Annotated in this window: 406 protein-coding genes, 2 tRNA genes, 1 pseudogene and 3 riboswitches (2 of these 412 only partly in view); of the genes and pseudogenes, 170 read left to right on the top strand and 239 right to left on the bottom strand. The window is 69.0% G+C overall.

From position 1 onward, the window contains the following. Window positions 1-131, bottom strand: the 5' portion of a protein-coding gene (locus tag AC3WQM_RS11025; protein WP_489056989.1) for a sigma-54 interaction domain-containing protein. 1,411 nt of this gene lie to the left of the window's left edge; 131 of the gene's 1,542 nt are visible here — the first part of the coding sequence; its start codon is at window positions 129-131; its stop codon lies off the left edge, out of view. Window positions 132-259: 128 nt separating this feature from the next. Here AC3WQM_RS11025 and AC3WQM_RS11020 point away from each other — a divergent pair, with 128 nt between their 5' ends. From AC3WQM_RS11020 to AC3WQM_RS11005, 4 genes are read left to right on the top strand one after another with little or no spacing between them, the layout of a single operon-like run. Continuing rightward, complete coding sequence (locus tag AC3WQM_RS11020) at window positions 260-976, top strand: TetR/AcrR family transcriptional regulator (RefSeq protein ID WP_489056990.1); 717 nt, start codon at window positions 260-262, stop codon at window positions 974-976. Further along, a complete protein-coding gene (locus tag AC3WQM_RS11015) occupies window positions 973-2,460 on the top strand; it encodes an efflux transporter outer membrane subunit (protein ID WP_492678671.1) in 1,488 nt (495 codons plus the stop codon). Before AC3WQM_RS11020 ends, AC3WQM_RS11015 begins: the two co-directional genes overlap by 4 nt. After that, a complete protein-coding gene (locus tag AC3WQM_RS11010; RefSeq protein ID WP_492678669.1) occupies window positions 2,457-3,644 on the top strand; it encodes an efflux RND transporter periplasmic adaptor subunit in 1,188 nt (395 codons plus the stop codon). Before AC3WQM_RS11015 ends, AC3WQM_RS11010 begins: the two co-directional genes overlap by 4 nt. 20 nt (window positions 3,645-3,664) lie before the next feature. Beyond that, complete coding sequence (locus tag AC3WQM_RS11005) at window positions 3,665-6,775, top strand: efflux RND transporter permease subunit (RefSeq protein ID WP_492678667.1); 3,111 nt, start codon at window positions 3,665-3,667, stop codon at window positions 6,773-6,775. 30 nt (window positions 6,776-6,805) lie between these two features. Here AC3WQM_RS11005 and AC3WQM_RS11000 read toward each other — a convergent pair whose 3' ends face one another. From AC3WQM_RS11000 to AC3WQM_RS10985, 4 genes are all read right to left on the bottom strand, one after another. After that, the gene (locus AC3WQM_RS11000) at window positions 6,806-7,141 is read right to left on the bottom strand and encodes a DMT family transporter (protein ID WP_369632617.1); all 336 of its coding nucleotides are present in this window, start codon (window positions 7,139-7,141) and stop codon (window positions 6,806-6,808) included. A gap of 208 nt (window positions 7,142-7,349) precedes the next feature. Then, complete coding sequence (locus tag AC3WQM_RS10995; protein WP_489056995.1) at window positions 7,350-8,873, bottom strand: tripartite tricarboxylate transporter permease; 1,524 nt, start codon at window positions 8,871-8,873, stop codon at window positions 7,350-7,352. Between the two features lies 1 nt (window position 8,874). Next, on the bottom strand, window positions 8,875-9,426 hold the full coding sequence (locus tag AC3WQM_RS10990; protein ID WP_489056996.1) for a tripartite tricarboxylate transporter TctB family protein: 552 nt from the start codon (window positions 9,424-9,426) through the stop codon (window positions 8,875-8,877). A 101-nt stretch (window positions 9,427-9,527) separates the two neighbouring features. Next, the gene (locus AC3WQM_RS10985; RefSeq protein ID WP_489056997.1) at window positions 9,528-10,487 is read right to left on the bottom strand and encodes a tripartite tricarboxylate transporter substrate binding protein; all 960 of its coding nucleotides are present in this window, start codon (window positions 10,485-10,487) and stop codon (window positions 9,528-9,530) included. A gap of 153 nt (window positions 10,488-10,640) precedes the next feature. Between AC3WQM_RS10985 and AC3WQM_RS10980 the strand changes: the two genes are divergently transcribed. The 4 genes from AC3WQM_RS10980 to AC3WQM_RS10965 are packed head-to-tail and all read left to right on the top strand — an operon-like array spanning window position 10,641 to window position 14,105. After that, entirely contained in the window at window positions 10,641-11,324 is a 684-nt protein-coding gene (locus AC3WQM_RS10980) for a response regulator (protein WP_492678665.1), read from the top strand. A 17-nt stretch (window positions 11,325-11,341) separates the two neighbouring features. Next, window positions 11,342-12,763: a sensor histidine kinase gene (locus AC3WQM_RS10975; protein ID WP_492678875.1), complete on the top strand. Its 1,422-nt coding sequence runs from the start codon at window positions 11,342-11,344 to the stop codon at window positions 12,761-12,763. A 19-nt stretch (window positions 12,764-12,782) separates the two neighbouring features. Next, window positions 12,783-13,250 carry an RNA-binding S4 domain-containing protein gene (locus AC3WQM_RS10970; RefSeq protein WP_447748714.1) on the top strand — a complete coding sequence of 156 codons (468 nt, stop codon included), beginning with the start codon at window positions 12,783-12,785 and terminating at the stop codon, window positions 13,248-13,250. Window positions 13,251-13,298: 48 nt separating this feature from the next. Beyond that, entirely contained in the window at window positions 13,299-14,105 is an 807-nt protein-coding gene (locus tag AC3WQM_RS10965) for a PPK2 family polyphosphate kinase (protein ID WP_492678663.1), read from the top strand. A 28-nt stretch (window positions 14,106-14,133) separates the two neighbouring features. On the opposite strand, the gene AC3WQM_RS10960 is transcribed toward AC3WQM_RS10965, so the two are convergent. After that, window positions 14,134-14,814: a hypothetical protein gene (locus AC3WQM_RS10960; RefSeq protein WP_489057000.1), complete on the bottom strand. Its 681-nt coding sequence runs from the start codon at window positions 14,812-14,814 to the stop codon at window positions 14,134-14,136. 173 nt (window positions 14,815-14,987) lie between these two features. Here AC3WQM_RS10960 and AC3WQM_RS10955 point away from each other — a divergent pair, with 173 nt between their 5' ends. After that, on the top strand, window positions 14,988-15,338 hold the full coding sequence (locus AC3WQM_RS10955; RefSeq protein WP_492678661.1) for a c-type cytochrome: 351 nt from the start codon (window positions 14,988-14,990) through the stop codon (window positions 15,336-15,338). Between the two features lie 13 nt (window positions 15,339-15,351). Here AC3WQM_RS10955 and AC3WQM_RS10950 read toward each other — a convergent pair whose 3' ends face one another. Together AC3WQM_RS10950 and AC3WQM_RS10945 are read right to left on the bottom strand one after the other, a co-directional pair. Beyond that, complete coding sequence (locus tag AC3WQM_RS10950; protein ID WP_492678659.1) at window positions 15,352-15,945, bottom strand: winged helix-turn-helix transcriptional regulator; 594 nt, start codon at window positions 15,943-15,945, stop codon at window positions 15,352-15,354. Between the two features lie 494 nt (window positions 15,946-16,439). Beyond that, the gene (locus AC3WQM_RS10945; protein ID WP_492678657.1) at window positions 16,440-17,468 is read right to left on the bottom strand and encodes an AraC family transcriptional regulator; all 1,029 of its coding nucleotides are present in this window, start codon (window positions 17,466-17,468) and stop codon (window positions 16,440-16,442) included. Between the two features lie 399 nt (window positions 17,469-17,867). Between AC3WQM_RS10945 and AC3WQM_RS10940 the strand changes: the two genes are divergently transcribed. From AC3WQM_RS10940 to AC3WQM_RS10930, 3 genes are all read left to right on the top strand, one after another. Next, complete coding sequence (locus AC3WQM_RS10940; RefSeq protein WP_492678655.1) at window positions 17,868-18,527, top strand: hypothetical protein; 660 nt, start codon at window positions 17,868-17,870, stop codon at window positions 18,525-18,527. A gap of 161 nt (window positions 18,528-18,688) precedes the next feature. Then, on the top strand, window positions 18,689-19,399 hold the full coding sequence (locus AC3WQM_RS10935; RefSeq protein WP_492678653.1) for a Crp/Fnr family transcriptional regulator: 711 nt from the start codon (window positions 18,689-18,691) through the stop codon (window positions 19,397-19,399). 13 nt (window positions 19,400-19,412) lie between these two features. After that, window positions 19,413-20,147: an AP2 domain-containing protein gene (locus tag AC3WQM_RS10930; protein WP_492678651.1), complete on the top strand. Its 735-nt coding sequence runs from the start codon at window positions 19,413-19,415 to the stop codon at window positions 20,145-20,147. A 13-nt stretch (window positions 20,148-20,160) separates the two neighbouring features. Here AC3WQM_RS10930 and AC3WQM_RS10925 read toward each other — a convergent pair whose 3' ends face one another. Genes AC3WQM_RS10925 through AC3WQM_RS10915 form a run of 3 tightly spaced genes read right to left on the bottom strand, consistent with a single transcriptional unit; the run spans window position 20,161 to window position 24,858 of the window. Beyond that, window positions 20,161-21,474 (bottom strand): OmpP1/FadL family transporter, encoded by a 1,314-nt coding sequence (locus tag AC3WQM_RS10925; protein WP_492678649.1) that lies wholly within the window; start codon window positions 21,472-21,474, stop codon window positions 20,161-20,163. 39 nt (window positions 21,475-21,513) lie between these two features. Beyond that, on the bottom strand, window positions 21,514-22,464 hold the full coding sequence (locus AC3WQM_RS10920; protein ID WP_492678647.1) for a fumarylacetoacetate hydrolase family protein: 951 nt from the start codon (window positions 22,462-22,464) through the stop codon (window positions 21,514-21,516). Between the two features lie 24 nt (window positions 22,465-22,488). Next, a complete protein-coding gene (locus AC3WQM_RS10915; RefSeq protein WP_492678645.1) occupies window positions 22,489-24,858 on the bottom strand; it encodes an FAD-dependent monooxygenase in 2,370 nt (789 codons plus the stop codon). 198 nt (window positions 24,859-25,056) lie between these two features. Here AC3WQM_RS10915 and AC3WQM_RS10910 point away from each other — a divergent pair, with 198 nt between their 5' ends. Beyond that, window positions 25,057-25,758 carry a TetR/AcrR family transcriptional regulator gene (locus AC3WQM_RS10910; protein ID WP_492678643.1) on the top strand — a complete coding sequence of 234 codons (702 nt, stop codon included), beginning with the start codon at window positions 25,057-25,059 and terminating at the stop codon, window positions 25,756-25,758. Here AC3WQM_RS10910 and AC3WQM_RS10905 read toward each other — a convergent pair whose 3' ends face one another. From AC3WQM_RS10905 to AC3WQM_RS10865, 9 genes are all read right to left on the bottom strand, one after another. Then, on the bottom strand, window positions 25,759-26,019 hold the full coding sequence (locus AC3WQM_RS10905; RefSeq protein WP_492678641.1) for a hypothetical protein: 261 nt from the start codon (window positions 26,017-26,019) through the stop codon (window positions 25,759-25,761). It lies immediately after the preceding gene. 94 nt (window positions 26,020-26,113) lie between these two features. Next, the gene (locus tag AC3WQM_RS10900) at window positions 26,114-26,725 is read right to left on the bottom strand and encodes an alkylhydroperoxidase domain protein (protein WP_492678639.1); all 612 of its coding nucleotides are present in this window, start codon (window positions 26,723-26,725) and stop codon (window positions 26,114-26,116) included. Window positions 26,726-26,732: 7 nt separating this feature from the next. Beyond that, window positions 26,733-27,356, bottom strand: a complete 624-nt coding sequence (locus AC3WQM_RS10895) for a CMD domain protein (protein ID WP_492678637.1) — start codon at window positions 27,354-27,356, stop codon at window positions 26,733-26,735. 14 nt (window positions 27,357-27,370) lie between these two features. Further along, window positions 27,371-28,441, bottom strand: a complete 1,071-nt coding sequence (locus tag AC3WQM_RS10890) for a putative FMN-dependent luciferase-like monooxygenase (protein ID WP_492678635.1) — start codon at window positions 28,439-28,441, stop codon at window positions 27,371-27,373. 104 nt (window positions 28,442-28,545) lie between these two features. Continuing rightward, window positions 28,546-29,112, bottom strand: coding sequence for a hypothetical protein (locus AC3WQM_RS10885; RefSeq protein WP_492678633.1), 567 nt, complete (start codon window positions 29,110-29,112; stop codon window positions 28,546-28,548). A gap of 36 nt (window positions 29,113-29,148) precedes the next feature. Beyond that, a complete protein-coding gene (locus tag AC3WQM_RS10880) occupies window positions 29,149-29,907 on the bottom strand; it encodes a DUF899 domain-containing protein (protein WP_492678631.1) in 759 nt (252 codons plus the stop codon). Window positions 29,908-29,935: 28 nt separating this feature from the next. Then, window positions 29,936-30,631 (bottom strand): Vgb family protein, encoded by a 696-nt coding sequence (locus tag AC3WQM_RS10875; protein ID WP_492678629.1) that lies wholly within the window; start codon window positions 30,629-30,631, stop codon window positions 29,936-29,938. A gap of 48 nt (window positions 30,632-30,679) precedes the next feature. Beyond that, complete coding sequence (locus tag AC3WQM_RS10870; RefSeq protein WP_492678627.1) at window positions 30,680-31,900, bottom strand: helix-turn-helix domain-containing protein; 1,221 nt, start codon at window positions 31,898-31,900, stop codon at window positions 30,680-30,682. A gap of 61 nt (window positions 31,901-31,961) precedes the next feature. Next, a complete protein-coding gene (locus AC3WQM_RS10865; protein WP_492678625.1) occupies window positions 31,962-32,903 on the bottom strand; it encodes a Bug family tripartite tricarboxylate transporter substrate binding protein in 942 nt (313 codons plus the stop codon). Window positions 32,904-33,062: 159 nt separating this feature from the next. Here AC3WQM_RS10865 and AC3WQM_RS10860 point away from each other — a divergent pair, with 159 nt between their 5' ends. After that, complete coding sequence (locus tag AC3WQM_RS10860) at window positions 33,063-33,992, top strand: LysR family transcriptional regulator (RefSeq protein ID WP_159272076.1); 930 nt, start codon at window positions 33,063-33,065, stop codon at window positions 33,990-33,992. A gap of 18 nt (window positions 33,993-34,010) precedes the next feature. Here the strand turns inward: AC3WQM_RS10860 and AC3WQM_RS10855 are convergent, their stop codons facing one another. Both AC3WQM_RS10855 and AC3WQM_RS10850 read right to left on the bottom strand, forming a co-directional pair. Continuing rightward, window positions 34,011-35,858 (bottom strand): sensor histidine kinase, encoded by a 1,848-nt coding sequence (locus tag AC3WQM_RS10855; protein WP_492678623.1) that lies wholly within the window; start codon window positions 35,856-35,858, stop codon window positions 34,011-34,013. An 11-nt stretch (window positions 35,859-35,869) separates the two neighbouring features. After that, the gene (locus tag AC3WQM_RS10850) at window positions 35,870-36,550 is read right to left on the bottom strand and encodes a LuxR C-terminal-related transcriptional regulator (protein ID WP_492678621.1); all 681 of its coding nucleotides are present in this window, start codon (window positions 36,548-36,550) and stop codon (window positions 35,870-35,872) included. A 221-nt stretch (window positions 36,551-36,771) separates the two neighbouring features. On the opposite strand from AC3WQM_RS10850, the gene AC3WQM_RS10845 reads away from it, so the two are divergent. The 4 genes from AC3WQM_RS10845 to AC3WQM_RS10830 all read left to right on the top strand — a co-directional run bounded on the left by AC3WQM_RS10845 (window position 36,772) and on the right by AC3WQM_RS10830 (window position 38,312). Further along, window positions 36,772-36,981, top strand: a complete 210-nt coding sequence (locus tag AC3WQM_RS10845) for a hypothetical protein (RefSeq protein WP_139705507.1) — start codon at window positions 36,772-36,774, stop codon at window positions 36,979-36,981. 139 nt (window positions 36,982-37,120) lie between these two features. Then, window positions 37,121-37,654: a nucleoside 2-deoxyribosyltransferase gene (locus AC3WQM_RS10840; RefSeq protein WP_492678619.1), complete on the top strand. Its 534-nt coding sequence runs from the start codon at window positions 37,121-37,123 to the stop codon at window positions 37,652-37,654. Window positions 37,655-37,784: 130 nt separating this feature from the next. Then, the gene (locus tag AC3WQM_RS10835; protein ID WP_492678617.1) at window positions 37,785-38,060 is read left to right on the top strand and encodes a hypothetical protein; all 276 of its coding nucleotides are present in this window, start codon (window positions 37,785-37,787) and stop codon (window positions 38,058-38,060) included. Between the two features lie 30 nt (window positions 38,061-38,090). Beyond that, window positions 38,091-38,312, top strand: a complete 222-nt coding sequence (locus AC3WQM_RS10830; protein WP_489057025.1) for a hypothetical protein — start codon at window positions 38,091-38,093, stop codon at window positions 38,310-38,312. Between the two features lie 120 nt (window positions 38,313-38,432). On the opposite strand, the gene AC3WQM_RS10825 is transcribed toward AC3WQM_RS10830, so the two are convergent. The 6 genes from AC3WQM_RS10825 to cysS form a co-directional block, all read right to left on the bottom strand. Continuing rightward, window positions 38,433-38,525: transfer RNA gene (locus tag AC3WQM_RS10825), tRNA-Ser, on the bottom strand. 27 nt (window positions 38,526-38,552) lie between these two features. After that, window positions 38,553-39,821: an aspartate kinase gene (locus AC3WQM_RS10820; protein ID WP_099796662.1), complete on the bottom strand. Its 1,269-nt coding sequence runs from the start codon at window positions 39,819-39,821 to the stop codon at window positions 38,553-38,555. A 55-nt stretch (window positions 39,822-39,876) separates the two neighbouring features. Further along, complete coding sequence (tilS, locus tag AC3WQM_RS10815) at window positions 39,877-40,854, bottom strand: tRNA lysidine(34) synthetase TilS (protein WP_492678615.1); 978 nt, start codon at window positions 40,852-40,854, stop codon at window positions 39,877-39,879. A 20-nt stretch (window positions 40,855-40,874) separates the two neighbouring features. Further along, window positions 40,875-41,855, bottom strand: a complete 981-nt coding sequence (locus AC3WQM_RS10810; RefSeq protein WP_056582036.1) for an acetyl-CoA carboxylase carboxyltransferase subunit alpha — start codon at window positions 41,853-41,855, stop codon at window positions 40,875-40,877. A gap of 157 nt (window positions 41,856-42,012) precedes the next feature. Beyond that, on the bottom strand, window positions 42,013-42,684 hold the full coding sequence (locus tag AC3WQM_RS10805; protein WP_492678613.1) for a DNA-3-methyladenine glycosylase family protein: 672 nt from the start codon (window positions 42,682-42,684) through the stop codon (window positions 42,013-42,015). Next, window positions 42,681-44,057: a cysteine--tRNA ligase gene (cysS, locus tag AC3WQM_RS10800; RefSeq protein ID WP_492678611.1), complete on the bottom strand. Its 1,377-nt coding sequence runs from the start codon at window positions 44,055-44,057 to the stop codon at window positions 42,681-42,683. The genes AC3WQM_RS10805 and cysS overlap by 4 nt, the downstream gene beginning before the upstream one ends. Before the next feature lie 192 nt (window positions 44,058-44,249). Between cysS and AC3WQM_RS10795 the strand changes: the two genes are divergently transcribed. The 5 genes from AC3WQM_RS10795 (at window position 44,250) to AC3WQM_RS10775 (ending at window position 47,683) form a co-directional block, all read left to right on the top strand. Then, window positions 44,250-44,840, top strand: coding sequence for a tetratricopeptide repeat protein (locus AC3WQM_RS10795; RefSeq protein WP_492678609.1), 591 nt, complete (start codon window positions 44,250-44,252; stop codon window positions 44,838-44,840). Between the two features lie 97 nt (window positions 44,841-44,937). Continuing rightward, window positions 44,938-45,534 carry a peptidylprolyl isomerase gene (locus tag AC3WQM_RS10790; RefSeq protein ID WP_492678607.1) on the top strand — a complete coding sequence of 199 codons (597 nt, stop codon included), beginning with the start codon at window positions 44,938-44,940 and terminating at the stop codon, window positions 45,532-45,534. A gap of 27 nt (window positions 45,535-45,561) precedes the next feature. Further along, complete coding sequence (locus AC3WQM_RS10785; protein WP_492678605.1) at window positions 45,562-46,074, top strand: peptidylprolyl isomerase; 513 nt, start codon at window positions 45,562-45,564, stop codon at window positions 46,072-46,074. Window positions 46,075-46,099: 25 nt separating this feature from the next. After that, window positions 46,100-46,876: a UDP-2,3-diacylglucosamine diphosphatase gene (locus AC3WQM_RS10780; protein ID WP_489057031.1), complete on the top strand. Its 777-nt coding sequence runs from the start codon at window positions 46,100-46,102 to the stop codon at window positions 46,874-46,876. Window positions 46,877-46,891: 15 nt separating this feature from the next. After that, window positions 46,892-47,683, top strand: coding sequence for a M90 family metallopeptidase (locus AC3WQM_RS10775; RefSeq protein ID WP_492678603.1), 792 nt, complete (start codon window positions 46,892-46,894; stop codon window positions 47,681-47,683). 83 nt (window positions 47,684-47,766) lie between these two features. Here the strand turns inward: AC3WQM_RS10775 and AC3WQM_RS10770 are convergent, their stop codons facing one another. Together AC3WQM_RS10770 and AC3WQM_RS10765 are read right to left on the bottom strand one after the other, a co-directional pair. Then, a complete protein-coding gene (locus tag AC3WQM_RS10770; RefSeq protein WP_492678600.1) occupies window positions 47,767-50,616 on the bottom strand; it encodes a DUF349 domain-containing protein in 2,850 nt (949 codons plus the stop codon). A 189-nt stretch (window positions 50,617-50,805) separates the two neighbouring features. Further along, window positions 50,806-54,624, bottom strand: coding sequence for a DUF748 domain-containing protein (locus AC3WQM_RS10765; protein WP_492678598.1), 3,819 nt, complete (start codon window positions 54,622-54,624; stop codon window positions 50,806-50,808). 710 nt (window positions 54,625-55,334) lie between these two features. Here AC3WQM_RS10765 and AC3WQM_RS10760 point away from each other — a divergent pair. From AC3WQM_RS10760 to AC3WQM_RS10690, 15 genes are all read left to right on the top strand, one after another. Continuing rightward, complete coding sequence (locus AC3WQM_RS10760; RefSeq protein ID WP_492678596.1) at window positions 55,335-56,195, top strand: lytic transglycosylase domain-containing protein; 861 nt, start codon at window positions 55,335-55,337, stop codon at window positions 56,193-56,195. Between the two features lie 49 nt (window positions 56,196-56,244). Beyond that, window positions 56,245-56,371, top strand: a riboswitch (ZMP/ZTP riboswitch). A gap of 38 nt (window positions 56,372-56,409) precedes the next feature. Then, entirely contained in the window at window positions 56,410-57,654 is a 1,245-nt protein-coding gene (gene glyA, locus AC3WQM_RS10755; RefSeq protein ID WP_139705484.1) for a serine hydroxymethyltransferase, read from the top strand. A 33-nt stretch (window positions 57,655-57,687) separates the two neighbouring features. After that, entirely contained in the window at window positions 57,688-58,131 is a 444-nt protein-coding gene (gene nrdR / locus AC3WQM_RS10750; RefSeq protein ID WP_007836918.1) for a transcriptional regulator NrdR, read from the top strand. Window positions 58,132-58,159: 28 nt separating this feature from the next. After that, window positions 58,160-59,290, top strand: coding sequence for a bifunctional diaminohydroxyphosphoribosylaminopyrimidine deaminase/5-amino-6-(5-phosphoribosylamino)uracil reductase RibD (gene ribD / locus AC3WQM_RS10745; RefSeq protein WP_492678594.1), 1,131 nt, complete (start codon window positions 58,160-58,162; stop codon window positions 59,288-59,290). An 86-nt stretch (window positions 59,291-59,376) separates the two neighbouring features. After that, window positions 59,377-60,048 carry a riboflavin synthase gene (locus tag AC3WQM_RS10740; RefSeq protein ID WP_492678592.1) on the top strand — a complete coding sequence of 224 codons (672 nt, stop codon included), beginning with the start codon at window positions 59,377-59,379 and terminating at the stop codon, window positions 60,046-60,048. Further along, the gene (gene ribBA / locus AC3WQM_RS10735; protein ID WP_489057039.1) at window positions 60,045-61,199 is read left to right on the top strand and encodes a bifunctional 3,4-dihydroxy-2-butanone-4-phosphate synthase/GTP cyclohydrolase II; all 1,155 of its coding nucleotides are present in this window, start codon (window positions 60,045-60,047) and stop codon (window positions 61,197-61,199) included. The genes AC3WQM_RS10740 and ribBA overlap by 4 nt, the downstream gene beginning before the upstream one ends. A 6-nt stretch (window positions 61,200-61,205) precedes the next feature. Next, on the top strand, window positions 61,206-61,667 hold the full coding sequence (gene ribH / locus AC3WQM_RS10730; RefSeq protein ID WP_056582067.1) for a 6,7-dimethyl-8-ribityllumazine synthase: 462 nt from the start codon (window positions 61,206-61,208) through the stop codon (window positions 61,665-61,667). Continuing rightward, window positions 61,664-62,194, top strand: a complete 531-nt coding sequence (nusB, locus tag AC3WQM_RS10725; protein WP_070060390.1) for a transcription antitermination factor NusB — start codon at window positions 61,664-61,666, stop codon at window positions 62,192-62,194. Before ribH ends, nusB begins: the two co-directional genes overlap by 4 nt. Continuing rightward, on the top strand, window positions 62,191-63,378 hold the full coding sequence (locus AC3WQM_RS10720) for a pyridoxal phosphate-dependent aminotransferase (protein WP_062481568.1): 1,188 nt from the start codon (window positions 62,191-62,193) through the stop codon (window positions 63,376-63,378). Before nusB ends, AC3WQM_RS10720 begins: the two co-directional genes overlap by 4 nt. Further along, the gene (gene ybgC, locus AC3WQM_RS10715) at window positions 63,375-63,833 is read left to right on the top strand and encodes a tol-pal system-associated acyl-CoA thioesterase (protein ID WP_139705473.1); all 459 of its coding nucleotides are present in this window, start codon (window positions 63,375-63,377) and stop codon (window positions 63,831-63,833) included. Before AC3WQM_RS10720 ends, ybgC begins: the two co-directional genes overlap by 4 nt. Next, window positions 63,830-64,552 (top strand): protein TolQ, encoded by a 723-nt coding sequence (tolQ, locus tag AC3WQM_RS10710; protein WP_489057040.1) that lies wholly within the window; start codon window positions 63,830-63,832, stop codon window positions 64,550-64,552. Before ybgC ends, tolQ begins: the two co-directional genes overlap by 4 nt. A gap of 34 nt (window positions 64,553-64,586) precedes the next feature. Next, a complete protein-coding gene (locus AC3WQM_RS10705; protein ID WP_492678590.1) occupies window positions 64,587-65,024 on the top strand; it encodes an ExbD/TolR family protein in 438 nt (145 codons plus the stop codon). A gap of 3 nt (window positions 65,025-65,027) precedes the next feature. Further along, on the top strand, window positions 65,028-65,954 hold the full coding sequence (gene tolA, locus AC3WQM_RS10700; RefSeq protein WP_492678588.1) for a cell envelope integrity protein TolA: 927 nt from the start codon (window positions 65,028-65,030) through the stop codon (window positions 65,952-65,954). Between the two features lie 92 nt (window positions 65,955-66,046). Continuing rightward, a complete protein-coding gene (locus AC3WQM_RS10695) occupies window positions 66,047-67,285 on the top strand; it encodes a M48 family metalloprotease (protein WP_492678586.1) in 1,239 nt (412 codons plus the stop codon). After that, a complete protein-coding gene (locus AC3WQM_RS10690; RefSeq protein ID WP_492678584.1) occupies window positions 67,282-72,501 on the top strand; it encodes an AAA domain-containing protein in 5,220 nt (1,739 codons plus the stop codon). Before AC3WQM_RS10695 ends, AC3WQM_RS10690 begins: the two co-directional genes overlap by 4 nt. Here AC3WQM_RS10690 and AC3WQM_RS10685 read toward each other — a convergent pair. Continuing rightward, window positions 72,485-72,856 (bottom strand): YgiW/YdeI family stress tolerance OB fold protein, encoded by a 372-nt coding sequence (locus AC3WQM_RS10685; protein WP_492678582.1) that lies wholly within the window; start codon window positions 72,854-72,856, stop codon window positions 72,485-72,487. The two genes, AC3WQM_RS10690 and AC3WQM_RS10685, sit on opposite strands and share 17 nt — an antisense overlap. 103 nt (window positions 72,857-72,959) lie before the next feature. Beyond that, the gene (dnaE, locus tag AC3WQM_RS10680) at window positions 72,960-76,478 is read right to left on the bottom strand and encodes a DNA polymerase III subunit alpha (RefSeq protein WP_492678580.1); all 3,519 of its coding nucleotides are present in this window, start codon (window positions 76,476-76,478) and stop codon (window positions 72,960-72,962) included. 61 nt (window positions 76,479-76,539) lie between these two features. Here dnaE and AC3WQM_RS10675 point away from each other — a divergent pair, with 61 nt between their 5' ends. Then, the gene (locus AC3WQM_RS10675; protein WP_492678578.1) at window positions 76,540-77,325 is read left to right on the top strand and encodes a sulfurtransferase; all 786 of its coding nucleotides are present in this window, start codon (window positions 76,540-76,542) and stop codon (window positions 77,323-77,325) included. Window positions 77,326-77,334: 9 nt separating this feature from the next. Here AC3WQM_RS10675 and AC3WQM_RS10670 read toward each other — a convergent pair whose 3' ends face one another. From AC3WQM_RS10670 to AC3WQM_RS10655, 4 genes are all read right to left on the bottom strand, one after another. Further along, on the bottom strand, window positions 77,335-78,258 hold the full coding sequence (locus AC3WQM_RS10670) for a pirin family protein (RefSeq protein WP_062481625.1): 924 nt from the start codon (window positions 78,256-78,258) through the stop codon (window positions 77,335-77,337). Window positions 78,259-78,293: 35 nt separating this feature from the next. Further along, window positions 78,294-78,845 (bottom strand): flavodoxin family protein, encoded by a 552-nt coding sequence (locus AC3WQM_RS10665; RefSeq protein ID WP_070060379.1) that lies wholly within the window; start codon window positions 78,843-78,845, stop codon window positions 78,294-78,296. A 78-nt stretch (window positions 78,846-78,923) separates the two neighbouring features. Further along, the gene (locus AC3WQM_RS10660) at window positions 78,924-79,349 is read right to left on the bottom strand and encodes a DoxX family protein (RefSeq protein ID WP_492678575.1); all 426 of its coding nucleotides are present in this window, start codon (window positions 79,347-79,349) and stop codon (window positions 78,924-78,926) included. A 55-nt stretch (window positions 79,350-79,404) separates the two neighbouring features. Next, the gene (locus AC3WQM_RS10655) at window positions 79,405-80,106 is read right to left on the bottom strand and encodes a pirin family protein (protein WP_492678573.1); all 702 of its coding nucleotides are present in this window, start codon (window positions 80,104-80,106) and stop codon (window positions 79,405-79,407) included. A 163-nt stretch (window positions 80,107-80,269) separates the two neighbouring features. Between AC3WQM_RS10655 and AC3WQM_RS10650 the strand changes: the two genes are divergently transcribed. The 4 genes from AC3WQM_RS10650 (at window position 80,270) to trmB (ending at window position 84,103) form a co-directional block, all read left to right on the top strand. Next, window positions 80,270-81,223 (top strand): LysR family transcriptional regulator, encoded by a 954-nt coding sequence (locus AC3WQM_RS10650; RefSeq protein WP_492678571.1) that lies wholly within the window; start codon window positions 80,270-80,272, stop codon window positions 81,221-81,223. 115 nt (window positions 81,224-81,338) lie between these two features. After that, window positions 81,339-82,421: an NAD(P)/FAD-dependent oxidoreductase gene (locus AC3WQM_RS10645; protein WP_492678569.1), complete on the top strand. Its 1,083-nt coding sequence runs from the start codon at window positions 81,339-81,341 to the stop codon at window positions 82,419-82,421. Window positions 82,422-82,427: 6 nt separating this feature from the next. Continuing rightward, window positions 82,428-83,333 carry a tRNA glutamyl-Q(34) synthetase GluQRS gene (gene gluQRS, locus AC3WQM_RS10640; RefSeq protein WP_492678567.1) on the top strand — a complete coding sequence of 302 codons (906 nt, stop codon included), beginning with the start codon at window positions 82,428-82,430 and terminating at the stop codon, window positions 83,331-83,333. Continuing rightward, window positions 83,330-84,103 carry a tRNA (guanosine(46)-N7)-methyltransferase TrmB gene (gene trmB, locus AC3WQM_RS10635; RefSeq protein WP_492678565.1) on the top strand — a complete coding sequence of 258 codons (774 nt, stop codon included), beginning with the start codon at window positions 83,330-83,332 and terminating at the stop codon, window positions 84,101-84,103. The genes gluQRS and trmB overlap by 4 nt, the downstream gene beginning before the upstream one ends. 21 nt (window positions 84,104-84,124) lie before the next feature. Here trmB and AC3WQM_RS10630 read toward each other — a convergent pair whose 3' ends face one another. Beyond that, window positions 84,125-84,508: an energy transducer TonB gene (locus AC3WQM_RS10630; protein ID WP_492678563.1), complete on the bottom strand. Its 384-nt coding sequence runs from the start codon at window positions 84,506-84,508 to the stop codon at window positions 84,125-84,127. Between the two features lie 351 nt (window positions 84,509-84,859). Here AC3WQM_RS10630 and AC3WQM_RS10625 point away from each other — a divergent pair, with 351 nt between their 5' ends. After that, window positions 84,860-86,029, top strand: coding sequence for an ABC transporter substrate-binding protein (locus AC3WQM_RS10625; protein WP_492678561.1), 1,170 nt, complete (start codon window positions 84,860-84,862; stop codon window positions 86,027-86,029). Window positions 86,030-86,035: 6 nt separating this feature from the next. On the opposite strand, the gene AC3WQM_RS10620 is transcribed toward AC3WQM_RS10625, so the two are convergent. Beyond that, entirely contained in the window at window positions 86,036-86,914 is an 879-nt protein-coding gene (locus AC3WQM_RS10620; protein ID WP_492678559.1) for a LysR family transcriptional regulator, read from the bottom strand. Between the two features lie 71 nt (window positions 86,915-86,985). On the opposite strand from AC3WQM_RS10620, the gene AC3WQM_RS10615 reads away from it, so the two are divergent. Beyond that, window positions 86,986-87,561, top strand: coding sequence for a GNAT family N-acetyltransferase (locus AC3WQM_RS10615; protein ID WP_492678557.1), 576 nt, complete (start codon window positions 86,986-86,988; stop codon window positions 87,559-87,561). Beyond that, window positions 87,558-89,081 carry an MFS transporter gene (locus tag AC3WQM_RS10610; RefSeq protein WP_492678555.1) on the top strand — a complete coding sequence of 508 codons (1,524 nt, stop codon included), beginning with the start codon at window positions 87,558-87,560 and terminating at the stop codon, window positions 89,079-89,081. The genes AC3WQM_RS10615 and AC3WQM_RS10610 overlap by 4 nt, the downstream gene beginning before the upstream one ends. A 6-nt stretch (window positions 89,082-89,087) precedes the next feature. Here the strand turns inward: AC3WQM_RS10610 and AC3WQM_RS10605 are convergent, their stop codons facing one another. Together AC3WQM_RS10605 and AC3WQM_RS10600 are read right to left on the bottom strand one after the other, a co-directional pair. After that, entirely contained in the window at window positions 89,088-89,777 is a 690-nt protein-coding gene (locus AC3WQM_RS10605) for an alpha/beta hydrolase (RefSeq protein ID WP_095745013.1), read from the bottom strand. A 102-nt stretch (window positions 89,778-89,879) separates the two neighbouring features. Further along, complete coding sequence (locus AC3WQM_RS10600) at window positions 89,880-90,602, bottom strand: Crp/Fnr family transcriptional regulator (protein WP_070060370.1); 723 nt, start codon at window positions 90,600-90,602, stop codon at window positions 89,880-89,882. Between the two features lie 123 nt (window positions 90,603-90,725). Between AC3WQM_RS10600 and AC3WQM_RS10595 the strand changes: the two genes are divergently transcribed. The 7 genes from AC3WQM_RS10595 (at window position 90,726) to AC3WQM_RS10565 (ending at window position 99,121) form a co-directional block, all read left to right on the top strand. Beyond that, on the top strand, window positions 90,726-91,316 hold the full coding sequence (locus AC3WQM_RS10595) for an HD domain-containing protein (protein ID WP_354343406.1): 591 nt from the start codon (window positions 90,726-90,728) through the stop codon (window positions 91,314-91,316). A gap of 20 nt (window positions 91,317-91,336) precedes the next feature. Continuing rightward, window positions 91,337-92,104 carry a class II aldolase/adducin family protein gene (locus AC3WQM_RS10590; protein WP_070060369.1) on the top strand — a complete coding sequence of 256 codons (768 nt, stop codon included), beginning with the start codon at window positions 91,337-91,339 and terminating at the stop codon, window positions 92,102-92,104. A 100-nt stretch (window positions 92,105-92,204) separates the two neighbouring features. Continuing rightward, the gene (locus AC3WQM_RS10585; protein WP_492678553.1) at window positions 92,205-93,083 is read left to right on the top strand and encodes a bile acid:sodium symporter family protein; all 879 of its coding nucleotides are present in this window, start codon (window positions 92,205-92,207) and stop codon (window positions 93,081-93,083) included. A 7-nt stretch (window positions 93,084-93,090) separates the two neighbouring features. Then, a complete protein-coding gene (locus tag AC3WQM_RS10580) occupies window positions 93,091-94,017 on the top strand; it encodes a LysR family transcriptional regulator (RefSeq protein ID WP_492678551.1) in 927 nt (308 codons plus the stop codon). Window positions 94,018-94,094: 77 nt separating this feature from the next. Beyond that, window positions 94,095-95,522 (top strand): FAD-dependent tricarballylate dehydrogenase TcuA, encoded by a 1,428-nt coding sequence (tcuA, locus tag AC3WQM_RS10575; protein ID WP_492678549.1) that lies wholly within the window; start codon window positions 94,095-94,097, stop codon window positions 95,520-95,522. Further along, on the top strand, window positions 95,506-96,735 hold the full coding sequence (gene tcuB / locus AC3WQM_RS10570) for a tricarballylate utilization 4Fe-4S protein TcuB (RefSeq protein ID WP_492678547.1): 1,230 nt from the start codon (window positions 95,506-95,508) through the stop codon (window positions 96,733-96,735). Before tcuA ends, tcuB begins: the two co-directional genes overlap by 17 nt. 100 nt (window positions 96,736-96,835) lie before the next feature. Beyond that, complete coding sequence (locus AC3WQM_RS10565; protein WP_492678545.1) at window positions 96,836-99,121, top strand: glycoside hydrolase family 3 N-terminal domain-containing protein; 2,286 nt, start codon at window positions 96,836-96,838, stop codon at window positions 99,119-99,121. Window positions 99,122-99,387: 266 nt separating this feature from the next. On the opposite strand, the gene AC3WQM_RS10560 is transcribed toward AC3WQM_RS10565, so the two are convergent. The 6 genes from AC3WQM_RS10560 to AC3WQM_RS10535 all read right to left on the bottom strand — a co-directional run bounded on the left by AC3WQM_RS10560 (window position 99,388) and on the right by AC3WQM_RS10535 (window position 106,206). Next, the gene (locus tag AC3WQM_RS10560; protein ID WP_492678543.1) at window positions 99,388-100,803 is read right to left on the bottom strand and encodes a YadA family autotransporter adhesin; all 1,416 of its coding nucleotides are present in this window, start codon (window positions 100,801-100,803) and stop codon (window positions 99,388-99,390) included. 5 nt (window positions 100,804-100,808) lie between these two features. Beyond that, a complete protein-coding gene (locus AC3WQM_RS10555) occupies window positions 100,809-103,061 on the bottom strand; it encodes a phosphocholine-specific phospholipase C (RefSeq protein ID WP_492678541.1) in 2,253 nt (750 codons plus the stop codon). A gap of 69 nt (window positions 103,062-103,130) precedes the next feature. Next, window positions 103,131-103,319 (bottom strand): hypothetical protein, encoded by a 189-nt coding sequence (locus tag AC3WQM_RS10550; RefSeq protein ID WP_095745005.1) that lies wholly within the window; start codon window positions 103,317-103,319, stop codon window positions 103,131-103,133. Window positions 103,320-103,466: 147 nt separating this feature from the next. Continuing rightward, on the bottom strand, window positions 103,467-104,465 hold the full coding sequence (phnE, locus tag AC3WQM_RS10545; RefSeq protein WP_139706725.1) for a phosphonate ABC transporter, permease protein PhnE: 999 nt from the start codon (window positions 104,463-104,465) through the stop codon (window positions 103,467-103,469). After that, entirely contained in the window at window positions 104,462-105,262 is an 801-nt protein-coding gene (gene phnC, locus AC3WQM_RS10540; protein ID WP_492678539.1) for a phosphonate ABC transporter ATP-binding protein, read from the bottom strand. The genes phnE and phnC overlap by 4 nt, the downstream gene beginning before the upstream one ends. 8 nt (window positions 105,263-105,270) lie before the next feature. After that, window positions 105,271-106,206: a phosphate/phosphite/phosphonate ABC transporter substrate-binding protein gene (locus tag AC3WQM_RS10535; RefSeq protein ID WP_492678537.1), complete on the bottom strand. Its 936-nt coding sequence runs from the start codon at window positions 106,204-106,206 to the stop codon at window positions 105,271-105,273. A 188-nt stretch (window positions 106,207-106,394) separates the two neighbouring features. Between AC3WQM_RS10535 and AC3WQM_RS10530 the strand changes: the two genes are divergently transcribed. Then, the gene (locus tag AC3WQM_RS10530; RefSeq protein ID WP_492678535.1) at window positions 106,395-107,270 is read left to right on the top strand and encodes an HAD-IIA family hydrolase; all 876 of its coding nucleotides are present in this window, start codon (window positions 106,395-106,397) and stop codon (window positions 107,268-107,270) included. Here the strand turns inward: AC3WQM_RS10530 and AC3WQM_RS10525 are convergent. Continuing rightward, window positions 107,207-108,136 carry a MurR/RpiR family transcriptional regulator gene (locus tag AC3WQM_RS10525; protein WP_492678533.1) on the bottom strand — a complete coding sequence of 310 codons (930 nt, stop codon included), beginning with the start codon at window positions 108,134-108,136 and terminating at the stop codon, window positions 107,207-107,209. The two genes, AC3WQM_RS10530 and AC3WQM_RS10525, sit on opposite strands and share 64 nt — an antisense overlap. A 135-nt stretch (window positions 108,137-108,271) precedes the next feature. Between AC3WQM_RS10525 and AC3WQM_RS10520 the strand changes: the two genes are divergently transcribed. Together AC3WQM_RS10520 and AC3WQM_RS10515 are read left to right on the top strand one after the other, a co-directional pair. Next, window positions 108,272-108,580, top strand: coding sequence for a hypothetical protein (locus AC3WQM_RS10520; RefSeq protein WP_489057066.1), 309 nt, complete (start codon window positions 108,272-108,274; stop codon window positions 108,578-108,580). Next, the gene (locus AC3WQM_RS10515) at window positions 108,577-108,930 is read left to right on the top strand and encodes a VOC family protein (protein ID WP_070060357.1); all 354 of its coding nucleotides are present in this window, start codon (window positions 108,577-108,579) and stop codon (window positions 108,928-108,930) included. Before AC3WQM_RS10520 ends, AC3WQM_RS10515 begins: the two co-directional genes overlap by 4 nt. Before the next feature lie 89 nt (window positions 108,931-109,019). Here AC3WQM_RS10515 and AC3WQM_RS10510 read toward each other — a convergent pair whose 3' ends face one another. The 8 genes from AC3WQM_RS10510 to urtA form a co-directional block, all read right to left on the bottom strand. After that, window positions 109,020-109,370, bottom strand: coding sequence for an alpha/beta hydrolase (locus tag AC3WQM_RS10510; RefSeq protein WP_492678531.1), 351 nt, complete (start codon window positions 109,368-109,370; stop codon window positions 109,020-109,022). 231 nt (window positions 109,371-109,601) lie between these two features. Beyond that, a complete protein-coding gene (locus tag AC3WQM_RS10505; RefSeq protein WP_492678529.1) occupies window positions 109,602-109,946 on the bottom strand; it encodes a zinc ribbon domain-containing protein in 345 nt (114 codons plus the stop codon). 4 nt (window positions 109,947-109,950) lie between these two features. Further along, window positions 109,951-111,183, bottom strand: a complete 1,233-nt coding sequence (gene fmdA, locus AC3WQM_RS10500) for a formamidase (RefSeq protein WP_369632566.1) — start codon at window positions 111,181-111,183, stop codon at window positions 109,951-109,953. Window positions 111,184-111,210: 27 nt separating this feature from the next. Next, window positions 111,211-111,900, bottom strand: coding sequence for an urea ABC transporter ATP-binding subunit UrtE (gene urtE, locus AC3WQM_RS10495; protein WP_070060401.1), 690 nt, complete (start codon window positions 111,898-111,900; stop codon window positions 111,211-111,213). 15 nt (window positions 111,901-111,915) lie between these two features. After that, the gene (urtD, locus tag AC3WQM_RS10490) at window positions 111,916-112,659 is read right to left on the bottom strand and encodes an urea ABC transporter ATP-binding protein UrtD (RefSeq protein ID WP_095744996.1); all 744 of its coding nucleotides are present in this window, start codon (window positions 112,657-112,659) and stop codon (window positions 111,916-111,918) included. 22 nt (window positions 112,660-112,681) lie between these two features. Continuing rightward, entirely contained in the window at window positions 112,682-113,878 is a 1,197-nt protein-coding gene (gene urtC, locus AC3WQM_RS10485) for an urea ABC transporter permease subunit UrtC (protein WP_492678527.1), read from the bottom strand. Window positions 113,879-113,906: 28 nt separating this feature from the next. Next, window positions 113,907-114,821: an urea ABC transporter permease subunit UrtB gene (gene urtB / locus AC3WQM_RS10480; RefSeq protein ID WP_354343384.1), complete on the bottom strand. Its 915-nt coding sequence runs from the start codon at window positions 114,819-114,821 to the stop codon at window positions 113,907-113,909. 153 nt (window positions 114,822-114,974) lie between these two features. Beyond that, window positions 114,975-116,243 carry an urea ABC transporter substrate-binding protein gene (urtA, locus tag AC3WQM_RS10475; protein ID WP_062478305.1) on the bottom strand — a complete coding sequence of 423 codons (1,269 nt, stop codon included), beginning with the start codon at window positions 116,241-116,243 and terminating at the stop codon, window positions 114,975-114,977. 244 nt (window positions 116,244-116,487) lie between these two features. On the opposite strand from urtA, the gene AC3WQM_RS10470 reads away from it, so the two are divergent. The 3 genes from AC3WQM_RS10470 (at window position 116,488) to AC3WQM_RS10460 (ending at window position 121,611) form a co-directional block, all read left to right on the top strand. Further along, window positions 116,488-119,883 (top strand): hybrid sensor histidine kinase/response regulator, encoded by a 3,396-nt coding sequence (locus AC3WQM_RS10470; RefSeq protein ID WP_492678525.1) that lies wholly within the window; start codon window positions 116,488-116,490, stop codon window positions 119,881-119,883. Then, entirely contained in the window at window positions 119,855-120,748 is an 894-nt protein-coding gene (locus AC3WQM_RS10465; protein ID WP_307693863.1) for a response regulator transcription factor, read from the top strand. The genes AC3WQM_RS10470 and AC3WQM_RS10465 overlap by 29 nt, the downstream gene beginning before the upstream one ends. A gap of 92 nt (window positions 120,749-120,840) precedes the next feature. Then, the gene (locus AC3WQM_RS10460) at window positions 120,841-121,611 is read left to right on the top strand and encodes a TIGR04325 family methyltransferase (RefSeq protein ID WP_492678523.1); all 771 of its coding nucleotides are present in this window, start codon (window positions 120,841-120,843) and stop codon (window positions 121,609-121,611) included. Window positions 121,612-121,640: 29 nt separating this feature from the next. On the opposite strand, the gene AC3WQM_RS10455 is transcribed toward AC3WQM_RS10460, so the two are convergent. Then, entirely contained in the window at window positions 121,641-122,555 is a 915-nt protein-coding gene (locus AC3WQM_RS10455; protein WP_492678521.1) for an amino acid ABC transporter substrate-binding protein, read from the bottom strand. Window positions 122,556-122,565: 10 nt separating this feature from the next. After that, complete coding sequence (locus AC3WQM_RS10450) at window positions 122,566-122,997, bottom strand: VOC family protein (RefSeq protein WP_062474623.1); 432 nt, start codon at window positions 122,995-122,997, stop codon at window positions 122,566-122,568. Between the two features lie 109 nt (window positions 122,998-123,106). On the opposite strand from AC3WQM_RS10450, the gene AC3WQM_RS10445 reads away from it, so the two are divergent. The 3 genes from AC3WQM_RS10445 to AC3WQM_RS10435 are packed head-to-tail and all read left to right on the top strand — an operon-like array spanning window position 123,107 to window position 125,194. After that, window positions 123,107-124,027, top strand: a complete 921-nt coding sequence (locus AC3WQM_RS10445) for a LysR family transcriptional regulator (protein WP_492678873.1) — start codon at window positions 123,107-123,109, stop codon at window positions 124,025-124,027. A gap of 24 nt (window positions 124,028-124,051) precedes the next feature. Next, window positions 124,052-124,948 carry an SPFH domain-containing protein gene (locus AC3WQM_RS10440; RefSeq protein WP_492678519.1) on the top strand — a complete coding sequence of 299 codons (897 nt, stop codon included), beginning with the start codon at window positions 124,052-124,054 and terminating at the stop codon, window positions 124,946-124,948. 45 nt (window positions 124,949-124,993) lie between these two features. Continuing rightward, window positions 124,994-125,194: a type II toxin-antitoxin system antitoxin gene (locus AC3WQM_RS10435; RefSeq protein WP_492678517.1), complete on the top strand. Its 201-nt coding sequence runs from the start codon at window positions 124,994-124,996 to the stop codon at window positions 125,192-125,194. Window positions 125,195-125,234: 40 nt separating this feature from the next. On the opposite strand, the gene AC3WQM_RS10430 is transcribed toward AC3WQM_RS10435, so the two are convergent. Genes AC3WQM_RS10430 through AC3WQM_RS10410 form a run of 5 tightly spaced genes read right to left on the bottom strand, consistent with a single transcriptional unit; the run spans window position 125,235 to window position 129,903 of the window. After that, window positions 125,235-126,428 (bottom strand): TonB C-terminal domain-containing protein, encoded by a 1,194-nt coding sequence (locus AC3WQM_RS10430; RefSeq protein ID WP_492678515.1) that lies wholly within the window; start codon window positions 126,426-126,428, stop codon window positions 125,235-125,237. Beyond that, on the bottom strand, window positions 126,425-126,751 hold the full coding sequence (locus AC3WQM_RS10425) for a hypothetical protein (RefSeq protein ID WP_492678513.1): 327 nt from the start codon (window positions 126,749-126,751) through the stop codon (window positions 126,425-126,427). The genes AC3WQM_RS10430 and AC3WQM_RS10425 overlap by 4 nt, the downstream gene beginning before the upstream one ends. 4 nt (window positions 126,752-126,755) lie before the next feature. Beyond that, entirely contained in the window at window positions 126,756-128,219 is a 1,464-nt protein-coding gene (locus AC3WQM_RS10420) for a TonB family protein (protein WP_492678511.1), read from the bottom strand. Further along, the gene (locus AC3WQM_RS10415) at window positions 128,216-129,190 is read right to left on the bottom strand and encodes a S1C family serine protease (RefSeq protein WP_492678509.1); all 975 of its coding nucleotides are present in this window, start codon (window positions 129,188-129,190) and stop codon (window positions 128,216-128,218) included. The genes AC3WQM_RS10420 and AC3WQM_RS10415 overlap by 4 nt, the downstream gene beginning before the upstream one ends. Before the next feature lie 26 nt (window positions 129,191-129,216). After that, on the bottom strand, window positions 129,217-129,903 hold the full coding sequence (locus AC3WQM_RS10410) for a CC0125/CC1285 family lipoprotein (protein WP_492678507.1): 687 nt from the start codon (window positions 129,901-129,903) through the stop codon (window positions 129,217-129,219). Window positions 129,904-130,167: 264 nt separating this feature from the next. Between AC3WQM_RS10410 and AC3WQM_RS10405 the strand changes: the two genes are divergently transcribed. After that, entirely contained in the window at window positions 130,168-130,977 is an 810-nt protein-coding gene (locus tag AC3WQM_RS10405) for a substrate-binding domain-containing protein (RefSeq protein WP_492678505.1), read from the top strand. A 71-nt stretch (window positions 130,978-131,048) separates the two neighbouring features. Further along, complete coding sequence (locus tag AC3WQM_RS10400; RefSeq protein ID WP_492678503.1) at window positions 131,049-131,783, top strand: transporter substrate-binding domain-containing protein; 735 nt, start codon at window positions 131,049-131,051, stop codon at window positions 131,781-131,783. 43 nt (window positions 131,784-131,826) lie between these two features. On the opposite strand, the gene AC3WQM_RS10395 is transcribed toward AC3WQM_RS10400, so the two are convergent. The 24 genes from AC3WQM_RS10395 to alaS form a co-directional block, all read right to left on the bottom strand. Then, window positions 131,827-132,234, bottom strand: coding sequence for a hypothetical protein (locus AC3WQM_RS10395; protein ID WP_492678501.1), 408 nt, complete (start codon window positions 132,232-132,234; stop codon window positions 131,827-131,829). Window positions 132,235-132,315: 81 nt separating this feature from the next. Next, window positions 132,316-134,550, bottom strand: a complete 2,235-nt coding sequence (locus AC3WQM_RS10390) for a M1 family metallopeptidase (RefSeq protein WP_492678499.1) — start codon at window positions 134,548-134,550, stop codon at window positions 132,316-132,318. Between the two features lie 656 nt (window positions 134,551-135,206). Further along, window positions 135,207-136,523 (bottom strand): MFS transporter, encoded by a 1,317-nt coding sequence (locus AC3WQM_RS10385; RefSeq protein ID WP_492678497.1) that lies wholly within the window; start codon window positions 136,521-136,523, stop codon window positions 135,207-135,209. A gap of 41 nt (window positions 136,524-136,564) precedes the next feature. After that, the gene (locus AC3WQM_RS10380; protein ID WP_492678495.1) at window positions 136,565-137,722 is read right to left on the bottom strand and encodes an alpha/beta hydrolase family protein; all 1,158 of its coding nucleotides are present in this window, start codon (window positions 137,720-137,722) and stop codon (window positions 136,565-136,567) included. Between the two features lie 15 nt (window positions 137,723-137,737). Further along, entirely contained in the window at window positions 137,738-138,844 is a 1,107-nt protein-coding gene (locus AC3WQM_RS10375) for a porin (RefSeq protein WP_492678493.1), read from the bottom strand. 58 nt (window positions 138,845-138,902) lie between these two features. Then, on the bottom strand, window positions 138,903-139,871 hold the full coding sequence (locus tag AC3WQM_RS10370; protein WP_492678491.1) for a PDR/VanB family oxidoreductase: 969 nt from the start codon (window positions 139,869-139,871) through the stop codon (window positions 138,903-138,905). A 31-nt stretch (window positions 139,872-139,902) separates the two neighbouring features. Then, the gene (locus AC3WQM_RS10365) at window positions 139,903-140,946 is read right to left on the bottom strand and encodes a Rieske 2Fe-2S domain-containing protein (protein WP_492678489.1); all 1,044 of its coding nucleotides are present in this window, start codon (window positions 140,944-140,946) and stop codon (window positions 139,903-139,905) included. An 11-nt stretch (window positions 140,947-140,957) separates the two neighbouring features. Further along, on the bottom strand, window positions 140,958-141,179 hold the full coding sequence (locus AC3WQM_RS10360) for a recombinase-like helix-turn-helix domain-containing protein (protein WP_062474598.1): 222 nt from the start codon (window positions 141,177-141,179) through the stop codon (window positions 140,958-140,960). Between the two features lie 30 nt (window positions 141,180-141,209). Then, window positions 141,210-142,379 carry an FAD-dependent monooxygenase gene (locus tag AC3WQM_RS10355; RefSeq protein ID WP_492678487.1) on the bottom strand — a complete coding sequence of 390 codons (1,170 nt, stop codon included), beginning with the start codon at window positions 142,377-142,379 and terminating at the stop codon, window positions 141,210-141,212. 32 nt (window positions 142,380-142,411) lie between these two features. After that, window positions 142,412-143,398: a Bug family tripartite tricarboxylate transporter substrate binding protein gene (locus tag AC3WQM_RS10350; RefSeq protein ID WP_139701714.1), complete on the bottom strand. Its 987-nt coding sequence runs from the start codon at window positions 143,396-143,398 to the stop codon at window positions 142,412-142,414. Between the two features lie 14 nt (window positions 143,399-143,412). After that, window positions 143,413-144,384 (bottom strand): VOC family protein, encoded by a 972-nt coding sequence (locus tag AC3WQM_RS10345; protein WP_492678485.1) that lies wholly within the window; start codon window positions 144,382-144,384, stop codon window positions 143,413-143,415. A gap of 13 nt (window positions 144,385-144,397) precedes the next feature. Further along, on the bottom strand, window positions 144,398-145,873 hold the full coding sequence (locus AC3WQM_RS10340) for an aldehyde dehydrogenase (protein WP_492678483.1): 1,476 nt from the start codon (window positions 145,871-145,873) through the stop codon (window positions 144,398-144,400). Between the two features lie 8 nt (window positions 145,874-145,881). Continuing rightward, the gene (locus AC3WQM_RS10335; RefSeq protein WP_492678481.1) at window positions 145,882-146,682 is read right to left on the bottom strand and encodes an aspartate dehydrogenase; all 801 of its coding nucleotides are present in this window, start codon (window positions 146,680-146,682) and stop codon (window positions 145,882-145,884) included. Window positions 146,683-146,702: 20 nt separating this feature from the next. Next, entirely contained in the window at window positions 146,703-148,400 is a 1,698-nt protein-coding gene (locus AC3WQM_RS10330; protein WP_492678479.1) for a thiamine pyrophosphate-binding protein, read from the bottom strand. Continuing rightward, window positions 148,393-149,235 (bottom strand): SDR family oxidoreductase, encoded by an 843-nt coding sequence (locus AC3WQM_RS10325; protein ID WP_492678477.1) that lies wholly within the window; start codon window positions 149,233-149,235, stop codon window positions 148,393-148,395. Before AC3WQM_RS10325 ends, AC3WQM_RS10330 begins: the two co-directional genes overlap by 8 nt. A gap of 20 nt (window positions 149,236-149,255) precedes the next feature. After that, a complete protein-coding gene (locus AC3WQM_RS10320) occupies window positions 149,256-150,089 on the bottom strand; it encodes an IclR family transcriptional regulator (protein ID WP_070060330.1) in 834 nt (277 codons plus the stop codon). Window positions 150,090-150,125: 36 nt separating this feature from the next. Then, window positions 150,126-150,995: an alpha/beta fold hydrolase gene (locus tag AC3WQM_RS10315; protein WP_492678475.1), complete on the bottom strand. Its 870-nt coding sequence runs from the start codon at window positions 150,993-150,995 to the stop codon at window positions 150,126-150,128. 35 nt (window positions 150,996-151,030) lie between these two features. Then, on the bottom strand, window positions 151,031-151,579 hold the full coding sequence (locus AC3WQM_RS10310; RefSeq protein ID WP_492678473.1) for a cupin domain-containing protein: 549 nt from the start codon (window positions 151,577-151,579) through the stop codon (window positions 151,031-151,033). Window positions 151,580-151,622: 43 nt separating this feature from the next. After that, a complete protein-coding gene (locus tag AC3WQM_RS10305; RefSeq protein ID WP_487847343.1) occupies window positions 151,623-152,381 on the bottom strand; it encodes an SDR family oxidoreductase in 759 nt (252 codons plus the stop codon). A gap of 86 nt (window positions 152,382-152,467) precedes the next feature. Beyond that, complete coding sequence (locus AC3WQM_RS10300) at window positions 152,468-153,451, bottom strand: Bug family tripartite tricarboxylate transporter substrate binding protein (RefSeq protein ID WP_062474573.1); 984 nt, start codon at window positions 153,449-153,451, stop codon at window positions 152,468-152,470. 191 nt (window positions 153,452-153,642) lie between these two features. Continuing rightward, window positions 153,643-154,902, bottom strand: coding sequence for a D-amino acid dehydrogenase (locus AC3WQM_RS10295; RefSeq protein ID WP_492678471.1), 1,260 nt, complete (start codon window positions 154,900-154,902; stop codon window positions 153,643-153,645). Between the two features lie 144 nt (window positions 154,903-155,046). Further along, window positions 155,047-155,577 carry a MolR family transcriptional regulator gene (locus AC3WQM_RS10290; RefSeq protein ID WP_492678469.1) on the bottom strand — a complete coding sequence of 177 codons (531 nt, stop codon included), beginning with the start codon at window positions 155,575-155,577 and terminating at the stop codon, window positions 155,047-155,049. Window positions 155,578-155,617: 40 nt separating this feature from the next. Then, window positions 155,618-156,634, bottom strand: coding sequence for a 2-dehydropantoate 2-reductase (locus AC3WQM_RS10285; protein WP_070060324.1), 1,017 nt, complete (start codon window positions 156,632-156,634; stop codon window positions 155,618-155,620). Between the two features lie 33 nt (window positions 156,635-156,667). Beyond that, window positions 156,668-159,292 carry an alanine--tRNA ligase gene (gene alaS, locus AC3WQM_RS10280; protein ID WP_354343347.1) on the bottom strand — a complete coding sequence of 875 codons (2,625 nt, stop codon included), beginning with the start codon at window positions 159,290-159,292 and terminating at the stop codon, window positions 156,668-156,670. Between the two features lie 261 nt (window positions 159,293-159,553). Here alaS and AC3WQM_RS10275 point away from each other — a divergent pair, with 261 nt between their 5' ends. From AC3WQM_RS10275 to AC3WQM_RS10265, 3 genes are all read left to right on the top strand, one after another. Then, a complete protein-coding gene (locus tag AC3WQM_RS10275) occupies window positions 159,554-160,375 on the top strand; it encodes a ferritin-like domain-containing protein (RefSeq protein WP_492678467.1) in 822 nt (273 codons plus the stop codon). Window positions 160,376-161,105: 730 nt separating this feature from the next. After that, the gene (locus tag AC3WQM_RS10270) at window positions 161,106-161,342 is read left to right on the top strand and encodes a hypothetical protein (protein WP_492678465.1); all 237 of its coding nucleotides are present in this window, start codon (window positions 161,106-161,108) and stop codon (window positions 161,340-161,342) included. A 3-nt stretch (window positions 161,343-161,345) separates the two neighbouring features. Continuing rightward, on the top strand, window positions 161,346-162,140 hold the full coding sequence (locus tag AC3WQM_RS10265) for a winged helix-turn-helix domain-containing protein (protein WP_492678463.1): 795 nt from the start codon (window positions 161,346-161,348) through the stop codon (window positions 162,138-162,140). 39 nt (window positions 162,141-162,179) lie between these two features. Here AC3WQM_RS10265 and AC3WQM_RS10260 read toward each other — a convergent pair whose 3' ends face one another. Genes AC3WQM_RS10260 through AC3WQM_RS10250 form a run of 3 tightly spaced genes read right to left on the bottom strand, consistent with a single transcriptional unit; the run spans window position 162,180 to window position 176,373 of the window. Further along, the gene (locus AC3WQM_RS10260; protein WP_492678461.1) at window positions 162,180-162,617 is read right to left on the bottom strand and encodes a hypothetical protein; all 438 of its coding nucleotides are present in this window, start codon (window positions 162,615-162,617) and stop codon (window positions 162,180-162,182) included. Window positions 162,618-162,619: 2 nt separating this feature from the next. Next, on the bottom strand, window positions 162,620-163,480 hold the full coding sequence (locus AC3WQM_RS10255; protein WP_492678459.1) for an OmpA family protein: 861 nt from the start codon (window positions 163,478-163,480) through the stop codon (window positions 162,620-162,622). Window positions 163,481-163,506: 26 nt separating this feature from the next. Continuing rightward, window positions 163,507-176,373: an ESPR-type extended signal peptide-containing protein gene (locus AC3WQM_RS10250; protein WP_492678457.1), complete on the bottom strand. Its 12,867-nt coding sequence runs from the start codon at window positions 176,371-176,373 to the stop codon at window positions 163,507-163,509. A gap of 313 nt (window positions 176,374-176,686) precedes the next feature. Here AC3WQM_RS10250 and AC3WQM_RS10245 point away from each other — a divergent pair, with 313 nt between their 5' ends. Genes AC3WQM_RS10245 through AC3WQM_RS10235 form a run of 3 tightly spaced genes read left to right on the top strand, consistent with a single transcriptional unit; the run spans window position 176,687 to window position 181,088 of the window. After that, on the top strand, window positions 176,687-177,430 hold the full coding sequence (locus tag AC3WQM_RS10245; RefSeq protein ID WP_489057108.1) for a response regulator transcription factor: 744 nt from the start codon (window positions 176,687-176,689) through the stop codon (window positions 177,428-177,430). Next, a complete protein-coding gene (locus AC3WQM_RS10240) occupies window positions 177,430-178,722 on the top strand; it encodes a FecR family protein (RefSeq protein WP_492678455.1) in 1,293 nt (430 codons plus the stop codon). The genes AC3WQM_RS10245 and AC3WQM_RS10240 overlap by 1 nt, the downstream gene beginning before the upstream one ends. A 14-nt stretch (window positions 178,723-178,736) precedes the next feature. After that, window positions 178,737-181,088: a CHASE2 domain-containing protein gene (locus AC3WQM_RS10235; protein WP_492678453.1), complete on the top strand. Its 2,352-nt coding sequence runs from the start codon at window positions 178,737-178,739 to the stop codon at window positions 181,086-181,088. A gap of 178 nt (window positions 181,089-181,266) precedes the next feature. Here AC3WQM_RS10235 and AC3WQM_RS10230 read toward each other — a convergent pair whose 3' ends face one another. Continuing rightward, entirely contained in the window at window positions 181,267-182,724 is a 1,458-nt protein-coding gene (locus tag AC3WQM_RS10230) for a GntP family permease (RefSeq protein WP_492678871.1), read from the bottom strand. A 188-nt stretch (window positions 182,725-182,912) separates the two neighbouring features. On the opposite strand from AC3WQM_RS10230, the gene AC3WQM_RS10225 reads away from it, so the two are divergent. Next, on the top strand, window positions 182,913-183,719 hold the full coding sequence (locus AC3WQM_RS10225) for a transglutaminase-like domain-containing protein (RefSeq protein WP_492678451.1): 807 nt from the start codon (window positions 182,913-182,915) through the stop codon (window positions 183,717-183,719). Between the two features lie 318 nt (window positions 183,720-184,037). Here the strand turns inward: AC3WQM_RS10225 and AC3WQM_RS10220 are convergent. The 3 genes from AC3WQM_RS10220 to AC3WQM_RS10210 form a co-directional block, all read right to left on the bottom strand. Then, window positions 184,038-184,111, bottom strand: a tRNA-Gly gene (locus AC3WQM_RS10220). Window positions 184,112-184,157: 46 nt separating this feature from the next. Then, entirely contained in the window at window positions 184,158-184,382 is a 225-nt protein-coding gene (locus tag AC3WQM_RS10215; RefSeq protein WP_489057113.1) for a hypothetical protein, read from the bottom strand. 160 nt (window positions 184,383-184,542) lie between these two features. Further along, the gene (locus AC3WQM_RS10210) at window positions 184,543-185,460 is read right to left on the bottom strand and encodes a LysR family transcriptional regulator (protein WP_492678449.1); all 918 of its coding nucleotides are present in this window, start codon (window positions 185,458-185,460) and stop codon (window positions 184,543-184,545) included. A gap of 110 nt (window positions 185,461-185,570) precedes the next feature. Here AC3WQM_RS10210 and AC3WQM_RS10205 point away from each other — a divergent pair, with 110 nt between their 5' ends. The 4 genes from AC3WQM_RS10205 (at window position 185,571) to AC3WQM_RS10190 (ending at window position 188,681) form a co-directional block, all read left to right on the top strand. Beyond that, window positions 185,571-186,839: an SGNH/GDSL hydrolase family protein gene (locus AC3WQM_RS10205; RefSeq protein WP_492678447.1), complete on the top strand. Its 1,269-nt coding sequence runs from the start codon at window positions 185,571-185,573 to the stop codon at window positions 186,837-186,839. Between the two features lie 78 nt (window positions 186,840-186,917). Then, entirely contained in the window at window positions 186,918-187,145 is a 228-nt protein-coding gene (locus tag AC3WQM_RS10200; RefSeq protein ID WP_489057116.1) for a hypothetical protein, read from the top strand. Between the two features lie 10 nt (window positions 187,146-187,155). Continuing rightward, entirely contained in the window at window positions 187,156-187,671 is a 516-nt protein-coding gene (locus AC3WQM_RS10195) for a 2'-5' RNA ligase family protein (protein ID WP_492678445.1), read from the top strand. Then, window positions 187,665-188,681: a phosphotransferase enzyme family protein gene (locus AC3WQM_RS10190; protein ID WP_492678444.1), complete on the top strand. Its 1,017-nt coding sequence runs from the start codon at window positions 187,665-187,667 to the stop codon at window positions 188,679-188,681. The genes AC3WQM_RS10195 and AC3WQM_RS10190 overlap by 7 nt, the downstream gene beginning before the upstream one ends. A gap of 19 nt (window positions 188,682-188,700) precedes the next feature. On the opposite strand, the gene AC3WQM_RS10185 is transcribed toward AC3WQM_RS10190, so the two are convergent. The 4 genes from AC3WQM_RS10185 to imuA form a co-directional block, all read right to left on the bottom strand. Next, window positions 188,701-189,627, bottom strand: a complete 927-nt coding sequence (locus AC3WQM_RS10185) for a hypothetical protein (protein WP_492678442.1) — start codon at window positions 189,625-189,627, stop codon at window positions 188,701-188,703. A 70-nt stretch (window positions 189,628-189,697) separates the two neighbouring features. Then, entirely contained in the window at window positions 189,698-193,048 is a 3,351-nt protein-coding gene (locus AC3WQM_RS10180; RefSeq protein WP_492678440.1) for an error-prone DNA polymerase, read from the bottom strand. Then, window positions 193,041-194,384 (bottom strand): Y-family DNA polymerase, encoded by a 1,344-nt coding sequence (locus tag AC3WQM_RS10175; RefSeq protein WP_492678438.1) that lies wholly within the window; start codon window positions 194,382-194,384, stop codon window positions 193,041-193,043. The genes AC3WQM_RS10180 and AC3WQM_RS10175 overlap by 8 nt, the downstream gene beginning before the upstream one ends. Continuing rightward, window positions 194,353-195,150 carry a translesion DNA synthesis-associated protein ImuA gene (imuA, locus tag AC3WQM_RS10170; protein ID WP_492678436.1) on the bottom strand — a complete coding sequence of 266 codons (798 nt, stop codon included), beginning with the start codon at window positions 195,148-195,150 and terminating at the stop codon, window positions 194,353-194,355. Before imuA ends, AC3WQM_RS10175 begins: the two co-directional genes overlap by 32 nt. A 111-nt stretch (window positions 195,151-195,261) precedes the next feature. Between imuA and AC3WQM_RS10165 the strand changes: the two genes are divergently transcribed. Together AC3WQM_RS10165 and AC3WQM_RS10160 are read left to right on the top strand one after the other, a co-directional pair. Then, entirely contained in the window at window positions 195,262-196,398 is a 1,137-nt protein-coding gene (locus AC3WQM_RS10165) for an ABC transporter substrate-binding protein (protein WP_492678434.1), read from the top strand. A gap of 170 nt (window positions 196,399-196,568) precedes the next feature. Continuing rightward, window positions 196,569-197,402 carry an aldo/keto reductase gene (locus AC3WQM_RS10160; RefSeq protein ID WP_492678432.1) on the top strand — a complete coding sequence of 278 codons (834 nt, stop codon included), beginning with the start codon at window positions 196,569-196,571 and terminating at the stop codon, window positions 197,400-197,402. Here AC3WQM_RS10160 and AC3WQM_RS10155 read toward each other — a convergent pair. From AC3WQM_RS10155 to AC3WQM_RS10125, 7 genes are all read right to left on the bottom strand, one after another. Continuing rightward, entirely contained in the window at window positions 197,389-198,351 is a 963-nt protein-coding gene (locus AC3WQM_RS10155) for a Bug family tripartite tricarboxylate transporter substrate binding protein (RefSeq protein WP_492678430.1), read from the bottom strand. The two genes, AC3WQM_RS10160 and AC3WQM_RS10155, sit on opposite strands and share 14 nt — an antisense overlap. 14 nt (window positions 198,352-198,365) lie before the next feature. Then, a complete protein-coding gene (locus tag AC3WQM_RS10150) occupies window positions 198,366-199,493 on the bottom strand; it encodes a porin (RefSeq protein WP_492678428.1) in 1,128 nt (375 codons plus the stop codon). Between the two features lie 119 nt (window positions 199,494-199,612). Next, window positions 199,613-201,313, bottom strand: coding sequence for a dihydroxy-acid dehydratase (gene ilvD, locus AC3WQM_RS10145; protein WP_492678426.1), 1,701 nt, complete (start codon window positions 201,311-201,313; stop codon window positions 199,613-199,615). After that, window positions 201,310-201,768, bottom strand: a complete 459-nt coding sequence (locus AC3WQM_RS10140; RefSeq protein ID WP_492678424.1) for an aconitase X swivel domain-containing protein — start codon at window positions 201,766-201,768, stop codon at window positions 201,310-201,312. Before AC3WQM_RS10140 ends, ilvD begins: the two co-directional genes overlap by 4 nt. Further along, entirely contained in the window at window positions 201,765-203,060 is a 1,296-nt protein-coding gene (locus tag AC3WQM_RS10135) for an aconitase X (protein WP_492678422.1), read from the bottom strand. The genes AC3WQM_RS10140 and AC3WQM_RS10135 overlap by 4 nt, the downstream gene beginning before the upstream one ends. Before the next feature lie 53 nt (window positions 203,061-203,113). Continuing rightward, the gene (locus tag AC3WQM_RS10130) at window positions 203,114-203,956 is read right to left on the bottom strand and encodes an IclR family transcriptional regulator (RefSeq protein WP_062475657.1); all 843 of its coding nucleotides are present in this window, start codon (window positions 203,954-203,956) and stop codon (window positions 203,114-203,116) included. 89 nt (window positions 203,957-204,045) lie between these two features. Then, window positions 204,046-205,500 carry an FAD-dependent oxidoreductase gene (locus AC3WQM_RS10125; protein ID WP_139706163.1) on the bottom strand — a complete coding sequence of 485 codons (1,455 nt, stop codon included), beginning with the start codon at window positions 205,498-205,500 and terminating at the stop codon, window positions 204,046-204,048. 166 nt (window positions 205,501-205,666) lie between these two features. Between AC3WQM_RS10125 and AC3WQM_RS10120 the strand changes: the two genes are divergently transcribed. Beyond that, window positions 205,667-206,662: a Bug family tripartite tricarboxylate transporter substrate binding protein gene (locus tag AC3WQM_RS10120; RefSeq protein ID WP_492678420.1), complete on the top strand. Its 996-nt coding sequence runs from the start codon at window positions 205,667-205,669 to the stop codon at window positions 206,660-206,662. Next, window positions 206,659-207,663 (top strand): Bug family tripartite tricarboxylate transporter substrate binding protein, encoded by a 1,005-nt coding sequence (locus tag AC3WQM_RS10115; protein ID WP_492678418.1) that lies wholly within the window; start codon window positions 206,659-206,661, stop codon window positions 207,661-207,663. Before AC3WQM_RS10120 ends, AC3WQM_RS10115 begins: the two co-directional genes overlap by 4 nt. Before the next feature lie 19 nt (window positions 207,664-207,682). Here AC3WQM_RS10115 and AC3WQM_RS10110 read toward each other — a convergent pair whose 3' ends face one another. Continuing rightward, window positions 207,683-208,561, bottom strand: coding sequence for an alpha/beta fold hydrolase (locus tag AC3WQM_RS10110; protein ID WP_492678416.1), 879 nt, complete (start codon window positions 208,559-208,561; stop codon window positions 207,683-207,685). Between the two features lie 29 nt (window positions 208,562-208,590). After that, a complete protein-coding gene (locus AC3WQM_RS10105) occupies window positions 208,591-209,418 on the bottom strand; it encodes a DODA-type extradiol aromatic ring-opening family dioxygenase (protein WP_492678414.1) in 828 nt (275 codons plus the stop codon). 100 nt (window positions 209,419-209,518) lie between these two features. On the opposite strand from AC3WQM_RS10105, the gene AC3WQM_RS10100 reads away from it, so the two are divergent. Continuing rightward, complete coding sequence (locus AC3WQM_RS10100; protein WP_095947509.1) at window positions 209,519-210,454, top strand: LysR family transcriptional regulator; 936 nt, start codon at window positions 209,519-209,521, stop codon at window positions 210,452-210,454. A 94-nt stretch (window positions 210,455-210,548) separates the two neighbouring features. Continuing rightward, complete coding sequence (locus AC3WQM_RS10095; RefSeq protein ID WP_492678412.1) at window positions 210,549-212,405, top strand: ABC transporter ATP-binding protein; 1,857 nt, start codon at window positions 210,549-210,551, stop codon at window positions 212,403-212,405. 7 nt (window positions 212,406-212,412) lie between these two features. Here the strand turns inward: AC3WQM_RS10095 and AC3WQM_RS10090 are convergent, their stop codons facing one another. After that, window positions 212,413-212,841 (bottom strand): VOC family protein, encoded by a 429-nt coding sequence (locus AC3WQM_RS10090; protein ID WP_492678410.1) that lies wholly within the window; start codon window positions 212,839-212,841, stop codon window positions 212,413-212,415. 85 nt (window positions 212,842-212,926) lie between these two features. On the opposite strand from AC3WQM_RS10090, the gene AC3WQM_RS10085 reads away from it, so the two are divergent. Further along, window positions 212,927-213,520, top strand: coding sequence for a TetR/AcrR family transcriptional regulator (locus AC3WQM_RS10085; protein WP_492678408.1), 594 nt, complete (start codon window positions 212,927-212,929; stop codon window positions 213,518-213,520). Here the strand turns inward: AC3WQM_RS10085 and tssF are convergent. Continuing rightward, the gene (gene tssF / locus AC3WQM_RS10080) at window positions 213,517-215,397 is read right to left on the bottom strand and encodes a type VI secretion system baseplate subunit TssF (protein ID WP_095744941.1); all 1,881 of its coding nucleotides are present in this window, start codon (window positions 215,395-215,397) and stop codon (window positions 213,517-213,519) included. The two genes, AC3WQM_RS10085 and tssF, sit on opposite strands and share 4 nt — an antisense overlap. Before the next feature lie 63 nt (window positions 215,398-215,460). After that, window positions 215,461-216,051, bottom strand: coding sequence for a type VI secretion system baseplate subunit TssE (tssE, locus tag AC3WQM_RS10075; protein ID WP_492678406.1), 591 nt, complete (start codon window positions 216,049-216,051; stop codon window positions 215,461-215,463). Window positions 216,052-216,516: 465 nt separating this feature from the next. Between tssE and AC3WQM_RS10070 the strand changes: the two genes are divergently transcribed. Next, window positions 216,517-217,902: a DUF2868 domain-containing protein gene (locus AC3WQM_RS10070; protein ID WP_492678404.1), complete on the top strand. Its 1,386-nt coding sequence runs from the start codon at window positions 216,517-216,519 to the stop codon at window positions 217,900-217,902. Beyond that, window positions 217,899-219,323 carry a GTPase/DUF3482 domain-containing protein gene (locus AC3WQM_RS10065; protein ID WP_492678402.1) on the top strand — a complete coding sequence of 475 codons (1,425 nt, stop codon included), beginning with the start codon at window positions 217,899-217,901 and terminating at the stop codon, window positions 219,321-219,323. The genes AC3WQM_RS10070 and AC3WQM_RS10065 overlap by 4 nt, the downstream gene beginning before the upstream one ends. 9 nt (window positions 219,324-219,332) lie before the next feature. On the opposite strand, the gene AC3WQM_RS10060 is transcribed toward AC3WQM_RS10065, so the two are convergent. Then, the gene (locus tag AC3WQM_RS10060; RefSeq protein WP_255221122.1) at window positions 219,333-220,124 is read right to left on the bottom strand and encodes a crotonase/enoyl-CoA hydratase family protein; all 792 of its coding nucleotides are present in this window, start codon (window positions 220,122-220,124) and stop codon (window positions 219,333-219,335) included. Window positions 220,125-220,269: 145 nt separating this feature from the next. Here AC3WQM_RS10060 and AC3WQM_RS10055 point away from each other — a divergent pair, with 145 nt between their 5' ends. After that, a complete protein-coding gene (locus AC3WQM_RS10055; RefSeq protein WP_492678400.1) occupies window positions 220,270-221,289 on the top strand; it encodes an AraC family transcriptional regulator in 1,020 nt (339 codons plus the stop codon). On the opposite strand, the gene AC3WQM_RS10050 is transcribed toward AC3WQM_RS10055, so the two are convergent. Next, window positions 221,286-222,281, bottom strand: a complete 996-nt coding sequence (locus tag AC3WQM_RS10050) for a sialic acid TRAP transporter substrate-binding protein SiaP (RefSeq protein ID WP_492678398.1) — start codon at window positions 222,279-222,281, stop codon at window positions 221,286-221,288. The genes AC3WQM_RS10055 and AC3WQM_RS10050 overlap by 4 nt on opposite strands. Window positions 222,282-222,486: 205 nt before the next feature. Here AC3WQM_RS10050 and trhA point away from each other — a divergent pair, with 205 nt between their 5' ends. Beyond that, a complete protein-coding gene (trhA, locus tag AC3WQM_RS10045; RefSeq protein WP_492678396.1) occupies window positions 222,487-223,110 on the top strand; it encodes a PAQR family membrane homeostasis protein TrhA in 624 nt (207 codons plus the stop codon). A gap of 10 nt (window positions 223,111-223,120) precedes the next feature. Here the strand turns inward: trhA and AC3WQM_RS10040 are convergent, their stop codons facing one another. The 5 genes from AC3WQM_RS10040 to bla all read right to left on the bottom strand — a co-directional run bounded on the left by AC3WQM_RS10040 (window position 223,121) and on the right by bla (window position 229,044). Further along, complete coding sequence (locus AC3WQM_RS10040) at window positions 223,121-224,116, bottom strand: tripartite tricarboxylate transporter substrate binding protein (RefSeq protein ID WP_492678394.1); 996 nt, start codon at window positions 224,114-224,116, stop codon at window positions 223,121-223,123. 34 nt (window positions 224,117-224,150) lie between these two features. After that, on the bottom strand, window positions 224,151-225,389 hold the full coding sequence (locus tag AC3WQM_RS10035; RefSeq protein WP_492678392.1) for an acyl-CoA dehydrogenase family protein: 1,239 nt from the start codon (window positions 225,387-225,389) through the stop codon (window positions 224,151-224,153). An 11-nt stretch (window positions 225,390-225,400) separates the two neighbouring features. Beyond that, on the bottom strand, window positions 225,401-226,972 hold the full coding sequence (locus AC3WQM_RS10030; RefSeq protein WP_492678390.1) for an AMP-binding protein: 1,572 nt from the start codon (window positions 226,970-226,972) through the stop codon (window positions 225,401-225,403). A gap of 141 nt (window positions 226,973-227,113) precedes the next feature. Next, window positions 227,114-228,109: a LysR family transcriptional regulator gene (locus AC3WQM_RS10025; RefSeq protein WP_492678388.1), complete on the bottom strand. Its 996-nt coding sequence runs from the start codon at window positions 228,107-228,109 to the stop codon at window positions 227,114-227,116. A 47-nt stretch (window positions 228,110-228,156) separates the two neighbouring features. After that, window positions 228,157-229,044, bottom strand: coding sequence for a class A beta-lactamase (gene bla / locus AC3WQM_RS10020; protein ID WP_492678386.1), 888 nt, complete (start codon window positions 229,042-229,044; stop codon window positions 228,157-228,159). Window positions 229,045-229,219: 175 nt separating this feature from the next. Between bla and AC3WQM_RS10015 the strand changes: the two genes are divergently transcribed. Further along, a complete protein-coding gene (locus tag AC3WQM_RS10015) occupies window positions 229,220-229,579 on the top strand; it encodes an ArsR/SmtB family transcription factor (RefSeq protein WP_492678384.1) in 360 nt (119 codons plus the stop codon). A 40-nt stretch (window positions 229,580-229,619) separates the two neighbouring features. Continuing rightward, window positions 229,620-230,165 (top strand): SRPBCC family protein, encoded by a 546-nt coding sequence (locus tag AC3WQM_RS10010; protein ID WP_492678382.1) that lies wholly within the window; start codon window positions 229,620-229,622, stop codon window positions 230,163-230,165. Between the two features lie 19 nt (window positions 230,166-230,184). Here the strand turns inward: AC3WQM_RS10010 and AC3WQM_RS10005 are convergent, their stop codons facing one another. From AC3WQM_RS10005 to AC3WQM_RS09995, 3 genes are all read right to left on the bottom strand, one after another. Further along, window positions 230,185-230,811, bottom strand: a complete 627-nt coding sequence (locus tag AC3WQM_RS10005) for a hypothetical protein (RefSeq protein WP_492678381.1) — start codon at window positions 230,809-230,811, stop codon at window positions 230,185-230,187. A 244-nt stretch (window positions 230,812-231,055) separates the two neighbouring features. Next, a complete protein-coding gene (locus AC3WQM_RS10000) occupies window positions 231,056-232,024 on the bottom strand; it encodes a Bug family tripartite tricarboxylate transporter substrate binding protein (RefSeq protein WP_492678379.1) in 969 nt (322 codons plus the stop codon). Between the two features lie 52 nt (window positions 232,025-232,076). Next, window positions 232,077-233,231 (bottom strand): CaiB/BaiF CoA transferase family protein, encoded by a 1,155-nt coding sequence (locus AC3WQM_RS09995; RefSeq protein ID WP_492678377.1) that lies wholly within the window; start codon window positions 233,229-233,231, stop codon window positions 232,077-232,079. A gap of 144 nt (window positions 233,232-233,375) precedes the next feature. Between AC3WQM_RS09995 and AC3WQM_RS09990 the strand changes: the two genes are divergently transcribed. The 12 genes from AC3WQM_RS09990 to AC3WQM_RS09935 all read left to right on the top strand — a co-directional run bounded on the left by AC3WQM_RS09990 (window position 233,376) and on the right by AC3WQM_RS09935 (window position 245,828). Further along, window positions 233,376-234,278: a LysR family transcriptional regulator gene (locus tag AC3WQM_RS09990; protein ID WP_492678375.1), complete on the top strand. Its 903-nt coding sequence runs from the start codon at window positions 233,376-233,378 to the stop codon at window positions 234,276-234,278. Between the two features lie 34 nt (window positions 234,279-234,312). After that, window positions 234,313-235,059 (top strand): glutamine amidotransferase, encoded by a 747-nt coding sequence (locus tag AC3WQM_RS09985; RefSeq protein ID WP_492678373.1) that lies wholly within the window; start codon window positions 234,313-234,315, stop codon window positions 235,057-235,059. Window positions 235,060-235,159: 100 nt separating this feature from the next. Further along, window positions 235,160-235,798, top strand: a complete 639-nt coding sequence (locus AC3WQM_RS09980; RefSeq protein ID WP_062475593.1) for a CDP-alcohol phosphatidyltransferase family protein — start codon at window positions 235,160-235,162, stop codon at window positions 235,796-235,798. Between the two features lie 34 nt (window positions 235,799-235,832). Continuing rightward, complete coding sequence (locus AC3WQM_RS09975; RefSeq protein ID WP_492678371.1) at window positions 235,833-236,414, top strand: glutathione S-transferase family protein; 582 nt, start codon at window positions 235,833-235,835, stop codon at window positions 236,412-236,414. 103 nt (window positions 236,415-236,517) lie between these two features. Continuing rightward, window positions 236,518-238,914 (top strand): penicillin acylase family protein, encoded by a 2,397-nt coding sequence (locus tag AC3WQM_RS09970; protein ID WP_492678369.1) that lies wholly within the window; start codon window positions 236,518-236,520, stop codon window positions 238,912-238,914. A 3-nt stretch (window positions 238,915-238,917) separates the two neighbouring features. Further along, entirely contained in the window at window positions 238,918-239,571 is a 654-nt protein-coding gene (locus AC3WQM_RS09965; protein WP_095947490.1) for a histidine phosphatase family protein, read from the top strand. A 52-nt stretch (window positions 239,572-239,623) separates the two neighbouring features. Continuing rightward, the gene (locus tag AC3WQM_RS09960; RefSeq protein ID WP_492678367.1) at window positions 239,624-240,586 is read left to right on the top strand and encodes a DnaJ C-terminal domain-containing protein; all 963 of its coding nucleotides are present in this window, start codon (window positions 239,624-239,626) and stop codon (window positions 240,584-240,586) included. A 2-nt stretch (window positions 240,587-240,588) separates the two neighbouring features. Then, complete coding sequence (locus tag AC3WQM_RS09955) at window positions 240,589-240,906, top strand: chaperone modulator CbpM (protein ID WP_492678365.1); 318 nt, start codon at window positions 240,589-240,591, stop codon at window positions 240,904-240,906. Between the two features lie 223 nt (window positions 240,907-241,129). Beyond that, window positions 241,130-242,122, top strand: coding sequence for a fimbrial protein (locus AC3WQM_RS09950; protein WP_492678363.1), 993 nt, complete (start codon window positions 241,130-241,132; stop codon window positions 242,120-242,122). A 184-nt stretch (window positions 242,123-242,306) separates the two neighbouring features. Then, entirely contained in the window at window positions 242,307-243,494 is a 1,188-nt protein-coding gene (locus AC3WQM_RS09945) for a serine hydrolase domain-containing protein (protein ID WP_492678361.1), read from the top strand. Between the two features lie 60 nt (window positions 243,495-243,554). Next, a complete protein-coding gene (locus AC3WQM_RS09940; protein WP_390344708.1) occupies window positions 243,555-244,574 on the top strand; it encodes an AraC family transcriptional regulator in 1,020 nt (339 codons plus the stop codon). 177 nt (window positions 244,575-244,751) lie between these two features. After that, window positions 244,752-245,828, top strand: a complete 1,077-nt coding sequence (locus tag AC3WQM_RS09935) for a M48 family metalloprotease (RefSeq protein ID WP_492678359.1) — start codon at window positions 244,752-244,754, stop codon at window positions 245,826-245,828. Between the two features lie 27 nt (window positions 245,829-245,855). Here AC3WQM_RS09935 and AC3WQM_RS09930 read toward each other — a convergent pair whose 3' ends face one another. Continuing rightward, window positions 245,856-247,595 carry a dipeptidase gene (locus AC3WQM_RS09930; protein WP_492678357.1) on the bottom strand — a complete coding sequence of 580 codons (1,740 nt, stop codon included), beginning with the start codon at window positions 247,593-247,595 and terminating at the stop codon, window positions 245,856-245,858. A 48-nt stretch (window positions 247,596-247,643) separates the two neighbouring features. Here AC3WQM_RS09930 and AC3WQM_RS09925 point away from each other — a divergent pair, with 48 nt between their 5' ends. Then, window positions 247,644-248,228 carry a DNA-3-methyladenine glycosylase I gene (locus AC3WQM_RS09925; RefSeq protein WP_489057161.1) on the top strand — a complete coding sequence of 195 codons (585 nt, stop codon included), beginning with the start codon at window positions 247,644-247,646 and terminating at the stop codon, window positions 248,226-248,228. A 91-nt stretch (window positions 248,229-248,319) separates the two neighbouring features. On the opposite strand, the gene AC3WQM_RS09920 is transcribed toward AC3WQM_RS09925, so the two are convergent. From AC3WQM_RS09920 to metE, 3 genes are all read right to left on the bottom strand, one after another. Beyond that, window positions 248,320-248,664, bottom strand: a complete 345-nt coding sequence (locus tag AC3WQM_RS09920; RefSeq protein ID WP_062481853.1) for a hypothetical protein — start codon at window positions 248,662-248,664, stop codon at window positions 248,320-248,322. A 197-nt stretch (window positions 248,665-248,861) separates the two neighbouring features. Further along, window positions 248,862-249,716 (bottom strand): hypothetical protein, encoded by an 855-nt coding sequence (locus tag AC3WQM_RS09915; RefSeq protein WP_492678355.1) that lies wholly within the window; start codon window positions 249,714-249,716, stop codon window positions 248,862-248,864. Between the two features lie 37 nt (window positions 249,717-249,753). Continuing rightward, on the bottom strand, window positions 249,754-252,090 hold the full coding sequence (metE, locus tag AC3WQM_RS09910) for a 5-methyltetrahydropteroyltriglutamate--homocysteine S-methyltransferase (protein ID WP_492678353.1): 2,337 nt from the start codon (window positions 252,088-252,090) through the stop codon (window positions 249,754-249,756). A gap of 100 nt (window positions 252,091-252,190) precedes the next feature. Between metE and AC3WQM_RS09905 the strand changes: the two genes are divergently transcribed. Together AC3WQM_RS09905 and AC3WQM_RS09900 are read left to right on the top strand one after the other, a co-directional pair. Beyond that, window positions 252,191-253,117 (top strand): LysR family transcriptional regulator, encoded by a 927-nt coding sequence (locus tag AC3WQM_RS09905; RefSeq protein ID WP_369632389.1) that lies wholly within the window; start codon window positions 252,191-252,193, stop codon window positions 253,115-253,117. 95 nt (window positions 253,118-253,212) lie between these two features. Beyond that, entirely contained in the window at window positions 253,213-254,478 is a 1,266-nt protein-coding gene (locus AC3WQM_RS09900; RefSeq protein WP_492678351.1) for an MFS transporter, read from the top strand. Here AC3WQM_RS09900 and mmsB read toward each other — a convergent pair. From mmsB to AC3WQM_RS09875, 5 genes are read right to left on the bottom strand one after another with little or no spacing between them, the layout of a single operon-like run. Continuing rightward, entirely contained in the window at window positions 254,463-255,359 is an 897-nt protein-coding gene (gene mmsB / locus AC3WQM_RS09895) for a 3-hydroxyisobutyrate dehydrogenase (protein WP_492678349.1), read from the bottom strand. The two genes, AC3WQM_RS09900 and mmsB, sit on opposite strands and share 16 nt — an antisense overlap. Before the next feature lie 40 nt (window positions 255,360-255,399). Continuing rightward, entirely contained in the window at window positions 255,400-256,518 is a 1,119-nt protein-coding gene (locus AC3WQM_RS09890) for an enoyl-CoA hydratase/isomerase family protein (RefSeq protein WP_492678347.1), read from the bottom strand. 27 nt (window positions 256,519-256,545) lie between these two features. After that, complete coding sequence (locus tag AC3WQM_RS09885) at window positions 256,546-257,700, bottom strand: acyl-CoA dehydrogenase family protein (protein ID WP_095744914.1); 1,155 nt, start codon at window positions 257,698-257,700, stop codon at window positions 256,546-256,548. Further along, window positions 257,697-258,095, bottom strand: coding sequence for a lysozyme inhibitor LprI family protein (locus AC3WQM_RS09880; protein ID WP_492678345.1), 399 nt, complete (start codon window positions 258,093-258,095; stop codon window positions 257,697-257,699). Before AC3WQM_RS09880 ends, AC3WQM_RS09885 begins: the two co-directional genes overlap by 4 nt. Next, entirely contained in the window at window positions 258,092-259,615 is a 1,524-nt protein-coding gene (locus AC3WQM_RS09875) for a CoA-acylating methylmalonate-semialdehyde dehydrogenase (protein WP_492678343.1), read from the bottom strand. Before AC3WQM_RS09875 ends, AC3WQM_RS09880 begins: the two co-directional genes overlap by 4 nt. Before the next feature lie 152 nt (window positions 259,616-259,767). Here AC3WQM_RS09875 and AC3WQM_RS09870 point away from each other — a divergent pair, with 152 nt between their 5' ends. From AC3WQM_RS09870 to AC3WQM_RS09855, 4 genes are all read left to right on the top strand, one after another. Beyond that, window positions 259,768-260,676, top strand: a complete 909-nt coding sequence (locus AC3WQM_RS09870; protein WP_492678341.1) for a LysR family transcriptional regulator — start codon at window positions 259,768-259,770, stop codon at window positions 260,674-260,676. A 75-nt stretch (window positions 260,677-260,751) separates the two neighbouring features. Beyond that, entirely contained in the window at window positions 260,752-261,054 is a 303-nt protein-coding gene (locus AC3WQM_RS09865) for a virulence RhuM family protein (RefSeq protein WP_492678339.1), read from the top strand. A 33-nt stretch (window positions 261,055-261,087) separates the two neighbouring features. Further along, window positions 261,088-261,933, top strand: a complete 846-nt coding sequence (locus AC3WQM_RS09860) for a hypothetical protein (protein WP_492678337.1) — start codon at window positions 261,088-261,090, stop codon at window positions 261,931-261,933. 19 nt (window positions 261,934-261,952) lie between these two features. Beyond that, a complete protein-coding gene (locus tag AC3WQM_RS09855; protein ID WP_492678335.1) occupies window positions 261,953-262,768 on the top strand; it encodes a hypothetical protein in 816 nt (271 codons plus the stop codon). 204 nt (window positions 262,769-262,972) lie between these two features. Here the strand turns inward: AC3WQM_RS09855 and AC3WQM_RS09850 are convergent, their stop codons facing one another. From AC3WQM_RS09850 to AC3WQM_RS09835, 4 genes are all read right to left on the bottom strand, one after another. After that, window positions 262,973-264,040 (bottom strand): DUF4241 domain-containing protein, encoded by a 1,068-nt coding sequence (locus AC3WQM_RS09850; protein WP_492678333.1) that lies wholly within the window; start codon window positions 264,038-264,040, stop codon window positions 262,973-262,975. A gap of 12 nt (window positions 264,041-264,052) precedes the next feature. Then, window positions 264,053-265,450, bottom strand: coding sequence for a CoA transferase (locus AC3WQM_RS09845; RefSeq protein WP_492678331.1), 1,398 nt, complete (start codon window positions 265,448-265,450; stop codon window positions 264,053-264,055). A gap of 102 nt (window positions 265,451-265,552) precedes the next feature. Further along, the gene (locus AC3WQM_RS09840) at window positions 265,553-266,191 is read right to left on the bottom strand and encodes a 3-oxoacid CoA-transferase subunit B (protein ID WP_056573812.1); all 639 of its coding nucleotides are present in this window, start codon (window positions 266,189-266,191) and stop codon (window positions 265,553-265,555) included. 1 nt (window position 266,192) lies between these two features. Further along, entirely contained in the window at window positions 266,193-266,996 is an 804-nt protein-coding gene (locus AC3WQM_RS09835; RefSeq protein ID WP_062476435.1) for a CoA transferase subunit A, read from the bottom strand. Between the two features lie 93 nt (window positions 266,997-267,089). On the opposite strand from AC3WQM_RS09835, the gene AC3WQM_RS09830 reads away from it, so the two are divergent. Further along, window positions 267,090-267,656 (top strand): LuxR C-terminal-related transcriptional regulator, encoded by a 567-nt coding sequence (locus AC3WQM_RS09830; protein ID WP_062476432.1) that lies wholly within the window; start codon window positions 267,090-267,092, stop codon window positions 267,654-267,656. A gap of 139 nt (window positions 267,657-267,795) precedes the next feature. On the opposite strand, the gene AC3WQM_RS09825 is transcribed toward AC3WQM_RS09830, so the two are convergent. Beyond that, window positions 267,796-268,242 (bottom strand): GNAT family N-acetyltransferase, encoded by a 447-nt coding sequence (locus AC3WQM_RS09825; RefSeq protein WP_492678329.1) that lies wholly within the window; start codon window positions 268,240-268,242, stop codon window positions 267,796-267,798. Between the two features lie 203 nt (window positions 268,243-268,445). On the opposite strand from AC3WQM_RS09825, the gene AC3WQM_RS09820 reads away from it, so the two are divergent. After that, complete coding sequence (locus AC3WQM_RS09820) at window positions 268,446-268,592, top strand: hypothetical protein (RefSeq protein ID WP_492678327.1); 147 nt, start codon at window positions 268,446-268,448, stop codon at window positions 268,590-268,592. A 16-nt stretch (window positions 268,593-268,608) separates the two neighbouring features. Here AC3WQM_RS09820 and AC3WQM_RS09815 read toward each other — a convergent pair whose 3' ends face one another. From AC3WQM_RS09815 to AC3WQM_RS09755, 13 genes are all read right to left on the bottom strand, one after another. After that, on the bottom strand, window positions 268,609-269,574 hold the full coding sequence (locus AC3WQM_RS09815) for a Bug family tripartite tricarboxylate transporter substrate binding protein (protein WP_492678325.1): 966 nt from the start codon (window positions 269,572-269,574) through the stop codon (window positions 268,609-268,611). A 49-nt stretch (window positions 269,575-269,623) separates the two neighbouring features. Further along, complete coding sequence (locus tag AC3WQM_RS09810; protein WP_492678323.1) at window positions 269,624-270,004, bottom strand: VOC family protein; 381 nt, start codon at window positions 270,002-270,004, stop codon at window positions 269,624-269,626. Then, window positions 270,001-270,984, bottom strand: coding sequence for a hydroxymethylglutaryl-CoA lyase (locus AC3WQM_RS09805; RefSeq protein WP_492678321.1), 984 nt, complete (start codon window positions 270,982-270,984; stop codon window positions 270,001-270,003). Before AC3WQM_RS09805 ends, AC3WQM_RS09810 begins: the two co-directional genes overlap by 4 nt. Next, window positions 270,981-272,153 (bottom strand): CaiB/BaiF CoA transferase family protein, encoded by a 1,173-nt coding sequence (locus AC3WQM_RS09800; protein ID WP_492678319.1) that lies wholly within the window; start codon window positions 272,151-272,153, stop codon window positions 270,981-270,983. Before AC3WQM_RS09800 ends, AC3WQM_RS09805 begins: the two co-directional genes overlap by 4 nt. Window positions 272,154-272,264: 111 nt before the next feature. Next, window positions 272,265-273,038, bottom strand: coding sequence for a magnesium transporter CorA family protein (locus AC3WQM_RS09795; RefSeq protein ID WP_492678317.1), 774 nt, complete (start codon window positions 273,036-273,038; stop codon window positions 272,265-272,267). Then, window positions 273,038-273,736 (bottom strand): phospholipase D-like domain-containing protein, encoded by a 699-nt coding sequence (locus AC3WQM_RS09790; protein WP_492678315.1) that lies wholly within the window; start codon window positions 273,734-273,736, stop codon window positions 273,038-273,040. The genes AC3WQM_RS09795 and AC3WQM_RS09790 overlap by 1 nt, the downstream gene beginning before the upstream one ends. Next, entirely contained in the window at window positions 273,736-279,003 is a 5,268-nt protein-coding gene (locus tag AC3WQM_RS09785) for a DNA repair ATPase (protein ID WP_492678313.1), read from the bottom strand. Before AC3WQM_RS09785 ends, AC3WQM_RS09790 begins: the two co-directional genes overlap by 1 nt. 12 nt (window positions 279,004-279,015) lie before the next feature. Then, on the bottom strand, window positions 279,016-279,561 hold the full coding sequence (locus AC3WQM_RS09780; RefSeq protein ID WP_095947463.1) for a TFIIB-type zinc ribbon-containing protein: 546 nt from the start codon (window positions 279,559-279,561) through the stop codon (window positions 279,016-279,018). 14 nt (window positions 279,562-279,575) lie between these two features. After that, window positions 279,576-281,744 carry a flotillin family protein gene (locus AC3WQM_RS09775; RefSeq protein WP_062476401.1) on the bottom strand — a complete coding sequence of 723 codons (2,169 nt, stop codon included), beginning with the start codon at window positions 281,742-281,744 and terminating at the stop codon, window positions 279,576-279,578. A gap of 121 nt (window positions 281,745-281,865) precedes the next feature. Continuing rightward, a complete protein-coding gene (locus AC3WQM_RS09770) occupies window positions 281,866-282,510 on the bottom strand; it encodes an OB-fold-containig protein (protein WP_095744901.1) in 645 nt (214 codons plus the stop codon). 42 nt (window positions 282,511-282,552) lie between these two features. Then, window positions 282,553-282,912 (bottom strand): hypothetical protein, encoded by a 360-nt coding sequence (locus AC3WQM_RS09765; RefSeq protein WP_369632375.1) that lies wholly within the window; start codon window positions 282,910-282,912, stop codon window positions 282,553-282,555. 2 nt (window positions 282,913-282,914) lie between these two features. Next, window positions 282,915-283,637: a PspA/IM30 family protein gene (locus AC3WQM_RS09760; RefSeq protein ID WP_492678311.1), complete on the bottom strand. Its 723-nt coding sequence runs from the start codon at window positions 283,635-283,637 to the stop codon at window positions 282,915-282,917. A 12-nt stretch (window positions 283,638-283,649) separates the two neighbouring features. Beyond that, a complete protein-coding gene (locus tag AC3WQM_RS09755; RefSeq protein ID WP_489057180.1) occupies window positions 283,650-284,066 on the bottom strand; it encodes a YjfI family protein in 417 nt (138 codons plus the stop codon). A 141-nt stretch (window positions 284,067-284,207) separates the two neighbouring features. On the opposite strand from AC3WQM_RS09755, the gene AC3WQM_RS09750 reads away from it, so the two are divergent. Further along, on the top strand, window positions 284,208-285,128 hold the full coding sequence (locus tag AC3WQM_RS09750) for a LysR family transcriptional regulator (protein WP_492678309.1): 921 nt from the start codon (window positions 284,208-284,210) through the stop codon (window positions 285,126-285,128). Window positions 285,129-285,171: 43 nt separating this feature from the next. After that, window positions 285,172-285,507 carry a hypothetical protein gene (locus AC3WQM_RS09745; RefSeq protein ID WP_489057182.1) on the top strand — a complete coding sequence of 112 codons (336 nt, stop codon included), beginning with the start codon at window positions 285,172-285,174 and terminating at the stop codon, window positions 285,505-285,507. A gap of 16 nt (window positions 285,508-285,523) precedes the next feature. On the opposite strand, the gene AC3WQM_RS09740 is transcribed toward AC3WQM_RS09745, so the two are convergent. Genes AC3WQM_RS09740 through adh form a run of 3 tightly spaced genes read right to left on the bottom strand, consistent with a single transcriptional unit; the run spans window position 285,524 to window position 287,690 of the window. After that, window positions 285,524-285,733 carry a TOBE domain-containing protein gene (locus tag AC3WQM_RS09740; protein ID WP_489057183.1) on the bottom strand — a complete coding sequence of 70 codons (210 nt, stop codon included), beginning with the start codon at window positions 285,731-285,733 and terminating at the stop codon, window positions 285,524-285,526. Between the two features lie 59 nt (window positions 285,734-285,792). Next, complete coding sequence (locus AC3WQM_RS09735) at window positions 285,793-286,170, bottom strand: DUF779 domain-containing protein (RefSeq protein WP_492678307.1); 378 nt, start codon at window positions 286,168-286,170, stop codon at window positions 285,793-285,795. Further along, window positions 286,170-287,690 (bottom strand): aldehyde dehydrogenase, encoded by a 1,521-nt coding sequence (gene adh / locus AC3WQM_RS09730; RefSeq protein WP_492678305.1) that lies wholly within the window; start codon window positions 287,688-287,690, stop codon window positions 286,170-286,172. The genes AC3WQM_RS09735 and adh overlap by 1 nt, the downstream gene beginning before the upstream one ends. A gap of 234 nt (window positions 287,691-287,924) precedes the next feature. Between adh and AC3WQM_RS09725 the strand changes: the two genes are divergently transcribed. Both AC3WQM_RS09725 and AC3WQM_RS09720 read left to right on the top strand, forming a co-directional pair. Further along, entirely contained in the window at window positions 287,925-289,820 is a 1,896-nt protein-coding gene (locus tag AC3WQM_RS09725) for a sigma-54-dependent Fis family transcriptional regulator (protein WP_492678303.1), read from the top strand. A 56-nt stretch (window positions 289,821-289,876) separates the two neighbouring features. Next, the gene (locus tag AC3WQM_RS09720; RefSeq protein ID WP_492678301.1) at window positions 289,877-290,707 is read left to right on the top strand and encodes a class I SAM-dependent methyltransferase; all 831 of its coding nucleotides are present in this window, start codon (window positions 289,877-289,879) and stop codon (window positions 290,705-290,707) included. A 7-nt stretch (window positions 290,708-290,714) separates the two neighbouring features. Here AC3WQM_RS09720 and AC3WQM_RS09715 read toward each other — a convergent pair whose 3' ends face one another. Both AC3WQM_RS09715 and AC3WQM_RS09710 read right to left on the bottom strand, forming a co-directional pair. Then, window positions 290,715-291,515 carry a DUF1266 domain-containing protein gene (locus tag AC3WQM_RS09715; protein ID WP_492678299.1) on the bottom strand — a complete coding sequence of 267 codons (801 nt, stop codon included), beginning with the start codon at window positions 291,513-291,515 and terminating at the stop codon, window positions 290,715-290,717. A 44-nt stretch (window positions 291,516-291,559) separates the two neighbouring features. Further along, on the bottom strand, window positions 291,560-292,561 hold the full coding sequence (locus AC3WQM_RS09710) for a hypothetical protein (RefSeq protein WP_492678297.1): 1,002 nt from the start codon (window positions 292,559-292,561) through the stop codon (window positions 291,560-291,562). A 318-nt stretch (window positions 292,562-292,879) separates the two neighbouring features. Here AC3WQM_RS09710 and AC3WQM_RS09705 point away from each other — a divergent pair, with 318 nt between their 5' ends. The 3 genes from AC3WQM_RS09705 (at window position 292,880) to AC3WQM_RS09695 (ending at window position 297,934) form a co-directional block, all read left to right on the top strand. After that, entirely contained in the window at window positions 292,880-293,266 is a 387-nt protein-coding gene (locus AC3WQM_RS09705) for a DUF4259 domain-containing protein (RefSeq protein ID WP_492678295.1), read from the top strand. A 218-nt stretch (window positions 293,267-293,484) separates the two neighbouring features. Further along, complete coding sequence (locus tag AC3WQM_RS09700; RefSeq protein ID WP_492678293.1) at window positions 293,485-296,742, top strand: hypothetical protein; 3,258 nt, start codon at window positions 293,485-293,487, stop codon at window positions 296,740-296,742. Between the two features lie 148 nt (window positions 296,743-296,890). Continuing rightward, window positions 296,891-297,934: an RNA methyltransferase gene (locus tag AC3WQM_RS09695; protein ID WP_492678291.1), complete on the top strand. Its 1,044-nt coding sequence runs from the start codon at window positions 296,891-296,893 to the stop codon at window positions 297,932-297,934. On the opposite strand, the gene AC3WQM_RS09690 is transcribed toward AC3WQM_RS09695, so the two are convergent. Next, window positions 297,927-298,679, bottom strand: coding sequence for an alpha/beta fold hydrolase (locus AC3WQM_RS09690; protein WP_492678289.1), 753 nt, complete (start codon window positions 298,677-298,679; stop codon window positions 297,927-297,929). The two genes, AC3WQM_RS09695 and AC3WQM_RS09690, sit on opposite strands and share 8 nt — an antisense overlap. Before the next feature lie 237 nt (window positions 298,680-298,916). Here AC3WQM_RS09690 and AC3WQM_RS09685 point away from each other — a divergent pair, with 237 nt between their 5' ends. Then, window positions 298,917-300,515: an OpgD/OpgG family glucan biosynthesis protein gene (locus AC3WQM_RS09685; protein WP_492678287.1), complete on the top strand. Its 1,599-nt coding sequence runs from the start codon at window positions 298,917-298,919 to the stop codon at window positions 300,513-300,515. Window positions 300,516-300,540: 25 nt separating this feature from the next. On the opposite strand, the gene AC3WQM_RS09680 is transcribed toward AC3WQM_RS09685, so the two are convergent. The 3 genes from AC3WQM_RS09680 to AC3WQM_RS09670 form a co-directional block, all read right to left on the bottom strand. Further along, window positions 300,541-301,035 carry a pentapeptide repeat-containing protein gene (locus tag AC3WQM_RS09680; RefSeq protein WP_492678285.1) on the bottom strand — a complete coding sequence of 165 codons (495 nt, stop codon included), beginning with the start codon at window positions 301,033-301,035 and terminating at the stop codon, window positions 300,541-300,543. A 134-nt stretch (window positions 301,036-301,169) separates the two neighbouring features. After that, a complete protein-coding gene (locus tag AC3WQM_RS09675; RefSeq protein ID WP_492678283.1) occupies window positions 301,170-301,400 on the bottom strand; it encodes a hypothetical protein in 231 nt (76 codons plus the stop codon). Between the two features lie 170 nt (window positions 301,401-301,570). Continuing rightward, window positions 301,571-301,981 carry an FKBP-type peptidyl-prolyl cis-trans isomerase gene (locus tag AC3WQM_RS09670; RefSeq protein WP_492678281.1) on the bottom strand — a complete coding sequence of 137 codons (411 nt, stop codon included), beginning with the start codon at window positions 301,979-301,981 and terminating at the stop codon, window positions 301,571-301,573. Window positions 301,982-302,117: 136 nt separating this feature from the next. Between AC3WQM_RS09670 and eat the strand changes: the two genes are divergently transcribed. Genes eat through AC3WQM_RS09650 form a run of 4 tightly spaced genes read left to right on the top strand, consistent with a single transcriptional unit; the run spans window position 302,118 to window position 306,327 of the window. Next, window positions 302,118-303,524 carry an ethanolamine permease gene (eat, locus tag AC3WQM_RS09665; RefSeq protein ID WP_492678279.1) on the top strand — a complete coding sequence of 469 codons (1,407 nt, stop codon included), beginning with the start codon at window positions 302,118-302,120 and terminating at the stop codon, window positions 303,522-303,524. Between the two features lie 18 nt (window positions 303,525-303,542). Next, entirely contained in the window at window positions 303,543-304,937 is a 1,395-nt protein-coding gene (locus AC3WQM_RS09660) for an ethanolamine ammonia-lyase subunit EutB (protein ID WP_492678277.1), read from the top strand. After that, window positions 304,934-305,749, top strand: coding sequence for an ethanolamine ammonia-lyase subunit EutC (eutC, locus tag AC3WQM_RS09655; RefSeq protein ID WP_492678275.1), 816 nt, complete (start codon window positions 304,934-304,936; stop codon window positions 305,747-305,749). Before AC3WQM_RS09660 ends, eutC begins: the two co-directional genes overlap by 4 nt. Further along, entirely contained in the window at window positions 305,746-306,327 is a 582-nt protein-coding gene (locus AC3WQM_RS09650) for a peroxidase-related enzyme (protein WP_099796473.1), read from the top strand. The genes eutC and AC3WQM_RS09650 overlap by 4 nt, the downstream gene beginning before the upstream one ends. A gap of 18 nt (window positions 306,328-306,345) precedes the next feature. On the opposite strand, the gene AC3WQM_RS09645 is transcribed toward AC3WQM_RS09650, so the two are convergent. From AC3WQM_RS09645 to AC3WQM_RS09635, 3 genes are all read right to left on the bottom strand, one after another. Beyond that, on the bottom strand, window positions 306,346-308,109 hold the full coding sequence (locus AC3WQM_RS09645; RefSeq protein WP_492678273.1) for a phosphoethanolamine transferase: 1,764 nt from the start codon (window positions 308,107-308,109) through the stop codon (window positions 306,346-306,348). A gap of 68 nt (window positions 308,110-308,177) precedes the next feature. Continuing rightward, entirely contained in the window at window positions 308,178-308,756 is a 579-nt protein-coding gene (locus AC3WQM_RS09640; protein ID WP_492678271.1) for a phosphatase PAP2 family protein, read from the bottom strand. Continuing rightward, window positions 308,743-309,450, bottom strand: a complete 708-nt coding sequence (locus AC3WQM_RS09635) for a phosphatase PAP2 family protein (RefSeq protein ID WP_492678269.1) — start codon at window positions 309,448-309,450, stop codon at window positions 308,743-308,745. Before AC3WQM_RS09635 ends, AC3WQM_RS09640 begins: the two co-directional genes overlap by 14 nt. 147 nt (window positions 309,451-309,597) lie before the next feature. Here AC3WQM_RS09635 and AC3WQM_RS09630 point away from each other — a divergent pair, with 147 nt between their 5' ends. Both AC3WQM_RS09630 and AC3WQM_RS09625 read left to right on the top strand, forming a co-directional pair. Next, a complete protein-coding gene (locus AC3WQM_RS09630; protein WP_062474437.1) occupies window positions 309,598-310,272 on the top strand; it encodes a response regulator in 675 nt (224 codons plus the stop codon). After that, complete coding sequence (locus tag AC3WQM_RS09625; protein ID WP_492678267.1) at window positions 310,269-311,627, top strand: sensor histidine kinase; 1,359 nt, start codon at window positions 310,269-310,271, stop codon at window positions 311,625-311,627. Before AC3WQM_RS09630 ends, AC3WQM_RS09625 begins: the two co-directional genes overlap by 4 nt. A gap of 22 nt (window positions 311,628-311,649) precedes the next feature. On the opposite strand, the gene AC3WQM_RS09620 is transcribed toward AC3WQM_RS09625, so the two are convergent. The 3 genes from AC3WQM_RS09620 to AC3WQM_RS09610 form a co-directional block, all read right to left on the bottom strand. Continuing rightward, a complete protein-coding gene (locus AC3WQM_RS09620) occupies window positions 311,650-312,072 on the bottom strand; it encodes an acyl-CoA thioesterase (RefSeq protein ID WP_492678265.1) in 423 nt (140 codons plus the stop codon). Then, window positions 312,069-312,905, bottom strand: coding sequence for a DMT family transporter (locus AC3WQM_RS09615; RefSeq protein WP_492678263.1), 837 nt, complete (start codon window positions 312,903-312,905; stop codon window positions 312,069-312,071). The genes AC3WQM_RS09620 and AC3WQM_RS09615 overlap by 4 nt, the downstream gene beginning before the upstream one ends. 77 nt (window positions 312,906-312,982) lie before the next feature. Beyond that, window positions 312,983-313,765: an SDR family oxidoreductase gene (locus AC3WQM_RS09610; RefSeq protein WP_492678261.1), complete on the bottom strand. Its 783-nt coding sequence runs from the start codon at window positions 313,763-313,765 to the stop codon at window positions 312,983-312,985. Between the two features lie 151 nt (window positions 313,766-313,916). Here AC3WQM_RS09610 and AC3WQM_RS09605 point away from each other — a divergent pair, with 151 nt between their 5' ends. Then, complete coding sequence (locus AC3WQM_RS09605; RefSeq protein ID WP_492678259.1) at window positions 313,917-315,620, top strand: electron transfer flavoprotein-ubiquinone oxidoreductase; 1,704 nt, start codon at window positions 313,917-313,919, stop codon at window positions 315,618-315,620. A 59-nt stretch (window positions 315,621-315,679) separates the two neighbouring features. On the opposite strand, the gene AC3WQM_RS09600 is transcribed toward AC3WQM_RS09605, so the two are convergent. Further along, window positions 315,680-316,741 (bottom strand): hypothetical protein, encoded by a 1,062-nt coding sequence (locus AC3WQM_RS09600; RefSeq protein ID WP_492678257.1) that lies wholly within the window; start codon window positions 316,739-316,741, stop codon window positions 315,680-315,682. Between the two features lie 65 nt (window positions 316,742-316,806). On the opposite strand from AC3WQM_RS09600, the gene denD reads away from it, so the two are divergent. The 4 genes from denD (at window position 316,807) to AC3WQM_RS09580 (ending at window position 320,750) form a co-directional block, all read left to right on the top strand. Next, entirely contained in the window at window positions 316,807-317,823 is a 1,017-nt protein-coding gene (denD, locus tag AC3WQM_RS09595; RefSeq protein ID WP_492678255.1) for a D-erythronate dehydrogenase, read from the top strand. A gap of 56 nt (window positions 317,824-317,879) precedes the next feature. Beyond that, on the top strand, window positions 317,880-318,854 hold the full coding sequence (locus tag AC3WQM_RS09590; protein ID WP_492678253.1) for a TRAP transporter substrate-binding protein: 975 nt from the start codon (window positions 317,880-317,882) through the stop codon (window positions 318,852-318,854). Between the two features lie 80 nt (window positions 318,855-318,934). Beyond that, window positions 318,935-319,447, top strand: coding sequence for a TRAP transporter small permease (locus AC3WQM_RS09585; protein ID WP_095947438.1), 513 nt, complete (start codon window positions 318,935-318,937; stop codon window positions 319,445-319,447). A gap of 10 nt (window positions 319,448-319,457) precedes the next feature. Beyond that, window positions 319,458-320,750 (top strand): TRAP transporter large permease, encoded by a 1,293-nt coding sequence (locus tag AC3WQM_RS09580; protein WP_354346482.1) that lies wholly within the window; start codon window positions 319,458-319,460, stop codon window positions 320,748-320,750. Between the two features lie 33 nt (window positions 320,751-320,783). Here the strand turns inward: AC3WQM_RS09580 and AC3WQM_RS09575 are convergent, their stop codons facing one another. Further along, the gene (locus AC3WQM_RS09575; RefSeq protein WP_062474418.1) at window positions 320,784-321,563 is read right to left on the bottom strand and encodes an AraC family transcriptional regulator; all 780 of its coding nucleotides are present in this window, start codon (window positions 321,561-321,563) and stop codon (window positions 320,784-320,786) included. A 109-nt stretch (window positions 321,564-321,672) separates the two neighbouring features. Between AC3WQM_RS09575 and AC3WQM_RS09570 the strand changes: the two genes are divergently transcribed. The 6 genes from AC3WQM_RS09570 to gcvP all read left to right on the top strand — a co-directional run bounded on the left by AC3WQM_RS09570 (window position 321,673) and on the right by gcvP (window position 329,111). Further along, window positions 321,673-322,863: an MFS transporter gene (locus tag AC3WQM_RS09570; protein ID WP_492678251.1), complete on the top strand. Its 1,191-nt coding sequence runs from the start codon at window positions 321,673-321,675 to the stop codon at window positions 322,861-322,863. Between the two features lie 260 nt (window positions 322,864-323,123). After that, window positions 323,124-323,606 carry a L,D-transpeptidase Cds6 family protein gene (locus AC3WQM_RS09565; RefSeq protein WP_492678249.1) on the top strand — a complete coding sequence of 161 codons (483 nt, stop codon included), beginning with the start codon at window positions 323,124-323,126 and terminating at the stop codon, window positions 323,604-323,606. Between the two features lie 95 nt (window positions 323,607-323,701). Continuing rightward, a complete protein-coding gene (locus tag AC3WQM_RS09560) occupies window positions 323,702-324,238 on the top strand; it encodes a hypothetical protein (protein ID WP_492678247.1) in 537 nt (178 codons plus the stop codon). Window positions 324,239-324,269: 31 nt separating this feature from the next. Beyond that, window positions 324,270-324,360, top strand: a riboswitch (glycine riboswitch). Between the two features lie 12 nt (window positions 324,361-324,372). After that, window positions 324,373-324,477: riboswitch (glycine riboswitch) on the top strand. A 47-nt stretch (window positions 324,478-324,524) separates the two neighbouring features. After that, the gene (gene gcvT, locus AC3WQM_RS09555) at window positions 324,525-325,697 is read left to right on the top strand and encodes a glycine cleavage system aminomethyltransferase GcvT (protein WP_492678245.1); all 1,173 of its coding nucleotides are present in this window, start codon (window positions 324,525-324,527) and stop codon (window positions 325,695-325,697) included. Between the two features lie 71 nt (window positions 325,698-325,768). Then, window positions 325,769-326,140 carry a glycine cleavage system protein GcvH gene (gene gcvH / locus AC3WQM_RS09550; protein WP_062474411.1) on the top strand — a complete coding sequence of 124 codons (372 nt, stop codon included), beginning with the start codon at window positions 325,769-325,771 and terminating at the stop codon, window positions 326,138-326,140. A 61-nt stretch (window positions 326,141-326,201) separates the two neighbouring features. Then, on the top strand, window positions 326,202-329,111 hold the full coding sequence (gene gcvP, locus AC3WQM_RS09545; RefSeq protein WP_492678243.1) for an aminomethyl-transferring glycine dehydrogenase: 2,910 nt from the start codon (window positions 326,202-326,204) through the stop codon (window positions 329,109-329,111). A 74-nt stretch (window positions 329,112-329,185) separates the two neighbouring features. Here the strand turns inward: gcvP and AC3WQM_RS09540 are convergent, their stop codons facing one another. Continuing rightward, entirely contained in the window at window positions 329,186-330,106 is a 921-nt protein-coding gene (locus AC3WQM_RS09540; protein WP_492678241.1) for a DUF3014 domain-containing protein, read from the bottom strand. Window positions 330,107-330,248: 142 nt separating this feature from the next. Next, the gene (locus AC3WQM_RS09535; protein WP_492678239.1) at window positions 330,249-331,367 is read right to left on the bottom strand and encodes a DUF2855 family protein; all 1,119 of its coding nucleotides are present in this window, start codon (window positions 331,365-331,367) and stop codon (window positions 330,249-330,251) included. Between the two features lie 50 nt (window positions 331,368-331,417). Here AC3WQM_RS09535 and AC3WQM_RS09530 point away from each other — a divergent pair, with 50 nt between their 5' ends. Then, window positions 331,418-332,038 carry a TetR/AcrR family transcriptional regulator gene (locus tag AC3WQM_RS09530; protein ID WP_492678237.1) on the top strand — a complete coding sequence of 207 codons (621 nt, stop codon included), beginning with the start codon at window positions 331,418-331,420 and terminating at the stop codon, window positions 332,036-332,038. On the opposite strand, the gene AC3WQM_RS09525 is transcribed toward AC3WQM_RS09530, so the two are convergent. The 5 genes from AC3WQM_RS09525 to AC3WQM_RS09505 all read right to left on the bottom strand — a co-directional run bounded on the left by AC3WQM_RS09525 (window position 332,013) and on the right by AC3WQM_RS09505 (window position 336,757). Next, a complete protein-coding gene (locus AC3WQM_RS09525) occupies window positions 332,013-332,690 on the bottom strand; it encodes an alpha/beta hydrolase (RefSeq protein ID WP_492678235.1) in 678 nt (225 codons plus the stop codon). The genes AC3WQM_RS09530 and AC3WQM_RS09525 overlap by 26 nt on opposite strands. Window positions 332,691-332,732: 42 nt before the next feature. Continuing rightward, entirely contained in the window at window positions 332,733-333,773 is a 1,041-nt protein-coding gene (locus AC3WQM_RS09520; protein ID WP_492678233.1) for an NAD(P)H-dependent flavin oxidoreductase, read from the bottom strand. A gap of 103 nt (window positions 333,774-333,876) precedes the next feature. After that, window positions 333,877-334,374 carry a hypothetical protein gene (locus AC3WQM_RS09515; protein WP_492678231.1) on the bottom strand — a complete coding sequence of 166 codons (498 nt, stop codon included), beginning with the start codon at window positions 334,372-334,374 and terminating at the stop codon, window positions 333,877-333,879. Between the two features lie 7 nt (window positions 334,375-334,381). Next, window positions 334,382-335,683, bottom strand: a complete 1,302-nt coding sequence (locus tag AC3WQM_RS09510) for a UDP-N-acetylglucosamine 1-carboxyvinyltransferase (protein WP_492678229.1) — start codon at window positions 335,681-335,683, stop codon at window positions 334,382-334,384. 156 nt (window positions 335,684-335,839) lie between these two features. Beyond that, window positions 335,840-336,757 (bottom strand): protein NO VEIN domain-containing protein, encoded by a 918-nt coding sequence (locus AC3WQM_RS09505; protein ID WP_492678227.1) that lies wholly within the window; start codon window positions 336,755-336,757, stop codon window positions 335,840-335,842. A 111-nt stretch (window positions 336,758-336,868) separates the two neighbouring features. On the opposite strand from AC3WQM_RS09505, the gene AC3WQM_RS09500 reads away from it, so the two are divergent. Then, the gene (locus AC3WQM_RS09500; RefSeq protein WP_492678225.1) at window positions 336,869-337,588 is read left to right on the top strand and encodes a hypothetical protein; all 720 of its coding nucleotides are present in this window, start codon (window positions 336,869-336,871) and stop codon (window positions 337,586-337,588) included. A gap of 3 nt (window positions 337,589-337,591) precedes the next feature. Here the strand turns inward: AC3WQM_RS09500 and AC3WQM_RS09495 are convergent, their stop codons facing one another. Next, entirely contained in the window at window positions 337,592-337,909 is a 318-nt protein-coding gene (locus AC3WQM_RS09495) for a hemagglutinin (RefSeq protein WP_492678223.1), read from the bottom strand. Between the two features lie 109 nt (window positions 337,910-338,018). Between AC3WQM_RS09495 and AC3WQM_RS09490 the strand changes: the two genes are divergently transcribed. After that, window positions 338,019-338,240: a DUF7661 family protein gene (locus AC3WQM_RS09490; RefSeq protein WP_143599026.1), complete on the top strand. Its 222-nt coding sequence runs from the start codon at window positions 338,019-338,021 to the stop codon at window positions 338,238-338,240. Between the two features lie 11 nt (window positions 338,241-338,251). Here the strand turns inward: AC3WQM_RS09490 and AC3WQM_RS09485 are convergent, their stop codons facing one another. Then, window positions 338,252-338,521, bottom strand: coding sequence for a hypothetical protein (locus tag AC3WQM_RS09485; protein WP_492678221.1), 270 nt, complete (start codon window positions 338,519-338,521; stop codon window positions 338,252-338,254). 172 nt (window positions 338,522-338,693) lie between these two features. Here AC3WQM_RS09485 and AC3WQM_RS09480 point away from each other — a divergent pair, with 172 nt between their 5' ends. From AC3WQM_RS09480 to AC3WQM_RS09470, 3 genes are all read left to right on the top strand, one after another. Beyond that, window positions 338,694-340,727: a S8 family serine peptidase gene (locus AC3WQM_RS09480; RefSeq protein WP_492678219.1), complete on the top strand. Its 2,034-nt coding sequence runs from the start codon at window positions 338,694-338,696 to the stop codon at window positions 340,725-340,727. 89 nt (window positions 340,728-340,816) lie between these two features. After that, window positions 340,817-341,068: a hypothetical protein gene (locus tag AC3WQM_RS09475; protein WP_492678217.1), complete on the top strand. Its 252-nt coding sequence runs from the start codon at window positions 340,817-340,819 to the stop codon at window positions 341,066-341,068. A gap of 100 nt (window positions 341,069-341,168) precedes the next feature. Continuing rightward, complete coding sequence (locus AC3WQM_RS09470) at window positions 341,169-342,773, top strand: phospholipase D-like domain-containing protein (RefSeq protein WP_492678215.1); 1,605 nt, start codon at window positions 341,169-341,171, stop codon at window positions 342,771-342,773. Here AC3WQM_RS09470 and AC3WQM_RS09465 read toward each other — a convergent pair. After that, entirely contained in the window at window positions 342,764-343,750 is a 987-nt protein-coding gene (locus AC3WQM_RS09465; RefSeq protein ID WP_492678213.1) for a LysR family transcriptional regulator, read from the bottom strand. The two genes, AC3WQM_RS09470 and AC3WQM_RS09465, sit on opposite strands and share 10 nt — an antisense overlap. A gap of 128 nt (window positions 343,751-343,878) precedes the next feature. On the opposite strand from AC3WQM_RS09465, the gene AC3WQM_RS09460 reads away from it, so the two are divergent. After that, a complete protein-coding gene (locus tag AC3WQM_RS09460) occupies window positions 343,879-345,099 on the top strand; it encodes a M20 aminoacylase family protein (protein ID WP_492678211.1) in 1,221 nt (406 codons plus the stop codon). A gap of 47 nt (window positions 345,100-345,146) precedes the next feature. Further along, window positions 345,147-346,142, top strand: coding sequence for a Bug family tripartite tricarboxylate transporter substrate binding protein (locus tag AC3WQM_RS09455; RefSeq protein ID WP_492678210.1), 996 nt, complete (start codon window positions 345,147-345,149; stop codon window positions 346,140-346,142). Between the two features lie 16 nt (window positions 346,143-346,158). On the opposite strand, the gene AC3WQM_RS09450 is transcribed toward AC3WQM_RS09455, so the two are convergent. After that, window positions 346,159-346,359, bottom strand: a complete 201-nt coding sequence (locus tag AC3WQM_RS09450; RefSeq protein ID WP_489057232.1) for a hypothetical protein — start codon at window positions 346,357-346,359, stop codon at window positions 346,159-346,161. A 157-nt stretch (window positions 346,360-346,516) separates the two neighbouring features. On the opposite strand from AC3WQM_RS09450, the gene AC3WQM_RS09445 reads away from it, so the two are divergent. Both AC3WQM_RS09445 and AC3WQM_RS09440 read left to right on the top strand, forming a co-directional pair. After that, window positions 346,517-346,807 (top strand): hypothetical protein, encoded by a 291-nt coding sequence (locus tag AC3WQM_RS09445; RefSeq protein WP_307636935.1) that lies wholly within the window; start codon window positions 346,517-346,519, stop codon window positions 346,805-346,807. A 114-nt stretch (window positions 346,808-346,921) separates the two neighbouring features. Next, window positions 346,922-347,809: an amidohydrolase family protein gene (locus AC3WQM_RS09440; RefSeq protein WP_492678208.1), complete on the top strand. Its 888-nt coding sequence runs from the start codon at window positions 346,922-346,924 to the stop codon at window positions 347,807-347,809. Window positions 347,810-347,830: 21 nt separating this feature from the next. On the opposite strand, the gene AC3WQM_RS09435 is transcribed toward AC3WQM_RS09440, so the two are convergent. From AC3WQM_RS09435 to AC3WQM_RS09380, 12 genes are all read right to left on the bottom strand, one after another. Further along, complete coding sequence (locus tag AC3WQM_RS09435) at window positions 347,831-348,589, bottom strand: tRNA-uridine aminocarboxypropyltransferase (protein ID WP_492678206.1); 759 nt, start codon at window positions 348,587-348,589, stop codon at window positions 347,831-347,833. A 31-nt stretch (window positions 348,590-348,620) separates the two neighbouring features. Next, window positions 348,621-349,844: a DUF1501 domain-containing protein gene (locus AC3WQM_RS09430; RefSeq protein WP_492678204.1), complete on the bottom strand. Its 1,224-nt coding sequence runs from the start codon at window positions 349,842-349,844 to the stop codon at window positions 348,621-348,623. Window positions 349,845-349,857: 13 nt separating this feature from the next. Continuing rightward, a complete protein-coding gene (locus AC3WQM_RS09425; protein ID WP_492678202.1) occupies window positions 349,858-351,441 on the bottom strand; it encodes a DUF1800 domain-containing protein in 1,584 nt (527 codons plus the stop codon). A 128-nt stretch (window positions 351,442-351,569) separates the two neighbouring features. Continuing rightward, a complete protein-coding gene (locus tag AC3WQM_RS09420; protein WP_492678200.1) occupies window positions 351,570-352,244 on the bottom strand; it encodes a DsbA family oxidoreductase in 675 nt (224 codons plus the stop codon). 47 nt (window positions 352,245-352,291) lie between these two features. Beyond that, window positions 352,292-353,713 carry an MFS transporter gene (locus tag AC3WQM_RS09415; protein WP_489057239.1) on the bottom strand — a complete coding sequence of 474 codons (1,422 nt, stop codon included), beginning with the start codon at window positions 353,711-353,713 and terminating at the stop codon, window positions 352,292-352,294. A 49-nt stretch (window positions 353,714-353,762) separates the two neighbouring features. Further along, window positions 353,763-355,664 carry a bifunctional sugar phosphate isomerase/epimerase/4-hydroxyphenylpyruvate dioxygenase family protein gene (locus AC3WQM_RS09410; protein ID WP_492678198.1) on the bottom strand — a complete coding sequence of 634 codons (1,902 nt, stop codon included), beginning with the start codon at window positions 355,662-355,664 and terminating at the stop codon, window positions 353,763-353,765. 141 nt (window positions 355,665-355,805) lie between these two features. Further along, the gene (locus AC3WQM_RS09405; protein WP_492678196.1) at window positions 355,806-356,582 is read right to left on the bottom strand and encodes an alpha/beta fold hydrolase; all 777 of its coding nucleotides are present in this window, start codon (window positions 356,580-356,582) and stop codon (window positions 355,806-355,808) included. Further along, window positions 356,579-357,820, bottom strand: a complete 1,242-nt coding sequence (locus AC3WQM_RS09400; protein WP_492678194.1) for a multidrug effflux MFS transporter — start codon at window positions 357,818-357,820, stop codon at window positions 356,579-356,581. Before AC3WQM_RS09400 ends, AC3WQM_RS09405 begins: the two co-directional genes overlap by 4 nt. Next, window positions 357,817-358,257, bottom strand: coding sequence for a carboxymuconolactone decarboxylase family protein (locus AC3WQM_RS09395; RefSeq protein ID WP_159272283.1), 441 nt, complete (start codon window positions 358,255-358,257; stop codon window positions 357,817-357,819). The genes AC3WQM_RS09400 and AC3WQM_RS09395 overlap by 4 nt, the downstream gene beginning before the upstream one ends. Next, window positions 358,254-359,468 (bottom strand): 3-carboxy-cis,cis-muconate cycloisomerase, encoded by a 1,215-nt coding sequence (gene pcaB / locus AC3WQM_RS09390; RefSeq protein ID WP_095947411.1) that lies wholly within the window; start codon window positions 359,466-359,468, stop codon window positions 358,254-358,256. Before pcaB ends, AC3WQM_RS09395 begins: the two co-directional genes overlap by 4 nt. A 16-nt stretch (window positions 359,469-359,484) precedes the next feature. Beyond that, on the bottom strand, window positions 359,485-360,318 hold the full coding sequence (locus AC3WQM_RS09385) for a shikimate dehydrogenase family protein (RefSeq protein ID WP_307636927.1): 834 nt from the start codon (window positions 360,316-360,318) through the stop codon (window positions 359,485-359,487). Between the two features lie 30 nt (window positions 360,319-360,348). Next, window positions 360,349-361,272 (bottom strand): shikimate dehydrogenase family protein, encoded by a 924-nt coding sequence (locus AC3WQM_RS09380; protein WP_095947409.1) that lies wholly within the window; start codon window positions 361,270-361,272, stop codon window positions 360,349-360,351. 199 nt (window positions 361,273-361,471) lie between these two features. Between AC3WQM_RS09380 and AC3WQM_RS09375 the strand changes: the two genes are divergently transcribed. Further along, the gene (locus AC3WQM_RS09375; RefSeq protein WP_056573982.1) at window positions 361,472-362,266 is read left to right on the top strand and encodes an IclR family transcriptional regulator domain-containing protein; all 795 of its coding nucleotides are present in this window, start codon (window positions 361,472-361,474) and stop codon (window positions 362,264-362,266) included. 9 nt (window positions 362,267-362,275) lie between these two features. Here AC3WQM_RS09375 and AC3WQM_RS09370 read toward each other — a convergent pair whose 3' ends face one another. After that, window positions 362,276-363,280, bottom strand: a complete 1,005-nt coding sequence (locus AC3WQM_RS09370) for an alpha/beta hydrolase family protein (RefSeq protein ID WP_492678192.1) — start codon at window positions 363,278-363,280, stop codon at window positions 362,276-362,278. Between the two features lie 213 nt (window positions 363,281-363,493). Between AC3WQM_RS09370 and AC3WQM_RS09365 the strand changes: the two genes are divergently transcribed. The 8 genes from AC3WQM_RS09365 (at window position 363,494) to AC3WQM_RS09330 (ending at window position 369,725) form a co-directional block, all read left to right on the top strand. After that, the gene (locus tag AC3WQM_RS09365; protein WP_492678190.1) at window positions 363,494-364,504 is read left to right on the top strand and encodes a Bug family tripartite tricarboxylate transporter substrate binding protein; all 1,011 of its coding nucleotides are present in this window, start codon (window positions 363,494-363,496) and stop codon (window positions 364,502-364,504) included. Window positions 364,505-364,530: 26 nt separating this feature from the next. Then, window positions 364,531-365,196: a response regulator gene (locus AC3WQM_RS09360; RefSeq protein WP_062482520.1), complete on the top strand. Its 666-nt coding sequence runs from the start codon at window positions 364,531-364,533 to the stop codon at window positions 365,194-365,196. After that, complete coding sequence (locus AC3WQM_RS09355) at window positions 365,197-366,612, top strand: sensor histidine kinase (protein ID WP_492678188.1); 1,416 nt, start codon at window positions 365,197-365,199, stop codon at window positions 366,610-366,612. Between the two features lie 22 nt (window positions 366,613-366,634). After that, window positions 366,635-367,654 (top strand): Bug family tripartite tricarboxylate transporter substrate binding protein, encoded by a 1,020-nt coding sequence (locus AC3WQM_RS09350; RefSeq protein WP_492678186.1) that lies wholly within the window; start codon window positions 366,635-366,637, stop codon window positions 367,652-367,654. A 16-nt stretch (window positions 367,655-367,670) separates the two neighbouring features. Continuing rightward, a complete protein-coding gene (locus AC3WQM_RS09345; RefSeq protein WP_492678184.1) occupies window positions 367,671-368,075 on the top strand; it encodes a DUF6194 family protein in 405 nt (134 codons plus the stop codon). A 66-nt stretch (window positions 368,076-368,141) separates the two neighbouring features. Then, window positions 368,142-368,387, top strand: a complete 246-nt coding sequence (locus tag AC3WQM_RS09340; protein ID WP_099796415.1) for a ParD-like family protein — start codon at window positions 368,142-368,144, stop codon at window positions 368,385-368,387. Next, window positions 368,387-369,178 (top strand): type I methionyl aminopeptidase, encoded by a 792-nt coding sequence (gene map, locus AC3WQM_RS09335; RefSeq protein ID WP_492678182.1) that lies wholly within the window; start codon window positions 368,387-368,389, stop codon window positions 369,176-369,178. Before AC3WQM_RS09340 ends, map begins: the two co-directional genes overlap by 1 nt. 109 nt (window positions 369,179-369,287) lie before the next feature. After that, window positions 369,288-369,725: an SRPBCC family protein gene (locus AC3WQM_RS09330; protein WP_492678180.1), complete on the top strand. Its 438-nt coding sequence runs from the start codon at window positions 369,288-369,290 to the stop codon at window positions 369,723-369,725. Between the two features lie 6 nt (window positions 369,726-369,731). Here AC3WQM_RS09330 and AC3WQM_RS09325 read toward each other — a convergent pair whose 3' ends face one another. From AC3WQM_RS09325 to AC3WQM_RS09300, 6 genes are all read right to left on the bottom strand, one after another. Then, on the bottom strand, window positions 369,732-370,706 hold the full coding sequence (locus tag AC3WQM_RS09325; protein ID WP_492678178.1) for a Csu type fimbrial protein: 975 nt from the start codon (window positions 370,704-370,706) through the stop codon (window positions 369,732-369,734). Next, on the bottom strand, window positions 370,694-373,033 hold the full coding sequence (locus AC3WQM_RS09320; RefSeq protein WP_492678176.1) for a fimbria/pilus outer membrane usher protein: 2,340 nt from the start codon (window positions 373,031-373,033) through the stop codon (window positions 370,694-370,696). The genes AC3WQM_RS09325 and AC3WQM_RS09320 overlap by 13 nt, the downstream gene beginning before the upstream one ends. 25 nt (window positions 373,034-373,058) lie before the next feature. Then, entirely contained in the window at window positions 373,059-373,808 is a 750-nt protein-coding gene (locus AC3WQM_RS09315; RefSeq protein WP_492678174.1) for a fimbrial biogenesis chaperone, read from the bottom strand. A 14-nt stretch (window positions 373,809-373,822) separates the two neighbouring features. Continuing rightward, window positions 373,823-374,329: a Csu type fimbrial protein gene (locus AC3WQM_RS09310; RefSeq protein ID WP_489057256.1), complete on the bottom strand. Its 507-nt coding sequence runs from the start codon at window positions 374,327-374,329 to the stop codon at window positions 373,823-373,825. 393 nt (window positions 374,330-374,722) lie between these two features. Further along, a complete protein-coding gene (locus tag AC3WQM_RS09305) occupies window positions 374,723-375,847 on the bottom strand; it encodes a 3-deoxy-7-phosphoheptulonate synthase (protein ID WP_139703841.1) in 1,125 nt (374 codons plus the stop codon). Window positions 375,848-376,059: 212 nt separating this feature from the next. Further along, window positions 376,060-377,058: a LysR family transcriptional regulator gene (locus AC3WQM_RS09300; RefSeq protein WP_492678172.1), complete on the bottom strand. Its 999-nt coding sequence runs from the start codon at window positions 377,056-377,058 to the stop codon at window positions 376,060-376,062. 78 nt (window positions 377,059-377,136) lie between these two features. On the opposite strand from AC3WQM_RS09300, the gene AC3WQM_RS09295 reads away from it, so the two are divergent. From AC3WQM_RS09295 to AC3WQM_RS09285, 3 genes are read left to right on the top strand one after another with little or no spacing between them, the layout of a single operon-like run. Beyond that, a complete protein-coding gene (locus tag AC3WQM_RS09295; RefSeq protein ID WP_095747553.1) occupies window positions 377,137-377,688 on the top strand; it encodes a cupin domain-containing protein in 552 nt (183 codons plus the stop codon). Then, window positions 377,685-378,491, top strand: a complete 807-nt coding sequence (locus tag AC3WQM_RS09290) for an alpha/beta fold hydrolase (protein WP_492678170.1) — start codon at window positions 377,685-377,687, stop codon at window positions 378,489-378,491. Before AC3WQM_RS09295 ends, AC3WQM_RS09290 begins: the two co-directional genes overlap by 4 nt. Before the next feature lie 30 nt (window positions 378,492-378,521). Then, window positions 378,522-379,508 (top strand): tripartite tricarboxylate transporter substrate binding protein, encoded by a 987-nt coding sequence (locus tag AC3WQM_RS09285; RefSeq protein ID WP_492678168.1) that lies wholly within the window; start codon window positions 378,522-378,524, stop codon window positions 379,506-379,508. Window positions 379,509-379,549: 41 nt separating this feature from the next. Here AC3WQM_RS09285 and AC3WQM_RS09280 read toward each other — a convergent pair whose 3' ends face one another. After that, the gene (locus AC3WQM_RS09280) at window positions 379,550-380,191 is read right to left on the bottom strand and encodes a hypothetical protein (protein WP_492678166.1); all 642 of its coding nucleotides are present in this window, start codon (window positions 380,189-380,191) and stop codon (window positions 379,550-379,552) included. 199 nt (window positions 380,192-380,390) lie between these two features. On the opposite strand from AC3WQM_RS09280, the gene AC3WQM_RS09275 reads away from it, so the two are divergent. Next, window positions 380,391-380,648 carry a hypothetical protein gene (locus AC3WQM_RS09275; protein ID WP_099796404.1) on the top strand — a complete coding sequence of 86 codons (258 nt, stop codon included), beginning with the start codon at window positions 380,391-380,393 and terminating at the stop codon, window positions 380,646-380,648. Further along, window positions 380,645-381,058, top strand: a complete 414-nt coding sequence (locus AC3WQM_RS09270) for a hypothetical protein (RefSeq protein WP_492678164.1) — start codon at window positions 380,645-380,647, stop codon at window positions 381,056-381,058. Before AC3WQM_RS09275 ends, AC3WQM_RS09270 begins: the two co-directional genes overlap by 4 nt. A gap of 13 nt (window positions 381,059-381,071) precedes the next feature. Here the strand turns inward: AC3WQM_RS09270 and AC3WQM_RS09265 are convergent, their stop codons facing one another. Genes AC3WQM_RS09265 through AC3WQM_RS09250 form a run of 4 tightly spaced genes read right to left on the bottom strand, consistent with a single transcriptional unit; the run spans window position 381,072 to window position 385,100 of the window. After that, entirely contained in the window at window positions 381,072-382,307 is a 1,236-nt protein-coding gene (locus AC3WQM_RS09265) for an ROK family transcriptional regulator (protein WP_492678162.1), read from the bottom strand. Then, the gene (locus AC3WQM_RS09260) at window positions 382,300-383,097 is read right to left on the bottom strand and encodes an ATP-binding cassette domain-containing protein (RefSeq protein ID WP_492678160.1); all 798 of its coding nucleotides are present in this window, start codon (window positions 383,095-383,097) and stop codon (window positions 382,300-382,302) included. Before AC3WQM_RS09260 ends, AC3WQM_RS09265 begins: the two co-directional genes overlap by 8 nt. Continuing rightward, window positions 383,097-384,056, bottom strand: a complete 960-nt coding sequence (locus AC3WQM_RS09255) for an ABC transporter permease (RefSeq protein WP_492678158.1) — start codon at window positions 384,054-384,056, stop codon at window positions 383,097-383,099. The genes AC3WQM_RS09260 and AC3WQM_RS09255 overlap by 1 nt, the downstream gene beginning before the upstream one ends. 30 nt (window positions 384,057-384,086) lie before the next feature. Further along, complete coding sequence (locus AC3WQM_RS09250) at window positions 384,087-385,100, bottom strand: sugar ABC transporter substrate-binding protein (RefSeq protein WP_492678156.1); 1,014 nt, start codon at window positions 385,098-385,100, stop codon at window positions 384,087-384,089. A 462-nt stretch (window positions 385,101-385,562) separates the two neighbouring features. Here AC3WQM_RS09250 and aspT (AC3WQM_RS09245) point away from each other — a divergent pair, with 462 nt between their 5' ends. The 3 genes from aspT (AC3WQM_RS09245) (at window position 385,563) to AC3WQM_RS09235 (ending at window position 390,705) form a co-directional block, all read left to right on the top strand. Next, complete coding sequence (gene aspT / locus AC3WQM_RS09245) at window positions 385,563-387,251, top strand: aspartate-alanine antiporter (protein WP_492678154.1); 1,689 nt, start codon at window positions 385,563-385,565, stop codon at window positions 387,249-387,251. Between the two features lie 66 nt (window positions 387,252-387,317). Next, the gene (gene aspT, locus AC3WQM_RS09240; RefSeq protein WP_062475727.1) at window positions 387,318-389,006 is read left to right on the top strand and encodes an aspartate-alanine antiporter; all 1,689 of its coding nucleotides are present in this window, start codon (window positions 387,318-387,320) and stop codon (window positions 389,004-389,006) included. A gap of 52 nt (window positions 389,007-389,058) precedes the next feature. Next, complete coding sequence (locus AC3WQM_RS09235; protein ID WP_492678152.1) at window positions 389,059-390,705, top strand: bifunctional aspartate transaminase/aspartate 4-decarboxylase; 1,647 nt, start codon at window positions 389,059-389,061, stop codon at window positions 390,703-390,705. Between the two features lie 37 nt (window positions 390,706-390,742). Here the strand turns inward: AC3WQM_RS09235 and AC3WQM_RS09230 are convergent, their stop codons facing one another. From AC3WQM_RS09230 to AC3WQM_RS09185, 10 genes and pseudogenes are all read right to left on the bottom strand, one after another. Next, window positions 390,743-392,908: a LamG-like jellyroll fold domain-containing protein gene (locus AC3WQM_RS09230; protein WP_492678150.1), complete on the bottom strand. Its 2,166-nt coding sequence runs from the start codon at window positions 392,906-392,908 to the stop codon at window positions 390,743-390,745. A gap of 105 nt (window positions 392,909-393,013) precedes the next feature. Then, a complete protein-coding gene (locus tag AC3WQM_RS09225) occupies window positions 393,014-394,207 on the bottom strand; it encodes an MFS transporter (protein WP_492678148.1) in 1,194 nt (397 codons plus the stop codon). Beyond that, complete coding sequence (gene aroC / locus AC3WQM_RS09220; protein WP_095947386.1) at window positions 394,207-395,319, bottom strand: chorismate synthase; 1,113 nt, start codon at window positions 395,317-395,319, stop codon at window positions 394,207-394,209. The genes AC3WQM_RS09225 and aroC overlap by 1 nt, the downstream gene beginning before the upstream one ends. 33 nt (window positions 395,320-395,352) lie before the next feature. Beyond that, window positions 395,353-395,538 carry a hypothetical protein gene (locus AC3WQM_RS09215; RefSeq protein ID WP_062475744.1) on the bottom strand — a complete coding sequence of 62 codons (186 nt, stop codon included), beginning with the start codon at window positions 395,536-395,538 and terminating at the stop codon, window positions 395,353-395,355. A gap of 54 nt (window positions 395,539-395,592) precedes the next feature. Next, on the bottom strand, window positions 395,593-397,176 hold the full coding sequence (locus AC3WQM_RS09210) for an MFS transporter (protein WP_492678146.1): 1,584 nt from the start codon (window positions 397,174-397,176) through the stop codon (window positions 395,593-395,595). After that, window positions 397,173-397,523, bottom strand: coding sequence for a YciI family protein (locus AC3WQM_RS09205; RefSeq protein WP_492678869.1), 351 nt, complete (start codon window positions 397,521-397,523; stop codon window positions 397,173-397,175). The genes AC3WQM_RS09210 and AC3WQM_RS09205 overlap by 4 nt, the downstream gene beginning before the upstream one ends. 14 nt (window positions 397,524-397,537) lie before the next feature. Next, window positions 397,538-397,918 carry a YciI family protein gene (locus AC3WQM_RS09200; RefSeq protein ID WP_492678144.1) on the bottom strand — a complete coding sequence of 127 codons (381 nt, stop codon included), beginning with the start codon at window positions 397,916-397,918 and terminating at the stop codon, window positions 397,538-397,540. A gap of 72 nt (window positions 397,919-397,990) precedes the next feature. Further along, the gene (locus AC3WQM_RS09195) at window positions 397,991-399,274 is read right to left on the bottom strand and encodes an RNA polymerase sigma factor (protein ID WP_492678142.1); all 1,284 of its coding nucleotides are present in this window, start codon (window positions 399,272-399,274) and stop codon (window positions 397,991-397,993) included. Next, entirely contained in the window at window positions 399,271-399,753 is a 483-nt protein-coding gene (locus AC3WQM_RS09190) for an SRPBCC family protein (RefSeq protein ID WP_492678140.1), read from the bottom strand. Before AC3WQM_RS09190 ends, AC3WQM_RS09195 begins: the two co-directional genes overlap by 4 nt. A gap of 149 nt (window positions 399,754-399,902) precedes the next feature. Continuing rightward, window positions 399,903-400,082, bottom strand: a pseudogene (locus tag AC3WQM_RS09185) (ArsR/SmtB family transcription factor); the annotation flags it as partial. Between the two features lie 106 nt (window positions 400,083-400,188). Between AC3WQM_RS09185 and AC3WQM_RS09180 the strand changes: the two are divergent. Both AC3WQM_RS09180 and AC3WQM_RS09175 read left to right on the top strand, forming a co-directional pair. Next, window positions 400,189-400,611, top strand: coding sequence for a cupin domain-containing protein (locus AC3WQM_RS09180; RefSeq protein ID WP_159277439.1), 423 nt, complete (start codon window positions 400,189-400,191; stop codon window positions 400,609-400,611). A gap of 80 nt (window positions 400,612-400,691) precedes the next feature. Beyond that, window positions 400,692-401,609 (top strand): DUF2167 domain-containing protein, encoded by a 918-nt coding sequence (locus AC3WQM_RS09175; protein ID WP_492678138.1) that lies wholly within the window; start codon window positions 400,692-400,694, stop codon window positions 401,607-401,609. Between the two features lie 21 nt (window positions 401,610-401,630). Here the strand turns inward: AC3WQM_RS09175 and AC3WQM_RS09170 are convergent, their stop codons facing one another. From AC3WQM_RS09170 to AC3WQM_RS09145, 6 genes are read right to left on the bottom strand one after another with little or no spacing between them, the layout of a single operon-like run. Then, window positions 401,631-402,419: an enoyl-CoA hydratase/isomerase family protein gene (locus tag AC3WQM_RS09170; RefSeq protein ID WP_492678136.1), complete on the bottom strand. Its 789-nt coding sequence runs from the start codon at window positions 402,417-402,419 to the stop codon at window positions 401,631-401,633. 1 nt (window position 402,420) lies between these two features. Then, window positions 402,421-403,251, bottom strand: a complete 831-nt coding sequence (locus tag AC3WQM_RS09165) for an SDR family NAD(P)-dependent oxidoreductase (RefSeq protein WP_492678134.1) — start codon at window positions 403,249-403,251, stop codon at window positions 402,421-402,423. Window positions 403,252-403,288: 37 nt separating this feature from the next. Beyond that, the gene (locus tag AC3WQM_RS09160; RefSeq protein WP_492678132.1) at window positions 403,289-403,705 is read right to left on the bottom strand and encodes a MaoC family dehydratase; all 417 of its coding nucleotides are present in this window, start codon (window positions 403,703-403,705) and stop codon (window positions 403,289-403,291) included. A 14-nt stretch (window positions 403,706-403,719) separates the two neighbouring features. Next, the gene (locus AC3WQM_RS09155; protein ID WP_492678130.1) at window positions 403,720-404,160 is read right to left on the bottom strand and encodes a MaoC family dehydratase N-terminal domain-containing protein; all 441 of its coding nucleotides are present in this window, start codon (window positions 404,158-404,160) and stop codon (window positions 403,720-403,722) included. 14 nt (window positions 404,161-404,174) lie between these two features. Further along, window positions 404,175-405,359 carry a lipid-transfer protein gene (locus AC3WQM_RS09150; RefSeq protein ID WP_095744816.1) on the bottom strand — a complete coding sequence of 395 codons (1,185 nt, stop codon included), beginning with the start codon at window positions 405,357-405,359 and terminating at the stop codon, window positions 404,175-404,177. A 46-nt stretch (window positions 405,360-405,405) separates the two neighbouring features. Further along, window positions 405,406-406,965 carry a long-chain-fatty-acid--CoA ligase gene (locus AC3WQM_RS09145; protein ID WP_492678128.1) on the bottom strand — a complete coding sequence of 520 codons (1,560 nt, stop codon included), beginning with the start codon at window positions 406,963-406,965 and terminating at the stop codon, window positions 405,406-405,408. Between the two features lie 139 nt (window positions 406,966-407,104). Here AC3WQM_RS09145 and AC3WQM_RS09140 point away from each other — a divergent pair, with 139 nt between their 5' ends. Then, window positions 407,105-408,139, top strand: coding sequence for an AraC family transcriptional regulator (locus AC3WQM_RS09140; protein ID WP_492678126.1), 1,035 nt, complete (start codon window positions 407,105-407,107; stop codon window positions 408,137-408,139). A gap of 10 nt (window positions 408,140-408,149) precedes the next feature. Here AC3WQM_RS09140 and AC3WQM_RS09135 read toward each other — a convergent pair whose 3' ends face one another. After that, a complete protein-coding gene (locus tag AC3WQM_RS09135; RefSeq protein ID WP_492678124.1) occupies window positions 408,150-414,881 on the bottom strand; it encodes an autotransporter-associated beta strand repeat-containing protein in 6,732 nt (2,243 codons plus the stop codon). Between the two features lie 186 nt (window positions 414,882-415,067). Between AC3WQM_RS09135 and AC3WQM_RS09130 the strand changes: the two genes are divergently transcribed. Beyond that, window positions 415,068-415,658 (top strand): GbsR/MarR family transcriptional regulator, encoded by a 591-nt coding sequence (locus AC3WQM_RS09130; RefSeq protein ID WP_139703802.1) that lies wholly within the window; start codon window positions 415,068-415,070, stop codon window positions 415,656-415,658. Window positions 415,659-415,700: 42 nt separating this feature from the next. On the opposite strand, the gene cydX is transcribed toward AC3WQM_RS09130, so the two are convergent. From cydX to AC3WQM_RS09070, 12 genes are all read right to left on the bottom strand, one after another. Beyond that, window positions 415,701-415,850 carry a cytochrome bd-I oxidase subunit CydX gene (cydX, locus tag AC3WQM_RS09125; RefSeq protein WP_062475789.1) on the bottom strand — a complete coding sequence of 50 codons (150 nt, stop codon included), beginning with the start codon at window positions 415,848-415,850 and terminating at the stop codon, window positions 415,701-415,703. An 18-nt stretch (window positions 415,851-415,868) separates the two neighbouring features. Continuing rightward, entirely contained in the window at window positions 415,869-417,023 is a 1,155-nt protein-coding gene (gene cydB / locus AC3WQM_RS09120) for a cytochrome d ubiquinol oxidase subunit II (protein ID WP_062475791.1), read from the bottom strand. Further along, window positions 417,020-418,639, bottom strand: a complete 1,620-nt coding sequence (locus tag AC3WQM_RS09115) for a cytochrome ubiquinol oxidase subunit I (protein ID WP_095744809.1) — start codon at window positions 418,637-418,639, stop codon at window positions 417,020-417,022. The genes cydB and AC3WQM_RS09115 overlap by 4 nt, the downstream gene beginning before the upstream one ends. A 48-nt stretch (window positions 418,640-418,687) precedes the next feature. Then, window positions 418,688-420,400: a thiol reductant ABC exporter subunit CydC gene (cydC, locus tag AC3WQM_RS09110; protein WP_492678122.1), complete on the bottom strand. Its 1,713-nt coding sequence runs from the start codon at window positions 420,398-420,400 to the stop codon at window positions 418,688-418,690. Beyond that, a complete protein-coding gene (gene cydD, locus AC3WQM_RS09105) occupies window positions 420,397-422,094 on the bottom strand; it encodes a thiol reductant ABC exporter subunit CydD (protein ID WP_492678120.1) in 1,698 nt (565 codons plus the stop codon). Before cydD ends, cydC begins: the two co-directional genes overlap by 4 nt. Before the next feature lie 156 nt (window positions 422,095-422,250). Beyond that, complete coding sequence (locus tag AC3WQM_RS09100) at window positions 422,251-423,345, bottom strand: acyltransferase family protein (RefSeq protein ID WP_492678118.1); 1,095 nt, start codon at window positions 423,343-423,345, stop codon at window positions 422,251-422,253. Between the two features lie 74 nt (window positions 423,346-423,419). Continuing rightward, entirely contained in the window at window positions 423,420-424,382 is a 963-nt protein-coding gene (locus AC3WQM_RS09095) for an NAD(P)H-dependent flavin oxidoreductase (RefSeq protein WP_062482679.1), read from the bottom strand. A gap of 80 nt (window positions 424,383-424,462) precedes the next feature. Next, window positions 424,463-426,253 (bottom strand): acyl-CoA dehydrogenase, encoded by a 1,791-nt coding sequence (locus tag AC3WQM_RS09090; protein WP_492678116.1) that lies wholly within the window; start codon window positions 426,251-426,253, stop codon window positions 424,463-424,465. An 86-nt stretch (window positions 426,254-426,339) separates the two neighbouring features. Further along, on the bottom strand, window positions 426,340-427,272 hold the full coding sequence (locus AC3WQM_RS09085; RefSeq protein WP_492678114.1) for an electron transfer flavoprotein subunit alpha/FixB family protein: 933 nt from the start codon (window positions 427,270-427,272) through the stop codon (window positions 426,340-426,342). Between the two features lie 2 nt (window positions 427,273-427,274). Then, window positions 427,275-428,024 carry an electron transfer flavoprotein subunit beta/FixA family protein gene (locus tag AC3WQM_RS09080; protein WP_492678112.1) on the bottom strand — a complete coding sequence of 250 codons (750 nt, stop codon included), beginning with the start codon at window positions 428,022-428,024 and terminating at the stop codon, window positions 427,275-427,277. Window positions 428,025-428,161: 137 nt separating this feature from the next. Next, a complete protein-coding gene (locus AC3WQM_RS09075; RefSeq protein WP_492678110.1) occupies window positions 428,162-429,451 on the bottom strand; it encodes a mechanosensitive ion channel family protein in 1,290 nt (429 codons plus the stop codon). A gap of 39 nt (window positions 429,452-429,490) precedes the next feature. Then, window positions 429,491-430,444: a histone deacetylase family protein gene (locus AC3WQM_RS09070; RefSeq protein WP_153284937.1), complete on the bottom strand. Its 954-nt coding sequence runs from the start codon at window positions 430,442-430,444 to the stop codon at window positions 429,491-429,493. 89 nt (window positions 430,445-430,533) lie between these two features. Here AC3WQM_RS09070 and AC3WQM_RS09065 point away from each other — a divergent pair, with 89 nt between their 5' ends. From AC3WQM_RS09065 to AC3WQM_RS09045, 5 genes are all read left to right on the top strand, one after another. Then, on the top strand, window positions 430,534-431,454 hold the full coding sequence (locus tag AC3WQM_RS09065; RefSeq protein ID WP_489057290.1) for an AAA family ATPase: 921 nt from the start codon (window positions 430,534-430,536) through the stop codon (window positions 431,452-431,454). Beyond that, window positions 431,451-432,431, top strand: a complete 981-nt coding sequence (locus AC3WQM_RS09060) for a DUF58 domain-containing protein (protein WP_492678108.1) — start codon at window positions 431,451-431,453, stop codon at window positions 432,429-432,431. The genes AC3WQM_RS09065 and AC3WQM_RS09060 overlap by 4 nt, the downstream gene beginning before the upstream one ends. Before the next feature lie 13 nt (window positions 432,432-432,444). Further along, window positions 432,445-434,475 (top strand): transglutaminase TgpA family protein, encoded by a 2,031-nt coding sequence (locus AC3WQM_RS09055; RefSeq protein WP_492678106.1) that lies wholly within the window; start codon window positions 432,445-432,447, stop codon window positions 434,473-434,475. 65 nt (window positions 434,476-434,540) lie between these two features. Next, on the top strand, window positions 434,541-435,644 hold the full coding sequence (gene mltB / locus AC3WQM_RS09050; protein WP_492678104.1) for a lytic murein transglycosylase B: 1,104 nt from the start codon (window positions 434,541-434,543) through the stop codon (window positions 435,642-435,644). Window positions 435,645-435,649: 5 nt separating this feature from the next. Next, window positions 435,650-436,270, top strand: a complete 621-nt coding sequence (locus tag AC3WQM_RS09045) for an HD domain-containing protein (RefSeq protein ID WP_492678102.1) — start codon at window positions 435,650-435,652, stop codon at window positions 436,268-436,270. On the opposite strand, the gene AC3WQM_RS09040 is transcribed toward AC3WQM_RS09045, so the two are convergent. The 12 genes from AC3WQM_RS09040 to AC3WQM_RS08985 all read right to left on the bottom strand — a co-directional run. Continuing rightward, window positions 436,249-436,773, bottom strand: a complete 525-nt coding sequence (locus tag AC3WQM_RS09040; protein ID WP_492678100.1) for a hypothetical protein — start codon at window positions 436,771-436,773, stop codon at window positions 436,249-436,251. The two genes, AC3WQM_RS09045 and AC3WQM_RS09040, sit on opposite strands and share 22 nt — an antisense overlap. Beyond that, window positions 436,770-437,852 (bottom strand): beta-ketoacyl synthase N-terminal-like domain-containing protein, encoded by a 1,083-nt coding sequence (locus AC3WQM_RS09035; protein ID WP_492678098.1) that lies wholly within the window; start codon window positions 437,850-437,852, stop codon window positions 436,770-436,772. The genes AC3WQM_RS09040 and AC3WQM_RS09035 overlap by 4 nt, the downstream gene beginning before the upstream one ends. Continuing rightward, the gene (locus AC3WQM_RS09030) at window positions 437,849-438,127 is read right to left on the bottom strand and encodes an acyl carrier protein (protein WP_095947360.1); all 279 of its coding nucleotides are present in this window, start codon (window positions 438,125-438,127) and stop codon (window positions 437,849-437,851) included. Before AC3WQM_RS09030 ends, AC3WQM_RS09035 begins: the two co-directional genes overlap by 4 nt. Further along, a complete protein-coding gene (locus AC3WQM_RS09025) occupies window positions 438,124-439,281 on the bottom strand; it encodes an ABC transporter permease (protein WP_492678096.1) in 1,158 nt (385 codons plus the stop codon). Before AC3WQM_RS09025 ends, AC3WQM_RS09030 begins: the two co-directional genes overlap by 4 nt. A gap of 9 nt (window positions 439,282-439,290) precedes the next feature. Then, entirely contained in the window at window positions 439,291-440,199 is a 909-nt protein-coding gene (locus AC3WQM_RS09020) for an ABC transporter ATP-binding protein (protein ID WP_159277463.1), read from the bottom strand. Continuing rightward, window positions 440,199-441,179 carry a BtrH-related acyltransferase DarH gene (gene darH / locus AC3WQM_RS09015; RefSeq protein WP_319360503.1) on the bottom strand — a complete coding sequence of 327 codons (981 nt, stop codon included), beginning with the start codon at window positions 441,177-441,179 and terminating at the stop codon, window positions 440,199-440,201. The genes AC3WQM_RS09020 and darH overlap by 1 nt, the downstream gene beginning before the upstream one ends. After that, window positions 441,176-441,571, bottom strand: a complete 396-nt coding sequence (locus tag AC3WQM_RS09010) for a DarG family dialkylresorcinol biosynthesis protein (protein ID WP_062476723.1) — start codon at window positions 441,569-441,571, stop codon at window positions 441,176-441,178. The genes darH and AC3WQM_RS09010 overlap by 4 nt, the downstream gene beginning before the upstream one ends. Before the next feature lie 2 nt (window positions 441,572-441,573). Continuing rightward, the gene (locus AC3WQM_RS09005; protein WP_492678094.1) at window positions 441,574-442,710 is read right to left on the bottom strand and encodes a beta-ketoacyl-ACP synthase III; all 1,137 of its coding nucleotides are present in this window, start codon (window positions 442,708-442,710) and stop codon (window positions 441,574-441,576) included. Further along, on the bottom strand, window positions 442,700-443,704 hold the full coding sequence (locus AC3WQM_RS09000) for a dialkylresorcinol condensing enzyme (RefSeq protein WP_492678092.1): 1,005 nt from the start codon (window positions 443,702-443,704) through the stop codon (window positions 442,700-442,702). Before AC3WQM_RS09000 ends, AC3WQM_RS09005 begins: the two co-directional genes overlap by 11 nt. Before the next feature lie 170 nt (window positions 443,705-443,874). Next, entirely contained in the window at window positions 443,875-445,608 is a 1,734-nt protein-coding gene (locus AC3WQM_RS08995; RefSeq protein ID WP_492678090.1) for an ABC transporter substrate-binding protein, read from the bottom strand. A gap of 89 nt (window positions 445,609-445,697) precedes the next feature. Beyond that, window positions 445,698-446,006 carry a DUF2160 domain-containing protein gene (locus AC3WQM_RS08990; protein WP_492678088.1) on the bottom strand — a complete coding sequence of 103 codons (309 nt, stop codon included), beginning with the start codon at window positions 446,004-446,006 and terminating at the stop codon, window positions 445,698-445,700. A gap of 12 nt (window positions 446,007-446,018) precedes the next feature. Then, window positions 446,019-446,298, bottom strand: partial view of a carbohydrate ABC transporter permease gene (locus AC3WQM_RS08985; RefSeq protein ID WP_139706315.1) — the 3' portion only. It continues 533 nt past the right edge of the window; only the last 280 of its 813 coding nucleotides appear in the window; the start codon falls outside the window, past its right edge; it ends in the stop codon at window positions 446,019-446,021.

Here is a 446,298-nt window from a genome sequence, read left to right as displayed (position 1 = left end):
TCGACCAGGAACATGCCCTGGCTGATGCTCGAAAACAGATGAAACATCGAGCGCGCGGCCAGCGCGAGGATGCCTTCGGCGTCCAGGGGCAAGGCGGGCGGCGGTGCGGCGGCAAAGGGAGCGACGGACATGCGCGGATCGTACTGTGTGCGGCGCCCGCCCCTGCCGCGCGCAGGCCCAGATGCAACCAAAAACAAAAGCCTTCAGCAAGCCTTAAGTAAATCAATCGTTTGATTTCAATCATGCTTTAATCGCGCCGATGAACGCCAGGGACCCCCTCACGCCAACGCCCGTGCCCTCGCCGCGCCGCGCCCCCCGCAGCGACGGCGCCGAGGCGCGCCACCGCCTGCTGCACACCGCGCTGCGGCTGTTCGCCCAGAACGGTTTCGCCAAGACCTCGATCCGCGAGATCGCGCGCGAGGCCGGCGTGAACGTGTCGGCCATCAGCTACTACTTCGGCGACAAGGAGGGGCTGTACGGCGCCACCTTCAACGAGCCGATGGGCAGCGATTCGAACGACCTCGTGGCCGCCTGCAACGTGCCCGGCCAGTCGCTCGAGGACACGCTGCGCATCTGCATGGCGACCATGATCGATCCGCTCAAGCAGGGCGAGATCGTGCGCCAGTGCATCCAGCTGCACATGCGCGAGATGCTGGAGCCCACCAGCCAGTGGGCCAAGGAACTGGAGCGCGACATCAAGGGCCCGCACCGTGCCATCGTCGAGCTGCTGTGCCGCCACCTGCAGGTGGAGCGCGCCGACGACGACATCCACCGCCTGACCTTCGCGATCACGGGGCTGTCGATGCAGCTGTACGTGAGCCAGGATTTCATCGAGGCCCTGCGCCCGTCGCTGCTGCGCACGCCGCGCGCCATCGACACCTGGGCCGACCGGCTCACGGGCTACGCGATGGCGCTGGTCCAGGCCGAAACCGCACGCCGCCGCCAGGTGGCCGCCGAGCAGAGAAAGAAGCCATGAGACGACTCCGACGGATTGCCCTTGTTCTGAGCCTGCCGCTCGGCCTTGCCGGCTGCGGCCTGACGCGCCCGCCCGCCTCGGTGCAGGCGCCCTTCCCCGCGCAGTGGCACGCGCCCCTGCCCCACGGCGGCTCGCTCGCCGCGCTGGCCGAGTGGTGGCGCCAGCTCGACGACCCGCTGCTGGTCGAGCTGATCGCCGCCGCCGAAACCGCCAGCCCCAACCTTGCCAGCGCCGCGGCGCGCGTGGCCGAGGCGCGCTCCACGCGCGTGCAGGCCGGCGCGGCGCTGCTGCCCAGCCTGGACGGCACGGCGTCGGCCAGCCGCGGCGTCTCGGGCTCGTCGTTCGGCGCGGGCAGCTCTTCGAGCAGCAGCGGCAGCGCCTCCACCGCACCGGTCACCACGCTGCAGGCCGGCCTGCAGTCGAAGTGGGAGATCGACCTGTTCGGCCGCCTGCGCGCCGACCGCGACGCGGCCCAGCAGAAGCTGGACAGCGCCACCGCCAAGTGGCACGACGCCCGCGTCGCCGTGGCGGCCGAGACGGCCAACGCCTATTTCGCCGAGCGCGCCTGCCAGCAGCAGCTGAACGTGTCCGAATCGGATGCCAAGTCGCGCGGCGAAACGGCGCGGCTCACCGACCTGTCGGCGCGTGCCGGCTTCACCGCGCCGGCCGATGCTGCACTCGCGCGTGCCAGCGCCTCCGACGCCTCGGGCCGCCTCACGCAGCAACGCGCCCTGTGCGCGGTGCAGCGCAAGGCGCTGGTGGCGCTCAGCGGGCTCGACGAGCCCACGCTGGCGCAGAAGCTCGCGGCCTCGCCCACGCAGCGCGCGCTGCCGGTGGTCGGCGCCATCGCCAGCGTGCCGGCGCAGGCGCTCTCGCAGCGGCCCGACGTGTACGCGGCCGAGCTCGGCGTGGCCGCGGCCAGCGCCGAGGTGGGCTCGGCCGAGGCCGAGCGCTACCCGAAGCTCACGCTCTCGGGCTCGATCGGCCGCATGCAGATCCGCACCAGCGGCTTTCGCGAATCGCTCGACACCTGGACGGTCGGGCCGCTGTCGCTCACCGTGCCGCTGCTCGACGGCGGCGCCCGCGCGGCCAACACCGAGGCCGCCAAGGCGCGCTACGCCGAGGCCGTGTCGCTCTACCGCGCCAACGTGCGCCAGGCGGTGCGCGAGGTCGAGGAAGCGCTCGTGAACCTCGACGCCACCACCGCGCGCAGCACCGACGCCGACAGCGCGGTGAAGAACTACCAGGCCTCGTTCGACGCCACCCAGGCCCGCTACAGCAGCGGCCTGGCCAGCCTGTTCGAGCTCGAGGATTCGCGGCGCACGCTGTTCGCCGCGCAGACCGCGCGCGTCTCGCTGCAGCGCGAGAGCACCGAAGCCTGGGTCTCGCTGTACCGCTCGATGGGCGGCGGCTGGAGCCGCCCCGCCGAAGCATCGTCCCCAATGACCACCACCCCGGCCGCCAAGGTCGCGACGTCGCCATGAAAACAATGAAGCGTTCCACCCTTGTCCTCGCGCTGCTGGCGCTCGTCGTCGTTGTCGCCGCAGGCCTGTGGCTCACCCGCAAGCCGGACGGCGACCACAAGGCCGCGCCCGCCGCCAAGGGCCCGGCGCAGCGCCCGGCGCTGACCGTCTCGGTCGCCAAGCCCGAGGCCACCGAGCTGACCGTCACGCTGGCCGCCAACGGCAACGTGGCGGCCTGGCAGGAGGCCGTGGTCGGCTCCGAATCGAACGGCCTGAAGCTGGCCGAGGTGCGCGTCAACGTCGGCGACACCGTGAAGAAGGGCCAGGTGCTCGCGGTGTTCTCGCCCGAGACGGTGCAGGCCGACATCGCGCAGGCGCGCGCCTCGCTGGCCGAGGCCCGCGCCTCGGCCGCCGACGCCGCCGGCAACGCCGCGCGCGCCCGCACGCTGCAGGCCACGGGCGCGCTGAGCCAGCAGCAGATCAACCAGTACCAGACCACCGAGCAGACCGCCAAGGCGCGCGCCGAAGCGGCCGAGGCCGTGCTGGCCGCGCAGCAGGTGCGCGGTCGCAACACGCAGGTGCTGGCACCCGACGACGGCGTGATCTCCGCGCGCACCGCCACGGTCGGCAGCGTGGTCAGCGCCGGCACCGAGCTGTTCCGCCTGATCCGCCAGGGCCGTCTCGAATGGCGCGCCGAAGTCACCTCGGCCGAGCTGGGCCGCATCGCCGTGGGCACGCCGGCCTTCGTGGTCAGCGCCAGCGGCGCGCAGGTGAAGGGCATGGTGCGCAGCATCGCGCCCACGGTCGATCCGCAGACGCGCGCCGCGCTGGTCTACGTCGACCTGCCCAACGTGCAGCAGAACACCGGCGTGAAGGCCGGCATGTTCGCGCGCGGCGACTTCGAACTGGGCCGCAGCTCCGCGCCGACCGTGCCGCAAAGCGCGATCGTGCCGCGCGACGGCTTCAACAACGTCTTCACGCTGCTGCCCGACGGCCGCGTGGCGCAGCTCAAGGTGCAGACCGGCCGCCGCCTGAAGGACCGCGTGGAAATCACCAGCGCCCTGCCCGAGGGCGTGCAGATCGTGGTGCAGGGCGCGGGCTTCCTCAACGACGGCGACCTGGTGCGCGTGGTGGACGCCACGCCCGCGGCAGCCTCGCCCGCCACCCCGGCGAAGGCAGCGGCATCCGCGCCTTCGCCTAAATAAGCCAACACAAGGAACACGCCATGAACGTTTCCGCCTGGTCCATACGCAACCCCATTCCGGCGGTGATGCTGTTCGTGCTGCTCACCTTCGGGGGGCTGCTGTCGTTCAACGCCATGAAGGTGCAGAACTTCCCGGACATCGACCTGCCGACCGTCACCGTCTCGGTCTCGCTGCCTGGCGCCGCGCCGTCGCAGCTCGAAACCGACGTCGCACGCAAGCTCGAGAACTCCATCGCCACCATCCAGGGCCTGAAGCACATCACGACCAAGGTGCAGGACGGTGCCGCCACGCTGATCGTCGAGTTCCGCCTCGAGAAGCCCGTGCAGGAAGCCGTGGACGACGTGCGCTCGGCCGTGCAGAAGGTGCGCGCCGACCTGCCCGCCGACGTGCGCGACCCGGTTGTCACCAAGCTCGACTTCGCGGCCCAGCCGGTGCTGGCCTTCACCATCGCGTCCTCGCGCATGGACGGCGAGGCGCTGAGCTGGTTCGTCGACAACGACGTCACGAAGAAGCTGCTCGCGCTGCCCGGCGTGGGCGCGGTGAGCCGCGTGGGCGGCGTCACGCGCCAGGTGCACATCGACCTCGACCCGAGCAAGCTGCAGGCGCTGGGCGCCTCGGCGGCCGACATCTCGCGGCAGCTGCGCCAGGTGCAGACCGAAAGCGCCGGCGGGCGCATCGACCTGGGCGGCAGCGAACAGCCGGTGCGCACCATGGCCACCGTGCAGTCGGCCGACCAGCTCGCCGACATGCAGATCGCGCTGAGCGACGGCCGCCGCATCCGCCTGGACCAGGTGGCGCGCATCAGCGACACCATCGCCGAGCCGCGCGCCGCCGCGCTGCTCAACGGCAAGCCCGTGGTGGGCTTCGAGGTGGCCCGCAGCCGCGGCGCCAGCGAGGTCGAAGTGGGCCACGCCATCCAGAAAGCGCTGGCCGACATGCGCGCGCAGCGCCCCGACCTGGAGTTGACCGAGGCCTTCAATTTCGTCGACCCGGTGGAAGAGGAATACAACGGTTCGCTGCACCTGCTGTACGAGGGCGCCATCCTCGCGGTGATCGTGGTGTGGCTGTTCCTGCGCGACTGGCGCGCCACCTTCGTCTCGGCGGTGGCACTGCCGATGTCGGTGATTCCGGCCTTCGTCGGCATGTACCTGCTGGGCTTCTCGGTCAACGTGATCTCGCTGCTCGCGCTCTCGCTGGTGGTCGGCATATTGGTGGACGACGCCATCGTGGAGGTCGAGAACATCGTTCGCCACCTGCGCATGGGCAAGTCGCCCTACCAGGCGGCCATGGAGGCGGCGGACGAAATCGGCCTGGCGGTGATCGCGACCACCTTCACGCTGATCGCGGTGTTCCTGCCCACGGCCTTCATGAGCGGCGTAGCCGGCAAGTTCTTCAAGCAGTTCGGCTGGACCGCGTCGCTCGCGGTGTTCGCCTCGCTGGTGGTGGCGCGGGTGCTCACGCCGATGATGGCGGCCTACATCCTCAAGCCCATCGTCGGCGCCGAGAAGGAGCCGGGCTGGCTGCGCTGGTACATGCGCGCCGTGACGTGGAGCACGCACAACCGTTTCAAGACGATGGTGATGGCCACCCTCTTCTTCTTCGGCTCGCTGGCGATGATCCCGCTGCTCAAGACCGGCTTCATTCCGGCCGACGACAACTCGCAGACGCAGGTCTACCTGTCGCTGCCGCCGGGCTCCACGCTGGCGCAGACCACGGCCGCGGCCGAGGAAACGCGCCGCCGCGTGATGAAGATCAACCACGTGAAGAGCGTCTACACCACGGTGGCGGGCGGCAGCGCCGGCGGCGACCCGTTCGCGAACTTCGGCACGCCCGAGACGCGCAAGGCCACGCTGACGATCCAGCTCGACCCGCGCGGCGACCGGCCACGCAAGCAGGTGATTGAGAAAGAGATCCGCACCGCGCTCGAAACCCTGCCCGGCGTGCGCAGCACCGTGGGCCTGGGCGGCTCGGGCGAGAAGTACATCCTGGTGCTCACGGGCGAAGACCCGGTGGCGCTGTCGGCCGCCGCGAGCGCGGTCGAGAAAGACCTGCGCACCATTCCCGGCCTGGGCAACATCACCTCGACCGCGAGCCTGATCCGTCCCGAGATCGCCGTGCGCCCCGACTTCGCGCGCGCCGCCGACCTGGGCGTGACCAGCTCGGCCATCGCCGAGACGCTGCGCGTGGCCACGCTGGGCGACTACGACCAGGCGCTGGCCAAGCTCAACCTCGCGCAGCGGCAGGTGCCGATCGTGGTGAAGCTCGAAGACTCGGCGCGGCAGGACCTCGACCTCATCGGTCGCCTGTCGGTGCCGGGCGCGCGCGGCCCCGTCATGCTGAGCCAGGTGGCCTCGCTCACGATGGAAGGCGGCCCGGCCGTCATCGACCGCTACGACCGTTCGCGCAACGTCAACTTCGAGATCGAGCTGTCGGGCGTGGGCCTGGGCGACGCCAAGACGGCCGTCGAGGCCCTGCCCTCGATCCAGAAGCTGCCACCCGGCGTGCGCATCGCCGAGGTGGGCGACGCCGAAGTGATGACCGAGCTGTTCGCCAGCTTCGGCCTGGCGATGCTCACGGGCGTGCTGTGCATCTACATCGTGCTGGTGCTGCTGTTCAAGGACTTCCTGCACCCAGTGACCATCCTGTGTGCGCTGCCGCTCGCGCTGGGCGGCGCCTTCGTGGGCCTCTTGATCGGGCAGAAGGCGCTGTCGATGCCCTCGCTGATCGGCCTGATCATGCTGATGGGCATCGCCACGAAGAACTCGATTCTTCTGGTGGAGTACGCCATCGTGGCGCGCCGCGACCACGGCATGAGCCGCTGGGACGCGCTGCGCGACGCCTGCCACAAGCGCGCTCGGCCCATCATCATGACCACGCTCGCCATGGGCGCCGGCATGCTGCCGATTGCCGTCGGCTTCGGCGCCGCCGACTCGAGCTTCCGCTCGCCGATGGCGATGGCGGTGATCGGCGGGCTGATCACCTCCACGGTGCTGAGCCTGCTGGTGGTGCCGGCGGTGTTCACCTACGTGGACGACATCGAGCACTGGATACGGCGCACCGTGCGCAAGCTGCGCGGGCAGCCGGCCGATCCGCACATCGACGACGATTTGGTCGAGGCGCCGCAGCGCTGAGACCTCCGAGCGCGCGCAGCGGTGGACCCGCTACCGCGCCTCGATGTTCAGCACCACCACGCCTGCCACGATGGCCAGCAGGCCGACCACGCGCGTCAGCGTGACCGCTTCACCGAACCAGACCATGCCGGCGACCGCGATCAGCGCCGTGCCGGCACCGGCCCAGACCGCGTAGCCCAGCCCCACATCCAGTACGCGCACCGCGAGCGACATGAGCCAGATCGCGCCGGCATAGCAGGCAGCGGTGAGCAGCGAGGGCAACAGGCGGGTGAAACCTTCGGCATGGCGAAGGGCGATGGTGCCGGCGACTTCCGCCGCCACGCTGGCCGCAAGCAGCAGCCAGGCCAGAGTCTGCGGACTCTTCATGGGAATACCTCGTCACACCCCTGCCGTACCGGGCATGGAATGCGGGCGATGCAAGCGGTACCCCGAACGAAGCCGCCATTCTGGGGACATGCGGCGACGCGGTGATGACTGCCCGGTCAAGCCCCTTGGCGCTGCAGGCGCATTCAAAAAAAATGCCGCGGGCGCCAATCGCCCGCGGCATGTGAACCGACAAAGAGGGTCGGTCGCGTCAGGCGTCCAGTTGCGCCAACCGCTTCAGCTTGCGTTCGCTCATGCGCTTGGCCAGGCGCGGCAGCACCAGCACGGCGACCACGATGACCACCAGGGTGATCGACATCGGACGCTGGAAGAACACGGCCGCACTGCCCTCGCCGATCGACATGGCGTTGCGCAGTTGCGCTTCGGCCAGCGGGCCGAGGATCATGCCGACCACCACGGGAGCGGTCGGGAAGTCGTAGCGCCGCATCACCACGCCCAGCAGGCCGATGCCGTAGAGCAGGAACAGGTCGAACGCGCTCTGGCGCATGCCGTAGGCACCCACCGTCGCGAAGATCAGGATGCCGGCGTACAGCTGCGGCTTCGGAATCTTCAGCAGCTTGACCCACAGGCCGACCATCGGCAGGTTCAGCACCAGCAGCATGACGTTGCCGATGTAGAGCGAGGCGATCAGCGCCCACACCAGCGCGGCCGAGGTGGTGAACAGCTGCGGGCCCGGCTGGATGCCGTAGTTCTGGAACGCGCCCAGCAGGATGGCCGTGGTGTTCGACGTGGGAATGCCCAGCGTGAGCAGCGGAATCAGCGCGGCCGTCACCGTGGCGTTGTTGGCGGCCTCGGGGCCGGCCACGCCTTCGATGGCGCCCTTGGTGCCGAACTCGGCCTTGGCGTCCTTGTCCTTGGCGAGCTTCTTTTCCATCGCATAGCTCAGGAAGGTCGGAATCTCGGTGCCGCCGGCCGGAATGCAGCCGAAAGGCGTGCCGATGGCGGTGCCACGCAGCCAGGCCGGAATGGAGCGCTTCCAGTCGCGCTTGGTCATGTGCACGCGGCTGAGCTTGTTCTGGCCTTCGACGACCTTGCCTTCATACAGCACGGCGTAGAGCACTTCGGCCACGGCGAACAGGCCCACCGCGACCAGCACGATCTCGATGCCGTCGAGCAGCTCGGGCACGCCGCCCGTGTAGCGGCCCTGGCCCGAGATCTGGTCCAGGCCCACGCAGCCGGCGGCCAGGCCGACGAACAGCGCTGTCATGCCACGCAGCGTGCTCTTGCCGAGCACCGCGCTCACCGTGGTGAAGGCCAGCAGCATCAACAGGAAGTACTCCGGCGGGCCGAGCTTGACCGCGAACTCGGCCACGAAGGGCGCGAACAGCGTGACGATGACGGTGGCGATGGTGCCGGCCACGAAGGAGCCGATGGCGGCCGTGGCAAGCGCTGCGCCCGCCCTTCCGCTCTTGGCCATCTTGTTGCCCTCCATCGCCGTCACCATGCTGGCGGTTTCGCCGGGCGTGTTCAGCAGGATGGACGTGGTCGAGCCGCCGTACATGGCGCCGTAGTAGATGCCCGAGAAGAAGATCATCGAGGCCGTGATGTCGACCTTGCCGGTGATGGGCAGCAGCATCGCCACCGCGACGGCCGGGCCGATGCCGGGCAGCACGCCCACGGCCGTGCCCAGGGCACAGCCGACCAGGCACCAGAGCAGATTGATCGGGGTGATCGCCGTGGCGAAACCCGCCATGAGTGCGTTGAAGATTTCCATGTCAGAACCACCCGGAAGAAGTCAGGCCCGGCAGGTTGATCGCCAGGAATTGGGTGAACATCCAGAACACCGGCGCGGAGATGAGTGCGCCCGCAATGAAGTCGGTGAGCCAGGTGCGCGGCGCATTCACGCCGGCCTGCCCGCTCGCGCGGCGCAAGCCCTGCACGGCCAGCACGTAGCACAGCGTGCAGCTGAGGATGAAGCCGAGCGTGGTGATGAGCGCGGCATTGAGCAGCAGGCCCGCCGAGACCCAGATGAAGCCGGGCCAGTAGGCGCGGTCGGCACCGGTGGGCGCATCGAGCTCGCGAAAGCCGCCGGTGCGCGCTTCCCACAGGATCCACGCGCCGCACAGCACGAGCACGACCGACACCAGCCAGGGCAGGAAGTTGGGGCCGACGCCGCCGTAGCCGGCCTCGGAAGAAATGCCGATGGCGCCGAAGGCCAGCGCCAGGCCGGTCAGCAGCACGCCGGCGCCGACCAGGGTTTGAGGCCATACGGCCGCGGCTTGCGCGGCCCCGTCAGACGACGAGACCGAGGGATCTGGAGTTGTCATTTTTTGCTCCCGGAATGTGGTGCTGGATTTGAAAACGGCACGCTGTCGTCTCTTGCGAGGACAGCGCGCCGTTGAAGCGGGCAGGCAGGCGCCGGGGGCGCTCAGACCATGCCGGATTTCGTCATGATGGCGCGCAGGCTGGCGAAGTCGTCGTCCACGAACTTGGCGAAGGCTTCGCCCGACAGCACGGCCGAGGTCCAGTCGTTCTTCTTGAGCGACTCGGCCCACGACGGGCTCTTCATGGCGGCCAGCACCATGTCGGTCAGTGCCTTGCGCTGTTCGGCCGAGATGCCGGGGGCACCGTACACGCCGCGCCAGTTGCCGATCTCGACATCGATGCCCTGTTCCTTCAGGGTCGGCACGTTGATGCCCGGCAGGCGCTGGGCGGAGGTGACAGCAATGGGTTTCATCTTGCCGGCGGCGATGTACTCGGCGAATTCGCTGTAGCCGCTGCCGCCGATGGTGACGTTGCCGCCCAGGATGGCGGCGGTGGCTTCACCGCCTCCGCGGAAGGCCACGTAGTTGATCTTGGACGGGTCGGCACCGACCTTCTGCGCGATCATGGCCGCGGCGATGTGCTCGGTGGAGCCGCGCGAACCGCCGCCCCACTTGACGCTGCCCGGGTCCTTCTTGAGCTGGTCGACCACGTCCTTCATGGTCTTGAAGGGCGAGTTGGCGGGCAGCACGAACACGTTGTATTCGGTGGTCAGGCGCGCGATGGGCGTGGCCTGTTCGAGCTTCACGGGCGGCTTGCCGGTGATGATGCCGCCCAGCATGACCGAGCCCATCACCATGAGTGCGTTGGCGTCGCCCTTGGAGCCGTTCACGAACTGGGCCAGGCCCAATGCGCCGGCGGCACCGCCCTTGTTGTCGTAGGTGACGGTGTCGGCCACCTTGGCGTCGGTCAGGGCCTTGCCCAGTGCACGGCCCGTGGTGTCCCAGCCGCCGCCCGGGTTGGCGGGGATCATCATCTTGACGTTGGCGGCAGCGCGCGCCGACAGCGGCAAGGCACCGGCAGCGGCCAGTGCGGCCAGGGACTTCAAAAAGGTATCGCGACGCATTGTTGGTGTCTCCTCAGAACTTGGGAACGGATGGAACCTGACTTGGACCTGAGCCGCTATCATGCGCCGCCCCGCTGTCAGTTGGCTGTCCACCAGACTGGGGAAAACACCGAAGAAGCTCCCCCTCCGATCCCTCCCGATCCCGCGCCCCGTATGAAGCTGCTGCTCGTCGAAGACGACCCCTCGATGCAACTCACCCTGCAGCGCACGCTCGGGCGCCGGCACATCGACGTGCGCATCTGCGGCGACGGCGCACAGGCGCTGGCGCAATGGCGCGCCATCGAGCCCGACGTGGTCGCGCTCGACCTGAGCCTGCCCAACGTCGACGGCCTGCAGGTGCTGGCCCAGGCGCGCGCCGAAGGCCTGCGCACGCCGGTGCTGCTGCTCACCGCGCGCGGCACGGTGGGCGACCGCATCATGGGCCTGAACGCCGGCGCGGACGACTACCTGCCCAAACCCTTCGACCTGGACGAACTCGAGGCCCGCATCCGCGCACTGCGCCGGCGCAGCCAGAGCGCGGGGCCCGAGGCGGCTGCGATGAATCCGATGGAGGTCGGCAGCCTGCGCTTCGAGCCCGACAACGGCGCCATCTACCACCGCGCCGAACTGCTCGAGGTCACACCGCGCGAACTCGCGCTGCTCAAGGCGCTGATGATGAAACCCGGCCACGCCGTCACCAAGGAGCGCCTGTTCGAACTGGTGTTCCCGGGCGAGGCCGACGTGCAGTACGAAGCCATCGAGGTGGTCGTGTACCGCCTGCGCAAGAAGCTGGTGGGCACGGGCACGGTGCTGATGACGATGCGCGGCCTGGGCTACCTGCTGCGGGCCGAGAGTTGACCGCAGGCATGCGGCAGATGATGTCGTCCCTGCGCGCACGGCTGCTGCTCGGCATCCTGGTGCCGGTGGCGGTGTTCGTGGTGATCAACAGCGTGAGCCTGTACCGCCAGAGCCTGGCAGCCGCCACCACCGCCTACGACCGCACGCTGCTGGCCTCGGCCAAGACCATCGGCGAACAGCTCGACGTGGAAGGCTATGACGACATGGCGCGGCTGCGCGCGATCGTGCCCTACTCTGCGCTCGAGGCCTTCGAGGCCGACAACCGCAGCCGCCTGTTCTATCGTGTCTCGGCGCTCGACGGCGAGATGGTCTCGGGCTTTGCCGAGCTGCCGTTCTGGCGCGGGCGCATTCCCGATCGCGGGGCGTATGCGGCGCTGGTCGACTTCTACGACGCCGAGTTTCGCGGCCAGCCGGTGCGCGTCGCCGTGCTGCTGCAGCCCGTGGCCAGCGCGCGCGGTCGCGGCATGGCCGTGGTGCAAGTCGCCGAAACATTGGAGCTGCGCGAGACGCTGGTGCGCAAGCTGCTGCTCGACATGCTTTGGCGCCAGTTGCTGCTGATGGGCGTGATCGCGCTCGTCACCGTGGTCGTGGTGCAGCGCGCCACGCGGCCGGTGCGCGAGCTCGGCGAAGCCATCGAGCGGCGCCCGGAAGACGACCTGTCGCCCATCGACGCACCCGGCGCGCCCGCCGAGCTGCGCCCGCTGATCGACGCCACCACCGAGGTCATGGGGCGGCTGCAGCGCCTGCTCGATCACCAGAAGCGCTTCGTGCGCGACAGCGCCCACCAGTTGCGCACGCCGCTGGCGGTGCTCAAGGCGCAGGTGCAGTCGGCGCGCCGCGGCGACGTCGCACCCGAGCAGGCGCTGGTCGAGATCAGCCAGACCGTCGAGCGCGCCACCACGCTGGCCAACCAGATGCTGTCGCTGGCGAAGGTGGAGCAGCTGCGCCAGCAGCCCGAGTCGGCGCTGCTCGACCTGGGCGACGTGGTGCGCCACATCGCGCTCGACCTCTCGCCGCTGGTGGCCGACAAGGCGCTCGACTTCGAGCTGGCCGCCGACGACGCGGTGACGGTGCGCGCGCACCAGTGGATGCTGCAGGAGCTCACGCGCAACCTGCTGCACAACGCCATCAAGCACAGCCCCACCGGCGCCCCGCTCTCGGTGCGCGTGCACGCCGAGGGCGACGAGGCCGTGCTCACCGTGCGCGACGACGGCCCGGGCATTTCGACCGAGCTGCGCCAGCGCCTGTTCGCGCCGTTCTCGGCAGGCAACACCTCCAGCGGCTCGGGCCTGGGCCTGGCGATCTGCCGCGAGATCGTTCTGGCGCTGGGCGGGCGCATCAGCCTGGACAACCGCACCGTGCTCGGCGCCGGCGGCAGCGCCTACGTGACCGGGCTCGACGCCGTGGTGCGGCTGCCGCTGTCGCGCCACAATGGCTGACCTTTCATTTCCGACCTTCATGGACCGTCTGCGCATCGACAAGTGGCTCTGGGCCGCCCGCTTCTTCAAGACCCGTTCGCTGGCCGCGGACGAAATCGGCAAGAACCGCATCCAGGTGAACGGCGACGTGGCCAAGGCCTCGCGCGAGGTCAAGGCCGGCGACACGGTCGCGATGCGCCTGGGCCCGCTCACGCGGACCGTGACCGTGCGCGGCCTCAGCGGCCAGCGCGGTCCGGCGCCCGTGGCCCAGCAGCTGTACGAGGAAACGCCCGAGAGCCTGGCCGCGCAGGCCGCCTTCCGAGAGCAACGCCGCATGGGCAGCGAGCCGGCGCTGGCCATCGAACAGGGCCGGCCCACCAAGCGCGACCGGCGCGAGATCGACGGCGTGCGCCACCAGGCCGAGTGGGACAACCGCTGGAGCGCATCGATCGACGAAAGCAACGGCGACGACGACCACCCGCCGCCGCGCGGCCGCCCGCAGCGCTGATTCGCGTACCCTGCGGGCTTCGTTTCTTTTTTGACGGAGCGCCCGCAGATGTCCAAATTCAAGAAGTACCGCGTCGGCAGCAAATTCAAGCTCTCGCGCATCGACCCGGACGACACGCCCTTCCTCACGGGCGACGAGTCAGGCCAGCGCGCCGAGGTCGACACCCTGGCCGTCGAGCTCGACGAGCTGCAGGACGTGCTGCACGCCGAAGGCCGACGCAAGGTGCTGCTGGTGCTGCAGGGCATGGACACCAGCGGCAAGGACGGCACGGTGCGCTGGGTGTTCTCGCGCACCTCGCCGCTGGGCGTGCGCGTGACGGCCTTCAAGGCGCCGAGCGAGGACGAACGCGCGCACGACTACCTCTGGCGCTGCCACGCGGCCGTGCCGCGCACCGGCGAGATCATGGTGTGGAACCGCAGCCACTACGAGGACGTGCTGGTGCCCGTGGTCGAAGGCTGGATCGACGGCGACGAAGCCCGCCGCCGCTACGCGCAGATCAACGATTTCGAGCGGCTGCTCACCGAGACCGGCACGGTCGTCGTCAAGTGCATGCTGCACATCGACAAGGACGAGCAACGCGAGCGCCTGCAGGCCCGCATCGACACGCCCGGCAAGCAGTGGAAGTTCAGCATGGGCGACCTCGAGGTGCGCACCAAGTGGGCCGACTACCAGAAGGCGTATCAGAACGCGCTGGTCGCCACCTCGAGCGACCACGCGCCGTGGCACGTGATTCCCGCCAACAGCAAGCGGCACCGCAACATGATGATTGCGCAGCTGCTCGTGAAGACGCTGCGCGAGATGAAGCTCAAGCCCCCGCCGCCCGACCCGGCGCTCAAGGGCATGGTCGTGAAGTGAGCCGATCCGCCCGGTGGGCGGTACGGGCTCAGGAGCGGCGCACGGGCGCCGTCGGGCGAACCGGCGTCTGCGCCAGCACGCGGCAGTTGCCGAATTCGCAGCGCACGGCCCAGGCCATGCCGCTCGCGCACGGCACGCTGTAGGTCTCGTAGCCCGGCCCCTTGGCCGTCATCTCGGCGCGTGGCTGCACGTTGCAGCGACCGGCCTTGGCCAGGCGCTCGACGTTGTAGGTGTCGACACCGGTGCGGCGCGGCTTGAGCGCGAGCACGGGGTTGTAGGTGTTGCCGTAGAACGTGTCCTGCACGTTCGGGTCGAGGTTGCGGTAGCCGCGCTTGGCCATGCAATGGACGATGGCGATCTGCTGGTGCTCGGCGATCAGCGCGCCGCTGGGGCGGGTGTTCCAGTCGATGACGGCGGCGGTGATGCCGGTGTACGAGGCCGCGGCGACGATGCCCTGGCCGTGCACCGTGATCAGGCCCAGGCCCAGCGCGGCCCACATGGCGTCGTCCGATTCGCTGCGCGCGGTGATGCGGGTGGCGGCCGTGCGGCAGTCGGCCACGTCGCTGTCGTAGCGCGCCTTGTCCACGCCTTCCATGGCGACCATCGGCATGTACGACATGCCGGTGCCCTGGCCGGGACCGGTCGGCGGTGCGCTGGCGCATCCGGCCAGGACCACGGTGGCCAATGCAATGCAGAGCGGCAGCTTCATGGGAATCCCTCGTCCTCTTCGCGGTAGTTGCGAGGGATTTAACCATACAACTAGTTACTCTTGAATCGACTTGTCGCGAATGAGCGACGAGCGCCGGCAAGGGCATTCGGGCTGTAAACGCAGGTGTGCGAAGGGGCGCGGTACAGTTTTCGCCCCTCCCCGGTTTCCCCTCCATGCCCTGCATTCCCCGGCTTCCCGCTCCCCACTTTCTCGCGATCGCACTCGCCGCCGCATCCGTCGGTGCCGCAGCCCAGCAGCCGCAGCTCTCTGCCGTCGACCTGGCCCGCAAGAACGCCTGCATGGCCTGCCATGGGCTGGTGCACAAACAGGTGGGGCCGGGTTTCGCGCAGATTGCCGATCGCTACCGGAACGACGCCACCGCACCCGCGCGCCTGGCCGACAAGATCCGCAACGGCAGCGTGGGCACCTGGGGCCGCGTGATCATGCCGCGCCAGTCGCTGGTCTCGGAGGCCGACGCGCAGGTGCTCGCGCGCTGGGTGCTGGCGCAACCGTCGGGCCGCTGAATCGCAGCGTCGTTCAGGACGCCAGCCGCGGTTGTGACGCCGCCTCCACCCGGAAGTCCGTCGGGAAGGTCCAGGTGCCGGGCGCGTCGCGCTTGCCCATCTGGCTGAGCTGGTAGCCCATGCCCCACACCGCGTGCAGCGACAGGCCGTGCGGCTGGTCGACATACAGGCCGAGCTTTCGGCGCAGCTTCGACACGTTGGCGTCCAGCGTGCGGGAGCCGGCGGCGACACCGCTTTGCCAGCCGATCATTTCCAGGTGCTCGCGGCCCAGCGGCCGGTTCATGTGGCGGAAGAATTCAGCCGCCAGGTCGAATTCGATGGGCGTCAGGCGAATTTCCGTGCCCGCCACGTCCACCATGTCGAACGGCGACAACAGGCTGAATTCCTGCCAATCGAGGCTGCGCGGCACCACCGGCCGGTTGCGCTGGCGCAGGAAGAATTCGAGCATGAAGTACATCTCTTCGAAGGTCGACGGCTCGGGCAGCACGGCGTCGTCAGGACCGGCGTGCAGCAGCGACAGCCCGCGGATCTGGCGCTTGCGCGCGCTCATGACCAGCGGCGTGTTGTAGCGCAGCGTTTCACGCACCTGGCCGATCAGCTTGTGCACATCGTCGGGGGCCGATGGAATTGCGACCAGCAATGCCTCGAATTTGCCGTCAGGCTCGACCTGCGCGATCAATTCATCGATATTCGAAAATGCAATGGGCGTATAGCCCAGCATCTTCACGGCGCGACTGGCGTGCCATCGCGTTCGGGGGGAAGAATCCAACACTGCAATGTGCGGAGATTTTTGATCAAACATTGAAAATTACCTTGCACACCGTGGCGTTACAAACTTCTATTTTTGCCTCATTCACCGGGAAATTGGCCCTCATCATTCACACCTCTGACAATAAATTCCTCTAAATTGTTGAAGGCAGATGCATTTTTTTACGAATGCATTTTTATTCAACCAGAATTGCCGAATAGAGAATTTATTCCCAAAGAAAATTCACAGGTATCAATGAAGGGAACAGAAGTATGAAAATCGGGCACGGTCGCGCGGCCATGCCCGAAAACACTGGCCGGCCGTGAACTGCGGCACGGCGCAAGGTGGACGAATCAGGAAAGAAGGAGTGCGCCGTCCGTCTCGGCGTGTCCCGGCTGTTGCAGCGCGAAGGAGCGCGGCGTGCAGCCGTATTTCTTGCGAAAGACGAGGCCGAAGTAGGCCGGGTCGGCAAATCCGCACTCGTAGGCGACCTGGGCGACGAACTTGCGCGCGCCCTCGGGGCTGCGCAGCATCCGGGCCGCGGCCTCCAGCCGGTCGCCCTGAAGGGTTTCCAGGAAGGTCATGCCGCGGCCGGCCTTGGCGAACACCTTGTGCACGTAGCGCACCGACACATTGAAGCTGGCGGCCAGCTTCTGCGCATCGATCTCGGTGTCGGCGTGATGCTCGCGAATCCAGGCCCGCATGCGAGCGTGCAGTTCGCCGTCGCGCGGCGACACCCGCTCGCCCAGCGCGCCCGGCTGCGCCGACAGCCCGTTCTGCTCCAGCGTGAACGACAGCATCGACATCAGGTGCTCGCCCAGCAGCTGGCGCTGCGCGGGGCTGTGGATGGCGCACAGGTGCCCGATGTCCAGCGCGCGCAGGTAGCCCGACAGCAACGCGGCCCAGCCCTTGTCGCCGGCCAGCCGCAGGTCGATGGACTGGCCGGCATGGGGCAGCCAGCGGTTCACCACGGCCTCCGACAGACCCAGCGTCCATGAATTGGTGACTTCGGTCGAACGCAGGCGCAGCGGGTGCCAGGAGTCGATCAGCACCATGTCGCCGGCGCCGAGCTCGACACGCCCGCGCTGCTCGCTGATGGCCAGGCCGCCGTCGAGCTTGATCAGCAGGTGATAGGGGTAGACATCGGCCCCCATCAGTTGGCTCGGGCCCTTGCGTTCGATGCTCGCGCCGCTGCCGTGCACGCGCATGAACGCCAGCCCGGCCGTGTCGACGATGGTGAGTTCCTGCTGGAAGTGCGAGCGCTCAGGGCTGTCCAGCCGCCCCACATGAGGACCGATCTCGTCGGCCCAGAAGGCGAACCCATCCTTGCGCGCCACCATGCCGGTGTGAAAGCGCTGAACGCGACTGTCGGACTCGGCCATGCGGCACGCCCTTCCTCCATGCAGCCGGCGCCACGCCAGAAGCCGCGGGTCACAAACGGGAACTCCCCTTTTTTTCCTGACAGGTCCGCGCGGACCTCGGATAATTTTTACAAACAATAACAGAGATAACGGAAATGGAAGACCGGGAGTTCGAGGGGATGGAACGGCACCCGAGCCGGCACACACCGCACGTCGGCCCCTGATTCCGGCCCGCCCTCCGCCGCGCAAGACATCGATCCGGCGACGCGTCGCCCCCCAGCCAGGTGCCCCGGCGGGCAATTGCATCTGAATGTGACTCGCGACACATCCGCGCCGCGAAAGCGAATGCCAAAGAAGGGCGCGATTCGTAGCATCCCTTCGGACCGAACGTCAACCGGAACTCTCTCTACTGGGGATGAAATGGCTGCTCTGTATTTCACGGAACTCGAACCTTTCGGCGCACGATGGCGCGCGGCGCTGGCGTCCTGCCTGCCGGGCCCGCGCCGCGATGCCGAAACGGTGCGGCCTTCGCCTCCCCTGCTGCCGCCGGACCGGGTGTGTGCGCTGGTCTTCATTGCCAACCTTTCGCAGCTCGCCGAGACCGACGGCCCCGAGGTGGCGGCGGGCGTGAGCCGCGAGGTCCGGCGCCGGCTCTTCGCGGCCTTTCCGCCGTCGCCGGTGGCCGACACCGACCTCACCTGCCTGCGCGACGACTGCTTTCTGCTGCGAACCCGCCACGCGCGGCTCGACGACCTGCTCGCGGCGCTCGGGCGCGAGCCGATCCTCGTGAAGGGCATCGCCGCCCAGCCGCAACTGCATGCCGACTGGATCGCGCTGCGCGACAGCGGGCCGATGAGTCCCGCCGAGATCGAGCTGGCGCTGTGGGCCGCACAACCGCATCCCGCGCCCACGGCCAAGGCGCGGCCTGCGGGCGACGTCGTGGTCGACGACATCGAACACGTCTACGACCTGCGCATCGCGCGGCAGGGAGATGCCCTGTGGCTGCGCGAGCGCTGTCTGCGAGGGGCCGAGGAACGGGCCCGGATCGACACGCTGTTCGCGCAGCTCCAGCCCGGCTGAGATGGCTTCGTCGCCTTCATCAGCCCGTCGCAGCCCGGTCCGGCGAAGGGGCGCTCGATGGCGAGCCGCCCCGGGGGCGCCGCACCGTCCTGTTCCTTGACCGCCGCCCGTGGATTCGCGCATGCGCATGAACCGCCGCTGGTCTCGCAACCGCCATGGCCATGTATCTCCATCCCCTGATCGCCAGCGTGCCGCCCGACGAGCGCGCCGCCTTGATTCGCAGCAGCGCGCTTCATTCCTACCGGCGCAACGAGATCGTGCTGCAGGCCGACACGCACACCGACCGCATCTACTGCGTGGCCACGGGCCTGCTGCGCGCGGTCGACCGGGACGTGACGACCGACTTCATCCGCCGGGGCGATTTCTTCCTCGGCCCCTCGCTGGGCGAGAACAGCTACCAGGCCACCTCGACGCTGGTGGCCGCCCTGCCCTCGTCGGTCTACCACCTGCCGGTGGCCGCGGTGCGCCGGCTGTGCGCGCTGTACCCCGAGGTGACCATGGGCCTGCTGGAGATCGCGATGAAGCGCGTCGCCATGGTGCGCGGGCAGCTGCGCCGCATCTCGTCGCTGTCGTCCGAAAGCCTCGTGAGCCGCGTGCTGCACGAGCTGACGCAGCTGGCGCCCGCGGCCACCGGCGGCTACGACAAGCGCATCACGCAGGCGGTGATCGCGTCGTACTCGGGGCTCTCGCGCGAGGTCGTCAACAAGACCATGCGCGACATGGAAAGCCGCGGGCTGGTGCGCCGCGACGACCAGGGCGTGCACGTGCCGCCGACCTTCGCCTCGACCGATTTCGGCAGCCTGCTGCCGGAAGCCCACGAGCTGTCCGACGAGCTCTGCACCTGGGACGGCGACAGCCCCGAAACGCCATGACCACGCACTGACGATGCCCAAAGGTATTCCGAACCCCACCGACATGTACGGCATTTCTCCACGTCCCTGGGGCTTCGAGGTGTCGCTCGTGCGAGACGGCGTGCGCTACGCGCGCCTCTTCGGCCACGCCAGCTACGGCGGCATCCAGCAGGCGCTGCGGCGGGCGCAGGCCTGGCGCGACACCATCGTGAAGGAGCACCCGCCGGTCGCGCGCAAGGAACGCGCGCAGGCCCTGCGCAGCAACAACAGGACGGGCGAGCCCGGCGTCTTCCCCCGGCTTTCCGCGCAGGGCAAACCCGTGGCCTGGCTGGCCAAGACCTACCTCGGCCACGAGGAAATCCTTCGCACCGAGTTCGACCTGGCCGACTGGGGCCCCGCGGCCCGCGCGCACGCCATCGGCGAGCGGCAACGCCAGCTCGGCCGCATGGTCGGCCTTGCCCGAATCCATCCCGCCGAGGAAGCCATCCGCAAACGCCCGCCGCCCGACGACGAAGCCGAGCTGCCGCCCAAGCGCTCGAAGTCGGAGATCGTGCGACGCAACAACACGAGCGGCGTCAGCGGCGTGCAGTTCAAGACGCCGCGCGCGGGCCATCCCGGGTACTGGGTGGCGATCACCTACACGGCGGGCAAGGGCAGCGTGAGCCGGTCATTCTCGGTGCGCACGCTCGGCCACGACGTGGCCCGCGACATGGCCATCGCCGAACGCCAGCAGCAGTTGCAGGCGAAGACAGCGGCCGACGACGCCTGAGCGGCACAGCGCCCTAGAAGCGCACCGCGTACTGCACGCCGAGGCTCTGCTGGCGCGTGGCCAGGCTCTCCCGGCCCCAGGGGTTCGACACGCCGTTCAGTTGTGCGCCCACGGCAGCGGCAAGCGCCGAAGGTCCGCTCGTGCGGTGCGCCGGCGCCAGCGAATAGAAGACCGACCACTCGGTGCGCGCCGACGTCGCATAGCCCAGCCCCAGCGTGAAGTGCCGGCGGAACGTGGACGGCGAATTGAGGTTGTCGCTGGTGGCCGCGTCCGCATAGGCGGCGCTGTTCGCCGACACGCCCGCGGACAGACGCAGGGCCGGCGTGGCCTGGTAGCGCACGCCGAGCTTGACGACGTTCATGTCCTTCCAGCCATTGCCCGGGCCACCCGCCGCACCGCGCAGCACCGAGCCGTCGAAAGGCCGGTTGCCCAGCCCGGCCACGCCCGCATAGCCGATGCGCTGGTAGTCCAGCAGCACCGACAGCGCCTCGGTCGGCGACCACTGCAGACCGACGAGCAGGTTCATCGGCACATCGAGCCGGCCATGGTCGGCCAGCAGGCCCTCGTAGGCCTTGATGCGGCCCATGCGCGTGCGCGGCGACCATGCAGCGCCCAGGCTCAGCGTGTCGCTCGCGCGCCAGTACGCCCCGACGCGAAAGCCCACGCCGAACGACGAGGCCACGCCCTGGTTGCTCAGGTGCTGCGGCGCGGCCGACTGCGGCGCCAGCGGCTGCACGCCCTCGGCCTTGAACTGCTGCGCCGTGAGCAGCAGCGAGGCGCCGACCGACCAGCGCTCGCCCAGCTGCTTCGACACCGTGGGCGCCACCGTCAGCTGCTTGATCGTCGTGATGCTGCGCCCCGTGCCGCAGGCCGCGTTCGCCCGCTGCACCGCGCCGCCGGGCGACGGACACGGCGTGCTGTCGGCGGGAAAGTAGGTGCCGGCGCCGTTGCTGTAAGCAACGAGGCCGGCCGACAGCCCCGGCGCGATCGCGCGGCTGATCGCCAGTTCGGCCAGCGGCTCCCAGCGGCCGAGGCTGTCGGTGCGCGTGTCGAGCAGGCCCGTGGTGGGCGGTGGCATGTTCGCCGTGCGCACCATCTGCGTGTCGCCGCGGGTGGCGATGAAATTGCCCTCCATCCGGTCGCCGACCCACACCGTGGTGGCGGGGTTGCTCGCGCCGCCGAAGGCATCGCGGGTCGATGCGGCCGCGGCGCCGGCAAGGCCACGCGCCTCCGCGCCGTAGCCGATCTGGAAATAGCCGTTGTCGGCCGCGGCAAGCGCCGGGCACAGCGCAGCTGCAGACACCAGGGTCCGCCATGTCGTTGTCATCGTTGTTTCCGTTGTTGTTTTCTTTGAGCGTGCAGGCGATCAGGCTGCGATGACGGTGTTCTCCAGCACCCCGAGCCCCGCGATCTCGACTTCCACGCGGTCGCCGTCGTCCAGGAAGCGCCAGTGCTCGACGCCCGCGCACTCGGGCACGCAGCCCGTGGCCAGCAGCTCGCCCGCATGCAGCGTCTCGTTCTGCGACGCGAAGCTCAGGATGCGATCGATGCGGTGCGTCATGCCCGAGGTGCTGCCCTGCCCGCGCAGCTGACCGTTCACGCGCACCGCCACGTCGAGCGCATGCGGATCGGCGATCTCGTCGGCGGTGACGATCCACGGCCCCAGGCTGTTGCTGCCGTCGAAGTCCTTGCCTTTCGCCGGCCCGGTGCCCACGCCGCTGCGCAGCTCCTTCATGAGCTGCGCGCGCTCGGAGAAATCGTTGAAAACGACGTAGCCGAAGACATGCGCCATGGCCGCGGACGCCGCGATGTTCTTGCCGCCGCGCCCCACCACCACGGCCAGCTCGGCCTCGTAGTCGAGCATGGTGCCCGGCGCGGGCCGCCGCACCGAGGCGCCCGGGCCGGACAGGTTGAGCCGCACACCCTTGTAGTAGACGGGTGTCTCGTAGAAGGCCGCCGGAATCTGCATCGCCCACGCCGGTGCACCGGCCGCCGGCGAGACGTTCGCGGCGACCTGCCGGAAGGCATTCTTCAGGTGCTGCTCGTAGACGCTGAAGCAGCGGATCTGCGGCGGCTGGTAGGGCAGCTCGAACCGCACGTCCTTCAGTTCATGCAGACAGCCTTGCGGCATCTGCGTCGACGCGAGCAATGCGCGCAGCATCGGCAGCGTGTCGTCTTCATGCTGGATCACGTCCAGCAACGTGGCAAAGCGCGGATCGCCGGGCAACGCGGCGCTGACATCGAGCAGCCGCTGGTCCGGCAAGGCGAGGCCGACGTGCCGCGAGAACGCATCGGTCGAGAAAGTGCACAGGCGCATGGGGTGGTTCTCCTTGCGTGCGCGTCAGGCCGCGCGATGCTGGGCGAGCAACACCTCGGGATCGAACTCCACGCCGATCGGGTTCGTCGCGAAATCGCCGGCGCGGAACCACGCGTCCAGCTCGGCCGCGCTCTCGAAGTTGTCGACCTGCAGCTCGACCTTCACGCCCTCGGGGTCGAGGTAGTACAGCGAGGTGGTCGGCCCGTGGTTGATGCTCCACACCGGCTGCATGCCGTGGCCCTTGAGCCGCGCGTAGGTGTGCAGCAGGTCGTCGAGCGTACCGTAGGTGAAGGCGACGTGGTCCACGCCCGCGGTCTGGGCCTGTCCGGCGCTGTGCGTGGGCGCGTTGATCAGCGCCACGCGGTGGTGTTCGTCGTCGTAGCTCAGGAAGCACAGCATCTCGTTGCGGAACATCGTGCGCGCGCCGAGCACCACGCTCCACCAGCGGATCGATTCGTCGAAGCGGCGTGTCGCCAGCACGACGTGCGCGAGCTTGCGCGGCGACCTCGCCTGCGGATCGGGCGAAGGGAGGGGAAAACGGTCCATGGGGTTCGTCATTGCATGTCCTTGGGGTCGAGGGGTGGGTGGGGAAAGGTTGATCTGCAGGATGGCGCGCAGCACCGCCGCCACGTCGCTCGGGCTCGGCGGTTGCGGCGCGGTGCTGCGCCAGGCGATGTGGCCGTCGGGACGCACCAGGAGGGTGGCGTCGGCCTGGCCGTCGTTCCAGCCGATCAGTTGCGCGAGCGCCTTGTGCGAGGCGGCGAGGTCCAGGTTCACGCCCACGACGGCCACGCCCAACGACGCCGCCAGCCGTTCGCACGCTGCGCCGTGGCGGCCCATGCCGGCCAGGAGAAAGTGCCCGGGCCTCAGAAGCTCGTGCGAGCTGGTGCGGTACGCAACGCCGGCGTCGGGCGCGAGGTGGAAGTGCGGCCAGCGCGCGCCGGGCGTGAGCGACTGGCACACGTCGCGCACGGGGTCTGGCGCGACCGGTGCGGTCGTGCCGTCGCCGCACACGGCCGCGCCCCGGTAGGCATGGCCCAGGTCCAGGCCCACCGTGCTGAAGTGCGCCATCTGGTTCTCGGCGGCGCGCTGCACGCGCTGGCGGATGGCCGCGCAGCGCACGGACGCGGCCTTCGCGATGCGGCGCGTGCGCCACTCGACCGGCGCCACGAACAGCCCGCCGATCGCCGAGCGCACCGCGCCCGGCAACGCACGCGCCGGCGCACTCGAACGCACGCGGCCCAGCAGCGGCAGGCGGCGGTCGTCGATGCCCATGGCCGCGGTGACCTCGCGCATCTTGTGAAAGTTCTTCACGCTGGCCTCGCAGTTCGCCACGGCCACCGGGCGGCGCTCCGCACCGTAGGTGTCGATCAGGCCCTCGCCCGCGCGGCCTTGCATGACCAGCGCCAGCTTCCACGCCAGGTTGTGCGCGTCCGCGATGCCCGTGTTGAGCCCCAGCCCACCCGTGGGCGGAAAGCGGTGCGCCGCATCGCCGACCAGCAGCGTGCGTCCCTGCCGATAGCGATCGGCCACGTGCGCCTGCATCGTCCAGTGCGACAGCGAGGTGATGCGAAACGGCACCTCGGCCGTTCCCAGCGCCGCGCGCAGCATGCGTTCGCAGCGAGCGACCGGAAAGTCCGCGGGCTGCTCGTGCGGCGGGAAGTACGGCGTCATGAACACCGCGTAGCGCGCGGCGTCGTGGACGATGAAGGTGCCGGGCGCCTTCGCAGACAGGGTCCAGAACAGGATCGACGGGCTGTTCTTCACGAGCGGACGCAGGTCGGCCTCGAAGTTGACCGTGACCATGTGGGCCAGGTTCGTGTCGCCGGCCATCGCGATGCCCGCGCCGCGCCGCACGGAACTGCTGGCACCGTCGGCCGCCAGCAGCCACTGGCTGCGTACGGCATAGACCTCGCCGCTCGCCGCGTCCTCGATGTGCGAGACGATGCAGTCGCCCTCTTCTTCCGCCCCGCGCCAGGTCTGGCCGAAGCGCGTCTCGCAGTGGGTGCGGCCGGCGAGTGCATCGAACAGCACGCGCTCGAGATGATGCTGCGGCACGTTCGCGCTGCGCTTGCCGCTGACCGCGTCCAGCTGCACGAAGCGCGCCTCGCCACCGATCTCGATGCGTGCGATGTCTCCCTCGGCGAGGTTGCGCCGCCAGGTCACGTAGCGCGCATCGGCCGGCGGCGTGGTCACGCGCGCCAGCGCCTCGTCGGCGATTCCCAGGCTGGCCAGGATTTCGCGCGTCCTCGCGCTGATGACATGCGCCTGCGGCGCCTGGTGCAGACCGTCGCGCTGCTCGACGAGCAGCGACGCAATGCCCTGGTCAGCCAGCAGGGCCGCCATGGTGAGCCCGACGGGCCCGGCACCGACGATCAAAACGGGAACTTCCAACACGTGCATCTGTGGCTCTCTCGACCTTCGACAGCACCAACGGCTGCCATGCACGTGAATTTATACAAATATAAGTCAATGCAAGATGCGTGTTTATACTTATATAAGTCACACACGTCGACCGGCCTACCGGTGCGCGCGACTGTTGGACAATGCGGCCATCGTCAACCAGCCACGGCCCGCCGGCGCACGCCATCCATGAAGACTCCCACGGGCAAGACAGCCCCGAAGCGCACCCCCGTCCCTGCCCGCACCGAGCCCGCGGAACCAGCGGCCGACACCTCAGGCCGGCAGCGCCTCATGGACGCGGCCATCGTCGAGTTCTCCGAGAAGGGCTTCGAGGGCACGTCGGTGCTGGCCATCGCGCGCCGCGCGGACGTGAAGCAGCCGCTGCTCAACTACCACTTCGGCGGCAAGGAAGGCCTGTGGCGCGCCGTGGTCGAGAGCACGTACACCGAGGCGATGGCGTCCATCGATGCGATGCAGGTCGACGAGGACACGGCCGATGCGCTCACCAAGCTGCGCAGCGCGCTGCGGGTGTTCGCCATCATCAACGTGCTGCACCCCGCGGCGCATTCGCTGGTGCTGCGCGAGGTGGCGCAGGCCGGGCCGCGGCTGGACTGGATCATCGAGCACTACATGCGGCCGTTCCATGAGCTGCTCGACGCGCTGCTCTCCGAATGCCAGGCGGAAGGCCTGATCAAGCCCTATCCGCGCGCCTATGCGAGCGTCATGATGACGAGCCTGCTGACCTCGGTGCAGTCGTCCATGCACCTCATCAAGCGGCTCTACGACGTCGACCCGATGAGCCCCGAGCAAGCCGAGCAGCACACCGAGCAGACCATCGACCTGCTGCTGAATGGGATGCTGACGGACGCGCCCCGAAAGAAGAACCGCTAGCTAGCGCTGGTTCTGCTGCGCGCTCCTGTGCGCAATGACCGCGTCGCGCACCGCACGCTTCGGCGCCAGCTGCGGCTTGCCGCAACCGCTGCAGCGATAGAAGCGCAGGCCGGGCAGGAACTTCATCCACGACCGTCGGTGGATGCGCTCCAGGCCGGCCAGTCCGCATCGGCAGCGGACAAAAGGATTGCCGAAAGCAAGGCCCGGCGCCGGAGCGCGGCCTTGGCGTGTCGTTGCGTACACAGGGGCGTCGGTGTCCATGCGGGCCATCGTGCCGACCCGAAGGCGTACCGCGCGCCCGACTGTGATCCCCCTCACTTGCCACCGCAACAAAGCTGCGTGCGGTGATCCGCGCCTAGGCGGCAGCAGGCTCCTGCGGCTCGCCCAGCGACAGCATCAACCGGTTGGCCCAGTTGAAGAACGCCGCGCCATGCACGACGTCGGCAATCGCCAGGTCGTCCAGCCCCTGTGCGCGCAAGGCGTCGACGTGCGCAGGCCCGAAGGTCGACGGCGTGGCCGACAGCGCGACCGACGCCTGCACGATCGCATTCCAGCGCGCGCCCAGATCGGCCTGCACGCCCTCGTCGAGCAGCCGCTGCACGTCGTCAGTGCGCTGCGAGAAATGCGAGGCGAAGCGCGCGTGCACCGAGGCGCAGTAGATGCAGCCGTTGAAGCGCGAGGCGGCGGCGGCCGACAGCTCGCGCTCGGCGCGCGGCAGGCCAGCGTCAGGGTTGTAGAAGATGTCCTTGTCGGTGCGCGTGCGCGCGCCGAGGATGTCCGGGTCGCGCGCCAGCAGACGGAAGTACGGCGACTTGGCGCGCGACGCGTCGACGAGGCCGGCGTAGTGGCGCTCGGTCAGTTCGTCTTCCGGCAGCGGTTCGAGCCAGGGCAGCCATTCGAGCTGCGCCTGCGTGAAGCTGCGCGGATGCGTGTTGTGGGGATGGGTCAGGGTCGATTCTTTGCTCATGGGGCGCTCATGCAGAAGGGATGGCCAGCGCGCGCAGGCCGACGACGATGCGGATCTGGAACGCAAGGAACGCCACCAGCTGCGACAAGGTGACGATCTCCGTGGTGCGCCATCCCGCATCGAGCAGCGCTTGCAGTGCGGCCGGGCTGGCATCGCGCGGGTGGAAGACGAGCAGGTGCGCATGCGCGAGGCCGGCCGACAGCCGTTCGCCCAGCACCGCGCGCTGCGCCGCATCGACGGCGTAGACCGGGCCGGCTTCGTCTTCGACGCCGAGCGGACCTTCCGGATAACGGCCATACGGCCCTTGGGCGGCACCGCGTGCGACCTCCGCCTCGATGGCCCTCGCCACGCCCTGCCCCGCCAGGGCCTCGGCATAGAAGCGCGCCACGTCGGGTTGCCCATGCAATTCGGCGACGAAGGTCGCGACGGCGAAACGATCCGCGATCTCGAAGTGCCCGGCCACGGGTTCGTTCGGCGCGAACAGCGCCAGGTAGCTCTGCTGCGCCTGCGTGCGCGCCTGCTCGCGCTGCGCGCGCAGGCGGTCGAGCGCACTGCCGGGCGCGATGCCCACCAGCTGATCGATCACGTCGACAGCCTCGGGAACGGGAGAAGAAGAAACAACGGCATTCATAGAAGAAAAACAGCCTAGAGAAGCGCAAGCGATTGAAGGTCCGGCACGCCCGTGTCGCGCGCCCAGCCCAGGGCCGGTGCGACGACCGTGGCGGTCAGTTCGATGGAACGCAGGATGGCCGCGTGCGGCGGGTCGACCGAATGCACCTGGCACACGAGGTCGGTCACGCGCGCGAGCGTGCGGTCGGCGCGCAGCGAGGCGATCACGTCGTCGGGCGAACCGACATGCACGTCGTACGCGGCGATCAGCTGCTCGAGCGGCGCATCGGCGCGGACGCGGTCGGCCAGGCCGATCTGCCCCGTGGCGGCGGCCTGCACCACCGCGCGGCGCAGCCCGGTCTCGGCCAGGCGCAGCGCCTCCTGGCGGGTGTCCGCCACGAACACGCTGCGCGAACCCACGATGCGCGGCGTGCGCCCCGGCGGCAGCGCGGCCAGGTAGGCGTCGATGATCGGGTCCTGCAGGTCGGCCAGTGGCGCATCGGGCGCCTGCGCAGTGCGCGGCTGCGTGCGCGAGAGCATCAGCCCATCGCCGGCCGTGCCCGCGCGCGCGCCGCCGCTCACCGAGAACGTGGCCTGCCAGAGCCGGCCGAGCAGCTGCGCGCCCGCCGGATACAGCGTGTCGCCGCCGGGCAGCGGCCGGCCGGCCCAGGCGTCGCGCACCGTGGCGAGCTGCCGTTCGAACAGCGCCGCGCGGTCGTCGCTGTCCAGCCCGAAGGCCGCGAAGGACGCGGGCGTGCCGCCCGTGCCGACGCCCACTTCGAGTCGGCCGCCCGAGAGCAGGTCCAGCACGATCGCGTCTTCGGCCGTGCGCACCGCGTTCTCCAGCGGCAGCGTGACGATGCCCGTGCCCAGGCGGATGCGCCGCGTGCGCGAGGCCATGTGCGCGAGGAAGACGAAGGGCGACGGCAGGCCGCCCTCGTGCTCATGGAAATGGTGCTGCGCCACCCAGGCGCAGTCGAAGCCGAAGGCCTCGGCATGGGCGATCTGCGCGGTGACGAGGCGGTAGCGCTCGGCGGCGGGGGCATCGTCGAGCAGCCGGCTGAAGAAGCCGAGCCGCTTGCGCGGGGAAGTGAAGGTACCGGGCATCCGAAGGCCTGTGGGGTCGAGAGCCTTCGAGTGTTGCGCCGCAGGCCGCTCGAATGGAACGCCGGTTTTCGCGTTTGCTTATGCGCTTTGCGCGCATCGCGCGTTCAGCGCAAGGCGGCAGGCCGGCGCGCCAGGCGCCGCAGCCAGCCCACGCCCGCCCCGACGCCGACGGCCATCAGCCCGGTGGTGGCCAGCATCGCCGCCGTGTGGAGCGCGACGGCCGCGAGCGCCGGCGCGAGCGAGCCACTCATCGCGCCCTTCGCCGCATCACCCATGCACAGCGGGATCAGCGCCGGCACCAGCATCAGGCCGGCACCGTGCGCGGTGGACATCATGAAGGACCACAGCGCCAGCCCCGCGTGCCCCGCCGGCGCACGCGCCATGATGGGAAGACGGCCCGACAGGTGAACGAGCGCGACCACCGCGATCAGCCCACCAGCCAGCCACTGCAACAAGCCCCGGTCCATCGACAGGCCGAAGGCCACCGCAACGACCACGAGCGCCACCGAGGCCACATGCCCGACGCCGATCGGCCACAGCGCCCGCAGCGCCTGCGCCCGGTCGTGCGAGCGCAGGCCCCATGCGGCGGCGAACATCCAGCCGGTGGTGGGGTTCAGGCCGTGCAGGACGCCCATTCCCGCCACCGCCAGCCAGGGCCAGAGGCTTGCCATGGTGCAGACCGATCAGCACGCAGGTCGTGCGCTTCTTTACGACTGCGCATGGCAGCAACCACCCGCCGCCGCGACAGGCGCGGGCTCGTAGCGGTCGTGGTGACGGATCCAGTCCATCGTGTAGGACGGGTTGTGCTCGTCGCGGCCCTTGGGCACGAGGTCGAGCATGTTGTAGGTGCCCATCATGACTTCCACGCCGCGACCGTAGGTCGAGTAGGTGTGGAACACGTCGCCGGCGTCGTCCTTGAAGAACACGCTGACGCCGGGTGCCTCTTCGCTCGGGAACGGCTGCTTCACGTAGTTGTAGGCAACGGCGCCGCTGGCCATCTCGTCGGGCGTGAAGCTCACGCCGAAGTCGTGGTTGAAGTCGTTGTCGTGCGACGAGACCCAGGCGAACTGCCAGCCCATGCGCCGGCGGAAAGCCTCGATGCGGGCCAGCGGCGCGCGCGACACTGCCACCAGCGTGACGTCGCGGTGTTCGAGGTGCACGCGCATGCCGTCGGAGTGGTCGGCCATGAACGAGCAGCTCTGGCAGCCCTGCTCCCAGTCGGGGCCGAACATGAAGTGCTGCACGAGCAGCTGGCGACGGCCTTCGAACAGGTCGGCCAGCGGGCGGCGGCCCTGAGGGGTGTCGAAGACGTAGGCTTTTTCGACGCGCGTCCACGGCAACGCGCGGCGCTCCTGCGCGATCCGATCACGCAACTGGGTCAACTCCTTCTCGCGCGCCAGCAACGACTTGCGCGCGTTGATCCAGCGCTCGGGGGTCACGACGGGGTGATTCATTGTGGTGTTCATGGTGTGTGCTCCTTGGCGTATGTGTCGTTCAGGCCGTGGCCGTCTTCGGGCGGCGCACCGCGCGGACCTTGCTGGCCCGGCCGTCGCCGGCATAGAAGAGCCCCGCACCGTCGGACTCCAGGCCGCTCACGCCGACGCCGCTGGGCATTTCCAGCCGCGCGATCACGTCGCCGCTGGTGGGGTCGATGCGGCGGATGTCGCTCTGGTCGCCTTCCCAGGTGCCGTGCCAGAGTTCGCCGTCGACCCAGGTCACGCCGGTGACGAAGCGGTTCGATTCGATGGTGCGGCGGATCGCGCCGGTCGCCGGGTCGATCTGGTGGATCTTGCGGTCGCGGTACTCGCCCACCCAGAGGCTGCCTTCGGCCCAGGTGAGGCCCGAGTCGGAACCGTTGCCGGGTGCGGGAATCGAGGCCAGCACCTTGCCCGTGGCGGCATCGATCTTGTCGATGCGCGCCTCGACGATCTGATAGAAGCAGGTGCCGTCGAAGGCAGTGCCGGCGTCGCAGGCGACGTCGATGCGGCGCGTGGCTTCGCCGCTCGCGGGGTCGAAGGCGACCAGTTGCCCGCCGGTGGCGGCCCACACCTGGTGGCCGTCGTGCGTCACGCCGTGGATGCGCTCCACGCCTTCGAACGGGCCGTATTCGCGCACGATCTGCGCGGCCTGCACCGCGCCTTCGAACCGGTCCTTGCCTGCCTTCTTGCTCTGACTGTTGCTGCTGCTCATGGTGGGCTCCTGTAGGTGCGCCACAGGGGGTAGCGCATGAGCCCGACTCTATTCAATCGGCAGCGCGGCGGGGAGTAACAAGATCGTCGTGAATCCCGCCAGCGGCGGGGCCAGCCAGCGGCGCGCCCTGGCCTGTCCGATGGCACGCACGCGCCGTTCGGCCTCGAGTTCGGCCAGCGCGCGCTGCACGGTGCGCTGGCTCGCGCCCAGCGCCAATGCGAGCGCCGAGGTCGACCAGGCCGCGCCGTCGGACAGCAGCGCCACCAGCGAGGCCTGCTCGCCATCGATGGGCGGTGCCAGCACCACGACCGGACGCGCATCCAGAGGTTGGAGGATGAAACCCTGCGGCGTGGCCTCGATGCGCGCCATCGGCTTGACCAGCGCGCGCAGCCGGCCGATCTCGACGCGCAGCCGCGCGCGGTGCGTCTCGTCGGGGTCGCGGGTGCGGAAGGCGTCGGCGATCAGCGCGTCGCGGTCGACATCACCGGGCCAGGCTGCGGCCAGCGCACGCGCCAAAGAGAACAGCACGGGCCGGCGTGCGAGCGAACGCCAGGTGTCGCCGCCCCCGACGCCGCGGCGGCAGGCATCGACGACGAGCGCGTCGGACGCGAGCAGCGCCTCGACCTCATCGAGGCGCAGGGCCTGTTCACCACCGGCCGCAATGCGCCGGGCGGCGGGACGGTCGAGCGCGGCGCGCGCTTCCGCCACCTCGGCCAGCAACGCCGGCACGCGCGCACGCAGGGCCGCGTCATGCGCGCGGGTGAGCGCTGCCCGTGCCGTGCCGGTGCGCAGCGAACGCAAGGCGAGTTCCGCCGACGCCAGCTCGGCCACCGCCGCCAGCGACGGCGGCAGGCTGTGTCCGTCGAGCAGCGACAGCGCGGCGGCAGCCTCGTCGAGCCGGCCGAGCAGCAGCAGCCGGCGCGCCGCGATGAGCCGCGCCTGCAGTGCATTGACCAGGTCGTCGCGCGCCTCGAGCGTGACGGCCGCCGCGGTCAGCGCGCGCGGCGAGCCTCCCAGGTCGCGCATCGCGAGCGCCACCTCGGCCTCGGCGACGACGCAACGTGCGCGCGCCAGTTCTTCGTGTGATCCGAAGCCGCTCGCGGCACGCCGCAGCAGCTCGCGCGCACGCGGGTGCTCGCCGAGCTGGGCCATGGCGATGCCGCGCAGCGCGAGCGCCGGCGGGTCGTCGCGCAGGGCCACGCGCTTGAGGGCACCCAGCGCGTCGCCGGCAGCGAGCGCGCGCGCGGAGGCGGCGATGAGGGAATCCATGGGGCGACAGGCTACAACACCGCCGGTGCGCCCCGGCCCGCCCCCTCACGAGGCGGCGTCTTCAGTCCAGCGAGATGCCGCGTTCACGGATCAGCGCGTGCCACTTCTTGGTCTCGGCGAAGGCGTAGGTCTTCATCAGCACGCTGTCGCTCGGCACCGGCTCCCAGCCGCCTTCCTGCAGCCGCTTGCGCACGCCTTCGTTGGCCAGCGCAGCCTGCATCTCCTTCGAAAGGCGCTCCTGGATCGCGGCGGGCGTGCTGGCCGGCACGACCAGCCCCTGCCACGCGTAGGCCTCCGAATCCTTGAAGCCCTGCTCGCCCACCGTGGGCACGGCGGGCAGGATCGGCAGGCGCTTGGCGCTGAACGCCATCAGCGGAATGACCTTCCCCGACTGGATGGCGCTGAGCCCCGACGAGGTGTCCACCACCATCAGCGGCACCTGTCCGCCCATCACGTCCTGCAGCGCGGGCGCGGCGCCGCGGTACGGCACATGCATGGTCGACAGGCCGCTGCGGCTCAGGAACAGCTCCATCGCCAGATGGTGCGGGCTGCCGTTGCCCGGCGAGGCGTACGACAGCGTGCCCGGCTTGCTTTTCAGCTGCTCCATCAGGGCGCCGATGGTCTTGAGGTTCGTCGAGGGCGCCGCCACCAGGACCAGCGGCGTGCGCGCCATCAGGCCGAGCATCGCGAAGTCGCGGTCGACGGCATAGGGCAGCTTCTTGTAGAGCGCAGGGTTGTACACGAGCACGCCGTTGTCGGCCGTGAACACGGTGTAGCCGTCGCCCGGCGACCGGGCCGTGACCTCGGCGCCGATGATGGCGCCGGCACCCGCCCGGTTGTCGACGATCACCGGCTGGCCGGCCTGGACCGACATCTGCGCGCCGATGGTGCGGGCCAGGAAGTCGCTGCCACCGCCAGCGGGGTAGCCGACGATCCACTTGATCGGTTTGGACGGAAAGGCCTGCGCCTGCGCTTGCGCGTGGCCCCCGCCGGAAGCAAGCATGGCAGCCGCAAGTGAAAGGAAGGCGCGGCGCGCAAGGCGATGAGAAACGGGCATGAACGATGTCTCCTGGGCAGTGGTTGTTGTGACAGCGCTGCGATTGGATGCGAGCTTCATTCATGGTTCAATCAGATATTTCTTTGCTACTTATCGGATAAACCGATGAATGTCACGTTGCGCCAATTGCGCGCCTTCATCGCGGTCGCCCGCGCCGGCAGCGTGACCGAGGCCGCCCTTCGACTGCACATCACGCAGTCGGCACTGAGCGGCCTCATCAAGGACCTGGAGTCGAACCTGGGCGTGCAGATGCTTCACCGCACGACGCGCAAGCTGCAGCTGTCCAGCGCGGGCGAGGTGTTCCTGCCGATGGCCGAGCGCATCCTGCAAGACCTGGGCATGGCGCTCGATGCGGTGTCCGACCTGCGCGAGTTGCGCACCGGCACCGTGCGCATCGCGGTGCCGCAGGTGATGGCGTGCACGGTCATGCCGGAAATCATGGCCGCCTTCGCCCGGAAGTACCCCGGCATCCGCGTGCGCCTGCAGGACTCGATGGTCGAAAGCGTGCTGGGCCGCCTCATCAACGGCGACGTGGACCTGGCCATCGGCCCCGAGCGCGATGCACCGGCCAACGTGGTGGCGCGCACGCTCTTCACCCTGCCCTTCCTCGCGGTGCTGCCGCCGGGGCATCCGCTGACCAAAAAGCAGCGGGTCGCCTGGAGCGACCTGGTCCGCTACCCCGTGATCTCGCTGCAAGGCGAATACACACAGCTGCTCAGCGCCGAGCTGTATGCATCGCCGGGCCGGCTGGAGTTCAGCCCGACGCATGAAGTCGCCTTCCTGACCACGGCACTGAGCATGGTCGAGCACGGCCTGGGCGTGACCACCTGCCTGCCGTATGCCGGCGAGTTGCTCCAGCGTCAGAAGCTCGAGTTCCGCCCGCTCGTCACGCCCGTGCTCAGCCGCAAGTTCCAGGTGTGGCTCAACAAGGATCGGGGGCTCTCGCCGTCGGCGCAGGAGTTTCTCGACTTCCTGCTGCAGCACATCGAAGACCATCCGGCGCCCGAGGTGCGCGCGTTCCGCAAGGCACGCTGATCACGCGCGCAGCGGGACTCAGCTGCTGCCAGCGCCCATCGCGGGCGCCTGCACCCTCGCCTCCAGCCGCGTGCCCCCATCGCCCGCATCGATCTGCAGCGTGCCGCCGATGCGTGTCATGCGCGCCTGCATGCTGCGCAGGCCCAGTCCGCCGATCGATGAGGCGACCGTCACCGCATCGAAGCCCACGCCGTCGTCCTCGACGCTCAGGAGCACGCCGGCCTCGCCGTCGGCCAGCAGCTGCACGCGCAGGGTGCGCGCACGGCTGTGCTTCACCACGTTGGCCAGCGCCTCCTCGAGCAGGCGCGTGAGGCCCAGCACCTGGCGCGCGGACAGCGCGCAGGGCCACGCCGCGGGCGTCTGCCAGTGGCTGCGCACGCCCATTTCTTCGAACAGGCGGCCGAAGCGGTGGCGCATCGGCGCCAGCCATTGCGTGGGCGTGGCGGCCACCGGGGCCGCGCCGCCGCTGTGGGTGTCGATGATCTGGCGCAGGTCGTCGCGCAGCGACTTGAACATCGACAGGTACTGCGGTCGCTGCAGCGCCTCGCCCGACTGTTCCACCAGCGCGATCGAGCGCACCAGCGAACTGCCCAGGCCGTCGTGCAGGTCGTGCGCCACACTCAGGCGCTCGTGCAGCCGCACGTTGTCGAGTTCCAGGCGGTGTTCGCGGCTGAGCGTGTCGGCCAGCTCGGTGCGCGCCCCGCGCACTTCGCGTGCGAGGTCGTCGTTGAAGCTCTCGACCCGGCGCAGGCTGCGCGTGAAGCCACCGGCCAAGATGAGCGACATGCCGATCATGATCAACGGCGCCGTGACCACGGTGTAGCCGAAGCGGTCGTCGATGACGCGCAGGATCATCAGCGCGTCGTGCACCGCGGCCACCAGGAAGCCGAAGGCGCACAGGGCCAGCAGCAGGTGCTCGGTTTTCTTCGTGTCGAGCGCGCGCAGGATGAACTGCACGCACACGGCCATGAAGAGCAGCGAGTAGACGATGAACACCGCCAGCGTCGCGACCGACAGCGCAGGCTGCGGCAGCAGCGCAATCGCCGCCACGGCCAGCGCGGCCACCGCCCACAGCGCGCGGCTCAGGCGCGGAAAGCGCTGGCCGCCGAAGTGCCACATGAACATGCAGAAGCAGCTCACGTACAGGACCATCCAGGCCGTGATCCAGCGCGACCAGGCGTCGGTGGAGGCGAACGGCCACGGCAAGGTGCTGACCACGGTGTTGCTCGCGAACACCAGCCAGGCGATGGCGCTGAGCGCGTACCAGCCGTAGGCAACCTCTTGCCGGCGCATGAGCCACAGCACGAGGAAGAAGCAGCCCAGCGTGATCGAGATGACGAGGTTGACCGCGGGCAGCACGCGCGCGAACAGGCGGCGCTCGTCGTGGTATGCCACCGCCGCGTCCGCCGGGCCGAGCACCACGCGACCCAGCCCCGAGCCGTACATGCTGCCGCCCACCACCTGCACCCACAGCGTGTTGGTGCCGGGGTTCAACGCGGCGGCCGGCAGGAAGAAGACGCGCGGCGTGTTCCAGCTGCGGCTCAGTGGCTCGACCAGGCTGGCGTCGCGCCAGAGCAGGTTGTCGTTCAGCGAGATCGCGCCGGCCATGCTCAGGTAGTCGAAGGCCACGCCCAGCTGCGGCGCGTCGTCGCGGCCCGCGCAGGGGCGCTGCCAGTCGATGCGGTACCACACGATGCCTTCGAAGCCGGGCCAGCGCGTGGCCCAGTGATCAGGCAGCGTCACCGGCTGCCAGCCGTCGATGGGCGGCGGTGCTTCAGGCCCCGCGCCGGCGGTGGCGCGCACGGCCCGCACGCTGTCGATGTGCGGCGTGCACCCTTCGGCCGCCCATGCCGTGTGCGCGAACAACCACCACAGGCTCAGGCCAGCAAGCCACGCGAACGCGCTGCGAAGACGGCGCGCGTGCGCGAGGAAACGGTGAGCTTGCGGTAGATGTTCTTGATGTGGCATTCGACGGTGTGCCGCGACAGGAAGATCTGCTCGGCTATCTCGCGGTTGGTCAGGCCTTCGGCAACAAGCTGGAGGATCTGCAGTTCGCGCGAGGTCAGCACATCTTCGCCGACGCGCCCCGGCGTGGCCGGCGGTGCCTGCGTCAGATCGAGGATGCGCCGCGCAATGAACGGATCGATCGGCGCCCCGCCGCGCAGCACGCTGCGGATCGACAGCAGCAGCTCCAGGTCGTCGCGCTCCTTGAGCACGTAGCCGGTGGCGCCGGCGCGCAGCGCGTTGAGGATCAGGTCGTCGGTGCTCCAGGCGGAGATCACGAGGATGCCGGGGCCGTCGTCCGCATTCATCGATGCACTCATCTGCGTGATCAGCTCCACGCCGTTGCCGTCGGGCAGGCCCAGGTCGACGAGCACCAGTGCGAACGGCTGCCGCGCGAGTTCGACGCGGGCATCGGCCAGCGTGCCCGCCAGCACCAGCACCTCGCGGGCATAGCCCAGCTGCGCCAGGATGTCGACGATGCGCCGCTGCATCAGCGCGTCGTCCTCGACGATCAGCACGGGCGCCGGCAAGTCGGGACTGGGCGGCGGCGTCATCGCCGGACCTTCGGGCGGGGGAGAGAAAGCGGACATCAGGACGGTTCGGACAAGGTGGGAAGCATGCCCGAATCATCACCCAGGCTTCGCGCGCGAAGCTGCAGTGTCTCCTCGCGGCTGCGCGCCTGCCATCACCAGATCTGGGGGTTCTGGGGGCAAGGCGCGGCATCGGTCGGTCTTCGCCTACAGACACGCGCCATGCGAGCGACCATCGTGAGGCCATGACACATCCGATCGAACTCATCATCGACGAGCCGGCTCCCGGATCCTTTGTCTGGCGGCTGCTCGAAACCGACACCGACGGTGCGCATCCCACCGTCCTTCGCTGCGCCTTCGACCCGGTCGAGAGCTACGAGCTCGCACTGGCGTCGGGACAGCGCGCCCTGCGCAGCGAGATGCGCGCGCACGGCACTACAACAGAAGGCCACTGAGCTGATGGCGGCTTCGCGAGGCGTCCTACCGCTGTCGCGCCGTCGGTTCCCAGGCTAGTGGACTCGCCGCCCGCGGCCACGGTCGATCCGGCGGTCGCCGAATGTTGGCGCTTCGCGGGGGCAGTCGCATACTCGACAGATGCCCTCTTCCCCCACGCGTGCGCGGGTCTACCTCGCTGGCCCCGACGTCTTCCGGCCCGACGCCGCGCAGTACTTTGCCGCGCTGGCGCTGGCCTGCGACGCGCTCGGCATGACGGCGGTGCCGCCGTTCGACGGCACGCACGCCGGCCCCGACCCCGCGCGCCGGATCTACGAGGAGAACATGAAGCTGCTGCGGTCAGCGGACGGCGTCATTGCCAACCTCGCGCCGTTTCGCGGGCTGGAGCCGGATTCGGGCACGGTGTTCGAGGTCGGCGTGGCCATCGCCCTGGGCCTTCCGGTGGCCGCCTACGGCGTTCCGCCAGGCACCTATGCGCAGCGCGCCGCCACGGCAGGCGTCGTCGGCCGCGACCCGGACGGCAGCTTGCGCGACCCCGAGGGCACGCTGATCGAAGATTTCGGGCTGCCGCTGAACCTCATGCTGGCCTGCTCGGTGCGCTTTTCGGACCTGGCGACCGACGCCTTGCGGGTGCTGGCCGAGGTGTTGGGGTCTGCGCCTGCCCAGCGGCAGTGAGTCGAAATTAGTGAAATAAGTCACAAATCAAAGGTGGGGCATCACCAATTTTGGGGAGACAGCCCCTCGAAGTAAGCCTTTCATCCTCTTTTTGCGTTGGACATGCCAACGCCCCAAAAAGGAGGCCAGCATGCCCCCCTCAGATCAACAAGCAGTTTTCGAAGCGGCGGGCCGCCTGGGTTCCATGGAGGTCCTTGCCACGCAGATCAGCGCCATCGTCTCGATGCTGCGCGCCCTGTACGCCGCACACCCCGAGCCGGCGAAGGTCCGATTCCATTTCGACCGGCTGATCGGCCAGCTGCTGAGCAGCCCCTACCTCAGCCACGACCCGGATCACGCGCTGATCCTTCAAGACACGGCCGCGACGCTGGTGCGGCCATCGATCGAATCCGATCCGGTGCGTTAAGCATCAGGTGCCCACCAAGGAGAGACTGAAATGAGCTTCGAAAAAATCAAGCTGCGGTTCGGCCGGTCGTTCCGTCGCGGCGACCGCGTCGTCAGCGAAGGCCGGCCCGGCACCATCACCGGAGCGACCTATCCGCACGTGCGGGTGCGCTTCGACGGGCGGCAGATTTCGGTGCCTTGCGATCCATGCGAACTGCATGTGGGCGCAGCGCCGATCGCGACGCTATCCGCACTCGTACCGCAGCCGTCCTGAAGACATCGCTTCGCCATTTCGGCGGAGCGGTCGCGCGTTGCGCGCAGACGCAAAAAAGCCCCGACTGGCGGGGCTCTTTTGGGCTGTTTGATCACTGCAAAGTGATCAGGAAGCCAATCCTGGCGGAACCGGAGGGATTCGAACCCTCGATGAGGCTCTACACCCCATACTCCCTTAGCAGGGGAGCACCTTCGGCCACTCGGTCACAGTTCCTGAAAGCAACCGCGATTATGCCATTACTTAAGCGGTCGGTTGGTCGAGATCGAACGCTTTATGCAGTGCGCGCACGGCCAATTCCATATATTTTTCGTCGATCACGACCGAGGTCTTGATTTCGCTGGTCGAGATCATCTGGATGTTGATGCCCTCTTCGCTCAACACACGGAACATCTTGCTCGCCACACCCACGTGGCTGCGCATGCCGATGCCCACGATGCTGACCTTGCAGATCTTGGTGTCGCCCACGATTTCGGTGGCACCCAGCGAAGGCATCACCTTCGACTCGAGCAGTTCGACCGTGCGCGCGAACTCGTTGCGATGCACGGTGAAGCTGAAGTCGGTCTTGCCGTCCTTGCTGAGGTTCTGGATGATCACGTCGACTTCGATGTTGGCGTCTGCCACGGCACCGAGGATGTGATACGCGATGCCCGGCTTGTCGGGCACGCCGAGCACCGAGATCTTGGCTTCGTCGCGATTGAATGCGATGCCGGATACGACGGCTTGTTCCATGTTTTCGTCTTCCTCGAAAGTGATCAGCGTGCCGGACTTGGCCTCTTCATTGATGTCGATGTCCCACGGCGTGAAGCTCGAAAGCACGCGCAGCGGCACCTTGTACTTGCCGGCGAATTCCACCGAGCGGATTTGCAGCACCTTGGAGCCCAGGCTGGCCATCTCGAGCATCTCTTCGAAGCTCACGGTGTTCAGGCGGCGCGCGTCGGGCTCGACGCGTGGGTCGGTGGTGTAGACGCCGTCGACGTCGGTGAAGATCAGGCACTCGCTGGCCTTCATGGCCGCCGCGATGGCCACCGCCGAGGTGTCGCTGCCGCCACGGCCGAGCGTGGTGATGTTGCCCTCGTCGTCCACGCCCTGGAAGCCGGTGATGACCACGACGCGGCCGGCCTCGAGGTCGGCGCGCACCTTGGCGTCGTCGATGCTCTCGATGCGGGCCTTGGTGTACGAGTTGTCGGTGCGCACCGACACCTGCCAGCCCGCGTAGCTCACGGACTCAGCGCCCTCGGCCTGCAGCGCCATCGCCAGCAGTGCCGACGAGGCCTGTTCGCCGGTGGCGGCGAGCATGTCGAGTTCGCGGTGATAGGCCACGCCGGGTTTGCCCGGGGAGAGCTCCTTGGCAAGACCGAGCAGGCGGTTGGTTTCGCCGCTCATGGCGCTGGGCACCACGATCATCTGGTGACCCGCACGCGCCCATTTGGCGACGCGCTTGGCGACATTGCGGATGCGCTCGGTCGAGCCCATCGACGTGCCGCCATATTTGTGAACGATCAATGCCATGGATGAAATCAGAGAAAGATAAAGGGCCGCCTGGACAGCGGCGCCCTGCAAGCCGTCAGAGCGAAGTCTTCAGCGAGGGCGGGGCATTGTACCAATGCAGCCGCTCGCCCCTGCGCTCGGCGAAGCCCGCGCCCACCTTGAGGTGGATGCGGTGGCCGCGCGTGCTGCAGGCGCGGACCTGGTCCAGCAGCTGGTCGAGCTGCGCCGCGCTCGGTGCGCAGCCGTGCGACTGCATCAGCCAGTGACGCAGCACGTTGGCCTGCCGCGCGCGGGACAGCGCCTGCAGCGGTCGGATCTGCGGCGGCTCACCCACCGCAGCGAGGTCTTGTGCCGCCAGTTCGCCCAGCAGTTGTTGGGCCTGCGCCGCGTGGCCGATGCTGCGCGCGAAGGTGGCGCGGAACTGCGGGAAAGCTTCCGCCAATGCAGGGAGCAGCACGGCGCGAATGCGGTTGCGGGTGTAGCGGGCGTCGGCGTTGCTCGGGTCTTCGATCCACGGCAACTGCTTGTGCGCAAGCCAGTCCCGGATATCGGCCGCCGACACCGCAAGCAACGGTCGATGGATGTTCAATCCGTCGCGCACAGCATGCACAGGCATCGCGGCCAGGCCCGGCAGGCCGGCGCCGCGGGACAGCGCCAGCAGCAGCGTTTCGACCTGGTCATCGGCGTGGTGCCCCAGCGCAATGGACGACACGGCAGGCCGCGCCCCATCGGCTTGCGCCATGGCGGCATACGCCTGATAGCGTGCGCGTCTCGCCGCATCCTCGGGACTGTCGCCTGAGGCATGCCGCGCGTCGACCCGGTGCGTCACCAGCGGCACGCCGAGCCGTTCGCAGACCTGCGCGCACTGCCGCTCGAAGTCGTCGGCCGCTGTCTGCAGGCCATGGTGCACGTGAAAGGCGATCACCTGCCCCGGCCAACGCGCCGCGCAGGCCGCGAGCAAGGCGGTCGAATCCGCACCGCCGCTGAAGCCGACGGCCAGCGGCAGGCTCACCGGTTCGAACGCTGCCATGGCGCGTTCGAAGGCTTCGCTCATGATGGAAAAGGAAAAGCCGCTCAGCGGCTGTTGTCGGCCTTGGTGTCGTTGAACCGGCCGTAGCTCTGCAGGCGCTCGTAGCGGCGGTCCAGCAGTTCCTTCGTCTTCAGGTCGCTGACCTGGCGGAAGGCGTCGTTGAGCGCGCGCTTGAGGAACGCGGCCATCTGGCGATGGTCGCGGTGCGCGCCGCCGACGGGTTCGTTGACGATCTTGTCGACCAGGCCCAGCGCCTTCAGGCGGTGCGCCGTGATGCCCAGTGCATCGGCGGCTTCCTGCGCCTTGTCGCTGGTCTTCCAGAGAATGGACGCGCAGCCTTCGGGGCTGATCACGGAGTAGATCGAGTACTGCAGCATCACGAGCTGGTCGCCGACCGAAATGGCCAGCGCGCCGCCCGAACCACCCTCACCGATGATGGTGACGATGATGGGTACCTCGAGCTGCGCCATCTCGAAGATGTTGCGGCCGATGGCTTCCGACTGGCCGCGCTCTTCCGCGTCGATGCCGGGATAGGCACCGGGCGTGTCCACGAAGGTGAACACGGGCAGCTTGAATTTTTCGGCCGTCTTCATGAGACGCAGGGCCTTGCGATAGCCCTCGGGCTTGCTCATGCCGAAGTTGCGCGCGGTGCGTTCCTTCGTGTCGCGGCCCTTCTGGTGACCGAGCACCATGCAGGGCACGCCGTTGAAGCGCGCAAGGCCACCAACGATCGACAGGTCGTCCGAGAAATGACGGTCACCATGCAGCTCGACGAAGTCCGTGAAGATTTCGTTGACGTAGTCGAGCGTGTATGGGCGCTCCGGATGCCGCGCGATCTTGGTGATCTGCCAGGGCGTCAGGTCGCTGTAGATGTCCTTGGTGAGCTGCTGGCTTTTCTTGCCGAGCTGATCGATTTCTTCCGAGATGTCGACCGCCGATTCGGTCTGGACATAGCGCAGTTCTTCGATTTTGGTTTCGAGTTCAGCAATGGGCTGCTCAAAGTCGAGGAAGGTTCGTTTCGCCAACGTCTTCTCCTGTTTATTTCATCAATTGACCGGCCATCCGGCTCTTTTGCATTCATTCCAGAAACACCGAGGAACCGGCTTTGCCGGGCCTCCGGTGTTGCCCCCTCGAAGGGGGTTGGCGAAGCGACACGAAGTGCGCGAAGCCTGGGGGTGATCCTTAGTAAACGACCGGCACGGGGTCCAGCGATCGCCAAATATACCAAGTCGCCACGCTGCAATACGGCGCCCAGGCCACGGCGACGTCGCGGGCATCGCTGCGGCTGACCGGGTCGCCTGAAAAATAGTTGACGCTGATGCCGTTGAGCAGCCCCTGGTCGTCGACCGGCAGCACGTTCGGGCGCATCAGGTGGAAGATGAGGAACATCTCGGCGGTCCAGCGGCTGATGCCGCGGATGGCCACGAGCTCTTCGATGATGAGCTCGTCCGACATGTCTTTCCAGCGGTCGACATGCACGGTGCCTGAATCGAAATTCAGGGCCAGATCGACCAGATATTCGATCTTGCGCGCCGACAGCCCGGCGCCGCGCATGTCGTCGACCTTGAGCTTGAGCACGTTGGCCGGCGTCAGCTTGCGCGGCAGCGTCGCAAACTTGTCCCAGGTCGACTGCGCGGCCTTGACCGAGATCTGCTGGCCCACGATGCTGCGCGCCAGTGTGGTGAAGGCGTCGCCGCGCGACTCGAGGCAGGCCTCGCCGAACTTCGGAATGAGCCGCTTCATCACGCGGTCTTTCTTGGCCAGGTGCTTGCAGGCTTCCTCCCAATAGTCCGGCGTGTAGATGCGCACGCTGGTCTGCTGGGTGGCGGGTACGGGGTTCGTCGTTCCGTTCACTGTGCAGCCGCCCAGGTCGTTCCCGTGGGCGAATCCTTGAGCTCGATGCCCTGCTCGAGGAGTTCCTTGCGAATGCGATCGGCTTCGGCGAAATTCTTCGCCGCCTTGGCCGCAGCGCGTGCGTCGATCTTCGACTGGATGGTGGCTTCGTCGAGCGTGGTGCCGGCTTGCAGGAACGCCTTCGGATCGCCTTGCAGCAGACCCAGCGTGCCGGCCAGCGCCTTGAGCAGGCCCGCGGTGTCTGCGGACTTCGTGCGATTGACCTCGCCGGCCAGCTCGAACAGCACGGCGATGGCTTCGGGCGTGCCGAAGTCTTCGTCCATGGCCGCCTTGAAGCGCGCGGCGTGGGGCTGCGTCCAATCGATGGCCACGGTCGCCGGGGCCACCAGGTCGAGCGCGGTGTACAGCCGCTTGAGCGAGTTGCGCGCGTCGTCGAGGTGCGCATCGCTGTAGTTGAGCGCGCTGCGGTAATGCGTGCGCACCAGGAAGAAACGCAGGCTTTCTGCGTCGTACTTCTGCAGCACTTCGCGGATCGTGAAGAAGTTGCCCAGGCTCTTGGACATTTTCTCGTTGTCCACGCGAACGAAGCCGTTGTGCACCCAGAAGCGCGACAGCGGCTTGCCGTTGGCGCCTTCGCTCTGCGCAATTTCGTTCTCGTGGTGCGGGAACTGAAGGTCCGCGCCGCCGCCGTGGATGTCGAAGGTTTCGCCGAGCGTGGCGCAGCTCATGGCCGAGCACTCGATGTGCCAGCCTGGGCGGCCGGTCCCGAAGGGGCTCTCCCACTTGGCGTCGTCGGGCTCGGTCGGCTTGGCGGATTTCCAGAGCACGAAGTCGAGCGGATCCTGCTTGCCGTCGAGCACCGCGACGCGCTCGCCGGCGTGCAGTTCGTCGAGCGACTTGCCCGAGAGCTTGCCGTAGCCGGGGAACTTGCGCACCGCATAGTTCACGTCGCCGTTGTCCGAGCGGTAGGCCAGGCCCTTGCGCTCCAGCGTCTCGATGATGCCGAGCATCTGCGGCACGTATTCGGTGGCGCGCGGCTCGATGGTGGGCGGCTCGATGCGCAGTGCACCGATGTCCTCGTGCATGGCCGCGATCACCTCGTCGGTCAGCGCGCGGATGGTGATGCCGCGCTGGACCGCGCGCGCAATGATCTTGTCGTCGATGTCGGTGATGTTGCGCACGTAGGTCACGGCATAGCCGCTGGCGCGCAGCCAGCGCTGCACCACGTCGAACGCCATCATCATGCGGGCATGGCCGATGTGGCACAGGTCATAGACCGTCATGCCGCACACGTACATGCGAACCTGCCCAGGTTGCAGGGGGGAGAATTCCTCCAATTCACGCGACAGCGTGTTGTAGATGCGCAGACTCATGGGACTCGGAAAGCGTTGATTCGCGCACGTGCGGTACGGGCGAACAACGGTGTATTTCAGGGGTGACGGGGGGCGTGGCTACGAGGGGTTGGACGTGGCCCCTCGGCTACAATGCGACGCAGTATAAACGGCTGCCGCCGCGCAGCATCCGGGTGTTCTCCAGGCCCGCTCCCCCTATCCTGCCGAGACTTCATGAAGCACGCCGTGTTCTCCAAACTCCCCCTCGCCTTTGCACTGCTGTTCGGTCTGTGGGGCTTTGCCGCGCACGCCAACGACTACGACGACGTCAACCTTTTGCTGCGCCAGGGCAAGTCCGCCGAGGCGCTCGCCAAGGCCGACACCTACATCGCCGGCAAACCGCGCGATCCGCAGATGCGCTTCCTGCGCGGCGTGATCCTCACCGAGCAGAACAAGACCGCCGAGGCGATCACCACGTTCACGCAGCTCACGCAGGACTTCCCGGAACTGCCCGAACCCTACAACAACCTCGCGGCGCTGTACGCGTCGCAGAGCAAGTTCGACCAGGCCCGCGCCGCGCTCGAAACCGCGCTCAAGCTCAGCCCCAACTACGCCACCGCGCACGAAAACCTCGGCGACGTGTACGCACGACTGGCTGCCCAGGAATACCAGCGCGCCCAGCAGTTCGCCACCACCAACGCGAGCGTCGCGCCCAAGCTCGCGCTGATCCGCCAGATCTTCACACCCAAGGCCGCGGCCGATGCGGCCGCGCTGCCGGCCGCACCCGCCGAAGTGCGCAAGCCCGTGGGCCGCACGACCAAGTAACAGCCTCTTGCAATTCGGCGGTGCGCACACAGTTGCCTCCCAGCCTGCGCCATCGCAGGCCCATCGTCCTCCCCTCCACCCGTACACGGAGCCTCATTTGACGACTTCTGCACTTTCCCGTTTCAGCCGCCGCGGCGCCCTCACGCTGGCCGCGGCCCTGGCCTTCGGCGCCGCCGCCGGCGCGCATGCCCAGCAGGCCGCGCCGCGCGTCAAGCTCGCCACCTCGGCGGGCGACATCGTGGTCGAGCTCGATGCGGCCAAGGCCCCCAAGACGGTCGAAAACTTCCTGCAGTACGTCAAGGACAAGCACTACGACGGCACGGTGTTCCACCGCGTCATCGACGGCTTCATGATCCAGGGCGGCGGCTTCACGGCCGACCTGCAGCAAAAGCCCACGCGCCCGCCGATCCCGCTCGAGGCCAACAACGGCCTGAAGAACGACAAGTACACGATCGCGATGGCCCGCACCGGCAACCCGAACTCGGCCACCTCGCAGTTCTTCATCAACGTGAAGAACAACGACTCGCTCAATGCACCCAACCCCGACGGCTACGGCTACACCGTGTTCGGCAAGGTTGTCGCCGGCACCGACGTGGTCGACAAGATCCGCGCCGTGCAGACCGGCAACAAGGGCGGCATGCAGAACGTGCCCGTCGAAACCCTCACCATCAAGTCCGCCACGCTGGCGAAGTAATCTCATTTCCGTAGAAGGAGCTATCCCATGAGCAACCCACAAGTCGAACTGCACATCAAGAACTACGGCGTCATCACGCTCGAACTCGACGCCGAAAAGGCGCCGAAGTCGGCCGCCAACTTCATCGAGTACGTGAAGAAGGGCCACTACGACAACACGGTGTTCCACCGCGTGATCCCTGGCTTCATGGTGCAAGGCGGCGGTTTCGAGCCCGGCATGAAGCAAAAGCCCACCGGCGCCGAGATCGAGAACGAAGCCAACAACGGCCTCAAGAACGCCAACTACACCGTGGCCATGGCCCGCACGAGCGCACCGCACTCGGCCACCGCCCAGTTCTTCATCAACGTGGCCGACAACGGCTTCCTGAACCACACGGCTCCCTCGGCCCAGGGCTGGGGCTACGCGGTGTTCGGCAAGGTCACGGGCGGCGCCGATGTCGTCGACAAGATCAAGGCCGTGAAGACGGGCCGCAAGGGCTTCCATGACGACGTGCCGCTCGAGGACGTCGTGATCGAAAAGGCAGTCGTCACTGTCGAGTGATGCACCTCAGGCACGACGCAGCGGCATGACCCCGGTGGCGAACCCGGCTTTCTCCGAGCTGGTGGCGCCGCCCGCGTGGCGCACCGTCGACCTGATCTCCGACCTGCACCTGCAGGCCAGTGAGCTGGCCACCTTCGAGGCCTGGCAGGGCTACCTGCAGACCACGCCGGCCGATGCGCTGGTCATCCTCGGCGACCTGTTCGAGGTGTGGGTGGGCGACGATGCCGCCGACCAGCCCGGCTTCGAGGCGCAGTGCGTCGAGCTGCTGCAGCGCACCGCGCAACGCATGCCGGTGTTCTTCATGCACGGCAACCGCGACTTCCTCGTCGGCAAGGCCTTTGCCGCGCAATGCGGTCTCACGCTGCTCGACGACCCCACCGTGCTGGTGCTGCACGGCGAGCGCTGGCTGCTGAGCCATGGCGACGCCCTCTGCCTCGAAGACACCGACTACCTTCAGTTTCGCGCCCAGGTGCGCACGCCCGAATGGCAGGCTGCGTTCCTCGCGCGCCCGCTGGAAGAGCGCCGCGCCCTCGCCCGCGCCATCCGCGCACAGAGCGAAGACCGCAAGCGCGATCCCTCGACCCTCTGGGCCGACGTGGACGCCGACGCGGCACGCCAATGGCTGCAGCACGCGGGTGCCAGCGCGCTGATCCACGGCCACACCCACCGCCCCGCCGTCCACGACCTGGGCCACGGCCTGCGTCGCATCGTGCTGAGCGACTGGGATGCCGCCGCCCATCCGCCACGTGCGCAACTGCTGTGCCTGTCGGCCGCCGGCGCGCAGCGCGTCGACCTGCGCTAGCCGCACCGCCCGCCAATGTTCAAGTGGCTGCGCCGCCTGCGCACCCTGCCCCCGATTCCCGACGCCGCCTGGCGCGCCACGCTCACGCGTTACGCCTTCCTGGGCGCGCTGCCGCCCGCGCAGCAGCAACAGCTGCGCACACTGGCGGCCGAGTTCCTGCGTGACAAGGAATTTCACGGCACGCAGGGCTTCGTCATCACCGACGAGGTGGCGCTGGCCATCGCGGCGCAGGCGGTGCTGCCGGTGCTGCACCTGAAGGACGGGCTCGACTGGTACGACGATTTCGTCGGCATCGTGGTGCATCCGTCCGAGGTGGTGGCGCAGCGCAAGGTCGTCGATGACGCGCTGGTCGTGCACGAGTACGAAGAGGTCGTCGCAGGCGAGGCGATGGACCAGGGCCCCGTCATGCTCAGCTGGCAGGACGTGCTCGCGAGCAGCGTGACCAGCGAAGGCGGCTACAACGTCGTGATCCACGAGTTCGCCCACAAGATCGACATGCGCAGCGGCATCGCGGACGGCTGCCCGCCGCTGCCAGCCGGCTTCATGGGCCGGCGCAGTGCGCGCGAGGCGCGTGCGGCCTGGATGGCCGTGCTGCAACCGGCCTACGACGACTTCCGCGAAAAGACCATCCTCGCCGAGCGCTTCGGCGCCGAGCCGCCCTGGCTCGACGACTACGGCGCGACCTCGATCAGCGAATTCTTCGCGGTGGCCTGCGAGGCCTACTTCGTGAACCGGCCGAACTTCGCGCGCGACTTTCCGCAGGTCGTGGCGCTGTTCGACGCATTTTTCCTTCCCGCGAAGCCCTGAGCTGACGCGATTCAGACAAAGAAAAGGCGCCTCGGTGAGGCGCCCTTTTCATGCATGCGGCTGCATCGCCGCAATGCCTCTTCTTACTTGCGCAGCAGCGCCTTCAGCGCGTTCTGCAGACGGCGCGCGGTGGCAGCGTCGTGCGCAGCAGCCAGCACCTTGCCGGCGTCCTGGCCCCAGGTCTGGGCCGGCGTCGGGTCGCCGCGCTTCGTCAGCAGCTTGAGCTGCAGTGCGCGACGTGCGTCGAGCTGTTCAGCAGGCGTCGGCACTTCGGCGGCCATTTCGAGGCGCAGCAGTGCTTCGGCGGCATCGCCTGCGGCGGCCGTCGGCGCGGTACCCACAGCTTGCGACCACTGGCTGCGCACGGCCGGCGTCACGGCGCGGCCCAGTTCCTGCACGCTCGGCAGGCGGGCGGCGTCGCGCTGCTCCCAGGCGCCGAGCACCTGCGTGAGCGCTTCGCCGTGGGCCTGCGCGGCCAGCTTGCGCAGCGCAAAGTCGGCGCGCTCGAGCGCTTCGCGCTGGGCGCGGAAGGCCGCATCGCCCAGACGTGGGCCGCGGTCTTCGCGCGGCGGACGGTCGCCAAAACGGCCGCCGCCGCCGGGTGCGCCGCGGTCGCCACCGCGTGCATCGGGACGCGGGCCGCCACGGTCGTTCGGACGACCGGGGCCACCAGCACCGGGACGGCCGGCGTCGCGGCGGTCACCGAAACGACCGGCGCCACGCGCAGCGGGTGCAGCTTCACCCTTCTTGCTGCTCGGCCGGTCGTCGCCGCGCATGGCGACCACGGGCTTGGGTGCGGGCTTCGGCGGCGCGGCCGGCGCGACGCTTGCAGCTTCACCCGCTTCGTGCGCGGCGCTGTCACTGCGGGCCGAGGCATCGGCGCCGTCTGCGGGAGCGACCAGATCGGGTGCATCGGCCACTGCCGCCGCAGGGGCGGATGGCAGGGCTTCGGCGTCGCTCGAACCCGGCGTCTGCTCGGCGCTTTCGCCGAACTCGGCGGCGGCCTGGCCGGGAGCTTCGACACCGGTCGCGCCAACCGAGGGGCCGTCGCTCGGGGTGGCGGGCGCCGGCGCAGGCGCCGGTGCCTCACCGCGCAGTGCGGCTTCGAGGCCGGCGATGGCAGCGCGGATCTTCTGCGCATCGCCACCGGCATTGGCCGCATCGAGTGCCTTGGACGCGTCGAGCACGTAGCGATCGTGCTCGCTCATGGCGGCCGATGCCTTTTCGCGCTCGACAGTCTTGCGGTTGAAGGCTTCGTCGATGGGCGCGCGGAAGGCGTCCCACAGCTTCTGTTCGTGGCGGCGGTCGAGCGGCACGCTCTGTGCCTCGGCCTGCCAGCGCTGCTGCAGCGCCTTGACGGCGTCGATGCGCAGCATCGGCTGGGCGCCCAGCTCGGCAGCCTCAGCGATCATGGCCTGGCGGCGTTCGACGCTGGCCTTCTGCGCCGTTTCGAACGGGGCGCGGGCAGCGCCGAAGGCTTCATTCCACAGCGGTTGCAGCTCGGCGAACACCTTCTCGCCCACGTGGCCGGCATCGCGCCAGCGGTCGGCGAACTGGTGCAGCGCGCGGTTGTGCGCCTTCAGGTCGGTAGCGCCTGCATGCGCGGCGGCCCAGGCCTTGACCTCTTCGATCAGCGCGACGCGCAGGCCGCGGTGCTCGGCGGCATCGGCGCGCACCTTCTCGAGCCAGGCCTCGACGACCTTGTGGGCTTCGTTGCAGGCTTCGTCGAAACGCTTCCAGAGCGCGTGGTTCGGCACGCCGCCCTGGTCGGCCTGCTTCCACTGGTCACGCAGGGCGCGCAGGGTTTCCTGCATCTTGCGGCCGCCGAGGGCCTGGCCTTCGGGGCGCTTGAGCAGGCCTTCGGCCTTGGCGACGAGGTCTTCGCGGACCTTGTCGGCGCTCCAGCGCTGCCAGCCTTCGAGTTCGCCGGCGGCGACCAGTGCGGCGTGCACGCGGGCTTCGAGCGGTGCGTCGACCAGCTTGCCGTGCTCCTTGAGCACGGCGCGCAGCGCGGCGGCAGCGCCGGCGCTGGCCTTGCCGTGGCCTTCGGCGGTTTCCTGTTCGAGCTTGGCGAGGGCGGCCTGCACGGCGTCTTGCGCCGCGGCGCGCACGGCCGGGTCGACCTTGGGTGCAGCGGGACGTGCGGGTGCGGCGGCCTTGGGAGCCACCACTTCGCCGCGTGCGGCGCGCAGTTCGTCGGCCCAGACAGGCACGGGCGGCAGCGGCGCGGCGGCATCGGCCGCGGCGGCAATGGCCTGGGCCAACGCGCCGTGGAACGAATCCGACACCACGAGCAGCTGCGACTTGGACGCGTCGAGCTGGGGTGCGAACTTGGCGTCGAGGCTGTTCCAGTTGGCATCGGCCACGATGTCGGCGGCCTGCTGCTGCCAGTGGGTCACGTCGGCGCGCAGCGATTCTTCGGCGGCCTGGGCGTCCTTCCAACCCTTGGTGGACAGCACTTCAAAGCGTTGTGCCAGCAAGACGGCGGCTTCGCGGTGGACCTGCGCGCGGTGCTGCAGGTCTTCGATGCCCTTGACGCGCTCGGCCAGCTGGGCCTTCAGCCCGGCCAGCGGTTCGCGCGACAGCGGCGCGCCGGCCTTGGCGGCGTCGCGCTGCCAGGCCAGTGCGTCGGCGATGTTGAGCTTGGACTGCGCCAGCAGCGTCTCGGCCTTCTGCGCCCATTCGGCGGCGATGGCCTCCTGGCCCTTGGCGCGCTTGATTTCGTCGAGCTTTTCGCGCAGCAGGCGCGCCGCGCCCTTGTCGCGGCCGCTCAACTCCTTGAAGACCTCTTGCATCTGCTCGGACGTGGGGTTGCCCGCGAGCCAGTCGCGGATGCGCGCGGAACGCTCGCCCGAGGTTGGCGCGGTGAAGGCGCCACCGGTGAGCGTGTCGAGGGCCTGGAGGTCGTGTGGCTTGGAAGAAGTAGAGGTCACTGCGCGAAATCGTTGTCTTGGTAGAGAAAGCGAAGGCGCCGGCAAAGGCCGGCGCACATCGACATTTTCACCCAGTTGGCGAACAGCCCGCCGAATTCCGTGTCGGAACTGCGGCGCGCACCGTTCGGCGGGCTGGAAAGGGCCCGCAAGATATATAGCAAGGCGTGGCGAAAAGCCAAGCCCCGCCGGCTATTTCATGGTCAGGCTCAGTTCGGCGCCGGGCTTCCAGTCGGCGCCGCTGGCCGTGGTGCGCACGGCCCCCAGGAACAGGCGTTCGCTCGGCAGCTTCTGCGCCAGCAGGTAGTCGCGCACCACGGCGCCGCGCTCGACAGCGAGCTGGCGCATCGACTCTTCGTCGACCGGCACGCTGGCCAGCAGCAGGTTTTCCATCTCCTTCACCGGCAGGTCCTTGGCCAGGCCGACCATGTTGCGCGGCTTGGTGATGTCGGAGCGCTTGTAGACGGCCGTGAGCAGCGCCGGGTATTCGGCGTCGGTCACCGGCGCCACCTCGGTGCCGGTCTCGCCGCCGCGCACGGCGACGCGGCGCTTCTCGGCCTGGGTCAGCTGGCGCAGGCGTTGGCGCTGGTAGGCGTCGCGCTCCTTCTCGAGGCTGGAGGTGCCCACCACCGTCATCTGCAGGGTCGGCCGGTCGGTCAGGGCCTTCACGACCTTGTCCAGGCTTTCCTTGGCGCCAGTGCTGAGCGCCGAGCTGCCGGGCTCGAAGGTGATCGCGCTGGAATCACCGCCTCCGCCACCGCCCAGGCCGCCGGTCAGCAGGCTGAACGGCGCGGTCACGGCCTTGACGATCAGGTTGACCACGGCCTTGAAGATCAGCGGGCCGATGCTGAACTGCGGATCGTTGAGCGAGCCGCTGAGCGGCAGGTCGACGTCGATCACGCCGTTGCGGTCGGCCAGCAGCGTCACGGCCAGGCGCACGGGCAGGCTGTTGGGCGCACCGGCCACTTCGTCGCCGAACTTCAGCTGGTTGAGCACCAGCTTGTTGGTGGCGGTGAGCTGGCCGTCGGGCGCGATCTTGTAGTTGACGTCCATGCTCATCTTGCCGCGCTCGATGCCGTGGCCCGCGTAGCGCACCGAGTACGGCGACAGCGGCGCCAGGTCGAGGTCGCGCATCTTGGCCGTGATGTCGAGTTCGAGCGGCTTGGCCAGCGGGTTGAGCTTGCCGGTGATTTCCAGCGCCGCGGTCTGCTGCGCCTTGCCGCGCAATTCGAGGTCGGCCAACGCGGGGCGACCGCCCTGCCCGTTCGGCGGATTCGACGAGAAGGAACTGAGCTTGCCGGTCAGCTCGCTCAGGTCGGCCGAGTAGTTGGGCTTGACGAACAGGTCGGTGAAATCGATCTTGCCGTTGACCAGGCTCATCGGACCGAAGTTGATGACCGGCGTCGGGCCGCTGTCGGCCGCGGGTGCGGCGGCCACCGCCGGGGCGGGTGCGGCCGGCGCGGCGTCGGGAGCGCCGCCGACCATCGCTTCGGCCGACACCGGCGCGCCGCCCGAGACCCGCTGCGGCGCCGAGGCCGGTGCGCGGGTCGTGGTGGTCGTGCCGCCCGGGCCCTTCTTGGTGCTGGCTTCGGTGGCGGCTGCAGCGGCGGCCTTCGAGGCTTCCTCGCCCTTCTTGGTCAGGCTCAGCAGGTTGAGGCGGCCGGTGGGATCGACGATCACGCGGGCGAAGAAGTCGGTCAGCGTGGTTTCGCGCACATCCACGGTCGGGGCTGCGTTGGGCGCCAGGCTGACCTGCAGGCCGCGCAGGCTCAGGGTCTTCCAGCTCAGCAGCTGGCTGTTGCTGCGGTCGAAGCCCGGCGACTGGGTCAGCGAGACGCTGTTGGCGCGGAAGTCGTCCAGCGCGGTGTCGCCCGCCAGCTTGATGCTCATGCCGGCCGGCGCGGTCGCGTAGCGCACCATGCCGCGGTAGCTCGCGAAGGCGCGGCGGATGTCGACATTGAGCGCGTCGGCGTAGTAGGCCTTGAAGGCGTGCGCCGGGAACGACGCCACCTCGAGCCGGCCCTCGGCCGCCAGCGGCTTGAGCACGACGGTGCCCTTGTAGTCGAAGCGCCCCGGGTCGGCGCGGCGGCCCGCGCCGATGCGGCCCGACACCTGCAGCGGCGAGACGGTGTTGGTGTCGGGTGCGATCTTCTGGGCGTGCAGCTTGAAGGCCGTGACCTCGATCGCCACTGGCGCCGAGCCGGCCTTGTCCGCATAGGACAGGCTGCCGTTGTCCACCGCCAGCGTGCCCAGCGTCAGTGCCCAGGGCTTGGTGTTGGCGTTGTCGGGGCGTGCCGCACCGGCGTCGGCCGGCTTGGGCGCCGCCACCTTGGCGCCGCCGGCCGGGGTCTTGAGCCAGCGCTCGAACATCCAGCGCTTCTCGTTGTCGCGCTCGACGCTCACCTTGGGGTTGGTCGCGGTGAACGACGCGATGTTCAAGGTGTGCTTGGTCATGTCGACCTCGGCGTCGACCAGCTCGAAGCGGCCGACGCTGGCCAGCGCGGTCTTGGCCTGGGTCAGTGCCAGGCCGTCGGCGGCCAGGCGGCGCGCCTTGAACTTCAGGTCGGGCTGGGCCCAGGACACGTCGATCTGGCCGCTGAGCTTGCCGTCGAGTGTGGGCTCCAGGCTCTGCGCCAGGTACGGCGCGGCCAGCGACAGCGGCAGCGCCTCGACCTCGGTCTGCACGTCGGCAACCTTGTCGGTCGCGGTGCCCTTGAACTTCAGCGTGGCACCGGCAACCGCGGTGCTGCCGTCGAACTGTGCCGGCTTCTCCATGGGCCAGGTGACGGCCGTGAGGTTGATCCCGAGGTCGGTGAGGTCGATGGCCGCGGCGGGCTTGACGGTCTCGTCGCGCCAGCCGATGCGCCCGCCGTCGAGCGCGATCTTGTCGACCTGCACCTTGAGCTTGGGCTTCTCGGCGGCCGGCTTGCCGCCCGGGGCGCTGGCTGCGGGCGTGGGCAGCGGCGCCGCCTTTTCAGCCGCGCCGGTCGCGGGGTTCGTGGCCATCAGGTTGAGCTGACCGGCCGCGTCACGCGCCACCACCAGCTGCGGCTTGGTCAGCGCGACCTCGCTCAGGTGGAACACGGACTCCAGCGGGCGCACGTCGGCCAGTGCCAGCTTGAGCGAGTCGAAGCCCAGCAGGTCGCGCCCGCGCGCGTCGCCCAGCTTGGCGCCGTGGGCCTCGACCGTGCCGGTGATCTTCAGGCCGATGGTGTTGGTCTGCTGGAAATCGATCTTCAGGTCGGCGTCCAGGCTGCCGGCCTGCAGCTTCACCGGCAGGCCGCCGGGGATGTAGCCCAGGTACGGCACGAGGTCGAGCCCCTTGAACTGCACGTGGGCGTCGGTCTTGCGGCTTTGCGCGAACGGGGTCGTGAAGGCGGCCGAGTCGAAGTGGCTGCCGTTGAGCGCAAAGGCCAGCTTGGGCTCGGTCGTGATCTCGCGCTTGGACGCGAGGTTGCTCAGGAATGGCACATTCAGCATGAAGCCGCGCAGCTCGTGTCGGCGCTTGACGGTCTGGTCGTCGAAATCGACCGCGCCGTCCTTGATCGAGATGTTGTAGATCGCAAAGCGCGCGGGCTCGGCCTTCGGGTCGGGCGGCGGGCCCGAGGCCAGCTTGGCCAGGATGTCGTCGATGTCGTACTTGCCGTCGGCCTGGTGCGTGAGCAGCACCGCGGGCGCCTCGACGGTCACCGCGTCGATCACCGGCGCCAGACGGAACAGCGATTGCAGTTCGGCGTCGGCATAGATGCGCTTGATGGCCACCTGCGGCTGCTTGCCGTCGGCGGTGGCAATGCGCAGGTCATTCAGTGCGAGTTCGAGCGTCCAGGGCTTGAAATCGATCTTGCCGACGGTGACCTGTCGGCCCAGTTTCTCGCTCGCGATCTTCTGGAGCTGGCTCTTGGCAATCGGCGGCACCGCCAGCCAGGCGATGACCCACAGGGCCAGCAGAACCAGCAACGCGACAACCCCACGCCGCACCCATTTGTTTTGTTTGATCGAAGCAGCATCCATCCGCAGAAGTGTGCCGCAAACAGATGCCAACAAAGTTGGCTGAAACGTGAATGCGTTCCCTTTTGGCGAGGCATTGCGATGCCCGCGCGCCCCTCGACAGGATCGGTAGGCCGAAAGTGTGAACGCCACAAACAAGAAAGCCCGGTGAGTCGACGAAGTGTCTTGTCACCGGGCTTGATGGCGGGCTCAAAACCCATGCCATCGATTCGCGCGACCGGAAGTAATTGTTCCCGCCGTGCTGGCAGCAAGAGATTGCCGCCGTGGGGTCCTCCATCGTTCGAGTCCTTGACTTGCACCTCGGACTGCCTGACTTCGGAAACACGCCTGAAACCTCAGGCCCGTTCAGATTAGGCGTCCCTCCCTTCCTTTGCAAATGTCTTTTTCCAAGGGATTTCCCGTAGGCGCACTCCCCCTGGAGCCCCCTCGGACGAGGGGATTCTTCAAGCACTTATTAACATATGAAACCAAATCCTTATGCTTGACCGTGTATTTAGCCACGCTAGAATCCGCCTGCCCTCGCTGCCGGACGCAGCAGGGCCTTCCTGAATCCGCTGCCGAATTCCACCGGCGTGATCAGGCCGCCGCGCTCCTTACCCCACCCCCTCCATGCGCGGAGCCTGATTCGTACATACCAATCCAAGCGCCGCTGCCTTCATCCATCGCCCTTTCGGCGCTGCATGCCAGGTGCCGCACAGAAAGGAAAAAAAGCGATGAGCAAGGCGTTTGATGCCACAGCCCGCGGGCTACGGACCTTCGTGTCCGATGTGGCAGACGGCTTTTTTGAAATCACCCACAACGGGTTTGCGCTGGTCGGCCTGGCCATCGTGTTCGCGGCCCTCGCCCTCGTGGCGCGGCCCGATCTGCGCAAGACCGGCGAGGAACAACTGATGGGCTGGCTGCAGTCGCGCAAGCCCGCGCCCGAAGCCACCGACCTCGAGCCGACCGCCATCGAGCGCACTACGGCCGCGAGTCCCGACGAGCTGCCCAAGCAGCAGGCGGCGGTGGCCTATTGGCTCAGCAAGAAATATCGCGTCGCGGCCGAACCGCTGAGCGTGCTGGTCTCCGAGGCCTACCAGATCGGCAAGCGCACCAAGCTCGACCCGACGCTGATCCTGGCCATCATGGCCATCGAGTCCAGCTTCAACCCGTTCGCGCAAAGCCACGTCGGCGCCCAGGGCCTGATGCAGGTCATGACCCGCGTGCACGGCGACAAGTACGAAAGCGCGGGCGGCACGCTCACCGCCTTCGACCCCGTGACCAACATGCGCGTCGGCGTGAAGGTGCTGCAGGAATGCATCGCCCGCGCCGGCTCGCTCGAAGGCGGCCTGCGCTACTACGTGGGCGCCGCCAACCTCGACGACGACGGTGGCTATGCCGCCAAGGTGCTGGCCGAGCACGAGCGCCTGCGCCAGGTCGCCGCCGGCCGCGCGCCGTCGACGATGGTCGTGCCGCCGCCGACCACGGCGCGTGCACAGCCGATTCCGGTCGTGGCACCGGCCAAGCCGGCCCGTGAAGAACCCGCCGCCGGCAGCGAGCCGGCCAAGGTCGCCCTGCTCTCCGCAGTTTCCTGAAGCCTTGTCGGCCCTACAGGCCCGGAAGCCTCCGGGCCTGCGCTACACTCGGCCTGTACGCGACTGGCGATAGGCGCAGCACCCTGAAAAAGGTGCCACGCGCTGACGTGGAATACCACTGGGAAGCGTGCCGCCTGACCACAACAGGCGTTCAGCCGTTCGCCTGGGCAGCCCTTGTTTGGTTGAACAAGGACCTCGTCTTCAAAGGACTGCCATGTACCAACGCAATATCCTGGTCGAACAGACCGATCCCGAAATCTGGGCCGCCATTCAAGCCGAAAACGCGCGCCAGGAACACCACATCGAGCTGATCGCCAGCGAGAACTACGCCTCGCCGGCCGTCATGGCCGCCCAGGGCTCGCAGCTCACTAATAAATACGCCGAAGGCTACCCGGGCAAGCGCTACTACGGCGGCTGCGAGCACGTCGACGTGGCCGAGCAGCTGGCCATCGACCGCGTCAAGCAGATCTTCGGTGCCGACGCCGCGAACGTGCAGCCGCATTGCGGCGCCTCGGCCAACGAAGCCGTGATGCTCGCCTTCCTGAAGCCCGGCGACACCATCATGGGCATGAGCCTGGCCGAAGGCGGCCACCTGACCCACGGCATGCCTCTCAACATGAGCGGCAAGTGGTTCAACGTGGTGAGCTACGGCCTGGACGCCAACGAAGCCATCGACTACGACGCGATGGAACGCAAGGCGCATGAGCACATGCCCAAGCTGATCATCGCGGGCGCCTCGGCCTACTCGCTGCACATCGACTTCGAGCGTTTCGCCAAGGTCGCCAAGGACGTCGGCGCGATCTTCATGGTCGACATCGCCCACTACGCCGGCCTCGTGGCCGCGGGCGTGTACCCCAACCCGGTGCCGCACGCCGACATCGTCACCTCGACCACGCACAAGAGCCTGCGCGGCCCGCGCGGCGGCATCATCCTGATGAAGTCGCAGCACGAGAAGGCGATCAACAGCGCCATCTTCCCCGGCCTGCAAGGCGGCCCGCTGATGCACGTGATCGCCGCCAAGGCCGTCGCGTTCAAGGAAGCCCTGACGCCCGAGTTCAAGGCCTACCAGCAACAGGTGGTCAAGAACGCCCAGATCGTGGCCGACACCCTGACCGCGCGCGGCCTGCGCATCGTGAGCGGACGCACCGAGAGCCACGTCATGCTGGTCGACCTGCGTTCGAAGGGCATCACCGGCAAGGAAGCCGAAGCCGTGCTGGGCGCCGCCCACATGACGATCAACAAGAACGCGATCCCCAACGACCCGGAAAAGCCGATGGTCACCAGCGGCGTGCGCATCGGCACCCCCGCCATGACCACGCGCGGCTTCAAGGACGAAGAGGCCCGCATCACGGCGAACCTGGTGGCCGACGTGCTCGAGAACCCGCGCGATGCGGCGAACATCGACGCGGTGCGCGCCAAGGTCCACGCCTTGACGAGCCGCTTCCCTGTCTACCGTTGATTTCGTAATCAGAAGAAGAGAAGCACTGGCCGCATGAAATGCCCTTTTTGCGGTCATCTCGAAACGCAGGTCGTCGAGACCCGCGTTTCGGAAGACGCCGACTTCGTCCGCAGGCGCCGCCAGTGCAGCGCCTGCGACAAGCGCTTCACCACGTATGAGCGCCCCGACGTCAATTTCCCCGTCGTGGTCAAGAAGGACGGCAGCCGCGCCGACTTCGACTCGACCAAGGTGCGCGCCTCGATGATGCTGGCGCTGCGCAAGCGGCCCGTGAGCATCGAGCAGATCGACAACGCCCTGCTGCGCATCGAACAGAAACTCTTGGCCAGCGGCCTGCGCGAAATCGATTCGACGAAGGTCGGCGAACTCGTGATGCGCGAACTCAAGAAACTCGACAAGGTCGCCTACGTGCGCTTTGCCTCGGTGTACCGCAGCTTCGAGGACGTGGACGAGTTCCGGCAGTTGCTGCGCGACATCTGACCCCCGAGAAGGCGTGAACGAACCCGGCATGTCCTCTTCCCGACACGACGCCTCCCACATCGCCACTGCCCTGCAGCTGGCCGCTTCCGCGATCCGCCTGACCGACCCGAACCCGCGCGTCGGCTGCGTGCTGTGTGATGCCGACGGTCATGTGATCGGACAGGGCCACACGCAACAAGCCGGCGGCCCACACGCCGAGGTGATGGCGCTGCGCGACGCGCAGGCCCAGGGCCATTCGACCGCAGGCGCCACCGCCTACGTCACGCTCGAACCCTGCTCGCACCACGGCCGCACCGGCCCCTGCTGCGACGCGCTCATCGCCGCCGGCGTGCGCCGCGTCGTGGCCTCGCTCGCCGACCCGAACCCGCTCGTGGCGGGACAGGGCTTTGCGCGGCTGCGCGCCGCAGGTGTCGAGGTCGAAGTCGGACCGGGCGCCGACGAATCCCGCGAGCTCAACATCGGCTTCTTCAGCCGCATGGTCCGCAAGCAGCCCTGGGTTCGAATGAAGATTGCGGCCTCGATCGACGGCCGCACCGGCCTGCACAACGGCGTGAGCCAGTGGATCACCGGCGAGGCCGCGCGTACCGACGGCCATGCTTGGCGGGCCCGCACCGGCGCGGTGCTGACCGGCGTCGGCACGCTGCTCGAAGACAACCCGCGCCTGGACGTGCGCCTGGTCGACACGCCGCGCCAGCCCCACCTCGTGGTGGTCGACAGCCACCTCCAGACCTCGCCCGACGCTCACATTTTCATAGCTGGCCGTGCCGTCTGGATCTACGCCGCCAGCCGGCACAACGAAGAAAAGGCGGCCGCGCTCGAAGCCCGTGGTGCCACCATCACCTGCCTGCCCAACCTGCACGGCAAGGTCGACCTGCCCGCGATGCTCCAGGACCTCGCGGCGCGCGGCGTCAACGAGCTGCATGTCGAATCGGGCCACAAGCTCAACGGCTCGCTGCTGCGCGAAGGCTGCGTGGACGAGCTGCTGGTGTACCTGGCGCCCAAGCTGATCGGCAGCGGGCTCGACATCGCCAGCCACCTGCATGCCGAGGGCCCGCTCACCTCGCTGACGGGCGCATTGCCGCTCGAATTCAAGTCCGTGGACATGCTGGGGCCCGACCTGCGCATCGTCGCGCGCGTCGCCGGCCGCGACCGCTTCTGAGCCGCCGCCCACGCGGCGCGGCACATTCGCAGTCGCAAACCGGCCCTTCGGGCCGAAGACCCCTCGATGTCTGCGAAAATGTGGAAATGTTCACCGGAATCATCACCGGCGTGGGGCGCATCGCCGCCATCCACGACCTCGGCACCTCCTCCTCCTACGGCAAGCGACTCAGCATCGAGGTGCCCGACGGCTACCTCGACGACGTCGGGCTCGGCGACAGCATCGCGCTCAACGGCGCCTGCATGACGGTCACCACGCTCGCACCTGAACGCGGGCAATTCACCATCGACATTTCCGCGGAGTCCCTCGACAAGACGGCCGGCCTGACCGACGAAGGCAGCCGCATCAACCTCGAGAAGGCCCTGCGCGCGAGCGACCGCCTCGGCGGCCACATCGTCTCGGGCCACGTGGACGGCATCGGCCACGTGAGCTTCTTCGCGCCGGTCGGCGAAAGCTGGGAGCTGCGCGTGGTCGCACCGCCCGCGCTCGCACGCTTCCTGGCCTACAAGGGCTCGATCACCATCAACGGCGTGAGCCTCACGGTCAACAGCGTGGCTGACATCGAAGGCGCCGCCGAGGTCAGCATCAACCTGATCCCGCACACCGTGGAAAACACCTCCCTCGGCGGCCTGAAGGCCGGCTCGAAGGTCAACCTCGAAATCGACACCGTGGCGCGCTACGTGGAGCGCATGCTTCAGGCCGGCATGCTCACACCCTCTCTGACGTCTTCCACGTCTCCCAAGGACACTTCGAAATGAACGCCTCCGTCACGCCGATCGGCGCCCCTCGCGCCGATCGTGCACCCGCACCGATCTCCCCGGTCGAAGACATCGTGGCCGAGCTGGCCGCCGGCCGCATGGTCATCCTCGTGGACGAGGAAGACCGCGAGAACGAAGGCGACATCGTCATCGCCGCCGACCACATCACCGCCGAATCCATCAACTTCATGGCCCGCCACGCGCGCGGCCTGATCTGCCTCACGCTCTCGCGCGAGATGTGCGAGCGGCTGCAGCTGCCGCCGATGGTCCAGCGCAACGGCGCCAAGCATTCCACCGCCTTCACCGTCTCCATCGAGGCCGCCGAAGGCGTGACCACCGGCATCTCGGCCGCCGACCGCGCCCGCACCGTGCAGGCCGCCGTGGCGCGCAACGCCGTGGCCGCCGACCTGGTGCAGCCCGGCCACATCTTCCCGCTGCAGGCGGTGGACGGCGGCGTGCTCATGCGCGCCGGCCACACCGAAGCCGGCTGCGACCTCGCCGCCATGGCCGGCTGCTCGCCCGCCTCGGTGATCTGCGAGGTGATGAACGAAGACGGCACGATGGCCCGCCTGCCCGACCTGCAGATCTTCGCGGCCGAGCACGGCATCAAGATCGGCACCATCGCCGCGCTCATCGAGCACCGCAGCCGCGTCGAATCGCTGGTCGAAAAAGTCGGCTGCCGCGAGATCCAGACCAACTGGGGCACCTTCACCGCCCACGCCTTCGTCGACAAGCCCAGCCGCGGCGTGCACCTCGCGCTGGTGCGCGGCCAGTGGGCGCCCGAAGACACGGTGTCGGTGCGCGTGCATGAGCCGCTGTCGGTGCTCGACGCGCTCGAAGTCAATCGCCCAATGCACTCCTGGAGTCTGGACGCCAGCCTCTCGCACATCGCGAACGAAGGCAAGGGCGTGGCCGTGCTGCTGAACTGCGGCGAAACCGCGGCCGAGCTGCTCGCGCAGTTCGACGGCACCGCGCGCCCGGCGCAAGCGCCCGAGCGCGGCCGCATGGACCTGCGCAACTACGGCATCGGCGCGCAGATCCTGCGCGAATGTGGCGTGCACAAGATGAACCTGCTCGGCGCGCCGCGTCGCATGCCGAGCATGGCCGCCGGCTTCGGCCTCGAAATCGCCGGTTACCTCACGAAAGACTGAACGACCATGCAAGGTTCCAACAAGGGCGAGATCACGCTCAACGGCAAAGGCCTGCGCATCGGCATCGTGCAGGCGCGCTTCAACGCCGACATCACCGACGCACTGGCCGCGGCCTGCCTGTCGGAGCTCGAGGCACTCGGCGTGGCCGCGTCCGACATCCATCATGTGCAGGTGCCCGGCGCGCTCGAAGTGCCCGTGGCGCTGCAGGCGCTCGCCGAGCGCGGCGGCTACCACGCGCTCGTGGCGCTGGGCTGCATCATCCGCGGCGAGACCTACCACTTCGAACTGGTGGCCAACGAATCGGGCGCGAGCGTGAGCCGCGTCGCGCTCGACTACCGCCTGCCCATCGCCAACGCGATCCTCACGACCGAAAACCTCGAACAGGCCGTCGCCCGCCAGACCGACAAGGGCCGCGACGCAGCCCAGGTGGCGGTCGAGATGGCACAACTGCTGGCCACCCTTTCATGACCGAAGACACCTCCAAGTCCGCCAAGTCCCGCCAGTCGCGCACCGGCCTCACCAGCACGGGCGTTCGCAAGGCCGCGGCCAAGTCGAACCGCAGCCGCGCGCGCGAGTTCGCGCTGCAGGCGCTCTACCAGCACCTGGTGGGCCGCAACGACCCGACCGACATCGACCACTTCACGCGCGACCTCGCGGGCTTCCACAAGGCCGACGCGGCGCACTACGACGCGCTGCTGCACGGCTCGATCAACGGCGCCGAGCAGCTCGACGCGCTGATCCTGCCGCTGCTGGACCGCAAGTTCGCCGAGATCTCGCCCATCGAACATGCCGTGATGTGGATCGGTGTGTACGAGTTCCAGAACTGCCCCGACGTGCCCTGGCGCGTGGTGCTCAACGAGTGCATCGAACTCGCCAAGGAATTCGGCGGCACCGACGGCCACAAGTACGTGAACGCCGTGCTCAACGGGCTGGCACCGCAGCTGCGCCCACTTGAAGTGGAAGCCGACCGGGCCACCGGCAAGGCGCGCCCATGAGGATCTCGACGCGCGCGCAGCGCATCGAACCGTTTTACGTGATGGAGGTCGCGAAAGCGGCTGGGGTGCTGGCCCGCGAAGTGGCCCACACCGACCGTCCGATGATCTTCCTGAACATCGGCGAGCCCGACTTCACCGCCCCGCCCCTCGTGCAGGAAGCTGCGGCCCGCGCCGTGCGCGCCGGCGCCACGCAGTACACGCAGGCCACCGGCCTGGATCACCTGCGCGAGCGCATCAGCGGCTGGTACAAGCAGCGCTTCAACGTCGACGTGCCGGCGCGCCGCATCGTCGTCACGGCCGGTGCCTCGGCCGCATTGCAGCTGGCCTGCCTCGCGCTGATCGAATCGGGCGACGAGATCCTGATGCCCGACCCGAGCTACCCCTGCAACCGCCACTTCGTGAGCGCGGCGGACGGCAAGGCCGTGCTGGTGCCGACCACGGCTGAAGAGCGCTTCCAGCTCACCGCCGCCAAGGTCGAAGCCGCCTGGACCGACAAGACGCGCGGCGTGCTGCTGGCCTCGCCCTCGAACCCGACCGGCACCTCGATCGCGCCCGACGAGCTGCGCCGCATCCACGAGGTGGTGTCGCAGCGCGGTGGCATCACGCTGATCGACGAGATCTACCTGGGCCTGTCGTACGACGATGCCTTCGGGCAGACGGCGCTGGCCATCGACGACAACGTCATCAGCATCAACAGCTTCAGCAAGTACTTCAACATGACGGGCTGGCGCCTGGGCTGGCTGGTGGTGCCCGAAGTGCTGGTGCCGGTGGTCGAGCGCCTGGCGCAGAACCTCTTCATCTGCGCGAGCACGGTGTCGCAGTACGCCGCGCTGGCCTGCTTCGAGGCCGAGAGCATCGCCGAGTACGAACGCCGCCGCGCCGAGTTCAAGGCGCGACGCGACTGGTTCATTCCGCAACTGAATGCCCTGGGCCTGAACGTGCCCGTGGTGCCCGACGGCGCCTTCTACGCCTGGGCCGACTGCACGAGCGTGGCCGACAAGCTCGGCATCTCGGGCAGCTGGGACTTCGCCTTCGAGACCATGAAACGCGCCCACCTGGCCGTGACGCCGGGCCGCGATTTCGGCACGGCAGAGACCGCGAAGTTCGTGCGCTTCTCCACCGCCAGCTCTATGGCGCACCTGCAGGAATCGGTCGAGCGCCTGCGGGCCATGATCGCGCAATGAGTTTCGAGTTTCCGATCCGCGTCTACTGGGAAGACACCGATGCGGGCGGCATCGTGTTCTACGCCAACTACCTGAAGTTCATGGAGCGCGGTCGCACCGAGTGGCTGCGCTCCCTGGGCGTCGAGCAGCGCAAGCTCAAGGAAGCCACCGGCGGCCAGTTCGTGGTGAGCGAAACGCAGCTCAAATACCATCGGCCCTCGCGGCTGGACGACGAACTGCTGGTTACAGCCGAGCTGCGGCAACTGGGCACGGCGTCGTTGATAATCGCTCAGCGCGTGCTATCAAAAACAGAGCAAGAACGCACCGGGGCCGCGGCACCGGTCTTGCTTTGCGAAGGCACGATCCGCATCGGCTGGGTGGACGCCGCCACCTTGCGCCCTGCGCGCATTCCGGCCCAAGTTTCGGGAACCCTCGAGCACTCCAGCGGCTCCATGACTCAACCTTTCAAGCCATGAACCAAGATCTCTCCATCATCAATCTCCTGCTCCACGCCAGCTTCGTGGTGCAACTGGTCGTGCTGCTGCTGGTGATCGTGTCGGTCGCCAGCTGGGCCGCCATCATCCGCAAGTACTTTTCCTTGAAGCGCATCCGCGCGCTCAACGACGACTTCGAGCGCGAGTTCTGGTCGGGCACCAGCCTGAACGAGCTGTTCGCCTCGGCCGCGCAGAACGCCAAGTTCGCCGGCCCCATGGAGCGCATCTTTGCCTCCGGCATGCGCGAGTACCAGAAGCTGCGCGAGCGCCACGTGACCGATGCGCCCACGCTGCTCGACGGCGCCCGCCGCGCGATGCGCGCGAGCTTCCAGCGCGAACTCGATGCGGCCGAGCAGAACCTGTCGTTCCTGGCCACCGTCGGTTCGGTGTCGCCGTACGTGGGCCTGTTCGGTACGGTCTGGGGGATCATGCATGCCTTCACCGGCCTGGCCGCCCTCACGCAGGTGACGCTGGCCACCGTGGCGCCCGGCATCGCCGAAGCGCTGGTGGCCACGGCCATCGGCCTGTTCGCCGCCATTCCCGCGGTGGTCGGCTACAACCGCTTCGCGCGCGAGATCGACAAGATCGCCATCGCCCTGGAGACCTACATCGAAGAGTTCTCCAACATCCTGCAGCGCAACCTCTCGGCCAACCCCGGCGCCGTGACGCCCGCCGCCTCGGTCACCGCCGCGAACCGCTGAAGAGCGGCGCGCACAAGACAAAGGACGCGACGACATGCCCGCCGTTTCATCCCGGGGCCGCGGCCGCCGCACGATCAACGAGATCAACATGGTCCCGTTCATCGACGTGATGCTGGTGCTGCTGATCATCTTCATGGTCACGGCCCCGCTCATCACGCCGAGCGTGATCAACCTGCCAACGGTAGCTCGCGCCAACAAGCAGCCCGAGAAGCCCATCGAGATCGTCATCAAGAGCGACGACGAAGTGCAGATCAAGAAAGACCCGTCCACCGGCACCGGCGGCGCCTCGATTCCCATGACGCAGATCGGCTCGGCGGCCAAGGCCGCGCAAGGTGGCGACGCTCAGCGACCAGTTGTTATCAGCGCCGACGAATCGGTGAAGTACAAGACTGTTGTCAAGGCGATGGAGCAACTGAAAAGCAGCGGCATCGAACGTGTAGGCCTGTCTGTGAAGACCACGGGCGGCAAATAAGGCATGTCGCTCGCCCTGGATCGCCCCGAGTTCGCGCCGCCGCCGCAGCGCGGCACGCCCCGCGCGGTGGTACTCGCGCTCATTGCCCATGCGCTGCTGATCGCCGCCCTCACCTGGGGCGTGCGCTGGCGCAGCGAAGCCGATGACGGCGCGGTCGATGCCGAGCTGTGGTCGACCACGGTGATGCAGGCCGCCCCGCGCCTGTCGGTGCCGGAGCCGCCGGCGCCCGTGCCCGCACCGCCCCCGCCTGCGCCCGCGCCGCCCCCGCCACCTCCCCCGGCCGTCAAGCCGCCCGAGCCGGCGCCCGCCCCTGCGCCCGACATCGCACTGGAGCGCGAGAAGAAGCTCAAGGAACAGAAGGCGCAGAAGGAGCGCGAGCTCGAGCAGCAACGCGTGCAGCAGCAAAAGAAGAAGGAGCTCGAGGCCAAGGAGCGCGCCGAAGACGAAGCCGAGCGCAAGAAAGAGCAGCAGAAGAAGCTGGCCGACCAGAAAAAGCAGCAGGAAGCCGAGGCCAAGCAGGCCGAAGCGAAGAAGGCGGAAGCGGTCGCCAAGCAGGCGGCCGCGGATCGCGCCGCAACGCTCAAGCGCATGCAGGGCATGGCGGGCGCCAGCGGCAACGAAGACGCCAAGGGCAACGCCCAGCGGTCGTCCGGCCCGTCCAGCGGCTATGCCGGCCGCATCGCCGCCGCCGTGCGCCCGAACATCACCTTCCCCGATGCCGACAGCGTGAACGGCAACCCCGAGGCCGAGTTCCTGGTCAACCTGGCCCCCGACGGCACCATCGTCGGCGTCAAGCTCGCCAAGTCCAGCGGCCTGCCGGCCTGGGACGAAGCGGCGGAACGCGGCCTGCGCAAGACCGACAAGCTGCCGCGCGACACGGACGGGCGCATCTTCCCGTCGCTCATCGTCACGCTCAAGCCCAAGCGTTGACACCCGCAATCACCCACATCGTGGGTGATTGCAAGCGACACCACCCGCTCGTTTAGGATCGTCGGCAACTCATTGTTGCTGGCGCTCCTGACATGGTCGACTCTTTCCCTGCCGTTCGCCTCCAAGACCTGACGCCGCTGCCCTACCAGCAGGCACTGGCCGCCCACCTCCAGGCGAACGAACCCGAGGCCTGGCGCTGGGCCGCTTCGGCTGAAGCGCGCGAAGAACACACGGCCGCCATGCGCGCCGAACTGCTGCGCAGCGCCTACCGGCTCGACGCCGAAGCACACCCCGACCTGCATGCCGACGCCACCCTGGCCGCGCAGCGGCTGGGCGTCACGGCGCGCATCACGCTCTACCAGGCCCCGTCCGGCGACGGCGCGGCCATGAACGCCGCGATCTACGTCGTACCGGGCGAGGCGCACATCGTGCTCTCGGGCCCGTTGCTCGAAAAACTGCAGCCGCCCGAGCGCCAGGCCGTGCTCGGCCACGAGCTCGCGCACTACCTGCTGTGGGAGCGCGACGGCGGCCAGCACCACGTCGTCGACCGCCTGCTGCACGCCACCGCGGCCGACCCGCGCGCCGACGCGAGCCACCTGCAGGCCGCGCGGCGCCATGCGCTGTACACCGAGGCCTTTGCCGACCGCGGCGGCTGCGTGGCCTGCGGCGCGCTCGAGCCCGCCGTGAGTGCGCTCATCAAGATCGAGACGGGCCTCACGCAGGTCAACGTGGCGAGCTACCTGGCGCAGGCCGAAGAAATCTGCGCCGACCCCAACAACAAGGCGCTGCAGACGCGCGGCGTGAGCCACCCCGAGGTGTTCGTGCGCGCCCGCGCGCTGCGCCTGTGGGCCGGCCGCGAGCACGACGCCGACGAATGGCTGGCCGCCGCGCTCGAAGGTCCGCTCGACCTGGGCACGCTCGACATGCTCGGCCAGCAGCGCGTGAGCGCACTCACGCGCGGCACCCTGGCGCAGCTGCTGCAACGGCCCGTGCTGCAGTCGGACTCGCTGCTGGCGCATGCGCGCCGCTTCTTCCCCGACTTCGCGCCGCCCACGTCGGCGATGCCGCCGCCCGAGCCCGCGCCCGCCGGCCTGCACGACTACCTGGCCAGCGTGCTGGTCGACTTCATCGCCGCCGATCCCGAGATGGACGACGTCACCCTCGCCGCCGCGCTGGGCCTGGCCGATGCGCTCGGCTGCGACACGCCCTTCGAGCAGCGCGTGCTGAAGGACCTGGGTCTGTCCAAGCGCAACTTCACCCGCGTCAAGCGCGACGCCGCCGCCTTGCTCGACAAGGCCGCCACCTCTTCTTCGCAGGCCGCCGCCGCATGACCCTCGCTCCCGCCCCGCTCCTGCAACTGCTCGCCACCGCCGAGGCCCATGGCGGCCTGCAGACCGACGACGTGCTCAAGCTCGTGCTGCCGCTGCTGCGCGAGGTCTCGGCCCTGCACGAACTCGGCCACGTCGCCGCGCTCGGCAGCGCTTTTGCCTACCGCGTGACCGACGCGCCCGCCGAACCTGCGCTGGCACTGGCCCAGCCCGAAGGCACCGCGCCGCGCCGCCACCCCGAGGCCATCGCGCCGCTCGAACAACCCGCCGCCTCGGTGCTGCGCGTGGTCGGCGAAACGCGCCTGACCGTCGATGCCGACGCCGGCGTCGCGCTCGAGAACCTCGCGGTGATGCCCGAGGCCGGCCCCGACACCGTGCCCACGCGCCCCGTCTACCTGCCCGGCTACACCGCGTGGGAACTGCGCCTGGGCCACCACGACGCGCTCGGCGACATCCTGTGCCTGGGCCAGGTGCTGGCCAGCCTGTCGTGCGGGCTCGACTTCACCGACGGCGACGACCTGACCCGCTTTGCCACGCACCGCGGCAACCTGTTCGAGCTGAACCGCCGGCTGCACCCGGTGGTGGCCGCCGTGATCTTCGAGATGACCGCGCTCGACCGCCACGAACGCGCGCGCGACCTGCCTTCGGTCATCCGCCGCCTCGAGACCTACCGCGACCAGCCCGTCGACCTCGGCCTGGACCGCATCGCGCCCGCCCGCGACGGCGCAGGCCAGCGCCGCCAGGCGATCCAGCTGCACCTGCGCGACCGGCTGTTCGACCTCTCGCGGCGCAACCGCCTGCTGTACTTCAAGCCGACGCAGGCGCATGTGAACCTCACCGTCGCAAGCGTGCCGCTGGTGGTCGACCTCAACAGCATCCGCACCGACCAGCTGTGCGTGTGGGACGGTCGTTTTGCCGCCGACATCGCGAGTTGCGACCCCGTGCCGCTCGCGCGCTGGCTGCGCTTCGAAGACCAGCCTTACCTGCCCGGCGCGCTCGACCGCATCCTGCAGGAGGCGCGGCGCGACCGGGCCGAGTACGGCTTCTCGCAGCTGTCGCTGGTGATCGCCTTCCTGCGCTGGCACAACCTCAAGGAGGGCGAGGCCGAACGCGCCGAGCGCATCGCCTCGCCGCTGCTGATGCTGCCGGTCGAGCTGACGCGCAAGAAAGGCGTGCGCGACCAGTACCTGCTCGAAGCCTCGGCCAGCGAAGCGCAGGTGAACCCCACGCTGCGCCATCACCTGCGCCAGCTCTACGGCATCGCGCTGCCCGAGACGGTGGACCTGCGCGAGACCTCGCTCGAGCAGTTCCATGCGCAGCTGTCGGCGCAGATCGCGCAGAGCGAGCCCGGTGTGCAGCTGCGGCTCGTGAAGCAGCCCGAGATCGCCGTGATGCACCAGCGCGCGCGCCAGCGGCTCGAACAGTTCAAGCGCCGCACCCGCGTGCGCTCGCCCTCGGCGGTGCCGGTGGCCGCGCAAGACTTCAGCTACGCGCAGGACGACTTCCGCCCGCGCGGGCTGCAGCTGTTCCATGCGCGCGTGCGCCCCGTGCCGCTGCCGGTGCGCGAGGCCGTCGGCGGCGCACCGCAGCCGCGCGCGCCGCAGATGGCGGCCACGGCGGTCGACGACACCGAGCGCAAGACCTTCGCGCTGCGCGAGAGCAGCGGCAACCCCTACCAGTGGGACATCGACCTCACGGCCGTGACGCTGGGTAACTTCAACCACCGCAAGATGTCGCTGGTGCGCGACTACTCGGGGCTGGCCGAATCCGACCTGGCGAGCGAGGCCTTCGACCGCGTGTTCTCGCTGCAGCCGCGCCGCGTCGACGGCGAGACGCCGCCCGCCCTGCCGCTGGCCGACCAGTGGCCCGTGGTGCAGGCCGACGCCACGCAGACCGCCGCGGTGGCGCTGGCGCGCACCGGCACCAGCTACATCATCCAGGGCCCGCCGGGCACAGGGAAGTCGCAGACCATCACCAACCTGATCGCCGACTACGTGGGCCGCGGCCAGCGCGTGCTGTTCGTCTGCGAGAAGCGCGCCGCCATCGACGTGGTGTTCCACCGCCTGCGCCAGCAGGGGCTGGACGAGCTGTGCTGCATGATCCACGACTCGCAGGGCGACAAGAAGGCCTTCGTGCAGAACCTGCGCAAGACCTACGAGCTGTGGCTCGAGGCGCCCGGCACGCTGGCACAGGAAAACACCGAACGCACGCAGGTGCTCGACGCCATGGACCTCGACCTGCGCGCGCTCGAACGCTTCGACGCGGCCATGCACGACGTGCCCGAACACATCGCCGTGACGCTGCGCGAGCTGCTGTCGCGGCTGGTGACGCTCAAGGCCGGCGACCCATCGCTCACACCGGTGCAGGCCGAAGCATTGCCCGCCTTCGCGGCCTGGCGCCGGCATGCGGAGCTGGTGTCGCGCCTGCACCTGGCCGTGACCGAAAGCCTGGGCGCCCCCAGCTTCGCGCAGCATGTGTTCGCGCAGCTCGCGCCCTCGCTGCTGGCGCGGGAGAAACCGCTGGCGCGGCTGGTCGAGCGCAGCGAACGCGCCATCGACCTCAGCGCCCCCTGCCGCGATGCGCTGGTCGACGCCTGGCCGCCGCTGGCCGAGGCCGGCGTGCTGTGGCGCGATGCGCTGGCCGTGGTGGCCGATGCGCGCAGCGTCGCCGCGCTGGCCGCGCGCGGCCAGCTGGCGCTGCTCGATGCGGCGCACCCGAGCAGCCTCGCGCTCGGCCACGCCTTGAACGAAAGACGCACGCTGCAGCAGGCGCTCGACGCGCAGCTGCAGCGCACCGCCCACTGGCGCGACAAGCTCTCGCCCGGCGACACCGAAGCCGCACTGGCGCAGGCCCGCGCGCAGCAAGGCTCGCTGCTGCGCTGGCTGCAGCCCTCGTGGTGGCGCCTGTCGGGCGAACTCAAGCGCCGCTACGACTTCGCCGCCCATGCCGTGCGTCCGCAGCCCAGCCAGATCCTCGAAGACCTGCGCGCCGAACAGGCCGCGCGCACCGCGCTCGACCAGCAGGCGGCACACCTCGAGGCCGACTACGGCTGCACCGACGCCGAGGCTTTCGCGCAGCAGCTGCAGGCGATGCGCGGCATCGACGCCGGTGCCGGCCTGCGCGCGGCGTTCCAGGCCCACCTGCGCACCGACGCGGGCCGCCGCAGCGTCGAGCAGCTCGTCGCCGCCGCGCCGCGCGTCGACACGCTCGACGCCCTCTGGCGCGACCTGCTGCACGACGCCGGCGCGCAACCGCTGGCCGCGCTCGACGCCCTGGCCCGCACGCTGCGCGATCAGGCCGACGCACTGCCGTCGGTGCTCCAGCCGCTGCAGGAACTGGCCGAGGCCGACCCGGCCGTGGCCGCCGCGCTGCGCACCCTGCCGCTGCCGCCCGAGGCCATCGAGTACGCCGTCGCGCGCGAAGGACTGGAGCGCGTGTACCGCACCGAGCGCTGGCTGCCGCGCTTCGACGGCGCCACGCTCGCGCGCCATGCGCAGCGCCTGGGCGAAGGCGAACGCAAGCTGCTCGAACGCAACGCGCGCACGCTCGCCGCCGCGGTGCGCCAGCGCTTCCGCGACCATGTGCAAAAGAGCGCCCTGCCCGCCAGCCAGCTCGACGCCGACGGCAAGGTCTTCAAGAAGAGCTACAACGCCGGCCGCCGCGAGCTCGAGCACGAGTTCGGCAAGACCATGCGCTACAAGGCGATCCGCGAACTCGCCAGCGGCGACACCGGCCGCGTGGTGCGCGACATGAAGCCCATCTGGCTCATGAGCCCGCTGTCGGTGTCCGACACGCTGCCGCTCGCGGCCGACCTGTTCGACGTGGTGATCTTCGACGAGGCCAGCCAGATCCCGGTCGAGGAAGCCGTGCCGGCGCTGTACCGCGCGCCGCAGATCATCGTGGTGGGCGACGAGATGCAGCTGCCGCCCACGAGCTTCTTCTCGTCGGGCCGCGACGCCGAGGAAGACACCGTGTCGGTGGCAGGCGACGATGCAGAAAGCGGCGAGGAAGGCGAACGCATCGCCGTCGTGCTCGACGCCGACAGCCTGCTGAACCAGGGCGCGCGCAACCTGCCGGCCACGCTGCTGGCCTGGCACTACCGCAGCCGCTACGAATCGCTCATCGGCTTTTCGAACGCGGCCTTCTACGCGGGCAACCTGTACACCATTCCCGACCGCAGCCTGCCCGCGCCCGAGCGCGGCGAGATCGTGGTGCAGTCGCGCAGCCCGACCGACGAGTCCGTGAAGGCGCAGGTCGACGCCCTGCTCTCGCGCGCCATCAGCTTCCACCGCGTGGCCGATGCGGTGTACGAGAACCGCATCAACGACGGCGAGGCACGCCACATCGCGCAGCTGGTGCGCGAGCTGCTCAAGCGGGAGACCGGGCGCAGCTTGGGCATCGTGGCCTTCTCCGAGGCGCAGCAGGGCGAGATCGAGGAGGAGCTGAACGCGCTCGGCGCGGTCGATGCCGACTTCGCGGCGCGGCTGGAGGCCGAGTACGTGCGCGAGGAAGACGACCAGTTCTGCGGCCTCTTCATCAAGAACCTGGAGAACGTGCAGGGCGACGAGCGCGACATCATCATCCTCAGCATCTGCTACGGCCCCAACCCCGAGGGCCGCATGCTGATGAACTTCGGCCCCATCAACCAGCGCGGTGGCGAGAAGCGGCTGAACGTGATCTTCAGCCGCGCCAAGCACCACATGGCGGTGGTCTCGACCATCCGCCACGAGGCGATCACCAACGACCACAACGAAGGCGCAGCCGCGCTGAAGAACTTCCTGCGCTATGCCGAGTGCCTGTCACGCGGCGACGAGGACACGGCGCGGCGCGTGCTCGAAGGCATGAACCCGCTGGCGCGTGGCCAAGTGGCGCGGCACGCGCGCACGGACGAGGTCACGGCGCAGATCGCGCAGGCGCTGCGCGCACGCGGCCATGCGGTGGACGAACAGGTGGGGCAGTCGCGTTTTCGCTGCGACCTCGCGGTGCGCGCGGCGGGCCAGGGCCACTATGCGCTGGGCCTCCTCGTGGACGGCGCGGCGCAGGAAGGCACGCGCCACAACGTGCTGGAACGCTACGTCTCGCGTCCGCGCATCCTCGATGCTTTCGGCTGGCAGGTGATGCAGGTGCTGGCCAAGGACTGGCTGCACGCCCCCGAGGCCGTGCTCGACCAGGTCGAGCAGGCGCTCGGGAAAAAGGCGGGGGTCAGCGCAGGACGGTGATGACGCGCTTGACGTCGAGTTCGGTCTTGCCGGTGAGCCGGTCCTTGTCGAACTTGCCCGTCACCTCGACGCGCACCTTGTCGTCGATCTTCACGCCCGGCGGGAAGTACTTGGCGTCGATCTCGACCTTCAGGCGTCCCGTGTCGTCGGCAAAGGTGTAGTGCTCGCCGCCGTCGTGCGAGACGATGAAGCCGCGCACCGTGGCGTGCTGGTCGTCCTGGCCGGTGTCGAGCAGCTGCTTGACCGTGAGGTTCGGCACCGAGCTCGGGCCGGCGTACTGGGCCCAGGCCGCGGCCATGGGCAGCGCCACGCCGAACGTCAACGCGGTGGTCTTGAGGATCTTCTTGAAATGCATGCGGTCGTTCCTCCTGTGAATGGCCCAAGGCCAGGTTGCAACAGTCTGATGGACCGCGCGCAGGCCCCGAGGTTCCCCGGGGCAGCGGGACCGCGGGGCCCGATCAATCGTAGATGACCTGCGCCTTGCCCGCTTCGGCCTGCGCGGTCCAGCTCGCAAGCGCCGCATCGGTCGGGAAGAACTTGGCGCGCTCGCCCAATTGCAACTCGACCTGCGCCCCGCCCCGCGCCATCGACAGACGCACGGGCAGGCCGTGCACCAGGTCGCCGACCTCGGTCTGCTCGGTGCGCGCCGGAAAGTCTTTCAAGAGGCGCGCGATCTCTGGCACCTTGCCATTGACCGCCACGCGCAGGAACTTGCCGAAGCGGCAGCGCGCCGAGGCCAGGTCCCACACCTGCTGCACCTGGAAGCGCGCTTCGAAACCGCCGCGCGCGGGCTGCAGCTTGCCGCTCACGATGACGAGTTCGTCGTCCTTCAGCGTGTTGCGGTTGGCGTTGATGAGCGCCTCGTCGGCCGTGGCGTCGATGGACTCCGACTTGTCGTCGAGCTTGAAGATCGCCAGCCGGCCGCGCTGGCCGTTGATGACGCGGAAGTCGCTCACGATGCCGGCGATGACCTGCGGGTCGCGGCTGTCGAGCAGGTCGCCGATCTCGCGCTTGCAGAAGCGCCGCACCTCGTGCGAGACCTCGTCGAAGAGGTGGCCCGACAGGTAGAAGCCGACCGCCGTCTTCTCGAAGGTCAGGCGCTCCTTCACGCCCCAGGGCGTGGCGTCGACCAGGTCGGGCTCCTGCGTGGCCGAACCGTGTTCGCAGTCGCCGAAGATGTCGGCCTGCGAGGCGTTGGCCGCCGTGGCGATGGCGAACTCGAAGGCGCGGTCGACCGAGGCGATGAGCGAGGCACGGTTCTGCTGGATGGCATCGAACGCGCCGGCCTTGATGAGCGCTTCGACCGTGCGCTTGTTGATGCGCTGGCGGTCGATGCGCACGCAGAAGTCGTACAGGCTCTTGAACGGCCCCCCCTCTTCGCGCGCCCGCACCACGGCCTCGACCGCGAGCTGGCCCGTGCCCTTCACGGCGCCCAGGCCGTAGCGGATGATCCGGTTGGTGACCGGCTCGAAGCGGTAGTTGCCGCGGTTCACGTCCGGCGGCTCGAAGGTGATGTTGAAGTTCTTCTGGGCGTCTTCGAACAAGAGCTTGAGCTTGTCCGTGTCGTCCATTTCCACGGTCATGTTGGCGCAGAAGAACTCGGCCGTGTAATGGACCTTGAGCCAGCCCGTGTGGTACGCCAGCAGCGAGTAGGCGGCGGCGTGCGACTTGTTGAAGCCGTAGCCCGCGAACTTCTCCATCAAGTCGAAGATTTCGTCGGCCTTGTCCTGCACGATGCCGTGCGTGGACAGCGCGCCCGCGCGGAACTTCTCGCGGTGCTCGGCCATTTCCTCGAGCTTCTTCTTGCCCATCGCGCGGCGCAGCAAGTCGGCGCCGCCGAGCGAGTAACCGCCCAGGATCTGCGCGGTCTGCATCACCTGCTCCTGGTAGACCATGATCCCGTAGGTCTCGGAGAGCATCTCGGCCACGGCCGGGTGCGGGTACTCCACGTCTTCGCGGCCGTGCTTGCGCGCCACGAAGCTGGGAATCAGGTCCATCGGGCCCGGACGGTACAGCGCGTTCAGCGCGATCAGGTCTTCCAGGCGCGTGGGCCGCGCATCTTTCAGCATGCCCTGCATGCCGCGGGATTCGAACTGGAACACGGCCTCGGTCTTGCCGTCGGAGAACAGGCGGTAGGTCGGCCCGTCGTTCAGCGGGATGTTCTCGAACGCGAAGTTCTCCTGGCCCTTGTGGCGCTTCATGATGAACTCGCGCGCGATCTCCAGGATCGTGAGCGTGGCCAGGCCCAAGAAGTCGAACTTCACGAGGCCGATGGCCTCGACGTCGTCCTTGTCGTACTGGCTCACGGCCGATTCGCTGCCGGGCTGCTGGTAGAGCGGGCAGAAGTCGGTGAGCTTGCCCGGCGCGATGAGCACGCCGCCGGCATGCATGCCGATGTTGCGGGTCATGCCTTCGAGCTTCTGCGCGAGCTCGACCAGCATGCGGACTTCTTCTTCCTTCTCGATGCGCTCCGCCAGCTGCGGCTCCATCTCGATGGCGTAGTTGTTCTTGTCGCCTTCGATCTTGGTCGCGGGCGGATATTGCAGCGTGACCGACATGCCCGGCTTGTTCGGAATCAGCTTGCTGATGCCGTCGCAGAACATGTAGCTCATGTCGAGCACGCGGCCCACGTCGCGGATGGCCGCGCGCGCGGCCATGGTGCCGAAGGTGGCGATCTGGCTCACGGCGTTGCGGCCGTACTTGTCCTTCACGTAGTCGATCACGCGGTCCCGGTTGCCCTGGCAGAAGTCGATGTCGAAGTCGGGCATCGAGACGCGTTCGGGGTTCAGGAAACGTTCGAACAGCAGCTTGTATTCGAGCGGGTCGAGGTCGGTGATCTTCAGCGCGTAGGCCACGAGCGAGCCCGCACCCGAGCCCCGGCCCGGGCCCACGGGGCAGCCGTTTTCCTTGGCCCACTTGATGAAGTCGCCCACGATCAGGAAGTAGCCGGGGAAGCCCATGTTCAGGATCGTATTGATCTCGAACTCCAGGCGTTCCACGTAGCGCGGCCGTTCGGCCTCGCGCTTGGCTTCGTCCGGGAACAGGTGCTTCAGCCGCACCTCCAGGCCTTCGAACGACTCCTGGCGGAAGAACTCGCCGATCGGCATGCGCACGCCTTCGGCGATGAAGGGCGTGGGAAAGTCGGGCAGCTGCGGCTTGCCGAGCACCAGCGTGAGGTTGCAGCGCTTGGCGATCTCGACCGTGTTGGCCAGCGCGCTGGGCACGTCGGCAAACAGCGCCTGCATCTCGGCGCTCGACTTGAAGTACTGCTCTTCGGTGAACTTGCGCACGCGGCGCGGGTTGCCGAGGATTTCGCCTTCGGAGATGCACACGCGCGCTTCATGCGCTTCGTAGTCCTGGCGTTCGGCGAACTGCACGGGGTGCGTGGCGACCACCGGCAGCTTCAGGCGGGCCGCGAGCTTCACGGCCGCAATCACGTGCGGCTCGTCTTCAGGACGGCCGGCGCGTTGCAGCTCGATGTAGAAACGATGCGGGAACATGCCCGCGAGCTGCAGCGCCAGTTCGGCGGCGCGCTCTTCCTGGCCTTGCAGCAGCGGCTGGCCCAGCGGCCCGGCCTGTGCGCCCGACAGCGCGATCAGCCCGCCCTGCAGCTCCTGCAGCCACTCGAGCTTGCAGGCCGCCTGCGACTGGCCACGGCTCACGTTCTGCGTCCAGGCGCGGGCGAGCAGCTCCGACAGGTTGAGGTAGCCCTCCATGCTCTGCACCAGCAGAATGAGGCGGGTCAGCGCGCCGGGCTCCTTGCCCAGCCCGTCGATGAAGATTTCAGCGCCGATGACGGGCTTGACGCCCTTGCCCCGGCCCTGCTTGTAGAACTTGACCGTCCCGAACAGGTTGTTCAGGTCGGTGATGGCCAGCGCGGGCTGCTTGTCGGCAGCGGCGGCCTTGATGACTTCGTCGATTCGATTCGTGCCATCGACGACGGAAAACTCGGTGTGCAGACGCAGGTGAACAAACATCCGTCGATTGTAGGAAGCGCCACCCCACGATGTGGTGCGGTGATCCCTACAATCCCGCCCCGTGCAAGAGATTTTGAATATCGCCGCCTACAAGTTCGTGGGCATCAACGACAGCCCCGTGCTGCGTGAGACCCTGCGCGACCGCGCGCAGGCCCTGGGCCTCATGGGCACGATCCTGCTGGCGCCCGAAGGTATCAACCTGTTTCTGGCGGGGACGGCGCAGGCCATCCATGCCTTCCTGGCCGACCTGCGCGCCGACGCGCGCTTTGCCGACCTCGAAACCAAGGAAAGCTGGTCGGCCACGCAGCCTTTCCGGCGCATGCTGGTGAAGCTCAAGCGCGAGATCATCCGCATGGACCACCCCGCGATCCAGCCCGCCGCCGGCCGCGCGCCCGGCGTGGACGCGCCCACGCTCAAGCGCTGGCTCGACCAGGGCCACGACGACGCGGGCCGCGAGATCGTGATGCTGGACACGCGCAACGACTTCGAGGTCGACGAAGGCACCTTCGACGGCGCGGTCGACTGGCGCATCACCAAGTTCACCGAATTCCCGCCCGCATTGAAGGCGCACCGCGCCGACTTCGAGGGCAAGACGGTGGTGAGCTTCTGCACCGGCGGCATCCGCTGCGAGAAGGCGGCCATCCTCATGCGCGAGGAAGGCGTGGAGCACGTGCTGCAGCTCGAAGGCGGCATCCTCAAGTACTTCGAGGATGTCGGCGGCGCGCACTACCACGGCGACTGCTTCGTGTTCGACGGCCGCCGGGCCCTGGCGCCCGACCTCAGCGCGCGCGCCTCCGACGCCAGCGCCCGGGCCTCGGAAGACCCGGACATCGGCATCAAGCAGTAGACAGAAGGCTCAGACCGGCGTCGTGCCCGTGTCGGGCTCGCGCACGCCGAAGGGCTTGCCCGGCAGCGGAATGAACTCGGTCTCGCCGGGCACGTGGCCCATGCGCTGCGCGGCCCAGTCGGCGCCGGCTTCGAGGATGCGCTCACGCCGGCTCGAAACGAAATTCCAGGTGATGTAGCGCGGGCCGTCCAGCGGCTCGCCGCCGATCACCATCAGGCGCACGGCGGCGTCGGCAGTGAACACCGCGCCCTGCCCGTCGGGCAGCACCGCCATCGTGTGGGCGGGCGCCGGCTCGCCGTTCACGCGCGCATCGCCGTCGACCATGTAGACCGCCAGTTCGGGCGCCAGTGCGGGCAGCTCGAAACGGCCGCCGGCCGGCAGCGCGATATCGAGGTAGACCGTCTGCGCCAGCGTCTTCACCGGCGAGCGAACGCCGAAGGCCTCGCCCACCAGCACGCGCACGGGCACGCCCTGCACCGTCAGCTCGGGAATGGCGTCGGCCGGCGTGTGCTCGAAGCTGGGCTCGACCTCTTCATGGGCCTGCGGCAGCGCGGCCCACAGCTGCAGGCCGTGGTTCACGAAAGTGTCGGCCAGCAGGCGCTCGGGCTTGCGTTCGGAGTGCACGATGCCGCGCCCCGCGGTCATCCAGTTGATGGCCCCGGGCTGGATCTCCTGCACGCTGCCCAGGCTGTCGCGGTGCATCATCGCGCCCTCGAACAGGTAGGTGACCGTCGACAGGCCGATGTGCGGGTGCGGGCGCACGTCGTGCGCGTTGCCGGGCTGCTCGGTGGCCGGGCCGAAGTGGTCGAAGAACACGAAGGGCCCGACCGAGCGGCGCTGCGCCGCCGGCAGCACGCGCCGCACGTTGAAGCCACCGCCCAGGTCCTTGTCGTGGGGCCGCAGCAATTGGATTTCGGGGATGGTGTCGGTCATCGTGGTGTCCTTGTGGGCGAAGTTCTTTGGGGGCGTTATGCGCGTGATCTTGCCACTGCACCCACGCGCTCGCCGAAGGCACGCGCGGTTTCCAGGTCGCCCTTGGGCATCTCGGCCGGGCTCGCGTCCGAGGGCGACTGCGTGAGCAGGCCGCCGTAGCCGCCGACGTAGTTCATCGCGTCGCGCGTGGCCGCCTTGTTGTTGGTCGGCAGGATGCCCATGCTGACCCAGATGCCGCTGTGCTGCATGGCCAGCGTCCACAGGTAGGTCATGGTCGTGACCTTGTCGCCGTTCATCGTGGCGCTGTTGGTGAAGCCGGCGAAGAGCTTGTCTTTCCAGCCTTGCGTGTACCAGACCTTGGACGACGCATCGGCGAATTTCTTGAACTGCCAGCTCACGCCGCCCATGTAAGTCGGCGAACCGAAGATGATCGCGTCGGCCGCGGCCAGCGTCTCCCAGCCACCGGCCGGCAGATTGCCGTCGGCGTCGATGGCGAGCAGCTGCGCGCCCGCCCCGTCGGCCACGGCCTGGGCCACGCGCTGGGTGTGGCCGTAGCCGGAATGGAAGACAACGACGATGTTTGCCATGAAAACGGATTTCCTCAATGAAGCGATGAAGTCGGCAGGCCGCGCCCACGGGGTGGGCGCGGCCTGGGTGGAGCGAGCTTACTTTTTATCGATGCTGAAACGGCCGGCGCCGAATGCCGCGAAGGCCAGCAGACCGCCTGCGATCGCGATGTTCTTGAAGAACATCAGCTGGTTCACGAAGGCCTTGTCGGCGGGCATGCCCCAGTAGTTGTGGAACAGCACGGCCGCGGCCACGGTGAAGATCGCCAGCACGATGGCCGACAGGCGCGTCTTGAAGCCGACCAGCAGCAGCAGGCCGAGCCCCAGCTCCACAACGATCGCGATGACCGCCGCCACCTGCGGCAGCGGTGCACCCACCGAGGAGATGTACCCCACGGTGCCGGCAAAGCCCATGAGCTTGCCGAAGCCGGCGGGCACGAACAGCGCTGCAAGCAGCACGCGGCCGATGAGTGCCAGCGTGTCCTGGGCGGCGTTGGGGGCGGTGGTTGTGGTCGTAATGGCCATGGTGAAACTCCTCGTTGGTTGTTGAAGCGAAAGGAACAAAGAAAAAGACGCCGTCTCAGGCCGTCAGGTCGAACACCAGCACTTCGGCATCGGTGCCGGCGCCGAGCGTGAGTTGCGATTCGCCTTCGAGCATCGCGGCGTCGCCGCCCACGAGCTTCTGGCCGTTGACTTCGAGCTCGCCGCGCACCAGGTGCACGTAGCTCTTGCGTTGCGGATCGAGCGCCAGGCTGGCGGTCTCGCTGCCGTCGAACAGGCCGGCGAACAGGCGTGCGTCGGCGTTCACCGTCACCGAGCCGTCGCGGCCGTCGGGCGAGGCCACCAGGCGCAGGGTGCCGCGCTTTTCGGCGTCGCTGAACTGCTTCTGCTCGTAGCCGGGGGCGATGCCGCGTTCCTTGGGCTCGATCCAGATCTGCAGGAAGTGCGTGGTCTGGTCGGCCTTGTGGTTGAACTCGCTGTGCATCACGCCACGGCCGGCGCTCATGCGCTGCACGTCGCCCGGCGGAATGGATTCGATGTTGCCCATGCTGTCCTTGTGCGCGAGTTCGCCCGAGAGCACGTAGCTGATGATCTCCATGTCCCGGTGGCCGTGGGTGCCGAAGCCGGCGCCCGCCGCCACGCGGTCTTCGTTGATCACCCGCAGGTTGCCGAAGCCCATGTAGGCCGGATCGTAGTACCCCGCGAAGGAAAAGCTGTGGAACGAGCGCAGCCAGCCATGGTCGGCATAACCGCGTTCCTGGGATTTACGCACTTGCAACATATCGAACTCCTTGCTGCCCCACCCGGTTCGGGCGCCGGGGCTTTCGTCGTGGGCCGCGCCGGATGCGCAGCGGATGAGAAGAATTCTGGACCTCCATCCCCCTCTGAAAGACGCCCGGTTTTGATGGCATCATTCAAATTATTTGAACGATGGAGCCCGCCCCATGACGAGCGCCCGAGACGTCCTCACCCCCGACGCGCTGGCCATGCTGCAGACGGTGGCCACCACCGGCAGCTTCGCCGCCGCCGCGCGCGCGCTCGGCCTGGTGCCCAGCGCGCTGAGCTACCGCGTGCGCCAGATCGAGGACGCGCTGGACGTGCTGCTGTTCGACCGCAGCGCGCGCCAGGCCCGCATCACCGAGGCCGGCGCCGAACTGCTGCGCGAGGCCGCGCGCCTGCTCGGCGAGATCGACGCCGTGGCCAACCGCGTGAAGCGCGTGGCCACCGGCTGGGAGCCGATGCTGACCATCGCGGTCGACAGCGTGATCGCACGCGACCCGTTGCTCGACCTGTGCACCGCCTTCTTCGCGCTCGAGCCGCCCACGCGCCTGAAGCTGCGCGACGAAACCCTGCTCGGCACCATCGAGGCGCTGACCAGCGGCGAGGCCGACCTGGCGATCGGCGCGGTGCTCGATGCCGCGAGCCTGGCCTTCACCGCCACCGGCATCCGCAGCCGGCCGATCGGCGAACTGCGCTTCGTGTTCGCGGTGGCGCCGCACCATCCGCTCGCGCGCCTGCCGCAGCCGCTGAGCGACGCGGTGCTGCGCCAGCACCGCGCGGTGGCCGCGGCCGACTCGGTGCGCAGCGGGCCGAGCATGACCGTGAACCTCGTCGGCGGACAGGACGTGCTCACCGTGCCCAGCATGCAGGCCAAGATCGCCGCGCAGCTGCACGGCCTGGGCGGCGGCTTTTTGCCCGAGCCGATGGCGCGGCCCTACATCGAGGCCGGCCATCTCGTCGAACTGAAGACCGAACGCCAGCCGCCGCTGGGCACCATGCACTGCGCGTGGCGCGTGCGCAGCGCGGGCAAGCCGGGGCGTGCGCTCGAATGGTGGCTCGCGCAGTTCGAGCACGAGGGCACGCGCAAGGCGCTGCTCGAACGCCACCGGGGCCGTTGAACGCCACGCGATGAGGGCTGCATAAGGGTCGCCCCCAGCCCGGCGGCGCGCGCAGACCGAGTTAGAGTGTGCACGGCCTCCTCAGTCATCACCCTGTCAAAGAAAAGAGTCCGCCATGCCCAAAGCCAAAGCCCGCGCCACCGCCGACCGCCACCGAACTCCCGCCGCCGCCCGCCACTACGCCGTCATCGGCGCCGGCATTGCCGGCGTGGCCTGCGCCCGCACGCTGATGCAGGCCGGGCACCGTGTCACGGTGTTCGAACGCGAGGCCACGCCGGGCGGGCGGATGGCGAGCATCGACACCGCCTTCGGCCGCTTCGACAGCGGCGCGCAGTACTTCACCGTGCGCGACCCGCGCTTCGCCCAGGTGCTGGCCACCACGCCCGCGCTGTGCCGCCCCTGGAGCGCCAACCTCGTGCGCGTGCTCGACGCCCACGGCCGCGTGGCCGAGGCGGCACTGCCCTCGCTGGAGCCGCACTGGGTCGCCCAGCCCGGCATGGACGCGCTCGTGGCCCACTGGGCCGCGCCGCTGGGCGAGCACCTCGTCACCGGCACGCAAGTCACCCGCATCGAGCCCGACGCGCTCGACGCCACCCGTTGGCAGCTGCGCACCGCCGGCGCCGACGATTCGCAGCATGTGTACTCCGGCTTCGACGCCGTGCTGCTGGCCGTGCCGCCCGCACGCACCCGCGAGCTGCTCGCCGATGGCGAACGCTCGGCCACGCTGAGCCGCAAGATCGACCGCGTGCGCATCGCGCCTTGCTGGACGCTGATGATCGCCTTCCCCCAGGCCAACCAGGCCAACATGTCGCACCTCGGCCCGCAATGGAACGTGGCGCGCAGCACCCACCACCGCGTGGCGTGGCTGGCGCGCGAATCGTCCAAGCCCGGCCGCGAGCGCGTCGAGCGCTGGACCCTGCAGGCCAGCGCCACCTGGTCGCAAGAACACCTGCGCGACACGCCCGCGCGCATCGAGGCCAAGCTGCTGCGCGCCTTCTCGGAGATCACCGGCATCCACGCCACGCCCAGCCACGCCAAGGCACGCTGCTGGCCCGAAGCGCAGACGCAGGTGCCCGTAGGCCAAACCCACCTGTGGGACGCCAAGGCGCGCATCGGCATCGCCGGTGACTGGTGCATCGGCCATCGCGTCGAAGACGGCTTTGTCTCCGGCCTCTCGCTGGCCCTCGCCGCTCTCTAAGAAAGGATGCGCGCCACCGGCCGCTTCGCCCCCTCGCCCACCGGCCCGCTGCACGCCGGCTCGCTGGTGGCCGCGCTCGCGAGCTGGCTCGACGTGCGGGCGCGCGGCGACAGTGCGCGCTGGCTGGTCCGCATCGAGGACGCCGACACCGAGCGCTGCCTGCCCGGCATGGGCGAGCACATCCTGCGCCAGCTCGCCGACTGCGCCCTGCTCCCCGATGAACCGCCCGAGTGGCAGACGCAGCGCACCGTGCACTACGAGGCGGCGCTGGCCGCGCTGCAGGCGTGCGGCCTCACCTACCCCTGCGGCTGCTCGCGCAAGGACATCGACCTGGCCCTGGCCCGGCTCGGCCATGCGCACGAACGCCACGGCGAGCGCGTCTACCCCGGCACCTGCCGCGACGGCCTGCACGGCAAGCCCGCGCGCGCCTGGCGCTTTGCCGCGCACCGCATGCCGGCTGGCGACCTGCACTGGCACGACCGCCGCCTCGGCCCGCAGCGGCAGGACGTGCAGCGCGAGGTCGGCGACTTCGTGCTGCGCCGCGCCGATGGCCCCTGGGCCTACCAGCTGGCCGTGGTGGTCGACGACGCCGAACAGGGCGTGACCGACGTGGTACGCGGCGAAGACCTGGTCGACAACACGGCGCGCCAGATCCTGCTGCAGCAGGCGCTCGGCCTGCCCACGCCGAGCTACCTGCACACGCCGCTGGTGCGCGGCGCCGACGGCGACAAGCTCTCCAAGCAGAACGGCGCCACGGCCATCGACACCGCCACGCCGCACGCCGCGCTGGTCGCGCTCGACACCGCCGCGCGCGCGCTCGGCCTGCGCCCCACGGCCGCCGGCCACTGCACCGCCGCCCTGGCCGGCTGGGTGCCCGAATGGCGCGATCTCTACAATTCGCGGCCCTCATGAACATTCCCGACACCGTGTCCAACGACCTCCCGCCCGGCGACGACCTGCCCGCATCCCCCGAAGACGACGCCACCGACGGCAAGCCGCATCCGCTGCATCGCCGCCTCAAGAGCTTCGTGAAGCGCGCCGGCCGCACCACCGACGGCCAGGCCCGCGCCTTCGCCGAGCTGGGCCCGCTGTTCCTCGTGCCCTACACGCCCGAGCGGCTCGACCTCACGGCGGCCTTCGGCGGCCGCGAGGGCCCGACGGTACTGGAGATCGGCTTCGGCATGGGCGAGGCCACGGCCCACATCGCCACGGTGCTGCCCGAGACCAACTTCCTGTGCTGCGAAGTGCACGAGCCCGGCGTGGGCGCGCTGCTCAAGCGCATCGGCGAGCAGTCGATCTCGAACATCCGCATCTGCGCGCACGACGCGGTCGACGTGATCGACCACATGCTGCAGCCCGGCACGCTGGCCGGCGTGCACGTGTTCTTTCCCGACCCGTGGCACAAGAAGCGCCACAACAAGCGCCGCCTGATCCAGCCCGAGTTCGTGACCAAGCTGGCGCAGCACCTGCGCCCCGGCGGCTACATCCACTGCGCCACCGACTGGCAGCCCTACGCCGAGCAGATGCTCGAAGTGCTGGGCGCCGAGCCGCTGCTGCGCAACACCGCGCCGGACACCGGCTACGCGCCCAAGCCGGCATACCGCCCGCTCACCAAGTTCGAGAACCGCGGCCTCAAGCTGGGCCACGGCGTGTGGGACCTGGTGTTCGAAAAACGCGCCTGAGCGCGCGTCACCCTCCCCCGCTCACTCGACGAGCTTGAAGCGGAACGGCAGCCGCATGCGGGCGCGCACCGCACGCCCGTCCGCCGTGCGCGCCGGGTCGAAGTGCCATCCCTTGAGCGAATCGGTCGCCGCCTGCGACAGCAGCGGGTGCGGTGAGCGTTCGACGCGGATGTCTTCGGGCTTGCCGTCCACGCCGACGAAGAAGGCCGTGACCACCAGGCCCTCGATGCCCTCCTCCACCAGCGCGGACGGGTAGCTGGGGTAGCGGCGCTGGCGGATCACCGGCTCCGTCACGACAGCGTCCGTCGCGGCCCGCGAATCGGCGCGCGGCGCCGCCATGAGGGTCGGCCCCGACGGCAAGGCCATCGGCGGCCCCGCCAGTGGCAGCAGTGGCGGCTCGATCATGGGGGGCGGTGGCAGCGGGGGCCGCGCGATCATGGGGGACGGTGGCCGTGGTGGCGACGCGACCTTGGGGGACCGTGGCAGCGTGGACGGCAGTGCCATCGGCGGTCCCGCCGGTGGCGGCTCGATCAGGGGCGGCGGTGGCGGCGCAACGGGCACCAAAATCTCCAGCGGGGGCGGCTCTTTTTCCACCACGGTCGGTGGGGGCGCGACACAACCGGCGAGTGCCACACACACCCCTCCCCAAACCCAGGACGTATTCAAGTTCATCAGGGCAATTCTGGAGCACCCGCGCCTTCCGCCCTGGCCTCGAAATTGCTACACTTTTTTACTATTGTTAGCAAAAGGTAGCCAATGAACGCGTCTCGCAGGACATGGCTGGGAAAAGCCTCCGCAATGCTGCTTCTGGGAAGCGGCCTCGGCATCACCCGTCCCTTGCTGGCACAGACGCCACGCCCGGCCGCCGCCGGGGCCCGCGTCGTCCTGCTCGGCCAGTCGGTGCCGCTCACCGGCAGCGCCAACGAGATCGGCAACGCCTTCGCGGCCGGCAGCCGCCTTGCGGTGAGCGACTTCAACACGCGCAACGCCGCCACCGGCCTGCAGCTGAAGCTGCTGCAACTGGACGACGGCTACGACGCCGCGCGCGCCACCACCAACGCCCGCACCCTGCTGGGCGCGAACAAGGCCGACATGCTGTTCGGCTTTGTCGGCACCGCCAGCAGCGAGGCCGGCGCCAAGGTCGCCACGCAGCAGGGCAGCCTGCTCTTTGCGCCCTTCGCCGCGTCCGACACGCTGCGCGGCCCCGATCACCCCAACGTGTTCCATGTGCGCCCCGGCATGATCGACGAGGCCCTCAAGATCGTGCGCCAGTGCGCCACCGTGGGGCAAAAACGCATTGCGCTGGTGGGTGACGACGACGCCATGGGCCGCGCCGGCCTGGCTGCCGTGCAGCAGGCCGTTTCCGAACTCAAGCTGCCGCCGCTGGTCGCGAGCGCGCTGGTGCCCGCCGGCGCCGACAAGCTCGACGCCGCGCTGAAGACCGTGCAGCAGCAGACGCCCCAGGCCATCGTGCTGGTGTCGCTCTCGGGCACCACGGCCAGCGCCATCCGCAAGCTGCGCAAGAGCGGCTACACGGGCAACTTCATGGCCTTCTCGATCGTCGGCATCGACCCGCTCTACGCCGAGCTGGGCAAGGACATCGGCGGCATCGTGATCTCGCAGGTGGTGCCCTCGCCGCGCCCTTCGGCCATTCCGATCGTCAAGGAGTACCTCGCGGCGGTCGACAACTCCGACCAGACCGCGTCGTACGAAGGGCTCGAAGGCTTCATCGCCGCCAAGGCCGCGGGCGAGGCGGTGCGCCGCGCGGGCCGCGGCTTCAACACCGCGACGCTGCAGCGCACGATGACGGCGATGACCGACTACGACGTGGGCGGCTTCCGCATCAACCTGCGCCCCGGCCTGCGCGACAACGTGCGCAGCATCGACCTGATCAGCATCTCCGCCGACGGTCGCGTGCTCCGCTGACGCGCCTCACACGGCGCTGTCGCGCAGCAGCTCGGTGAAGCGCTGCTGCACGTACAGCGCCGTCGCGCCGAGCGGCCGCCCCTGCAGCCACAGCATGCGCACCGACAAGCGCGGCAAGGCCAGCGACGGGCAAGGCACTTCCTTCAGCGCCTTGCTGAAGCCCTCGTAGCGCGCGATGTTGATGGGCAGCACGGCCCAGCCCAGGTTGTCGGCCACCATCTCGGCCGTGCTGTAGAAGCTGTCGGAGCGCCACACGCGCGGGCTGTAGGCCACCTCGTGCACGTCGTCCGCATGCATCAGCAGCTGGCGTTGCCGCGCCAGGTCCTGGCGCCGCACCGTGCGGCCGTCGGCCAGCGGATGGTCGCTGGCCACGAACACGCCCTGGCGCACGCTGCCGATGTGGCGCTGGTCGAAGCTGGCGCGCACCGGGCCGCGGTCGAAGTGAAAGGCCACACTGGCGCGCTCCTGCTCGACGTAGTCGGCCACCTCGGTCGCGGTGCCGTTCAAGAGCGTGAGCTCGAGGCTCGGAAACTTCGCCGAAATCTCGCGCATCAGCGTGCCGATGGCGGTGTACGGCAGGGCTTCGTCCAGCGCCAGCGACAGCGCGGCCTCGTCGCCTTCGTGCAGCGAGCGGGCGCGCTGGTCGAGCTGCTCGGCCTGCCGCAGCAGTTCGCGCGCCTCCAGCAGCAGCACCCGGCCCGCATCCGACAGCTGCGCGTTACGGCGCGAGCGGTCGAACAACGCCACGCCGAGGTCGACCTCGAGCAGCCCGATGGCCGTGCTCACGGCCGATTGGGCCTTGCCCAGGTGGCGCGCCGCGGCCGAAAACGAGCCGCACTCGGCGGTCGTCACGAACTGGCGCAATTGGTCAATGGTCCATTCCATTTCGGTCATCCATCTATTTTTTAGATTAATTCCATCTTTATTCATTCATTTCAATGACGCAAGATGGCGCCATGACGAATGTGAACAACAAGACGACACCGGTGTTCGAACTCAGCTGGTGCAGCGATCCTTCCCAGGCACAGGCGATGACGGCCCTGTTCCTGCAGCAACTTTCCCCTTCCTACATCTCGCACTCCGAGTTGCAGGAGCAGCGCGCCGTGGCCCCCGGCGAATGGCGCAACGACCTGCCCGCCGTCTTCATGGCGCAAGTGCGCGAGACCCTGGCGCTGGACCCGGCCACGGCCACCGCACGCGTGGCCGTCGCGCAAGCCGACGGCGCTCTGGCCGGCTTCGCGCTGGTGTCCATCGACGACACCCGCCGCGCCGCCCGCAGCTTCGCGACGCTCGACGACCTCCTCGTCGACGCGCGCTTCCAGGGCCAGGGCCTGGGCGGCCGGCTGTTCGACTGGGTCTGCGCCGAGCTGCAGCGCCACGGCATCCAGCGCCTCTTTCTCGAAAGCGGCATCGGCAATACCCGCGCGCACGACTTCTTCCACGCCCGCGGCTGCGAGACGGTCTCGGTGACGATGCTCAAGGAACTGGACAGCACCACCTCACAGTCGCACGACCGGAGGGCCACGCCATGAACGGCTTGACCCCCACCGCCAAGAAATGGATCACGCTCGGCATCGTCTCGATGGCGCTGCTGCTGATCGTGGTCGACATGACCGTGCTCTACACGGCGCTGCCCACGCTCACGCACGATCTGGCCGCCTCGGCCACCGAGAAGCTCTGGATCCTCAACGCCTACACCGTGGTCGTCTCCGGCTTCCTGCTGGGCATGGGCGCGCTGGGCGACCGCGTGGGCTACCGGCGCATGTTCGTCGCGGGTCTTTCCGTGTTCGGCGTGGCCTCGCTGTGCGCGGCCTACGCGCCGAACCCGGCCGTCCTCATCGCCGCGCGGGCCCTCTTGGGCGTGGGCGCGTCGATGATGATGCCGGCCACGCTGGCGATCCTGCGGCTGGTGTTCACCGACGAGCGCGAGCGCGCGGTGGCCATCGGCGTGTGGGCCTCGGTGGCCTCGGGCGGCGCGGCGCTCGGGCCGGTCGTGGGCGGCGTGCTGCTCGAGTACTTCTGGTGGGGTTCGGTGTTTCTCATCAACGTGCCCGTGGTGGTGCTCGCGCTGGTGCTGGCCCTGTGGCTGCTGCCGACGCAGCAGAACACCGGCACGCGCCCGTGGGACTTCATCGGCTCGGTGCAGGTGCTGGCGGGGCTGGTCTTCCTGGTGCTGACCATCAAGGAACTCACCAAGTTCGCGCCCTCGGTCACGGCAGCCGCCATCACCGGCGTGCTCGCCGTGGTGGCCATGGCTCTCTTCGTGCGGCGCCAGCGGCGCAGCAGCGCACCGCTGATCGACTTCCGCCTGTTCCGCAACGCCTACTTCTCGGGCGGCGTGATCGCGGCCATCGTGGCCTCGGTGGCCCTGATCGGTGTCGAGCTGGTGTTCAGCCAGCGGCTGCAACTCGTGGTCGGCCTCACGCCACTGCAGGCGGGCCTCACCCTGCTGCCGCTGCCGCTGGCCGCCTTCGTGGCGGGGCCGCTCGCGGGCCTGCTGCTGGCGCGCATCGGCTCGCGCCCCGTCATCCTGGGCGGCCTCGTGACCACGGCGCTGGCGCTGTGCGCGCTGGCGCTGGCGGTCGATGCCGGGGGCCTGCTCAAGCCGGCCATCCTGGTGCTGCTGGGGCTGGGCGTGGGCGCGACCATCACGGCGGCGTCGAACGCGGTCATGAACAACGCGCCCGTCGAACACGCCGGCATGGCGGCGTCGATCGAGGAGGTGTCGTATGAACTCGGCGGCGTGCTGGGCATCGCGCTGCTGGGCAGCGTGCTCTCGGCGAGCTACACGGCCGCGCTGGTCATTCCCGACGGCCTGGCCGTGCCGGCCTCGGCCGGCGACAGCATCGACGCCGCGCTGCTGGCCGCCGAAACGCTGCCCGCGCCGATCGCCTCGCAGCTCGTGGCGCTCGCGCACACGGCCTTCGACCAGGCCTTCTTCTCGGTGATGGGCGTGGCCGTGGCGATCGTGATTGCAGCAGCCTGCGCCGTGGCGTTCCTCGGCTGGCGGGCCCGCCCGACGGCTGCGCAGCGCACCGGGCGCTGCGCGTAGCCGGCCTCAGGCGCTCGCGGCTTCGTCGATGAGCGCCGCCACGGCCTGCGGCTGCGAGGCCAGCGAGGCGTGGCTGGCCGCCAGCGTGATGACCTTCTTCGCGCCCAGGCGCGCCGACATGCGCTCCTGGTTCACGGGCGAGATCATGCGGTCTTCGCTCGAGATCTGGTACCACGACGGCTTCTTCTTCCAGGCCGGCGCCGTGATGGTGTCGCCGAAGGTGCTGGCCAGCGGCGCCTTCTGCGTCAGGCCCATCACCAGGCCTTCTTCGGCGCTCAGGTCCTGGCAGAAGCTCTCGTGGTATTTCTCGGGGATCACCCACAGGTAGCCGTCGCTGTCGGGCGCCAGGTTGGGCACGGCCACGGGCGGATGCTCCTGCGTGATGCCACCGGGGCTTTCGCCCGCGTCGGGTGCGAAGGCGGCGATGTAGACCAGCCCCACCACGTTGGGCAGGTCGCCGGCCTGCGTGATCACGGCGCCGCCGTACGAATGGCCGACCAGCAGCACCGGCCCCTGCACCTGCGCCACCATCTTGCGCGTGCGCTCGGCGTCGTCGGCCAGCGAGGTCAGCGGCAGCTCGACCGCGCGGATGGCCGTGTGGCCCTTGCGCAGCAGCTCCACGATGACGTTGTGCCAGTGCGCCGCACCACCCCAGAAACCATGGACCAGGACGACCGTCGGTTTGTTGTTGCTCATGATTCGCCACCTTCCTGTGAAGAAATAAGACGCCGAGCCGCCGGAATGGCGGGCCGGGAAGGTCTTATACGCCTGCGCCCTGCCCGCGCTGTGACAAGACCCTCAGCCGGTGCGCACCAGCCCCTGCAGCGCCTCGAGCGACAGCAGCACGATGCGCCCGTAGCCCAGCGACACCACGCCCTCGGTGGCCAGCGCATTGAGCTCCTTGGACAGCGTCTGGCGCGTCACGCCGAGCATCATGGCCAGCGCCTCCTGCGACAGCATGAGTTCGTGCCGCAGGTGCACCGACTGCGTGGCGTCGCCGCGCGCCAGCACCAGCAGCCGGTGCGCCACGCGCGCGCGTAGGCTGCGCAGGGTGGCGTCTTCGGCCAGGCCGTAGAGCATGCGCACGCGCGCAGCCAGCATGGCCGCGATGGCGTTGGAAAACACCACGTCGCGCATCTGCCGCACGAAGGCCTCGGGCGGCACCACCAGCAGGTCGAGCGCTTCGAGCGCGGTGGCGTCGTGCGTGCGCGGCGAGCCGTCGATGAGCGTGATCTCGCCGAACCAGTTGCCCGGCTCCAGCACCGCCAGGATGGCCTCGCGCCCGTCCTGGCGCAGCGACGAGATCTTGATCGTGCCCGCCACCAGCCCGTAGAAGCCGCCGCCCGCCGCATGGATCGGGTCGCCCTGGCGGAACACCATGGTGCCGCGGCGCACATGCAGCAGCTCGGCCGCGCCCAGCAGCGCGTCGCGCTGCGCGCGCGGCATGCTGGTGAACCAGGGGTTGCCGTCGAGCGCGGCGCGGTGCGCGGCCGACAGGCGCGGCTTGGTCGAGGTGGCCATGGAGGGGAAAAAGGCGCCTGAGGCGGGTTTACCAGAACCTCGCATTGTCAAATTCTTGACAGTTGAAGGTCAAGCGCAGGTCTACAGTGGCCGCCATCCCCCCAAGAACGGAGACCCCACACGATGAACGCACGGGCAAGTTTCAAGCGCATGCAGGACAGCACGCGCGAAGACTGGCAACTGATCGGCGGCGAGTTCATGCAGTTCGCGGGCGGCCTGCCCGCGCGCGTGATCAAGCACCTGCAGATCCTCGAAGGCGACTACGGCGGCTTTCCGGTCGACCGCTACACGCACTCGCTGCAGACCGCCACGCGCGCGCTGCGCGACGGCCGCGACGAGGAGTACGTGGTGTGCGCGCTGCTGCACGACATCGGCGACACGCTGGGCAGCTTCAACCACCCCGACATCGCCGCCGCCATCCTCAAGCCCTTCGTGAGCGAGGCCAACCACTGGATGGTGCAGAACCACGGCATCTTCCAGGGCCACTACTTCTTCCACCACATCGGGCTGGACCGTGACATGCGCGACACCTTCAAGGACCACCCGCACTACGAGCGCACGGCCGAGTTCTGCGCGCTCTACGACAACCCGGCCTTCGACCCCAAGGCCGAGACCCTGCCCATCAGCGAGTTCGAGCCCATGCTGCGCCGCCTGATGGCGCAGCCCAAGCAGAGCGTCTACAAGACCGTTCTGCAAGAGCCGACCGCCGCTTGATCAAGACAAAGGACACCCTCATGAACGCCACCTCCGCCTCCGAAATCCAGAAGCTCGTCTCCGCCGAAGAATGGCAGCTGCGCGTCGACCTCGCCGCCTGCTACCGCCTGGTGGCGCTATACGGCTGGAGCGACCTCGTCTTCACGCACATCAGCGCGCGCGTGCCCGGCCCCGAGCACCACTTCCTGATCAACCCCTACGGCCTGATGTTCGACGAGATCACGGCCTCGAGCCTGGTCAAGGTCGACCAGCAGTGCAACAAGATCATCGACTCGCCCTACCCCGTGAACCCGGCCGGCTTCGTGATCCACAGCGCCGTGCATGCCGCGCGCGAAGACATCCAGTGCGTGCTGCACACCCACACCCGCGCCGGCATCGCCGTGAGCGCGCAGAAGAACGGCGTGCTGCCCATCAGCCAGCAGTCGACCTTCGTGCTGGCCTCGCTGGCCTACCACGACTACGAAGGCGTGGCCTTCCGCGACGACGAGAAGCCGCGCCTGCAGGCCGACATGGGCCATGCGAACTTCCTCATGCTGCGCAACCACGGCCTGCTGACCTGCGGCAAGACCATTGCCGACGCCTTCCTTTCGATGTACACCTTTGAGAACACCTGCCAGATCCAGATCGCCGCGCAGGCCGGCGGCGGCGAACTCACGCACGTGGACCCGAGGATCATCGACGGCGTGGGCCAGGCCATGAAGGTGCAAAGCGGCGGCCTGGGCGGCATGTTCGTCTGGCCTTCGCTGATCCGCAAACTCGACCGCATCGACGACAGCTACAAACAATAAGACAGACGTCGATCCCGGTTTCCACGGCTGCCAGCGCCCGCGCGACGGGTGCCGGCAGCCATTTTTTTAAGCAGAAGAACCCAAGAGGAGACACCACCGCATGGACACCACGCTCATCGTGACCCGGTTCCTGTTCGGCGCGCTCGCGCTCGTGATGTTCGGGCTGGGGCTGTCGCTCTCGCTCGAAGATTTCCGGCGCCTGTTCAAGCACCCGAAGGCCGTGACCATCGCGCTCGTGCTGCAGGTCATCGGCCTGCCGCTGGCCTGCTACGCGATCATCGTGGGCTTCGGCCTGTCGCCGGTGTTCGCCATCGGGCTCATGCTGCTGGCGGCCTCGCCGGGCGGCATCTCGGCCAACCTGTTCTCGCACCTGTTCGGCGGCAACGTGGCGATGAACATCTCGCTCACGGCCGTGAACACGCTGCTGTCGATCGTCACGCTGCCGCTCATCGCCAACTGGGCCATCAACCATTTCGCGCCGAGCGGTCAGGTGGTGCCGCTGCAGACGCGCAAGCTGGTCGAGGTGATCGCCATCGTGCTGGTGCCGGTGGCCATCGGCATGGTGGTCGCGTCGCGAAAGCCCGGCTTCGCGGCGCGCATGGAAAAGCCGACCAAGGTCTTCAGCGCCGTGGTGCTCGCGGTGGTCACGGTGCTCGCCATCGCCAACGAGTGGAAGAACATCACCACCACCTTCGCCGAGATCGGCGTGCCGGTGCTGCTGTTCAACCTCGTGAGCCTGCTGGCGGGCTACTACCTGAGCCGTGCGGCCGGCCTGGACAAGCCGCTGGCCACCGCCATCAGCTACGAGATCGGCATCCACAACTCCACGCTCGCCATCTTCATCGCGGTGAGCGTGCTGGGGAGCTTTCCGCTCGCGCTGCCGGCCGCCATCTACTCGGTGGTGATGTACATCACCGCCCCACTGTTCGGATGGCTGTTGCTGCGGCGCGGTCAGCCCGCCGCCGTGCCTGCGCCATGATGCGCGGATGGAACTGAGACAACTGCGCTACTTCGTCAAGGTCTGCGAGCTGCGCAGCATGGGCCGCGCGGCCGTGGAGCTGGGGGTGGTCACCTCGGCGCTGAGCCAGCAGATCAGCCGGCTCGAAAGCGAACTCTCGACCCGGCTGCTGCGCCGGCATTCGACCGGTGTCATGCCCACCGACGCGGGCCTGGCCTTCCTGCACCAGGCGCAGCTCACCTTGCGCCACGCCGACGACGCGGTGCGCGCGGCGCAGCAGGCGCGGCTGTCGGGCCATGTGAGCGTGGGCCTGGCGCCCACCACCGCCACCGTGCTGGGCGTGCCGTTGATGCAGGCCATGCAGGCGCGCTACCCCGAGGTGCGGCTGCACATGGTCGAGGCGCTGTCGGGCCACCTCACGACCATGCTGCATGCGCGCCAGCTCGACCTCGCCGTGCTGTTCCAGACCGACACGCCGCGGCGCTGGAGCTTGTCGCCGCTGCTGGCCGAAAAGCTCTTCGTGATCGCCTCGCCCGGACTCACGCCGCGCCCCACGGGCAAGAAGGTGCGCCTGTCGCAGCTGGCCGAGGTGCCGCTGATCCTGCCCAGCGACAGCCACGGCCTGCGCGCCACGCTGATGGCCGCCTTTGCGCGGGCGCGCGTGGCGCCGCGCATCGTGGCCGAGGTCGACGGCCTGGCACTGCTGATGGACGCGGTGCGCGCCGGCCACGGCGCCACCATCCAGCCCGGCGCCGCCACCGCGCGGCACGACCGTGACGACCTCGAACTCACGCAGATTGCCGACGCGCACGTGGGGCGCCGCAACCTGCTCGTGAGCCTGTCGGACGATGAGCTCTCGCCCGCCGCGCTGGCCGCGCGTGTGGTGGTCGCCGAAACGGCCCGCACACTGGTCAGCGAAGGCCGCTGGGTCGGCGCAAGTCTTCTCGAAAGCTGAACACCTGTTGCCTTGATTGGCCTTTCGCGTGAAGGCCATGCTCCCTAAAGTCCCCTGCATTCCAAGGAGACCCACGAGTGATAGACGTACTGGTTGTCGGTGGCGGCAATGCCGCGCTGTGCGCCGCGCTGATGGCGCGCGAGGCCGGCGCCTCGGTGCTGCTGCTGGAGGCCTCGCCCAAAGAGTGGCGCGGGGGCAATTCGCAGCACACCCGCAACCTGCGCTGCATGCACGACGCGCCGCAGGACGTGCTGGTCGAGGCCTACCCTGAAGAGGAGTACTGGCAAGACCTGCTGAAGGTGACCGGCGGCCTCACCGACGAGCACCTGGCGCGCCTCGTGATCCGCGCCTCGTCGAACTGCCGCGACTGGATGCGCCGCCACGGCGTGCGCTTTCAGCCGCCGCTGTCGGGCGCGCTGCACGTGGCGCGCACCAACGCCTTCTTCATGGGCGGCGGCAAGGCGCTCGTCAACGCCTACTACCGCAGCGCCGAAGCGCTCGGCGTGCAGATCCGCTACGACACACCCGTGGCCTCGGTCGAGCTCGAGGGCGAGCGCTTCGTGGCCGTGCGCACCGAGGCCGGCGAGCGCATCGAAGCCAGGAGCTGCGTGCTCGCCTCGGGCGGCTTCGAATCGAACCGCGAATGGCTGCGCGAAGCCTGGGGTCGCAACGAACGCGGCGAATGGCCGGCCGACAACTTCCTCATCCGCGGCACGCGCTTCAACCAGGGCGTGCTGCTGAAGTACATGATCGACGCGGGCGCCGACAGCATCGGCGATCCCTCGCAAGGCCACATGGTGGCCATCGATGCGCGTGCGCCGCTGTACGACGGCGGCATCTGCACGCGCATCGACTGCGTGTCGCTCGGCGTGGTGGTGAACCGCGACGCGCAGCGCTTCTACGACGAGGGCGAGGACTTCTGGCCCAAGCGCTATGCGATCTGGGGCCGGCTCGTGGCTCAGCAGCCGGGGCAGATCGCGTGGTCGGTCATCGACCAGCAGGCGGTCGGGCGCTTCATGCCGCCCGTGTTCCCCGGCACGCAGGCCGGCACGCTCGGCGAACTGGCGCAGAAGATCGGCCTGGACGAAGCCGCCTTCGTGCGCACCGTGCAGGACTACAACGCCGCCTGCCGCGTCGGCCGCTTCGATCACACGGCGCTGGACGACTGCCACACCGAGGGCCTCGCGCCCGCCAAGACGCACTGGGCGCGCCCGATCGACACGGCGCCCTTCCATGCGTATCCGCTGCGCCCCGGCATCACCTTCACGTACCTGGGCCTGAAGGTGGACGAGACCGCGGCCGTGCGCTTCGGCGGCCGGCCGAGCCCCAACCTCTTCGTGGCCGGCGAGATGATGGCCGGCAACGTGCTGGGCCAGGGCTACACGGCCGGCGTCGGCATGAGCATCGGCACGGCCTTCGGCCGCATCGCTGGCACACAGGCTGCGCGTGCGGCAAAGAACCATTCGAAGAATTCCCCGGAGACCACCCTTGCAGCAGCTCACTGACCTCGTCGCACGCGCCCGTGCGGATGCCGATGGCATCGGCAGCAACCCGTCGCGCGTCATCCCGATCCAGCCCGCCCTGCCGCTCACTGCTTCCGAGGGCGAGGTCGCGCGCATCCTGCAGATCTGCAACGCCTGCCGCTACTGCGAGGGCTTCTGCGCCGTGTTCCCCGCCATGACGCGCCGGCTCGAATTCGGCAAGGCCGACACGCACTACCTCGCCAACCTGTGCCACAACTGCGGCGCCTGCCTGCATGCCTGCCAGTACGCGCCGCTGCACGAATTCGCCGTGAACGTGCCGCAGGCGATGGCGCAGGTGCGCCTGCAGACCTACCACGACTACGCCTGGCCGCCCGCGATGGGTGCGCTCTACAAACGGGCTGGGCTCACTGTCGCGCTGGCGCTGGCGGGCGGGCTCGCGCTGTTCCTCGTGCTGGCCGTGGCGATGGCGGGTTCGCTCGTGCACGCGCCGCTCGCGGGCAACTTCTATGCGATCTTTCCGCACAACTTCCTGGCACTGGTGTTCGGCGCGGTGTTTCTGTTCGTGGTGTTCGCGCTGGCCATGGGCACGCGCCGCTTCTGGCGCGAGGTCTCGCCCGCGAACGACCCGGGCAACGCGCCCGACCTGCCGGGCGTGCGCCGCGCAGCCAGCGCCGAAGCCGCGCACGACGCGCTGCGCCTCAAGTATCTCGATGGCGGCCATGGCGAAGGCTGCAACAACGCCGACGACCGCTTCACGCTCTGGCGCCGGCGCTTCCATCACTTCACCTTCTACGGCTTCATGCTGTGTTTCGCCTCCACCTGCGTGGCGACGCTCTACCACTACCTGTTCGACCTCCATGCGCCCTATGCGCTCACGAGCCTGCCCGTGCTGCTGGGCACCACGGGCGGCATCGGCCTCGTGATCGGCCCCGTCGGCCTGCTGTGGCTCAACCTGCGGCGCCATGCGGCGCACGGCGACGCGGCGCAGCGGCCGATGGACCGCGGCTTCATCGCACTGCTGTTGCTCACGAGCCTCACGGGCTTGGCCCTGCTGGCCTGGCGCGACACCCGCTTCATGGCGCTGCTGCTGGCGGCGCACCTGGGCGTGGTGATGGCGCTCTTTCTCACGCTGCCCTACGGCAAGTTCGCGCACGGCATCTTCCGCTGCGCGGCGCTGCTGAAGTTCGCCATCGAGAAGCGACTGCCCAGCCGGTTGCGGCTGGGTGCGGACTGACTGGCATGGCCTGAAGCGGCCAGGGTCGGACAAGGCCCTACGCCCAGGGCGGAAACCCGCTGGCCGGGGCGGGCGGGGGTTGTCTGCAGAATAGGCGGCCATGCATGTTCGAAAAGCCGCCGTTCTCGCCCTCGCCCTCGTCCTGTCCGCCCTCTCCCTCTCAGCCACCGCGGCGTCCATTCCCAAAGACCTGAAGCCCTCCGATGCCGCCGAAGCCCGCATCGAATCGCTCATCGCGCGCATGACGCTGCAGGAAAAGGCCGGCCAGCTCAGCCTCTACGGCCCGGCCGACATCAACACGCCGAACAACCCGCAGGCCGGGTGGCGCAATGGGCAGCAGGAGACGGAGGACGTGCGCAACGGGCGCCTCACGGGCCTCTTCAACAACGCCGGCCTCGAAGGCAAGCGGCGGCTGCAGCAGGTGGCGGTGCGCGAATCGCGGCTGGGCATTCCGCTGATCTTCGGCGCCGACGTGATCCACGGCTTTCGCACGATCTTCCCGATGCCGCTGGCCGAGGCCTCGAGCTGGGAGCCCGCGCTGGCCGAGCGCACCGCGCGCGCGGCGGCGGTCGAGGCCACGGCCGACGGCTTTCGCTGGACCTTCGCACCGATGGTCGACATCGCGCGCGATGCGCGCTGGGGCCGCGGCCTCGAAGGCGTGGGCGAAGACCCGTACCTGGCGCGCCAGTTCGCGGCGGCGCGCGTGCGCGGCTTCCAGGGCAGCAACCTCGCGAACGCCGACTCGATGCTGGCCACGCCCAAGCACTTCGCGGCCTACGGCGCCGCCGAGGGCGGGCTCGACTACAACACGAGCGAGATCTCCGAGCGCACGCTGCGCGAGGTCTACCTGCCGCCGTTTCGCGCGGCGCTCGATGCGGGCGCGCTCTCGGTCATGAGCGCCTTCAACGAGATCGGCGGCGTGCCCTCGACCGCCAACCCCGCGCTGCTCACCGGCGTGCTGCGCGACGAGTGGAAGTTCAAGGGCTTCGTGGTGTCGGACTACACGGCCGACGAAGAGCTCATCGAGCACGGCCATGCCGCCAACGGCCGCGAGGCCGCCAAGCTGGCCTTCATGGCGGGCACCGACGTGAGCATGCAAAGCGGCCTGTACATCCGCCACCTGCCCGACCTCGTGGCCTCGGGCGAAGTGCCGATGGCGCGGCTCGACGAGGCCGTGCGGCGCGTGCTGCGGGTCAAGCTCAAGCTCGGCCTCTTCGACGACCCGATGCGCGGCCTCGACGGCCCGCCGGCCGCGCAGCGCGTGGAGAACCCCGCGTTCATCGCGCTGGCCCGCGAGAGCGCGCGCCGCTCCGTCGTGATGCTGAAGAACGAGGGCCAGCTGCTGCCGCTCGCGAAAACCGGCCCGCAGAAGATCGCGCTGATCGGCCCCTTCGCCGAAGGCACGAAGGACCTGATGGGCTCCTGGAGCCTGTTCCCGGGCCAGTCCGCGCCCGTGGGCATCGACGAGGGCCTGCGCGCCGCGCTGAGCGCCGAGGCCTCGCGGCTGACCGTCACGCGCGGTGCGAACGTCGAGTCGCCGCTGCCTGGCGGCATCGACGCCGCCGTGGCCGCCGCGCGCGAGGCCGACGTGGTGGTGCTGGCCATCGGCGAGAGCCAGAAGATGTCGGGCGAGTCGCGCTCGCGCAGCGACATCGGCCTGCCGCAGGCCCAGCAGGACCTGGCCGAGGCCGTGGCCGCCACGGGCAAGCCGGTGGTCGTGCTGCTGAGCAACGGCCGCGCGATGGCGCTCAAGGGCGCGGTGCGCAACGCGCGTGCCATCCTCGTGACCTGGTTCCTCGGCGTGCAGACCGGCCACGCGATCGCCGACGTGGTGTTCGGCGACGCCAACCCCTCGGGCCGCCTGCCCGTGAGCTTTCCACAGACCGCCGGCCAGGTGCCCTACTACTACGCCCACAAGCGCACCGGCCGCCCCTCGCCCGAAAGCGCGCCGGGCACGGCCTTCAAGACCCGCTACCTGGACGCGACGAACGAGGCGCTGTACCCCTTCGGTTTCGGCATCGGCTATGCGCCGGTGCGCTACGACCAGGTCGAGCTGAGCACGGACCGCCTCGCCATGGGCAAGACCTTGCGCGTGCGCGCCACCGTCACGAACACGGGGACGCGCGAGGCGGAAGAAGTGGTGCAGCTGTATCTGGCGCAGCGCGCCGCGAGCGTGACGCGGCCGGTGCGCGAGCTGAAGAATTTCCGCAAGGTGCGGATTGCGCCGGGTGCTTCGGAGGTGGTCGAGTTCGCTGTCGGCAATGACGACCTGCAGTTTCTGGGGCGGGACATGAAGCCCGTGATCGAGCCGGGTGAGATCGATCTGTGGGTGGCGCCTTCGGCGGCTGACGGGATTCGCAAGCGCTTCGTGCTCACGCGGGAGTGAGTTCTTCGGGACGCGTGCAAAGGACACCGGGTACTCCCCTCCGCGAATGTCCCCCGGGCTTCGCCCTCCTCCTTGATTTCGCTGCGGGGAGCACCCGATGCCCTGTGCACGAAGGCACGCTGTGGGTGCTCGCCGATCAACGACCGCGCTGATGACGATCACGTCGATGGGGTGCCTTGCGCAGCGAAATCAAGGAGGAGCCCGAAGGGCGGGGGACATTCGCGGAGCAAGGTGCCCCGTCGGCGTGATCGTCGCCCTGAACAAGATCAGTCGAACACCCCGGTGAACGCCACCCGACTCACCACGCCCGAGCTGCTCGCACCCACCCCCAGCGTCACGCTGTAGCGCCCATCCTGCGAGGTGCGACGGATCGATCCCCCCATCGCACTTTCGCTGCGGAAGTTGCCCAGCCCCACGGCGTAGCTGATCTTCCCCGGTACGACAGGCGCAGCTTCCATCGCGGCGACACCTGCAATACCGGCATAGGCACGCCGCGCGTTCTCGTCCATCTGGCTTTGCAGGCGCGCGGCCGTGAAGTCGGTGTAGGCCTTGCCCAGCGGCAGGCCCTGCGCGGCGACGCTGTCGGTGTAGGCGTTGGCAGTGCTCACGCCCTGCTGCACCATGCCCTGCACCTGGCCCACGTTGGTCGCGTCGTCGGGCGCGCTGCCGGGCGCCACGCCGGTGAGCTGGCGGTTGCCCAGCGCCACCTCGCCAGCCGACGACTGCAGCCCGCTCATGCCGACGGCCACGTAGTTCGACTGCGCGCCGCGCGTGGTCGTGCTGCCCGCGCCGAGCGCCACGCTGTTGGCGTGCGAGGCCGATGCGTTGCTGCCGAGGGCGATGGCGTTGTCGGCGCTCGCGCGCGCGGCGCTGCCCAGCGAGATCGCCTGGTTCGCGTTCACGTACACGCCGGCGTCGGCACCGATGGCGATGTTGCCGGTGCCCATGACGTTCTGGCCCGCGCCGCTGCCCTGCGCGATGTTGTGGCTGCCCACCACGCCCTGGCCGGCCGCCGTGCCCAGCGCCAGGTTCTGGTTGCCCTGCACGCCGCCACCCGCGGCCTGGCCCATGGCCACGTTGTTGCTACCCGCCACCTGCGCGCCGGCCATCTGGCCCGAGGCCTGGTTACCCGAGCCGGTGACGCCGCTGCCCGCGCCCTGCCCCGTGGCCAGGTTGTTGCTGCCGGTCACGTTGCGGCCCGCATCGCCGCCGTAGGCCTGGTTGGCGTTGCCGGTCACGTTGCGCCCGGCGTTGCTGCCATAGGCCTCGTTGCCGTTGCCCTTCACGTCGGTGCCGGCCCAGAAGCCGACGGCGTTGTTGTAGTCGCCGGTCACGTTCTGGCCCGCGCTGCGGCCCATCGACTGGTTCCAGCCGCCGACCACGTTGGTGCCCGCGTAGTAGCCGATGGCCTGGTTGGCGTTCTTGCCCGACACGCCGGTGCCGGCGCCCTCGCCGATGGCCAGGTTCCAGTTGGTGCTGACGTTGTTGCCCGCGCCCTTGCCAAAGGCCAGGTCGTTGCTGCCCGTGACACCGGTGCTGCCGGCCTTGTCGCCGATGCCCAGGTTGCCCTTGGCCGGGTCCCAGGTGATCGGCTGGGCCGAGACGATGCCCATGCCGGCCACCGAGCCGAGGGCCACGGCCAGCCCGAGCAGGGTCTGCGTGCTGTTGGTCTTGCGCTTCATGACGCTCAGGCCTTCAGGTGCAGGGCCATGGCCGGATCGCTCACGCCGGGCTTGCCGGTCTCGACGCGGCCCGCGAAGCGGCGCTCGGTGTGCCCGGCGCTGACGGTGAAGTCGTACCAGTAACCACTCTTGTCCAGGCTCCAGTGCAGCATGCCGGTGGCGCCCGGCGCGACCTCGAGCGTCCAGGGGCCGTCGTTGCGGTACGCGTTGGCCGTCACCGTGACCTTGCCGGCCGCCTTGCCCGTGTTGTGCACCTTCAGGTAGACCTGCCCGTCGACCGGCTCGTAGCAGACCTGCACCTCGGGCTTGAAGCCGGCGGTGTCGAAGGCCAGTGCGTCGCCCTGGAAGCTGCGCACGTAGCCGTTGGTGCTGTACACCCACAGGTCGTACTTGCCGCTGTCGCTGGCGCCGGTGTTCCAGTAGTCGGCCAGCTGCTTGCCGGCCTCGACCGTGTAGCGACGCGGGATGCGGTCCAGGTGCAGCTTGTCGTACACATGGAACACGGCGCCCTGCGTGCCGGAGTTCGCGAACACCAGTTGCACGAGGCCGCGCGCCTCGACGCGTGCGCTGGTGTGCAGTTCGTAGGGCAGCGCGCGCGAGAAGCGCGTGCCGGTCTCCTGGTACAGCGGCTGCGGCGTGGCGGGGGCGTTCCTCACGGGGGCCGTGGGCAGCAGCCGCTGCGCCGCATTGATCGCGGGGAAGTTGCTCGTGTCGGGCAGCTTGGGAACGACGGGATCGTTCGGGCTCACGAAGTCGAAGCAGGTCGTGAGGTCGCCGCACACGGCGCGGTGCCACGGGCTGATCGCATCCACGGTGATGTCGAAGCGCTTCTCGAGGAAGCGACCCACCGAGGTGTGGTCGAACACCTGCGAGTTGACCCAGCCGCCCTTGCTCCACGGCGACACCACGTACATCGGCACGCGCGAGCTCAGGCCCCAGGGGCGGATCTTGCCGGTGGTGGTGTTGTCGGCGGCGGCCAGGTAGCTGCCCACCGAGGCGTCGAAGTACTCGCCCTCCAGCGGCACGGTCGACTTGCCCATGAGCGTGCCGTTGGCGTCGTACGAGGGCACGGCCGGCATGGCCAGGTGATCGAAGAAGCCGTCGTTCTCGTCGAAGGTCACGAACAGCGCGGTCTTGCTCCACACGGCCGGGTTGGACGTGAGCGCGTCCAGCACGTCGGCGATGAAGTCGGCGGCGCCGGCCGTGCCTTCGCTGCTGCCGGGGTGCTCGGCCAGCGCCTGCGTGGGCAGCACCCACGAGACGTCCGGCAATTTGCCCGTCATCACGTCCTGCTTGAGCTGGGCCAGGAAGTTGGTGGCGCCGTCGGCCGTGTCGGGGCCGCCCGTGAGGCCGTGCTCATAGATCGGCGAGCCCGGCTGCGCGGTGCGGAAGCTCTCGAAGGCCAGGCAGCCGTGCATGGCGCCCGTCCAGTTGTTGTTCATGTTCTGGTAGATGTGCCAGCTGACGCCCTTCTTCTGCAGCACGTCGGGCAGCGTGTCCCACTTGAAGGCGTTGTTGACGTACTTGTAGTTGTAGTCGCCCTTGATCGGGTCTTTCTGGCCCGAGCCGTCGGCCTGCTGCGGCCGGCCCGCCACCCAGTTGGACGGGTTGGGCCAGCAGCGCGAGTTCACGGGCTCCGAGTCGGTGTCGGTGCTGTTGATGCCCTTCTTGCGCAGCTCCGGGTTGAAGTTGGAGCCCGACCAGAACACGATGCGGTTGGGGTCGGTGCCGGTGAGGATGGAGCAGTGGTAGCCATCGCACACCGTGAAGGCATCGGCCAGCGCGAACTGGAACGGGATGTCTTCGCGCAGGTAGTAGCCCATCGTGGCCTGGTTCTTGAACTGGATCCAGCGGTCCATCTTTCCCTGGTTCCATGCGGCTTGCTGGTCGGGAAAGTTGTGCGGCGTGCCCGAGCCGATCAGCGCATTGGCAATCGTCGAATCGCGGCGGAAGGGCGGAATCTCCGCGCCGCCCGCGGGGTTCGACTGGAAGTAGACCGACTTGCCGTTGGCCAGCGGAATCGGAAAGCGGTCGCCGAAACCGCGCACGCCACGCAGCGTGCCGAAGTAGTGGTCGAAGCTGCGGTTCTCCTGCATCAGGATCACGACGTGCTTGATGTCCTTGATGGTGCCGGTGTCGACGGCGGCCTCGACGGCGAGCGCCTTGCGGATCGTGGGCGGCAGCAGGGTGAGGGCCGAAGCCGCGCCGACGGCGCCGGCCGACTTGCGGAAGAAATCGCGACGGTTGGAGGGGTTCATGGGGAGTCTTTCAACGCGAGGACAAAAACAGAAGAAATGGAAGGCGTGTGGATGAAGGCCGCGCGCGGCTCAGGGCGCGCACTTCAGCGCCGGCGTCGGGCCGGGCTGCTCCGGCGTGGTGGTCGGGGGCGTGGGGCCGGTGGGCGGCAGCACCGGCAGGCCGCCGCCACCACCGCTTCCGCCGCCGCACGCGGCAAGGCTCAGGCACAGGAGAAAGCCCGCCGCAGCGAGGCCATACCGGGAAGAACGTGAGGTCATGAAGGTGTCCTTTTCTGGATCGAAGGGGCGTGGAAGGAAAAGCAGGGCGAAGCCGGGCCGTGCAGGCCTCGAAGGGCTTGCACCGGAACGGGAAGAAACGGAATGAACTCGGGTGCCCGAAGTGGGCGGATGGGTGGGTGTCAGCGCTCAGGCATAGCGGCTGCGCAGCCGGGCTGCGACCCTGTCGAGCACGAGCACCGTGAGGAAGATCGCGATCAGGATCGTTCCGACGTGCGCGTAGTTGTACATGTCGTAGCGGCCCTTCAGCTCCTGGCCGATGCCGCCCGCGCCCACCAGCCCCACCACGGTGGCCATGCGCACGTTGCGGTCGAGGATGTACAGCGTGTAGGCGATGAACTGCGGCATCACCTGCGGCAGCACCGCGAAGCGCATCACCTTCAACTTGCTGGCGCCGATGGCACGCAGCGCCTCCTGCGGCTTGTCGTCGGCGGTCTCGATGTCTTCGGCGTAGAACTTGCCGAGGAAGCCCGCCGAATGCAGCGCCAATGCGAGCACGCCGGCGATGGGACCGAAGCCGTAGGCGAGCACCAGGAACAGCGCACTCACCAGCTCGGGCACCGCGCGGAACATGCCGACCACGCCGCGCGCCAGCGTGTAGACGGCGCGGTTCGGCGTGTAGTTCTTCGCGCTGCACCAGGCCAGCGGCGCGCTCAGCACGATGGCCAGCAGCGTCGCCCAGATGGCGATCTCGAAGGTCTCCAGCATCTTCACCGCCACATGCCAGAGGTAGCCGAAGGGCTCGACCAGCACCTCGCGCCGGTCGACCACCTCTTCCATCTGCAGCGTCTGCGGGTTGAGCTTGGGCTGGCGCGACTCCTCCATCTCGACATGCGAGAACCACGGCAGCCGTTCGCGGTCGAAGCCCTCGATGCGCGACACCTCGGTGCGCTCCGACACCTGCGGCGGAAAGAGCGACCTGGCGATGGTGCCCAGGCCCGACAGCACCTGCGACTGCTCGCGCAGGCCGACGGCCGCGAGCACGCCCTCGCCTGTGAGCGACAGCATGCGGCCCATCTCCACGCGCTGGCCGGCAAAGAAGCCGACCACCACCACGAGCAACAGCACGGCGAGGCTGCGCGCGCCGAAGGGGCGCGGCAGGTCCCAGGCGGATGCGGGGCGGCTCATGGCACCAGCTCCAGCGCGCCGGCATGCAGCGGCAACGGTGCTTCGGGCGCGGTCCGCGCGGGCACCGGCGTGCGGCCGTAGACCGCATCGAACACCTTCGGGTCGAAGGCCGCGGGCGCGCCGTCGAACACCACCGCGCCGTGGCGCAGCGCCACGATGCGGTCCGCGAACTCGCAGGCCAGCTCGATCTGGTGCAGGCTGCACAGCACCGTGGTGCCGCGCTCGCGCGCCTGCGTGCGCAGCAGCGACAGCACATCGTGGCTGGTCTGCGGGTCGAGGCTGGCCACCGGTTCGTCGGCCAGCACCAGCGGCGGCTCGAGCATGAAGGCGCGCGCGATGCCCACGCGCTGCTGCTGCCCGCCCGACAGCTCGCTCACGCGGCGCAGCAGGTGCTGCTCCTGCAGGCCGACCGATTCGATCAACGCGCAGGCCTTGGCACGCTGCGCGTCGGTGAACAGGCCGAGCAACGCGCGCCAGGTCGGCACCGCGGGCAGCGCGCCGGCCAGCACGTTGTCGGCCACCGTGGAACGCAGCACCAGGTTGAACTGCTGGTGGATCATGCCGATGCGCGGGCGGATGCGGGCCAGCGAATGGGCGGCGATCTGCACGCCCTCGACCTGCACCGCGCCCTGCGTGGGCTTGACCAGCCCGTTGGCCATGCGCAGCAGCGTCGACTTGCCCGCGCCCGAGGCGCCCAGCACCACGCAGAACTGCCCCGCCGGCACCTGCAGCGACACGCCGTCGAGCGCGCGCGTGCCGTCGGCGTAGTGCATGGCGACCGATTCGAAATTCAGCATGGCGACGCTCAACGCTCGGCGGACTTGGCGAGGATGCGCCCCTTGAGCTCGTCGGTCAGCAGGCCGAGCTTTTCGGCGGCGACGTTGAACTCGGCTTCCGAGAACTTCGTGTCGTAGCCGTCGATCTTGCCGCCGCCGTAGCCGCGGATCATGTCGGGCGTGACGCCGGGGGCCTTGTTCACGGTCTGGAAGGCGTCCTTGAGCTTTGCCTTCAGCGGCTCGGGCAGCTTCGAGTTGAGCGCCAGCGGCGGGTACGGAATGGCCATGCTGCGCGCCACCACCTTCACCGTCTTCGGGTCGACGACGCCCTGCTTCACGGCCTTCTCGTAGGAGTCGAACGAGAGCGAGGCCACGTCGACCTGGTCCTGCACCAGCGCGGCCAGGCTGCTGGCGTGGCTGCCGGTCATGCGGATGGCGCCGAGGTCCTTGGCCGGGTCCATGCCGGCGTCGAGCAGCATCGCGACCTGGAAGGTGAAGCTCGAGGCCGAGTTGACGTCGCCGAAGGCCACGCGCTTGCCCTTGAGGTCCTTGACCGAGGCGATGGGCGCGTTGGCCTTGGCGAACATGCCCGCGTAGTACACCGAGGCGCCCTTCTCCACGCCCACGGCCAGCAGCTGCGCGCAGCCGCGCTTGTTCGCCTGCACGTACGACACCGGGCCGAAGAAGGCGATGTCGGCGAGCTGGTTGCACATGCCCTCGACCACCGCGCCGTACGACTGGCCGACCTTGAGGTCGAAGTTCAGGCCGGTGCTGCGCGTGATGGCGTTGAACACCGGCGCGTAGTCGGCCTTGGTGCCCGACTCGGTGCCGCCGTCGGCCGGGATCAGCAGCACGCGCAGCGGCCGCTCGCGCGAGCCGTCGGCCGCCGATTGGGCCTGCGCGGCCAGCGGCAGCGCGGCAGTCAGCGAGAGGGCGGCAGCCGCAAGGGCCAGGAGCTTTTTCATGGTCGGTTCCTTCGTTTGGAAAGCAGTGGGCATGCGGTTGCAACGCCCCGATGAAGAGAACTTTAGGAGCCGCAGATGACAGGGAAATGAAATAAGCTCATTTCAAAATTCAAATCTCACTGAGCAATATTCAATAGAATCCGCCGCCACGGCCGAGCCCCTCAAGACGGCCCCACTCCCGGAGATCCATGAGCACGCATCACACGACAACAGGGACCCTGAACGGCAGCGGCATCCAGGCGCTGGCGCAGGCCCGCCACCTGCTGGTCGACCTCGACGGCACGCTGGTGCGCCAGCAGGAAGCCATCGACGGCGCGGCCCGCCTGCTGGCGCACTTTCACGACCGCTACGCCATCGTGTCCAACAACTCCACGCACACGGCGCAGGGCCTGTCGGTGCGGCTGCGCAAGCTGGGCCTGCGCGTGCCGCCCGAGCGCATCGTGCTGGCCGGCGAACTCGCGGTGCGCCAGCTGGCGCAGCAGCATCCGCAGGCGCGCGTGCTGCTGGCCGCCAGCCCTGCCCTGCAGCGCTACGCGCGCGCGCAGGGCTGCCGGCTGGTGTCTGCGGAGGCCGAGGCCGACGTCGTGCTGCTCGCGCTCGACATGCACTTCAGCCACACGCGCCTGTCGGTCATCGCGAACGCACTGCGGCGCGGCGCCAGGCTGATGGTGACCAATGCCGACGCCACGCACCCGGGCCCGCACGGGCGCGTGGTGCCCGAGACGGGCGCGCTGCTGGCGGCCGTGGTCGCGGCCAGCGGCGTGCAGCCGTGGTGCGTGGTCGGCAAGCCCGCGCCGCTGCTGTTCGAGGAAGGCCTGCGCCGCCTCGGCGCGCACGCCGAGCGCACGGTGGTGGTCGGCGACAACCCGCTGACCGACGGCGAAGGCGCCGCGCGGCTCGGCCTGGTCTGCGTGCTGGTGGGTGAATCGCCGGGGGCGGTGGCGCCCACGGTGGCCGGGCTGCTCGTGCCGCCCGTCTCAGAAGCAGTGGAACCCGCGCCTCAGTACCGCTTGAGCGAGAGCACGTCGAAGGTCTGGCGCAGCGTGCGCACCGAGGTGTCGTAGTCCGACAACGCCAGGCAGGCGATCAGCACGTCGATGATCGCCAGCTGCGCGAGCCGGCTCGTCATCGCCTCGGTGCGGAAGTTGGTTTCGCGCGCCATGGTGAACAGCAGCACGTCGGCAAAGGCCTGGATCGGCGACTTGCCGAAGTTGGTGATGCACACTGTGGCCGCGCCCGCCTCCTTCGCGAGGCGCGTGGCCGTCACCGTCTCGTGCGTGCTGCCCGAATGCGAAATCGTCAGCACCGCCGTCTTCGCATTCGTGAGCGAGGCGCTGATGGCCTGCACGTGCGAATCGACCACCACCTTGGCATTGAGGCCGATGCGCAGCATGCGGTAGTGCGCGTCCTCGGCGATGGTGGCCGAGCTGCCGATGCCGTAGATCTCGATGCGCTCGGCCTTGCGAAACAGCTGCACCGCGCGCTCCATCGCCTTGGCATCGAGCATCGACTGCGTGTCGTGCAGCGTCTGCACGTTGCTCTGGAAGATCTTGCGGATCACCGCGTCGGCCTTGTCCTGCGGGTCGAGGTCTTCGTGGATGAACTGCACCGGCCGCACGATCTCCTGCGCCAGCGCGATCTTGATCTGCTGGAAGCCCGTGGCGCCCAGGTTCTTGCACAGGCCGACGATGCTGCCTTCGCTGGAACCGGTGCGCTCCGCCACCTCGCTCACCGACATGTGGACCACCTCGCGCGGGTTCTTCACGATGAAGTCGGCGATGCGCTGGCCCACGGGGCCCAGCGACGACCAGAGGGTTTCGATGCGCGCCAGCACGGCGGACACCGGGACGTCGGGTGCCTCGGCGGCGGGCGCCGCGGCAGCCTTGCCGCCGGTGGACTTGGACGTGCGGGGAGTGCTGTTGCGCTTCATGGGCCGCGAGCTTACCCGCCCTCGATGGCGGTTTCACGCACGCGGCTGGCCAGGCTCATGCGGGGTCTTCTATATTCGGCCGTTCCTCATTCGGAGTTGGCTGCCTTGTGGTGACCCGCCGCCCCCTCATCTCTCATGACCACCGCCCTCCCCATCGACCGCCGGCTGCAACTCATCTCCGACACCCGGGTCGAGATCTACTGGTTCGCATCGAACGGATTCCTTCGCGCGGTGCTGGGCACGCACGATGGCCCGCAGTGCGCGCCATCGTTTCGCTACCGGGTGCTTTCTGGCGACAGCATCGAGCTGATCGGCGCCGACGGCATCATCGACACGTGGACCCGCATCCGCATCGAAGGCGACCTGCTCCATGCCGAATCCGGCGGCAAGCCCAAGGCTTTCCGCATCGCACCCGAAACCGCCGAAGAGAGTTCCAAACAATGAAAGTCAAACGACTGGTCGCCAACTTCGCGACGCAGGATGTGGCACGCGCACAGGTCTTCTACGCCGACGTGCTCGGCCTCGATCTGCTGATGGACCACGGCTGGATACGCACCTACGGTTCGCAGGCCGAGATGAGCGTGCAGGTCAGCTTTGCGTCTGAAGGCGGTTCGGGCACGCCGGTGCCTGACCTTTCCATCGAAGTCGACGATGTCGACACGGCGCTGGCGCGCATGCGGGCTGCCGGTTTTGCCATCGAATACGGCCCGGTCGACGAACCCTGGGGTGTACGCCGTTTCTATGTCCGCGATCCGTTCGGGAAGCTTGTCAACGTCCTTGCCCACGCAGCCTGACACGCGACGTCCCAACGAAAAAACGGGCCCCAAGGGCCCGTTCGTTCTTCAGGCAGCCGATGAGGCATCGGCTTGCCACAGTCGCCTGATTACAGGCCAGCCTGGCGCGTGAACGACACGCTGGGCTTCTTGTAAGCGGCCGGCACTTCGTCGCGGTAGAACGCGCGGCGGTCGAGGCTGGCGAGCGGGTCGTGGGCCTTGGCGACGGCTTCAGCGCGGATCGTCGAGCGGTCGGCGGTCGAGGTGAAGGTCTGTGCGCCGGCGGTGGCGCCGTCGCTGTACTCGTTGCCGGCACGGGCGGCAGCCACGGCTTGCGACGCGACGTCCGAACGCGAGAGGGTCGAGTGCACGGTGTGCACGCCGTCATAGGTTTCGGCGTGGGCACCGGCAACAGCCAGGAGCGAGAGCGCAACGGCAGCGAGGGTCTTCGAGGCATTCATTTCAATCTCCTTCAGGTGGTGTGTTGATGGGATGAAGTTTGAACCTGAAGCGCCCCAAAAAACCGCAGCAAAAGGAATCGCGGCGTTCACGGGATTGAAACAATCGCGCGCCGCCCGCGCATGCGATGCGGCGACTGGAACCCTCTCCTCCAGAGGGAACGCGCGAGAAAGTTCTCGCTGCCGGCATTCCTTGCATGCGCCTCGCGCATGCAAGGAATGCACGCCGGACCTTCAGTGCGAGATCATCCAGGGCCGCCGCGACGGGGCCGATTTCGCACCGTTCGACGCGGTCTGCGTGGCACTGCGCCGCGACGATACCGAACAGCAACCGCAGCCCGAGGGATGCCGCAGCCGCGCGTAGTCGCGCGAGCTCGCGGGCTCGTGCCGCGCGCGTTCGTTGGTGGCCATCGCATGGCGCGTGTCGGCGGCCATGAGCGCCAGGCGCGGCGCGGCCGTGAACACGCGCGGCGAGGCCGTGCCGCAATCGGGGCAGGCAGCGGGCTCGTCGCGTTGGCCCGAAGGCCGCAGCGATTCGAAGCCGCCGCACTGCCCGCAGGCGTAGTCGTAGGTCGGCATGGCTTCAACGCAGGTCGTGCGACAGCGGCATGTCAATGCTGCCGTCGATGAACTTCACCGGGCCCGAGGCGTTCGGGTTGATGTCGAAGTCGAAGATGCCCGTGGGCAGCCACAGCGTGGCGCACGAATTGGGCACGTCGACCACGCCGCTGATGTGGCCCTGCACGGGCGCGGTGCCCAGGATCGAATAGGCCTGCGCGCCCGAGTAGCCGAACTTCTTCAGGTACTCGATGGCATTGAGGCACGCCTGGCGGTAGGCCACGTTCACGTCCAGGTAGTGCTGCTTGCCGCTCTCGTCGACGGAGATGCCCTCGAAGATCAGGTAATCGTTGTACTGCGGCGTGATCGGGCTGGGCTTGAAGATCGGGTTCTTGATGCCGTACTTGGCCATGCCGCCCTTGATGAGCGTGACCTTCATGTGCACCCAGCCGGCCATTTCGATGGCGCCGCAGAAGGTGATCTCGCCATCGCCCTGGCTGAAGTGCAGGTCGCCCACGCTCAGGCCCGCGCCGTCGACGTACACGGGGAAGAACACCTTCGAGCCGCGCGACAGGTCCTTGATGTCGCAGTTGCCGCCATGCTCGCGCGGCGGCACGGTGCGCGCGCCTTCCGCTGCGGCCTTCGCCCTCGCCTCGCCCGTCATCTTGCCCATGTGGGCGGTGCCGGCGAACGGCGGGTTGGCCAGGCCGGGCACGCGGTCCGGGTCGGTGGCGATGAGTGCTTTCTCGCGCTCGTTCCACATGTCGAGCATCGGCTTGTCGGGCAGGCAGCCGATCAGGCCGGGGTGGATCAGGCCCGCGAAGTTGACGCCCGGGATGTGGCGTGAACTCGTGAACATGCCCTTGAAGTCCCAGATCGATTTCTGCGCTTCGGGGAAGTGATCGGTGAGGAAACCGCCGCCGTTCTTCTTCGAGAAGAAGCCGTTGAAGCCCCACAGGCTGTCCTGCTTGGCACCGATGTCGAGCAGGTCGACCACCAGCAGGTCGCCGGGCTGGGCACCCTTCACGCCCACCGGGCCCGAGAGGTAGTGCACCGTGCTCAGGTCGATGTCGCGCACGTCGTCGGCGCTGTCGTTGTTCTTGATGAAGCCACCGGTCCAGTCGAAGGTTTCGAGGATGAAGTCGTCGCCCGGGTTGACCCAGCAGGCCATCGGAATGTCCGGGTGCCAGCGGTTGTGGATGTTCTCGTTCTCTGTGGGCGGCTTGGTCAGGTCGACCTTGATCAGCGTGTCCGTCATGTGCAGTGGCTCCTGGTTGGTGGGTGGTTAGACAGAGAGATAGGCCTTGATGTGATCGACATCGGTCTTGTCGCGCGCGGTCTCGTGCACGAGGCGGCCGCCTTCGATGACGAACAGCCGGTCGGCCACGTCCATCGCGAAGCTCAGCACCTGCTCGGACACGACGATGGTGATGCCGCGCAGCTTGCGGATCTCGTTGAGCGCCTTGGCGATGTCCTTGATGATCGAAGGCTGGATGCCTTCGGTGGGCTCGTCGAGCAGCAGCACCTTGGGGTCGGTGACGAGGGCGCGCGCAATGGCGAGCTGCTGCTGCTGGCCGCCGGAGAGGTTGCCGCCCTTGCGGCTCTTCATGTCCCACAGCACGGGGAAGAGCGCGTAGATTTCTTCGGGGATGCGGCGGGTCTTCGAGTTCTCCAGGCCGGTCTGGATGTTCTCTTCCACCGTCAGCGTCGGGAAGATCATGCGGCCCTGCGGCACGTAGGCGATGCCCTTGGCCACGCGGCGAAAGCTCTCGTCGCGCGACACGTCCTGCCCCGCGACCTCGATGCGCCCGCTCTTGATCGGCAGCACGCCCATGAGGCTCTTGAACAGCGTGGTCTTGCCCATGCCGTTGCGGCCCATGATGGCGATGGTTTCGTTGGCATGGCCCACGAACGAGATGCCGTGCAGCGCCTCGCTCTGGCCGTAGGCGGTGTGCAGGTCGTCGACCTTCAGCATGATGGTGCTCATGGTTCAGTGACCCAGATAAACGTCGATGACCTTCGGGTCGGCCTGCACCTTCTCCATCGGCCCTTCGGCGAGGATCTTTCCCTGGTGCATCACGGTGACCTTGTGTGCGATCTGCTTGACGAAGGCCATGTCGTGCTCGATGACGATCACGGCGCGGTTGCGGCAGATGCGCTGGAGCAGGTCGGCCGTGAGCTCGCGTTCGCGCGCGCTCATGCCGGCAATGGGCTCGTCGAGCATCAGCAGCTCGGGCTCCTGCATCAGCAGCATGCCGATCTCCAGCCACTGCTTCTGGCCGTGGCTCAGGAGGCCCGCTTCGGTGCCGAGCTTGTCGGCCAGGCCGATCTCCGTGGCGATGGCCTGCACCTTGCCCTTGACCTCGTCGTCGCACTGGAAGGCCAGCGCGCCGAACACCGAGCGCCCTTTCGGAAAGGACACCTCCAGGTTCTGGAACACGCTCAGGTTCTCGTAGATCGACGGCGTCTGGAACTTGCGGCCGATGCCCAGCCGCACGCGCTTGTGCTCGGCCATCTTCGTGAGCTCGGTGTTCTTGAACTTGATGCTGCCGGCGCTGGCGCGCGTCTTGCCGCAGATCAGGTCGAGCAGCGTGGTCTTGCCGGCGCCGTTGGGGCCGATGATCACGCGCAGCTCGTTGCGGTCGATGTACAGCGTCAGGTCGTCGATGGCCTTGAAGCCGTCGAAGGAGACGCTGAGGTCTTCCACGGCGAGGGCGAAGTCGGTGTTGCTCATGGGGTGGGGGCTCCGGTGTCGGTCAGGCGCGCTGGCGGCCGATGCCTTCGGGCAGCGCGGGCTCGGCCTGCGGCGCGGCGACGGGTGAAGGCGCTGACACGGCGGCGGGCGGCGGCTTCGTCGCAGCGTCGCGCAGGGCCTGGCGGCGCGAGGCCCACCACGGCTTGATCGTGTCTTCCCACAGGCCCGCCAGGCCCATCGGGAAGGCCATGGTCACGCCGATGAAGAGCGCGGCCATCAGGAACAGCCACAGGTCTGGAAAGCTCTCGGAGAACAGCGTCTTGCCCGCGTTCACCAGCAGCGCGCCGTACACCGCGCCCACCAGGCTCATGCGGCCGCCGACGGCGCAGAAGATCACCATCTCGATCGAGGGCACGATGCCCACGAAGCTCGGCGACATGAAGCCCACCTGCAGCGCGAACATCGCGCCGCCGATGCCCGAGAGCCCGGCCGCCAGGCAGAAGGTGAAGACCTTGAAGTTCGACACGTCGTAGCCCGAGAAGCGCACGCGGTCTTCCTTGTCGCGCATCGCCAGCAGCAGCGTGCCCAGCTTGCTGGTCTGCACCCAGCGGCACAGCAGGATGCTGGCCACCAGCAGGCCCACGCATACGTAGTAGAGGATGTACTTGGCGCTGTCGGTGCGCGTGTCCCAGCCCAGCAGCGTCTTCAGATCGGTCATGCCGTTCACGCCGCCCGTGTAGCCCTGCTGGCCGATGATGAGCACGGTGCAGATGAGCGCCACCGCCTGCGTGATGATCGCGAAGTACACGCCGCCCACGCGGCGCTTGAACATCGCGAAGCTGATGAGCCAGGCCAGCGCCATCGGCGCGAGCACCACGAGAGCGAGGCTTAGCGGCAGGCTCTTGAACGGCAGCCACAGCGCGGGCAGCTCGGTGATCTGGTTCCAGTCCATGAAATCCGGGATGCCGGGCGTCGACTGGATCTTGGTGGTGATGGGGTCGGAGGCTTCGAGCTTGAGGAACATCGCCATCGCATAGCCGCCGATGCCGAAGAACACGCCCTGCCCCAGGCTCAGCACGCCGCCGTAGCCCCACACCATGACGAGCCCCACGGCCACGAAGGCATAGCTGAGGTACTTGCCCACGAGGTTGAGGCGGAAGATGTCGAGCGACAGCGGCAGCACCACCGCGAGCAGCACCAGCAGCAGCAGGAGGCTGCCGAGCTGGTAGCGCCGGATCGAGGCCTTGAGGAAATTCATCGGGAGGTTCTCCGGGAAGGAATCGGGTTCAGCGACGCACCTTGACTGCGAACAAGCCTTGGGGGCGCATCATCAGGATCAGCACGATCAAAGACAGCGTCAGCACCTTGGCCATCGAGCCGGTCATGAAGAACTCCGAGATCGACTGCGTCTGCGCAATGCCGAAGGCCGAGACCACGGTGCCCAGCAGGCTGGCCGCGCCGCCGAAGGTGACGACCAGGAAGGCGTCGACGATGTACAGCGACCCCGAGGTCGGCCCGGTCGAGCCGATGGTGGTGAAGGCCGCGCCGGCCACGCCGGCGATGCCGCAGCCGATGGCGAAGGTGAGGCGGTCGGTCTTCTTGGTGTCGATGCCGGTGGCGTTGGCCATGGTGCGGTTGGCCACGGTGGCGCGCACCCGCAGGCCCCAGCGGCTCTTGTGCAAGGCGATGAGCACGCCGCCCGTGACCAGCGCGGTGAGCGCCAGCACGAAGAGGCCGTTGATCGGAATGTCCAGGCCTTCGTGCGGCGTCCACGAGCCCATGAGCCACTCGGGCAGCGTGGGGCTCACTTCCTTCGGGCCGATGAAGGTGCGGAAGATCTGCTGCAGGCCCAGGCTCACGCCCCAGGTGGCGAGCAGCGTGTCGAGCGGTCGCTTGTAGAGGTGGCGGATCAGCGCCCACTCCACGAGCCAGCCGGCGATGAAGGCGAACACGAAGGCCAGCCCGATCGCGATCGGAAAGTAATACGGCATGAGCGAAGGCGCCATGCGTTCGGTCACCTGCGCGGCCAGGAAGATCGAGTAGGCGCCGATGGTCATGAACTCGCCATGCGCCATGTTGATCACGCCCATTTGCCCGAAGATGATCGCGAGCCCGAGGCCCATGAGCAGCAGCACCGCGAAGAGGCTCAGCCCCGCGAAGCCCTGCATGAGGCCGATGTTCATCATGTCCGACAGAGTCATGGCAACGTGTTCCGGTGTTGGGTGTTGGCCCCTTCCCCCTCTGGGGGAAGGTTGGGATGGGGGCTCAGCGGCACTGGCATGCGCAAGGCTTCATCAACGGCCGCTTGCCCCCACCCCTGCCCTCCCCCAGAGGGGGAGGGAGAAATGCAAGCGTTACTGGTAGCCCTTCGGGAACGGATCGGGCTTGATCAGTTCGCCCGATTCAGCGACCACCTTGAAGCTGCCATCCAGCTGCCCCTGCCCGATGCGCGCCTTGCTCCACAGGTGGTGGTTCGCATCCAGCTTCACGTAGCCTTCCGGCGCCGTCTTCAGCTCGATGCCCGGCGACGCCGCCACCACCTTGTCGATGTCGAAGCTGCCGGCCTTCTCCACCGCGGCCTTCCACAGCCACGGGCCCAGGTAGCCCGCCTGCGTCACGTCGCCGATCACCGCGTCCTTGCCGTACTTGGCCTTGAAGGCGGCCACGAACTTCTTGTTGTTCTCGTTGTCCAGCGTCTGGAAGTACTTCATCGACGAGTAGAAGCCCGCGAAGTTCTCGCCGCCCACGCCGGTCATCTCGTCTTCGGTCACGGCCAGCGTCAGCAGGAACTGCTTGTCGCCCGTGATGCCCGCGGCCTTGAGCTGCTTGTAGAAGGCCACGTTCGAGCCGCCCACCACCGCCGCGAAGATGCAGTCGGGCTTGGCGACCTTGATCTTGTTGATCAGCGAGTTGAAGTTGGTGTGGCCCAGCGGGTAGTACTCCTCGCCCTTGACCGAACCCTTCTGGAAGTTCTCGATGTGCTTGCGTGCGATCTTCATCGAGGTGCGCGGCCAGATGTAGTCGGAGCCGACCAGGAAGAAGGTCTTGGCCTTCTTCTCCTTCGCGCCCCAATCGAGCCCCCAGATGATCTGCTGCGTGGCCTCCTGCCCCGTGTAGATCACGTTCTTGCTCTGCTCCAGGCCTTCGTAGAAGGTCGGGTAGTACAGGAGGCCGTTCTCTTTCTCGAACACCGGCAGCACGGCCTTGCGCGAGGCGCTGGTCCAGCAGCCGAACACGGCCGCGACCTTGTCGTTGACCAGCAGCTTCTTCGACTTCTCGGCGAAGGTGGGCCAGTCGGAGGCGCCGTCTTCCTTGATGACCTTGATCTTGCGGCCCAGGATGCCGCCCATGGCGTTGATCTGGTCGATGGCGAGTTGCTCGGCCTGGATCGAGCCGGTCTCCGAAATGGCCATGGTGCCGGTGGACGAATGCAGCTGGCCTACCGTGACCTCGGTGTCGGTCACCGCGAGCTTGGTGGTGTTGACCTTGGCCGTGGGGAACTGACCCTGGCCGAAGCTCAGGCCGCTCAGGCCCATCACGGGCAACGCGGCGGCGCCCTGCAGCAGGCGGCGGCGGCGCAGTGCCATGGCATCGAGGGAAGAAGGATCGGAATCACGCGACATCAGGAACTCCAGGCAGGTTGAAAGAAGAGTGAGCCGCGCACCATCGCAGTGCATCGGACGGTGCTGCGAGCACCATGGCTGGTACTTTAGAAATCACTTGCGTACTCGCGAATACGTCATTCAACGTAGCGATGCGCCCCTGCCCGGGCCGCAGACTCGCGAGCAGACAAGGCACGGGACAGCAGGGAGCGCTTCTTGCTGTACCTGCCGCATGCCACCGTTGCCGCCGCCGCGAGAACCCGCCATGACATCCGTCTCCGGACAGAAGATCTTTCGCATCCGCCGCGACTACAACGCCTGGGTCGCGAACGAAACGCTGGAGGACTACGCGCTGCGCTACACGCCGCGCAGCTTTCGCAAGTGGTCGGAGTTCCGCGTGGCCAACGCGGCCTTCGGCGCCACCTCGTTCCTGGCGCTGGAGGCCATCGGCGGCGCCATCGCACTGAGCTACGGCTTCTCGAACGCGCTGTGGGCGATCCTGGTGGTGGGGCTCATCACCTTCCTCACGGGCCTGCCGATCTCGTACTACGCGGCGCGCCACGGCGTGGACATGGACCTGCTCACGCGCGGCGCGGGCTTCGGCTACCTGGGCTCCACGCTCACCTCGCTGATCTACGCGAGCTTCACCTTCATCTTCTTCGCGCTCGAGGCCGCCATCCTCGCGCTGGCGCTGCAGATGTACCTGGACTGGCCGCTGTGGCTGCTCTACCTGGTGTCGTCGATCGTGATCATTCCGCTGGTGGCACGCGGCATCACGCTCATCTCGGGGCTGCAGCTGTGGACGCAGCCGATCTGGATCGTGCTGTTCGTCTGCCCCTTCATCGCGGTGATGGTGAAGAAGCCCGAGCTGTATGCCGACTTCACCAGCCTCGTGGGCCGCACCTCCGACAGCAGCGGCTTCGATCCGCTGATGTTCGGCGCGGCCGCCACGGTGGCCTTCTCGCTCGTGGTGCAGATCGGCGAGCAGGTCGACTACCTGCGCTTCCTGCCCGAGAAGACCGCCGCCAACCGCGGCCGCTGGTGGACCGCGGTGCTGGTCGCCGGGCCGGGCTGGATCGTGCCGGGCATGCTGAAGATGATGGGCGGCGCGTTCCTGGCCTTCCTGGCGCTGCAGCACGAGATACCGGCCAACCACGCGATCGAGCCGACGCAGATGTACCTCACGGGCTTCTCGTACGTGCTGCGCGACCCGGCCTGGGTGCTGGGCATCACGGTGCTGTTCGTGGTCGTGTCGCAGATGAAGATCAACCTGACCAACGCCTATGCGGGCTCGCTGGCGTGGTCGAACTTCTTCGCGCGGCTCACGCACAGCCATCCGGGGCGCGTGGTGTGGCTGGTGTTCAACGTGGCCATCGCGATCCTGCTGATGGCGCTGGGCGTGTTCGCCGCGCTGGAACACGTGCTGGGCTTCTACAGCAACATCGCCATCGCCTGGGTCGGCGCACTGGTGGCCGACCTCGTCATCAACAAGCCGCTGGGGTGGAGCCCGAAGACCATCGAGTTCAAGCGCGCGCACCTGTACGACATCAACCCCGTGGGCCTGGTCGCGATGCTGGTGGCGGCGGCGCTGGCGATGCTGGCCTATTCGGGCGCGCTCGGTCAGTGGGCGCGGGCCTTCTCGCCCTTCATTGCGCTGGCGACCGCCATGGCTGTGTCCCCGCTGCTGGCCTGGAAGACGCGCGGGCGCTACTACCTGGCACGCACCGACATCGACCGCTGGACGCCCGGCCAGAGCGTGAAGTGCTCGGTGTGCGACAACAGCTTCGAGTCGGAAGACATGGCGCACTGCCCGGCCTATAGCGCACCGATCTGCTCGCTGTGCTGCACGCTCGAATCGCGCTGCCACGACCGCTGCAAGACCGACTCGCGCGCCGCCGAGCAGATGAGCGGCTGGCTGCAGGCGCTGCTGCCACCGGCGCTGTCGGCGCGGCTGAACTTCCGCGTCGCGCACTACCTGCTGGTCGCCACCTCGCTGATCGCGCTCTTGGCCACGGTGGTGGGCGTGGTCTACGCGCAGGAGGCCATCGCGGGCACCATCGATTCAGCGATGGCGACAGCCTTTTTGAAAGTGTTCGCGCTGCTCTCGGTGGTGGCGGCGGTGGCCGCGTGGTGGGTGGTGCTGGGCAGCGAGAGCCGGCAGATGGCGCAGGAGGAATCGAACCGCCACAACAACCTGCTCGCGCTCGAAATCGAGGCGCACCGCCGCACCGACGCCGCGCTGCAGACCGCCAAGGAGGCCGCCGAAGCCGCCAACCAGGCCAAGACGCGCTACGTGGCCGGCATGACGCACGAACTGCGCACGCCGCTCAACAGCATCCTGGGCTACTCGCAGATCCTGCTCAAGGGCGGCGACGCGGCCCTGCCACCCCGCGAGGCGGTGCAGACCATCCACCGCAGCGGCGAGCACATGCTGGGCCTCATCGACGGGCTGCTCGACCTGGCGCGCATCGAGGCCGGCCGGCTGCAGCTGGAGCCCTCGCCGCTGGCGCTGCCGGCCTTTCTCGACCAGGTGGTGCAAATGGTGCGCCCGCAGGCCGAGGCCAAGGGCCTGGCGTTCGTCTACACGCATGCGGGCCAGCTGCCGCCGTGGGTGCATGCCGACGTGAAGTGGTTGCGCCAGATCCTCATCAACCTGCTGACCAACGCCGTGCGCTTCACCGACAGCGGAACGGTCACGCTGCATGTGGACGCGCGGCGCGAGGTGCTGCGCTTCGACGTGGTCGACACCGGCATCGGCGTGGCACCGCAGGACCGCCAGCGCATCTTTTTGCCCTTCGAGCGCGGCGCCGCGGGCCGCCGGCGCGGCGAGCCGGGCACGGGGTTGGGTTTGACCATCACGGGGTTGCTCACCTCGCTCATGGGCGGCGAGCTCAAGCTGGCGTCCACCTCGTCGGCGGGCAGCACCTTCAGCGTGCGCGTGTACCTGCGTGAGGTGGCTGACCCCGGCCCGCAGGCGGGCTCACGCGAGCCGGTGTCGGGCTACCTGGGCGAGCGCCGCACGCTGCTGGTGGTGGACGACCAGCCGGTGCAGCGCCAGATGCTCGCCGGCATGCTCGCGCCGCTGGGCTTCACGGTGCGCGAGGCGGCCAGCGGCACCGAGTGCCTGGACAGCCTGCGCGAAGAGCTGCCCTCGGCCATCCTGCTGGACCTGACGATGGACGACATGGACGGCTGGCAGACCGCGCGCTCGGTGCGGGCCTCGGGCTTCGCCGAGCTGCCGATCATCATCGTCTCGGCCAACATGTTCGAGAACCAGGCCGACCGGCTGCGCGCCGCGGGCTGCCAGGCCTTCGTGGGCAAGCCGGTGATCGAGTCGGAACTCATCGCCACACTGGAGCGGCACCTGGGCCTCGAATGGCTGGCCATCGGCGACGCCCTGCCGCCGCCCGCCGACCCCGACACGAACCCGGTGCGCCCGCCCCTGCTCGCACTCGGCGAAGACGACCGCGCCAACCTGATGCGCCTGGTGCAGATGGGCCATGTGCGCGGCCTGCACACCGCGCTCGACCGGCTGGCCGCGGCCTCGCCCGCCGCGGCAGCCACCTGCACCTGGCTGCGCGGCATGGTCGCGCGCTTCGAACTCGACACCCTCCGCAACGCACTGGCAGAAGATGCAGACACTCCCCTCGCCCGGTCATGAATCCGAACGCCCCGTCGTGCTGGTGGTGGACGACGCCCCCAGCAGCCTGGGCATGCTGTGCGACACGCTCGAGGCCAGCGGCTACACCGTGCTGGTGGCGGCCGACGGCGAGGCCGCGCTGCAGCGGCTCGAGCTGGTGGTGCCCGACGCGATATTGCTCGACGGCCTGATGCCCGGCCTCTCGGGCTTCGAGACCTGCCGGCGCATCAAGGCCAACGCGGCGCTGGCGCACATTCCGGTGCTGTTCATGACCGGCCTGTCGGAAACCGCGCACGTGGTCGAGGGCTTCGAGTGCGGCGGCGTCGACTACGTGGTGAAGCCGATCCGCGCGCAGGAGGTGCTGGCGCGGCTGCACACCCACACGCGCAACGCCCGCATCACGCGCATGGCACGCGACGCGGTCGACGTGGCGGGCATGGGCGTGGTGTTCGTCGACACGCGCGGGCGCATCGCCTGGCGCTCGCCGCAGGCCGCGCTGTGGCTGCATGCGCTCGAAGACCCGGTGGCGCCGGGGCGCCTGCCTGCCTCGGTGGAGCCCGCGCTGGCGCCCGGTGCGTCGATCGCCATCGGCACCGCCACGGGCATGCGCCTGTCGGTGCGCAACCTGGGCGCGGCGGCGCTGGGCGAGACCATGCTGCTGTTCGCCCTCCAGCGCGAAGGCCCGGCCGCGCGCCTGGCCGACGCGGCCCTCACGCCGCGCGAGACCGAGGTGCTGTCCTGGCTCGCCAAGGGCAAGACCAACCGCGACATCGGCGAGATCCTGGGCACCAGCCCACGCACGGTGAACAAGCACCTGGAGCACATCTTCGAGAAGCTGGGCGTGGAGACCCGCGCGGCGGCTGCGGCACTGGCGAGCGGCATGTAAACCCCCACGGGGTAACCGCCCCCGCGGCGCTGGGCTATCGCCCCCCAAAGGCGCCGGTTGCGCTCAGAATGCGAAAGCCACAGGAGAGAGACATGCTTTCAAGCCTGCTGACCTTCCCGCCCCGCGAAAGCGCCTACCGGCGCAAGTTCCTGAACAACACGGACGAGAACCTCTTCATGGGGTCGTTCGAGAGCTTCGAGGCGGCCGAGGCCGGCGCGCCACCCACCAAGGCCGTCGGCTACGCCAACGCCGACGCGGGCGAGCTCTACAGCCCGCAGATCTATTTCTACGACTACCCCGGCCTCTTCTGGCTGGGCCGCTCCATCGACGCGGGCCTGACGCGCGTGTTCGACCTGGGCGGGCACGTCGGCATCAAGTACTACGCCTTCCGGCGCGTGCTGAGCTACCCCGACACCCTGCGCTGGACGGTGTGCGACGTGCCCGGCGTGGTCGAGAGCGGCCGCGCGATGGCCGTCAAGCGCGAGGCGACCGCGCAGCTCGGCTTCACCACCGACTACCGCGATGCGAGCGGCTGCGACGTGCTGTATGTGTCGGGCAGCCTGCAGTACCTGCCGATGCGCATGGACGCGATTCTTTCCGCGCTCGCCGTGAAGCCCCGGCGCATCGTCATGAACACCACGGCCGTGCACCCCGAGCGCACGATCTACACGCTCAACAGCATCGGCGTGGCCGTGTGCGCCTACCGCATCCAGCACCACGACGAGCTGCTGGCCGACCTGGCACGCGCCGGCTACCGCAAGCGCGACGTGTGGCGCAACGAGGGCAAGCCGATCGAGGTGCCCTTCGTCGATGGCGGCGACAAGCCGTACTACGCGGGCTGTTGCTTCGACCTGATCGCCTGATTCGACCTCGTCGCCTTGCGGGTGCGACCCTATCGCACCTCGTAGTCTTCCATCGGCTTGTCGCTGGGGTTGGCCCAGGCGGCCCTGGTCAGGGCGCTGGCCGGCAGCCCCACCTTCGCGCCGTGCGGCGCAATGGGTTGCATGAACCACTTGTCGTAGATTCGCGCGGCCTCCCCGCTCCTTGCCAACGCCAGGACGCTTTGATCGACCAGCTTCTTGAACGCGGCATCGCCCTTGGGAATCATGATCGCGATCGGCTCGACGCTGAGCACCTGGTCGAGCAAGCGGTACTGCGCGGGCTCCTTGCTCCTGGAAATCAAGGTGGCAAGGATCTGCCCGTCGGCGACGAAGCCCTCCGCGCGGCCCGATTCGAGCAGCAGGAACCCTTCGCTGTTGTCCTTGGCGTACACCTGCGCGATCTCAGGGGCGTTGTCGCGCTTGAGTTTTCTCAGCAGCTGGACGGAGGTGCTCCCCGTCGTGACGGCCACCGCCTTGCCGGCGAGCTGAGCCGCCGAAGCAACGCCGGATGTCGCCTTGACCGCGATGCGAACCCCCTCGACATAGAGCGTCGGGGCGAACGCGACGTCTTTCTGGCGCGCCGCATTGTTGGTCGTGGTGCCGCACTCGATGTCGACCGTTCCGTTCTGCACGAGCGGCATGCGGTTCTGCGGCGTGACGAGCTGGTACTTCACGTGGATCTTGCCGATCTGCAACGCCTTCCCGATGTCGGCAATGACACGTTCGCAGACCTCGACGTGAAAGCCCGTGTAGCCGCCGGGCCCCAGGGTGAAGGACATGGCGCCCGAGGCGTCGCGCACGCCCATGGTGATGGCGCCGGACTCCCTGATCTTCTTCAGCACGTCGGTTTGGGCGGATGCACGCCCGGCGCTCAGCAGGAGCGCCGCGGCCGTTGCGGCAGCCAGAAGGCAGTGGGTTGTTTTCACGTCGGCGCTTTCAGACGGCGAACAGCGAATCCAGGTCCGCAAAGGACTTCAGCTCGATGGCGTTGCCCGACGGGTCGAGAAAGAACATCGTCGCCTGTTCGCCGGGCTCGCCCTTGAACCGGATGTAGGGCTCGATCACGAATTTCGTCTGGCGTGCGATGAGCTTGTCGGCCATTGCCTGCCACAGGTCCATCGGCAGCACGGCGCCGAAGTGACGCACGGGCACGTCGTGGCCGTCCACGGCGCTGTGCGTCTTGTGGCCGCATTCGTCGGGCGCCAGGTGCGCCACGATCTGGTGGCCGTGGAAGTTGAAGTCGACCCACTCGGTCGAGCTGCGGCCTTCGGGACATTCGAGCAACTCGCCGTAGAAGGCGCGCGCCTCGGCGATGTCGCGCACGGGAAAGGCCAGGTGGAACGGGATGCGTGCAGTGGGGGTGCTCATGGGGTTCATCGATCAAGGAGTTCAGGGTGAGCAAACTCTAAGCAGCGGGCCACATAACCGAAAACGATATATTTCATCGCTGAGCACCACCCATTTCGATGAATCCCAAATGATCACCGAGCTTCGAACCTTCATCGCCGTGTGTCGCCACGGCACATTCGCCGCGGCGGGAGAGCGCATCGGCCTCACGCAATCGGCCGTCAGCAGCCAGATCAAGCGCCTCGAGGAATCCCTGGGGTTCCCGCTCTTCGACCGCACGGGCCGCTCTGCCACCTTGAATGCGGCGGGCGAGACCACGCTGGGGCGGGCGGAAGAAATCTGCGGCCTCTACGCCAAGCTCGGCGAGTTGCCCGACGACGCTGCGAACGCCGGGCTGCTGCGCATCGGCGCCATCGCGTCCGCGCAGCCGACACTGGTGGCGCGGGCGCTCGAAAAACTGCGCGCCGGCTTCCCCCTGCTGCGCGTGCACATCTCGCCCGGCGTGTCGATGCGGCTCATGGACGACCTGGACGCCGGCAGCATCGATGCGGCCGTGATCATCCGGCCGCCTTTCGGCATTCTTCCCGAGCTGACGTGGCAGACCCTGGTGCGCGAGCCCTATGTGCTCATTGCCCCCGCGAGCGTGCCGGGCAGGAACTGGCGCACCCTGCTGCACGAACAGCCGTTCCTGCGCTACGACCGCGCATCGTTCGGCGGGCGCATGGTCGAACGATTCCTCCAGCGCGAAGGCCTCGTGGTCAGCGACGCCATCGAGGTCGACGAAATCTCCGGGCTCATCCACCTGGCCTCCAAGGGCCTGGGCGTTGCGCTCGTGCCGTGGGTCGAGGCCCACCTGCCGCTGCCGCCGGGCGTGCGCATGCTGTCCCTCGGCGAGGCCACGTTCCATCGCGAGATCGGCCTCCTGCAGCGCAAGCCACGCGCCAGCCCGCCCCTCGTCGCGCAGTTTGCGCAGTGCCTGCGGGACGCGACCGAACCTGCGAAGGCTGGGCGAAAGAAAGCCTTGACGACCTCCAAAAAGATATTAAAGTGATATCACTTTCAACAGGAGGCCTTCATGCACGAGCAGACCCCGTCCATCCCTCGCCCGGTCCGCAGGGAGCGGCCGTACCGGTCCGTCAACGGATACGGCATCGTCGCCGTGGCGCTGCTGATCCTTGCGGTCGGCGCCTGGGTTCTCGTGCGGCGGATGATGCCGCTGCCCCTGAGCATCTTGCTGATCGTCGTCGGCGTCACGCTGCTGCCGGGCCTGTACATGCTCAAGCCCAACGAGGGCATCATCCTCACGCTCTTCGGCAAGTACCAGGGCACCGACCGCAGCGAGGGCCTGTGCTGGACCAACCCGTTCCAGTCGGGCCAGAAGATCTCGCTGCGCGCGCGCAACCTCAACACGCCGCCGCTGAAGGTGAACGACAAGCGCGGCAACCCGGTGGAGATCGGCGCGGCCGTGGTCTGGCGCGTGCACGACACGGCGCAGGCCGTGTTCGAGATCGACGACTACAACAAGTTCGTCGCCATCCAGTCCGAAGCCGCCATCCGCCACCTGGCCACGCTCTACGCCTACGACAGCGGCGACGACCTGCAAAGCGACGAGGTCACGCTGCGCGCAGGGCTCGACGTGGTGGCCGACGCCCTCAAGGCCGAGCTGAACCAGCGCTTTGCCAGCGCCGGCGTCGAGGTGCTCGACGCCAAGCTCACGCACCTGGCCTACGCGCCCGAGATCGCCCAGGTGATGCTGCGGCGTCAGCAGGCCGTGGCCATCGTGAGCGCGCGGCACCAGATCGTGGCGGGCGCGGTGGGCATGGTCGAGGCCGCCCTCAAGGGGCTGTCGGAGCGCAACCTCGTCGTGCTCGACGACGAGCGCAAGGCCTCGATGGTGTCGAACCTGTTGGTGGTACTGTGCTCGGACCGCGAAACCCAGCCCGTGGTCAACACGGGCACGCTCTACACCTGATGCATCCACGGCTCCCGTTCACCGCCGCCACGTCGTTGTTCCCTGATGGCCAGTCCCGGTAAGAAGTCCTACCCGCTGCGCATCGATCCGGCCCTGTGGGCCGAGATCGAGCGGCTGGCGGCCCAGGAGCTGCGCAGCGCGAACGCGCAGGTCGAGTTCCTGCTGCGCGAAGGGCTCGCGAAGCGGGGGCGCCTGCCGGCGGCGGTTGCGCCCGCCAAGGACAGCGGCAAGCCGCCCACCCGATAGCCATCGCCAGGCCTTCCCGCAAGCGGGCTCCCGTTCGCGCCTAGCGGAAGGGGCGCATGCTCATGACCAGAACAGGCGGAACGCGGCCATCGACGTCCAGCGGCAAGCGCTCCGTCTTGAGGATGCCTCGCAGCGCCGCGTTGTCCCAGTCACGCACGCCGCTCGATTTCTTGAGCACGGCGCCCTTGATCATGCCGTCGGGGGCCAGTTGCACGTCGAACTCGGCGGCCGGATTGCCCGACAAGGCGGCCTCCCCGTCGGTGGGAAAGACCACGTTCTGCCGGATCGCCTTGGCGATGCGGGCGGCCCAGCTCGTTTCAGTGTCGGGCCGTGCGACCGGGCGTGCCGGCAAACCGAGTCGCAGGCGGGCAATGGCCGCATCGGCGCGCCCGGCCAGCGACAGCAGCGCGGCCTTGCAGGCCGCGCCGGCCTCCTTGTCCCATGCATCGTCGAGCATCTGCGGCGGCGGAACGGCGCTCGGCCCCGGCACCAGGAAGGTCGCATAGGAGGGGCAGGCATCGACGAGCGATGTCGCAGGTGCCGCCGGCTGGCGCATCCCCGATTCGACATCCTGCAGCCAGACGGTCGGCATCGGCGTCTCGAGCGAAACGTAGGCCAGGAACTGGCGGTCCGGTGTCCACGTGGGCAGCACCATGGGCTTGCGCGCGGTCAATGCCACCTGGGGGTCGGCACCGTCGCTGTCCATGACCGACAGCGCATAGCGCTCGTTCTGCATGCCGACCCTGGCCCGGCGTTCGGTGTACGCGCCCTTGCGTCCTGCCAGCTTCTCCTGCGCAAAGTCCGCTAGCGCATGTCCGAGCCGGCGTGCGTCGCGCGGCTCGGCGTCGAATTGGATGCCGCCGATCTCCTTGCGTGCGGGCACGTCCCACAATCGGAAATCGACGCGCAACTTGCCGTTGAGCAGGCGCTGCACACGCCCTCCACCGACCGCTTCGGCACCGCGTGCCTGCCAGGCCTCCCAGTTCGGCATCTGCATGGCCCCCAGCCATGCCCCTTCACCTTCGACGACAGGCACGACGCCGCCCCGGCGCAGGTCCGCCTGAAGCACGCTGGCAATCACCTGCGCGCTGGCATCCTCGCCCTCGAAGACACCCACGGCGAGCTTCTTCGCCTGGACACCAGGCCCTGGCACCGACGGCGCCGTTGCGCACGCCGTGACGGCCATGCCCAGGGCCACCGCAGCCCAGCGCCGCCATGACGCAGCCAGGCTCATCGCGCCTCCCTGGCGTTCTCGAGTTTCCCGCTGGCCTGGAGGTCCGAGGCCACGGTGCCGGCAAAGCTGCTCACGGAGAACGCCGAAATCCTCATCGCGGCGCGTGCGCAGCGGTACGACTTTTCGAATTCGGCAACGGTCACGACGGGCGTGCCGGCCGGCGTGCGGGGCTTCGAAGTCGGCGCCAGCCGCATCAAGGTGATGTCGCAGCGGAAGTACTTTCCCTGCGCGTCTTCATTGATGTCATGGGACACCTGGATGAACCGGTTGCAGCGTGCGCGCGCCGCGGCAGGCATGACCACCTCGCCGATCTGTCCGAGCATGTGATCAGCCTCCCGCCGCGGCGCTCGCCGGGCTCAGCCGGAAATCGATCGGCACCTGGATCGGCGCCATCATGGCGCGCCCGCTGCGTGTTTGCGCGGGACTGAACTTCATTCGGAACACCGACTCGGTCGCGGCCTCGTCGAGCACCGCGTGACCCGAACTCTCGACCACGGTGACGAACGCCGGAACACCTTCGGCGCCGACCATCACGCGCAGCACCACCTTGCCTTCGTAGCCCTCGCGGCGTGCCACGTCGGGGTACACGACCTCGGGCGCTGCCGCGTAGCTCGGCGCCTTGCCCACCGGGTCCTGGCGCTCCTGCTCGATGGCCTCGTTGACCTGCTGCAGGCGGGCTCGTAGCGTGGCAGCCCGCTCCGCACGGCCGCGCCGCTCCTCGATGCCGCTCAACAGCACGAGCGACTCCGCGATGGCGGGATCGGTGCGGTAGTACAGCATCTGCCGCAGTTCGAGCGCCCGGTTCGCGGCGGCCTCTGCGCCGTCGAGGTCGCCCGTCGCATCCAGGATGGTGCCGAGCGTGAACAGCGCACGCGCCAGCTCCGCGTTGTTGGAAGAGGTCGGCGCCTTGAGGATCTGCACCGCCCGCTTCGCGGCCGCCTCGCCCTTGGCGGGCTGCCCGCTCGCCACCTGGGTGGCCGCCAGGTCGTTCAGTGTCAGCGCAAGGGACGCATCGCTGGGCGGGGTCTGCCGCTCCACCATCTCGAGCGCGCGCTCCAGGAACGCGACGGAGCCCGCGTAGTCCTTGGCGGCCCGGCGAGAGATGCCCAGCACCCGCAGCGCATGTGCAACCTCGAGGGAGCCCTGCGGCCCCGCGAGCGCCTCCCGTGTCGCTAGCGATTTCTGCAGCAAGGGCTCGGCGCGTGCCGGCTGGCCCTGCACGGCATACATCACGCCCTGGCCGTACTGCACGTCGGCCAGCAAGGCCCGGTCTTTCTCCGCCGGTGGGGTCAGCAGCACGGTGGCCCGCGCATAGAGCCGCTCGGCCTCGTCGGTGCGCCCGCTCACCGCGCACAACCGGGCCAGCGACGCAAGCAGCGACGCCATCGCCCCGGCGGGCGGCGCAGCCATGTGCTCGGCGATGGCAAGGGCCCGTCGCAGCAACGGTTCCGCCAGCCTTGGCTGCCCCGTGTCCAGGTAGAACGCACCCAGCTTCCAGAGACTCGCGGCCTGCCTCGGATGAAACGGCGGGAGCGTCCGCTTCGACAGATCGACCAGCCGCCGGCCCATGTCGGCCGCCTCGCCGATCTTCCCGGCCGCGTAGTAGCTCTCGAACGCCTGATCGAGCCGATCCCAGTCGACGTTTTGCGCCAGGGTCTGCGCCTGCGCTGTGCTGGCTCCCCACACCCACACGCCGACGGACGCAGAGCGCAGCAGCAGTCCTGCCGCGACGATCCCGCCGCGCGCCAGGCTCTTGATGCCGCAGGCGCGATGCACCGGCGCCGCCGTCACTTCAGCTCCTGGCAACTGCCGGCTTCGCACTTCACGATCAGGGCATAGCCGTCCGCACAGTCCACGCTGTACGTCTCCACGCTGGCGTCCTTGCCGACCAGCGATGCGCGCGGCTCGGTGCTGCAACGCTGCGTTCTTGCCAGCCGCTCCGCGTCGAGGACGTTCTGGCCTGCCGGGCGCGGGACTTGCGCCGGTGCAGATGTCTGCACCGGCATCGGGGCAGCCGACACGACGGGCTGCACCGTTGGATTCGACGGGACCACCACAGCCGCCAGCGTCGGTGTCGACGACGCGGTGGGCTTCTCGGAGCGCCGGTACTCGGCCACGGCCGCGCGAGCACGCACCGGCACCTCGTCGATCCATTGGGCAGGCCGCGCGAAGTTCAGGTTCTGCGCGGTGCCGCCGATGGCAGCGGTGGTGATGCCGATCAGGCGGCCCTGGTCATCGAAGAGCCCACCGCCGCTGGAGCCGGGAGAGATCGGCGCCGTGACCTGGATGAACTCCACCACGCCCGCGGCATTGCGCCGCAGCGCGGAAACCAGGCCGTCGCTCAGCGTCTGCTCCAGGCCGCGCGGCGCGCCGATCGCATACGCCTTCTGCCCGATCTGCAAGGCGGCCGTGGGCGCGATGCTCAGCGTGGCTGGCGGCAGGTTGTCCGCCCTGAGCTGGCAAAGATCGCGCTCCGCGTCCGGGTACTCGAGGCGCGCCGGCCACTCCTCGCGTTCGCGCCGCAGGGTGATCGATGTGGCCTTGCGCAGCACGTGGCAATTCGTGATGAGGCGCCCGGGGCTCACGGCAACGGCACTGCCGCTGCCGAGCGAGCGCCCTTGGTCGTCGCGCGGAATCACGACCCATACGGCCGGCGAGACCTTGCGGAAAAGCTCCTCGGGCGTCAGCGCCGCGGCCAGTCCCGGCAGCAAGGCGCCCAGGGCCGTCACCGCGGCCAGGACTGTTGTTGTCTTTTTCTTCAATGAAAGCTCCGCGAGAAATGAACGCCCTACTTCGGCAACAGGCCGTCGAGATCCTTCAGCTCGACACGCCCCCCGCTGCCGCCCGACCAGGGCAGCGCGGCAGGCTGGACCTGTCCCGTCGGTTCCGGAAAAACCATGGCGCGCCGGGCGATTTCTTCCGTGGTCAACGCGCCGCTGCGCCCCTGACTGGCGATGAAGGGCTTCAGCGCTTCCATCACCGCACTGGCCCGCAGCGAGTACTGCGCGCCGCGCTCCGTCGATGTCTTGAACATCAGGATCGTGGCCTTGCTGTGCCATGTGGTGATGGTTCCTCCACCGCCGGGCACGTAGATGTAGGTGGTCCCGCCACCACCGCCCCCCTTGAGTTCGACCCACTCGGGCGCGTTGGCATCGTTCTGGGCGAAGCGAAAGTCCGCCTCGTCGTCCGAGACCGCGGCCCCCGCCTTCGGCAGCATGGCGAAGTAGGCGTACCCCTTTTGCACCGTCAGGTCGGCACACCGATAGATCCAGTAGTTCCAGACCGCTTCCTTCGACGTGTTCCCGTTGCCGGAGAACTCGACGACGTAGCTGTTGTCGGTGAGGCGGGTGTCGGTGTAGCCACCGGTCGGGCCCTTCGGTTGGTAGACCGTCGTACAGGCGCCCAGAAGACCCGTGACCGCCATGATCGCGACGGCACCAACCGCGCGCAGGGAGATTCGTGTGTGAAGCTTCATCGTCTTTTCATTGAACGGAAATCCAACACGACGATACAAAGTTCGATGTCAAAGGACAACAAATGCTTCCATTTGTTTTATGTCCCCGTGTCAGAAATCTCGGCCCTCGTTGCAAAACTGCACGGAACCTGCAACCCGGCTGGATCGACATGCTTACTTCGGTAGTAACCCCGAAATCCATGAAGGCTGATTGACAGCCCCGCACCCTAGGATGGCTCCGGCAGGCAGCGACCACGCTGCCGCACCTCTTTCCCAGGAGACATCGTGAAGCCCCTTTCCCTTTCCTCCCTCAATCGCCGCGCCGCCCTGGCGCTGGCCGCCTCCTTCGCGCTCGCCGGTTGCGTCAGCACCCCACCTGCCGCGACAGGCGACATCCACGTCATGACCTCCGGCGGCTTCACCGCCGCCTACAACGAGCTGCGCCCCGGCTTCGAGCGCAGCACCGGGCGCAGCGTGAAGACGGCCTACGGCGCGTCGATGGGCAATGCCACCGACTCGATTCCCAGCCGCCTCGGCCGCAACGAACCCGCCGACGTCGTGATCCTGGCGCGCCCCGCGCTCGATGCGCTGGTGGCGCAGGGCCAGGTGGTGGCGGGCAGCCAGGTCGACCTGGTGCGTTCGTCGATCGGCTTCGCGGTGCGCAAGGGCGCGCCCAAGCCGGACATCGGCACGGTCGATGCGCTCAAGCGCACGCTGCTCGCGGCGCCGTCGATCGCCTACTCGGCGAGCGCGAGCGGCACGTACTACGAAACCGAGCTGCTCAAGAAACTGGGCATCGAGGACCAGGTGAAGCCCAAGAGCAAGCGCATCCTCAGCGAGCGCGTGGGCACGGTGGTGGCGCGCGGCGACGCGGCCCTCGGCCTGCAACAGGTGAGCGAGCTGCTGCCCATCGAAGGCATCGACTACATCGGCCCGCTGCCCGCCGAGGTGCAGCGCGTGACGGTGTTCTCGGCCGGCGTGGCCACGGCGTCGAAGCAGCCCGAGGCGGCGCGCCAGTTGATCCGCTACCTCAACGCGCCGGCGGCAGCACCGACCATCGCGAAGACGGGGCTGGAGCCACTGTCCGCGCGCTGAGGCAGCGGCCTCACGGCTCGTAAACTGGCGGCCTTCACCCCCTCCTTCCGCCTTCCCGACGAACGGACGCCATGACCACATCGCCCTCTTCCGCCCTCGTGACCGCCTTCGCGCCCAGCGGCACGCTGCGCGCCTCGATCAACCTCGGCAACCCGATCCTGGCCAACAAGGACGCCACCACGGGCGAGCCGGTCAGCGTGTCGATCGACCTGGCCCGCGAGTTCGCGCGGCGCCTTGGCGTGGGCATCGAACTGGTGGTGTTCGAGAAGGCCGCGGCCTCGGTGGACGCGGTGAAGAACGAGAAGGCCGACATCGGCTTCTTCGCAGTCGATCCGGCGCGCAGCGAAGGGCTGCGCTTCACGGCGCCTTATGTGCTGATCGAGGGCAGCTACCTCGTGCCCGAATCGTCGACGCTGACAGACAACGCGCAGGTCGATGCCCAAGGCCACCGCATCTCGGTAGGCTCTGGGAGCGCCTACGACCTGTTCCTCACGCGCGAGATCAAGGCGGCCGAGATCGTGCGCCTTCAGGGCGCGGGGCCTGCGCTCGCTGCATTGCGTGCGGGCCAGGTCGAGGTGGCGGCGGGCATTCGCCAGCTGCTCGAAGGCGAGGCGGCCCGTGCACCGGGGGTGCGTGTGCTGCCGGGGCGCTTCATGGTGATCCAGCAGGCGATGGGGACGCCGGCCAGTCGCGGGGCCGAAGCGCAGGCGCTGCTCTCTTCCTTTGTCGAAGAGATGAAGGCATCAGGCTTTGTGGCCGATGCGTTGAAACGCCATCGCATCGAAGGCGCGATCGTTGCGCCGTAACTAAGCGCTCTTGTTCAGGGCGCGTCGTGGTGGTGATGGCCGATCAGAGCTTGTGCGCCTCCACCGGCCCCTGCGAATAGAACAAGAAGTAGCCCGTCTGGGTCTTGAAGCCGTTCTTCTGCCAACCGGGCGGCACCTTGAAGATGCCGAGCTGGTCGCTCGAGATGCCGACGAAGGACGTGTTCTCCGTGTCGGTGGTGATGCGGCTCCAGCGCTCGCGCGTCACCGGCTGCAACTGCATCTTGGGTTCGCTCCATTCGGGCGTGCGCACCTTGTCGCGCAGGACGTAGCGGTCGCCGTCGCGCTCGATCTTGACGACCTCCTTGAGCACGCCGTTGCGTTCGACGGCGTAGACGCCGACCAGTTCAGTCTCGGGCCCGCCGCGTGCGCCGCAGGCCGAGAGCAGTGACACGCAGGCCACTGCCAAAAAGAAATTCAGAAGAGTTTTCATGAGGTTCGAATGAAGTGGTGACGCATGCGCCGCCGGGCGGCGCATGCGAGGTTCACGAAAGAAGGCTCGGCGCCCTCCGACTCAACGCTTCTGGTTCTCGCGCAGCGTCAGGTTGCCCTGGAAGCGCAGCGCGTGCGGGTACTCTTCCTTGCCGCCCGCTTCCACCGCCGCCATCTTCTGCTGGCTCAGCTGCGTCTTGGCGAGCAGCGGCGCCGGCAGGTTGAGCACGCCCTTGATCTGGTCGTACTGCGCCTGCGTGATGCGCCCCACGCCCAGCAGGCGGAAGGCATCGCGCTCGATGTTCAGCAGCAGCGGCTTGTTGCCCGCGAAGTTCTGCACCTTGGCCAGCAGGTTGCTCCAGGACTGCGCGCTGTAGTTGCTCACGTAGTAGTCCTGCCCCGTCGGCCCGGCCAGCACCGCGGTGCAGCCCGGCAGCTCGACCTGCGTGGCGTTGTTCGACATCACGAAGGTCTCGCGCCTTTCCATCGCGTCGCCGTACGCCAGCGTGACGGGGATGGTCCACGTCGAGGCCGGGAACTGGTTCTGGTTGGGGAACGACTCCTGCGTGATGTTCACGTAGGTGCGGTTGCCGGCGCACTGCGCATCCACGGTGAGCAGCGGCACGCCCGTCTGGCGGATGAGGCTGTCGCCGATGTCGCTGACCTTCTTGTTGGTGGCTTTTTCGAGCGAGGTCCACAGGCGCGTGGGCGTGACGTTGCCGAAGGCGTAGTCCTTCAGGTAGATCTGCAGGCCCTTCTGCATCGCCTCTTCGCCGATGTAGTTCTGGATCGTCTCCAGCACGTGGCTGCCCTTGTTGTAGACGAAGATCGACGGGCTGATGAAGCCGAACGAACCCGCGTCGTTCAGGTTACGCTGCACCGGCACGGCCGAAGGCTTCAGGTCGGCCACGATCACGTTGTGCTTGTCCAGCACGTAGTCGGAGAAGCTGTAGTACTCGGGGTGGAACTTGATCGTGGTGCGCCGTTCGAACCAGCGCGCGAACGATTCGTTGAGCCACACGTTGTCCCACCAGTCGAGCGTGACGAGGTCGCCGAACCACTGGTGCGCCACCTCGTGCGTGACCACGGTCACCGAGTACAGCGTGGGCTTGTCGCCGGGCTTGGTGAGCACCGCGTCGGCAAACTCGAAGATGGAGCCCCAGTTCTCCATGCCGCCGAAGCCGGTGTTGGGCTTGTTGTCGTAGCTGTCGTTGGCGGCCACGGTGTCGAACTTCTTGAAGGGCAGCGGGATGCCGGTGTACTTGTAGTAGTAGTCCATCGACACCTTGGTCCACTCCATCGCGAACTTGGCCCAGTCGGAGCGGCCCGGCGGCGTGAACCAGCGCAGCGCCATGTCGCTGCCGTCGAGCGGGTTCTTGAAGGTGTCGGCCAGGATGTCGAACTTGCCGCCGCCGAAGAAGGCCAGGTACATCGGCATCGAGGGCGTCTTCTCGAAGGCCACGCGCTGGTAGCCGTCGGGCAGTTTCACGGCCTCGGTCTGCGCGCCGTTGGACACGGTCTTCCAGTCGCCCGGCACCTCGGCCGAGATCTCGAAGGTGTGGCGGAAGGCCGGCTCGTCCCAGCCCGGGAACCACTGGCGTGCGAAGTTGGTTTCGCCCTGCGTCACGATGGCATCGCTGCTCACGCCCTCGGGCGTGGACAGGCCCACCTTGAAGATGCCCGACGCGGCCGAGCACAGCGGGTTCTTCGCCATCACCTCCGGCGTGCAGTACTCGGCGTCGGAGAACTGGATCTTGCCGTCCCACTCCATGTGCAGCAGGTACTTGCCCTTGGCGATCTGGCCGTCGTTCAGGCGCAGCTGCACGAAGTCGCCGCGCGTCTGCGGCGTGGGAATCAGCGGGATCGCCTCGCCCGGCTTGGACACCTTGCGCAGCGTGGTGCGCCCGCGCGCAAAGTTGAGGTCGTGTGCGGCGACGACGATGGCATCGACCGGCTGCAGCACGTCGATCTCCACGTCGGCGCGGCCCACGAAGGTCTTGAGCGCCGCATCGGGGCGGAACCACAGCTTGTAGTTCACGGGCCAGACCGTGTCGGGCAGCTCCATCGGCCGGGCCGAACGATCGACCGCGGCCGCCGCCGAATCGCGTGCGGTGGGCACGCCGTCGTCGGGGGTCTTCTTGGTGGTGTCGCCGCCGTCGGCCGCGGGCGCGTTGGCCAGCGACGGCGCATTCAGGCCGGAGCCGCCGAACGATGCGCCACCGCCGCTGTCTCCGCCGCCGCCACAGGCCGTCAGCGCGGCAAGGGTCACGGCCGTGAGGGCCAGGCAATGAACGACAGGTGTATTCAGTGATTTCATGATCGCCTCTGGGTACTCTTGGTAAGGAACATGCGCCGCACCGCAGGCACCGGCGGATAGCCGGCGATGCGCGTGACGCGCGCGGGATGAGTGGAACGACAGATCAACAGGAGATGCGGGCAGCACAGCGCCCTCCCGGCGAACAAGCAGTTCGTCAGGAACGCAGGCTCAGGCCGGACCGCACCGCGTGTGCTGCGGTGGTCCCAGAATGCGCGGGGCGAGCGGCGCCATTCCCGTCAAGATGCGGGGTGTGGGGGGGAGCGTGTGAACGCGGTGGGGTGTCGCGGGCCGGGCTCAGTGCCCGTGCATCGACGCGATGCGTTCACCCGTCAGGTGAACGGCCGGGGCCATGGCGAAAGCGATGGCGACGGCAAGACTGGCTGCGGCTCTTGTGGTTGATTTCACGCGCATTCCCTCGTCCGTTGAAGTGCACGCAGTTGTAGCTGATCGATGCAATGAGCTCAACGATCCGCGGAACTTTTCTCTCTCCAATTGTTCGCGCGCGATAGGCCGAATGGCGTCATGGCACGCGACGCATGCCATGCACTACGAAGATGGTTCTGCGGCCGAAACACCTGCTCACGCAGATGACAAAAACACGGGCCCTTCACTGTGACGAAGCGGCCACAGTACGAAGGTTCAAGCCACGGCGAAGGCTACGAAAGCTGTGAACCAGAGACTGCAGCAGTGCGTTGCGCGCGCTCGCGCCACCACAGCAGAAAGCCACACGCGAACACGACGACCTGCGTGCCGATGAGCAGCGCAAAGCCCGCGAAGAAACCCGCCGCCGACGAGGCCGCGGTGACCGCTGTGTGCGCTGCGCCACCACCGTGCGACACCGCGGTGATCACGCCGCCCATCAGCGCCGGCATGAAGCCCGCCACGAGGCTGCCCACGCCGTTGGTCACGCCGAAGGCACTGGCCGTGTGCTCGGGCCGCGAGCAGTGCTGCACGGTGCTTGGAATGGCCGGGCTTTGCAGGCCCCAGAAGAAGTTCGCCGCCACGAGGCAGGTCGCGGCCATGTACGGGTCGCGCGCATTGATGGCCAGCAGCACCGACAGTGCCACGCCTGCGCTCGCGCCCATGAAGATGAAGGGCACGCGGTCGCGTCCCAGCTTGTCGATGAGCACGCCGCCCGTGAACACCGCGAGCACCGTGGCGTACTGCGGCAGCGAAGCGATCCAGCCCATCTCGCGCAGCGAGAAGCCGCGCGCCTCGCGCAGGTAGGTCGGCAGCCAGTTGCTGCTGCCCCAGAGGTAGGCCAGCGCCGCCGAGGTCAGCAGCGTGATGAGGAACAGGTGCCGTGTGTGCAACGCGCCCTTCACGATGCCCGCCACGCGCGACATCGCATCGCCCAGCGACGAAGGCTTGATGCCGTCGCCGTGTCCCGCGGGCATGCGCACGAAGGCCAGCACCAGCGGAATGCCCAGCACGATGTTGAGCACGCCCAGCACGTGGAACGAGCTGTCCCATTCGAATTGCGTGAGCAGGTAGCCCACCAGCGGATAGCCCACCGCCAGGCCCAGGCCCGTGCCCATGTTCACCAGCGCGTTCGGCTTGCCGTTCTCGTGGCTCTGGAAGTGCGCCTTGATGTACGACGAAGCCAGCGAGAACAGCGGCCCTTCCGACACGCCCAGCAGCACGCGCGACGCCAGCAGCATGCCGTAGCTGTGGAACATCGGCGAGGCCCAGGTCACCACGCCCCACAGCACGAGACCGTAGATCAGGCTGCGCCGCACGCCGAACAGCGCCGAGCAGAACGGCGTGAGCAAGAAGGCCGAGATGCCGTAGCCCAGCATGAAGGCCGTGGCCAGCAGGCCCTGGCTCACGCGGTCGGAGGCGTCGATGCCCACGTGCTTCAGAAACGCCGCATCGGTGATCAGCACCGCGATGTTGATGCGGTCGACGTAGGAGATCGCGACGATCACGAACAGGGTGACGACCCCGTACCAGCGCATGGCCTTGGACGACATGGGATTCTTCTCAGGTGGGTTGCACGGGGGCCGGCGCGGCGTCAGGGGCAGTCGCTCGCCGGCCTGCCTGCGTCGAGGACCGTTCGGGCGAATCCGAACGTGTCGGATTGCGAGGCGCCGATGACCGACCGATGGGTCTGTCCGGCGTACTGCTTCAGTTGCACGGTCGCGCCGCGCGCACACAGGCTGCGCACCATCGCCGCCGTGGTGTCGGGCGTGACCGTCGTCTCGTCCTTCTCGCCCTGGATGACCGACACAGGCACCCGCATCGTGAGCGACGACGCATCCTGCGCGGCCAGCAGCCGGGCCATCGCGTCGTACGCCGCGCCGGGCTTCAGGTACGGCCCCGGCGGCAGCGGCGGCATCGCGAACAGCCCCGAGAGGCAGGCCGAGCTCATCGCGTCGAGGTGCGGGCGCAGCGCGGGCGAAGTCATGGCCTGCACGTCGATGGCCGGGTTCATCGCCTTGGCGCTCATCACGGTCAGCGACACGAAGGGCAGCGCCGGGACGGCCACCGCTTCGCCGCGCATCACGCTGTCCATGAACCGCAGCACGCCGGGCCCCGTGGGCGCGATGGCGATGGCCGCCCGCAGCGGGTAGCGGCCGGCGCTGCGGTCCGGCAGGCCGGCGGCCCACAGCACGGCGCCGCCGCCCTTGCTGTGGCCCACGGCGATCCAGTCGGGGCGCAGCTTCACGCCGTCGAGCGCATGCGCAGCCGCCACGGCGTCGGCCAGGTTCTCGGCATTGCTGCGGCTGTGCAGGTCGGGCACGGGCCCGAAGGCGCCCCACCCCGCGTAGTCGGTGCGCACCACGGCATAGCCCTGCTGCACCCAGGCGTTGAGGTAGGCATCGCGCTCGCGGTTCACGACCAGCGAAGGCGCGCACTGGGGCGCGAGCCCGGTCGAGCCGTTGGCCCAGGCGATCACCGGATAACCGCCGGCGGGCGCGGGCGTGCGCGGCAGCGCCACCTGGCCGACGACCACCGCGTTGGCGCCGTCGAAGGCGGTGGACGCGTACGACATGACCCAGTTGCGCCCTGCGTCGGGCAGGCCGTGCAGCTTGTCGGGGCTGGCCAGCAGCAGCTGGCCGGGCGCGGGCGGCGCGGTCGGCGACATGCCGGCGCAGCCGGCCACGAGCAGCGATCCGACGGCCAGCGCCGCGAGGCGCCGCACCTGCGGCCAGACGGGGGTTGCGCGCATGCCGGCCCCTTCGCGTCAGAACATGTGCCGCATGCCGAACTCGACGCCGCTGGAGGCGCGGTTGGGCATGGTGATGGCGCCGGCCAGGGCCTGCGTCGCACCGTTCTTGTTGCTGATGCGCGCGATGGTGCCGTACACCGCCGTGCGCTTGGACAGGTTGTGCACGTAGCCGATGGCCAGCTTCGACGACGTGGGCTCGCGCACCGCGTTGAGGGGCTCCAGCTTGTAGCGTGCGTACGAGGCCTTGATCTCGCCCGGCCCGATGGGCAGCTGGAAGCCGACCAGCACGCCCTTGGCGTCGGTGCTGCCCTTCGATTCCTTGTACAGCTCGCTCGTGAGCTTGAGGTTCATGAGCGCGGCGTCGAAGGTGTAGGACGCGCCGAGGTTGGTCACGCGCAGGTCGCCGGCGGCGTAGCGCGTGCGGCCGGTGGCAATGGCCACATTGAGGCCGCCGCTCTGGTAGCCGAAGCGCGCGCCGGTGTGCTGGCCGTCGCGCTTGTTCGACACCTGGCTGCCGGGCAGCACCGAGGTCGAATCGTTCTCGCCCATCGCGTACATCACCTGGCCGTAGAAGCCGCCCAGGCTGGCCGGCAGGAAGTAGCCGATGCTGTTCGAGGCGCGCGTGCCGGTGGGCGCCACCAGGCCGCCCAGGCCCGAGAAGTAGATCTGGTTGGCGCCGATGCCGCCGCCCGTGCCGAAGGGGTCGAAGATCGCGGTGTTCCAGAAGGCGGGCACGTAGTCGCGGCCCAGGCGCACTTCGCCGAAGGGCCCGGCCAGGCTCACGGTCGAGCGGCGGTTGAAGCTCAGCACGCCGGGCGTACCGTTGCCGCTGGCCTGGTTGTTCGAATTCGACGGAAAGCCCGTGCCGCTGTCGTTCTGCAGGCCCATCTCGAGCCAGAAGTTGGCCGAGTAGCCGCCGCCGAGGTCTTCGGTGCCGCGAAAACCGAGGCGGCTGAACATGTTGCCGCTGTTGCCCAGCTGCGTCTTGTGGGCCGATCCGTTGCCGCTGCCGCGCGTGTAGACCACGGAGGCATCGACGACGCCGAACAGCGTCACGGAAGATTGGGCCAGCGCTCCGCCAGCCGCGGTGGCCGCAGCCATCGCGATCCAGTACTTTTTCATTGAATGTCTCGGTTGGTTTTCTTCTCTCGGCCGTCTTTTGGGGTTGTGGCCTTCTCGTTCAGATGTCCAGCACCAAGCGCTCGCCCTTGCAGCGAGAGACGCAGATCATCATGGTCTTGTTGGACGCACGTTCGATCTTGGTGAGGATGCCGTCGTGGTGATCGACTTCGCCCTCGAGCACCGCCGTTTCGCAGGCGCCGCAGACGCCTTCCTTGCAGCTGTGGTCGGGGTTGAGGCCAGCGTCGATCAGGCTGTCGAGAATCGACTTGCCCGGGGGCACCTCGACGCTCTTGCCGCTCTTTGCGCACTGCACCACGCAGGTCTGCGTGGCGCTGGGCGCCTCCACATGCACGGCGGCGAAGCGTTCGATGTGGGCGTTGGCATAACCCAGTTGCTCGCAGCTCTTTTCGAAGGCGTCGAGCATCGGCGTGGGGCCGCAGCAGTAGTAGTGGCTGGTGGCGCCCTTGCCGGCCAGCATCGATGCGAGGTCGGGCGGCGCGCCCTTCTCGTCGTCGAAGTGCCAGGTGAGCTGCACCGATTTCTCGGTGGCCAGCGCCTCGATGGCGTCGCAGAAGGCGGCTTCCTTGCGGGTGCGCGCGCAGTACACGATTTCGACCGGTTGGCCGATGGCGATGAGCCGCTGCAGCATGCACCAGATGGGCGTCACGCCGATGCCGCCGGCCACGAGCACCGAGCGCTCGGCGCCCTCTTCCAGCTTGAAGTTGTTGCGCGGCGCCGAGATGGGCAGCGTCATGCCCACGCGCAGCTGCTGGTGCACGTAGCGCGAGCCGCCGCGGCTCTTGCGGTCGTTGAGCACGCCCACCACGTAGCGCTGGCGGTCGCTGGCCGGGTTGCACAGCGAGTAGCTGCGCACCAGCCCGTTGGGCAGGTGCAGGTCGATGTGGGAGCCGGCCTCGAAGGCGGGAAAGTCCACCGCCGGCGTGGCCGGCCGGAACTCGACGCTGACGATGCCGTCGGCCTCGTAGCGCATGGTGTGCACGAGGGCGTTCAGCGTGGGAGAAGACATGGCGATGCTCGCTTGCTTACTTGCTTGCAGTTCAGGCCGTGGTGGCCTCGGCTTGCGCCAGCTGCGCTTGCGCGAGGTTGCGCATGTGGCGACGCAGGCGGACGATGCCCAGGTCGTGCTGGTACAGGTTCTCGTGCTGGTTGGCGTCGGCTTCCATCTCTTCGAGCATCACGCGGTCTTGTTCCAGCACGTGCCAGTGGCGCGCCTCGAGGCGGTTCTTGTAGAGGAAGCGCCAGGTGTCGCGCTCCCAGCCCGGCGCCAGCTTGCGTGCGCGCCAGAAGAAGGTGGCGGTCATGCCGTTGGCCATCGGCGAGAAGGCGCCGATGATGATGAAGTTGCCGCCAGGGCCGCCGGTCTTCGGGTACGGAATTTCCAGGCGCATCCAGTGGATGCCGGTGTCGGCCCACTCGGTCCAGTCGAAGTTGACGTTGCGCTGGCCTTCCTTCTCGAACACGAAGCCGATGTCGGTCGGGCGCACACCGAACTTGGCGCTCGAGTCGCCCTCGGCCATCGAGTGCGACTGCTTGTGCAGGTACGTGCCGTGCATCGGGTCCATCACGTTGTCCAGCACGTAGCGGTAGTCGCCCTTCCACTCCGTGTAGCACAGGAAGTTGGAGTACTCGGCCTCGTCGGTCAGCTGCTCGGGCAGCACCAGCGGCGGCGGCACGTCGACCGGTTCCTTCGAGTTGTAGAGGAACACGGCGCCCGCGCGCTCCTGCACATGGAAGTGGCGCGTGGCGCGTGAGCCTTCGAGCTTGCAGCCCGGGCTGCCGGGCACGCGCGTGACCACGCCGTCGTGGCGCACTTCGACGCCGTGGTACGGGCACGAGAGCCGGTCGCCCAGGATCACGCCCTGCGACAACGGCGCGCCGCGGTGCGGGCAGCGGTCTTCGAGTGCGTGCAGCACGCCTTCGCCGTCACGCCACAGCGCGATCTTGCGGCCGAGGCGGCGCAGGGAGATGGGGTTCTCCTTGATGAAATGCGACGGGCAGATCGGGTACCAGAGGTCTTTCAGGCCGATCTCGAGCAGGTGGTCGACCGGATCGGCGGGAACGGGATGGATGGCGATGGTCATGGTGGTTCTCCTCAGGCGGCCAGCGTGGCCATTTCCTTGCGGTACAGCGCCTCGGTCCATGCGAGGCCGCCCGGCGTGGCCAGGCCGCTGTCGTTCAGGCGTTGCACCAGGCCCGGCAGGTCGTGGATGCCGTCGGCGTAGGCGCGTTCGATCACGTCGCCCAGCAGGTCTTCGTAGGTGGTCGCGGGGCGCTGGCGCGCCTGGTGCGGTTGGAGAAAGCGGTCTTGTTGCATCGTGAGCCTCCGTAAGCGAGGGGAAAAATTTCAGGCAGCGGCAGCGACGGCGCCCTGTGCCGGCACGCCCAGCGGCACGGCCCAGGCGTCGTAGGCGTACACCCAGTCGGCGTTGCCGCCTTCGCGCAGCCAGTTGTTGCCGCGCGAGCCGAGCTGCACCTGGCTGGCGCGCTCGATACGCGCGGTCTGGTAGGCCTGCAATGCGGCGGGAATGCCGGCCATGGCCACGCCGTCGAGGTGGCGCGACAGCACCACGGCGTCTTCGATGGCCATGCCGGCGCCCTGCGCCATGAAGGGCAGCATCGGGTGCGCGGCATCGCCCAGCAGCGCCATGCGGCCCTGCGCCCAAGCGGGCATAGGGTCGCGCTCGTACAGCGCGGTCTTCAGCACCGTGTCGCAGGCGTCGAGCAGCGCGCGCGCCTCGGGGTGGTAGGCCACGTACTGCTCGCGCAGCTCGTCGACGCTGCCCGGCGCGGTCCACGATTCGAGGTGCCAGGTGTCCTGCGGCGTGGTGGCGAAGATGAAGATGTCCTTGCCGCGGTTCAGCGGGAAGGTGACGATCTGGCTCTGCGGGTTCGGGCCCCACCACTTGGTGAAGGCGCCCAGGTTGGGCACGCCGGCCACGCGCTCGGCGGGCACCACGGCGCGGTAGGCGACGATGCCCGTGAAGCGCGGGCTCTCGGCGCCGAACATCGCGGTGCGCACGCCCGAATGGATGCCGTCGGCACCAATGAGTGCCCCCACGCGGGCGCTGGTGCCGTCGCTGAACGACAGGGTCACGCCGTTGTTGTCAGCCGCAATGGTCTCGGCGCGCTTGCCCAGCGCCACGCGCTCGGCCGGGAACATGTCGGCCAGCGCAGCCAGCAGGTCGGCGCGATGGATGGTGAGCTGCGGCGCGCCGTAGCGCTGCTCGGCCGAGTCGGCCATTTCGAGGCGCGAGGTTTCTTCGCCGCTGTCGTAGGTGCGGCTGATGCGGTGCGACGGGCGGGCCGCCGTCACACGGGCGGCGTCGCCCACGCCCAGGCCGTCGAGTGCGCGCACGGCGTTCGGCGTGAGGTTGATGTCGGCGCCGACGCGGGCGAACTGCTTGGCCTGCTCTAACACGACCACGTCGTGCCCCGCGCGGCGCAGTGCGATGGCGGCGACCAGGCCGCCGATGCCGGCACCGACGATGCCGATGGTGGATTCACTTGTCTGCATGGTCTGTGTCTCTCTTTGTTCTTGGGGGTGGCTCACTCGGCCACGATGTTGCGAGCCTTGATGATCCGGGCCCAGACGGCCGTCTCATCGCGAATGTGGGCAGCGAACTCGGCGGGCTTCATGGCCGCGTCGGTCATGCCCTGCGCCTTCAGGCGTTCGCGCACGTCGGGCTGGGCCAGCATCTCGGCCGCATCCTTGGCGAGCTGCTCGACCACGGCGGGCGGCGTGCCCTTGGGGGCCAAGAGGCCGTACCACGAGGTCACGGCCACGCCCTGGATGCCCTGCTCCGCCAGCGTGGGGATGTCGGGCGCGGCGGCGCTGCGCTTGGCCTCGGTCACGCCCAGCGCGATGAGCTTGCCGTTCTTGATGAAGGGCATGGTCGCGGGCAGGTTGCTGAACATCAGCGGCACCGAGCCGCCGAGCACGTCGTTGAGCGCGGGCGCCGTGCCCTTGTAGGGCACGTGCAGCAGGTCGATGCCGGCCTGCTGCTTGAACAGCTCGCCCGCCAGGTGCAGGCCGCTGCCCACACCGGGCGAGGCGTACGACAGCGTGTTGGGCTTGGCCTTGGCCATCGCCACCAGTTCCTTCGCGCTCTTGATGCCCGAGGCCGGCGACGCCACCAGCACGTTGGGCGCCTTGGCGAGCATGGTGACGGGCACGAAGTCCTTCTCGATGTTGAACGGGAAGTTCGGCATCAGCGTCGGGTTGATCGTGAGGTTGCCGGCCGGCACCACGAGCAGCGTGTGGCCGTCGCCCTTGGCGCGCTTGACCTTGTCGATGCCGATGTTGCCGGCCGCGCCCACCATGTTCTCGACCACGGCCGCCTGGCCGTAGCGCTTGGCCAGGCCGTCGGACAGGATGCGCGCCAGCGTGTCGACCGGGCCGCCGGGCGGGAACGGCGAGACGATGGTGAAGCGGTCGCTCGACAGCTGCTTGTGCGCGTCGCTCTGGGCGTGCGCGGGCAAGGCGATGGCCAACGCCGCGGCGGCCAGCAGGGAGAAAGAAAAACGTCGTTGCATGAGGGTCACCGGATTCATTTCTTCTCGGTCAGGAAAGCACCTTTCGGGCCTTCGGCGTTCTTCTGGCGGCGGGTGTGGCCATCGAGGCCGCCATCGACCGCCCATTCGGCGAACACGGTCGGGCCGGGTTCGAACTCGCGCGGCTGCCAGTCGGCGGTGAGCTGGTCTTCGTCGGCGTAGTACTCGATGAGGCCGCCGGCCGGGTTCTTGAAGTACCAGAAGTACGCCGACGACACCGGGTGGCGGCCCGGGCCCAGCTGGGTGTCCCAGCCGCAGCGCGAGAAATGCAGGCCGCCGCCGAACACCTCGTGGATGTCGCGCACGGTGAAGGCCACGTGGTTGAGCCCGCGCTTGCCCGACGGAATCTGCAGCAGGAACAGGTCGTGGTGGCCGCCCTCGGGTGCGCAGCGCATGAAGGCGCCGCGGTTCGGATAGCCGTCGGACGACACGAAGCCGAAGCGCTGCGCGTAGAACGCGCTCGTGCCCTTCACGTCGCTCACGAAGAACACGACGTGGCCGACTTCGATCGGCGTGGCGCGTTCGTAGATCGGTGCGGGCTGGTTCACGCGCGGCTTGGCGTTCCAGGTGTTCATGGCGCCGCAATCGACCTCGACCGCGCGCTTGCGGCTGACCTGCAGGCGCACGGCCAGGCCGTTGGGGTCGGTGCAGCCGATGCGGCGCGCGCCGTCGACCGTGGTGTCGGTGAAGTGCGGGTCTTGCGCGATGGCGGCGGCGTAGCGGTCCAGGTCGGCGTCGCTTTCCACGCCCCACACCACTTCGCGCAGCGTCGGGCCCTCTTCCATCGCGGGCGGCAGGCCGGGCTTGTCCCACGCCGCAACGACCACCTTGCAGCCGTTGAGGCACTCGAAGACGAGTTCGTCGGCGGCTTCGGACACGAGTGAAAGGCCCCAGTCCTGGAAGAACTGGCGGCAGGCGGGCAGGTCGTCCGCGCCGTAGGTGATCTGGTCGATGCCAAGTACGCTCATCGTGTGCTCCTGTTCAGTTCGCCCACGGGAGCGGTTGTTCGTTGGTGCCCCAGTACATGCTCTTCTGTTCCATGTACTGGAAGATGCCTTCGCGGCCCTTCTCGCGGCCCAGGCCGCTGTCGCGCCAGCCGCCGAACGGCGTCGAGACCGAGAACTGCTTGTAGGTGTTGACCCAGACCGTACCGGCCTGCACCGCGCGGCCCAGCTTCCAGGCGCGCTTGAAGTCGCGGCTCCACACGCCCGCGGCCAGCGCGTAGACGCTGTCGTTGGCCTGTGCGATCAGTTCTTCCTCGTTGTCGAAGGGCATCGCGACCAGCACCGGGCCGAAGATTTCTTCCTGGCTGATGCGGGCGTTGTTGGTCAGGCCTTCGAGGATCGTCGGCTGGTAGAAGTAGCCCTTGTCGTAGTCGGCGCCGTGCGGACGCACGCCGCCCGTGCGGATACGCCCGCCCTCGGACACGCCCAGGTCCACGTAGCGCTCGATGCCCTCGCGATGCTTGGCCGTGATGAGCGGCCCCATCTGCGTGCGCTCCGACGCCGGGTCGCCCACGCGCAGCGCATTGGCGCCTTCGGCCAGCCGCGTGAGGAACTCGTCGTAGATGCTGCGGGCCACGAACAGGCGCGAGCCCGCGATGCACGACTCGCCCGACGAACTGAAGATGCCGTACAGCACGCCGTTCACCGCATGGTCGAGGTCGGCGTCGTCGAGCACCATGGTGGGCGACTTGCCGCCGAGCTCGAGCGACACCGGCATCATCTTGTCGGCCGCGATGTGGGCGATGTGCTTGCCGGTGGTGGTGCCACCGGTGAACGACACGCGCTTGACCAGCGGGTGCTTGGTGATCGCGTCGCCGATCACCGAGCCCTTGCCCGGCAGCACGCTCACGATGCCCTTGGGCACGCCGGCCTGCTCGCAGATGCGCGCCAGCTCCAGCGCCATGAGCGGCGTGACTTCGGCGGGCTTCACGACCACCGCGTTGCCGGCCGCCAGCGCGGGCGCCAGCTTTTGGGCTTCGCTGGCGATGGGCGAGTTCCACGGCGTGATGGCCGCGACCACGCCCATGGGCTCGTGCACGCTCATCGTGACGAAGGCGCCGCGCGAGGGGGTGATGGTTTCTTCGAGCGTCTCGAGCGCGGCGGCGAAGAACTGGAAGGTGCCCGCGGCGCTGGCCACGAGGTTGCGGGTTTCGCTGATCGGCTTGCCGTTGTCCAGGCGCTGCTTCTGCGCCAGAGACTCGCCCTCTTGGCGGATCAGCTGGGCCACGCGGTGCAGCACGGCGGCGCGCTCGTGCGGCAGGCGCTGGGCCCAGCCGCTGGTGCGAAAGGCGTGGTCGGCGCGCGTGATGGCTTCTTCGACGTCGGCCAGGCTCGCGGCCTTCAGGCGCGCGATGGGCTCGCCGGTGGCCGGGTACAGGCTTTCGTAGACGTCGCCGCCGCCCAGGCGCCATTCGCCGGCGATGCAGATCGGAAGGAGTTCGGTGGAGATCATGGGGTGGCTCAGATGGCAAGGGCCGCGACGCGGTTGCGCAGCGCGCGCACGGCGCTGTACACGGTCAGGGCCGAGGTCTTGGGGTTGGCCGCGAGCGGCTTGTTGCGCATGGTCAGCGCGAAGCTGCCGAAGGCGCCTTCGGCTTCGACGGTGTGCACGTTCTCGGTGGTGGCCGGGTCGGCAATGAGGCGCACCAGCGTCTGGTCCAGGCCCAGGCCCGCGAGCGAGACGGTGGCCGCCACGTTGGCGTTCTTCGGGTAGAGCAAGGCGGCTTCGCGCGCGCTGCCTTCGAAGATCACGGTTTCGTGCGCCAGCGTGTCCAGGTTGCGGCCCTGCTCGGCCGGCGTGCCCTTCCAGGCCTGCGGCGGCTTGCGGCCCGTGTAGCGCACGCTGTCCAGGCCGCCGATGCGGGCCGCGGCGAGCGCGTCGATGCCGCCGATGGCGCCGGGAATCAGTTGCACCTGCGTGCGGCCGGCGACGGCGGCGGCTTCGAGCTTCTCGGCGAAGCCCGTGGCCGACAGCGCGCCCACCGAGGCCACCACGCAGGGCGTGCCGCGTGCCAGCGCGGGCAGCACGTGTTCCTCGATGGCTGCGTGGCCGGCGGTCTCGACCACGAGGTCGATGCCGTCGGCGGGCACGGCGCTGCCCACCTGCGCGCCAGGGGCGGCCTTCTGCGCGGCGGCAACGCCTTCGGCCGGCACGACGATGGCCACCACCTTCAGGGCGGGATCGCCGCGCAGCAGTTCGAGCACCGAGGTGCCGATGGCTCCGCAGCCGACAAGGGCGATGCGCGTGATGGCAGTGGTCATGCGTGGGGCTCCGCGTTCGCTCACTTGGCCGCGCCGAGCGCGGGAATCTGCGTGACCGTGTTGGTCGGCGGGCCCGCGAAGCTGGTCTTGAAACCGCCGATCGACAGCATGTCGATCTCCAGCAGGAACGGGCCGTTGGCGGCCAGCGCCTGGTCCAGTTGCGCCGGCAGGTCGGCCAGGTCTTTCACGCGGGCGTGCGACAGCGCGATCGACTTGCACAGCAGGTCGTAGTCGGGCGTGTGCAGCTCGGCGTAGCACTGGCGGCCGCCGTACTGTGCGTCCTGGATGTTCTTGATCACGCCGTAGCTCTTGTCGTTCATGAGCACGATGACCATGGGCGCCTTCTCCTGCACCATGCAGGCCAGCTCGCCCAGGTTCAGGATGAAGCCGCCGTCGCCGGCCAGGCAGAAGGTCTTGCGGCCCGAGCCCGTCACCGCCGCGCCGATGGCCGCGCCGATGGCCATGGGCATGCCCTGGCCGATGCCGCCGCCCGTGGCGTGCACGCCGGCGCTGGGCTCGAACACGCGCAGCTCGCGGTTGCCCCAGGTGCTGTTGGACACCGTGACGTCGCGCACCCAGTTGAACTTGCGGCCGGCCACCGACTGCAGCTGGCGCACGAGTTCGGCGTACGGGCCGAGGCCGTCGCGCAGCGTGGCCACGGCCTGGTCGTGCGCGGCGCGCAGGTCGACCAGCAGCTGCGGGTCGGCCTGGTACTTCGCGGCTTCGAGGCGGTCGGCCAGGCCGTCGAGGGCCAGCGCGGAATCGCCGCAGACAAAGGCCTCGGATGCGTAGCAGCGGCCTTCGGCGGCGGCATCGGCATCAATGCGGTACAGCGGGCGCGGCAGCTTCAGTTCGTACTTGAGCGTCTCGTTGCCGCGCAGGCGCGAACCGACCACGAGCATCGCATCGCAGGTCTGGTAGAAGGCCTCGACGGGTTTCTGGATGTTGTAGGCGCCGAGCGAGCCGGCGTCGTCCTCGGGCACCGTGCCGCGGCCCTGCGTGGTCGTGACCACGCCGAAGCCCAGCTTCTGCAGGCGCTGGATCGCGCTGCGCGCATGGCGGGCACCGCCGCCGACCCACAGCAGCGGACGCTTGGCCGTGGCCAGGCGCGCGGCCAGTGCATCGAGCCCGGCGGCCGAAGGCACGGGACGCTCGATGGGCAGCGGCGACAGGTCGGCCGGCATGGTCGTGAGCGCCGACTGGATGTCGATCGGGATCTCCACGCTCACCGGGCCGGTCGGCGCCGTCATGGCGAGCTGCACCGCGCGCTTGAGCGTGCCCAGCACCGTCTCGACGCTGCGCACGCGCAGCGCGGCCTTCGACACGGCCTTGAGCATGGTGAGCTGGTCGGGCGCTTCGTGGATGTACGACATGCCCTTGTCCAGGTACGGCGTCTCGATCTGGCCCGTGATGTGCAACAGCGGCGCACCGGCCGTCAGTGCCTCGACCATGCTGCCCGCGATGTTGCCCGCGGCCGGGCCGGTGCTGGTGATGCACACGCCCAGGCTGGCGGTGGAGCGCGCATAGGCGTCCGCCATGTTGCCCGCGCCGGCTTCGCCGCGTGCCGAGATGAAGCGCACCGTGCCGCGCTGCGCGAAGGCATCGAGGATCGGCATGTTGTGGATCGAGATCACGCCGAAGGCTGCCTTGACGCCGCACTGCTCGAGGAACGCGGCGACGACGGCGCCGACCGTGACGGTGTTGTTGGGGTTATGCATGGCGGGAATGGCCTCCGGAAATGTCGATGTGGCTGCCCGTCGTATAGGAAGCGAGCGGTGAAGCAAGGAAAAGGATCGCGCGCGCGGCTTCGGTCGGAAGCCCCAGGCGACCCAGCGGGATGTGTTTGGTGGTGGCGAGCTGGCGGCTCCAGGCGGCCCAGTCCTGCGACTTGTCTTCGCGCGCCTCGAAGCGGCGGCGCCACTGGCCCGACTCGACCAGGCCGATCAGGATGCCGTTGACGCGCACGCCCTGCGGCGCGAACTCGGTGGCCATGGAGCGCACGAGGTTCAACAGGCCCGCACGCGCGGCCGAGGTGGCGACCATGTGCGGCTCGGGCTGGCGTGCCAGCAGCGAGTTGGCGCAGACGATGGCGGCATCGCCCAGCACGGCGCGCTGCGCCGTGAGCTGCGGCAGGAAGGCGCGCGTCGGGTGGATGACCGAGAAGAACTTCAGGTGAAGCTCTTGCATCCAGGCCGCGTCGTCGGTGTCGGCGAAGGTGGAGACACGCCCCTGCCCTGCGTTGTTGACCAGCATCGACGCCGGGCCGAGCGCGGCCTCGCTGGCGGCGGCGAAGGCGCGCACCGAGGCGGCGTCGAGCACGTCGCAGGTCTGCGCGAACAGCTTGGCGTCGGGGTACTGCGCGCGCAGGCCGGCCACGGCGGTATCGAGCCGTTCGGCGTTGCGTCCGCACAGCGCCACGGCGGCGCCGCAGCCCAGCAGCAGCTCGACGGTGGCCAGGCCGATGCCCGACGACCCGCCCGTGACCACGGCCACGCGGCCGGCCAGTGCGTCGGCGGCGAAGAAGAAGGAGGAGGAAGGGGCGGAGGTCGTCATGGTCAAACGGAAATCAGTCGTCAGGCGCTGCGCAGCGGCACCACCTTGCTGGTGCGCGCGGGCGAGTAATTGAGCAGGCCCGAGATCTCGTCGGCGGTGCCGCGCACGCGCTGCACCATCTCGTCCATGCGGTTCTCGTCGATGTGGCCCGAGGTGATGGTGGCGCCCAGCGCCGCCACGATGTGGCCGCTGTGGTCGCGCACCGGCGCGGCGATGGTCGAGATGTTCGATTCGAAGAAGCCCTCGCCCAGCACATAGCCGCGCTGACGGTCGGCCTGCACCATGTCGAACAGTTCGTTCACGGTCTTGGGCGTGCTCGGCGAGAAGGTCTCGAGCTTGTCTTCGGGGTACAGCGCGCGCAGCTGCGGCAGCGTGAGGTCTTCGAGCAGGATGCGGCCCAGCACCGTGGCATGGGCCGGCAGGCGCGTGCCCACCGTGACCGAGCTGGCGAAGGGCGTGGCCGGCGCCACCTTGGCGACGTAGACGATCGAGCGGCCGTCGCGCACCACCAGGTTGCAGGGCGTGCGCAGCTCGTCGCACAGGCGGTTGAGCAGCGGCGTGCCCAGCTGCGTGAGCTCCAGCGAGGCCAGGTATTCGAAGCCCAGGCGCAGCACGGCCAGGCCCAGGCGGTAGTCGCGCCCGCCCTCGGCGCGCTCGAGGAAGCCCATGTTCTCCAGCGTGGTCAGCAGGCGGAAGACGGTCGAGCGCGGCAGGTCGAAGCGGCGCGCCAGCTCGGGCGCGGAGAGCGTGCGGCTCTCGCGGCTGAACTCGCACAGCACGCGCAGGCCGCGCTCCAGCGCGGGCACGTTGTAGCGGTCTGCGCCCTCTTCCATCACTTCGTTGTCGGTGGCCATCTTGGAATTCCTCTCGGTTGTCTTGTTCGTGTCGGGTCAGCCGGCGAGCGATTCGCGCAGCAAGGCGGCGACGGCCTGCGGTTGTTCCACATAGCCGGCGTGACCCGCATCGTCCACCAATTCGAGGGGCACGCCGCAGCGGCGCGCGACTTCTTCGCAGGCGACGGGCGGCGTGACGACGTCGAGCGCACCGCAGGCCACGCGCACGGGCATCGGCGGCGGCAGGTCGGCCAGCAGATCGGCGTTGCACAGCAGCTCGACGGCCTGGCGGTAGCCGTGGTCGTTCAGCCGCGCCATGTTCCAGCGCACCCACTGGCGGGCGTGCTCGGAGGCACCGTCGGACACGAGCCGGCCCGCGCGCTTGGCGGCCATGCCGGCGATGCCGAGGTCATCGAGCGTGGCCAGGCGTTCGGCGCGCACCTTGGCGCGGGCGTCGATGCGCGCGGCAGCGCCGTAGCCGATGGCAGGGCTCACGAGCACGAGGCGGCGGATGCGGGCACTGGCGCTCGCATCGCTGCGCGCGGCCGACGCGGCCACGATGGCGCCCAGCGAATGGCCGACGAGCACGCAGGAACGGATCGACAGCGCATCGAGCATTTCTTCAAGGCGTGCGGCGTAGTCGGCGGCGGTCGGCGCGGCCGAGGCCAGCGGCGTCGAGCGGCCATAGCCCGGTGCGTCCCACGCGATGAGGCAGGCCTGCGGCGCCAGCAGCGCCGCGGTGTCGAGCCACGAGGCCGCGCCCGAACCGATGCCGTGCAGGCACACGATCACGGGGCCCTGCCCGCATTCGCGCACCGACACCATCGCGCCGCCACCCACCGCGACGTCGCGGGCCGGAAAGCGCGCGTCGAGCCGCGCCAGCTCGGAAGCCGGCAGGGTCTGCGCGGAGATGTCGACGGTGCTCATGGCCTGTTCGCTCGCTTGCTTGCTCGCTCGCTCGCTCAGCGCTTGATCTTGGCCAGCGGGTGGTCGGCGGGGTACGTCGGCGTGACCGGCTTCTTGGCGCCGAGCATCACGCACATCAGCGCGTCCTCGTCGCCGATGTTGATCTCTTCGCGGTACACGCCGGGCGGCACCGAGATCAGGTCGCGGTCGGTCATGATGGTTTCGAAGCGCTCGCCGTCCTTCTCGATCACGACCTTGAGCTTGCCGCGGATCAGGAAGAACACCTCTTCCACGTCGGTGTGGATGTGCGGCGGGCCTTCGTGGCCGGCCGGGATCACCATGGTCGAGAAGGTGAAGTGCTCCGAGGGCACGGTGTTGGTGTCGGCCGCGACACCGGTGCCGCCGGTGCCCACGTAGCGCATCTGCGCGCGGCGGAACTTGGGGTCGAAGTCGGCCTGGAACTTCAGCGCGTCCCAGTCGTACTTGCGGGTTTCGTAGCGGGCGATGCGGGTGTTCATCCACTCGGCCAGGCTGCTGCCCTCGGGCTGCGCCAGGGTGTTCGTGGCGGCGGTGTTGATCTTCTGCTGTTCGGACAAATCGCTCATGGGTGTACTCCTTGGTCGGGAAATTCGGTCGGTGGTGACGGGTTCAGTGCATCGCGAAGCCGCCGTTGACGGCGAGCAGCTGGCCGGTGACGAAGCGCGCCAGGCCGGACAGCAGGAACACGGTCGCGCCGCAGACGTCGGCCGCCTGCTGCTCGCGCGGGATGGCGCGGCCTTCGAGGTACTTCTGGTGGCGCGCCATCGGCACGTACTCGGTGGCCTCGACCAGCGTGAGGCCGGGCGCCACGGCATTCACCGTGATGTTGTCGCCGCCCCATTCGCGCGCCAGCGAGCGCGTCATGGAAATGACGGCGCCCTTGCTCGAGGCATAGGCCAGCAGGTTGGGCGCGCCCCACAGCGCCGTGTCCGACGCGAGGTTGACGATGGCGCCACGGCCGCTGGCCGCCAGCGCGGGGCGGCAAGCGCGGCCCATGAGCCAGCTGCCGCGCACGTTGACGTTCATCACGCGGTCCCACATGTCGATCTCGAGCTGGTGCGCATCGCGCCCGCCCGAGTTGGTGATGGCGGCGTTGTTGACGAGGCCGTCCAGGCCGCCCAGCAGGCGCACCGCCTCGGCCGCGCCCGCCTCGATGGAGGCCGGGTCCGACAGGTCGATGGCCAGCGCGTGCGCCGTGCGGCCGGCCTCGCGCAGCGCCTGGGCTTCCGTCTCGGCCAGCTCGCCGAGGATGTCGGCCAGCACCACGCTCGCACCCGCCGCGGCCACGCACTGCGCGAACGCCAGGCCCAGGCCGCGCGCACCGCCGGTCACGAGCACGCGGCGGCCGGCCAGCAGGTTGGCGGGCATCTCGGCCAGCAGGGCCTGCAGGCTGGAGGGATCGGCGATGGCTTTGAGGTCGGTCATGGCGGGCGTCACGTCGGGTGGGGTGAGGTTCAGTCGGCCTGGATGCCGAGTTCCTTGATGACCTTGCCGAAGCGCGCGAAGTCGGCGGCGTTGGTCTTGGCCAGCACGTCGGCGTCGCCGCCCACGGGCGTGGTGCCCAGCACGGCCATGCGCGCGACGATGTCAGGCATCTTCAGGATCTCGTTGAAGTGGCCGTTGAGCGTCTTCACGATCTCGGGCGGCAGGTTGCGCGGGCCCCACAGGCCGTTCCAGGCGGTGAGCTCAACGTCCTTGTAGCCCAGCTCGGCGAAGGTCGGCACCTTGGGCGCGAGCGGCGAGCGCTCGCGCGAGGCCACGGCCAGCGGGACCATCTTGCCGTTGGGCATGTACGGCGCCACCGGGCCCAGCGTGATGAAGGTCACCGGCACGTGGCCACCGAGCACGTCGTTGACGGCGGGCGCCACGCCCTTGTACGGCACGTGCGCCAGGCTGGTGCCCGAGGCGCGGGCGAACATCTCGCCCAGGATGTGCATCGGCGAGCCGCTGCCCGGGCTGGCGTAGCTCAGCGACTTGCCGCCCTTGGCCGCGGCCACCGCGTCCTTCAGGCCGGTGTAGCCCTTGGCGCCGCTGGCCACGAGGAACAGCGGCAGGTTGCCGGTCTGCACGATCGGCGTGAAGCCGTTGAGCACGTCGTAGCCCGAGGTGCTGCCGGTCTTGAGCACCAGCTGCGCGATCGAGAAGGTGCTGGGCGCAAGCAGCAGCGTGTAGCCGTCGGGCGCGGCCTTGGACACGAAAGCGCTGCCGATGATGCCGCTGGCGCCGGGCCGGTTATCGACCACCACGGGCTGGCCGACGCGGGCCGAGAGCTTCTCGGCGTACAGGCGCGCCAGGGCGTCGGTGTCGCCACCCGCCGGATAGGCAACGACCAGCGTGATCGGCTTGCTGGGGTAGGTGTCTGCCCAGGCGAGTCCGGAAGCGCAAGCGGCGGCCAGGGAGACGGCAGCGGCGATGGCGAGGCGGCGAGTGTGTGTCATCGGGGGTCCGTGGAATCGGTGGTTTGTTTCACTAAAGAAACAACGATTTATTAATGGAACACCGCGAGAATACCGACGAAGACAACTTCATGACTAGGTAAAAACCCTAGTTGAGGTGACGCCAGGGTGCGCGCCCCACGAAAAAGGGCGGCCGTTTCGGGCCGCCCTTCGAGGGGGAAAGCGGGGTTGGGCTACCCGCCGTAGCGCGCGACGGTCAGGCCTTCCATGTCGATCTCGGGCGCCCTGCCCGCGACCAGGTCGGCCATCACGCGGCCGGTGCCGGCCGCCATGGTCCAGCCGAGCGTGCCGTGGCCGGTGCTCAGCAGCAGGTTGGGCACGCGGGTGGCGCCGATCACCGGCGTGCCGTCGGGCGTCATGGGGCGCAGGCCGGTCCAGAAGGAGGCGTCGCGCACCGGGCCGCCGCGCGGGAACAGGTCGGTCACGACGTGCTCGAGCGTGTCGCGCCGCCGCGCATCGAGCGCCAGGTCGAAGCCCGAGAGCTGCGCCGTGCCGCCCACGCGGATGCGATCGCCCAGGCGCGTGACGGCGACCTTGAAGGTCTCGTCCATCACGGTGGATTCGGGTGCACCGCTCGCGTCGGTGATGGGCACCGTGATCGAGAAGCCCTTGACCGGGTACACCGGCAGGTCGATGCCCAAGGGCCGCACCAGCGCGGGCGAGTAGCTGCCGAGCGCGACCACGTAGCGGTCGGCGGTGAACACACCCTGGTCGGTGCGCACGCCGGTCACGCCCTTCCCCACTTCGTGTTCGAGGGCCTGGATGTTCACGCCGAAGCGGAATTGCACGCCCTCGGCCTCAGCGAGCTTGGCCAGCGCCTGCGTGAACTTGAAGCAGTCGCCGGTCTCGTCGCCCGGCAGGCGCAGGCCGCCGACGAACTTGTCCTTCACGGCGCCGAGCGCGGGCTCATGCAACACGCAGCCGTCGCGGTCGAGCACCTGGTAGGGCACGCCCGATACCTTCAGCACCTCGACGTCCTTGGCGGTGCCGTCGAGCTGTGCCTGCGTGCGAAAGAGCTGCAGCGTGCCCTGCATGCGCTCGTCGTAGCGGATGCCGGTGTCGGCGCGCAGCGCCTTCAGGCAGTCGCGGCTGTATTCGGCCAGCCGCACCATGCGGCCCTTGTTGAGTTCGTAGCGCGCCTGCGTGCAGTTGCGCAGCATCGACAAGCCCCACCGCCACATCGCCGGGTCGAGCATCGGCTTGATGACCAGCGGGCTGTGCTGCATGAGCATCCACTTGATCGCCTTCACCGGCACGCCGGGCCCGGCCCAGGGCGCCGAGTAGCCGGGCGAGACCTCGCCCGCATTGCCGAAGCTGGTTTCGAGCGCGGGCGCCGGCTGGCGCTCCAGCACCGTCACTGCGTGCCCGGCGCGCGCCAGGTAGTACGCCACCGAGGTGCCGATGACACCGCTGCCGAGAATCAGGACCTGCATGACAACCCCTCCCTCTTGAAAGCCGCCATGGGCCGAGGGTACAGGCTTGGCGACCTGCTGCGCGCGACATCTCGCTGGTCTTGCGCAAGGAAGCGCAGCACCCAGGCCTCGTCGACGGCCCGGTAGCTTCGGCGGATGCGCCCGTCAGAGGGCGTTCAACACGGCCTGCATCGAGGTCAGGCGCGCTTCGTTCTCGTGGGCGTGCGGCCAGCCGGGATGGTGCACACGGGCGCGCTCGTTCAGCGTCAGTTGGCATGCGATGGCGGCCAGTGCCTCGTCGCGCATCGCTGGATCGACCTCGCCCGTGATCTTGAGCTGCCCGAAGGCCGTCGCGACGCGCGCGCGGCATTCGGACTGCAGGAAGGTCTCGTGCATGTCTTCCTCGGCCAGCCATGTCTCGCGCACGTCGGCATCGGCCCGGTGCATGGATTCCGGCACGCCGAAGTCCCAGTCGGCGAGCATCGCCTTGAGGAAGCCCGCGACCTTGCCGTTCTTGCCGCCGTCGCGGTACCAGTCTTCGAGCGACGAGAGCGTGTCGTTGCCGTCATCGCTGCCGAAGGGGCTGAAGTCGTCGGCCTGGTCGTAGTAGAAATCGTCCGCGGCAAGCGTCACGAAGCGCGGGTGACTGGTCTCGCGGGCGAGGCCCTCTTCGGGGTCGTCGAAATGGTGGGGCATCGGATGGCTCCGGCAGAGTGAATGTGCGGATGAACGGGCTCTAGAGACCCAGCGAGTCCTGCAGTTCGCGCGCCGTCCAGCGCTTCGGCTGTTGCGGCCAGGCCTCGAGCAGCGCGACCATGCGCGCGTTGCGCGGCGCGCTCAGGCCGTGCTCCTGCGCGAGCCGCACCACCTCGCCGCTCAGTGCGTCGATCTCGGTGCGGCGGCCCAATGCGAGGTCGTCGGCCATGCTGGAGCGCGCCTTGGCGTCGATGCGCAGCATGCGCGCCGCGACGATGCGAAACAGCCAGTCGGGCAAGCGCAGCAGGCCCGGCAAGCGCCGCGCCGGCACGGCCGCCACCTGCGCGGGCACGATGCCGCCGGTGCGCAGCACGCCCAGCGTTTCATCGATGAGCGCCGCGAAGCAGCGACGGTAGCCGCGCTGCATGAGCTCGTCGCGCAGCGGCAGGCCCGACAGCGCGTTGACCGGGTTGTTGAGGTTGAGCAGCAGCTTGCCCCACTGCACCGGCAGCAGGTCGGCATGCAGGTCGAGCGGCACGCCGGCGCGCTCGAACACGGGCAGCCAGTCGCGCAGCGCAGGGTCGTCTTCCGCGGCCAGACGGCCGGGGGTGCCGCGATGGAAGGCGCCGTCGTCGATCTCCGCCACGTTGTACGGCACCATGCCGGCGCGGATATTGAGCGAGGGGCCGGCCTGCCCCGCGGCGGCGCAGTTCGAGATGCCGTTCTGCAGCGAAACCACCGTGGTGCCGGCCGGCAACGCAAAGGCCAGTTCGCGCGCCGCCTCGGCCGTGGCGCCGCTCTTCACGCACAGCAGCACCAGCGCGGGCCGCGCACCCACCGGCACCTGCTCGCACAGGCGCAGCGTGGGCGCCGCCAGCTTGTGCCGGGCGCCGTCGAGGTCGGTGAGCGTGAGGCCGTGGCGCGCGAGCTTGTCGAGCACGCGCGGGCGGCCGACGAAGGTGACGGGCACGCCCGCCGCCGCCAGGCTGCCGCCGATGAAGCAACCGATGGTGCCCGCCCCCATCACGAGCACTTCACCGGGGATCGCGTCGGACATGAAGTGCTGTGTGGGTAGTGAGCGGAAAGGACCTCAGGTCCGTTGGGCGACCCAGGCCTGCACCGATTGCAGCGCGGCCGGCAGGCCCGCGGCATCGGTGCCGCCGGCCATGGCCATGTCGGGCTTGCCGCCGCCCTTGCCACCGACCTGCTGGGCCACGAAGTTGACCAGCTCGCCGGCCTTGACCTTGGCGATGCTGTCGGCCGTGACGCCGGCGGCGATCTGCACCTTGTCGCCATCGACGGCGGCCAGCACGATGGCGGCGGTCTTCAGCTTGTCCTTGAGCTTGTCCATGGTGTCGCGCAGCGTCTTGGCGTCGGCGCCGTCGAGCTTGGCCGCGAGCACCTTGATGCCGTTGACGTCCACCGCCTGCGCGATGAGCTCGTCGCCCTTGGACGACGCGAGCTTGCCCTTGAGCGCGCCCACTTCGCGTTCGAGCGTCTTGACCTGCTCGAGCACCTGCGAGAGGCGGCCCTGCAGCTCGGCGGCCGGCGACTTGAGCGTGGCGGCCACGCTGTGCACGGTCGATTCGAGGTCCTGCAGGTACGACAGCGCGTTGGCGCCCGTGACGGCTTCGATGCGGCGCACGCCGGCGGCCACGCCGCCTTCGCTGACGATCTTGAACAGGCCGATGTCACCCGTGCGGCCCACGTGGGTGCCGCCGCACAGTTCGCGGCTGGTGCCGATGTCGAGCACGCGCACGGTCTCGCCGTACTTCTCGCCGAACAGCATCATGGCGCCGGTCTTCTGGGCCGATTCGAGGTCCATCACGCGCGCCTGCGTGGGCGCGTTGTCCAGGATCTCGGCGTTGACGCGCTTTTCGATCTCGAGGATCTGCTCGCGCGTGACGGGGGCGTTGTGCGCGAAGTCGAAGCGGGTCTTGTCGGCGTCGACCAGCGAACCCTTCTGCTGCACGTGGTCGCCCAGCACTTCGCGCAGGGCCTTGTGCATCAGGTGGGTGACCGAGTGGTTGCGCATGGTGGCGGCGCGGCGCGCGGTGTCGACCGCGGCCTTGACCGCGTCGCCGACCTTCAGCGTGCCTTGCGTTTGCGTGCCGTGGTGGCCGAACACGTCGGCCTTGATCTTCTGCGTGTCGTCGACGCCGAACTGCACGCCTTCGGCCACGAGCACGCCCTGGTCGCCGACCTGGCCGCCGCTCTCCGAATAGAACGGCGTGGTGTCGAGCACCACGATGCCGCTCTGGCCTTCCTTCAGCGCGTCGACGGCCACGCCGTCGAGGTACAGCGCGACGACCTTGGCGTTTTCTTCCAGGTGGTCGTAGCCGGTGAAGGTGTTGCCCGCGCCGGCGTACTCGACGTTGCGGTCCATCTTGAACTTGCCGGCGGCACGGCCTGCGGCCTTCTGCTTTTCCATGGCGGCGTGGAAGCCGGCTTCGTCGACGCTCAGACCGCGCTCGCGGCACACATCGGCCGACAGGTCGAGCGGGAAGCCGTAGGTGTCGTGCAGCTTGAAGGCGACGTCGCCCGGCAGCACCTTGGCGTCGCCGGCCAGCGCCGCGTCGAGGATTTCCATGCCGTTGGCCAGCGTCTCGAAGAAGCGTTCTTCTTCGGCCTTCAGCGTGTCGATGATGCGTTTCTCGTCGGCCACCAGCTTGGGGTAGGCGTCGCCCATGAGCTTCACGAGGTCGGGCACCAGCTTGTGGAAGAAGGGCTTCTTCTGGCCCAGCTTGTAGCCGTGGCGGATGGCGCGGCGCACGATGCGCCGCTGCACGTAGCCGCGGCCTTCGTTCGACGGAATGACGCCGTCGGCCACCAGGAAGGAGGTGGCGCGGATGTGGTCGGCGATCACGCGCAGCGAGTTGTTCGACAGGTCTTGCGTGCCGGTCTCGCGGCCGGCGGCCTTGATGAGCGCGTCGAAGATGTCGATTTCGTAGTTGCTGTGCACGTGCTGCAGGATCGCCGCCAGGCGCTCCAGGCCCATGCCGGTGTCGACGCAGGGTGCGGGCAGTTTCTTGACCGAGCCGTCGGGCTGCATGTCGAACTGCATGAACACGTTGTTCCAGATCTCGATGTAGCGGTCGCCGTCTTCATCGGGCGAGCCGGGCGGGCCGCCGGGGATCTCGGGGCCGTGGTCGTAGAAGATTTCGGAGCACGGGCCGCACGGGCCCGTGTCGGCCATCATCCAGAAGTTGTCGGACATGTAGCGGCCGCCCTTGTTGTCGCCGATGCGCACGACGCGCTCGGGCGGCAGGCCGATTTCCTTGGTCCAGATGTCGTAGGCCTCGTCGTCCTCGATGTAGACGGTGGCCCAGAGTTTTTCGGCCGGCAGCTTGTAGACCTGGGTCAGCAGCTCGAAGGCCCACTTCAGCGAGTCGCGCTTGAAGTAGTCGCCGAAGCTCCAGTTGCCCAGCATCTCGAAGAAGGTGTGGTGGCGCGCGGTGTAGCCCACGTTCTCGAGGTCGTTGTGCTTGCCGCCGGCACGCAGGCAGGCCTGCACCGAGGCGGCGCGCACGTAGGGGCGCTTGTCTTCGCCCAGGAACACGTCCTTGAACTGGACCATGCCCGAGTTCGTGAACATGAGCGTCGGGTCGTTGCCCGGCACCAGCGAGCTCGAAGGCACCACCGTGTGGCCCTTGGAGGCGAAGAAATCGAGAAAGGTCTTGCGGATGTCCGCGACCGTGAATGTGGGCTGGCTCATCTTTGGATTTCGTCTGCGGTCGGGGGCGGCCTGGCGATGGCGACCCTGCGTCGAAACCACTGCGTTGAACCGGCCTAACTGCTTGATTTGCTTGAACAATCGATTATAGGTTTGCGCATGGTGCCCGGGCCCGCCGCGGGCCATGCGCACGCGCGATCCGCAAGCCGGGGCTAATATGGACGGCTGAAGCGGTGCGCGCCCTCCCCGGCTGCAGCCTGTTTCTTCCCTGTTTTCATCGGCAACATGAATCAAGGAGCACGCATGGCGGGTCAGGCGTCGGAACACTGGAAGATCGAAGACCTCGATTTCTCCCGCATCGCACGCGAGCAGGTGCGCTCGGACGAAAACCTCTTCTACCTGGTGGCGTCGGCCTCCTTCATCGAGAGCGGCTCCGACCTGTACACGCAGAACCTGGTCGATTTCTTCCGCGGCGACGACGAGGTCACCGAGTGGCTGTCGAACCACTGGGAGCAGGAAGAGCTGCAGCACGGCCAGGCCCTGCGCGCCTACGTGGAACACGTCTGGCCCGAATTTCCCTGGGAAAGCGCCTACCGCGGCTTCCTCGACGAGTACGCCACCTACTGCAAGGTCGAGCTGCTGGCCCCGACCCGCGCCCTGGAGATGACCGCCCGCTGCGTGGTCGAGACCGGCACCGCCACCTACTACCGCGCCATGGCCCGCAGCACCACCGAGCCGGTGCTGCGCGACCTGGCCACGCGCATCGCGACCGACGAGGTCAACCACTACAAGCACTTCTACCGGTTCTTCCGCCGCTACCGCGCGCAGGAGCGGCTGAACCGCTTCCGCGTGATGGGCACCATCGGCCGGCGCACGCTGGAGCTGAAAAGCGAGGACGCCGACTGCGCCGTCCGCCACGTGTTGAAGGCCCGCGCCCCGCACCGCGCCGGCGACGCGGCCTATGTGCAGCAGCTCAGCGCGCGCATGAACAGCACGATCCGCAACAACCTGAGCCCCGGCGCCACGCTCAAGATGCTGATGCGCCCGCTGGAACTGCCGGCGCGGGTGCAGACAGTGATCCAGTACCCGATCCGGCAGTTCATGGAGCACGTCTTCCTGCGCTGACGGGCCCAAAGCACCCCAAAACGGGCAAAAAAAACCCAGCACGATGCTGGGCTGAATCTCTGGATTGCTGTCACGCACAGAGAACCCGCACTTGAAGCGAGTCCACAAAATTTAGGGCCCGGGCCGCCCCCGGCTTGTCGGACAACACCGACAGTTCTGCACGATCGTTCGGACCGAGGGTATCCCCGGAAGCTCGAAAAAGTGCCAAATTCTTCACACTTTTTAACTTGTCCTACGGTTACGACATTTTTCCGCTGACAGGCCGCAGGCCCTTCGTCACCGAGGATGAGCTTGCTGTCACGCAACAGGGCCGCAGAAGAAGAGCTCTCTGTTTGCCTTAGAGCGCGCCCCTTCGGGGGCCCCTCGAAATACCCGCCCCGGCGGGTATTTTTTTGTCCGCCGCGCCCCCTCCAGCGGCCCTACCACATCGAAATGACGCGTTTTCCCAATCCGATGGGGACAACGTTGTGGAAAACCGTGTGTGCAGCGCGCGAAACCGTTGCCTGGCGGGGCCTGCAACGCAGTGCCTGCGAAACAGGCAGCGGGCGGAAAAATTCGGAAAAATATTTTTCCGGGCTGTTTCCCACCGCCCCAAGCCGCCCGCCTGCCGCCCGCCGCCGCGAACCGCGCTGAAAGAATTCATCAGACTCCTCCCTCGAAGCCGCCACTAGCATCGAAAGACCCGGGCGGCCAGCCTGCGCCGCGCCGGGGGAAAAGGGAGCAAAACATCGTGAAGTGGATCGTGGCTGGCTTTGTGGCACTGGTGTTCGCCGTGCTGTCGTTCAACGCATTCATTGCCAACGACCTGAGCCGCCAGTCCAGCGGCAACCGGCTCATTGCCATGCTGACCGACCTGTACAGCGGGCTGCTGGGCAGCATCGGCGCCGTTCCGACCGGCATCCTGTTCGCGGTGTGCGCCGTGGGCACCGTCGTCCTGGCGGCCCGGGACGGCAAGAAGGCGTCCTGAGCCATGCCGCTCACCACGCGCGTGGCCTTGCTCGACGAACAGGGCGTGACCGGCGGGCAGCTGCTGCACAACCTGCCCCTCCTGGGCTACGACACCTTCCAGTTCTCAAGCCTGGCCGAGTTCTTTGCGTCGCTGGACAGCGGCCGACAGGTCGATCTGCTGCTCGTGGTGGTCGACAACGAACTGGCCTCCCGCAGCCTCTTTGCCGCCTGCCGGGCGCTGAACATCCCGACGCTGCTCATCGTGCGCGACAAGCGGTGGGAACAGCTCATGCCCTGGCGCGACGCGCCGGGCTGGGACGACTTCATCGAGCTGCACGGCGGCGGCATCGACGACGCCATGAACGAGCTGGCCTGGCGCATGCGCACCCTGCTGCTGCGCGCCCGGCATGCCGCACAGAGCGCCAGCCTCGGCCCGCCGACCTGGGGGCCCTACCGCTTTCTCGACATGGCCCACACCGTGCTGCTGCACGACCGGCGCATCCGCCTGCAGCCGCGCCAGTACGCCTTCGCCGTCACCCTGTTCCGCAATGCCGGGCAGGTGATCACGCGCGACTGGCTGTGGCAATCGATCTGGGACAAGACCACGCCCTATGAAGGCACGCGCGTGCTCGACGTGTGCGCGGCCAACATCCGCAAGCGCCTGGACCTGTGCGCCGAGAACGGGTACGAGCTGCGCGCGGTCTACAAGCAGGGCTACCGGCTGGTGCCGGTGTGGCCCGTGTCCAAACCCGTCAAGGAGAGGGAGTTCACGCGACGAGGCCGGCCACGCCATGCCGCCCTTGCCGTGAATTTCTGACAGGCCCGGCCCTGCATCGGGCCGGGCCCCGGGCGCCCGTCAGGCGTCCGCCCCCACGCGAATCAGCCGCGCCGGCTTCAGCCGGCCGTCCAGCGACCCCAGCCAGACGCCCAGATCCTCGTTCGACACGGGCGTCAGCAGCAGCTCGAAAGAACGCTGCGCGCGCACCGCGACGGGCACCGACTCCACGCTCTCCAGCTCCGAGCGGTGCGTGAGGTACAGCAGCGGCAGCATCCAGTCGGCCGCCTGGTGCATGGCGGGCACGCGCGCCACCGTCTTCTGCGCATCGGCATGCAGCCCCACGATCACCCCGTCGAAACGCTGGCCCACCTCCAGCGCCTGGATCAGGTCGCCGATGCGCACGAACGGGATGAAGTCGGCCCCCAATGCGGTCAACGAGTTGCCGGTGCAGGCGCGCTGCAGGGCGTCGGAATCGACCAGCGCGATCCGGTACCCCGAAGGAGCGGGCGCGTTCATCGTCACTGCTCCCCTGCGATGTCGAGCTCGACCCGTCGGTTGGGCTGCAGGCATTGCAGCAGCGCCGGCGTGCGTTGGGTGCCTTCGCAATCCGACACCACCGGCTGGCGCTTGCCCATGCCCGCGGTGCGGATCAGCTTGCGGTCCAGGCCCTGCTGCACCAGCAGATCGCGCACGGTGTTGGCGCGCTCCAGCGACAGCGCCTCGTTGTAGGCGTCGCCGCCCAGCCGGTCGGTGTGGCCCGTCACCACGATGTAGTGCAGCGACCGGAAGTTGTTGCGCAGCTCGATGGCCAGGTGCTCCAGCCGCGCGCGCCCTGCGGGCTGCAGGTCGGTGAGCGAGGCGCCGTCGAAGCGGAACAGCCCGTCGGCGCTGAGCGTGACCTTCTGCGGCGGTGCCAGCTTCGTGCTGGCCGGGATCGGCGTGGCCAGCGGCGGTTGCGCGAGCAAGGCGCAGTCGGGGTTCTTCCACCAGCCGCCGGTCATCAGCTCGCTGCCGTTGAAACGGACCATGTACTGGCAGGTGGTGTAGTCGCTGCCCTTGCCTGTGTAGAAGTGAAAGATGTAGTTCCACTCGCGCACGCCCCACAGGCCTTCGCTGAAGTGCGGCCAGCCCAGCAGCTCGCGCAGCTGGTCCTTGCCCATACCCGGGCGCACGCGCTGGAACTTGTCGACGCCGGGGAAGGCGCCCTGCTTCCACTTGGCGCTGCCCAGGTCGGGAAACTCCTCGGGCTTGGGCGGCGCCGGCTTCTCGGCCGCGGCGCGCGCCTGCGCGTCCTTGTCGATGGCGGCGCCGGGCGAGGCGCAGCCTTGAAGGGCCGCAAGCACCGCCGCCAGGGCGACGGCGGACAGGGTTCGATTCATCTGCTTCATTCTTTTTCTCTCCCGCTTCAATTGAAGACCCACTCGGCGCCGACCGTGGCCGCCGCCCCGGCGCGGCTCATGCCCACGCCGCCGGTCATGCTCCAGCCGTTGTTCTCGGCCGTGCGACGGAAGCTGATGCCCACCGCGCTCTCGCCCTTGAAGGTGCCGTAACCCACACGCATCACCGTCTTGCCCGGCACCGAGGTGCCCGGCATCTGCACGGCCATGGCGGCGGCCACGCCGGCATACGCGTTCTTCGCCACGTTGCGGATCTCGCCGCCCAGCGCGTTGGCACGCGCATCGGTGTAGGCCATGTTGGCCGCGCCGGCCTGGTTGAGCTGCTGCACGTTGACCGCGTCGGTCGGTGCCACGCCCGGTGCCACGTTCTGCACCGTCACCGGGCCGGTGGAGGCGCCGTTGCCCATGGTCACGCTGTTGTAGTTGACGCTGCCGTCCACGTTCGTGTCGTAGCGCACGGCGCTTTGCTGCACGGCCTGCAGCTGGCGCACGTTCACCGCGTCGGTGGCCTGCGTGCCGCCGGCCACGTTGGTGATCTGGCGTTCGTTGCCGGCCGAACCGACCGACACCGCGCCCTGCGCCGACTGCACCACGGTGTTCGAGAACATCTCGCGCTGGCCGTTCATGCCCGCGCGGTTGGCCACCGAGCCGTCACCCAGCGCCACGCTGTTGGCCGAGCTGGCCGTGCTGTTGGCACCCAGCGCGATGCTGCCGGCCGCCTTGGCCTGCGCGCCGTTGCCGGTGGCAATGGCGTTGTTGCCCAGCGCCACCGCGTTCGGCCCGATGGCCACGCTCTCGGCGCCGGCGGCGTTCGAGTCGGCCGCCTTCGAGTTGGCGTGGAAGTACTTGATGCCGCCGCCACCGGTGGTCATGTTGTTGATCGCCTGGTTCGTCGCGTACAGCTGGCTGCCGTTCACCGCATCGGTGCTGGTGGCGCTGATCTCGCCGGCCGCGACGTTGGTGATCTGGCGCTCCGCGTCCTTCGAGCCGACGCTCACCACGCCCACCGGCTTGGTGCCGGCGAACTGGTAGGTCGTGCCCTGGAGCGTGACCTCCTTGGTGGGCTTGGCCTCCGCCGTGGTCGAGTCGTTGCCCAGCGCGACGCTGTTCTTCGTGGTGACCACGGCGCCCGTGCCGATGGCCACGCCCCGGTCGGCCTTGACGGCCGCGCCCGAGCCCACCGCCGTGCTGTCGGTGCCCGTGGACGTGGGTGCCACGTAGGTCGTCGGCGAGCCGGTGATCCACTTGCTGCCCGCCGCCGCGGCCTGGCTGGCCACCGCCTGCAGCTGCGCCACGTTCACGGCGTCGCTCGGTGCACTGCCGGCGGCCACGCCGGTGATCTGGCGGAACACGCCGTTGGCCGCGTCGCCCACGCCCACCGCGCCCGTGGTGCTGGTGGTTGCGGCGATGGCATCCGCCTGCGCGCTGGTTGCCTCCGGCGGCACATAGCCCTTCACGCCCGCTGCGCGGTCTGCCACCGAGCCTGCGCCCAATGCCGCACCACCGGTCGCGGTGGCCGTGCTGCCTGCACCCACTGCCACGCTCACATCGCCGACAGCGGCGCTCGCCGCGCCCATCGCGACGCTTGCCACGCCCGAGGCGTTCGAGGCCGCGCCCGCGGCCACGCTGCCGTTGCCCGCAGCCCGCGCCCAGGCGCCGAAGGCCGCGCTGTCGATGCCGTCGGCGGTCGAGAAGTAACCCACCGCCGTGCTGCGGTCGCCCATCGCCCAGGCGGCATTGCCGATCGACGTGGCGCTGACGCCCGCGGCTTGCGCCGCAGTCCCCATGGCCACCGCGTTGACGGCCGTTGCCTGTGCGTCCTTGCCCGCGGCGATCGCGTCGACGCCCGTGGCACCGTCGTTGTTCTCGTTGCCGCCACCGGTCGAGTTCACGCTGTAGTACTTGGTCTTGCTCTCGGCGACCGTGTCCTTGAGCTGGCTGACGTTCACCGCATCGGTGTTGGCCACGCCAGGCGCCACGTTCGTGATCACCTTGCCGCCCGCGTTGACGCCCGCCGTGGTCACGCTCGGACCGCCGACGATGGTCAGGCCGGTCGCACCGAGGGTGACGTTCGGGCCGACGGTCACGCCGGCGTTGTTCATCACCGTGTCGCCGGTGGTCACGCTGTCGAACTTCACGTCCTTGGCGGTCGCCACGGTCAGCGTGTTGCCGTTGCGGGTGACCACCATGTTGTCGCCGTTGGCGAAGTTGGCCGTGCCGCCCGGTGCGATGTTCTGCGGCGTCGCCTCGCCGTTCGCGCTCAGGTTCCAGCCCTTGCTGGCCGTGGCGTCGACCAGCTTGAGCTGCTCTTCGGTGGCCGCGCGGCCCACGGTCGCGAAGCTCGGATCGGTCAGCGTCTTGTTGCTCAGGCCCTGGATGTCGTTGCTGACGCCGCTGAGCTTGACGGTGCCGCTGGTCACGCCGCCAGCGGCGACGGCCGTGGTGGTCGTGCCGTCGTTCACCGTCAGGCCCGTGGTGTTCAGCACGCTCTGGCCCACGGTCACGCTGTTGTTGACCTTCACGTCGTCGGCGAGCTTGAAGTCCAGGTTCGTGCCCGTGCGCGTGATCGCGATGTTGCTGTCCGAGTTGCTGAAATCGACCTTGCTGCCCGGTGCGACGTTGCCGCCGGTGGCTTCGCCGTTGGCCGCGACATTCCAGCCTGCGCTGGCGGTGTCGTTGACCTTCTTCAGTTGCTCTTCCGTCGCAGCGCGGCCCACGGTCGCAAAGCTTGGATCAGTCAGCGTCTTGTTGCTCAGACCCTGGATGTCATTGCTGACGCCGCTGAGCTTGACGGTGCCGCTGGTGACACCACCAGCCGCAACAGCCGTGGTGGTCGTGCCGTCGTTCACGGTCAGGCCCGTGGTGTTGAGCACGCTCTGGCCCACGGTCACGCTGTTGTTGACCTTCACGTCGTTGGCCAGCTTGAAGTCCAGGTTCGTGCCGGTGCGCGTGATCGCGATGTTGCTGTCCGAGTTGCTGAAGTCGACCTTGCCGCCTGGCGCGACATTGCCACCCGTGGCTTCGCCGTTGGCTGCCACGTTCCAACCCGCGCTGGCCGTGTCGTTGACGATCTTGAGCTGCTCTTCCGTGGCCCCACGGCCCACCGTTGCAAAGCTCGGGTCGGTCAGCGTCTTGTTGCTCAGGCCCTGGATGTCATTGCTGACGCCGCTCAGGTTGACCGTTCCGCTGGTCACGCCGCCGGCGGCAACCGCCGTGGTCGTCGTGCCGTTGTTGACCGTCAGACCGGTGGTGTTGAGCACGCTCTGGCCTACGGTCACGCTGTTGTTGACCTTCACATCGTCAGCCAGCTTGAAGTCGAGGTTCGTGCCGGTGCGGGTGATCGCGATGTTGCTGTCGGAGTTGCTGAAGTCGACCTTGCCGCCCGGCGCGACATTGCCGCCCGTGGCTTCGCCGTTGGCCGCGACATTCCAGCCTGCGCTGGCGGTGTCGTTGACCTTCTTCAGCTGCTCTTCGGTGGCTGCACGCCCCACCGTCGCGAAGCTCGGATCGGTCAACGTCGTGTTGCTGAGACCCTTGATGTCGTTGGTGACACCGCTGAGGTTCACGCTGCCGCTGGTCACGCCGCCTGCGGCCACTGCGGTGGTCGTGGTGCCGTTGTTGACCGTCAGTCCCGTGGTGTTGAGCACGCTCTGCCCCACCGTCACGCTGTTGTTGACCTTGACGTCGTCAGCCAGCTTGAAGTCGAGATTCGTGCCCGTGCGCGTGATCGCGATGTTGCTGTCCGAATTGCTGAAGTCCACCTTGCCGCCCGGGGCGACATTGCTGCCCGTGGCTTCGCCGTTGGCTGCGACATTCCAGCCTGCGCCGGCCGTGTCGTTGACCTTCTTCAGTTGCTCTTCGGTGGCCGCACGCCCCACCGTCGCAAAGCTCGGGTCAGTCAGCGTCGTGTTGCTGAGACCCTGGATGTCGTTGGTGACACCGCTGAGGTTCACGCTGCCGCTGGTCACGCCGCCTGCAGCCACCGCGGTGGTCGTGGTGCCGTTGTTCACCGTCAGGCCGGTGGTGTTCAGCACGCTCTGGCCCACGGTCACGCTGTTGTTGACCTTCACGTCGTCAGCGAGCTTGAAATCGAGATTCGTGCCCGTGCGGGTAATCGCGATGTTGCTGTCGGAGTTGCTGAAGTCGACCTTGCCGCCCGGCGCCACATTGCCACCCGTGGCTTCACCGTTGGCCGCGACATTCCAGCCTGCGCTGGCCGTGTCGTTGACGATCTTGAGCTGCTCTTCGGTCGCTGCGCGGCCCACCGTCGCGAAGCTCGGATCGGTCAACGTCTTGTTGCTCAGGCCCTGGATGTCGTTCGTCACGCCACTCAGGTTGACCGTTCCGCTGGTCACGCCGCCGGCAGCCATCGCCGTCGTGGTCGTGCCGTTGGTCACGGTGGTGCCCGTCGCCGACGTCGTCGTGACATTGCCCGCGCCGTCGTTCACGGTCAGGCCCGTGGTGTTGAGCACGCTCTGGCCCACGGTCACGCTGTTGTTGACCTTGACGTCGTCAGCCAGCTTGAAGTCGAGGTTCGTGCCGCTTCGCGTGATCGCGATGTTGCTGTCCGAATTGCTGAAGTCGACCTTGCCGCCCGGCGCGACATTGCCACCCGTGGCCTCACCGTTGGCTGCCACGTTCCAGCCCGCGCTGGCCGTGTCGTTGACGAGCTTGAGCTGTTCTTCCGTGGCCCCACGGCCCACCGTCGCGAAGCTCGGGTCGGTCAGTGTCTTGTTGCTCAGGCCCTTGATGTCGTTCGTCACGCCACTCAGGTTGACGGTGCCGCTGGTCACGCCGCCGGCGGCAACCGCCGTCGTGGTCGTGCCGTTGTTGACCGTCAGTCCCGTGGTGTTGAGCACGCTCTGCCCCACCGTCACGCTGTTGTTGACCTTGACGTCGTCAGCCAGCCTGAAGTCGAGATTCGTGCCCGTGCGCGTGATCGCGATGTTGCTGTCCGAATTGCTGAAGTCCACCTTGCCGCCCGGGGCGACATTGCTCCCCGTGGCTTCGCCGTTGGCTGCGACATTCCAACCTGCGCTGGCCGTGTCGTTGACGATCTTGAGCTGCTCTTCCGTAGCCCCACGACCCACCGTCGCAAAGCTTGGATCGGTCAGCGTCTTGTTGCTCAGGCCCTGGATGTCGTTCGTCACGCCGCTCAGGTTGACCGTCCCGCTGGTCACGCCGCCGGCGGCGACCGCCGTGGTGGTTGTGCCGTTGTTGACCGTGAGGCCCGTGGTGTTGAGCACACTCTGCCCCACGGTCACGCTGTTGTTGACCTTCACATCGTCAGCCAGCTTGAAGTCGAGGTTCGTACCGCTTCGCGTGATCGTGACATTGCTGTCCGAGTTGCTGAAGTCGACCTTGCCGCCCGGCGCCACGTTGCTGCCCGTGGCTTCGCCGTTCGCTGCCGCGTTCCAGCCTGCGCTGGCCGTGTCGTTGACGATCTTGAGTTGCTCTTCGGTCGCTGCGCGCCCCACCGTCGCAAAGCTCGGATCAGTCAGCGTCTTGTTGCTCAGGCCCTGGATGTCGTTGGTGACACCACTGAGATTCACGCTGCCGCTGGTCACGCCACCGGCCGCGACGGCCGTGGTCGTCGTGCCGTTGGTCACCGTGGTGCCCGCTGCCGTCGTCTTCGTGACATTGCCCGCGCCGTCGTTCACCGTCAGGCCCGTGGTGTTGAGCACGCTCTGCCCCACCGTCACGCTGTTGTTGACCTTCACATCGTCAGCGAGCTTGAAGTCGAGATTGGTGCCGGTGCGCGTGATCGCGATGTTGCTGTCCGAATTGCTGAAGTCGACCTTGGCGCCCGGTGCAACATTGCCCCCTGTGGCTTCGCCGTTGGCCGCCACATTCCATCCCGCGTTGGCGGTCGCATCGACGGCCTTGAGCTGGCTCACGTTCACCGCATCCGTATCGACCGCGCCGGCCGCCACGTTGGTGATGCGCCGCTCGGCACCCACGCCGCCTACCGACACCTCGCCCACCGGCGTCGCGCCGGCGACCGACGTGGCGCCCGGCGGCACATAGGCCGCGTTCGCGTTCAACGTCGCCAGGTCCGTGGCCGTGGTGCTGTTCGCCCCCAGTGCCACCGCGTTCGCGTAGGTGGCACTGGCATCGGTGCCGATGCTGACGCCGCTGTCGCCCGTGGCCTTGGCACGGGTGCCGATGGCGACGGTGTTGCTGGCGCTGACGCTCTGGCCCGCGTTCAAGCCGACCGCGACGTTGGCGCTGCCCTGGACCCCGCCGCCGGAAAGACCACCCAGCGCCACGTTGAAGGCGCCGTTGGTGCCCTGCCCCGCGGAACTTCCGATGCCCACGTTGGAGAAACCGGTCGTGACCGCCCCGCCGTTCACGCCGATGCCGATGTTGGAGTCACCGGTGACGCGGGCGCCCGCGCTCGCCCCGAGCGCGGTGTTGGTCCCGCCCGTCACCGACACACCGGCACTGTTGCCGACGGCCGTGTTGTCCGCTCCCACGACCTGCCGGCCCGCGGCGTACCCGACGAAGGTGTTGTGCGAGTTGCCAGCCGCCGTGCTGCCCGAGCCGGCCAAATTGCCGACCGCCACGGTGCCCACGCCCGCGGCCACTGCATCCACGCCTGACGCGATCGCATTGATGCCGGTCGCGCCCTTGTTGTCGTAGTTGCCGCCCTGCGTGCCGTTGTCGTTCACGCTGTAGTAATGCGTCTGCGCGGCGGTGAGCTGCGCCACGTTCACCGCATCGGTCTCGGCGGTGCCCGCTGCCACGCCGGTGATCTGTCGGGTGTCGGTGCCGTTGCCCACGCTGACCGCGCCCAGGGTGCTCTTCCAGGTCGGGGTGGAGGCCGTGCTGAACGTGCCGGTGCGCGGGTCGAAGCCGGGCTCGCCGGCGGCCCTGTCGGCCACCGACTTGCTGCCCAGCGCCACGCCGTCGGCCACGGTCACGCTGGTCGAGTCGCCAAGCGCCGTGGCATTGGCCACGTTGACGTTGACGTTGTTGCCCAGCACGAAGGTGTTGCTCGCCGCAGCACCCAGCGTGTTGTTGTTGCCCACGCTGTAGCTGTTGGCGCCGTCGATCACGCTCGGGTCGCCGATGGCGCCGCTGTTGTCGCCGTTGACGGTGTTGCCGGTGCCGATGCTGATGCTGTTGGCGCCGGCGGCCTTGTTGCCGTGGCCCAGGGCCACGCTCTTGCTGCCGGAGGCCACGTTGCGCTGCCCCACGGCAGTGGCGGCATCTGCGGAGGCCGTGTTGACAAAGCCGAGCGCCAGGGAGCCGCGGCCCGTGCCGGACACCGTGTTGAAGGAGCCGAACGCTGCGCCGTCACCGCCCGTGTTGTCGACGTTGTTGAGGTAGCCCATGGCGCTGCTTTGCCCGGCAGACACCGAACTGCTTCCCACCGCGAGCGACCGTGCGCCCGTGACCTTGCTGCCTGCGCCCAGCGCTGTGGAGCCCGAGCCCGACGCGCTGACGAGCGCACCGGCCCCCAGCGCGGTCGCATTGCTGGTCAGCGCCGCGGCGCCGGTTCCGATGGCGACCGTATCCGCCTCTGGCGCGGACGCCTTCGAACCCATGGCGATGGCGCGTGCGCCTGCGGCGTTGCTGTTGCCGATGGCAATGGCGCTGTTTCCTCCGGCAGCGGCATTCACGCCGGCGGCCAGGCTGTCCACGCCGGTGGCGCCGTCGTTGTTGTAGTTCGAGCCCGTCGCCTGGTTCGCCGACTTGACGCTGTAGTAGTGCGTCTGCGCGCCCTTGAGCTGGCTCACGTTGACGGCATCGGTATCGTCCGAACCGGCCGCCACGTTGGTGATGCGCCGCTCCTTGCCCGCGCTGCCCACCGACACCTCGCCCACCGGCACGGCGCCGGCCACGGCCGTCGCGCCTGCCGGCACATAGGCGTTCTTGAGCGCCAGCGCCGCTGCGTCCTGCGTCGCCTTCGAATCCGCGCCGAGCGCGACACCGTTGGCCGCACTGGCCTGCGCCTGGCGGCCGATGGCAACGCCGTCGTTCTTGCTGGCCACGGCGCTGTTGCCGATGCTCACCGTGTTGTCGGCGGTGATGCCACTCAACGTTGCAGGATCGACCACGCCCGCCAGGGTGCCGATGGCGACGTTGCTGTTGCCCTTGGTTCCGGCGCCCGCCGCCGCGCCGATGCCGACGTTCGTATCGCCGACGACCGAGGCGCCCGACAGGTCGCCCATGGCGATGTTGTCGTTGCCGTTCACGGCCTGGCCCGCACTGCCGCCGATCGCGGTGTTGTAGGTGCCCTTGGTCCCGATGCCGCTGTAGACACCCATCGCCAGGTTGTAGTCGCCCTGGACGCCCTGGCCCGCTGCGATGCCGAACGCCGCGTTCGAGCTGCCGGCCACGTCCTTGCCCGCGGCCGAACCCACGGCGGTATTGCTGGAACCCACGACACCACCACCTGCTTCGGTGCCGATGCCCACGTTGTTCTGGCCGGCCAGCCCGGCGCTGGCGCCCACGCCGGCCAGATAGCCGATGGACACGCTGCGCTCGCCGTTGGCCTGCGCGCCTACGCCCGCCGCCAGTGCGTTGATGCCGGTGGCGCCGTCGTTGGCGTAGTTGCCACCCGGCGTGCCGTTGTCGTTCACGCTGTAGTAATGCGTCTGCGCCGCCTGGAGCTGGCTGACATTGACCGCATCGGTGCCGGCACCGCCGGCCGCCACGTTGGTGATGCGCCGTTCGTTGCCCGCGCTGCCCACCGAGACTTCGCCCACGGGCACGATCCCCTGGATGCTGGCGGCCTTCGCGCCGGCCGGCACGTAGGCCGCGGTCGCCGTCAGGCTGGCCAGATCGGCCTGCGTCGTGCTGCCCGCCCCCAGCGCCACGGCCTTGTCGTAGGCCGCCGTTGCAGCCGCGCCGATGCTGACGGTTTCGCTGGCCGTGATGCCCCGCCCGGCGAGCGCACCGAGCGCGACGTTGCCGTCGCCCGTGACGCCGTTGCCGGCAGCCGTGCCCAGCGCCGTGTTGAGCATGCCGCTCGAATTCGACAACGCGCCATTGCCCACGGCCGTGGCGTGGTCGCCCGACGCGTTCATGCCCGCGTCTGCACCCAACGCGGTGTTGTACTGGCCCGGGCCCTTGGTGAAGCCGGCCTTCGCGCCGATCGCCACGTCGGCAAAGCTGAGCGCGGTGGCGTGATCGCCGATGGCGATGGCCTTGTCTTGTCCGACCTTCGCGGCGGTGCCCACCGCCACGGTCTGGCTCACGCTCAAGGGGGTCGGCGTCGCGCTGACCGGGTTGCCATTGGCGTCCAGCTGGATGCCGCTGCCCGCGCCCGTGCCGAACGCCACGTTGTCGTTGCCCTTGAGGTGGGTGCCTGCAAAGGTGCCGCTGGCCGTGTTGCGGCTGCCTTCCAGCTGCGCACCGGCGCCCTGGCCGCTGGCGATGTTCTTGTCGCCCGTCACGCCGAAGCCGGCGCCCTGCCCCATGGCGCTGTTGTTGCTGCCGGTCACGTCGAAGCCCGCGGCCTGGCCGACGGCGGCATTCGCGTTGCCCACGACGTGGCGACCGGCCTGGTTGCCGCTGGCGGTGTTCAGGTTGCCGGTGACGTCGGTCCCGGCTTCCGAGCCCGTGGCGGTGTTGTTGTTGCCGCTCACGTTCTGGCCGGAGAGCACGCCGACGGCGGTGTTGTACTGGTTGCCCGCCGCCGATCCCTTGCCCGCTTCCGTGCCGATGGCGGTCGTGCTGATGCCGATGGCCTGCGCGCCCTTGCCGATGGCGATGGAGGTTTCGTCCTGTGCGAAGGCGCTGTCGCCCACGGCCACGCTGGACACACCGAAGGCCTTGCTCGCCGTGCCGACGGCCACGGCGGCCTTGTCGCCGGCGACCGCCGACGAGCCCAGCGCCACGGCGTCGTCGCCGGTGGCGCGCGACAGGTGGCCGATGGCCGTCGTGCGGCTGGCGTCGATGCCGGCCACGCCGTTGCGCTGGAACGCCTGGGTGACCGAGGTCTGCAGTTCGGCGGCGGTGACCAGCACGTTACCGCTGCTGGCCTCGATGACGTTGCCGTTGGCGTCCAGGGTGTAGGTGCCGTCGGCCAGGCCGGCCTCGGTCACGCCGCGCTTGGCCAGAAAGCCCATGTACTCGGTCTGCGCCGCCAGGTTCGCCGCCTGCACGGCGGCCTGGGAGATCGGGGCGTTCGGGTCCTGCGCGGCGAGCGCCAGGTTGGCGCTCGCCAGGGTGCCGAGCGCGATGTTGTTGCTGCCCTTGGACTGCAAGCCCGCCATCGTGCCCTGGTTGATGTTCTGGTCGCCCGTCACGAACTGGCCGGCGCGCTGGCCCACCGCGACGTTGCGGTTGCCGGCCGAGAGCCCGCCCGCGCCGTAGCCCATGCCGGCGTTCTCGTCGCCCTGCACGGACAGGCCCGCCTGGTTGCCGACGTAGGAATTGCGCGCGCCATTGCCGGCCACGCCCGAGCCGCTGCCGACGAAGGTGTTGAGCGAATTGCTGAAATCGTTGGGGTCGGCCTTGGCGGGGCGGCCCATGCCCGCGAACGTGCCGATCGCGACGGTGTCGTAGCCGGCTTCGGCGCGCGAACCCAGCGCCGTGCCGCGTCCCTCGGCCTTGGCCGAGCCGCCCAGGGCGACGGAGTTGCCTTCGGTGGCGGTGGCATAGGTGCCGACCGCCACCGAACTCCAGTTCTCGGTCGGCCCGTTCAGGACGTCTGCCCCGCTGGCGACGGCCTGGAAGCCCATCGCGACGTCGCCTCGCTTCAAGGCTTGGGCGCCGACACCGGCAGCCATCGCGTTCTTGCCGCTGGCGCCATCGTTGTTGTAGTTGCCGCCTTGCTTGCCGTCATCGTTCACGCTGTAGTAGTGCGTGGTCGCCGCGGCCTGCGCCGCCTGAAGTTGCGCCACGTTCACTGCGTCGGTGGCTTGCGTGCCCGCTGCCACGTTCGTGATCTGGCGTGTCTGGCCATTGCCGCCCACGCTCACCGCGCCCAGCGTGCTCTTCCACGTGGCCGAGGTGTCCGTCGAGGCCAGGCCCGTGGCCGGGTCGAAGCCCGCCACGCCCTTGTCCGTGCTCGCCACCGACTTGCTGCCCAGCGCCACGCCGTCGGCCACGGTCACGCTGGTCGAGTCGCCAAGCGCCGTGGCATTGGCCACGTTGACGTTGACGTTGTTGCCCAGCACGAAGGTGTTGCTCGCCGCCGCACCCAGCGTGTTGTTGTTGCCCACGCTGTAGCTGTTGGCGCCGTCGATCACGGTCGGGTCGCCGATGGCCCCGCTGTTGTTGCCGTTGACGACGTTGCCCGTGCCGATGCTGATCGACTGCGTGCCCTTGGCCTGCGCGCCGCTGCCGAAGGCGATCGCCTTGGCGCCGCTGGCGGTGCTGTCGCCGATGGCCACGCTGTCCGTGCCGCTGGCCAGACTGCCGTAGCCCAACGCGGTGGCGCGCGCGGCCGTGGCCTGTGCGGCGTCGGCGGTGCTTGCCGCAGCACCCACCGCCGTTGCATTGACGGCCGTGGCCTGTGTGTTGGCGCCGATGGTCGTGGCGAAGGTGCCCTGCGCCAGCGCGCCGCGTCCTGCCGCGATGGTGTCGGTGCCGTTGGTCGTGCTGTCGCCCAGCGCAATGCTGTCGGCGCTGTTGGTCATGGCACCGTAGCCCAGCGCCACGCTGCGAGCGCCTTCGGCACGGGCGGCGCCCGCGACGCCGTTGGCGCCCTGCGTCGCGTCGCCGCCGATGGCCACGGCGTTGGCGCCGCCGGCGATGGTCCCTTGACCGATGCCGATGGCCGAGTCGGCCTGCACCACGCTGTTGGTGCCGATGGCCACGCTGTGGTTGCGTGCGGTTGCGCTGTTGCCCGCATCCGCACCGATGGAGATATTGCCCTCGCCCGTGAGGCCTCGCCCCGAACTGCGACCGATGGCGACGTTCGTGGCACCGGTCACGGAATAGCCGGCTGCATGACCGATGGCGACACTGCTCTCGCCCGTGGCAGAGGTGCCGGCTCCAGGGCCGACCGCCGTTGCGTAGGAACCGCCGGCCTGCGCGCCCGAACCGACTGCCACACCGTATTCGCCGGTCACCTTCGCGGCATCACCCACGGCGACGGCAAACGACGCTCCGTTGACAACGGCGCCATTGCCCATGGCGATGGCATTGCCCCCGATCGCCTGCGCCCCTTCGCCGATGGCGATGGCGCCCGGTCGGCCCGAGCCCGCGACGGCTTTGGCGCCGATGGCGATGGCGGCTTGCGCGTACTCCCCCGTGCTGGCGCCTGTGCCGATGGCAATGGCGTCCTTCGCGGCCGTTTGCCGTCCGGTATTGGCGCCCTGGCCGATGGCAATCGCGCCGTCCATGAGCGCCTGGGCGCCATTGCCCATCGCCACCGTATTGGCCGCCTGCGCCTTCGCATCGGGCCCGATCGCCACGCTGTTGGCGCCGATGGCGCCCGAGTTGGCTTGCGTCGAATTGCCGACCGCCGTCGAGTTCACGTGCAGGTACGGTGTCTCGTCGACGCTCACCCAGCGCCCGCCCTTCCAGGTCACCAAGCCCTGCGTGAGGCCATTGGTGGTGGTGCCGGCGGTGGTGTTGAAGAGCATCATCCCGTCGGCCGGCACGCCGCCGGGCAGGCCCCAGGTGGTGGCATCGGTGAGCGCCACGCGCGGCATCATCACGCCGCGGGTGTACGAGTTGATGTCGAGGATGGCTCCCGGCACCGCGTCAGGACCCGGGTGCCCCGTGGGGACGGCTTCGTTGATCATCGTCTGCGACCAGCCCTGGCCACCGCTCAGCAGCGCCGCGCCCATCACCCCGGCCGTCACCGCCGCGCGCACCACGCTGCCGCGCTTGCCGCGCGCCCGGGTCGTCTCCGACGCAGCAACCCAGGCGCCCAGCGCCTCATTCCAGATGGACCGATAAGACTTGTTCATTTCCCCTGTTCCTCAAATGCAAGCCGGCCGCACCCCGCAGGATCGCGACATGGCGAGCGGAGATAACCGGAGATGTGGAGTGATCGGAGCGCCGGGTGGCGCTACAGGGGGCGGATGATGTCGGGGGCCTCCGAAGGCCAAGGGGCCCGCGTGAGGTTTGGTCAGATTTGCAGCCAGCTTTAGTCTGCATTTGTGAATTTCTTTACTACTTCATAACCATCGCCAACAATGTTGCTAACGTTTACGCTACGGAATTCGTCAGATTTCGGGCGTGGATTCACTGTCAAAATTGCCACCGCCACCCCTGGAGTCCATGCGCATCGCCATCCTTGAAGACGACCCGAACCAGCTCTCGCATCTCGTGCGGACACTCGAGCAGCTGTTAACAATTGGCGAGACGAATGTGACCTGCATCACGTTTTCGAACGGGTCGACCTTGCAACAGGCGCTGCGGCGCGAGAGCTTCGACCTGCTGGTGCTCGACTGGAACGTGCCCGGCCTGGCCGGCGTCGAATTGCTGCAGTGGCTGCGCAAGTGGCAGACCGACAAGGTGCCGGTGCTCATGCTGAGTTCGCGAGCCTCCGAGCACGACGTGGTGGAGGCCCTGACCCTCGGCGCCGACGACTACATCGTCAAACCCTTCCGACCGCTCGAATTGCGTGCGCGCGTGCAGCGCCTCATGGCCCGGCGCGTGCCGGTGGCGCCGTCCGATGGCGAGCGCTTCGGCCGCTGGGAGTTCGAACGGGTGTCGCAAAGCGTCTTGATCCATCCCGCGCCGGGCGACGACGCCCCGCCGCAGCGGCATGCCCTCACCGACCGTGAATTCAAGCTGGCGCTGACGCTGTTCCAGCACATGGGCGACGTGGTGTCGCGCGCCCATCTGCTCGAAAGCGCCGGCTACAGCACCGAAGAGCTGCCTTCGCGCACGCTGGACAGCCACATCTACCGGCTGCGCAGCAAGCTCGGCCTCGAAGCCGAAAGCGGGCTGAGCTTGCGCACGGTCTATGGCCGCGGCTACCGGCTCGAATCCACGCAACAACCGCAGGTGGATGCGTGATGGCGACGCGCAGCAGCAAGCTTCGCCTGCATCGCCTCGTGGCCGGTGCCGCACTGCTCGTCGCCGCGATGGCCGCGAACGCGCAGTCGCCGCATGTGGTCAAGCCCGGCGAGACCTTGTGGGGCATCTCGGGCCAGCAGCTGGACACGCCGCTGCGCTGGCCCGAAGTGCAGCAGCGCAACCAGGTGGGCGAGCCGCGCCTGCTGCAGCCGGGCACGGTGCTGTACTTTGCCGACGGCCGGCTGGTGCCCGAGGGCGCCGCGGTGGTCACCGCGGTCGAAGGCCGGGCCTCGCGCAAGCGCGCGGGTGTGCCTGAACAGGTCCTCACGCCCGGCCTGCCGATCCAGGCCGGCGACACGCTCATCACCGGCACCGACGCCTTCGTGACCCTCGGGGTGACGGGCGGCAGCCGCGTCGTGCTGCCCTCGCGCAGCGCGCTCGAGGTGCTGGCCATCGACGCCAACACGGTGCGGCTGCGGCTGATCGAGGGTCGCGTCGAATCGCAGGTGCACAAGCAGCAGCCGAACCAGCAGTTCGAGATTCGCGCGCGGTCGATGGGCCTGGGCGTGCGGGGCACGCACTTCCGCGTGCGCGACGAAGACGGCGTGCTGACCGGCGAAGTGATTTCGGGCGAAGTGGTCGTGCAGGGAGCGGCGCAGTCCGAACCGCCGCTCGTGCTGCGCGAAGGCCGCGGCGCGGTGCTGCTGGAGAGCGGCCCGTCGCAGGCGCAGGGCCTGCTGCCGGCGCCCCAGCTGGTGCCTGAAACAACGGCGCGCAACGACCGCACGTTCCGCTTCACGCCCGTTGCGGGCGCGCAAACCTACCGCCTGCAACTGGCGCGCGACGAGCGCTTCCTGCTGCCGGTGTACGAACAACGCGGCCCGGGACCTTCTTTCACGGTGCCGGCAGAACTGCCATCGGGCCTCTACCAGTTGCGCCTCACGGCCTTCGACGCCGCCCGGCTCGAAGGGCTGCCGGGCGACGGCGCGGTCTACCTGCCCACGGTCGAAGGCGGCGCGGGCGGCCCGGGCACATCGTCCGCGCTTTCGGACGGGCGCGTGGAGGTCCGCTGGCCGGGCATCGCGGGCCAACGCTACACCTTCGAACTCTCGCGCAGCCCTGACTTCGCCGTGTTGCTGGTCAACGAGCCTGCGGTCTACGCCACCGGCATGACGGTCGGCCCCTTCGCGCTCGGCGGGCGCTACCACTGGCGTGCGCGCCAGGCCACCCCCGACGGTGCTGCGTCCGCAGCGACCGGTTTCGGCGGAAGCTTCGACATTCCGGTGCGCTGAAGCGGGGCACGCGCATGCGCCTCGTCCTCGAACGGTTGCTGATGGCGCTGCTGCTGCCGCTGGCCATGCTCGGCCTGGCGCACCGCCCGGGCCTGCTGCAGCTGGATGCGTACATCCACGACCGCCTCCTGATCCTTGCCTCGCACCGGGCGTCGCCCGACATCCTGATCATCGCCATCGACGAGCACAGCCTGCGCGAGCTCGGGCGCTGGCCCTGGAGCCGCGAAACCCACGCGCGCCTGCTCGAACGGCTCGCGCCGGCGGCGCCGCGCGCGGTGCTGCTCGATCTCTTCCTGACCGAGCCGAGCGCCGACCCGCGCGAAGACGCGCGCCTGGCGCAGGCCATGGGCCTGCTGCCCGTGTACCTGCCGCTGCTGCACGCGAGCCCCCTGGCCTTCACCAGCCACGAATGGCCGGGCTTCCTGCCGCCGCTGCCGGACTTTGCCGCCCAGGCCCGCGGCGTGGGGCATGCCGGCCTGGCGCCCGACAGCGACGGCGTGGCGCGCACGCTGTACCTGCTCGAGGGCTATCCGAACCAGCTGCAGCCCTACGTGGGCGCGCTGATGGCGCAGCGCGTCCCGCAGGCCGTGGCCGACCCCGACGCGACGCCGGTCGACTGGCTGCGCCAGAGCCCGCTGCGCCTGCTGTTCGCCGGCCCGCGCGGCAGCTACCGCACCGTGCCCTACGTGAGCGTGCTGCGCGGCGAAGTGCCCGTCGAGCTGCTGCGCGACAAGCTGCTGCTCGTGGGCGCCACCGCGCCCGGCCTCGGCGACCAGACGCTCACGCCCAATGCCGGCATTCGCGGCGTGCTGCCCGGCGTGGAAGTGCACGCCAATGCCATCGACAACCTGATGCACGGGCGCAATGTGAGCGTGTCGCCCCCGCTGTGGCATGCGGCCTGGACCGTCGTGCCGCTGTGGATCGCGCTGTGGCTGCTGCTGCGCAGGGGCCGGCATGCGCTGCCGATCGCCGTCGGCCTGGCGAGCACCTGCCTGCTGATCAGCGGCGTTGCCATGCTGGCGTGCCACCACTGGCTGCCGCCCGCCGCGCCGATGCTCGGCCTGGCCATCCTCTACCTGCTGTGGAGCTGGCGCCGCCTGGAGTCGCAGTTCATCTACCTGCGCAAGCGCGCGCAGGTGCTCGATGCGCTCCCGGGCGGCACCTTCGAAGTCGTGCCGGCCCGTGCGCCCGAGCCTGCGGACCCGGCGGAGCATCCCAAGCAGGCACTCGACCGCGCCATTGCACGCCTGCGGCGCATGCAGCAACTCATGGACAAGGCCCTGCAGGCGATGCCCGTGGCCATGCTGATCTGCGACGAAGAGGGACGCATCGGGTCGGGCAACGCGGCGGCTTTCCGGCTGCTGGGCGTCGGTGCGATGCCATCGCACGGCGACGACCCGACCCCGGCCGCGTTGCGCGGCATGCGGCTGCCCGAGCTGATCGCGCCCCTGGCCGTGCCGCCTGCCAACGGCGCGCCGGCCCGCACGGACGCCGACCACTGGACCGATCGGCTGCATGGCGAGTACGTGACACCCGACGCGCGCGTGTTCCGCCCGGAGGCCGCGGCCTTCAGCGGCGACGCGCCCGAGGACCGCGGCTGGGTCGTGATGCTGCCCGAGCTCACGGCCGAGCGCGAGGCGCAGCGCCAGCGCGACGAGTGGCGCCAGTTCCTGTCGCACGACCTGCGCAGCCCGCAGGTCACGATCCTCAGCATCCTCGCGATGAACGAAGCCGGCGATGCGTCGATGCGCACGGCGATCCGCCGCGAAGCCGAGCGCACCCTCGCGATGGCCGAAGGCTTCATGGATTTCGCGCTCGCCGAATCGGACGACTACCGCTTTGCGGACACGCACGTCGGCGCCGTGCTGCTCGATGCAAGAGACCAGGTCTGGCACTACGCGCAGGCCCACGGCGTGCGCGTCGAAGCCCGCGTCGACGACGCCGCCGGCGACACCCTGCTGCACGCCGACGGCGCCCTGCTGACCCGCGCCATCGTCAACCTGCTGAACAACGCCATCCGCCACAGCCCGTCCGGCCGCAGCGTGGAACTGCGCATGGACCTCGCGCCCGGCGCCGCAGCCACCGACGCGGCCCGCGTGCGAATTTCCGTGGGCGACCAGGGCTCGGGCATGACGCCCGAACAACTCGACACCCTGCTCCACGCACCGCGCGGCCGACGCACCCCGAGTACCGCGGACACCGCCGCCGGCGACACGAAGGGAACGGGCACGCGGCGCATGGGCCTGGGCTTTTCGGTCGTGCGCGCGGTGGTCCAGAAACACCAAGGCACCCTCGGCGCGCAGAGCACGCCCGGCGTCGGCACGACCGTCTGGCTGCTGCTCCCTCTGCCCAGCGCAGGGCCCTAGCACACCGAAGTGACGGGTTTTCCCAATCCGATGGGGACAATGTTGTGGAAAACCGTGTGTGCAGCGCGCGAAACCGTTGACTGGCGGGGCCTGCAACACGGTGCCTGCGAAACAGGCAGCGACGCTGAAAAACCCGGAGAAATATTTTTCTCGGCGTTTTCGCCACACTTCCAACGGCTCAGAACGAGCCGAACACCGTCCCCAGCCCGATCACCGCCACCAGCGCCAGCAAGGCGCTGACGATGCTGACCATCACGATGTCGCGGTAGCTTTCGCGGTGCGTGCAGCCGCAGACCGTCAGCATCGTGACGACCGCGCCGTTGTGCGGCAGGCTGTCGAGCGTGCCCGAGGCGATCACCGCCACGCGGTGCAACAAGGCCGGGTCGAGCCCGATGGCCGCGGCCCGCGCCAGGTAGGTGCCGCCCAGCGCATCGAGCGCAATCGTCAGGCCGCCCGAGGCCGAGCCCGTGAGCGCGGCCAGCACGTTGGTCGACACCGCCAGCGACACCAGCGGCCCGCCGCCGATGCCCAGCACGGCATCGCGCACCAGGCCGAAGGCCGGCATCGCCGCCACCACCGCACCGAAGCCGACCAGGCTCGCCACGCTGAGCACCGGCAGCGCGGCGGCATTGGCGCCTGCACCGAGCGTGGCGCGCAGCGAATCGAGCCGGCGCCACTGGGTCGCGATCACCACCGCGATGGCGCAGGCCAGCGCGACCAGCACCGACCAGACCCCGCCTACCGCCGACAGCGACAGCCCGCCCCATTCGGGCGCGGCCAGGTACGCCAGGTTCGCGCGCGGCAGCACGACCAGCGACATCAGCAGGTTCACGCCGATGACCACCGCCAGCGGCAGGAAGGCCAGCAGCGCACGCGGTGCCACTTCGGCGCGCCGGCTGTGCGCCATCTCGGCCGGATCGAACTCCCGCGCGGCGCTGGCGCGTTCGCGCAGCGTGGCGTCGTTCTCGAGCGCGGCCGGCGCCGCGCGTGCGCCATCGGCACCGAAGCCCTCGTTCGCGCGGCGCGCCCTCGCCTCCTGGCGCCGCAGCCATCCGAGGCCGAAGGCCAGCATCACCGCCGACGCGATGAGCCCCAGCCCCGGCGCGGCGAACGGCGTGGTGCCGAAGAACGGCATCGGGATCGCGTTCTGGATCGCCGGCGTGCCGGGCAACGCCGACATCGTGAAGGTCGAGGTGCCCAGCGCGATGGCGGCGGGCATCAGCCGGCGCGGCACGCCCGCCTCGCGAAACAGCTGCTGCGCCATCGGCGCGAGCACGAAGAAGGCGACGAACAGGCTCACCCCGCCGTAGGTCACGAGCGCGCCGGCAAGCACCACGGCCAGCACCGCGTGGCGCGGCCCGAGGCGCCGCATCAGCACATCGGCGATGACGGTGATCGAGCCGCTGTCTTCCATGAGCTTGCCGAACACGGCGCCGAGCAGGAACAGCGGAAAGTACTGCGCCAGGAAATGCGCCGCACTGCCCATGAAGGTGTGGGTCCAGTGCGCGAGCACGGGTTCGCCGCTCAGCAGCGCCACCAGCGCCGCGGCGGCCGGTGCCAGCAGCAGCACGCTCCAGCTGCGAAACGCCAGCCAGATCAGCAGCAGGAGTGCGACGAGGATGCCCGACAAGCCCATTCTTGCGCCCTTGATGGTGCGGCCCACTCTAGCAGCCGGGCATGTCCCGGCGATCCCTGCGTCTGTCGGGCTTCGCAAGCCATGAAAGCGCTGGAAGCCATCCTGCGCAAGGAGCGCCGACGATCCGTGCAGCTTGAAACCCGCCGCGAATTCCCGCGCACCCGCGAACGAAGGCGCATCATGGGCCGATGAACATCCACCTCGGCTTCGAGATCGCGTACCAGTTTCCCCGGCCGACGCCGATGATCCTGACCCTCAGCATCCACTACTCGCGCGCCTCGGATCTGCAGCGCCCCGACCACCTGCTCACCAACCCTTCCGTCGCCACCACCGCCTACCGCGACCTGTTCGGGAACTGGTGCACACGCCTGGTCGCGCCCGCGGGCCGCTTTGTGCTGAGCACCGACACCGTGGTCCGCGACAGCGGCGCACCCGACGTCGTCGTGCCCTCGGCGCCGCAGGTGCCGGTGGAGTATCTGCCCGAATCCACCCTGCTTTACCTCCTGGGCAGCCGCTACTGCGAGACCGACCTGCTGTCCGACTTCGCCTGGCAGCGCTTCGGCAACGGCCCGACCGGCTGGGGCCGCGTGCAGGCGGTGTGCGATTTCGTGCACCACCACATCGAGTTCGGCTACCAGCACGCACGGCGCACCCGCTCAGCCTTTGAGGCCTTCAACGAAGGGCAAGGCGTGTGCCGCGACTATGCGCACCTGGCGCTCACGCTGTGCCGCTGCCTGAACATTCCGGCCCGCTATTGCACCGGCTACCTCGGCGATGTCGGCACCCTGCCGCCGTACGGCACGATGGACTTCGCAGGCTGGTTCGAGGCCTTCCTGGGCGACCGCTGGTACACCTTCGATGCGCGCAACAACGTGCCCCGCATCGGCCGCGTGCTGATCGCGCAAGGGCGCGACGCCAGCGACGTCGCGCTGTCCAGCACCTTCGGGCCCAACGAGCTGGACGGGTTCAGGGTGTGGTGCGACGAGGTGCAGTGACCTGAATCGCTTCTTGCACGCACGGGGTCGGGTCAGTCCACCGCGTCGAAGAACGACAGCCTGCGCGCGCGTGGCAACGCCTCGACGTGCACGTGTGAACTTGGCGCCCAGTCCGGTGCGCACGGTGGTGCATGCCGTGGCTGCGCGCCGCTGGCGGATGTGCGGGTGCAGTTGGTGAGCGAGGCGGCTTGAGTCCAACCAGAAACACCGGTGTTCCCGGTGCCGTGCCCCGTGGAGGCGCCGGCTTTGGCCAGATCGCGCAGGCTTCCTTCGCGTGGACCTTCATGGAGGCCGCAAGGAATGCCTGGGAATGGGAGCTGGAGCGGGTGAAGGGAATCGAACCCTCGTATGAAGCTTGGGAAGCTGCCGTTCTACCATTGAACTACACCCGCAGCAGGCGCGGATTCTACCGTCAGTTCCCTGGTGCCCTGCCCGGACTCAGGTCTGCAGTTCGTCCCGTCGCAGCCGCAGCGCCGCCCGCCCCTTCGGCGTGATGAGCAGGAGGACCGCGACGCGCCCACCCGCGCCGCTGGCGGCCGGTGGCAGCACGGCTTCGATGAGGTGCGCAGCGACCAGCAGGGTCGCGCAGTGGATGTCGGCTTCGTCGCGGACGGCCATCGGGAACGACGCATCTTCGATGCGCTCCAGAAAGTCCATGGGCATGGGAAAGCTCCTCAGGAAACGAGGCGCAGTCTAGGTCGTAGTGACCCCGGAAATGCAGTGCGGACGGGTTGCTTTGTAACCAATTCGACAGGTCATCGCGAGCGAGAACTTTCGCACGACAACGCACCGCAGTTCTGCCCGAGTGCTCTCATGGGTGCGTTCATCGACCGCTGTTCGCCCGCCCTCGCGCCGCCCCCGGCAGCGCCGCCACACGCTGCGCCAGAAAGTCGACCAGCACCTGCACCCGAAGCGGCAACTGGCGGCGCGGCGCATAGAGCAGATGCAGCTCCTGCGCCGGCCCCGTGTGCCGCGCGAGCACGCGCACCAGCCGCCCTTGCGCGAGCAGTTCCGCGACCATCCATGTGGGTTGCAGCGACACGCCCGCGCCCGCCAGCACGCTGTCGAGCAACGCCACGGCGTTGTTGACGCGGTAGCGGCTGCGCACCGGCACGGTCACCGCGCCGTCGGGGCCCGTGAGCAGCACGCCGTCGTCGCCCGCCGCGTAGCGCAGGTAGTCGTGCGCCAGCAGGTCCTGCGGCGTGCGCGGCTTGCCGCGTGCGGCCAGGTAGTCCGGCGAGGCGACGAGCACGCGCGGCCAGCTGCCGAGGTGGCGCGCGACGAGGTCGGGCGGCAGCGCGCCGCCGACGCGCAGCGAGACGTCGATGCGCTCCTCGCGCGGGTCGACGAAGCGGTCGTCGAGCACCAGCTCCAGTTCGATGTCGGGGTACAGCCGCAGGAACTCGACCGCCATCGCGTTGAGGTGCCGCTGCCCCAGCGTGACCGGCGCGCTCAGGCGCAGCAGGCCGCGCGGCTGCTGCACCTGCGCGCGCGCATCGGCCACGGCGTCGCCGTAGTCCTCGAGCATGCGGCGTGCGCGTTCGTGAAAGCGCTGGCCCTCCTCCGTGAGGCTCAGGCCCGTGGCCGCGCGCCGCAGCAGCCGCACGCCCAGCGATCGCTCCAGCCCCGCGACCAGCTTGCTCACGGTGGGCTGCGTGGTGTCGAGCGCGCGGGCCGCGCCCGAGAGGCTGCCGAGTTCGACGCTGTGCACGAAGGCGGAGAGTGCGCGAAGGGTGTCCATGGGGTCATTCGAATCAGGAATGCGATGCATGCCATTCTGCCTTCTACCCCTCGCGATTCGAATGGAAGAAAGTTCGCCCATCGACACTTCTTTCACCTGAGGACATTCACATGACCGCTTCGCGACTCACCTCCCTCCTGCGCCAGGGCGCGCTCGCGCTTTCCCTCGCGGGCGCCGCCACCGTCTCCGTTGCCGCGCCCACGCACTGGAGCCCCAGCTGGATGGCCGCCACCCAGCCGCTGTGGGACGAAAGCTTCGTGCTGCCCCTGGGCATTCCCGCCCGCTTCGAGCGGCAGACGCTGCGCCAGGTGGCGCGCCTGAGCATCGGCGGCACGCGGCTGCGCGTGGTGATCAGCAACGAAGGCGGCAACGCGCCGCTGCACATCGGCGCGGCGCGCGTGGCCCGCCATGCGAACGGCTCGGCGGTCGTCGAAGGCAGCGACCGCGCGCTGCGCTTCGGTGGCCGCAGCGACGTGACGCTGCCGCCCGGCGCGCGCCTCGTGAGCGACCCGGTCGACCTGCCGTTGCCCGCACTGAGCGAGGTGGCCGTGTCGCTGTACCTGCCGGAACCCAGCCAGCCCGCGGGCTTTCACTTCGACGCGCGGCAGACGCTGTACGTCGCCGACGGCGACCTGAGCGCCACTGCGCGGCTCCCGGCCGCCGCCACCTCGTGGAGCACCCGCGTCTACGTGAGCGGCCTGATCGTCGAGACGCCGCAAGCGCCCGTCACCGTCGTCGCGCTGGGCGACTCGATCACGGACGGCAACGGCTCGACACCCGGCGCCCACACGCGCTGGCCCGACGCGCTGGCCGAACGGCTCGCACCGCGCGGCGTGGGTGTGCTCAACGCGGGCATCTCGGGCGGCCGGCTGCTGAAGGACGGCATGGGCCGCGCGGCGCTCGAGCGCGCGGGCCGCGACGTGTTCGCGCAGCCCGGCGTGCGCGCGATGGTCGTGCTGCTGGGCACCAACGACATCGGCTGGCCCGGTGGTCCCTTTGCGCCGCAGGAGCCCGCGGTGCGCGCCGAGGCCGTGATCCAGGGCTTTCGCCAGCTGATCGAGATGGCCCATGCCCACAACGTGCGCATCGTGGGCGCCACCATTCCGCCCAATGAACGTGCGCTCGAAGGCACGCCGCTGGCCGGCCACCACTCGCCCGAGAAAGACACCGTGCGCCAGGCCGTCAACCGCTGGATCCGCGAAGGCGGCGCCTTCGACGCGGTGGTTGATGTCGACGCCCTGCTGCGCGACCCGGCCCGGCCTGCGCGGCTGAAGGCCGCCATGGATTCGGGCGATCACCTGCATCCCGGCGACGCCGGCTACCGGGCGATGGCGGCGGCCATCGACCTCGACGCCTTGCTGGGCAACGATCCTCGATAGACTGCAAATATACTGTACATAAATACAGTCTTTTCTTTAGAATGGCTCGTCTCCAAGAACAACATTCGAGGCGACGCCATGACCACCGCCAACCCGCCTGCGCCCTCGGCGCAGGTGCTCTTTTTTTCCTCGCGACAGCATCCGTTGCAGTCGCGCTCACACGCAACCGGCAAGACAGGCCGGCTGTCGACCTGGCCCTTCAAGGTCACACGCGACAAGGGCCATGGCGATGGCCTGGACATTCGCGCCCAGGCCGCGCGTGTGCTCCAGACCACGGCCGCGCACTGGTGGCCGCCCGAGGCCTGAAGGTGATGCCGTGGCCGTCCGCCGCCAGCTCCTCATCGGCCTCTTTCCCACGGCGAACGTGCGCGCCGAAATCCTGGCGCACCGCGAAGACTGGTGGTGGCCGCGTGGCTGCACCCTGTCTGCGGCGCGGGGGCTGCACCTCACGCTGTACTACCTGCCCGATCACCAGGGAGACGCCGAGCAACGCCTGCGCGACACGCTGGCCCGCGTGCCGATGCCACCACTGGAACTTACGCTCGACAGCTCCGGCACCTGGCCCAACGACGTCTCCGTGGTTCGTCCCGCCGCACACGACGGGCTGCGCGAATTCCACGACGCGCTGACGTGCGCGCTGCAGCAAGCCGGCTTCATTTCCTACGCTCGCGGCTGGACGCCTCACGTCACAATTGCGCGAAAAAGCGAGCGTGCCGCGTGTCCTGGGCAGTTGCCACCGATCCACTGGACGGTGCGCGAGTTTCGGCTGGTCCGCTCGCACTTCACGCATCCCTTTCGCCACGAACTCCTGGACGCCTACCCCGCATGCTGACGCCGCCCGCCTTGTCGAACGATGCCATCGCCGCCTGCCTCGCCAGCCACTGGGGCCTGCAAGATTCCCGCACCGAATTCCTCCCGCTGGGCGCCGACGTCGATTCGGCCGCGTTCCGCATCGAGGCATCGGACGGCCACGCGTACTTCCTCAAGCTGCGCCGAGGCGGCTTCACGCCCGCCGTGGTCGACGTGCCGGCCGTGCTGCACCACACCTGTGACATCGACGCCGTGATGGCCCCGCTGCTCACGCGCACGCGGCGGCTCAGCGTGCAGGACCATGGCTTCGACTGGGCGCTCTACCCCTTCTTCGATGGCGTCGACGGTTTCACGCGCGCGCCGACCGACCGGCAATGGACCTTGCTCGGCACCGCGCTGAACGCCATCCACCGCACCGAGCTGCCCGAATCGCTGTGGGCGGGCCTGCCGCGCGAAAGCTATTCGCACCACTGGCGCGAAGGCGTGCGCCGCTACCAGCGCCGCTTCATCAACGGCGTGGCGGGCGACGATCTGGTGAAGCGCTTCCTCGCCTTCTGGGACGCGCACGACGAAGAGATCGATTCGATCGTCTACCGCAGCGAACAGCTCGCCTCGATCCTGCTCGAGAAGTCGCTGCCGCAGGTGCTGTGCCATGCCGACCTGCATGCAGGCAACGTGCTGCTGGGCGACGACGACCGCCTGTGCATCGTCGACTGGGACACGCTCATCCTCGCGCCGAAGGAGCGCGACCTGATGTTCATCGGCGGCGGGGTCGGCGGCGTGTGGAACCAGCCGCGCGAAGAAGCGCTGTTCTTCCAGGGCTACGGCACGAGCGAGGCGGTCGACACGCTCGCCCTCGCCTACTACCGCCACGAACGCATCGTGCGCGACCTGCTCGAGTTCTGCGACCAGATGTTCGACCCGCAGGCCAGCCGCGAAGACCGCGAGGAAGGCCTGCGCCAGATGGCGAGCCAGTTCGAGCCGGGCAACGTGGTCGCCGTCGCGCACCGCGACTACGACGCCATCACCTGAAGCACCTGAAGGGCGCCGCTCAGATCAGCAGATCCTGCGCGTCGTCCTCGAAGCCCGCCACGGGCTGCGCCTTGGCCAGCGCCAGCCAGACCGAAAAAGGAATGCGCTCGAAGGCACGGTGCACCGCGGCGCGCGCCACCACGAGGCGTTCGCCCTCGAGCACCATCACGCCGCATTCGGCCGGGATCTCGTCGGGCGACGCGATGCAGCGGCCCTTGGCGTCGTTGCCCAGCACGTACCAGCACTCGCCGCCCAGGTCGAGATACGCCGCGCGCTTGTCGGGCTTGCGCAGGTCGCCCAGCAGGTCGGCGCGGCTGACCTTCACCTCGTGCACGATGGGATGCGCATAGGCCTCGACGCTGGTGTTGCGGATCGAGAACACGTCGGGCCGCGCCATGCACCAGCGCGGCTTGCCATCCTCCTCCAGCGGCGGCAGCCGGGCGCGCAGGCCCAGGCCGCGCCAGGCGATGCGGCCGCCGCGCGTCATCTCGCGCGCCACGCGTTCCACCAGCGCCTCGTGCGGCGACAGCGCCGCGCGGTTGACCGTGAGCGTGGTGGCGATGCGCGCAATGCCCGCGTCGGTCACGCGCAGCGTCTCGTGGCCCAGCGCGCCGCGCACGCGTTCGAGAAAACCGCCCGCGAGCAGCTCGACCTCGATGGTGTCGCAGCAGGGCCAGCCGGCCGAGCGGTAGATCTCGCGCAGGCGCCGTGCGTGCGGCTTGCCGAAGGGCACGGCGGTCTGCAGGGGCGGCGGGTCGCTCACCGGCGGCGGAAAACCGGGGTCCGTCACCGGGGGCACGACGGGCGGCGGATCGCCTTCGGGCGGCCGCACGGGCGGCGGCGGTGGCGGCATGGGCACATCGGGCGCGGGCGGCGGCGGGCCGATCGGCGTGGCGACGACCTCATCGACAAGGGCAAATCCGGCGGTTGCGGCGAGTGCGGACATGGGAGGAACAGGTTAGCGAAAAGTGAGGAGCGGCGCGAGGCATGGAACGATCGGTTGCATTCGCAATGCCTCAGTGGAAGTCGCGGCTGGTGTTGCTCTGTGCCAGCCGGCCCAGCAGCGGCGTGAGGTCCTTGAAGCCGGTGGCGATCAGGTGCTGCACCTTGCCGCCGCTGTCGTCGTCGCGCTGCCAGGTGCCCTGCACCGCGAGCAGGTGCGACTTGAGCAGCGGCTCGCGCCAGGCCTCGATGACGTGGCTCCACACGATCACGTTGACGTTGCCGGTCTCGTCCTCCAGCGTGACGAAGATGGTGCCGTTGGCGGTGCCGGGCCGCTGCCGGCCCTTGACGATGCCGCAGGCGCGCACGGTCTGGCCGCTGCGCGCGGCGCGCAGCTCCACCGCGCTCATGAGATTCATGCGCGCCAGGCGCGGGCGCAGCAGCGCGAGCGGATGGCGGCGCAGCGTGAGGCCCAGCGCCGCGTAGTCGCCGACGATCTCTTCGCCCTCGGGCGCGGCCGGCAGCAGCAGCGCCTGTTCGTGGATCGGCACGCCCTTGAGCAGGGCCGACGAGCGATGCTGCGCCGTGGCATCCCACACCTGCTGACGCCGATGGCCCGAGAGCGACATCAATGCATCGGCCGCCGCGAGCGCGGCCATGTCCTTGCCTTCGAGTTCGGCGCGCAGGGCCAGGTCTTCGGTGCTGGTGAAAGGCGCTTGTGCACGCGCTGCGAGCAGGCGCTTGGCGCCGGCTTCGCTGAGGCTCAGGACCCGGTTCAGGCCCAGCCGCACGGCGGGTTGGTTCTCGTTGCCCAGGCGTTCGGCGTAGCGCGTTTCGGTGCCCGCGGGCATGCGCGGCGCATCGGGTGCGCGGGCTTCGAGCGTGGTGTCGATCTCGCTGCACGTGACGTCGACCGGCCGCACCTCGACGCCATGGCGGCGCGCGTCCTGCACCAGCTGCGAAGGGCTGTAGAAGCCCATCGGCTGCGAGTCGAGCAAGGCGGCGAGGAAGCAGGCGGGCTCGTAGTTCTTGAGCCAGCTGCTGATGGTGACCAGCAGCGCGAAGCTCGCGGCGTGGCTTTCGGGGAAGCCGTAATCACCAAAGCCCATGATCTGCTTGAAGATGGCTTCGGCGAAGGCCTCCTTATAGCCGTTTCCGGTCATGCCTTTGACGAGCTTGTCGTGAAACTTCCCGAGACCGCCCTTGCGCTTCCATGCCGCCATCGCGCGGCGCAGCTGATCGGCCTCGTCTGCCGTGAACTTGGCCGCGATCATCGCGATCTGCATCACCTGCTCCTGGAAGATCGGAATGCCGAGCGTGCGTTCGAGTGCGGGGCGAAGTTCGTCATCCTCATAAATGATTGGCAGCTTCTTTGCCACCCGCTCACGCTGCTTGAGATACGGATGCACCATGCCGCCCTGGATGGGCCCGGGCCGCACGATCGCGACCTCGATCACCAGGTCTTCATAAGTGCGCGGCTTCAGGCGCGGCAGCATCGACATCTGCGCGCGGCTCTCGATCTGGAACACGCCGATGGTGTCGGCGTCGCAGATCATGTCGAACACGTTGGGGTCGTCGTTGGGGATGTGATGCATCTGCACCATCGAGCCCCGCCAGCGGTTCATGTGGTCAAGCCCGCGCCGAATCGCACTGAGCATGCCCAGCGCGAGCACGTCGACCTTGAGCATGCCCATGGCCTCGAGGTCGTCTTTTTCCCACTGGATGACGGAGCGATTCACCATCGACGCCTTCTCGACCGGCACCAGCCGCGTGAGCTTCGTGTGCGTGAGCACGAAGCCGCCCACGTGCTGGCTCAGGTGGCGCGGAAAGCCCTTGAGCCGCTGCGTCATCTCGATCCATTGCACCAGCTTGAGCCGGTCTTCCTTCACGCCGACGCGCGCGGCGGCCTTGTCGAGCTGTTCGCCGAGCGCAGTGTCGTCGAACCAGTAGTGGTCCTTGGCGAACTCGTCGACCAGCCGCTCGTCGATGCCGATGGCCTTGCCGACGTCGCGCAAGGCGCTGCGCGAGCGGTAGCAGATGACGACGGCGGCGATGGCGGCGCGCTCGCGGCCGTACTTTTCGTAGATGTACTGGATGACCTCTTCGCGCCGCTGGTGCTCGAAGTCGACGTCGATGTCGGGCGGCTCCTTGCGATGGCGGCTCAGGAAGCGCTCGAACAGCAAGTGGCCCTTTTCGGGGTTGATCGCGGTGATGCCGAGGCAGTAGCAGACCGCCGAGTTGGCCGACGAACCGCGGCCCTGGCAGAGGATGTCTTGAGAGCGAGCGAAGCGCACGATGTCTTCCACCGTGAGGAAGAACATCTCGTATTCGAGCTCGGTGATCAGGTCGAGCTCTTTCTGGACCTGCGTGCGCACCTTCTCGGGAATGCCGTCGGGGTAGCGCACCCGCGCGCCCTCCCACGTCTTGCGCACCAAGGTCTGTGCCGCCGTCTCGCTGCTGCCCACAGTCTCCAACGGGTACTTGTAGGTCTCACGGATCACCTCGGGATCGAAACGGCACCGCTGCGCCACCACCAGCGTGTTCGCCAGCATGCCGGGCAGATAAAGCGCCGCCAGCCGCACCCGCTGCCGCAGGTGCCGCTCCGCATTCGACTGCAGCGCAAAGCCGCACTCGGCGACGGTCTTGCCCTCGCGCACGGCCGTCAACACGTCGTGCAGCGGCTTGCAGGCACGCACGTGCATGTGCACGTCGCCGGCCGCCACGAGCGGCACGCCCGTCTGCTCGCCCGCCTGCATCAGCGTGACGAACCACAGGTCGTCGTCGAACTCGTTGAACAGCTCCACGGCCAGCCAGAGGCTGTCGCCGTACAGCGCCTTGGCCGCTGCCAGGTCTTCCTGCAAGGAGGCTGCATCCGGCATACCACCCGGCGGACGGTGCGGCACGAAGAGCACCTGGCAGTCTTGCAGCGAAGCCACGTCGCTGCCCTCCCAGCTCACGCGGTACTCGCCCTTGGGCAGCTCGGTGTTGCGCGCGGCGGTGATGAACTCGCAGAGGTTGCCCCAGCCCTCGGTGTCGTTCGCGATCACCACGAGCTTGAAGCGCTCGAAGCGGAACTCGCTGCCGAACAGCAGGCGGAAGGCGGGGTTGCGCGGGATCGGTGGTTCGTCCGGGTGCTCGCGCTCGTACGCGTCGAGCTTCGCAGGCAGATCACGCAATGCGACATAGGCACGCACGATGCCCGCCACCGAGCATTCATCGGTGATCGCCAGCGCCGAGTAGCCCAGGTGATAGGCGCGCTCCACCATGTCCTCGGGCATCGATGCGCCGCGCTGGAAGCTGAAGTTCGTGAGGCAGTGCAGCTCGGCGTAGTCGGGCAACCCCGGCACCGGCTTCTGCCGCTGCGGCAGCACATGCACCTTGGCGGGCTGGCGCTTGCGCTCTTCCTTGCCGCTCAGGTCAGGCATAGAAGCCTTGCAGGTACCAGCGCACCTCGCCCGAAGAAAAGCGCGTGGCGGGTCGCTCGCGAAAGATCCACACCAGGCCGGCCTCGGGGCTTTCGGCCACGTAGTAGTCGCGCATCGCGGGCTGGCCGCCGTCTTCCTCGCCGCCCCACCAGCCGGCCTCCACGCGCTGCGGCCCGACCAGCTTGCGCAGCGGGCCGCAGTAGCACGGGCGCTCGCCGTCCATCTCGAGCCGCAAGGGCTCGGGCAGCAGCCAGGGCGGGTAGATCGCATCGGGCTGCGAGGCGGCTTCCTTGCGGGCCTTGTCGGGCACAGGCGTTTTCTCTTTTTGCAGCGCGGGCCGCCACCGCTGCTGGCGCTCGGGCCGGTGGTCGGCCTGCGCGAGCGGCACCACCACCTGGTCTGCGCCGAGCCGCACGCTGAGCCGTTCGACCATCTCGTGCAGCTTGTCGCCCTTGCGGTTGTCTTCCGGCAGGAAGCTGGTGCTGGCGCCGGCCAGCGGATCGGTCTCGAGCGTGCGCAGCTTCAGCCAGCTCGCGGGCGCAGCCAGCGTGGTGAGCGCGAGTTTTTCGGACAGCAGGCGGCGCAGGTGCGCCATGTCCTGCGTGGGCTCGGCCGTGCGCACGGTGAGCTGCTGGTGCGGCGGCAGGGTCACGCCGTTGAGGCGCCGCAGGTCGAGCGTCCACTGCAGTTCGAGCGCACGCGCGCCGCGCTGGCGCGCGCGCAGCCAGATCTGCAGCGCCGAGAGCAGGCGGTTGGCCGACCACATGAGTTCGGGCCCGGTCTCGGCCAGCGCGGGCAGTTCGAGCTTCTGCTCGAACACGTCGGGCAGCGTGAGCCAGGCGTGGGTTTCGGGGCGCAGGCCCCAGGCGATGTCGAGCGCCTCGCGCAGCCCGGTGCCGAAGCGCCGCGTGAGGCCGCCACGCGGCAAGGCGGCCACATCGCCCCAGGTGCGGCAGCCCAGGCGCGCGAGCAGGTCGAGGTGGCCATGCGCGGCCGTCAGCGTGTCCAGCGGCAGGCCGGCCGGCACTTCGGCTGGCCGGTGCTCGTTGCGCGCGAACAGGCGCAGCCGCGCCAGCGCGATCAGGCTGGTGGCGCCCTGCGCGCCGCGCATGCGCGCGTCGGGTGCGGGGTTGAGGGCCAGCAGCTGGCGCATCAGCGGCGCGCGCCCGCCCCACAGGCGTTCGCAGGCCGAGACCTCGAGCATCAGCGCCTCGTCCTGCCAAGCGACGTGCGGCGTGAACTGCAGCGCCCACCAGCCCAGGGCCTCGGGCGGGGGCATGTCGGGGGCGTCGGCTTCTTCGGACTCAGACGACCACTGCAAGGCGATCCAGTGCATCCGGGCCTCCTTTCCATGCGTCGATGCGCACCACCGTGGCCGACGGCGCGGCGGCCGGCGCCACGGGCGGCTGCAGGCGCAGCTGGCGCCGCACGCGGGCGGCGGCCAGCAGCGCGCTCATGCGGGCGTTGCGCGCCGGCACCCGCACCGGCGCGGCCAGCGGCGGCCCCCGGCGCTTGAGCAGGTGCAGCGCGATCTGCGCCGGGTCGCCCGCGCAGCGCTCGGCGCGCAGGCGCAGCCGCGCGGGCGAAGCCGACAGCGCCACCGACTCGGGCCGGCACACGAACAGCAGCACCTCGTGCTGCGCGGCCGCCAGCTGCAGCCGCCGCAACTCGCCCACGCGGGCCTGCGGCAGCCAGGCGACGACGGCGGCGATCTCGGCGCAGCGCAGCGCCTGCTCGCAGGCCCACAGCCGCGCGGCCGGGGCGTCGCTGCGCACGCACATCAGCGCCTCCACCGGCAAGCCCTGCGCCGCCAGCGCGGTGCCGCAGGGTTCGTAGGGCGCACCGACCAGCACCACCGGCCCGCCGCGCGCTTCCACGGCCTGCGCCAGCGCGGGCAGCAGCAGGCGCCAGACATGGGCCTCGGGCGTGGCCTGCAGCAGCTCCGTCATCGCGCCCACGGGCCAGCCGCCGCCGGGCAGCTCGGCGTCGAGCGCGGCATGCCCGGTGGCGACGACCTGCGCGTCGGCCAGGCCGAGTTCGTCGGCGTGCCAGACGCCGCGACCCGCGGCGGTGGAAAAGGAGTCGAGGAAAGGGAGGCCCATGATTGCAGTTGTTAACTGTATTTTTATACAGCATTTCCCGGGTCGCAACCAGCGATCGATTTACCTGCGAAGGCCCGCGCCTTAAGATCGGTTTATTAACAATTAGTGACCATGAGACACAAAAAGATTCATCTGCGGCTTCTGGCCCTCGCCGCGCTCGCCACCCTCGTCTTTGCCGCGGCGCCCGCCTCGGCCCAGCCCGCCAAGCCGCTCCTGATCGGCCAGACCTACGTGCAGACCGGCCCGCTCGCGTCGCTGTCGACCGAGCCGCTGGTGGGCATCCGCGCCATGTTCACCGCGCTGAACGCGAGCGGCGGCGTCAACGGCCGCCCGGTCGAGCTGCGCCAGCTCGACGACGCCTACGACCCCGCCAAGGGCGCCGAGAACGTCAAGACCTTCGCGAAAGACGGCGCCATCGGCGTGCTGATGCCCATCGGCACCTCGTCAGCGGTCGGCGCGCTGAAGGCGGCCAACGAGCTGAAGATTCCCGTCGTCGGCCCGTACACGGGCGCGGGCCCGGTGGTGAAGTTCAGCGAGTTCGGCTTTCCGGTGCGCATCAGCTTCGACGAGGAATACAGCCGCATCGTGAACCACCTGTTCACCATCGGCCTGTCGCGCATCGCCTTCGCGCACAACGACAACCCCGGCGCACGCTCGGCGATGGAGAGCACACAGAAGTTCATTGCCGAACGCGGCGACAAGATGGTCGGCAGCGTGGCCATCAAGAACGACGGCTCCGACGCGGCCGAGCGCGCCGCCGAGCTGGCCAAGCTCAAGCCCAAGGCCGTGGTGCTGTCGGCCACCAACGACGTGGCGGCGAAGTTCATCGCGGCCTACCGCGCGACCGGCGGCGAGACGGCCTTCTATTCGTTCTCCTTCCTGAACGGCCAGAAGCTGTTCCAGGACATCAAGAAGGACGCGGCCGGCGTGGTCATCTCGCAGGTCGTGCCCTATCCGTGGAACAGCGCGATGCCGGTGATTGCCGAGTACCAGGCGGCGATGAAGAAGATCGGCATGACCGAGTTCAGCTACGCGAGCCTGGAGGGCTACGTCACGGCCAAGGTCATGGTCGAAGGCCTGAAGCGCGCAGGCGCCAACCCGACGCCCGAGTCGCTGCAGAAGGGCCTGGAGTCGTTCAAGACGCTCGACCTCGGCGGCATCGCCGTGTCGTACCGGCCCGGCGAGCACCGCGGGCTGACCTTCTCGGAGCTGTCGATGCTCAAGGCCGACGGGCGCTACCTGCGCTGAGGCCTTTCGCTCGCCGGCATGGCGGGCGCAGAATTTCGTTCGTGACGACGCCCCTCACGAACGCACACCCTTACGCCCTCACGCGCGCCCGGTTGCTCCGACTGGGCGCAGCCCTGTGCGCAGGTGCCGCGCTCCCCCCCTTCGCCCAGCAGCAACCCGGCAGGCCCGCGATGCAGATGACCACCCGCCCCATTCCCGCCACGAAGGAAGCCCTGCCGGTCGTCGGCTGCGGCACCTGGATCGGATTCGACCAGCGCCCCGGCACCGACGAATACCAGCGCCTGCCCGGTGTGCTCGATGCGCTCTTCGCGGCCGGCGGCAAGCTGATCGACAGCTCGCCGATGTACGGCCGCTCCGAGGAAACCACCGGCGAGCTGCTGGCCGCCGCCAGGCCGGGCGCCAGGCCCTTCCTCGCCACCAAGGTCTGGACCTCGGGCCGCGAGGCCGGCATCGCGCAGATGGAACAGTCGTTCACTCGGCTTCGCACGCCGCAGATCGACCTGATGCAGGTGCACAACCTCGTCGACTGGCGCACCCACCTCGCCACGCTGCGCGGCTGGAAAGACAAAGGCCGCGTGCGCTACATCGGCATCACCCACTACACCGCCTCGGCCTACGACGAGGTCGAAGCCGTGCTGCGCGCCGAGCAGCTCGACTTTGTGCAGATCAACTACTCGCTCGATGCGCGCGATGCCGAACAGCGCCTGCTGCCGCTCGCGGCCGAGCGCGGCGTGGCGGTGATCGTCAACATGCCCTTCGGCGGCGGCGGCTTGCTCCGGCGCCTGCGCGACAGGCCGCTGCCCGCCTGGGCCGGCGAGATCGGCTGCACGAGTTGGGCGCAGGTGCTGCTGAAGTTCGTGCTGAGCCATCCGGCCGTGACCTGCACGATCCCGGGCACGGGCCGTGCGGAGCACATGACGGACAACGCCGCGGCCGGGGTCGGGACAGGCACCTTCCCCGACGCCGCCTTCTGGCGCCGCGAGGCCTCTTCTATTCGAACTTGACGTTGTGCTCCCGCACGGTCGCGCCGAAGGCGTCGTACTGCGTGCGGAAGAACTCGGCGAACTTCGCGGGGCTCATGCCGTAGCCCTCGAAGCCCTGCTGCACCAGCTGTGCATGCACGTCGGGCCGCTTGAGCGTGTTCTGCAACTCCTGCGAGAGCCTGTCGGTGATCTCCTTCGGCAGCCCCGGCGGCCCGAAGAAGCCGGCCCACGGCGTGATCGTGAGCTTGCCCAGCCCCAGCTCGCCGCCCGTCGGCACATCGGGCAGCAAGCCGCTGCGCTGCGGCAGCAGCGTGACCAGCGCGCGGATGCGCCCCTCCTTCACGAAGCCCGGCGCCAGCGTGCCGGTGGTGAACATCATGTGGATCTGCCCGCCCAGCAGGTCGGTCATGGCCTGCATGTCGCCCTTGTAGCGCGCGTTGACCACCTTGCGCTCGCCCAGCAGCTGCAGCATCGCGAGCTCCGAGGCGCTGTTGCTCGATGCCGAGTTGAGCGCGCCGGGCTTCGACGCCACGAGCGCCAGCAGCTCGTTCACACTCTTGACCGGCAGGCTCGAGGGCACCACGAGGAACATCGAGAACTGCCCCGCCGAGCTGATCGGCGTGAAGGCCTTGAACGGGTCGTAGGGCGAGGTCGGCCGCAGCGTGGGCGCGGCGACCATCGCGGTGTTGGTGCCCATCAGCAGCGTGTAGCCGTCGGGCTTGGCCGACGAGGTGGCCTGCGCCGCGAGCACGCCGTCGGCGCCGGGGCGGTTCTCCACGATCACCTGCTGGCCGAGCTGCTTCGACAGCCCCTCCGCAATGATCCGCGTGAGCGAATCGGCACCGCCGCCCGCGGCGAAGCCGACGATCAGCTTCAGCGGCTTGTTCGGGTACACGTCGGCGCTCCAGGCCGCCGCGCCGGGCAGTGCCGTGGCGGCGAGGGCCGCGAGAGTCAAGGTTCTGCGTCGCATGAAAGCCTCCTTGTTCAGAAGAGGTGCCGCACGCCGAACTCCCAGCCCGACGAGCGCATCCCGCCCGCCGGCGCCACGCCGCCGCTCACCACGTAGCGCGCCTGCCCGCTGTTCATCAGCCGCGCGTAGGTGCCGTACAGCGCGGTGCGCCGGGAGAGGTTGTGCACGTAGCCGATGCCGAACTGGCGCGCGTCGTCGCGGTTGCGCGGCATGCCGTTGGCGTTGCGCAGGCTCTCGTCGCTGCGGTCGTCCAGGTAGGCGTAGCTCACGCGGATGCGCCCGACCTCGAAGGCCGGGATGTGCGCGCCGATCTCGACGGTGTTCTTGCGCACCGTGCCGGCCGCGAGCTTCACCGTCACCTTGTTGTAGAGCGCGAAGAACTTCGCGAAGCCCGCATCCCACGAGCCGCCGATGTTGGCGTGCGTGTAGTTGCCGATGGTGGAGGTGGCGTTGAAGTGCGAGCGCGTCACGGCCGCCGCGATGTCGAATGCGCCCGAGGCGAAACCGAAGCGCGCGCCGCCGAAGTTGCCGTCGTCGCGGTTCGGCGCGGTGGAGTTGTTCTCGCCGGTGCCGATCATCGCCATGCCGTAGAAGCCGCCCAGCTTGGCCGGCAGCCAGTAGCTCACCGTGTTGCTGCCGGTGATGGCCGTGGGCAGCGGCCCGGTGCCCGCGCCCGCGAAGGTGAGGTTGCCCGCGCGCGCCACGCCGTTGGCGTTGAAGGGGTCGAAGTAGATGCTGTTGTAGTGCGTGGGAATGAAGTCGTGGCCCAGCCGCACTTCGCCCAGCGAATCGTGCGACAGGCTCACGAAGGACATGCGGTCGAAGGTGATCGGTCCCGCCGGGCCCGCGCCGCTCGTCTGGTTGTTGGTGTTGCTCGGCCGGCCGGTGCCCAGGTCGGGGTTCAGGCTGCCTTCGAGCCAGAAGCCCGCGCGCAGGCCCCCGCCCAGGTCTTCGGTGCCGCGAAAGCCGATCCGGCTGGTCGAGAGACCGCCGTTCGACAGCGCCTTGACCGAACCGCCGCCCTCGCCTTTCGTGTACTGGACGCCAAGGTCCATCACGCCGAACACGGTGACGCTGGATTGCGCGTGCGCCGCGCCGCTGCTGGCAAGGCCGATGGCCGACCACATCAAGATTCTCTTCATGGTTTTTTGTCTCCTGCTTCTTCTCTTTGGTTGAAAAACTCTGGAATCGCGCGCAGGGCTGCGCCACCGGGTGCGCACGGGGGTGCGCACCGGTTGGCGAAGGCCGGGGTGAAAAAGGTCTAGCTGGCGGGCTGCGGGCGCTCCGTGCGCACGAGCACTGCCCCCTTGGACAGCGGGCTCACGTTGCGCCGGTACTGCTGCAGCCAGCCGGTGTCGAAGGCCGGCGGCGGCGCCTGCCAGTCGGCGCGGCGCGCGGCGAGTTCGGCGTCGGTCAAGGCGATGTCGAGGCGGCGCGCGTCCAGGTCGATGGTGATCACGTCGCCGTCGCGCACCAGCCCGAGCGGGCCGCCCAGTGCCGCCTCGGGCGACACCTCGGCCACCACGAGCCCCTTGCAGACCAGGCCCGAGAGATGCCCGTCGGTCAGCAGCGCGACCTGGTCGCCCAGCCCCGCGCCATCGACCGCGAAGACCACGCGCGATGCACCGCCGCCCATGGCCGGCCCGCCGCACGCGCCGGCGCCGCGCATCACGACCACCTGGCCAGGCACGATCTCGTGGTTCTTGATCGCGGCGATGGCAGCGTCCGAAGTCCAGAAGCACACGGCCGGCCCGGTGAAGCGCCGCACCTTGCGCTCGGCGATGCCGGTCTTGATGAGGCCCGACTCGGGCGCGAGGTTGCCGCGCAAGAGCACGATGGCCGGCAGCGGCGCGACCGGGCGGTCGATGGGGCGGATCACCTCGGCGTCCCTCACTTCGGCGTGGCGCAGGTTGTCCGCGACGGTGCCGCCGGTCACCGTGCGCGCGCCCGTGTCGAGCAAGGGCGCGAGCTGCTTCATCAACGCACGGCAACCGCCCGCCGCCTCGAAGGCCTCGATCGAATGCTCGCCGATGGGGCGCACGCCGGCCAGCACCGGTGTCGTCGGGCCGAGGCTTTCGAAGAGGCCGTACACATCGACGCCGCACTCGCCTTCGGTCGATATCGCCTGCAGGTGCTTGGCCGTGTTGAGCGAACCGCCGACGGAGAGCACCGCGCGCACTGCGTTGGCGAAAGCGCCGGCCGAGAGGATGTCGCGCGGTTTCAGGTCGTCCAGCACCATCTGCACGATGCGCGTGCCGGCCGCGCGCACGTCGTCCATCATCTTCGGGCTCAGCGCGGCGACCGGCGCGCTGCCGGGCAAGGCCATGCCGAGCGCTTCGCACACGATGTGCATCGAGTTCGCCGTGCCCAGGCCCGAGCACACGCCCGGCCCGCGGATCGCCTCGCGGCTCATGCCCACGAGTTCTTCCACGGGCAGGTGGCCGGTGACCGCGTGCATCGCGCCGATGAACACCTCCTCGATGTCCATGTGCTTGCCGCGGTACTCGCCGCTGGGCTGGTAGCCGCAGGGCACGAGCAATGTCGGGATGTTGAGCCGCGCGGCCGCCATGAGCTGCCCCGGCACCGTCTTGTCGCACGAGGTGAGGCAGACCATGCCGTCGAGCTGCGCGCCTTCGACCGCGACCTCGATGTCGTTGGTCACCAGGTCGCGCGCGCCGAGCATGTAGGCGCCGCGTGCGCCCGCGCCGGTGATGAAGTCGCTGGGCGCGGCGGTGCGGATCTCGAACGGCACGCCGCCCGCCGCGCGGATCGCTGTCTTGATTTCCGCCGCCACCTTGTCGAGGTGGCTGAAGCACGCGGCCAGTTCCGAGGAGCTGTTGACGATGGCGATCTTGGGCTTCTCGCAATCCTCTTCAGGAATGCCGAGCGCGCGCCAGTGCGCATTGCGCACCGACCAGAGGTAGGAGCCGCGCGGGAAGTTGCTGCGCAAGGGACGGGTCATGAACGGTCTCCGGTCTTGTGGTTCTTCTTGGTGATCTCGATCACGCCGCGGTCGGCGTCCACGCGCACCCAGTCGCCGGTCTCGATGCATGCGAGCGGGTCGCGCTCGAAGTCGGTCATCGAGGACGAGTGCGTCACCACGGCGCCGAGCGCCATCTTGGTCGTCATCTCGTTGAACAGGAACGCCGCGGGCGCGGAGTTCATGAGCCGCGTCATGTGGAACATCGCGGACCAGCCTGACGAGCCCTTGGCGCCCGGGAACACCAGCACCTTGCCCGCGAAGCTCTGGCCGCGCAGTTCGTGGCGCGTCTCGATGACGGTGCCGGTGCGCGGGTCGATGCCGCCCCAGCCCGAGATGCGGTCGCGCGTGACGAGCGCCTCGCCTTCGGCCACGCCGCCCACGACCTTGCGGCCGCGGATGACGATGGTTTGTTCTGTGATGACTGCATCGCTCATGCGTAGCCCCCGTTCCAGCGACCCGTGCAGGCCGCATCGATGCATTCGGCCGTGCTGCCGAACCACGCCTGCACGCCGAGGATGGCGGGCAGGTAGTGCGCCTGCTTGGCGGAATCGAGCGCCACGGTCTTCGTGCCCTTGGGCACGGCGCGGCTCATGGCCGAGCAGCTGTCGGTCATGAGGATGCCGCCCGCGTCCTCGATGATCTTCGTGTAGCCGTTGCGGTCGGCCAGCGACTTGATGGCGCGCGGCGTGAAGATCCACAGCTCGCAATCGGGGTGCACACGGCGCCCTTCGATGAGCTGCGCGGCCTCCCAGATCTGCTCGATGGTGTAGTGCGGGCAGCCGAGCATCACGTACTGGACTTCGCTGTCCTTGCCGGTGACGTTGATCTTCTCGTAGGTCGCGCGGCGCTCGGCCTCGCCGTAGCGCAGCACCTCGATGGGCGTCTTGCCGCCGAGCGCCTGCGCCAGCGTCAGCGCCTCGGGCGTGACGCCGGCGATGTGGTACATCTCCACGCCGCCCGAGGACGAGGCCGCTGCGCCGAAGTGCTTGAGCCGCGGCAAGTTCGGCACGCGGCCGATGCCGCGCCGGCTGTGCACCACCGGCACGCGCTCCTGCACGTGCTCGCCGATGTAGTAGCCGAGCAGGCCCCAGTCCTGCACCGACTCGACCTCGATGTCGAGCTCGATCACATGCGTCGCGCGGCGGTTCTCTTCGAGGTGGTAGCCCCAGTAGGGAATGCGGCCGGTGAGCATGGCCGCGCCCGTGCTCTCGCGGCCCTCGGTGTTGGTGCGTGCGCCGAGCACCGAGTTGCAATACACCACCGCCGACGATTCCATCCACGCGCAGTGCTCGCCGCGCGTCGGGATGTTGCCCACCTGGTAGGGCGTGCAGGTGTTCATGATCTGCGCGCCGAGGCCGGCCGCATGGCGCTCGCTCTTGTTGTAGAACTGGACGATCTCCTCGCTCACGCCCATGCGCTCGGGCTGGCCGGGGTCGAAGCCCAGCTGCAGGTGGCTCGTGAAGACCTTGAACTTCGGGATCTCGACCGTCTCCTGGCTGTCGAGGCTGAATTCGGAGAACACCGCGTCCATGCCGCCGCCCTTGGCGAGCGCGAAGTCGCGCTGGAAAGGCGTGGTCGAGGTGATGGTGGCGCAGACGTTGCGCGTCTCGACCAGTCGCTCGGCGCCGAGGGCTTCGCCATAGCGCATCAGCAGGTCCATCGCCTTCTGCACGGCCGGTCCGTCGCGGCCGTCGTACATGGCTTTTTCTTCATCGCTCAGGTGCATGACCTGTGTCTCCGTTCTTCTGTCGTCGTGGGGAAGGGTCCCCGGCCGGGTTGCTAACCCGGCGAGGGTGAAGGCACGTGCCCGCCGATGTCGCGCGCAATGGTGAGCGCGATGTCGTGCAGGCGCGGTGCGAGTTCGTTGCGCAATCTGTCTTCGGTGAACACGAAGGCGGCGCCGCCGCCGTTGAGCGCCATCACCTCGCCGTCGGGGCCGATGAGCGGCACCGACACCGAGTTGATCTCGCGGTGGAATTCGCCGAGCGAGAGGCAGTAGCCCAGCCGCTTGGCTTCGCCGATGGCGCGCGTCATGGGCGCGGCGATGCCGTCCCACTCGGGGCCGCGCAGCAGGCGCATCGAATCGACCAGCTGGTTGCGCTGCGCGTCGGGCAGCGCCGAGAGGTACGCGCGACCGAGCGCCGAGTTCGGCAGCGGCGCGCGCGAGCCCACGTCCAGCCGCGCCGAGAGCATCGACGAACGCGGGCGGCAGGCTTCGATCAGCACCATCTCCATGCCGTCGCGCACCGCGAGGTAGACGGAGGCACCGACCTCTTCCGCCATCGCCTGCATGCTGGGCCGCGCGGCGGCGCGCACATCGAGGCTGCCGAGGAACACGCGCGAGAGCGATACCACGCCCGGCCCGAGCATGAAGCGGTCGGGCGCCTGCGCGGGCTTGAGCATGCCCAGCGAGAGCAGCGTCGCGACCAGCCGGTTGACCGTGGGGCGCGGAATGCCGGTGATTCGCGCGACGTCGGCGTGGCCGAGCACGGGGCGGTCTTCGCTGAAGCAGCGCAGCACCGAGATGCCGCGTTCCAGCGCGCTCACGGTGTCGGAACGTTCGCCTCGCGAATCGGAGGCATCGGCCGCGGAAAGAGAGCTGTCGTTTTTATCGGTGGACATGGAAGGACCCTTTGAACGCTTTGCAAGACTCTGCAATGTAGAGGCTCGCGAAAGGAGGTCGTCCGGGTTCATGGCAAAAAGGAGCCAGGTCAGGCGCTGGCTTCGGCCGCGACGGAGGCCGCGCCCTGCCCGGCCTCGCCCCCGGTGCGCAGGTACACGCCCTGCGCCAGCAGTGCGGACTGCAGCGCGCCGGTGTCGACGAAGCGCGGCGCGATGCCGCCCTGCGACGCCAGCGCCGCAGCTACGCCCGCCGCCTGGCCCGTGATCCAGCACTGCGGAATCTCGCGCATGAAGCCGTGCGAGTTGCGGTCGCACGAGATGTGGCGCCCGCACGCCACGAGGCCGTCGAGCTGCTGCGGCACCAGCGCGCCATAGGGGATGGAGATGTTCGGGAATTTCGGCGACACCGCGGGCGTCACGCCGATCTCGTCCGCCAGCGCCACGCCGTCGGGCCACTGGCTGCGCAGCACCGCACCCACGCCGGTGAGGCGCCGCGCATGGCGCACGCCGATCTGTGGCGCGCTCAGCATCAGGTAGGCGTCCTCGAAGCCGGGCGCGTGCGCCTTGAAGTAGTCGAGGTGCGCGGCCATGGCGCGGTGGGAGCGCACTTCGACGGCCGTGAGGTCGTCCACGTCGAGCGCCGAGTAACCCGACTGGCGCGGCCCCATGAAGAGCGCCACGTCGTTGCGCCACGAGACGAAGGGCCGCTCGAAGAGGCCGAGCTGCTCGCGTCCGCGCGCCATGAAGCCGGCGAAGGCCTCGGGCTGGCCGGCCTTGAAGTCGATCCAGCGGTTCATGTCCACGCCGCCGAAGAGCCAGGAGGTGTTCATGCAGTGGTGCACGTCGGCCTCTTCGATGTCGTTCACATAGGCGGCGCCGGCGCGGGCGAACAGGTCGCCGTCGCCGGTGGCATCGACCACCACGTCGGCCATGATGGCCATGCGGCCTTCCTTGCTCTCGAAGACCACGCCCTTGACGGCGCCGTCCTGCACGATCGGGATCGCGGCCCACGAGTGATAGATGAGCTTGACCTTGCGCTCCAGCACGATCTCCTGCGAGAGCAGCTTCAGGCGCTCGGGGTCGATGGTGGGCGACCAGGTGACGATGCCGTGGTAGGCGGCCGTGCGCTGCGACCAGTGCGCGGCCTTGGCCACGTCCTGCGAGCCCCAGTCCGCGCGCTGCGGGCCGGCGATGGCGTCGGCGGGCAGGCGGTCGAACAGTTCTTCGGCGAAGCCGCGGATCACCAGCTTGCCTTCCCAGTCGGTCATGCGGTCGATCCAGATCACGAGGCCGCCGGTCGACAGGCCGCCCAGGTGGTTGTAGCGCTCGAGCAGCGCCACGTCGGCACCGGCGCGGGCCGCGGCAGCGGCTGCGGCGGTGCCCGACGGGCCGCCGCCGACCACCAGCACGCCGCAGCGGTGATAGACCGGAATGTTCTTGCCGGGCTCGGCCCAGCTGCCGTGGTCAGGGCGCTTGACGCGGCTGTCGCGGTCGAAGATGTCGGAGGACAGGATGCGCTCGTCGGTGCGGACGACAGTTTTCATGGGATGGGTGTCTTGGATGGGCTGTTTCGTCGTATTTTGATTTCAATGTTCATTTTGTCAAACACAAAAGCCAATAAAAGGCATTTGTTCGGGGTATTCCCTAGTCGATATGGATTTTTATGACTTTCTAAATCAATATCAGGAGAACATTCCAACGGAGACATCGATGAAGAGACTCAACGGCACCCGCCGTGCATTCGGCACGGCCCTCGGCGCCGCGGCTTTGCTGGGCCTGGCGCCGCACGCGTTCGCGCAGGACTTTCCGGCGCGCAACAAACCGATCCGCATCGTCGTGGGCTTCACGGCCGGCGGCGGCACCGACGCGCAGGCGCGCATCGTGGCGCAGAAGCTCGGCGAGGTGCTGGGCACCAGCGTGATCGTCGACAACAAGCCCGGCGCGAGCACCATGCTCGCGGCCAACGAGGTGTCGCGCGCCTTGCCCGACGGCTACACGCTGCTGTACGCGCCCTCTTCCACGATGGCGCAGAACCCGCACACCTTCGCGCAGGTGCCCTACGACCCGTTCAAGGACTTCACCGCCATCTCGATGGGCGGGCGCGGGCCGCTGGTGCTGTCGGTGAGCACCACGGTGCCCGCCAACAACGTGAAGGAGCTGGTGGCCTACGTGAAGGCCAACCCCGGCAAGGTGAGCTACGCCTCGTTCGGTGCGGGCACCTCGTCGCACATCTACGGCGAGGCCTTCGTGAAGAAGACCGGCGTCGATGCGGTGCACATCCCCTACAAGGGCGGCTCGGACGCGGCCAAGGACCTGATCGGCGGACGCGTGCAGTACATGTTCGACTCGGCCTCGTCAGCCATCATCACCTCGGCCACGGGCAAGGTGAAGGTGCTGGCCATCGCGGCGAACGCACGCATCCCGGCGCTGCCCGACGTGCCCACCTTCGCCGAACAAGGCTACGCCGGGCTGGACCTGCCGAGCTGGCTCGGCTTCTACGGGCCGGCGCGCATGCCGGCGCCGGTGGTGGCCAAGCTCAACGCGGCACTCACGCAGGTGCTGGCGATGCCGCAGGTGCGCGAGTTCTATCGCACGGGCGGCTACGAAGCGGGCGCGACGACGCCGGAAGAATTCGCCGGCATCACGCGCACGACCTACGAACGCTGGGGCGCGATGGTGCAGCAGGTAGGCTTGGCCAAGCAATGAGTCCTTCTTCCTTCATCACCCGACGCAGCGCGGCCGCATGGCTTGCGCTGGGCGCGATCGCCCTGCCGCCGTCGTCATTCGCAGCCTCACCGGCGGACTTTCCGGTCAAGGGCCGCAGCATCCGCATCGTGCTCGGCCTGGCGGCCGGCGGCGCCTCCGACGCGCAGGCGCGCTTCGTCGCCAACAAGCTCGGCGAGGTGCTGCAGACGCCGGTCATCGTGGAGAACCGCCCGGGCGCGAGCTTCATCCTCGCGACCGAGGAGGTGATCCGCGCGGCGCCCGACGGCTACACCTTCATGTACGCGCCCTCTTCCGTGGTCGCGCAGAACCCGCAGACGCTGGCACAGGTGCGCTACGACCCGTTCAAGGACTTGACGCCGATCTCGCTCGGCGCACGCGGCCCGCTGGTGCTGACGGTGCACACGAGCGTGCCGGCGCGCAACGTGCAGGAGCTGGTCGCGTACATCAAGGCCAACCCGGGAAAGATGAGCTACGCCTCGTTCGGCACCGGCACCTCGTCGCACATCTACGGCGAAGCTTTCGCACGGCAGGCCGGGCTCGACGTGGTGCACGTGCCCTACAAGGGCGGCGCCGATGCGGCGAAGGACTTCCTCGCGGGCCGCGTGCAGTACTACTTCGACGCGGCGCCCAACGCCATCCAGAACACGGCCACCGGCAAGGTGCGCATGCTCGCGGTGGCAGCGCCGAAACGCAGCGCGATGCTGCCCGACGTGCCCACGATGAGCGAGCAAGGCGTGAGCGGCGTCGACATGGCGAGCTGGCTCGGCTTCTACGGCCCGGCGCGCATGCCGGCACCGGTGGTCGCCAAGCTCAATGCCGCGCTGGCGCAGGTGCTGGCGATGCCGGCCACGCGCGACTTCTTCCGCCAGGGCGCCTACGAAGCCGAATCGTCGACCCCGCAGCAGCTGGCCGACCTCACGCGCACGACCTACGACCAGTGGGCCGAGACCATCCGCAAGCTCGGCCTCACGAAGCAGTAACGGGTCGCGACGGCGAAGTTCAGCCGAAGAACTTCAGCAGCCGCGCATTGGTCTCGTCGGCGCGTTCGTACTGCACCCAGTGCCCCGCGCCGTCGATCACCACGCCTTCGCGGTCGGGGCCTTCGCTGGCCAGTTGCGCCACCAGCGGACGCGAATCGGCAGTGACGTCGAACTCGCCCCACAGCAGCAGCGTCGGCACACCCAGCGTGTCGATCGCGGCCTGCAGCCCGCCCGAGAGCGACACCTCCTTGCTGCGAAAGCGCGTGCCGTGGCACGAGAGGTCGTGGATCTCGAAGGCCAGCGGGTCGATGGCGGCCGGCGCGTGCAGCATCAGCGCGCCCAGGTTGTGCATGAGCGCGGCGCGTTCGGTCTCGCGGTCGGGGGCGGCGCGCCAGTTGATCATCTCGACCGTCATGCGGCGCAAGGTGCCGTGGCCGCCGCTGCCCATCAGCGCCAGCCGGCGGATGGCGCCGCGCCGCACCGCGAAGCGCGCGGCCGTGAGTCCGCCGAACGAGAAACCGCCCAGGTCGATGGGCGTGCCGGCGCCGATGAGCGCGTCGAGCGTGCCGCCGAGCGCGGCCAGCAGCGGCACCAGCGCGTCTTCGCCGGGCGCCACGCGCGGCAGCGCGTCGGAATCGTGGAAGCCGGGCATGTCGGGCAGGAGCAGCGTGCGCTGCGCCGACAGCGCCTCGGCATTGCGCAGCCAGTGCATCCAGCTGCCGTGGCCGCCGTGCAGCAGCACGATGGGTGGCTTCGTCGTGTCGCTGCCGAAGCGGCGCCAGCGCACGCGAATGCCGTCGTGCACCGGGTCGTGCGAGGTGGACAGGGCTTCGATGCGGGCAATCTGGCGCCGGGCTTCGGCGGATTCGTCGGGGGTGGGAAGAGCGGGCGTGGGCATGGCTTCATTCTGCCGCGCGGCCCGCAGCCTCACGCCGCGCCGAAGCGGTAGCTCGACACCACGAGCCCGCCCATGAAGGCGTCCTCGTGGTACACACGCTCGCCGGCCTCGCCTTCGGCCGCGCCCACCGCGACCATCAGCGGAATCAGATGCTCCTCGCGCGGGTGCGCCACACGCGCCGACGGGGCCGAGGCCCAGTCCTGCAGGCGTTGCACGCGCGCTTGCGGCGTGGCCTGCACAGCCGTCTCGTCGAGCCAGTCGCCGAAGGCCTTGGACACGCCGTGCGCCTGCGGGCCGAAGTTGCGCAGGTTGTGATAGCTCAGGCCGCTGCCGACGATGAGCACGTTCTCGTCACGCAGCGGCGCGATGGCACGGCCCAATGCCAGGTGCTCGGCCGGGTCGAGCCCGCGCCGCAGCGACAGCTGCACCACCGGCACGTCCGCGTTCGGGTACATCGCGGCCATGGGCGAGAACATGCCGTGGTCGTAGCCGCGCTCGGGGTCGATCTGCGCCGGCAGGCCGGCGGCGGCGATCAGCGACTGCACGCGCTGCGCGAGTTCGGGCGAACCGGGCGAGGCATAGCGCACCTCGTAGGTGTGGGCCGGAAAGCCGCCGTAGTCGTAGATCATGGGCGGGCGCGGGTTGCCCTGCACCGTGAACACGGGCGACTCCCAGTGCGCCGAAATCATGAGGATCGCGGCCGGCGCGCGGCCGATCTGGCGCGGCATGTCGGCCAGCGAGGCGGCGAGCTGGTCGTAGGTGGCGCCCATCTCCTTCTTCATCCAGGGCCAGGGGCCGCCGCCGTGCGAGATGAAGTACGTGGGCAGGCGGGAAAGCGTGGGGGTGTCGTGGGTCAAGTCGATGCTCCTTGAAGGCGTTGGATCGACTGTAGACATTTCCTTTGAGGAAATCGACAGGCTACGATGCATCGAATCCTTTCTTCACAGGAAATCATCGATGGACCGCATGACCAGCCTGCGCGTGTTCCGCGAGGTCGTCGAGGCCGGCAGTTTCGTGGCGGCGGCGGAGCGCCTGGGCCTGTCGGCGCCGATGGCCAGCAAGCACGTGGCGCAGCTCGAGAAATCCCTGGGTGCGCGGCTGCTGCACCGCTCCAGCCGCCACCTGAGCCTGACCGAGGCCGGCACCGCCTGGTACGAGCAGAGCCGCCGCGCGCTCGACCTGCTCGACGCGGCCGAGGCCGCCATCGGCCAGACCAGCGACGCGCCGCGGGGCCAGCTCAAGGTGAGCGCGCCCGTGTGGTGCGCCACGCCGCGCTTTGCGCGCGTGCTGGCCGACTACCGCGCGGCGTACCCCGAGGTGCTGGTCGACATGCACCTGGAGAACCGCAAGGTCGATCTCGCGGCCGACGGCTACGACCTGGCCTTGCGCGCCACGCAGGAGCCCTCGCCCGCGCTCATCGCACGGCCGCTGTGCCGCGTGCCCTTTCACCTCGCGGGCACGCCGGCCTACCTGAAGCGCCACGGCGCCCTGCCCGCGGTGCCGGCCGACCTGGCGAAGCTGGGCGCGATCGTGCCCAGCTACGTGAACCTGGACAACCTCGCGCTCAAGGGGCCGGGCGGGCGCATGTTCCCGCTGCGGCTCACGCCCGCGATGCGCTCGGACGACACCACGCTCACGCTGCACGCGGTGCGCGCCGACATGGGCATTGCCTACCTGCCCGTGTGGCTCATCGACGACGACCTGGCGCAGGGCCGGCTGGTGCGGCTGCTGCCCGCGTTCGAGGCCACGCCGGTCACGCTGTTCGCCGTGTACACGAGCCGGCAGTACATGTCGCCCAAGCTGCGAACTTTCATCGACTTCCTGAGCGCACGGCTCGGGGGCATGGAAACAAAGGCAGCACGGGCCGACGACAGCAAGGTGCGCCGCAGCTGAAGGGTTGCTGAAGGCACCGGCCGCGAACGCACCTTTTCGGGGCAAGGTCATGCCTGCAGGGCTACAGTCGAAGGCTCTCCTGGAGACCGATTCCTTGTTCCGCTTTTTCGAAAAACTCCTTACCCCTTATCCCGCCGCCGAACCCGCGCTGCCGCCCCAAGGCTTCTTCGCCTTCTTGTGGGCCTGCACACACGGCGTGCGCGGCAAGATCGCCGCGATGGCGGTGCTCACCGCGGTGATGTCGACCTTCGAGGCCGCGCTGTTCGCGATCCTCGGGCGCATCGTCGACTGGCTCGGCGGCCAGGTGCCCTCGCAGCTGTGGGCCGAGCGCGGCGACACGCTGCTGTGGCTGGCCGCGTTCCTGGTGATCAGCATCGGCGTGGTGGCGCTGCAGACCATCGTGAAGCACCAGACGCTCGCGGTGAACCTGCCGATGCGCCTGCGCTGGAACTTCCACCGCCTGATGCTGGGCCAGAGCATGGCCTTCTACCAGGACGAGTTCGCGGGCCGCATCACGGCCAAGGTGATGCAGACCGCGCTGGCCGTGCGCGAGACCGTGTTCGTGCTGGCCGACGTGCTCGTGGCCATGGGCGTGTACGTGGCCACCATGATCATCCTGGTGGGCGTGCTCGACGCGCAGCTGGTGTGGCCCTTCGTCATCTGGCTGGCGCTGTACATCGCCTCGCTGGTGTACTTCGTGCCGCGCCTGGGCAAGGTCGGCAAGGCACAGGCCGATGCGCGCGCGCTCATGACCGGGCGCGTGACCGACGCCTACACCAACATCGCGACCGTCAAGCTGTTCTCGCACACGCAGCGCGAAGCCGGCTTTGCGCGCGACGCGATGCGCGAGTTCATGAAGACGGGCTACGGCCAGATGCGGCTGGTGAGCGCCTTCGAGATCGTCAACCACACGCTGAGCATGGGCCTCACGGCCGGCATGGCGGGCATGGCGCTGTGGCTGTGGTCGCACGGCACGGTGGGCGTGGGCGCGGTGGCCGCCGCCACGGCGATGGCGCTGCGGCTGCAGGGCATGTCGCACTGGATCATGTGGGAGATGACCAGCCTGTTCGAGAACATCGGCACGGTGCAGGACGGCATGAAGACGCTGTCACGCCCGCGCACGGTGCTCGACGCGCCCCATGCCACGGTGCTCGACGTGCCGCACGGCGAAGTGCGCTTCGAGCAGGCCAGCTTCCGCTACGGCGACGCAGGCCGCCGCGTGATCGACGACCTGAACCTGGTCGTGAAGCCCGGCGAAAAGATCGGCCTGGTCGGCCGTTCGGGGGCCGGCAAGTCGACGCTGGTGAACCTGCTGCTGCGCTTCCATGACCTGGAAAGCGGCCGCATCCTCATCGACGGGCAGGACATCTCGAAGGTCACGCAGGATTCGCTGCGCATGCACATCGGCATGGTCACGCAAGACACGTCGCTGATGCACCGCTCCGTGGCCGACAACATCGCCTACGGCCGGCCCGACGCCACGCTGGCGCAGATCGAAGCGGCTGCGAAGCGTGCCGAAGCGCACGACTTCATCCAGACGCTGGGCGACGCGGGCGGACGGCGCGGTTACGAGGCGCATGTGGGCGAGCGCGGCGTGAAGCTCTCGGGCGGCCAGCGCCAGCGCGTGGCCATTGCGCGCGTGATGCTGAAGGACGCGCCGATCCTGCTGCTCGACGAAGCCACGAGCGCGCTCGACTCCGAGGTCGAGGCCGCGATCCAGCAGAGCCTGTACACGCTGATGGAAGGCAAGACCGTGATCGCCATCGCGCACCGGCTGTCGACCATCGCGGCGATGGACCGCCTGATCGTGCTCGACGAAGGCCGCGTCGTCGAAGAAGGCGACCACCGCACGCTGATGGCCCAGGGCGGCCTGTATGCGCGGCTGTGGGCGCACCAGAGCGGCGGCTTCCTGGGCGACGGGCTCGAAGAAGACGAAGCCCTGCGCGCCTGAGCGGGCGTCAGGTCGGTGAAGTGCCGGCCTCGTACAGCGCGACGTACTCACCCGACGGCGGGATCGGCTTGATGATGTCGATCAGCACGCCGTTCGGGTCGCGCGTGATGAAGTGGCGCTGGCCGAAGGCCTCGTCGCGCAGCGACAGCAGGATCGGCAGGCCGGCCGCCTTCAGGCGCTCGTGCACCGCGTCGGGGTCTTCCACCTCGAAGTTCAGCAGCAGCCCGCCCGCCACCTGCCCGCGCGCTTCGGCGGGAATGGTCTTGTGCGTGCCGTCGAGCACGGCGAGGTTCACCGAGGCATCGTCCGCCAGCTGCAGGTGCACATACCAGTCGGTCGTGAACAGCGACACGAACCCGAAATGCGCCTGGTAGAAGGCCGCGGTGCCGGCCACGTCGCTCGTCATGATCACCGGGTAATAGCTCGTCACTTTCATGGGGTGGCTCCTTCGCGGATTAAACATACAAACTGCATGTAAGTTAAATATTAATCCACAAACAGACTGCATGTAAATTAGGGTCATGGCCAAAACCCCGGCACGCACCAACCGCGAACGCACCGAAACCACCCGCCTCGCGCTGACCGAGGCGGCCCGCACGCTCTTCGTCAGCAAGGGCTACGGCGACACCTCCACGCCCGAGATCGCCATGGCCGCCGGCATCACACGCGGCGCGCTGTACCACCACTTCAACGACAAGCGGGACCTGTTCCGCCAGGTGCTGCTGCTCGAGGCGCAGGCGGTCGCGGCCGACATCGACGCGGCCACGCCCGACGAGCTCGGCCCGCGCGACGCCCTGCTCGTGGGCAGCGAGGCCTACCTGAAGGCGATGACGGTGCCGGGTCGCACCCGACTGCTGCTGATCGACGGGCCGGCCGTGCTGGGCCTGGCGGAAATGATGTCGATGGACGACGCCACCTCGGCGAACTCGCTGCGCCAGGGGCTGGCGCGCGCCGGCATGGGCCGCGGCGAGGTGTCGCTCGACGCCCTCGCCCGCCTGCTGTCGGCCGCCTTCGACCGCGCGGCCCTGGAGATCGATGCCGGCGCCGATGCCGCCAAGATGCGGGCCGCCATGCTGTGGCTGCTGGAGCAGGCGCTCCCGCCCAAAAGGAACTAGACCGCGCCTCGACCGCCCATGCGCACGGGCCACTTCGCCACCGTGCCGCGCTGCATCGATTCGAGCGTGGTCTGCGTGAACACGTTGATGCTCACGTGCCGCGCCAGGTAGTGCTCCAGCACCAACCCCAGCAGGTACGGGCTCGTGCCCGAGAAGCCTTCTTCATCGACGCTCAGCGTGCACTGCACGCCGCGCCCGTAGATCAGCGGCCCCGCGCCCGGCAGGCGCCGCGTCACGGGCTCGATGCGCGAGCCGACGAGGCAATCGATCTGCCGGCGCAGCACGTCGTTGTCGGCCGTGACGAACAGCCGCAGCATGTCGCGCAGCGCCTGCGCGCCTTCGCGGTGCGGCATGTCGGCCAGCGGCAGGTGGTTGAAGCCCAGCTGGCGGATCAGCCGCCACGCGATCTCGCGCTGTGCGAACGGCGACTTGGGCGTGCTCGGCGCACGGATCAGGCCCACGGCCGACACCGGGATCGAATCGGCCACCGCGAGGTCGGCCTGCCCGTTGCGCGGCACCAGGCACGGCAGGTCGCGGTTGGTGAGCATCGCCTTCACCGACAGGTAGCGCAGGCTCTCGGGGTACGGCGCTTCCTGCTGGTCGACCAGCGACAGGAACACCTCGGTGCCGATGTAGGGCGTGCGCGTGCCGTACTTGCGCGCCGTCTCGGAGACCAGCCGCGGCTCGCGCCGCACCGAGAAGTAGCGGCCGTGGTTGCCCTCGTCTTCGTTGAGCGTCTGGTAGAGCGGTCGGAAGTCGATCTCGGCCGTGGTGCGCGCCTGTTGGCCTGCGATGCGCTGCACCGAATACACCTCGAAATCCATCGGCCGTGAACGGTCGGGCACGAGGTGGAACTCGGTCTGCGCGCTGTCGAGTTCGATGCGGTCGGTGCGCCGCTCGAACAGGTTGACCACCGGCGTGCTGAACAGCGCGAACTGCGCCGCATCGACCAGCGCCCCCAGCGCGCCGGGCGGCTTGCTCAGCAGCACGACGATCTCGACCTCCTTGCCGGGAATGCGCGCCAGCCCCGGCGCGAGCTGCGTGAGCGTGAAGAAGTAGAAGCGCTCGGGGCACGCGAAGTATTCGTGCAGCAGGTTGTGGCCGTGGAAGGTGTTCCACGCCAGCGGCAGCAGGCCTTCGCCCGGCCCCAGCCCTTCATGCACCAGCGCGCCTTCGGTCACGACGTGCGGGCGGTCCATCAGCTGGCCGGGCTCGCCGACGAAGGTCGCGACCGCCGAGGTGTGCAGCAGCTCGAACAGGTGCGACGCCACCTGCTCGTTGCCGCGCAGGTAGATCGGCAACCGGTCGAGCCCCGACAGCGCCGAGAAGCCCATCTCGCCCACGATGCGCAGCCGCAGGCGCAGCGCGCCCGTCACCTGCACGTGCGGCGGCACGTAGCGCTCCAGCGCCGGGATGTCGGGCGGTGCGCCGGTGAGCCGCGCCTCGGCGATCTCGAAGGGCCACAACGTCACGTCCTGGCTGGAGCGGAACTCGCACGGCGTCTGTTCGCCCGCGGGCACGCGTGCATGGAAGGCCGTGCCGCGCGGCACCACGAAGCCGCGCGTGAAGTCGCCCTCCTTCACGCTGGGATGCAGCTGCGCCACGGCCATCGACGGCGTGGGGCTCAGGTAGTTGGGGTACAGCACCTCGAGCAGGCGCTGCGTGAAGCGCGGAAATTCGGCGTCGAGCTTGATCTGCATGCGCGCCGACATGAAGCTGAACGACTCGATGAGCCGCTCCACGTACGGGTCGGCCACCTCGATGCCGTGCATGCCCAGGCGGCGTGCGATCTTGGGGTGCGAGGCGGCGAACTCGCTCGCCGCCTCGCGCATGTAGACGAGTTCCCGGTTGTAGTACTCGAGGAGTTGCGGGTCCATGACGGTGAGCCTTCCCTGGCGTGGTGTGAAGTGAAAGAAAAACGAGAGATGGGCGGCAGCAGGTCAATCCGCCGCGCCGACGATCCGCATGCGGTTGGTCTCGAGGTCGACCGCGCTCTGCACCGTGAAGGCCAGCGGGTACGGCTTCAGGTGGATGAGCGCGCGGATCTCGAACAGCAGCACGTTGTAGGCCTCGGCCGCGCCGTCTTCCTTCATGAGCGGCACGACCTGCACGCTGTCGGCAATCAGGCGCGGCTCGTAGTCATGGATGGCGCGGCGGATGATGCGTTCGATGTCCGCCCACTTGCGCTCCGACAGGTAGCTGCCGGCCAGCGGCGGCACGCCGTAGTTGACGGTGGAAGACGCCGCATCGGCATGGCGCGTGCGGTCGATCAGGTCTTCGGCGTTGGTGGTGTTGAACAGCAGGGCCAGGTCGCGCTGGATGATCTCGCGCATCCGGGCCGGCGTGGCCGTGTACTCCGACGGCAGCTCGGTGGTGCGGCTGGGCGCCTCGTCGCGCAAGCGGTCGAACAGCGTGGGCAGCAGCTGTGCGTTGACGCGCGGCGGGGCCGGTGCATCGGGGCCGCGGGGGGCGCGGGCGCCGGGGTGCGCGGGGTGGGAACCTGTGAACGGGGAATGCTCGGTGAGCCGCATGACCTTGCCTTTTCTGGAAGGGGCAGAGTCTTGCGTGGATGCCCGCCGCTCATTGCAAACAATGGTCACACAGCGGGTCGGGCGCGCACGCGCACGCCCGCACCGGGCATTTGTCGTCGCGTTCACGCTTCGCAAGTCCTACAGCACGCACCGTCCCTCGCCGACACCCACGTGCCGATAGGCGGCCGATGCTGGGTCATCGCCAACCACAAGGAGCCCTCGCGTGAATTCCATCATCTACATCGTCGGTCTGGTCGTGGTCGTCGTGGCCGTGCTGTCGTTCTTCGGCCTGCGCTGAAACCCGCCGACCGCGCGTCCTTTCTTTTGCTGCACGCGCAGCGCAACGGGGCCGTTCGCGGCCCCGTTGACCGTGCGCCGGGCCCCGCGAAGCGCCGGGCATAATTTGCGCGCCCCGCCCCTGCATTCCTGCGCCGGGGCGTCACTGGCGAAGAAGAAGGGACCCTGTTGACCACCACCGCACTGCGCGAACCTGCTTTCCCGGATGCGGTGATCACCGAGGCGGTCCGATGGACCGAACAGAACGGCCCGCTCGACGACGCGTCGGCCCTTCGCACCGCGGCCTCGCGCGCAGCCGACGGCCCCACCCGCATCGTTGAACGCGCCCGCCAGCTCGGCGAGCGCATGGGCCTGCAGGCCGAACTCGCGCGCGGCCGGCAATGGGCACCGTGGGTGCTGCTGGCGCTGGTGGCGCTGGTCGTGATCGCGGGGCTGGGCCTGGCGGGCCAGGTGGTCGGCGGCAACGACCGTCATATCAACGTGATCGTCGCGCTCGTGAGCTTGCTGGGCCTGCATGCGCTCACGCTGCTCTTGTGGCTGGCCGGCCTGTGGCTGCCGTCGGGCACCTTCGGCACGGCCTCGCTGGGCTGGCTGTGGCTGTCGCTCACGGCGCGTGTGGCGGGCGGCCAGCGCGGGCAGGCACCGCAACTGGTGCGCGCGGCCACGGGGCTCTTGACGCGTGCGCGTCTGCTGCCCTGGGCCTTCGGGCTCGTGAGCCACGGCATCTGGGCGCTGTCGTTCGCCGTGGTGCTGGCCGCGATGCTGTTCGCCCTCGCCTTTCGCAGCTACACGCTGAGCTGGGAAACGACGATCCTCGAGCCCGCCTTCTTCGTGCGCGTGGTGCAGGCGCTGGGCTGGCTGCCGGCGCAACTCGGCTTTCCCGTGCCCGATGCGACCACCGTGCAATCCGCCGCCCCCATCGCAGCGGCCCAGCGCACCTGGGCGCTGTGGCTCACCGGCTGCATCGCGGTGTACGGCCTGCTGCCGCGCCTGGCGCTGGTGCTGCTGAGCGCCGCCGTCTGCCGCCAGCGCCGCCCCGCCCTGCAGCCCGACTGGCAGGCGCCCTACTACCGCAAGCTGCTGGCCCGTTTCGCCGCGCTGGCGCCGCCCGCCATCGTCGATGCCGACCCGGGCCGCGCGCACCCCGCCGCACCCACGGGCCTGCCGGCCTCCGAGCAGCACGACGGCCTCTTCGTCGTCGGCTTCGAACTGCCGCCCGACCTGACCTGGCCGCCCGCCGGCTTGCCGGCATCTGCGGTCCGCATCGACGGCAGCGCGCCGGCGCGCCGCGCACTGCTCGATCAGCTCGCGCAGATCCACCCGCGCACCGTGCTGCTGGTCTGCCACGCGGCCTCGAGCCCCGACCGCGGCACCGAGCGTTTCCTGCGCGAGGTGCTGACACATTGCGGCGAATGCCGCCTCTGGCTGGCCGACGCGCCCAACGCCGCCGCCACGCAGCGCTGGCGCGACTGGCTGCGCGACGCCGGGCTCGCCCACGTGGTCGCGAGCGACCGGCTCGATGCCGTCTTCACGGAAGGCACCGCCACCGCATGACCACCCCGATCCCGATCCGCATTGCCGTCGTCGGCCACACCAACGCGGGCAAGACCTCGCTGCTGCGCACGCTCACGCGGCGCGTGAACTTCGGCGAGGTGTCGCAGCGCCCGGGCACCACGCGCCATGTCGAGTCGGTGGATCTCGAGGTGAACGGCCAGCCGGCCGTGCGCTTCCTCGACACGCCGGGTCTGGAAGACGCGGTCGCGCTGCGCGAGCACCTGGCCGGCCTCGACGCCGCCCAGCAGGCCACGCCGCCCGAGCGCATCCGCCGCTTCCTGCAGGGCCCCGAGGCACAGGGCGTGTTCGAGCAGGAGGCCAAGGTGCTGCGCGCGATGCTCGACATCGACGCCGCCTTTCTCGTGATCGACGTGCGCGAGCCGGTGCTGCCCAAGTTTCGCGACGAGATCGAGCTCCTGAACTCCTGCGCGCGCCCGGTGCTGCCGGTGCTCAACTTCGTGCGCGACGCTGCCAGCCGCGAGCCGGCCTGGAAGGAACTGCTCTCGGCGTACGGCCTGCACGTGCAGGTGCGCTTCGATGCGGCGGCGCCGTTCGTGGGTGCCGAGCACGACCTCTACAACGACCTGGCCACCCTGCTGCGCGACCGCCGCGACGCGCTGCGCGGCGTGGTCGACGCACTCGACGCCGAAGCCGACGCGCGCCGCCAGTCGGCCTGCACGCGCATCGCGGACCTGCTGGTCGATGCCGCGGCCGTCCGCCGCACCGTGCCCGCCGCCGAGTTCGCCGACGCCACGCGCCGCCAGGCGCTGGTCGCCGGCGTGCAGAAGGACGTGTTCGACAAGGCCCAGCGCTGCACCGACGACCTACTCGCGCTCTACGGCTTTCGCCAGGGCGACGCCGACGAAGCGCCGCTGCCGATCATCGAAGGCCGCTGGACGCTCGACTTCTTCAACCCCGAGGCGATGAAGGACGCGGGCCTGCGCCTGGGCAAGGGCGCGGTCATCGGCGCGGCCGTGGGCGTGGTGGCCGACCTCGCGGTGGCGGGGCTGTCGCTGGGCGCAGGCGCGGCACTGGGCGGCGCCATCGGCGGCGCGGTGTCGCAGGGCTGGGGTCCGCTGGGCCGCAAGCTGGCCAACAAGCTGCGCGACATGCACGAACTCACGGTGGAAGACAGCGTGCTGTTCACGCTCGCGGCATGGCAGCTGCAGCTGGCGCAGGCGCTGGAGCAGCGCGGCCATGCGGCCGTGGAACGCATCCGGGCCGAGGCCCCGTCGGCGGACGAGGACGACACGCTGATGCGTGCCGCCGCCGGTGCCGTGCGCGCCGTGCAGCCCGCGCGCAGCCATCCCGAGTGGGAATCGACCGGTGCCCTCACGCGCAGCTTCTGGCGCCCCGCGCCGCAGCGCGAGGCGCTGGCGGGCACGCTGTCGCTCGAACTGCAGCGCGCCTTCGACGCCTGAAACCGGGCCTCAGCCCGCCACTTGCTCTGGCGTGACTTTGGCCAGCGACTTGTCGACGAACGCCCCCAGCCGCGTCTGCACTTCCCCGCCGGTCTGCACCACCGCCGCCATCAGCGACTCGGCGAACATGCCGTCGGTGGCCGACATGTCGGCGATGCGGCTGATCGACGTGACCATCGCGTAGTTCGACAGCGCCGCGTTCTTCGCCACGCGCTTGGCCAGCACCATCGCGGCGCGCAGGCTCTCGCCGGGGGCGGCGATCTCGTGCGCCAGGCCCAGCGTCTTGCCGGCGCGGGCGTCGAGCACGCGGCCGGTGAGCATCATCTCGACCATGCGGCCCGGCGTGATGATGCGCGCCACGCGCACCGTCGCGCCGCCGCCGGTGAAGATGCCCTTCTGCCCCTCGGGCAGCGCGAAGTAGGTCGACGGGTCAGCCACGCGCACGTGCGTGGCCGCCGCCAGCTCCAGCCCGCCGCCGACCACCGCGCCGTGCAGCGCCGCGACCACCGGGATGCCGCCGTACTGGATCTTGTCGAAGGTGCTGTGCCAGCGCTGGCACACGCGCATGAAGTCGACCGCGGTGCGTTCCTTGTCGTGGTGCTCCTTGAGGTCGAGCCCGGCACAGAAATGCGGCCCCGCGCCGGTCAGCACCACGGCCTTGGCCTCGCGCGGCAGCGCACTGAACACGGCGTCCAGCGCGGCCAGCGTGGCCTCGTCGATGGCGTTGCGCTTGGCGGGACGGTTCAGGGTCACGACGGCGACCTCTTCGTCCATGTGCAGGGTGACGTTCCGTTCGATCACGGCAGGGCTCCTTGGGTTGTTGCGGGTTCCGCCACCGGCATGGGGCGCTTCAGGGCTACGATAGCCCTGCGTGCCACGCCATTGCTTGCAGATCGCGCCCATTCATTTGCATATTCCGCCAACCGTCTTTTCACGCACCCACGCTATGCCGCCAGAGCGCGCCACCGTCGCCGTCAGCTTCCTGCAGCACCTGCTGAGCGGCGCGCGCCGCCAGCTCAGCCCGCGCGACATCGACCTGCTGGCCGCGCAGGCCGGCCTCTCGCCGCAGCTGCTGCGCCAGGACGGCGCACGCGTCACGCGCGAGCAGTTCGTTCGCATGTACGAGTGCGTGTCGCTCTTCATGGGCGACGAGATGCTGGGCCTGTGGTCGCGCCCGATCCGCGCGGGCGCGCTCAAGTACCTCGGGCTCAGCCTGCTCGATGCGCCCTCGCTCATGGTCGCCATGTACCGCTTCACGCGCTTCTGGAACCTGCTGCTGGACGACCACCGCCTGCGCATGACGCGTGCCCACGGCGTGGCCACGATCGCCATCGCGCCGCACCCGGAAGCCGCCGCGCGGCCCACCACGCCCTTCGGCCATGCGCTGATGGTCAAGCTGATCCACGGCGTGGCCTCGTGGCTCATGGGGCGGCAGCTGCCGGTGCTGGGCGTCGGCTTTGCGTTCCCACGCCCGGCACGCTTCGACGAGTACGCCAACCTGTTCCCGGGCCCGCTGCAGTTCGAGCAAGACACGTCTTCGGTGCGCTTTGCCGAACCCGTGCTGCGCCAGACCTTCCAGCGCACGCGCGCCGAGCTGCTCGACTTCGTGCGCCGCGCGCCCGACGACTGGATCTTCGTCACCTTCGACCACGACACCACCAGCGCCGCGGTGCGCGAGTTCGTCGCCGCGCACCTCGCCTCGGACGCCACGCTGGGCGCGGCGGCGCGCGCGGTGCACATGTCGGAGCGCGCGCTGTCGCGCCAGCTCGCGGCCGAGGGCACGAGCTTTCGCGCGCTGAAGGAAGAGGTGCGGCGCGACCTCGCGATCCAGCGCCTCGTGAAGACGCGCGAGCCCATCGACCGCATCGCCGCCTCGGTCGGCTTCGACAACACGCCGGCCTTCCACCGTGCATTTCGCACGTGGACCGGCAGCACGCCGCGCGGCTACCGCCAGCGCGCGGGTTAGTTCGCCGCGCCGGCGAGCGCCTGCAGCTTGGCAAAGTCGCCCGGCCGTGCGCCCATCTGCTCGGGCGTGGAGCGCTTCGTCACGCGCTCCAGCAACGGCAGGCGGTTGACCGGCTGCACCGTCATGCCCTTGCCGCGCAGGAACTGCTCGTCTTCCAGCTCGCTGGCGATCACGCCGACGTTGGTCCACTTGGCCGTGTCGGCCAGCGTCTTCTCCACCATCGCCTGCTGCGCCGGCGTGAGCCGGGCCCAGGCCGCCTTGCCGATGACGATGCCCAGCGTGTCGTAGATGTGGCCCGTGAGCTGCACGTACTTCTGCACCTCGTACAGCTGCTTGGCGCGCACCGTGCCCAGCGGATGCTCCTGCGCCTCGACCTCGTTCTTCTTGAGCGCGCCGTACAGGCTGTTGAACGGCAGCGACACGGGCTTGGCGTCGAGCGCCGTGGCGAAGAGCTGGTAGGCCGCGGCGTCGGGCACGTACAGGCGCAGGTCGCGAAAGTCCTCGGGGCGCTGCAGGGGCTTGCCCGAGGTCACCTGCCGCGCGCCGTAGTAGACCGACGCGACCATGCGGTTGCCGCTGCGCTCGTTGTAGCCCTTCATCAGGTCCGCGAGCAGCGGGCTCGCGAGGTACTTGCGCACGTGGTCCAGGTCCTTGAAGGCGAAGGGGTAGCTGCCCAGGCCCAGCGGCGGATAGCCCTCGGCCAGCGTGGCCTGCCCGACGTAGGCGATCTGCATGGAATCGTTGGCGAGCATCAGCGCGTAGTCGCGCTCCTGCCCCAGCTTCGAGGCGGGCACCACCTCGATCTTGATCTTGCCCTCGGACTGCTCGGCGATCTTGCGCGCCGCCAGTTCGGCCTGCTGGTGAAAGATGCTCGCGGGCTCGTAGATGTGGCCCCACTTGAACTGCTGCACTTGCGCACAAGCGACAGCGGCGCTCCCCATGGCGACGCACAGGACAGCAGCCCGGCGCCACGACATCAAACTTTTTTTCATCGGCAGTCCCTCACGGTGAGAAGGCCCGCCGGCGCGGGTGCGCCAAAGCACGCGGCGGGTGTCGGGAACGCATCCCGGCCGCTGAATGTAAACATTTGCAACCGGAATCCAGACAGGGTTTGCCCGGTCACGGGGCAGTCATGGCCCTTCCCTAGCATCCGCGTGCGCCCGACGCGCCCACTTCCCCACCGCACCTCAGCACCTCATGTACCCCGGCGAACGACTCAACGGCTACAGCCACCTGTTCGGCCTGCTGCTCGCGCTGCCGGCCGCCGCGTTGCTGCTCGCCAAGACGCTGCCCACGGGCGATCCGGCGCGCATCGCGGGCGGGCTGGTGTTCTCGCTCTCGGCCGTGGCGCTGTACGCGGCCTCCACGCTCTTTCACAGCACGCGCGGCCGGAGCAAGCGCCTGTGGGAGCGCGCCGACCATTGCGCGATCTACCTGCTCATCGCCGGCACCTACACACCCTTCGCGCTCGTCACGCTGCAAGGCCCCTGGGGCTGGCTGCTGCTCGCGGCGATCTGGAGCGCGGCGTGCTTCGGCATCTGGCGCGAGCTGAAACCCGCCGAGACCGGCACGGCGAAGAAGCCCTCGCTGCCGCTGTACATCGGCATGGGCTGGCTCGGCGTTCTGGCCGCCGCGCCGCTGGCGGCCAAGCTGCACGCCACCGGCCTGGCCTGGCTGGTCGCGGGCGGCGTGCTCTACACAGTGGGCACGGTGTTCTATCGCAACCGGCGGGGGCTGCGCCACGCGCACGGCGCCTGGCACCTGTTCGTGCTGGCCGGCACCGCGAGCCACTACGTGGCCGTGGGCTGGTTCGTGCTCTGAAGCCTGCTTCTTACAACGGCTGCAGCTTCGCGGTCTTCATCATCCGCTCGGTCAGTTCCATCTCGCTTGCGAAGCCCTGCACGTAGGCCTCGGTCGTCGACGGGCTCACCTCGCTGCCCAGCTCGGTCAGCGCGGTGATCACCGACGGCTGCTTCAGCGCCTGGCCGAACACCTCGTAGATGCGCGCAGCGATCGCGTCAGGCGTGCCCGCCGGCACCGAGACGCCGCCCCACGACGTGAGCTCGACGCCGCGCAGCCCCAGCTCGGCCAGCGTCGGCACCTGCGGCAAGGCCGCGTTGCGCTTGGCGCCGGCCACGCCCAGGGCGCGCAGCTTGCCGCCCTGCACGTGCGGCAGCGCCACCGAGAAGATCGGCATGCCGAAGTTCACCTGGTTGCCCAGCACCGCGTTGACGATTTCCGACGCGCCCTTGTACGGCACGTGCGTGGCCTGCACGCCCGCCGCCTGCAGGAACAGCTCCACGCCCAGGTGCGAGGGTGTGCCGACGCCGCCCGAGGCGTAGTCGAGCTTGCCGGGGTTCGCGCGCGCACGCGCCACCAGCTCCTGCAGGGTCTGGATGCCCGAGCCCGCATTCACCACCAGCAGCACGTCGGAGGTGGTGAGCCGCATGATGTGGCGGAAGTCCTTGAGCGCGTCGTAGCCCGGGTTCTGCTGCATGCGCATGTTGGCGGCCATGGGCGCGCTCGAGTAGATCCAGGTGTAGCCGTCGGGCGCGGCCCGTGCGACCTGGCGCGCGCCGATGTTGCCGGCCGCGCCGCCCCGGTTCTCGATGACGACCGGCTGCCCCAGCAAGGGCCCGAGCGCTTCCGCGAGGATGCGCGCGGCGTTGTCCGGGCCGGTGCCGGCCAGGTACGGCACGACCCACTTGACCGGGCGGGTCGGCCGCCAGGCGGAGGCGTTCGCGCCAGCTGCGCGAGCAACGGCCGGCAGCAGCGCCGAGGCCGCGATCGCGCCGCACAGCGCGCGGCGATTGGCATTGATAGTCATGGTTTGTCTTGTCTCCTGATTGTCTGGTTCGGTCTCAGGCCGCATCGCCGATCAGCTCGCGCGCGATGATGTTCTTCTGGATCTCGCTCGTGCCCGTGAGCACGCGGTACATGCGCAGCATGCGGAACAAAAACTCCACGCGCCGCCCCTGCACGATGCCTTCGCCGCCGTGGATCTGCACCGCCGCGTCGGCCACGCGGAACGCGGCCTCCGAGCAGAACAGCTTGGCCATCGAGGCCTCGGCGCGCGGGTCGCCGCCGGCGTCGATCTGCCGTGCGGTCGACAGCATCAGCGCACGCGCCGCGCACAGCTGCGTCGCCATGTCGGCCAGCGAATGCTGGATCGCCTGGAACTGCGCGATGGCGCGGCCGAACTGGCGGCGCGTGCGCGCGTAGTCGCGTGCGTCCTTCAGCGCCACGGTCGCCAGCCCCACCATGCCCGGGCAGTGCAGCAGCCGGTTGACCGTGATGCGCCCCAGCGCCAGCGCCAACCCCTTGCCGGGCTCGCCGATGAGGTTCGCGGCCGGCACGCGGCAATCGGTGAGCACGATGTCGCCCGTGGTCGACTGGCCCGCCATGGTCTTGTAGCCCGCCTGCACCTCGACGCCCGGCTGCGTCAGGTCGACGAAGAACGCCGTCACCTCGCGGCGCGCCGGATCGTCCGAGGTGGACGCCATGAGCACCGCGAGATCGGCAAACGGCGACCCCGAGATGAAGCGCTTGCGCCCGTTCAGCACATACACATCGCCCTCGCGCCGCGCCTGCGTCTGCACCGCGCCCGCGTCGGAGCCGGCTTCGGCCTCGGTGAGCGCGAAGCAGATCGCCCTCTCTGCCTGCGCCACCGGACGGATGAACGTCGCCATCTGCTCCGGCGTCGCGAACTTCGCGAGCGCGCCGACGCGCGGCGGCCCGCTGAGCTCGCCGAACACATGCGGCGCGAGCGGCGAGCCGCTGGCGTAGATCGATTCCTTCACCAGCACATGGTCGACCAGCGACAGGCCCAGGCCGCCCATCGCCGGCGGCAGCGTCATGCCGTAGAAGCCCATCGCGTGCGAGCGGCGCCAGACGTGGCGCAGCGTCTCCTTGTCGGGGCCGTGCTCGTGGTCGATGCCCTTCTCGCGCACCAGCTCGGCCAGCTCGCCGTTCAGGAAATCGCCGATGCGGGCGATCAGCTCGGCCGCGCGCGGCGAGCCCTCGAAGGGGCCGTCGAAGAGCGGCGCGCGGATGGCCGAAGCCTCGGTGGGTGCAGCTGAAGGTGTCAGCGTGGTATCCATGTCGTTCTCTTTCAATTGACGCGCCGCGCGTGGCCGGCCCAGTACGGCGTCTGGATCGCCTTGCGCGCGACCTTGCCGTTGGCGTTCTTCAGCAGCGACTCGACGAACTCGATGCGGCGCGGCCGCTTGAAGCCCGCGAGCCGCGCGGCGCAGAAGTCGTCGAGCCCGGCCGTGTCGGGCGAGGCGCCCGGCTTCAGCACGATGTGCGCGGCCACCGCCTCGCCCCACTTGTCGTCGGGCACGCTGAACACGCAGGCCTCGGCCACCGCCGCGTGCTGGTACAGCACGGCCTCCACCTCCGAGGGGTACACGTTGAAGCCGCCGCTGATGACCATGTCCTTCTTGCGATCGACGATGTAGATGTAGCCCTCGTCGTCGGCGCGCGCGAGGTCGCCCGTGTGGTAGCGGCCCTCTTTGAGCACCTCGGCCGTGAGCTCGGGCGCGCGCCAGTAGCCGGCGAAGATGTCCTCGCCGCTCACCACGATCTCGCCCACCTCGCCGGGCGCGACCGGCCGGCCTTCGTCGTCGACGATCTCCACCAGCGACTCGAGGAAGGGCCGGCCGCACGAGGCCAGCCGCTCGGGCATGGCGGCGCGCGCGAACAGGTGGTCTTCCACCGAGAGACCGCACACGCCCGAGGTGGTCTCGCCCGCGCCGTAGCCCTGCGACAGCACGGGGCCGAACACGTCCATCGCCTGCATGATCCGCGCGGGCGCCATCGGCGCGGCGCCGTAGCCCAGGCGCTGCAGGTCGGGCAGCGGCCGGTAGCGGCCCTGCAGCTCGGCCAGCAGCATGTTGATCATGGTGGGCACCATGAAGGTGTGGGTCACACGTTCCTTCTTCATGTCGTCCAGGAAGCGCGCGGGCTCGAAGCCGGTGAACAGGCGGATGGTCGCGCCGCTGCACAGCGCCGGCACGATCTGCATGCCCGAGGCGTGCGTGATCGGCCCCACCAGCCCCAGCAGGTCGCCGGGGCGCAGGCCTTCGCTGCGCGACAGGAACTTGCGCAGCTGGGCCAGCCGGTTGCCGAAGGTCTGCATCGCGGCCTTGAGCACGCCGCTGGAGCCCGAGGTGTAGTGCAGCACGGCCAGCTCGTCGGCGCGCACGCGCTCGCAGGTGAAGGCGTCGCTCGCGCGTGCCAGCTGGCCTTCGTAGGAAGCAGGCGTGCCTTCGGCCGCGTCGAGCAGCAGCAGCTTCGGGGCCGCGCCCTTCAAGAGCGGCAGGAAGGTCTCGGCGCGCGCGGCGGTGGTGACGATCAGCGCGGCGTCGCTGTTCTCGATGACCTCGGACACCTCGACCGGCGCGAGCCGCGCGTTCATCGGCGCCTTCACCAGCGCGGCCTTGTAGCAGGCCAGCTCCAGCTCGACGATCTCGACGCAGTTGGGCAGGTACACGCCCACGCGGTCGCCGCGCTGCAGGCCGAGGCCGCGCAGGGCATTGGCCAGGCGGTTGGCGCGCCGGTCGAGCTGTTCGTAGGTGCAGGCGCGCTGCGGGCTGGTCACGGCGATCTGCCGGGCATGCAGGCGGGCGGCGCGGGATGCGAGTTCGCCGACGTTGGCGACCTCGGACGAAAGTGAGGGCAAGTTGTCTCCTTGAGGCCGGTGCCTGTGCACCGTGGGGAGAACTTTCGCAAACAACGCCGCTGCACAACAAATACCGATTGCTGATGCGCGGCCATCACAAAAGATGATGGCCCCGGCGCACGGCACCGCCGTGCGCGATGGCTACGCCTTGCCGTCGCCCAGGAACTGCGCGTCCCAGCGGCCCGAGGCGATCATCGATCGCGCCTCGTCGGCCAGCGCCTGCCTCACGACCTGCGTGGCCGCGTCGGGCACCTTGCCGGCCGGCGTGGCCAGGTGGTAGGTGCGCGCCAGCTCGGGCTCGACGATGCGGGCAATCAACCAGTTCGGCTGATCGCCCGGTCCGTCCGCGAGCGCGCAGGCCGGCGTGACCGTGAAGCCCGCGCCCGCCAGGTAGAGCGAGCGCAGCACGCGCGCCGAGTCGTGCTCGTGCACCACGTTGAGTTCCACGCCCACCGCCTCGGCCGCCGCCTCGACGCGCTGGCGGATGCTGAAGCGCCGCGACTGCAGCACCAGCGGCAGGCTCGCGGCGCGTGCGAAAGGCACTGTGGGGCGAACCGGCGCGCCCTTCTTCGCGCGCCCACCCTTCGCACTTTTTCCGAGCAGTGCCGCCACCTCGCCCTTCGCATCGAAGCCGCAGAGGAACATGCCTTCACGCACGAAGGGGCGCACGTCCAGCCCCTCGACGCTCGGGGTGTCGACCAGCAGGCCGATGTCGGCGCGGCGATCGACCATGGCCTTGCGCACCATCAGGCTCAGGTCGTCGATCACGAACACGCGGATGCGCGGATGCGACTGCTTCAGCCGCGCCAGCACCGGCCCGAGCAGCAGCGAGGCCAGCAGGAACGGCACCGCCACCGTGACCGAGCCCTCGGGCCCGTCGGGCGCGCGCTGCAGCCGCTCGCGCATGGCGGCGGCATCCGACAGCAGGCGCCGCGCGTCCTGGTACAGCTGCAGCCCGGCGGCCGTGGGCGTAACGCCCACGTGCGAGCGGTCGAACAGCTGCGTGCCGAGTTCGGCCTCGAGCTTCTTGATCTGCGCGGTCAGCGCGGGCTGCGCCACGTACAGCGACGCCGCCGCGCGCGACAGGCTGCCGGCTTCGAGCACCGCGATGAAATAGCGAAGAGACCTCAGGTCCATGGGGCGACGGGGAAAGATGGGGCGCCCATTGTGGCCCCGTCGCCGCCTCAGCCCGCGAGGGCCTTCACTGCGATGCGCGTGGCCTCGGCGACCACGTCGTTGCGGTTCTTCGCGTCCTTGTCGGGGAAGGTCAGGTAGACCGACAACACCAGCGGCGCGCCCGACGGCGGCCACAGCACGCCGACGTCGTTGGTGCTGCCGTACGAACCCGCGCCGGTCTTGTCGCCCACACGCCAGCCTTTGGGCACGCCGGCCAGGAAGCGCTCGGTGCTGGTGGTGTTGCCGAGCAGCCATTCGCGCATCTGCTCGCGCTGCGGCGCGCCGAGCGCGTCGCCCAGCGCGAGCCGCTGCACGGTGTCGCTCATGGCCGCGGGCGTGGTCGTGTCGCGCGGGTCGCCGGGAATGGAGGTGTTCAGCTCGGGCTCGGTGCGGTCGAGGCGGAAGGTGGTGTCGCCGATGCGCCGCGCGAACGCGGTGACGGCGGACGGCCCGCCCAGCACCTTCAGCAGCAGGTTGGCGGCAGCGTTGTCGCTGTACTGCATGGTGGCCGCGCACATCTCGTTCACGGTCATGCCGGTGGCGAGGTGTTTCTCGGCGACCGGCGAGTGCGACACCAGGTCGCCCTTGCCGACACTGACGCGACGCCCGAGCAGGCTGGCGTCGGTCGCGCTGCGTTCGAGCACCGCCGCGGCGAGCACCAGCTTGAAGGTGCTGCACAGCGGAAAGCGCTCGTGCGCGCGGTGCTGCAGGCGCGCGCCGCTGCCGGTGTGCAAGCCCGACACGCCCAGGCGCCCGCCGCAGGCGCGCTCGAGTTCGGCGAGCTGGGTTTCGGCGTCCGACGGCGCGCCCTTCTTCGGCCATGCGCTGCAGGCGCCGGCGAGCGGGGTCACGGCGGCGGCGAGCAACAGGGTGCGGCGCTGGATCAGAGGGTTCATGTGCGTGCGTCTTTCTTTTCGCGAGTGGATGGAATGAAAGGCATCGTAGGAGCGCCGCCCCCGCGCTTCCAGCGCCCGGGGCGCGCACGGCGTCCCGGGTGTATCAGGTGTAACGCCACTTCATCATTCAACCTTCGGGTTGAATTTTCTTCGAAACCAATCTATATTCAACTTCATGGTTGAACTTGAAATCGAAGACGAACGGCTCGACGCCGTGTTCCACGCCCTGGCCGACAGCACGCGGCGCACCATGCTGCAGCTGCTCGCGCAAGGCGAATGCAGCGTGGGCGAGCTGGGCGCGCCGTTTCGCATGTCCTTCGCGGGCGCCTCCAAGCACGTCAAGACGCTGGAGCGCGCGGGGCTGGTGTCGCGCACCGTGCAGGGCCGCGCGCACGTGTGCCGGCTCGAACCGGCGGCGCTCGCCACGGCCGATGCCTGGCTGCGCGCGTACGAAGTCTTCTGGAACCACCGCCTGGACGCGCTGGCGGATGCGCTGCAGCGCGATGCCCACGCCGACGGCCACGGCCGCGCGTGAGCGCCTTCTCTCCCCTCATTCACCCAAGGAGCACCGACCCATGACCACGACCCTGAAGCACAGCCTGGGCACGCAGACCGAGCCCGGCACCCTGCGCATCGAGCGCACCCTGCCCGGCCCCATCGACCGCGTGTGGACCTACCTCGTCGACCCCGAGAAGCGCCGCAGCTGGCTGGCCGGCGGCACCATGGCGCAGGCGCCGGGTGCGGTGTTCGAGCTGCGCTTCCAGCACACCGAGCTGTCGGGCGAAGTCGCACCCGAGCGCTTCGCGGCCTACCGCGAGACCCACGTGCAGCACTCGCGCGTGCTGCGCATCGAGCCGCCGACCCTGCTGGTCATCAGCTGGGACAGCGAGCGCGAGGACGCGTCCGAGGTCAGCTTCGAACTGTCGCCGCAGGGTGCGCAAACAACGCACCTGGTGCTCACGCACCGCCGCCTGCCCGACCGCAAGGAAACGCTGAGCGTGGCCAGCGGCTGGCACGCGCACCTGGGCGTGCTCGACGAGGTGCTGCACGGGCGCGCGCCGCAAGGCTTCTGGACGCAGCTGGAGGCCGCCGAGGCGGCCTACGCGACGCACATCCGCTGAATGAAGACCGTCGGTCGCGTCAGGCCCGGCGGGCGGGCTCGGAAGGTTCGCGGCAGGGCTGCACGCGGGTTGCGCGGCTAATCACCTGCCGCTGCTCGCGCGCGCCCTTGAGCATGCGCTCGGCGGTGCGCTTCCCATGCGGCACTGGCGCGCCCTCGCCCATTTCAGACACGGACACGAACACCGTCCGCCCGCCTTCGAGCACGGCCTGCGTCTTCGGCTGCGACTTGCCCGCGTACAGCGGCGCGTCGTCGATGTAGGCCTCGAGCGAGTGCGCGCCCGGCGCCACGCACAGGCGCGTGAAGCCGTTGGGCATCAATGCGGCGTGGAACTCGCCGTCGACGTACACATGCGCGGCGCCCGCGCTGGGCGTGGACGTCGCAGGGCGGAAGAACACGACCTGCGCCAGCTCGGGCGCCACGGCCGGTGTCGTCCGGTACACGCCCCCTTTGCGTGCAACCGCAGCAGAAGACGCCGCGACAGGCGCGACCATGTGCATCGGCTCGGAGGGCGGTGGCAGAGGAGGCAGCGGCACGGAAGGCGTGACCGCGACCGGGCCGCAGCCCGCGACCCCCATGGTCGCGGCGAGCACCCAGCGGCCCGCGCGCAGGCGCGGAGGGAAAGAAATGAATCGGGACAAAGACATGGAGTGCTTCGGGCGCCTTCATTCAAAGAAGGCCGCCATCGAACGAAGGGAAAGAAGCGCAGGCAGGCCGGCAAACGGCCCGCGCGCAGGGAACGAAGCACTCTAGGAAAATCAGCCGCGGCCGGCCATCGGACGAATCCGAAAGAAAAGCCCGGCGGGATGAGCCGGCGCTGAAAGCGAGAACAAAGCCGTCGAAGACGGCACAAAGGAAATCCCGGCACGCCGCGCCGGCGTCCTCAACGACTCACTCCGGCTCGATGCCGGCGGCGCGGATCACGCGGCCCCACTTCTGCGACTCGTCGGCCTGGAACTTCGCAAGCGCCTCGGGCGTGCCGGTGGCGGCCTCTCCGCTGGAGATGGCCTGGTAGGCGACGATGGCCGGCGAGGCCGACACCTTCACCAGCATCTCGTTGAGCTTGCGCGTGACGGCCGCGGGCGCGCCCGGCGGCAGGTAGACGGCCGTCCAGTACGACATGTCGTAACCCTTCACGCCCGCCTCGGCCACAGTCGGCAGCGCGGGCACGGCGGCCAGGCGCTTGTCGCCGCTCACGGCCAGCGCGCGCAGCTTGCCGCTCTTGACGTGCGGCAGCGCCGTGGGCGCGTCGGCGAACATGAAGTCGACCTGCCCGCCCAGCAGGTCGGTGATGGCCATCGGGTTGCTCTTGTAGGGCACGTTCACCATGTCGATGCCGGCCATCTGCTTGAGCAGCTCGCTCGCCACGCGGCTGGACGAGCTACCGCTGCCGAAGTTGAGCTTGCCCGGCGACTTCTTCGCCGCCGCCACGAGGTCGGCCACCGACTTGATCGGCGAATCGGCCCCCACCAGCAGCAGCATGTGGCCCTTGGACAGCAGCGCGACGGGCGTGAAGTCCTTCACCGGATCGTAGGGCAGCTTCTTGTACAGGTGCTCGTTGGCGGCGTGCGTGGTGTTGGTGGTCATCAGCAGCGTGTAGCCGTCGGGCGCGGCCTTGGCGACGTACTGCGCGGCCAGGAAGCCGCTGGCGCCGGCGCGGTTCTCCACGATCACCGGCACCTTGTACTCGGTGGTCAGCGCCTGCGCGATGCTGCGCGCCTGCTGGTCGGTGCCGCTGCCGGCCGCGAAGGGCACGACGACGGTGAGCGGCTTGGCGGGGTAGTCCTGCGCGTGGGCAGGTGCCGCCGCCGCGACCGCGAAGGCCAGGACCGCGCCGAGGCGGAAGATGGAAGTGCGCATGGGTGATGTCTCCGGTGGGATGTAGTTTTTGAGAAGGAAAAGGTGCGGTCGCTCAGGCGCTGTCGCGCTGCGGCACCGGCGGCGCGCCGAGCGCCGCGTTGTGCTCGCCCAGCCGGGGCGCGACCGCGCGGTGCGCGGGCCGCACGCCATCGACGGACATCGGCAGCGCCGTGAGCCGGAAGTCTTCGCCCGGCACGGGCTGCAGCATGCCCAGCGCCTCCACCTGCGGGTGCGCGACGGCCTCGGGCACGGTGTGCACCGGCGCGCAGGGCACGCCGGCGGCGGTGAAGCGCGCCATCCAGTCGGCGCGGGCGCGCGCGCGCAGCAGCGGGCCGATCTCGTCGAACAGCGCCGCCTTGTGCTGCAGGCGCTGGCGGTTGCCCGCAAAGCGCGCGTCGGAGGTCCAGTCGTCGCGCCCGAGTTCGTGCGCGAACTTGGCGAAGAGCCGGTCGTTGCCGCAGCAGATCAGCAGCGGCGCATCGGCGGTGTCGAAGGCTTCGTAGGGCACGAAGCCCGGATGGCCCGAACGGTGCCGATCGGGCAGCCGGCCTTCGTTGACGTAGGCGTCGGCCTTCTGCCCCGTCCAGACCAGCGCAGTTTCCAGCAGCGAGGTGCTCACCACGCCGCCCCGGCCCGTGAGGTGGCGCCGCTGCAGCAGCGCCAGCGCGCCGATCACGGCCCACATGCCGGTGCCCTGGTCGCAGACCGAGGCGCCGGTGCGCATCGGCGGATCGTCGGGCCCGCCGTTGATGCTCGACAGCCCGCTGAAGGCCTGGATCAGCGGCTCGTAGCCCGGTTGCATGCGCAGCGGGCCGGTGTGGCCGAAGGCCGAGATCTCGCAGTAGATGAGCCGCGGATGGCGCGCGCACAGCGACGGGCCATCGATGCCCATCGACTGCGTGACGCCCGGGCGCAGGTTGTGGATGAGGATGTCGGCGCCGGCCGCCAGGGTCTCGAAGGCGGCCATGCCCTCTTCGCTCTTCAGGTCGATGGCGACCGAGCGCTTGCCGCGGTTGAAGACGTGGAAGTTGAGCGCGTCGCCGTGGCGGAAGGCCGGGCCCATGTGGCGCGCGTCGTCGCCGCCCTCGACGCGCTCGAGCTTCACGACGTCGGCGCCGAGGTCGGCCAGGATCGCGCCCGCGAAGGGCCCCGCCAGCACCTGTCCGAGCTCGAGCACCCGGATGCCTTCCAGAATTTTGGTGTCCATGTCACGGGGGCGCGCGGGCCCCTTGTCTCCGTGTATCGAATGCGCCAGTCTCGGCGTCGCGCATTGATCTGTGAAGAACAATATTCCTATATCTGTGATAACTTGGATGGATCAATCCACAGCCACCCCGAGGGAGCCGCGTCCGTGCGAGTCGACATCACGCTGCAGCAGCTCGAGGCCTTCGTCGAAGTCGCGAAGACCACCAACTTCCGCGCCGCCGCGCAGGCCCTGCACGTGTCGCAGCCGGCGCTGAGCCGCACGGTGCGCATCGTCGAAGACCTGGTGGGCGCGCGCCTGTTCGACCGCGACACGCGGCACGTCGAGCTCACGCCGGCGGGGCGCGAGCTGCTGCCGATCGCGCTGCGCATCCTGGAGAACTTCAACAGCTCGTTCAGCGAGCTGTCGCAGTTCCTCGAAGGCCGCAGCGGCCACCTCACCATCGCGGCGCTGCCTTCGACCGGCGTGGCGCTGTTGCCCGGCGCCATCGCCGAGTTCCGCCAGCAACATCCGCAGGTGCAGTTCTCGCTGATCGAAGGGCCGGCCGATGCGGTGCGCGCCGCGGTGGACGAAGGCCGCGCCGACTTCGGCCTCAGCGTGCGCCCCGGCGCGCACGAGCCCCTGCTGTACCGCCACCTGCGCGACGACCCCTTCGTGCTGCTGTGCCGGCGCGACGACCCGCTGGCCGCGCGCGCCTCGGTGTCGTGGTCGGTGTTCGCGACGCGGCCCTTCATTGCGAGCAGCTTCCAGAGCAGCATCCGGCCGATCACCGACGCCGCCTTCCTGCAGCGCGGCCTGCAGGTGCAGCCCGCGCTCGAATACCCGAGCGTGGCCGTGGCGGGCGCGCTGGTGGCGGCCGGGCTGGGGCTCACCGCCCTGCCCCGGCTTGCGCTGCAGCTGTCGCAGAACGACGAGCTGGCCACCGTGCCGTTGCAGCGTCCGCTGATGTCGCGGCCCATCGGGCTGGTCACGCGCGCGGGGCGCTCGCCCTCGCCCGTGGGCCGCGCCTTCATGGACCTGCTGCACCGTCGGGAATCGTCCCGGCGCTGACCGGCGCACGTTGCGCTGCGGCATGATCGACGCCATGCACAGCACGCCCCCGTATCCCCTGGTCATCGTCAAGGTCGGTGACACCCATGACGCGCTGCGCGAAGGCCGCGGCGACTTCGAGCACTGGATCGCCGACGGCCTCGGCACGCAGACCCTGCCCCTCGTGGTGGTCGACCCGCGTCGCGGCGACACGCTGCCCGCGCCCGGCCAGGTGGCCGGCGTGGTCGTCACCGGCTCGCACGCGATGGTGTCGCACCGCGAACCCTGGAGCGAAACCACCGCCGCCTGGCTCGCCGAGCTGGTCGCGCGCGACACGCCCGTGCTCGGCATCTGCTACGGCCACCAGCTGCTCGCGCACGCACTTGGCGGCGAGGCCGGCCACCACCCGCAAGGGCCCGAGGTCGGCACGGTCACCGTCACGCTCGACGCGGCCGCCGCCGGTGACGCGCTGCTGGGCGACCTGCCCGCGCAGTTCCCGGCGCAGGCGATCCACTGGCAGAGCGCGCTGCGCCTGCCCGAGGGCGCTGTGAAGCTGGCCCACAGCGCGCACGAGCCGGTGCACGCCTTCCGCGTGGGCGCGCAGGCCTGGGGCCTGCAGTTCCATCCCGAGTTCGACGCCAAAACCATGGGCGGCTACATCGAGCTGCTGGCCCGCGACCTCGCCGCCGACGGGCTCGATGCCGCGGCGCTGCGCGAAGGCGTGCGCCCCACCGACGCGGCGGCGGGCCTGCTCGGGCGCTTCGCACGCATCGTCGAGGCCAAGGCGCAGCCAGCCGCCTGAGCGCGCCGACGGGGCGCCGACGGGGCGTCGGCGCGCGACTACAAAAAGCGGGCCGCGCTTGGGTTAAGGTGCGGTTCCTTTCGCAGCTTTCCCCGCCTTCATGACCACGCCTTCGTCCCCGCCGGCCCGCAAGCACTTCTCGATGATCCGCGGCTTTCACCTGGCCGATGTGTTCACCCTCGGCAACGCGGCCTGCGGCGTCGGGGCGGTGTTCTTCGCGATGGCCTTCATGCGCAGCCAGTCGCTCGCGCACTTCTACTGGGCCGCGGCGCTCGCCCCGGCCGCCTTCATCTTCGACGTGCTCGACGGCCGCATCGCACGCTGGCGCCAGACCCAGTCGGCGCTCGGGCGCGAACTCGACTCGCTGGCCGACGTGATCTCCTTCGGCGTGCTGCCCGCCGCGCTCGGCTTCGCCGCCGGCCTGGACGGCGGCTGGGACTGCGCCGTGCTCATCTACTTCGTCGGCTGCGGCGTGAGCCGGCTCGCGCGCTACAACGTGACGGCCGAGGCGCTCTCGGCCGGCGCCGACAAGGTGAAGTACTTCGAAGGCACGCCGATCCCGACCAGCGTGGTGCTGGTGGGCGTGCTGGCCTACGCGGCCTCGAAAGGCGCCCTCGGCGCCAACGTGTGGGGCGGCGCCTGGACGCTCGGCCCCTGGCAGCTGCACCCGCTGGTGCTGCTGTTCGCGCTCTCGGGCACGCTGATGATCAGCAAGACCCTGCGCATTCCAAAGTTCTGACCGCTCTTCTCCCCACTCACCAAGGAGACCCCGCATGACGATGAAGCTGTATTTCGACCCGCACAGCCGTGCGCAGGTCGCCAGGTGGATGCTCGACGAGGCCGAGGTCGACTACGAGATCGTGCCCACCCTCATCCGGGAAGGCGCCCACAAGCGCCCCGAGTTCCTGAAGATCAACCCGGCCGGCAAGCTGCCCGCGCTGGTCGACGGCCGCACGCGCATCTTCGAGAACGCAGCCATCTGCATGTACATCGCCGAGAAGTACCCCGGCAAGCGCCTGGCACCGGCCGTGGGCACGCCCGAGCGCGGGCGCTACCTGTCGCTCATGGTCTATTCGACCGCGCAGCTCGAGCCCTCGATGGGCGACAGCCTGCTGAAGATCAGGAGCAACAACAGCGCGCGCGGCTGGACCGATTTCGAGCGGGCCAAGGACGCCGTCGAACGCGAGCTCGGCGACGGCCCCTACCTGTTCGGCGCCCAGTTCACGGCCGCCGACGTGATGATCGGCTCGATGCTCATCTGGCACCGTGCCTTCGGCGGCCGCAGCAACCGCCCGAAGCTCGATGCCTACATCCACCGGCTGCAGGCGCGCCCCAGGGGCATGAAGTTCGGTTGAACTGAGCGGCAAGGCGTGCCGCGCTGGCGACAGTGCGCGGCGGAGGTTCATCCTCTAATCGGTCCCTCTTTTTCGACCCTTTTCTCCACCTCACGCCCGCCCCATGACTTCGAACACCTCGCGCTCCCGGTTCTCGTTGACGGCCCTCTCCCTGGGCCTGGTCGCCCTGCTCGGGGCCTGTGCCAGCACGCCGCCGCCCGGCAGCCGCAGCGTGAGCATCGAGCGCACCACCTTCGGCATCGCGCACATCACGGCGCTCGACTACGAAGGCCTGGCCTATGGCACCGCCTACGCGCACGCGCAGGACAACGTCTGCCAGACCGCCGAGCACCTGCTGACGCTGCGCGGCGACCGCGCACAGTTCCTCGGGGCGCAGAACACCGGCGACTTCGGCCTGGGCCGCATGCCCAACGCGCAGATCGACCTGTTCGTGCGCTACCACATGGACGACGCGGCGCTGGCCCGCGCGGCGGCCACCACCAGCGACGAGGTGAAGGCCGCGCTGCGCGGCTACGTGGCGGGCTACAACCGCTACCTGCAGGATGCGGGCCCCAATGGCCTGCCCGAAGCCTGCCGCGGCAAGCCCTGGGTGCGCCCGATGACGGCCGCCGACCTGGCGCGCGCCACCGAGCAATCGATGATCCAGGGCGGCCTGGGCGCGCTGGCCGGCGCGGTGCTGGCCGCCGTGCCGCCGGCCCCGGGCGCCAAGACCGGCGCGGCGCCGGTCGCGCTGCAGGACGCCGTGGCCGAGATCGGCCGCCACAGCTTCAACGCCAACCCCGAAGGCGGCGAGCTGGGCTCCAACGGCTGGGCCTTCGGGCGCAACGCCACGCCCGATGGCAAGGGCCTGCTGCTGGGCAACCCGCACTTCCCCTGGAACGGCACCAACCGCTTCTGGCAGATGCACCTGACCATCCCCGGCCAGCTCGACGTGATGGGCGCCACCGGCGGCCTGAGCCCGGTGGTGTCGATCGGCTTCAACAAGGACGTGGCCTGGACCCACACCGTGTCGACCGGCAAGCGCTTCACGCTGTACGAACTCAAGCTCGACCCCAACGACCCGACCGTGTACTGGGTCGACGGCCAGCCGAAGAAGATGGTCGCGCGCACGGTCGCACTGCCAGCCGCCGCCACGGCGGGCGGCGCGCCCGTGCAGCACACCTTCTATGCCACCGACTGGGGCCCCGTAATCTCGCTGCCGCGCGCCGGCCTGGGCTGGACCGCTCAGAAGGCCTATGCGATCCGCGACGCCAACACGCTCAACGTGCGCTCGGCCGAAAGCTGGATGAAGATGGGCCGCGCCCGCAACGTCGCCGAGCTGCGCGCCGCCATGGGCAACCAGGGCATCCCATGGATCAACACCCTGGCGGCCGACCGCGAGGGCAACGCGATGTACGCCGACCTGTCGGTGGTGCCCGACGTGTCGGCCGAGATGCTCAAGGCCTGCGCGCCCTCGCCGGCCGCCGCCGCGCTGCTCAACGCCGCCGGCCTGCCCGTGCTGGACGGCTCGCGCAGCGCCTGCGCCTGGCATCGCGATAGCAGCGCCGCCGCGCCCGGCATCATCGCGCCGGCCCGCATGCCGGTCGTCATCACGCCCGACTACGTGCAGAACAGCAACGACAGCTTCTGGCTCAGCAACCCCGAGACGGCACCGATGGCGGGCGTCTCACCGCTGGTCGGCCCGGTCGGCGTGCCGCAGCGGCTGCGCACGCGCAGCGCCATCATGGAAATCCGCGGCCGCCTCGCGGGCACCGACGGCCTGCCGGGCAACCGCATGGGCGCGGCCGAGCTGCGCAGCGTGATCTTCCGCGACAGGAACCTCGCCGGCATGCTGGTGATGGACGACCTGAAGGCCGCGTGCACCGCCACCGGCGCCGCGCTGAGCGCCGACCAGGCCCTGGGCTGCCGCGTGCTCTCCGCCTGGGACCGCACCAGCAACGCCGAATCGAAGGGCGCGGCGCTGTTCCGCGAGTTCTGGCGCAAGACCAAGGACCTGCCGAAGGTCTGGCGTGTGCCCTTCGACCCGGCGCAGCCCGTGACCACGCCCACCGGCCTGGACATGGCCACGCCCGCCACGCGCGAGGCGGTGTTCAAGGCGCTGGGCGACGCGGTCGGCATCGTGCGCACCGCCGGCTTCGCCCCCGACGTGGCGCTGGGCGTGCCGCAATCGCGCACCGTGCGCGGCCAGAAGATCGCGCTGCCCGGCGGCGACGAGTTCGAGGGCGTGCTCAACAAGCTCGAATCGCAGGGCCAGCCGCAGATCGACCCGAAGGGCTACGCCGTCAACTACGGCAGCAGCTACATGCAGGTCGTGACCTTCGACGCGCGCGGCCCCGTGGCGCAAGGCCTGCTCACCTATGGCCAGAGCAGCGACCCGGCCTCGCCGCGCGCCTACGACCAACTGCCGCTGTTCGCGGCCAAGCAGTGGCATCCGCTGCCCTTCCACCCCGCCGACGTGCAGGCGCAGCGCGAAGGCAAGCCGCTGCAGCTGGCGTACTGAACCATGTCCTCGAGCACCGTTCCTTTTCCCGCCCACGCCGCCACGGGCATCGACCTGCTGAACCGCCTGGCCGCCGAGCAGCCGCTCGCCCCGGCCTGCGATCACTTCTACTTCCTGCGCCACGGCCAGACCGGGCGCAATGCGCTGCGCGTCTTCCAGGCGCCCGACGAGCCCCTGAGCGCACTCGGCGAACAGCAGGCGGTACAAGCGGCCGAGCTGCTGGCCGGCGAGCCGATCGGCGCCATCGTGTGCAGCGACGCGCGCCGCGCCTTCGACACCGCCCACACCGTGGCGCGCGCCCTGGGCCTCGTGCCCAGCGCGCACGAGAACCTGCGCGAGCGCAACTTCGGCGCGCTCATCGGCACCTCGTCGGCGAACATCGACTGGGCCTGCGAGCCCGAAGGCGGCGAGACGCTGGCGCAGTTCGTCGACCGCAAGCGCCAGGCGCTGGCCGCCGCGCTCGCCGCGCAGCCCGCGCCGGTGCTGGTGGTGGCGCACGGCGGCACGCTCTACGCGCTGGCCGCGCTGCTGGGCGTGGCGGTCGATGCGAGCATCTTCGGCAACGCGCAACCCTTGCGCTTCACACGTGCCGGCCCCACATGGGCCGTGACGCCGCTGCAACAGCGGCACGCCGACGGCGGAGCCGCCCTGGCCTGAACCAGCGCCCGGTCGCCCTGTACGCCGTCCACCGAAAGGAATCACCACCACCATGGAATTCAAGGACTACTACAGCGCACTGGGCGTCGAACGCACCGCGTCCGACGACGAGGTGCGCAAGGCCTACCGCAAGCTCGCCCGCAAGTACCACCCCGACGTCAGCAAGGAGCCCGACGCCGAGCAGCGCATGCGCGACATCAACGAGGCCAAGGACGTGCTCGGCGACAAAGACAAGCGCGCCGCCTACGACGCGCTGGCCGACCGTGTCGCACGCGGCGGCCGGCCCGACGGCAGCTTCGAGCCGCCGCCCGGCTGGGACACCGGCTACGAGTTTCACCGCGGCCCGCGCCAGGGCCCGGCCGACCACGCCGACTTCAGCGAGTTCTTCTCGTCGATGTTCGGCGACGCCGAGCGCCGCGGCGCCACGCGCCAGAACTACCGCGCGCGCGGCGAAGACCACCACGCGGCGATCGAGATCACGCTCGAAGACGCGCTGAACGGCGCCGAGCGCGAGCTCACGTTGCGCGCCCAGACGATCGACGCACAGGGCCATCCGCAGTGGGAGAACCGCACGCTCGCCGTGAAGATCCCGCCCGGCGTGCACCCCGGCCAGTTCATCCGCCTCGCGGGCCAGGGCATGCCCGGCCACGGCGGCGAGCCGGCCGGCGACCTGTACCTCGAGGTGCGCATCGCGCCGCACAAGCTGTACCGCGTGGAAGAGCGCGACCTGTACATGACGCTGCCCATCACCCCCGCCGAGGCCGCGCTGGGCGCGCAGGTGCAGGTGCCCACGCCCACCGGCGGCGTGGTCGAGGTCACCGTGCCGCCCAACGCGCGCGGCGGCATGAAGCTGCGGCTCAAGGGCCGCGGCTTCGCGGGCAAGACGCCCGGCGACCTGTACCTGCTGCTCGAGATCGCACTGCCGCCCGCCGACAGCGAGGCCGCACGCAACGCCTACGCGCAACTCGCGCAGGCGACCTCCTCGTTCAACCCCCGCCAGCACCTGGGAGTCTGAGCATGGCGAACTACGCATCCGTCACCACCACGGCCATCGGCGTCTCGCACCCGCTGGCCGCCAACGAACTCGCGCACGCCTGCGGCGCCGACACCGCCTGGGTCGTGCAACTGGTCGAAGTGGGCATCGTGCAGGTCACCACGACCGACGCACCGCCCGAGCGCTGGGAGTTTTCCAGCACCGACCTGCAGCACGCGCTCGAAGCGCGCCGGCTCGAACGCGACTTCGGCGTGAACCTGGACGCCGCCGCGCTGATCCTCGATCTGCAGCACGAGGTGCGGCGCCTGAAGGCGGTGCTGCGCACCAACGGCGTGGGCTGAAGCGCGCCAACGGCGTGGGCTGAAGCGCGCCAACGGCGTGGGCTGAAGCGCGCCACGCGCGTCGCGCTTGAACTGCGCGCCGGTCGCCCGTACCATGGGCCGGCGCGCGCAGGGCGCCCGCTGCCGATGCGGCAGCGACACAAGCAAGGGCAGGCGATCTGATCTTGAGCCCCGCAAGCACCTGGACGGTGGCTTGGCGGCATGGCTCGGAGGGCCCTCTCGCATGACTCCCGCAACACGCCTCGGCCTGGCGTCGCTCGCGCTCGTCGCTTCGCATACGGCCCAGGCGGCCGACCCCTGCTCGTCGAGCACGGGGCAACCCGGCATCGTGCTGTTTCCGGTCACCGGGCCGGTGACGGTCGATCCCTCGGTCGCCGTGGGGGTCACGCTGGTGCGGCCGACCACGCCATTCAACGCCGCGTCGCCGACGACCATCACCTGCCCCGCGCAGGGAACCACGAAAGTCAGCATCCAGTGGACCGGCGCCGGTCCCTACCTGGGCAACAACATCTACGCCACGAGCATCCCCGGCGTGGGCATCCGGCTGTTCTGGGACGCCGGCACCACGCTCCCCTTTGCCACGACGGGACCGGCCTCGTTCAAGACGGCCTCGTCGTGGACCGGGACCGTCGCCATGGCCGTGGTCAAGACCGGCCCCATCACACGCGGCGGCTCGCTCACCGGCGAGGTGGCCACGCTGACCTACCCGAGCCTGGGCGGCTTCCAGATCGGATCGATCCGCATCAACGGCAGCATCGTGATCAACCCCGGCCGCCCGACCTGCGCCGTGACGACGCAGTCGGTGTCGGTCCGGCTGGGCAAGGTCTCGAAGAACCAGTTCACGGGCGTGGGATCGACCTCGCCGGGTGAGCCCTTCCACATCGGCCTGAACTGCGCGGGCGGCATCACGGGCATCTCGACGGCCATCTCCGTCACGCTGACCGACCCCACGAATCCCGAGAACCGGTCCAACACGCTGTCGCTGAGCCCCTCGTCGACCGCCTCGGGCGTCGGGGTGCAGATCCTGAAGGGCGCGACGGTGCTGTCGTACGGGCCGGACTCGAATGCGCCGGGCACGCAGAACCAGTGGAGCGCCGGGTCCAGCGGCAACGGGCTGTTCGAGGTCCCGCTGATCGGCCGCTACGTCCAGACCGCGCCCACCATCCAGCCCGGCAGCGCCAACGCACGCGCCACGTTCACGCTGAGCTACGAGTAGCCGTGTCGCTGCGGGCGTGCCGTGCAATGACTGCCAGATCCGCACAGCCCCCCGCCATTTGCGAACAGGATCGGTGAGCCCGCGGCCCTAGATTGCCGCTGCCTGCGGAATTTCGCATGGCAGGCCGGCGCGCAGGCAACCCTTCACACACCGCCCGGCCTCCTCACACAGGAGACAAGAAGGCATGACCTCGCACAGGCTGAAGACCGCGCTCGACGCAACGCTGCACCAGACCGTTCACCGCCACGGCGGCGCCCCCGGCGTCGTCGCGATGGCGACCGACCGCACGGGCAATTTCTACGAAGGCGCCGCCGGCACGCGCGAACTCGGGCTCGACCGTCCGATGGCCACCGACAGCGTGTTCGCGATCTTCTCGACCACCAAGGCGATCACGGGCACCTGCGTGATGCAACTGGTCGAGGAAGGCAAGATTGCGCTCACCGACCCGGCCGGCGCCTACGTGCCCGAGCTCGACGAGCTGCAGGTGCTCGACGGCTTCGACGCCGACGGCCGGCCGCGCACGCGCGCGCCGCGCCGGCGCATCACGGTCAACGACCTGATGCTGCACACCTCGGGCCTGGGCTACGAGTTCTTCAGCGAAGACGACCTGAAGTACCGCGCCGCGCTGAACATTCCCACGGTGGTGTCGGGCAGCTTCGAATCGATTCGCACAGTGCTGCTGCACGAGCCGGGCGCGGCCTGGACCTACGGCGCCAACATCGACTGGCTGGGCCGCATCGTCGAACGGCAGCGCGGCAAGCGCCTGGGCGAAGTGATGAAGGAGCGCGTCTTCGAGCCGCTGGGCATGCAGGACATCGGCTTCGGCATGTCCGAGTCGATGAAGGCGCGCCGCGTCACCATCCACGACCGCGCGGCCGACGGCCGGCTCACGCCGCTGCCCGAGCTGGTGCTGCCCGAGCCGCCGCCGATGGACATGGGCGGTCACGGCCTGTATGCCACCGTGGGCGAGTACATGAAGTTCATCCGCATGGTGCTGAACGACGGCGCCGGGCCGCACGGGCGCGTGCTGAAGGCCGACACGGTGCAGCGCATGGCGCAGGACGGCCTGGCCGCGATGGACCTGTCGGTGGGTGGCTGGCGCACGTCGGTTCCGTCGCTGAGCAACACGGGCGAGTTCCTGCCCGGCACCGACAAGGGCTGGGCCTACACCTTCATGACCAACCGCGAGCGCGCGCCCACCGGTCGCCCGGCGAATTCGCTGATGTGGGCGGGCCTGGCCAACAGCTTCTTCTGGATCGACCGCGAGAACGGCATCGGCGGCTACTGGGCGACGCAGATCCTGCCCTTCCAGGACTGCGCGAGCTACCCGGGCTTCGTGGCTTTCGAGACCGCGGTTTACCATCACCGCTGAGCCGTCGAGCGGTGCACGCCCCGGGGCGTGCACCTTCTTCTTTCTGAACCGAGGTGCGCGATGGATGCGATCCGCAACGTGCTGGTCACCGACGCCCGCGGGCAGCCGAGCGAGCGCCACCGCCTGGTGGCCTCGCACGACTGGGACGACATCCGGCGCTGGTCGGACCGCATCTACATGCCCTACCGCGTCACGCCCATCGGGCGGGCGCGCACGCCCGACTCGGTGCTCGACGCCACGCGCATCGGGCACTTCACGCTGAGCCGATTCCACTACGGCATTCCGGTGAACATCAAGGACTTCTCGCCCGACAGCGGCGTCGGCATGGTGCTGACGACCGTGCGCGGCGCGGGCCGCCACTGGTCCGAAGCCAACGCCTATGCCGACACGGGCGTGGGCGACGCCTTCGTGGTCGACACCTCGCGCACGCACTACTGGGTGGACTTCGACGCCAACCACCTGCAGGTGAACCTCAGCTTCTCGCACGACGCGCTGGCCGCGCTGCATGCGCGCTGGTTCGGCGCGCCCGCCGACGAGCGGCTGTGGACGCGCAAGTTCAAGTTCGGCGGCGCCCAGTCGAGCTGGATCGCGTTGCTGTCGTATGCGTGCCGCTGCGTCACCGAGCTGCCCGAGGCGGTCGACACCGGCCCACTGGGGCGGCACCTCGAGGAGATGATCGGCGTGCACGTGCTGACCCAGTGGCGCGCGCAGCTGGAGCACCCTGCCGAAGCCGTGCAGCACCGCATGGCGCCGCGGCATGTGCTGGCGGCCGAGCGCCACATCCGCGAGCACGCACAGCACGCGCCCACGCTCGGCGAACTGGCGAGCGTGGCGGGTGTCAGCGTGCGCACGCTGAACAGCGCCTTTCGCGAATACCGCCAGGCCACGCCGATGCGCGCACTGCGCGAGCAGCGCCTGCAGGGCGTGCGCGCCGAACTGCTGATGGCCGACGCCGGCGCGACGGTGCGCTCGGTGGCACAGGCGTGGGGCTACGCCAACTTCGGTCTGTTCGCCGCGGCCTACCAGCAGCGCTTCGGCGAGCTGCCTTCGGCCACGCTGCGCGCGCGCAAGACCGGCTGAGCCTTCATCTGATCTTCAGCTTGGGGCGCGTTGGCGCTCCCACAATTCCAGCGGGCGGGACACCTCGCCTTGCCTGGAAATTCTGGTCGCCATCGCCACCGGGAAATCCCCCTCCCCATGGATTCAGGTATCGCGTTCGGGCCTGGATGCGACCGATGCCGAACACCTCTTGAGCGAATGAACACACCTCGCCCGTCCTTCTTCCCGGCCTGCGCGTCGATCGCGGCCACCTTTGTCCTCACGGCCTGCGCCGCCTCGATCCGGCCGGCCAGCGACGACCCCGACGTCGTGCAGGAACAATCCCTGCAGCAGTCGCTGTCGCTGAACCACCGCATGACGCTGCAGCGCCGGCTCGACGACGTGGCGATCCCGCTCCTGGAGCACAGCGCGCCGTTCTGCGGCGGCGACGTGCGGGCCAGCCTGGGCGCGCACATCGCCAGCCTGTGGAGCTTCGAGAAGGAAGAACGCGCGGCGGCGAAGCAGACCCTGCACCTGGACGACCGGCTGAGCGTGCTGTGGACGCTCGACAGGAAGCAGGCGCCGGCCACGCCGCTGCGCGCCGGGGACGTACTGCTGTCCGTCGGCGGCAAGCCGCTGCCCGCCGGTGAGAAAGGGATCGACCGGCTCAACGACGTGTTGATCGACGCCGCGCGCGCCAAGCCCGCCAAACGCGAAGGCTGGCTGGAGGCCGTGGTGCAGCGCGAGGGCCAGTCGACGGCGCTGCGCCTGCCGTACACCACGGCGTGCAACTACACCGCCGTCACGCGGATGAAGAACGAGGTCCATGCGGAGAACGACGGGCACGAGATCCTCGTCAACTCGGCGCTGATGCGCTTCTTTCCCGACAACCGCGACCTCGCGATCGTGCTGGGGCACGAGCTGGCCAACGGCGTGCTGTCCCATGGCGGGAAGACCCGCGCAGTGGGCATCGCGGCCAGCCTCGTGGATGGCGCGCTGGGCGGCACCGGGATGGCGGAAGAGGCGCTGTCGTCGCCGTTCTCGCAACAGTTCGACGCCGAGGCCGACTACCTCGGCCTCTACATGGTGGCCGCGGCGGGCTACGACATCGACGGCGCCGAACGGATCTGGCGCGAGCTCGGGGTGCACACGGCCGGCGCGAAGAAGAAGGGCTTCATGAGCGCTCCGCCGAGCTCCGCCAAGCGCTTCGTCGCGATGCGGCGCACCATCGCGGAGATCCAGGCCAAGAAGAAAAACGGGGCACCCCTGGTGCCCCTGGCGACATCGAAATCCTGACGCGCGGCAGCAGCGCAGCGCCGGCCGCTACTGCATCTGCTGCAGGTTGCCGATGCGCACCAGCATCTCGGTGAACATCTGCATGTCGGCGTCGAGGTCGGGCACTTCCTTGTATTCCTTGGCGTTGTGTGCCGTGTACTTCTTGCCGGGCATCGCGGGGCCGAAGTTGATGGCATTGGGCATCAGCTTGGCCGTGGTGCTGCCGGCGGTGGGCACGGGCTTGGCCTCGAGGCCGGTGGTGTCGCCAAAGATGTTGAGCAGGGTCGAGAGCCACGCACCCTTCGGGTCGCGCGCCATCCAGTTGCCCTGGTCGTAGGCCAGCTCCAGCTTCACCTGGCTGGCCGTGGCCCAGCCGTTGACCTTGGCCGCCACCTGCGCCTTCAGCTCGTCGGGCGTGCGGCCGCGCGGCATGCGCACGTTGGCCGTCACCTCGAGGCGGCCGTCGGCGCCCATGCGCACCAGCGTGGGCGACATCGTGAGCGGGCCCATGAAGTCGTCCTGGTAGCCCAAGCCCATCTTCTCGCCGAGGTAGCCGGTGCCGTAGAGCGCATCGATGTACTGCACGGCCCGCAGGTAGGGGTTGGCGGCCAACGGCACGCCGGACTCCTTCAGGAACAGCGCCAGGCGCGGCACGGGGTTCACGCCCTCTTCGGGCCGCGAGCCGTGGGCCGAGGTGCCCGTGACCTTCAGCTCGACGGCCTCGGCGCCGCGCGCGATGTCGATCGCGAACTTGCCGCCCTGGCTTTCGTACTTGCGCACGAAGGCGGCCTTGGCGGCCTCGAGCTTCGCGGCCACGGCCGCGAGGTCGCCGCCCTTGAGCGTGGCGGTCGCGGTCTGCGGAATGGCGTTGGCGGAGGCGGCGCCGCTCATCGCGGTGATGGCGGTCGCGGCGGGGTCGGCCGCTTCCGCGGGGAAGAACACCTTGAGCGCGCCCGAGCCCTTCTCGGCCACGACCGCGGGGTACTTGCTGTCGAGCACGATGTTGTAGGCCGGCAGCGGCGTCTTGTCGCGGTAGTACTGCATCGCGTCACCGCCGGTTTCCTCGGTGGTCTCGATCATCAGGCGCACGCCGCGCCCCACCGGCAGGCCGCTGTCTTTCACGGCCTTCATGGCGTAGAGCACGGCGGCGATGGAGCCCTTGTCGTCGATGGTGCCGCGCCCGTAGAGGAAGTCGCCCACGCGCGTCATCGCGAAGGGGTCCAGGCGCGTGCCGTCGTCGAGCACCCATTCGGACAGCACGGCCGGTACCACGTCGGCGTGCGTGAGGATGCCGAACTCCTCGCTGCCACGGCCCTTCAGGCTCACCTCGAAGATGCGGCCGTCGACGTTGCGGTAGCCCAGCCCGAAGTCCTTCGCCATCTTCTCGACCAGCTGGCCGAACGCGACCATCGGCGGGCTCTCGTGCGGCGGCACCTGCACGTTGCGCACGGTGGGCAAGGCGACCATGGTGCCGATGCTGGCGATCACGGCCTGCTGGTTCTGCAGCCGGTTGTACAGGCCGAGCAGGCGCGCGATGTTGACGAGGTCGTCGCCCGCCAGCGCCTTGCCACCGGTGTAGGCCGCCACGCTGGGCTGCAGCACGGGTTGGGCCTGCGCGGCCTGCGCCAGGAAGGCCTTGAAATCGGGCGCCGTGCGGCCGCCCTTCCAGGCGACGGCGAGCTGGTCGAGCGCTGGCTTCTTCAGGGTCTCGGCACCGGCCGGGACAGCGACGGCGAGCGCCATGAGAGCCAGCGAAAGCGCCGACAATGAAAAACGAGACTGCTGCATCAGGGTCACCCCCTCATTTCGAAAACATTCCCCGACGATAGCCGAGCCATGCCTCACGACGACAGCCTTTCCTCACCCCCGCGATGCGCCTGGGCCCGCACCGATCCGCTGCTGGCCAGCTACCACGACGCCGAATGGGGCGTGCCCGAACGCGACAGCCGCGCGCTGTGGGAAAAGCTGATGCTCGACGGCTTCCAGGCCGGCCTGTCGTGGCTCACCATCCTGCGCAAGCGCGACGCCTTCCGCGCGGCCTTCGAGGGCTTCGTGCCCGAGACGGTGGCGCGCTTCACGCCGGCCGACGTCGAGCGCCTCATGCAGGACGCGGGCATCGTGCGCTCGCGCGCCAAGATCGAGGCCGCCATCGGCAACGCCAAGGCCTACCTGGCCATGCAGGCGGCGGGCGAAGATTTCTCTGATTTCGTCTGGGGCCTGGCGGGCGGCCAGCCGGTCGTCAACACCACGGGCACGGTGCCCACGCAGACGCCGCTGTCCGAAACGATGTCGAAGGCGCTGAAGCAACGCGGCTTCAAGTTCGTCGGACCGGTGATCGTCTACGCCTGGATGCAGGCCACGGGCATCGTCGACGACCATGCGCCCGACTGCCACTGCCACCGCGACCACCGCCGCGCCTGAACAGGCATGAAAAAACCGGACGGTGCTATTGCACGGTCCGGTTCTTTCGGGTGGTGGTCTTTCTAACCGAGGCGGCTCGCGCCGCCGTCGATCACAGGCCAGCCTGGCGCGTGAAGCTGCGTGCCTGCGAAGGGATCACGCTGCCGGCGAAGGATTCGCGGCGCAGGTTCTGGCCGGGAGCGTGGGCGGCTGCCACGGCTTCGGCGCGGACCGAAGCGCGGTCCACCGACGAGGCCAGCACGGGGGCCACGCTGGCCGACACGGCGTCGCTGTATTCGTTGCCGGCACGGGCGGCGGCCACGGCTTGTGGTGCCACGTCGGCACGGCTGTAGCCGGAGGTCACGGCGTGAACGCCTTCGTAGGTCTCTGCGTGGGCGGCGCCAGCGGCGGCGAGCAGCGAGAGAGCGGCGGCGGCGAGGATGTTCGAGGTCTTCATTTCAATTCCTTCTTGCTTGGGCTTTGGATGCCCTGAAGTGTGCGCCAAATTCCTAGGGTAAACCCCAGTCAATCTGAATCGCAGTGTTCACGGAATTGAAACAATCACGGGGAACTTTCCGACATGCGGGGTTCGCGTGAAACTTTTTCGTACAAACGCCCCCGAGTTTGCAAACTTTGGCGCGCTTTCGTCAAGTCTCAGGGTCGCCCCCAGGTGCGCACCAGCGTGCGGATCGCGACCGCGCCGCTGCCCTTGACCTCGGCGCGGTAGCTGCCGAGCAGCGCCTCACGCTCGGCGGCGGCCTGCGGTTCGTTGCGCCAGGCCAGCAAGGCGGCCACGTCGGCGTCGGGCAGCGCCAGCAGCAGCGCCTGCGTGACCAGCTTCTCGAACTCGCGCGCCACGGTCATCAGGTTGCGCGGTCGTGGTGAGGTCACGCCGCGCGACCACAGCGAATCGAGCGCGGTGTCGAGCGTGCGGTCGGGCAGCGAACTGAACTGTCCGGCATTCCCGCGCGCCAGCTGCTTGACCACCGCGCTCATGAGCAGCTGGCTCGAGAAATCGATCTCGCGCGCCTCGGCCACCGTCATGCGCGACAGCAGTTCGATGCGCGCCTGGTCGGCCGGCCGCGCGTGCTGCTGATGGAAGAACGCCACCTTGGCGGGCTCGTCCATCGCGGCGTAGTCGGCGCGCAGCTTCGCCAGGCGCGCCACGGCCTCCAGCACCTGCGGGCCCGGCGCGGCGGCGCCCTGCCCGACCGCCGCCACGTCCTGCCGGATCGCGGCCACCGAGGCGTTCACGTCGAAGGCGCGGCCGGCCGCCACGTCGAGCGACTGCAGGGCCTTGTCGGCAATGGCCAGGTCGGGCGGTTCCAGCAGCTCGCGCGCGCCGCGCGATACGGCGCCGGGCCCGTAGGCGTTCTGGTAGCGCGCCTGCACGCCCTCGAACTGGAGCAGGGCCTGCGCGCGGTCCTGCGTCCACCCCGTCAAGGGGGCAAGGAGCAACGACAGCAACAAGAGGCAACGGGACGGCGACAGGCGGGACAGCAAGGACATCCCGCATTATTGGCACGCCGCGATCCCGCGCCCTTCCTCAGGCCTGCGCCAGCTCCCCGCGCAGCAGCTTCGCAGCCGCCACCATGTTCGACAGCGCCGCCTCGGTCTCGGGCCAGCCGCGGGTCTTGAGGCCGCAGTCGGGGTTGATCCAGAGGTTCTCGCCCGGCACCACCTGCGCGGCCTTGCGCATGAGGCGCACCATCTCGTCGACCGAGGGCACGCGCGGCGAGTGGATGTCGTACACGCCGGGGCCGATCTCGTTCGGGTAGCGAAAGCCACCCTCTCCGCCGAAGCCGCGCAGCAGCTCCATGTCCGAGCGGCTGGTCTCGATGGTGATCACGTCGGCGTCCATCGCGGCGATCTCCGGCAGGATGTCGTTGAACTCCGAATAGCACATGTGCGTGTGGATCTGCGTCTGGTCGCGCACGCCCGAGGCGCTGATCCGGAAGGCGCGCGTGGCCGCCTTCAGGTAGGCCGGCCAGCCCGCGCGGCGCAGCGGCAGGCCCTCGCGGATGGCGGGTTCGTCGATCTGGATGATGCCGATGCCCGCGCCCTCGAGGTCGTTCACCTCGTCGCGGATCGCCCACGCGATCTGCTCGCAGGTGGTGGCGCGCGGCTGGTCGTCGCGCACGAAGGACCACTGCAGGATGGTCACGGGGCCGGTCAGCATGCCCTTCATCGGCAGCGTCGTGAGGCTCTGCGCGTACGCGGTCCATTCGACCGTCATCGCGGCCGGGCGCGCCACGTCGCCGAAGATCACCGGCGGCTTCACGCAGCGCGAGCCGTACGACTGCACCCAGCCGTTGGCCGTGAAGGCGAAGCCGTCGAGCTGCTCGCCGAAGTACTCGACCATGTCGTTGCGCTCGGCCTCGCCATGCACCAGCACGTCGATGCCGAGTTCTTCCTGCTTGCGCACGGCCAGTGCGATCTCGGCGCGCATCTTTTCTCGATAGCCGGGGGCATCGAGCTCGCCGCGCTTGAAGGCGGCGCGGGCCGCGCGGATCTCGGCGGTCTGCGGGAACGAGCCGATGGTGGTGGTCGGCAGCGCGGGCAATGCGAAGCGCGTGCGCTGCAGCTGCTGGCGCTGCGGGAAAGCGGACACGCGGCGGTCATCGCCGGCCACGCTGCGTGCCAGGCGCAGCGCCACGTCGGCGCGGTGCACGCGCGGGCTGGCGCGGCGCGCGGCCACGGCGGCACGGGCGGCTGTGAGATCGGCGGCCACCGAGGCTTCGTTGCCACCGACAGCGGCGCGCAGCACGCGCAACTCATCGAGCTTCTCGATGGCGAAGGCGAGCCACGATTTCAGTTCGGTGTCGAGCTTCGTCTCGGCCGCGAGGCTGAACGGCACATGCAGCAGCGAGCACGACGGCGCGATCCACAGCTCGCCCTGGTGCTTCTCGGCCACGGGCCTGAGCTTGCCCAGCGCCACATCGACGTCGGTGCGCCAGATGTTGCGGCCGTCGACCACGCCGACCGACAGCACCTTGTGCGCCGGCAGCCAGTCGGCCACGCCGGTCAGCTCCTGCGGCGCACGCACGGCGTCGACGTGCAGGCCGGCCACGGGCAGCTGGCAGGCCAGGCGCAGGTTCTCGGACAGCGGCGAGAAGTAGCTCGCCAGCAGCAGCTTCGGCGCATTGCGCGCGATCTGCCAGTACACGCGTTCGAAGGCATTGCGCCAGGCCTCGGGGAGGTCGAGGCCCAGGATCGGCTCGTCGATCTGCACCCATTCCACGCCCTGCTGCTTGAGCCGGCCGAGCACCTGCTCGTACACGGGCAGCAGCGATTCGAGCAGCGAGAAGCGGTCGAAGCCGGCCGCCTTTTCCTTGCCCAGGTACAGGAAGCTCAGCGGCCCGAGCAGCACGGCCTTGACCGCGTGGCCGGCCTGCTGCGCCTGCGCGACCTCGTCGAACAGGCGCGTGGACGCCAGCCTGAACTGCGTGGCCGCATCGAACTCGGGCACGAGGTAGTGGTAGTTGGTGTCGAACCACTTCGTCATCTCGAGCGCAAAGGTGCCTTCGGCGCCGTGGGTGCAGCTGTCGTCGTGCACGTGACCCGCCTCGTCTTCCACGCCGCGCGCCATCTTGAAGTAGCGCGACAGCTCGGGCTCGTCGCCGCTGAAGCCGAAGCGCGCCGGCTCGCAGCCCAGCAGCTGGATGTGGTTGGCCACGTGGTCGTAGAAGGCGAAGTCGCCCACGGTCACGAAGTCGAGCCCCGCGTCGCGCTGCGCCTGCCAGTGGCGCGCGCGCAGTGCCTCGCCGACGGCTTCGAGCGCGGCGTGGCCGGTTTCGCCGCGCCAGTGCTTCTCGAGGGCGAACTTGAGTTCCCGGTGGGCGCCCATGCGCGGAAAGCCGAGGATGTGGGTACGGGTGGTCATTGCAGGTAATCCGGTCGCTGGTCTTGGAAACCGGTGATCGTCGGCGTTTGGCGCATATGATTCAAACGAAACCTTTTGCCAGTTCGCTTGAATCATTTTCATGATGCAGTCCATCCTCGAGATCCGCCACCTGCGCACGCTGGCCGCGTTGCGCGACACCGGCAGCCTGGTGCGCGCAGCGCAGCTGCTCAACCTCACGCAGTCGGCGCTGTCGCACCAGATCAAGCTGCTCGAAGAGCGCTACGGCGCGCAGCTGTTCGAGCGCAAGTCGGTGCCACCGCAGTTCAGCACCACGGGGCTGCGGCTGCTGCAGCTGGCCGACACCGCGCTGCCGCTCGTCGAAGAGGCCGAGCGCGACGTGGCGCGGCTGGCGCTGGGGCGCAGCGGGCAGCTGCGCATCGTGGTCGAGTGCCACACCTGCTTCGACTGGCTGATGCCCGCCATGGACGCCTTTCGCCAGCGCTGGCCCGAGATCGAGCTCGACATCGTCTCGGGCTTCCACCCCGACCCGATTGCGCTGGTGATGCAGAACCGCGCCGAGGTGGCGATCGTCTCCGAGCAGGACCCCGATGAAACGGTCGACTACCACGCGCTGTTCCGCTTCGAGATCGTGGCGCTGCTGGCCAACGACCATGCGCTGACGGCCAAGCCGCACCTCACGGCCCGGCACTTCGCCGACCAGACGCTCATCACCTACCCCGTGCCCGACGAAATGCTCGACATCGTGCGCCAGGTGCTGGCGCCCGCCGGCGTCGAGCCCGCGCACCGGCGCACCACCGAGCTCACGGTGGCGATGCTGCAGCTGGTGGCCAGCGGGCGCGGCGTGGCCACGCTGCCGCTGTGGGCGGTGCAGAATTACCTCGACCGCGGCTACGTCACGGCGCGCCGCGTGGGCGCCCGGGGCCTGACGGGGCGGCTGTACATGGCCTGCACGCAGGCGACGTCGGCGCGGCCCTGGCTGGACGACTTCGTGCGCGTCACGCGCGAGAGCTGCTTCAAGAGCCTGCCGGGGATCGAATTGCTGTGAACCCTGTGAGCCCGATGACGGGAGGATCACGTCCGAATCCGGCCAGTGCGTGGTGGTGCACGGCCTGAAGATCGACCACCACCACGGACCGCCCCATGACATCGCCGAACACGCCCGACACCCCTGCAGCGCCACGCCCCCGCTTCTTCCACGGCTGGCTCGTGGTCGCCGGCGCCTTCGCCGTCATGTTCGTGGGCTTCGGCTGCGCCTACACCTTCAGCGCCTTCCTCGATGCGCTGCAGCGCGACTTCGGCGCCTCGCGCGGCGAGGTGTCGCTGGTGTTCTCGCTCGCGGGCTTTCTCTACTTCGGGCTCGGCGTGTTCAGCGGCCCGCTGGCCGACCGCTGGGGCGCGCGGCGGCTGGCGGTCGCGGGCATGGTGCTGGTCGGCCTCGGGCTGGTGCTGGCGGGGCAGGCGCGCAGCCTGACGCAGATCTTCTGGGCCTACGGACTTGGTGTCGGTCTCGGCGTGGGCGCCTCGTACGTGCCCGTGCTGGGCGCGGTGCAGCGCTGGTTCGTGCGCCAGCGCGGTTTCGCCTCGGGGCTCGCCGTGAGCGGCATCGGCGTGGGCACGCTGGCGATGCCGCCACTGGCCTCGTGGCTCATCGACACGCTGGGCTGGCGCGACGCCTACCTGACGCTCGGCGTGCTCGCGGCCGTGGTGGGCGTGGGCATGGCGCTCCTGGTCGAGAACGATCCGCGCGCACGCGGCCTCGGGCCTGATGGCGATCCGCTGCAGGCGCAGGCTTCCACCGCGCTGCCGCCCGGCGCCTCGGTGCGCGAGGCCGTGGGTTCGGGCCGTTTCGCGGGGCTGTACGCGGCCTGCCTCATCAGCTCGTTCGGCTTGTTCGTGCCCTTCGTGCACCTGGTGCCCTACGCGCTCGACCACGGCGTGGCCGCATCATCGGCGGTGCTGCTGCTCGGCGCGATCGGCGTCGGCAGCACGGCGGGCCGCTTCTTCCTGGGCGGGCTGGCCGACCGCATGGGCCGGGACCATGCGCTGCCGCTGATGTCGGCGGGCATGGCACTGTCGTTGGTGGTGTGGGCCGTGTCGGGCGGGTTCTGGGGCCTGGCCCTGTTCGCCTTTGCGTACGGCGTGTTCTACGGCGGCTTCGTGGCGCTGCTGCCCGCGCTGGTGATGGACTGGTTCGGCGGGCGCCACATCGGCGCGATCATCGGCATCCTGTACACCAGCGTGGCCATCGGCACGCTCATCGGGCCGAGCGCCGCGGGCTTCGCCTTCGACCTCACGCGCAGCTACCTGCTGCCGATCCTCGTGGCGATCGGCGCCAACCTCGTGGCGGCCGGCCTGCTGCTCGCGATGGCGCGGCGCGGCCGGCGCGCCGTTCAGCCGGCTTTCTGAACCAGCTTCAGCACGCTCGAGAAATCGAGCGCGCCGTGGCCCGCGAGGCTGTGCGCCGCGTACAGGCTGCGCGCCAGGCCGCCCAGCGGCGTGGCCGCGCGCACGGCGGTGGCGTTTTCCTGCGCCAGGCCCAGGTCCTTGAGCATCAGGTCGGTGCCGAAGCCGCCGGCGTAGTTCTTCGAGGCTGGCGCGGCTTCCATCACGCCGGGCACCGGGTTGTACTTCTCGAGCGCCCAGTTGCCACCCGAGCTGCGGCGCATGATCTCGGACAGCACCTTCGGGTCGAGCCCGTTGGCCACGCCCAGCGCGAGTGCTTCCGAGGTGCCGATCATCAGGATGCCGAGCAGCATGTTGTTGCAGATCTTGGCGGTCTGGCCCGCACCGGCCGCGCCGGCGTGGAAGATGTTGGCGCCCATCTTCTCGAGCACCGGGCGCGCGCGCTCCAGGTCTTGGGTGTCGCCGCCGACCATGAAGGTCAGCGTGCCGGCAATGGCGCCGCCGGTGCCGCCCGACACGGGCGCATCGATCATCGCGACGCCCTTGGCGGCGGCGGCCTCGGCCACCTTGCGCGAGGTGGCGGCGGCGATGGTGCTGCTGTCGATCACGAGCGTGCCGGCCTGGATGCTTTCGAGCAGGCCGGGCTTGCTGGCGCCGCCGAGAAACAGGCCCTCGACATGCGCGCTGGCGGGCAGCATGCTGATCACCACCTCGGCGCCGGCCACGGTCTCGGCCGCCGACTTGGCGATCGGCAGGCCTTCCGCAGCGAACTTCTTGCAGGCTTCGGCCGAGAGGTCGAAGGCGCTGAGCGTGTGGCCTGCCTTGTGCAGGTTCAGGGCCATCGGGCCGCCCATGTTGCCCAGGCCGATGAATGCGATCTTCATGTGTCTTGTCTCCGTTGTTCTGTGCAGGGAATGGGGCCGGTCAGGTCAGCGAGGCCAGCTCCGCCGGCATCTCGCCGCGCGGACGCAGGTGGTCGTCGACGAAGGCCGGCGTGATCTCTTCGAGCGTGGCGGGGTTCCAGCGCGGGTTGCGGTCCTTGTCGACCAGCACGGCGCGGATGCCTTCGGCGAAATCCTTGTTCGCGCAGAAGCCCAGCGAGGCCCAGTACTCGAGGCGGAACACCTCGGCCAGCGACATGCGCGGCACGCGCTGCCAGAGCTCGAAGCTCAGCGCGATGGAGCTCGGCGCACCCTTGGTGAAGGTCTTCGACGCAGTCTGCAGCCAGGCGTCGTCGCTTTGCACGTCGCGCAGGCGCCTGGCGATGTCGAGCAGGTCGTCGCCGGCCATCAGCGCGTTGATGGTGTCGTAGTGCTCACGCACCTTCGACGCGGGCATCTCGGCGCCCTCGCCCGCCTGGGCCAGGATGCGCGACAGCGTGGCACGGTCGGCCTTGGCGTCGCCGCCGGCCCACTGCGTGGACGCGATGGCCTCGATCACCGCGCCCTTGCGCTCCTGCGGCACCAGCACGTCGGCCAGGCCGCAGAAGATGGTGTCGTGCGCGTTGATGTTGGCGGCCGTGAGCGCCAGGAACAGGCCCGTGCGGCCCGGCGTGCGGCGCAGGAACCAGCTGCCGCCCACGTCGGGGTACAGGCCGATGTTGATCTCGGGCATGGCGATGCGGCTTTGCAGCGTCATCACGCGGTGCGAGGCGCCCGCCAGCAGGCCCACGCCGCCGCCCATCACGATGCCGTGGCCCCAGCACAGGAAGGGCTTGGGGAGGGTGTGGATCAGGTGATCGAGCTCGTACTCCTCGCGGAAGAAGTCTTCGGCGTAGGTGTTGCGCGCGGGGCCGCAGTCGAGCAGCGTCTGATACAGCTGGCGCAGGTCGCCGCCGGCGCAGAAGGCCTTCTCGCCCGCCGCGTCGAGCAGCACGCCGACGATGCCCGCGTCGGCCGCCCATTCGCGCAGCTTGGGCGTGAGCAGGCGCACCATGTCCACGGACAGTGCGTTGAGCGAAGCCGGCGCATTGAGCGTGGCCACAGCAAAACGCTGGCCGCCGGCGGTCTTGATTTCGTTGAAGAGAACTACGTTGTCGGTCATTGTTTTCAGGTCCTGGGTGCGGCGGGGTCAGCGGATGTCGCTGTCGCCTTCCAGCAATTTTCGCGCAACGATGACGCGCATGATTTCGTTGGTGCCTTCGAGGATCTGGTGCACGCGCGTGTCGCGCACCAGGCGCTCGAGCGGGAACTCGCTCAGGTAGCCGTAGCCGCCGTGCAGCTGCAGCGCGTCGTTGCAGACATTGAAGCCCGCATCGGTCGCGAAGCGCTTGGCCATCGCGCAATAGGTGCTCGCGTCCACATGGCCCGCATCGAGCTTGCTGGCGGCCAGCCGCACCATCTGCCGTGCGGCCACCAGCTCGGTCGCCATGTCGGCCAGCTTGAACTGCAGCGCCTGGAAGCTCGCGATCGGCTTGCCGAACTGCTGGCGCTCGTGCAGGTAGCGGCGCGCCGCATCGAGCGCACCCTGCGCCGCGCCCACCGAGCAGGTCGCGATGTTGATGCGCCCGCCGTCCAGGCCCTTCATGGCGATGCGAAAGCCCTCGCCTTCCTTGCCCAGCAGGTTCTGCGCCGGCACGCGCACGTTGTCGAAGTTGATGGTGCGCGTGGGCTGGCTGTTCCAGCCCATCTTGTGCTCCTTCTTGCCGTAGCTCACGCCGGGCGCGTCGGCCGGCACCGCGAAGGCCGAGATGCCGCTGGCGCCCGCGCCGCCCGTGCGGGCCATGAGCACCAGCACGTCGGTCGAGCCGGCGCCGGAGATGAAGGCCTTGTTGCCGTTGATCACGTACTCGGCACCTTGCAGCTCGGCGCGCGTCTTCAGCGAACCCGCGTCGGAGCCCGCGCCCGGTTCGGTCAGGCAGTACGACGCCAGCTTGCGCCCGCTCGTGAGGTCTTCGCCCCACTGCTGCGCCACCGCGTCGGTGGCCCAGGTGCCGAGCATCCACGTCGCCATGTTGTGGATCGTGATGAAGGCGGTGGTCGAGGGGTCGACCGCGGCCATTTCCTCGAACACCAGCGCCGAGTCGAGCCGCGGCAGGCCCAGGCCACCGATGCGCTCGGGCGCGTACAGGCCGCAGAAGCCCAGCTCACCGGCCTTGGCGATGGCCTCGCGCGGAAAGACCGCCTCGGCGTCCCACTGCGCGGCGTGCGGTGCGAACTCGGCCTGCGCGAAATCGCGCGCGGTCTGTGCAAAGGCGTTCTGTTCTTCGGACAGTTCGAAATTCATGGTTGACGACCCTTCCAGAGGTCCAGTTCGGCGGTGCGTTTGCGGGTCGATTTTTCCAGGCACGCGTTGAACACCAGCGGCCAGATCGAGCCGCCTTCGTTCGCCTTCGCGGCCCGCTTGCACCCGGGGTCGCGGCCCTTGAGCCAGGTCCGCTGCTCGGTGCGCAGCGCGACGCGCATCTGCGGCGAGAGCGTCTTCATCACCTCGCCGTAGCGGATGTTGAGCTCGGCGTCGGCCGCGCGGAAATCGCGCAGCGCGCAGTCGTTCATCTGCTGCTGGTTGCCGTTGGGGTTGCAGTCGAGCGGCTCGTCGGAGCCGGCCGCCTGCGCCCCGCCGGCCAGCAAGGCAAGCGCCGCCGTGGCGGCCCAGGCTGCGACGCGAAGCCCCTGCCTCACTTGAGGCTGATCGTGGTGTTGACGCCGTGCGAGACGGTGCTGTCGTCGAACCAGCGTGCCGTCACGGTCTTGGTCTGCGTGTAGAACATGATGACCTGCTTGCCGTACGGGCCCAGGTCGCCGAGCTTCGAAGCGCGCGAACCGGTGAACGAGAACATCGGGACCGGCACCGGAATCGGCACGTTGATGCCGACCTGGCCCACGTCGATGTCTTCCTGGAAGCGACGCGCCGCGGCGCCCGACTGCGTGAAGATCGCCGTGCCGTTGCCGTTCGGGTTGCTGTTGATCAGGTCGATGGCCTCGTCGATGGTCTCGGCGTCGGCGATGCACAGCACGGGGCCGAACACTTCCTGTTCGTAGATCGTCATGCCGGGCTTCACGCCGGTGAAGATCGTCGGGCCGACGAAGTTGCCCTTCTCGTAGCCGGGCACGGTGGGCTTGCGGCCGTCGAGCACGAGCTTGGCGCCATCGGCTTCGCCGCGTTCGATCAGGCTGTTCACGCGGTCGTACGCTGCGCACGAGACCAGCGGGCCCACGTCCACGCCCTTTTCATTGCCCGCGCCGATCTTCAGCGTCTTGGCCTTCTCGATGAGTTCGGGCACCCAGTTGCGCGCCTCGCCCACCAGCACCGCGACCGACACGGCCATGCAGCGCTGACCGGCGGCACCGAAGCTCGCGCCGGCCAGTGCGTTGAGCGTCTGTTCCTTGTTGGCGTCGGGCATCACGATGGCGTGGTTCTTCGCGCCCATCATGCATTGCGCGCGCTTGCCGGCCAGCGTGGCGCGGTTGTAGACGTGCGTGCCGACCTTGGTCGAGCCGACGAAGCTGATCGCCTTGATGTCCTTGTGGTCGCAGATGCCGTTGACGACGGCTTCGCCGCCGTGCACCACGTTCAGCACGCCGGGCGGCACGCCGGCTTCGAGCGCCAGTTCGCACAGGCGCATCGTGACCATCGGGTCCTGCTCGGAGGGCTTGAGCACGAAGGTGTTGCCGGTGACGATGGCCATCGGGAACATCCACAGCGGAATCATGGCCGGGAAGTTGAACGGCGTGATGCCGGCGCACACGCCCAGCGGCTGCAGCAGCGTGTAGGTGTCGACGCCGTTGGCCACGTTGTTGGCCAGCTCGCCCAGTTGCAGGTTGCCGATGTTCGAGGCGTGCTCGACCACTTCGAGGCCGCGGAACACATCGCCTTCGGCGTCCGGCAGCGTCTTGCCCTGCTCGGCCGTGAGGATCGCGGCGAGTTCACCCATGTTCTCGCGGATGAGCTGCTGCAGCTTCAGGAAGATGCGGGCGCGCGCGCCGAGGGGGGTCTTGCGCCAGGTCTTGAAGGCTTCCTTGGCAGAGGCCACGGCAGCGTCGAGCTCGGCTTGCGTGGCGAAGGGCACGCGGGCCAGCACCTGCTGCGTGGCCGGGTTGACGACGTCGCGCCATTCGGTGGTCTTCGATTCGACGAACTTGCCGCCGATGAGCAGCTTGACGGTGGCGACCTGGGTCGAGGGGGTGGTGGTGGCGTCCATGGGGGTTTGTCTCCTGTGAATACGGTGCCGGTGTGGGCCGGTGCAGCCTGCATCCTAGCTTTGCAGATTTGCCATGACAATAGACAAATATGCGTCATCGCTTTGCAAAAATGCAAAGCACCGCACGCCACCCCGCACGAGGCCGCACGCACATGGACTGGGACAACCTGCGCTACTTTCTCGAACTCGCCCGCTCGGGCACGCTGATGAGCGCGGCGCGCCGGCTGGAGGTCGACCACACCACTGTCGCGCGGCGCATCCAGGCGCTCGAAAAGGAGGTGGGCGCACCCCTCTTTTCGCGCGAGGCCGGCGGCCACCGGCTCACCGAGGCGGGCCGCCGGTTGCAGCCCCAGGTCGAGGCGATGGAGAGCGCCTTCCAGGCCGTGGAGAGCACCGCGCCGGCGTCGCAGGAAGGGCTGTCGGGGCTGGTGCGCATCGGTGCCACGGAGGGCTTCGGCACCGTGGTGCTGGCGCCGCAACTCGCGCTGTTCGCGGTGCAGCACCCGAAGCTCACGATCGACCTGCTCGCGATGCCGCGGCTGGTGCACCTGTCGCGGCGCGAGGCCGACATCGTGATCTCGCTCGAACGGCCGGCGCGCGGGCCGGTGGTGGTGACCAAGCTCACCGACTACACGCTGCGCCTCTACGCGTCCAAGCAGTACCTGGCCGCGCACAAGCCCATCAAGACCCGCGAAGACCTGCGCGGCCACACCTTCATCAGCTACGTGGACGACCTGCTGTTCAGCAAGGAGCTGCAGTACCTGGACGAACTGCACCGCCCCGACAGCTTTGCGCTGCGCAGCACCAGCGTGCTGGCGCAGCACCGGGCGGTGGCGGCGGGTGCGGGGATTGCAGTGCTGCCGGCGTTCATTGCCGAGGGCGACAAAGGGTTGCGTACGGTGCTCCCCGCGCAGGCAAATTTCACACGGACTTTCTGGATGTCGATGCCCGCGGAAACCAAGCACTTGGCACGCATGCGGGTTGTGTGGGAATTCCTGCGCGAAACTGCCACGGCGCGACAGCCGTTCCTCTTGCCTGATGGCGCAGTGGACACAAAATGACCGCCTCACCCGCACGCAGCATCTGCTGCGAGTCCATCAAGAACTCGAATCCTTCGTGCAGAAAGAACTCACAGCATGCGCAGTGAATTGATCCTTTATCAGACCGATGACGGCCTGACCCGAATTCAGCTGCGCGCACTTGATGGCAACGTCTGGCTTACGCAGGTGGAAATTGCCGAGCTCTTTGCCACCACGAAGCAGAACGTCAGCCTCCATGCAAAGAACATCCTGGCGGAACAGGAATTGACGATGGAAGCAACAGTCAAGGAATCCTTGACTGTTCAAAACGAAGGGGCGCGCCAAGTCCGCCGCAGCACCCTGCTCTACAGCCTGCCGATGCAAGGAGGGGGTGTCCCCGAAGCCCAGCCCCACATGTAAGAATACGTAGGCGACCCAAAAAACCGAGGCGACATGGCAAAAGCCACCAACGTAGTCCCGTTTCCCAGTCTCGATTTCCCCGAAATTCTGGCGGCGTCAGTGCACTCGCCAGGTGTCCGATTTGGGGGATCGCGAAACGAGGTCTGGCTCTGCCCGGCCTTCAGTGGATCGAAGGACGTGATGCTCTACGTGAAGCCAGCGCTGACCGTTCGGCAAATGGTCGCCGAGCTTGTTGCCGCGCAAGTTGGTATCTGCATGGGACTCCCTTGTCCTCAGCCCTACTTAGTCTCCGTTGCCCCCCATCACGTCGGTGGTGCGAGAGGTCCAGTCGCGTTGCGGTTTGGATGCGAGCAGGTCGGACCGCGCGGTCTTGCACGCCCCGTGCACAGCTTGAACATCATGTTGGAGATGCTGAAGAAGGCGAAATGCGCAGAAGGTGCGGCGGTACTTGACGAGTGGATTGTCAATAGTGTGCGTGGGCCTGGAGATGTTGTATTTGACCCGGAGGGCGGTGTCTGGCTTATTGACCATGAAGCCGCCCTGGAAGGTGGTATCGCTGCCGACGCATCGGCAACAAACTGGCTCGCGATGCGGCTCGCCGAAACCCTTTCACTGGGTGAGCGAGCAGAACTCTTGAAAGCACTGCGCGCACGCGCGCAACCAGCCCAACGCGCGCACCTCGGTCGCGTGCCTCCAGAGCTCGGAGCTGTCCAGGATGGTCAACGCCTCTACAGTGAGGTGATACAGTTTTTGCGGGACAGACTGCAGCATCTCGACTATCTTCTGAGTCACCGTGTCCTGCCAGAGCAAGCACACTTGCAGCAACACTCAAGCCCCAATTCGACATCCAATGACTCCAGCGGAACTACCTCTATTTGAGGCGCACTGGTGGCCAGTCATGCTGGAAACTGTTCCTGGTTCCGGCGAGACCCTCACCGTCGCTGTGGTTGTGCGCGCCTCAAGCGGGCAAGCCACAGTGCGCCAGGCAATTCAGCCTGCGATGCTCGCCAGCCTCTTCGGCAGCGCGGGCAAAGGAATGCTGCTCATCGTGGGGCAAACTGTGCTTGAAATTCGCCGACAACTCGATGAGGCCGTACCGGTCTCACAGCTCGAGTTGCCTTTCGGCGGAATGGCACTCGGGCACGAACGCGATTGCGTTGCGCGTGACCTGAACGAGGTTTTCGGAATTGCACTTCGTCTGTCATCTGCTTTCTCGATCTCCAATTTCGGAGCCACGGCCAATGAGCCGCCTGACGCTGAAGCAAGAAAAGCCTTCGAGGAGTGGGCAGAGAAGGTCCAAAGCGGCGTTCTCATGGCGACTCAAATCGATCAGCTCTCCAGCGCGTTCAACGTTGCTGTCCCGTTGACTCATCGAAAGAAGGCACGCTTGGGTTTCGTGTACGGCGACTATGTAGCGCAATTTGGCGTTCTGCGACCAGGACGCAGCGTGTCCGCAGACGTGCGTGCGCTGAAGTTGAAGCTGTTCGACCTAGAGGTACTGCGACGTGAACGCCCCATGCAGTTTCACCGGACGGAGATCCTCATTGGCTATCGCGATCCCGGCGATACATACACAAGACGCCAACACGACGCCCTGCACGAATCATGGGACTTTGTTGCCAACGAAGCGAGCCAACGCAACGTAGTCGCTCGTCGTTTTGTCAGTGCGAACGATGCAGCGGTCTACCTCGCTGACGTCGCGAGAACGGCCTAGCGCAGGCCTCTCATCGGCCGGTTAGAAGTCTCGGTGTCGATGGCAGGCAATATCGGCTCCTACGCGGTTGACAACGACGCTCGCGAAGTCTGCAGACCACCAGATTCCGGCACCGAGCTTTTGCCCAACAGGTATCCAGCAACAGTTGACGAGCTGCAAGCCGGACGGCCCTCATGCCTGCCCTATACCGGAACGTTCGCTCGCTCAGGAAAACAGGCGCTTCAGGAACCCAGGCTTGGCCGCCGGCGCCGGCGCCGCCGCCTTTTCCAGCAGCTCGATCAGCCCTTCCACGCGCGGCTTCTTGAGCCGGCGCGCGTAGTCGATGTAGCTCTCTTCCTCGTCCATGCGATAGAACTGAGGCGGCATTGGCAGTTGGCCCTGCACCACCGCCAGCAGCACGCGCAGCGCGTCCAGCTGGTTCATGCGGATGGCGCTCATGATCGCGGTCTCGCCGAGCGAGGGAATGATCTCGTTGGGCTGCGCGAGCCCGCCGTCGAGCAGGGGCTGGATCGCCGCCGCATCGCCTTGAACCACCGCCGCGCCCAACGCCTCGAGCGCTGCCAGTTTCTCCGGTGAGAGACTGGCCACATAGGCGTCGCTGCGCTTGTCGTCCTCGTCGCGCGCGTCGCCGCCCTGCATGACCATGAAGTCGGTCACGAGCGCCACGGGCTCGCCCGCCGCGTCGAGCGCCCAGAAGCTCGGGTAGCTGCCGTCGCCCCAGCCGGCGCTGAAGATCAGCACGTTGTTCGCGCTGCCCGTGCTCAGCGGGTAGTGGTCGGCGATGTCGGCCGAAGCCAGGTCAGCGCCGAGCACGTCGTCGTAGTAGCTCACGTACTCGGGGTTGGTGGCGGACTCGCGCGCCTCGCGCTCGGCCATGGCCTTGGCGCCGTCGGCGTCCATGAAGCAGCCAACGCCAGCATCGACGGGGTAGCCATAGAACTCGTCGCTGCCGAGCTCGTCCTGCGACTGCCCTTCGAGCAGCGCCGCCTCCCAGTGCAGATCGTTCGCCTGCAGGCTGCCTCGCTCACGCAGCCACAGCACGGCCAGCGCATGGCGGCCTCCGCCTTGCAGCACCTCGACGGGGAATGCGCCCCGCCCGCTCACGCTGCGAACGAAAGGCTCGCGCTCGGGCTGCACCAGCGGATCGCAGGCCACGATGCGGCCACTGGTGAGGTGCAAAGCGCCGCAAGGCTGGCGCTGCAGATGCCGTGCGCGCAGCGCCTCGTCGTCAAGAAAAATGCTCTGGAGGTTGTCGATGTCTAGATAGGCCATGCTCCCAGTTTCTCATTCCCCGGCGGCGGCGGGCCACACCGGCGGATGGCTGCCCGGCGGCATCGACGGCCGCGGCCAGGCGGCCGGCGTGCGCGACAGCTGCGCGCTGTGGCGCACCGCTGCCAGTTCGCCGAAGCCCGACGCTGAAGTCTCCGCATACGGCTCGACCCCGGGCCGCGCGATCGACAACCCGTTGGGCACGCGCCCCAACCCGCGCAGCCACTGCCCCGTCTGCGCCAGCGACACCTGCACATGCCAGCTGCCGCCCTCCTGCTGCTGGCGCCACAGCGCCGCGGCGGCGCCCAGGGCGATCAGGTAGCCGCTGGCTTCATCGAGGATCTGCATCGGCATCGGGCGCGGCTTGCCGTCGCCCGCCGCCTCGCCCTCGGCATGGTTGAAGCCCATGGCGGTCTGCACCAGCGAATCGAAGCCGCGCCGCCCGGCCCACGGGCCCTGCGTGCCGTAGGCCGTGAGCGAGACGCAGACGATGCCCGGCCGCTCGCGCGCCAGCGCCTCGGGGCCGAAGCCCAGCGCCGCGATGCCGCCGGGGCGGTAGCCCTGCACGAAGACATGCGCGTCGGCGACGAGGCCGTGCAGCACGGCGCGACCTTCATCCGTGCACAGGTCCACGTGCGTCGAGAGCTTGCCGCGGCTGGTGTCGGCGATGGATTCGATGTTCGGCAGGTTCGGCGAATTGACCAGCATCACGTCGGCGCCGTACGCCGCCAGCGCCCGGCCGCCGACCGGGCCCGCGAGGATGCGTGTGAGGTCGAGCACGCGCAGGCCTTCGAGCGGGCGCTGGTCATCGCGCAGCGGCGGCAACGCGCGCGGCGGCGCATCGTCGATGCGCTCGATGGTGAAGAGCGGCTGCGCCGCCACCGCCTGCCCGTGCGGCGTCGCGTCCCATTCGTCGAAGCGGCGCAGCGCGGTCGCCACCAGGCCTTGCGCGGCGGCGGCCGTTTCGAAATCGATCGCGCGCCAACCGGCCATCGCGGCCTCGGCATCGGCGCGCGTGGCGTTGGCCGGGTCCAGCTTCATGAGGCGCAGCGCGCCTTCGCGGTGGTGCTTGAAGTTGGCGTGGATGCGCACCCACCCGTCGGCGCAGCGGTACACGCCCGAGAAGGTGTCCCACAGATCGGGCACACGGCCGTCGAGGCTGAACCAGCCCGTGCAGTCGAACGCGGCGTGCAGCGTGTCGACCGCGACCTCTTGCCGCGCCACGCCGCGCCGGTGTCCCAGCTCGCAGGCTGCGAGCGCAGCGGCGGCGATGCTGGCCTGCGCCGCAAGGCCGACCGCGAAGGACGACGGCAGCACCGGGTCGGCGCCCGTGAGCCGCGCGAAGGCCAGCGCCTCGGCGGGCAGCCCCGCCAGTTGCCAGAGACCTGCCAGGACTTCTTCACTCGTTGCCATGCGTCAACCCTTCAGGGGAAAGAGGAAATGAAAAAGGCAGGGTCCGCTTGCGCGGCCCTGCCCTTGTTGCTGTCGTTGCGTTCGCGACCTTGTGCGGGCTGCTTACTGGATCAGCTTCGCACCGGTCTTGGCCTGCAGCGCATCGAAGCTCACGCCCGGCGCCAGCTCGATCACCTTGAGGCCTTCGGGCACGACGTCCATCACGGCCAGGTCGGTGATGATGCGGTCGACCACGCCCACGCCGGTCAGCGGCAGCGAGCATTGCTCGAGGATCTTCAGGTCTTCGGTGCCGTCCTTCTTCTTGGCCACGTGTTCCATCAGCACGATCACGCGCTTTACGCCGGCCACGAGGTCCATGGCGCCGCCCATGCCCTTGACCATCTTGCCGGGGATCATCCAGTTGGCGAGATCGCCCTTGGCGCTGACCTGCATCGCGCCCAGGATCGACAGGTTGATCTTGCCGCCGCGGATCATCGCGAAGCTGTCATGGCTGCCGAAGATGGCCGAGCCGGGCAGCGTGGTGACGGTCTGCTTGCCGGCGTTGATGAGATCGGCGTCGACGTTGTCTTCGGTCGGGAACGGGCCGATGCCGAGCATGCCGTTTTCGCTCTGCAGCCAGACTTCCTTGGTGCCGGTGTGGTTGGCCACCAGGGTCGGAATGCCGATGCCGAGGTTGACGTAGAAGCCGTCTTCGAGTTCTTGGGCGGCGCGGGCCGCCATCTGGTCTTGGGTCCAGGGCATCTCAGGCTCCTTCTTTCTTGTTGACGGCCTTCACGGCCGATTCGCTGCCGGCGGCGGCGGCCTGGGCGATGGCGGTCTGGGCCTCGACCTTGGCGGCGGCGGCATCGACCGAGGCGCTCACGGTGCGCTTCTCGATGCGCTTCTCGGGCGTGGCGTTGAGCACCAGGCGGTGCACGTAGATGCCCGGCAGGTGGATGTCGTCGGGGGCCAGCTCGCCCACTTCGACGATCTTCTCGACCTCGACGATGCAGACCTTGCCGGCCATGGCGGCGGCGGGGTTGAAGTTGCGCGCCGTGAGACGGAAGCGCAGGTTGCCGGCCTTGTCGGCCACGTCGGCCTTGACCAGTGCCACGTCGGGCACCAGCGAGTGCTCCATGACGTAGGTCTCGCCGCCGAACTCGCGCAGCTCCTTGCCTTCGGCCACTTGCGTGCCCACGCCGGTCTTGGTGAAGAAGGCCGGAATGCCGGCGCCGCCGGCGCGCAGCTTCTCGGCCAGCGTGCCCTGGGGCGTGAATTCGAGGGCCAGTTCACCGGCCAGGTACTGGCGCTCGAACTCCTTGTTCTCGCCCACGTACGACGCGATCATCTTCTTGATCTGGCGCGTCTCGAGCAGCTTGCCGAGGCCGAAACCGTCGACGCCCGCATTGTTCGAGATGACGGTGAGGTTCTGCACGCCGGAATCCTTCAGCGCGTCGATCAGCGCTTCGGGAATGCCGCACAGGCCGAAGCCGCCGACCGCGAGCGTCTGCCCGTCGGCCACGACCCCCTTGAGTGCCGCGTCTGCGGAGGGATAAATCTTGTTCACTCGGGCTCCTTGATGGGTGGTGGAGAGTGGGTGGGAAAGGCTTCAACGATACTACCTACTCGTATACGTAGTATTTCGTAATGGTGACACCCGATGCCCGAGATCGATTACCGGCTGGCTTTTGAACATGCACCCGTCGGCATGGTGGTCTCGAGCAACCGCACCATCGTCGCCTGCAACCAGCGTGTGTGCGAAATTTTCGGCGCAGAGCCCTCCGCGCTGGTCGGGCATTCGTTCAGCATCCTGTACCCCAGCGTGGCGGAGTTCGAGCGCATCGGCAAGCGCATGGAGCCCTTTCTGAACGCCAGCGGCCACTATGCCGACAACCGCATGATGAAGCGCCTGGGCGGGCTGCACGGTGCGCTGGCCGGCGAGACCTTCTGGTGCCACGTCACCGGGCACGCGATGAACCGCGCGGCGCCGCACGAGGCCGGCATCTGGACTTTCGAAGACCTGGGCTCGCGACGCGCGGTGAAGGCGGAGCTCACGCCGCGCGAGCGGGAGGTGGCGGCGCAGGTGATGCGCGGGCTGACGTCGAAGGAGATCGGGAAGGCGCTGGGCATCAGCCACCGCACGGTCGAATTGCATCGGGCGCGGTTGATGCGCAAGTACGCGGCGGCTACGACTGCGGAGTTGGTGCAGAAGCTCATCGCGGGGTGATGCTTTTCAGGGCGCGTGCCCAGGCCACCGGGTACTTCCCTCCGCGGATGTCCCCCGGCCTGCGGCCTCCTCCTTGATTTCGCTGCGGGAAGCACCCAGTGTCCTGCGCACACTGAGTGCGGTCGTGGTGCGGGGCGCGCTAGAGCACCATCTCCATGCGCACCAGGTCCCGCAGCGGGATGCCGTTCTGCTTCGTCGCCTTGCCCCAGCGGCGCACGAAGTAGTCGACGTCGACCCCGACGATGCGAAAGCCGAAGCGCTGGTAGAAGGCCAGCTCGCGCAGGCTGCTGTTGCCCGTGCCGACTTCGAGCCGGTGCGCGCCGCGCTGCCTGGCAAGGGCTTTCGCCTTCTTCAGCATCGCGGTGCCGATGCCTTGGCCCTTGTGGGCTTCGGCCACGGCGATGTTCATGATCTCCCAGGTGTCGACGCGGGTGGCCATGAGCACCATCTGGCCGACGACTTTGCCGGCCTGTTCGGCCAGCCATTGCTCGCCGCGCAGCAGGTACTTTTCGATCTCGGGGCGCGGGCCGTCCGCGTCGAACAGGAGCGGCCAGGGCACCGCATCCGCCGGGGTGGCCCTGCGCATCGTCAAACCCGTTGCGTGAGTGTTTCGTTCTTTCCGTTGCATGACTCCATTCTGAGTTCTGGGCAGAAGTTCCCTGCCAGAGGTCCCGGATCGTTGCGAAAACGGAAACGCCGTGTCGACAAAACCCATGCGCCATCGCCCGTTGAGAGGCCTATCGTGGAACCCACGCGAACACATCGTTCGCCCACACAGGAGCAGACACCATGTCCACACCCCTTCATTCGGAAAAGAACCTCCTTCAGCATACGAAGCTGTCCGTGGCCCAGGCCCGCGCGCTGGCCGGGCACCAGGTGCCCGTGGCGCTCGGCCTTGCGGCGGTGATCCTGTCGGTGCTGGGCGTCAAGCCCTGAACCTGGCCGGGGCCCTTCACTCCGGCTTGATGTCGGCGCCCTTGATCACCTTCGACCAGGCCGCGAGTTCCTGGTCGACGAACCTGCCCAGCGTGGCCGGGTCCATGTAGGTCGCGAAGGCGCCCTGCTCGTCCACCTTCTTGCGGAAGGCCTCGCTCTCGACGATCTTCTTGATCTCGGCGCTGAGCTTGTTCACCACTTCGGGCGGCGTCTTCGCCGGGGCGAACACCGCGAACCACGACTCGACCTCGTAGCCCGGCAACCCGGCTTCGGCCGAGGTCGGCACGTTCGGCATCGACGCGTGCCGCTTGCTGCCCGTGTACGCCAGCGGCTTGATGCGTCCGCCCGCGAAGTGGCCGATGACCGAGGGCGGCGTGGTGATGAAGATGTCGACATTGCCCGCCACCAGGTCGTTGATGGCCGGCCCCGAGCCCTTGTAGGGCACGTGCGTGGCCGGCTGCTTGGTCTGGCGCGACAGCAGCTCGCCGGCGATGTGCTGGATCGAGCCGTTGCCCGACGAGGCGTAGAACAGGCCGCCCTCCTTCTTCTTGCCGTACTCGATGAGCTCCTTCATCGAAGTCACCGGCAGCTTGCCGCTCACCGCGACCACGTGCGGCGCGCGCATCACCATCGCCACCGGCACGAAGTCTTTCGTCGGGCTCCAGCGCAGGTTCGGGTACAGCGACGGGTTGCCGACGTGGTAGCCCGAGTACTGCAGCAGCAGCGTGTAGCCGTCGGGCGCGGCGCGGGCCACGAACTCGGTGCCGATGTTGCCGCTGGCGCCGGGCTTGTTGTCGACCACGACCGGCTGACCCAGCGCGCGCTGCAGCGGGTCGGCGACCAGCCGCGCCATGATGTCGGTGGAGCCCGCGGGCGCCGTGGGCACCACGAAGGTCAGGGGTTTGGAAGGCCAGGTGTCGGCCTGCGAGGTGCCAGCGGCCAGCGCGAGGCCGACCGCGAGCAGGCGGTGAGCGGGTTTCATGGGTTTGTCTCCGGTGGATTTTTTTGGGGCTGTCTTCAGGCTGCGCGCGTCAGGGCGCCAGCTCCGATATCTCGATGAGATTCAGGTCGGGGTCGCGCACGTAGACCGAGCGGATGCGCGACGTGGCGCCCGTGCGCATCACGGGCCCTTCGAGGATCGGCACGCCCTGCGCTTGCAACCGCGCGATGACCTCTTCGAGCGGCACGCTGGCGATGAAGCACAGGTCGAGTGAACCGGGCGTGGGCAGCTCGGCCTTCGGCTCGAACTCGTGGCCCTTCACGTGCAGGTTGATCTTCTGGTTGCCGAAGCGAAAGGCCTTGCGGCCGGCACCGAAGGTTTCCAGCGTCATGCCCAGCACCTCGACATAGAAGCGCACGCAGGCTTCTTCGTTGGCGGTCGTGAGCACCAGGTGATCCAGGTGGTCGATCATGCGTTCTCCTTCTTGATGGGGCGCGCCTTTGCGCGCTCGACGATGGCGTTGAAATCGGCCGGCGGCGCGTGCCGCGTCAGCCGGTGGCCGGCGCGCGAGACCTGGCCGGGCAGCGCGTGCAGCACGAGCGACTCGAGTTCAGCCGCTTCGCCGATCAGGCCGTCCAGGTCCATGCCGGTGTCGTAGCCCATGCACTGCAGCATGTGGACCACGTCCTCGGTCGCGACATTGCCCGTCGCGCCCGGCGCATAGGGGCAGCCGCCGATGCCGCCGAGCGACATGTCGAGCCGGTGGATGCCCGCCTCGACCGCGGCGATGGTGTTCGCCAGGCCCATGCCGCGCGTGTTGTGGAAATGCGCCGTCCATTCCAGGGCCGGGTGCCGTGCTCGTACGGCCTCGCACACGGCTTGCACCTGCGTGGGATAGGCCATGCCGGTGGTGTCGCACAGCGTGATGCCCTGCACGCCCAGCGCCGCGAAACGGTCGGTCCAGCCGAGCACCGTTGCGAGCGGCACCTCGCCTTCCATCGGACAGCCGAACACGCACGAGAGCGACACGTTCACCGGCACCTTCGCCTGCCTGGCCAGCGCGATCACCTCGGCCAGTTGCGCGAACGACTGCTCGCGCGTCATCCGCAGGTTGCTGAGGTTGTGCGTCTCGCTGACCGACATGACGATGTTGAATTCGTCGATGCGGCTTTCGAGCGCGCGCTCGGCACCGCGCACATTCGGCACGAGCGCGGTGTAGACCACGCCCGGCCGGCGCGCGATGCGCTGCATCACTTCTTCGCCATCGCGCAGCGCGGGAATGGCCTGGGCCGAGGTGAACGAAGTGACCTCGATCTTGGCGTAGCCGAGCGTGCTCAGCCGGTCGATGAGCGCGACCTTGTCGTCCGTGGGAATGAAGCGGCTTTCCATCTGGAAGCCGTCGCGCGTGGCGACCTCGTTGATGAACAACCGCGTGCCGTTGCCGGTTTTCATACGGCCTCGCTTTCCACGCCACGCACCGGCCAGCCCGCGCCCCGCAGGTCCGCCGTGTGTTCGCCCAGGCGCGGCGCCGCATGCGCGATGCGCCCCGGCGTGGCGCTGAGCTTGGGCACCACGCCCGGCACCTTGAGCGGCGCGCCGTCGGAGCCGCGCGCTTGCACGATCATCTCGCGCGCCAGGTACTGCGGATCGGTCGCGATGTCGGCCACCGTGTAGATGCGCCCCACCGGCACGCCCGCCGCGTCGAGCACGGCCAGCACCTCGTCGCGGCTGCGCTGCAGGGTCCAGGCTTCGATGGCCGCATCGATCTCTTCCACGCGCAGCACGCGGCCGTCGTTGTGCACGAGGCCGGGGTCGTTCTCCAGGTCCGCGCGGTCGATGGCGCGCATCAGCCGGCGGAAGATGCTGTCGCCGTTGCCCGCCACCAGCACGTAGTGGCCGTCGCTGCAGCGGTAGGCGTTGGTCGGCGCGATGCCCGGCAGGGCGCTGCCGGCCCGCTCGCGCACGGCGCCGAAGGCGTCGTACTCGGGCAGCAGGCTTTCCATCACGTTGAAGACCGACTCGTAGAGCGCCACGTCGATGAACTGGCCCTCGCCGCCGTGGGCGGTGCGGTGGTGCAGCGCCGTGAGCACGCCGATCACGCCATGCAGCGCGGCCAGCGTGTCGCCGAGCGAAACGCCCACGCGCACCGGCACCCGGCCCGGCTCGCCGCTGAGGTAGCGCAGCCCGCCCATCGATTCGCCGAGCACGCCGAAGCCCGGCTTGTCGCGGTAAGGACCAGTCTGCCCGTAGCCCGAGATGCGCAGCATGATGAGCCGCGGGTTCAGCGCATGCAGCTGCTCCCAGCCCAGGCCCCAGCCTTCGAGCGTGCCGGGCTTGAAGTTCTCGATCAGCACATCGGCCTCGAGCGCCAGGGCGCGCACGGCCTCCTGCCCTTCGGCGCTGCGCAGATCGAGGCACACGGAGCGCTTGTTGCGCGACTGCACCTCCCACCACACCGAAGTGCCGTCACGCAACAGCCGCCATTTGCGCAGCGGGTCGCCGACGCCGGCGGGCTCGACCTTGATCACGTCGGCGCCGAACTCGGCGAGCGTCTTGCCGGCGAAGGGGCCGGCGATGAGCTGGCCGAGCTCCAGCACCTTCAGGCCTTCGAGTGCGTTCATCTTTTCTCTGTCTCCAGGTGGGTTGCCCCGACTCTAGGAACAGATGGCGATGAACGGAATTGCTCGGATGGCAGCAGGCCTTCGCGAAACGCGAAGACCCTGCGGTGCACCCTACTTTTTCTTCAGCGTGGACGCAGGCTTGGCGACCACCGGCGGCTCGGCCGGCGTCTTGACCCAGCCGCGCAGCATCACGCCCAGGCAGATGCCGGCCGCAAAGACGAGCCAGTACACCCACGAAGGCAGGTTCTCCACACCGCTGTGCAGGTTCATGCCGAAGGCCGCGCCGATGGCCATGAGCGGAAAGGTCAGCGCGGCGATGGTGTTGAGCTTGTGCTGCGCACGGCTCATCTCGAGCGCGGAGTGCGCCTGCGCCTCGGCCGCGCGTGCGAGCCGGTAGTCGAGCGACATGCGCGTGTCGGCCAGCAGCAGCTCGAAGCCGCGTGCGATTTCCACCGCGAGGTCGCGCTGGTCGATGAGCATCAGGTCGCCCTTCACCGCATCGCGCGCGGCCTGCAGGGTGTCCTGCATGTTCCGCGCGGCGCGGGTGAGCGGGATCAGCGGGCCGAGGATCTGGAACAGGTCTTCCGAGGTCTCGGCGGCCTGGTGGCGGATCTCGAAGGTGCTGAACGCCGCGCGGTAGCTGTCGAGCAGCTTGGCGAGCGCGCGCTCGCCGGGGTTATTGCCCTTGTGCAGCCATGCGCCGTCGGGCTTGCGCAGGAACACCACGGGCTTGCGCTCGGCGCCGGTGCCCGAGGGCGGTTCGTGCAGGATCACCATCAGGTGCTCCTGCTCGTGGATGATGCGCTGCGCGCCGTAGGTGCTGCCGCCCAGCCGCTGCTGCATGGCGGCGGGCAGTTCCCAGTCGTAGTCGATTCGTCTTGGCATCAGGGGGCCTGCAGTTCTTTCCACAAGGTGTCGAATTTGTCCGCGAAGCGGCGCACCAGCGGCGGGTCGTTGCTCAGCACCAGGTTCTCCTCGTTGTACTCGCAGGCGCTGCGGGTCCAGTTGTAGCTGCCGTTGAGCAGCCGCGCGCCGTCGAAGATCGCGAACTTGTGGTGCATGTGGGCGTCGGTGCGGTCCACCGCCACCGGAATGCCCGCCGCGCGCAGCTGGCCGACGTCGCTGCCGCGGTCGAACTCCTTGTCGTTGTCGGTGATGCAACGCACGGTCACCCCGCGCCGGTGCGCCGCCAGCACCTCGGCGGTGATGCGGTCGTCCGAAAGCGTGAAGACGCACAGGTCGACCGCGTGCTTCGCCGCACGCAGCTGCTGGTTGATCGCCTGCAGGCAGGCCGTGCCGGGGCTGAAGTAGGCCTGCGAGCGCACCGTGACGCTGTCGGGCGAGCGGCCGGTGTCGATCGCGCGCACCACGCCTTCGAGCCACTTGAGCAGCGACAGCTGCTCGGGGTCGGCGGTGCGCGAGCGCACGAGGTCGAAGGCGCGGTTGCGCAGCTGGCGCAGGCCGTCTTCGGGCGGCGAGGCTTCGCGCAGGGTGTGGACCAGCACGCGGCGCTCGTCGTCGCTCAGGCGCGCGTCGGCCATCGTCGCGTCGAGCTGGGCCAGCAGTTCGGGCAATGCGGACATCACTGATCCTTGTCGGCTTTGGGCGGAGATGGCGGCGGTGGCACACGCCTGGGCGCGGCCCGCGTGGCCTGCACCTCGGCGGCGAGGCGCTCCATGTCCTGCTTGATCGAGCGGTCGAGTTCGAGCCGGCGTTCGGTGGCGGTCACCAGCGGCAGGATCAGCTCGCGGTACGTCACGGCGATCTGCAGCATGGCGTCGGCCAGGCGCTGGCTCTCGTTCGGGCCCTCGGCCGGTGGCTTGGGCTCGGGCTTGAGTGCATCGACCGCGCGCGCCACATCGAGCATGCTGCTCGCGATGCGCTGGCTGCCGTCCACGTCGGCGCCGCCGAGCTTGCGCTGGCGCACGAACTCGTCGCAGATGGCGGTCCAGCGTGCACTTTCCTCGGGCGTCGGGCTGCCAAGCAATTGGGCCAGGCGCAGCAGGTTTTCTTCCGCGCCGGTGGTCAGCGTCTGGGCCTCGCCGCGGTAGTGGTCGCGCAGCAGTGCGTCGAGCTCGTCGTCGCGCATCAGCGCGGTGATCTTGCCCGCGAGCTTGGTCATGTTGCGGTAGCTGCCCTGCAGCTTGAACGGCGGCGCGACGCGGTAGGTCTCCTGCTGCGCGGCCGATTCGATGTACGCGAGGTTCACCTTCAGCAGCAGGTCGCGCGCCCGGAACAGGCGCTGCAGCAGCGCCTTGATCTCTTCCAGCTCGACCGAGCTGTAGGCGTGCGACAGCGCGCTGCTCGGCACGTCGTGGCCCTGCGCCATCTTCACCAGCAGCTGCACGTCCTTCGGGTCGCGCGAGGCCAGCGGCATCAGCGTGGGGTTGGAGGTCAGGCTGTTCTCGATGTACGAGAGCGCGAACGCCGCCTCGCGGCCCGAGAGCACGTCGCCCAGGTTGTAGATGTCGGCGCGGTTGGCCAGCATGTCCGGGATCTTGAACACGTCACCCGACTCGGTGTACGGGTTGCCCGCCATCACGATCGCGAAGCGCTTGCCGCGCATGTCGTAGCTGCGCGGCTCGCCGTTCCACACGCCCTCGATGCGGCGCGTGCCGTCGGCCAACGCGATGAACTTCTGCAGGAACTCGGGGCTGGTGTGCTGGATGTCGTCCAGGTACAGCATCACGTTGCTGCCCATGGCCAGGCCCAGGTTGAGCTTTTCCAGCTCCTGCCGCGCCGCGCTGTTGGGCGCGTTGGCCGGGTCGATGGCCGTCACGCCGTGGCCGAGCGCCGGGCAGTTGATGCGCACGAAGATCAGCCCAAGCCGGTCGGCCACATACTCCATGAGCGTCGTCTTGCCGTAACCGGGCGGCGAGATCAGCAGCAGCAGGCCCATGCGGTCGGTGCGGCTGCCCTCGCCCGCCGAGCCGATCTGCTTGGCCAGGTTGTCGCCGATGAGGGGCAGGTACAGCTCGTCGATCAGCTGGTTGCGCACGAAGGTCGACAGCGGCTTGGCCTGGAACTGGCTCAGCTTGAGCCGCGCCTTCTCGCGTTCGAGCAACTCGTGGCGCAGGCTGTGCAGTGCCTCGTAGCCCGGCACCGCGTGCATCGCGTGGAACAGGAAGCGGCGCCAGAAGTCGTTGAGGTTCAGCGTCAGGCGCCCTTCGGCGACGCGCGGATGCTCGCCGCGCAGGCCCTCGACGGTGCGGTCGAGCGCCGCATTGACGCGAGTGCGCTGCAACGGCATCGCCAGCACGCTGGCCGCGTCGTCGGTCCAGTCGACCGATTGCGGTGCCTGGTGCGTCGCGTAGGCGCGCACCCAGTCGCGCGCCAGGCGCCAGCGCTCGGCCGGCGGTGCAGCATCGAGGTCGTGCTGCCACGCGTCGCGCCGGCCGCCGCGCTCCAGCTCGCGCAGCAACGCCGCCGCGAGGTCTTCGCCCGCGCCGGACACGGCCCAGGTCTCGCCCCCATGCGGGCCGGCGAGTTCGCGCACGAGGTATGCGGCGGCCTGGTCGCACAAGGTGGTCACGCGGCCGTCGTGTGCGTCGCGTGTTTCGTCGTTTTCGGCGTCGGCCACAGGCAGCAGGTCGGGCACCACGTCGCGGGCGAAGTGGTTCAGTGCGCGCGCGATGTCGGCTTCGAGCTGCTCCAGCGCATCTCGCCGGCCGAACAGCGCCAGCATCTGCATCGCGGCACGCGCGCGGCGCAGCATCGATTCGCGGTGCGCGATCAGGTGGCCGTGCTGCCAGTAGAGCAAGGCCAGCGCGCGTTCGGTCGGGCCCCAGGCGAGCAGGCCCGCCTGGTCCTGCATGCCGACGAGCGCGCCCAGCAGGCGCATCGCGTCGTCGTCGTGGATGCCCTTCTGGTAGCCCTCCTGGTAGCGCGCCGCTGCGAAACGGCGAACCATGTCGAGCAGCTGCGGATGCAGCGGGTCTTCGGCCAGCAGCGTGAGCACCTCGGCCCAGGTGCGCTCGGCCTTGCCGTCGAGCAGCGCCTCCAGCAGGCGGCCGGCGAGGTATTCGGCGCGCGACAGTTCAGGTGTTTCCGACACCAGCGACTGGTCCCAGTAGCGCTGCAGCGGCAGCAGCCGGGGCTCATCCACCGGGCTCTGGTAGTCGGTGCCCGTCACCTGGTAGGCCATGCCCTCGTCGCGGGCCACCAGCGTCAGGTCGACCGGCTGGCGGTGCACGGTGAAGGCGTGGCGGCCCAGGCGCAGCGTGTCGCCGCCCTCGCTCACCAGCTCGCGCTTGTCGCGGATGGAGCGCAGGGCCTGGTCGCGCGCGGTCTTCAGGCGCGTGTCGAGTTCGTCGGCCGGCACCGCGGCGCCCAGCGTGCGCAGGTCGGCGATCAGCGTGTGCAGCTTGCCGATCATCGGGTCGGCCGCGAAGTAGCTGTGCACCTGCGTCAGGTCGCCGAACTGCGCGATGCGGCGCGGAATGCCGTCGAGGATGCGCCCTGCCGCGTCGACCACGCCCTGCGCACGGCGCTGGCGGGCGTCGACCAGGCTCTGGCGGCGCGCGGACAGCGCTTCGTACACGGTCTCGCGCTTCTCGGCGATGTCGGCCAGGAAGTCTTCCTGCTCGGCGAAGCGGCCTTCGATTTCTTCGAGTTGGGCCAAGAGGCGCGTGAGCGCGTCGTCGCACTTCTCGGGCGTGTCGGCGAATTCCAGCGCGTTCTCGACCGCCTGGCTGAAGAGCTTGAACTGTGCGCCGAATTCGGCACGCGCCTCGGTGGCTCCGAGCGACTTGCGCCGCGCGCGTGCATCGGCGCGCATGCGGTTGATGTCGGCGTAGATCAGCGAGATGCGGTCGAGGATCGACGTTCGAATGACCGCGTCGCCGCCCGGCAGGCTGCCCAGCTGCTCGGTCAGCAGGTCGAGGCCGGCGGCCTGCTCGTCGAGCGTGGCCAGCATCTGGCCGAGCGCGGGCGAGGTGGCCAGGTTGGGCAGTTCGAGTGCGAGCTTGTCCAGCGCCTGGCGCTGGCCGTGGAAGGCCGTGTCGGCCGCCAGGAACTGCATCGCGCGTTCGCCGATGCGTTGCTGCTCGACCTCGAGCGCGGCGTCCATCGCGGCGATGCGTGGCAGGTCGGCGTAGCGCAGCTCCTTGAGCATCTGCAGCGCGCCGCGCCGTTCGCGCAGCCGGCCCAGCGCCTTCACGAAATCGTCGGGCGCGCGCCAGAGGGTGCTGGCAATGTCGACCAGCAGCGCATGCTGCTCGTCTTCCGCGCGGGCCAGCGCGCGCGCGGTTTCGCGGCGGATGGTGTCGACCTTTTCGAACTCGGCCAGCGTGCTGCGCGCCACCTCGGCGATGCTGCGCAGCTCGCCCATGAGGCCGGTGGCCTCGGGTGCGTCGAGCCAGAAGTAGGCGTCGCTCACGCGGGTGCACTGGCGGATCAGGTCTTCGTAGGCGGCGCGCGTGGGCGCCTGCTCGCGCACCGCGCGGGCGATGCCCATGAGGTCGCTCACGCCGCGCACCAGCTCGGCGTTGCCGATCTTGCCGAAGAAGCCGGTGGCGGGCGGCTGCGCGCTCACGTGCTCTTCGCTGGCGAAGGGCGTCTGCCACAGCTGCATCGGGTGCACGCGCGTGGGCTCGACGTCGTCGCCGTTGAACACCAGCATGCGGCCGTCGGCAAAGCGCGCGTAGCCGTTGGCGATGATCGGCGTGGCGAGCTTCTTGTCGATCAGGTTGTAGTTGAACAGCGCATAGCGCCCGGGCTTCGGGTCGTAGAACACATAGGCCACGTCCTCGCCGTTGGGCGAGCGCAGCATGCGCTTGAAGCGCAGGTTTTCCACCACCTCGGCCGGCAGGTCGAAGCGCTTGTACTCGCCCGACTGCAGGTAGTAGCCGCCCGGAAAAATGATGCCGTGGTCTTCGGGCAGCTGCACGCAGGAGCCGCCGATGGCGTCGATGCGCTCGACCTGCTGCGTGCGGATGTTGAACACCAGGTAGCGCGTGACCTGCTCGCGGTAGGGCTTCACGCGCAGCAATATCAGCATGCCCAGCTTGGCCCAGGCAATCTCGGCGTCGGTGAGCGACTGGCTCTTGTCCTCCACCGGCTCGCCGTAGATGCCCAGCCCGGTCTCGGTGTTGTTCTCGATCTTGACCGTGAGGTCGCCGCCCAGCGTCTCGACGAACACGGTGTCGAGCACGTTCACGTGCGGATGCTTGCCGCCCACGTGGTCTTCGCGCGTGGCCACGGTCCATTCGAAATCGTGGCTCGCGGGCAAGGCGATGTCGCGCTCGCCGCGGTTGTCGATGTAGTTGATGTTGCCGTTGCGCTCGATGGCCCAGCGGAACACGCGCACGTCGTGCAGCTGCTGGCCGATCTGGAACGAGGCGAGGAGCTTGTCCTGCGTCACGCGCAGCTGCAGCAGCGTGGCCTGCTTGTAGTAGGCGTAGAGCTCGCGGAAGTCGGAGGCGAAGCGCGCGTCTTCCAGGAAAGTGCCGGCCAGCGGCACGGGCTGCAGCTCGTCGTTCTCGGTGGCGGCTTCGCCCGGCGATGCGAGCCGGTACAGGCCGAACACGTCGCCCACGGCCGTTTCCTTGCGCAGGCCGATGAAGACGTTGTAGCCGAACAGCAGCAGGTCGCCGATGCGCACGATGTCGCGCGCCACGGCGTTGTTCTCGGTGCGCGCGCGGGTGCGCAAAATCAACGTCTGGTCGGAGCGGCCGAACTCGGCCAGCCGCTGCTCGTTGAGCGCCTGCGTCTTCTTGAGCAGGCCCTCGCCCTGGGTTTCGAGCCGTTTCTTCAGCAGGTCGTAGCTGCCGCTGCCGGAGACCAGCGCTTCGGTGGGGTCGATGGGGGCCTGGGCGCCGGGCGGCGCTGCGGTGTCGTCGGTGGGTTGCATGGATCGGCGCGGTCAGTCCGCGCGCAGCAGTGCGAGCAATTCGTCGCGGTGAGGCTGGGTGTCGAGCCAGGCGCGGATGCGGTCCAGCTCGTCGATGCAGTCGTCGCCGTAGCGGCGGCGCAGCGCGGCCAGGCGCGCCTCGCGCACCTCCTCGGTCTGCAGCCGGCGCTGCCAGCCGTCGGACAGCAGCTCGTCGAGCCGGCCGGCCAGGCCGCGGCTCACGAGGGCGCGCCATTCGCCCTGGTCGAACCAGAGGTTCTGGCAGGCCACGCAGCGGTCGATGCGGAAGTCGGGCCCGGCGCTCACGCGCAGGCGCTGCATCAACCGCTCGCATTCCGGGCAGTGGCGCACGGCGGCGATGTCGAACACCTCGATCACCTCGTCGTCGACCTCATGCGGCACGCGCTTGGGGTCGGCGGCCTTCCAGCTGCGCCAGTCGTCCATGTCCATCACCATGCCGTGGCAGTCGCCGCACTGCACGCCGAGCAACGCTTCGGCGAGCGCGACAGGCTGCATCGCGGCATGGGCGGCGCAACTGCACTTCAGGTTCGGGTTCATCGCGCGCCCCCGGCTCAGTTGCGGAAGGAGGAGATCAGGTTCTGCAGCGCCGACTTCTGGCTCTCGGTGCCGTCGTTGGCGATCTTGCTCATCAGCGAGGCGACGCTGAGGTTCTGGATTTCGCCCGACGAATTGCCCAGCGCGCCGACGATGTCGCGCAGGTCCTTCACCACGTCGCGCTCGCCCGAGAGCTGTTCCTTGAAGGCCACCTGCACCGCCTGGCTTTTGGAGATGACGCCGTCGATGCCCTTGCCCACGGAGAGCGAGCGCACGAAGCTGTCGAAGTAGTCGCCCGAGCCGCCCACGATGTCGATCTTGGCGTTGGCGAGCGCGGTGCCCAGCACGTCGGCCTGTTCCTTGGCGATGGACGTCTGCGCGTCGATGCCCTTCATGGTTTCGATGTGCGACTTTTCCAGGCGCATGCGGAACTCTTCGTGGTCGCGGGTTTCAGGGCTCATGGACTTCATGGCCTCGAACTTCTCGTGCAGGCCCTTCGCCTCGGCGTTGAAGCGCGCTTCGATGACCTGCGCATCGGCCTGGCCCGACTTGAGCGTGGCCTCGGCGTCGGCCGTGCGCACGTTGACTTCGGCGAGGCCGAGCTTTTCCTTGCCCGAGGCTTCAGCCTCGAACTTGGCACGCATGCCGGCCGCTTCGGCCTGCGAGCGGGCCTCGATGACCTGCGCGTCGGCCTGGCCGGCCTTGAGGATCGCGTCGGCATCGGCCTGGCGCACATGCACGTCGGCCAGGCCCAGCTTTTCCTTGCCCGAAGCCTCGGCTTCAAAGCTTGCCAGCTTGGCCTGGGCCGTGGCAATTTCGACCTTGGCAGCGGCCAGGCCCGGTGCGGCGGAAATGGCTTCCACACCTTCGGCTTCGCGCTTCTTCGATTCGGCGTCGCGCTCGGCCACCTTGAGCTTGGCGTCAGCCAGCGTGAGTTCTTCGGCGGCCTTGTGGCGGGCGCGCTTTTCCTGCGTTTCGGCGGCCTTCACGTCGAGCACCATCTTCTCTTCGGCCTGGCCCTCGGCCATGATCACGACCGACTTCTTGGTGCGCTCGGCCTCGGCGACCACGCGCAGTTCCTTGATGGCTTCTTCCTGCTCGGCCACGGTGCGCTCGACCACGATGCGCTCGCGAATCACGTCGGCAATGGCCTTCTTCTGCACTTCGACGGCCTTGTCCTTCTCGATGCGCTGCAGGGTCACTTCCTTCTCGCGATCGACAATTTCGAGATCGCGGGCGCGCGTGACCTTTTCTTCCTCGATGGCCACCGCGCGCTTGCGGTTGTTCTCGGCCACTTCCTTTTCGCGCTGCACGTTCTCCTGCTGCACCGAGACCGACTGCTCGGCCATGAGGCGGGCGGTTTCGGACTTGGTGCGCTCTTCGGACTGGATCTTGGAGGTCTCGGCTTCCTCGCGAGCGCGCACGCTGGCAATTTCGCGCTGCTGGCGCGCGGTGGCGTCGGCCTGCTGGCGTTCGAGTTCGAGCAACGCCTCTTGCGTCTCGACGTTCTTCTTCTTGATCTGCATTTCCTCGTTGCGGCGCAGTTCGTTGGTGCGCACGTGCTCGACCGCCGTCAGCTCGGTGATCTTCTTGATGCCCTGCGCATCGAGGATGTTGTTGGCATCCAGCTCCGACAGCGGGGTCTGCTCGAGGTAGTCGATGGCGGCGTCTTCGAGCACGTAGCCCGAGAGGTCATTGCCGATCTGGCTGATGATCTCGTCGCGGAAGCCGTCGCGCGCCTGGTACAGGTCGACGAAGTCCATCGACTTGCCCACGGTCTTGAGCGCTTCGGAGAACTTGGCGGAGAACAGCTCTTCGAGCGTCTCGTGGTTGGAAGCCCGCGCACAGCCGATGCCCTGCGCCACCTTCAGCACGTCGTCGGCGGTCTTGTTGACGCGCACGAAGAACTTCACCTTGATGTCCGCGCGGATGTTGTCGCGGCAGATGAGGCCTTCGTTGCCCGAGCGGTCGATCTCGATGGTCTTGACCGAGATGTCCATCAGCTCGGCCTTGTGGATGATCGGGTAGACCATGCGGCCGGTGAAGGTCACCTCGGGCTCGGCGCGCAGCGTGTTCACGATGAGCGCGTGGCCCTGTTCGATCTTGCGATAGAACTTGGCGAACATCGCGAACAGGCCGAGGATGACGACGGCCAGTATGACCACGGCGAAGATGATGGGCTCCATTTTTTCTCCAGATGCTTTAAGAGCGAGCGAACGAACTTGGGTGAGAGATGCGCGCAGTCAGACGGTGTGAACGAATCCGGCGTGGCCGATGAGCGGACATGACGGGTTCGTTCACGCCTTCTCAGACGATGTCTTCGTGCGCCGCGATGAGGTAGCGCGCGGCCACCTCGTCGTATTCGAGGATGAGCGCGTGCGAGCCGCGCTTGAGGGCGTTGGGCGTGGGCGCCCAGACTCGGATGTTGAGGCTGGCACCGCGGCGCGCCACTTCGGCGCGGCCGTCTTTCTCGTTCACCACGCCGGTGACGACGCGGCAGACCTGGCCCACGAGCGCCGCGTTGCTCACGGCCGTGTGGCTCACGAAGAGGCCCTTGAGCGGGCGGATGGCCACCGCCGTCACCGGAATGGCGAGGGCCGCGCTGGCCACCAGCAGCACCGTGCCGGCCACCAGCTTGAGCACCATCGTCGGCACCAGCGGCAGCAGCCACTCGCCGCCCAGGCACGAGAGCGTCCAGGCCACCAGCACCAGCAGACTCACGGCCACCGAGAACGGCACGCCGTTCAGGCCGAAGGCGACCACGTAGCTCGCGATCTGGCCCATGTCGCTGGTGTCGCCGTCGGCATGCGTCTGCAGGTCGACGTCGATCCCGCTGCTCTCGAAGTCGACCATGCCGACCACCGCGAGCACCCAATAGATCACCACGACGCCGAGCAGCACCGTGTAGATCGCGGTGGGGTACCCCGTCACCGCTCCCATGAAATCGCCCATTGATCCTCCCGCGTGCGGGTTGGTTGTTGTTCTCTTTTCTTCTTACCTGCCGCCCGGCTTCCTCGTGCCGGTGTTCTTCTTGTTCGCCTTGCCTGCAAAGGCAATCAGTTCGCGCGTGGCCCTCTCCTTGATGGCCAGGCGGTCGTCAGGTGACAGACCATAACGCGCCGCCAGAAATTCGTAGTCGGCCGTGCTCAGCGACACGGTGAGGCGCGGCCGCTTCGGCTTCGAGGTGGTCGCCAGGCCCAGCACCTGCCGGATCTGGTCGGGCGTGGACACATGCTGCTCGAAGGCCGCGGTGCGCACGGCCTCGAGCACGGCCTCTTCCACGTCGAAGGCCACCTGGACCGCGCGGATGGCCTCGTCGGAGCCTTGCCAGCGAACCGGCTTGACCCGCACCATCGTCACTCCTGAACCGGCTTGGACGGTTCGGACGGCTTGGCCTGCCGGGCGCGGATGCGCTCCATCACCTTGCCGGTGCGGTCGGCGTCGTTGCCGATGCCGGCCGCGGCCAGCTTCTTCTCGAGCGCGCTGTGGCCGAATTCGTCTTCGAGCTGCTGGCCCGCCGCCATGCGGTCCGACAGGTCTTCGTGGCGCGAGCGGATGCGCTCCAGCGACTCGCGCGCGCTGGCCAGGCGCGAGCCGCCGCTGCCGATGTTCTCGGAGATCGACTGCGTGGCGCGGTAGACGCTCTCGGTGGTCTTGGCGATGCCGATCTCGCGCTCGTGCTCGCGGATGCGCGCCTCGGCCGACTTGATCAGGTCCTTGAGCCGCGACACCTGCAGCGCATACGAGGCGTGGGCCTTGGCCTGCTCCTCGAGCTCCTGTTCGAGCGTGCCAACCTTCGCCGCCACGTCCAGCGCCAGGCCTTCCTGGGTCTTGTTGAGCGCTTCGAGCGCCAGGCCTTCGTAGCGCGCGACCTCGCCCTTCAGGCGTTCGATTTCGCGGGCAGACTGCATCTCCTTGGCCATGACGCCTGTGAGGTCGCCCTTGGCCTTCTCGATGCTGTGCTTGGCGTCGATGATTTCCTGCTCGTAGATGCGCGTGGCGTTGCTGTCGATCACGCTCTCGCCGATTTCGCGGGCGCTGCCGCGCAGCAAGGTGACCAGCTTCTTGATGACTGTCATGATGATCTCCGCTTAATTCAGGAATTCGGACAAGGCGTCGAGGGCATCGAGCGCGTTGTCGCTGAGCACGGCCACTTCGCGTGCGATGTCTTCGACGCTCGCGTTGCGCCCCAGCGCCCCGGTGAGTACGTAGCGACCACCGACGCGTCCGAAGGACGACAGCGGGACCGACGGATTGAGGTCGAGCAGCGATTCGAGCAGCTCGGTGCGCCGCGCGGGCTTCACGTCTTCTTCGGTCCAGAGATAGCAGATGCAGATGATCTGCATGTCGGAGCTGGTGACGAAGATCGGCAGCTCATCGCGCCCCTCGATGCTGACCTGCACCACCGGCGTACTGCCCGGAATCGGCTGCAGCTGCACGGGCAGCCCGCCCATCGCGGCACCGGCCAGCACATCGAGGCCTTCGAGTTGATCCAGCAGTGATTGCATACCTCTCCTTTGGGTTGTCTACCGTGGGAAGCGCGCGATGCTTCGATGGATTCACTATAGGTGCAGCGACATAACATGTCAAAAATTCTTTTAACCCGTGCGCATGACTTTCGGCACTGGCGCGCGCTCTAGAATCCGCCGATGGCCAGCACCATCAACCCCGCGCGTGTCGATTTCGTGACGCTGCGCCTGTTCTGCGCCGTGGCGCAGTCGGGCAGCATCACCAAGGGCGCGGAAGCGTGTCACCTCGCGCTCTCGGCCGCGAGCCGGCGCCTGTCCGACTTCGAAGCCGCCACAGGCTCGAAGCTGCTCGAACGCAGCGCCCAGGGCATCGCGCTCACACCGGCGGGGCACGTGGCGATGCAGCATGCGATGCGCCTGTTCCAGGGCTTCGAGCAATTCAGCAACGAGCTGGGCGACTACGCCAGCGGCGTGCGCGGCCATGTGCGACTGTGGGCCAACATGTCGGCGTTGACGGAGTTCCTGCCGACCACGCTGGCGGCGTTCCTGGGACAGCATCCCGATATCCGCGTCGAGGTCGAGGAACAACTGAGCGGCGACATCGTGCGCGCGCTGGTCGACGGCCTCGCCGACGTCGGCGTGTTCGCCGAGAACACGCCCGCCTACGGCCTGGACGTCGCGCCCTTCCAGACCGACGAACTCGTGGTGCTCTGCGCCAAACCACACCCGCTGGCGCGCCTGCGTGCGAAGCAGGTCGACTTCAAGACCTGCCTGGCGCACGAGTTCGTGGGACTGAACCGCAGCAGCTCGCTGCTCGAACTGACTTCGCGCGCGGCCGAGCAGGCCGGCATTCCGATGCGCCTGCGCGTGCAGGTGCGCAGCTTCGATGCGATGTGCCACATGATCGCGGCCAACCTCGGCATCGGCGTGGTTCCGCTGGCGGCTTGCAAGGCACAGGTGGCCGCGCTCGGCCTGAAGGTGGTGCACCTGAAGGACGCCTGGGCCACGCGGCGCCTGCTGATGGCGACGAAGACGGGCGCGGCGCTGACGCCGGCGACGCAGCTGCTGGTGCGGCAGCTTCTGCAGCAGGCGGGGGCGTAGCGGCACACGGAGCCGCTATGCTGCCGGGCGGAGGAAAAGAAAAATGCCCTACACATTGAATGGCACCGGAACGCGCTACTACGGCGCGCGCGAACACGACATCGGCGGGACCTACATCACGACCAAATGGATCGTGCTTTTCGGTATCCCCTTGCTGCCCCTGAGTTCATGGCGCGTGTACCCGATGACCGAGCAGCAGACGGTCGACCACAGCCATTTCCACGGCCGCGATGTCACGCACACCGGGCAGGCGTTTCACGAACAGCCGGCGCCATTGAACTGGCGGCAGGTGCTCAATGTCTACGCAGTCGCGATTCCGATCGTCTGCGTGGTCGCCTGGCTTCTGCTCACGGCGCTGTCGCGGCTCTCGCCGCGTTAGCTTCCGACGCCCAGCCTCAATCGGTGCCCACCATCACACTCGACGCCTTGATCACCGCATAGGCATTCGACCCCTCGCTGAGCTTCAGCGACTCGGCCGAGCTGCTGGTGATGGTCGAGACGATCTGCACGCCGGGAGCGATCTCCAGCGTGACTTCGGTGGTGACGGGGCCGCGGACGATGGCGATGACCTTGCCGGACAGGACGTTGCGTGCGCTGATCTTCATGGAGAGCTCCTGGGAATGGGGAATCGAGCACGCCAGTTTATCGACGCGACGCCCCCGCCCTACCCCGCCGCCTCCGCCCCGAGCACCGCCCACTCAGCATCCGTGAACAGCCGCGAGCGCGTCAGAAAGCGCACCCCCAGCGGCCCTTCCAGCGAGAACATCCCGCCGCGCCCCGGCACGACGTCGATGATCAGCTGCGTGTGCTGCCAATATTCGAACTGCGGCCCGCTGATGTAGAACGGCATGCCGCCGATGTGGCCCAGCAGCCGGTCGTAGTCGCCCACGATGAACTCGCCCTGCGCATAGCACATGGGCGCGCTGCCATCGCAGCAGCCGCCCGACTGATGGAACATCAGCGGGCCGTGCCGTGCGGCGAGGTCGTCGATGAGCGCGAGCGCCGCGTCGGTCGCGGTGACGCGCAGGACCTCGCCGGTCATCAGAAGAAGCCCAGCTTGTTCTCGCTGTAGCTCACGAGCAGGTTCTTGGTCTGCTGGTAGTGGTCGAGCATCATCTTGTGGTTCTCGCGCCCGATGCCCGACTGCTTGTAGCCACCGAAGGCCGCATGCGCCGGGTAGTGGTGGTAGCAGTTGGTCCACACGCGGCCGGCCTGGATGCCGCGGCCCATGCGGAAGGCACGGTTCATGTCGCGGCTCCACACGCCGGCGCCCAGTCCGTAGAGCGTGTCGTTGGCGATGGACAGCGCTTCTTCCTCGTCCTTGAAGGTGGTGACCGACACGACCGGGCCGAAGATTTCCTCCTGGAAGATGCGCATCTTGTTGTGGCCGCGGAACACGGTCGGCTTCACGTAGTAGCCGTCGGCCAGATCGCCTTCGAGTTGCTGGCGCTCGCCGCCGATGAGCACCTGCGCGCCCTCCTGCCGGCCGATGTCCAGGTATGAAAGGATTTTCTCCAGCTGCTCGCTCGAGGCCTGCGCGCCGATCATGGTGGCCGCGTCGAGCGGGCTGCCTTGCTTGATGGCGGCCACGCGCTTGAGTGCGCGCTCCATGAAGCGGTCATAGATCGACTCTTGAATGAGCGCACGGCTCGGGCAGGTGCAGACCTCGCCCTGGTTCAGCGCGAACATCGTGAAGCCTTCGAGCGCCTTGTCGAAGAAGGCGTCGTCGCGCTCCATCACGTCGGCAAAGAAGATGTTGGGCGACTTGCCGCCCAACTCCAGCGTGACCGGAATGAGGTTCTGGCTCGCGTACTGCGAGATCAGCCGGCCCGTGGTGGTCTCGCCGGTGAAGGCGATCTTGCCGATGCGGTTGCTCGACGCCAGCGGCTTGCCCGCCTCCACGCCGAAACCGTTGACGATGTTCAGCACGCCCGGCGGCAGCAGGTCGCCGATGACCTCCATCAGCACCAGGATCGACACCGGCGTCTGCTCGGCCGGCTTGAGCACCACGCAGTTGCCGGCCGCCAGCGCGGGCGCGAGCTTCCACACGGCCATGAGGATCGGGAAGTTCCACGGAATGATCTGGCCGACCACGCCGATGGGCTCGTGAAAGTGGTACGCGAAGGTTTCGTGGTCGATCTCGCTGATGCCGCCTTCCTGCGAGCGGATGCACGAGGCGAAGTAGCGGAAATGGTCGATGGCCAGCGGCAGGTCGGCGGCCATGGTCTCGCGGATCGGCTTGCCGTTGTCCCAGGTCTCGGCGGCGGCCAGCATGGCCAGGTTTTCCTGCATGCGGTCGGCGATGCGGTTCAGGATGTTGGCGCGCTCGGTGGTCGAGGTGCGGCCCCAGGCGCCCTTGGCCTTGTGGGCGGCGTCGAGCGCGCGCTCGATGTCGGCGGCGCTGGAGCGCGGCACTTCGCAGAAGACCTTGCCGGTGACGGGCGTGATGTTCCCGAAATACTGGTTCTCCACCGGCGCGACCCATTCGCCGCCGATGTAGTTGCCGTAGCGCGCCTTGAAAGGCACTGCGGTACCGAATTTGCCCGGTTCGAGCATGTCCATGGGTTGTCTCCGTTGGGTAAGGTGTGAACGGGCGGCACCGCGACATGCGGCGGCCCGCACAAGCACCGCAAGCGGCATACCCATCGGGATCGGGACAATCCCCAAGCCCCGCGCCAGGGGGGCGCGGCCCGCGCAGAGGGTTTCCATTCGCAATCTGCGACATGTTTGCGCGAATACGGCGACTACGATGTCGCACAAGGCGAATCGCCGGCAATCCCGCCAACGGAGTCACGCATGACGAGTGAAGCTTCCGCACCATCGACCAGCGTCGCGCAGGCCCGCGAGCTGTTCTTTGCGCAGGGTCGCGACCCGGCGCCGTGGATCGCGCCGCACATCTCGCGCTCGTGGCAGCGCAGCCGGCCGGTCGATCCGCAATGCATCGACCCCACGCCGATGGCGGCGTCGCTGCTGAACGAACGCCGCGAGCAGGCGATGCGCCTGCTCAGCTGCGCACAGCCCGAACTCGACGGGCTCGCCGAGCATGCGGTGGGCAACGGTTGCATCGTCGCGCTGTCGGACGCGACCGGCCTCATCCTCGAAGAGATCGGCAGCCCCGACTTCCTGCCCAAGGCCCAGCGCGTGGCGCTGCAGCCCGGCGTGGCATGGTCGGAGAGCCACCGCGGCACCAACGCCATCGGCACCGCGCTGGCCGAGCGTGCGGCGCTGATGGTGCTGGGCGGCGAGCACTACCTGGCGCAGAACGGCCGGCTGGGCTGCGCAGCGGCGCCCATCTTCAGCGGGCGCGGCGAGCTGGCCGGCGCGCTCGACATCTCGGGCGAGACCGCGCGCGTGAACCACCACGCCCTGGGCCTTGTGCGCATGGCGGCGCAGCAGGTCGAGCACCGCATGCTGCTGGCCGAAGCCTCGGGCCATGTGCTGCGCTTCCACGCGCGGCCGGCGCTGATCGGTACCGCGCGCGAAGGGCTGATGGTGATCGAGAACGGGCGCATCGTCGCGGCCAACCGCGTGGCGCTCGACCTGTTCGGCCGTTCGTGGGAGGGCCTGCTCGACCTCGATGCCGAAGAATTCTTGGGCGCGCAGTGGCCGCGCATGGAGCACCGGCGCAGCCTGCTCACGCTGCCGGGCGGACGGCAGATCGCGACCGTCATGGAGCGCACCGGCACGGCGAACAGCGGCACGGGCCGCACCGGCGCGCGGCAGGTGATGGCCGCCAACACGGCCCCCGTCGACAACGACGACGTCGTGCGCCCATTGCTGGCGCGCGCCGTGCGCGTGCTCAACGAAGGCGTGCCGGTGCTGGTGAATGGCGAAACCGGCAGCGGCAAAGAGGTGTTCTCGCGCCGCCTGCACGCCGCCAGCCGCCGCAGCGCGGGCCCGTTCGTGGCGGTCGATTGCGCCTCGCTGCCCGAGACGCTGATCGAGGCCGAGCTGTTCGGCTACGAAGAAGGCGCCTTCACCGGCGCGCGCCGCAAGGGCATGCCGGGGCGCATCCGCGAAGCCCACGGCGGCGTGCTCTTTCTCGATGAGATCGCCGAGATCCCGCTCGCGCTGCAGACGCGCCTGCTGCGCGTGCTCGAAGGCCGCGTGGTCACGCCGCTGGGTGGCGGCCAGGGCGTGGCGGTCGATTTCGACCTGGTGTGCGCCACGCACGCCGGCCTGCCCGCGCTGGTCGAGGCCGGGCGCTTTCGCGCCGACCTGATGTACCGCGTGGCCGGCTTCACCGTCGCCCTGCCCGCGCTGCACGAGCGTGCCGACCGGCGCGCGCTGATCGCGCGGCTGTTCCTCGAATCGGGCGGCGCCGCCAAGCACCTGTGCCTGGAGAACGACGCGCTGGAGCGCCTGGCCGCCTACCGCTGGCCCGGCAACGTGCGCGAGCTGCGCAGCGTGCTACGTGCGCTGGTCGCGCTGGCCGACCCGGGCGATGCGGTGACGGCCGATGCGCTGCCGACGCACCTGCAAGACGCCGCGCCCCTTGCCGACTTCAGCGACGCCACAGCGTCGCAACCCAACGCGCCGCTGCAAACCATCACCCGCCACGTCATCGACGAAGCCCTGCGCGCCTGCGACCACGACGTGGCGCGCGCGGCGCGCCGGCTCGGCGTTCACCGCGCCACCGTGTACCGCCATCTCGCACGCCAGCGCCCGCCCGCGGGCAACACCAAAGACTGACTTGCCCGCGCGCGCGGGACCGGCCAGACTTTGCGCATGGCCCTGTTCCCGCATTCATGACCACCGGCAAACCCGCGCGCAAGCTCTCGGCCGTGCCGTCCACCTTGCGGATTCCGCTGGCCGCGCGGGCCTCGGGCGATGCGCTCTTTCCGCAGATGGCCGTGCGCGACGCCTACGCCGCCGGCATCCTCGAGCAGATCCGCGACGACGACCACGCCCTGCCCGACGACCGCACGACCATCTACGGCATCCTCGCGCGCACGCGGCGCTTTCGCAGCCTGGCGCAAGACTTCCTCAAGCTGCACCCGGGCGCGCGCGTCGTGAACCTGGGCTGCGGCCTGAGCCATTACTTCCAGTGGCTGGACGACGGCAAGTCGCGCATGACCGACGCCGACCTGCCCGAGGTGCTGGCCCTGCGCCGCGAGCTGCTGCCCGAAACCCATCCGCGCCACGACCTGCGCGAACTCGACCTCACGGCGCCCGACTGGTGGGACCAGCTCGGCCTGCCGCGCAAGCGCCAGGCGCAGCCGGTCTTCCTGTTCACCGAGGGCGTGCTGATGTACCTCACGCCCGAGCAGGTGAACGCCGTGCTCACCACCTTCGGCGAACGCGCGCCTGCGGGCTCGGTGCTGGCCTTCGACGCGATGTGCTGGCTGGCCGTGGGCCGCGCGCGCCAGCACCCTTCCGTGCGCGCGACGGGTGCGGAGTTCCATTGGGGCCTGCGCCGCACCGACGAGCTGACGCAGCCGCATCCGCGCCTGCGCCTGGACGGCACCTACCGCGTGATGGAAGGCTACGGCTGGCCCTACACGCTGTTCGCGCCGATGGTGCTGTTCTTCCTGGGCGTGCCGGTCTACGCCGTGTACGCACTGAAGGCGAAGGACTAGGGTCTGTTCAGGCGAAAGGTACGCTGCGGTACGGGCTGCGCGTGTCGCTCAGCAGCAGGCGGTTGGTGCGCAGCAGGTGCTCTTCGCGCGCGCCGGCGTACTGCCAGATCAGCCCGCCCGCGATGTACGCGGCACTCACCTGCGACCAATTGGCATGGGCCGCGCGCACCTGCGACTCCAGGCCGCCCGCAAAACCCGCGAACTCCGCGCGCTCGATGTAGCCCAGCTGCACCGCCCAACGCGACAGATTGGCCAGTCGCACCGCATCCCAGGCCACCAGGCTCGTCAGCTGCGCCGGCGCCACGCCGAAGTGCTTGCGCAGGGCGTTGACCCAGCTCTGGCTGCCCGTCATCAGCTGGCTCAGCTCGGCGCTCGAATGCCCGGTCTGCGCAGACAGCGCACGCATGTCCAAGTGCTCGCGCGCCTTGATCTGGAAGAACGCGGGGAACCACGCGTCCATGACCAGGCGCAGCAGGCCGGGCGTGGACTGCACCGCCGCATCGATCGCGCCGATGGCCTTCCAGGCCGGCAGGTACTTCGCGCGCTGCCCTTCTTCGGTCAGCCAACGCGCGGTCTGCTCGAAGCTCGCGCGATCGGTCACGTTCCACACCTGCGCGACGCCTTCGCGCAGGGTGTCGTTGTCCTTGCCGGTGAGCACCGCGTTCACGCAGTCGCCGTTGAAGGCAGACAGCGGCGTGCTCAGCGTGACCAGCCATTGCTCCTGCGCGGAAAGCGCGGGCGCGGCGGCGTCGAACTTGAGCTTGTCGTTGTCGAGCATCGCGTGCGCGAGCGTGTCCTTGAACCCCATGAAAACCCCTCCGAAATTTATTGAATGGCGCGCGGGCGGATCGATCAGGCCCGCGATTGCAGCCGCACGACTTCCTGCTGCAGGAACGCGAGGAACGGTGCGCGAAGCGCTTCCTTCATGTGCGCGGGCAGCGCCATCGGTGGCGTCGAGCCGGTCAGCAACTGGTCGCCCTTCTCTCCGATCTGGAGCGCGCGCGCCTCCACCCGCTCCAGCGCGATGCGCAGCGGCGACTCCATCAGGTCCTTGCCGTACAGCGCCTGCGCAGTCAGCGCCACGCCGTAGGGGCCGCCGAACAGCGGGAAGTCGGCCAGCGCGAACTGCAAGGTCTCGCCCGCGGGAATCTGGAACTTGTCCGTCACCTTGCCCAGCTTCTTGGCCAACTTCTGGTTGGCGGGGTCGAGCAAGGTGTCGGCCGCACCGTAGTCGGCCACCAGCTCGGCCAGCGTCCAGACGCGTTGCTGCGCCTGCCGCTGGCTGCCGTTCTCCGCGTGGTAGGCGAGCACCGCCGCGACCGCTGGCGTCAGCAGCTCGCCGCAACGCTTGAGCAGCACCGGCTCAGGTTCGTCGGCGATACCCGACCAGTCCTTCCACGCCTTGTAGCGGGTGAGCAGCATCGAGACGAACGAAGGCGCGTCGTCCGCACGCGCCGGCAAGGCGTGGCCCTGCGCCGGCGGGGGTGCGGCCGACAGCACGGTGAAGTCGTCCTGCACGTACACGGCCTGGTCGGTCAGCAGCAGCCCTTGCGACGTGCGCTTGCCGCTGAGCCGGTTCATGGCGTGGTAGCCGAGAAAGAACAGCGGGATCTCGTCGCCCAGCCAGGGCTTGGGCAGGTACATCTGCTCGACCGCCTGCGCGAACACCTGCGGTGCGTCGATGTGGTCGGGATGGTCGGTCTGGTCGGGCAGGAAGGCGAAGCCCGACAGGTCGGCATGCAGTGGCGCCTGCACCTGTTGCTGGACCCGCGCACGCAACGCATCACCGTGGCGCGAACGTTCAGGCGGCAGCGCGCCCAGGTGATCGGTGAAGGACGAAAAAACGAATGACATGCTGAATCTCTCCCTGAAACCGTGGACATGTGAATTGGTATGCGGCCCGACCTCTGCTTCCGTTGGCAATGCACGGCAGATCGGTCGTGACCGCGGAATGTCCTGCAAGGACACCGCCGCAATGCCGGCCCGAAGGAGGTGGTCCCCGGCGGCTCACGGACTGGATGATCACGCCTCATTTCAGAGGCGCGGCCATGCTACTTGGAAGCGTCGCTCGGCATTCTGACGAATTCTGAGAGGGCGCGCGATCACGCCATCGGCCCGCTAGCATCACTGAATCTGCAAACCGTGGCCACGCCACACACGGGAGTCAAACGAATGGGTACATGGTCCACGGCAGGCTTCGGCAACGACGAGGCACTCGATTGGCTGGCTGAACTGCAGGAAGCCGATGACGCGCTCGCCTTCATCCAGGAGACGCTGGATTCAGGTTCGACGGAAGGCACCGTCGCCGCGAGCGAAGTGCTGGCACTGCTCGCCGGCCAAGGCAGCGCCGATGCACACCCGGACGCGGTCGACTGGTGCGCCGGCAAGGCCGCCCCGCCCGCCGCCTTGCGCCATGCCGCCGCCGACGCCCTGCAGGCCATCCTCGACGACCCCGATGCCGACGGGCACGACACCTGGGCCGAGCTGGGCGAGGACGACGAGGACTACCTCGCGTGGCTCGCGAACCTGAAAAGCCTGCAGGCCCGGCTGCGCGGCTGAGCCCCTGAACGCCGCGGACGTTCCGAGAAAAAATTGCGCCGTGTTACGTAACGAGCGGCGACAGCTGCCTCTTTTGCACCACGGGGCCGATGAGGCCATTCGCACAAAAGTCTTTTCGAATCAACGAGATACGGCGTTTACGGCCACGCGCTGACGGCTGAAGGCAAAGGCGGCACGCATGTTGCCCTCTGTAGTCATTTATTTGACGAGGAGGCCGCATGACCACCACCGTATCGCCGATCGCTTCGATCCCCGCCGCCGCCGAAAGCGGCGCTCCCGTGGTGCTTGCGCAGGCCAGCGTCACGCCCCTGGGCCCCGTCGGGTCGGCGCCCATGGCCGCGCCCGCCGCGCCGACCAGCCTGGGCACGCTGTCCAACGCTACCCCCGGCACGGTCGTCATGCGCGACGGACTGCGGATGCCGGTGGACGGCAACCAGACCCTCATTGCAGGCGACCGCGTGATCGTGCCCGACGGCGGGCAGGCCAACGTGCTGTTCCCCGGCTCCGCCACCAACAAGGCGCCACTGTCAGGTGTCTTTGCGAGCGGCACCGACGCCACCATCACCTCGACCAAGCTGTCCAGCGGCCTGGAGCAGGTGAACGTCGACGTGGCCTCGGGCAACCTCGATGTGACCTCGCCCGACAGCGACGCCGAAGCCGCGGCGCTCGCCGTGAGCAAGAAGACCGCGGCCGGCAGCGGCATCGGCCTGGGTGAATTCGCACTCGGCGCGCTGGGCGCCATCGGCCTGGGCGCCGCACTGAGCGGTGGTGGCGGCGGCGACAGCGGCGGGTTCCCGCTGTTCGTCTCGGGCATCGGCGACAGCGATGCGGACGCCGATTCGGACACCGACGCCGATGCAGACTCGGATGCCGACGCGGATGCAGACGCCGACAGCGACGCGGATGCGGATGCCGATGCCGACTCGGATGCCGACGCTGATGCGGACGCGGATGCCGATGCGGACGCCGATGCCGACGCAGACCACCTGCTCGATCCGGGCGACGGCCTCGCGGGCCATCTGCTCGGCGCACTCGACAACGCCCTCGGCCTGGGCGGCGCAAGCAACCCAGCGGCGCGCGGCGCGTCCGACTCGTCGGGCACGCTGGGTTCCCTGATGCCCGTGGCCGATGGTCTCACCGACCTCGTCGACGACCTGCTCTCGCCGGTCACCGGCGAGGAGTTCCGGCCCGACGATCCGAACGAGTTCGAGGCCGTGGACAACGCGGTCGAGAACATCGCCATCCACGTCGGCGGCGTGCTGACCCCGGTGGTCGACGGCCTGCTCGGCAACGGATTGACCGATGCGCTGGTCGGCTCGCTGATCGGCCAGGTCGACTACCTGACCGACGCGCTGGGCAACGCGCTCGAGAACGTGCTGGGCAGCGAAGGCCTGCTCGGCGGCATCACCGTTCCGCTGGGCCTGGACGGCCTCGTGGACGACCTGCTCGGCACGGATGGTGTCGTCGGCCAGGTGCTCGACGGGCTGCTGGGTGATGGCAGCCTGCTGGGCAGCGTGCTCGGTGAAGACGGATTGATCGGACAACTGCTGGGAGACGACGGCCTGCTGGGTGGTGTGCTGGGCGACGGTGGCTTGCTGGGTGGCGTGCTCGGTGGCGACGGCGGTCTGCTTGGCGGCGTGCTGGGTGACGATGGCCTGTTGGGCGGCCTGCTCGGCGGCGACGGTGGCTTGCTCGGCGGTGTACTGGGTGACGACGGCCTGCTGGGAGGCGTGCTCGGTGGCGACGGTGGTCTGCTGGGCGGCTTGCTGGGCGGCGAAGGTGGCCTGCTCGGCGGTGTGCTCGGTGACGACGGCCTGCTGGGCGGCGTCCTTGGTGGCGAAGGCGGCTTGCTGGGCGGAGTGCTGGGTGACGATGGCCTGTTGGGTGGTCTGCTCGGTGGCGACGGTGGCTTGCTCGGCGGCGTGCTGGGTGGCGACGGCGGCTTGCTCGGTGGCGTCCTGGGTGACGACGGCCTGCTGGGCGGCTTGCTCGGTGGCGACGGCGGCCTGCTCGGCGGTGTGCTGGGCGACGGCGGCCTGGTCAACGGCCTGCTCGGCGACGAAGGCATCCTGGGCGGCGTGCTCGGCGGCGACGGCGCGCTGTCCGGCCTGCTCGGCAGCGAAGGCCTCACCGGCGGACTGCTCGGCGGCGACGGGCTCGTGGACAGCCTGCTCGGCCCGGACGGCGCGGTCGGCTCCCTGCTGAGCGCAACCCCGCTGGCCGGCCTGCTCGGCGGCGAAGACGGCTTGCTGAGCGGCGTGCTGGGCGATGGCGGCCTTCTGGGCGGGCTCCTTGGCGACGACGGTCTGCTGGGCGGTGTTCTCGGCGACGACGGCATCCTCGGTGCCGAAGGCCCGGTCGGCGGTCTGTTGAACGGCGTCCTCGGCGGCGACGGTGGCGGCCTGCTCGGCGGTGTGCTGGGTGACGACGGTCTGCTGGGTGGTTTGCTCGGCGGTGACGGTGGTCTCCTGGGTGGATTGCTGGGTGATGACGGTTTGCTGGGCGGTGTCCTCGGTGGCGACGGTGGCCTGCTTGGCGGCGTGTTGGGTGACGATGGCCTGCTGGGTGGCGTCCTCGGCGGTGACGGTGGCCTGCTCGGTGGCTTGCTGGGTGATGAAGGCCTGTTGGGCAGCCTGCTCGGCGGCGGCGACGGTGGCCTGCTCGGCGGTGTGCTGGGTGACGACGGCCTTCTGGGTGGTGTCCTCGGCGGCGATGGCGGCCTGCTCGGCGGTGTGCTCGGTGACGGCGGCCTCCTGGGCGGCGTTCTTGGCGGCGACGGCGGCTTGCTCGGCGGTGTGCTGGGTGACGACGGCCTCCTGGGCGGCGTTCTCGGCGGCGACGGTGGCTTGCTTGGCGGCGTGCTGGGCGACGACGGCCTCCTGGGCGGCGTTCTCGGCGGCGACGGTGGCTTGCTTGGCGGCGTGCTGGGTAACGACGGTCTGCTGGGTGGCGTCCTCGGCGGCGACGGCGGTTTGCTCGGCGGTGTGCTCGGTGACGACGGCCTTCTGGGCGGCGTTCTCGGCGGCGACGGTGGCTTGCTCGGCGGTGTTCTCGGTGAAGACGGCGTGCTGGGCGGCGTCCTCGGTGGCGGTGAAGGCGGCTTGCTCGGCGGCATCGTCGGCGAAGACGGCCTCGTGGGCAGCCTGCTCGGCGGCCTGCTCGGAGGCAAGAGCCCCGTCGCGGACATCCTCGAGCCGGTGTCGTCGGTGCTCGGCCATGCAAGCGATGCCGTGGCACCCGTCGCGGCCGGGGCCACGCAGGCCGCATCCGGCGCCGCGGTGCCTGCGGCCGACATCCTGGCCGGCGCCAGCTCGGCGGTCGCCCCGGTGGTCGCGGAAGTGGTGAACACCGTCGAGCACGCGGTCACGCCGCTGGTGTGCGAGGTCGTGGCCCCGATCACCAGCCTGCTCGACCACAGCGGCACAGGCTCCGCGCTGGCGCCCGTGACGAACATCCTGCACGGCCTGCTGGGCTGACCGAAGGCGGGAGCGGCCGGCAGCGGCCCTCCCCTTCGCACGCTTTCTCGCGCATCGCAGGCGCGGCGCCTGCCCCGGCGCGCCGCGCCTTCGCATGCCCGCCGTGCACAATCGGCGCTCCCCCGAGCCCCTTTGCCCCACGCCGCGCATGCGAATCCACGAACTGAAACGACGACTCCGCGAGGCCGGGGCCGGCCCCAGCCACGAGCAGCGCATCCTGCGGCTGTGGTCGCATGCGCTGCCGCGCAACAGCGGCAGGCGCTTGCCGGCCACGTTCTTCCCGTCGTCGCTGATGGAGGCCCTGCCGGCCATCGAAGCCGAACTCGCGGGCTTGGCGCGCATCCACGCGATTCATCCCGGCGCCGACGGCTCCGAGCGATTGCTCGTTGCGCTGGCCGACGGCCAGACCGTCGAAAGCGTGCTGCTGCCGCGCGACGGCCTGTGCGTCTCGTCGCAGGTCGGCTGCGCCGTCGGGTGCCAGTTCTGCATGACGGGGCGCGACGGCTTGCTGCGCCAGGTCGAAAGCGCCGAGATCATTGCGCAGGTGGCACTCGCACGCCTGCGCCGGCCCGTGCGCAAGGTGGTGTTCATGGGCATGGGCGAACCGGCCCACAACCTGGACAACGTGATCGAGGCCATCGAGCTGCTCGGCACGGTCGGCAACATCGGCCACAAGAACCTGGTGTTCTCCACCGTCGGCGATCCGCGCGTCTTCGAGCGGCTGCTGCAGGCGCGCGTGCGACCCGCGCTGGCGCTCTCGCTGCACACGACCAATGCCGAGCTGCGCAAGAAGCTCCTGCCGCGCGCGCCGAACCTGACGCCCGAAGCCCTCATCGACGCGGGCGAGCACTACGCCCGCGCCACCGGCTACCCGATCCAGTACCAGTGGACACTGCTCGAAGGCGTGAACGACGGCCCCGAAGAAGTCGAAGGCATCGTGCGGTTGCTCTCGGGCAAGTACGGCGTGCTGAACATGATCCCGTTCAACACGGTGGAGGGCGTGGACTTCGGCCGCCCGTCGCGCGAGCGCTGCGAGCAGATGGCCCGCACGCTGCACGAACGCGGCATCCTCACGAAGCTGCGCTACTCGGCCGGCCAGGACGTCGACGGCGGCTGCGGCCAGTTGCGGGCGCGCGCGGCCGAGGTGCGGGTGACCGTGCCGATCCGCCGGGCCGACGAGCGGCTCAGCTGAGCGAGGCCATCCAGTCCCACACTGCGCCGGGCGCCTCGACCATCACGTTGTGGCCATGCGGGCCCAGGTCGCGGGCGTCGGGGTCGAGGGAGCGGGTCTGCTCGAGGGTGACCAACGCATCGTGGCGGCCCTGCCCGAGGTGAATCGGGCAGCGCGCCAGTCCGACGAGTTCGGACAGCGGTGGCTTGCCCACGGCGTTGGCGCGCGGGTCCATGGCGAGGCGCCAACCCTCGCCATCTTGCGCAACGCCGCGCGCCACGACAGGCGATGTCGCATCGACGATCCCCGCGAGACCGGAGACTTTCAGATAGCGGTCGCGAGCCTCTTCTTCCGTAACGAACCTCTTCGCGGGCTGCGTCGCCAGGGTCTCCATGCGGCGGACCTCTTCATCGCTCCACGCGACCTTGATGCCGGCCGCGAACACCCGGTGCGGCACGACGCCGAACCACCCCGTCGCGATCGCAAGACCGATCACACCGCCCAGCGAATGTCCGAGCACCACGAGTCGGCCTTCTGGCTGCAGATGCGGCAGCACCGCCCGCGCCACGGTGGCGGCGTGCTGGCCGATGACGTAGGAGGCCTGCCGGTCCGATGCGCCGTGCCCGGGCAGATCGAGCGCAAGCCAGCGGCCACGCCATCGCGCGCCGGCCTGCGCGCACAGCGGCGACCACACCGCGCCTGTCGCGCCCATGCCGTGCAGCAGCACCAGCAGGTCAGGGCCTTCGCCGCCTTGTTCGATGTACATGTCCGGGGTCTCCTTGGCACTTTCGATGGCGCGAGAATACCCGCCGACGCCCCGAAAAGGGCCCGATCGGCACCCGCTGCCGCAAGACAGCGCGGGGCCTTGTCCGGCCCCGTTTGCGCGGAATGGCTGACGCGCCGTACCCTGTGGTCCGGGGCATGCTTGACGTTGTTTCCCGTCCCTCACCCGCTCTTTCTTTTCCCTTCTCCTTCAAAGGCATTCGCCGCCCCTCAAGAACCCATGCTTGATCGCCGATCCTTCCTCGCCGCCGGCAGTGCCGCCGCCGCACTCGCTGCCCTGGGACTGCCCGAAGAGGCGCTGGCCGCCAACGGCCTGCAACTGAGCCAGCCGGCGCCCTTCTCCTTCGATGCGCTCGTCGCGCAGGCCAAGCGCCTGGCCGCCCGCCCCTACACCGCCGCCGCGCCGCTGGCGCCTCAGGTGCTGGAGCGCATCGACTACGACGCGCACGGCAAGATCCGCTTCGACCCCGCCAACGCCCTCTTCCGCGACGGGCCCGGCGCCTTTCCAGTCACGTTCTTCCACCTCGGCCGCTTCTTCCAGACCCCGGTGCGCATGCACGTGCTGGAGAACGCTGGCGGCGACAGCTTTGCGCGCGAGGTGCTCTACAGCCCGTCGTACTTCTCGATGCCCGCCGACAGCCCCGCGCGCGCGCTGCCAGAAGGCGCCGGCTTCGCGGGCTTTCGCCTGCAGGAAAGCCGCCTGGGCGACCAGGGCAAGCTCGACTGGCAGAAGAACGACTGGGTCGCCTTTCTCGGCGCCTCGTACTTCCGCGCCATCGGCGAGCTCTACCAGTACGGTTTGTCGGCGCGCGGCATCGCGCTCGACGTGGCGGTGCCCGACAAGCCCGAAGAGTTTCCGAACTTCACGCGCTTCTATTTCGAGACGCCGGCCGCGGGCAACACCACCTCGATGACCGTCTACGCGCTGCTCGAGGGGCCGAGCGTCACAGGCGTGTTCAAGTTCGTCATGCAGCGCGGCAAGGCCGTCATCATGGACATCGACGCGCGCGTGTTCCTGCGCCGCGACGTGTCGCGCCTGGGCCTGGTGCCGCTCACGTCGATGTACTGGTACTCGGAGACCATCAAGCCCACCGCGATCGACTGGCGCCCCGAGGTGCACGACTCCGACGGCCTCGCGATCTGGAACGGCGCGGGCGAGCGCATCTGGCGCCCGCTCAACAACCCCACGCAGACCCGCGCCTCCGCGTTCGCCGACACCCGGCCGCGCGGCTTCGGCCTGCTGCAGCGCGACCGCGCCTTCGACCACTACCAGGACGGCGTCAACTACGAGAAGCGCCCCAGCCTGTGGATCGAACCGCTGGGCGACTGGGGCGAAGGCTCGGTGCAGCTCATCGAGATCCCGACCGACGACGAGATCCACGACAACACCGTCGCCTTCTGGGTGCCGAAGGCCGATGCAAAAGCCGGGGCAAGCTACAGCCTGCAGTACCGGCTGCACTGGACCGACCAGGAGCCCTTTCCGTCACCGCTCGCGCGCTGCGTGGCCACCCGCATCGGCCGCGGCGGCCAACCGGGCCAGCCGCGCCCACAGGGCGTGCGCAAGTTCATGGTGGAGTTCATCGGGCAACCGCTCACCACGGTGCCCTTCGGCGTCAAGCCCGAACTGGTGCTCACCGCGCCGCGCGGCAAGTTCTCCTACGTCTTCGCCGAGGCCGTGCCCAACGGCGTGCCGGGCCACTGGCGCGCGCAGTTCGACTTCACGCCCGAAGGCACGGAGCCGGTCGACATGCGGCTCTATCTGAAGAACGGGGACCAGACGTTGACGGAGACCTGGCTGTATCAGTATCAGCCAGGGTGAGCGGGAACGGCTGCATCTTGCGGCCTCAGTTGATTCGCGCGTTGGTCAGTTGCATGTCTTCGAACTGACTGCCTGTGAAGTCGACCTGCTCGCCCTGCAGGCCGATCGCGCTCACCTGCGTGCCTCTGCAGTCGAGCAACTTCAACCCTGACCACTGGCTCGCATCGAAATTGAGTGCGGTCCAGTTGCAACGAGTAAAGGTGCAATCGCTGAGCGTGCTGGCCTTCAATTGCGAGGCGCTGAAAGTGCAGTCGACGAAGGTGCATCCGCTGATCGCGATCCGTGCCATGTCGCACTGGCTGAAGGTGCAACCGCTGAACTGGCATGCGGTCCAGACGGCGTCTTGAAAAGTGGTCGATGCGAAGCTGCTGCCGCTGAAGGCGCTCGACGAGAAGGTGACCAGGTTGAGGTCGAGCCCAGCGTAGGCATTGCCGTCGCTCTGGCCGGAAAGACCCGCCGGCGCACCGCCTGCGCCTTTTCGCCATTTGTCGTGGTCCTCGATGATTTGTTTAGCGCTCATGGTGCGCTCAACCTATCCGACCGCACATGACGAAACACACGAAGGCCCAATAGAGTCCGCAAAGCACAACGAGGAGCGCAAGAAGCACCCACAGGATTGTTCCCCACAGCGATCCTGGCTTTTTCTTTTCCTGCTTAGCCATGTGGGACAACTCCCTGCGCGTCGAAGGTGAAGTCGGCCGCTTCGCTTGCGCCAAGGTCCAGGGCGTCGAGCGTTTTAAGCAGAAGCTCGCAGTCAAACAAGCTGTTGACGCCTTCGCGCCCCAACAGGCAAACCGGCTCAAGCGCCCGGCAGCCCAGAAACACCAGAATGGCGGTGCTATTGATTTGAAGCGTGCGCGTTGGCGCAGCACTGAATGCGGACATGTATTCCTCCCAGAAGCCGCCCCTGTGGATCAGGAGTCAGGCCGCGGATTGTGGGAGGCCCATGCGCACAAAAACGAGGGGAAAGAATCGGGCAACTATTGCGTGGCGAGCAGCGTGATGAACTGCACGCACCGCCCATTGCCCAAGCCGGCTCCAACCGGCCGCGACCACTACTTCTTCGTGACCGACACCAACTCCACTTCGAAATTCAACGTCGCATTCGGCGGAATGACACCGCCCGCACCGCGCGCACCGTAGGCAATCGACGGCGGGCAGGTCAGCTTCGCCTTGCCGCCCGGCTTCATCTTCTGCACACCTTCGGTCCAGCACGGGATCACGCCGTTGAGCGGGAACTCGGTGGGTTCGCCGCGCTTGTAGGAGCTGTCGAACTCCTTGCCGCTATCGGGGAAGGTGCCGCGGTAGTGCACCTTGACCACGTCGGTGGCGGCGGGCGATGCGCCGGTGCCTTCCTTGAGCGACTGGTAGATCAGGCCGCTGGGCGTGGTCACGGCGGCGGATTGCGCAAAGGCTGCGGGAATGGCGAAGACGGACACGAGCGCGGCACAGGCAAATGACTTCACGAAACACCTCGGTGGTTGAAAAGCTGCCGATTATGGACAGCCCCCGTGAAGCCACCTGTACGTCGATGTATCCGATGGAACGGCCCTTGCTTTGGGACGGGTGCACTGTCACCATCCGCCCAGAGAGGAAGCCCCCATGCGCGCCAACGACGCTTCGCCGGCCCCCGCCGTCGGCACCGGCCATCTCAAGAAAGTCCTCGGTCCCGTCCAGTTGTGGGGCATCGCCGTCGGCCTCGTCATTTCGGGTGAGTACTTTGGTTGGAGCTACGGCTGGAACACGGCCGGCACGCTCGGCTTCCTGGTCGCCACGGTGCTGGTGGCGACGATGTACACGACCTTCATCTTCAGCTTCACCGAGCTCTCGACCGCCATCCCGCATGCGGGCGGCCCCTTCGCCTATGCGCGGCGCGCCTTCGGGCCGCGCGGCGGTTTCGTGGCGGGTTTTGCGACGCTGATCGAATTCGTCTTCGCGCCGCCTGCCATCGCGCTGGCGATCGGCGCCTACCTCAACGTGCAGTTCCCGGGCATCAACCCGAAGTGGTTCGCGGTCGGGGCCTACGTGGTCTTCATCGGGCTGAACTGGATCGGCATCGGCATCGCGGCGGCGTTCGAGCTGTTCGTCACGGTGCTCGCGATCTTCGAACTGCTGGTGTTCATGGGCGTGGTCGCGCCGGGCTGGTCGATGGCCAATTTCGTCGCCAACGGATGGGCGGGCGGCAACGTGCTGAACGGCGCGGCGGTGTCGGGCATCTTCGCGTCGATCCCGTTCGCGATCTGGTTCTTCCTGGCCATCGAGGGCGCAGCCATGGCGGCCGAAGAGGCGCGCGATCCGCACCGCACGATTCCGCTGGCCTACACCACCGGCATCGTCACGCTGGTGCTGCTGGCCTTCGGCGTGATGATCTTCGCGGGCGGCGTGGGCGACTGGCGCCAGCTCGCGAACATCAACGACCCGCTGCCGCAAGCGATGAAGGCGGTGGTGGGCGCCAACAGCGGCTGGCTGCACATGCTGGTGTGGATCGGCCTGTTCGGACTCATCGCCTCGTTCCACGGCATCCTCATGGGCTACTCGCGCCAGATCTTCGCGCTTGCCCGCGCCGGCTACCTGCCGAGCTACTTCGCCGGCCTGAGCCCGCGCTTCGACACGCCGCACCGCGCGCTGCTGGCCGGTGGCGTGATCGGCATCGCTGCCATCTTCAGCGACGAGTGGGTGCAGTTCGGCGGCCAGACGCTCACGGCCAACATCGTCACCATGGCCGTGTTGGGCGCGATCGTGATGTACCTGATCTCGATGGCCGCGCTGTTCAAGTTGCGGCGCACCGAACCCGACCTGCTGCGCACCTACCGCGCGCCCTTCTACCCCGTGTTCCCGGCCGTCGCACTCGGCCTCGGCCTGGTGTGCTTGGGCGCGATGGTCTGGTTCAACACCATGCTGACGGTGCTCTTCCTCCTGCTGATGGCGGCCGCCTACGGCTACTTCCTGCTCACCTCGGCGCAGCGCGACGCCGCCGCGCCGGACGAGATGCTGTCGTCCACGCCCTGAAAAAGATCCAACGACACGATGCGCTACCGCACCACCATCGCCGGCCAGGTGTTCACCTTCGACGATCTGCGACAGGTGCTCGCCTGCGCCAGCCCCGCGCGCTCGGGCGACTACCTCGCGGGCCTCGGCGCGGCGACCGCGCAGCAGCGCATGGCCGCGCGCCACGTGCTCGCCGACACGCCGCTCAAGCAGTTCCTCACCGAGGCGCTGATTCCCTACGAGCAGGACAACATCACGCGGCTCATCATCGACACGCACGATGCGCAGGCCTTCGCACCGGTCGCGCACCTCACGGTCGGCGACTTCCGCAACTGGCTGCTGTCGGAACAAGCCACCACCGAGGCACTCGCCGCGCTGGCACCGGGCCTCACGCCCGAGATGGTCGCGGCCGTGTCCAAGCTCATGCGCAACCAGGACCTGGTCGCGGTCGCGAAGAAGTGCCACGTCGTCACGCGCTTTCGCGACACCATCGGCCTGCCCGGGCACCTGGCCGTGCGCCTGCAACCCAACCACCCTACCGACGACCTGCGCGGCGTGGCCGCCTCCACGCTCGACGGCCTGCTCTACGGCGCGGGCGACGCGGTGATCGGCATCAACCCCGTGTCCGACAGCCTGCCGGTGCTCGGGCGCCTGCTGCACATGCTCGACGAGGTGATCCAGCGCTTCGAGATTCCCACGCAAAGCTGCGTGCTCACGCACGTGACCAACACGCTGAAGCTCGCCGAGGCCGGCGCACCGGTCGATCTCGTGTTCCAGTCGATCGCCGGCACCGAGCAGGCCAATCTGTCGTTCGGCGTGACACCCGCGCTGCTCGACGAGGCGCACGCCGCCGCGCAATCGCTCGCGCGCGGCACCGTGGGCAACAACCTCATGTACTTCGAGACCGGCCAGGGCAGCGCGCTCTCGGCCAACGCCCACTTCGGCGTCGACCAGCAGACCTGCGAGGTGCGCGCCTATGCGCTCGCACGGCGCTACCAGCCGCTGCTCATCAACACCGTGGTCGGCTTCATCGGCCCCGAGTACCTGTACGACGGCAAGCAGATCATCCGGGCCGGGCTCGAAGACCACTTCAGCGGCAAGCTGATGGGCCTGCCTATCGGCTGCGACATCTGCTACACCAACCACGCCGAAGCCGACCAGGACGACATGGACACGCTGCTCGTGCTGCTGGGCACGGCGGGGATCAACTTCATCATGGGCATCCCGGGCGCGGACGACGTGATGCTCAACTACCAGAGCACCTCGTTCCACGACGCCCTCTTCCTGCGCGAGACACTCGGCCTGAAGCGCGCGCCCGAGTTCGAGGCCTGGCTGCAGCGCATGCAGATCACCGACACCACCGGGCGGCTTGCACCGCCCTCGGCCAACCGGCTGCTGAGCGACATGGGCGGGCTGTCCGCGCTGGCGCCATGAGCGATTCGCCCATCACCCCCAACCCCTGGGCGCAATGGCGCGCCGCCACGCCCGCGCGGCTCGCACTGGGCCGCGCCGGTGCCGGCATGCCCACCGACGAAACGCTGCGCTTCGGCTGGGCCCACGCGATGGCGCGCGACGCGATCCATGCGGCGCTCGATGTCGACGCACTCGATGCCGCACTGCGCGCCGACCGATGGGACGTGAGCCGCGTGCACAGCCGCGCCCCCGACCGCACCACCTACCTGCGCCGCCCCGACCTGGGCCGCCAGCTCGACGCCGAAGACGCCGCGCGCCTGCGCGACGATCGGCCTGCAGGCGGCTGCGACGTCTGTCTCGTGATCGGCGACGGCCTCTCCTCGCTCGCCGTCGCTCGCCACGCCGTGCCGCTGCTCGCGGCGCTGCGCCCACAATTGCCGCCCGGCACGCGCCTGTCGCCCGTGTTCATCGCCACCCAGGCGCGCGTGGCGCTGGCCGACGAACTGGGCGAAGCGGTCGGTGCGGCGCTGTCGGTCATGCTGATCGGCGAGCGCCCGGGCCTGAGCTCGCCCGACAGCCTCGGCATCTACCTGACCCACTCGCCCCGCCGCGGTCGGCACGACGCCGAACGCAACTGCATCTCGAACGTACGGCCCGAGGGGCTGTCGTACGCGCAGGCGGCCTTCAAGCTTGCGTGGCTGGTGCGCGAATCGCTGCGCCGGGGGTTGAGCGGTGTGGGGCTCAAGGACGAGAGTGACTTGGCGGTGCTCGCTGCAGGCCCCGGCGCCGTTGCCTATGATCCCGGGACCGATCCCCAGGAGACAAGCAGATGACCGCCCCCCGCTACCCCCTCGCCGAACTGAAAGACCTGCCCGACGACATCCGCACCGCGATCCTTGCCGTGCAGGAAAAGGCCGGCTTCGTGCCCAACGTGTTCCTCGGCCTTGCGCGCCGCCCTGCCGAGTGGCGGGCCTTCTTCGCGTACCACGACGCGCTGATGCTCAAGGAAGAAGGCTCGCTCACCAAGGGCGACCGCGAGATGATCGTCACAGCCACCAGCGCGGTCAACCAATGCCTGTACTGCGTGGTGGCACACGGCGCGCTGCTGCGCATCTACGAGAAGAAACCGCTGGTGGCCGACCAGGTGGCGGTGAACTACCGCAAGGCCGACATCACGCAGCGCCAGCGCGCGATGCTCGACTTTGCGATGAAGGTCTGCGAACGCTCGCACGAGATCGACGACCGCGACTTCGGGCCGCTGCACGCGCACGGCTTCGACGACGAGGACATCTGGGACATCGCGGCCATCACCGCTTTCTTCGGCCTGAGCAACCGGCTGGCCAGCTTCAGCGGCATGCAGCCGAACCCGGAGTTCTTCCTGATGGGCCGGCTGCCGCGCGAGAAGAAGTAGGACGCTGCTGCGGGGGACTCAACCCTTGCCGCGGCAGGCGGCCAGCGCGTCGAGCGCGGGCTTGTAGGTGGGCGTGGTCACGTCCATGAGGCCCAGCACCGTGTGATAGAGGTTGTCGTGCGTGAGCGGCGCGTCCAGGCCCGCCTCCATGCACGAACGCGAGAGCTTGCGCCGCTCGCTCATGCCGTCGCCGAACCAGGTGACCATGGGCACGTGCTTTTGCGCATCGGGCGCGAAGCTGTAGGGCACGCCGTGCAGGAACAGCCCGTATTCGCCCAGCGACTCGCCGTGGTCGCTGATGTACAGCAGCGCCGGGTCGTACTGCTTGGACTGGGTCTGGAGCCAGTCGATGGTCTGGCCGAGGAAGTGGTCGGTCTGGGCGATCGAGTTATCGTAGACGTTCATCAGCTCGGCATGCGCGCACTCGGCCAGCGCGTTGGTCTTGCACTCCGGCGTGAAGCGCTTCAGCTCGGGCGACGACCGCTTGTAGTAGGCCGGGCCGTGGCTGCCCATCTGGTGCATGACGAGCACGACGCCCTTGGCGCGGCGTTCGGCGGGCAGCGCGGCGATGCGTTCATCCAGGCCCTTGAGCATCACGTTGTCGAGGCACTCGTCGCCGTCGCACAGCGCTTTCTTGGTGGCGACGTCGAGGCCGTCGAAGGCCGAGGCGTTCGGGATGCGCGCGCACACGCCCTTGCAGCCGGCCTGGTTGTCGAGCCAGAACACGGCCAGGCCCGAGGCCTGCAGCACGTCCATGAGGTTTTCGTATTCGTCCTTGCGCGACTCGTAGCCGTCCTTGCCCAGCGGCGAGAACATGCACGGCACCGAGGCCAGCGTGTTGGTGCCGCACGAGCGCACCTCGCGGTAGCTCAGCACCTTGCGCTTGGCCAGGTCGGGCGTGGTGTCGCGAGCGTAGCCGTTCAGGCCGAAGTGGTCGGCGCGCGCGGTCTCGCCCACCACCACGATGAACAGCGGCGGCCGCGCCTGACCCGCGTAGCTCGCGCCGAGCGCGGTGCCGGCGGTGATGGGAATCAGCTTGCTGCTGCGCTTGAACATCGGGCGCAGCACCACGGCGCTGGCCGAGTACAGGCTGGCGATCGGGTTCATCATGTAGCGCAGGTGCACGTTGTTGCGCATGAGCGGCGCGAGCTGGCGGTTCATGGCCACGGCCGTGCCCACGGCCACGATGGCGGCCAGCGCCAGCAGCAGCGCGTTGCGCCAGAAATGCGACAGCAGCCCCATCCGCACGATGCGCACGCGCCAGATCGCCCAAGCCGCGGGCAGCACGACCACGAGCACGTTGAAGGCCATGCGCCAGCTCAGCAGGTCGCGCGCTTCGTTGGGGTCGGTCTGGAACGCGTTCGCGATCATGCTCGGGTCCATCACCACGCGGTACTGGAGCATGTAGTGCTGCGCCACCGCGGCGATGACGACCACGGCCAGCCACAGCGGCTTCATCCAGCGCGACCAGGCGGTGAGCGACAGCATCGCGACGGTGCCGCAGAAGGTAAGCATCCCCAACCCGGCGACGGTCGGCATGTAGGTGCTGGGCGCGCCGCCCAGGCGGGCCAGGTCGTTCAGCAGCGGCCAGTTGGCCGTGAGGCCGAGGTACACGCTGAGCCAGACGATCACCTGCCGGGTCGAGCGGGGCCGCGTGATCCAGCGATCGAAGCGTGCCCACAAGGAGTCGGAAGTGCTGCGCGCGTCAGGAGACGCGGACGAGGAGTTTTCAGACAGGAGATGGCCCGGCACAGGCGCGGACTCTATACGCGAAAGAGACATGCGCCAAATGTAAAAAACGCATCTGAAGGGAGCCTGAACCGCCGCTCCCCCTCCGGCGAGAAATCGGCCTAGACGCCGCGCCGCGCACGCGCGCGCCAACGGGCCTGGCGAATCCGGCGCGAGGAGCGCGCGAACGGCCGGGTCGCGACGGCATGCGCCACGGCCATCGATACGAGCGCCCCGAGGATCGCGGCCCCGGCAATGTCGGACGGGAAGTGCAGGCCCAGGTAGAGCCGGCTCCAGCCCACCAGCGCCGCCACCGCAAGCGCGGCGCACGCCGGTGCGCGCCACGGCAGGCACCACAGCAGCGAGAAGGCCGCGGCAAAGGTGCCGGCCGCATGCAGGCTCGGAAAGCCCGGCCGCACGCCCTGCGGCACCCACTGGATGCCCAGGCCATAGAAGGCGGGGCGCGGAAACGGCAGCAGTGTGCGGAACACGTTCACCACCAGCCACACCACGAGCACGCTGACCAGCGCGGTGAAGAAGGCGTGGCGCCAGCGGCGATCGAAGGCGGCCGCCAGCGCGATCGACAGTGCCAGCAGCGTCGGCAGCACATTCGAGGCGAACACCGCGAACCGGATGCCCCACGCCGGCGCCGAGGCCGAGGCGTTGATCCAGCCGAACAGCGCGAAATCAAGGGCTTGCATGCAGCGGCGCGGTGCGCTCGATGGGAGGGACGGTCCGGCGGCGCGTTGCCACCAGATCGATGAGAAAGCCGACGCTCCAGCAGACCCAGGCGGTCCACAGCGTGTGACTCATGTAATGCGCGCCGCGCATCTGCTGCGCCACGCCGAGCACGAGGCCGGCGGCCAGCGCCACGCACAACCACACGACGGCCCCGCGCGGTGCCACGCGCCGCAGCACGAAGTACCCGCCGAGGTAGGCAAAGGCGGCCGAGGCATGGCCGGCCGGGAAGCAGCCGCCCGGCCCGCCGTCGTCCTGGCCCCAGGCCCAGTGCGACACGTAGCGCGCCGCGCCGCCGAACTCCTTCAGGTCCCAGGGGCAGCTGGTGTCGCTCGCATGCTTGATCAGGCTCACGGCCAGCACCGAGGCCAGCACCGTCAGTGCCAACTGCACGCGGGCGCCCGTGTCCAGGCGCCGCAGCACGCCCACGGGCCAGCGGATGGCAGCGAACAGGCCGAACACCAGCAGCCAGCTGAGGTTTCTCGCGCCCTCGTGCATCACGTGGACCAGAAAGGGGTTCTCGCGCCAGGGAAAGCCCATCGGCGTGCCGGCCAGGCGGGCCAGCGGCAGGTCGCCGCCAAGGGCGTCCCAGATCATCAGCAGGGCCAGGGCAAGCAAGGTCAGGGCTCCGAGACGGAGATTCGGGGTACGGGTCATGAAGAAGAAACAGGCCTCTGAACAGACTGGCGCGAGCCTACGCAGGCGGGATGAACCCAGTCTGAAGGGACCTGAACGATTCCTGACTCGGTTTTCCGGCCAGGGGGCGGCGCTATAGACTTCAAGTTTTTGTGTAAGGGCCACCGCGTGCGAATCTTGCTGGTCGAAGATGACAGTTCGTTGGCAGACGCGGTCTGCAGTTACCTGGTCGCCAAGGCGTTCGTCGTCGACGTGGCCCCCAGCCTGGCCGAGGCGCGCGGCGCTCTCCTTTCCGTTCAGTACGCGGCGGTGCTGCTCGACCTGCACCTGGGCGACGGCGACGGCCTCTCTTTGCTGCCGCAGGTGCGCGCGCTGCGCGAGCCGCCCATCGTCATCGTGCTCACGGCCCGCGACCAGGTCACCGACCGCATCCGCGGCCTCGATGCCGGCGCCGACGACTACCTCATCAAGCCCTACGACCCGGCCGAACTGCTGGCGCGGCTGCGCGCCGTGGAACGCCGGCGCAGCGCCAACACCTCGCCGGTGCTGCAGCTGGGCACGCTGGAGATCGACCTGGCCCACGACCGCGTGCGCAAGGACGGCGTGCCCGTCGTGCTCACGCAGAAGGAATGGGCCCTGCTGCGCGTGATGGCCACGCGACCCGAGCGCATCCACACGCGCGACAACCTGGCCGACGCGCTCTACGGTTTCGGCGACGAGGCCGACAGCAACACGCTCGAGGTGTTCATCAGCCGGCTGCGGCGCAAGCTCGGGCGCAGCCACATCCAGACGCTGCGCGGGCTGGGCTACCGGCTGTCGTTCTCGGCGGACGACGAGGAATGACCAGCGCCCTGCTGCGCGACCGCCGCGATTCGCTGGCCGGGCGCCTCACGCGCACGCTGATCCTGTGGGTCGGCGGCGTGTGGCTGCTGTGCGTGCTCGCCGTGGTCTGGTACGTGGACCGCGAGATCAACCACAACTTCGACAACGAGCTGGTGGAGGTGTCGCACCGCATGTTCGACATGGCGGTGCAGGAGCTCGAGAAGCTGCGCCTGCACCACGAGAACGGCAAGCAGGACACGCCGCTGATCGCGCCCAAGCAGCTGTTTTCCGAAGACGCCGTGATGTACCAGGTGGTCGACGTGCACGAGCATGTGCTGCTGCGCTCGGCCGAAGCCCCCGACGACGCCTTCGACGTGCCGCTGGCCGCCGGCTTCGCCAACAACCAGACCTGGCGCATCTACACCGTGCGCCACCCCACGCTGGGCCTGTACTTCCAGGTGGCCGACCCGCTGGACGAACGCCGCCGCGCGCTGAACCGCACGCTGTTCGGCCTGATCATTCCGCTCGGCGCGGTGCTGCCGCTGCTGGCGCTGGTGCTGCGCCGGGTCGCGCGCACCGAGCTGCGCGTGCTGCAGCAGCTGGCCGGCGAGATCGAGAAGCGCAACGGCGCCGACCTGCGCCCGATCACCCTGCCCGGCCTGCCGCAGGAGCTGCGCGCGGTGGGCGACCATGTCAACCGGCTGCTGCAACGGCTGTCGCAGTCGCTCGACGTGGAGCGCGCGCTGGCCGCCAATGCTGCGCACGAGCTGCGCACGCCGCTGGCCGCCGCGCGCTTGCGGCTGCAGACCGCGCTCGACCACGACCTGAAGCGCGCCGACGTCGAAGGCGCGCTGCAGGCGCTGCAGATGCTGAGCCACCGCGCCGAAAAGCTGCTGCAGCTGTCGCGCGCCGAATCGGGCGCCTCGCTCACGCGGGCGCGGGTCGACCTGGTGCAGCTGGCGGGCACGGTGGCGCAGGAGTTCTGGCAAGACCCGCACATCAACGAACGCCTGAAGCTCAAGGTGCCCGACAGCGCAGCGCCCGTGGCCTTCGGTGACGTCGACGCGCTGGCGATCGCGCTGCGCAACCTGGTGGAGAACGCGCTGCGCTACAGCGGCGACGGCCGCGTGACGATCGAGGTGGCGGCGCCCTGCGTGCTCGCGGTGCGCGATGCCGGTCCCGGTGTCAGCCCCGAACAGCTGCAGTCGCTGCACCACCGCCATGTGCGCCACGGCTCGGACCGCGCGGGCTACGGCCTGGGCATGTCGATCGTGAGCACCATCGTCGAGAAGCACAACGCGACGCTGGAACTGGCCTCACCGCCGCCCGGCATGGCGCGCGGCTTCGAGGCGCGCATCGTGCTGCGGCCGGCCTGAGCTTTTCCTCTCGCCGCCGTCTTCAGTCGCTGACGATCTCGCGCAGCCAGTCGGGCAGCGCCAGCGCCTTCTGCTTCGGAAAGTCGACCCAGATGGTGGTCGCACCGCCGGCCGCGCAGAGCACGTCGGGTGCGTCCTCGCGGACCATGGTGGCCCAGCTTTCGAAGGTCGTGCGCCCCGGGTCGCTCACGTACATCTGGATCCGCACGTTGCCCGGGTACTCGATCTGCCGATAGAAATTGCAGAAGGCGTTGACGATGACCATGCCCTCGCCGCCCGGCGTGGGCTCGATGCCGAGCGAGCGGATCCAGTCGATGCGCGCCGTTTCCAGGTAGCGAAAGTAGGTGCCGTTGTTCAGGTGGCCCATGGCGTCCATGTCGCCCCAGCGGATGGGGATCGACATCTCGTACACGAGCTTCTTCTTTTCGGGGATTTCGATTCTCATCGGTGGGCCTTGATGGATGCGAGGATGCCCAGGACGAACAGCGCCGCCGCCACCCATTCGGTGGCCTGCGGCCAGCGGCCGTCCCAGAGGAAGGAATAGAGCAAGGCGAACAGCGTCTCGCTCACGATGAGCTGGCCGCACAGGCTGGCCGAAAGGCGCTGGCTCGCGACGTTCCAGAGAATGGTCGCGAGCCACGACGAGCCGAAGCCGCTCGCCAGCGCGATCCAGATGAACAGCATGCCGTCGGGCTGCGACTGCAGCGTGGCGACATCGCTGCCCGCCACCGCCCACAGCAGCAACGCACCCAGGCCGGTGGCAATGCCGAGCCAGTTGGCCCAGTCGGCCGCATGCACCTCGCGGTGCCGTTGCAGCCAGGCGGCGTTGAGCAGGCCGTAGACCGTCCAGCTCACCATCGAACACAGCGCCAGCGCAATGCCCCAGCCGAAGCGCGCACCGCCGCCGCCACCGCCCGCGCCATGCTGCGCCGACCACGCACCCCAGATCATCAACGCGATGCCCGCGCCCGTGAGCAGCAGGCCGGGCAACAAGGCCCGCATGTGCAGGCCTGCGGGCCGGCCCAGCAGCATCATCCAGACGGGAATGGTGCCGATGATGAGGCTGGGCACCTCGGTGCCCGCCGCCGCGATGCCGAAGGCCAGCAACAGGTAATAGCCGCTGAAGCCCAGCACGCTCAGGCCGAGCGCCGCCAGTGCCTGCCGGCCCGTGGGCCAGCGCACGGCCGCGGGCCGCGCGAACACCGCCAGCGCAGACACCGCACCGAACACCGCGAAGCGCGCCGCCGTGATGTCGACCATGCCGAAGTGGCCGACCATGCGCGGCGCCACGAACACCAGGCCCCAGAGCGCGCCCGCACCCAGGCCGGCGGCAATGCCGATCCAGGCCCGGGGGCTCAGAGTGCGAACCCGTCGTCAGCCGCGATGACGGCGCCGTTCACGAAATGGCTCTCGCCACTGGCCAGCAGCACGATCAGGCCGTCGAGGTCTTCGGGCTTGCCCACGCGCTTGCGCGGCAGCATGTTGACCAGCTTGGCGCCGCCCTCGGTGCTCCAGTGTTCCTCATTGAGCTCGGTCGTGATGTAGCCCGGGCACAGCGCGTTCACGTTGATGCCGAAACGGCCCCACTCCAGCGCCATGGCCTTGGTCATCTGCACCACGGCGATCTTGCTCATGCAGTAGGTGCCGATCTGCGGCATGACCTTCAGCGCCGCCGCCGAGGCGATGTTGATGATGCGCCCGCCGATGTAGGTGCCCGGCGCCGTGCCCTGGGCGCGCGCCAGCATGCGCTTGCCGACCTCCTGCGCGACGAAGAAGGAGCCCTTCACGTTGGTGTCGAAGATGTAGTCGTAGTCGTCGGGCGTGACGTCCTGCAGGCGCTGCGTGGCGCTCACGCCCGAGTTGTTGACCAGGATGTCGATGGGCCCCACTTCGGTCTCGGCGCGCGCCACGGCGGCCTTGATGCTGCCGATGTCGGTCACGTCGAGCTCGACCACGTGGGCGTCATGGCCCTCGCCTTCGATGCGTGCGCGCAGTTCCTTGAGCTTCTCGACGCGGCGGCTGGCCAGCACCACGGCGGCGCCGGCACGGGCCAGTGTTTTCGCGAACTGGGCGCCCAGTCCGCTGGAGGCGCCGGTGACGAAAGCCACGCGGCCGGAGAGATCGATGCTGTAAGCCATGAGCTGAATCCTGTGGAGTCGCGCAGGTGACGCGCAGTACGGGCAAGGCGCCTCGCCCGCGGGCGACAAGGCCCCCGCCGGACGCCGCATAAAATGCCCGGCGAACCGGGACGCCCCCGCGCCTCTAAAAATCATTATCGACCCAACCCACATGACGCACGACGAAATCCTCGCCCAGTTCGGCCCTCGCGAAGCCATGGAATACGACGTGGTCGTGGTCGGCGGCGGCCCCGCCGGCCTCTCGACCGCGATCCGCCTCAAGCAGCTCGCCGCCCAGCAGGAGAAGGAAATCTCCGTCGTGGTGCTCGAGAAGGGTTCCGAGCCCGGCGCGCACATCCTGTCGGGCGCCATCATGGACCCGCGTGCGCTCAACGAACTGCTGCCCGACTGGCAGGAACTCGGCGCCCCGCTGAACCAGCCCGTGACCGACGACGCCATGGTGTTCCTGGGCGAAAAGTCGGGCCTGCGCACGCCCAACGCCTTCCTGCCGGCCTGCTTCCAGAACCACGGCAACTACATCATCAGCCTGGGCGCCTTCACCAAGTGGCTGGCGCAGCAGGCCGAGAACCTGGGCGTGGAAATCTTCCCGGGCTTCCCGGCCGCCGAAGTGCTCTACAACGAGAACGGCTCGGTGCGCGGCGTGGCCACCGGCAACATGGGCGTCGGCAAGGACGGCGAACCCACCGAGAACTTCCAGCTCGGCATGGAACTGCTGGGCAAGTACACGGTGTTCGCCGAAGGCGCGCGCGGCCACCTGGGCCGCCAGCTCATCGCCAGGTTCAAGCTCGACGAAGGCCGCGACCCGCAGACCTACGGCCTGGGCGTCAAGGAAGTCTGGGAAATCGATCCCAAGCGCCACCAGCCCGGCTTCGTGCTGCACACGGCCGGCTGGCCGATGGACAACAACACCTACGGCGGCGCGTTCCTCTATCACATGGAGGACAACAAGGTCACGATGGGCTTCATCACGGGCCTGGACTACAGCAACCCGTACCTGAGCCCGTTCGAGGAAATGCAGCGCTGGAAGCTGCACCCCAACATCCGCTGGTACCTCGAGGGCGACGAAGCCAAGGGCATCAAGCCCGCCAAGCGCATCGGCTACGGCGCGCGCGCCATCACGGCCGGCGGCCTGATGTCGCTGCCCAAGACGGTGTTCCCGGGCGGCGCGCTGGTCGGCTGCGAGGCCGGCTATCTGAACGTGAGCCGCATCAAGGGCAGCCACGCCGCCATCAAGACCGGCATGCTGTGCGCCGAAGCCGCCTTCGACGCCGTCATGGCCGGCCGCCAGCACGACGAACTCACGGCCTACCCGGCCGCGTTCGAGAAGAGCTGGCTCTACACCGAGCTGAACAAGGCGCGCAACTTCAAGGCCTGGTTCAAGAAGGGCCTGGGCATCGCCACGGTCATGAACGGCGTCGAGCAGTGGCTGCTCAAGGGCCACATCCCATGGACCCTGCGCCGCAACAAGCCCGACCACCAGTACCTGAAGCCGGCCGCCGAGTGCAAGCCCATCGTCTACCCGAAGCCGGACGGCAAGCTCACCTTCGACCGCCTCTCCAGCGTGTTCATCAGCAACACGAACCATGAAGAGCAGCAGCCCGCCCACCTGACGCTGAAAGACGCGTCGGTGCCGGTCAACGTCAACCTCGCCAAGTTCGCCGGCCCCGAAAGCCGCTACTGCCCGGCCGGCGTGTACGAGTTCGTGCCCGACGAAGCCAGCGCCGGCAAGGAGCGCCTGCAGATCAACGCGCAGAACTGCGTGCACTGCAAGACCTGCGACATCAAGGACCCAACGCAGAACATCGTCTGGGTCACACCTGAAGGCGGCGGCGGCCCGAACTACGTGGGCATGTAAGACGCCCCGTCCTCAAGACACCTCAAAAGCCCTCTTCGGAGGGCTTTTTTCATGGCGCTTCAGGCGAGGTACGCGGCGACCTCGTCGGGCGTGAGGAAGTGCACCAGCGACACCTGCGGGTTCTGCTCGGCATGCAGCACGTGGGTGAATCCGTTCCAGCCGCGCGCGGGCTTGTCGTCCGTCTCCAGCGCGACGAGCACCAGCCGCCCCTGCCGGCGCGCGTTCTCGCGCAGCGTGCCTTCGCCCCAGGACCACGCCATGCGGTCCACCAGCTCGCCCTGGGCGAAGGCCGTCGCCTGCAGCCAGAGGAAGGCAGCGGCATCGCTGTCCTCGTCGCGGCGCGTGCGCGGCGGCCGCCGGATGCCCAGCGTCTGGGCATGCGTTTCCATCAGGTCCTGCAGCAGCGAGAAGGCGTGGAAGTTGTTGTTGATGCCCTGGGCGCGAACGACCATGCCCGCGCGCGACGCCGGCAGCAGGACCACCAGTTCGTCCTCGTACGACAGCTGGGCCGCGGCGCGCAGGAAGTGCAAGGCCTCGAAGGGCAGCGAGTCGTTGGCGTACATCGCCTCGACATGCGCGAGCAGGCCTGCGTCCGCCACCAGCGACTGGTGGTTGCGCACATCGCGCACCACCATGGTCATGAGCGGCAGCACCAGCAGGTCGACCGCGCGCTGCAGCGCATCGACCTCGAAACGCGCCGGCGGCGACAGCGCCGCGAGCGCCGCTTCGGCGGCCTGCCAGGCGGCAAGTTCTGCCTCGTCCTGCGATTCTTCGTCGTCCTCATCGGGTTCGTACGGCTGCACCGCGCAGTAAGGCGCCAGCGACGCCAGCAGGCGCCCCGCCAGCTGCCGCACGGCGTCGAACATGAGCTGCGGATCGGCGCCGTTCTCGACCAGCGCGCCGCAGAACACCGCCAGCAACGCGGCCCGGTGCGGATGCAGCTCGCCGAGCTGCGCGACGGCGGCCCGCAGCACCTCGTCCTTCGCCGAGCCCTCCACCACCTCGAAGTAGAGCCCACGGACCTCCGGCCGCTTGAAGAAGGAGGCCTGGGTGTCGAGGTCGGCGTCCTGGAGCACAGGCAAACGCAGGGTGGCGAGGAGATCAGGGGGCAGCATGGGCATGCGCAAATTGTGCGATACCACCGACGCTATCCTCGCGACACAAGGACACAAGGAGACAGGACCCCATGCACATCGTCATCACCGGCGGCGCCGGCTTTCTCGGCGCGCGCCTGGCGCGCACCCTCGTGGCCCTGGGCCAGCTCTCGCTCGCCGGCGCGCCCGCCCGCGACATCGCCCGCATCACGCTGGTCGACCGCGCACCACCGCCGCCCGACCTCGCGGCCAACGCGCGCATCGCAGCCGCCACCGGCGACCTCAACGCCCAGCTGGCCGACGACAACGCCACCTTCTGGCGCGAGGCCGACGCGGTGTTCCACCTGGCCGCCGCCGTCAGCGGTGAATGCGAGGCCGACTTCGACCTGGGCATGCGCAGCAACTTCGCCGCCACGCACGGCCTGCTCGAGAAGCTGCGCGCGCTCGGCACGCGCCCGGTGCTGGTGTTCTCCAGCTCGCTCGCCGTGTTCGGCGATTCGCCCGAACAGCCGTTGCCCGCGCTCATCGACGACCACACGCTGCCCACGCCGCAGACCAGCTACGGCATCCAGAAATTCATCGGCGAGCAGCTGGTGGCCGACTACACGCGCAAGGGCTTCGTGCAGGGGCGCAGCGTGCGCCTCATGACGGTGAGCGTGCGCCCCGGCCAACCGAACGGCGCGGCCTCGGGTTTCTTCAGCGGCATGATCCGCGAGCCGCTCGCCGGCCTGCGCGCGGCCTGCCCGGTGCCCGACGAGACGCCCGTGGCCATCGCCTCGCCGGCCCGGACCATCGAAGGCATCGTGCGCGCCGCCGAAGCGAGCGACGCCGACTGGGGCCCGCGCACCGCGCTCAACCTGCCCTCGCTGGCCACCACCGTCGGCGAAATGGCCGCCGCGCTCGAACGCGTGGCCGGCCGCGCCGCCACCGACCTGCTCGACCGCACGCCCGACGCCGCCATCCGCCGCATCGTGAAAACCTGGCCCGGGCGCTTCGACACGCCGCGCGCGCGGGCCCTCGGTCTCACGGCCGACGAGAGCTTCGACGCGGTGATCCGCGCCTACGTCCGTGAAAGTCCCGACGCGGTCAAACTGGTTATTGGTGCATAGTCATTTCCTGACTTGCGCCTGACGCGCATCCGACCCCAAAACTCCCCGGAGACACCATGAAATTCGGCCACATCGCCGCCGCCTGCCTTTCGCTCGCCCTGGGCACCGCCGCCCTCGCGCAGCAACCCACCGTTCTCAAGATCGGCTATGCGACGTCCAAGGAATCGCATTACGGCGTGGGCTCCACCGTGTTCTGCGAAGAGGTCGAGAAGAACACCCAGAACCGCTTCAAGTGCCAGCACTTCGCCAACTCGGCGCTGGGCGGCGAGCGCGAGCAGATCGAAGCGATCCAGCTCGGCACGCAAGACCTGCTGAACACCTCGACCGGCCCCGTGGGCAACTTCGTGCCCGAGGTCAAGATCGTCGACATCCCCTTCCTGTTCCGCGACTACGACCACGCCCGCAAGGTCATGGACGGCCCCATCGGCCAGGACATCCTGACCAAGTTCCCGAGCAAGGGCATCATCGCGCTGGCCTGGACCGAAAACGGCTTCCGTCACATGACGAACAGCAAGCGCGACATCGTCAAGCCCACCGACGCGGCCGGCCTGAAGATGCGCACCATGGAAAACAAGGTGCACATGGACGGCTACCGCACCTTCGGCATCCTGCCCACGCCGATGGCCTTCCCGGAACTCTTCGGCGCGCTGCAGCAAGGCACGGTCGACGGCCAGGAAAACCCGATTCCCGTGATCCTGTCCTCGAAGTTCTCGCAGGTGCAAAAGCACCTGTCGCTCACGGGCCACGTCTACTCGCCGGCGCTGCTGCTGCTGTCGCCCAAGGTGTGGAACAAGCTCTCGGATGCCGACAAGAAGGTGTTCACCGAAGCGGCGAAGAAGGCCTCGATCGCGCAGCGCAAGAAGGTCAACGACGACGAGAACAACGGCATCGCCCAGCTTGAGAAAGACGGCATGAAGGTCACGCGCACCGTCGACGGCGCGGCCTTCCGCGACGCCCTGAAGCCGGCCTACGTGGGCTACGCCAAGGAATTCGGCGCCGACAACATCAAGAAGATCACGGACGTCAAGTAAGACCGCTCCGATCCGACCGCGCCCGGCCCGCCTCAGTGGGCCGGGCGCTTCGCATTTCCGACACCACAGAGAACCACAACGTGCAAGCCTTCGAGCGCTACTTTCTCGCCGCCAACCGGTGGGCGCTGATCCTCCTGCTGGCGGCCATGTCCGTCATCATCTTCACCAACGTCGTGCTGCGCTACACCACGAACCAGTCGATCGAATGGGCCGAAGAAGTGTCGCGCCACATGATGATCTGGCTCACCTTCCTGGGCGCCGGGCCCGTGCTGCGCTACGGCGGCCACATCGCCGTCGAGAACCTGCAGGACGCCCTGCCCCGGCCGGCGGCCGTGGCGGTGCGCCTCGTGGTGGCCGGGCTGCTGTTCGCCTTCTTCGGCTTCATGGTCTGGTACGGCTGGCTCTACATGGAACGCACGATGTTCCAGCTCACGGCCGTGACGCAGATTCCGTTTGCCTACATCTACAGCGCGATGCTGATCGGCGGCGTGCTGCTGATCGTGCACTGGCTGCTGGTGGTGCGCGGCTACGTGCTGAACCGCGAGTTCGCGTCGGACGCGCATTTCGACGCCAACGCGTCGGCCTCGCTGTAAGGAGAAGACCATGGATGCCAGCATTGTCCTGATCGTCTCCGCCTGCGTGTTCCTGGCCATCGGCGTGCCCGTGGCCTTCGCGCTCGGCCTGGCCACGGCCGCCACCCTGATCCTCGCGGAAAGCTACCCGCTGATGGTGCTGCTGAAGGAAACCTTCACCGGCATCGACAGCTTTCCGCTGATGGCCGTGCCCTTCTTCATCCTGGCCGCCGAGCTCATGAGCGGCGGCTCGCTCACCGAGGTGCTGCTGCGCTTCGCGGGCCAGTTCGTCGGCCACCGGCGCGGCGGGCTGGGCTACACCAATGTGGTGTCGCTGACCTTCTTCTCGGGCATCTCGGGCTCGGCGCTGGCCGACGCGGCCGGCCCCGGCTCGATGCTCATCAAGATGATGGACAAGGCCGGCTACGACCGCTCGTACGCGGCGGCGCTGACGGCCTCCACGGCCATCGTGGGACCGATCATTCCGCCCTCGATCATCATGATCATCTACGCGCTGCAGGACGAGACCGTGTCGGTCGGCCAGCTGTTCGTGGCCGGCATCGTGCCGGGCATCCTGATCGCGGTGGCGATGTGCGTCGTGAACTTCTACGTCTCGAAGAAGCGCAACTACAAGGGCGACGGCCAGACGCCGCCGCTGCGCGAGATTCTCATCACGACGTGGAAGGCGATTCCCGCGATCCTGCTGCCGGTGGTGATCCTGGGCGGCATGCGCGCCGGCTGGTTCACGCCCACCGAGGCGTCGGTGGTGGCGGTGTTCTACGCGCTGGTGTGCGGCAAGTTCATCTACCGCACGCTCGAGTGGAAGATGCTGCCCGACATCCTGTCGCGCTCGGCCCTGCTGTCGGCGTCGGTGCTGATCATCATCGGGCTGTCGGCCTCGTTCGCGTGGGTGCTGACCATCGAGGGCATTCCGCAGCAGATGGCCGAATGGCTCATCAGCATGAACCTCTCGCCGTGGATGTTCCTGATCATCGTCAACGTGTTCCTGCTGCTGTTCGGCATCTTCATCGAGCCGCTGCCGGGCGTGATGGTGCTGGCGCCGATCCTCGCGCCGGTGGCGATCAAGCTGGGCGTCGACCCGGTGCACTTCGCGATGATCGTGATCTTCAACCTCACGCTGGGCATGATCACGCCGCCGGTGGGCGGGCTGCTGTTCGTCACCTGCAACGTGTCGAAGGTGCCGATGTCGGCGCTGGTGAAGGAACTGGTGCCCTTCCTGTGGGCGCACGGCGCGGTGCTGGTCCTGCTGACCTTCGTGCCGATGCTGAGCACCTGGCTGCCACGCGCGCTCGGGTTCAAGTAGCGGCGCGGGCCGCTCCGGCCCGCACCCCCAGCTTCAGGCCGGCGGGTGCAGGTACTGGCTCGGCGGCACGCCGAGCGTGCGGCGAAACATCGCGGTGAAGGCGCTCGGGCTCTCGTAGCCGTGCGCCAGCGCCACCTCCAGGATCGATGCGCCCGCGGCCAGCCGCGGCAGGCTCAGCAGCAACCGCGCCTGGCGGCACCACGCGCCGAAGGTCATGCCGGTCTCGCGTTCGAACAGCCGCGCCAGCGTGCGCGCATTCATGTGCAGCCGCGCGGCCCAGCCGTCGAGCGTGGCGGGCTGCGCGGGGTCGCGGATCAGCGCCTCGCACAGCGCGGCCAGGCGCGCGTGGCGCGGCATCGGCACATGCAGCGACAGCGCGGGCGCGGCCTCGATCTCGTCGAGGATCAGCTCCATCACGCGCTCGTCGCGCCCGCCCGGCGGGTAGTCCAGCGGCAGCGACACGGCCGCCACGATCAGCTCGCGCAACAGCGCGCCCACATGGATCACGCGGCACTCGGCGCCCAGGTCGGCGCGCGTGCCGGGCTCGACGAAGACCGTGCGCATCTTCACCTCGCCCGCCATGCGGATCTGGTGCGTCATGCCCGGCGGCACCCAGACGCCGCGCCCCGGCGGCACCACCCAGCTGCCGGCAGCGGCGCCGACCATCATCACGCCCGAGATCGCGTGGATGAGCTGCCCGCGCCGGTGCGCATGCGGCGGAATGAAGGCGTCGCCCGCCGGATCGGTGGCCAGCACGGCCACGGCGCGCGGGGTCGATTCGCCCTCGTCGGGGCGCAGATTCAGTTTGTCCATTTCACGACGATGTTTGCACATTCATAGCGAGAACATCTTCCCCTGGCTTCCTACGATGGCTTTTCTCCCCCTTTTTCTCCAACCGGACATCCAGGAAAGAAGCCATCGCATGAACACGCGCCGACTCGGGCTGCTCACCGGCACCCATGCCGTCAACGACCTCTACCAGGGCCTCGTGCCCGCGCTGCTGCCCTTCATGGTGCTGGAGCGCGGCTACAGCTACACGGCCGTGAGCGGCCTGATGCTGGCGGCCACCGGGCTGTCGAGCGTGGTGCAGCCGCTGTTCGGCCTGTACGCCGACCGCCACCCGCGCGCCTGGCTGGTGCCCGTGGGCTTCCTGGTGGCGGCGCTGGGCGTGGTGCTGGCGGGCCTGAGCCAGAGCTACCTGCTGACCTGGATCGCGGTCGCGCTGTGCGGGCTGGGCATCGCGGCCTACCACCCGCCCGCCACCGTGGCCGCGCGCGCGGCCGGCGGCGCCTCGCAGAAGGCGATGAGCGTGTTCTCGGTGGGCGGCACCATCGGCGCCTCGTTCGCGCCGGTGCTGGCGGCCACGGTCGTCGGCGGCGGCAGCCTGTCGCGCAGCTACCTGCTGGGCATTCCCGCAGTGGCGATGGGCGTGGTGTGGGTCGCGGCGAATGCACGGCGCAGCGCGGCCGCCCACCACGCGGCCACCGCGGCACGGGCCGCGCAGGCCCGCGCCCAGGTGCTGAAGCCGCACAACGACTGGCGCGCCTTCAGCCTGCTGGTGGCGACCATCGTGGGCTGGTCGATCCCCTACGTCACGGTGCTGTCGATGCTCTCGCTGCGCATCACGCGCGACCTGCACGGCAGCACCTTCCAGGGCGCCGCGGCGCTCACCGCCTTCACCGCCGCGGGGGCCGTGGGCACGCTGGCCGGCGGCTGGCTCGGCGACCGCATCGGGCGCATGGGCACGATCCGCTGCGGCTACCTGCTCGCGCTGCCGGCCATGGCGGGCCTCGTGCTCGCGTCGACGCCCGGCGCGGCGCTGGCCTGCACCGCGTGGCTCGGCATGAGCATGTTCCTGCCCTTCGCCGCGCAGGTGACGCTCGCGCAGGACTACCTGCCGCGCAACCCGGCCACCGCCAGCGGCATCACGCTCGGGCTCGCACTCTCGGTCGGCGGGCTGGTGTCGCCGCTGTTCGGCCTGCTGTCGGATGCACGCGGGCTCGGCGTGACGCTGACGGTGGTGTTGTGCGTGCTGTGCGTCGCGACCGTGCTCGCCTTGCGGCTGCGCAATCGCACAGTGCAGGTGATGGCGGGCGAGGCTGCGGCGGCCTGAGTTGAGTTCCGTTCCCGCGCAACGGCAGCGCCCACCGTGCACAGGGCACTGGGTGCTTCCCGCAGCGAAATCAAGGAGGAGCCGAAGGCGGGGGACATTCGCGGAGGGAAGCACCCGGTGGCCTGTGCACGCGCCCTGAACCACGGACCACCGAAATCCGTGGGCGATTCCACGCCGCACGCGCTCTCTTTCACTGCCAGAATCGACGCAAGCTTCGACGTCGAGCCTGACAGACAAGAAGAAGGAAAGAGAAGGACGCCATGCACCGAATCGTCGCCCAGGGCAGCAGCCTTGTCGCTGCCGGCTTGCTGGCCACCGCCGGTATCGCGGCCACGCCGGCCGCCGCGCCCGTTGCAGCCGTTGCACCAGCAGCCGCCCCCGCCAATCCCACCAATCCCGTCACCCACCTCGCCGAAGTGGAAAGCGCCGTGCGCGCCTGGGCTGCCGCCTGGTCCGCGCGCGACGTCGAGCGCTACCTCGCGGCCTACGCGGCCGACTTCACCCCCGCGCGCGGCCAGACCCGCGAGCGCTGGGAGGCCGACCGGCGCGCCCGCATCACGGGCAAGTCGCGCATCAGCGTGGGCATCGAGGGGCTGGTGATCAGCGTCCAGGGCACCTCGGCCAGCGCGCAGTTCCGGCAGGTCTACCGCGCCGACGCGCTCACCGAGACCGACCGCAAGACCCTCGAGCTGCAGCGCGTGGGCACGCGCTGGCTGATCCGCAAGGAGAGCGCGGGCAACTGACGCGCCCCCCTTGTCCCTGTAAGGCAAATGGTTCACGAAGATGTCACCACTTGCAACGATGCTGCTGCCTTCGACCTCCGAAAGCTGTGGCCGCCATGTTCCCCACCAAGACCGAGAAGGCACGCGACGAACTCCAGGCCGGGCAGCGCACGCTCAGCCAGCGTGAGCGCGCCCTGCTGCTCATGGCCGACGGCCGGCGCTCGCTGACCGACTTCAGCCCGCTGTTCCCCAGCCGCGTCGAGGCCGAGCAGGCGATCCAGGGGCTGATGCAGCGCGGCTACCTGCAGGTCGCGCGCCCGGTCGCGCCGCCTCCCGCAGCGGCCCCCACGCCCGTCCCCGCCGCCGAGCCGATCCAGGTCGCCACCTCGGCCGACAGCTTCGACGGCAAGCGCTCGCTGGCCACCACGCGCATGTTCCTGTTCGACATCTGCGAGCGCATGTTCGTGCGCCGCGACCCGCGCTTCGCCAACCAGATGCGCGACGCCCTGCGCGAGGCCCGCGACCGCGAAGCCATGCTGACCATCGCCGCGCTGATGCTCTCCGAGATCGAGAAGGCCGCCGGCCCCGAGCGCGCCGACTCGCTGCGCGAGCGCATCGACAAGCTGCTGCCGCCGGCCGAAACCGTGCACTGAGCCGCCAGCCCCGGCCCCGCGATCCACTACACTCGCCGGGTCAGGAGAGAGCCCCGCGCGACGGGGCCGCCGAAGGCGCAGGGGTTCCCCGAACGCTCAGGCAAAAGGACTGACAAGACGCCGGCAACCACCGGCGTTTCCTTGCTGGAGAGAGGCCGTGGCATTGCACACGGCCCACCGAAGGAGCAAACCCCGATCGTGGGGCGAATCTCTCAGGTAAAGCGGACAGCAGGGGTGGCCCGTGGCGTTGCAGCCATGGATTTCGACTGCCCCTTTGGAGTGCCCCGTGGCCGCTTCCTCCGCTTCTGACGCCCAACTTCTCAAGACCCCGCTGTACGACCTGCACGTGGAGCTTGGCGCCCGCATGGTGCCCTTCGCCGGCTATTCAATGCCCGTGCAGTACCCCGCCGGCCTCATGGCCGAGCACAAGCACACGCGCGACGCGGCCGGCCTGTTCGACATCTCGCACATGGGCCAGCTGCGCCTGGTCGGCCCCGATGCCGCCGCCGCCTTCGAAACCCTGATGCCCGTCGACGTGATCGACCTGCCCGCCGGCAAGCAGCGCTACGGTCTGCTGCTGAACGACGAGGGCGGCATCCTCGACGACCTGATGTTCTTCAACGAAGGCAACGGTTCGCTCTTCGTGATCGTGAACGGCGCCTGCAAGGTGGCCGACATCGCCCACATCCAGGCCAGGATCGGCGCGCGCTGCGCGGTGCAGCCCCTGCCCGACCACGCCCTGCTCGCACTGCAGGGCCCGCAGGCCGCAGCCACGCTGGCGCGCCTGTCGCCCGGCATCGAGCGCTTCGTGTTCATGACCGGCGGCGCGGTGCAGATCGGCGGCATCGCGGCCTTCGTCACCCGCAGCGGCTACACCGGCGAAGACGGATTCGAAATCTCGGTGGCTGGCAAGGACGCCGACGCCCTCGCCCGCCTGCTGCTCGCGCAGCCCGAAGTGAAGCCCGTCGGCCTGGGCGCGCGCAACTCGCTGCGGCTCGAAGCCGGCCTGTGCCTGTACGGCAACGACATCGACACCACCACCACGCCGGTCGAAGCCTCGCTCAACTGGGCGATCCAGAAGGTGCGCCGCGCCGGCGGTGCGCGCGAAGGCGGCTTTCCGGGCGCGGCCAAGGTGCTGGCCCAGCTGGCCGCCGTCGCCTCGGGCGCGGCCGGCCACACCGACCACAAGACGCTCACGCGCAAGCGCGTCGGCCTCGTGGCACTGGAACGCATTCCGGTGCGCGACGGCACGCTGCTGCAGTCGCTCGAAGGCCACGACATCGGCGCCGTCACCAGCGGCCTGCTCGGCCCCACGGCCGACCGCTGCGTGGCCATGGGCTACGTAGCCGCCGCCTTCGCCGAGCCCGGCACGCGCGTGCAGGCCATCGTGCGCGGCAAGCCGGTGCCGATGGAAGTCTCGACCATGCCTTTCGTGCCGACCCGCTACTACCGCGGCTGACCGACACTGAACCCCGCAGACCCGGCTAGGCTCTGCACCCCGATTCCATTTTTTCCACGAGGAGTTTTTTCATGAGCATCAAATACACCAAGGACCACGAATGGGTGGCGGCCGAAGGCGGCGCCGCCACCGTCGGCATCACCGTGCATGCGCAGGACGCGCTGGGCGACGTGGTGTTCGTCGACCTGCCTGAAGTGGGCAAGACCTTCGCGCAAGGCGAGGTCGCCGGTGTGGTCGAGTCGGTGAAGGCCGCCGCCGATGTGTTCATGCCCGTGTCGGGCGAGATCACCGAAGTCAACGAAGCGCTGCGCGCCGACCCGTCGCTGGCCAACAGCGACCCGCTGGCCGCCGGCTGGTTCTTCAAGGTCAAGCTGAGCGAGCCCGCGCAGCTCGACGCCCTGCTCGACGCCGCCAGCTACGACAAGTTCGCCGCCGAATCCTGATCCGCTGAACAGCAGCCGTTTCCTCGCACCTTCGTTCCTTCTCCCCCGAGCCTTCACCGCCATGCCGATTCCCGCCCTTCCCTCTTTGCAAGAACTAGAGAACGCCGAAGAATTCCTCGCCCGCCACATCGGCATCGATGCGGCGGACGAGGCGCGCATGCTGCCGGTGATCGGCTCCGAAACGCGCGCGGAGCTCATCGACGGCATCGTGCCGGCGGCCATCCGCCGCGCCCGGCCGATGCGCCTGCCCGCGCCGGTCACCGAGGCCGACGCGCTGGCCGAGCTGAAGACGCTGGCGTCGAAGAACAAGGTGTTCAAGAGCTTCATCGGCCAGGGCTACTACGGCACGCACACGCCGGGCGTGATCCTGCGCAACATCCTGGAGAACCCCGCCTGGTACACGGCCTACACGCCCTATCAGGCCGAGATCTCGCAGGGCCGCATGGAAGCCTTGCTCAATTTCCAGACGATGGTGTGCGACCTCACGGGCATGGCCATCGCCAACGCCTCGATGCTCGACGAGGCCACGGCCGCCGCCGAGGCCATGACGCTCGCCAAACGCAGCGTGAAGAGCAAGAGCAACGTGTTCCTGGTGTCCGGTGACTGCCACCCGCAGACCATCGAAGTCATCAAGACCCGCGCCGCCCCGCTGGGCATCGAAGTCAAGGTGAGCACCGTGTCGGAAACGCTGCCGCACCTGATGGTGAGCGGCGAGTTCTTCGGCGTGCTCGCGCAGTACCCGGCCACCACCGGCCACGTGCACGACCTGCGCCCGCTCGCCGGCCACGCGCACCAGTGCGACGCCGCCTTCATCGTCGCGGCCGACCTGCTGGCGCTCACGCTGCTGGTCGCTCCCGGCGAGTTCGACGCCGACATCGTCTGCGGCACCACGCAGCGCTTGGGCATGCCGCTGTGCAACGGCGGCCCGCACGCCGCCTACCTGGCCTGCCGCGACTCGTTCAAGCGCTCGCTGCCCGGTCGCCTCGTCGGCGTGAGCGTCGACACGCACGGCCAGCCCGCCTACCGCCTCGCGCTGCAGACGCGCGAGCAGCACATCCGCCGCGAGAAGGCCACCTCCAACATCTGCACCGCGCAGGTGCTGCCGGCCGTGGTCGCCAGCATGTACGCCGTGTACCACGGCCCCGACGGCCTCACGCGCATCGCACAGCGCGTGGCCGTGCTCACCGCCATCCTCGCCAAGGGTCTGTCGCAGATGGGCCGCGAGCCGGTGAACACCACCGCCTTCGACTCGCTGACGATCCGCACCGGCGACGACACGGCCGCGATCATCGAGCGCGCGCAGACCGGTGGCGTCAACCTGCGCCAGCGCCTGCAGCAGCACCTGGGCATCTCGCTGGACGAAACCACCACGCGCGCCGACATCGAAACCCTGTGGGCCCTGTTCGTGCCCGCCGGCACTGCGATGCCGCGCTTCGACGACCTGGCCGCCAACACCACGCCGCTGATTCCCGAGGACCTGCGCCGCACCAGCGCCTTCCTCACGCACCCGGTGTTCAACACCCACAAGAGCGAGACCGCGATGCTGCGCTACATCCGCAGCCTGTCGGACAAGGACCTCGCGCTCGACCGCAGCATGATCCCGCTGGGCAGCTGCACCATGAAGCTCAACGCGACCAGCGAGATGATCCCCATCACCTGGCCCGAGTTCGCCAACATCCACCCCTTTGCGCCCGCCGACCAGCTGCAGGGCTACGCCCAGCTCGACGCGCAGCTGCGCGCCTGGCTGTGCGAGGCCACCGGCTACGCGGGCATCAGCCTGCAGCCCAACGCGGGCTCGCAGGGCGAGTACGCGGGCCTGCTGGCCATCAAGTCCTTCCACGAAGCCAAGGGCCAGGGCCACCGCAACATCTGCCTGATTCCCTCGTCGGCGCACGGCACCAACCCGGCCAGCGCCCAGATGGTGGGCCTGCAGGTGGTGGTGACGGCCTGCGACGCGCAAGGCAACGTCGACATGGACGACCTGAAGCGCGCCTGCGAAAAGCACAGCGCCCACCTGGCCGCCGTGATGATCACCTACCCCAGCACGCACGGCGTGTTCGAAACGCGCGTGAAGGAACTGTGCGAACTCGTGCATGAGCACGGCGGCCGCGTGTACGTGGACGGCGCCAACATGAACGCGCTGGTCGGCGTGGCCGCGCCGGGCGAGTTCGGCGGCGACGTGAGCCACCTGAACCTGCACAAGACCTTCTGCATTCCGCACGGCGGTGGCGGCCCGGGCGTCGGCCCGGTCTGCGTGGTCGAAGACCTCGTGCCCTACCTGCCGGGCCATGCCACGGCCGGCGTGCCGTCGAACGGCGTGGGCGCCGTGTCGGCCGCGCCGCTGGGCAATGCGGCCGTACTGCCGATCAGCTGGATGTACTGCCGCATGATGGGCGCCAAGGGCCTGCAGGCCGCGACCGAAACGGCCATCCTGAGCGCCAACTACATCAGCGCGCGCCTGAAGGACCACTACCCCACGCTGTACGCGAGCCCCAACGGCCACGTCGCGCACGAGTGCATCCTGGACCTGCGCCCGCTCAAGGACACCAGCGGCGTCACAGCCGAAGACGTGGCCAAGCGCCTGATCGACTACGGCTTCCACGCGCCCACGCTGAGCTTCCCCGTGCCCGGCACGCTGATGGTGGAGCCCACCGAAAGCGAACCGCTGGCCGAGCTCGACCGTTTCGTCGACGCGATGATCGCCATCCGCGGCGAGATCCGCCGCGTGGAAGAAGGCGTCTGGTCGAAGGACGACAACCCGCTCAAGCACGCGCCGCACACCGCCGCGAGCCTGCTGGGCAGCGAGTGGAGCCACCCGTACTCGCGCGAACTCGGCGCGTTCCCGCTGGCCGAACTCAAGCAGGCCAAGTACTGGCCGCCGATCGGCCGCGTCGACAACGTCTACGGCGACCGCAACCTGTTCTGCAGCTGCGTGCCGGTGGGCGAGTACCAGGAAGCCGAAGAGGCCTGAGCGCGCACGGTCGCCAAGAATGACAAAGGGGCGCCGCATGGCTTGCGGCGCCCCTTTTTTATTTCCTTCGCCTGTTACGGCGCCTTCTTGCCGGCCTGCTTCGCCACCTCGCCGGTCGCGATCTGCGCACGCAGCCCACGCAGGCTGGCCTTCATCTTGCGCTCGTTCTCCGGCCCCATGCGCACCAGGATCTTCTGGCCGGCCGAGAGCGATTCGAGCTTCGGGTCGGCGTACTCGTAGCGCACCCACGGCCGCTGCGAAGGAATCTCGCCCTTCACCTCGACCAGCTTCACCTGCACCGGCCCCGTGGGCTCGGGCGCCTGCAGCAGGTGGTCGATCACGGCAATGAAGCGGTCGTTGAAGTAGCGCCCCGGATAGCCCAGCTCTTCGTACGCCTGCTGGAACAGCGGGTACAGCCGCGCGTACACCGCCGCTGCCTTGGCGGGATCGACCGACCCGGCCAGCAGCACGATGCCGTTGTAGCGCGCGGCGTTGTTCGCCGCGATGGTCTGCACGCCGCCCTGCTGCGGCCCGTCGGTGATGAAGCGCTGCGGCGCGGGCTGCACCGGCCACTTGCTCGCAGGCGCCTGCTCGCGCGGCAGGTTGTCGACCGTGGCGACGAAGCGCCGCACCACGCCGTCGGACTGCAGGTAGGCCGCCACGGCCTTGCCGCCTAGCAGCTCGGTGAGCGTCTTCATCACGCGCGCGTCGGAATTGCCCAGCGCGGGCAACGCGGCATCGGGCGGGGCCAGCGCCTCGACCGGGTTCTGCGGGCCCTTCGGCTCTTCGGCCTTGGGCGGCTCGGGGGGCGCGTCGGTCGGGGCGACGGCCACGGGCGCGGTCGGCAGCGGCGCCAGTTGCTGCTGCTGGTACCAGCGCCAGCCGAAATAAGCCGCCACCAGCACGACCAGCGCCAGGCCGACGATGGTGCCCATCGGCGCTTCCTTGCGGGGTCGGAATTCGGGGGTGTCGCGGGGGGAGTCGGCGTCGGACATGGGCGGTTTCCTTTTGCGGGATGGCAGTGGGGAGACGAAAGGCAATGGTGCACCAGGATGGCCTGCACGGCCCGCACGATTGCCACGTTCTCGTAACCCCCTGTGACGCCCCACCCGCGCCGAAGTTCAGTCGCTCAGCCCGTCACGCGCCGCCGATGCGCACCACGTGCGCCGCGCGCGGATCGACGCGGCCCGCATGCAGGTCGGCGATCACCGCCTGCGCATGCGCGAAGCCGCGGCCCTGCGCCAGCGTCATCCAGCGGTTGCCCGGGCGGCTCAGCTCGGCGATGAAGCGACCCTGCGCGTCGTTGAAGCGGCGGTTGACCTCCTGCGGGCCCCAGTCGGCATTGCGCTTGCGGATCTGCACGGGCGCGAAATAGAGCTTCGGCGTGGGGCCGGGCAGCGCGCTGGTGTCGCCGAGGAATTCGGTCTTCTGCGCCGAGCCCGCATAGCAGTCGTACACCAGCGACTCGCCGAAGTGGTGGTGCACGGTGGCGCGCAGGTCGTCGTGGCCCGCGAAGTCGACATACAGCGTGGGCGCGTCGGCCGCGAGCGTCGCGATCTCGCCGTAGGCCACCGTGCGGTCGTAGCAGCCCAGGGCCTCGACGAAGGCGCGGTTGCCTTCCGACGTGGCCGCGATCAGCTGCAGGCCCTCGCGGCGGCCCAGGCAGAAGGCCGTGCCGAACGCGGTCTTGCTCGATGCGCTCGACACCACCACCTGTTTCGCGCCGAAGAAGGCGTTGTCTTCGAGAAAGTCGGCCAGCATGAACGAGGTGATGAACAGCGGACGCACCAGCATCTGGTAGTCCTCCAGCGCGGCGACGTAGCCCGCGTCGTGGCTGCAGCGCATGTACTGGTTGTAGGCCGACACCAGCTCGCTGCGGTGCGCCGCGCCGTCGTAGAAGCCGCGCGGCGTCACGCGCACCGGCTGCATGCGCAGGTGGCTGGCAATGGGAAAGTAGCCGTAGAAGCGCTCGCCCACCGCCACGCCTTCGACGTTCGATGCCACCACGTCGGCAAAGCCCCAGGCCGGCATGTGGCCCCAGTCGGCGTCGCCGGTGGGAAAGAACTGCCAGTACTTCATCACCGCATCGCCGAAGGCCGCGTAGGTGATGTTGTTGGTGGTGAGCGAGAAGCGCTCGATCTGCATCAGCACCTCGCCCGGCTGCAGGCTGCCTGCGTCTTCCGAAGTGACGATGCGGGTGGTTCCGAGCGCGTTCTTGCGCGTTTCGAGGCGGGTTAAAGTGAATGCGTTGTTCATTCGCAAACTGTAGGACGGCCCGCTTCGCCGCGGGTTCGGAAACCCGGTCCATGCCCGCCGCACCCCGTTCCAAGCCCCTGAAACGCCCCACGCAGGCGCGCAGCAAGTTCACCGTGCAGGCGATCTACGACGCCTTTGTTCGGATTTGGCGCGCGCAGGGCTGGGACGGCGTGACCACGCGTGCCGTGGCGCTCGAAACCGGCATCGCCGTCGGCACCTTCTACGACTACTTTCCCGACAAGGAAGCCCTGCTCTCGGGCTACGTGCGCCACTGCGTCGAGGCGCTGCTGGCGCGGCTCGACGAAGAGGTGATTGCGCCATCGGACATCGACTGGCGCGAACGCACGCAGCGCCTCGTGCGCCTCACCTGCGACACGCGCACCGACGGCTTGCCCGCCTTCGACCACGAGATGCTGATGCTCGAGCACCGCGTGGCCGAGCCCAAGCACCACCGGCGCGTGTACGACGAGCTGCTCGCGCGCTGGACGCAGGCCTTCGCCGCCTGCCGCGACCTGCAGCCGCCGCCCTCGCCCGCCACCGTGCAGGCGCTGCTGACCGCCGCCTGGGGCGGTCGCCGCTACCGGCTGCTGGTGCAGCCCGACGACGCGGCGGGCGATGCGTGGGTTGCCGAGATGGAAGCGATGGTCAGGGCGCGGTTGTTGGCGCGCTGAGCGCCTGCAGCCACGCCAGCGTGCCCTGCAGCTCGGCCGGGCGGATCTCGTGCGCGCCCGGGAAGTCCGAGCCCGACAGCGCCAGCGGCAGCCCGCGTGCCAGTTCGCGCGTGGCCTGCGCGGCGCTCGGCGGAATCACGTTGTCGGCGCTGCCGTGGCTCACCCACAGCGCCTTGCCCGCGAAGGCCTCGGGCGGCGCGATGTGCGGCACCACCTCGGGCAGCAGCCGGCTGTGCCACACCAGCGCGGCGCGCAGCTTCTCGGGCTGCGTGAGCAGCAGCGACAGCGACATGATCCCGCCCTGGCTGAAACCGCCGACCACCACGCGCTCGGGCGGAATGCCCAGCTGCTGCGACGCCGACGTGACCATCTCGCCGATGAGGAAGCGGCTTTCGCGCTCCTGTTCCTCGTCGATGCGGCGCCCACCGTCGGCCAGCACCTGGAACTCGAACCACGCGTAGGAGTCGGGCGACAGCACATACGGCGCGCGCAGGCTCAGCACATGGAACTGCGGCGGCATCATGCGCGCCAGGCCGAACAGGTCCTGCTCGTTGCTGCCCACGCCGTGCATGAGCACGAGCAGCCAGGGTTCAGGGCCGCCCGAGGGTGCGGGATGGTGCAGGAACTGCAGGGGCAGATGGAGCGATGTCATGGGTCGGAAGAGCTTCGAAAAAAGAAGGACGAACGGCGCGGCTCAGCGAAAGCCCTTGGCCAGCGCCCGCGTGACCTCGGCCGAGGACACCTCGCGGCAGCCGGTGGCGTTCTGCCCCGACCACAGCGGAGAAAAATCACCGCTGCCCTGCGCCTCGGCCTTGGCGCGCAGCGGCGCGATGCCCGAGGTGGCGAGCGGAAATTCCGGCGCCGGGCCGATGGACCCCAGCTCGCGCATCACGCGGTTGACGATGCCACGCGCCGGCCGGCCGGTGAACAGGTTGGTGAGCGCCGTGTGGCGCGCGGCCTCGCTCTTCAGCGCCGCGCGGTGCAGCGCGCTGGTCGAGGCCTCGGGCGTCAGCAGATAGGCCGTGCCGACCTGCACGCCGGCCGCGCCCAGCGCCATGGCCGCAGCCACGCCGTCGGCATCCGCGATGCCGCCCGCCGCGATCACCGGCACCTTCAGCGCATGCACCAGCTGCGGCAGCAGCGCGAAGGTGCCGAGCTGCTTCGTGAGGTCGTGCGACAGGAAGTGGCCGCGGTGCCCGCCGGCCTCGAGCCCCTGCGCGATGACCGCGTCGACGCCCTTCGCTTCGAGCCACCGCGCCTCCTCCACCGTGGTGGCCGAAGCCAGCACCTTCGCGCCCCAGCCGCGCACCTGCGCCAGCAGCGGCTCGGACGGCAGCCCGAAATGGAAGCTCACCACCGGCGGCTTGAACTCGGCCAGCAGGTCGGCCACCTCGGCGCTGAAGGGGTTGCGCCCAGGCCCGGCCAGAATGGCGGCCGGGTCGATGCCGAACTCCGCGTAGTACGGCGCGAGCGCGGCGCGCCAGGCGGCCTCACGCTCGGCGCTCGGCACCGGCGGCGTGTGGCAGAAGAAATTGACGTTGTAGGGCTTGTCGGTGCCCGCACGGATTGCGGCGAGTTCGCTGCGCATCGCATCAGGCGAGAGCATCGCGCCCGGCAGCGACCCCAGGCCGCCTTCGTTGCACACCGCGATCGCCATCGCACCGCCCTGCGCGCCGGCCATCGGCGCCTGGATCAAGGGAAGTTCGGTGCCGAGGATCTGTTGCAACGTCGTCATTCGGGGTGCGCTCCTGTGTCCGTGTGTCGAATGACGGCATTCTCCGGCGAAGCCGGTGGGCGCTGTGGCTGCGGGGTCATCGCGGGCGCAACCACCCGCCGGCTCAACGCGCCTTGCCGAAGTCCTTCAGCTTGAAATCGGTGTCATCCTGGTAACCGTACAGGCGGCACACCGCGCGGAAGTCTTCCACCGGGAAACCGGTCCAGGTGTAGTTGCGGGCACGGCGGCCCGTCTGGCGGTTCTGCACATCGAAGGACAGCGAGGCCTTCGGCTCCGGCAGGTTGATCGTCTTGTGCAGGCTGGGCACGAACTTGAAATCTTGCGTCTCGAAGCGCTTGGAGGCACCGAGCGCCGTGCGCACGACGATGGCCTCGGGCGTGAACTCGTAGCGCGACACGAACAGGTAGTCGCGCCGCACGGCGACGATGACCACGAGCGCCAGCAGCAGCGTCACCGCATAGAACAGCGGCGTGTTGATCGTGCGGTCGACCAGGAAGCGGTAGGCGTAGTTGAACACCAGCGAGGTCAGGCCGACCATCAGCACCAGCTGCCCGAGCTGCATCAGCAGCCACTTGCCCTTGTGCGAGACGGAAACGATCACGGCCGCTTCACTCCTCGCTGGTCCACTCCACCTGCACGCCCAGGCTGCGCAGGTTTTCCACGAAGCGCGGGTGCGCGCGCCGGATCGGCGTCGCGTTGCGGATCTCGGACTTGCCCTCGATGCTGGCGGCCACCATGAACAGCGCGATCGCCACGCGGATGATGTAGGGGCTCTCGACCACCGCCGGCGTGAGCGCATGGCCACCGAAGGTGATGAGCCGGTGCGGGTCGGACGAGAACACGTGCGCGCCGAACTTGGACAGCTCGCCGGTCCAGCCCAGCGCGCCGTCATACACCTTGTTCCAGAACATCGCGTTGCCCTGCGCGCGCACGCCCAGCGCAATGAAGATCGGCAGCAGGTCGACCGGGAAGTAAGGCCACGGCGCGGCCTCCACCTTGGTGAGCACGTTGCTGGTGAACGGCGTCTGCACCTTCAGCGGACCGCTGCGGATGGCGCGCGACCAGCCGTCCGCATGCTCGATATGCACGCCGAACTTGGCAAAGGTGCGATCGATGAGCGGAAAGTTGCCCGGCGCGCTGTTGCGCACCACGACGTCGCCGCCCGTGATCGCGCCCAGCGCCAGGAAGGTGGTGATCTCGTGGAAGTCTTCGTCGAAGCGGAACTCGCCGCCGCCCAGCCTGGCGCCGCCATGCACCGTCAGCCGCGACGTGCCCATGCCCTCGATGCGCACGCCGATCATGGCCATGAAGCGGCAGAACTCCTGCACGTGCGGCTCCGAGGCCGCATTGGTGAGCGTCGAGACACCGTCCGCGGCGGCCGCGCACAGCACGAAGTTCTCGGTGGTCGTCACCGAGGCGTAGTCGAGCCAGTGGTCGGTGGGCGTCAGGCGCACGGGGCTGTACACCAGCAGCGAACCCTCGGTGCGCTCCACCTGGCCGCCGAAGCGCTGGAACACCTCGACGTGCGGATCGATCTCGCGCACGCCCAGCGTGCAGCCCTTGACGTTGTCTTCCAGCCGCGCCACGCCGAAGCGCGCCAAAAGCGGCGGCACCAGCATGATCGACGAGCGCATCTCCTCGGGCAGGCGGTGGCGGGCCGCATCGAAGGTGGTGCCGCGGTGGTTCAGCTCGAGCGTGCCGCTCTCGTGGTCCATGCGGACCTCGCTGCCCAGCGTGCGGAAGATGTCGAGGATCTTGCGCACATCGGTGATGTCGGGCACCCCGTGCAGCCGCAGCGGCTCGCAGGTGAGCAAGGTGGCGCAGAGCACCGGGAGCACGGCGTTCTTGTTGGCGGAGGGAACGATGCGGCCGCGAAGGGGCGTACCGCCGTGCACGATGAGGTTGGACATGAAGGGGGCGAACAGAAGGGGCGAAGGCACGAACTGTTCGCGCCGGACGGCGGAACTTTACCGTTGGAAACGACGGGTTTCCGGGGGCTCAGTTGTAAGAATTTGGAAACGCCCGCGGCGCGCTGGTGCGGCCGCGGCGTTTGCCTGGGAGGCCCGTCAGGCCTTGCGCTGGAAGCCCGGCGCCTGGTCCACTTCGGTCGGCTTGTAGATCTTGTGCGCTGCCGTCGCGCTGCCCGCGTCGGCCACCACCAGCAGGCGCCACAGCGGCTCGCGCACGGCGCACATGCTTTCGTCGGGCGTGAGCGCGAAGGTCGGCAGCGCCGGGGCGGTGCCCTTCACGACCACCTTGAGCAGCATCGCGCCCTTGGCGTTCGACACCTCGATGTCGTAGCCCAGCGCCTTGCTCGTCACGTCTTCCGCGTTGTAGCCGTAGCCCTTGAAATGGCCCATGACATAGGCCATGGCGGCGGCCTGGACGGCATCCGTCGTGGTCGGGCCGGCCGGGGCCGCATCGGCGTCGTCATCCGCCGCGACGCCGCCACGGGCCTTGGCGGCCGTGATGTCGGCCTCGGTCGGCACCCAGCCGCGCGCACCGCGCACCAGCACGGCGAGCTGTTGTTCGGGTTCCCAGCTCGCGACGTGCCATTCGGCGTCGTCGCGCACGCGGGTCGACACCTTGGCGCTCTTGTTGCTCTCGAGCTCGGCAATGGCCACGCGGTTGGTCTGCAGCACGGCGCGGAAGCCCTGGCCGGCGTCGAAGGTGCGCTTGAGCAGGGCCAGGCGGTCCTTGGCGCGCTGCGCCTGCTGGGCGCTGCGCACGCCGCCGCCGGGGCGGCGCTGGGCGTCGAGCGATTCCAGGTAGAACCAGCGGCCACCGGCCGCCACGCTCACGTACTCGCCCCAGATGGTGGCGATGACGTTGTCGCCGGTGGCGAGCCAGGCGTGCTCGAACGGCTTGTCGCGTGCGTCGAACACCCCCATCTTGGCGACGATTTCGACCGGCGTGAGGCGCGGTCCGGAGAGCCGCATCTCATCGATGGCGGCGAGCACGGAGGGGTCGACTTCCTTGTCCATTCAGCGGAATTCTGGCGAGTTGGGAGGGGGTGGGAGTATGCCGCATCGGCCGTCGCTCCCCGGTGCCCGGCGCCGCGGCGCGTGTACCCTCCGTGCCTTGAAAGCCCCCGCATGCACGACCTGCTGACCTCCTACTTCTGGCACGGCGACACGCTGCGCAGCCGCAGCGTGAGCGGCATCGTGCATGCGGCCCTGCTCGACGTGCCCGAGCCCCCGGCCCGCCTCGTGGCCGACTGGCAGCGGGAGATCGCCACGAACGTGCCGCTCGAACCCGGCGATGTCGAGCCCATGCCGCTGGCCCGCGCGCGCACGCGCTGGCCCGACTACGCGCAGTGCGTGCAGGCGATGTCCGATTGGCTCGGCACGTTGGGCCTGCCCGCCTCGCTGCTGCCGGCCAGCGACGTCGCCCTGATGGCCTGCCGCGGCGCCCGCTACCACCACGACGGCGCGCAGTACGGTGGCGCGGCCTTCTGCAACCTCTTTCTCGGCGAGGACAAGGGCCTGGACGTGCACTTTCCCGTCACCGGCCACCGCATCCCGCTCACGCGGGGCACGGCCCTGCTGTTCGACACCGGCCAGCCGCACGCGGTCGTGCCACGCGGCAGCGACCACGGTTTCGATGCGGCCGACTTCCCGTCTTCGCTCGATCGCACGCAGCTGTTCCTGACCTGGGAGCTGTCGATCGAAAACGCACAGGTGGCGCGCCTGCTCGGCGTCGGCTTCGATGTCGATCCGGCCACCGCGTCGCGGCTCGATGAAGAACAGGTGCAGGTGAACGGCGAACCGGCCGAGGTCTGCACGAGCTCCGGGCGTTGGCGTAGCGCCCGATAGAAGTCACTCGCCTTGGCGGTAGTGAGTCCCCGGCCGTGCCGCCGAATCGATGATGTCCCGCCACGACTTGCCCGCGCTGCGCAGTTGCTCGATCGACGGGCCCAGCGTGTTGCCGTAGCGGCTGTGCGACCTGGCTTCGAGGGCCTGCAGCTCGTGCGAGGGCGTCAACGCGCGGTAGTGCAGCTTGAGATCGTCCCGCTGCGCGAAGATCCAGCGCGCCACCTGTTCTTCACTCACACCATCGGCCAGCATCCGCGCAGCGGCAGGCCCCAGCTCGGCCACGGCCGCTTCGTAGGTCTTGCGTACGTTGAGGTCTGCCATGCGGACTCTGGAGTGGATGTGACGGGCGATTCGGCCCATTGTGCATACGACGAGGGCGCTACAGTGGCTGTCCCCTCATCTCTTTTCGTGCATGCCCGGAGCCCCCACGATGCGCCACCTCTTCAACGTGTTCGGCCGCACCCTGCGCGTCGAGATGACCGATGCCCGCTGGCGCAGCCACTGGGTCGGTGCCGACGGAAAACTGGGCCTCGCCCAGCTCGCGATTCCGCCCGACGTGGCGCCGGCCGACCTCGCGCAATACCTCTACGACATCTACCACGAGAACGCGACGCCGACGAACGGCGATGTCTTCGAGATCGGGGCGAAGTGAGCCCGGCGTTGCTATCGCTGCGCGGCCTTCGATGACGCGCGCAACATCAGCCAGGCCATGCCGCCAAACGCCAGCACGAACACCAGCAGCGGCCCCACCTCCCGGGCCCTGAATCCCTGGGGCACGACGTTGGCAAGCAAGGTCCACGGCACCAGCGGAAACGCGAGCAGCACCACCACCGCAGGCACATGCGCGTGCGGCGGAAAAAGAACCAGCGCAAGACCTGTCGACAGCAGGCTCGCCACCAGGTACGCGAACAGAAGCTTGAACACCACTTTCATGCGGCCATTCTGACCGCCCTCCTTGCCCAGCCGGGGTGACAGATGACACGGCAATCTGCTACACCTCGCGGTACTCGCCCGTCCCCCTGCGCAAGGAGATCCGACCGATGGCCCCAGCCAAGAAGCGCGTCGCCGCGAAGAAGCCCTCGCCCGCTGATACGAAAGTCCCAAGATGCCGCACGGGGCGCTGACGCCGGCGCTGTCGTCCGGCAGCGTGCGGCTCCACGTGAGCGGCCAGATCAAGCTGCTCAACAGCTGGGTCGATCTGCCGCCCGAAATGGCCGCCGCGATGGTGGCGCAGTCGGCACAACAGGCCGATGCGCCCGCCGCGGGCCACCTGCCGGGCGAAGCCTCCCCCGCCCTCACCGCCGCGCTCGCCGGCACGGCCGACGCGCTGTGCACGCGGCTCTCGCCGGTGTCGACCTTCGGGCTCGCGCAACTCCAGCGCCTGCCGATGGACGTCGAGACCTCGATGGACCCGCGCCTGCAGCTGGCGGTGATGAACCGCCGCGCGGGCAAGCAGAGCATGCCGATCTCGTCCGCCGACGGCGATTCGGTGCCGGTGGTGGCGCGTGTCACCAGCCATGCCGAGTGGGCCGACATTCCCGACGTCGATGCGGGCTCCGACATCGGCACCGCCGACGACGGCACGGTGCTCGTCACGGGCCGCATTCCGCTCGGCAAGGCCGAGGCGATCCGCCAGCATCCGGCCGTGCTCAGCATGAAGGCCTCGCAGCCCGTGCTGCCGGCGCTGAACAACACCATCGCGTCGATGGGCGTGCAGGCCGACAACCCCGCGCTCGCCGGCACGGCGGGCGGCGCCGGCGTGGTGATCGGCGTGGTCGATTCGGGCGGCGACTTCGCGCACCAGAACTTCCTGAAGGCCAACGGCAAGACGCGCCTGCTGGCGCTGTGGCAGCAAGGCGCGCCGGCCAAGGCCAACAGCCCCTACGGCTACGGCCGGCTCTTCGAAGCGGCGGACATCGACAAGGCATTGAAGAAGGCCGACCCGTACAAGGCGCTGGGCTACGACCCCGGCGCGGGCATGCCGGGCAGCCCGGGTTCGCACGGCACGCATGTGATGGACATCGCCGGCGGCAACGGCCGGGGGTCGCTGCAACCCGGCGTGGCACCGAAGGCCGACCTGATCTTCGTCGAGATGTCGGCCCGCGACATTGCCTGGACCGGGCACAACGCGGTGTTCAGCTCCTTCGGCGATTCGGTGCAGATGCTCGAAGCGGTGAAGTTCATCTTCGACCGCGCGGGCGACAGGCCCTGCGTCGTCAACCTGAGCCTGGGCACCAACGGCGGCCCGCACGACGGCACCTCGCTGGTCGAGCAGGGCTTCGACGCGCTCGTGTCGCAAAAGCCCAACCGCGCGATCGTGCTGGCGGCCGGCAATTCGCAGGAAGACAACACGCACACGGCGGGCACCGTGCCCGGCAACGGGCACCTCGATGTGTCGTGGACCCTGGTCAATGGCAAGGGCGGCGAGTTCGAGCTCTGGTATGGCGGCAGCCAGCGCCTGCGCGCCGAATTGCTGGGGCCCGACAACGAGGTGCTGGCGAGCGTGGCACCGGGAGAAAACTTTCCGCTCGGCGCGGGCAACGGCGAGATCGCCGCGTTCCTCAGCAGCCGCATCACCGACCCGAACAACAAGGACAACGTGATCGGCATCTGGCTCGCACCCAACTGGCCCGACGGCGAGTTCAAGGTGCGGCTGCATGCCCTGGCCGCCGACGGCGTGCCGTTCCACGCCTGGCTCGAGCGCCTGGACAGCGGCCAGTCGTACTTCGGCCAGCCGGTGAAGTCGCACCTGCTGGGCTCGCTGTCGACCGGCAAGCTGTCGATCGTGGTCGGCGCCTACGACGCCCGCAAGACGGGCGAGCCCGCCGCCAGCTTCTCGAGCGCGGGCCCGACGCGCGACGGCCGGCCCAAGCCCGAGGTCAGCGCCCCCGGCGTGCAGGTGAAGGCCGCGCAGTCGCGCACGAAGGACGGCATGGTGAAGAAGTCAGGCACCAGCATGGCGGCACCGGCGGTGACGGGGCTGGTCGCGCTGATGCTGGCCAAGGCCCACAAACAAGGCAAGAACCTCAGCATCGCCGACATCCGCGCCAAGCTGAAGGCGGGCGTCAAGCCCGGCGGCGGGCCGGCCGGCTGGGACCCGCAGCGCGGCGACGGCCGGGCCGGCAGCGGCGCGATCTGACGATCCAGCCATGACCCCCACGCCCGGTGCGGTTGTGCCGAACCCGAGCGGGGGGTGTAATCTGTGTTCCCGCCCCCATCTGCCCCCTCATGACCATCGACTTGCGCTCGCTCAAGAAGCTCGACTTTTCGGCCGCCCCCGCGCCGGTGTCGGGCGAGCGCGTCGTCGTGCTGGTCAAGCTGTGCGAGGGCGCCGAGCGCCCGGACTACATCGCCGCGCGCGCCGACATCTCGCCGGGCCTGTTCTCGGCCGAGATTCCGCTGGACAAGCTCCAGCAGCTCGAAGCCGACCCGGCCGTCGAGTCGATCGAGCTGTCGCGCCGGCTGCCCAACATCTCCTGATTCCCCTGACAAGCGACCCACCCGGGTCGCTGCCTTCGCGCATGCCATGCCGGCAGGCGTCCGCACACGCGTGCCCCACCACCCAGCCCAAGGAGCTTCCATGAAAGTTCTCGACGATGCCGCGCGCGCGGCGGTCCGGTCGGTGATCGCCACCCACCAGGCGCAACTGGCCGCCCTGCCCGGCTACGTGGCGGCGGAGCCGGGCTTTCCGCTGGTCGACGGCCGCTTCCTGCGCGAGCCCGCCGTGATCGTGCTGGTCGACCGCAAGCGCCCGTTGTCGGAGGTGCCCGTGGCCGAGCGCGCGCCGCGGCAGCTCGGGCCCTACCGCGTCTGCGTGATGCAGGCCGACCCCGCGCGGCAGCTGGCCGCCAGCGCGGACTTCGAGGACACGGTGAACGCGCTCGCCGAAGCGGCCATCGGCCTCGTCTACAAGCCGCCTGCAGGCCAGCCCATCGACAAGGTCTACAACGTGAAGCAGCCCTTCCTGTGCCACGTCGGCCCCGATGCGGGGTGGCCGGTGCTGCGGCCCTTTCTCGAAGGCACCACGCGTTCGCTGTCGGTGGCGATGTACGACTTCAACGCCGACCACATCGCGCAGGTCTTCATCGACCTCGTGCGCGACGGCGGCATCCAGGCGTCGCTGAGCTGGGACAACGGCATGACGCCGGAGGAACAGGTCGTCCGCAAGAAGCTGCGCAAGCTGCAACAGGAGGCCGACTTCACCGCGTGGCTCGTGCAGTGCGGCAAGGGCCGCCGCTTCGCCAGCGCGTACCACGAGAAAGTGGCGGTGCGCGACCACAAGGCCTTCTGGCTCTCGAGCGGCAACTGGAGCAAGCGCAGCCAGCCCGACATCGACCCCGTGGCCACGCCCGCGCAGGCCAAGGGCATGTTCAGCAAGGGCAACCGCGAGTGGCACGTGATCTGCAACGACGCCGTGCTCTCGAAGGTGTTCGAGAAGTACATCCTGCACGACCTCAAGGCCTCCGAGAAGGAAGAAGCCGACCGCGCGGCCGATGCGGCGCTGGATGTGGCACCCAAACTCACACTGCCCGACGTGTTCGTGCCGCTCGACCACCTGCTGGAGCAGGCTGTGGCCTTCGCGGGGCCGGTGGTGCCGGTCGAACCCGCGCGGCTGCCGGCGGTGAAGACCACGGTGAAAGTCCAGCCCGTGCTCACGCCGGACAACTACCTGCCGCACATCAACGCGCTCATCGACAGCGCACAGACTTCGCTGTACCTGCAGTTCGCCTACATGACCTGGAGCGATGCCGACAAGGACGCCGACTTTCGCGCGCTGCTGCGCAAGCTGGCGCAGCGCAGCACCGAGCCGGACCTCGACCTGCGCATCATCCTGGGCAGCACCAGCGCGGCCGACAACATCCGCAAGCTGGTCGAGGCGGGCTGCAACCAGGACGTGTTCCGCGTCCAGGGCAGCATCCACAACAAGGGCATCATCGTGGACGGCCGGGCAGTGCTCGTGAGCAGCACCAACTGGTCGGGCGACGGCGTGCTGCGCAACCGCGACGCCGGGCTGATCATCCACAACGAAGACGTGGCGCAGTACTACCAGCAGGTCTTTCTCGACGACTGGGACTCGCGCGCCAAGAGCCGCGTGGACGACGACCCTCCGGTGACGCTGGCCTCAGCCGGCGCGCCCACGCCGCCGGGCATGGTGCGGATGTCGTGGAGCGACTATCACGGGTGAGGCAACGGGGCGTCCGGCGCCGCCTCGATGAAATCCATCGAGTGCAGCACCCGCCGCAGCTCCGGGTCGTCCGAGGCCTGCCACGCCGGCAGCTGCGCCAGGAAGTGCGCGATGAAGCGCGCCGCCGCGTGCGACGGCGCCTCCTGCGCGCGGCGCACGATGCCCACGACGTTGCTGTGGAAGCGCTCGCGCAGCTGCAAGGTCACGAGCGCATGGCGCAGGCTCTCGGTTTCCACCAGCGGCCAGGGGCAGAAGGTGAGCATGTCGGTCTTGCGCACGAGGCCCAGCATCATCGACGGCGAATGGGCCAGCTGGATGCGCTGCACGGGCGCGGCCAGGCCGTGCTGTCGGAACAGGTTGTCGAGAAAGCTCGCGCCCTCGCCCGGCGTGAAGTTGAGCACCCAGTCGTCCTGCAGCAGCTCGGCCATCGACTGCGCACCGGCCCGCGGGTGACCGCGGCGCGCCACCACCGTCATGTCGTAGCGGAACAGCGGCTGCGCCTGCAGCCCCTGCATCGCCTCGTCGGGGCCGATGCGGCCGATCAGCAGGTCCAGGCTGCCTTCGCGCAGCCGCGGATAGCTGAGCGCGGAGAGGCCGTCGAACATCTCGAGCTGCACGTGCGGCAGCTCTTCGCGGAACAGCGACACCACGCGCGGCAGCAGGGTCTGCGTGATCCAGGGCGTGATGGCCACGGTCAGGCGCTGCTGCGCGCCGGTGTCGCGGTGGCGTGAGAGCGTGTCTTCGGCCTGGCGCAGCTGGGCCAGCACGCGCTGCGCATGTTCGAGCAGCTCCAGGCCGGCCGGCGTGAAGGCGATGCCGCCGCCGTGGCGCGTGAACAGCGCCACCTGCGCATGCGCCTCGAGTTCGCGCAGGCCCTGCGTGACCGTGGCCTGGGTGACGCCCAGTGCCCGCGCGGCGGCGCGGATGCTGCCTTCGGAGGCGACGGCGGCGAGATAGCGGAGCTGGTGCAGCTTCATGGCGGCCGATTATCCGCAGCCATCGGTGGCGACAGGCGCCGCCCACCTCCGCATGGCAGCGCCTGTCTGCCCCGGCAGGCAGCGAATTCCTAGACTCGCAGCAAGACAGCAAGGAGACAGATTCCCCCATGACGACCTACACCGTCGACAACGCCGCTGCCCTCGAGAGCGTGCTGCCCGCTGTGCGCGAGGTCGCGCCCGAGATGGTCGGCCTGCGCCACCGCATCCACGCCCACCCCGAGCTGGCCTACGAAGAGCACGTCACCAGCGAGCTGGTGGCCACACGCCTGGCCGAGTGGGGTTACGAGGTGCACCGCGGCCTGGCCGGCACCGGCGTGATCGGCACGCTGACATGCGGCACGGGCACACGACGCCTGGGCCTGCGCGCCGACATGGACGCGCTGCCGATCCAGGAAGCCACCGGCCTGCCCTACGCCAGCCAGGTGCCCGGCAAGATGCACGCCTGCGGCCACGACGGCCACACCAGCATCCTGCTGGCCGCCGCGCGCGTCATCGCCCAGGAGCGCAGCTTCGACGGCACGCTGCACCTGATCTTCCAGCCGGCCGAGGAAGGCCTGGGCGGCGGGCGCCGCATGGTCGAAGAAGGCCTGTTCGAGCGCTTTCCCTGCGACGCCATCTTCGCGCTGCACAACATGCCCGGCTTTCCGGCGGGCAAGTTCGGCTTCAAGGAAGGCTCGTTCATGGCCTCGTCCGACTCGGTCACGATCACGGTGACGGGGCGCGGCGGGCACGGTTCGGCGCCGCACCTGTCGGCCGACCCGGTGGTGGCGGCGGCGCACATCGTCGTGGCGCTGCAGACCATCGTGTCGCGCAACGTCGACCCGCGCGAGATGGCGGTGGTGTCGGTGGGCGCGATCCACGGCGGCGACGCCCCCAACGTGATTGCCGACAGCGTGCAGATGCGCCTCACGGTGCGCGCCTACCGCCCCGAGATCCGCGCCATGCTGCGCGAGCGCATCACCGAACTGGCGCAGGCGCAGGCCGCCACGCTCGGCGTGAAGGCCGAGGTGGACTACCACTGGCGCTACCCCGCGCTGGTGAACGACGAGGAATCCACGCGCTTCGCGCGGCAGGTCGCGCGCGACTGGCTGGGCGACGACGGCCTGCTGCCGCCGCTGGCGCCGCTCACGGGCAGCGAAGACTTCTCCTTCATGCTGGAGCGCTGCCCCGGCAGCTACCTGATCGTGGGCAACGGCGAAGGCGAGCACCACCGCACCGGCGGCTGCATGGTCCACAACCCCGGCTACGACTTCAACGACGCGATCCTGCCGATCGCGGCCAGCTACTGGGTGCAGCTGGTGCGGCGCTTCCTGGGCGCGCAGGCCTGAGCGGGCCTTTCGCCTTTCCTTTCCCACTTTTTCGTACTGGAACCGCGATGACCCGTCTTGCTTCTTCTTCCGTTTCGCGCCGTGTGGTCTTGAGCGCGCTCGGCGCCGCCGCCTTCTGTGCCGCAGCCCCCGCGTTCGCGCAGGGTACCTACCCCGCCAAGCCCATCAAGCTGCTGGTCGGTTACGCGCCGGGCGGCTCGGTCGACATGGCCGCGCGCGTGGCGGCGGACATCCTGTCGGCCAAGCTCGGTGCGACGGTGGTGGTCGAGAACGTGACCGGCGCCGCAGGCGTGGTCGCGGCGCAGCGCGCGGTGAGCAGCCCGGCCGACGGCTACACGCTGCTGGCCGGCTCCAGCAACGAGATGGCGGCCACGGTGCTCGTGAACCCCGGACAGCGCTACGACCCGGTGAAAGACCTGACCCCGGTCAGCCTGCTCGCCTTCGCGCCCGTGCTGCTGGTGGCGAGCCCGAAGGTGGGCGTGAAGAACCTCGACGAGTTCATCGCGCTGGCCAAGCGCAACCCCGGCAAGTACAGCTACGGCAGCTCGGGCGTGGGCTCGACGCTGCACTTCGTGGGCGAGCAGATCAAGCAGCGCGCGGGCCTGTTCCTCACGCACATCCCCTACCGCGGCACCGCCCCGCTCACGAGCGACCTGGTCGGCGGCACGCTCGACTTCGCGATCGTGTCGCCCACCGCCGCGGCGCCCTTCCTGCAGGGTGGGCGGATCGTGCCGCTGGGCGTGTCGTCGGCCAAGCGCTTTCCCGGTTTGCCGCAGGTGCCGGCGCTCGGCGAGCATCCGCAGCTGAAGGGCTATGAGCTGAGCGGCTGGTTCGCGCTCGCAGGCCCGAAGGACCTGCCCGCGCCCATCGTGCAGAGCCTGCGCGCGGCGCTGCAGGCCGGCCTGGCCGACCCGGCGATCCGCCGGCGGCTCGAAGAAGGTGGTTCCATCCCCGCCACGGGCAAGGAAGACCTCGGGCAGATCATGCGCGAGGACACGGCGAAGTACGCAACGCTGGTGAAGTTCGCGAACATGCGCGACTGAGGCCCGTTGGCCCGTTTCAGCGCGGGGCGTCGCCGCCCTGCCGCTCCTCCACCCACCACTTCGCCTGCGCGGCATTCATCGCGCGCGCGTTGACAATCATTTCCTCGATCTGCGCACGCGTGGCCGGTGAATCGACCATCCAGGCGGTCTGCACGGCCTGCGCGGGCCCGCCTTCGGCGAGCCGGTATTCCAGACAAAAACGAACCTCATTGCTCATCGGTGATCGAACCCTCTCTCTGCGCCACCGATTCTGTCTGACTCAAGTGAAACAGAACGCTTCTTCGATGCGCCGCAGCCACAGGAAGCGATGGCATTTGGAGGCCATTCGTTCACAATGATTGCACCGTTGTCGCAGCGGAAAGGAGTGTGAAATCATGTTCGACTTCTTGTTTCGGCCCACCCACACGGCCTACTTGAAACGTGCCTCGGCACTGCTCGAAGAGGCCCAGATGGCACGCATCGAACACCAGGCGGCGGCAGAGCATCACAGCGCCCTCGCCCGCATGTACGCGGAACGTGCCCGGCGGCTCGAGAACGAGCTGTACCGGCAACCGCGCGCCGCGGAGCACGGCACCGAGGCGGTGGCGGTCGCGGTGGAAGACCGCCCGCAGCTGTACTCGCTGGATGGCAGCCGCAAGGCGACACCGCATCCGGCCGGCAGCTGACGCCGGCCCGCGCGATCGCCTCGAGGTCGCGCCCGGCGACAAGGGCGCGGCTGTGCCGATGCGGTGATCCGGGGTGATGTAATCCGGCTCCCCGGCCCTCACCGCGAGAACCCCATGCGCTTCATTGCCCGCATCGCCGCCTGCGCGGCCCTGGCCCTGTCCCAGGCCCACGGGCAAACCGCCGCGCCGTACGACGGTCCGCTGTTCGACACCCACCTGCACTACAACCAGGAAGCCTGGGACGGCACCGCCGGCCCCTTCCCGCCCACCGAGGCGCTCGCGCGCATGCAGCGCAACCAGGTGAAGGCCATCATCGCCAACTCGCGGCCCAATGCCGGCACGCAGACCCTGGCCGCCGCGCGCGAGACCCGCGCCGCCGGTGTCACCGTGGTGCCCTTCGTGCGCCTGTACCGCCACCGCGACGACTACAACAACTGGTTCCGCGACGAAAGCATCCACGAGATGGTGCTGGCCGAACTGGCGCGCGGCACGGCCAGCGGCCCCTACCGCGGGCTCGGCGAGTTCCACCTGTACGAGAGCGCCAACGCCAACGGCCCGGTAGCAAAGAAACTGATCGCACTGGCCGAAGAGAAAAAGCTCGCCGTGCTCGCGCACGTGGACGACGTGGCCGTCGACCTGCTGATGGCCAACGCGCCGTCGAAGGGCCGCGCGCTGCGCCTCATCTGGGCCCACACCGGCATCGGCGGCACGCCGGTCGAGCGCGTGCAGGCGATGCTGGAGCGCTACCCGCTGCTGATGGGCGAACTCTCGTACCGCCCCGGCCTGACCTGCGAAGGCGGGCGCCTGTGCCCCGAGTGGCGCGCGCTGATCCTCAAGCACCCCGACCGCTTCATGGTTGGCTCGGACACCTGGGTCAACCAGCGCTGGAGCGCCTACGACGAGATCATGCGCGGCTACCGCACCTGGCTGGGCGACCTGCCGCCCGCCGTGGCGCAGCGCATCGCCTGGGGCAACGCGGCGGCGCTGTTCGACCTGCGCTGAGGCCCGCCCGCGCAGCCGGTCTCAGTCGACCTGATCGCGCCGCGCGGCCACCTCGCGCAGCCGCTGGTGCGCGGCGCCGTCCCATGCCACCGGCTGCTGGTTCTTCGCGCACAGGTAGTGGTGCGTGAACACGCCCAGGTAGGCGTCCAGCGTCTGCTGCGCAGCGTGCTCGCCTGCCAGGTCCATGCACATCGCGGCCACCTCGCTGGTGCAGAAATGGTCGCCGCGGCCGGAGTTGCGCAGCTTGTACTGCGTGATCTGCTCGGGCTCCAGACTCAGCACCGGCAACCGGTCGAGGTAAGGGCTGCGGCGAAACATCTTGCGTGCCTCGCCCCAGGTGGCGTCGAACAGGATGAAGAGCGGACGTTTCGCAGCGCCGCCATCGGCCGGGTCAGGCGACGAAGGATCGACGCCCAGCACCACGCGCTCGGGCGCCGCGTACTGCCCCGGGAACACCACGTAGGGTTGCCATTGCGGGTCGTTCAACAGCGCCAGCAGCGCGGGATCGGTCTCGGTGCGGGCCCAGCCGAAGGCGAAGGTGTCGGGCACCACATCGGCCACCAGCCACCCGGTGTTGGTGGGCTTGAGCGGCTCGATGTCGGCCATGAGCAGGCACACCCCCGCGCGCGTGGCCACCGGAGGACGCACGGCGCACATGCAGTGGCTGGGCACCAGCCGGCAGCCCGCACAGCGCTCGCGCTTGAAACCGCCACGGGCAAGAAAAGGCTTGGCGCTGCGCGCCAGGCGCGCGGCGCGAAGGAGGGAGACGGCGTGAGGCATGCCCCGATTCTCGGCGGCATGCGCCGGATCGCTAGACCAGCCGCAGGTCCTTCACCGCCGCACCGCCGAACACCCGCGCCACCTGCGCCGTCGACAGCCCGTACATCCGCTGGAACAACCCGCCCAGCACCGCCCGGTACTCGTTGAGCACCGCGTGGTCGCGGTTCTGGAACAGCGTGGCCTGCGTCAGCGGCTGCTGCTCGCCCACGACGCGCCCGCCCGCCTGTGCGGCCAGACCGCCGCCGAGCACCCAGTACACGGTGCCGTGCCCGTGGTCGGTGCCGCGGTTGCCGTTCTCGCGGAAGGTGCGGCCGAACTCGCTGACGACGACCACCACGGTCTGGCGCCAGGCGGGCTCGCCCATCTCCTGCGCGAAGCCAGCCACGCCGCGGCCCAGTTCTTCGAAACGGTTGGCCAGGTAGCCCTTGGCCGCGCCCTGCCCCACGTGGGTGTCCCAGCCGCCGACGTCGACAAAGCCGATGTCGAAACGCTCGCGCATCAAGAGCGCCATGCGGCGCGCGACCTGCTCGAAGCCCTTGGGGCTCATGGCGTTGCGGCTGGCGGCGTCCATCTCGGCCTGCATGGCGCGCACCACCTCGTCGCGCACCTGGAAGCCCTCGGCCACGGGCTGCGCGAGCGCGGTGTTGCGGTACATGGACGCAATGATCTGGCTCTGCCGCGCATCGAGGGCCTGCCGCGCCACGCCCGCGAGCGCCATGTTGGCGGCCTTGGCGTCGTCGCCGCGCAGCACGATGGGCAGCTGGTCGGTGAAGGCGATGGGCGACACGTCGGCCAGCGGCCCGGCGCCGAGCACGCCGGCCAGCCGGTTGAGAAAACCCGAGCGGTAGTCGCGCCGTGCGTTGTCGGGCGCCACGCCCAGCTCGATGGCGTCCTGCGTCTCGAAGTGGCTGCGCGTGAGGTCGTCGGTGCCGGCGAAGGCGATGAAGGCCGCCTGCTTGCGCTGGTACAGCGGCAGCACGCTCTGCGCGAGCGCGGGGTGCAGGCCCCAGTCGCCGCCGTCCAGCGGCAACGCGCCGTCGGGCGTGCCGGGCCGGGGGATGGCGATGTTGGGCCGCGAGGCGTAATAGAAGTCGCTGTTCGCGGTGGGCACCAGCAGGCTGGTGCTGTCGTAGGCGCCGCGCAGGAACACGACGAGCAGCTTGGTGCCCTCGGCCGCGGGCGTGGCAACCGCGCGTGCGGCGGCGCCGGCCAGCGGCGTGGCGGCGATGAGTTGCAGCAGGTGTCGACGTTGCATGACGGTCCCTCTTTCAACGCCGCATCAGCTCGGGCGATGCGAGCAGGAAGGTGTTCCACTCCGGCGGGTTCTTCGCCTGCGCGAGCGCCTGCTGCGTGTCGGCGCTCAGGCCGGGCTGCAGCGCATGCACGGCGCGCGACTCGGCCAGCGGCGGAAACGGCGGCTTCTCGAGCGGCGCCTTGTCGTCGGTGCGGAACAGCACGGCGCCGCCGGTGCCGATGGCGCGCGCAATTTCGAAGCGGATGTTCATCTGGCCCGCGCTGGCCCAGGCTGCCTCGTTGAGCGGGTAGCCGTCGGGCGTCTCGTGGGCGTACAGGGTCTCGCCCATGCGGTTGATCCAGCCGATCATCGGCGTGGTGTTGAGCACCACGCGCTCGTCGTAGGCCAGCCGCACGCCCGCCACCACGTAGTGCACGGGGTCGCGGAACTTGCGGCCCAGCGAGGCCGCGAACTCGCGCGACTCGAACAGCGTCTGCAAGGTGGCGGCGATGTCGCCGTCGCTGCGCGTGAAGGTGGCGGCCATGCGCTCGACCAGCGCGGGCGGCGGCTCGTCGGCCACGAAGTACACGGCGAGCTTGCGCGAGATGAAGCGCGCGGTGGCCGGCGCGCGCGCCAGGCGGTCGAGCGCCTCGTCGGTCTCGCCCAGGCCGCGCGCTTGAATGGGCTGGCCCAGGAAGGTCTTCGGGCCGTAGTCGTGCCGGTTCGGGTGGAACTCGAACAGGCCCTGGCGCACGTGGTCGGCGCGCACGGCCGGGCGCACCGCGGGCGGCGCCGCGTCGGGCGGCTGCACGCTGACGCCCACGCCGGTCAGCACGCGCGCCAGCTCCTGCACGTCGGCCTGCGTGTAGCCGCCGCCCACGCCGAGCGTGTGCAGCTCCATGAGCTCGCGTGCGTAGTTCTCGTTGATGCGGTTGGCGGCGTTCTGCGCGTTGTCGAGGTAGCGCAGCATGGCCGGGTGCCGCGCGGTGGCGCCCAGCAGGTCGCGGAACTTGCCGAGCGCGTGCGGGCGGATGGCGTTCTCTTCGTAGTCGCCGACCATCGCGCGCACCAGGTCCTTGCGGATGCTGACGTTGAAGTGGTTCATCCAGAACCAGGTCATCTGCTCCTGCAGCTGGTTGGGCGCGTACAGCGCGCGCAGCAGGAAGCGCTGCTGCGCCTCGCGCGCGAGGGTGTTGAGTTCCTGCTGGTAGGCCGTGCGTGCGGCCTTCTTCGCTTCTTCGTCGGGCAATGCGTCGGCGGCCTTGCGCCGGGCGTCGAGCGCGAAGACGAGCTGGTCGAGCGGCGTGCGCGAGATGGCCATGGCGTCGATCTGTGCCTGCGCCGCCGCGGGCAGCGGGCGCGGCGCGGGACGCAGCTGGCGGCCCATCCAGCGCGGCAGGCCGTCGCGCGCCAGTTCGGCCTGGCTGCCGGCATTGGCGCCCCAGCTCACACGATCGAGCCAGCGCAATTGCGCAGCGGGCGTGTCGGCGGCATGGCCCAGTGCCGTGAGCGGCGGGCCCTCGGGGCGCAGCAGGCCGGTGGAACAGGCGGCGAGCGCCAGCACGGCGGCCAGTGTCACGGCGATCGCGCGCGAGCGGTGCAGCTTCGGAGACGGCATGCGGTCGATCATGAACCGATCAACCGCTTCGCGATATCAGCGGTTGACCGACCTCGGCCCGCGCTCAGGTAAAGCTGAAAGTCAGCTTCGTTTCAGGACGAAACGGCAGGGCCGCGGCCCCGGGGCCTTCAGACCGTGGCGGTACGGCTGGGCTGTGCGCCCGCAATCTGCCGCAGCGCACGCTCGAACACCTCGACCGGCTGGCCGCCGGAGATCAGGTGCTGGTCGTTGATGATGATCGCGGGCACCGAGTGGATGCCGGCGTCGGTGTACAGGCGCTCGCGTTCGCGGGTTTCCTGCGCGAACTCGTCGCCGGCCAGGATCTCGCGGGCCCGTGCCGCGTCGAGCCCCGCCTCGGTCGCCGCGCGCACCAGCACCTCGATGTCCGAAGGGTTCTGGCTGTCGGTGAAGTAAGCCTTCAGCAGCAGCTTCTTCAGCGCCACCTGCTTGGCCGGGTCTTCCAGCTCGGCCCAGTGCAGCAGGCGGTGGGCGTTGAAGGTGTTGTACACGCGGGGCCGGCCCCCGGCGCTGAACTCGAAGCCCACGGCCGCGCCGCGCTGGCGGATCGCCTCGCGGGCCTGCGCCTGCTGCTCGCGCGACGAGCCGTACTTCTGGTTCAGGTGCTCGAAGGTGTCCTGGCCTTCGGGCGGCATCTGCGGGTTCAGTTCGAAGGGCTGGAAGTGCAGCTCGGCCGAGACCTCCGGCGCCACCCGTTTCAGGGCGGCTTCGAGTGCGCCGAGGCCTACGGCGCACCAGGGGCAGGAGACATCGGAGACGAAATCGATCTTGAGATGGGCGGTCATGGCGCCATTCTTCATGGCGCCACAACCCCTTTGTGCGCGCGGGGTCTTCAGGCCATGGCCTTGCGGCGCTCGCGCTCCATGCGGGCGCTGGCCAGCGTTTCTTCGCGCAGGCGGTCGTACTCGGCCTTGTCGACCGGCACGGCGTTCGGGTCGCCCAGGTCGCGCATGTGGATGCGGTAGGTCTCGCGGGCGCTCATGGCGGCCAGCGCGGCCAGCACGGTCACGGCGAAGGTGATGGCGCCGACCGTGAACCACACGTTGGTCGAGCCCGGAGGCGCCACGGCGGCGAACAGCGCGGGCAGCAGCGCGGTGAAGGTGGTGCCGATGTTCTGCGAGATGGCCATGGCCGACACGCGGTTGCGGGTGCGGAACAGCTCCGGGTAGAAGCTCGGGAAGGTCGCGTTGTAGCCCTGGTACACGATGCCCCACATCAGCAGCGACATGCAGATGGCCAGCGGCACGTTCTTGATGCTGATGGCGTACAGGTACACGAACGACAGCAGGCCCGAAGCCAGGGCGCCCACGATGATCGGCGGCTTGCGGCCGATGCGGTCCGACAGGTTGCCCACAAACGGGATCACCAGCACGGCCAGGATGTTGCCCAGCACGGGAATCCACAGGTACACGTCTTTCTGGAAGCCGATGCCGTAGGCGGCCTGCACCGCGTAGGCCGCGCCGAACACGGTGGCGACCACGGGAATCACGTTCATCAGCGCCATGCAGACCACGCGCAGCATGTCGGCCCAGCTGTCGGTGAAGGCCTGGACGATGGGCGACTTCGCCACTTCGCCTTTCTTGTCGACTTCGGCGAAGGCCGGCGTCTCGTCGACCTCGCGGCGGATGATGTAGCCGGCCACGATCACGATGAAGCTCAGCAGGAACGGAATGCGCCAGCCCCACGAATTGAAGGCTTCTTCAGGCATGTAGTGCGCCAGCGGCAGGAACACGGCAGCCGCCAGGATCTGGCCGGCCTGCACGCCCTGCAGGGTGAAGCTCGCGAAGAAGCCGCGGCGCCCGAACGGCGCGTGCTCCAGGATCATCGAGCTCGCGCCCGAGATCTCGCCGGCCACCGCGAAGCCCTGCACCAGGCGCAGGAACACCAGCAGCGCCGGGGCCAGCAGGCCGACCTGGTCGTAGGTCGGCAGCAGGCCCACGGCCACGGTCGAGAAGCCCATCAGGAACATGCACAGCACCAGCACCTGCTTGCGCCCGTGCGTGTCGCCCCAGTGGCCGAGCACGAAGGCGCCGATGGGACGCGCGACATAGCCCACGCCGTAGGTCGCGAGCGACGCGATGATGGCCGTGGTCGGGTCGCCCTTGGGAAAGAAGATCTGCGGAAAGATCAGCGCCGCGGCGGTGGCGTAGATGAAGAAGTCGTAGTACTCCAGCGCCGAGCCGATCCAGCCGCTGGCGGCGGCTTTCCTCGACTGGTGCTTGCCTTGCGGCTCTTTGGCGGATGGGTTGGCCATGGGTTGTCTCCAGTGGTGTGACGAAGGTGTCGGATGCGAGGGGAAAAAATCAGTCTTGTTGTTGGGGCTGCTGCGCCTGCGACGCCATGCGCGCGGGTGCGTTGAGCGCGCCGTAGGCGTCGTAGCCGCCCACGCGCTGCGCGACCTCGAAGAAGAGGCCGCCGTCGAAACTCTCGGTGTAGATGTGCAGGTAGCCGCCGGCCGCCGAGCGGTCGAACAGCACGCCGGCTTCGCGCATGCGCGCCAGCAGTTCGGGCGCCACGTCGATGCGCGTGGCCAGGTCGTCGTAGTAGTTGTCCGAGATCGGCACGAAGCGCGTGCCATTAGCGCGCAGCCGGGCCAAGGTGTCGAAGATGTCGTCGCAGTCGAGCGCGATGTGGTGCACCGCACCGCCGCCGGTCACGCTCAGCGTGCGCGCGGTGCGTGTGCGCTGGCTCAGCGACACGTTCAGCACCAGGCGCAGGCTGCGGTCGGCATTGGCCACGCCGCGGCTGCGGATCAGGCCGAAGGGGTCGGCCAGCTCCAGGCTCTCGCCGGGCTCCAGGCCGAGCACGGCGCGCGCGAACAGCACCCAGGTGTCGAGCTGGTCCAGCGCCAGGCCCAGTGCGACGTGGTCGATGCGCGTGAGGCCCGCATCGCTGTCGCCCGGCCCCGCGTCCTCGAGGATGAAGTCGGTCTCGTACAGCCCGTTGGCGCCCAGCGCCTCGGGCACGAAATGGATCAGGTTGCCGCCCGGCGCCACGATGGCCGGCACGCGCAGCTCGTTCGGCCCGACCGGGCTGTCGTGGCGCTGCGAGCGCATGGCGCTGGCGCGGCCCACGGCCGCGAGCGGGTCGGCGCAGCGCACGCCCAGCGCGCACACCGAGGTGCCGTGCGCCTCGAAACGCTGGCGCGCGAACGAATCGGGCTGCGCATTGACGATGAAGTGGATGCCGCCCTGGCGGTACAGCGTGACGGCCTTGGAACGGTGGCGCCCCACGCGGCGAAAGCCCAGCTGCCCGAGCAGCGCGCCGAGCGTGGCGGCCGAGGCCTCGTCGGCCGCGAACTCGATGAACGACAGCCCCGAGAGCGCCGGCGCGGGCGGCGGGTTGAACAGTTCCACGCGCTGCGGCTGAACGGGTGCATTCCCGTGGGCAAGCCGCTCGCGCGTTTCGCTTTCGAGGTACAGCAGCGAGCGCATCGCATCGACGGCGGTGCGGCGGTTCGGCGTCTCGCGGAAGATGTCGTTGAAGATCTCCAGCGACAGCGGCCCGGTGTAGCCCGCGCGCAGCACCTGTTCGAAGAAGCCGACCACGTCGAAATCGCCCTGCCCCGGGAACGAGCGGTGGTGGCGCGCCCACTGCAGCACGTCCATCGACAACAGCGGCGCATCGGCCATCTGCACGAAGAAGATCTTCTCGCCCGGAATCGCGGCGATGCCCGCCGGGTCGTCCTTCAGCGACAGCGTGTGGAAGCTGTCGAGGATCAGCCCCAGGTGCGGGTGGTCGGCGCGCTGCACGATGTCCCAGGCCTGGGCGTAGCGCGAGGTGTGGCGGCCCCAGGCCAGCGCCTCGAAGCCCACGCGCAGGTTGCGGCGCGCGGCGCGCTCGGCCAGCGCGTGCAGCTGGGCGGCGGCGCGCGCCGGGTCGTTCACCGACAGCGGCGAGGTGTTGGAGCAGCACAGCACCAGCGGCGCGCCCATGGCTTCCATGAGGTCGAACTTGCGTTCGGCGCGCTCCAGGCTGCGGTGGAACTGCGCTTCAGGCATGCCTTCGAAGTCACGGAAGGGCTGGTACAGGTCGATAGCCAGGCCCAGGTCGGCCACGATGCGGCGAAGCTCGGCGGCGGTGCCGCGGAAGTTGACGAAATCGGCTTCGAACAGCTCGATGCCGTCGAAGCCCGCGGCCGCAATGGCTTCGAGCTTCTGGCGGAGGGTGCCGCTGAGCGAGACGGTGGCAATGGCGCGGTGCATGGGGATGGACTGTAGAAAGAGCCCGGGCGCGCCACAACGCAAATCAGCCCCTTCTGATCGATGATCGCACGCCACCGATCATCATTCGCACGAAATAGGGGTTACACCTAGCCCGCACGGGGGTGCGGGCCGGGCGTTTTTTCAGAGGCTGCGCCAGTAATCGATCAGCATCTGCGCGAACTCGACCGGACGTTCCACCGCGCTCAGGTGCGCGGCGTCGATGGTCGCCAGCCGCGCGCCCGGGATCTGCGCCACCATGGCCTCGGACATGGCCAGGGGCGTGGCCTCGTCCTGCAGCCCGCCGATCACCAGCGTGGGCGTGGCAATGCGGCGGTTGCTGTCGCGGAAGTCGATGGCGGCCACGGCGTTGCAGCTCTCGATGTAGCCCTGCGCGTCGGTGCGCACCAGCGTGTCGTGCAGCGTGCGCGCGGCCACCGCGCCTTCGGGCGTGGCGGCGTAGGCCGGCGTGAGCCAGCGTGCCACGGCGCCCGGGGCGATGGCGGCCACGCCCTTGGCGGCCACGGTTTCCGCGCGCAGGCGCCACGGGGCCTGGTCGGGGTAGTGCGCGGCCGAATTGGCGATCACCACGGTCCTGAGCTGCGCGGCGTGCCGCACCGCCAGCGCCTGCGCGGTCATGCCGCCCATCGACAGGCCCACGAAATGCACGGGCTCGCCGCCCGTCTCGCGCGCGATCAGCTCGGACGCGTCCTGCGCCAGCGTTTCCACGCGCAGCACGCCGGGCACCACCTCGGAGCCGCCGTGGTTGCGGTGGTCGTAGCGGATCACCGTGTGGGCGCGCGCGAGCTGCGCGGCCACGCCGTCCCACATGTGCAGGTCGCAGCCGAGCGCATGGCTGAGCACGACGAAGGGGCCGTCGCCTTCGCGCACGACATTCAGGCGGGGGGAGGAAGTGGTCATGGGGTGGAGTCCTTCTTTGGGGAGGATGGAGAAGCAGGTTGAGAGAGACGCGGCAGCCACAGGAACGCGATGGCCAGCAGCACGGTGCCGGCCATCAGCATCGGCACCACCATCGGCCAGGCGCCGTACGAAAAGCTCGTGTCGACGAACAGCGCGGCGACCTGCCCCACGCAGAACGCGACCATCATCATGCCGAAACCGGACCACGACACGGCGCGCCCCGCCAGGTGCGGCAGGTCGCCCACGGCGCCGGCCTGTCCGCAGGGCTGGTGGATGCCGTGGCCGAGGCAGTACACGGCGTGGCCCGCCAGCAGCGGCACCGCGCTGTGCGGCATCAGCCAGCAGCCCAGCGCCTGGATCACGGCGCCGGTGATGCTCAGCACCGCGCCCAGGCGCACGGTGCGCATCGGCCCGAAGCGGCGCAGCAGGCTGCGGCACATCGTGGTGCTGAAGATGTAGACCAGCGAGCCGCCGGCCGGAATCCAGCCGTACCACGCGGGCGACCAGCCGAGGTAGCCGATGTAGACCATCGGCGAGAGCAGCAAAAAGCAGAACAGCCCGCCGTAGGTGGCCGCCGCCACCGAGGCCCAGGCGCGGAAGGCGCGGCTCGCGAACACGGCGCGCGTGCTGCCGCGCGGCGCGGACGATTCGCCTCCGGCCAGCGGCTTGCGCGTTTCGCCGAAGGAGCGCCAGCACAGCGCGAACAGCGCCAGCGAATAGACCGCCATCGCGACCATCACCCAGCGCCAGCCTGCGCCCTGCACCAGCCAGGCGCCCAGCAGCGGCGCCACCAGCCCGACCATGCCCAGGCCCGTGAGGCCCCGCGCCATGACGTGCGGGCCCTCGTGCGCCGGATACAGGTCGCGCACCGCGGCGCGTGAGCACACGAGAATCGCCGCCATCGAAAAACCCTGCAGCGTGCGCCAGCCCGCGAGCACCGCCACGCTGCCCGCAAAGGCACCGCCGAAAGCCGCGACCACATAACAGGCCAGCCCCGCCAGCAGCACCGGCCGGCGGCCGAAGCGGTCGGCCAGCGGGCCGCACAGCAGCTGCGCAAAGCCGAAGGCCAGCACGAACAGCGTGAGGCTGGTGCTGGCCGAGCCCAGCTCCTTCGCGATGGCGGGCAGCGCCGGCAGGTAGCTGTCGGTGGCCACCGGTTGCGCGGCCAGCAGCAGCGGCAGCAGCAAGGTGAAACTGACGTCGAACCGGCCCTTCTTCGGGGCGACCGGCGCGTTCACTGCGCCGCGGACGGAGCAGCGGGTGCTGCGGGCAGCAGGCCCTTCTCGCGCAGGATGTTCGTCGCGATGCCGAAGGCGTGGTTGGCCACCGGCACGCCGCAGTAGATCGCGGCCATCATGATCACTTCCTTGATCTCGTCGGGCGTGAGGCGCGACTCGGGCGGGCCGTCGAGCGCGGCGCGCACATGCATGGCGAATTCTTCGTACGCATGGATGCCCAGCATCATCGACAGCACCATGAAGCGGCGCGTCTTGTCGCCCAGCGCGGGGCGGCCCCAGATGTCGTTCCACGCGTGGCGCGTGATGAGCTCCTGGAACTCGGCGTTGAAGCCGTTGCGGTTGGCGAGCGACTTGTCGACCCACGCGTCGCCGAGCACGCGGCGGCGGTTGACGAGGCCGTCTTCGTAAGGATTGCTCGGGGTGTCGGGGGCGGTCATTGCGAGAGTTCCTTGTCGGATGAGAGTTGGGCTTGCAGGGCTTTCACCTCTGCCACAGCGATCTGCCCCGCGTTCACGGCGAGCGCGGGGTCGAACCATTCGTCGGCCGCGTCGCGCGGCAGCTCGGCACGCAGCCGGTCGATGTTGGCGCGCATGCGCGCGGCATCGACCTGCAGGCCGGGCAAGGCGCCGGCCATGGCGCGCACACTGCCGTGCGCCGACATCAACAGTTGCGGCCATTCGGCCAGTTCGGCCTGCCAGGCGCCGAGCGCGCGCTCATGCTGCTGCGGCATGGCGCCGAGCAAGGCGGCCACGCGCTGCGGCGCGCGGTGCGCGGCGGCGATGGCGACCATCGAGGCCACGGGGTTGCGCTTGTGCGGCATCGCCGACGAGCCGCCGCGCCCAGGTTCGCTGGGCTCGGCGACCTCGGCCACTTCGTACTGGCCGAGCAGCGAGATGTCGACCGCGACCTTGCCCAGGCTGCCCGTGAGCAGGCCGAGTTCGCAGCCGAGCGCGACCCATTCGTCACGCTGCGTGTGCCACGTGGCGCCGGGGTCGCCCAGGCCGAGTTCCTTGGCCATGCGCTGGCGCACCGCGGCGCCCTGCCCCTTCATCTGCGCCAGCGTGCCGACGGCGCCGCCGAGCTGCAGCTGCAGCGCGTGCTTCGCGGCGGCACGCAGGCGGGTGCGGCTGCGCACCAGCGGCGCGGCCCAGCCGGCGCACTTGAAGCCGAAGCTGGTGACCGAGGCCGGCTGCATCAGCGTGCGCGCGAGCATCGGCGTGTCGGCGTGCTGCACCGCCAGGCGCAGCAGTGCGTCGGCGGCCTTCGCCAGGTCGGCTTCGACGAGTGCGACGGCTTCGCGCGTGACCAGCGCCATCGCGCTGTCGATCACGTCCTGGCTGGTGCTGCCGAAGTGCACGAAGGGCACCGCCTCGGCATTGAACAGGCCCACGGCCTCGCGCAGCGCCTTCACCAGCGGGATGGCGACGCTGCCGGCGCGTCCGCTCTCGCGCACGATCTTGGCCACGTCGAACAGCTCGACCTTGCAGCTGCCGACGATCGAATGCGCGGCGCTCTCGGGAATCAGCCCCTCGGCCGCCTGCGCGCGCGCGAGCGCGGCCTCGAAGCGCAGCATGGCGTCGACGAAGGCGCGGTCGCTGAAGGCGCCCAGCGTCTCGGAGGTGGAAAGGAAGCCTTCAAAAATGCTCATGCGTGTTCCGGTGTTTTCAGTATTTCAGTTGGGCCACCGCGCGCAGCTCTTCGGGCGAGGCGGTGCCGAAGCCGAAGAACTCGAGGTAGGCCGGGATCATCTCGAACAGCATGTCCGTGCCCACCTGCACCTGGCAGCCCTTGGCCTTGGCGGCCTGCAGCAGCGGCGTGTATTCGGTCTTCATGACGACCTCGCCGACGAAGGTCTCGGGCGCGATGCGGTCCACGTCGAAGGGCAGCGGGTCGGTGTCCTTCATGCCCAGCGGCGTGGCGTTGACGACCACGTCGTAGCCCGCCGGGTCCTTCGAACCGGTGGCGACCTTCATCTGCGGATAGTGTTCGCGCAGCCGCGCGGCCAGCGCCTGCGCGGAGGCGTCGCTCATGTCGAACAGCATCAGCTCGGCCGCGCCGGCCGCCGCGATCGACGCCGCAATGGCCGACCCCACGCCGCCCGTGCCCGACACCAGCACGCGCGTGCCCTTGAACAGCCGCCCCTTGCGCTCCACGCCGCGCACGAAGCCCGCGCCGTCGAACTGGTCGCCCAGCAGGCTGCCGTCGGGCCGCTTGAGCACGGCGTTGCAGGCGCCCGCGACACGCGCGGTGGGCGTGACCTCGTCGACCAGCGACATCGTCGTGACCTTGTGCGGCATCGTGACCAACGCGCCGCGCAGGTTCGAGAACTTGAAGATCTGCGCGAGCGACGCGGCGTAGTCCTCGGGCTTCACGCCCATCGGCACGACGACCGCGTCGATGCCCTGCTTGTCGAACCAGGGGTTGTAGATCATCGGCGCCTTGAAGGCTTCGGTGGGGTAGCCGATGTGGGCGATGAGCGTGGTCTTGCCGGAGATCATGGGCGTCGTCTTGTTCAGGAAGGCGCGGGGTCAGGCCACGCTCGGGGATTGGTAGCGCAACGGGGTTGCGATCTCGGCGTGCATCGCCGGCGGATAGATGAGCTCGCGCAAAAAGTCGGCGTCGGCCTGCATCGCATCGGCCGCGTCGATGTGGCCGAAGTAGCGGAAGTAGTGCGGCATCTGCTGCACCAGCATCTCGAAGCCGGCCTGCGCATTCAGGCCGCGCGCGCGGGCCGCGCGTACCAGCGGCGTGGGCTGGTTGCGCAGCAGGATGTCGAACAGCGCGGCGTGCGGTTCCATGCGCGCCACGTCGAGCGGCAGCGCGTCGTCTTCGGCCAGGCCCAGCGGCGTGGCGTTGATGACGAGGTCGTAGCCCTCGGGCGCGTTGCTGTCGACCGCGACCACGGTCGCATCGAAGAAAGCGTCGAGCTTGGCGGCCACGCCCGCGGCCTTGCCGGAGGCGGTGTCGAAGAAGGCGATGTGCTCGGCGCCGTTCACCGTGCCGCCTTCGGCCAGCGCCACGCCGATGGCGGCGGCGCTCACGCCCGCGCCGAGGATCAGCACGCGCTTGCCGCGAAACGGCACGTTGCAGCGGTCGAGCGCGCCGATCAGGCCTTCGCCGTCGAACAGGTCGCCCTCGAGCTGGTCGCCCTCGGTGCGGCGCACCACGTTGACCGAACCGGCCACGCGGCCGAACAGGCCGCAGCCGTCGAGCAGGTCGACCACGCGCGGCTTGTGCGGCGGCGCGATCACCATGCCGCGCACGTTGCGCGCCAGGAAGGCCGACTTCATGAACACCGCGAAGTCGCGCACCGGCACCTGCATGGGCACCAGCACCGCGTCGATGCCGTAGCGCGCGAAGGCCGCGTTGAACATGCGCGGCAGCCGCACGTTGCGGACCGGGTCGCCGGGGATGAGGTAGGCCTGGGTGCTGCCGGTGATGATGGGGCTCATGGGCGTGCTTCCGTTCGTCAATCGCTCGTTTCGGGGCGGAACAGCGGGCTTTATAGTCCCTTCGCGCGCAGCCTGCTGGCACATGGACAGTCAAACGTTCGATGATCGATCTTTATAGTTCGTCAATCGATCAAATTGCGGGTTTTTACTTAGCCATTCGGCCCTCGCCGCCGCGCCGGACGCGGGCACACTTCCGCCCATGAACAGCACCAGCCCCGACGACTCGACGCCGCCCGCCGGCCTGGACAAGCGCGACTGGATCGCCGGGCTGGAGCGCGGCGTGAGCATCATCGAGGCCTTCGACGACGCCAACCCGCGCCTCACGGCCAGCCAGGCCGGCCAGCGCACGAACATGACGCGCACCGCCGCGCGGCGCTACCTGCTCACCCTGCAGCACATGGGCTACGTGGCCAGCGACGGCAAGCTGTTCTGGCTCACGCCGCGCGTGCTGCGCCTGGGGCAGTCGTACCTCGAATCGGCCCGCCTGCCGCGCGTGGTGCAGCCCTTCCTGCAGCGCGTGGCGGCCGGCACCAACGAGATCGCCTACCTCAGCGTGATGGACGGCGACGAGGTGGTCTACATCGCGCGCAACGGCCCCAACCGCAGCATGAGCACCGGCTACGTGCTCGGCGCGCGCGTGCCGGCGCAGGTCACGGCCTCGGGCATGCTGATGCTGGCGCTGCGCAGCGACGCCGAGCTGAACGACTGGCTGGCCACGCGGCAGCTCACGGTGTTCACCTCGCACACCATCGCGAGCATGGAGCGCATGAAGCTCGAGCTGGCGCGCATCCGCGCCCAGGGCTGGGCGCTGTCGGAGCAGCAGCTCGACCTGAACTCGCGCGGCATCGCCGTGCCGCTGCGCGACCGCCACGGCACACTGGTGGGCGCACTGAACATCACGATGCCGATGGGGCACGAGAGTTCGGAAGACGCGGTGGCCCGCGTGCTGCCCGTGCTGCGCGAGACGGCGCAGGCGATGCGCAACCTGATCTGAGCCCTGCGGCTACGGCGCGGGCCAGGCCTTGTCGAAAAAGGCCGCCACCTCGGGGCCGAGCTGCGCCAGGAAGGCCGCGCGGTCGAAGCCCGGCGGGTCTTCCTGGACGTCGCCGCCCGGCGTGGCGATCGGCATGCCCGGCTTGTCCATGAACGCGAAGTGCGAGGCGTTGGGCACGCGGTGCAGCACGGCCTGGGGCATCTGCTGCGCGAGCCATTCGCCGTGAAAGCGCGGCACGAGGAAGCGGTCCTGCATCGCCACATGGATCTGCACGGGCCCCCGGATGGCCGCCAGCGACGACGCCGTGAACGGCACGCCGACCGGGGCCATCAGCACGACGGCGCGCACGCGCGCATCGCGCAGCGAAGGCAGCAGCGGCGATGTCGAAGGCGCGGCGTCCTTGCCGATGCCGCAGAACACCGGATCGGCGCTGCGCTCGCGCTCGCAATGCCGCGCGGACTGCGACAGGTCGGCCTGCCCGCCCGCCAGGGCCAGCACGGTGTAGCCGCCCGCCGAATGGCCGAGCGCGCCGATGCGCGGGCCCTGGGCGTCGCTGGCGATGCGGTCCTTCCAGCGCGGGTCTGCGAGCAGCGCATCGATCAGCTGCGAGACCTGCCGCGGCCGCTCGGTGAAATAGGCCGCCGCACCGCGCTGCATCAGTGACGCATCCTGCCAGTTGTCGCCCGCATGGCGGATCGCGGCGACGAGGTAGCCGTCCCGCGCCAGCGCTTCGGCGAGGCGGCCGTGGCCCAGTTCGGTGCCGGCCAGGCCGTGGCTCAGCACGATGAGCCCCTTGACCCGCTCTTCTGGCGCCGCCCGGATCGCCGCGCGGACCGTGAACGGCCCCATGGCCGTCTCGCGGGACGCCGCCTGCGTCGGGTAGTACAGCGCGGCGGTCACGGGCGCGGCGCCCGCGACGTTGAACGGCTGCCAGCCGACCTCGAATGCCGAGGCACGGCAGCAGAACAACAGGCCGGCGGCGAGCCACAGGCTCAGGCGGAAGAAGGGGCGCATGTCGGGTCTCCTCGCTCGGTGACAGAGCAGTGAGTGCCGATGGTGGCGGCGCCCTCGCCCGCCGCCTACGGCGTTGCGACGGAACGCGGGCCGTGCGGCGCGAAACGACAGGCGCACGGCGCGAACGGCCCCGCTTGGCGAACTGACAGCATTCCGACAGCATCCACCCGGCACGATGCAGGCTTTCCTACAAGATCGATGGAGACACCCACCATGTCCGACCTCTTCCTGAACGACGCCGTCCCCCTGAGCCGCCGCCACTGGCTGCAAGCCGGCGGCGCCCTCACCCTCGGCGGCCTGCTGCCTTCGATGGCCTCGGCGCAAGACGCCTGGCCCAGCAAGTCGATCCGCTTCGTCGTGCCCTTCGCGCCGGGCGGCAGCTCGGAGATCGTGGCGCGCTCCACGGCCGCCGAGCTGTCGCGCACGCTGGGCCAGAGCGTGTTCGTCGACAACAAGCCCGGCGCGGCCGGCAACATCGCCATGAGCGAGGTGGCGCGCGCCACCGACCAGCACACGCTGATCCTCGGCCACATCGGCACGCTGGCCGTGAACCCCTACATCTTCGCCAAGCTGCCCTACGACGCGAACAAGGACTTCAAGCCCGTGAGCCTGCTGGCCAAGGTGCCCAGCCTGTACGTGGTGCACCCCGACGTGCCGGCCAAGAACCTCAAGGAGTTCATCGCCTACGCCAAGAGCAAGCCCGGCAAGCTGAGCTACGGCTCGGCCGGCAACGGCAGCGCGGGCCACCTGGCCTTCGAGTACCTGAAGATGACGGCCGACGTGTTCATGCTGCACGTGCCCTACCGCGGCACCGGCCCGATGGTGACCGACCTGCTCTCGGGCCGGCTCGACGCCTCCGCCATCGGCGCGGCGGCGATCATTCCGTTCATCAAGGCCGGCAAGGTGCGCTGCATCGCGACCGGCTCGGCCAAGCGCCTGGCGCAACTGCCCGACGTGCCGACCGTGGCCGAGCAGGGCTTCCCCGGCTTCGAGATGACGCAGTGGTACGGCATGCTCGCGCCGGCCAGCATCACGCCCGCGCAGATGAGCAAGCTCTCGGCCGAGACCATGAAGGCCGTGAAGTCGCCCGACTCGATGCAGCGCCTCACGGCCGATGCGGCCGAGGCCGTGGGCGGCACGCCGGAGCAGTTCGCGCAGTTCATCACCGCCGAACAGAATCGCTGGCAGAAAGTGATCGCCCGGGCAAACATCAAGCCTGATTGAGGCAGGCAGGCCCTAGCATCGGCGCCATGCGCATCCTGCTGGCCGAAGACGAACACACCCTGGGCACCTGGCTCTGCAAGGCGCTGGAGCATGCGGGCATCCAGGTCGAATGGGTGGACGACGGCCGGCTGGCCGACCGGGCCCTGCAGCAGCGCGACCACGACGCGCTGGTGCTCGACCTGGGCCTGCCCGGCATGGACGGCCACACGGTGCTGCAGCGGCTGCGCGAACGCGACCAGCGGCTGCCGGCGCTGATCCTCACGGCGCGCGATTCGCTGGACGAGCGCGTCGCCTCCCTCAACGCGGGTGCCGACGATTTCCTCGCCAAGCCCTTCGCGCTGGCCGAGCTCGAAGCGCGGCTGCACGCGCTGGTGCGCCGTGCGCGCGGCGTGGAGCATCCGCGCCTGGCCTGCGGGCCGCTGGTGTACGACGGCGCACGCCGGCAGTTCACGCTGGGCGGCGAGGCGCTCGCGCTGTCGCCGCGCGAACAGGCCGTGCTGCGCGCGCTGGTGCAGCGCAGCGGCGAGCCGCTGTCGAAGCAGCAGATCCTCGATCGCGTGTTCTCCGACGACGACGAGGTGCACCTCGAAGCCATCGAGGTGCTGGTGTACCGGCTGCGCAAGCGGCTCGACGGCAGCGGGGTGCGCATCGTCACGCTGCGCGGCCTGGGCTACGTGCTGGAAGCGGACTGAGTGAGCGCGCTGCGCCGCTTCACCGACCGCCTGCGCCGCACCAGCCTGTGGCAGCGGCTCGCGCTGCTGCTGTTCCCCGCCCTGCTGCTGGTGACGGGCATCGAGCTGTGGATGACGCGGCACGACGCGCTGGCCGCCGCCAACGCCGCGTACGACCGCTCGCTGCTGGGCGCACTCAAGTCGATCGACGCGAACATCTCCACGGCCTCGGGCGGGCTCTCGGTCGAGCTGCCGTACACGATGTTCGAGTTCTTCGAGCTCACGGCCAGCGGGCAGGTGTTCTTTCGCGTCGCGACCTCCGACGGGCTGGTGGAGCTGGGCAGCGCCGACCTGCCCGCGCCGCCCGTCGAGCCGGCGATGGGCGTGCCGGCCTTCTACGACGCCACCTACTTCGGCGAGGCCGTGCGGCTCGCGGCCTACCGGCGCGACCTGGACCGCGCGCCGGCCGGCAGCACCGGGCGCAGCGTGCTGATCCAGGTCGGCGAGAGCACGCGCTCGCGCCAGGAGTTCACCAGCCGCTTCGTGCGCAGCGCCGCGCTGCGCGACGGGCTGATCCTCGCGATGCTGCTGTGCGGGACCGCGCTGGCGCTGGCGGCGGCGCTGCGCCCGCTGTCGCGGCTGGCGCGCGAGGTGCAGGCACGCACGCCCGACGACCTCACGCGCATCGCCGAGACCGACCTGCCCGCCGAGGTGCGCCCGCTGGTGGCCGCCGTGAACCAGCAGATGGCGCGCACGCAGGAACTGGTCGCGCAGCAACGGCAGTTTCTCGACGACGCCTCGCACCAGCTGCGCACGCACCTGACCACGCTGCAGATGCAGGCCGACTACGCACGCCGCGAGGACGACCCGGCGCAGGTGCGCGCCGCGCTCGACGCGTTGGGCGCCGAGATCGGCCGCGCCACGCGCAGCGCGCAGCAGCTGCTGGCGCTGGGCCGTAGCGACACCGTGGCCGTGGCGCCGGCCGAATTCGACACCGCCGAGCTGCTGCGCGAGGTGGCGGTCGACCTGCTGCCGCTGGCGCGCGCCAAGCGCATCGACCTGGGCATCCATGCGCCCTCGCCCGAGCTGCACGCGGTGGGCGACCGCGGCCTGCTGCGCGAGGCGCTGAGCAACCTCGTGGCCAACGCCATCGCCTACACGCCGGCGGCCGGCACGATCACGCTCTTCGCGGCCGGCGACGCCGCGGGCTGGAGCCTCAACGTGGAGGACGACGGCCCCGGCCTGAGCGAGGACGAGCGCGCCACCTTGGGCCAGCGCTTTCGGCGCGGCGCACGCGCGGACCAGGGCGGCTTCGGGCTCGGCCTGGCGATCGTGCGTTCGATCGCGCAGCGGCACCATGGCGATTTGCGGCTCGAAGCGCGCGACGCGGGGCCGGGCCTGCATGCCATCATCTGGTGGCCCCGGCCTGCGGGGTGAACCGCCGCCCTCCTTCTCTTCGATGCCACGCCCCTTTACCTTCACCCGTCGCCACGCGCTGCGCGCGCTGTCCGCGTGGCTCGCGCCTGTCGCGTTGCAAGCGACGGCCGCGGCGGGCGATGCGTCCGAAGGCCCGGCGGAATGCGTGATCCCCGCCAAGGCCGGCGGCGGCTTCGCGCTGACCTGCGCCCTGGCGCGCGATGCGCTGCAGGCCGTGCGCCCCGCACGCACGCCGCTCGCGCAGCGCTACCTGCCGGGCGGCATCGGCGCGGTGGCCTTCGACCGCATCGCGAGCGGCCAGCTCGGCGGGCCGGGCACGCTGGTCGCGTTCTCGAGCGGCTCGCTGCTCAACCTCGCGCAGGGCCGCTTCGGACCGCACCCGCCCTCGGCCGTGCGCTGGATCGCCACGCTGGGCACCGACTACGGCGTGGTCGCCGTGCACCGCGACTCGCCGTATCGCCGCCTGCAGGACCTGATCGCCGCGCTGCGCCAGGACCCGTCGCGCGTGGTCTTCGGCGCGGGCGGCACGGTCGGCAGCCAGGACTGGGTGAAGGCCGCGCTGCTGGTGCGCGCGGCCGGCGGCGCACCGAAGGCGATGCGCTTCGTGTCCTTCGAAGGCGGCGGCGATGCGCTGGGCGCGCTGCAGGGCAAGCACGTCGACGCGTTCCCCGGCGACGCCGCCGAGGCGCTGCAGGCCATCGCCGGCGGCGCGCCGCTGCGCCTGCTCGCGGTGCTGTCCGAAGCGCGGCTGGGCAGCGCACTCACCGGCGTGCCCACCGCGCGCGAGCAAGGCGCGGACATCGTCTGGCCGACCGTGCGCGGCGTGTACCTGAGCGCCAACGTGCCCGACGCCGCCGTGCGCGCCTGGACCGCCGCCTTCACCGAGGCCACGGCCGCGCCGGGCTACGCGGCGCTGCGCGAACGGCACGGCCTTTATCCTTTCGCGCTCACCGGCGCCGCACTCGACGACTACGTGCAGGCGCGCATCAAGGCCTACCAGGCGCTCGCCGACGAACTCGGCCTGCGGCGCTGGAAGCCCTGATCTTCAACTGACCTCCATGACCGAAGACGACATCACCCAACACCTCATCGACATGCTCGGCGGCGGCCATTTCGAAGTGGCCGACGACAACACCTTCTTCTTCCACGGCGCGGACAACAAGTTCCCCTTCGCCACGATCGTGACGAAGGACAACGACTTCGACAGCGCCTCGAAGCTGAACCGGCCCGGCGTGTTCCGCCTGAATGTCGGCGTGGGCAAGGAGACCTTTCGCGCGCTGTTCGGCGAGCAGCCGCTGGCCGACGTCGACCACGCCGCGCTCGACCGGCTGATGCCGCACCCGGTGTACGCCAAGATGTACTGGGTCAGCGTGATCAACCCGAGCGCCGCGACCTTCGAGACCGTGAAGCCACTCCTGGTGGAAGCGCGCAACCTGCTGATCGCGCGAGACAAGAGCGCATAGACCGGCCCCGACACCCGACCACATGAAACGCATACAATCCATATACGTTTCATACAGAGGTGACCCATGGGCATCGTCAAGATTTCAGACCTGATGCACGAGAACCTGCGCGTGGCGGGCAACGCCCTGAGCCGGTCGATCAATGCGCAGGCAGAGCACTGGATGCGGGTCGGCATGCTGACCGAGATGCATCCCGACCTCGACTACCGGGAGGTCTGCCAGCTGCTGATCCAGGCCGAGCTCTCGGGCGGCCTGGACATTGCCGCCCCACCCGGCAAGCCCCGCGCCCCCGCGAACGGCAAGCAGCACTGATGGCACACGACGTTCCCCTCCGGTCGGCCGACGAACTGGTGATGGCACGCCATGCCGCCCAACTCGCGGCGCAGGTCCTGGCCATGATCGAGCCCCACGTCGTGCCCGGCGTGAGCACCGAAGCGCTCGACCGCCTCTGCCACGCACACATCGTGAAGGTGCAAGGCGCCATTCCCGCCAACGTGGGCTACCTGGGCTATCCGAAGACCATCCTCACCTCGGTGAACCAGGTGGTGTGCCACGGCATTCCCTCGGCCGACAAGATCCTGAAGGCGGGCGACATCGTCAACATCGACGTCGCCGTCAACAAGGACGGCTGGTTCGGCGACACCAGCCGCATGTTCTTCGTCGGTGCGCCGAGCGTGCTGGCGCGCCGGCTGGTGGAGACGACCTACGAAGCCCTGTGCGCCGGCATCCGGCAGGTGAAGCCCGGCGCGACGCTGGGCGACGTGGGCCACGCGATCCAGTCGGTCGCCCAGCGCGAAAATTTCAGCGTGGTGCGCGAGTACTGCGGACACGGCATCGGCCGCATCTACCACGACGAACCGCAGGTGCTGCACTTCGGGCGGCGCGGGGCGGGCCTCGTGCTGGAGCCGGGCATGGTCTTCACCATCGAGCCGATGCTCAATGCGGGCCGCGCCGAAACGAAGCAACTGGCCGACGGCTGGACCGTCGTGACCAAGGACCGCTCGCTGTCCGCGCAGTGGGAGCACATGGTGGCGGTCACGGCCGACGGCTACGAGGTGCTGACGGCCTGGCCGGACGGCACGGGCGCCTACGCGCCGATCTGATGCGCAACGCGGCCGGGCGATGGCCGCAATGTCCTTCATCGCCCAGGCTGCTTCGCGGGTGGACGGGCTGCCTTGCATTAGGCTGCGCGTTTTTACTCCTGGCCCGCTCATGCACATCGAAGAACGCATCCACATCGCAGTCCCGCCCACGGTCGTCGACCACATCTGGAGCGAGGTCGATCGATGGCATCTGTGGGACCCGGACACCAAGAAGGCCCAGCTCAACGGCCCCTTCGCCGTGGGAACCAAGGGCCGGATCGTTCCCAGCAAGGGCATGGGCGTGCCGATGGCGGTCACGGAGCGCACCGAGGGCCGCTCGTTCACCGTCGAAGGCCACATTCCCCTGTTCCGCATGCACTTCGAACACACGGTGTCGCCCGTCGCCGGCGGCTCGGAAGTGATGCACCGCGTGTGGTTCACCGGTGGCCTCGCCTTCCTGTTCGGGCCCGGCGTTGCCAAGCAACTTCGCACGGGGCTGCCCCGGACCATGCAGTCGCTGAAAGCCTATGCGGAGCAGCGCCACGCGCCGACTCGCGCCGGCGCCTGACCGCCCCTAGTACGTCACCGTGACGGTGACCGTGTCGCTGTAGCTGCCCGGCGCCACGTTGGTCTGGGCCGGCACCCGGCCGTAGACCGGGATGGCGCTGCCGGGATTGCCGCTGCCGTCGACCGTGTCCGTGCCTGCGGCATTGCCCCAGCGCAGCGAGCGCGCGGCATCGCGGTACAGCTCGTAGCGGATGTAGTCACCGGTCCCGCCCGCCATGCGCCGCTGCGTCCCCGTCACGTTCACGCCATTGCTCAGTCCCACCTTCCAGGCCGTGCTGGGCGGGCAGGCCATCGTGATGGCCGCCGTGCCGTTGACCGCGGACGCCAGCGAGCCGGCGCTGCCGAAGTCCAGGTCGGTGGCCGTCACGCTGACGGCACAGGCGCTCGAATAGGTGGCCGTGACCTGCGTGTAGAAATTCGTCACCCCGGTGTACTTGGCCGAGCTCGCGTTGCAGCTGCCGGGGGCGTTGCCGTTCTTCATGCCCCAGACGACCTGGGAGTTGTAGATGTTGGCCTGGTAGCTGCCCGCCGCCAGCGACTGCCCGGACGGCACGCGGCCGTACAGCGGAATGTTCAGCGCGACGTTGCCGCCGCCGGCCGGCAGGACGAACGTGCCTGCCGCGCTGCTGTAGGTACCGCCGCCCGGCGGCGGGCCGACGATGCTGCTGCGGCCCGCGTCGGAGTAGATGTTGTAGGCCATCTGCGAGCCGTTCCAGTTGGTCATGTAGCGCGGCGCGTAGCCGGCGATCTCGTTGCCCTGGTAGACGTACACGCAGTAGTTCATGTACATGGTCTGGCCGGTGTCGTTCTGGCAGGCGAAGCCGACCGTGGCGGTGGTGTCCGTCGCCGCCGACGCCGTCACGGTGCCGAAGGCGAAGGTGGGCTGGCTGGCAACCCAGCAGCTCGGGTCGGCATGCGCCGCGCCCATGCCCAGCAGGCACGAGAGTGCCAGCGCCAGTTTCACGAATCTCAACGTCCACATGTCAACCGCTCTTTCTGCAAACCACCGCCCTCGGGACGCCGCCAGTCGAACTGCGCCCGGCACACCCCGCCGTCGGGCGTGCGCACGGCCAGCGTGTTGCGCACGTCGAGCGTGTCCAGGTACACCCAGCCGTCGTAGCCCACCACCGCGCCGCCACCGTCCTGGCCGTTCACCTGCACGCGGCTGCCCAGCGGCAGGGGCTGGCCCTGTGCGTCCATCAATGCCACGTGGGCGGCCCGCACGGGCGTGATGCCGAAATGTGCCCGCGCGCCCGAACGGCCGGCCGGGGTGATGAGGCTCTCGGCGCGCTCGATGCGCACGTCGGCGGGCAGATCCATCGGGTCGATCGCCAGCTTGTTGTTCTGGTAGGCGTTCACCGGCACGACCAGCAGCAGGCCGCTCGCATTGGTCTGCCCCACCGGGCGATTCTCGAGCTTCACGGGCACGCCGGCCACGCCGTCGGTGTCCACCACCGCAAAGGCGTCGTCGATGCGCCGCGCGGCCAGCACCCCGCCGCCCATCAGCACCAGCGCGCCGCTGGCGCCCGCATAGGCGTAGCGGCTGGCGCGGCCACCGCCCATCTCGCTCACGCCGGCCTGCACGCGGCCGTAGGGGCCGAGGTAGTTGACTTCGGCCTGGCCGCCGGTCGCACCGCTACCCGTGCGCGCCGTGGCGCGCCAGCCCCAGCCGCCGTCGCCGAGAGGCGACTGCTGCGCGCTGACGGTGCCCACGGTGCCCTGGTCGCCGCTGCGCTGCACGCCGGCGCTCACGCTGGTCTGCGCGTCCCACGACCAGCTCAGGCCGACGAAGACGCCGCGGTCGCTGCGCTTGTCCAGGTTCTGGTTCATGCCCACCGTGATCGAGGTCGTGCGCCCGATCGAACGGAACCAGTTCACGCTGGCGTAGCGCGACGCGTTCTGCCCGACCGGGCGCAGGTAGAGGTAGCTCACGCTGACGTTGCCCAGGCCGCCCATGTCGTAGCCCACGCTCGCGCTGGCGCTGCCCTTGGCCGGCGCCGAGCCGTAGGCCGTGGCCACGTCGCGGTAGTCGCCCTGGGTGCGGGTGCCGTTCAGGCCCACCGACAGGCGCTCCTGCCGCCACAGGTAGCCCAGGCTGGTCTGCGTGCCGCTGCGGCTGCCGCCGGGGGTGTCGGCGTCGTGCCGGCTGCCCGCCAGCGCCGCCGACAGCGTGCCCGCGGCGCCCAGTTGCCACACGCCCCCGGCGCCGGCCAGCGCCAGGCCGCGCGTCACCTCGCCATGCGCTTCCATCGTGAAGCTGTCGCTGAGGCCCCGGCGCCAGGTGCCGGTCAGCACCGGCTGCTTGCCGTAGTCGAAGGAGCGCAGGCCGTAATTGCGGCGCACCACGCCCAGGTCGACCGTCCAATCGGTCAGCCCGGGCGCCAGCAGGCGGTTGCTGTCGAAGAGCGAAAAGCTCAGCGTGGCGGCGCGGCCCAGCGCGTCGGTCACCACCACCTGCGCCGTGCCCGTGCTGTTGATGCGCGGCAGCGTGTTGAGCTGGAACGGCCCCGCCGGCACCTGGCCGCTGTACTGGCGGATGCCGTCGATGAACAGCTCCACGTCCGAGGGCATCGTGGCCGAGCCGATGAAGCTGGGCAACGGTGCGGTCTGCCGGTAGGGCTGCAGGCCGAAGTCGCGCGTCAGCTGGATGCCGCCGATGCGCGTGGCGCGCGACCAGGGCAGCGCGCCGGTGAGCGTGTCGCCCACGCGCAGGGTGAGCATCTTGTCGGGGAAGGCCAGGCTCCAGGTGCTGTCCATGCGCACGGACTGGTCCTTCCAGCCCTGCGTGTCGTGCGTGCGCTGCATCAGCCAGGTGGTGCTGAGCACGCTGGCGCCGCGGAACGCGCGCAGCTCGCCGAAGGCGCTCAGGCTGGCGCTGCCGCCCCGGCCCTGGGTGCCGTAGAGGTCGTAGTTCAGCAGCAGGCCGGTGGAGGTGCTCAGGGGCTGCGCGCTGACGGCCGCCTGCCCCACCGTGGCGGTGGGCAGGCTCAGCATCGCGAGCGGCGCGGTCAGGGCCAGTTGCTGGCGCGCGGCATCGTAGTCAGCGGAAAGCCCGGGCAGGTCGCGCAAGGGCAGCCATTCGGCAGCGTTGTCGGGCAGGGAGAAACTCAGTTCGCGCAGCACCGCACGAGAGACCCACAAGGCCCCGCCCTCCAGGCGAAACGGATGCAGCCCGCGCGCCATGCCGTTGAGGCTGACCTCCAGGTACAGCGTCATGGCAGCCGGCGCGGCCTGGGCGGCGGGCGCAGCCAGGGCGGGCAGTGCGGTCAGGACCAGCGCAAACGGCGCCAGCGCGAAAGGGGCCAGCAAGGCCCTCGCCATGTGCACGGCCTGCTCAGCGCGCCAGTGGCGCGAGGTCTGCGGCCGTGGTCCTGCCATCGATCATGGCCTGCCAGCGACCCGCGCCTGACACGGCGGCAGGCGGCGTCTTCAGCGGCCAGCGCATGGTGGCGCCGGGCAGCACATAGCCCAGCAAGCCGGCATGGGCGGTGACGGCGCGGCCGTCCGCGCCGGTGAACACAAGATCCGCCAGCTGGGCATGCACCCCGCCGCTGTTGCTGACTTCCAGCACGGCCTTGCCGTCCTCGCGCCGCAGGCTCCAGCGCAACTGCGCGGGGGCCGGCTCCGCGCCTGCCGGAGAAACGAAGATGGGCAGCGAGTGCCGCATCACGAAGTTCAGGTTGCTCTTCTTGCCGTCCGTCGCAGCGCCTGCCGCCTGCGGCACGGGCAACTCGTCCACCAGCACGCGGTAGGCCTCTTCCGCCGCACCCGCGGGCGGCGGCCCGTTGCGGATCACGCGCACCAGTTGCCGGCCTTCGATGGGCAGTTGCAACATGGGCGGGCTGACGATGAGTCCGTCCGCCGGATCCATGCGGTCCTGCCCGTCCACCTGCGTCCAGCGGAACACGCGGATCTGCGCGTCCAGCGGCGCCGGCCCGGTGTTGCTCAGCCAGAGCCCGTCGGCCTGCCGGGTCGCCGCCAGCGTCAGGGTGACAGGCGAGACCTGCAGGCCGGCCGCCTGGACCGCACCGCCGCCAAGCAGGCATGCGCCCCACAGTCCGAGGATGGCAAGAGCACGTCTCACGATTCAGTACAGGCTCAGTACGTGACCGTCACCGTCACGGTGTCGGCGTAGCTGCCGGGCGTGAAATTGGCGTTGGTGTTCTTGGCGTAGACCGTCAGGGATGCCGCAGCGCCGTCGCCCGTGCCGCCCACGGTGTTGGTGCCGATGGTGCTGCCCCAGGCTGCGCCATAGGTCGAGTCCGAATACAGCGCGTAAGGCACCTTGTCGCTGTTGGTGGCCGACGACATGAAACCCGTGCCGTTGACGGTGCCGCTGTTGGCGGTCGACGGCGCCAGGCCGACGTTGTACGGGGTGGTCTTGGAGCAGGTGACCGAAATGGTGTTGCTGCCCGTCTGGTTGGTCGCCGTGGGCAGCACGGCGGTGCCCAGGCTGATGTCGGAGGTGGTGCCGGCGGTCACCGAGCAGCTCTTGACGATGGTCATCTTGACCTGAAAGCTCGCCGAGGCCGTCTGGGCCAGGACGGAACCGGATGCGAGAGCGAGGGTGGCGGTAACCGCCGCGGCGACTGCGAGCTTGAGCATGAAGAACTCCAAATGTAATCAATAAGACCTGACAGGTCGGTATTTTGTAATCATTTTGCATACGTTTTGATTACAAAGTGGCGCAAGGATGCCCCACGACCAGCCTGTTTGCCCTCGGATTCACGGCGCCTCGGCTCAAGTTTCGTGATGTAGTTCTCGTAACAATTAGAAAACTGTTTGCAGTGTTTACATTTCCGCCACAATCCCGGCGCCGCGTGGCTTGGCGAAATGGAGGCCTGGGTGCGGTCGATGGCGGGTGGGGAAAGTGGTCGCGACAAGCGCAGGACGCCCGAGGCTGCCCCGCCTCAGGAAGTCGATGCAGGCCGGCTCAGGGCGGTGCCCGGACCCGCCCGGGCGCAGGCGGCAGGGAGTCGCCCTGCCCCCTCGTCAGCCTCAGGCCTTGGCCAACCGGCGCCGCGCCTTCACCGCCGACGCCAGCCCTTCGAGCACCGGCACCGTCTGCGCAAAACCGATGCACGCGTCGGTGATCGACACGCCGTGCTTCAGCGGCACACCCGGCTTCAGGTCCTGCCGGCCTTCCTCGAGGTGGCTCTCGATCATGATCCCGGTGATGCGCCGCTCGCCGCCCGCGATCTGCGCGGCCACGTCTTCGGCCACCACGATCTGGCGCTGGTGCTGCTTGCTGCTGTTGCCGTGCGAGACGTCGATCATCACCTGCGGGCGCAGGCCGTTGGCCAGCAGCGCCTCGCAGCTCGAAGCGACATCCGCCGCCGAATAGTTGGGCGCCTTGCCGCCGCGCAGGATCACGTGGCAGTCGTCGTTGCCGCGCGTCTCGAAGATCGCGGCCATGCCCATCTTGGTCATGCCCATGAAAGCATGCGGTGCGCGGGCCGCGAGGATGGCGTCGGCCGCCACCTTCACGCTGCCGTCGGTGCCGTTCTTGAAGCCGACCGGGCAGCTCAGGCCCGAGGCCAGCTGGCGGTGGCTCTGGCTCTCGGTGGTGCGCGCGCCGATGGCGCCCCAGGCGATCAGGTCGGCGATGAACTGCGGGCTCAGCAGGTCGAGGAACTCGGTGCCGGTCGGCAGGCCCAGCGTGGTCAGCTCCAGCAGCAGGCGCCGCGCGCGCTCCAGGCCTTCGTTGATGGCGAAGCTGCCGTCCAGGTGCGGATCGTTGATGTAGCCCTTCCAGCCGACGGTGGTGCGCGGCTTCTCGAAGTAGGCGCGCATGACGATGAGCAGGTCGTCCTGCAGTGAATCGGCCACCTTCTTCAGGCGCTGCGCGTATTCGATGGCCTGGTCGTGGTCGTGGATGGAGCACGGGCCGACCACGACCACCAAGCGGTCGTCGCGGCCGTGCAGCACGTCGGCGATGGCAGCGCGGCTGCCTTCGACCAGCGCGAGCGTGTTGTCGCGCACGGGCACGCGCTCTTGCAGCAGCGCGGGCGTCATGAGCGGGCGCACGGCGCCGATGCGCACGTCGTCGATGCGGGTGGTGTCGAGGGTGCTGTCGCGGGAGCCGACTTCGGCGTCGTGGCGGGGGTCGTCGAGGCGAGACATGGTCGTGGGAGTGGGTTGCGAAAGGGTTTCTTCGATTGTCCCCCAGCACGCCCACCCCACCCGGCTCAGGCCGCCTTCAGGAACACGTCGGGGTCCGGCGCGAAACTGGCGCGCAGCGACAGCATCGCGCCGCCGAGCGCACAAGCCAGCGCGCCCGCGTTGCCGGGCGCACCGGCGTCCGCGTGTGACTTGATCGCGCCGGCCGTCGGCGCTCAGGCCTCGCGTGCGCACGCCAGCATCAGGCCGCGCAGCCATTCATGCGCAGGCGAATGGTCGGTGCGCGGGTGCCAGAGCATGCGCACGTCGAACAACGGCAGCTCGAGCGGAATGTCGAACAACGAGACCGTCGCCATGCGCGTCATGCGGCGCGCCAGGCGTGCGGGCACGCTGGCCACCATGTCCGAGGTCTCCAGCACGAAGGGCAGCGCCAGAAAGCTGGGCTTGATCATCTGAACCCGCCGGCGCAGGCCATGGGGTTCGAGCGCTGCGTCGATCTGCACGTTGTAGATCTGCGCAGCATCGAGTTCGATGGTCACATGCGGCAGCGCGCAGAAACCGGCCACGTCCAGCGTTTGGGAAAGCACCGGGTGGCTGCTGGCGCACAGGCCGAGGAAGCGATCCGAAAAGAGCTTGCGACCCTTCAGGTAGTCCGGCGCGCCGGGGAAATACGTCAACGCCAGATCGAGTTCGCCAGCCGCCATCATCTCGCCGAAGTGATGGGGATTGGTCTGCAGCACATGCAGCTTCACGCCCGGCGCCTCCTGCCGGATGCGGCGCATCACGGCGGGCATCATCAGCAGGTCGATGTAGTCGATGACGATCAGGCGAAAGGTCGTCGTCGCGGTGGCCGCATCGAAGCTCGGCGCCTCGAGCACGCGCTCGAGCGCGCCGATGGCGTCCTGCACACGCGGCCAGAGCACCAATGCCAGCTCTGTGGGCATCCAGCCACTGCCCGAGCGCATCAGCAATTCATCGCCGAACAGATCGCGCAGCTTGGCAAGCGACACGCTCATCGACGACTGGCTCATGCCCAGCCGTTCCGCGGCGCGGGTCACATGCCTTTCACGCAGCAGCGCGTCGAAGGCGCGCAGCAGGTGCAGGTCGAGATCCTGAAGTTTCATGGACATATCTTGCCGAGGCGGCGCGTGGATCGCGCCTCGCCCGGCGACGGGAAAACCCGCATGCGTCATCACGAAGCCGATGGCGCGCATCGGACCTTGCGATGGCGTCGGCGGACCTGGACGCGAATACTCGAAGGCCTCTCCTTCACTTCCACAGAGATGTTCACGATGGCCATTCCCCAGATCCGCGTCACGCGCGAAGAGATGCGCAAACGCGTTGCCTACTTCAAAGACCTCAAGGGCTTCGACGGGGGCCTGCCCGACAGCCGATACCCGAGCGCCGTGCGCAAGCTCTACAACGCGGTGGGCTTCCAGCCGCCGGCCGGCAAGGGCGGTGCGCAGGTGGTGTCGCCCGTGGGCGCACAGGCCGCCGAGAACGCCGCGATTCGCATCAGCGAAGGCTTCAACCTCGGCTTCTGCGAGGCCAAGCCGGGCAATGGCCCGATGATGCACAACCACGACACCAACGAGACCTTCATGCCCCTGACCGGCACCTGGCGCTGCTCGTGGGAACTGGACGGCAAGGACGAGTACTTCGACGTCGGCCCCTGGGACATCTGCTCTTTTCCGCCCGGCGTGAACCGGCGCTTCGAGAACATCACCCACAGCGAGCCGGACAAGACGCACTTTCTGATGTTCGTCATCGGTGGCAATGCACCGGAGGCCGACTTCACCGAGAAGGCCAAATCGACGCTGCGCGAAGAAGGCTACCTCGCATGAGCCTGGCTCACCCTTCGCCGCCCGCCTTGAGCCGTTATGTCGCCAGCGCGCCGCTGGGCCGCTTCACCGAGGACGACGGCACGCACTGGGGCTACCGCGACAACGCCCGCCGCACTGCCAGGGCCCCGCTGGTCCTGTTGCCGGGCGCGCTGGGCAATGGCGACACGGCCTGGCACGTGGCGCAAGCCTTCGACGCCGAGCGCCGCGTGGTCAGCGTCACCTACCCCGGCGGCCGCAGCCCGGCGCAGCTCGCGCACGGGCTGGTTGCGCTGCTCGGGCATCTGGACACCGGCGCGGTCGCGCTCTGGGGTTCGTCCTACGGCGCCTGGTGGGCGCAGCATGTCGCCGCCGCATTCCCACAGCACGTTTCGGCGCTGTGGCTGGGCAACACCTTCGTCGACGGGGCCGACGTGAAGGCTTCGCCGCTGTTCGATGCGGCCTGGCTGGACGCCGCCACCGATGACGAGGTCATCGCCCGCTGGCATGCCGTCCTGGCGGCCAGGCCCGACGATCTGCTGCGCAACGTGCAGCTGCACATGCTGCACCACGGCCTGCCGGCGGGCGCCTTCCACCAGCGATTGCGCCAGGTGGCCCATGCGCAGGCGCCAGCTGCCGTGCCAGCCATCGAACACACCGTGGTGTGCGACTGCGAGGACGATCCGACCATCACGCCCGCGGTGCGTGCGCGTGTACGGGCGCTCTACCCGGACGCTCGGCACCTCAGCCTTGCGACCGGCGGCCATTACCCCCACATCGTTGCGCCGCAGCCGCTCATCGCCGCCCTGCGCGACTGGCTCGCCTGAGCCTTTCAGAAAAAAGAACGGAGACACCCCATGCAGGACCCACGCTTTTCCCGCCGCACCGTGCTCGCGCACCTGGGCGCGGCCGCCGCCGCGATGGCCGCCCCGCCGCTGCTCGCGCAGGGCCGGTGGCCCGAGCGGCCCATCAAGGTCATCGTGCCCTTTGCGGCCGGCGTATCTCCCGACGTGGTGACGCGCATCGTGAGCGAGCCCCTCGGGCGTGCGCTCGGGCAACCGGTGGTCATCGACAACCGCGCAGGCGCGGCCGGCATCATCGGCGCGGAGATCGCGGCCAAGAGCCCCGGCGACGGCTACACACTGTTCATGACGGTCAACTCGATCATGGGCATCAATCCCAACGTGTACACCAAGCTGCCCTACGACACCTTCCGCGACTTCGCACCCGTGACCCAGGTGGCACTGGTGCCCTATGTGCTGGTCACCGGCCCGAACCAGCCCGACGCCACCCTGAAAGACCTGATCGCACGTGCGAAGGCCAAGCCGGGATCGGTCGACTACGGGTCGCTGGGCATCGGCTCGGGCCCGCACGTGGTGATGGAGATGATGAACAACATGGCCGGCATCCAGATGGTCCACGTGCCCTATAAGGGAAGCCCGTTGGCCGATGTGATGGCCGGACAGATGCCGCTGGCCTTCGAGCCGGCCACCACCGCGATACCGCTGGTCAAGAGCGGCAAGCTGCGTGCGTTGGCCATCACCAGCAAGAAGCGCAGTGCCGCACTGCCCGATGTGCCCGCCGTGGCCGAATTGCTGCCCGGCTACGACGGCGACGGCTGGCAGGGCTTCTACGTGCCGGCCGCAACGCCCAAGGACATCGTCGCGCGCTTCAATACCGAAATCGTGAAGGTGCTCAGACAACCCGACGTACAGCGCCGGCTGATCGACCTGGGCCTGCAACCGGTGGGCAGCACGATCGACGAATTCGCCAAAGTCTCACGCGACGAATACGCCAAGTGGGGAAAGATCGCGAAGTCGAACAACATACGCATCGACAGCTGAGGGCATCGGGCGTCAGGTGGCATCACCCTTCGGAGCAAGCCTCACGTCGATGCGCGCGACAGCGTCGCCAGCTTCTTCTTCGCACTCTGCAAGAAGCCGACCTTCTCGACGGGCAGCGGCGCCTTCGTATCCCCGGGCTTGATGATCTCGAGCGCCGCGGGTTTCGGCTTGAGTGCATCGCGCGGCGTGAGGCCGTTGAACTTCGCGTTCGAGATGACGTGCACCTTCAGGTGTCGGTGGATGGTCTTCGAGAGCTTCCGGCAGGCGGCCGCCAGGGTGGCTTCGTCGGGCATCGACTGGCCGTGCACGACGAGCAGCTCCAGGGTGCCGTCTTCGTCCTCCGCGAGCACGAAGGCGCGCACGACCGAGGCCTTGAACTTGCCGCGCAGCATCGCGCGAACCGGCTCGGCCGCGGCGAACGACTTGAGCGCGATGTTGCGCAGTTCGTCGTGGAAGATGAACGCGCGATCGATCGAGAAGGTCTCGGCCTCCTCGGCCTTCGGCTTTTGCTTCTTCAGGATGCCGCTGCTGACGAGGTGCGCCAAGGTGCGTTCCACATCGGTGGGATCGAGCTTCGAGCGCTGGGCCAGCTCGCTGGAAGACAAGGGTTGTTGGGGCGCCGCGTAGGCGACCATCAAGAGCTTTTGCACCTCGGGGGCGAAAAGAAAATCTGCAGCACTCATTTCGCGGTTCTCAACTTCTCTGCGTGTGTGGGGGTTCTCTACAAGCGGGTTGCATTATCGAGAGCGCCTGGCTCCCGTGCGATGCGGCTTTCTCCACGGCGTTTTCGCGGCGGATTCCGTCACCGCGCATGGCGCCGGCCTACAGCGGAGCCCGGCGCGCACCGGTAAGAACGGCTGAACACGACAAGGAGCTTCAGCCATGGACCTGGAACAGACCATCGACAAGATCAAGCAGGTGGATGCCGCGCGCGCCGACTACCCCGGCGAACACCTCGTCGTGCTCGGCGCCGGCGTGCTGCTGTTGCTGGCCGCAGGCCGCAGCCGGTCGTTCCTGATGCGGATCGTCGCGGGCGCCGCCGGCGGCGCGCTGATCGGCCGGGCAGCGAGCGGCACCGGCGGCATCGCGAAGCTGGCCGGCGTGCTGCAGAACGGAGGCCTGGCATGGCCGCGGCGTTGAACTCACGGGCCGGCGACCCCCGGCGGTACTGGGCCCCTTGCCTGGGCGTGGCGCTGGTGGCGATGTCGCTGTTCTACGTGACCTTGAAAGACCTGGTGCACGAGAGCGCGGCGCGTGCTGCGGCCTTGACCACTGCGGTCGTGCCCGCCGACCCCGACAAGTCGGCCGCCCACGGCGCGTTGCCGGATGCGGCGACCCGCGCATCCATGAAACCGGCCGCGCTGACGAACACGAACGTCGAGGCCCCGGTGATCGCCCCCACAGCCAAGACCGTGCCTGCCGTCGTCGAGGTGCACAAGTGCGTCATGCCCGAGGGCGATGCGGCCTACTCCGACGGGCCGTGCCCCGCAGGCGCTCGCGCGACCACGCTGCGATTGACGCGCGACCTGCACGCCTCGGCGAGTCCCTGAGCTTTTGGGCGGCTCACCCCGCCTTCAGAAACACATCGTGGTCCGGCGCAAAGTTGGCATGCAGCGGCAGCATCGCGCCGCCGAGCGCGCAGGCCTGCGCCCCCGCCCTGCCCCCATGCAGCTGCGGCGCCCACAGGCCTTCCCAGTTGCATTGCGCGAGCGCCGCGCGGGTCTGCACCAGCAGCGCGTCGAGCAGCGCGCGCGACATCGAGCCGTCCATCACCACGTCGGCCAGGTCGAGCACCGCCGTGCTGCTGACGATGGCATGCGCCAGCGCCCGCGACGCGCTGCCGAGCCAGGCCTGCGTGGCAGTAGCGAACGGCGCCTCGAGCGCGCGGTCGTCGTAGGCCGCCGTGGCGTCGAGGCCTTCGGCGCGCAGGCGCTGCTCGAGCTCCCACAGCGACGCCTCGGCCACCACCTGCGTCGACAGGCCTTCGGAGGGCTTCTCGGTGCGCATCGGGATCGACGCGAGCGCGCCCGCATTGCCGTGCGCGCCGGTGTGCAGGTGCGAGTTGATGACCAGCCCGCCGCCCACGAAGGTGTCGACGAAGATGTAGAGAAAGCTCTTGAGGTCGTGCCCGCGCCCCGTCACCAGCTCGGCCACGCAGGCCGCCACGGTGTCGCGCGCGAAGCCCACGGGCACGTCGGTGCGCGCGCGCACCTCGGCCAGCAGGTCCATCTGGTTCCATTCGTCCGACTGCGCCTTCGACAGCCCCAGCGTGCGGTGCCAGCCGCCGAGCTGGAACGGCGCCGCCAGCCCCGCGCCCACGTTGCGCGCGGCCAGCGGCCCGAGCCCGTCGCGCAGGCGGTGGATGTGCTCGGCGATCACGGGCAGCAACGCACCGGCGTCGGGAAATTCGTAGCGGATCGCGTGGTGCTCGCGCACGCGCGCCGCGAAGTCGATCAGCAGCCACTCGGCCCCGCGCCGCCCGAGCTTCACGCCGATGGCAAAGGCGCCGTCGGGGTTCAGCGCCAGCGGCACCGAGGGCTGGCCGATGCGTCCGCGCACGCGGCTTTGCTTGACGATGAGGCCGTCGTCCTCGAGCCGCGCGGTGATCAGGCCGATGGTCTGCGCGCTCAGGCCCGTGAGCCGCGCGAGGTCGGCCTTGGGCAGGCTGGTGTGCACGCGCAGCGCCTGCAGCACCACGCGCTCGTTGAACTGGCGCATGCCCACCTGGTTGGAGCCGCGCGGACGCAGCAGCGCCGAGGGGCGTTCAACGATGGCGATGTCGGTGCCGGTATCACGCATGCGCCTCCGCGGGCAACTGGTCGGCGGTCATGGCGCCGGTCATCACGGCCACGGTGTCGCTCATGCTGATCTTCTTCGGATTGAGCACGGCCGCGCGCCTGCCCAGGCGCGCCACGTGGATGCGGTCGGCCACCTCGAACACGTGCGGCATGTTGTGGCTGATGAGCACCACGGGCAGGCCGCGCTCGCGCACGCGGCGAATCAGCTCGAGCACCATGTTGCCCTCCTTCACGCCGAGCGCGGCGGTGGGCTCGTCCATGATGACCACGTGCCGCGCGAAGGCCGCGCTGCGCGCCACGGCCACGCACTGGCGCTGGCCGCCCGAGAGCGTTTCGACGGCCTGCGTCATCGACTGGATGCCAACCTTCAGGTCCTGCATGCGCGCCGTGCTTTCGAGCAGCATCTTCTTCTTGTCGAGCATGCGCAGCACATTGCCCAGGAAGCCGGGGCGGCGCAGTTCGCGGCCGAGAAAGAGGTTCTCGTAGATGGTCATCGCGGGTGCGACGGCGAGGTCCTGGTAGACCGTCTCGATGCCGGCGCGGCGCGCGTCCAGCGGGTTGCGGAAATGCACCGGTGCGCCGTCGAGCAGGATCTGGCCTTCGTCGGGCACGATGGCGCCCGACAGCGCCTTGATGAGCGACGACTTGCCCGCGCCGTTGTCGCCGATCACCGCGAGTATCTCGCCTTCGCGCAGCTCGAAGTCGACGCCGTCGAGCGCGGTGACCTGGCCGTAGCGCTTCACCAGGCCCTTGGCCTGCATCACGATCTTGGGGTGGGCCACGGTGTTCATCAGCGGGCTCCCTTGCGCGAGAGTTGATCGGCCGCCACCGCCAGGATCACGAGCACGCCCGTCACCAGCACCTGGTAGATCGACGACACGCCCATCAGCGTGAGCCCGTTGCGAAACACGCCCACGATGAGCACGCCGATGAGCGAACCCAGCACGATGCCGCGCCCGCCGAAGAGGCTGGTGCCGCCGAGCACCACGGCCGTGATGGCGTCCAGGTTCTCGGTCTGGCCCGCGTTCGGGTCGCCCACGCCGGTGCGCGCCACCGACAGCAGCGAGGCGATCCCGTAGAGCACGCCCGCCGCCACGTACACGCCCAGCAGCACGCGCTGTGTCGGAATGCCGACCAGCCGCGTGGCTTCGGCGTTGTTGCCGACCGCGTAGATGTGGCGCCCCGCGGCCGTCTCGCGCAGCACGAACCAGGCGAGCACATACAGCGCCACCATCAGCACCGAGCCCCACGCCACCTCGGCGCTGCCGATGGTGAAGGTGGTGCCCAGGCCCGTGAGGCCGGCGGGCAGGTCGGTGATGGTCTGCGACGACGAATACAGCTGCGTGATCGCGAACGCGATGTTCAGCGTGCCCAGCGTCACGATGAACGGCGGCAGCTTGATGCGCGTGACCAGCAGGCCATTGAGCAGGCCGAACAGCGTCGTCACGCCGATGCCGCACAGGATGGCCAGCGGCACCGGCATGCCGAGCTCGGTGGCGAACTTCGTCATGATGATCCCGCCCAGCGCCATCACCATGCCGCACGACAGGTCGATGCCGGCCGTGAGGATGATCAGCGTCTGGCCGATGGCGATCACGCCCACCACCATCACCTGCTGCAGGATCAGCGACAGGTTGCCGCCCGTGAGAAAGCGGTCGGACTGCGTCGCGAAGAAGATGCATGCGCCGAGCAGGGCCAGCCACGGCCCGAGGGCGCCCCACGGAATGCGGTGCGTCGGAGATGTCGCCATCGATGTGTTTTCCTTGTTGCCGGGGGCCGTTTACTTCTTGCCCCAGCACAGCTCGGTGCCGGTCTTGGTGTCCTTGCTGTCGACGCCGGCCACGCTCTTGCCGGCGATGAGCGTCACGCCGGTGTCGACGTAGCCCGAGGCCTTCTTGCCGGTCTTGGCGAATTCGACGCCCGCGGCCACGCCCATGGCGGCCATCTTCAGCGGGTACTGCTGCGAGGTCGCGGCGATGATGCCGGCGGCCGTGTCCTTGATGCCCTGGCAGCCGCCGTCGACCGAGACGATCATCACGCCCTTCTCCTTGCCCGCGCGCTTGAGCGCGTTGTAGGCACCGGCCGCGGCGGGCTCGTTGATGGTGTAGACCAGGTTCACGTCGGGCGCCTTCTGCAGGCAGTTCTCCATCACGGTCTGCGCCTTGGCCTGATCGCCGAAGCTGTCGGCCATGCAGACGATCTCGGGCGACTTCGACAGCTCGTTCGACTTGGCGTCGTTGGCCGGCAGGCCGAAGCCCTTCATGAAGCCGTTGTGGCGCTGCGCGCCCACGGGGTGGCCCGGCAGCAGGTCGAGCGCGACGATCTTGGGCGTCTTGCCGGCCATCGCGGCCTTGGCGTATTCGCCGATGAGCACGCCGGCCGTGTAGTTGTTGGTGGCGAAGAGCGCGTCGGTGGCGTCCGGCGGATCGGCCGGGCTGTCGAGTGCGATCACCTGCACGCCCTTGTCGCGCGCCTTCTTGATCGCCGGCACGATGGCCTTGGCGTCGCTGGGCGTGATGAGGATGGTCTTGGCGCCGGCGGCGATCATGTTTTCCATCGCCGTGATCTGGCCCGCGTTGTCGCCGTCGGCCTTTCCTGCCCCCGACAGCAGCTTGGCGCCGAGCTTCTTGGCCTCCTCCTGCGCGCCCTCTTTCATCTTCACGAAGAAGGGGTTGGTCTCGGTCTTGGTGACCAGGCCGATGACCGGCGGGTCGGCGGCCAGGGCCGTGGACGTGGCCGATGCGGCAAGGGTCAGGACGGCCAGGGCGGGAACGAAGCGCGGGCGGGTGAACATGAGGGTTGTCTCCTTCAGGGGGCGGGCGCACAGCGCCTGCCGTGCTTGCTGTGGAACCGGATCACCCCCGCAAACAAGCGGGAAGGCATCCGGACGCGAGGGGGACTATCGAGCAGTCGACCGACTAAATCAAGTCACTTTAGTTATCGAAAACCCGAGAGCGTTGCCGTCGGTCTCCGGTCGATCCACTCCATCGCGACGGGCAGTTTGTAATTCAAACGACCTCATTTCAATTGCCGCGACAGCTATTCTTTTCAAAATTTGACAATTGTCATGGGTGTTGATTTATCGTCAGACCTAATAGGAAAAATCATCAATTCGTGAGTGAAAAACAAAGTTCGCGCGCCGCCCCGGTGCCCGGACGGCGTTGATGCCAATGGATGCAGTGCTCTGGTTTTTTCGTTCCGAACCGCCGGCCGGCTTGAATAAGTTGAATAAATAAACCCGGAGGAATTGCGGCAGATGGTCAGTCAGTTCGTGGAAATACTCAGAAACAGTCCGGAAATCGCATTGTTTCTGGTGCTGTGCATCGGCTACGCGGTGGGCCAGATCCGTTTCGGCCCGATCCAGCTGGGCGGCATCTGCGGCACGCTGATTGCCGCGCTGGTGGTCGGCCAATTGGGCATCCGGCTCGACGACAGCGTGAAGAACGTGTTCTTCATGCTCTTCATCTTTGCGCTCGGCTACGCGGGCGGCCCGCAGTTCTTTGCCAACCTCGACGCCAAGGGCCTGCGGCTGGGCCTGCTGTGCCTGGTCGAGGTGGTGGTGGTGCTCGCGCTGGTGCTCGGCGCCACGGTGCTGCTGTCGCTCGACCGCGGCACGGCTGCCGGGTTGATGGCGGGCGCGGCCACCGAATCGGCCGTGGTGGGCACGGCGACCGACGCGATCTCGAAGCTGTCGCTCCCCGCCGCCGAGATCGCGCAGCTGCAGGCCAACGTGGTCACGGCCTACTCCATCACCTACGTCTTCGGGCTGATCGCCATCGTGGTGGTCACGAGCCAGGTGTTTCCGCTGCTGCTGCGCGTGAACCTGCGCGCCGAAGCCGACAAGCTCTGGAAGACCATGGGCGGCGGCGCCGACGACCCGGACGCCGCCAGTGCCACGCCCGAGATGGTCGGGCGCGTGTTCCGCGTCACCGTGGGACGCGGCCGTTCGGTCGGCGAGCTGACGTCGATCCTCGGGCGGCAGGCCAGCATCGAGCGCGTGGTGCGCGACGGCCAGAGCCTCGCGGTCGAGCCCGGGCTGCACCTGCGCGTGGGCGACCAGGTGCTGGCCATCGGCCGGCGCAGCGCGCTCGTCAACGTGGGCGAGCTGCTGGGCCGCGAGTTCGCCGACACCACCGCCTTCGACACCGTGGTCGAGACCACCGAGGTCGTCGCCAACCGTCGCGAATGGTTCGGCCGCGGGCTGCGCATGCTGGAAAACGAGTTGCCGTCCGCCGTGCAGGTGATCGGCGTGGCGCGCGACGGCCACGCGATGCCGCTCGTGAACGACCTCACGCTGCAGCGCGGCGACGTGCTCAAGCTCTACGGCCCCGCGCCCGAGGTGGCGAGCGCCATCGCGCAGGTCGGCGACCGCGTGATCGCCTCCACGCGCAGCAACATCAGCTTCGCCGCCGCGGGCATCTTGCTGGGCGTGTTCATCGGCAGCTTCAGCGCGAAGCTCGGCGGCATTCCGTTTTCGCTCGGCACCGGCGGCGGTGCGCTGCTCACGGGGCTGGCCTTCGGCTGGTACCAGTCGAAGCACCCGCACCGCCTGAGCGTGCCGGCCGACGCGCTGGCGCTCATGAAGGACCTGGGCCTGGCCACCTTCATCGCCTGCGTGGGCCTGGCCTCGGGGCCGCAGGCGCTGGCGCTGGTCCAGAAGTTCGGCGTTGCGCTGCCGCTGGTGGGCATCGCCGTCGCGGTGGTGCCGGCCAGCATCTCGCTGTTCGTCGGCCACCGCCTGCTCAAGCTCGAGGCGCCGGTGCTGCTGGGCGCCATCGCCGGCCAGCAGTGCAGCACGCCCGCGCTCAGCGCCGTGCAGAACGCCGCGGGCAACGCCACGCCGCTGCTGGGCTACACGATCACCTACGCCATCTCGAACGTCGTGCTTCCGCTGATGGGCCCGCTGATCGTGGCCCTGGCCGGCCTGGTGCAGCACGCGAAATAAGACAACGACCCGAGACGCCCCACGCCCTTCTCTTCTTCTCATTGATGCCCTGAAAGGACTTCCCCTATGGAATGGCTGCATGAACTCTTCAAGAAGTCGCCCGAAATGGCGCTCTTCCTCTCGCTGGCCGTCGGCTACTGGATCGGCAAGATCAAGTTCGGCAAGTTCCAGCTCGGCGGCGTCGCCGGCTCGCTGCTGGTGGCGGTGATCGTCAGCCAGGTCGGCGTGCAGATCGACGGCGGCGTGAAGGCCGTGCTGTTCGCGCTGTTCATCTACGCCGTGGGCTTCGAGAGCGGGCCGCAGTTCTTCAGCTCGCTGGGCAAGCAGTCGATCAAGGAGATCATCCTGGCCGCCGTGATGGCGGCCACGGGCCTGGCCACGGTGGTGGTCATGGCCAAGCTGTTCGGGCTCGACAAGGGCCTGGCGGCGGGCGTGGCGGCCGGCGGCCTCACGCAGAGCGCCATCATCGGCACCGCGGGCGACGCCATCGGCAAGCTCGGCCTCGCCGCGGCCGAAACCGCGCGGCTGCAGGGCAACGTGGCCATCGGCTATGCCGTGACCTACGTGTTCGGCTCGTTCGGCGCGATCATCGTGTGCGTCAACATCCTGCCCAAGCTCATGGGCCGCAGCATCCGCGACGACGCGATCGCGGCCGAGACCGCGATGCAGGCCGGCGTGAAGGTGCTCGGCCCCGACCAGGAAGAAGCCGCGCCCTCGCTGGTCGGGCGCATCTACCAGCTCACGAGCGATCCGCAGCGCACGGTGGCCGACATCGAGAACGCCAACCCGGCCACCACCATCACCATCGAGCGCGTGAAGCGCGACGGCAAGTTCGTCGAGGTCAGCCCCACGCTCGTGCTGCGCCAGGGCGACTACGTGCTCACCGTGGGCCGACGCGATGCCGTGGTGGCGAGCGCGCCGCTGCTGGGCAAGGAGGTCGACGCGGTCGACGGCATGGAGCTGACGCTGAACAAGCGCGAGATCGTGCTCACCAACAAGGACTTCGGCGGCAAGACCGTCGACCAGATCCGCCAGGCCACCGCCGGCGGCGTGCGCCACGGCATCTTCGTGGTGCAGCTCAGCCGCATGGGCCAGGTGCTGCCGATGAAGCCCGACACCGTGGTGCAGGTGGGCGACCTGGTGTCGATCTTCGGCGCCGAGCAGGACGTGAAGCGCGTCGCCTCCCTCGTCGGCGACGTGATCGTGCCCAGCGCCAAGACCGACTTCGTGTACCTGGGCGCGGGCCTGGTGGTGGGCCTGCTGGTCGGCTTGCTGAGCGTGAAGATCGGCGCCATTCCGCTGACGCTCGGCGCCGGCGGCGGCGCGCTGCTGTCGGGCCTGCTGTTCGGCTGGTACCGCGCGAAGAAGCAGACCTTCGGCGCGCTGCCGCCCAGCGCGGTGCAGTTGCTGAAAGACCTGGGCCTGGCGGGCTTCGTGGTCGTGGTCGGCCTGACCTCGGGCCTGCAGGCCGTGCAGACCATCAAGGAGCTGGGCCTGACCATCTTCGGCGTCGGCGTGGTCGTGACGCTCGTGCCGATGATCCTCACGATGCTGTTCGGGCGCTACGTGCTGCGCTACGACAACACGGCCGTGTTCGCCGGTGCGCTGAGCGGCTCGCGCAGCGCCAACCCCGCCTTCGGCGAAGTGCTGGGCAAGGCCGAGAACGCCATTCCCACCGTGCCCTTCGCCATCACCTATGCGCTGGCCAACGTGTTCCTCACGCTGCTGGGGCCGCTGATCGTGGCGCTGGTCTGAGCACCACGCCTTCCCTCTTCTCTCGTTTCATTTTTCAACCAAGGAGTACTCCATGGATTTCGGCGACGTGAAAAAGCTGGGCGGCCTGAGCCCGTTCGAACTGAAGGATGCGCTGATCCAGGTCGCACGACAGAGTGACCGCCTCATGCTCAACGCCGGTCGCGGCAACCCGAACTTCCTGGCCACCACCCCGCGCCACGGCTTCTTCCAGTTCGGCCTGTTCGCCATGACCGAGGCCGAGCGCTCGTACATCTACATGGCGGACGTGGGCGGCTTTCCGCAGCGCGAGGGCATCGAGGCGCGCTTCGAGCTCTTCGCCAAGTCGCACGAAGGCGAGCCCGGCGTGCGCTTCATCGAGGCCGCCGTGTCCTACGTGCGCGACCAGCTGGGCCTGTCGGCCGGCGACTTCATCTACGAGATGTGCGAAGCCATCCTGGGCTGCAACTACCCGGTGCCCGACCGCATGCTGCGCCTGACCGAGATCGTCGTGGGCCAGTACATCCACAAGGAGATGATCGGCACCCACCCCTTCGTGGGCAAGTTCGACATGTACGCGGTGGAAGGCGGCACCGCCGCCATGACCTACCTGTTCAACAGCCTGCGCGAGAACCACCTGCTGTCGCCCGGCGACACCATCGCGCTGGGCATGCCGATCTTCACGCCCTACATCGAGATCCCGCACCTGAACGACTACCAGCTCATCGAGGCGCTGATCGATGCGCCGCCCGAGAACAACTGGCAGTTCACGAAGAAGGAGCTGCAGAAGCTGCTCGACCCGAAGGTCAAGGCCTTCTTCCTGTGCAACCCGAGCAACCCGCCGTCGGTGAAGATCAGCGACGAGGTGCTGGGCTACATCGCCGACATCGTGAAGCAGCGGCCCGACCTCATCATCCTCACGGACGACGTGTACGGCACCTTCGCCGACAACTTCCTGTCGCTGTTCGCGATCTGCCCGCAAAACACCATCCTGGTGTATTCGTTCTCGAAGTACTTCGGCGCCACCGGCTGGCGCATGGGCGTGGTCGCCACGCACGAGGACAACATCCTCGACCGCAAGATCGCCGCCCTGCCCGAGGCCAAGCGCAAGGAGCTCGACGCGCGCTACAGCTCCATCACCACCGAGCCGCGCAAGCTGAAGTTCATCGACCGCCTCGTGGCCGACAGCCGCACCGTCGCGCTGAACCACACAGCCGGCCTCTCCACGCCCGTGCAGGCGCAGATGGTGATGTTCTCGCTGTTCTGCCTCATGGACGAGGGCGAGACCTACAAGAAGTCGATGAAGCACATCGTCTCGCGCCGCAAGGAGGCGCTGTACCGCGAGCTGGGCCTGCCGCTGCAGCCCGACCCGAACTCGGTGAGCTACTACCACCTACTCGACCTGCAGGACATCGCCACGCAGATGCACGGCGAGCGCTTCGGCAAGTGGATTCTCACGAAGCTGCAGCCCAACGAAGCGCTGTTCCGCATCGCCGCCGAAACCAGCATCGTGCTGCTGCCCGGTCGCGGCTTCGGCGGCAAGCACCCGTCGGGGCGCGTGTCGCTGGCCAACCTCAACGAGTACGACTACGCGAACATCGGGCGCTCGCTGCGCAAGATGGCGTCGGAGTACTTTGCGGTGTTCGAGAAGGAGACCGGCGGGAGCGGCAAGGGTGCCGCCCCCGCCAAGGGCAAGCCGGCGAAGGCCGGGAAGAAGAAGTAGCCCTTCTCCCGGGCTACCTACCGACCTCGCAGGGCGCTCAGCCCGCCCTGCGCGCCGTCAACCACTGCGACGGCGCCAGGGCCGCCGCCACCACACGCACTTCGCCGATGTTGCCGAAGAAGCCGTCGGAGCGCTCGTTGTTCCACGAGCCGCCGCCCACCACCCATTGCGCGGAGGCCGAGAGCGAGGCCAGGCCCTGTGCCGCCGCGGTGTTGCGCAACACCGGCGCGCCTTCGACGTACATCGTGGTGTCGTACGACACCGGGTCGTTGACGATCGCGATGTGCACCCAGCGGTCGGCAATGACCTCGCCCGACCAGTTGGTCTTTGCATAGGGGGTTCCTGCCGGGCTCGGCACGACCTCCCATTGCACTTCGCGCAGGCTCGAGATGGCGAACAACATCGGCGGCGCGTCGCCGTCGCCCTGGAAACCGGGCAGGTCCCCGCTGCGACCGTCGCGCGTCATGATGTTCATCCACGCGTGGTCCTTGCTGGTCCAGGCCTTGTCGATCTTCACGAAGGCTTCGACCGTGTAGCCCTTGTCCAGCGTGTGCGCATTGATCGGCGCTGCCGGATCGGTGAGGAAGTAGCTCATCCGCGGCGGTGCGTTCTTGTTGGTGTTTCGGAAGCGCACCGAGCCCGGTGCGGCCGAGAGGCGGTGGCGGTCGTCCGTCCAGATGATGTCGCCGTCGGCGGCATTGCGGATGACGCTCTGGTTCAGGGCATCGCGGCGCAGCGGGTTGGTCCCCGTCACGTCGGCGATCACGGTGCCCGGCAGCACCGGCTGGTTCACCGTGCCGCCGACGAAGCGCCAGTGCGCCAGCGTGTTCGCGACCTTGGGGTAATCCTCCGCATCGGCGGCGGGCCGCTGCACGGTGGCTTCGGGGTCCTTGTAGTTGGCCAGGATCAGCGCCTTCGCCTGCTCGACCAGCGACTGCTCGACCGTGGCCTCGCCCGCGGCAAAGCCCTTGTTGAAGCCGGCGAAGCGCTGCGCGAAATCCATCTCGATGGCGAAGGCCTCGTTGGGCGTGGTGAGCACGGCCTGGTCGAAGGCGTTCAGCGTGGCGGCGGGCTTTTGCGGCACCCAGGGCGAGAACGACAGCACCTTGATCTGCTTGTTCGTCAGGTCGAACTCGTACAGGCGCATCAGGCCGTTGCCGCCCTGGTAGGCCATCTGGTAGTCGACCACCATCTCCTCGACCTTGTGGCCGAAGTCGTTGGTCTTCGTGAGGTGCGCGGCGCCGTGGTGGTGGCCGTTGAGCGTCATGAAGATCTGGTCGTTGTCGCGGATCAGCTTCTCCCACAGCATCTTGCCGTAGTCGGTTTCCAGCGGGCTGGTGCCGTCGGGCGCGATGTTGAGCAGCTGGTGGTTGACCAGGATCACGGGCAGCGTCGGGTTCTTCGCGATCACCTGCCGCGCCCACGCGATGCCCGCGTCGGACACGCGCCATGACAGCGACAGCACCATGAACTTCTGGCCCTGCGCCTCGAACACGTGGTACTCGTGAAAGCCGCTGGTGTCGCGCGCGCCGAAGGTGGCCTGCTTCTTCGCGCGCTCGGTGCCGAACCACTTCAGGTAGGGCTCGGCGGCCAGGTTGCGTGCGGCGTCGGTGCCGTTGACGGGGTCGACGCCGTAGTCGACGTCGTTCAGCACGTCGTGGTTGCCGGCCAGCACGCTGTAGGGAAGCTTCGCGTCTTCGAGCACCTTCATGGCGGCATCGGCCACCTTCCACTGGTCGGGCTTGCCGACCTGGTCGACCACGTCGCCGAGGTGGATGGTGAAGGGAATGTGCAGTGCCTTGGCGTTGGCGGCGATCCACTTCGTCTGCGCCGCGAAGGGCGCGCTGCCGAAGCGCTTGTCGTACTGGTCGCTCTCGGCGGCGGTGGCGTAGCGCGCGTAGAACTGGGTGTCGGGCATCACGGCCAGCGCGAAGCTCGAGCGCTTGCTCACGACAGGTTCCGGCGCGGGCGGGTTGGGCGCCGGTGCGGGGGCCGGCAGCGGGCCGAAGCCGGCGCTGCCGCCGCCACCACCGCCGCAGGCGGCGATGAGGGCGCTGCTGCCGCCGACGGTGAGCAGGGAGGCGCCGAGCTTGAGCATCTGCCGGCGTTGCGGGACGCGTTCGGTGTCGGGAGCGGAGGGGGAAGAAGAAGACGGGGAAAGCGCAAGCGCGCGTGCGCCGCGCGGATCGACGGAATCGGACATGACAAGAGAAAACGTTGGGAAGCACCCAGCGTAGGTCGCGGCCATGACTCGGTCATGTACGGCCCATGACACTTCACCTCGGAAGCGCCCTCCCCTGAACCGTGCTCAGGCCTTGGCCGCGCGCCCCGACGGTTCGAGCACCACCATCCGCCACGCACACAGCGTCCCCGCCACCGCCAGCAACGCCGCCAGCGCGAACATCGTGCGGTAGCCCAGCTCCTGCGCCACCGCGCCGCCGAGCAACACGCCCAGCACGCCGCCGAAGCCGTAGCCGATCACCGTGAACAGCGCCTGCCCGCGCCCGCGCAGGTGGCCGGGAAAGCGGCGCGACACCACGGCGATGCAGGCCGTGTGGTGCGCCGCGAAGCTCAGCGCGTGCAGCCATTGCGCGATGACCAGCGCCGCGACGAAGCCGCCCAGCCCGGCCGTGAGGCCGAGGCGCGCCACGCCGGCGATGCCGCACACCAGCATCCAGCGCGGCATCGGCAACAGGCCGATGAGCCGGCCCTGCAGGAAGAACCAGACGATCTCGGCCACCACCGACAGCGCCCACAAGAGGCCGATGGTGCTCTTGCCGTAGCCGATCGAGTCGAGGTACAGCGAGAAGAACGCGTACACCGAGAAGTGCGACATCACCTGGAAGAACAGCGAGGCGAAGAACCAGCGCACGGCGGGGATGCGCAGCACGGGGCCGATGGGTTCCTTCACGGCGTCGTGCGCGGCCGGCGGCTCGCGCAGGTCGGGCAGCTTCATGGTCGCGAGCAGCACCACGGCCAGCGTGCCGGCGGCCCAGTACGGGAAGTGCTTCATGCCGAAGCGCTCGAACCACTCGCCCGCGACGAACACGGTGACCAAAAAACCGGCCGAGCCGCACAGGCGGATGCGCCCGTAGCGCCCCCAGTCGCCCGCGACGATCTGCGCCATGGCCGCTTCGGTGAGCGACATCATCGAGCTGGTGTGCGTGAACATCACGAGCAGCACCAGCGCGAGCCACCAGGCGCCGCCATGCCACCACAGGCCGAAGGAGCTGGCCAGCGCCACCGCGGCGCTGAAGCGCAGCAGCTTCACGCGCTGGCCGGTGTGGTCGCTGAGCGCGCCCCAGGCATAGGGTGCGAAGACGCGCGTGATCGACTGCACCGAGGCCAGCAAGCTGATCGTGAAGATCGGCAGGCCCAGGTCCTTGAGCCACAGCGGCAGGTAGGGGTTGAAGAAACCGATGTGCGCGAAGTAGCTGGCCGACAGGCCAGCGAATGCCAACAGGTGGCCGCGCCCGGCGGCCACAGGTGGCGCGGCGGACACTACAGGAAAGACGACTGCGGCGACGCAGCTTCGCTCTTCTCGACGGGCGGGTTCACGTCGCCGCACTGCGCGCGGTTGCGCAGCACGTGTTCCATCACCACCAGCGCGAGCATGGCTTCGGCGATGGGCGTGGCGCGGATGCCCACGCAGGGGTCGTGGCGGCCCTTGGTGATGACTTCGACGGGGTTGTTGTTCACATCGATCGACTGGCGCGGGCTGATGATCGAGCTGGTGGGCTTGATCGCGATGCTCACCTCGAGGTCTTGCCCCGAGCTGATGCCGCCCAGGATGCCACCGGCGTTGTTGCTGAGGAAGCCGGTCGGCGTGATCGAGTCGCCGTGCGTGGTGCCGCGCTGCGTGACGCTGTCGAAGCCGGCGCCGATTTCCACGGCCTTCACGGCGTTGATGCCCATCATGGCGTAGGCGATCTCGGCGTCGAGCTTGTCGAACAGCGGCTCGCCCAGGCCCACGGGCACGTTGGTGGCGGTGACGCGGATGCGCGCGCCGCACGAGTCACCAGCCTTGCGCAGGCGGTCCATGTAGTCCTCCAGCGCGCTCACGTCGGCGATGGGGGCGAAGAAGGGGTTGTTCGGGACGTGGTCCCAGCTCTCGAAGGGAATGGCGATCTCGCCGATCTGCGTCATGCAGCCGCGGAACACCATCCCGTATTTTTCGGCCAGCCACTTCTTGGCGACCGCGCCGGCCGCGACCATGGGCGCGGTGAGGCGTGCCGAGGAGCGCCCGCCGCCGCGCGGATCACGGATGCCGTATTTCTTCCAGTAGGTGAAGTCGGCGTGGCCGGGGCGGAACTGCTGGGCGATCTGCCCGTAGTCCTTGCTGCGCTGGTCGGTGTTCTGGATCAGCAGTGCAATGGGCGTACCGGTGGTCTTGCCTTCGTACACGCCGGACAGGATCTGCACCGCGTCGGGCTCGTTGCGCTGGGTGACGTGGCGGCTGGTGCCGGGGCGCCGGCGGTCGAGGTCGCCCTGGATGTCGGCCTCGCTCAGGGCCATGCCCGGGGGGCAGCCGTCGATCACGCAGCCGATGGCCGGGCCGTGCGACTCGCCGAAATTGGTGACCGCGAAGAGAGTTCCGAAGGTGTTGCCGCTCATGGCGGGGATTATCCCCACAAAGCAGCAGCCGACTCAGTCGGTGGTGTTTTCCATGCGCTTGGCGAGCGCGCCGAGCTGCAGCTCGATGCTGAACAGCCGCTCGTTCAGCACGGCCGTCTGCAGCCGGATCGCCTCGACGATGGCCTTGGTCTGCGGGTCGGAGGTGCTGTCGGACAGTTCCGCCAGGTCATGCAGCTTCTTGCGCAGTTCGTTGCTCATGGGGCCTCCGTTCGGTCGTGGGGTGCGTCGTGGAAGCCCCAGTATGGAGGCTCGTCAACGCTCCGGCAATGCGGCGCCGCCCGGGGGTACGGCGCCCTCTTGCGCATGCGACGCGCCCACGCCGCGCAACCGCACCGCCACCAGCACGCCGACGAACAGCAGCACCGCGGCGCACAGGCCGGCCACCAGCCGCAGGGCGCGCAGCAGCGCCTCGCGCCCGGTGTCGAGCAGCGCGGCGCCGGTGGTACCGGGCAGTTCCCCGGCCAGCGCGACCGCTCCGCCCAGCGTGCTGCGGGCGGCTTCGACCGCGGCTGCATCGGCCAGGCCGGCCGGCACCGCATCGGCCATGGCCGCGCGGTAGATTGCCGCGCCGACGCTGCCGAGGATGGCGATGCCCAGCGCCCCACCGAACTCGGAGCTGGTCTCCGAGATGGCCGAGGCCACGCCCGCGCGCTCGGGCGGCGCGCTGCCCACGACCAGGTCGGTGGCCAGGGTGAACACCGGCGCCAGGCCGAGAGAAGAGATGACCGCGCTCGTCACCATCCAGGCCAGCCCGCCCTGCGCGGGCAGCAGCACCAGCATGCCGAAGCCCAGCGCCGCCACGCCCAGCCCGCCGCCCATCACGTAGGCCGGGCACAGGCGCCGCGTGAGCGCGGGCACGATCATCGAGCCGACGATGAAGGCGCCGGCGCCCGGCATGCTCCACAGGCCCGCTTCCAGCGGCGGCAGGCCGAGCACCAGCTGCAGGTACTGCGCGTTGTACAGGAAGAGGCCGAACATCACGAAGCAGGCCAGCATGTAGGCGCCGAGCGAGACACTGAAGGCCGGCAGCCTGAACAGGCGCAGGTCGATCATCGGATTGGCCAGCCGCCCCTGCCGGCGCGCGAACAGCCAGCCCAGCAGCGCACCGGCCGCGATGGCCAGCAGCGACACCGCGTCGGGCCCGTGCTCGGCCACCTGCTTGATACCGTAGATGGCCGCCAGCACCGCGCCCAGCGAGAGCGCCACGCTGGCCAGGTCGAGCGCGCCCGCGTCGGGGTCGCGGTACTCGGGCAAGAGCCAGGGCCCGAGCGCCAGCAGCAGCACCATCACCGGCACGCCGATGAGGAACACCGAGCCCCACGGAAAGAACTGCAGCAGCACGCCGCCCAGCACCGGGCCGATGACCGCGCCGGCCGAGTAGCTCGAGATCCACACGCCGATGGCCACGGTGCGCTGCGCCGGGTCGAGGAACATGTTGCGGATCAGCGAGAGCGTGGACGGCGCCAGCGTCGCCCCCGCCATGCCCAGCAGCGCGCGCGTGGCGATCAGCATGTTGGCGCTGGTCGAGAAGGCCGCGAGCACCGAGGCCACGCCGAACGCCACCGCGCCGATCAGCAGCAGCCGGCGCCGCCCGATGCGGTCGCCCAGCGTGCCCATGGTGACCAGCAGGCCGGCCACGAAGAAGCCATAGATGTCGACGATCCACAGCAGCTGCGAGGCGGTGGGCTTGAGGTCTTCGCTGATCGACGGGATCGCCAGGTTCAGCACCGTGAGGTCCATCGAATAGAGCATGCACGGCAGCGCGATGACCACCAGCCCGGTCCATTCGCGCGCCGTGGCGCGGGCGGGTGCCGCCCGGTCGAGTGCGCCGCTCATGGGCCGGCTCCGCTGTCGCTTGCCGACCAGGCCTTGCGCACCTCGATGCTGCTCAAGCGCGCCGAGGGAATGCCGGCCGCGAGCTGCAGCGCTTCTTCTTCGCTGTCGGCCTCGACCAGGTAGAAGCCGCCCAGCTGCTCGCTGGTTTCGGCGAAGGGCCCGTCGGTGACGGAGAGCTTGTCGTTGCGCATGCGCACCGTGACCGCCGTGCCGGCCGGCTGCAGCGCCTCGGCCACGACGAGCTTGCCGAGCGCCTGCAGGTGGGCGTCGTAGTCGATGTGTTCGTTGATGTAGTGGTCCATGTCCTGCGCCGAGAAGTGGCTCGTCTGCGCGTCGGTTCCGTAGATCAGGCAAAGCTATCTCATGCGGCATTCCCCTTCGGGTTTTCGATCATTTCCATGACGTCGATGGGACGCACCTCGATGGCGCCGTAGCGCGCCATCGGAATGCGGCCCGCCAGCTGGATCGCGGCGTTCAGGTCGCGCGCCTCGACCAGGATGAAGCCGCACAGCTGCTCGCGCGCTTCGGCGTAGGGGCCGTCGACGTGCGAGCGCTGGCCCTGGCGCACCTGCACGACCTTGGCGGCGCGCACCGGGCTCAGCGCCTCGGCGGCGATGAAATGGCCGGCGGCTTCGAGCAGGCGGTCGTAGGCCATCGAGTCGGCGTCGAGCGCGCGGCGCTCGTCGAGCGGCAGCGCGCGAAGCACTGCTTCGTCGCAGTGAACGAGGCAGAGGTATTTCATGCGGAATCTCCTTGCAGATGTGAGTGGGGACATCACTGGTCGAACGGCGACGGCCGGAATCGACAAGGGCTGTCAAAAATTTTTCGTGTCCGGCAGCGAGGCCAGCTGCCGCTCCAGGAACTGCCGCTCGGGCTGCTGGCGGACCAGCGACAGTGCCTGCAGATAAGCCTCACGCGCGTCATCGGTGCGGCCCAGGCGCCGGCACAGTTCGGCGCGCGCGCCATGCGCCAGGTGGTAGCGGGCCAGCTCGCCGCGCGCGAGCAGCGCGTCGATCAGCACCAACCCGGCCGCCGGCCCGTCGCGCATCGCCACGGCCGCCGCGCGGTTGAGTTCAGCCACGGGCGAGGGATCGAGCCGCAGCAGCACGTCGTACAGGCCGACGATCTGCGGCCAGTCCGTGTCGGCGGCCTCGGGCGCTTCGGCATGCACTGCGGCAATGGCGGCCTGCAAGGTGTACGGACCGAAGCGGCGCGACAGCAGCGCGCGCTCGACCAGCGCCGCGCCCTCCCCGATCTGCCCGCGGTGCCACAGGCTGCGGTCCTGCGCGTCGAGCAGCACGAGCTCGCCCTGCGCCGACGTGCGCGCGGCACGGCGCGCGTCGTGCAGCAGCATCAGCGCGAGCAGGCCCAGCGCCTCGGGGTCGGGCAGCAGCTCGGCCACCAAGCGCCCGAGCCGGATCGCCTCGGCCGAGAGGTCGGCGCGCGTCACGCTCTGGCCCGACGAAGCCGCATAGCCTTCGTTGAACACGAGGTACACCACGCGCAGCACGGCATCGAGCCGTTCGGGCAGCTCGGCCAGGCCCGGCACCTGGTACGGAATGCCCGCATCGCGGATGCGCGCCTTGGCCCGCACGATGCGCTGCGCGATGGTGGGCGCGGGCACGAGGAAGGCGCGCGCGATCTCCTCGGTCGCCAGCCCGCAGACCTCGCGCAGCGTGAGCGCTACCTGGGCGTCGGGCGCGAGCGCGGGGTGGCAGCAGGTGAAGACCAGGCGCAGGCGGTCGTCCTCGAGCGCGTCGGCATCGGGGTCGGCCTCGTGCCAGGCGGGCGCGGGGTCGGCCAGCGTGTCGGTGTGGGCGGTGGCCTCGTCCCACGCGGTGAAGCGCGCCTGCCGGCGGATGCCGTCGATCGATTTGAAGCGCCCCGCCGACACCAGCCAGGCGCGCGGGTTGGCCGGCACACCTTCGCGCGGCCATTGCTCGAGCGCGGCGCGAAAGGCGTCGTGCAGGGCTTCTTCGGCCCAATCGAAATCGCCCAGCAGCCGCACCAGCGTGGCGAAGATGCGGCGCGACTCGCTGCGGTAGATCGCGTCCAGCGTGTCGGGTACGTCGGCAGTGGCCGTCGGTTGTTCAGTCACCCGGTGTCGCCGCCGGCCAGCCAACGCTCGAGCTTGACGAGCGAGCCGGTCCAGCCGTGGTTGTGGCCGTCGCGCGCCGCTTCGTCGAAGAACTGCTGGTGCATGAGCACGAGCTCGCAGCCGCCCGCGTCGGGCTCGAGCTGCACGGTGACACGCGACTCGCGCTCGGGCGTGCTGCGCCAGGCCCAGCTGAAGACCAGCCGGCGCTCGGGCACGACCTCAAGATACGTGCCGCTCACGTCGTGCGTCTCGCCGTCGGCCGCCAACATGGTCACGCGAAAGCGCCCGCCCACGCGCAGGTCGACCTCGGCCAGCGGCACGTCGACGATTTCCTCGGGGCCGAACCAGTGCTTCAGCGCTTGCGGGTCGGTCCACGCGCGCCAGACTTTGGCGGGGCTGACGCGGAAGTGCCGGCGGAGCGTGAGCGAGGGACGATCGGTGCCGGGGCTGGCGGTGGGGCCGGGGGAAGGTTTCGCCATTCGGTGTCCTCCTGGTGGTAGAGAAAGCGCGCCAGTGCATCGAGGCGGCCGGTCCAGAACTTCTCGTAGCGCGAGAGCCACACGGCAGCCTCCTGCATCGGGCCCGGCGACAGCTCGCAGCGCACGACGCGGCCCGCCTTCGTGCGCGAGATGAGGCCGGCGTCTTCGAGCACGCGCAGGTGCTTCATGAAGCCGGTCAGCGACATGCCATGCGGCTCGGCGAGCTCGGTCACGCTGAGGCCGCCTTCGCCCAACGCTTCGAGCACGCTGCGGCGGGTCGGGTCGGACAAGGCCGCAAACACGGCGTCCAAGGCATCTGAGTGAACCATGCGGTTGAGTATCTGGAGCGGCCCGTGAGCCGTCAAGCAATGGGCCGTGCGCAGGAACGGTTTATGCATGCTGCATCGCAGCATCATCCCCCGCGAAGGAGCGCCCATGCTGGACCGAACCGCCACCCAGTTCTCCCACGTCAAGCCCGGTGACACCGACTACGTCTCGGGCGGGTTGCGAGACTTCTTCCTGTACCGCGACCTCGGCATTGCGGCCGCCACGCACGGCAAGGTGATTGCGCACCTGGTCAAGGCCAACATGGCACCGGAAACGGGCACCGGCTGGCACCGCCACGAGGCGGACTTCCAGATCGTCATCATGCTCAAGGGCTGGGCCCGCTTCATGTACGAAGACAAGGAAACGCGCGTCGAAGCCGGCGACGTGGTGCACCAGCGCCCCGGCATCCGCCACTTTCTCTTCGATTACTCGCCCGACATGGAGTACCTGGAGATCGTCTCGCCGGCCGACTTCAAGAGCATCGACGTCGAGCCGGTGTGCGAGATTCCGCCGCCCACGCCCTGGCCCTGAAACCCACGGCCGGCGCGGCTTCGCGCGCCGATAAACTCCTCGCGTCTCACCAGAAACGACAACAACCGAGGAGAGAGAACTTGCGTATTCATACTGCCCGTCTGACGGCCGGCTTGCTGTTCGCGTGCGCCCTGACGGCCACCCACCTCAGCAACGCCGCATCCCCCACCACAGCTTCCACAACCTCTGCTGCGAGCTCGCTCGAAGCCGAGCAGGAAGCCGCTTTCAAGGCCGCCAAGGCCGTGCAGAAAGCCGGCCCCGCCGACATCACGCTGCGCGACCAGGCCCACCTGAAGCTGCCCGCCGGCTACATCTGGGTGCCGACGCCCGCCGCCGCGCAGCTCATGCGCAGCATGGGCAACCGCACCGACGACACCTTCATCGGCGCGATCTTCCCCGCTGACGACGGCGACTGGATGGCGGTCGTGAAGTTCGTGAAAGAGGGCTACATCAAGGACGACGACGCCAAGGACTGGAACGCCGACGAGCTGCTCACGAGCCTGAAGGAAGGCACCGAGGCCGCGAACGAGGAACGCGCCAAGCGCGGCATCCCGGGCATCGAGGTCACCGGCTGGGCGCAGAAGCCGCAGTACGACGCCGCGACGCACCGGCTGGTGTGGTCGGCCCTGTCGAAGAAGAAGGGCAGCGACGGCGGCAACCCCGGCGTCAACTACAACACCTACGCGCTGGGCCGCGAGGGCTACCTGAGCCTGAACCTCATCACCAACGCGAACGACCTCGAGAAGTACAAGCCCGACGCCACCCAGCTGCTCGGCGCGCTGCAGTACGACGACGGCAAGAAGTACGCGGACTTCAATTCGTCCACCGACAAGGTCGCCGCCTACGGCCTGGCCGCGCTGGTGGCCGGCGCGGCCGCGAAGAAGCTGGGCCTGTTCGCGGTCGCCCTCGCCTTCCTGGCCAAGTTCGCGAAGGTCGCCGTGGTGGCGGGCGGTGCGGCGCTGTGGGGCCTCACGAAGCTCTTCAAGAAGAAGAGCTGAGCCTGCAGCTGCCCGCCGCGCTCAGCGGCCCGAGAAGCGCGGTGCGCGCTTTTCGGTGAAGGCCTTCACGCCTTCGCGCCCATCCGCGCTGCCCGCGCGCTGGCGCAGCAGGCGGTGCTCCATCTCGAAGTGTTCTTCGATCGGGCGCGCGGTGGCACCACCGCACAGCGCCTTGATGCCCGCGAACGATGCGGTGGCACCGTTCGCCAGCCGCGTCACCAGCGCTTCGGCCGCCGCCGCCAGTTCGGCGTCCGGGTACAGCGCATCGACCGCGCCCGCCGCCAGGCAGCGCGCGCTGTCGATCGGGTCGCTCAGCATCAGCCATTGCTGCGCGCGCACCGGCCCGATGCGCCGCGACAAGAAGTACGAACTCCCCGCGTCCGGCGACAGCCCGATGGCCGCGTAGCCCGTGCGCAGCTTCATCGACTCGGTGCCGAGCACGAAGTCGCCGCACAGCGCCAGCCCCACGCCGGCGCCGCCCACCGTGCCGTTCACCGCCACTACCAGCGGCGCCGGGTTTTGCGCCAGCCGCAGCAGCACGGGATGCAGCCGGTCGAGGATGGTGTCGACCAGTTCGGGCAGCTTGTCGCCGGCCGCCACGAAGCTGTCGATGTCGCCGCCCGCGCAGAACACGCGGCCCTCGCCAGTCAGCAGGATGGCGCGCGGCGCTGCTTCGAGCACCTCGTCGATGGCGCGCGCCAGCGCATGGCTGCTTGCGAGCGACACCGAGTTGGCGCGTTCGGGCCGCTTCAGCACGATGCGACCGATGCCGTCCTGCACGCCCCAGGCAATGCCTTCTTCGAACTGCATCTCAGATCCCCGTCAGCCCGCCGGTGCACATGAGCGTCTGGCCGCTCACGTAGTCCGACTCGGGCGCGCACAGCAGGTACACCGCACCGGCCGCCTCTTCGGGCGTGCCGCCGCGGCCCAGCGGGATCGACTGTTCCATCATCGCCAGCAGGCCGGGGTTGACGCCGACCTTGATCTCGCGCCCCTCGATGTTCGCGGTGGTGGCCTCGGCCGTGCTGGCCGTGAGCCGCGTCTGGATGAAGCCGAAGGCCACGCAGTTCACCGTGACGTTCATGCGGCCCCACTCCTTGGCCAGCGTCTGCGTCATGCCGACGATGCCGGCCTTGGCGGTCGAATAGTTGGCCTGCCCCGCATTGCCGAAGAGCCCGGCCACCGACGAGATGTTGACCACCTTGCGCACCACGCGCCGGCCCGCTTCGCCCTCGGCCTTGGCCAGCGCGCGGATCACGGGCTGCGCGGCGCGCAGGATGCGAAACGGCGCCGTCAGGTGCACGTCGATCATGGCGTACCACTGCTCGTCGGTCATCTTCTGCACCACGCTGTCCCAGGTGTAGCCGGCGTTGTTGACGATGATGTCCAGGCCCTTGAACTCGTTCACCGCCGTGCCGACGAAGCGCTCGGCGAAGTCCGGCGCCGACACGCTGCCGACGCAGGCCACGGCCTGGCCGCCCGCGGCGCGAATGGCCTGCACGGTCTCTTCGGCCGGTGCGGCGTCGAGGTCGTTGACGACGATGCGTGCGCCTTCGCTGGCGAGCTTCAAGGCAATGGAACGGCCGATGCCGCGGCCCGAGCCGGTGATGAGGGCGACCCTGCCTTCGAGTTTGGGTGTCATGTCTCTTCTCTCTTCTTTCTTTGGTTCGTTCAAGGGGTCAGCGCAGCGCCACGAGCGCTTCGCCCGCGATGCGCGTCTGTCCGTGCTGGTTGGCGCTGAGCACTTCCACGCGCACGCAGCGCTCGCCGTTGTGCTCCAGCTTCTCGACCACGCGGCCGGTGCAGCGCACGGCATGGCTCAGGTGCGTGATGCCCTGGAAGCGCACGTCGAAGCGGCGCAGCTGCGCCTGCGGCACCCACTGCGTGAGCAGCCGGCCGAGCCAGGCCATGCCCAGCATGCCCTGCGCGAACACGTCGGGCATGCCGGCCTTGCGCGCGAAGTCGGTGTCGATGTGGATCGGGTTGTGGTCGCCCGAGGCACCCGCAAAGAGCGCGAGCGTGGTGCGGTTCACCGGCGGGAGTTGCAGCGCGGGAAGTTCGTCGCCGACCTGGACGGTGTCGTAGCGGAGGGTCATCGCAGGTTCTTTCTTCAGTGGCGGCAGACGATCACCGTGCGCAGCTCGGCCACGAGTTCGTCGCGCTGGTTGGTGGCGCGCGAGGTCTTCACGACGAGCTCGAGCGCGCCGTTCTTCTTGTCGTAGATGTCGCTGATGGTGGAGCGCACCGTCACCGTGTCGCCCACGCAGGCGGGGCGGTGGTAGCTGAAGCTCTGCTCGCCATGCAGCAGCTTGGACAACGGAATCTGCAGGTCGGTGAGCAACTGGTCCGACGCACCCGAGTCCAGTTCGGCGGCGAACAGGAAGGTGGGCGGTGCGGGCAGGTCGGGGTAGCCGGCATCGCGCGCGGCGGCGGCATCGGTGTAGACCAGGTCGGTCTCGCCGATGGCCTTGGCGAAGAACTGCAGCCGGCTGCGCTCGATGGGCAGCACCGAGGCAGGCAGCGCGTGGCCGATCCATTTCTTGTCGATCATGGGTGGCCCTGCCCTCAGACGCGTTCGTACAGCGTGACCACGCAGGCGCCGCCCAACCCGAGGTTGTGCTGCAGCGCCATGCGCGCACCTTCGACCTGGCGCTTGTCTGCGGTGCCACGCAGCTGCTGGACCAGCTCCGTGCATTGCGCGAGCCCCGTCGCACCGAGCGGGTGGCCCTTCGACAGCAGGCCGCCCGACGGATTCGTCACCACCTTGCCGCCGTAGGTGTTGTCGCCATCGACCACGAACTTCTCCGCGCCGCCCACCGGGCACAGGCCCAGCGCTTCGTAGCTGATGAGCTCGTTGTGCGCAAAGCAGTCGTGCAGCTCGACCACGTCGATGTCCTGCGGGCCGACACCGGCCGCGTCGTACACCTTCTGCGCGGCTTCCTGCGCCATGCTGAAGCCGACCACCTCGCGCATGTCGCGTGCCTCGAAGGTGATGGCGCGGTCAGTCGTCATGGCCTGGGCCTTGATGCGCACGCTGCGGTCCAGCCCGTGGCGTTCGGCGAAGCGCGGCGAACAGACGATGGCCGCGGCCGCGCCGCAGGTCGGCGGGCAGGCCATGAGACGCGTCATCACGCCGGGCCACATCACGGGCGCGGCCATCACCTCGTCTTCGGTGACGACGGTGCGAAACAGCGCCACCGGGTTGTTCGACGCATGGCGGCTGGCCTTGGCGCGGATCTTCGCGAAGGTCGACATCTGCGTGCCGTACTGCTGCATGTGCGCCAGGCCCGCGCCGCCGAAGTAGCGCAGCGCCAGTGGCACCTGCTCGTTGCCGACCAGCTCGTCGGTGATCGACTCGAAGTGATCGAACGGGCTCGGGCGGTCGTTGAACACCGCGCCCAGCGCGCCGGGGCTCATGTGCTCGAAGCCGAGCGCCAGCACGCAGTCGGCCGCGCCGCTGGCCACGGCCTGGCGCGCGAGGAACAGCGCGGTCGAGCCGGTGGAGCAGTTGTTGTTGACGTTGACGACCGGAATGCCGGTCATGCCCACTTCGTACAGCGCGCGCTGGCCGGCGGTGGAGTCGCCGTACACGTAGCCGACGTAAGCCTGCTGCACCAGCTCGTAGCCGATGCCGGCGTCTTTCAAGGCGGCGTTGGTCGCGTGCGCGGCCATTTGCGGGTAGGGCTGGTTCGCGCCCGGCTTGGTGAAGGGGATCATGCCGACACCGACGACGTGGACATCCTGGCTCATGAGGGGCTCCTGAAGTGAATGAGTGAAATGGGAAGAGAAACAGGGCTCAGGCTACGCTTCGTTGGCGCCCTTGCCAAAACGGTTCGCGCAACCGGGTCTTGAGCACCTTGCCCGCACCCGACAGCGGCAGCGCCTCGACCACCGCCACGCTGCGCGGGCACTTGTAGGGTGCAATCAGCGCCTTGCAATGCGCAATGAGCGCCTCGTCCGCCAGCTGCTGGCCCGGCTTGAGCACGAGCACCGCATGCACGGCCTCGCCCCACGCCTCGCTGGGGATGCCGATGACCGCGCAGGCCGCCACGGCCGGGTGCTGGTTGATGGCGTTCTCGACCTCGGCCGAATAGATGTTCTCGCCGCCGCTGATGATCATGTCCTTCAAGCGGTCGACCACGAAGATGTAGCCGTCGTCGTCCATGTAGGCGCCGTCGCCGGTGTGCATCCAGCCACCGCGCACGGCCGCGGCCGTCTGCGCGGGCTGGTTCCAGTAGCCCTGCATCACGTTGGGGCCGCGCACCGCGACCTCGCCCACCGTGCCGCGCGGCACCTCGATGCCCTCGCCGTCGACGATGCGCACCTCGGTGCAGTAACTGGCGCGGCCGGCCGAGCGCAGCTTGCCCCGCCGCCGGCCCTCGGGCGTGTGGTTGCGCGCGGGGTTGATGGTGGCCAGCGGCGACAGCTCGGTCATGCCGTAGGCCTGCACGAAGTCCACACCCGGAAAGGCGTCCATCGCACGGTTCAGCACCGCCTCCGAGATCGGCGAGGCGCCGTAGGCGATGCACTTCAGGCTGCCCAGGTCGCGCGGCTCGCGCATCGCGGGATGGTCGACCAGCATCTGGATCATGGTGGGCACCAGCAGCGCGTGCGTGACCCGGTCTTGCGCGATGGCGTTCAGCACCGCCTCGGGGCTGAAGGCCGGGATGATCGCGTGCGTGTTGCCCTCCAGCCAGTGCGGCGCGGCCAGGCCCATGTCGGCCAGGTGGAACATCGGCGCGGCATGCAGGTAGCAGCCGTCGGGCGAGGCCAGGCCCTCGGCATGCAGGGCCAGCCCCGAGCTGCCCATGTTGGTGTGGCTCAGCATCACGCCCTTGGGAAAACCCGTGGTGCCGCCGGTGTAGAAGATGCCGGCCAGGTCGTCGTCGCAGCGGCCCGCGTCGGGCACGGGCGAGGCCGCCTCCAGCAGCGCCTCGTAGCCGAGCATGCCGGGCGGCGTCGGGCCGTCGCCGCAATAGATCACCTCGCGCAGGCTGGTGGCCTGCCCGCGCATCTGCTCGACCACCGGGCGGAAGGTGTCGTCCACCAGCAGCAGCGTGGAGCCCGAGTCGTCCAGCGAGTACAGGATTTCGGCCGCCGACCAGCGGATGTTGCAGGGGTTGAGCACGCCGCCGCCCCAGGGCACGGCCATCTGGTATTCGAGGTAGCGCGCCGAGTTGAGCGCCAGCATGGCGACGCGGTCGCCCGGCTGCATGCCGAGGCCCTGCAGGGCGCCCGCCAGGCGCGCGACCCGCTCGGCGTAGGCGCGAAAGCTCAGGGTGCGGCCGGCGGCGCGCACGGCGATCCGGTCGGGGTGCTGCTGCACGCTGCGGTGCAGCGACTGGGTCAGGTACATGGCGGTTGTCTCCGTTCGGTTCTTGTGTAGGCGCATGGTAGAAACCGCGCCGTGCCGCGGCGATTGCGCATCGCATCGCCCGCATGGCAGAAAACCTCAATCGACACCCGCGCCGCCGTCGGGTCTGATCCGCTCACGCATGCTGCAACCGCCCGTCACCATCCCGATCGTGTTCGTCCAGGGCATGCTCTCGGGCGTGCGCGCGCGCGGCGACAACGCCCCCATCTGCATCGACACCGCGCTGCTGGACGCCGGCATCGCCCCCGCCCTGCTCGATGCACCGGGCGCGCGCGTCACGGCCGAGCAGTACGTGGCGCTGTTCGCGCTGCTGATGGAGCGACTGGACGACGAGGCCCTGTGCTTCCTGTCGCGCCGCCTGCGCCGGGGCAGCTTCGCGCTCATGACGCGCGCCACGCTGGGCGCGCCCACGCTCGAGGTGGCGCTGCGGCGCGTGGCCCGCGCCTTCAGCCTGCTGCAGGACGACCTCGAGATGGTGCTGCTGCGCGAGGGGCCGCTCGCGGGCTTCGGCCTGCGGGTGCAGCAGCTGCCGCGCACGCCGCTGAACTTCCTGCACGAGCTGATGCTGCGCGTGTACTGGCGGCTCTTCGCCTGGCTGCACGGCGGGCGGCTGACGGCGCGCCGCTTCGACTTCGGCTTTGCGCAGCCGCCCTACGCGGCCGGCTACACCAAGGTGTTTCCCGCCCCGCTGCAGTTCGGCCAGCCGCTGTCGGCCGTGTGGTTCGACGCCAGCGCGCTGGCCACGCCGATCCACCGCGACGCGCGGGCCATGCGCGACTTCCTGGCCGCCGCGCCGGCCCACGTGATCCTGCCGCCGCTGGGCGAGCTGGCGGTGAGCGCGCGCGTGCGCACCGTGCTGCAGCAACACCGCCCGGCCTGGGTCGACCTGGCCACGGCGGCGCGCAGCCTGCACATGTCGGTGAGCACGCTGCAGCGCCACCTGGCGACCGAGGGCACCTCGTTCCAGTCGCTCAAGGACCAGCTGCGGCGCGACGTGGCCATCGTGCGCCTGAACACCAGCACCGTGCCGCTGGCGGCGCTGGCCGAGGAGCTGGGCTTTTCGGACAGCGCGGCGTTCCAGCGCGCCTTCAAGACCTGGACCGGTGGGGCGCCGGGGTCGTACCGGCGGCGGCCCGGGCCAGACCCTGAAGCCTGAAGCTACCCGCCTACCACTTGACTCGCACGCCGAGCGATCCGTTGATCGAACTCTTCACCTTGGCATCGCCGCCCGACGACCACAGCTTGCCGACTTCGCCGTACAGGCTGGTCGCCTGGCTCAACGCCAGCGTGAAGCCGCCTGCGAGTTCGGTGCTGGTGCCGCCGGTCGGTGCCGCGATGTCGGTCGTGGTCGCGCCGTTCACGAAGCGTGCGATGTCGGTGCCGCTCGACGTCTTGTAGACGTTCAAGCGCCCGTACGGCTGCAGCACGCCCAGGCCGGTGTCGAGCTGGCCCTTGACCCGCACGCCTGCGCGGGCGATCCAGCCGCTGTCGGCCTGGGGCTGCGCGATGGCACCGGCGATGGCCGAGTTGCCCAGGTCCATGTGGTGGTGGATCAGCTGCAGCTGCGGCTCGATGCGCCAGCCGCTGCCGCCGATCGCGAAGGACTGACCCACTTCGATCGAGCCCAGCAAGCTGTTCCCCTTGCCGCCCACGCCCGCGCCAAGCATCGGCTCGACCGTGTAGCGGTGACGGCCCGACTGCACCACGGCATCGGCATAGAAGCCGCTGTCCGCGGTGTAGGTGCCGTACACGCCGACGTACTGGCTGCGCAGGTCGTTGCGGCCCACCGCGAGGTTGCGGATGCCGCTGGCAAAGCCGCTCACACGGGCATCGCCGTCGAGCTGGCCGACGTACAGGCCGGCGCGCCAGTTCGGCGTGGCGAGCAGGTCGGTGCCGGCCTGGAAGCCGGTGAGGCGGCCCTTGCTGGTGGGCGAGACGGTGCCGCCCTGCTGGATGTCGATGTCGGTGGAGAGCACGCGGGCCCAGGCGCGGCGGTCTGATCCCGTCGGTGCGCTCGCGGCGCCCTTCACATCGTCGTCGCCCACGCGCTTGCGCACATCGCCGAGCATCGCGAGGTTGCCCTGGCGCAGCTGGCCCGGCAGCGCGGCGTACAGCGCGGCTTCCGGGCGGTAGGTGACGACGGGCAGGCCCACCGGCTGGCCCGGCGCCACCGCATCGGTGGTGGAGCGCAGGTACCAGTTCTCGCCCGCGCCCTTCGCATCGGCGGCGTGCAGGCGGTACTCGTAGGCGCCTGCGTCGACGTGGCCACCGGCCAGCGAGAAGGCATCCTTGGTGGTCTGCGCGGTGGTGGTCGCGCCGTTCTGTGCGGTGACGACCTCGATGCCGTTGCCGCTCGTGAGCGCGCCAAGGCCGCCAAGGTTGCTGATCTGCACCTGGGTCTTGCCGCTGGCAATTGCCGTGGGGCCATCGAGCACGAGGCGGTCCGAGGGGCCGGTGCCGTTGAGCGTCGTGCTCAGCTTGAGCACGCCGTTGTTGCCAACGTAGGCGCCCTTGACGGTCAGCGTCGTACCTGCGGTCACACCGGCCAGGGACACGGTGCCGCGGTTCGTCAGCGACGCGACGGTCTGATTGAAGCCCGCGAGATCGAGCGTGGCGCCTGCGGCCACGCTGTGGGCCGAAGCAGCGCTCAGCGTGTTCACCGCGCCGGCCTTCAACGTCCCCTGCGCCACGTTCGTCGCACCGGTGTAGGTGTTGGCGCCCGACAGCGTCAGCGTGCCCGTGCCCTGCTTGGTGATGAAGCCACCGCCGCTGATCGCACCGCTCAGCGTGCCGCTGAACGCGCCCGTGTCGATGACCGGGTCGTTGTTGCCGGTGAGCTTGATCGTGTTGGCGATCGTCAGCCCGTTCGCGTTGAAGCCCAGCGTGGTGTCGTCGTCCATCGACAGCGTGCCGGTGCCCAGTGCCTGGCTGTGGCCCACGTTCAGGCGACCCTGGCGCAGGGCCGTGCCGCCGGTGTGGGTGCTCTCGCCCGACAACGTGAGCGCGCCCGTGCCGACCTTGATGAGCGAGCCGCCGACGCCGGAGATCACACCCGAGATTTCCGTGTCGGTGTTCAGGGCGCCCGTTGTCAGCGCCTTGGCGCCAAGCAGCACGCGGCCCGCCCCTTCCAATGCGCCGATGCTCGTACCAGCAGCCGCGAGTCGGGCGATGCGAACCGTGCCGCCCGCCTTGTTCACCACACGCGCCTGAGCGGCCGTCGCGTCGTGCTGAATGTCCAACGTGCCGCGGTCCTCGTTGACGATCGTCGCCTGTCCGGCCGAGCCGTTGTCCCAGAGGTTGGTCCAGCCGCCGGCGAAGTTGGTGATGTGGGCCTTGCCTGCGGTGGCATCGGACGAGACGGTGACTTCGCCACCGCGGTTCTCGATGGTGGCGTTGGCGGCGGTCGCGTTGCCGCGGAATTCGATCGAGCCGGTGGCGCCCGCAACGAGCATCGCGCTGCCGGCCGAGGCGTTGTCCTGGAACTGGACGAAGCCGCCGCTGGCCTGCGGAACATTGCCCGCCGTGATCTGCAGGCTTTCCGCCTGCGCACTGCCGCTGAAAAACAAGCCAGCGCCGCCGCTCACCGACACCGGGCCGGTTCCGACCGCGCCGGTGGCGCCCACGTTCAAACTGCCGCCATCGACCTGCGTGCCGCCCTTGTAGCTGTTGGCCGCGGTGAGCAGCAGCTCGCCGCCGCCGATCTTGCGCAGACTGCCCGCGCCGCTCATCGTGCCCGCAAAGCTGCCGCTGGCCACCTGGTCGAAGACCACCCGGGCGTCGTTGACGATGGCGCCGCGCAGGCTGGTCGTGTCGCCCTGCAGCGCGCCGGCGCGCACGAGCGTTCCGCCGGTGTAGGTGTTGGCGCCCTGGAGGACCAGCGTGCCCAGGTCGTCCTTCGTGAGGCCGCCCGCGCCGCTCAGCACCGACGCGATGGTCGCCTGCATCTGCGCCCCCGAGGCCGTGCCGTCGCCGACCTTGATGACGGTGTTGGCGTTGCCCAGCGTCAGCGCGTCGCCGGTGACGACATAACCGCCGGTGGAGAACTGCGCGCCATCGATGCTGATCGCGCCGCCGGTGTTGTCCACCCGAACCGTGCCGGCCGCGCCGCCGAACAGCGCGAACTGGTTCTGCTTCCAGCCGGTGTTGGTCTTGCCGTTGGCGCCGGTCCAGCTGTCGGACGGGTCGTTGAGGGTGGAGTTGCCGAGGCGCCAGATGCCGGAACCGCCGCTGATCGTGCCGTCGTTGTAGGTGGAAGCGTCGCCGCCCGCGCCGTCCCAGAAACCGAGCGACACGCCCTTGCTGTTGATCAGGTTGATCTCGCCCAGCACGGACGACTGCACGTGCAGGTCGCCGGCCGCCGTGCCCGCGGGCGCCGCGCCGATGCTCAGGCCGTTGTCGATCAGCGAACCGGAGTAGCTGATCAGTCGGTACAACCCGGGTCCGAAGGTGCCGCCGGGCGCCTCCGCCACGTTGAGCGTGCCGTCGAGCACCAGGCCGCCGTTGACCTTGACGAGGTCATTGAGTGGGCCGCCCACCGTGCCCGCCTGGCCCAGTTGGTAGCTCAGGAAGGCACCGGGATCGAAGCGCAGCATGCCCGTGGTCAGCGTGCCGAGGTTGCTGCCCGGTGCGAGCGTCGCGCCGTTGGCGATGGTGACCTGGCCCGCGATGCTGCCGCCGCCGCTGAGCGTGGCGCCGTTCTTGACGAGCACCGGGCCCGTTCCCGTGGCGCTGCCGGTGGTGTTGTTCACGCGCAGCGTGCCGGCGTTGACCTCGGTCGCGCCGGTGTAGATGCTGGCGCCCGTCAGTTCCAGCACCCCCACGCCGTTCTTGGACAGTGTGCCGCTGCCGCTGATGACGCCTGCGTAGCTCAGGCTGTCCGCGCGGTCGAAGACCAGGTCGCCGTCGTTGGCGATATTCCCCGCGATGCTGCCGGTGGTGCCCCCCGCGCCGATCTGCAGGCTGTTGCCGACCACGACGGTGGTGGTGCCCGTGAAGGTGTTGTCGCCGGTCAGGGTCAGCTTGCGCGCACCCTTCTGCAGAAGGCTGCCGGTGCCGCTGATGTTGCCGGCGAAGGTGGTGTCGGCGCTGCGATTGAACACCAGCGCGGCGTTGTTGGCGATGTCGCCGAGGATGCTGCCGCTGTCGCGGATCTCCAGGGTGCCGCTGTCGATGGTCGTGCCGCCGGTGTGCGTGGCGTTGCCGGTGTAGACCAGCGTGCCCGCGCCGGTCTTCGTCACGTTGCCGGTGCCAGTGATGAGGCCTGCGAAGGCCGCATCGTTCGATCGGTTGAAGACCAGTGCCGCGTGGTTGCTGACGTTGCCGGCGATGCTGCCGACCGTGCCGCCATCGCCGATCTGCAGGGTGCCGCTGTCGATGGTGGTGCCACCGGCGTGCGTGGCGTTGCCGGTGTAGACCAGCGTGCCCGTGCCGGTTTTCGTCACGCTGCCGACGCCGCTGATGTGGCCCGCGAAAGCGATGCCGTTGGCGCGGTTGAAGACCAGCGCCGCGTGGTTGGTGACGTCGCCGGTGATGCTGCCGTTGTTGCCGCCGCTGCCGATCTGCAAGGTGCCCGCTCTGACCGTCGTGCCGCCGGTGTAGGTGTTCGGGCCCGAGAGCGTCAAGGTGCCCGAGCCCTCCTTGACCAGCGAGCCCGTGCCGTCGATGCTGCCTGCGAAGGTGGTGCTGGCGTTGGCCGACCCGACGGCCAGGGTGGCGCTGCCCAGCTGAACGGCGCCCCCTGTGCCCGACAGGCTCGATGCACGCAGGTTGAAACTGCCCAGGTCCAGCACGCCGCCAAGCAGGGTGTACGCCGTGTTCTGCGACAGGGCCGATGCGGCGCCGGAGCGCAGCGTGCCGCCGCGAACGGTGGTGCCGCCCTGGTAGGTGTTGTTGCCCGAGAGCGTGACCGTGCCCGTGCCCCATTTCGTCACGCCGCCCGAGCCGCTGATGGCGCCGGAGAAGGTGCTGCTGTCGGTGCGGTCGAAGGCCAGCGTGCCGTTGTTGATCACGTTGCCGATGAGGCTGCCGCCGTCGCCGATCTGCAGCGTCCCCGCGCTGATGGTCGTGCCGCCGGTGTAGGTGCTGGCGCCCGTCAGGGTCAGCGTGGACGCCGTTGTCTTCACGAGCTGACCCGTGCCGGTGATCGCGCCGGAGAAGTTGCCGGACTGCACCGTCGTGGCCTGGGCCGCGCCGGCGCCGGTCCGGGTGTTCAGCGTGCCGGCACCCTGCAGGTTGCCGATGGTGATGGTGTAGCCGTTCAGGTCGAGCGTGGCCCCCGCCTCCACGGTGGTCGACGCCACGTTGGCGAGGATCGTGCCGGCGCGCGCCGTGTCCGACACCTGCAGCGTGCCGCCGGCCACGACGACCGCCGCATTGCTGGTGACGGTGGTGGTGCCGCTGCCCAGGCGCACCGTACCGTTCTCGGCGGCGCTGCCGAAGACGGCGGTCGCCCCGGCGCCCAGCCACAGACTGCCACCGATCCCGAGTGATTTGCCGCCTGCGGCGGCTACCGTGCTGCGCTGGCCGGTCGCGAAGCTCAGGTTGTTGGTCAGGTCGAGGCTCGAGGTGGCGGCCAGCGTGCCGCCGTCGAGCGTGACCGTGCCGGCGCCGAGCGCGCCGGCCGTGCCGATCTGCACCGTGGTGCCTGTCTTGATCGTGGTTCCGCCGGCGTACGTGTTGGGACCGCCCAGCGCCAGCGTGCCGCCACCGTCGACCGTGAGGCTACCGATGCCGAGGATGAGGCCGTCCATGGCCAACTGCGCGGGCGTCGCGCCGCTGCCGTCGACCGTGACCGCGAGGTTGCTCTCAGGCAGGAATCTGCCGGCCAGCCTCCAGTTGCTGCCGCTGACGGCATGGATGCGCGAGAAGCCCTGGAACGCGTCGTCCTCGATGTTCGTACCTTCCAGGCGCAGCGTGTTGCCCGAGCCCTGGGCGACCACGCCGCCGTTGAGCACGGAACCTGTCTGGAGCGTGAGCGAGTTATTGCTGCCGCCCAGCTGGAGCGAATTGGCGCGGGTCATCCCACCGCCCGCGAGGCCGCCGGAAATGATGCCGCTGTTGACGATGGTGAGATGGCTGCCGACGATGCCCGCGCCGCCCTGCGCATGCGCGCCCGTGTGGGTGCCGCCCTGTGCGCCGCCTTCGCCGTTGCCGCCTGCGCCGCCGTAAAACGCGGCGCCGTCACCGAGAGCCAGCCCCGTGCCACCGTTTCCGCCCGCGATCGAGCCGGCGTTGGTGATCGTCACGCCGCCCACAGGCACCACCAGCACGCCCGCGCCGCCCCCGCCACCGGCCCCCGTCAGCAATTGATTGCCCGCGAGCACGTCGCCACCTTTGCCGCCATTGCCACCGACGAGCACCCCAGTCGCCTCGACTTTGAACGACTGGGTGGCGAGCACGCTGCCGCCACCACCACCGCCGCCAGCGCCGCCTCCGACCACCTTGCTATTGAGGACCGCCCCGCCATTGCCGCCACTCCCGGCCCGGATCGTGGCGGTGACTGGCACGGAACCGGTCCGAGCGGAACCGCCGCCACCGCCGCCGCTGCCGTCGGGCACCGGCGGATTCGATGAGGCCGAGGTGCCGTTCTCCCCATCGGCACCGAGACTGCCGCCCGCGGCACCCCCGCCCGATATGTCGCCCTGCCCCCCATGACCGCCTTCACCGGTCGTGCTGCTGCCCGCCGTGCGCCCTGCACCATAGCTGCCGTTGCCAAGGTAGCCCCCTCCGCCCCCATCGCCCCCCGCGAACGACGCCCCGGCCAGCATCAGCAGCGACGCCGCGCCCGCCGCCCGCGCCACCGCCCGGCGGCTCTTCTTGCCGCGGGCGTGGGTGTTCTCGGAAACAGCCACCCAGGCCCCCAACGACGAGTTCCAGAGGCTGCGATGTGCTTTGTTCATGGGGAGAAAAACCTTGAAATGAGAGGCCGGATGCACCAGAAATGGGCAAACCGTCAGGAAACGTTTATTTTTGTAAATAATTTGTTTCTCACCCATCACTGAAACTAGTTATTCATGCACCCCGCGGCCTTGCTGGGTTTTCGGAAACTTCCGTACGTCCAGCAATCCGGCGCGACAATCCGCCGCATGGCTTCCGCACCCGACCTCCCTCCCCTCAACCGCCAGTTCGTCGCCCACTTCGGCGAAATGGGCAGCAAGTGGGGCATCAACCGCACCGTCGGGCAGATCTACGCGCTGATCTTTCTGTCGGAGCGCGCGCTCAACGCCGACGAGATCGCCGAGATGCTGGAGTTCTCGCGCTCCAACGTGAGCATGGGTTTGAAGGAACTGCAGGCCTGGCGCCTCGTGCACCTGCGCCACCACGCGGGCGACCGGCGCGAGTACTTCGAGGCGCCGAAGGACGTGTGGGAAATCTTCCGCGTGCTGGCCGAGGAGCGCCGGCGCCGCGAGATCGAGCCCACGCTCTCGATGCTGCGCAACGCGCTGCTCGAATCGCCCACCAGCGACGCCGAGCGCCACGCGCAGGCCCGCATGCGCGAGATGCACGACCTGATCGACAGGCTGATGAAGTGGTTCGACGACGTGCAGCGCCTGGCGCCCGAGACTGCGATGCAGCTCATGGGCATGGGCGCGACGGTGACGAAGGTGCTGACGCTCAAGGACCGCCTCACGGGCGGTGCGTCGAAGAAGAGCAAGGGCCCCGCGGGCGAAACCTGAGTCGCGCCGCGAGGCTGAGGGAACGGACGGGGCGCTACGCCCTCACAGCCGTTCCTGCCCCTGCGGGGTTTCCGGCGTGCCGAGCTTTTCCTTGCGGATGGCCTCGTCGTCCATCAGTTCATACCACATGGCGTTGAGCACGGCGAAGGCGGCGGCCAGCGGCAGGCCGAGGATCCAGGCGAAGTACCACATATCTTTTTCCTTCCCGTTTCAGTAGGCGTGTCCGCTCTCGTCGCGGATGGCTTGCTCGTCGACCTTGCCCCACAGCACGTGGTAGACCCAGGTGGTGTAGGCCACGATGATCGGGATGAAGATCGCGGTGACCACCAGCATGATGAACAGCGTCAGGTGGCTCGACGACGAATCCCACACCGTGAGGCTGGCGCGCGGGTCGATCGACGAGGGCAGGATGAACGGGAACATCGACGCGCCCACGCTCAGGATGATGCCGGCGATGCCCAGCGCCGCCGTGAGCAGTGCAAACCCCGGCCGGCGCAGCACCAGCCCGAGCAATGCACCCAGCGTGCCGACGAAGCCCGCCGCCGGCGCAGCGATGGTCCAGGGGTGCGCCGCGTAGTTGCCCATCCAGGCGCCGGCATGCAGCTCGACGGTCTTGAGCATCGGGTTCGACGGGCCCACCGCGTCGACCACGCTGCTGATGCGAAAGCCCCCGATGCCCATGGCCAGCCACACGCCGGCCAGCGCGTAGAACACGAGCGTGAGCACCGCCGCGACCATGCCGTAGCTGCGCGCACGCTCGGCCACCGGGCCGGCGGTCTTGAGCAGCAGCCAGGCCGCGCCGTGCATCACCAGCATCGCCACCGACACCAGCCCGCAGAGGATGGCGAAGGGGTTCAGCAGGCCGAAGAAGCTGCCGTCGTAGAAGATGTGCATGTCGGCGCCGAAGCGGAACGGCACGCCCTGCAGCACGTTGCCCACGGCCACGCCGCAGATCAGCGCGGGCACGAAGCCGCTGAAGAACAGCACGCCGTCCCAGCGCGCGCGCCACTGCGGCGACTCGCGCTTGCTGCGGAACTTGAAGGCCACCGGCCGCAGGATGAGCGCCGACAAGATCACGAACATCGCCAGGTAGAAGCCCGAGAACGACACGGCGTACAGCTGCGGCCAGGCCGCAAAGACGGCACCGCCGCCCAGGATGAGCCACACCTGGTTGCCCTCCCACACCGGGCCCACGCTGTTGATGACCACGCGCCGCTCGATGTCGTTGCGCGCCGCGAAGGGCAGCAGCATGCCAGCGCCCAGGTCGAAGCCGTCGGTCACCGCGAAGCCGACCAGCAGCACGCCGATCAGCAGCCACCAGATGAAGCGCAGGGTGTCGTAGTCGAGGAGTGTGTGGAGGATCATGCGGCGCTCCCGGTCGAGGCAGAAGAGGAAGACGTGGCGGCACGCGCCGGCGGAATGTGCGAGCGTGCATCGCCCTCGGTGGGCGCATGCTCGACCTCGGGCCCCTTGCGGATGGCCTTGAGCATCAGCTTCATCTCGATGATGAGCAGCGTGGTGTAGATCGCGATGAAGCCCGCGAGCGTGATCAGCAGCGTCGTCACGCCCAGGTTCGACACGGCCACCGCGGTCGGCAGCACGCCCTCGATCACCCAGGGCTGGCGGCCGAACTCCGCCACCAGCCAGCCGGATTCGATGGCGATCCACGGCAGCGGAATCGCCCACACCGCGACCTTCAGCAGCCAACGGTGGCGGTCGAGCGCGCGGCGCGCCGACAGCACGAAGAAGGTGCCGGTCAGCAGGATCAGCAGCATGCCGATGCCCACCATCACGCGGAACAGCCAGAACAGCGGCGCCACCTGCGGCACGGTGTCCCACGCGGCCTTGGCGATCTGCTCGTCGGTGGCCTGGCGCGGGTCGTCCACGTAGCGCTTGAGCAGCAGCGCGTAGCCCATGTTGATGCCGTTGTCCTCGAAGTCGCCGCGCACGCCCTGCGTGACCTTGTCGGTGCCGCCGGCCTCGCGGATCTTCTGCAGCGCGTCGTAGGCCTTCAGGCCCTCGCGGATGCGGGCCTCGGCGCGCTTCACGAGTTCGTCGATGCCGGGCATCACGGTGTTGAGCGAGCGCGTGCCGATCAGGCCCATCACCGCCGGGATGTGGATCGCGTAGTGCGTCTCGCGCGCCTTCTGGTCGGGGAAGCCGATCACGGTGAAGGCGGCGGGCGCGGGCTGCGTCTCCCACATGCCTTCGATGGCGGCCAGCTTCATCTTCTGGTGTTCGCCCGAGAGGTAGCCGCTCTCGTCGCCGAGCACCGCCACTGACAGCGCGGCGGCCAGGCCGAAGGACGCGGCCACGGTCATCGAGCGCTTGGCCAGCTCGATGTGGCGGCCCTTGAGCAGGTACCACGCCGACACGCCGAGCACGAACACCGCGGCGCACACATAGCCGGCCGACACGGTGTGCACGAACTTGGCCTGCGCCACCGGGTTGGTCAGCACGGCGGCGAAGTCGGTCACTTCCATGCGCATGGTCGCGGGGTTGAAGGCCGCGCCCACGGGGTTCTGCATCCAGCCGTTGGCGATGAGGATCCACAGCGCCGAGAAGTTGGAGCCGATGGCCACGGCCCAGGTGGCCGTGAGGTGGCCCACCTTCGAGAGCTTGTCCCAGCCGAAGAAGAACAGGCCCACGAAGGTCGCTTCCATGAAGAAGGCCATGAGCCCTTCGATGGCCAGCGGCGCGCCGAAGATGTCGCCGACGTAGTGGCTGTAGTAGCTCCAGTTCATGCCGAACTGGAACTCCATCACGATGCCGGTGGCCACGCCCATCGCGAAGTTGATGCCGAACAGCACGCCCCAGAACTTGGTCATGTCGCGCCAGATGACGCGCCCGGTCATCACGTAGACCGTCTCCATGATGGCCAGGATGATCGACAGTCCGAGCGTGAGCGGCACGAACAGGAAGTGGTACAGCGCCGTCACGGCGAACTGCAGGCGCGAGAGCGCGACGATGTCAAGGTCCATGGGGGCTTCCTTTATGTGTTCTGTTCGTTCGGTCGGTACGGGCTCGGGTCAATCGGGGCGCAGGCTGCGCAATGCGGCTTCGAAGGCATCGGTGCCACGGCGCAGGTCGGCGACGATGCGGCCCTGCGCCATGCACACGAGGCGGTCGGCCAGCGCGGCTTCGCGGCGCAGGTGCGTGGCGATCAGCAGCGTGCGCGGGCCGGCCTGCTGCGCCAGGCGCTGCAGCACGTCGTGCGCGGTGGCGGCGTCGAGCGCCTCGGTCGGTTCGTCGAGCAGCCACAGCGGCACGGGCCGCAGCAGCAGCCGCGCGAGCGCGAGCCGGCGCGACTGACCGCCCGACAGGCCGAGGCCGCCTTCGCCCAGGCGCGTGTCGAGGCCGGTGGCCAGCGCGCGCACATCGGCGTCGAGGCCAGCGGCTTGCAGCACGGCCCACAGGCGCTCGTCGCTCGCTTGCGGATCGGCCAGGCGCAGGTTGTCGCGCAGGCTGTCCTGGAAGAGTTCGGTGCGCTGGGTCAGCAGGCAGGTCGGTTGCGCCTGCACCTGACCGGCGCGCGGCGTGAGGTCACCGGCGATCACGGAGAGCAGCGTGGACTTGCCCGCGCCGCTGGCGCCGACCAGCGCGACGCGTTCGCCGGCGTTCAGGTGCAGCGACACGCCGCCGAGCACTTCGACGAGGCTGCCAGGGTGCATGACGGTGAGTTGGTCGATCTGCACGGCTGCCGTCTGCGCGATGCGAGAGGGGCGCGCGCCCTCTTCCACCGACGGGTCCAGACGTGGAGCCAACCGGCGCACGGCCAGCCAGGTGCGTCCGGCATCGAGCGCGCCGCGCCGCAGTGCCGCGAAGGGTTCGGTGGCAGTGAGCGCGATCAGCAACGCGAGCGCCGCGCCGGGGGCCCCGATGACGCCTTCGCTCACCAATGCGCCCACGGCCAGCAGCACGCCGACCAACGTCAAGGTGCCCGCGCTGCCGTAGGCGAAACCAGCAGCGGCTTCGAGCTTGTTCAGCGCGAGGTCCGCCTGCGCGAGGTGGGCGTCGGCATTCATCAGCGCGGCGCGCTGGGCGTCGAGCCGGCCGGCCATCGCGAGATCCGCCTGGCCTGCGACCAGGTCGACGGCCCGCGCGCGCAGCGCTTCCACGGCATGCGCGCGCTGTCGCGCCGGTTGCCGCGCACGCCGCGCGATGAGGAACGCCAGCCCCCAGCCAACGGCGCAGAGCCAGAGCGCGATCGCCACGCCCATCCCCACATGCATGAAGCCGAGCACGATGCCCGCCAGCAGCGCCGCGCCCAGCGCCGCGGCGGCAGGCACGAACAGGCGCAGGTAGAGCGACTCGAGCGCGTCGATGTCGGACGTGAGCCGGAACAGCAGCCGCGCCGGCCGCATGAGCAGGTCGCGCGCGGCCTCGGGGCGGGCCCAGCCTCGGAACAGCCGCACGCGCAGTTCGGCGAGCACGGCGAAGGTGGCGTCGTGCGTGACCAGCCGCTCGCCGTAGCGCGACCCCGTGCGCCCGAGCGCCAGCAGCCGGATGCCGGCCGAGGGCATGAAGACATCGAAGGTGAAGGCCGTGGCCGCATGCAGGCCCGCGAGCGCGGTCGCGGTGATGAACCAGCCCGACAGGCCCAGCAGCGCCATGCCCGCGAGCACGGTGACAGCGGCCAGCAGGCAGCCCAGCAGCAAGGCGCGCGGCTGGGTCGCGAGGAAGGGACGCAGCACGAGGCGCAAGTCGCGCCAGCGGAGGGAATGGGTGGCGTGGCGGCTCATGCGGCCTTCTCCACCAGCGGCTCGGGGCCGAGGTTCACCGTGCGGTCCATGCGCGCGGCCAGCACCGGGTCGTGGGTCGAGACGATCAGCGTCCGGCCGCGGGCGAGCGTCACCAATGCGTCGGCCACGCGCGCGGCGGTGGCGGTGTCGAGGTGGGCCGTGGGCTCGTCGGCCAGGATCAGGTCGGCATGCGGATGCACCGCGACGCGCGCCAGCGCCAGCCGCACGGCCTCGCCGCCCGACAGGCCGCTGCCGCCCTCGCCCAGCGCGGTGCCGGGGTGGGCCTGCGCCACGTCCTCGAGCGCCGCGAAACGCATCGCCTCGGCGACCTCGGGCGCGCCGATGTCGGCACGGCCCAGTGCCACGTTGGCTTCGACCGATCCGGCGAAGACGTGGGGCTTCTGCCCCATCCACGCTGTGCGCTGGCGCAATGCGGCGGCCGTGTGTTCGGTCAGCGGCACGCCGCCGATGGCGATCTCGCCGCGCGTGGCCGGCATCAGCCCGGCCAGCAGCGAGAGCAGCGCGGTCTTGCCCGATCCGCTCGGGCCGGCCAGCGCGACATGCTCGCCGGCGCCGATGCGCAGTTCATATCCGTCGAAGAGCGGCGTCGACTCGCCGGGCCAGGAGAAATGCAGACCGTGGACCGTCACCGCAGGCGCAGCCCCTGCCCCAGCAGCGCCGGTCGCTGCGCGCGTGACCGCGACGCCCGCGCCGGGCAGCGGCAGCGCGCCGCCTTGCAGGTCGTCAAGCGCCTTCAGCGCCGCCTCGCCGGCCGCGCGGTCGTGCCACACCGCCGACAGCTCGCGCAGTGGCTCGAAGAAGGCCGGCGCCAGCAACAGCACGAACAGGCCTTCGCCCAGACTGAGCTGCTGGCCCCAGACGCCGAAACCGAGCGAGCCCAGCAGGTGGAAACCGACGTAGACCGCGACCAGCGCCACGCCCAGCGCGGAGAACAGCTCCAGCACGGCTGACGACAGGAAGGCGATGCGCAGCACCGCCATCGTGCGCTGGCGCAGCGACTGGGCGGAGGCGCCGAGCCGGTCGGCCGTGGCGTCGACCGCGTCGAGCGCGCGCAGCGTGGCCAGGCCGCGCAGGCGGTCGAGCAGGAAGGCATTCATGCCGCCCATCTCGACCATCTGCGCCTCGCTGGCCGCCTTGGCGCGCCAACCGACGATGGCCATGAAGATCGGGATCAGCGGCGCCGCCACCAGCAGCACCAGCGCCGCGGCCCACGAGAACCAGGCCACTGCCGCGAGCAGGAAGAGCGGCACCACCGTCGCGCGCCAGCGTGCGGGCTGGTAGCGCACGAGGTACGGCACCAGCGCCTCGGCCTGTTCGGCGAGCACGCTGGCCGCGAGGCCGGAGGGTGCGCGTTCACGGTCGAGCGGCGAACCGGCCGCCAATGCAGACGCGGTCTGCGCGCGCAAGCTTGTCAATTGCGCACGCGCACGCCCGAAGGTGCGGCGCACGCCCCAGGCTTCGCAGCCCGCGCGCAGCAGGCCGAGCAAGAGGATGCCCACCGCCGGCCACAGCACGGCCGCCATGCCTTCACCATTGGCCAGACCCTGGACCGCCATCGCCAGCAGCGCGGCCTGCGGCAGCCACGCGAGCGCCGCGACGCCTTGCACCACGCTGCCGATGTCGGGCGACGTGAAAGCCTTCAACGGCGATCGTGGCGGCGATGGTTCTGTCATTCCTTGAGTTTGTGTATTTTCAGTATTTACTGAAAGATTCACAATCATACACAACAGGGGCAGTTCGCGCAGACTGCCCGCTCTGAAGCCCGAAGGCAACAGATTTGCAAAGGAATGGGAAGAAAAAGGGCCGCACCGCAGCGGGTGCGGCGCGCTTCAGTACGACACGATGAGGCCGCTGACGAGCAATGCGGCAAAAAGTGTGCATACGCTGCGCAGCGAGGCCGGCCGGGCTTCGACCCCGCGGTACAGCAGCACCGCGGCGCCCACCGACAGGCCGAAGGTCGCGACCATGCCGAGCAGGTCGACCCACGGCCCGTGCGGCCCCAGGCCCGCCACCAGCGCGTTCACGGCGAGCAGCACCGGGAAATGGATCAGAAACAGCGAATACGAAATGCGCCCCAGCTGCTGCAGCGGCACGGCGGCTGCGGGCCAGTGTGCGGGCGACAGCCACTGCCGGCGTTGCGCCACCGCAATGAGCAGCGCAGTCACCAGCGCGATGGCAATGCGGCTGCGCCAATCGATCATGAGCGCGCCCGCCCCCACCAGCGCCAACAGCGCGACGGCGCCGTGCCAGGTGCTGGCACGCGTGGCGCGGCCGACCCAGAAGGCCAGCATGCCGAGCCCGTAGGCGCCGAAGAAATAGAACGCGGTGTCGTCCAGCCGCGCCTGCCGGTTGAACAGCGCGAGCGAGGCCACGGCCACGATGAACACCAGCGCCACCGGCACCCACCGCGCGGCCGAAGCTGGCTGCCGCAGCACGGCGGGAAGCCCGACCAGCGCGAGCGCCAGCGCGAACAGCTGGAAGTCGATGGCGACGTACCAGACGCCGGTCGACAGCGATTCGTAGTTCAGCAGGTCCTGCAGCAGCAGACCGTGCGCCAGCAGTTGGCCGAGGCTCGGCGTGGCCGGCACCACGTCTTCACCGAGCCATGGCCGCACGACATCGGCCACCAGCACGCACACCGTGAGCGCCGCAAGGTACGGCATGACCAGCCGGGCGTAGCGCTGCAGGATGCGCGACACGGGCCGGTCGACACGCAGCACGCCGTCGGGCGCGAGGCTCGCCGTCGCAAGAAAGCCGGCGATCACGAGGAACACCTGCACCGCGAGCCGGCCGTCGTCCGCCAGCCAGCCGAAGAAATCGGGCGCGAGCACCTGCGCGCCCGCCGGCATCGGGCCGTAGCGCGCCAGGTGGTGCCCCACGATCAGCGCACAGGCCAGGCCCTTGACCACGTCCAGCAAAGGCATGCGCCCCTGCCGCGCAGGCACGGCCCCGCCGCCGCCGCTCGCAGCGGAGGTCGATGCCGGTGCGTGCGAACTGTTCAAAGTGCCAATCGCTGTCGTGCTTCCTGGTACTCGCGCTTGAGCTTCTCGATGAAGGCGCCCGCGCTCGCCACTTCGGTGATCGCGCCGATGCCCTGGCCCGAGCCCCAGATGTCTTTCCAGGCCTTGGCCTTGCTGCCTTCCCCGCCGCCGAAGTTCATGGTCGTCACGTCGCCTTCGGGCAGGTTGGCCGGGTCCATGCCGGCCTTGACGATGCTGGGCGCCAGGTAGTTGCCGTGCACGCCGGTGAACAGGCTCGAGTAGACGATGTCGTCCGAGTTGCCGTCCACGATGGCCTGCTTGTACTCCTCGCTCGCGCGCGCCTCTTCGGTCGCGATGAAGGCGGTGCCGATGTAGGCGAAGTCGGCGCCCATGGCCTGCGCCGCGAGCACCGCGCCGCCGGAGGCGATGGAGCCCGACAGCGCGATCGGGCCGTCGAACCACTGGCGGATTTCCTGCACCAGCGCGAACGGGCTCTTCACGCCCGCATGGCCGCCGGCACCGGCCGCCACGGCGATGATGCCGTCGGCGCCCTTCTCGATCGCCTTCTGCGCGAACTTGTTGTTGATGATGTCGTGCAAGGTCACGCCGCCGTAGCTGTGCACCGCGTCGTTCACGTCGGTGCGCGCGCCCAGCGAGGTGATCACGATCGGCACCTTGTACTTCACGACCATCTCCATGTCGTGCTCCAGGCGGTCGTTGCTCTTGTGCACGATCTGGTTGATGGCAAACGGCGCGGCCGGCTTGTCCGGGTTGGCCTTGTTGTAGGCCGCGAGCTCTTCGGTGATCTCGATCAGCCACTCTTCGAGCTGTGCCGCAGGGCGGGCGTTGAGCGCCGGCATCGAGCCGACCACGCCGGCCTTGCATTGCGCGATCACGAGCTTGGGGTTGCTGATGATGAACAGCGGCGAGCCGATGATCGGCAGCGGAAGGTTCGCGAGAACAGAAGGCAGCTTGGACATGTCGTCTCCGGGAAGGGGTTCGGTTTTATAAGAGCAAGGGGCCGCTGCCGCCCGTCAGATGGGCGACAGCGGCAGGTGCGTCAGAACGCCTCGAGCGCCAGCGCCGTGACGCTCTCGGCGCCTTCGACGATGCTGTCGCGAACGCCCGGCACCTTGTTCAGGATGTGCTCGGCGTAGAAGCGCGCGGTGGCGATCTTGGCCTGCATGAAGGCGACGTCGACGTTGTGCGAGGCCTGGTCCTGCGCCACGATGAGCGATCGCGCCAGCTGCCAGCCGGCCACGAGGTTGCCCGCGAGCATGAGGTACGGCACGCTGCCCGAGAACACGGCGTTCGGCGAGGCCTTGGTCTGGCCGGCGACGAAGTCGACCACGTCGATGAACGCGAGGCGCGCGGCGGTCAGGCGCTTGAGGACGGCGGCGGCCGCGGCGCTGCCGCTCTTGGCCAGCTCGGCTTCGGTCTTCTCGATCTGCGCGGCGATCGCCTTGGCGGTCTGGCCGCCGTCGCGTGCGGTCTTGCGGCCCACGAGGTCGTTGGCCTGGATCGCGGTGGTGCCTTCGTAGATCGTGAGGATCTTGGCGTCGCGGTAGTACTGCGCCGCGCCCGTCTCTTCGATGAAGCCCATGCCGCCATGTACCTGCACGCCCAGCGAGGTCACTTCCAGGCTCATCTCGGTGCTGTAGCCCTTCACGAGCGGCACCATGAATTCGTAGAAGGCCTGGTTCTGCTTGCGCGCGTCGGCATCGGGATGGTGGTGCGCGGCGTCGTAGGCGGCGGCGGCCACCGAGGCCATCGCGCGGCAGCCTTCGGTGTAGGCGCGCATCGTCATCAGCATGCGCTTCACGTCCGGGTGGTGAATGATGGGCGCGCTGGCGTTGATCGAGCCATCGACCGGACGGCTCTGCACGCGGTCCTTGGCGTAGGCCACGGCGTGCTGGTAGGCGCGCTCGGCGATCGCGATGCCCTGCATGCCCACGGCGTAGCGGGCCGAGTTCATCATGATGAACATGTACTCGAGGCCACGGTTCTCCTGGCCGACGAGGTAGCCCACCGCGCCGCCGTGGTCGCCGTACTGCAGCACGGCGGTCGGCGATGCCTTGATGCCCATCTTGTGCTCGATGCTCACGCAGTGCACGTCGTTGCGCGCACCCAGCGAACCGTCGGCGTTGACCATGAACTTCGGCACCACGAACAGGCTGATGCCCTTCACGCCTTCGGGCGCGCCGGTCACGCGGGCCAGCACGAGGTGCACGATGTTCTCGGCCATGTCGTGCTCACCGTAGGTGATGAAGATCTTGGTGCCGAACACCTTGTAGGTGCCGTCGGGCTGCGGCTCGGCGCGGCTGCGCACCATGGCCAGGTCGCTGCCGGCCTGCGGCTCGGTGAGGTTCATCGTCCCGGTCCACTGGCCGCTCACGAGTTTCTCGAGGTAGATGGCCTTGAGCTCGTCGGAGCCGGCGGTGAGCAGCGCCTCGATGGCGCCGTCGCTCAGGAGCGGGCACAGCGCGAAGCTCATGTTGGCCGAGTTGAGCATTTCGCCGCAGGCCGCGCCGATGGTCTTGGGCAGGCCCTGGCCGCCGAAGTCCGCCGGATGCTGCAGGCCCTGCCAGCCGCCCGACACGTACTGCGCGAAGGCGTCCTTGAAGCCCTTGCTGGTGGTGACTTCGCCGTCCTTGAAGGACGAGGGGTTGCGGTCGCCTTCGACGTTCAGCGGCGCGACCACGTCCTGGTTGAAGCGCGCGCACTCTTCGAGCACGGCCTGTGCGGTTTCGAGGCCGGCGTCTTCGAAGCCGGGCAGCTTGGCGATCTCGCCGATGTTGGCCAGGTGTTCGATGTCGAACAGCATGTCCTTGAGGGGGGCGGTGTAGCTCATGTCTTCTCTCCAGGGGCCGCGGCGGGGGCGGCAGATGTAAAAAAGGCATCGCGAACGATGCCTTCTGGCTCAATGCGTTGAAGCGATCAGAGCGCCTTCACGAGTTCCGGCACAGCCGTGAACAGGTCGGCCACGAGGCCGTAGTCGGCCACCGAGAAGATCGGGGCTTCTTCGTCCTTGTTGATCGCGACGATGACCTTCGAGTCCTTCATGCCGGCCAGATGCTGGATGGCGCCCGAGATGCCCGCGGCGATGTACAGCTGCGGCGCGACGATCTTGCCCGTCTGGCCCACTTGCCAGTCGTTCGGAGCGTAGCCCGCGTCCACTGCAGCGCGGCTGGCGCCCAGGCCCGCGTTCAGCTTGTCGGCCAGCGGGGCCATCACTTCGGTGAACTTCTCGGCGCTGCCCAGGGCACGACCACCGGAGACGATGATCTTGGCGGCGGTCAGTTCAGGACGCTCGCTCTTCGTGACTTCACGGCCGACGAAGGTCGACTTGCCGCTGTCGGCCACGCCTTCAGCGGTTTCGATCGCTGCGCTGCCACCGGTGGCGGCTGCGGCATCGAAGCCGGTCGTGCGCACGGTGATCACCTTCGTGGCGTCGGTGCTCTGCACGGTGGCAATGGCGTTGCCGGCGTAGATCGGGCGCTCGAACGTATCCGGGCTGTCGACCTTGGTGATGTCGCTGATCTGCGCCACATCGAGCTTGGCAGCCACGCGCGGAGCGACGTTCTTGCCGTTGGCGGTCGAGGGGAACAGGATGTGGCTGTAGTTGCCGGCGATCGCCAGCACTTGGGCGGCAACGTTTTCGGCGAGGTTCTCGGCCAGCGATGCGCTGTCGGCTGCGATCACCTTGGACACGCCAGCGATCTGCGCAGCGGCCTTGGCAGCTTCTGCGGCGTTGGCACCGGCCACGAGGATGTGGACGTCGCCACCGCAAGCCAGGGCTGCGGTCACGGTGTTGAGGGTGGCCGGCTTGATGCTGGCGTGGTCGTGTTCGGCAATAACAAGTGCGGTCATGTTCAGATCACCTTCGCTTCGTTCTTCAGTTTGTCCACCAGCGTTGCAACGTCAGGCACCTTGATGCCGGCGCCGCGCTTGGGCGGCTCGCTGACCTTGAGGGTCTTCAGGCGGGGCTTGACGTCCACGCCCAGGTCTTCGGGCTTGAAGGTGTCCAGCTGCTTCTTCTTGGCCTTCATGATGTTGGGCAGCGTCACGTAGCGCGGCTCGTTCAGGCGCAGGTCGGTCGTGATGACCGCAGGCAGCGTGAGCGTCAGTGTTTCCATGCCGCCGTCGACTTCGCGTGCGACGGTGACCTTGTCGGCTGCGAGGTCGACCTTCGAGGCGAAGGTGGCTTGGGGCAGGTCGGCCAGCGCAGCCAGCATCTGGCCGGTCTGGTTGGCGTCGTCATCGATGGCTTGCTTGCCGAGGATGATGAGAGACGGTTGTTCCTTGTCGACCAGCGCCTTCAGCAGCTTGGCCACGGCCAAGGGCTGCAGCTCTTCGGTGGTCTCGACCAGGATGCCGCGGTCGGCGCCGATGGCCATCGCAGTGCGCAGGGTTTCCTGGCACTTGGCATCGCCGCACGAGACGGCGATGACTTCGGTCACGATGCCCTTTTCCTTCAGCCGAACCGCTTCTTCGACAGCGATTTCGTCGAAGGGGTTCATGCTCATCTTGACGTTGGCAATGTCCACCCCGGTGCCGTCGCTCTTGACGCGCACCTTCACGTTGTAATCGACGACCCGTTTGACAGGCACAAGAACCTTCATTGACTTGACTCCATTGGATTGCAAAAAGGGGGGCTTCGAGAGCAGCCTGCCATTTTAGGACGCCGGCCTTGGCTGCTTCTCCATTCTTCTTGTCGGCCTCGAGGGCCCAAAAAAAGAACGATCGTGCTTTTCCGTGATTATAAAACAGCGGGAGGCGCTGCGGCCACTCCCGCCGGCAAAGATTCCACTCGCAGCACCCGCTGCGGATAGGGAATGTCAATGCGGGCGGCCCGCAGTCCTTCGAGGATGGCGATGTTGATGGCCGAGCGCACGTTGTCCTTGCCCTTGTCTGGGTCGGCGACCCAGAAGTTCAGGCTGAATTCCAGGCCGTCGGGCGCGAAGGTGACCAGGTAGGCGATGGGCGCCGGGTCGGTCATGACACGCGGCTGGGCCTTGGCGGCGTCGCACAGGATGCCCTGCACCTGCGCCACGTCGCTCTCGTAGCCGACCACGATGTTGGTCGTGATGTTGAACTTGCGGTCGGCCAGCGACAGGTTTTCGACCCGGCCGGTGATGAGCGATTCGTTCGGCACGATGGCCTCGCGCCCGTTGCCCGCGCGGATGAGCGTGTAACGCGTCTTGATGTCGGTGATGCGACCTTCGAAAGTGTCGACCTTCACGTTGTCGCCGATGCGGATCGAGCGCTCCAGCAGGATCACGAAACCGCTCACGTAGTTGGCCGCCAGCTTCTGCAGGCCGAAGCCCAGGCCCACGCCGAGCGCGCCGCCCAGCACCGACAGCGCCGTGAGGTCGACCCCCACCGCCGACAGCGCGAACAAGAGGCCGATCAGCAGCAGGAAGGCGCGCACCGCGTTCGACGCCACCTTGCGCATCGACAGGTCGCTCACGGCCTCGCGCAGGATGCGTTTTTCGATGGTGCTGGAGATCCACAGCGCGATCATCAGCACCAGCCCCGCCGACAGCGCGCCCTGGATGATGGTCTGCAGGCTCACGCGGGTTTTGCCGAAGGCCAGCGTGATGTCGTCCAGTTCGGCCAGCACCGGCGGCAGCAGCCCGACGATCCACAGCACGGCGGCGATCCAGGCCAGCCACGAGATGGTGCGCTCGATCAGCCGCACCAGGCTCGAGGTCGGGAACACGGCCCGCAGCACCCGCGCGAACAGCCGGATGACCGCCAGCGACAGGAACACCGGCACGGCGATGCGCAGCACCAGCACCACGGGCAGCAGGTCGAGCGCTAGGCGACGCGCGATGCCGGTGAGCACCAGCGCAAGCAGCGGGAACAGCAGGCCGTCGAAGGTGCGCTCGCCGAACCAGATCGAATCCTTGGGCTGGTCGCGCCCGAACCATTTGCACACCGCCCATGCCACGCCCACGCAGGCCACGAGCACGGCCAGTTCAATGCCCAGGCCGTGCGCGTCGACCTGTCGCAGGCGCTGGAGGAAGTCGTCGAAATTGAAATTCATCGATGAAAGAAACAGGGCGCCCCGCGGGCGCCAACCGGGTTACAGGTCCGCCAGCACGCGGATGTGCGCTTCCACGCTGCGCGCCAGGGCATCGAGGTGGTAGCCGCCCTCGAGCAGCGAGACGATGCGCCCGCGCGCATGGCGCTTGGCGACATCGCGCACGCGGCCGGTGATCCAGGCGAAGTCGTTTTCGTTGAGGCCGAGCTGGCCCAGTTCGTCCTCGCGATGGGCGTCGAAGCCGGCGCTGATGAACACCATCTGCGGCTTGAAGGCGTCGAGCCGGGGCATCCAGATCGCCTCGACCAGCTCGCGCACGTCCATGCCCTTGGTGTAGGCCGGGATCGGCAGGTTGAGCATGTTCGAGGCCGGGTGCTCGGTGCCGCTGTACGGATAGAACGGATGCTGGAAGAACCCGACCATCAGCACGCGCGGGTCGTTCGACAAAATGTTCTCGGTGCCGTTGCCGTGGTGCACGTCGAAATCGACGATGGCCACGCGGTCCAGGCCATGCACCTCGAGCGCGTGCCGCGCGGCGATGGCCACGTTGTTGAAGAAGCAAAAACCCATGGCCTGCTCGCGGCAGGCATGGTGGCCCGGCGGGCGCACGGGGCAGAAGGCGTTCTCGACCTCGCCGGCCATCACGGCATCGGTCGCGGCCACTGCGGCACCGGCAGCGCGGCGCGCGGCCAGCAGGGTGAAGCGGGTGAGTACGGTGTCGGGGTCGACCTGCGCGTGGTCGGGGCCGCCGGCGGGCGCGTCGGCCACGAGGCGCTGCTGCAGTTCCTCGAGGTGTTCGACATGCGCGTGGCTGTGGGCCCGGGTGATCTGTTCCAGCGTGGCCAGGGGCACTTCGCCCCGCGCCAGTGCGTCGCCGACGCCGGTCAGCAGCAGCCGGTCTTCGATGGCATCCAGCCGCTCGGGGCATTCGGGATGCCCGTTGCCCATGTCGTGCTTCCAGAAGTCGCGATGCGTGAAGTAGCCTGTCTTGCCCATCTCTCGCCGTGTCTCGTGTCGTCGCGTCTAGACCTCACACGGCATGGGGCCGCAAGGTCTTACGGTATCGTTTGCATATGGATACAAATATGGACGTAGCCGCGAAGCTAGCCTCTTTGCTGAGTCAGCTTAACACGGTGATTGTTGGCAAAGAGGCCCAGGTGCGCGACTGCGTGGCCTGTTTGCTGGCGGGCGGGCACCTGCTGATCGAGGACGTGCCGGGGGTCGGCAAGACCACCCTGGCCCATGCGCTGTCGCACACCTTCGGCCTGCAGTTCTCGCGCGTGCAGTTCACGGCCGACCTGATGCCGGGCGACCTGTCGGGCGTGGCGATCTACGACCGGGGCCAGCAGGCCTTCGTGTTCCACCCCGGGCCGATCTTCGCGCAGGTGCTGCTGGCCGACGAGATCAACCGTGCCAGCCCCAAGACCCAGAGTGCGCTGCTCGAGGCGATGGAAGAAAAGCAGGTCACGGTCGAGGGCGAGACCCGCCCCCTGCCCACGCCCTTCTTCGTGATCGCCACGCAGAACCCGCAGGACCAGCTCGGCACCTTCGCGCTGCCCGAGTCGCAGCTCGACCGCTTCCTGATGCGCATCTCGCTGGGCTACCCCGACCGCGCGGCCGAGCGCCAGCTGCTGGCCGGCGCCGACCGCCGCGAGATGCTCGCCGGCCTGCCCGCCCTGCTGACCGCCGGCGAACTCACCGCCCTGCAGCAGCGCGTGCAGCAAGTGCATGCGGCCGAGCCGCTGCTGAACTACCTGCAGGACCTGATCGCCGCGACCCGCTCGGGCCGCTGGTTTTTGCAGGGCCTGTCGCCGCGCGCGGGCATCGCCGTGCTGCGCGCCGCCAAGGCGCAAGCGCTGCTGGCCAATCGGAACTACGTGGCGCCCGACGACATCCAGGCCGTGCTGCCGCAGACCATCGCGCACCGTCTCACGCCCGTGGGCGATGCCGGCCGCGGTGCGGTCGAACAGGTGCGCGCCATGATCGCCGCGGTGCCATTGCCGTGAGCCCTGTCAGCGTCCTGCGCTCGCGCATCGACGGCTGGTTCCTCTCGCGCCGGCCTCCGTCGGACACGCTCGAACTCACCCAGCGCAACGTCTACATCGTGCCCACGCGCGCCGGCTGGACGCTGGCGGCCACGCTGCTGGTGCTGCTGGTGGCCTCGATCAACTACCAGCTCAACCTGGGCTACCTGCTGACCTTCCTGCTGGCCGGCAGCGTCGCGGTGGGCATGCACGTGTGCCACGCCACGCTGCGCGGGCTGGCGCTGCGCATGGTGCCGCCCGAGGCGCAGTTCGCGGGCGCCGCCGCGGTGCTGCGCGTGGTGCTGCACAACGAACGGCGCAGCGTGCGCTACGGCATCGGCATGGCGGTGCGCGGCAGCGGCCAGTGGGCCTGGACCGACGTGCCCGCCGAAGGCGCGGCCACGGTGGAGATCGCTTTCCAGCCCGAGCGGCGCGGCCTGCACCCGGTGCCGCCGCTGACGGCCGAGACGCGCTTTCCGCTCGGCACCTTCCGCGTCTGGACGGTCTGGCGGCCGGCCGCGCAGCTGCTCGTGTACCCGACGCCCGAAGCCCATCCGCCGCCGCTGCCGGCAGGCGAGCCGCTCTCGGGGCCCGCCGCCGCGTCGGCCGCGCTGCGGGCGCAGAACGCCGGCGAGTACGACGGCGTGCGGGCCTACCGGCGCGGCGATCCGCTCAAGCTCGTGGTCTGGAAGAAGGCCGCGCGCGCGCAGGCCAACGGCTCCGAAGATCTCGTGAGCCGCGACACGCAGCACACGCAGCGCGAAGAACTCTGGCTCGACGCGCACGCCGCCGCGCTGCCCGACATCGAGGCCCGGCTGTCGCGCCTGTGCGCCTGGGTGCTCATGGCCGACCGGCTCGGCGTGGACTACGGCGTGCGCGTCGCCGGCCGCACGGTGAAACCGTCGCAGGGCGAAGCGCACCGGCGCGCCTGCCTCGAGGCGCTGGCGCTGTGCGCATGAACGGGGCTGCCGCATGAACCGGGTCGTACGCGAACTCACCGCACTGCCGAGGGACGCACGGGACACGCTGTTCCTGCTGTGCGTCATCGGCCTCATCCTGCTGCCGCAGGTGGACGAGCTGCCCTGGTGGTGCTCGGCCATCACCGCCCTGGTGCTGCTGTGGCGCGCCTCGCTGGCGCTGCAGGCGCGCCCGCTGCCCAGCAAGTGGTGGCGCCTCGCGCTGCTGGCGCTGGCGCTGGCCGGCACCTACGCCACCCACCGCACGCTGCTGGGCCGCGACGCGGGCGTCACGCTGGTCGTGTGCCTGCTGGCGCTCAAGACGCTGGAGCTGCGCGCGCGGCGCGACGCCTTCGTGGTCTTCTTCCTGGGCTTCTTCGCGATGCTCACGAACTTCTTCTATTCGCAGTCGCTGCTCACCGCCTTCACCATGCTGCTGGCGCTGCTGGGCCTGCTGACGGCGCTGGTCAACGCCCACATGCCGGTGGGCCGGCCGCCGCTGATGCAGGCTGCGCGCATGGCCAGCTGGATGGCGCTGGCGGGCGCGCCGGTGATGCTTGCGCTGTTCCTGCTGTTCCCGCGCTTCGCGCCGCTGTGGGGCACGCCCGGCGACGCCATGGCCGGGCGCAGCGGGCTGTCGAACACGATGCGGGTCGGCACCATCGCCGAGCTGGCGCTCGACGGGAGCATCGCGGCGCGCATCAAGTTCGACGACAACCGCGCGCCGCCGCAAAGCCAGCTGTATTTCCGCGGCCCCGTGCTGACGCAGTTCGACGGCCGCGAATGGACGGCGCTGCCGACCTGGGCACGCAGCGGGCCTGCGGTATCGAACCTGCGCACGCGCGGCGAGCCGGTGCGCTACGAGGTCACGCTCGAGGCCAGCCAGCGCCCGTGGCTGCTCACGCTCGACGCCGCGCCGCGCGCGCCCGAAGTGCCCGGCTACGAGGTCACCGGCACGCCCGACCTGCAGTGGTTCGTGAACCGCCCGATCACCGACCTCGTGCGCTACCGCGCCGAGAGCCACCCGCAGTTCCAGAGCGGCCCATTGACACGCACCGGCGGCCGGCTCCAGCCCTACCTGGCGCTGCCGGCCGGCAGCAACCCGCGCACCGCCGCGCTCGCCGCCCAGATGCGCGCCGACCCCGCGCTGGCCGGCGCCGATGCCAACGCCTTCGTGCAGGCCGCCTTGCAACGCCTGCGCACCGGCGGCTACACCTACACGCTGCAGCCCGGCGTGTACGGCAACGAGACCGCCGACGAGTTCTGGTTCGACCGCAAGGAAGGCTTCTGCGAGCACATCGCCTCGGCCTTCGTGGTGCTGATGCGCCACCTGCAGATTCCGGCGCGCATCGTCACCGGTTACCAGGGCGGCGAGCTCAACAACGTCGACAACTACTGGGTGGTGCGCCAGAGCGACGCGCACGCCTGGGCCGAGGTGTGGCAAGAGGGCGCGGGCTGGGTGCGCGTCGACCCGACCGGCTCGGTCGCGCCGGGACGCATCGGGCAGTTCCAGCGCCTCACGCCGCAGCCCGGCCTGCTGGCCGGCGCCATCGGCGTCATGAGCCCGACGCTGGTGCAGAACCTGCGCGCCGCCTGGGAGGCCGTGAACAACGGCTGGAACCAGTGGGTGCTCAACTACACGCAGAGCCGCCAGCTCGACCTGCTGAAGACCCTCGGCTTCAACGCCCCGAGCCTGGAAGACCTGGGCTACGTGCTGCTGTACCTGCTGGTGGCCGCGAGCCTGGCCGGCGCCGGCTGGACGCTGTGGGAGCGCAGCCGGCACGACCCCTGGCTGCGCCTGCTGGGCCGGGCCCGCGCGCGCCTGGCCAAGGCCGGCCTGCCGCTGCCCGAGACGGCGCCGCCGCGCCAGATGGCCCAGGCCGCCGACGCCCGCTTCGGGCCCGCCGCGCAGGCCGTGCGCGACTGGCTGCTCAAGCTCGAAGCCCAGCGCTACGCGCCCGCCGCGTCCGGCCCATCGGCCTCGCTCGCCGCGCTGCGCGCCGAGTTCCGCCGGCTGCCCTGGCCGCCCACGCCGCCGCGCCCCTGACGCGCGGCTGCAACCACATGTGTCCCCCGAAAGTGCGCATGCGCACGGGCGGCACAATCGTGCCCATGTCACACGCCTTCCCCACGCCCTTGCGCGCCGCAGTGGCCGCCGCCGCCCTCCTCGCCGCCTGCGTCGCCTGGCCCACGGGCGCCCTGGCCCAGAAGCCCCAGGCCAACGCCCGCCCCGCCGTCACGCCGGTGCGCGGCAGCACGCCCTACGCCACGCGCGACGACGCCATGGCGTTCGCCGACGACGTCGCCCAGCGCCGCAACCTCGACCGCGACTGGGTGCGCGCCACCATCGGCGCCGCGCGCTTCCTGCCCAACGTGCCGCGCCTGATGCTGCCCGGCCCGGTCGGCACGGTGAAGAACTGGCAGACCTACCGCAGCCGCTTCATCGACCCGGTGCGCATCGCGGCCGGCGTGCGCTTCTGGCGCGCCAACGCCGAGACGCTCACGCGCGCCGAGGCCACCTACGGCGTGCCGCCGGAAATCATCGTCGGCATCGTCGGCGTCGAGACCATCTACGGCCGCAACATGGGCAACTTCCGCGTGATCGATGCGCTGGCCACGCTGTCCTTCGACTTCCCGCAGGGCCACCCGCGCGCCGCCGAGCGCATCGCCTTCTTCCGCGGCGAGCTTGAAAGCTTTTTGAGCACCGAAAGCCGCACCGCCGACGACCCGCTCACGCCCGTGGGCAGCTACGCCGGCGCCATGGGCATGCCGCAGTTCATGCCCAGCAGCATCGCCAAGTACGCGGTCGACTTCGACGGCGACGGCCGCATCGACCTCGTGAACAACCCGGTCGACGTGATCGGCTCGGTGGCGAGCTACTTCAAGGCCTTCGGCTGGACGCCCGGCATGCCGTCGATCTACCCCGTGCATTTCGACGAGGCGCGCCTCAAGAAGGCGCTGCTGCTGGCACCCGACATCCTGCCGACCTTCAGCGCCGACAGCTTCGTGGCCGCGGGCGCCGTGCCCGAGGGCGAAGGCCTGAAGCACAAGGGCCTGCTGGCGCTCATCGAACTGCAGAACGGCCTCGACGCGCCGCCGACCTATGTCGCCGGCACGCGCAACTTCTACGTGATCACGCGCTACAACTGGAGCAGCTACTACGCGATGTCGGTGCTCGACCTGGGCCAGGAGGTCAAGGCCGCGATGGAGCAATAGCCGCCATGACACCGCAGGCGCTGCACGCGAACTGGACCGCCGCCTGGCAGGCGCTGGGCGTGGCCGCGCCCGACGACGCATTGCGGCTCGAACTGCAGCGCCGCTACGGCGAGCCGCAGCGCCACTACCACACGATGCAGCACCTGGGCGAATGCCTCGCGTGGTTCGACCGGGAACAGGCGCTCGCCGAACGCCCCGGCGAGGTGGCGCTGGCGCTGTGGTTCCATGACGCGATCTACGACGTGCATGCGCACGACAACGAGGCGCGCAGCGCCGACTGGGCGCGGCAGGCGATGCAGGCGGCCGGTGCGAGCGATGCGTCGGCCGACCGCGTCCACGCGCTCGTCATGGCCACGCGCCACGACGCCGTGCCCGAGGGCCGCGACGCCGAGTTGCTGATCGACATCGACCTGTCGATCCTCGGCGCCGAGCGTGCGCGCTTCGACGAGTACGAGCGCCAGGTGCACGCGGAATACGGTTTCGTTCCCGAGGAGATTCGCCTGCCGCGCCGGCGCGCGATCCTCCAGCGCTTTTTCGACCGTCCGGCGATCTACGCCACGCCGCGCATGCACGCCCTGCTCGAAGCACGGGCGCGCGAGAACCTTCAGCGCTCGATCGCCGCCTGATCGGCCGGCACCAGCCGCCACCATTCGGAGCGCGGCGGCACGTCGCCGAACGTCTCCTCCACCACGCCGAACAGCAACCCGTCGCGCCCCGCGCCCAACTGCGACAACGCCAGCGGGCGGGCGAGATCGCGGCACAGCATGAAGCTCGCATCGCCCTGCCAGTCGAGGCAGCGGCCGACCTCGGCCAGCATCAGCGCGGGTTGGCCCTGCATGAAGGTGAAGGGCATCGGCAGGCCCGCGTCGAGCTGCGCCAGCCCCGCGCGCGTGGCCTCCCACGCGCCGCGCCGGCTGGTCACCCGCAGGCGCGCGCCCGCCGGCAGCGCGGCTTCGCCGGCCGCGTCGAGGCAGCGCAGCGCGCCGTACATCGCCAGCTCGGTCCACAGGCCGACGCGGCGCGGCCGGCGGCCCAGGCGGGTCGCGAGCGCGTCGCGCCAGTCGTCGGGCGGCGGATGCGCCACGACATGGGCGACGGTGCGCCAGGGGGTTGTTGCAGCGTGGCTCATGCGGCGTTGCAATCCTTGAGCACCAGCGACGCATGCCCGCCGCCGAAGCCCACCACGTTGAGCAGGATGTGGCGCAGCCGCGCCGGCGGTCCGTCGCTCAGCGCGATGCCCAGCGTCTCGTCCAGCGCGTAGCCGACCGACGGCCAGGCGCCGCCTTCGATGCAGCCGACCAGCAGGGCCAGCTCCGCCGCCCCGGCCGCGCCCAGCGTGTGGCCGATCGCCGACTTGAGCGACACCAGCGGCGGCAGCGGGTCGAACACCTGCCGCAGCGCCTCGACCTCGATCGCGTCGTTGACCGGGCTGCCGGCGGCCTGCACCTTGATGAGGTCGATGTCCGCGGGCTGCAGGCCGCTGCGCGCCAGCGTGTCGCGGCACATCGCGCGCACGGCGCTCGCCTCGGTGCCCGAAGGGTTGCGGCCGTCGACCACGTTGGCGCCGCCCAGCAGCGCCCAACGCGCGGGTTGCGATCCGAGCCGCAACGCCGCCACCGCTTCGCCGAGCACCAACCCCTGGCGCCCCGCGCCGAAGGGCCGTGCGCTGTCGGACGCCAGCAGCTGCATCGCGCCGAAGCCGGCCACGGTGAAGCGGTTGTCGAGTTCGGCGCCGATCACCAGCGCCTCGCGCGCCTCGCCCGCGCGCACCATGTCGGCCGCCGCCAGCATCGCGTTGAGCGCGGAGGTGCAGGCGGTCGAGACGGTGAAGACCGGCCCTTGCCAGTCGAGTGCGGCGGCGGCGATGTCGGCGAAATCCTGCAGGTCGCCGCTGAGCCGCGCGTCGTGCTGCGCGTGCTCCATGGCCCCGATGTCGAGCGACGACGAGGCCACGAACAGCGGCCCCTGCCGGTCCAGCCCGTCGCCGGTCTGCGCGACCACGCGGCGCACCGTGTGCTGCACGCGCTGCGCCCAGTCACCGGGCGGCACGGGCAGCGTATAGACCGGCCACTGCAGGCCCTCGGCCACCGTCACCGGCGTGGGCGGCACGCCGCCGCGCCGCAGTGCCGCGAGCGCGGACGGCACGTCGTCGCCGAGCACGCAGGCCAGGCCCATGCCGGCCAGGTACACGGGAGCCATCAGGCTCATGCCTTTCCCGCTTGCGCCAGGTGTTCCGCCAGGTGCGCGATGGAGGTCATCGCGCGCCGCGTGTCCTTGCTGTCGGGCATGCGCAGGCCGAAGTGCTGCTGGATCGCCATCGACACCTGCAGCGCATCGAGCGAGTCGAGGTCCAGGCGCGCCTCGGGGCCGAACAGCGGCTCGTCGTCGCCGAGGCCGCCGGGCGGCGCGTCTTTTTCGACAGCCTCGAGCACGAGGGCCTTGAGGCGGGCGATGAATTCAGGAGAAGAAGCGGTGCTCGTCACGGTGCGCGCCTGCGAAACAGAAAGACAGCCACGAAGAACATGAGGGCCGCGAACGCCACCAGCCGGCCGACCTGCGGCAGCACCTCGGCCACGCCGCCGCCGCGCAGCAGCACGGTGAGCAGTGCTTCGAGCCCCCAGTTCATGGGAGAGATTTCGACCATGCGCTGCATGAAGCCCGGCATGACGAACTTGGGCACCATGATGCCGCCCGCCGCCGCCATCAGCACATTCACCATCGGCCCCAGCGTGGCGGCCTGCGCATGGCTCTTGACGAGGCAGGCCACCGCAAGCGACAGGCTCACCGCCGCCAGGCTCACGGCCGCGAGCGACAGCAGCAGGCCGCCCCAGTGGATGCCCGCGAGCGAGAGCGCGTCGCCGCCGATCAGCGGCATGAACCAGATGCCCGCCGCCAGCATCAGCAGCGCCTGCAGCGCGTTCACGCCGAGGTAGGGCAAGGCCTTGGAGGCCAGCAGCATCGGACGCGACACGCCCAGGCTCTGCAGCCGCCCGAGCGCGCCCGAGCCGCGCTCCTGCACGAACAGGCTGGACAGCGAGGCCACCACGAAGAACATGCCGAACACCAGCCAGGCCGGCACGTTCTGCTGCACCGACGTGGGCCGCGGGCCGGCGGTGGCAAAGCGCTCGGCCTGCACCATCGCCTGGATGGACGCGTCGGGCGCGGGGCTGGCCGTGCCGGGCACCGCCAGCGCGAGCCGCGCCTTGAGTTCGCCCGAGGCACCGATCAGCTCGGCACGCAGCGCGTTGAACAGGTTGGCATCGATGCCGGGTTCGGCCAGCAGGCGGATGTGGGCGCGCGTGGAGAGCGCGGCCGATTCCAGTTCGTCCGACAGCCCGGGCTCCAGCACGATCACGTACTTGAGCGTGCCGCTGCGCAGCCGCGCCTGCCAGTCGGCGCCCAGCGGCTGCGGCGCGCCGTGGCTGCGCTGCCAGATCTGCAGCAGCCATCTGGCGGGCGTGCCGCTGTCGCACGCATCGACCGCGTAGCTCAGTTCGGCCAGCGGCGGGCGGTAGATGTCCTTCAGCGTGAGCGACATCAGCACGATGAACACCATCGGCATCACGAACAGCACGGCCAGCCCGTGCATGTCGCGCACGAGGGCCAGCAGTTCCTTCTTGATGAGCGCTAGGAGCATGGCGTTCGGTCAGTCGCGCAGCGAACGGTGCGTGAGCGCCATGAAGAGCTGCTCGAGGTCGTGCCGGCCGAACTCGGCCTGGCGCACCTCGATGCCTTCGGCTTCGAGCGCGGCCAGCACGGGGCCGGGGCCGGTGCCTGCGTTCAGGTGGATGCGCCAGTGCGCCGCGCCCTGCTCCACCGTGCCGAAGCGCGAGAGCCTCTGCGCGTCGAGCCCGTCGGCGGCCAGGGTCAGCAGCATCGCGCTTTGCGACAGCAGCGCGTCGAGCGGGCCTTCGCGCAGCACGCGGCCCTGGTCGAGGATGGCCACGCGGTCGGCGATGGCCTCGATCTCTTCCATGTAGTGCGAGGCGTAGATCACCGCCGCGCCGGCCTGCGCCAGGCTCTTGATCGCGTCGAGGATGAAGGCGCGCGACTGCGGATCGACGCCCACCGTCGGCTCGTCGAACAGCATCAGCTCGGGTTCGGGCAGCAAGGCGATCGCGAGGTTGAGCCGGCGCTTGAGGCCGCCCGAGAGCCGCTCGGCGCGCACGCCCGCGAACTGTTCGAGCTGCGCGAACTGCGTGCAGGTGTCGATGCGTGCCTTCTTTCGCGCACCCGAGAGACCGCCGGCCGCGGCGAAGCAGGCCAGGTTCTCGGCCACGGTGAGCATCGGGTAGAAGGCCTGGTCCTGCGGCGCCACGGCGATGCGCGTGGGCGCCTTGGCGCGCACCTGCTGCAACGGCTGGCCGTCGATGCGGATGTCGCCCGACTGCACCGCGAGCGCGCCCGACAGGTGCGAGATCAGCGTGGTCTTGCCGGCGCCGTTCGGGCCCAGCAAACCCAGCACGCAACCGCGCGGCACGGCGAGCGACACGTCGGCCAGCGCGGCCTTGTCAGCGTGCGGGTAGCGGTAGCCGAGCTGGTGCAGCTCCAACATCAGGCAACAGCGGCCTTGAGGTCGCGGAAGAAGGTTTCCTCTTGCTGCGCTTGTTCGCGCAGCTTGCCCGCCAGCGCCACCGGATCGACCGGCTCGCGGCCCTTCACCATGCGCGCCGCCTTGAGCGCGAACGCGCGCCAGCCGTCGCCGATGGCGATCAGGCGTTCGGACATCTGCGTGAGCTGCGGCTTGTCGAGCAGCTGCGCCGCCTCCTGCAGGAAACCCGCGTAGATGAAGCGAAAGCCCGCCCCGCCCGTGCCGATTTCTTCCTGCATGCGCACGAGGTGGCCGATGAAGTCGACGCTGCGCGGATCGCTGGGCGACAGCTTGTGCATGCGCTTGGCCAGCGTGCGCATGCCGCGCACGCCCACGATGGGCACGGGCGCGAGCATGTTGCGCACCGTCTTGCGGATGGCCTTGGTGACCGAGGCGGCGTCGACCGCCTTGCGCTCGATGGCCTGCGGGTAGTACATGAGGCCCTTGGGCGCCAGCACGCCCTTGGCGAAGCGGGCGCGCGACAGGTCTTCGCTGGCGCAGCGCACGGGCTCCTCGAACACCGGGTCGCTGATCAGGTAGTCGTCGCCGTCCTTGCCGTAGACCAGCAGGTTGTGCGCGTTGAAGTGAAAGCGCATGTTCGGCGGAAAGTACGGCAGCCAGTAGACCGAGGTCTGCAGGCCCACGAGCTGGCCGTCGGCCAGCAGCGCGTCCAGGCGCTGCTGCCCGGCTTGCGGGCTGCGGAAGGTCTCGAAGCGAAAGCGCGCGGCCATCGGTGCCAAGAGGCCCTTGATGATGGCCTTGGGCGGCATGCGGTACGAGATGAGCGGCAGGCCCGACAGCTTGATGAACGGCAGGTAGGCGAACGACAGCGCCGACGACAACCCCAGCGCCATCGCCTCGCTCATCGGCGCGCCGTGGTGGCGCATGAGGCTGGAGATGACGCCGCTTTCGCAGTGCGCCGCCTGTTGGTGTTGGAAGTTCACGGCAGGCCTTGCAGGGTGGAAACGGGCAGCCCCAGCGCCTGGCCGTAGCGGGCGAGCTGGGCCGGCGACAGCGCGGCGAAATGGCGCGGCTGCAGGTGGCGGCGCACGCGCCACTGCCAGAAGCCGCTGGTCTGCGAAAGCAGCGCCACGTCCATGCGGCGCTCGTACATCCAGTATTCGAGCGGCGAGGCCAGCCCGGCCTTCACGCGCGCCTTGGCCTCCTGCGCCTGCTCGACCAGCACGTCGACCGCGTGGCTGGTGACGATCTCTTCCGCCTCCCAGCCCTTCGAGGTGGTGGTGACGACGCGGCCTTGCGCGTCGCGGGCGTACATCAGCTTGGAATGGCCCGCGAGGGTCGCGTTGCCCTCTTGGGGCACGGCATCGAGGTCCATGGCTACACAGCCTCCAGGTAGATGAAGCCGCTCGAAAAGCGACCGCTTTCGGGCACGAACATCAGCAACTTCTGGCCGGGCTTGATGCGACCGGAACGGAACAGCTCGTCCAGCATGATGTACGGCGAGGCCGAGCCCGTGTTGCCCTTGGTCGCGAGGTTGCTGAACCAGCGCTCGCGCGAAATCGGCAGGCCCAGCGACGCCAGGCTCGCGGCCACGGGCTCGACGAAATAGTGCGACGACAGGTGCGGCAGGAACCAGTCGATGTCCTCGGTCTTGAGCCCGCGGCGTTCGATGATGGCGGCCAGCGGCTCGGTCAGTGTGGCGCGCACGATGTTGTCGTTGAGCAGGCGCACGTCCTGCTTGACGGCGAAGGTCGAGTCGCGCTGCCAGTCGGCCGGCGAGGTGCGGGCCCAGCCGTCGAGGCCGCCCTGTTCGTTCTTGTCGGCGCCGGCATACATGCACACCGGCAGCTCGTGCGCCGCCGACGACAGCTCGATCCATTCGACGCGCAGCGACAGCGGCCCGCGCGGCTCGCGCTCCAGCAGCACCGCGCCGGCGCCGTCGGACAGCATCCAGCGCAGGAAGTCTTTTTCGAAGGCGATCTCGGGGCGCGCTTCGAGCGCTTCGAGCTTGTGCTCGAGCTCGGCTTCGAAGTTGATGCCGCGCATCACGGCCGAGGCCAGCTCGGAGCCCGTGGCGACCGCGCGGCGCGCATCGCCCGCACGCACCGACAGCCACGCATGCTTGAGCGCCGCCGCGCCGGCCAGGCAGATGCCGGCGCAGGCCACCACCTCGAGCCGGGGCCAGCCCAGTTCGCCGTGCACCATCACCGCGTGGTTGGGCATGAGCTGGTCGGGCAGCGAGGTGCCGGTGGCCAGGCAGTCGACCGGGCCGATGTCGTCGCCCAGCGCGCGGATGGCCGCGGCGGTGAGCTGTGCGTTGGTCATGGCCAGCTGGCCCGTGGCGCGGTCGATGGCGTAGTGGCGCGACTGGATGCCGTTGCTGCGCAGGATGAGGCGTCGCGCACGCGACACCTTGCCGCCGATGCGGCCCAACACTTCTTCGATGTCTTCGTTGCTGACCGGAGAAAAAGGCAGGAAGGCGGCGGTGCGGGTCAGGAAAACATCAGTCGTCATAGAGAGGGAGCCGGTCCGTGGCAGAGCCCGACGGGCGCTCGAATTGAGCCGTCATTTTAGTCAGCCACCCTCGGAACAACGGCCGCAGCAGGGCCTGCAGCGTCAGGCTCACCGGCACGACGGTGACGATCAGTGCCAGCAGAAACAGCACGTACAGCAAGAGCAGCGGTTTGCGCACCGCCGCGCCCGGCCCGCCGGCCGCCATGATCAGCTTGCCCCAGAGGTAGAAGCTGCGCGTGCCGGCCTTCTCGCTGACCAGCAGCCGCGCGTCGGCGCGCACCGCGCCCAGCCCGGCCAGCAAGGGCGCCTCGCTCTGCTCGCGGCCTGCGTGCAGGGCATCGCGCAGGGCACGGCCGAAGCGACCGCAGCCGCGGATCTGTTCCTCGCTCAGGCCCGCGTCGGGCATGCCCCAGAAGCCGCGCTTGCGGCCCCAGATGAGCCAGGCCGGCGTGGTGAAGAAGGTGGCCAGCGTGGGGCCGGGGTCGGTGAGCACCACGTTGTCGATCAGGCGCGCGCCGGTGGCGGCGAGCAGGCCCTTGAGCTTTTCGTGGGCCAGCAGCCACATGTTGCGGCAGGCAATGACCGTGACCACGGGTTTTCCCTTGAGCAGCCGCGCCGCCACGGGGTGCTGCAGGAAGGCCACGACCGGCTGCGCGGGCGCCAGGAACCAGACCTGGTACGGCAGGATGACGAGGTCGAAGTCTTCGTCGCCCGTGAGCGCGAGCGGCGCCAACGGACCCGGCTTCAGATGGGCCGACTCGGGGAACGCGTCGAAGAAGGTCAGGAACGGCCAGGGAAAGGGAAAGCGCTGCAACGGCCGCAACGTTTCCACGCGCAGTTCGATGCCCGGGTCGGCGCGCAGCGGCGCGGCGATCTGCCCGGCCACGCGGTCGAGCTGCCCGGTCTGCGAGTACTGGATCAGCAGGACGCGTTTGACACGCGCGCCCGGGGTGGCAGGAGGGCTGGCGGAGGGGCTGGAAGAACTTGGATTCACTGGCGGGGCGTGGCGGGGGCCGTCGAATGTAAGCGAAGCTTTTCAAAGGTGCATCTGCCATAGGTCATGGCGTCGCGCGAATCCGACGAACCATTCGGCCAGAACGCGAAAAAGGGCCGCACCTCGCGGCACGGCCCTTGTTTGCATGGGCTGCAGGCGCAGGGCGCCGATCAGCGCACCTTGCCGGCCTTCCAGGCGCTCAGCAGCTTGTTGTAGTCGATGGTCTCGCCCTTGGGCTTCTCGTTGGCCAGCTTCTTCCACGGGGCGTGGTCGTCGCTCAGGTACTTGGCCGGGTCGCCCTTCGGGTTGAGCTTGGGCGCGCAATGGGCCATGCCGGCGCGCTCCAGGCGTGCCATCACGTTGTCCATCTCGTCGGCCAGGTTGTCCATGGCCTTCTGCGGGGTCTTCTCACCCGTCACGGCCTCGGCCACGTTCTTCCACCACAGCTGCGCGAGCTTCGGATAGTCGGGCACGTTGGTGCCAGTCGGGGTCCAGGCCACGCGCGCCGGGCTGCGGTAGAACTCGATCAGGCCGCCGTACTTGTTGGCGTTCTGCGTGAAGTAGTCCGAGCGGATGTCGCTGTCGCGGATGAAGGTCAGGCCGGTGATCGACTTCTTCAACGAGGTGGTCTTGGCGGTGATGAACTGCGCGTAGAGCCAGGCGGCGGCCGTCTTGTTGGCGTCATGGCCCTTGAAGAAGGTCCACGAGCCCACGTCCTGGTAGCCGTTCTGCATGCCCTGCTTCCAGTACGGGCCGTTCGGGCCGGGGGCCATGCGCCACTTGGGCGAGCCGTCTTCGTTCACCACGGGCAGGCCCTTCTTGGTCATGTCGGCGGTGAAGGCCGTGTACCAGAAGATCTGCTGCGCGATCTGGCCCTGCGCGGGCACCGGGCCCGATTCGCCGAAGGTCATGCCCATGGCTTCCTTGGGCGCGTACTTCTTCATCCAGTCGATGTACTTGGTGAGCGCGTACACGGAGGCCGGCGAATTGGTGGCGCCGCCGCGCGACACCGAGGCGCCCGTGGGCGTGCACTTGTCGGCAGCCACGCGGATGCCCCACTCGTCGATCGGCATGCCGTTCGGAATGCCCTTGTCGGCGGCGCCGGCCATCGACAGCCACGCATCGGTGAAGCGCCAGCCCAGCGACGGGTCTTTCTTGCCGTAGTCCATGTGGCCGTAGATCGGCTTGCCGTCGATGGTCTTCACGTCGACGCTGAAGAACTCGGCGATGTCTTCGTAGGCGCTCCAGTTCAGCGGCACGCCCAGGTCGTAGCCGTACTTGGCCTTGAACTTGTCCTGCAGGTCCTTGCGCGCGAACAGGTCGGCGCGGAACCAGTACAGGTTGGCGAACTGCTGGTCGGGCAGCTGGTAGAGCTGGCCGTCGGGCGCGGTGGTGAAGCTGGTGCCGATGAAGTCCTTCAGGTCCAGGCCCGGGTTGGTGAACTCCTTGCCGGCGCCCTTCATGTAGTCGGTGAGCGACATGATCTTGCCGTAGCGGTAGTGCGTGCCGATCAGGTCGGAGTCGGACACCCAGCCGTCGTAGATCGACTTGCCCGACTGCATCGAGGTCTGCAGCTTCTCGACCACGTCGCCTTCCTGGATTAGGTCGTGCTTGACCTTGATGCCGGTGATCTCCTCGAAGGCCTTGGCCAGCGTCTTCGATTCGTACTCATGGGTGGTCAGCGTTTCGGAGACGACCGACACCTCCTTCACACCCTTGGCCTGCAGCTTCTTGGCGGCGTCGATGAACCACTTCATCTCCTCCATCTGCTTGTCCTTGGACAGGGTCGACGGCTGGAATTCGCTGTCGATCCATTTCTTGGCCTCGGCCTCGCCGGCCGATGCGGCGCCGTGCGCGGCGAACATCGCCGCCGCCATTGCCAATGCCGTGTAGCGCATCTTCATGAGTGTGTCTCCTCGGTTGTGCTTCCCCGGTTTTTTCATCGCGGCTCCGGGGAGGCGGAGAGCCGGACGCGTTGACGAAATCGGTGGGCCTAGCCTTTGCGCATCACGAGCGCGAGCACGAACATCGACAGCACGAAGCCGATCCAGATCGAGGGCTCGGCTTGCAGGCTCAGCCACTCCTGCACCTTGCCGGCCAGGCCGACGAAGATCAGGTTCACATACGCAGCAGACAGCAGGCCGATGAAGAGCCGGTCGCCGCGCGTGGTGGCAATGGGCAGCCAGCCGCGGCGCATCGTGGTGGGCGACTTGAATTCCCACACCGTCATGCCGACCAGCATGAGCGCGATGCAGCTGAAGAAAACGGCCACCGGGGTGGTCCAGACCATCCAGTCGAACATGTCTCGGTCTCCTTAGACGCGGCCCATCGCAAAGCCTTTTGCGATGTAGTGGCGGACAAACCAGATCACGATCGCGCCCGGCACGATGGTGAGCACACCGGCCGCGGCCAGCGTCGCCCAGTCCATGCCCGAGGCGCTCACCGTGCGCGTCATGGTCGCGACGATGGGCTTGGCGTTCACGCTCGTGAGCGTGCGCGCCAGCAGCAGCTCGACCCAGCTGAACATGAAGCAGAAGAACGCCGCCACGCCCACGCCGGCCTTGATGAGCGGCAGGAAGATGGTGAGGAAGAAG

The organism is Variovorax sp. FW301-JW7 (assembly GCF_058788795.1).
Note: the sequence above shows the minus strand (reverse complement) of the source record. Positions and strands in the feature narration are given on the sequence as shown.

Excerpts from the sequence above, each read along its gene's own strand:
- AC3WQM_RS11020 (WP_489056990.1), top strand. The coding sequence starts at position 260 with ATGAACGCCAGGGACCCCCTCACGCCAACGCCCGTGCCCTCGCCGCGC.
- AC3WQM_RS11015 (WP_492678671.1), top strand. The coding sequence starts at position 973 with ATGAGACGACTCCGACGGATTGCCCTTGTTCTGAGCCTGCCGCTCGGC.
- AC3WQM_RS11010 (WP_492678669.1), top strand. The coding sequence starts at position 2,457 with ATGAAAACAATGAAGCGTTCCACCCTTGTCCTCGCGCTGCTGGCGCTC.
- AC3WQM_RS11005 (WP_492678667.1), top strand. The coding sequence starts at position 3,665 with ATGAACGTTTCCGCCTGGTCCATACGCAACCCCATTCCGGCGGTGATG.
- AC3WQM_RS11000 (WP_369632617.1), bottom strand. The coding sequence starts at position 7,141 with ATGAAGAGTCCGCAGACTCTGGCCTGGCTGCTGCTTGCGGCCAGCGTG.
- AC3WQM_RS10995 (WP_489056995.1), bottom strand. The coding sequence starts at position 8,873 with ATGGAAATCTTCAACGCACTCATGGCGGGTTTCGCCACGGCGATCACC.
- AC3WQM_RS10990 (WP_489056996.1), bottom strand. The coding sequence starts at position 9,426 with ATGACAACTCCAGATCCCTCGGTCTCGTCGTCTGACGGGGCCGCGCAA.
- AC3WQM_RS10985 (WP_489056997.1), bottom strand. The coding sequence starts at position 10,487 with ATGCGTCGCGATACCTTTTTGAAGTCCCTGGCCGCACTGGCCGCTGCC.
- AC3WQM_RS10980 (WP_492678665.1), top strand. The coding sequence starts at position 10,641 with ATGAAGCTGCTGCTCGTCGAAGACGACCCCTCGATGCAACTCACCCTG.
- AC3WQM_RS10975 (WP_492678875.1), top strand. The coding sequence starts at position 11,342 with ATGATGTCGTCCCTGCGCGCACGGCTGCTGCTCGGCATCCTGGTGCCG.
- AC3WQM_RS10970 (WP_447748714.1), top strand. The coding sequence starts at position 12,783 with ATGGACCGTCTGCGCATCGACAAGTGGCTCTGGGCCGCCCGCTTCTTC.
- AC3WQM_RS10965 (WP_492678663.1), top strand. The coding sequence starts at position 13,299 with ATGTCCAAATTCAAGAAGTACCGCGTCGGCAGCAAATTCAAGCTCTCG.
- AC3WQM_RS10960 (WP_489057000.1), bottom strand. The coding sequence starts at position 14,814 with ATGAAGCTGCCGCTCTGCATTGCATTGGCCACCGTGGTCCTGGCCGGA.
- AC3WQM_RS10955 (WP_492678661.1), top strand. The coding sequence starts at position 14,988 with ATGCCCTGCATTCCCCGGCTTCCCGCTCCCCACTTTCTCGCGATCGCA.
- AC3WQM_RS10945 (WP_492678657.1), bottom strand. The coding sequence starts at position 17,468 with ATGGCCGAGTCCGACAGTCGCGTTCAGCGCTTTCACACCGGCATGGTG.
- AC3WQM_RS10940 (WP_492678655.1), top strand. The coding sequence starts at position 17,868 with ATGGCTGCTCTGTATTTCACGGAACTCGAACCTTTCGGCGCACGATGG.
- AC3WQM_RS10935 (WP_492678653.1), top strand. The coding sequence starts at position 18,689 with ATGTATCTCCATCCCCTGATCGCCAGCGTGCCGCCCGACGAGCGCGCC.
- AC3WQM_RS10930 (WP_492678651.1), top strand. The coding sequence starts at position 19,413 with ATGCCCAAAGGTATTCCGAACCCCACCGACATGTACGGCATTTCTCCA.
- AC3WQM_RS10925 (WP_492678649.1), bottom strand. The coding sequence starts at position 21,474 with ATGACAACGACATGGCGGACCCTGGTGTCTGCAGCTGCGCTGTGCCCG.
- AC3WQM_RS10920 (WP_492678647.1), bottom strand. The coding sequence starts at position 22,464 with ATGCGCCTGTGCACTTTCTCGACCGATGCGTTCTCGCGGCACGTCGGC.
- AC3WQM_RS10910 (WP_492678643.1), top strand. The coding sequence starts at position 25,057 with ATGAAGACTCCCACGGGCAAGACAGCCCCGAAGCGCACCCCCGTCCCT.
- AC3WQM_RS10905 (WP_492678641.1), bottom strand. The coding sequence starts at position 26,019 with ATGGACACCGACGCCCCTGTGTACGCAACGACACGCCAAGGCCGCGCT.
- AC3WQM_RS10900 (WP_492678639.1), bottom strand. The coding sequence starts at position 26,725 with ATGAGCAAAGAATCGACCCTGACCCATCCCCACAACACGCATCCGCGC.
- AC3WQM_RS10895 (WP_492678637.1), bottom strand. The coding sequence starts at position 27,356 with ATGAATGCCGTTGTTTCTTCTTCTCCCGTTCCCGAGGCTGTCGACGTG.
- AC3WQM_RS10890 (WP_492678635.1), bottom strand. The coding sequence starts at position 28,441 with ATGCCCGGTACCTTCACTTCCCCGCGCAAGCGGCTCGGCTTCTTCAGC.
- AC3WQM_RS10885 (WP_492678633.1), bottom strand. The coding sequence starts at position 29,112 with ATGGCAAGCCTCTGGCCCTGGCTGGCGGTGGCGGGAATGGGCGTCCTG.
- AC3WQM_RS10880 (WP_492678631.1), bottom strand. The coding sequence starts at position 29,907 with ATGAACACCACAATGAATCACCCCGTCGTGACCCCCGAGCGCTGGATC.
- AC3WQM_RS10875 (WP_492678629.1), bottom strand. The coding sequence starts at position 30,631 with ATGAGCAGCAGCAACAGTCAGAGCAAGAAGGCAGGCAAGGACCGGTTC.
- AC3WQM_RS10870 (WP_492678627.1), bottom strand. The coding sequence starts at position 31,900 with ATGGATTCCCTCATCGCCGCCTCCGCGCGCGCGCTCGCTGCCGGCGAC.
- AC3WQM_RS10865 (WP_492678625.1), bottom strand. The coding sequence starts at position 32,903 with ATGCTTGCTTCCGGCGGGGGCCACGCGCAAGCGCAGGCGCAGGCCTTT.
- AC3WQM_RS10860 (WP_159272076.1), top strand. The coding sequence starts at position 33,063 with ATGAATGTCACGTTGCGCCAATTGCGCGCCTTCATCGCGGTCGCCCGC.
- AC3WQM_RS10850 (WP_492678621.1), bottom strand. The coding sequence starts at position 36,550 with ATGACGCCGCCGCCCAGTCCCGACTTGCCGGCGCCCGTGCTGATCGTC.
- AC3WQM_RS10845 (WP_139705507.1), top strand. The coding sequence starts at position 36,772 with ATGACACATCCGATCGAACTCATCATCGACGAGCCGGCTCCCGGATCC.
- AC3WQM_RS10840 (WP_492678619.1), top strand. The coding sequence starts at position 37,121 with ATGCCCTCTTCCCCCACGCGTGCGCGGGTCTACCTCGCTGGCCCCGAC.
- AC3WQM_RS10835 (WP_492678617.1), top strand. The coding sequence starts at position 37,785 with ATGCCCCCCTCAGATCAACAAGCAGTTTTCGAAGCGGCGGGCCGCCTG.
- AC3WQM_RS10830 (WP_489057025.1), top strand. The coding sequence starts at position 38,091 with ATGAGCTTCGAAAAAATCAAGCTGCGGTTCGGCCGGTCGTTCCGTCGC.
- AC3WQM_RS10820 (WP_099796662.1), bottom strand. The coding sequence starts at position 39,821 with ATGGCATTGATCGTTCACAAATATGGCGGCACGTCGATGGGCTCGACC.
- tilS (WP_492678615.1), bottom strand. The coding sequence starts at position 40,854 with ATGAGCGAAGCCTTCGAACGCGCCATGGCAGCGTTCGAACCGGTGAGC.
- cysS (WP_492678611.1), bottom strand. The coding sequence starts at position 44,057 with ATGAGTCTGCGCATCTACAACACGCTGTCGCGTGAATTGGAGGAATTC.
- AC3WQM_RS10795 (WP_492678609.1), top strand. The coding sequence starts at position 44,250 with ATGAAGCACGCCGTGTTCTCCAAACTCCCCCTCGCCTTTGCACTGCTG.
- AC3WQM_RS10785 (WP_492678605.1), top strand. The coding sequence starts at position 45,562 with ATGAGCAACCCACAAGTCGAACTGCACATCAAGAACTACGGCGTCATC.
- AC3WQM_RS10780 (WP_489057031.1), top strand. The coding sequence starts at position 46,100 with ATGACCCCGGTGGCGAACCCGGCTTTCTCCGAGCTGGTGGCGCCGCCC.
- AC3WQM_RS10775 (WP_492678603.1), top strand. The coding sequence starts at position 46,892 with ATGTTCAAGTGGCTGCGCCGCCTGCGCACCCTGCCCCCGATTCCCGAC.
- AC3WQM_RS10765 (WP_492678598.1), bottom strand. The coding sequence starts at position 54,624 with ATGGATGCTGCTTCGATCAAACAAAACAAATGGGTGCGGCGTGGGGTT.
- AC3WQM_RS10760 (WP_492678596.1), top strand. The coding sequence starts at position 55,335 with ATGAGCAAGGCGTTTGATGCCACAGCCCGCGGGCTACGGACCTTCGTG.
- glyA (WP_139705484.1), top strand. The coding sequence starts at position 56,410 with ATGTACCAACGCAATATCCTGGTCGAACAGACCGATCCCGAAATCTGG.
- nrdR (WP_007836918.1), top strand. The coding sequence starts at position 57,688 with ATGAAATGCCCTTTTTGCGGTCATCTCGAAACGCAGGTCGTCGAGACC.
- ribD (WP_492678594.1), top strand. The coding sequence starts at position 58,160 with ATGTCCTCTTCCCGACACGACGCCTCCCACATCGCCACTGCCCTGCAG.
- AC3WQM_RS10740 (WP_492678592.1), top strand. The coding sequence starts at position 59,377 with ATGTTCACCGGAATCATCACCGGCGTGGGGCGCATCGCCGCCATCCAC.
- ribBA (WP_489057039.1), top strand. The coding sequence starts at position 60,045 with ATGAACGCCTCCGTCACGCCGATCGGCGCCCCTCGCGCCGATCGTGCA.
- ribH (WP_056582067.1), top strand. The coding sequence starts at position 61,206 with ATGCAAGGTTCCAACAAGGGCGAGATCACGCTCAACGGCAAAGGCCTG.
- nusB (WP_070060390.1), top strand. The coding sequence starts at position 61,664 with ATGACCGAAGACACCTCCAAGTCCGCCAAGTCCCGCCAGTCGCGCACC.
- AC3WQM_RS10720 (WP_062481568.1), top strand. The coding sequence starts at position 62,191 with ATGAGGATCTCGACGCGCGCGCAGCGCATCGAACCGTTTTACGTGATG.
- ybgC (WP_139705473.1), top strand. The coding sequence starts at position 63,375 with ATGAGTTTCGAGTTTCCGATCCGCGTCTACTGGGAAGACACCGATGCG.
- tolQ (WP_489057040.1), top strand. The coding sequence starts at position 63,830 with ATGAACCAAGATCTCTCCATCATCAATCTCCTGCTCCACGCCAGCTTC.
- AC3WQM_RS10705 (WP_492678590.1), top strand. The coding sequence starts at position 64,587 with ATGCCCGCCGTTTCATCCCGGGGCCGCGGCCGCCGCACGATCAACGAG.
- tolA (WP_492678588.1), top strand. The coding sequence starts at position 65,028 with ATGTCGCTCGCCCTGGATCGCCCCGAGTTCGCGCCGCCGCCGCAGCGC.
- AC3WQM_RS10695 (WP_492678586.1), top strand. The coding sequence starts at position 66,047 with ATGGTCGACTCTTTCCCTGCCGTTCGCCTCCAAGACCTGACGCCGCTG.
- AC3WQM_RS10690 (WP_492678584.1), top strand. The coding sequence starts at position 67,282 with ATGACCCTCGCTCCCGCCCCGCTCCTGCAACTGCTCGCCACCGCCGAG.
- AC3WQM_RS10685 (WP_492678582.1), bottom strand. The coding sequence starts at position 72,856 with ATGCATTTCAAGAAGATCCTCAAGACCACCGCGTTGACGTTCGGCGTG.
- dnaE (WP_492678580.1), bottom strand. The coding sequence starts at position 76,478 with ATGTTTGTTCACCTGCGTCTGCACACCGAGTTTTCCGTCGTCGATGGC.
- AC3WQM_RS10670 (WP_062481625.1), bottom strand. The coding sequence starts at position 78,258 with ATGACCGACACCATCCCCGAAATCCAATTGCTGCGGCCCCACGACAAG.
- AC3WQM_RS10665 (WP_070060379.1), bottom strand. The coding sequence starts at position 78,845 with ATGGCAAACATCGTCGTTGTCTTCCATTCCGGCTACGGCCACACCCAG.
- AC3WQM_RS10660 (WP_492678575.1), bottom strand. The coding sequence starts at position 79,349 with ATGGCCATTACGACCACAACCACCGCCCCCAACGCCGCCCAGGACACG.
- AC3WQM_RS10655 (WP_492678573.1), bottom strand. The coding sequence starts at position 80,106 with ATGTTGCAAGTGCGTAAATCCCAGGAACGCGGTTATGCCGACCATGGC.
- AC3WQM_RS10650 (WP_492678571.1), top strand. The coding sequence starts at position 80,270 with ATGACGAGCGCCCGAGACGTCCTCACCCCCGACGCGCTGGCCATGCTG.
- AC3WQM_RS10645 (WP_492678569.1), top strand. The coding sequence starts at position 81,339 with ATGCCCAAAGCCAAAGCCCGCGCCACCGCCGACCGCCACCGAACTCCC.
- gluQRS (WP_492678567.1), top strand. The coding sequence starts at position 82,428 with ATGCGCGCCACCGGCCGCTTCGCCCCCTCGCCCACCGGCCCGCTGCAC.
- trmB (WP_492678565.1), top strand. The coding sequence starts at position 83,330 with ATGAACATTCCCGACACCGTGTCCAACGACCTCCCGCCCGGCGACGAC.
- AC3WQM_RS10630 (WP_492678563.1), bottom strand. The coding sequence starts at position 84,508 with ATGATCGAGCCGCCACTGCTGCCACTGGCGGGGCCGCCGATGGCCTTG.
- AC3WQM_RS10625 (WP_492678561.1), top strand. The coding sequence starts at position 84,860 with ATGAACGCGTCTCGCAGGACATGGCTGGGAAAAGCCTCCGCAATGCTG.
- AC3WQM_RS10620 (WP_492678559.1), bottom strand. The coding sequence starts at position 86,914 with ATGGAATGGACCATTGACCAATTGCGCCAGTTCGTGACGACCGCCGAG.
- AC3WQM_RS10615 (WP_492678557.1), top strand. The coding sequence starts at position 86,986 with ATGACGAATGTGAACAACAAGACGACACCGGTGTTCGAACTCAGCTGG.
- AC3WQM_RS10610 (WP_492678555.1), top strand. The coding sequence starts at position 87,558 with ATGAACGGCTTGACCCCCACCGCCAAGAAATGGATCACGCTCGGCATC.
- AC3WQM_RS10605 (WP_095745013.1), bottom strand. The coding sequence starts at position 89,777 with ATGAGCAACAACAAACCGACGGTCGTCCTGGTCCATGGTTTCTGGGGT.
- AC3WQM_RS10600 (WP_070060370.1), bottom strand. The coding sequence starts at position 90,602 with ATGGCCACCTCGACCAAGCCGCGCCTGTCGGCCGCGCACCGCGCCGCG.
- AC3WQM_RS10595 (WP_354343406.1), top strand. The coding sequence starts at position 90,726 with ATGAACGCACGGGCAAGTTTCAAGCGCATGCAGGACAGCACGCGCGAA.
- AC3WQM_RS10590 (WP_070060369.1), top strand. The coding sequence starts at position 91,337 with ATGAACGCCACCTCCGCCTCCGAAATCCAGAAGCTCGTCTCCGCCGAA.
- AC3WQM_RS10585 (WP_492678553.1), top strand. The coding sequence starts at position 92,205 with ATGGACACCACGCTCATCGTGACCCGGTTCCTGTTCGGCGCGCTCGCG.
- AC3WQM_RS10580 (WP_492678551.1), top strand. The coding sequence starts at position 93,091 with ATGGAACTGAGACAACTGCGCTACTTCGTCAAGGTCTGCGAGCTGCGC.
- AC3WQM_RS10565 (WP_492678545.1), top strand. The coding sequence starts at position 96,836 with ATGCATGTTCGAAAAGCCGCCGTTCTCGCCCTCGCCCTCGTCCTGTCC.
- AC3WQM_RS10560 (WP_492678543.1), bottom strand. The coding sequence starts at position 100,803 with ATGAAGCGCAAGACCAACAGCACGCAGACCCTGCTCGGGCTGGCCGTG.
- AC3WQM_RS10555 (WP_492678541.1), bottom strand. The coding sequence starts at position 103,061 with ATGAACCCCTCCAACCGTCGCGATTTCTTCCGCAAGTCGGCCGGCGCC.
- AC3WQM_RS10550 (WP_095745005.1), bottom strand. The coding sequence starts at position 103,319 with ATGACCTCACGTTCTTCCCGGTATGGCCTCGCTGCGGCGGGCTTTCTC.
- phnE (WP_139706725.1), bottom strand. The coding sequence starts at position 104,465 with ATGAGCCGCCCCGCATCCGCCTGGGACCTGCCGCGCCCCTTCGGCGCG.
- phnC (WP_492678539.1), bottom strand. The coding sequence starts at position 105,262 with ATGCTGAATTTCGAATCGGTCGCCATGCACTACGCCGACGGCACGCGC.
- AC3WQM_RS10535 (WP_492678537.1), bottom strand. The coding sequence starts at position 106,206 with ATGAAAAAGCTCCTGGCCCTTGCGGCTGCCGCCCTCTCGCTGACTGCC.
- AC3WQM_RS10530 (WP_492678535.1), top strand. The coding sequence starts at position 106,395 with ATGAGCACGCATCACACGACAACAGGGACCCTGAACGGCAGCGGCATC.
- AC3WQM_RS10525 (WP_492678533.1), bottom strand. The coding sequence starts at position 108,136 with ATGAAGCGCAACAGCACTCCCCGCACGTCCAAGTCCACCGGCGGCAAG.
- AC3WQM_RS10520 (WP_489057066.1), top strand. The coding sequence starts at position 108,272 with ATGACCACCGCCCTCCCCATCGACCGCCGGCTGCAACTCATCTCCGAC.
- AC3WQM_RS10515 (WP_070060357.1), top strand. The coding sequence starts at position 108,577 with ATGAAAGTCAAACGACTGGTCGCCAACTTCGCGACGCAGGATGTGGCA.
- AC3WQM_RS10510 (WP_492678531.1), bottom strand. The coding sequence starts at position 109,370 with ATGAATGCCTCGAAGACCCTCGCTGCCGTTGCGCTCTCGCTCCTGGCT.
- AC3WQM_RS10505 (WP_492678529.1), bottom strand. The coding sequence starts at position 109,946 with ATGCCGACCTACGACTACGCCTGCGGGCAGTGCGGCGGCTTCGAATCG.
- fmdA (WP_369632566.1), bottom strand. The coding sequence starts at position 111,183 with ATGACGGACACGCTGATCAAGGTCGACCTGACCAAGCCGCCCACAGAG.
- urtE (WP_070060401.1), bottom strand. The coding sequence starts at position 111,900 with ATGCTGAAGGTCGACGACCTGCACACCGCCTACGGCCAGAGCGAGGCG.
- urtD (WP_095744996.1), bottom strand. The coding sequence starts at position 112,659 with ATGAGCAACACCGACTTCGCCCTCGCCGTGGAAGACCTCAGCGTCTCC.
- urtC (WP_492678527.1), bottom strand. The coding sequence starts at position 113,878 with ATGAATTTCCTCAAGGCCTCGATCCGGCGCTACCAGCTCGGCAGCCTC.
- urtB (WP_354343384.1), bottom strand. The coding sequence starts at position 114,821 with ATGACTCTGTCGGACATGATGAACATCGGCCTCATGCAGGGCTTCGCG.
- urtA (WP_062478305.1), bottom strand. The coding sequence starts at position 116,243 with ATGTCGCGTGATTCCGATCCTTCTTCCCTCGATGCCATGGCACTGCGC.
- AC3WQM_RS10470 (WP_492678525.1), top strand. The coding sequence starts at position 116,488 with ATGACATCCGTCTCCGGACAGAAGATCTTTCGCATCCGCCGCGACTAC.
- AC3WQM_RS10465 (WP_307693863.1), top strand. The coding sequence starts at position 119,855 with ATGCAGACACTCCCCTCGCCCGGTCATGAATCCGAACGCCCCGTCGTG.
- AC3WQM_RS10460 (WP_492678523.1), top strand. The coding sequence starts at position 120,841 with ATGCTTTCAAGCCTGCTGACCTTCCCGCCCCGCGAAAGCGCCTACCGG.
- AC3WQM_RS10450 (WP_062474623.1), bottom strand. The coding sequence starts at position 122,997 with ATGAGCACCCCCACTGCACGCATCCCGTTCCACCTGGCCTTTCCCGTG.
- AC3WQM_RS10445 (WP_492678873.1), top strand. The coding sequence starts at position 123,107 with ATGATCACCGAGCTTCGAACCTTCATCGCCGTGTGTCGCCACGGCACA.
- AC3WQM_RS10440 (WP_492678519.1), top strand. The coding sequence starts at position 124,052 with ATGCACGAGCAGACCCCGTCCATCCCTCGCCCGGTCCGCAGGGAGCGG.
- AC3WQM_RS10435 (WP_492678517.1), top strand. The coding sequence starts at position 124,994 with ATGGCCAGTCCCGGTAAGAAGTCCTACCCGCTGCGCATCGATCCGGCC.
- AC3WQM_RS10430 (WP_492678515.1), bottom strand. The coding sequence starts at position 126,428 with ATGAGCCTGGCTGCGTCATGGCGGCGCTGGGCTGCGGTGGCCCTGGGC.
- AC3WQM_RS10425 (WP_492678513.1), bottom strand. The coding sequence starts at position 126,751 with ATGCTCGGACAGATCGGCGAGGTGGTCATGCCTGCCGCGGCGCGCGCA.
- AC3WQM_RS10410 (WP_492678507.1), bottom strand. The coding sequence starts at position 129,903 with ATGAAGCTTCACACACGAATCTCCCTGCGCGCGGTTGGTGCCGTCGCG.
- AC3WQM_RS10400 (WP_492678503.1), top strand. The coding sequence starts at position 131,049 with ATGACCACATCGCCCTCTTCCGCCCTCGTGACCGCCTTCGCGCCCAGC.
- AC3WQM_RS10395 (WP_492678501.1), bottom strand. The coding sequence starts at position 132,234 with ATGAAAACTCTTCTGAATTTCTTTTTGGCAGTGGCCTGCGTGTCACTG.
- AC3WQM_RS10390 (WP_492678499.1), bottom strand. The coding sequence starts at position 134,550 with ATGAAATCACTGAATACACCTGTCGTTCATTGCCTGGCCCTCACGGCC.
- AC3WQM_RS10385 (WP_492678497.1), bottom strand. The coding sequence starts at position 136,523 with ATGTCGTCCAAGGCCATGCGCTGGTACGGGGTCGTCACCCTGTTCGTG.
- AC3WQM_RS10380 (WP_492678495.1), bottom strand. The coding sequence starts at position 137,722 with ATGCGCGCAACCCCCGTCTGGCCGCAGGTGCGGCGCCTCGCGGCGCTG.
- AC3WQM_RS10375 (WP_492678493.1), bottom strand. The coding sequence starts at position 138,844 with ATGAAAAAGTACTGGATCGCGATGGCTGCGGCCACCGCGGCTGGCGGA.
- AC3WQM_RS10370 (WP_492678491.1), bottom strand. The coding sequence starts at position 139,871 with ATGTCTTCTCCCACGCTGAACGCCCTCGTGCACACCATGCGCTACGAG.
- AC3WQM_RS10365 (WP_492678489.1), bottom strand. The coding sequence starts at position 140,946 with ATGACCATCGCCATCCATCCCGTTCCCGCCGATCCGGTCGACCACCTG.
- AC3WQM_RS10360 (WP_062474598.1), bottom strand. The coding sequence starts at position 141,179 with ATGCAACAAGACCGCTTTCTCCAACCGCACCAGGCGCGCCAGCGCCCC.
- AC3WQM_RS10355 (WP_492678487.1), bottom strand. The coding sequence starts at position 142,379 with ATGCAGACAAGTGAATCCACCATCGGCATCGTCGGTGCCGGCATCGGC.
- AC3WQM_RS10350 (WP_139701714.1), bottom strand. The coding sequence starts at position 143,398 with ATGCAACGACGTTTTTCTTTCTCCCTGCTGGCCGCCGCGGCGTTGGCC.
- AC3WQM_RS10345 (WP_492678485.1), bottom strand. The coding sequence starts at position 144,384 with ATGAGCGTACTTGGCATCGACCAGATCACCTACGGCGCGGACGACCTG.
- AC3WQM_RS10340 (WP_492678483.1), bottom strand. The coding sequence starts at position 145,873 with ATGATCTCCACCGAACTCCTTCCGATCTGCATCGCCGGCGAATGGCGC.
- AC3WQM_RS10335 (WP_492678481.1), bottom strand. The coding sequence starts at position 146,682 with ATGACCACTGCCATCACGCGCATCGCCCTTGTCGGCTGCGGAGCCATC.
- AC3WQM_RS10330 (WP_492678479.1), bottom strand. The coding sequence starts at position 148,400 with ATGCATAACCCCAACAACACCGTCACGGTCGGCGCCGTCGTCGCCGCG.
- AC3WQM_RS10325 (WP_492678477.1), bottom strand. The coding sequence starts at position 149,235 with ATGACGACCTCCGCCCCTTCCTCCTCCTTCTTCTTCGCCGCCGACGCA.
- AC3WQM_RS10320 (WP_070060330.1), bottom strand. The coding sequence starts at position 150,089 with ATGGCCACCGACAACGAAGTGATGGAAGAGGGCGCAGACCGCTACAAC.
- AC3WQM_RS10315 (WP_492678475.1), bottom strand. The coding sequence starts at position 150,995 with ATGAGCACCGTCGACATCTCCGCGCAGACCCTGCCGGCTTCCGAGCTG.
- AC3WQM_RS10310 (WP_492678473.1), bottom strand. The coding sequence starts at position 151,579 with ATGAGCGATTTGTCCGAACAGCAGAAGATCAACACCGCCGCCACGAAC.
- AC3WQM_RS10305 (WP_487847343.1), bottom strand. The coding sequence starts at position 152,381 with ATGCCCGCCAACCTGCTGGCCGGCCGCCGCGTGCTCGTGACCGGCGGT.
- AC3WQM_RS10300 (WP_062474573.1), bottom strand. The coding sequence starts at position 153,451 with ATGACACACACTCGCCGCCTCGCCATCGCCGCTGCCGTCTCCCTGGCC.
- AC3WQM_RS10295 (WP_492678471.1), bottom strand. The coding sequence starts at position 154,902 with ATGCAGGTCCTGATTCTCGGCAGCGGTGTCATCGGCACCTCGGTGGCG.
- AC3WQM_RS10290 (WP_492678469.1), bottom strand. The coding sequence starts at position 155,577 with ATGCCCCACCATTTCGACGACCCCGAAGAGGGCCTCGCCCGCGAGACC.
- AC3WQM_RS10285 (WP_070060324.1), bottom strand. The coding sequence starts at position 156,634 with ATGTCCGACGCGATCCCCGGTGAAGTGCTCGTGATGGGGGCGGGCACC.
- alaS (WP_354343347.1), bottom strand. The coding sequence starts at position 159,292 with ATGAGCCAGCCCACATTCACGGTCGCGGACATCCGCAAGACCTTTCTC.
- AC3WQM_RS10275 (WP_492678467.1), top strand. The coding sequence starts at position 159,554 with ATGGCGGGTCAGGCGTCGGAACACTGGAAGATCGAAGACCTCGATTTC.
- AC3WQM_RS10265 (WP_492678463.1), top strand. The coding sequence starts at position 161,346 with ATGCCGCTCACCACGCGCGTGGCCTTGCTCGACGAACAGGGCGTGACC.
- AC3WQM_RS10260 (WP_492678461.1), bottom strand. The coding sequence starts at position 162,617 with ATGAACGCGCCCGCTCCTTCGGGGTACCGGATCGCGCTGGTCGATTCC.
- AC3WQM_RS10255 (WP_492678459.1), bottom strand. The coding sequence starts at position 163,480 with ATGAATCGAACCCTGTCCGCCGTCGCCCTGGCGGCGGTGCTTGCGGCC.
- AC3WQM_RS10250 (WP_492678457.1), bottom strand. The coding sequence starts at position 176,373 with ATGAACAAGTCTTATCGGTCCATCTGGAATGAGGCGCTGGGCGCCTGG.
- AC3WQM_RS10245 (WP_489057108.1), top strand. The coding sequence starts at position 176,687 with ATGCGCATCGCCATCCTTGAAGACGACCCGAACCAGCTCTCGCATCTC.
- AC3WQM_RS10240 (WP_492678455.1), top strand. The coding sequence starts at position 177,430 with ATGGCGACGCGCAGCAGCAAGCTTCGCCTGCATCGCCTCGTGGCCGGT.
- AC3WQM_RS10235 (WP_492678453.1), top strand. The coding sequence starts at position 178,737 with ATGCGCCTCGTCCTCGAACGGTTGCTGATGGCGCTGCTGCTGCCGCTG.
- AC3WQM_RS10230 (WP_492678871.1), bottom strand. The coding sequence starts at position 182,724 with ATGGGCTTGTCGGGCATCCTCGTCGCACTCCTGCTGCTGATCTGGCTG.
- AC3WQM_RS10225 (WP_492678451.1), top strand. The coding sequence starts at position 182,913 with ATGAACATCCACCTCGGCTTCGAGATCGCGTACCAGTTTCCCCGGCCG.
- AC3WQM_RS10215 (WP_489057113.1), bottom strand. The coding sequence starts at position 184,382 with ATGCCCATGGACTTTCTGGAGCGCATCGAAGATGCGTCGTTCCCGATG.
- AC3WQM_RS10210 (WP_492678449.1), bottom strand. The coding sequence starts at position 185,460 with ATGGACACCCTTCGCGCACTCTCCGCCTTCGTGCACAGCGTCGAACTC.
- AC3WQM_RS10205 (WP_492678447.1), top strand. The coding sequence starts at position 185,571 with ATGACCGCTTCGCGACTCACCTCCCTCCTGCGCCAGGGCGCGCTCGCG.
- AC3WQM_RS10200 (WP_489057116.1), top strand. The coding sequence starts at position 186,918 with ATGACCACCGCCAACCCGCCTGCGCCCTCGGCGCAGGTGCTCTTTTTT.
- AC3WQM_RS10190 (WP_492678444.1), top strand. The coding sequence starts at position 187,665 with ATGCTGACGCCGCCCGCCTTGTCGAACGATGCCATCGCCGCCTGCCTC.
- AC3WQM_RS10185 (WP_492678442.1), bottom strand. The coding sequence starts at position 189,627 with ATGTCCGCACTCGCCGCAACCGCCGGATTTGCCCTTGTCGATGAGGTC.
- AC3WQM_RS10180 (WP_492678440.1), bottom strand. The coding sequence starts at position 193,048 with ATGCCTGACCTGAGCGGCAAGGAAGAGCGCAAGCGCCAGCCCGCCAAG.
- AC3WQM_RS10175 (WP_492678438.1), bottom strand. The coding sequence starts at position 194,384 with ATGCACTGGATCGCCTTGCAGTGGTCGTCTGAGTCCGAAGAAGCCGAC.
- imuA (WP_492678436.1), bottom strand. The coding sequence starts at position 195,150 with ATGGGCCTCCCTTTCCTCGACTCCTTTTCCACCGCCGCGGGTCGCGGC.
- AC3WQM_RS10165 (WP_492678434.1), top strand. The coding sequence starts at position 195,262 with ATGAGACACAAAAAGATTCATCTGCGGCTTCTGGCCCTCGCCGCGCTC.
- AC3WQM_RS10160 (WP_492678432.1), top strand. The coding sequence starts at position 196,569 with ATGCAGATGACCACCCGCCCCATTCCCGCCACGAAGGAAGCCCTGCCG.
- AC3WQM_RS10155 (WP_492678430.1), bottom strand. The coding sequence starts at position 198,351 with ATGCGACGCAGAACCTTGACTCTCGCGGCCCTCGCCGCCACGGCACTG.
- AC3WQM_RS10150 (WP_492678428.1), bottom strand. The coding sequence starts at position 199,493 with ATGAAGAGAATCTTGATGTGGTCGGCCATCGGCCTTGCCAGCAGCGGC.
- ilvD (WP_492678426.1), bottom strand. The coding sequence starts at position 201,313 with ATGACCCGTCCCTTGCGCAGCAACTTCCCGCGCGGCTCCTACCTCTGG.
- AC3WQM_RS10140 (WP_492678424.1), bottom strand. The coding sequence starts at position 201,768 with ATGAGCGATGCAGTCATCACAGAACAAACCATCGTCATCCGCGGCCGC.
- AC3WQM_RS10135 (WP_492678422.1), bottom strand. The coding sequence starts at position 203,060 with ATGCACCTGAGCGATGAAGAAAAAGCCATGTACGACGGCCGCGACGGA.
- AC3WQM_RS10130 (WP_062475657.1), bottom strand. The coding sequence starts at position 203,956 with ATGTCCACCGATAAAAACGACAGCTCTCTTTCCGCGGCCGATGCCTCC.
- AC3WQM_RS10125 (WP_139706163.1), bottom strand. The coding sequence starts at position 205,500 with ATGAAAACTGTCGTCCGCACCGACGAGCGCATCCTGTCCTCCGACATC.
- AC3WQM_RS10120 (WP_492678420.1), top strand. The coding sequence starts at position 205,667 with ATGAAGAGACTCAACGGCACCCGCCGTGCATTCGGCACGGCCCTCGGC.
- AC3WQM_RS10115 (WP_492678418.1), top strand. The coding sequence starts at position 206,659 with ATGAGTCCTTCTTCCTTCATCACCCGACGCAGCGCGGCCGCATGGCTT.
- AC3WQM_RS10110 (WP_492678416.1), bottom strand. The coding sequence starts at position 208,561 with ATGCCCACGCCCGCTCTTCCCACCCCCGACGAATCCGCCGAAGCCCGG.
- AC3WQM_RS10100 (WP_095947509.1), top strand. The coding sequence starts at position 209,519 with ATGGACCGCATGACCAGCCTGCGCGTGTTCCGCGAGGTCGTCGAGGCC.
- AC3WQM_RS10090 (WP_492678410.1), bottom strand. The coding sequence starts at position 212,841 with ATGAAAGTGACGAGCTATTACCCGGTGATCATGACGAGCGACGTGGCC.
- AC3WQM_RS10085 (WP_492678408.1), top strand. The coding sequence starts at position 212,927 with ATGGCCAAAACCCCGGCACGCACCAACCGCGAACGCACCGAAACCACC.
- tssF (WP_095744941.1), bottom strand. The coding sequence starts at position 215,397 with ATGGACCCGCAACTCCTCGAGTACTACAACCGGGAACTCGTCTACATG.
- tssE (WP_492678406.1), bottom strand. The coding sequence starts at position 216,051 with ATGCGGCTCACCGAGCATTCCCCGTTCACAGGTTCCCACCCCGCGCAC.
- AC3WQM_RS10065 (WP_492678402.1), top strand. The coding sequence starts at position 217,899 with ATGACCACCCCGATCCCGATCCGCATTGCCGTCGTCGGCCACACCAAC.
- AC3WQM_RS10055 (WP_492678400.1), top strand. The coding sequence starts at position 220,270 with ATGCCGCCAGAGCGCGCCACCGTCGCCGTCAGCTTCCTGCAGCACCTG.
- AC3WQM_RS10050 (WP_492678398.1), bottom strand. The coding sequence starts at position 222,281 with ATGAAAAAAAGTTTGATGTCGTGGCGCCGGGCTGCTGTCCTGTGCGTC.
- trhA (WP_492678396.1), top strand. The coding sequence starts at position 222,487 with ATGTACCCCGGCGAACGACTCAACGGCTACAGCCACCTGTTCGGCCTG.
- AC3WQM_RS10040 (WP_492678394.1), bottom strand. The coding sequence starts at position 224,116 with ATGACTATCAATGCCAATCGCCGCGCGCTGTGCGGCGCGATCGCGGCC.
- AC3WQM_RS10035 (WP_492678392.1), bottom strand. The coding sequence starts at position 225,389 with ATGGATACCACGCTGACACCTTCAGCTGCACCCACCGAGGCTTCGGCC.
- AC3WQM_RS10025 (WP_492678388.1), bottom strand. The coding sequence starts at position 228,109 with ATGGACCTGAGGTCTCTTCGCTATTTCATCGCGGTGCTCGAAGCCGGC.
- bla (WP_492678386.1), bottom strand. The coding sequence starts at position 229,044 with ATGAACCCTCTGATCCAGCGCCGCACCCTGTTGCTCGCCGCCGCCGTG.
- AC3WQM_RS10015 (WP_492678384.1), top strand. The coding sequence starts at position 229,220 with ATGGTTGAACTTGAAATCGAAGACGAACGGCTCGACGCCGTGTTCCAC.
- AC3WQM_RS10010 (WP_492678382.1), top strand. The coding sequence starts at position 229,620 with ATGACCACGACCCTGAAGCACAGCCTGGGCACGCAGACCGAGCCCGGC.
- AC3WQM_RS10005 (WP_492678381.1), bottom strand. The coding sequence starts at position 230,811 with ATGTCTTTGTCCCGATTCATTTCTTTCCCTCCGCGCCTGCGCGCGGGC.
- AC3WQM_RS10000 (WP_492678379.1), bottom strand. The coding sequence starts at position 232,024 with ATGCGCACTTCCATCTTCCGCCTCGGCGCGGTCCTGGCCTTCGCGGTC.
- AC3WQM_RS09995 (WP_492678377.1), bottom strand. The coding sequence starts at position 233,231 with ATGGACACCAAAATTCTGGAAGGCATCCGGGTGCTCGAGCTCGGACAG.
- AC3WQM_RS09985 (WP_492678373.1), top strand. The coding sequence starts at position 234,313 with ATGCACAGCACGCCCCCGTATCCCCTGGTCATCGTCAAGGTCGGTGAC.
- AC3WQM_RS09980 (WP_062475593.1), top strand. The coding sequence starts at position 235,160 with ATGACCACGCCTTCGTCCCCGCCGGCCCGCAAGCACTTCTCGATGATC.
- AC3WQM_RS09975 (WP_492678371.1), top strand. The coding sequence starts at position 235,833 with ATGACGATGAAGCTGTATTTCGACCCGCACAGCCGTGCGCAGGTCGCC.
- AC3WQM_RS09970 (WP_492678369.1), top strand. The coding sequence starts at position 236,518 with ATGACTTCGAACACCTCGCGCTCCCGGTTCTCGTTGACGGCCCTCTCC.
- AC3WQM_RS09965 (WP_095947490.1), top strand. The coding sequence starts at position 238,918 with ATGTCCTCGAGCACCGTTCCTTTTCCCGCCCACGCCGCCACGGGCATC.
- AC3WQM_RS09960 (WP_492678367.1), top strand. The coding sequence starts at position 239,624 with ATGGAATTCAAGGACTACTACAGCGCACTGGGCGTCGAACGCACCGCG.
- AC3WQM_RS09955 (WP_492678365.1), top strand. The coding sequence starts at position 240,589 with ATGGCGAACTACGCATCCGTCACCACCACGGCCATCGGCGTCTCGCAC.
- AC3WQM_RS09950 (WP_492678363.1), top strand. The coding sequence starts at position 241,130 with ATGACTCCCGCAACACGCCTCGGCCTGGCGTCGCTCGCGCTCGTCGCT.
- AC3WQM_RS09945 (WP_492678361.1), top strand. The coding sequence starts at position 242,307 with ATGACCTCGCACAGGCTGAAGACCGCGCTCGACGCAACGCTGCACCAG.
- AC3WQM_RS09940 (WP_390344708.1), top strand. The coding sequence starts at position 243,555 with ATGGATGCGATCCGCAACGTGCTGGTCACCGACGCCCGCGGGCAGCCG.
- AC3WQM_RS09935 (WP_492678359.1), top strand. The coding sequence starts at position 244,752 with ATGAACACACCTCGCCCGTCCTTCTTCCCGGCCTGCGCGTCGATCGCG.
- AC3WQM_RS09930 (WP_492678357.1), bottom strand. The coding sequence starts at position 247,595 with ATGCAGCAGTCTCGTTTTTCATTGTCGGCGCTTTCGCTGGCTCTCATG.
- AC3WQM_RS09925 (WP_489057161.1), top strand. The coding sequence starts at position 247,644 with ATGCCTCACGACGACAGCCTTTCCTCACCCCCGCGATGCGCCTGGGCC.
- AC3WQM_RS09920 (WP_062481853.1), bottom strand. The coding sequence starts at position 248,664 with ATGAAGACCTCGAACATCCTCGCCGCCGCCGCTCTCTCGCTGCTCGCC.
- AC3WQM_RS09915 (WP_492678355.1), bottom strand. The coding sequence starts at position 249,716 with ATGTCCTTGCTGTCCCGCCTGTCGCCGTCCCGTTGCCTCTTGTTGCTG.
- metE (WP_492678353.1), bottom strand. The coding sequence starts at position 252,090 with ATGACCACCCGTACCCACATCCTCGGCTTTCCGCGCATGGGCGCCCAC.
- AC3WQM_RS09905 (WP_369632389.1), top strand. The coding sequence starts at position 252,191 with ATGATGCAGTCCATCCTCGAGATCCGCCACCTGCGCACGCTGGCCGCG.
- AC3WQM_RS09900 (WP_492678351.1), top strand. The coding sequence starts at position 253,213 with ATGACATCGCCGAACACGCCCGACACCCCTGCAGCGCCACGCCCCCGC.
- mmsB (WP_492678349.1), bottom strand. The coding sequence starts at position 255,359 with ATGAAGATCGCATTCATCGGCCTGGGCAACATGGGCGGCCCGATGGCC.
- AC3WQM_RS09890 (WP_492678347.1), bottom strand. The coding sequence starts at position 256,518 with ATGACCGACAACGTAGTTCTCTTCAACGAAATCAAGACCGCCGGCGGC.
- AC3WQM_RS09885 (WP_095744914.1), bottom strand. The coding sequence starts at position 257,700 with ATGAATTTCGAACTGTCCGAAGAACAGAACGCCTTTGCACAGACCGCG.
- AC3WQM_RS09875 (WP_492678343.1), bottom strand. The coding sequence starts at position 259,615 with ATGGACGCCACCACCACCCCCTCGACCCAGGTCGCCACCGTCAAGCTG.
- AC3WQM_RS09870 (WP_492678341.1), top strand. The coding sequence starts at position 259,768 with ATGGACTGGGACAACCTGCGCTACTTTCTCGAACTCGCCCGCTCGGGC.
- AC3WQM_RS09865 (WP_492678339.1), top strand. The coding sequence starts at position 260,752 with ATGCGCAGTGAATTGATCCTTTATCAGACCGATGACGGCCTGACCCGA.
- AC3WQM_RS09860 (WP_492678337.1), top strand. The coding sequence starts at position 261,088 with ATGGCAAAAGCCACCAACGTAGTCCCGTTTCCCAGTCTCGATTTCCCC.
- AC3WQM_RS09855 (WP_492678335.1), top strand. The coding sequence starts at position 261,953 with ATGCTGGAAACTGTTCCTGGTTCCGGCGAGACCCTCACCGTCGCTGTG.
- AC3WQM_RS09850 (WP_492678333.1), bottom strand. The coding sequence starts at position 264,040 with ATGGCCTATCTAGACATCGACAACCTCCAGAGCATTTTTCTTGACGAC.
- AC3WQM_RS09845 (WP_492678331.1), bottom strand. The coding sequence starts at position 265,450 with ATGGCAACGAGTGAAGAAGTCCTGGCAGGTCTCTGGCAACTGGCGGGG.
- AC3WQM_RS09840 (WP_056573812.1), bottom strand. The coding sequence starts at position 266,191 with ATGCCCTGGACCCAAGACCAGATGGCGGCCCGCGCCGCCCAAGAACTC.
- AC3WQM_RS09830 (WP_062476432.1), top strand. The coding sequence starts at position 267,090 with ATGCCCGAGATCGATTACCGGCTGGCTTTTGAACATGCACCCGTCGGC.
- AC3WQM_RS09825 (WP_492678329.1), bottom strand. The coding sequence starts at position 268,242 with ATGCGCAGGGCCACCCCGGCGGATGCGGTGCCCTGGCCGCTCCTGTTC.
- AC3WQM_RS09820 (WP_492678327.1), top strand. The coding sequence starts at position 268,446 with ATGTCCACACCCCTTCATTCGGAAAAGAACCTCCTTCAGCATACGAAG.
- AC3WQM_RS09815 (WP_492678325.1), bottom strand. The coding sequence starts at position 269,574 with ATGAAACCCGCTCACCGCCTGCTCGCGGTCGGCCTCGCGCTGGCCGCT.
- AC3WQM_RS09810 (WP_492678323.1), bottom strand. The coding sequence starts at position 270,004 with ATGATCGACCACCTGGATCACCTGGTGCTCACGACCGCCAACGAAGAA.
- AC3WQM_RS09805 (WP_492678321.1), bottom strand. The coding sequence starts at position 270,984 with ATGAAAACCGGCAACGGCACGCGGTTGTTCATCAACGAGGTCGCCACG.
- AC3WQM_RS09800 (WP_492678319.1), bottom strand. The coding sequence starts at position 272,153 with ATGAACGCACTCGAAGGCCTGAAGGTGCTGGAGCTCGGCCAGCTCATC.
- AC3WQM_RS09795 (WP_492678317.1), bottom strand. The coding sequence starts at position 273,038 with ATGCCAAGACGAATCGACTACGACTGGGAACTGCCCGCCGCCATGCAG.
- AC3WQM_RS09790 (WP_492678315.1), bottom strand. The coding sequence starts at position 273,736 with ATGTCCGCATTGCCCGAACTGCTGGCCCAGCTCGACGCGACGATGGCC.
- AC3WQM_RS09785 (WP_492678313.1), bottom strand. The coding sequence starts at position 279,003 with ATGCAACCCACCGACGACACCGCAGCGCCGCCCGGCGCCCAGGCCCCC.
- AC3WQM_RS09780 (WP_095947463.1), bottom strand. The coding sequence starts at position 279,561 with ATGAACCCGAACCTGAAGTGCAGTTGCGCCGCCCATGCCGCGATGCAG.
- AC3WQM_RS09775 (WP_062476401.1), bottom strand. The coding sequence starts at position 281,744 with ATGGAGCCCATCATCTTCGCCGTGGTCATACTGGCCGTCGTCATCCTC.
- AC3WQM_RS09770 (WP_095744901.1), bottom strand. The coding sequence starts at position 282,510 with ATGGGCGATTTCATGGGAGCGGTGACGGGGTACCCCACCGCGATCTAC.
- AC3WQM_RS09765 (WP_369632375.1), bottom strand. The coding sequence starts at position 282,912 with ATGGTGCGGGTCAAGCCGGTTCGCTGGCAAGGCTCCGACGAGGCCATC.
- AC3WQM_RS09760 (WP_492678311.1), bottom strand. The coding sequence starts at position 283,637 with ATGACAGTCATCAAGAAGCTGGTCACCTTGCTGCGCGGCAGCGCCCGC.
- AC3WQM_RS09755 (WP_489057180.1), bottom strand. The coding sequence starts at position 284,066 with ATGCAATCACTGCTGGATCAACTCGAAGGCCTCGATGTGCTGGCCGGT.
- AC3WQM_RS09750 (WP_492678309.1), top strand. The coding sequence starts at position 284,208 with ATGGCCAGCACCATCAACCCCGCGCGTGTCGATTTCGTGACGCTGCGC.
- AC3WQM_RS09745 (WP_489057182.1), top strand. The coding sequence starts at position 285,172 with ATGCCCTACACATTGAATGGCACCGGAACGCGCTACTACGGCGCGCGC.
- AC3WQM_RS09740 (WP_489057183.1), bottom strand. The coding sequence starts at position 285,733 with ATGAAGATCAGCGCACGCAACGTCCTGTCCGGCAAGGTCATCGCCATC.
- AC3WQM_RS09735 (WP_492678307.1), bottom strand. The coding sequence starts at position 286,170 with ATGACCGGCGAGGTCCTGCGCGTCACCGCGACCGACGCGGCGCTCGCG.
- adh (WP_492678305.1), bottom strand. The coding sequence starts at position 287,690 with ATGGACATGCTCGAACCGGGCAAATTCGGTACCGCAGTGCCTTTCAAG.
- AC3WQM_RS09725 (WP_492678303.1), top strand. The coding sequence starts at position 287,925 with ATGACGAGTGAAGCTTCCGCACCATCGACCAGCGTCGCGCAGGCCCGC.
- AC3WQM_RS09720 (WP_492678301.1), top strand. The coding sequence starts at position 289,877 with ATGACCACCGGCAAACCCGCGCGCAAGCTCTCGGCCGTGCCGTCCACC.
- AC3WQM_RS09715 (WP_492678299.1), bottom strand. The coding sequence starts at position 291,515 with ATGGGGTTCAAGGACACGCTCGCGCACGCGATGCTCGACAACGACAAG.
- AC3WQM_RS09710 (WP_492678297.1), bottom strand. The coding sequence starts at position 292,561 with ATGTCATTCGTTTTTTCGTCCTTCACCGATCACCTGGGCGCGCTGCCG.
- AC3WQM_RS09705 (WP_492678295.1), top strand. The coding sequence starts at position 292,880 with ATGGGTACATGGTCCACGGCAGGCTTCGGCAACGACGAGGCACTCGAT.
- AC3WQM_RS09700 (WP_492678293.1), top strand. The coding sequence starts at position 293,485 with ATGACCACCACCGTATCGCCGATCGCTTCGATCCCCGCCGCCGCCGAA.
- AC3WQM_RS09695 (WP_492678291.1), top strand. The coding sequence starts at position 296,891 with ATGCGAATCCACGAACTGAAACGACGACTCCGCGAGGCCGGGGCCGGC.
- AC3WQM_RS09690 (WP_492678289.1), bottom strand. The coding sequence starts at position 298,679 with ATGTACATCGAACAAGGCGGCGAAGGCCCTGACCTGCTGGTGCTGCTG.
- AC3WQM_RS09685 (WP_492678287.1), top strand. The coding sequence starts at position 298,917 with ATGCTTGATCGCCGATCCTTCCTCGCCGCCGGCAGTGCCGCCGCCGCA.
- AC3WQM_RS09680 (WP_492678285.1), bottom strand. The coding sequence starts at position 301,035 with ATGAGCGCTAAACAAATCATCGAGGACCACGACAAATGGCGAAAAGGC.
- AC3WQM_RS09675 (WP_492678283.1), bottom strand. The coding sequence starts at position 301,400 with ATGTCCGCATTCAGTGCTGCGCCAACGCGCACGCTTCAAATCAATAGC.
- eat (WP_492678279.1), top strand. The coding sequence starts at position 302,118 with ATGCGCGCCAACGACGCTTCGCCGGCCCCCGCCGTCGGCACCGGCCAT.
- AC3WQM_RS09660 (WP_492678277.1), top strand. The coding sequence starts at position 303,543 with ATGCGCTACCGCACCACCATCGCCGGCCAGGTGTTCACCTTCGACGAT.
- eutC (WP_492678275.1), top strand. The coding sequence starts at position 304,934 with ATGAGCGATTCGCCCATCACCCCCAACCCCTGGGCGCAATGGCGCGCC.
- AC3WQM_RS09650 (WP_099796473.1), top strand. The coding sequence starts at position 305,746 with ATGACCGCCCCCCGCTACCCCCTCGCCGAACTGAAAGACCTGCCCGAC.
- AC3WQM_RS09645 (WP_492678273.1), bottom strand. The coding sequence starts at position 308,109 with ATGTCTCTTTCGCGTATAGAGTCCGCGCCTGTGCCGGGCCATCTCCTG.
- AC3WQM_RS09640 (WP_492678271.1), bottom strand. The coding sequence starts at position 308,756 with ATGCAAGCCCTTGATTTCGCGCTGTTCGGCTGGATCAACGCCTCGGCC.
- AC3WQM_RS09635 (WP_492678269.1), bottom strand. The coding sequence starts at position 309,450 with ATGACCCGTACCCCGAATCTCCGTCTCGGAGCCCTGACCTTGCTTGCC.
- AC3WQM_RS09625 (WP_492678267.1), top strand. The coding sequence starts at position 310,269 with ATGACCAGCGCCCTGCTGCGCGACCGCCGCGATTCGCTGGCCGGGCGC.
- AC3WQM_RS09620 (WP_492678265.1), bottom strand. The coding sequence starts at position 312,072 with ATGAGAATCGAAATCCCCGAAAAGAAGAAGCTCGTGTACGAGATGTCG.
- AC3WQM_RS09615 (WP_492678263.1), bottom strand. The coding sequence starts at position 312,905 with ATGGTCGGCCACTTCGGCATGGTCGACATCACGGCGGCGCGCTTCGCG.
- AC3WQM_RS09610 (WP_492678261.1), bottom strand. The coding sequence starts at position 313,765 with ATGGCTTACAGCATCGATCTCTCCGGCCGCGTGGCTTTCGTCACCGGC.
- AC3WQM_RS09605 (WP_492678259.1), top strand. The coding sequence starts at position 313,917 with ATGACGCACGACGAAATCCTCGCCCAGTTCGGCCCTCGCGAAGCCATG.
- AC3WQM_RS09600 (WP_492678257.1), bottom strand. The coding sequence starts at position 316,741 with ATGCCCATGCTGCCCCCTGATCTCCTCGCCACCCTGCGTTTGCCTGTG.
- denD (WP_492678255.1), top strand. The coding sequence starts at position 316,807 with ATGCACATCGTCATCACCGGCGGCGCCGGCTTTCTCGGCGCGCGCCTG.
- AC3WQM_RS09590 (WP_492678253.1), top strand. The coding sequence starts at position 317,880 with ATGAAATTCGGCCACATCGCCGCCGCCTGCCTTTCGCTCGCCCTGGGC.
- AC3WQM_RS09580 (WP_354346482.1), top strand. The coding sequence starts at position 319,458 with ATGGATGCCAGCATTGTCCTGATCGTCTCCGCCTGCGTGTTCCTGGCC.
- AC3WQM_RS09575 (WP_062474418.1), bottom strand. The coding sequence starts at position 321,563 with ATGGACAAACTGAATCTGCGCCCCGACGAGGGCGAATCGACCCCGCGC.
- AC3WQM_RS09570 (WP_492678251.1), top strand. The coding sequence starts at position 321,673 with ATGAACACGCGCCGACTCGGGCTGCTCACCGGCACCCATGCCGTCAAC.
- AC3WQM_RS09565 (WP_492678249.1), top strand. The coding sequence starts at position 323,124 with ATGCACCGAATCGTCGCCCAGGGCAGCAGCCTTGTCGCTGCCGGCTTG.
- AC3WQM_RS09560 (WP_492678247.1), top strand. The coding sequence starts at position 323,702 with ATGTTCCCCACCAAGACCGAGAAGGCACGCGACGAACTCCAGGCCGGG.
- gcvH (WP_062474411.1), top strand. The coding sequence starts at position 325,769 with ATGAGCATCAAATACACCAAGGACCACGAATGGGTGGCGGCCGAAGGC.
- gcvP (WP_492678243.1), top strand. The coding sequence starts at position 326,202 with ATGCCGATTCCCGCCCTTCCCTCTTTGCAAGAACTAGAGAACGCCGAA.
- AC3WQM_RS09540 (WP_492678241.1), bottom strand. The coding sequence starts at position 330,106 with ATGTCCGACGCCGACTCCCCCCGCGACACCCCCGAATTCCGACCCCGC.
- AC3WQM_RS09535 (WP_492678239.1), bottom strand. The coding sequence starts at position 331,367 with ATGAACAACGCATTCACTTTAACCCGCCTCGAAACGCGCAAGAACGCG.
- AC3WQM_RS09530 (WP_492678237.1), top strand. The coding sequence starts at position 331,418 with ATGCCCGCCGCACCCCGTTCCAAGCCCCTGAAACGCCCCACGCAGGCG.
- AC3WQM_RS09525 (WP_492678235.1), bottom strand. The coding sequence starts at position 332,690 with ATGACATCGCTCCATCTGCCCCTGCAGTTCCTGCACCATCCCGCACCC.
- AC3WQM_RS09520 (WP_492678233.1), bottom strand. The coding sequence starts at position 333,773 with ATGACGACGTTGCAACAGATCCTCGGCACCGAACTTCCCTTGATCCAG.
- AC3WQM_RS09510 (WP_492678229.1), bottom strand. The coding sequence starts at position 335,683 with ATGTCCAACCTCATCGTGCACGGCGGTACGCCCCTTCGCGGCCGCATC.
- AC3WQM_RS09505 (WP_492678227.1), bottom strand. The coding sequence starts at position 336,757 with ATGGACAAGGAAGTCGACCCCTCCGTGCTCGCCGCCATCGATGAGATG.
- AC3WQM_RS09500 (WP_492678225.1), top strand. The coding sequence starts at position 336,869 with ATGCACGACCTGCTGACCTCCTACTTCTGGCACGGCGACACGCTGCGC.
- AC3WQM_RS09495 (WP_492678223.1), bottom strand. The coding sequence starts at position 337,909 with ATGGCAGACCTCAACGTACGCAAGACCTACGAAGCGGCCGTGGCCGAG.
- AC3WQM_RS09490 (WP_143599026.1), top strand. The coding sequence starts at position 338,019 with ATGCGCCACCTCTTCAACGTGTTCGGCCGCACCCTGCGCGTCGAGATG.
- AC3WQM_RS09485 (WP_492678221.1), bottom strand. The coding sequence starts at position 338,521 with ATGAAAGTGGTGTTCAAGCTTCTGTTCGCGTACCTGGTGGCGAGCCTG.
- AC3WQM_RS09480 (WP_492678219.1), top strand. The coding sequence starts at position 338,694 with ATGCCGCACGGGGCGCTGACGCCGGCGCTGTCGTCCGGCAGCGTGCGG.
- AC3WQM_RS09475 (WP_492678217.1), top strand. The coding sequence starts at position 340,817 with ATGACCATCGACTTGCGCTCGCTCAAGAAGCTCGACTTTTCGGCCGCC.
- AC3WQM_RS09470 (WP_492678215.1), top strand. The coding sequence starts at position 341,169 with ATGAAAGTTCTCGACGATGCCGCGCGCGCGGCGGTCCGGTCGGTGATC.
- AC3WQM_RS09465 (WP_492678213.1), bottom strand. The coding sequence starts at position 343,750 with ATGAAGCTGCACCAGCTCCGCTATCTCGCCGCCGTCGCCTCCGAAGGC.
- AC3WQM_RS09460 (WP_492678211.1), top strand. The coding sequence starts at position 343,879 with ATGACGACCTACACCGTCGACAACGCCGCTGCCCTCGAGAGCGTGCTG.
- AC3WQM_RS09455 (WP_492678210.1), top strand. The coding sequence starts at position 345,147 with ATGACCCGTCTTGCTTCTTCTTCCGTTTCGCGCCGTGTGGTCTTGAGC.
- AC3WQM_RS09450 (WP_489057232.1), bottom strand. The coding sequence starts at position 346,359 with ATGAGCAATGAGGTTCGTTTTTGTCTGGAATACCGGCTCGCCGAAGGC.
- AC3WQM_RS09445 (WP_307636935.1), top strand. The coding sequence starts at position 346,517 with ATGTTCGACTTCTTGTTTCGGCCCACCCACACGGCCTACTTGAAACGT.
- AC3WQM_RS09440 (WP_492678208.1), top strand. The coding sequence starts at position 346,922 with ATGCGCTTCATTGCCCGCATCGCCGCCTGCGCGGCCCTGGCCCTGTCC.
- AC3WQM_RS09435 (WP_492678206.1), bottom strand. The coding sequence starts at position 348,589 with ATGCCTCACGCCGTCTCCCTCCTTCGCGCCGCGCGCCTGGCGCGCAGC.
- AC3WQM_RS09430 (WP_492678204.1), bottom strand. The coding sequence starts at position 349,844 with ATGCAACGTCGACACCTGCTGCAACTCATCGCCGCCACGCCGCTGGCC.
- AC3WQM_RS09425 (WP_492678202.1), bottom strand. The coding sequence starts at position 351,441 with ATGCCGTCTCCGAAGCTGCACCGCTCGCGCGCGATCGCCGTGACACTG.
- AC3WQM_RS09420 (WP_492678200.1), bottom strand. The coding sequence starts at position 352,244 with ATGACCGCCCATCTCAAGATCGATTTCGTCTCCGATGTCTCCTGCCCC.
- AC3WQM_RS09415 (WP_489057239.1), bottom strand. The coding sequence starts at position 353,713 with ATGGCCAACCCATCCGCCAAAGAGCCGCAAGGCAAGCACCAGTCGAGG.
- AC3WQM_RS09410 (WP_492678198.1), bottom strand. The coding sequence starts at position 355,664 with ATGCACCGCGCCATTGCCACCGTCTCGCTCAGCGGCACCCTCCGCCAG.
- AC3WQM_RS09405 (WP_492678196.1), bottom strand. The coding sequence starts at position 356,582 with ATGACCACTTCCTCCCCCCGCCTGAATGTCGTGCGCGAAGGCGACGGC.
- AC3WQM_RS09395 (WP_159272283.1), bottom strand. The coding sequence starts at position 358,257 with ATGACCGCCCCCGACACCCCGAGCAATCCTTACGAAGACGGCCTCGTC.
- pcaB (WP_095947411.1), bottom strand. The coding sequence starts at position 359,468 with ATGAGCATTTTTGAAGGCTTCCTTTCCACCTCCGAGACGCTGGGCGCC.
- AC3WQM_RS09385 (WP_307636927.1), bottom strand. The coding sequence starts at position 360,318 with ATGATCTCCGGCAAGACCACGCTCATCGCCCACATCGGCTACCCCACC.
- AC3WQM_RS09380 (WP_095947409.1), bottom strand. The coding sequence starts at position 361,272 with ATGAGCCCCATCATCACCGGCAGCACCCAGGCCTACCTCATCCCCGGC.
- AC3WQM_RS09375 (WP_056573982.1), top strand. The coding sequence starts at position 361,472 with ATGAACAGCACCAGCCCCGACGACTCGACGCCGCCCGCCGGCCTGGAC.
- AC3WQM_RS09370 (WP_492678192.1), bottom strand. The coding sequence starts at position 363,280 with ATGCGCCCCTTCTTCCGCCTGAGCCTGTGGCTCGCCGCCGGCCTGTTG.
- AC3WQM_RS09365 (WP_492678190.1), top strand. The coding sequence starts at position 363,494 with ATGTCCGACCTCTTCCTGAACGACGCCGTCCCCCTGAGCCGCCGCCAC.
- AC3WQM_RS09360 (WP_062482520.1), top strand. The coding sequence starts at position 364,531 with ATGCGCATCCTGCTGGCCGAAGACGAACACACCCTGGGCACCTGGCTC.
- AC3WQM_RS09350 (WP_492678186.1), top strand. The coding sequence starts at position 366,635 with ATGCCACGCCCCTTTACCTTCACCCGTCGCCACGCGCTGCGCGCGCTG.
- AC3WQM_RS09345 (WP_492678184.1), top strand. The coding sequence starts at position 367,671 with ATGACCGAAGACGACATCACCCAACACCTCATCGACATGCTCGGCGGC.
- AC3WQM_RS09340 (WP_099796415.1), top strand. The coding sequence starts at position 368,142 with ATGGGCATCGTCAAGATTTCAGACCTGATGCACGAGAACCTGCGCGTG.
- map (WP_492678182.1), top strand. The coding sequence starts at position 368,387 with ATGGCACACGACGTTCCCCTCCGGTCGGCCGACGAACTGGTGATGGCA.
- AC3WQM_RS09330 (WP_492678180.1), top strand. The coding sequence starts at position 369,288 with ATGCACATCGAAGAACGCATCCACATCGCAGTCCCGCCCACGGTCGTC.
- AC3WQM_RS09325 (WP_492678178.1), bottom strand. The coding sequence starts at position 370,706 with ATGTGGACGTTGAGATTCGTGAAACTGGCGCTGGCACTCTCGTGCCTG.
- AC3WQM_RS09310 (WP_489057256.1), bottom strand. The coding sequence starts at position 374,329 with ATGCTCAAGCTCGCAGTCGCCGCGGCGGTTACCGCCACCCTCGCTCTC.
- AC3WQM_RS09305 (WP_139703841.1), bottom strand. The coding sequence starts at position 375,847 with ATGTCTCGCCTCGACGACCCCCGCCACGACGCCGAAGTCGGCTCCCGC.
- AC3WQM_RS09300 (WP_492678172.1), bottom strand. The coding sequence starts at position 377,058 with ATGCGCGCCATCGGCTTCGTGATGACGCATGCGGGTTTTCCCGTCGCC.
- AC3WQM_RS09295 (WP_095747553.1), top strand. The coding sequence starts at position 377,137 with ATGGCCATTCCCCAGATCCGCGTCACGCGCGAAGAGATGCGCAAACGC.
- AC3WQM_RS09290 (WP_492678170.1), top strand. The coding sequence starts at position 377,685 with ATGAGCCTGGCTCACCCTTCGCCGCCCGCCTTGAGCCGTTATGTCGCC.
- AC3WQM_RS09285 (WP_492678168.1), top strand. The coding sequence starts at position 378,522 with ATGCAGGACCCACGCTTTTCCCGCCGCACCGTGCTCGCGCACCTGGGC.
- AC3WQM_RS09280 (WP_492678166.1), bottom strand. The coding sequence starts at position 380,191 with ATGAGTGCTGCAGATTTTCTTTTCGCCCCCGAGGTGCAAAAGCTCTTG.
- AC3WQM_RS09275 (WP_099796404.1), top strand. The coding sequence starts at position 380,391 with ATGGACCTGGAACAGACCATCGACAAGATCAAGCAGGTGGATGCCGCG.
- AC3WQM_RS09265 (WP_492678162.1), bottom strand. The coding sequence starts at position 382,307 with ATGCGTGATACCGGCACCGACATCGCCATCGTTGAACGCCCCTCGGCG.
- AC3WQM_RS09260 (WP_492678160.1), bottom strand. The coding sequence starts at position 383,097 with ATGAACACCGTGGCCCACCCCAAGATCGTGATGCAGGCCAAGGGCCTG.
- AC3WQM_RS09255 (WP_492678158.1), bottom strand. The coding sequence starts at position 384,056 with ATGGCGACATCTCCGACGCACCGCATTCCGTGGGGCGCCCTCGGGCCG.
- AC3WQM_RS09250 (WP_492678156.1), bottom strand. The coding sequence starts at position 385,100 with ATGTTCACCCGCCCGCGCTTCGTTCCCGCCCTGGCCGTCCTGACCCTT.
- aspT (WP_492678154.1), top strand. The coding sequence starts at position 385,563 with ATGGTCAGTCAGTTCGTGGAAATACTCAGAAACAGTCCGGAAATCGCA.
- aspT (WP_062475727.1), top strand. The coding sequence starts at position 387,318 with ATGGAATGGCTGCATGAACTCTTCAAGAAGTCGCCCGAAATGGCGCTC.
- AC3WQM_RS09235 (WP_492678152.1), top strand. The coding sequence starts at position 389,059 with ATGGATTTCGGCGACGTGAAAAAGCTGGGCGGCCTGAGCCCGTTCGAA.
- AC3WQM_RS09230 (WP_492678150.1), bottom strand. The coding sequence starts at position 392,908 with ATGTCCGATTCCGTCGATCCGCGCGGCGCACGCGCGCTTGCGCTTTCC.
- aroC (WP_095947386.1), bottom strand. The coding sequence starts at position 395,319 with ATGAGCGGCAACACCTTCGGAACTCTCTTCGCGGTCACCAATTTCGGC.
- AC3WQM_RS09215 (WP_062475744.1), bottom strand. The coding sequence starts at position 395,538 with ATGAGCAACGAACTGCGCAAGAAGCTGCATGACCTGGCGGAACTGTCC.
- AC3WQM_RS09210 (WP_492678146.1), bottom strand. The coding sequence starts at position 397,176 with ATGAGCGGCGCACTCGACCGGGCGGCACCCGCCCGCGCCACGGCGCGC.
- AC3WQM_RS09200 (WP_492678144.1), bottom strand. The coding sequence starts at position 397,918 with ATGAAATACCTCTGCCTCGTTCACTGCGACGAAGCAGTGCTTCGCGCG.
- AC3WQM_RS09190 (WP_492678140.1), bottom strand. The coding sequence starts at position 399,753 with ATGGCGAAACCTTCCCCCGGCCCCACCGCCAGCCCCGGCACCGATCGT.
- AC3WQM_RS09180 (WP_159277439.1), top strand. The coding sequence starts at position 400,189 with ATGCTGGACCGAACCGCCACCCAGTTCTCCCACGTCAAGCCCGGTGAC.
- AC3WQM_RS09170 (WP_492678136.1), bottom strand. The coding sequence starts at position 402,419 with ATGCAGTTCGAAGAAGGCATTGCCTGGGGCGTGCAGGACGGCATCGGT.
- AC3WQM_RS09165 (WP_492678134.1), bottom strand. The coding sequence starts at position 403,251 with ATGACACCCAAACTCGAAGGCAGGGTCGCCCTCATCACCGGCTCGGGC.
- AC3WQM_RS09160 (WP_492678132.1), bottom strand. The coding sequence starts at position 403,705 with ATGACCCTCCGCTACGACACCGTCCAGGTCGGCGACGAACTTCCCGCG.
- AC3WQM_RS09155 (WP_492678130.1), bottom strand. The coding sequence starts at position 404,160 with ATGATCGACAAGAAATGGATCGGCCACGCGCTGCCTGCCTCGGTGCTG.
- AC3WQM_RS09150 (WP_095744816.1), bottom strand. The coding sequence starts at position 405,359 with ATGAGCCAGGATGTCCACGTCGTCGGTGTCGGCATGATCCCCTTCACC.
- AC3WQM_RS09145 (WP_492678128.1), bottom strand. The coding sequence starts at position 406,965 with ATGTACCTGACCCAGTCGCTGCACCGCAGCGTGCAGCAGCACCCCGAC.
- AC3WQM_RS09140 (WP_492678126.1), top strand. The coding sequence starts at position 407,105 with ATGCTGCAACCGCCCGTCACCATCCCGATCGTGTTCGTCCAGGGCATG.
- AC3WQM_RS09135 (WP_492678124.1), bottom strand. The coding sequence starts at position 414,881 with ATGAACAAAGCACATCGCAGCCTCTGGAACTCGTCGTTGGGGGCCTGG.
- AC3WQM_RS09130 (WP_139703802.1), top strand. The coding sequence starts at position 415,068 with ATGGCTTCCGCACCCGACCTCCCTCCCCTCAACCGCCAGTTCGTCGCC.
- cydX (WP_062475789.1), bottom strand. The coding sequence starts at position 415,850 with ATGTGGTACTTCGCCTGGATCCTCGGCCTGCCGCTGGCCGCCGCCTTC.
- cydB (WP_062475791.1), bottom strand. The coding sequence starts at position 417,023 with ATGATCCTCCACACACTCCTCGACTACGACACCCTGCGCTTCATCTGG.
- AC3WQM_RS09115 (WP_095744809.1), bottom strand. The coding sequence starts at position 418,639 with ATGGACCTTGACATCGTCGCGCTCTCGCGCCTGCAGTTCGCCGTGACG.
- cydC (WP_492678122.1), bottom strand. The coding sequence starts at position 420,400 with ATGAGCCGCCACGCCACCCATTCCCTCCGCTGGCGCGACTTGCGCCTC.
- cydD (WP_492678120.1), bottom strand. The coding sequence starts at position 422,094 with ATGACAGAACCATCGCCGCCACGATCGCCGTTGAAGGCTTTCACGTCG.
- AC3WQM_RS09100 (WP_492678118.1), bottom strand. The coding sequence starts at position 423,345 with ATGCCTTTGCTGGACGTGGTCAAGGGCCTGGCCTGTGCGCTGATCGTG.
- AC3WQM_RS09095 (WP_062482679.1), bottom strand. The coding sequence starts at position 424,382 with ATGTCCAAGCTGCCTTCTGTTCTCGCGAACCTTCCGCTGCCGATCATC.
- AC3WQM_RS09090 (WP_492678116.1), bottom strand. The coding sequence starts at position 426,253 with ATGAGCTACACCGCCCCCCTCAAGGACATGCTGTTCGACATCGAACAC.
- AC3WQM_RS09085 (WP_492678114.1), bottom strand. The coding sequence starts at position 427,272 with ATGACCGCACTTGTTATTGCCGAACACGACCACGCCAGCATCAAGCCG.
- AC3WQM_RS09080 (WP_492678112.1), bottom strand. The coding sequence starts at position 428,024 with ATGAAGGTTCTTGTGCCTGTCAAACGGGTCGTCGATTACAACGTGAAG.
- AC3WQM_RS09075 (WP_492678110.1), bottom strand. The coding sequence starts at position 429,451 with ATGAATTTCAATTTCGACGACTTCCTCCAGCGCCTGCGACAGGTCGAC.
- AC3WQM_RS09070 (WP_153284937.1), bottom strand. The coding sequence starts at position 430,444 with ATGGGCAAGACAGGCTACTTCACGCATCGCGACTTCTGGAAGCACGAC.
- AC3WQM_RS09065 (WP_489057290.1), top strand. The coding sequence starts at position 430,534 with ATGGACGTAGCCGCGAAGCTAGCCTCTTTGCTGAGTCAGCTTAACACG.
- AC3WQM_RS09055 (WP_492678106.1), top strand. The coding sequence starts at position 432,445 with ATGAACCGGGTCGTACGCGAACTCACCGCACTGCCGAGGGACGCACGG.
- mltB (WP_492678104.1), top strand. The coding sequence starts at position 434,541 with ATGTCACACGCCTTCCCCACGCCCTTGCGCGCCGCAGTGGCCGCCGCC.
- AC3WQM_RS09045 (WP_492678102.1), top strand. The coding sequence starts at position 435,650 with ATGACACCGCAGGCGCTGCACGCGAACTGGACCGCCGCCTGGCAGGCG.
- AC3WQM_RS09040 (WP_492678100.1), bottom strand. The coding sequence starts at position 436,773 with ATGAGCCACGCTGCAACAACCCCCTGGCGCACCGTCGCCCATGTCGTG.
- AC3WQM_RS09035 (WP_492678098.1), bottom strand. The coding sequence starts at position 437,852 with ATGAGCCTGATGGCTCCCGTGTACCTGGCCGGCATGGGCCTGGCCTGC.
- AC3WQM_RS09025 (WP_492678096.1), bottom strand. The coding sequence starts at position 439,281 with ATGCTCCTAGCGCTCATCAAGAAGGAACTGCTGGCCCTCGTGCGCGAC.
- AC3WQM_RS09020 (WP_159277463.1), bottom strand. The coding sequence starts at position 440,199 with ATGTTGGAGCTGCACCAGCTCGGCTACCGCTACCCGCACGCTGACAAG.
- AC3WQM_RS09010 (WP_062476723.1), bottom strand. The coding sequence starts at position 441,571 with ATGGACCTCGATGCCGTGCCCCAAGAGGGCAACGCGACCCTCGCGGGC.
- AC3WQM_RS09005 (WP_492678094.1), bottom strand. The coding sequence starts at position 442,710 with ATGACGACTGATGTTTTCCTGACCCGCACCGCCGCCTTCCTGCCTTTT.
- AC3WQM_RS08995 (WP_492678090.1), bottom strand. The coding sequence starts at position 445,608 with ATGAAGATGCGCTACACGGCATTGGCAATGGCGGCGGCGATGTTCGCC.
- AC3WQM_RS08990 (WP_492678088.1), bottom strand. The coding sequence starts at position 446,006 with ATGTTCGACTGGATGGTCTGGACCACCCCGGTGGCCGTTTTCTTCAGC.